General features: G+C 62.5%; 375 protein-coding genes, 7 tRNA genes, 1 other RNA gene and 2 pseudogenes (2 of these 385 cut by a window edge). 155 read left to right on the top strand and 230 right to left on the bottom strand.

Going from position 1 to position 461,373, the window contains the following annotated elements:
• Positions 1–1,544: the 3' portion of an OmpA family protein gene (locus tag IPK70_03800; GenBank protein MBK8226282.1), read on the top strand. 352 nt of this gene lie to the left of the window's left edge; only the last 1,544 of its 1,896 coding nucleotides appear in the window; the start codon falls outside the window, past its left edge; its stop codon occupies positions 1,542–1,544.
• Here the strand turns inward: IPK70_03800 and IPK70_03795 are convergent, their stop codons facing one another.
• A complete protein-coding gene (locus IPK70_03795; protein MBK8226281.1) occupies positions 1,545–3,083 on the bottom strand; it encodes a hypothetical protein in 1,539 nt (512 codons plus the stop codon).
• A gap of 93 nt (positions 3,084–3,176) precedes the next feature.
• Here IPK70_03795 and IPK70_03790 point away from each other — a divergent pair, with 93 nt between their 5' ends.
• Complete coding sequence (locus tag IPK70_03790; GenBank protein ID MBK8226280.1) at positions 3,177–5,621, top strand: hypothetical protein; 2,445 nt, start codon at positions 3,177–3,179, stop codon at positions 5,619–5,621.
• A 1-nt stretch (position 5,622) separates the two neighbouring features.
• Here the strand turns inward: IPK70_03790 and IPK70_03785 are convergent, their stop codons facing one another.
• The 37 genes from IPK70_03785 to IPK70_03605 all read right to left on the bottom strand — a co-directional run bounded on the left by IPK70_03785 (position 5,623) and on the right by IPK70_03605 (position 27,764).
• Positions 5,623–6,465 carry a hypothetical protein gene (locus IPK70_03785; GenBank protein MBK8226279.1) on the bottom strand — a complete coding sequence of 281 codons (843 nt, stop codon included), beginning with the start codon at positions 6,463–6,465 and terminating at the stop codon, positions 5,623–5,625.
• A gap of 79 nt (positions 6,466–6,544) precedes the next feature.
• Positions 6,545–7,831 (bottom strand): phosphopyruvate hydratase, encoded by a 1,287-nt coding sequence (gene eno / locus IPK70_03780; protein MBK8226278.1) that lies wholly within the window; start codon positions 7,829–7,831, stop codon positions 6,545–6,547.
• 76 nt (positions 7,832–7,907) lie between these two features.
• The gene (gene carA / locus IPK70_03775; protein ID MBK8226277.1) at positions 7,908–9,044 is read right to left on the bottom strand and encodes a glutamine-hydrolyzing carbamoyl-phosphate synthase small subunit; all 1,137 of its coding nucleotides are present in this window, start codon (positions 9,042–9,044) and stop codon (positions 7,908–7,910) included.
• Positions 9,045–9,118: 74 nt separating this feature from the next.
• Complete coding sequence (locus IPK70_03770; protein ID MBK8226276.1) at positions 9,119–9,448, bottom strand: carboxypeptidase-like regulatory domain-containing protein; 330 nt, start codon at positions 9,446–9,448, stop codon at positions 9,119–9,121.
• Between the two features lie 91 nt (positions 9,449–9,539).
• Positions 9,540–10,028: a 50S ribosomal protein L17 gene (rplQ, locus tag IPK70_03765; protein MBK8226275.1), complete on the bottom strand. Its 489-nt coding sequence runs from the start codon at positions 10,026–10,028 to the stop codon at positions 9,540–9,542.
• Positions 10,029–10,099: 71 nt separating this feature from the next.
• Positions 10,100–11,089: a DNA-directed RNA polymerase subunit alpha gene (locus IPK70_03760; protein MBK8226274.1), complete on the bottom strand. Its 990-nt coding sequence runs from the start codon at positions 11,087–11,089 to the stop codon at positions 10,100–10,102.
• 102 nt (positions 11,090–11,191) lie between these two features.
• Complete coding sequence (gene rpsD, locus IPK70_03755; protein ID MBK8226273.1) at positions 11,192–11,797, bottom strand: 30S ribosomal protein S4; 606 nt, start codon at positions 11,795–11,797, stop codon at positions 11,192–11,194.
• Between the two features lie 84 nt (positions 11,798–11,881).
• Positions 11,882–12,295, bottom strand: coding sequence for a 30S ribosomal protein S11 (gene rpsK / locus IPK70_03750; protein ID MBK8226272.1), 414 nt, complete (start codon positions 12,293–12,295; stop codon positions 11,882–11,884).
• 62 nt (positions 12,296–12,357) lie between these two features.
• The gene (gene rpsM, locus IPK70_03745; protein ID MBK8226271.1) at positions 12,358–12,735 is read right to left on the bottom strand and encodes a 30S ribosomal protein S13; all 378 of its coding nucleotides are present in this window, start codon (positions 12,733–12,735) and stop codon (positions 12,358–12,360) included.
• An 18-nt stretch (positions 12,736–12,753) separates the two neighbouring features.
• Positions 12,754–12,870 carry a 50S ribosomal protein L36 gene (gene rpmJ, locus IPK70_03740; GenBank protein MBK8226270.1) on the bottom strand — a complete coding sequence of 39 codons (117 nt, stop codon included), beginning with the start codon at positions 12,868–12,870 and terminating at the stop codon, positions 12,754–12,756.
• Between the two features lie 14 nt (positions 12,871–12,884).
• Complete coding sequence (gene infA / locus IPK70_03735) at positions 12,885–13,106, bottom strand: translation initiation factor IF-1 (GenBank protein ID MBK8226269.1); 222 nt, start codon at positions 13,104–13,106, stop codon at positions 12,885–12,887.
• Positions 13,107–13,182: 76 nt separating this feature from the next.
• The gene (map, locus tag IPK70_03730; protein ID MBK8226268.1) at positions 13,183–13,989 is read right to left on the bottom strand and encodes a type I methionyl aminopeptidase; all 807 of its coding nucleotides are present in this window, start codon (positions 13,987–13,989) and stop codon (positions 13,183–13,185) included.
• Between the two features lie 3 nt (positions 13,990–13,992).
• A complete protein-coding gene (gene secY, locus IPK70_03725) occupies positions 13,993–15,330 on the bottom strand; it encodes a preprotein translocase subunit SecY (GenBank protein MBK8226267.1) in 1,338 nt (445 codons plus the stop codon).
• Positions 15,327–15,800 (bottom strand): 50S ribosomal protein L15, encoded by a 474-nt coding sequence (rplO, locus tag IPK70_03720; GenBank protein ID MBK8226266.1) that lies wholly within the window; start codon positions 15,798–15,800, stop codon positions 15,327–15,329. Before rplO ends, secY begins: the two co-directional genes overlap by 4 nt.
• Before the next feature lie 20 nt (positions 15,801–15,820).
• Positions 15,821–16,000: a 50S ribosomal protein L30 gene (rpmD, locus tag IPK70_03715; protein MBK8226265.1), complete on the bottom strand. Its 180-nt coding sequence runs from the start codon at positions 15,998–16,000 to the stop codon at positions 15,821–15,823.
• Between the two features lie 31 nt (positions 16,001–16,031).
• Positions 16,032–16,550 (bottom strand): 30S ribosomal protein S5, encoded by a 519-nt coding sequence (gene rpsE, locus IPK70_03710; GenBank protein ID MBK8226264.1) that lies wholly within the window; start codon positions 16,548–16,550, stop codon positions 16,032–16,034.
• 12 nt (positions 16,551–16,562) lie between these two features.
• The gene (locus IPK70_03705; protein MBK8226263.1) at positions 16,563–16,916 is read right to left on the bottom strand and encodes a 50S ribosomal protein L18; all 354 of its coding nucleotides are present in this window, start codon (positions 16,914–16,916) and stop codon (positions 16,563–16,565) included.
• Between the two features lie 10 nt (positions 16,917–16,926).
• Positions 16,927–17,481: a 50S ribosomal protein L6 gene (rplF, locus tag IPK70_03700; protein MBK8226262.1), complete on the bottom strand. Its 555-nt coding sequence runs from the start codon at positions 17,479–17,481 to the stop codon at positions 16,927–16,929.
• Between the two features lie 12 nt (positions 17,482–17,493).
• The gene (rpsH, locus tag IPK70_03695) at positions 17,494–17,892 is read right to left on the bottom strand and encodes a 30S ribosomal protein S8 (GenBank protein ID MBK8226261.1); all 399 of its coding nucleotides are present in this window, start codon (positions 17,890–17,892) and stop codon (positions 17,494–17,496) included.
• Between the two features lie 62 nt (positions 17,893–17,954).
• Entirely contained in the window at positions 17,955–18,224 is a 270-nt protein-coding gene (rpsN, locus tag IPK70_03690) for a 30S ribosomal protein S14 (GenBank protein ID MBK8226260.1), read from the bottom strand.
• Positions 18,225–18,241: 17 nt separating this feature from the next.
• Positions 18,242–18,796: a 50S ribosomal protein L5 gene (rplE, locus tag IPK70_03685; GenBank protein MBK8226259.1), complete on the bottom strand. Its 555-nt coding sequence runs from the start codon at positions 18,794–18,796 to the stop codon at positions 18,242–18,244.
• A 3-nt stretch (positions 18,797–18,799) separates the two neighbouring features.
• On the bottom strand, positions 18,800–19,120 hold the full coding sequence (gene rplX, locus IPK70_03680; protein ID MBK8226258.1) for a 50S ribosomal protein L24: 321 nt from the start codon (positions 19,118–19,120) through the stop codon (positions 18,800–18,802).
• A gap of 3 nt (positions 19,121–19,123) precedes the next feature.
• Positions 19,124–19,492 (bottom strand): 50S ribosomal protein L14, encoded by a 369-nt coding sequence (gene rplN / locus IPK70_03675; GenBank protein ID MBK8226257.1) that lies wholly within the window; start codon positions 19,490–19,492, stop codon positions 19,124–19,126.
• A 13-nt stretch (positions 19,493–19,505) separates the two neighbouring features.
• Positions 19,506–19,787 (bottom strand): 30S ribosomal protein S17, encoded by a 282-nt coding sequence (rpsQ, locus tag IPK70_03670; protein ID MBK8226256.1) that lies wholly within the window; start codon positions 19,785–19,787, stop codon positions 19,506–19,508.
• Positions 19,784–19,996, bottom strand: a complete 213-nt coding sequence (rpmC, locus tag IPK70_03665) for a 50S ribosomal protein L29 (GenBank protein ID MBK8226255.1) — start codon at positions 19,994–19,996, stop codon at positions 19,784–19,786. Before rpmC ends, rpsQ begins: the two co-directional genes overlap by 4 nt.
• Before the next feature lie 9 nt (positions 19,997–20,005).
• Positions 20,006–20,428: a 50S ribosomal protein L16 gene (gene rplP, locus IPK70_03660; protein MBK8226254.1), complete on the bottom strand. Its 423-nt coding sequence runs from the start codon at positions 20,426–20,428 to the stop codon at positions 20,006–20,008.
• Between the two features lie 6 nt (positions 20,429–20,434).
• Positions 20,435–21,283 carry a 30S ribosomal protein S3 gene (gene rpsC / locus IPK70_03655; GenBank protein MBK8226253.1) on the bottom strand — a complete coding sequence of 283 codons (849 nt, stop codon included), beginning with the start codon at positions 21,281–21,283 and terminating at the stop codon, positions 20,435–20,437.
• A gap of 17 nt (positions 21,284–21,300) precedes the next feature.
• Positions 21,301–21,699 (bottom strand): 50S ribosomal protein L22, encoded by a 399-nt coding sequence (rplV, locus tag IPK70_03650; protein MBK8226252.1) that lies wholly within the window; start codon positions 21,697–21,699, stop codon positions 21,301–21,303.
• A 2-nt stretch (positions 21,700–21,701) separates the two neighbouring features.
• Positions 21,702–21,971, bottom strand: a complete 270-nt coding sequence (gene rpsS, locus IPK70_03645; GenBank protein ID MBK8226251.1) for a 30S ribosomal protein S19 — start codon at positions 21,969–21,971, stop codon at positions 21,702–21,704.
• A 14-nt stretch (positions 21,972–21,985) separates the two neighbouring features.
• On the bottom strand, positions 21,986–22,825 hold the full coding sequence (gene rplB / locus IPK70_03640) for a 50S ribosomal protein L2 (protein MBK8226250.1): 840 nt from the start codon (positions 22,823–22,825) through the stop codon (positions 21,986–21,988).
• Between the two features lie 3 nt (positions 22,826–22,828).
• A complete protein-coding gene (rplW, locus tag IPK70_03635; GenBank protein MBK8226249.1) occupies positions 22,829–23,122 on the bottom strand; it encodes a 50S ribosomal protein L23 in 294 nt (97 codons plus the stop codon).
• Between the two features lie 3 nt (positions 23,123–23,125).
• Positions 23,126–23,758 carry a 50S ribosomal protein L4 gene (gene rplD, locus IPK70_03630; GenBank protein ID MBK8226248.1) on the bottom strand — a complete coding sequence of 211 codons (633 nt, stop codon included), beginning with the start codon at positions 23,756–23,758 and terminating at the stop codon, positions 23,126–23,128.
• Between the two features lies 1 nt (position 23,759).
• Positions 23,760–24,377 (bottom strand): 50S ribosomal protein L3, encoded by a 618-nt coding sequence (gene rplC / locus IPK70_03625; protein ID MBK8226247.1) that lies wholly within the window; start codon positions 24,375–24,377, stop codon positions 23,760–23,762.
• A 46-nt stretch (positions 24,378–24,423) separates the two neighbouring features.
• Positions 24,424–24,729 carry a 30S ribosomal protein S10 gene (gene rpsJ / locus IPK70_03620; protein MBK8226246.1) on the bottom strand — a complete coding sequence of 102 codons (306 nt, stop codon included), beginning with the start codon at positions 24,727–24,729 and terminating at the stop codon, positions 24,424–24,426.
• A 13-nt stretch (positions 24,730–24,742) separates the two neighbouring features.
• Positions 24,743–26,851: an elongation factor G gene (gene fusA, locus IPK70_03615; GenBank protein ID MBK8226245.1), complete on the bottom strand. Its 2,109-nt coding sequence runs from the start codon at positions 26,849–26,851 to the stop codon at positions 24,743–24,745.
• Between the two features lie 24 nt (positions 26,852–26,875).
• A complete protein-coding gene (rpsG, locus tag IPK70_03610) occupies positions 26,876–27,340 on the bottom strand; it encodes a 30S ribosomal protein S7 (GenBank protein MBK8226244.1) in 465 nt (154 codons plus the stop codon).
• 25 nt (positions 27,341–27,365) lie between these two features.
• On the bottom strand, positions 27,366–27,764 hold the full coding sequence (locus IPK70_03605; protein ID MBK8226243.1) for a 30S ribosomal protein S12: 399 nt from the start codon (positions 27,762–27,764) through the stop codon (positions 27,366–27,368).
• A 308-nt stretch (positions 27,765–28,072) separates the two neighbouring features.
• Between IPK70_03605 and IPK70_03600 the strand changes: the two genes are divergently transcribed.
• The 12 genes from IPK70_03600 (at position 28,073) to ade (ending at position 40,643) form a co-directional block, all read left to right on the top strand.
• The gene (locus IPK70_03600; GenBank protein ID MBK8226242.1) at positions 28,073–29,080 is read left to right on the top strand and encodes a Fic family protein; all 1,008 of its coding nucleotides are present in this window, start codon (positions 28,073–28,075) and stop codon (positions 29,078–29,080) included.
• A 33-nt stretch (positions 29,081–29,113) separates the two neighbouring features.
• Positions 29,114–31,528 (top strand): UvrD-helicase domain-containing protein, encoded by a 2,415-nt coding sequence (locus tag IPK70_03595; protein ID MBK8226241.1) that lies wholly within the window; start codon positions 29,114–29,116, stop codon positions 31,526–31,528.
• Positions 31,529–31,543: 15 nt separating this feature from the next.
• The gene (locus IPK70_03590; GenBank protein ID MBK8226240.1) at positions 31,544–31,888 is read left to right on the top strand and encodes a hypothetical protein; all 345 of its coding nucleotides are present in this window, start codon (positions 31,544–31,546) and stop codon (positions 31,886–31,888) included.
• Between the two features lie 351 nt (positions 31,889–32,239).
• Positions 32,240–32,458, top strand: a complete 219-nt coding sequence (locus tag IPK70_03585; protein MBK8226239.1) for a hypothetical protein — start codon at positions 32,240–32,242, stop codon at positions 32,456–32,458.
• Between the two features lie 105 nt (positions 32,459–32,563).
• Positions 32,564–33,091, top strand: a complete 528-nt coding sequence (locus tag IPK70_03580) for a hypothetical protein (GenBank protein MBK8226238.1) — start codon at positions 32,564–32,566, stop codon at positions 33,089–33,091.
• A 93-nt stretch (positions 33,092–33,184) separates the two neighbouring features.
• The gene (locus IPK70_03575; protein MBK8226237.1) at positions 33,185–33,871 is read left to right on the top strand and encodes a DUF4290 domain-containing protein; all 687 of its coding nucleotides are present in this window, start codon (positions 33,185–33,187) and stop codon (positions 33,869–33,871) included.
• A 232-nt stretch (positions 33,872–34,103) separates the two neighbouring features.
• Entirely contained in the window at positions 34,104–35,408 is a 1,305-nt protein-coding gene (gene murA, locus IPK70_03570; protein ID MBK8226236.1) for a UDP-N-acetylglucosamine 1-carboxyvinyltransferase, read from the top strand.
• A gap of 149 nt (positions 35,409–35,557) precedes the next feature.
• On the top strand, positions 35,558–36,136 hold the full coding sequence (locus IPK70_03565; GenBank protein ID MBK8226235.1) for a TlpA family protein disulfide reductase: 579 nt from the start codon (positions 35,558–35,560) through the stop codon (positions 36,134–36,136).
• Positions 36,137–36,448: 312 nt separating this feature from the next.
• On the top strand, positions 36,449–36,949 hold the full coding sequence (locus IPK70_03560) for a nucleotide exchange factor GrpE (GenBank protein MBK8226234.1): 501 nt from the start codon (positions 36,449–36,451) through the stop codon (positions 36,947–36,949).
• Positions 36,950–36,992: 43 nt separating this feature from the next.
• On the top strand, positions 36,993–38,117 hold the full coding sequence (gene dnaJ / locus IPK70_03555; GenBank protein MBK8226233.1) for a molecular chaperone DnaJ: 1,125 nt from the start codon (positions 36,993–36,995) through the stop codon (positions 38,115–38,117).
• Positions 38,118–38,139: 22 nt separating this feature from the next.
• On the top strand, positions 38,140–39,018 hold the full coding sequence (locus tag IPK70_03550; protein MBK8226232.1) for a DUF2167 domain-containing protein: 879 nt from the start codon (positions 38,140–38,142) through the stop codon (positions 39,016–39,018).
• A gap of 5 nt (positions 39,019–39,023) precedes the next feature.
• Positions 39,024–40,643, top strand: coding sequence for an adenine deaminase (gene ade, locus IPK70_03545; protein ID MBK8226231.1), 1,620 nt, complete (start codon positions 39,024–39,026; stop codon positions 40,641–40,643).
• A 5-nt stretch (positions 40,644–40,648) separates the two neighbouring features.
• Here ade and IPK70_03540 read toward each other — a convergent pair whose 3' ends face one another.
• The 8 genes and pseudogenes from IPK70_03540 to IPK70_03505 form a co-directional block, all read right to left on the bottom strand.
• Complete coding sequence (locus tag IPK70_03540) at positions 40,649–41,608, bottom strand: HmuY family protein (protein ID MBK8226230.1); 960 nt, start codon at positions 41,606–41,608, stop codon at positions 40,649–40,651.
• The gene (locus tag IPK70_03535; GenBank protein MBK8226229.1) at positions 41,605–43,869 is read right to left on the bottom strand and encodes a TonB-dependent receptor; all 2,265 of its coding nucleotides are present in this window, start codon (positions 43,867–43,869) and stop codon (positions 41,605–41,607) included. The genes IPK70_03540 and IPK70_03535 overlap by 4 nt, the downstream gene beginning before the upstream one ends.
• 49 nt (positions 43,870–43,918) lie before the next feature.
• The gene (locus IPK70_03530) at positions 43,919–44,980 is read right to left on the bottom strand and encodes a hemin-degrading factor (protein ID MBK8226228.1); all 1,062 of its coding nucleotides are present in this window, start codon (positions 44,978–44,980) and stop codon (positions 43,919–43,921) included.
• 143 nt (positions 44,981–45,123) lie between these two features.
• Entirely contained in the window at positions 45,124–46,362 is a 1,239-nt protein-coding gene (locus tag IPK70_03525; GenBank protein ID MBK8226227.1) for a T9SS type A sorting domain-containing protein, read from the bottom strand.
• Between the two features lie 204 nt (positions 46,363–46,566).
• Positions 46,567–49,239, bottom strand: coding sequence for a translation initiation factor IF-2 (gene infB, locus IPK70_03520; GenBank protein ID MBK8226226.1), 2,673 nt, complete (start codon positions 49,237–49,239; stop codon positions 46,567–46,569).
• A gap of 72 nt (positions 49,240–49,311) precedes the next feature.
• Positions 49,312–50,551, bottom strand: a pseudogene (nusA, locus tag IPK70_03515) (transcription termination/antitermination protein NusA).
• A gap of 9 nt (positions 50,552–50,560) precedes the next feature.
• Positions 50,561–51,007, bottom strand: coding sequence for a hypothetical protein (locus tag IPK70_03510; protein MBK8226225.1), 447 nt, complete (start codon positions 51,005–51,007; stop codon positions 50,561–50,563).
• A 173-nt stretch (positions 51,008–51,180) separates the two neighbouring features.
• On the bottom strand, positions 51,181–52,848 hold the full coding sequence (locus IPK70_03505) for a hypothetical protein (GenBank protein ID MBK8226224.1): 1,668 nt from the start codon (positions 52,846–52,848) through the stop codon (positions 51,181–51,183).
• A gap of 159 nt (positions 52,849–53,007) precedes the next feature.
• On the opposite strand from IPK70_03505, the gene IPK70_03500 reads away from it, so the two are divergent.
• The 4 genes from IPK70_03500 to IPK70_03485 all read left to right on the top strand — a co-directional run bounded on the left by IPK70_03500 (position 53,008) and on the right by IPK70_03485 (position 57,036).
• Complete coding sequence (locus tag IPK70_03500) at positions 53,008–54,945, top strand: hypothetical protein (GenBank protein MBK8226223.1); 1,938 nt, start codon at positions 53,008–53,010, stop codon at positions 54,943–54,945.
• A gap of 2 nt (positions 54,946–54,947) precedes the next feature.
• Positions 54,948–55,730 carry an MOSC domain-containing protein gene (locus IPK70_03495; protein MBK8226222.1) on the top strand — a complete coding sequence of 261 codons (783 nt, stop codon included), beginning with the start codon at positions 54,948–54,950 and terminating at the stop codon, positions 55,728–55,730.
• Between the two features lie 83 nt (positions 55,731–55,813).
• Positions 55,814–56,515, top strand: coding sequence for a queuosine precursor transporter (locus IPK70_03490; protein ID MBK8226221.1), 702 nt, complete (start codon positions 55,814–55,816; stop codon positions 56,513–56,515).
• Positions 56,512–57,036, top strand: a complete 525-nt coding sequence (locus tag IPK70_03485; GenBank protein MBK8226220.1) for a GNAT family N-acetyltransferase — start codon at positions 56,512–56,514, stop codon at positions 57,034–57,036. Before IPK70_03490 ends, IPK70_03485 begins: the two co-directional genes overlap by 4 nt.
• Here IPK70_03485 and IPK70_03480 read toward each other — a convergent pair.
• A complete protein-coding gene (locus IPK70_03480; GenBank protein MBK8226219.1) occupies positions 57,033–58,025 on the bottom strand; it encodes a c-type cytochrome in 993 nt (330 codons plus the stop codon). The genes IPK70_03485 and IPK70_03480 overlap by 4 nt on opposite strands.
• Positions 58,026–58,065: 40 nt before the next feature.
• The gene (locus tag IPK70_03475) at positions 58,066–58,851 is read right to left on the bottom strand and encodes a hypothetical protein (GenBank protein ID MBK8226218.1); all 786 of its coding nucleotides are present in this window, start codon (positions 58,849–58,851) and stop codon (positions 58,066–58,068) included.
• Positions 58,852–58,885: 34 nt separating this feature from the next.
• Between IPK70_03475 and IPK70_03470 the strand changes: the two genes are divergently transcribed.
• Positions 58,886–59,746, top strand: a complete 861-nt coding sequence (locus IPK70_03470; protein ID MBK8226217.1) for an AraC family transcriptional regulator — start codon at positions 58,886–58,888, stop codon at positions 59,744–59,746.
• 3 nt (positions 59,747–59,749) lie between these two features.
• The gene (locus tag IPK70_03465; GenBank protein MBK8226216.1) at positions 59,750–59,920 is read left to right on the top strand and encodes a hypothetical protein; all 171 of its coding nucleotides are present in this window, start codon (positions 59,750–59,752) and stop codon (positions 59,918–59,920) included.
• Here the strand turns inward: IPK70_03465 and IPK70_03460 are convergent, their stop codons facing one another.
• Complete coding sequence (locus tag IPK70_03460) at positions 59,921–60,721, bottom strand: TIGR00266 family protein (GenBank protein ID MBK8226215.1); 801 nt, start codon at positions 60,719–60,721, stop codon at positions 59,921–59,923.
• A gap of 88 nt (positions 60,722–60,809) precedes the next feature.
• On the opposite strand from IPK70_03460, the gene IPK70_03455 reads away from it, so the two are divergent.
• From IPK70_03455 to IPK70_03445, 3 genes are all read left to right on the top strand, one after another.
• Positions 60,810–62,924: a tungsten formylmethanofuran dehydrogenase gene (locus tag IPK70_03455; protein MBK8226214.1), complete on the top strand. Its 2,115-nt coding sequence runs from the start codon at positions 60,810–60,812 to the stop codon at positions 62,922–62,924.
• A gap of 2 nt (positions 62,925–62,926) precedes the next feature.
• The gene (locus IPK70_03450; protein ID MBK8226213.1) at positions 62,927–63,565 is read left to right on the top strand and encodes a phospholipase; all 639 of its coding nucleotides are present in this window, start codon (positions 62,927–62,929) and stop codon (positions 63,563–63,565) included.
• A gap of 94 nt (positions 63,566–63,659) precedes the next feature.
• Entirely contained in the window at positions 63,660–64,472 is an 813-nt protein-coding gene (locus IPK70_03445) for a T9SS type A sorting domain-containing protein (protein MBK8226212.1), read from the top strand.
• A gap of 60 nt (positions 64,473–64,532) precedes the next feature.
• Here IPK70_03445 and IPK70_03440 read toward each other — a convergent pair whose 3' ends face one another.
• Both IPK70_03440 and IPK70_03435 read right to left on the bottom strand, forming a co-directional pair.
• Positions 64,533–66,419 (bottom strand): M1 family metallopeptidase, encoded by a 1,887-nt coding sequence (locus tag IPK70_03440; GenBank protein ID MBK8226211.1) that lies wholly within the window; start codon positions 66,417–66,419, stop codon positions 64,533–64,535.
• Between the two features lie 80 nt (positions 66,420–66,499).
• Positions 66,500–66,573: transfer RNA gene (locus IPK70_03435), tRNA-Pro, on the bottom strand.
• A gap of 344 nt (positions 66,574–66,917) precedes the next feature.
• On the opposite strand from IPK70_03435, the gene IPK70_03430 reads away from it, so the two are divergent.
• From IPK70_03430 to trxB, 3 genes are read left to right on the top strand one after another with little or no spacing between them, the layout of a single operon-like run.
• A complete protein-coding gene (locus tag IPK70_03430) occupies positions 66,918–69,326 on the top strand; it encodes a TonB-dependent receptor (protein MBK8226210.1) in 2,409 nt (802 codons plus the stop codon).
• Complete coding sequence (locus IPK70_03425) at positions 69,308–70,294, top strand: DUF4249 domain-containing protein (GenBank protein ID MBK8226209.1); 987 nt, start codon at positions 69,308–69,310, stop codon at positions 70,292–70,294. The genes IPK70_03430 and IPK70_03425 overlap by 19 nt, the downstream gene beginning before the upstream one ends.
• 51 nt (positions 70,295–70,345) lie before the next feature.
• Positions 70,346–71,296, top strand: a complete 951-nt coding sequence (trxB, locus tag IPK70_03420; protein MBK8226208.1) for a thioredoxin-disulfide reductase — start codon at positions 70,346–70,348, stop codon at positions 71,294–71,296.
• An 8-nt stretch (positions 71,297–71,304) separates the two neighbouring features.
• Here the strand turns inward: trxB and IPK70_03415 are convergent, their stop codons facing one another.
• The 4 genes from IPK70_03415 to IPK70_03400 all read right to left on the bottom strand — a co-directional run bounded on the left by IPK70_03415 (position 71,305) and on the right by IPK70_03400 (position 74,146).
• A complete protein-coding gene (locus IPK70_03415) occupies positions 71,305–72,252 on the bottom strand; it encodes a hypothetical protein (GenBank protein ID MBK8226207.1) in 948 nt (315 codons plus the stop codon).
• Positions 72,253–72,254: 2 nt separating this feature from the next.
• Positions 72,255–72,971: a hypothetical protein gene (locus IPK70_03410; GenBank protein ID MBK8226206.1), complete on the bottom strand. Its 717-nt coding sequence runs from the start codon at positions 72,969–72,971 to the stop codon at positions 72,255–72,257.
• A gap of 116 nt (positions 72,972–73,087) precedes the next feature.
• An RNA gene (gene rnpB / locus IPK70_03405) (RNase P RNA component class A) lies at positions 73,088–73,478 on the bottom strand.
• 80 nt (positions 73,479–73,558) lie between these two features.
• Positions 73,559–74,146 carry a Smr/MutS family protein gene (locus IPK70_03400; GenBank protein ID MBK8226205.1) on the bottom strand — a complete coding sequence of 196 codons (588 nt, stop codon included), beginning with the start codon at positions 74,144–74,146 and terminating at the stop codon, positions 73,559–73,561.
• 19 nt (positions 74,147–74,165) lie between these two features.
• Here IPK70_03400 and IPK70_03395 point away from each other — a divergent pair, with 19 nt between their 5' ends.
• Positions 74,166–74,933 carry a TonB family protein gene (locus tag IPK70_03395; protein MBK8226204.1) on the top strand — a complete coding sequence of 256 codons (768 nt, stop codon included), beginning with the start codon at positions 74,166–74,168 and terminating at the stop codon, positions 74,931–74,933.
• A 4-nt stretch (positions 74,934–74,937) separates the two neighbouring features.
• On the opposite strand, the gene IPK70_03390 is transcribed toward IPK70_03395, so the two are convergent.
• The 11 genes from IPK70_03390 to IPK70_03340 all read right to left on the bottom strand — a co-directional run bounded on the left by IPK70_03390 (position 74,938) and on the right by IPK70_03340 (position 83,487).
• Positions 74,938–75,423 carry a sterol desaturase family protein gene (locus IPK70_03390; GenBank protein ID MBK8226203.1) on the bottom strand — a complete coding sequence of 162 codons (486 nt, stop codon included), beginning with the start codon at positions 75,421–75,423 and terminating at the stop codon, positions 74,938–74,940.
• On the bottom strand, positions 75,420–75,920 hold the full coding sequence (locus IPK70_03385) for an SRPBCC family protein (protein ID MBK8226202.1): 501 nt from the start codon (positions 75,918–75,920) through the stop codon (positions 75,420–75,422). Before IPK70_03385 ends, IPK70_03390 begins: the two co-directional genes overlap by 4 nt.
• A 1-nt stretch (position 75,921) precedes the next feature.
• Positions 75,922–76,083, bottom strand: a complete 162-nt coding sequence (locus IPK70_03380; GenBank protein MBK8226201.1) for a hypothetical protein — start codon at positions 76,081–76,083, stop codon at positions 75,922–75,924.
• Positions 76,084–76,245: a hypothetical protein gene (locus IPK70_03375; GenBank protein ID MBK8226200.1), complete on the bottom strand. Its 162-nt coding sequence runs from the start codon at positions 76,243–76,245 to the stop codon at positions 76,084–76,086.
• A gap of 2 nt (positions 76,246–76,247) precedes the next feature.
• Positions 76,248–77,594, bottom strand: a complete 1,347-nt coding sequence (locus IPK70_03370) for a deoxyribodipyrimidine photo-lyase (protein MBK8226199.1) — start codon at positions 77,592–77,594, stop codon at positions 76,248–76,250.
• A complete protein-coding gene (gene folE, locus IPK70_03365) occupies positions 77,594–78,277 on the bottom strand; it encodes a GTP cyclohydrolase I FolE (GenBank protein ID MBK8226198.1) in 684 nt (227 codons plus the stop codon). Before folE ends, IPK70_03370 begins: the two co-directional genes overlap by 1 nt.
• Positions 78,278–78,299: 22 nt before the next feature.
• Positions 78,300–78,842 carry an isopentenyl-diphosphate Delta-isomerase gene (gene idi / locus IPK70_03360; GenBank protein MBK8226197.1) on the bottom strand — a complete coding sequence of 181 codons (543 nt, stop codon included), beginning with the start codon at positions 78,840–78,842 and terminating at the stop codon, positions 78,300–78,302.
• 5 nt (positions 78,843–78,847) lie between these two features.
• Positions 78,848–79,690, bottom strand: a complete 843-nt coding sequence (locus IPK70_03355; protein MBK8226196.1) for a phytoene/squalene synthase family protein — start codon at positions 79,688–79,690, stop codon at positions 78,848–78,850.
• On the bottom strand, positions 79,687–81,174 hold the full coding sequence (crtI, locus tag IPK70_03350) for a phytoene desaturase (GenBank protein ID MBK8226195.1): 1,488 nt from the start codon (positions 81,172–81,174) through the stop codon (positions 79,687–79,689). Before crtI ends, IPK70_03355 begins: the two co-directional genes overlap by 4 nt.
• Position 81,175: 1 nt before the next feature.
• Positions 81,176–81,685, bottom strand: a complete 510-nt coding sequence (locus IPK70_03345) for an RNA polymerase sigma factor (GenBank protein MBK8226194.1) — start codon at positions 81,683–81,685, stop codon at positions 81,176–81,178.
• Positions 81,686–81,912: 227 nt separating this feature from the next.
• The gene (locus IPK70_03340) at positions 81,913–83,487 is read right to left on the bottom strand and encodes a hypothetical protein (protein MBK8226193.1); all 1,575 of its coding nucleotides are present in this window, start codon (positions 83,485–83,487) and stop codon (positions 81,913–81,915) included.
• Between the two features lie 89 nt (positions 83,488–83,576).
• Between IPK70_03340 and IPK70_03335 the strand changes: the two genes are divergently transcribed.
• Positions 83,577–83,654 (top strand) — tRNA-Val (locus tag IPK70_03335).
• A gap of 40 nt (positions 83,655–83,694) precedes the next feature.
• Positions 83,695–83,772: transfer RNA gene (locus tag IPK70_03330), tRNA-Val, on the top strand.
• 34 nt (positions 83,773–83,806) lie between these two features.
• Here IPK70_03330 and IPK70_03325 read toward each other — a convergent pair.
• From IPK70_03325 to IPK70_03300, 6 genes are all read right to left on the bottom strand, one after another.
• On the bottom strand, positions 83,807–85,024 hold the full coding sequence (locus IPK70_03325; GenBank protein ID MBK8226192.1) for a bifunctional folylpolyglutamate synthase/dihydrofolate synthase: 1,218 nt from the start codon (positions 85,022–85,024) through the stop codon (positions 83,807–83,809).
• A 42-nt stretch (positions 85,025–85,066) separates the two neighbouring features.
• Positions 85,067–85,822, bottom strand: coding sequence for a hypothetical protein (locus tag IPK70_03320; protein MBK8226191.1), 756 nt, complete (start codon positions 85,820–85,822; stop codon positions 85,067–85,069).
• 68 nt (positions 85,823–85,890) lie between these two features.
• Positions 85,891–86,286, bottom strand: coding sequence for a biopolymer transporter ExbD (locus tag IPK70_03315; GenBank protein ID MBK8226190.1), 396 nt, complete (start codon positions 86,284–86,286; stop codon positions 85,891–85,893).
• Position 86,287: 1 nt separating this feature from the next.
• Positions 86,288–87,001, bottom strand: coding sequence for a MotA/TolQ/ExbB proton channel family protein (locus IPK70_03310; GenBank protein MBK8226189.1), 714 nt, complete (start codon positions 86,999–87,001; stop codon positions 86,288–86,290).
• A 45-nt stretch (positions 87,002–87,046) separates the two neighbouring features.
• Entirely contained in the window at positions 87,047–88,270 is a 1,224-nt protein-coding gene (locus IPK70_03305) for an amino acid dehydrogenase (GenBank protein ID MBK8226188.1), read from the bottom strand.
• Positions 88,271–88,348: 78 nt separating this feature from the next.
• A complete protein-coding gene (locus IPK70_03300; protein ID MBK8226187.1) occupies positions 88,349–89,401 on the bottom strand; it encodes an anhydro-N-acetylmuramic acid kinase in 1,053 nt (350 codons plus the stop codon).
• Positions 89,402–89,585: 184 nt separating this feature from the next.
• On the opposite strand from IPK70_03300, the gene dapF reads away from it, so the two are divergent.
• Genes dapF through IPK70_03280 form a run of 4 tightly spaced genes read left to right on the top strand, consistent with a single transcriptional unit; the run spans position 89,586 to position 93,786 of the window.
• Positions 89,586–90,362: a diaminopimelate epimerase gene (dapF, locus tag IPK70_03295; protein MBK8226186.1), complete on the top strand. Its 777-nt coding sequence runs from the start codon at positions 89,586–89,588 to the stop codon at positions 90,360–90,362.
• Positions 90,363–90,365: 3 nt separating this feature from the next.
• Positions 90,366–91,391 (top strand): endolytic transglycosylase MltG, encoded by a 1,026-nt coding sequence (gene mltG / locus IPK70_03290; GenBank protein MBK8226185.1) that lies wholly within the window; start codon positions 90,366–90,368, stop codon positions 91,389–91,391.
• Positions 91,392–91,451: 60 nt separating this feature from the next.
• Positions 91,452–92,852 carry a phosphoglucomutase/phosphomannomutase family protein gene (locus tag IPK70_03285; GenBank protein ID MBK8226184.1) on the top strand — a complete coding sequence of 467 codons (1,401 nt, stop codon included), beginning with the start codon at positions 91,452–91,454 and terminating at the stop codon, positions 92,850–92,852.
• A 28-nt stretch (positions 92,853–92,880) separates the two neighbouring features.
• Positions 92,881–93,786, top strand: a complete 906-nt coding sequence (locus IPK70_03280) for a DUF2279 domain-containing protein (GenBank protein MBK8226183.1) — start codon at positions 92,881–92,883, stop codon at positions 93,784–93,786.
• On the opposite strand, the gene IPK70_03275 is transcribed toward IPK70_03280, so the two are convergent.
• Entirely contained in the window at positions 93,777–94,340 is a 564-nt protein-coding gene (locus IPK70_03275; protein ID MBK8226182.1) for an NUDIX hydrolase, read from the bottom strand. The two genes, IPK70_03280 and IPK70_03275, sit on opposite strands and share 10 nt — an antisense overlap.
• Positions 94,341–94,412: 72 nt before the next feature.
• Here IPK70_03275 and efp point away from each other — a divergent pair, with 72 nt between their 5' ends.
• From efp to IPK70_03260, 3 genes are all read left to right on the top strand, one after another.
• On the top strand, positions 94,413–94,976 hold the full coding sequence (efp, locus tag IPK70_03270) for an elongation factor P (protein ID MBK8226181.1): 564 nt from the start codon (positions 94,413–94,415) through the stop codon (positions 94,974–94,976).
• An 86-nt stretch (positions 94,977–95,062) separates the two neighbouring features.
• Complete coding sequence (locus IPK70_03265) at positions 95,063–95,986, top strand: UDP-3-O-(3-hydroxymyristoyl)glucosamine N-acyltransferase (GenBank protein MBK8226180.1); 924 nt, start codon at positions 95,063–95,065, stop codon at positions 95,984–95,986.
• Between the two features lies 1 nt (position 95,987).
• Positions 95,988–97,211 (top strand): PP2C family protein-serine/threonine phosphatase, encoded by a 1,224-nt coding sequence (locus tag IPK70_03260; protein MBK8226179.1) that lies wholly within the window; start codon positions 95,988–95,990, stop codon positions 97,209–97,211.
• Here the strand turns inward: IPK70_03260 and IPK70_03255 are convergent.
• From IPK70_03255 to IPK70_03205, 11 genes and pseudogenes are all read right to left on the bottom strand, one after another.
• On the bottom strand, positions 97,204–98,646 hold the full coding sequence (locus IPK70_03255; protein ID MBK8226178.1) for an O-antigen ligase family protein: 1,443 nt from the start codon (positions 98,644–98,646) through the stop codon (positions 97,204–97,206). The genes IPK70_03260 and IPK70_03255 overlap by 8 nt on opposite strands.
• 5 nt (positions 98,647–98,651) lie before the next feature.
• Positions 98,652–99,590 carry a hypothetical protein gene (locus tag IPK70_03250; GenBank protein MBK8226177.1) on the bottom strand — a complete coding sequence of 313 codons (939 nt, stop codon included), beginning with the start codon at positions 99,588–99,590 and terminating at the stop codon, positions 98,652–98,654.
• On the bottom strand, positions 99,580–100,638 hold the full coding sequence (locus IPK70_03245; GenBank protein ID MBK8226176.1) for a hypothetical protein: 1,059 nt from the start codon (positions 100,636–100,638) through the stop codon (positions 99,580–99,582). The genes IPK70_03250 and IPK70_03245 overlap by 11 nt, the downstream gene beginning before the upstream one ends.
• Before the next feature lie 87 nt (positions 100,639–100,725).
• Complete coding sequence (locus IPK70_03240) at positions 100,726–102,168, bottom strand: oligosaccharide flippase family protein (GenBank protein ID MBK8226175.1); 1,443 nt, start codon at positions 102,166–102,168, stop codon at positions 100,726–100,728.
• A 71-nt stretch (positions 102,169–102,239) separates the two neighbouring features.
• A complete protein-coding gene (locus IPK70_03235; protein ID MBK8226174.1) occupies positions 102,240–103,013 on the bottom strand; it encodes an outer membrane beta-barrel protein in 774 nt (257 codons plus the stop codon).
• A gap of 511 nt (positions 103,014–103,524) precedes the next feature.
• On the bottom strand, positions 103,525–103,893 hold the full coding sequence (locus tag IPK70_03230; GenBank protein ID MBK8226173.1) for a hypothetical protein: 369 nt from the start codon (positions 103,891–103,893) through the stop codon (positions 103,525–103,527).
• Positions 103,890–104,504 (bottom strand): sigma-70 family RNA polymerase sigma factor, encoded by a 615-nt coding sequence (locus IPK70_03225; GenBank protein MBK8226172.1) that lies wholly within the window; start codon positions 104,502–104,504, stop codon positions 103,890–103,892. The genes IPK70_03230 and IPK70_03225 overlap by 4 nt, the downstream gene beginning before the upstream one ends.
• Positions 104,505–104,516: 12 nt before the next feature.
• Entirely contained in the window at positions 104,517–106,256 is a 1,740-nt protein-coding gene (locus IPK70_03220) for a PKD domain-containing protein (protein MBK8226171.1), read from the bottom strand.
• 149 nt (positions 106,257–106,405) lie between these two features.
• On the bottom strand, positions 106,406–107,788 hold the full coding sequence (locus tag IPK70_03215) for a T9SS type A sorting domain-containing protein (GenBank protein ID MBK8226170.1): 1,383 nt from the start codon (positions 107,786–107,788) through the stop codon (positions 106,406–106,408).
• An 86-nt stretch (positions 107,789–107,874) separates the two neighbouring features.
• Positions 107,875–109,903: pseudogene (locus tag IPK70_03210) on the bottom strand (urocanate hydratase).
• 40 nt (positions 109,904–109,943) lie between these two features.
• On the bottom strand, positions 109,944–110,117 hold the full coding sequence (locus IPK70_03205; GenBank protein MBK8226169.1) for a hypothetical protein: 174 nt from the start codon (positions 110,115–110,117) through the stop codon (positions 109,944–109,946).
• Between the two features lie 230 nt (positions 110,118–110,347).
• Here IPK70_03205 and IPK70_03200 point away from each other — a divergent pair, with 230 nt between their 5' ends.
• Positions 110,348–111,337 carry a glucosaminidase domain-containing protein gene (locus IPK70_03200; protein ID MBK8226168.1) on the top strand — a complete coding sequence of 330 codons (990 nt, stop codon included), beginning with the start codon at positions 110,348–110,350 and terminating at the stop codon, positions 111,335–111,337.
• On the opposite strand, the gene IPK70_03195 is transcribed toward IPK70_03200, so the two are convergent.
• From IPK70_03195 to IPK70_03160, 8 genes are all read right to left on the bottom strand, one after another.
• Entirely contained in the window at positions 111,334–113,115 is a 1,782-nt protein-coding gene (locus IPK70_03195) for a hypothetical protein (protein ID MBK8226167.1), read from the bottom strand. The two genes, IPK70_03200 and IPK70_03195, sit on opposite strands and share 4 nt — an antisense overlap.
• Positions 113,116–113,246: 131 nt before the next feature.
• The gene (locus tag IPK70_03190; protein ID MBK8226166.1) at positions 113,247–113,612 is read right to left on the bottom strand and encodes a group III truncated hemoglobin; all 366 of its coding nucleotides are present in this window, start codon (positions 113,610–113,612) and stop codon (positions 113,247–113,249) included.
• Positions 113,613–113,742: 130 nt separating this feature from the next.
• A complete protein-coding gene (locus tag IPK70_03185; protein MBK8226165.1) occupies positions 113,743–114,432 on the bottom strand; it encodes a TrkA family potassium uptake protein in 690 nt (229 codons plus the stop codon).
• A 6-nt stretch (positions 114,433–114,438) separates the two neighbouring features.
• A complete protein-coding gene (locus tag IPK70_03180) occupies positions 114,439–116,199 on the bottom strand; it encodes a hypothetical protein (GenBank protein ID MBK8226164.1) in 1,761 nt (586 codons plus the stop codon).
• A 61-nt stretch (positions 116,200–116,260) separates the two neighbouring features.
• Positions 116,261–118,816, bottom strand: a complete 2,556-nt coding sequence (locus IPK70_03175; GenBank protein ID MBK8226163.1) for a hypothetical protein — start codon at positions 118,814–118,816, stop codon at positions 116,261–116,263.
• Positions 118,817–118,906: 90 nt separating this feature from the next.
• Positions 118,907–119,506 carry a ribonuclease HII gene (locus IPK70_03170; GenBank protein MBK8226162.1) on the bottom strand — a complete coding sequence of 200 codons (600 nt, stop codon included), beginning with the start codon at positions 119,504–119,506 and terminating at the stop codon, positions 118,907–118,909.
• A 4-nt stretch (positions 119,507–119,510) separates the two neighbouring features.
• Entirely contained in the window at positions 119,511–120,665 is a 1,155-nt protein-coding gene (locus IPK70_03165) for a glycosyltransferase family 4 protein (GenBank protein ID MBK8226161.1), read from the bottom strand.
• A 61-nt stretch (positions 120,666–120,726) separates the two neighbouring features.
• Positions 120,727–123,180 carry a phenylalanine--tRNA ligase subunit beta gene (locus IPK70_03160; protein ID MBK8226160.1) on the bottom strand — a complete coding sequence of 818 codons (2,454 nt, stop codon included), beginning with the start codon at positions 123,178–123,180 and terminating at the stop codon, positions 120,727–120,729.
• A 47-nt stretch (positions 123,181–123,227) separates the two neighbouring features.
• Here IPK70_03160 and IPK70_03155 point away from each other — a divergent pair, with 47 nt between their 5' ends.
• From IPK70_03155 to IPK70_03145, 3 genes are all read left to right on the top strand, one after another.
• A complete protein-coding gene (locus IPK70_03155; protein MBK8226159.1) occupies positions 123,228–124,442 on the top strand; it encodes a sterol desaturase family protein in 1,215 nt (404 codons plus the stop codon).
• A gap of 2 nt (positions 124,443–124,444) precedes the next feature.
• Entirely contained in the window at positions 124,445–124,969 is a 525-nt protein-coding gene (locus tag IPK70_03150) for a GNAT family N-acetyltransferase (protein MBK8226158.1), read from the top strand.
• Between the two features lie 80 nt (positions 124,970–125,049).
• Entirely contained in the window at positions 125,050–126,831 is a 1,782-nt protein-coding gene (locus IPK70_03145) for a M28 family peptidase (protein MBK8226157.1), read from the top strand.
• Here IPK70_03145 and IPK70_03140 read toward each other — a convergent pair.
• From IPK70_03140 to IPK70_03130, 3 genes are read right to left on the bottom strand one after another with little or no spacing between them, the layout of a single operon-like run.
• Entirely contained in the window at positions 126,828–127,931 is a 1,104-nt protein-coding gene (locus IPK70_03140) for a hypothetical protein (GenBank protein ID MBK8226156.1), read from the bottom strand. The genes IPK70_03145 and IPK70_03140 overlap by 4 nt on opposite strands.
• Positions 127,912–128,481: a sigma-70 family RNA polymerase sigma factor gene (locus IPK70_03135; GenBank protein MBK8226155.1), complete on the bottom strand. Its 570-nt coding sequence runs from the start codon at positions 128,479–128,481 to the stop codon at positions 127,912–127,914. The genes IPK70_03140 and IPK70_03135 overlap by 20 nt, the downstream gene beginning before the upstream one ends.
• 6 nt (positions 128,482–128,487) lie before the next feature.
• Positions 128,488–129,240 carry a carboxypeptidase regulatory-like domain-containing protein gene (locus IPK70_03130; GenBank protein MBK8226154.1) on the bottom strand — a complete coding sequence of 251 codons (753 nt, stop codon included), beginning with the start codon at positions 129,238–129,240 and terminating at the stop codon, positions 128,488–128,490.
• Positions 129,241–129,325: 85 nt separating this feature from the next.
• Here IPK70_03130 and IPK70_03125 point away from each other — a divergent pair, with 85 nt between their 5' ends.
• The 15 genes from IPK70_03125 to IPK70_03055 all read left to right on the top strand — a co-directional run bounded on the left by IPK70_03125 (position 129,326) and on the right by IPK70_03055 (position 145,945).
• Positions 129,326–130,465 carry an adenylyltransferase/cytidyltransferase family protein gene (locus IPK70_03125; protein MBK8226153.1) on the top strand — a complete coding sequence of 380 codons (1,140 nt, stop codon included), beginning with the start codon at positions 129,326–129,328 and terminating at the stop codon, positions 130,463–130,465.
• A gap of 2 nt (positions 130,466–130,467) precedes the next feature.
• Complete coding sequence (gene fucP / locus IPK70_03120; GenBank protein MBK8226152.1) at positions 130,468–131,694, top strand: L-fucose:H+ symporter permease; 1,227 nt, start codon at positions 130,468–130,470, stop codon at positions 131,692–131,694.
• The gene (locus IPK70_03115) at positions 131,691–132,020 is read left to right on the top strand and encodes an L-rhamnose mutarotase (GenBank protein MBK8226151.1); all 330 of its coding nucleotides are present in this window, start codon (positions 131,691–131,693) and stop codon (positions 132,018–132,020) included. The genes fucP and IPK70_03115 overlap by 4 nt, the downstream gene beginning before the upstream one ends.
• Before the next feature lie 62 nt (positions 132,021–132,082).
• Positions 132,083–132,244, top strand: a complete 162-nt coding sequence (locus IPK70_03110; protein MBK8226150.1) for a hypothetical protein — start codon at positions 132,083–132,085, stop codon at positions 132,242–132,244.
• 11 nt (positions 132,245–132,255) lie between these two features.
• Positions 132,256–134,493 carry a T9SS type A sorting domain-containing protein gene (locus IPK70_03105; GenBank protein MBK8226149.1) on the top strand — a complete coding sequence of 746 codons (2,238 nt, stop codon included), beginning with the start codon at positions 132,256–132,258 and terminating at the stop codon, positions 134,491–134,493.
• A 352-nt stretch (positions 134,494–134,845) separates the two neighbouring features.
• Complete coding sequence (locus IPK70_03100; GenBank protein MBK8226148.1) at positions 134,846–136,189, top strand: T9SS type A sorting domain-containing protein; 1,344 nt, start codon at positions 134,846–134,848, stop codon at positions 136,187–136,189.
• 141 nt (positions 136,190–136,330) lie between these two features.
• Complete coding sequence (locus IPK70_03095; GenBank protein ID MBK8226147.1) at positions 136,331–137,026, top strand: hypothetical protein; 696 nt, start codon at positions 136,331–136,333, stop codon at positions 137,024–137,026.
• The gene (mfd, locus tag IPK70_03090; GenBank protein MBK8226146.1) at positions 137,023–140,553 is read left to right on the top strand and encodes a transcription-repair coupling factor; all 3,531 of its coding nucleotides are present in this window, start codon (positions 137,023–137,025) and stop codon (positions 140,551–140,553) included. Before IPK70_03095 ends, mfd begins: the two co-directional genes overlap by 4 nt.
• A 31-nt stretch (positions 140,554–140,584) precedes the next feature.
• A complete protein-coding gene (locus tag IPK70_03085) occupies positions 140,585–141,202 on the top strand; it encodes a hypothetical protein (protein ID MBK8226145.1) in 618 nt (205 codons plus the stop codon).
• On the top strand, positions 141,199–142,383 hold the full coding sequence (locus IPK70_03080) for a beta-lactamase family protein (GenBank protein MBK8226144.1): 1,185 nt from the start codon (positions 141,199–141,201) through the stop codon (positions 142,381–142,383). Before IPK70_03085 ends, IPK70_03080 begins: the two co-directional genes overlap by 4 nt.
• 55 nt (positions 142,384–142,438) lie before the next feature.
• The gene (locus IPK70_03075) at positions 142,439–142,678 is read left to right on the top strand and encodes a hypothetical protein (protein MBK8226143.1); all 240 of its coding nucleotides are present in this window, start codon (positions 142,439–142,441) and stop codon (positions 142,676–142,678) included.
• 9 nt (positions 142,679–142,687) lie between these two features.
• Positions 142,688–143,455 (top strand): AraC family transcriptional regulator, encoded by a 768-nt coding sequence (locus IPK70_03070; protein ID MBK8226142.1) that lies wholly within the window; start codon positions 142,688–142,690, stop codon positions 143,453–143,455.
• 18 nt (positions 143,456–143,473) lie between these two features.
• Entirely contained in the window at positions 143,474–144,142 is a 669-nt protein-coding gene (locus tag IPK70_03065; GenBank protein ID MBK8226141.1) for a hypothetical protein, read from the top strand.
• 245 nt (positions 144,143–144,387) lie between these two features.
• Complete coding sequence (locus IPK70_03060) at positions 144,388–145,503, top strand: hypothetical protein (GenBank protein MBK8226140.1); 1,116 nt, start codon at positions 144,388–144,390, stop codon at positions 145,501–145,503.
• Positions 145,504–145,645: 142 nt separating this feature from the next.
• Positions 145,646–145,945, top strand: coding sequence for a GreA/GreB family elongation factor (locus IPK70_03055; protein MBK8226139.1), 300 nt, complete (start codon positions 145,646–145,648; stop codon positions 145,943–145,945).
• A gap of 80 nt (positions 145,946–146,025) precedes the next feature.
• Here the strand turns inward: IPK70_03055 and IPK70_03050 are convergent, their stop codons facing one another.
• The 4 genes from IPK70_03050 to IPK70_03035 all read right to left on the bottom strand — a co-directional run bounded on the left by IPK70_03050 (position 146,026) and on the right by IPK70_03035 (position 151,424).
• Positions 146,026–147,399 (bottom strand): hypothetical protein, encoded by a 1,374-nt coding sequence (locus IPK70_03050; protein MBK8226138.1) that lies wholly within the window; start codon positions 147,397–147,399, stop codon positions 146,026–146,028.
• A gap of 40 nt (positions 147,400–147,439) precedes the next feature.
• Positions 147,440–148,864 carry a hypothetical protein gene (locus IPK70_03045; protein ID MBK8226137.1) on the bottom strand — a complete coding sequence of 475 codons (1,425 nt, stop codon included), beginning with the start codon at positions 148,862–148,864 and terminating at the stop codon, positions 147,440–147,442.
• 76 nt (positions 148,865–148,940) lie between these two features.
• On the bottom strand, positions 148,941–150,164 hold the full coding sequence (locus IPK70_03040) for a hypothetical protein (protein MBK8226136.1): 1,224 nt from the start codon (positions 150,162–150,164) through the stop codon (positions 148,941–148,943).
• Positions 150,165–150,206: 42 nt separating this feature from the next.
• Positions 150,207–151,424 (bottom strand): hypothetical protein, encoded by a 1,218-nt coding sequence (locus IPK70_03035; GenBank protein ID MBK8226135.1) that lies wholly within the window; start codon positions 151,422–151,424, stop codon positions 150,207–150,209.
• 53 nt (positions 151,425–151,477) lie between these two features.
• On the opposite strand from IPK70_03035, the gene IPK70_03030 reads away from it, so the two are divergent.
• The 5 genes from IPK70_03030 to IPK70_03010 all read left to right on the top strand — a co-directional run bounded on the left by IPK70_03030 (position 151,478) and on the right by IPK70_03010 (position 165,483).
• Entirely contained in the window at positions 151,478–152,248 is a 771-nt protein-coding gene (locus tag IPK70_03030; GenBank protein MBK8226134.1) for a TIGR00730 family Rossman fold protein, read from the top strand.
• Between the two features lie 88 nt (positions 152,249–152,336).
• Entirely contained in the window at positions 152,337–155,147 is a 2,811-nt protein-coding gene (locus IPK70_03025) for a carboxypeptidase-like regulatory domain-containing protein (GenBank protein MBK8226133.1), read from the top strand.
• Positions 155,148–155,285: 138 nt separating this feature from the next.
• Positions 155,286–156,707, top strand: coding sequence for a T9SS C-terminal target domain-containing protein (locus IPK70_03020; GenBank protein ID MBK8226132.1), 1,422 nt, complete (start codon positions 155,286–155,288; stop codon positions 156,705–156,707).
• Between the two features lie 423 nt (positions 156,708–157,130).
• Complete coding sequence (locus tag IPK70_03015) at positions 157,131–158,117, top strand: hypothetical protein (GenBank protein MBK8226131.1); 987 nt, start codon at positions 157,131–157,133, stop codon at positions 158,115–158,117.
• Between the two features lie 34 nt (positions 158,118–158,151).
• Positions 158,152–165,483, top strand: a complete 7,332-nt coding sequence (locus IPK70_03010) for a T9SS type A sorting domain-containing protein (GenBank protein ID MBK8226130.1) — start codon at positions 158,152–158,154, stop codon at positions 165,481–165,483.
• A 72-nt stretch (positions 165,484–165,555) separates the two neighbouring features.
• Here IPK70_03010 and IPK70_03005 read toward each other — a convergent pair whose 3' ends face one another.
• Genes IPK70_03005 through IPK70_02995 form a run of 3 tightly spaced genes read right to left on the bottom strand, consistent with a single transcriptional unit; the run spans position 165,556 to position 170,110 of the window.
• Complete coding sequence (locus tag IPK70_03005; protein ID MBK8226129.1) at positions 165,556–168,786, bottom strand: CHAT domain-containing protein; 3,231 nt, start codon at positions 168,784–168,786, stop codon at positions 165,556–165,558.
• Between the two features lie 2 nt (positions 168,787–168,788).
• On the bottom strand, positions 168,789–169,514 hold the full coding sequence (locus IPK70_03000) for a hypothetical protein (GenBank protein MBK8226128.1): 726 nt from the start codon (positions 169,512–169,514) through the stop codon (positions 168,789–168,791).
• Positions 169,511–170,110, bottom strand: coding sequence for a sigma-70 family RNA polymerase sigma factor (locus IPK70_02995; protein MBK8226127.1), 600 nt, complete (start codon positions 170,108–170,110; stop codon positions 169,511–169,513). Before IPK70_02995 ends, IPK70_03000 begins: the two co-directional genes overlap by 4 nt.
• A 171-nt stretch (positions 170,111–170,281) precedes the next feature.
• On the opposite strand from IPK70_02995, the gene IPK70_02990 reads away from it, so the two are divergent.
• The 9 genes from IPK70_02990 (at position 170,282) to IPK70_02950 (ending at position 184,831) form a co-directional block, all read left to right on the top strand.
• Positions 170,282–172,111 carry an SUMF1/EgtB/PvdO family nonheme iron enzyme gene (locus tag IPK70_02990; protein MBK8226126.1) on the top strand — a complete coding sequence of 610 codons (1,830 nt, stop codon included), beginning with the start codon at positions 170,282–170,284 and terminating at the stop codon, positions 172,109–172,111.
• Positions 172,108–172,743, top strand: coding sequence for a T9SS type A sorting domain-containing protein (locus tag IPK70_02985; protein ID MBK8226125.1), 636 nt, complete (start codon positions 172,108–172,110; stop codon positions 172,741–172,743). Before IPK70_02990 ends, IPK70_02985 begins: the two co-directional genes overlap by 4 nt.
• Before the next feature lie 79 nt (positions 172,744–172,822).
• Positions 172,823–174,334, top strand: coding sequence for a T9SS type A sorting domain-containing protein (locus IPK70_02980; GenBank protein ID MBK8226124.1), 1,512 nt, complete (start codon positions 172,823–172,825; stop codon positions 174,332–174,334).
• A 140-nt stretch (positions 174,335–174,474) separates the two neighbouring features.
• Positions 174,475–178,956, top strand: coding sequence for a T9SS type A sorting domain-containing protein (locus tag IPK70_02975; protein MBK8226123.1), 4,482 nt, complete (start codon positions 174,475–174,477; stop codon positions 178,954–178,956).
• 116 nt (positions 178,957–179,072) lie between these two features.
• Positions 179,073–180,131 (top strand): hypothetical protein, encoded by a 1,059-nt coding sequence (locus tag IPK70_02970; GenBank protein MBK8226122.1) that lies wholly within the window; start codon positions 179,073–179,075, stop codon positions 180,129–180,131.
• Positions 180,132–180,134: 3 nt separating this feature from the next.
• Positions 180,135–181,079 (top strand): T9SS type A sorting domain-containing protein, encoded by a 945-nt coding sequence (locus tag IPK70_02965; GenBank protein ID MBK8226121.1) that lies wholly within the window; start codon positions 180,135–180,137, stop codon positions 181,077–181,079.
• 91 nt (positions 181,080–181,170) lie between these two features.
• Positions 181,171–182,241, top strand: coding sequence for a hypothetical protein (locus IPK70_02960; protein MBK8226120.1), 1,071 nt, complete (start codon positions 181,171–181,173; stop codon positions 182,239–182,241).
• 3 nt (positions 182,242–182,244) lie between these two features.
• On the top strand, positions 182,245–184,497 hold the full coding sequence (locus tag IPK70_02955; GenBank protein ID MBK8226119.1) for a T9SS type A sorting domain-containing protein: 2,253 nt from the start codon (positions 182,245–182,247) through the stop codon (positions 184,495–184,497).
• 178 nt (positions 184,498–184,675) lie between these two features.
• Positions 184,676–184,831 (top strand): hypothetical protein, encoded by a 156-nt coding sequence (locus IPK70_02950; protein ID MBK8226118.1) that lies wholly within the window; start codon positions 184,676–184,678, stop codon positions 184,829–184,831.
• Positions 184,832–184,905: 74 nt separating this feature from the next.
• Here the strand turns inward: IPK70_02950 and IPK70_02945 are convergent, their stop codons facing one another.
• Positions 184,906–186,039, bottom strand: coding sequence for a TonB family protein (locus IPK70_02945; GenBank protein ID MBK8226117.1), 1,134 nt, complete (start codon positions 186,037–186,039; stop codon positions 184,906–184,908).
• Position 186,040: 1 nt separating this feature from the next.
• Positions 186,041–186,409, bottom strand: a complete 369-nt coding sequence (locus IPK70_02940) for a BlaI/MecI/CopY family transcriptional regulator (GenBank protein MBK8226116.1) — start codon at positions 186,407–186,409, stop codon at positions 186,041–186,043.
• A gap of 132 nt (positions 186,410–186,541) precedes the next feature.
• Between IPK70_02940 and IPK70_02935 the strand changes: the two genes are divergently transcribed.
• A complete protein-coding gene (locus IPK70_02935; GenBank protein MBK8226115.1) occupies positions 186,542–186,943 on the top strand; it encodes a DUF393 domain-containing protein in 402 nt (133 codons plus the stop codon).
• Here IPK70_02935 and IPK70_02930 read toward each other — a convergent pair.
• Genes IPK70_02930 through IPK70_02920 form a run of 3 tightly spaced genes read right to left on the bottom strand, consistent with a single transcriptional unit; the run spans position 186,940 to position 189,480 of the window.
• Positions 186,940–187,923 (bottom strand): MCE family protein, encoded by a 984-nt coding sequence (locus IPK70_02930; protein MBK8226114.1) that lies wholly within the window; start codon positions 187,921–187,923, stop codon positions 186,940–186,942. The genes IPK70_02935 and IPK70_02930 overlap by 4 nt on opposite strands.
• A complete protein-coding gene (locus IPK70_02925) occupies positions 187,923–188,663 on the bottom strand; it encodes an ATP-binding cassette domain-containing protein (protein MBK8226113.1) in 741 nt (246 codons plus the stop codon). Before IPK70_02925 ends, IPK70_02930 begins: the two co-directional genes overlap by 1 nt.
• A gap of 40 nt (positions 188,664–188,703) precedes the next feature.
• Complete coding sequence (locus IPK70_02920) at positions 188,704–189,480, bottom strand: ABC transporter permease (GenBank protein MBK8226112.1); 777 nt, start codon at positions 189,478–189,480, stop codon at positions 188,704–188,706.
• A 128-nt stretch (positions 189,481–189,608) separates the two neighbouring features.
• Between IPK70_02920 and IPK70_02915 the strand changes: the two genes are divergently transcribed.
• The 3 genes from IPK70_02915 (at position 189,609) to IPK70_02905 (ending at position 193,025) form a co-directional block, all read left to right on the top strand.
• Positions 189,609–190,550, top strand: coding sequence for an ATP-binding cassette domain-containing protein (locus IPK70_02915; protein ID MBK8226111.1), 942 nt, complete (start codon positions 189,609–189,611; stop codon positions 190,548–190,550).
• Between the two features lie 121 nt (positions 190,551–190,671).
• Entirely contained in the window at positions 190,672–192,003 is a 1,332-nt protein-coding gene (locus IPK70_02910) for an ABC transporter permease (protein ID MBK8226110.1), read from the top strand.
• Positions 192,004–192,113: 110 nt separating this feature from the next.
• Complete coding sequence (locus tag IPK70_02905; GenBank protein MBK8226109.1) at positions 192,114–193,025, top strand: phosphatase; 912 nt, start codon at positions 192,114–192,116, stop codon at positions 193,023–193,025.
• Here IPK70_02905 and IPK70_02900 read toward each other — a convergent pair.
• Positions 193,022–194,119: a hypothetical protein gene (locus IPK70_02900; GenBank protein ID MBK8226108.1), complete on the bottom strand. Its 1,098-nt coding sequence runs from the start codon at positions 194,117–194,119 to the stop codon at positions 193,022–193,024. The genes IPK70_02905 and IPK70_02900 overlap by 4 nt on opposite strands.
• Positions 194,120–194,582: 463 nt before the next feature.
• Between IPK70_02900 and IPK70_02895 the strand changes: the two genes are divergently transcribed.
• Together IPK70_02895 and IPK70_02890 are read left to right on the top strand one after the other, a co-directional pair.
• The gene (locus IPK70_02895; protein MBK8226107.1) at positions 194,583–195,758 is read left to right on the top strand and encodes a sigma-54-dependent Fis family transcriptional regulator; all 1,176 of its coding nucleotides are present in this window, start codon (positions 194,583–194,585) and stop codon (positions 195,756–195,758) included.
• A 169-nt stretch (positions 195,759–195,927) separates the two neighbouring features.
• A complete protein-coding gene (locus IPK70_02890) occupies positions 195,928–196,377 on the top strand; it encodes a hypothetical protein (GenBank protein MBK8226106.1) in 450 nt (149 codons plus the stop codon).
• 387 nt (positions 196,378–196,764) lie between these two features.
• Here the strand turns inward: IPK70_02890 and IPK70_02885 are convergent, their stop codons facing one another.
• From IPK70_02885 to folK, 3 genes are all read right to left on the bottom strand, one after another.
• A complete protein-coding gene (locus IPK70_02885) occupies positions 196,765–198,483 on the bottom strand; it encodes a hypothetical protein (protein MBK8226105.1) in 1,719 nt (572 codons plus the stop codon).
• 100 nt (positions 198,484–198,583) lie between these two features.
• Positions 198,584–199,219 (bottom strand): deoxynucleoside kinase, encoded by a 636-nt coding sequence (locus IPK70_02880; GenBank protein MBK8226104.1) that lies wholly within the window; start codon positions 199,217–199,219, stop codon positions 198,584–198,586.
• Complete coding sequence (folK, locus tag IPK70_02875) at positions 199,216–199,713, bottom strand: 2-amino-4-hydroxy-6-hydroxymethyldihydropteridine diphosphokinase (protein MBK8226103.1); 498 nt, start codon at positions 199,711–199,713, stop codon at positions 199,216–199,218. The genes IPK70_02880 and folK overlap by 4 nt, the downstream gene beginning before the upstream one ends.
• 116 nt (positions 199,714–199,829) lie before the next feature.
• On the opposite strand from folK, the gene sppA reads away from it, so the two are divergent.
• Positions 199,830–201,620 (top strand): signal peptide peptidase SppA, encoded by a 1,791-nt coding sequence (gene sppA / locus IPK70_02870; GenBank protein MBK8226102.1) that lies wholly within the window; start codon positions 199,830–199,832, stop codon positions 201,618–201,620.
• Between the two features lie 130 nt (positions 201,621–201,750).
• Here sppA and IPK70_02865 read toward each other — a convergent pair whose 3' ends face one another.
• On the bottom strand, positions 201,751–202,551 hold the full coding sequence (locus IPK70_02865; protein MBK8226101.1) for a DUF2797 domain-containing protein: 801 nt from the start codon (positions 202,549–202,551) through the stop codon (positions 201,751–201,753).
• Positions 202,552–202,595: 44 nt separating this feature from the next.
• On the opposite strand from IPK70_02865, the gene IPK70_02860 reads away from it, so the two are divergent.
• From IPK70_02860 to IPK70_02850, 3 genes are all read left to right on the top strand, one after another.
• The gene (locus IPK70_02860; protein ID MBK8226100.1) at positions 202,596–204,107 is read left to right on the top strand and encodes a GH3 auxin-responsive promoter family protein; all 1,512 of its coding nucleotides are present in this window, start codon (positions 202,596–202,598) and stop codon (positions 204,105–204,107) included.
• Entirely contained in the window at positions 204,104–204,910 is an 807-nt protein-coding gene (locus IPK70_02855) for a hypothetical protein (protein ID MBK8226099.1), read from the top strand. The genes IPK70_02860 and IPK70_02855 overlap by 4 nt, the downstream gene beginning before the upstream one ends.
• A 130-nt stretch (positions 204,911–205,040) precedes the next feature.
• Complete coding sequence (locus IPK70_02850; protein MBK8226098.1) at positions 205,041–205,847, top strand: deoxynucleoside kinase; 807 nt, start codon at positions 205,041–205,043, stop codon at positions 205,845–205,847.
• 8 nt (positions 205,848–205,855) lie between these two features.
• Here IPK70_02850 and IPK70_02845 read toward each other — a convergent pair whose 3' ends face one another.
• The 9 genes from IPK70_02845 to IPK70_02805 all read right to left on the bottom strand — a co-directional run bounded on the left by IPK70_02845 (position 205,856) and on the right by IPK70_02805 (position 214,261).
• Positions 205,856–206,677: a glutamate racemase gene (locus tag IPK70_02845; GenBank protein MBK8226097.1), complete on the bottom strand. Its 822-nt coding sequence runs from the start codon at positions 206,675–206,677 to the stop codon at positions 205,856–205,858.
• Between the two features lie 13 nt (positions 206,678–206,690).
• The gene (locus tag IPK70_02840; GenBank protein ID MBK8226096.1) at positions 206,691–207,209 is read right to left on the bottom strand and encodes an OmpH family outer membrane protein; all 519 of its coding nucleotides are present in this window, start codon (positions 207,207–207,209) and stop codon (positions 206,691–206,693) included.
• Between the two features lie 12 nt (positions 207,210–207,221).
• A complete protein-coding gene (locus IPK70_02835) occupies positions 207,222–207,872 on the bottom strand; it encodes an OmpH family outer membrane protein (protein ID MBK8226095.1) in 651 nt (216 codons plus the stop codon).
• A 28-nt stretch (positions 207,873–207,900) separates the two neighbouring features.
• A complete protein-coding gene (gene bamA, locus IPK70_02830; protein ID MBK8226094.1) occupies positions 207,901–210,411 on the bottom strand; it encodes an outer membrane protein assembly factor BamA in 2,511 nt (836 codons plus the stop codon).
• A gap of 41 nt (positions 210,412–210,452) precedes the next feature.
• Entirely contained in the window at positions 210,453–211,193 is a 741-nt protein-coding gene (locus IPK70_02825) for an isoprenyl transferase (protein ID MBK8226093.1), read from the bottom strand.
• 56 nt (positions 211,194–211,249) lie between these two features.
• A complete protein-coding gene (locus IPK70_02820; protein MBK8226092.1) occupies positions 211,250–212,095 on the bottom strand; it encodes a hypothetical protein in 846 nt (281 codons plus the stop codon).
• A gap of 285 nt (positions 212,096–212,380) precedes the next feature.
• Positions 212,381–212,611 (bottom strand): PspC domain-containing protein, encoded by a 231-nt coding sequence (locus tag IPK70_02815; protein ID MBK8226091.1) that lies wholly within the window; start codon positions 212,609–212,611, stop codon positions 212,381–212,383.
• Positions 212,612–212,639: 28 nt separating this feature from the next.
• Positions 212,640–213,614, bottom strand: coding sequence for a hypothetical protein (locus IPK70_02810; GenBank protein ID MBK8226090.1), 975 nt, complete (start codon positions 213,612–213,614; stop codon positions 212,640–212,642).
• A 107-nt stretch (positions 213,615–213,721) separates the two neighbouring features.
• Positions 213,722–214,261, bottom strand: coding sequence for an RNA methyltransferase (locus IPK70_02805; GenBank protein MBK8226089.1), 540 nt, complete (start codon positions 214,259–214,261; stop codon positions 213,722–213,724).
• Between the two features lie 62 nt (positions 214,262–214,323).
• Between IPK70_02805 and mutS the strand changes: the two genes are divergently transcribed.
• From mutS to IPK70_02790, 3 genes are all read left to right on the top strand, one after another.
• Positions 214,324–216,963 (top strand): DNA mismatch repair protein MutS, encoded by a 2,640-nt coding sequence (gene mutS, locus IPK70_02800; GenBank protein ID MBK8226088.1) that lies wholly within the window; start codon positions 214,324–214,326, stop codon positions 216,961–216,963.
• A 4-nt stretch (positions 216,964–216,967) separates the two neighbouring features.
• A complete protein-coding gene (locus IPK70_02795) occupies positions 216,968–219,898 on the top strand; it encodes a YfhO family protein (protein ID MBK8226087.1) in 2,931 nt (976 codons plus the stop codon).
• 44 nt (positions 219,899–219,942) lie between these two features.
• Positions 219,943–220,015, top strand: a tRNA-Gly gene (locus IPK70_02790).
• Between the two features lie 42 nt (positions 220,016–220,057).
• On the opposite strand, the gene IPK70_02785 is transcribed toward IPK70_02790, so the two are convergent.
• The 7 genes from IPK70_02785 to IPK70_02755 all read right to left on the bottom strand — a co-directional run bounded on the left by IPK70_02785 (position 220,058) and on the right by IPK70_02755 (position 225,670).
• Positions 220,058–220,142: transfer RNA gene (locus IPK70_02785), tRNA-Leu, on the bottom strand.
• Positions 220,143–220,149: 7 nt separating this feature from the next.
• Entirely contained in the window at positions 220,150–221,133 is a 984-nt protein-coding gene (locus tag IPK70_02780; GenBank protein ID MBK8226086.1) for a pyruvate dehydrogenase complex E1 component subunit beta, read from the bottom strand.
• Positions 221,134–221,180: 47 nt separating this feature from the next.
• A complete protein-coding gene (locus IPK70_02775) occupies positions 221,181–223,109 on the bottom strand; it encodes a sensor histidine kinase (protein ID MBK8226085.1) in 1,929 nt (642 codons plus the stop codon).
• A 212-nt stretch (positions 223,110–223,321) separates the two neighbouring features.
• Complete coding sequence (locus tag IPK70_02770; protein ID MBK8226084.1) at positions 223,322–223,600, bottom strand: hypothetical protein; 279 nt, start codon at positions 223,598–223,600, stop codon at positions 223,322–223,324.
• 102 nt (positions 223,601–223,702) lie between these two features.
• Positions 223,703–223,810 carry a T9SS type A sorting domain-containing protein gene (locus tag IPK70_02765; GenBank protein ID MBK8226083.1) on the bottom strand — a complete coding sequence of 36 codons (108 nt, stop codon included), beginning with the start codon at positions 223,808–223,810 and terminating at the stop codon, positions 223,703–223,705.
• 75 nt (positions 223,811–223,885) lie between these two features.
• Positions 223,886–224,188, bottom strand: coding sequence for a carboxypeptidase-like regulatory domain-containing protein (locus tag IPK70_02760; protein ID MBK8226082.1), 303 nt, complete (start codon positions 224,186–224,188; stop codon positions 223,886–223,888).
• A gap of 105 nt (positions 224,189–224,293) precedes the next feature.
• Positions 224,294–225,670: a T9SS type A sorting domain-containing protein gene (locus tag IPK70_02755; protein MBK8226081.1), complete on the bottom strand. Its 1,377-nt coding sequence runs from the start codon at positions 225,668–225,670 to the stop codon at positions 224,294–224,296.
• Positions 225,671–225,803: 133 nt separating this feature from the next.
• Here IPK70_02755 and IPK70_02750 point away from each other — a divergent pair, with 133 nt between their 5' ends.
• The 13 genes from IPK70_02750 (at position 225,804) to IPK70_02690 (ending at position 240,695) form a co-directional block, all read left to right on the top strand.
• Positions 225,804–226,547: an electron transfer flavoprotein subunit beta/FixA family protein gene (locus IPK70_02750; GenBank protein MBK8226080.1), complete on the top strand. Its 744-nt coding sequence runs from the start codon at positions 225,804–225,806 to the stop codon at positions 226,545–226,547.
• Between the two features lie 98 nt (positions 226,548–226,645).
• The gene (locus tag IPK70_02745; protein MBK8226079.1) at positions 226,646–227,584 is read left to right on the top strand and encodes an electron transfer flavoprotein subunit alpha/FixB family protein; all 939 of its coding nucleotides are present in this window, start codon (positions 226,646–226,648) and stop codon (positions 227,582–227,584) included.
• Between the two features lie 127 nt (positions 227,585–227,711).
• Complete coding sequence (locus IPK70_02740) at positions 227,712–228,308, top strand: bifunctional nuclease family protein (protein MBK8226078.1); 597 nt, start codon at positions 227,712–227,714, stop codon at positions 228,306–228,308.
• Between the two features lie 126 nt (positions 228,309–228,434).
• A complete protein-coding gene (locus IPK70_02735) occupies positions 228,435–229,817 on the top strand; it encodes a Na+ dependent nucleoside transporter (protein ID MBK8226077.1) in 1,383 nt (460 codons plus the stop codon).
• 104 nt (positions 229,818–229,921) lie between these two features.
• The gene (locus tag IPK70_02730) at positions 229,922–231,559 is read left to right on the top strand and encodes a hypothetical protein (protein ID MBK8226076.1); all 1,638 of its coding nucleotides are present in this window, start codon (positions 229,922–229,924) and stop codon (positions 231,557–231,559) included.
• Between the two features lie 152 nt (positions 231,560–231,711).
• Positions 231,712–233,121 (top strand): chloride channel protein, encoded by a 1,410-nt coding sequence (locus tag IPK70_02725; GenBank protein ID MBK8226075.1) that lies wholly within the window; start codon positions 231,712–231,714, stop codon positions 233,119–233,121.
• Between the two features lie 210 nt (positions 233,122–233,331).
• Positions 233,332–234,126 carry a thymidylate synthase gene (locus IPK70_02720; protein MBK8226074.1) on the top strand — a complete coding sequence of 265 codons (795 nt, stop codon included), beginning with the start codon at positions 233,332–233,334 and terminating at the stop codon, positions 234,124–234,126.
• 282 nt (positions 234,127–234,408) lie between these two features.
• A complete protein-coding gene (locus IPK70_02715) occupies positions 234,409–234,915 on the top strand; it encodes a dihydrofolate reductase (GenBank protein MBK8226073.1) in 507 nt (168 codons plus the stop codon).
• Positions 234,916–235,000: 85 nt separating this feature from the next.
• The gene (locus IPK70_02710) at positions 235,001–235,801 is read left to right on the top strand and encodes a hypothetical protein (GenBank protein ID MBK8226072.1); all 801 of its coding nucleotides are present in this window, start codon (positions 235,001–235,003) and stop codon (positions 235,799–235,801) included.
• A 159-nt stretch (positions 235,802–235,960) separates the two neighbouring features.
• The gene (locus IPK70_02705; GenBank protein ID MBK8226071.1) at positions 235,961–237,082 is read left to right on the top strand and encodes a histidine kinase; all 1,122 of its coding nucleotides are present in this window, start codon (positions 235,961–235,963) and stop codon (positions 237,080–237,082) included.
• A gap of 8 nt (positions 237,083–237,090) precedes the next feature.
• The gene (locus IPK70_02700) at positions 237,091–237,867 is read left to right on the top strand and encodes a response regulator transcription factor (GenBank protein MBK8226070.1); all 777 of its coding nucleotides are present in this window, start codon (positions 237,091–237,093) and stop codon (positions 237,865–237,867) included.
• Between the two features lie 56 nt (positions 237,868–237,923).
• Positions 237,924–239,528, top strand: a complete 1,605-nt coding sequence (locus IPK70_02695; protein MBK8226069.1) for a glycosyltransferase family 39 protein — start codon at positions 237,924–237,926, stop codon at positions 239,526–239,528.
• Positions 239,529–239,621: 93 nt separating this feature from the next.
• Positions 239,622–240,695, top strand: a complete 1,074-nt coding sequence (locus tag IPK70_02690; GenBank protein MBK8226068.1) for a DUF2911 domain-containing protein — start codon at positions 239,622–239,624, stop codon at positions 240,693–240,695.
• A gap of 48 nt (positions 240,696–240,743) precedes the next feature.
• On the opposite strand, the gene IPK70_02685 is transcribed toward IPK70_02690, so the two are convergent.
• Complete coding sequence (locus tag IPK70_02685; protein ID MBK8226067.1) at positions 240,744–241,097, bottom strand: four helix bundle protein; 354 nt, start codon at positions 241,095–241,097, stop codon at positions 240,744–240,746.
• A gap of 106 nt (positions 241,098–241,203) precedes the next feature.
• Here IPK70_02685 and IPK70_02680 point away from each other — a divergent pair, with 106 nt between their 5' ends.
• The 3 genes from IPK70_02680 (at position 241,204) to IPK70_02670 (ending at position 246,043) form a co-directional block, all read left to right on the top strand.
• Positions 241,204–243,744: a PIG-L family deacetylase gene (locus IPK70_02680; GenBank protein MBK8226066.1), complete on the top strand. Its 2,541-nt coding sequence runs from the start codon at positions 241,204–241,206 to the stop codon at positions 243,742–243,744.
• Between the two features lie 46 nt (positions 243,745–243,790).
• A complete protein-coding gene (locus tag IPK70_02675) occupies positions 243,791–244,162 on the top strand; it encodes a four helix bundle protein (GenBank protein ID MBK8226065.1) in 372 nt (123 codons plus the stop codon).
• Between the two features lie 72 nt (positions 244,163–244,234).
• The gene (locus IPK70_02670) at positions 244,235–246,043 is read left to right on the top strand and encodes a sodium:solute symporter (GenBank protein MBK8226064.1); all 1,809 of its coding nucleotides are present in this window, start codon (positions 244,235–244,237) and stop codon (positions 246,041–246,043) included.
• A 51-nt stretch (positions 246,044–246,094) separates the two neighbouring features.
• Here the strand turns inward: IPK70_02670 and IPK70_02665 are convergent, their stop codons facing one another.
• The 5 genes from IPK70_02665 to IPK70_02645 form a co-directional block, all read right to left on the bottom strand.
• Positions 246,095–246,973, bottom strand: a complete 879-nt coding sequence (locus IPK70_02665; GenBank protein ID MBK8226063.1) for a DUF2911 domain-containing protein — start codon at positions 246,971–246,973, stop codon at positions 246,095–246,097.
• A 65-nt stretch (positions 246,974–247,038) separates the two neighbouring features.
• Positions 247,039–248,277, bottom strand: coding sequence for an ATP-dependent Clp protease ATP-binding subunit ClpX (gene clpX, locus IPK70_02660; protein ID MBK8226062.1), 1,239 nt, complete (start codon positions 248,275–248,277; stop codon positions 247,039–247,041).
• Positions 248,278–248,405: 128 nt separating this feature from the next.
• On the bottom strand, positions 248,406–249,083 hold the full coding sequence (gene clpP, locus IPK70_02655; protein ID MBK8226061.1) for an ATP-dependent Clp endopeptidase proteolytic subunit ClpP: 678 nt from the start codon (positions 249,081–249,083) through the stop codon (positions 248,406–248,408).
• Positions 249,084–249,125: 42 nt separating this feature from the next.
• The gene (gene tig / locus IPK70_02650) at positions 249,126–250,478 is read right to left on the bottom strand and encodes a trigger factor (GenBank protein ID MBK8226060.1); all 1,353 of its coding nucleotides are present in this window, start codon (positions 250,476–250,478) and stop codon (positions 249,126–249,128) included.
• 93 nt (positions 250,479–250,571) lie between these two features.
• Positions 250,572–250,653: transfer RNA gene (locus tag IPK70_02645), tRNA-Leu, on the bottom strand.
• A gap of 85 nt (positions 250,654–250,738) precedes the next feature.
• Here IPK70_02645 and IPK70_02640 point away from each other — a divergent pair.
• Positions 250,739–251,641 carry a flavin reductase family protein gene (locus IPK70_02640; protein ID MBK8226059.1) on the top strand — a complete coding sequence of 301 codons (903 nt, stop codon included), beginning with the start codon at positions 250,739–250,741 and terminating at the stop codon, positions 251,639–251,641.
• Between the two features lie 41 nt (positions 251,642–251,682).
• A complete protein-coding gene (locus tag IPK70_02635) occupies positions 251,683–252,075 on the top strand; it encodes a DUF3127 domain-containing protein (protein ID MBK8226058.1) in 393 nt (130 codons plus the stop codon).
• On the opposite strand, the gene IPK70_02630 is transcribed toward IPK70_02635, so the two are convergent.
• The 3 genes from IPK70_02630 to IPK70_02620 are packed head-to-tail and all read right to left on the bottom strand — an operon-like array spanning position 252,072 to position 254,173.
• Positions 252,072–252,722 (bottom strand): glycosyltransferase, encoded by a 651-nt coding sequence (locus IPK70_02630; GenBank protein MBK8226057.1) that lies wholly within the window; start codon positions 252,720–252,722, stop codon positions 252,072–252,074. The genes IPK70_02635 and IPK70_02630 overlap by 4 nt on opposite strands.
• 3 nt (positions 252,723–252,725) lie before the next feature.
• Positions 252,726–253,208 (bottom strand): glycosyltransferase, encoded by a 483-nt coding sequence (locus IPK70_02625; GenBank protein ID MBK8226056.1) that lies wholly within the window; start codon positions 253,206–253,208, stop codon positions 252,726–252,728.
• Positions 253,209–253,210: 2 nt separating this feature from the next.
• Entirely contained in the window at positions 253,211–254,173 is a 963-nt protein-coding gene (locus IPK70_02620; protein MBK8226055.1) for a flippase-like domain-containing protein, read from the bottom strand.
• A 45-nt stretch (positions 254,174–254,218) separates the two neighbouring features.
• Between IPK70_02620 and ruvC the strand changes: the two genes are divergently transcribed.
• Positions 254,219–254,785: a crossover junction endodeoxyribonuclease RuvC gene (ruvC, locus tag IPK70_02615; protein ID MBK8226054.1), complete on the top strand. Its 567-nt coding sequence runs from the start codon at positions 254,219–254,221 to the stop codon at positions 254,783–254,785.
• On the opposite strand, the gene IPK70_02610 is transcribed toward ruvC, so the two are convergent.
• The 6 genes from IPK70_02610 to IPK70_02585 all read right to left on the bottom strand — a co-directional run bounded on the left by IPK70_02610 (position 254,782) and on the right by IPK70_02585 (position 265,191).
• The gene (locus IPK70_02610) at positions 254,782–255,171 is read right to left on the bottom strand and encodes an HIT family protein (protein MBK8226053.1); all 390 of its coding nucleotides are present in this window, start codon (positions 255,169–255,171) and stop codon (positions 254,782–254,784) included. The genes ruvC and IPK70_02610 overlap by 4 nt on opposite strands.
• A gap of 1 nt (position 255,172) precedes the next feature.
• Positions 255,173–255,646: a transcription elongation factor GreA gene (gene greA, locus IPK70_02605; GenBank protein MBK8226052.1), complete on the bottom strand. Its 474-nt coding sequence runs from the start codon at positions 255,644–255,646 to the stop codon at positions 255,173–255,175.
• Between the two features lie 73 nt (positions 255,647–255,719).
• Positions 255,720–256,766, bottom strand: coding sequence for a PorV/PorQ family protein (locus IPK70_02600; protein ID MBK8226051.1), 1,047 nt, complete (start codon positions 256,764–256,766; stop codon positions 255,720–255,722).
• Between the two features lie 25 nt (positions 256,767–256,791).
• Entirely contained in the window at positions 256,792–260,748 is a 3,957-nt protein-coding gene (locus IPK70_02595) for a T9SS C-terminal target domain-containing protein (GenBank protein ID MBK8226050.1), read from the bottom strand.
• Positions 260,749–260,882: 134 nt separating this feature from the next.
• On the bottom strand, positions 260,883–264,647 hold the full coding sequence (locus IPK70_02590) for a carboxypeptidase-like regulatory domain-containing protein (GenBank protein ID MBK8226049.1): 3,765 nt from the start codon (positions 264,645–264,647) through the stop codon (positions 260,883–260,885).
• Between the two features lie 244 nt (positions 264,648–264,891).
• Complete coding sequence (locus IPK70_02585; protein MBK8226048.1) at positions 264,892–265,191, bottom strand: hypothetical protein; 300 nt, start codon at positions 265,189–265,191, stop codon at positions 264,892–264,894.
• Between the two features lie 52 nt (positions 265,192–265,243).
• Between IPK70_02585 and IPK70_02580 the strand changes: the two genes are divergently transcribed.
• The gene (locus tag IPK70_02580; GenBank protein MBK8226047.1) at positions 265,244–265,681 is read left to right on the top strand and encodes a hypothetical protein; all 438 of its coding nucleotides are present in this window, start codon (positions 265,244–265,246) and stop codon (positions 265,679–265,681) included.
• A gap of 6 nt (positions 265,682–265,687) precedes the next feature.
• On the opposite strand, the gene IPK70_02575 is transcribed toward IPK70_02580, so the two are convergent.
• Both IPK70_02575 and IPK70_02570 read right to left on the bottom strand, forming a co-directional pair.
• The gene (locus IPK70_02575) at positions 265,688–268,015 is read right to left on the bottom strand and encodes a TonB-dependent receptor (GenBank protein ID MBK8226046.1); all 2,328 of its coding nucleotides are present in this window, start codon (positions 268,013–268,015) and stop codon (positions 265,688–265,690) included.
• A 109-nt stretch (positions 268,016–268,124) separates the two neighbouring features.
• Complete coding sequence (locus tag IPK70_02570) at positions 268,125–269,102, bottom strand: hypothetical protein (GenBank protein MBK8226045.1); 978 nt, start codon at positions 269,100–269,102, stop codon at positions 268,125–268,127.
• Between the two features lie 342 nt (positions 269,103–269,444).
• Between IPK70_02570 and IPK70_02565 the strand changes: the two genes are divergently transcribed.
• Genes IPK70_02565 through IPK70_02555 form a run of 3 tightly spaced genes read left to right on the top strand, consistent with a single transcriptional unit; the run spans position 269,445 to position 282,355 of the window.
• Complete coding sequence (locus IPK70_02565; protein MBK8226044.1) at positions 269,445–279,197, top strand: gliding motility-associated C-terminal domain-containing protein; 9,753 nt, start codon at positions 269,445–269,447, stop codon at positions 279,195–279,197.
• Between the two features lie 45 nt (positions 279,198–279,242).
• Positions 279,243–280,172: a type IX secretion system membrane protein PorP/SprF gene (locus IPK70_02560; protein ID MBK8226043.1), complete on the top strand. Its 930-nt coding sequence runs from the start codon at positions 279,243–279,245 to the stop codon at positions 280,170–280,172.
• 2 nt (positions 280,173–280,174) lie between these two features.
• Positions 280,175–282,355 (top strand): carboxypeptidase regulatory-like domain-containing protein, encoded by a 2,181-nt coding sequence (locus tag IPK70_02555; protein MBK8226042.1) that lies wholly within the window; start codon positions 280,175–280,177, stop codon positions 282,353–282,355.
• 160 nt (positions 282,356–282,515) lie between these two features.
• Here IPK70_02555 and atpC read toward each other — a convergent pair whose 3' ends face one another.
• Positions 282,516–282,749, bottom strand: coding sequence for an ATP synthase F1 subunit epsilon (gene atpC, locus IPK70_02550; GenBank protein MBK8226041.1), 234 nt, complete (start codon positions 282,747–282,749; stop codon positions 282,516–282,518).
• Positions 282,750–282,830: 81 nt separating this feature from the next.
• Complete coding sequence (locus tag IPK70_02545; GenBank protein ID MBK8226040.1) at positions 282,831–284,342, bottom strand: F0F1 ATP synthase subunit beta; 1,512 nt, start codon at positions 284,340–284,342, stop codon at positions 282,831–282,833.
• A gap of 221 nt (positions 284,343–284,563) precedes the next feature.
• On the opposite strand from IPK70_02545, the gene IPK70_02540 reads away from it, so the two are divergent.
• The 4 genes from IPK70_02540 to IPK70_02525 all read left to right on the top strand — a co-directional run bounded on the left by IPK70_02540 (position 284,564) and on the right by IPK70_02525 (position 287,788).
• A complete protein-coding gene (locus IPK70_02540) occupies positions 284,564–285,505 on the top strand; it encodes a bifunctional riboflavin kinase/FAD synthetase (protein MBK8226039.1) in 942 nt (313 codons plus the stop codon).
• Complete coding sequence (locus IPK70_02535) at positions 285,502–286,095, top strand: leucine-rich repeat domain-containing protein (GenBank protein ID MBK8226038.1); 594 nt, start codon at positions 285,502–285,504, stop codon at positions 286,093–286,095. The genes IPK70_02540 and IPK70_02535 overlap by 4 nt, the downstream gene beginning before the upstream one ends.
• A gap of 101 nt (positions 286,096–286,196) precedes the next feature.
• On the top strand, positions 286,197–286,754 hold the full coding sequence (locus IPK70_02530) for a nicotinamide mononucleotide transporter (GenBank protein ID MBK8226037.1): 558 nt from the start codon (positions 286,197–286,199) through the stop codon (positions 286,752–286,754).
• A 302-nt stretch (positions 286,755–287,056) separates the two neighbouring features.
• A complete protein-coding gene (locus IPK70_02525; GenBank protein MBK8226036.1) occupies positions 287,057–287,788 on the top strand; it encodes a lysoplasmalogenase in 732 nt (243 codons plus the stop codon).
• A 5-nt stretch (positions 287,789–287,793) separates the two neighbouring features.
• Here IPK70_02525 and recG read toward each other — a convergent pair whose 3' ends face one another.
• A complete protein-coding gene (gene recG / locus IPK70_02520) occupies positions 287,794–289,893 on the bottom strand; it encodes an ATP-dependent DNA helicase RecG (GenBank protein MBK8226035.1) in 2,100 nt (699 codons plus the stop codon).
• A 43-nt stretch (positions 289,894–289,936) separates the two neighbouring features.
• Here recG and IPK70_02515 point away from each other — a divergent pair, with 43 nt between their 5' ends.
• The 4 genes from IPK70_02515 to IPK70_02500 all read left to right on the top strand — a co-directional run bounded on the left by IPK70_02515 (position 289,937) and on the right by IPK70_02500 (position 295,243).
• A complete protein-coding gene (locus tag IPK70_02515) occupies positions 289,937–291,358 on the top strand; it encodes a hypothetical protein (protein ID MBK8226034.1) in 1,422 nt (473 codons plus the stop codon).
• 171 nt (positions 291,359–291,529) lie between these two features.
• Positions 291,530–291,931 carry an RNA-binding protein gene (locus IPK70_02510; GenBank protein ID MBK8226033.1) on the top strand — a complete coding sequence of 134 codons (402 nt, stop codon included), beginning with the start codon at positions 291,530–291,532 and terminating at the stop codon, positions 291,929–291,931.
• 159 nt (positions 291,932–292,090) lie between these two features.
• Positions 292,091–294,589, top strand: a complete 2,499-nt coding sequence (locus tag IPK70_02505; protein ID MBK8226032.1) for an outer membrane beta-barrel protein — start codon at positions 292,091–292,093, stop codon at positions 294,587–294,589.
• Positions 294,590–294,616: 27 nt separating this feature from the next.
• Positions 294,617–295,243, top strand: a complete 627-nt coding sequence (locus tag IPK70_02500; GenBank protein ID MBK8226031.1) for a DUF4190 domain-containing protein — start codon at positions 294,617–294,619, stop codon at positions 295,241–295,243.
• Here the strand turns inward: IPK70_02500 and IPK70_02495 are convergent.
• A complete protein-coding gene (locus IPK70_02495; protein ID MBK8226030.1) occupies positions 295,225–296,031 on the bottom strand; it encodes a tRNA glutamyl-Q synthetase in 807 nt (268 codons plus the stop codon). The two genes, IPK70_02500 and IPK70_02495, sit on opposite strands and share 19 nt — an antisense overlap.
• Before the next feature lie 125 nt (positions 296,032–296,156).
• Between IPK70_02495 and IPK70_02490 the strand changes: the two genes are divergently transcribed.
• Positions 296,157–298,064 carry an ABC-F family ATP-binding cassette domain-containing protein gene (locus IPK70_02490; GenBank protein MBK8226029.1) on the top strand — a complete coding sequence of 636 codons (1,908 nt, stop codon included), beginning with the start codon at positions 296,157–296,159 and terminating at the stop codon, positions 298,062–298,064.
• Between the two features lie 103 nt (positions 298,065–298,167).
• Here the strand turns inward: IPK70_02490 and IPK70_02485 are convergent, their stop codons facing one another.
• Genes IPK70_02485 through IPK70_02475 form a run of 3 tightly spaced genes read right to left on the bottom strand, consistent with a single transcriptional unit; the run spans position 298,168 to position 305,227 of the window.
• Entirely contained in the window at positions 298,168–299,172 is a 1,005-nt protein-coding gene (locus IPK70_02485) for a PorP/SprF family type IX secretion system membrane protein (GenBank protein MBK8226028.1), read from the bottom strand.
• 1 nt (position 299,173) lies between these two features.
• The gene (locus IPK70_02480) at positions 299,174–300,757 is read right to left on the bottom strand and encodes a PD40 domain-containing protein (protein MBK8226027.1); all 1,584 of its coding nucleotides are present in this window, start codon (positions 300,755–300,757) and stop codon (positions 299,174–299,176) included.
• Between the two features lie 3 nt (positions 300,758–300,760).
• Positions 300,761–305,227 (bottom strand): PKD domain-containing protein, encoded by a 4,467-nt coding sequence (locus tag IPK70_02475; protein MBK8226026.1) that lies wholly within the window; start codon positions 305,225–305,227, stop codon positions 300,761–300,763.
• A 218-nt stretch (positions 305,228–305,445) separates the two neighbouring features.
• Between IPK70_02475 and IPK70_02470 the strand changes: the two genes are divergently transcribed.
• Positions 305,446–306,948 carry an NAD(P)/FAD-dependent oxidoreductase gene (locus IPK70_02470; protein MBK8226025.1) on the top strand — a complete coding sequence of 501 codons (1,503 nt, stop codon included), beginning with the start codon at positions 305,446–305,448 and terminating at the stop codon, positions 306,946–306,948.
• Between the two features lie 72 nt (positions 306,949–307,020).
• Here IPK70_02470 and IPK70_02465 read toward each other — a convergent pair whose 3' ends face one another.
• The 11 genes from IPK70_02465 to secDF form a co-directional block, all read right to left on the bottom strand.
• A complete protein-coding gene (locus IPK70_02465; GenBank protein ID MBK8226024.1) occupies positions 307,021–308,130 on the bottom strand; it encodes a cytochrome-c peroxidase in 1,110 nt (369 codons plus the stop codon).
• Positions 308,127–309,131 carry a c-type cytochrome gene (locus IPK70_02460; protein ID MBK8226023.1) on the bottom strand — a complete coding sequence of 335 codons (1,005 nt, stop codon included), beginning with the start codon at positions 309,129–309,131 and terminating at the stop codon, positions 308,127–308,129. Before IPK70_02460 ends, IPK70_02465 begins: the two co-directional genes overlap by 4 nt.
• On the bottom strand, positions 309,131–309,886 hold the full coding sequence (locus IPK70_02455) for a hypothetical protein (protein ID MBK8226022.1): 756 nt from the start codon (positions 309,884–309,886) through the stop codon (positions 309,131–309,133). The genes IPK70_02460 and IPK70_02455 overlap by 1 nt, the downstream gene beginning before the upstream one ends.
• Before the next feature lie 113 nt (positions 309,887–309,999).
• Entirely contained in the window at positions 310,000–311,682 is a 1,683-nt protein-coding gene (locus IPK70_02450) for a hypothetical protein (protein MBK8226021.1), read from the bottom strand.
• Between the two features lie 31 nt (positions 311,683–311,713).
• On the bottom strand, positions 311,714–312,802 hold the full coding sequence (gene prfA / locus IPK70_02445) for a peptide chain release factor 1 (GenBank protein MBK8226020.1): 1,089 nt from the start codon (positions 312,800–312,802) through the stop codon (positions 311,714–311,716).
• A 39-nt stretch (positions 312,803–312,841) separates the two neighbouring features.
• The gene (locus IPK70_02440; protein MBK8226019.1) at positions 312,842–314,008 is read right to left on the bottom strand and encodes a phosphoribosylformylglycinamidine cyclo-ligase; all 1,167 of its coding nucleotides are present in this window, start codon (positions 314,006–314,008) and stop codon (positions 312,842–312,844) included.
• 60 nt (positions 314,009–314,068) lie between these two features.
• Positions 314,069–316,060, bottom strand: coding sequence for an OmpA family protein (locus IPK70_02435; protein ID MBK8226018.1), 1,992 nt, complete (start codon positions 316,058–316,060; stop codon positions 314,069–314,071).
• Positions 316,061–316,180: 120 nt separating this feature from the next.
• Positions 316,181–318,373, bottom strand: coding sequence for a glutamine synthetase III (locus tag IPK70_02430; GenBank protein ID MBK8226017.1), 2,193 nt, complete (start codon positions 318,371–318,373; stop codon positions 316,181–316,183).
• Between the two features lie 135 nt (positions 318,374–318,508).
• Positions 318,509–319,438: a calcium/sodium antiporter gene (locus IPK70_02425; GenBank protein MBK8226016.1), complete on the bottom strand. Its 930-nt coding sequence runs from the start codon at positions 319,436–319,438 to the stop codon at positions 318,509–318,511.
• Positions 319,435–319,722, bottom strand: a complete 288-nt coding sequence (locus tag IPK70_02420) for a twin-arginine translocase TatA/TatE family subunit (GenBank protein MBK8226015.1) — start codon at positions 319,720–319,722, stop codon at positions 319,435–319,437. Before IPK70_02420 ends, IPK70_02425 begins: the two co-directional genes overlap by 4 nt.
• Positions 319,723–319,783: 61 nt before the next feature.
• The gene (gene secDF / locus IPK70_02415) at positions 319,784–322,870 is read right to left on the bottom strand and encodes a protein translocase subunit SecDF (protein MBK8226014.1); all 3,087 of its coding nucleotides are present in this window, start codon (positions 322,868–322,870) and stop codon (positions 319,784–319,786) included.
• Positions 322,871–323,061: 191 nt separating this feature from the next.
• Here secDF and IPK70_02410 point away from each other — a divergent pair, with 191 nt between their 5' ends.
• Positions 323,062–325,332, top strand: coding sequence for a T9SS type A sorting domain-containing protein (locus tag IPK70_02410; GenBank protein MBK8226013.1), 2,271 nt, complete (start codon positions 323,062–323,064; stop codon positions 325,330–325,332).
• A 62-nt stretch (positions 325,333–325,394) separates the two neighbouring features.
• Here IPK70_02410 and mdh read toward each other — a convergent pair whose 3' ends face one another.
• A complete protein-coding gene (gene mdh, locus IPK70_02405; GenBank protein MBK8226012.1) occupies positions 325,395–326,336 on the bottom strand; it encodes a malate dehydrogenase in 942 nt (313 codons plus the stop codon).
• A 266-nt stretch (positions 326,337–326,602) separates the two neighbouring features.
• Here mdh and IPK70_02400 point away from each other — a divergent pair, with 266 nt between their 5' ends.
• The 5 genes from IPK70_02400 (at position 326,603) to IPK70_02380 (ending at position 346,523) form a co-directional block, all read left to right on the top strand.
• On the top strand, positions 326,603–327,190 hold the full coding sequence (locus tag IPK70_02400) for an RNA polymerase sigma factor (GenBank protein ID MBK8226011.1): 588 nt from the start codon (positions 326,603–326,605) through the stop codon (positions 327,188–327,190).
• Between the two features lie 9 nt (positions 327,191–327,199).
• Positions 327,200–328,468 carry a PKD domain-containing protein gene (locus IPK70_02395; protein ID MBK8226010.1) on the top strand — a complete coding sequence of 423 codons (1,269 nt, stop codon included), beginning with the start codon at positions 327,200–327,202 and terminating at the stop codon, positions 328,466–328,468.
• Between the two features lie 139 nt (positions 328,469–328,607).
• Positions 328,608–332,276, top strand: coding sequence for a gliding motility-associated C-terminal domain-containing protein (locus IPK70_02390; GenBank protein ID MBK8226009.1), 3,669 nt, complete (start codon positions 328,608–328,610; stop codon positions 332,274–332,276).
• A 144-nt stretch (positions 332,277–332,420) separates the two neighbouring features.
• Complete coding sequence (locus tag IPK70_02385; protein ID MBK8226008.1) at positions 332,421–336,104, top strand: PKD domain-containing protein; 3,684 nt, start codon at positions 332,421–332,423, stop codon at positions 336,102–336,104.
• A 210-nt stretch (positions 336,105–336,314) separates the two neighbouring features.
• Positions 336,315–346,523, top strand: a complete 10,209-nt coding sequence (locus IPK70_02380) for a PKD domain-containing protein (GenBank protein ID MBK8226007.1) — start codon at positions 336,315–336,317, stop codon at positions 346,521–346,523.
• Positions 346,524–346,605: 82 nt separating this feature from the next.
• On the opposite strand, the gene gyrB is transcribed toward IPK70_02380, so the two are convergent.
• The 3 genes from gyrB to IPK70_02365 all read right to left on the bottom strand — a co-directional run bounded on the left by gyrB (position 346,606) and on the right by IPK70_02365 (position 353,620).
• Positions 346,606–348,561, bottom strand: a complete 1,956-nt coding sequence (gyrB, locus tag IPK70_02375) for a DNA topoisomerase (ATP-hydrolyzing) subunit B (GenBank protein ID MBK8226006.1) — start codon at positions 348,559–348,561, stop codon at positions 346,606–346,608.
• A gap of 241 nt (positions 348,562–348,802) precedes the next feature.
• On the bottom strand, positions 348,803–350,512 hold the full coding sequence (locus IPK70_02370; GenBank protein MBK8226005.1) for a hypothetical protein: 1,710 nt from the start codon (positions 350,510–350,512) through the stop codon (positions 348,803–348,805).
• 3 nt (positions 350,513–350,515) lie between these two features.
• Positions 350,516–353,620, bottom strand: coding sequence for a tetratricopeptide repeat protein (locus tag IPK70_02365; GenBank protein MBK8226004.1), 3,105 nt, complete (start codon positions 353,618–353,620; stop codon positions 350,516–350,518).
• Between the two features lie 157 nt (positions 353,621–353,777).
• Between IPK70_02365 and IPK70_02360 the strand changes: the two genes are divergently transcribed.
• Positions 353,778–354,467, top strand: a complete 690-nt coding sequence (locus IPK70_02360; protein ID MBK8226003.1) for an ATP-binding cassette domain-containing protein — start codon at positions 353,778–353,780, stop codon at positions 354,465–354,467.
• Between the two features lie 4 nt (positions 354,468–354,471).
• Here the strand turns inward: IPK70_02360 and IPK70_02355 are convergent, their stop codons facing one another.
• From IPK70_02355 to IPK70_02335, 5 genes are all read right to left on the bottom strand, one after another.
• A complete protein-coding gene (locus tag IPK70_02355; protein ID MBK8226002.1) occupies positions 354,472–355,554 on the bottom strand; it encodes a glycosyltransferase in 1,083 nt (360 codons plus the stop codon).
• Between the two features lie 25 nt (positions 355,555–355,579).
• Positions 355,580–356,683 (bottom strand): glycosyltransferase, encoded by a 1,104-nt coding sequence (locus IPK70_02350; GenBank protein ID MBK8226001.1) that lies wholly within the window; start codon positions 356,681–356,683, stop codon positions 355,580–355,582.
• A 138-nt stretch (positions 356,684–356,821) separates the two neighbouring features.
• Positions 356,822–358,555, bottom strand: a complete 1,734-nt coding sequence (locus tag IPK70_02345; protein ID MBK8226000.1) for a tail fiber domain-containing protein — start codon at positions 358,553–358,555, stop codon at positions 356,822–356,824.
• A gap of 72 nt (positions 358,556–358,627) precedes the next feature.
• Positions 358,628–358,879, bottom strand: a complete 252-nt coding sequence (locus IPK70_02340) for a hypothetical protein (protein MBK8225999.1) — start codon at positions 358,877–358,879, stop codon at positions 358,628–358,630.
• 26 nt (positions 358,880–358,905) lie between these two features.
• The gene (locus IPK70_02335) at positions 358,906–359,874 is read right to left on the bottom strand and encodes a T9SS type A sorting domain-containing protein (GenBank protein ID MBK8225998.1); all 969 of its coding nucleotides are present in this window, start codon (positions 359,872–359,874) and stop codon (positions 358,906–358,908) included.
• Positions 359,875–360,021: 147 nt separating this feature from the next.
• On the opposite strand from IPK70_02335, the gene murB reads away from it, so the two are divergent.
• From murB to IPK70_02300, 7 genes are all read left to right on the top strand, one after another.
• Entirely contained in the window at positions 360,022–361,041 is a 1,020-nt protein-coding gene (gene murB / locus IPK70_02330; protein ID MBK8225997.1) for a UDP-N-acetylmuramate dehydrogenase, read from the top strand.
• A gap of 167 nt (positions 361,042–361,208) precedes the next feature.
• A complete protein-coding gene (locus tag IPK70_02325) occupies positions 361,209–361,430 on the top strand; it encodes a hypothetical protein (protein MBK8225996.1) in 222 nt (73 codons plus the stop codon).
• Entirely contained in the window at positions 361,427–361,729 is a 303-nt protein-coding gene (locus IPK70_02320; GenBank protein ID MBK8225995.1) for a hypothetical protein, read from the top strand. The genes IPK70_02325 and IPK70_02320 overlap by 4 nt, the downstream gene beginning before the upstream one ends.
• 59 nt (positions 361,730–361,788) lie before the next feature.
• Positions 361,789–362,817, top strand: a complete 1,029-nt coding sequence (locus tag IPK70_02315) for a c-type cytochrome (GenBank protein ID MBK8225994.1) — start codon at positions 361,789–361,791, stop codon at positions 362,815–362,817.
• Between the two features lie 27 nt (positions 362,818–362,844).
• A complete protein-coding gene (locus IPK70_02310) occupies positions 362,845–363,906 on the top strand; it encodes a cytochrome-c peroxidase (protein ID MBK8225993.1) in 1,062 nt (353 codons plus the stop codon).
• Positions 363,907–363,948: 42 nt separating this feature from the next.
• Positions 363,949–366,135, top strand: coding sequence for a DPP IV N-terminal domain-containing protein (locus IPK70_02305; protein MBK8225992.1), 2,187 nt, complete (start codon positions 363,949–363,951; stop codon positions 366,133–366,135).
• An 81-nt stretch (positions 366,136–366,216) separates the two neighbouring features.
• Positions 366,217–366,834, top strand: coding sequence for a hypothetical protein (locus IPK70_02300; GenBank protein MBK8225991.1), 618 nt, complete (start codon positions 366,217–366,219; stop codon positions 366,832–366,834).
• Here IPK70_02300 and IPK70_02295 read toward each other — a convergent pair whose 3' ends face one another.
• From IPK70_02295 to IPK70_02285, 3 genes are all read right to left on the bottom strand, one after another.
• Positions 366,835–368,046: a M20/M25/M40 family metallo-hydrolase gene (locus IPK70_02295; GenBank protein ID MBK8225990.1), complete on the bottom strand. Its 1,212-nt coding sequence runs from the start codon at positions 368,044–368,046 to the stop codon at positions 366,835–366,837. It abuts the gene before it with no gap.
• Between the two features lie 18 nt (positions 368,047–368,064).
• Positions 368,065–370,056, bottom strand: coding sequence for a T9SS type A sorting domain-containing protein (locus IPK70_02290; GenBank protein ID MBK8225989.1), 1,992 nt, complete (start codon positions 370,054–370,056; stop codon positions 368,065–368,067).
• Between the two features lie 104 nt (positions 370,057–370,160).
• Positions 370,161–370,709 (bottom strand): DUF5606 domain-containing protein, encoded by a 549-nt coding sequence (locus IPK70_02285; GenBank protein MBK8225988.1) that lies wholly within the window; start codon positions 370,707–370,709, stop codon positions 370,161–370,163.
• 144 nt (positions 370,710–370,853) lie between these two features.
• On the opposite strand from IPK70_02285, the gene IPK70_02280 reads away from it, so the two are divergent.
• Entirely contained in the window at positions 370,854–371,681 is an 828-nt protein-coding gene (locus tag IPK70_02280) for an EI24 domain-containing protein (GenBank protein MBK8225987.1), read from the top strand.
• On the opposite strand, the gene IPK70_02275 is transcribed toward IPK70_02280, so the two are convergent.
• The 8 genes from IPK70_02275 to IPK70_02240 form a co-directional block, all read right to left on the bottom strand.
• The gene (locus tag IPK70_02275) at positions 371,605–372,291 is read right to left on the bottom strand and encodes a GDYXXLXY domain-containing protein (GenBank protein MBK8225986.1); all 687 of its coding nucleotides are present in this window, start codon (positions 372,289–372,291) and stop codon (positions 371,605–371,607) included. The two genes, IPK70_02280 and IPK70_02275, sit on opposite strands and share 77 nt — an antisense overlap.
• Entirely contained in the window at positions 372,288–373,583 is a 1,296-nt protein-coding gene (locus IPK70_02270) for a DUF2157 domain-containing protein (protein MBK8225985.1), read from the bottom strand. Before IPK70_02270 ends, IPK70_02275 begins: the two co-directional genes overlap by 4 nt.
• A gap of 66 nt (positions 373,584–373,649) precedes the next feature.
• Positions 373,650–375,893: a S46 family peptidase gene (locus tag IPK70_02265; GenBank protein MBK8225984.1), complete on the bottom strand. Its 2,244-nt coding sequence runs from the start codon at positions 375,891–375,893 to the stop codon at positions 373,650–373,652.
• A 121-nt stretch (positions 375,894–376,014) separates the two neighbouring features.
• Entirely contained in the window at positions 376,015–376,536 is a 522-nt protein-coding gene (locus tag IPK70_02260) for a hypothetical protein (protein MBK8225983.1), read from the bottom strand.
• An 84-nt stretch (positions 376,537–376,620) separates the two neighbouring features.
• Positions 376,621–377,865, bottom strand: coding sequence for a membrane protein insertase YidC (yidC, locus tag IPK70_02255; GenBank protein MBK8225982.1), 1,245 nt, complete (start codon positions 377,863–377,865; stop codon positions 376,621–376,623).
• Between the two features lie 835 nt (positions 377,866–378,700).
• Complete coding sequence (odhB, locus tag IPK70_02250; GenBank protein ID MBK8225981.1) at positions 378,701–379,936, bottom strand: 2-oxoglutarate dehydrogenase complex dihydrolipoyllysine-residue succinyltransferase; 1,236 nt, start codon at positions 379,934–379,936, stop codon at positions 378,701–378,703.
• A 120-nt stretch (positions 379,937–380,056) separates the two neighbouring features.
• Complete coding sequence (locus IPK70_02245; protein MBK8225980.1) at positions 380,057–382,864, bottom strand: 2-oxoglutarate dehydrogenase E1 component; 2,808 nt, start codon at positions 382,862–382,864, stop codon at positions 380,057–380,059.
• Between the two features lie 100 nt (positions 382,865–382,964).
• Positions 382,965–383,342 carry a hypothetical protein gene (locus IPK70_02240; GenBank protein ID MBK8225979.1) on the bottom strand — a complete coding sequence of 126 codons (378 nt, stop codon included), beginning with the start codon at positions 383,340–383,342 and terminating at the stop codon, positions 382,965–382,967.
• A gap of 60 nt (positions 383,343–383,402) precedes the next feature.
• On the opposite strand from IPK70_02240, the gene IPK70_02235 reads away from it, so the two are divergent.
• The 3 genes from IPK70_02235 to IPK70_02225 all read left to right on the top strand — a co-directional run bounded on the left by IPK70_02235 (position 383,403) and on the right by IPK70_02225 (position 387,385).
• A complete protein-coding gene (locus IPK70_02235; GenBank protein MBK8225978.1) occupies positions 383,403–384,275 on the top strand; it encodes a hypothetical protein in 873 nt (290 codons plus the stop codon).
• Positions 384,276–384,378: 103 nt separating this feature from the next.
• Positions 384,379–386,427: a hypothetical protein gene (locus tag IPK70_02230; GenBank protein MBK8225977.1), complete on the top strand. Its 2,049-nt coding sequence runs from the start codon at positions 384,379–384,381 to the stop codon at positions 386,425–386,427.
• A 61-nt stretch (positions 386,428–386,488) separates the two neighbouring features.
• On the top strand, positions 386,489–387,385 hold the full coding sequence (locus tag IPK70_02225) for a TIGR01777 family protein (protein MBK8225976.1): 897 nt from the start codon (positions 386,489–386,491) through the stop codon (positions 387,383–387,385).
• Positions 387,386–387,389: 4 nt separating this feature from the next.
• Here IPK70_02225 and IPK70_02220 read toward each other — a convergent pair whose 3' ends face one another.
• From IPK70_02220 to IPK70_02210, 3 genes are read right to left on the bottom strand one after another with little or no spacing between them, the layout of a single operon-like run.
• Entirely contained in the window at positions 387,390–388,343 is a 954-nt protein-coding gene (locus tag IPK70_02220; GenBank protein ID MBK8225975.1) for a polyprenyl synthetase family protein, read from the bottom strand.
• 2 nt (positions 388,344–388,345) lie between these two features.
• Positions 388,346–389,209, bottom strand: a complete 864-nt coding sequence (rfbA, locus tag IPK70_02215) for a glucose-1-phosphate thymidylyltransferase RfbA (GenBank protein MBK8225974.1) — start codon at positions 389,207–389,209, stop codon at positions 388,346–388,348.
• A 1-nt stretch (position 389,210) separates the two neighbouring features.
• The gene (locus IPK70_02210; protein MBK8225973.1) at positions 389,211–391,619 is read right to left on the bottom strand and encodes an MMPL family transporter; all 2,409 of its coding nucleotides are present in this window, start codon (positions 391,617–391,619) and stop codon (positions 389,211–389,213) included.
• A 79-nt stretch (positions 391,620–391,698) separates the two neighbouring features.
• On the opposite strand from IPK70_02210, the gene IPK70_02205 reads away from it, so the two are divergent.
• Entirely contained in the window at positions 391,699–392,721 is a 1,023-nt protein-coding gene (locus tag IPK70_02205) for an SPASM domain-containing protein (protein MBK8225972.1), read from the top strand.
• On the opposite strand, the gene frr is transcribed toward IPK70_02205, so the two are convergent.
• The 8 genes from frr to kbl form a co-directional block, all read right to left on the bottom strand.
• On the bottom strand, positions 392,718–393,278 hold the full coding sequence (frr, locus tag IPK70_02200; protein MBK8225971.1) for a ribosome recycling factor: 561 nt from the start codon (positions 393,276–393,278) through the stop codon (positions 392,718–392,720). The genes IPK70_02205 and frr overlap by 4 nt on opposite strands.
• 64 nt (positions 393,279–393,342) lie before the next feature.
• A complete protein-coding gene (locus tag IPK70_02195; protein ID MBK8225970.1) occupies positions 393,343–394,053 on the bottom strand; it encodes a UMP kinase in 711 nt (236 codons plus the stop codon).
• 69 nt (positions 394,054–394,122) lie between these two features.
• Positions 394,123–394,953 (bottom strand): elongation factor Ts, encoded by an 831-nt coding sequence (locus tag IPK70_02190; GenBank protein ID MBK8225969.1) that lies wholly within the window; start codon positions 394,951–394,953, stop codon positions 394,123–394,125.
• A 62-nt stretch (positions 394,954–395,015) separates the two neighbouring features.
• Entirely contained in the window at positions 395,016–395,843 is an 828-nt protein-coding gene (gene rpsB / locus IPK70_02185; protein ID MBK8225968.1) for a 30S ribosomal protein S2, read from the bottom strand.
• A gap of 144 nt (positions 395,844–395,987) precedes the next feature.
• Complete coding sequence (gene rpsI, locus IPK70_02180; GenBank protein MBK8225967.1) at positions 395,988–396,374, bottom strand: 30S ribosomal protein S9; 387 nt, start codon at positions 396,372–396,374, stop codon at positions 395,988–395,990.
• A 1-nt stretch (position 396,375) separates the two neighbouring features.
• Positions 396,376–396,804, bottom strand: a complete 429-nt coding sequence (gene rplM / locus IPK70_02175) for a 50S ribosomal protein L13 (GenBank protein MBK8225966.1) — start codon at positions 396,802–396,804, stop codon at positions 396,376–396,378.
• Between the two features lie 190 nt (positions 396,805–396,994).
• Entirely contained in the window at positions 396,995–397,612 is a 618-nt protein-coding gene (locus IPK70_02170; GenBank protein ID MBK8225965.1) for a hypothetical protein, read from the bottom strand.
• A gap of 101 nt (positions 397,613–397,713) precedes the next feature.
• Positions 397,714–398,907: a glycine C-acetyltransferase gene (gene kbl / locus IPK70_02165; GenBank protein MBK8225964.1), complete on the bottom strand. Its 1,194-nt coding sequence runs from the start codon at positions 398,905–398,907 to the stop codon at positions 397,714–397,716.
• A gap of 81 nt (positions 398,908–398,988) precedes the next feature.
• Here kbl and IPK70_02160 point away from each other — a divergent pair, with 81 nt between their 5' ends.
• A complete protein-coding gene (locus IPK70_02160) occupies positions 398,989–399,771 on the top strand; it encodes an SDR family oxidoreductase (GenBank protein MBK8225963.1) in 783 nt (260 codons plus the stop codon).
• Between the two features lie 70 nt (positions 399,772–399,841).
• On the opposite strand, the gene IPK70_02155 is transcribed toward IPK70_02160, so the two are convergent.
• The 6 genes from IPK70_02155 to IPK70_02130 form a co-directional block, all read right to left on the bottom strand.
• Entirely contained in the window at positions 399,842–401,149 is a 1,308-nt protein-coding gene (locus IPK70_02155; GenBank protein MBK8225962.1) for a T9SS type A sorting domain-containing protein, read from the bottom strand.
• Positions 401,150–401,272: 123 nt separating this feature from the next.
• A complete protein-coding gene (locus IPK70_02150) occupies positions 401,273–402,013 on the bottom strand; it encodes a hypothetical protein (protein ID MBK8225961.1) in 741 nt (246 codons plus the stop codon).
• Positions 402,014–402,053: 40 nt separating this feature from the next.
• On the bottom strand, positions 402,054–402,758 hold the full coding sequence (locus IPK70_02145; GenBank protein ID MBK8225960.1) for a response regulator transcription factor: 705 nt from the start codon (positions 402,756–402,758) through the stop codon (positions 402,054–402,056).
• Positions 402,755–404,212 (bottom strand): HAMP domain-containing histidine kinase, encoded by a 1,458-nt coding sequence (locus IPK70_02140; protein MBK8225959.1) that lies wholly within the window; start codon positions 404,210–404,212, stop codon positions 402,755–402,757. Before IPK70_02140 ends, IPK70_02145 begins: the two co-directional genes overlap by 4 nt.
• A 245-nt stretch (positions 404,213–404,457) precedes the next feature.
• The gene (locus IPK70_02135) at positions 404,458–404,841 is read right to left on the bottom strand and encodes a transmembrane 220 family protein (protein ID MBK8225958.1); all 384 of its coding nucleotides are present in this window, start codon (positions 404,839–404,841) and stop codon (positions 404,458–404,460) included.
• 5 nt (positions 404,842–404,846) lie between these two features.
• Positions 404,847–407,177 carry a carboxypeptidase regulatory-like domain-containing protein gene (locus tag IPK70_02130; GenBank protein ID MBK8225957.1) on the bottom strand — a complete coding sequence of 777 codons (2,331 nt, stop codon included), beginning with the start codon at positions 407,175–407,177 and terminating at the stop codon, positions 404,847–404,849.
• Between the two features lie 114 nt (positions 407,178–407,291).
• Between IPK70_02130 and IPK70_02125 the strand changes: the two genes are divergently transcribed.
• On the top strand, positions 407,292–408,734 hold the full coding sequence (locus tag IPK70_02125; GenBank protein ID MBK8225956.1) for an aldehyde dehydrogenase: 1,443 nt from the start codon (positions 407,292–407,294) through the stop codon (positions 408,732–408,734).
• A gap of 245 nt (positions 408,735–408,979) precedes the next feature.
• Here the strand turns inward: IPK70_02125 and IPK70_02120 are convergent, their stop codons facing one another.
• Entirely contained in the window at positions 408,980–410,014 is a 1,035-nt protein-coding gene (locus IPK70_02120) for a hypothetical protein (protein ID MBK8225955.1), read from the bottom strand.
• 56 nt (positions 410,015–410,070) lie between these two features.
• On the opposite strand from IPK70_02120, the gene ppk1 reads away from it, so the two are divergent.
• The 4 genes from ppk1 (at position 410,071) to IPK70_02100 (ending at position 415,359) form a co-directional block, all read left to right on the top strand.
• Positions 410,071–412,752 (top strand): polyphosphate kinase 1, encoded by a 2,682-nt coding sequence (gene ppk1, locus IPK70_02115; protein ID MBK8225954.1) that lies wholly within the window; start codon positions 410,071–410,073, stop codon positions 412,750–412,752.
• A 306-nt stretch (positions 412,753–413,058) separates the two neighbouring features.
• A tRNA-Ala gene (locus tag IPK70_02110) sits at positions 413,059–413,132 on the top strand.
• 79 nt (positions 413,133–413,211) lie between these two features.
• On the top strand, positions 413,212–414,051 hold the full coding sequence (locus tag IPK70_02105; GenBank protein ID MBK8225953.1) for a fructosamine kinase family protein: 840 nt from the start codon (positions 413,212–413,214) through the stop codon (positions 414,049–414,051).
• Positions 414,052–414,126: 75 nt separating this feature from the next.
• A complete protein-coding gene (locus IPK70_02100; GenBank protein ID MBK8225952.1) occupies positions 414,127–415,359 on the top strand; it encodes an NAD(P)/FAD-dependent oxidoreductase in 1,233 nt (410 codons plus the stop codon).
• A gap of 3 nt (positions 415,360–415,362) precedes the next feature.
• Here IPK70_02100 and IPK70_02095 read toward each other — a convergent pair whose 3' ends face one another.
• From IPK70_02095 to IPK70_02065, 7 genes are all read right to left on the bottom strand, one after another.
• The gene (locus tag IPK70_02095; protein MBK8225951.1) at positions 415,363–415,548 is read right to left on the bottom strand and encodes a hypothetical protein; all 186 of its coding nucleotides are present in this window, start codon (positions 415,546–415,548) and stop codon (positions 415,363–415,365) included.
• 2 nt (positions 415,549–415,550) lie between these two features.
• Positions 415,551–415,883: a hypothetical protein gene (locus IPK70_02090; protein MBK8225950.1), complete on the bottom strand. Its 333-nt coding sequence runs from the start codon at positions 415,881–415,883 to the stop codon at positions 415,551–415,553.
• Between the two features lie 122 nt (positions 415,884–416,005).
• On the bottom strand, positions 416,006–416,989 hold the full coding sequence (locus IPK70_02085; GenBank protein MBK8225949.1) for an aldo/keto reductase: 984 nt from the start codon (positions 416,987–416,989) through the stop codon (positions 416,006–416,008).
• Positions 416,990–417,366: 377 nt separating this feature from the next.
• On the bottom strand, positions 417,367–418,686 hold the full coding sequence (locus tag IPK70_02080; protein ID MBK8225948.1) for a hypothetical protein: 1,320 nt from the start codon (positions 418,684–418,686) through the stop codon (positions 417,367–417,369).
• Between the two features lie 47 nt (positions 418,687–418,733).
• On the bottom strand, positions 418,734–419,426 hold the full coding sequence (locus IPK70_02075; GenBank protein MBK8225947.1) for an ABC transporter ATP-binding protein: 693 nt from the start codon (positions 419,424–419,426) through the stop codon (positions 418,734–418,736).
• Position 419,427: 1 nt separating this feature from the next.
• Positions 419,428–420,705: an ABC transporter permease gene (locus tag IPK70_02070; protein MBK8225946.1), complete on the bottom strand. Its 1,278-nt coding sequence runs from the start codon at positions 420,703–420,705 to the stop codon at positions 419,428–419,430.
• Between the two features lie 3 nt (positions 420,706–420,708).
• A complete protein-coding gene (locus IPK70_02065) occupies positions 420,709–421,788 on the bottom strand; it encodes an efflux RND transporter periplasmic adaptor subunit (protein MBK8225945.1) in 1,080 nt (359 codons plus the stop codon).
• A 105-nt stretch (positions 421,789–421,893) separates the two neighbouring features.
• Here IPK70_02065 and IPK70_02060 point away from each other — a divergent pair, with 105 nt between their 5' ends.
• From IPK70_02060 to IPK70_02050, 3 genes are all read left to right on the top strand, one after another.
• The gene (locus IPK70_02060) at positions 421,894–422,463 is read left to right on the top strand and encodes a hypothetical protein (protein ID MBK8225944.1); all 570 of its coding nucleotides are present in this window, start codon (positions 421,894–421,896) and stop codon (positions 422,461–422,463) included.
• A 23-nt stretch (positions 422,464–422,486) separates the two neighbouring features.
• On the top strand, positions 422,487–422,897 hold the full coding sequence (locus IPK70_02055; GenBank protein ID MBK8225943.1) for a RidA family protein: 411 nt from the start codon (positions 422,487–422,489) through the stop codon (positions 422,895–422,897).
• 113 nt (positions 422,898–423,010) lie between these two features.
• The gene (locus IPK70_02050; protein MBK8225942.1) at positions 423,011–423,511 is read left to right on the top strand and encodes a hypothetical protein; all 501 of its coding nucleotides are present in this window, start codon (positions 423,011–423,013) and stop codon (positions 423,509–423,511) included.
• On the opposite strand, the gene IPK70_02045 is transcribed toward IPK70_02050, so the two are convergent.
• The 6 genes from IPK70_02045 to IPK70_02020 all read right to left on the bottom strand — a co-directional run bounded on the left by IPK70_02045 (position 423,508) and on the right by IPK70_02020 (position 433,794).
• On the bottom strand, positions 423,508–424,716 hold the full coding sequence (locus IPK70_02045) for a DUF418 domain-containing protein (protein MBK8225941.1): 1,209 nt from the start codon (positions 424,714–424,716) through the stop codon (positions 423,508–423,510). The two genes, IPK70_02050 and IPK70_02045, sit on opposite strands and share 4 nt — an antisense overlap.
• Before the next feature lie 16 nt (positions 424,717–424,732).
• Positions 424,733–425,959 (bottom strand): agmatine deiminase family protein, encoded by a 1,227-nt coding sequence (locus IPK70_02040; GenBank protein MBK8225940.1) that lies wholly within the window; start codon positions 425,957–425,959, stop codon positions 424,733–424,735.
• A gap of 17 nt (positions 425,960–425,976) precedes the next feature.
• A complete protein-coding gene (locus IPK70_02035) occupies positions 425,977–429,702 on the bottom strand; it encodes a T9SS type A sorting domain-containing protein (GenBank protein ID MBK8225939.1) in 3,726 nt (1,241 codons plus the stop codon).
• An 87-nt stretch (positions 429,703–429,789) separates the two neighbouring features.
• Positions 429,790–430,527 (bottom strand): response regulator transcription factor, encoded by a 738-nt coding sequence (locus IPK70_02030; protein MBK8225938.1) that lies wholly within the window; start codon positions 430,525–430,527, stop codon positions 429,790–429,792.
• Between the two features lie 16 nt (positions 430,528–430,543).
• A complete protein-coding gene (locus IPK70_02025) occupies positions 430,544–432,322 on the bottom strand; it encodes a histidine kinase (protein MBK8225937.1) in 1,779 nt (592 codons plus the stop codon).
• A complete protein-coding gene (locus IPK70_02020) occupies positions 432,322–433,794 on the bottom strand; it encodes an SLC13/DASS family transporter (GenBank protein ID MBK8225936.1) in 1,473 nt (490 codons plus the stop codon). The genes IPK70_02025 and IPK70_02020 overlap by 1 nt, the downstream gene beginning before the upstream one ends.
• Before the next feature lie 310 nt (positions 433,795–434,104).
• Here IPK70_02020 and IPK70_02015 point away from each other — a divergent pair, with 310 nt between their 5' ends.
• The 5 genes from IPK70_02015 to IPK70_01995 all read left to right on the top strand — a co-directional run bounded on the left by IPK70_02015 (position 434,105) and on the right by IPK70_01995 (position 437,756).
• A complete protein-coding gene (locus tag IPK70_02015; protein MBK8225935.1) occupies positions 434,105–434,851 on the top strand; it encodes a hypothetical protein in 747 nt (248 codons plus the stop codon).
• Positions 434,848–435,510: a response regulator transcription factor gene (locus IPK70_02010; GenBank protein ID MBK8225934.1), complete on the top strand. Its 663-nt coding sequence runs from the start codon at positions 434,848–434,850 to the stop codon at positions 435,508–435,510. The genes IPK70_02015 and IPK70_02010 overlap by 4 nt, the downstream gene beginning before the upstream one ends.
• 23 nt (positions 435,511–435,533) lie before the next feature.
• Positions 435,534–436,202 carry a response regulator transcription factor gene (locus IPK70_02005; GenBank protein MBK8225933.1) on the top strand — a complete coding sequence of 223 codons (669 nt, stop codon included), beginning with the start codon at positions 435,534–435,536 and terminating at the stop codon, positions 436,200–436,202.
• A gap of 280 nt (positions 436,203–436,482) precedes the next feature.
• Entirely contained in the window at positions 436,483–436,659 is a 177-nt protein-coding gene (locus IPK70_02000) for a hypothetical protein (GenBank protein ID MBK8225932.1), read from the top strand.
• On the top strand, positions 436,644–437,756 hold the full coding sequence (locus tag IPK70_01995; GenBank protein ID MBK8225931.1) for a peptidoglycan DD-metalloendopeptidase family protein: 1,113 nt from the start codon (positions 436,644–436,646) through the stop codon (positions 437,754–437,756). Before IPK70_02000 ends, IPK70_01995 begins: the two co-directional genes overlap by 16 nt.
• Here the strand turns inward: IPK70_01995 and IPK70_01990 are convergent.
• Positions 437,753–438,394: an NAD(P)H-binding protein gene (locus IPK70_01990; GenBank protein ID MBK8225930.1), complete on the bottom strand. Its 642-nt coding sequence runs from the start codon at positions 438,392–438,394 to the stop codon at positions 437,753–437,755. The genes IPK70_01995 and IPK70_01990 overlap by 4 nt on opposite strands.
• A gap of 71 nt (positions 438,395–438,465) precedes the next feature.
• Between IPK70_01990 and IPK70_01985 the strand changes: the two genes are divergently transcribed.
• Together IPK70_01985 and IPK70_01980 are read left to right on the top strand one after the other, a co-directional pair.
• Positions 438,466–439,053 (top strand): hypothetical protein, encoded by a 588-nt coding sequence (locus IPK70_01985; protein ID MBK8225929.1) that lies wholly within the window; start codon positions 438,466–438,468, stop codon positions 439,051–439,053.
• Positions 439,034–439,321 (top strand): transcriptional regulator, encoded by a 288-nt coding sequence (locus IPK70_01980; GenBank protein MBK8225928.1) that lies wholly within the window; start codon positions 439,034–439,036, stop codon positions 439,319–439,321. Before IPK70_01985 ends, IPK70_01980 begins: the two co-directional genes overlap by 20 nt.
• A 301-nt stretch (positions 439,322–439,622) precedes the next feature.
• On the opposite strand, the gene IPK70_01975 is transcribed toward IPK70_01980, so the two are convergent.
• The 12 genes from IPK70_01975 to IPK70_01920 form a co-directional block, all read right to left on the bottom strand.
• On the bottom strand, positions 439,623–440,237 hold the full coding sequence (locus IPK70_01975) for a chromophore lyase CpcT/CpeT (protein ID MBK8225927.1): 615 nt from the start codon (positions 440,235–440,237) through the stop codon (positions 439,623–439,625).
• 18 nt (positions 440,238–440,255) lie between these two features.
• On the bottom strand, positions 440,256–442,211 hold the full coding sequence (ispG, locus tag IPK70_01970) for a (E)-4-hydroxy-3-methylbut-2-enyl-diphosphate synthase (protein MBK8225926.1): 1,956 nt from the start codon (positions 442,209–442,211) through the stop codon (positions 440,256–440,258).
• Positions 442,212–442,263: 52 nt separating this feature from the next.
• Positions 442,264–443,229, bottom strand: a complete 966-nt coding sequence (locus IPK70_01965; protein MBK8225925.1) for a DMT family transporter — start codon at positions 443,227–443,229, stop codon at positions 442,264–442,266.
• A 29-nt stretch (positions 443,230–443,258) separates the two neighbouring features.
• Positions 443,259–444,125 (bottom strand): hypothetical protein, encoded by an 867-nt coding sequence (locus IPK70_01960; GenBank protein ID MBK8225924.1) that lies wholly within the window; start codon positions 444,123–444,125, stop codon positions 443,259–443,261.
• A gap of 39 nt (positions 444,126–444,164) precedes the next feature.
• The gene (locus IPK70_01955; GenBank protein ID MBK8225923.1) at positions 444,165–444,740 is read right to left on the bottom strand and encodes a DUF502 domain-containing protein; all 576 of its coding nucleotides are present in this window, start codon (positions 444,738–444,740) and stop codon (positions 444,165–444,167) included.
• Between the two features lie 160 nt (positions 444,741–444,900).
• The gene (locus IPK70_01950; protein MBK8225922.1) at positions 444,901–445,257 is read right to left on the bottom strand and encodes an MmcQ/YjbR family DNA-binding protein; all 357 of its coding nucleotides are present in this window, start codon (positions 445,255–445,257) and stop codon (positions 444,901–444,903) included.
• On the bottom strand, positions 445,254–446,027 hold the full coding sequence (locus tag IPK70_01945; GenBank protein ID MBK8225921.1) for a cyclase family protein: 774 nt from the start codon (positions 446,025–446,027) through the stop codon (positions 445,254–445,256). Before IPK70_01945 ends, IPK70_01950 begins: the two co-directional genes overlap by 4 nt.
• Positions 446,017–447,144 carry a radical SAM family heme chaperone HemW gene (hemW, locus tag IPK70_01940; protein ID MBK8225920.1) on the bottom strand — a complete coding sequence of 376 codons (1,128 nt, stop codon included), beginning with the start codon at positions 447,142–447,144 and terminating at the stop codon, positions 446,017–446,019. Before hemW ends, IPK70_01945 begins: the two co-directional genes overlap by 11 nt.
• A gap of 8 nt (positions 447,145–447,152) precedes the next feature.
• Positions 447,153–448,661, bottom strand: coding sequence for a HAMP domain-containing histidine kinase (locus tag IPK70_01935; GenBank protein MBK8225919.1), 1,509 nt, complete (start codon positions 448,659–448,661; stop codon positions 447,153–447,155).
• Positions 448,662–448,694: 33 nt separating this feature from the next.
• The gene (locus IPK70_01930; protein MBK8225918.1) at positions 448,695–451,364 is read right to left on the bottom strand and encodes a hypothetical protein; all 2,670 of its coding nucleotides are present in this window, start codon (positions 451,362–451,364) and stop codon (positions 448,695–448,697) included.
• Positions 451,365–451,454: 90 nt separating this feature from the next.
• Complete coding sequence (locus tag IPK70_01925; protein MBK8225917.1) at positions 451,455–452,579, bottom strand: pseudouridine synthase; 1,125 nt, start codon at positions 452,577–452,579, stop codon at positions 451,455–451,457.
• Positions 452,563–452,943 carry a YraN family protein gene (locus IPK70_01920; GenBank protein ID MBK8225916.1) on the bottom strand — a complete coding sequence of 127 codons (381 nt, stop codon included), beginning with the start codon at positions 452,941–452,943 and terminating at the stop codon, positions 452,563–452,565. The genes IPK70_01925 and IPK70_01920 overlap by 17 nt, the downstream gene beginning before the upstream one ends.
• 130 nt (positions 452,944–453,073) lie before the next feature.
• On the opposite strand from IPK70_01920, the gene IPK70_01915 reads away from it, so the two are divergent.
• Positions 453,074–453,715, top strand: a complete 642-nt coding sequence (locus IPK70_01915; protein ID MBK8225915.1) for a DUF4412 domain-containing protein — start codon at positions 453,074–453,076, stop codon at positions 453,713–453,715.
• Positions 453,716–453,761: 46 nt separating this feature from the next.
• Here IPK70_01915 and IPK70_01910 read toward each other — a convergent pair whose 3' ends face one another.
• Complete coding sequence (locus tag IPK70_01910) at positions 453,762–454,691, bottom strand: LD-carboxypeptidase (GenBank protein ID MBK8225914.1); 930 nt, start codon at positions 454,689–454,691, stop codon at positions 453,762–453,764.
• A gap of 103 nt (positions 454,692–454,794) precedes the next feature.
• On the opposite strand from IPK70_01910, the gene metG reads away from it, so the two are divergent.
• From metG to IPK70_01890, 4 genes are read left to right on the top strand one after another with little or no spacing between them, the layout of a single operon-like run.
• Positions 454,795–456,891 (top strand): methionine--tRNA ligase, encoded by a 2,097-nt coding sequence (metG, locus tag IPK70_01905; protein MBK8225913.1) that lies wholly within the window; start codon positions 454,795–454,797, stop codon positions 456,889–456,891.
• 20 nt (positions 456,892–456,911) lie between these two features.
• On the top strand, positions 456,912–457,184 hold the full coding sequence (locus IPK70_01900; protein ID MBK8225912.1) for a hypothetical protein: 273 nt from the start codon (positions 456,912–456,914) through the stop codon (positions 457,182–457,184).
• Entirely contained in the window at positions 457,130–457,429 is a 300-nt protein-coding gene (locus tag IPK70_01895) for a type II toxin-antitoxin system RelE/ParE family toxin (protein ID MBK8225911.1), read from the top strand. Before IPK70_01900 ends, IPK70_01895 begins: the two co-directional genes overlap by 55 nt.
• 10 nt (positions 457,430–457,439) lie before the next feature.
• Positions 457,440–459,482 carry a CotH kinase family protein gene (locus IPK70_01890; protein ID MBK8225910.1) on the top strand — a complete coding sequence of 681 codons (2,043 nt, stop codon included), beginning with the start codon at positions 457,440–457,442 and terminating at the stop codon, positions 459,480–459,482.
• Here the strand turns inward: IPK70_01890 and purQ are convergent, their stop codons facing one another.
• Positions 459,483–460,172, bottom strand: coding sequence for a phosphoribosylformylglycinamidine synthase subunit PurQ (gene purQ / locus IPK70_01885; protein MBK8225909.1), 690 nt, complete (start codon positions 460,170–460,172; stop codon positions 459,483–459,485).
• Between the two features lie 52 nt (positions 460,173–460,224).
• A protein-coding gene (locus tag IPK70_01880) for a flippase-like domain-containing protein (GenBank protein ID MBK8225908.1) crosses the window boundary here: on the bottom strand, positions 460,225–461,373 show its 3' portion. The gene runs 54 nt beyond the window's last position; the window shows 1,149 of its 1,203 coding nt (coding positions 55–1,203); its start codon lies off the right edge, out of view; the stop codon is at positions 460,225–460,227.

The raw sequence follows: 461,373 nt of genomic DNA, 5'->3' as shown, positions 1-461,373 counted from the left end.
AGGACCCTCTCGTGCGCGAGCTGGGCATGGCCATCGCTGATCGGGAGGCCTTCTACGCTGACACCACGCTCTTCACGATCACTCCTGTTCACATTGAAGGCGTGAGCAGCGCGTTCAATGCAGTGCCCATGGGCAGCAAGCTGCTCATCGCCGCAGAGCGCACCCAGGCTGCGGGCAAACCGAACCCTTGGAACGGGGAGGCCTTCCTCGACCTCTGCACCGTGGAAGCGCGCGAAGGCATCATGGCGGGCTCCGCCCAACCTCTGCTCGGGGAAGTCAACGGCCGCTTCCACGATGGCCCAGCCGTTCTGAGCGCCGATGGCCGCACCATGTATTTCACGCGCAGCGATTACTTCCGTTTCCGGCTCAACAAGGACGAGCAGGGCACGAGTCATCTCATGCTCTTCCGTGCCGAGCTTCAGCCCGATGGCCGCTGGGGCAAGGTGAGCTCCTTCGCCTACAACGGCGAGGATTTCAGTGCGGGGCATGCTGCCCTCAGCGCGGATGGGTCCGTGCTCTACTACATCAGCGACATGCCCGGGGGCTTCGGCGGAACCGATCTGTACGCCTGCGAACGCACCGCGGAGGGCTGGGCCCATCCGCGCAACCTCGGGCCAACCGTGAACACGGCAGGCAGCGAGATGTTCCCGACCGTGCGCGGCGACACGCTCTTCTTCGCCAGCAACGGCCATCGCTCCCTGGGCGGCCTCGACATCTTCCGCACTGTGCAGAAAGACGGCGAATGGCGCCAACCGGAGAACCTCAACTACCCGATCAACACCCGTCACGACGACTTCGCCCTGGTGATGCTCACCGACCGGAAAGGCTACCTCAGCAGCAACCGCGGAGGACGAGATGGCATCTACCGGATCCTGGAGAATGATCCCACCCTCGTGCTCAACATCTCCGTATTCGACGAAGAGGACGGCTCCCCAATGGCCGGTGCCGAGGTGCGCCTGTTGGAGCCGACCCAGCCGGAGCCGCTCACCCTCTTCACCAACGATGATGGTCATGTGAGCTTCCCGCTCACCGTGGACAAGCTCTATGAGGTCCTCGCCAGCAAGGATGGCGTGTTCACCGAGCGCCGCCAACTGAGCACCATGGGGCAGCGCATCAGCCATGAGTTCAAGGAAGAATTCCGGATGCAGCGCGTAGTTGTGGACAAGCCGATCGTGATCGAGAACATCTACTATGACTATGACAAGTGGGACATCCGACCGGATGCGGCCGTGGAGCTCGACAAAGTGGCGCAGCTCTTCATCGATAATCCCGCACTGAGCTTCGAGCTGGGGTCGCATACCGACAGCCGCGCGAGCGGCATGTACAACCTGGTGCTCAGCGATGCACGCGCAAGCAGCGCCATGGACTATCTGATCCGCAAGGGCGTACCGGCCGAACGCATCACCGCGCGCGGCTACGGCGAGAGCAAGCTCGTGAACCGCTGCGCGGACGAAGTGGAATGCACGGAGGAGGAGCACCAGGCCAACCGGCGCACTGAATTCAAAGTGGTGAAAGTGATGCCGATGCTGAGCGATCGCAAGTGATCAGGCCGATCGCAAGGCGCGCCGGCGAACCACATCGCTGAAGGCTTCGCCAGTGGCGTGCGCCTCTGCCCATGCCAGCACATCGAAGTACTTCAGCACGAGCTGCTCATTCGGATCATGGAGGAGCTCAGCGAGCTGGGCGTGGAGAGCCTTGAAAAGCTCACGCTTCGGAGCGGCATCCGTGGTTCGCGCGAGTTTCTTGATGCCATCGATGAGCACGACCTCCACCCCATTGGCCCGTTGCCGCTTATCCAGGAATCGCTGCGTGCTCCGAACGATGTATGCCAGCAGGTCATAGTTGCCGAGTTCGTAGTGGACCACCAGGTTGAAGAGCCGGGCATAGGTGAAGATGTCCTGTCGCAAGGTGGTCTCATTGTCGTTGAGCACCTTGTTGAGCCAGGCCAAGGACTTGTTCACCTGCCCCGCGCCGAAGTAGGCGCAAGCCATGCACCATTGGAACTCCAGCGCGTACTCCTTGTGCAGTCGCTCGCCCAAGGCCTCCATGCCCGCGATGAACTCAGGCGCCATCTCAACGGCCTGCGCGTGCTCGCCGCAGCGATCGAGGAGTCGCAGCTCGCAGATGGTGCCTGCAACATAGACCTGCGTCGCTATGCTGATCCCGCCGAAGCCAGGTTCATCGGGCAGCGCGCGCATCAGCGCGATGTTGGCCCGTGCGGCATCGAGCTCCATCAGTTCGATCTGCCCATTGATGATGTAGTGCAGCGTGCGCACGTAGCGCTTGGGCAGGTCGGCCTTGATCAGCGGATTCTCATCAAGTATCTGCTTCACGCGCAGGAACTTCTCAAGGCTGGTGCGCCAATCCCTCTTCGCCCAGTGGCAGAATCCCTGGGTATAGAAGCAGATGGTGGCGGCACGGCGCGAGAGCGCGGTGTTCTTGCCCTTGATGAGCTGGTGCTCACTTATCTCCTCCACCATCGCGTGCTCCTCCTCCGTGCGCACGTAGCCGCCGCTGCGGAACACGTAGTTGATCTTGCTGTAGAGGATGTGGTAGGCCGCCAGGTTGCGCAGCTTCTCGATCACCTCGCGCTCCTCCTCGATCAGGGCATCCAGGTCCTTCGTGAACTCACCGCTCTCATAGGCCTCCTCCAAGAGCATCTTCTCCCAGTTGAGCAGTTCGAAGAGGTAGTAGAAGCGCTCGTTCTCCTTGGCGATGCGCTTGGCCCGGTGCAGCAATTTGTTGCACTCGGCATAGAGGGCCTTCTGATAGAGGATCTCGATGTTCTTGATCTCCTGCTTCAGGATTCCGCTCACCGAGCCCTCGGCGTGGTAAGCCCGCAGAGCCTTCAGGATCAGCTTGTAGAGGTGATTCTTCTCCGAGGGCAGGTGCTTGATGAAGATCTCCTTGGCGAACTGGAGCTTCAGCGCATCCTCGTCGTAAACCGGTTGCTTATCGATGGCCTCGAAGAGCCTGAGGTAATTCTTCGGACCCGACTGCAGAGCGCTGTGCAACTTGAAGAATCGCTTCTCTGACTTGGTGAGCGACTTGATCAGGTCGTGCAGTTCGGTGCTCGGCTTCATGTGCTCCAGGCCCGAGAAGGCCGTTCAAATGTAGGAATCCCAACAGGGCAGTCGCCGATGCCTTCCCTTGCCTGACGGGGGTACATTTGGGCCATGCCTTCCCTTCCCAACATCCGGCCGACACGGATGGTTCGGTGCTGCACCGCTTTCCTCCCGGTTGTGCTGGCGCTTACCGCTGCCGGCCAGCAAAACTGCCAAACCACGAAGCATGCCGCGCACGGAGCGGCCAAAGGCGGTGGACTCGCACTCTGGCCGTGGGACATCCTGCACCAGCGCATCACGCTCGACCTCACTCAAGGGAACTTGATCAGCGGCGCTTGCGCGATCACTGCTGCGCCAAGGGATGCCGGCCCTTCTGCCTTGCCTTTGCAGTTGCTCGACCTCACGGTCGATTCTGTGGTGATGGCCGGCGCTCTCCTCCCATTCACCCATATCGGCATCGACCTCATCGTGCAATTGCCGCAAGCATACACCCCCGCCGACACCATCGATTTCACGGTTCACTACAGCGGCGATCCCGTGCTCGACCCCAGCGGCTTCGGCGGCTTCTACACTACGGGCGCCTACCTCTACAACCTGGGCGTGGCCTTCACCAGCGTGCCGCACTCCTATGGGCGTGCCTGGTTCCCTTGCGCCGACAATTTCACGGAGCGCAGCAGCTACGAGTTCATCGTGACCACCACCGCGCCCTATACCGCTTGGTGCAATGGCGAGCTCCTCAGCGAAACGCAGCCGTCAGCCACCACCGTCACGCGGCATTGGAGGCTTGATGAATCGATACCCAGCTACCTCGCCTCGGTTTCAGCCGCCAACTATGCAGTGGTGCGCGACACGCTCACGAGCATCACTTCCGAAGAGATCCCGGTCACCCTGGTGGCGCGCGCGCCCGACACCACCGCGATGAAGAACTCCTTCATCAACCTGCAAGGTGCCTTCGACCGTTTCGAGCAATGGTTCGGCCCCTACCGTTGGAATCGTGTCGGCTATGTTCTCACCCCGCAAGGCGCCATGGAACACGCAACAAGCATCCACTATCCTCAGTCCATCGCGAATGGTTCGCTCTCCTACCAGGACGTGATGGCGCATGAGCTCGCGCACCACTGGTTCGGCAACCTGGTGACCTGCGAGCGCGCGGAGGAGATGTACCTCAACGAGGGATTCGCGGAGTACCTCGCCTACCTCTTCATCGAAGAGGTGAACGGCGCGTCCGCGTACATGAACACGGTTCGCTTGAACCATCGGCGCATGCTGCAGCGCGCGCACCTCGACGACGGTGGCTGGTGGGCCCTGAGCGAGATGCCCCAGGAATGGACCTACGGTGAGCACACGTACAATAAGGGCGCCGATGTGCTGCACACCCTGCGCTCGTACATGGGCGACAGCCTCTTCCGCGTGGGACTCACGAGCTTCCTTGACGCCTTCGAATTCGAGCATGTGAACACGGAGATGCTGCGCGACCACTTGAATCAGGTCACCGGGCTCGACCTCACCGACTATTTCACCGATTGGATCCAGCAGCCAGGATGGGCCGCATTCGAAGTGGAGGCTTTCGATTGGACTGACCTGGGGAATGGCACGAGCACGGTCAATGTCACTGTTCAACAGAAGCATCGCGGCCCCGCAGACCACTACCACAACGTGCCCATGAGCGTTTCCTTCGTTCAGCCAGATGGTGCCTTATGGACGCTGCCGGAGCCCGTTCTGCTCGGCGGTGAGCTCACCACCTTCTCCGCCACCGTGCCTTTCATTCCGCACGGTGTGTTCCTGAATGCCGATGAGCGCATCAGCCAGGCCGTCACCTTCGACATGGAGGCCTTCAGCGGTCCGGCGACGCGGCAATACACCAATAGCGATATGCGGCTCACGGTGAACAGCACGCCCGCACCCTTCACCATCCGGGTCGAGGAATACTGGGTGGCCGCTGACGATGAGGTGGATGAGGCCTTCGCTTATGTGGTATCGCCCGACCGCTATTGGCGCATCACCGCCACGGACCTGCCCTCCGATGCCAGCCTCAGCGGACGCTTCAACTATGATGGAAGGCCCGCGCCGGCCATCGCCTTCGACAGTGGCTTGATGCAGGATTTCGGCGGCTTGCCGTTCCGCGAGGACAGCTTGGTGATGCTCTATCGCGAAGGGCCTGATTGGCCGTGGGTCCTGCATCCGAACCAAACGCTCACCGCATTGGGCAGCCTCACCGACCGTCAGGGCCGCATCGATATCAACGACCTGCGCCCAGGCGAGTACTGCTTCGCGTGGCGTAAGAGCGCAGTGGGCATCGGCGAGATCGGCGCTGAATCGATTGCATGGACCTTGATGCCGAACCCGGCAGAAGATTTCGTCATCGCGCGCGCGGACCGGCCCGTGCAAGGGGTGATCGAATTGCTCGATTCACGCGGACGCCTCGTGCGCTGGGAGCCGATCAACGGTGAGCAGGCGCGGATCGAAGTGCAGGGCGTGAAACGAGGAGCGTATCACCTACGCTTCGTTTCGACGCTTGATACCCGTGAGAAGGCAGGGAAACTGCTCATTGAATAGCCTACACCTCGAACTCCTCCCTCTTCAGCAGCACCCCATCAACCGCGATGCAGATGGCGTAATGCCCAGGCGGCCAACCGCGCACGGTGACTTCCACATCGATGCTGTAGTGCCCTTGGCGCAGATCGCGGCCTTCGTCGATCACCCGCAGGGTGCGGCCATCGGCATCCTTCACCACGATGCTGAGCACACCGGCATGCCGTTGCTGGAATTCGACCCGTCCGGTGATGCGCGTCGGCGTGGGGTCGAAGGCGCGTCCATCGGCCGGTGGTGCGAAAGCGGTGGTGTACCAGGGCACGGGCCTGCCCGTGAGCGCCGAGAGGTATTGCCGCAGCGCAAGCGTGGCGGCATCGTCGTCCGCATCGACCGCGCTGATCGGATTGTCGTCGCTCACGGTCCACACGGCCTGCTGCATGGCGTGCTCCGGATAGCTGGATGCAGCGAGGTGCTGCGCGAGCTTCACGAGGCGCTCATCGGCCATGCGGCCCTGGTCGAAGGCATTGGCGAAGGCGGGGCTCGCGTCACCTGCTTCGCAGCAGAAGGCGCTGCAAGTGACCGTCCCGCTCATATTCGGGGCCAGCGCGATGACCTGATCGCCCACCACCAAGAGGTCCTGCAGGGTGCTATCCAAACTGGCGAAACGCCAACCGGTTGGAATCCGGAGCGTGATCGGTCGAGCGGTGAGGTTCTCGGCTTCGACACGCAGGCAATGACCGCTATGGCCTCCCAGGGAGGTGGCCGTGATGCGTGCTTCACCGGCGTGGAGCGCAGCGCCGACATCTGCTGAACGCGTGTCCGAGTGCAGCAATGCCGCTGCACAGAGCATGGTGATGGCGCGAAGCATGGCAGGCGGGTTTGACCATGCAACGCGGAAAGGCAACCCCTTCGTGCGTCACGAGGATGTCCACCTCGAGGATCCGGCTTCAGCTAACGTACCGCAGGCTCTTGCCGGGATAGATCCCCGCAGGGCCCAGCTGCTCTTCGATGCGCAGCAGCTGGTTGTACTTGGCGATCCGGTCGCTGCGGCTGGCGCTGCCGGTCTTGATCATGCCGCAATTCAGGGCCACGGCCAGGTCAGCGATGGTGCTGTCCTCGGTCTCCCCGCTGCGGTGGCTCATCACGCTGGTGTACTTCGCGCGATGCGCCATCTCCACGGCCTGGATGGTCTCGGTGAGCGTGCCGATCTGGTTCACCTTCACGAGGATGCTGTTCGCGATGCCCTTATCGATGCCTTCTGCTAGTCGTGCGGTGTTGGTCACGAACAGATCATCGCCCACGAGCTGCACCTTACCGCCGATGGCCTCGGTGAGCTTCTTCCAGCCGGCCCAATCGTCCTCGGCCATGCCGTCCTCGATGCTCACGATGGGATAACGCTTCGCCCAATCCGCCCACATCGCCACCATCTCATCGCTGGTGAGCACATCACCGGTGCTCTCGAGCGCGTAGCGCTTCTTCTTCGCATCGTAGAACTCGGTGCTGGCGCAATCGAGCGCGAGCACGATATCATCGCCGGGCGTGTAGCCCGCCGCTTCGATGGCCTGCACCACCAGCTTCAGGGCGTCCTCGTTGCTGGGCAAGTCGGGCGCGAAGCCGCCCTCATCGCCCACGTTCGTGCTGAGGCCTTTCTTCTTCAGGACCGCCTTCAGCGCGTGGAAGACCTCAGCGCCCATGCGCAGGCCATCGCTGAACCGCTTGGCACCCACGGGCATGATCATGAATTCCTGAACATCCACCTTATTGTCGGCGTGCGCGCCACCATTGAGGATGTTCATCAATGGCACGGGCAGCGTGCAGGCGTTCACGCCACCGACGTACCGGAAGAGCGGCAGGTTCAATTCAGCTGCAGCCGCCTTGGCCACCGCAAGGCTCACGCCGAGGATGGCGTTCGCGCCGAGGTTGGCCTTGTTCGGCGTGCCATCGAGGCCGATGAGGGCCTTGTCGATCATGGCTTGATCGGTGATGAGCGCACCGTGCAGCTCGTTATTCAGCGTGGAGTTCACATGCTCCACAGCCTTGCGCACGCCCTTGCCGAGGTAGCGCTTCTTGTCGCCATCGCGCAGCTCCATGGCTTCGTGAGCGCCGGTGCTGGCTCCGCTCGGAACGGCTGCCCGTCCCATGTGGCCGCTATCGGCCCAGACATCGACTTCAATGGTGGGATTGCCCCGTGAATCGAGGATCTCGCGTGCGTGGATCTTGGCGATCAGGCCCATCGGTGGTTGAGGGTTGAAGGTTCGTGCGGCCCGCTTCGTTCCTCGCGGTCGCAATGACAGGTTTGGGGTTGACTGGCTACGCGCTTTGCGGCACTGAACGGCTCGTGCGCACCCGGGCTTTCATCAGTTCAACGAAACGGTCGAAGAGGTATCGGCTATCGAGCGGCCCGGGGCCTGCTTCCGGGTGGTATTGCACGCTGAACACCGGCCGGCCCTTCAGGCGGAAGCCGGCTACGCTTCCATCGTTGAGGTGGACGTGCGTGATCTCAATAGCAGCGTTCGCCTCCGCATCGGAGCGATTCACGACGAATCCGTGATTCTGCGAGGTGATCTCATCGCGGCCGGTGGTGAGGTCCTTGATCGGGTGGTTGATGCCGCGATGCCCGTGGTGCATCTTCTCCGTGCGCATGCCCATGCTCTCCGCCAACAGCTGATGACCGAGGCAGATTCCGAAGACGGGAAGTCCGCTGGCCACCAAGTCCTTCACCTGTTCAACGCTGGCAGGCATTGCAGAAGGGTCGCCGGGGCCATTGCTCAGCATGATGCCATCGGGTTCCCAGGCATGAATCTCCTCGAGAACCGTGGTCATCGGGAACACGCGCACCTGGCAACCGCGCTCAATAAGGCAACGCTCGATGTTGCGCTTCACGCCGAAGTCGATGAGCGCCACGCGGAAAGCAGCATCGGCGCTGCCCATCTGATAGGCCTTCTTGGTGCTCACGGTGCTGCTCAGCTCCAAGCCTTCCATGCTGGGGACCGCGGCCAGACGTGCGCGCAGGACCGCCACGTCCATGACACTGCTGCTGATCAACGCATTCTGCGCACCATGGTCGCGGATGTGCCGGACGAGCTTGCGCGTGTCGATATCGCTGATGCCCACGATGCCATGCCCCTTCAAGTGATCATCGAGCGAGCCGGATCCGCCCGGGCGGCTCCACACTTCGCTGTACTTCTTGACAACCAGACCTGCAATGGTCGGCGCCCCGCTCTCCTCTTCCCCCGCCTTCACGCCGTAGTTGCCGATATGCGGCGAGGCCATGGTCATGATCTGGCCGGTGTAGCTCGGGTCCGAGAAAATCTCTTGGTAGCCGGTCATGCCGGTATTGAAGCAGATCTCCCCGACAGTGATGCCCTGTGCCCCGATGGCGCGTCCGCGGAAAAGCGTTCCATCCGCTAGGAGCAGCAGGGCTTCGGGGCGCTGACTGATGAGCATGATTACGGGCGGCCGCGAAGATACCCGGACCTGCCCTCAACGGAAGCAGTGATCGTCCACAGGTGTTGAAAAGCTCAGCGCGGATAGGATGGCAGTTTCACATTGTGGATCAGAGCTCGGTCAACTAGGATCTCAATTGTGTCCGTGCGCGGCACGTAGCCTTCGGCACTGAAGCGCACCGCATATCTCCCCGGCGGCGCATTCGGCCGCAGCAAGTAGAACCCATCGAAATCGGTCATGCCCGGCCCATCCTTGCTACCCGCAACATCGATCCTCGCGAATGGAATCGGCTCGCCGGTGAAACCGTCGGTGACATGACCTTGGATGAAGTACAGATGATGCTTGCCCTTTTGTGCTACCGCCTTCATGGGAAGCAAGAGCACAAGCACCATTAGGAAGCGCATGCCGCAAATAAAGGACGGCGTAGACCCTCGCCGTCTGCAACGCGAAGAGGCGCCCCTGAGAGCGCCTCTTCGGTCAAGCCTTGTTTCGGACTTATTCAGCTTTCGCCTCGTCGGCGCCAGCTTCCGGCTTCGCTTCCCCTTCGGCCTTCTTGGCAGCGGGGCTGCGACGGCTGCGACGGGTCTTCTTGGCGTCAGCACCGGCCTTCTCCTTCACATAAAGCGTGTTGAAGTCCACCAGCTCGATCATGGCCATTTCCGCGGCATCGCCCAAGCGGTTGCCAAGCTTGATGATGCGGGTGTAGCCACCGGGGCGTTGCGCCACTTTGGGGGCTACGTCGCGGAAGAGAATGGCGGTGGCCGATTTGTTCTGAAGATCGGCGAAGACCATGCGGCGGCTGCTGGTGCTATCGTCCTTGCTGCGGGTGATGATCGGCTCCACGTAGCGGCGCAGGGCACGGGCCTTGGCCAAGGTGGTCTCGATGCGCTTGTGCTCGATGAGCGAGATAGCGAGGTTGCTCAGCAGCGCGTCGCGGTGGGCCTTCTTGCGGCCGAGCGCGTTGTTCTTGTTTCCGTGTCTCATCGTCTATCTCGGTTGTGGGTTGGTTTTTCATGATTGCAATGGTGCGAGGGCTCCCCTCACGCCGACTTACATCACTCTTTATCCAGCTTGTATTTGCCGAGGTTCATCCCGAAGCTCAGGCCCTTGTTCTCCACCAGATCCTCGAGCTCGGTGAGGCTCTTCTTCCCGAAGTTCCGGAACTTCAAGAGGTCGTTCTTGTTGTAGCTCACCAGGTCGCCGAGGGTCTCGATGTCGGCCGCCTTGAGGCAGTTCAGCGCGCGCACGCTCAGGTCCATGTCCACCAATTTGGTCTTCAGGAGCTGGCGCATGTGCAGGCTGTCCTCGTCGAAGTTCTCTTCCTGCACGCGCTCTTCCATATCGAGGCTGATGCGCTCGTCGCTGAAGAGCATGAAGTGGTGGATGAGGATCTTGGCAGCCTCCTGCAAGGCGTTCTTCGGGCTGATGCTGCCGTCGGTGACCACCTCGATGGTGAGCTTCTCGTAATCGGTCTTCTCCTCCACGCGGGTATTCTCCACGGTGTACTTCACGTTCTTGATCGGCGTGAAGATGGAGTCGATGAAGATGGTGCCGATGGGGGCGTTCACCTTGTTCTCATCGGCGGGCACGTAGCCTCGGCCCTTGCCGACGACCAAATCGATGTGCAATTTCACGTTCGGCTCCATGTGGCAGATCACCAGGTCGGGGTTGAGCACCTGGAAGCCGGTGGTGCTGCGGCCGATATCGCCTGCAGTGAAGCTGTCCTTTCCGCTGATGGTGATGCTCACGCGCTCGCTGCTGCTGTCCTCGAGCTGGCGTCGGAAGCGCACCTGCTTGAGGTTGAGCACGATCTCGGTCATGTCCTCGATCACGCCCTTGATGGTGCTGAACTCATGGTCAACGCCTTCAACGCGCACGCTGGTGATGGCATAGCCTTCAAGGCTGGAAAGCAGGATGCGACGCAGCGAGTTGCCGATGGTGATGCCGTAGCCGGGCTCGAGCGGGCGGAACTCGAAGATGCCGCGCTTCTCGTCGGATTCGATCATCGTGACCTTGTCGGGGCGCTGGAATTCGAGGATGGGCATGTGGGTTTGCTTGTTGTTGTCTGTTGTCCGTTGTCCGTTGTCAGTGCTTGTCCATACGCATCACCGGCTCCCTGACAACGGGCAACCGCTGATGGCTCACGCTTACTTCGAGTACAATTCCACGATGAGCTGCTCGCGGATGTTCTCCGGTATCTGCGCGCGCTCGGGCATGGTGATCATCTTGCCGCTCAGGCTGTTGGGGTTCCATTCGAGCCAGTCGAAGCGACGGCTGTTCACCGAGACGCTATTGGTGATGGCTTCCAGCGCACGGCTCTTCTCGCGCACGGCCACGTTTTGGCCAGGGCGAAGCGAATAACTCGGAATCGTAACCACACCACCATCAACGGTGATATGTCCGTGGCTCACTAGCTGGCGAGCGGCACGGCGCGTGGGGGCGATGCCCAAGCGGAACACGGTGTTATCGAGGCGCGCCTCGCAGAGCTGAAGCAATACCTCACCGGTGATGCCCTTCTTGCTGGCCGCGGTGTGGAACATCTTCTCGAACTGGCGCTCGAGGATGCCATAGGTGTACTTGGCCTTCTGCTTCTCCTTCAGCTGCGTGGAGTATTCACTCTGCTTGCCGCGGCGCTTGGTAAGGCCGTGCTGGCCGGGTGCATGGGGCTTGCGCTCCATCCATTTCGTGGGGCCGAGGATGGCTTCGCCGAATTTGCGGGCGATGCGGGTCTTGGGTCCTGTGTAACGTGCCATTGATCTTCGATTTGGGTGCGGCCTTGGTTTTCCCGCACCAACAACGGAGCGCGCGTCCATCGCGCCCCTACAGGTTGATTGGTTTTATACGCGGCGCTTCTTAGGTGGACGGCAGCCGTTATGGGGCATGGGGGTGATGTCGACGATCTCGGTGACCTCCACGCCGTTGTTGTGCAGCGCGCGGATGGCGCTCTCGCGTCCGCCGCCAGGCCCCTTCACGAACACCTTCACTTTGCGCAGGCCCAATTCGAAGGCCTCGCGTGCGGCCTCTTCGGCGCTCACTTGGCCCGCGTACGGGGTATTCTTCTTGCTCCCGCGGAAGCCCTGCTTGCCTGAAGAGGACCAGCTGATCACCTCGCCCTTGTTGTTGGTGAGGCTGATGATCAGGTTGTTGAAGGTGGCTTGGATGTGGGCTTGCCCAAAGGCCTCCACGACCACTTTCTTCTTCTTCTTCTTGCCAGCGGCGGCGCCGCCTTTGCCTTCTTGCTGCTTTGCCATTGTCGTTTCGATTGGTCGGGGTGGTTCACGCGCGCCCAAGAGAGGGCGCATCATGATGCCCCCTACTTGGTCGCTTTCTTCTTGTTGGCCACGGTCTTGCGCTTGCCCTTGCGGGTGCGGCTGTTGGTGCGGGTGCGCTGGCCGCGAACGGGCAGGCCGCTGCGGTGGCGCTGGCCCCTCCATGCGCCGATATCGACCAGGCGCTTGATACTGAGCTGGACCTCGCTGCGAAGGGCGCCCTCCACCTTCACCTGCTCATTGATGTGCTGACGGATGCGCGCTTGCTCATCATCGGTCCAGTCGTCCACCTTGGTGTCGGGGTCCACACCAGCTGCCTGGAGGATCTCCAGCGCCCTGCTGCGGCCGATGCCATAGATGTAGGTGAGGCCGATGGCCCCGCGCTTGGTCTTGGGTAGGTCGATGCCTGCGATACGTGCCATGCTCGTTCGGTTGTGTTCTCAGCCTTGACGCTGCTTGAACTTGGGGTTCTTCTTGTTGATGATGTACAGACGCCCTTTGCGACGGACGATCTTGCAGTCCGCGGAGCGTGGTTTGAGGGAGGCCCTGACCTTCATGGTGCTCTGGTTCTTTAGCTCTTGTATCGGAAGGTGATGCGGCCCTTGCTCAGGTCGTACGGGCTCATCTCCACTTTCACCTTGTCGCCGGGCAGGATCCGGATGTAATGCATCCGCATCTTGCCCGATATGTGGGCGATGATCACGTGACCGTTCTCGAGCTCCACGCGGAACATGGCATTGCTCAGCGCCTCTTTGATGACGCCGTCCTGCTCGATGGTCCCCGTCTTGCTCATCTCCTTCCTTTCGTTCCTTTTCTTGTTCGTTCCCTATCCTTCCAGTTCACCGCGCTGGGCCAACCATGGCTCGCCCCTATGCGGTGATCGATTCACCCTTCTTCTTCAGCACATCCTCGATGTAACTGAAGGTTGACAATACCTCGGCCTTCCCGGCCCTCACGGCCACGTTGTGCTCATAGTGCGCGCTGGGCTTCCCATCGCGTGACACCACGGTCCATCCGTCGGTGAGCTGTCGCACTTCCTTCACGCCCATGTTGATCATGGGCTCGATCGCGAGCACCATCCCGCGCGTCAGCTTCACGCCATGCCCGCGCCGTCCATAATTGGGCACTTCGGGGGCCTCGTGCAGCTTGCGCCCCACGCCGTGACCGACCAGTTCCCGCACCACGCCGTAGCCGTTGCTCTCCGCATGGTGCTGGATCGCGAAGCCGATATCGCCAGTGCGATTGCCCTCGACCGCCGCTGCGATGCCGTGATCCAAGCACTCGCGCGTGACGCGCAACAGGCGCTTCACCGGTTCGGCCACCTCGCCCACCATGAAGGTGTACGCGCTGTCGCCATAGAACCCGTTCATCAGCACACCGCAGTCCACGCTGGCCACATCACCCTCTTTCAGGGCACGATCACCGGGCAGCCCGTGAACGACTTGCTCGTTCACGCTGATCAGCAAGGTGCTGGGGCAATCGTAAAGCCCCTTGAATCCGGGCACTGCGCCGTTGTCGCGGATGAATTCCTCGGCCATGCGATCGAGCTCTCCGGTGGTGACACCGGGGCCGATCCGCCTGGCCACTTCCGCCAAGGTCTTGCCAACAAGCAAAGAACTCTCCTTCAACACCGCGATCTCGTCATCGCTCAGGTTCACCAGGGGTTTGCTCCCCATGGTTCACCCAGCCATGCCGTAGGCCGCTCCCTGATTCCTTCCCTTGATCCGCCCGCTCTTCATCAATCCGTCGTAATGGCGCATCAAGAGATGACTTTCAATCTGCTGCAGCGTGTCCAAGAGCACGCCCACCATGATCAACAATGAGGTTCCACCGAAGAACTGCGCGAAGCCCTGCTTAATGCCCATCATGCCCGCGAAGGCCGGGAGGATCGCCACCATGCCAAGGAAGATGGCGCCGGGCAGGGTGATGCGCGATAGCAATTCATCAATGTGCGAGGCCGTGGCCTTGCCAGGCTTCACGCCAGGGATGAAGCCTCCGTTGCGCTTCATGTCGTCGGCCATCTGGTTAGGATTCACCGTGATGGCGGTATAGAAGTACGTGAAGGCGACCACCATGAGGAAGAGGGCGATGTTGTAGCCCCAGCTCTGGCTGTTGGTGGCGGTCTGCATCCAGTTGCGCACGCTCTCGCTCAGGAAAGGCGCCTGGGCGATGTACATGGGGATGAGCACGATGGCCTGTGCGAAGATGATGGGCATAACACCGGCGGCATTCACCTTCAACGGGATGTAGTTGCGCACGCCGCCGTACTGCTTGTTGCCCACCACGCGCTTGGCGAATTGAACCGGGATGCGGCGCGTGCCCTGTACCAGGAGGATGCAGCCAGCGATGATGAGCACCCAGAGCACCACTTCGACCAGCAGCAGCACCAGGCCACCGCCGCCAGGGCCCATGCGGCCCACCACTTCCTGTGCGAAGCTCTGCGGCAATTGCGCGAGGATGCCGATCATGATGATCAACGAGATGCCGTTGCCCAAGCCGCGCTCGGTGATCCGCTCACCCAGCCACATCACGAAGAGCGTGCTGGCCGTAAGGATGAACACGCTTCCCCAGACCCAGCCCAGGTTATCGAGCGGAGCGGCTCCTTGCTCGATGCTCGTGTACAGGTATCCCGGGGCCTGCGCCATGCAGATGGCGATGGTCAGGTAGCGGGTCCATTGGTTCAGCTGGCGACGGCCGCTCTCCTCCTTCTGCTTCTTCTGCACCGCCGGGATGGCGATGCCTGCGAGCTGCATGATGATCGATGCGCTGATGTACGGCATGATGCCCAAAGCGAAGATGCTCGCGCGGGTGAAGGCGCCTCCCGTGAAGATGGCAAGGATCTCGGCGATGCCGCCGCCGCCTGCGCTGTTGCGGGCCATGGCCACGCTGTCCACACCGGGCAGGATGATGAAGCTGCCGATGCGGTAGACCAGCAGCAGGCCCAGCGTGATGAGGATGCGCGTGCGCAGCTCCTCGATGCGCCAGATGTTCTTGATCGTGTCGATCAGGTTCTTCATGCCTCAGTCTTGGGGGCGATGGTGGCGATCACTTCGGCTTTGCCGCCCTTGGCCTCGATGGCTGCCTTGGCGGAAGCGCTGAATGCGTGCGCTGTGATATTGAGTGCGCTGGTGACCTCACCGCGGCCAAGCACCTTCAGCAGGTCGTTCCGGGCGATGAGGCCGTTGGCGCGCAGCACGGCTGGATCGATGACCGAGAGGTTCTTCTCGGTGGCCAGCGTCTGCAAGGCATCGAGGTTGATGCCCTTGTACTCTACGCGGGTGGGGTTGGTGAAACCGAACTTGGGCAGGCGGCGCGCCAAAGGCATTTGTCCGCCTTCGAATCCGCGCTTGCGATTGTAGCCCGTACCGGCCTTCTGGCCCTTATGGCCTTTGCCGGACGTGCCGCCACGGCCGCTGCCTTGGCCGCGACCCATGCGCTTGTTCTTCTTCGTGGCCCCTTCGGCGGGCTGGAGTTTGCTCAGGTCCATGATCGTTCGCTCTAAGGGGTTCAGGCCGCTTTCACGCTCACCAGATGCTGCACCTTGTTCACCATGCCGAGCACCTGCGCGGTGCCTTCATGCGTGATCGTCTTGCCGATGCGTCCAAGTCCGAGGGCCTTCAGGGTGGCCTTCTGCCGCTGGGGGCATTTGATCTGGCTGCGGGTCTGTGTGATGGTGATCTTGCTCATGGCCATATGCCGTTGGTTCGGCTAGGTGTCGTTATCCGTTGAATACGCGTTCCAATTTCACTCCGCGCTGGCGCGATACCTGGATCGCATCGCGCATGTTCGTGAGCGCCTCGATGGTGGCCTTCACCACATTGTGCGGGTTGCTGCTGCCCTTGCTCTTGGCAAGCACGTCGGTGATGCCCACACTCTCGAGCACAGCGCGCATGGCGCCGCCAGCGATCACGCCCGTACCGTGCGCTGCAGGCTTCAGGAAAACCTGCGCCCCGGCGAACTTGCCCTCTTGCGAGTGCGGGATGGTGCCTTTCATCACAGGCACCTTCACCAGGTTCTTCTTGGCGTCGTCGATGCCCTTGGCGATGGCCTCCTGCACTTCCTTGGCCTTGCCCAGGCCATGGCCGACCACGCCATTCTCATTCCCCACCACCACGATGGCGGCGAAGGTGAAGGTGCGGCCGCCCTTGGTCACCTTGGTGACACGGTTCAGGGCCACGAGCTTATCCTTCAGCTCGAGGTCGCTGCTCTTGACCTTCTTGTTGTTCGGTTCGGACATGTGCTGATGAGATCAGAAGTTGAGGCCTGCTTCGCGGGCGGCTTCGGCCAGCGCCTTCACGCGGCCATGGTACAGGTAGCCATTACGGTCGAACACCACTTTATCGATGCCGGCGGCCTTGGCCTTCTCGGCGATGGCCTGGCCCACGACCTTGGCCTGCTCGATCTTCGCGATTCCGTTGGCCTTCTTGTCCTTCAGTGAAGAGGCGCTCACCAAGGTGCGGCCGGCCACGTCGTCGATGATCTGGGCGTACATGCCCGTGTTGCTGCGATAGACCGACAGGCGCGGGCGTTCGATGGTGCCTTGCACCGTCTTGCGCACCCGTTGCTGGATCTTCTGTCTGCGTGCTTCCCTGCTGAATGCCATGGCTCAATGATTATTTGCCTGCCGCTTTACCTGCCTTGCGACGCACCACTTCGCCCACGAAGCGCACACCCTTGCCCTTGTATGGCTCAGGCTTGCGCAGTGAACGCAGCTTGGCGGCCACCTGGCCGATGAGTTGCTTATCCGGGCTCTCGAGGCGGATGATGGGATTCTTCCCTTTCTCCTGCGCTGCCGCCACCTTGATCTGCGGGGGCAGCACGAGGGTGATGCCGTGCGAATAGCCCAGTGCGAGCTGCAATTGCTGGCCCTTGGCGGTGGCACGGTAACCCACGCCCACGAGTTCCTGCTCGATCACGTAGCCCTCGCTCACTCCCTTCACCATGTTGGCGATGAGCGCGCGGTACAGGCCATGCTTCGCGCGGTGCGGCTTGGCGTCCGTCGGGCGCTCAAGGGTCACGACCGAACCCTCCTTCTTCATGTTGATCACGGGATCGACAGCCTGCTCCAAGGTTCCCTTGGGGCCCTTCACGGTGATCAGGTTCTTATCGCTGATGCTGACCTCCACCCCTTTGGGCAGATTGATCGGCGCTTTTCCAATTCGGCTCATGGTAGTGTGTTCTTAGCTCACGTAGCAGAGGACTTCGCCTCCCACGTTCAGCGCGCGCGCCTCCTTGTCGGTGACCACTCCTTTGCTGGTGGAGATGATGGCCACGCCGAGGCCGTTGAGCACGCGGGGCAGCTGCTCCACATGGGCGTACTTGCGCAGGCCGGGCGTGCTTACGCGGCTCAGCTCGCGGATGGCGCTCTGGCGGGTCTGCTGATCGTACTTGAGCGCGATCTTGATGAGGCCTTGCTTACCGTCATCTTCGGCCTTCCAGGAGAGGATGTAGCCTTTATCGTAGAGGATCCGCGTGATATCCTTCTTCAGGTTGCTCGCGGGCACCACCACGACCTTCTTGCGCGCCATAATGGCGTTCCGCAGGCGGGTGAGGTAATCGGCGATGGGGTCGGTGGTCATGGTCGTTTCTTTTTGGGCTTGTCATTCCGGGCACGACCCGGAATCGCGTCCTCGCATCTGTCTTACCAGCTGCACTTGGTTACTCCGGGAATCTTGCCTTCGAGGGCCATGTTCCGGAACATGTTGCGCGAGATGCCGAACAGGCGGATGTAACCGCGAGGGCGCCCGGTGATCTGGCAGCGGTTGTGCATGCGCACCTTGCTGCCATTCGCAGGGAGCTGCTGGAGCTTCTCCCATTCGCCGGCCTTCTTCAGCGCAGCGCGCTTGGCGGCGTACTTCTCCACCATGCGTGCGCGCTTGCGCTCGCGGGCTTTCATGGATTCCTTGGCCATGTTCTGGATTGTTGCGTTTACTTCTTGTCTGAGAATGGGAATCCGAACGCGGTGAGCAGGCTCTTGGCCTCCTCGTCGGATCCGGCGGTGGTGACCACGGTGATGTCCATGCCTTGCATGCGAGTCACCTTGTCGATGTCAATCTCCGGGAAGATGATCTGCTCCTTCACGCCGAATGTGAAGTTGCCGCGGCCGTCGAAGCCGGTGGCCTTCACGCCTCGGAAGTCGCGCGTACGGGGCAGGCTCACCGAGATGAGGCGGTCCAGGAACTCATACATCCGGTCGCCCCGCAGGGTGACACGAGCGCCGATGGGCATGCCTTTCCGGAGCTTGAAATTGCTGATGTCCTTGCGGGATACGGTGGGCACGGCCTTTTGACCAGCGATGCTTGTCATTTCGGCCACGGCATTCTCCACCACTTTCTTATCGCCCACAGCAGAGCCGAGGCCCTGATTGAGGCTGATCTTCACGATGCGCGGCACCTGCATGGGGCTGCTGTACCCGAACTCCTTCTGGAGGGCCGGGGTCACCTCTGCCGTGTATTTGGCGCGTAGCCGGGGAACGTAGGTCATGGCTTAGGCCTTGGATTTCTTGGTCTTCACGTAACGCTCCAGCTTGCCTTCCTTGTCCAATCGACGGCCCACACGACCGGGTTCGCCGGTCTTGGCATCGATCAGCATCAGGTTGCTGAGATGGATGGGGCCTTCCTTGTCCACGATGCCGCCTTGAGGGCTGGCCGTGGAAGGCTTGCTGTGCTTCTTCTTGATGTTGCGGCCCTCGACGATGGCGGTCATGCGCTCGCGGTTCACCTCGAGCACGCGACCTTGCTTGGTGCGGTCCTCGCCTGCGAGCACCACGACCATATCGCCTTTCTTGATGTGCGTCTTCTTCTGCATGGCTTAGAGTACTTCGGGGGCCAGGGAGATGATCTTCATGAACTTCTTCTCGCGCAGCTCCTTCGCGACCGGACCGAAGATGCGGGTGCCCTTCATCTCGCCTGCAGCGTCGAGGATCACCACCGCATTGTCGTCGAAGCGGATGTAGGAGCCATCCTTGCGACGGGTCTCCTTCTTGGTGCGGACCACCACGGCCTTGTGCACGGTGCCCTTCTTGGCTTGGCCGTTGGGCATGGCGTCCTTCACGGTGACCACGATGGTGTCGCCGATGCGCGCATAGCGGCGGGCGGTGCCACCGAGCACGCGGATGCAGAGCACCTCCTTGGCGCCGCTGTTATCGGCCACGTTGAGTCGGGATTCCTGTTGGATCATGGGGGTGCGGGGATTACTTGGCGCGCTCGATCACTTCCACCAGGCGCCAGCGCTTCAGCTTGCTCACCGGGCGGGTCTCCATGATGCGCACGGTGTCGCCGATATGGGCCTCGCCCTTCTCATCGTGCGCCATGAACTTGCTGGAGAGCTTCACGAACTTGCCGTACTTGGGGTGCATCACGCGACGCTCAACGGTCACCGTTATGCTCTTGCTCATTTTATCGCTGGTGACCACGCCGACACGCTCCTTGCGGAGGTTGCGGGCAGTGGCGGCTGAAGTGGTCTCGGTGCTCATTTGCTGGCCGTGTTTACGAGTTCGCGCTTTCGGAGCTCGGTGAGGATGCGCGCCACTTCCTTTCGCTTGGAGCGCAACTGCATGGGGTTCTCGATGGGGCTGACGGTGTGGCTGAAGCGCAGCTTGGTGAGCGCGCCCCGCTCTTCCTGCAGCTTATCCTGCAGTTCCTGCATCGTCAGGTCGTTGAGTTCAAGTCCTTTCTTCTTCATGGCGCTCGCTTATTGACCGTCGTAGTCTTCGCGCATCACGAACTTGGTCGGGATGGGCAGTTTCTGTGCGGCCAGGCGCAGTGCTTCCTTGGCCGTGGCGGTTGGCACGCCATCCACTTCGAAGATGATCCGGCCGGCGTGGCATACGGCGACCCAATGGTCCAATGAACCCTTGCCCTTACCCATGCGCACCTCGGCGGGCTTGCTGGTCACAGGCTTGTCGGGGAACACCTTGATCCACACCTGACCTTCCCGCTTCATGTGGCGGGTGAGCGCCACGCGGGCGGCCTCGATCTGGCGGCTGGTGAGCCACACGCTCTCCATGGCTTTGAGGCCGAAGGACCCTAGGCTCACGCGGTGACCGCGTTGGGCCTGACCCTTCATACGGCCCTTATGCATATTGCGGCGCTTGCTGCGCTTCGGTTGCAACATGGCTTCTTAGCTATTACGGTTATTTCCACCACGACCGCCGCCGCCAGGGCCGCGACGATCATTACCACCGCCGCCGAAGCGACGCTCTCCGCCAGGGCCGCCTGGTCCACGGCGATCTCCACCCGGGCCACGGCGATCACCGCCACGACGCTCAGGACGATCACCGCCCATGCGCGGCCCGGCCGGGCCCCCGCCTTTAGGCTGGCCTACGTTCGGGCTGAGGTCGCGCTTGCCATACACCTCACCGCGGCAGATCCAGCATTTCACTCCGATGCGGCCCATCTTGGTGTGCGCTTCGGTGATGGCGAAATCGATGTCGGCGCGCAGGGTGTGCAGGGGAACACGGCCATCGCGGTACTTCTCGGTGCGTGCGATCTCAGCACCATTGAGACGGCCGCTCACTTGGAGCTTGATGCCTTCAGCACCCATGCGCATGGTGCTGGCCACGGCCATCTTCATGGCGCGGCGGAAGCTGATGCGGCCTTCGAGCTGGCGCGCGATGCTGTCGGCCACCAAGCGGGCATCGAGCTCAGGGCGCTTGATCTCGAAGATGTTCAGCTGCACGTCCTTGCCGGTGAGCTTCTTCATCTCCTCGCGGAGCTTATCCACTTCAGCGCCACCCTTGCCGATGATCACGCCCGGGCGCGCGGTGTTGATGGTGACGGTCACGAGCTTCAGGGTGCGCTCGATGACGATCTTGCTCACGCTCGCTTTCTTCAAGCGGGCCATCAGGTAGGTGCGGATCTTCTCGTCCTCCACCAATTTCTCGGTGTAGTCGTTGCCGCCGTACCAGTTGCTGTCCCAGCCCTTGATGAAGCCGAGGCGCTGCCCGATCGGATGTGCTTTCTGTCCCATTGTGCGTTGTTCTCGGCTTAGGCTTGAGTGCTGTCGACGATCAGGCTCACGTGGTTGCTCCGCTTCTTCATGCGATACGCGCGGCCTTGCGGAGCGGGCAGCATGCGCTTGAGGCCACGGGCCTCATTCACTTGCACGCTTGTCACCTTCAGAGCGGCCTCGTCGGCTTTGCGGCCTTCGTTCTTGGCCTCCCAGTTGGCGATCGCGCTCATCAGGAGCTTCTCCAGGTCGCGGCTGCTGTGGCGGGTGCTGAAGCGCAGGATGCCCAGCGCCTTGTCCACGTTCTCGCCGCGGATCAGGTCGGCCACCTGGCGCATGCGGCGGGTGCTGGTGGGCACATTGCGCAGGTGCGCGATGGCCACGGTCTTCATGGCTTCCTTGCGCGCTTTCGCGGCGAGATGCTTACGCTGTCCCATGATCAATTGCTCTTGTTGCCGGAGTGTCCGCGGAAGGTGCGCGTGGGCGCGAACTCGCCCAGCTTGTGACCGACCATGTTCTCGGTCACGTACACGGGGATGAACTTGCGGCCGTTGTGAACGGCGATGGTGAGGCCCACGAATTCGGGGCTGATGGTGGAAGCGCGCGACCAGGTCTTGATCACGTTCTTCTTGCCCGAGGTCTGGGCGTCAGCCACGCGCTTGCTCAGCTTGTAGTGGATGAACGGCGGTTTCTTGAGTGAACGGCTCATGATCTATGCTTGGACTAGGCGCCCTTCTTGGCGTTGATGCGTTCCAGGATGAAGCGATTGCTGCGGCTCTTCGGCGCGCGGGTCTTCTTGCCTTTGGCCAGCAAGCCCTTGCGGCTGCGCGGATGCCCGCCGGAGGCGCGGCCTTCGCCACCGCCCATCGGGTGATCCACCGGGTTCATGGCCACCGGGCGGGTGCGCGGACGACGGCCCTGCCAGCGGCTGCGGCCGGCCTTGCCGCTCTTCTGCAGCATGTGCTCGCCGTTGCCCACGGTGCCAACGGTTGCCAGGCAGGCCACCAGCACCATGCGCAGTTCGCCGCTCGGCATCTTCAAGGTGGCGTACCGGCCCTCACGCGCGCTGAGCTGCGCGAAGGTGCCTGCGCTGCGCGCGATGGACCCGCCCTTGCCGGGCTGCAGTTCCACGTTGTGCACCACGGTGCCCAACGGAATCTCGCTCAGCGGGAGCGCGTTGCCTACTTCGGGCGCGACCCCGCTGCGGCCGCTCAAGAGCGTCTGCCCTACCTGCAGGCCATTCGGTGCGAGGATGTACCGCTTCTCGCCATCCGCGTAATTGAGCAGGGCGATCCGGGCGCTGCGGTTCGGATCGTACTCGATGGTCTTCACCGTTGCAGGGATGCCGTGCTTGTCTCGCTTCACATCGACGATGCGGTAGCGCTGCTTATGACCACCGCCGATGTAGCGCATGGTCATCTTTCCCTGGTTGTTGCGGCCACCTGACTTGGTGGTGCCGCTGGTCAGGGACTTCTCCGGCACGTTGGTAGTCACGCCCTCGAAGTCGGTGATCACGCGGTGGCGCGTGCCGGCGGTAACGGGGTTGAGCTTGCGGATACCCATGGCTTAGATGCTGCTGTAGAGATCGATGGTGTCGCCGGCCTTCACGGTAACGATGGCCTTCTTCACTGAGGGCGTACGGCCGCGGAGGATGAGGCTCTTGGTGTAGCGCGTGCGACGCTTCCCATGGCTGATCATGGTGCGCACACCGGTAACGGTGACTTTGTATTCCTTCTCCACGGCTTCCTTGATCTGCACCTTGTTGCTGGTGCGGTCAACCACGAAGCCGTAGCGGTTCTCCTTCTCGCCCTGGGCCGTGAGCTTCTCCGTGACGATGGGTCGGATGATGATCTGGCTCATGGCTTACTTGGTAAGGGTTGCCTCCAACGGGGCGATCGCGTCCTTGGCGATGATCAGCCCGTTGGCGTTCATGATATCGTAGGTGCTGAGCTCGCTGGCAACCACCACGCGGGCGCGCTGCACATTGCGGCTGCTCAGCAGCAGGTTCTCATCCTTGGCGGGCACCACGATCACGGCCTTGCGCGCACCGAGCGAGAAGGCGTTGAGCAGCGCCGCGAATTCCTTGGTCCTGGGTGCGCTCATGGCGGCGCTGTCGAGCACCTTGATCGCGCCATCCTTGGCCTTGTAGGTGAGGGCGCTGCGGCGGGCCAGGTCCTTCACCTTCTTGTTCAGCTTGAAGTGGTAATCGCGTGGCTTCGGGCCGAAGACGCGCGCGCCACCTGGGAAGAGCGGGCTCTTGATGGAGCCTTTGCGGCTGCCGCCGGTGCCCTTCTGGCGATGCAGCTTCTTGCTGCTTCCGCTCACCTCGCTCTTCTCGAGCGTCTTGGCGGTGCCTTGGCGCTTGTTGGCCAGGTGCTGCTTCACGTCCAGCCAGATGGCGTGGTCGTTGGGCTGCTCGATGGCGAACACCGCATCGTTCAGCTTGGCTTTCTTGCCGGTGGACTTGCCGTCCTTGCTGTAGATCTCGATCTCCATCTTACTTCCAGATGATGACGATGCTGCCTTTGGGACCGGGAACGGTGCCCTTGAGCAGCAACAGGTTCTTGCTAGCATCCACTTTCACCACCTTCAGGTTCTCGGTGGTGATCTTGTTCCCGCCGGTGCGGCCCGCCATGCGCATGCCCTTGAACACGCGGCTGGGGTAAGAGCTGCCGCCCAGCGAACCGGGAGCGCGGCTTCGATCATGCTGGCCGTGGGTGGCTTCGCCCACGCCGCTGAAGCCGTGGCGCTTCACTACGCCCTGGAAGCCCTTGCCCTTGCTGTTGCCAGTGACCGTGACGAAGCTGCCTTCCTCGAATAGGTTGACGTCAACGGTATCGCCCAGCTTCAGCTCGGTCTCGAATTCCTTGAACTCGTGCGACTTCACCTTGGGAGTGGTATTGGCCTTCTTGTAGTGGCCCATCTCGGCTGCATTCGAGCTTTTCGCGCGGCGCTCGCCGAAAGCCAGTTGCACCGCCTGGTAGCCGTCCTTCTCCGCGGTCTTCACCTGGCTCACCACGTTAGGGGCAGCCTCGATCACGGTGCAAGCCACAAGGCTGCCGTCCGTATCGAACAGGCTGGTCATCCCGATTTTCTTTCCGATTAGTCCGCTCATGGCTGATGTTGTTGAGTCGAGAACTGCTGTTGCCTTGGGTTCCCGGTCAGACTTTGATCTCCACCTCCACGCCGCTGGGGAGCTCCAGCTTCATCAGCGCATCAATCGTCTTGCTCGAGGAGCTGTAGATGTCCATCATGCGCTTGTAGCTGCACAGCTGGAACTGCTCGCGGGCCTTCTTGTTGACGTGCGGGCTGCGCAGGACAGTGAAGGAGCGCTTGTGGGTGGGCAGGGGAATAGGACCGCTCACCACGGCGCCGGTGGTCTTCACCGTCTTCACGATCTTCTCCGCGCTCTTGTCAACCAGGTTATGGTCGTACGATTTGAGCTTGATCCGGATCTTCTGGGTCATCTGGGTTCGCGGATTAGGCAGACACTTTTCCACGCACTTTGGCCAATACGGCTTCGGTGACGTTGTTGGGTGCAGGAACGTAATGGCTGAATTCCATGGTGCTGCTGGCGCGGCCAGAGCTCATGGTGCGCAGGGAGGTCACATAGCCGAACATCTCGCTCAAGGGCACCGTGCCCTTGATGGCTTTCGCGCCAGCGCGGTCCTCCATGCCCATGATCGTACCGCGACGGCGATTGAGGTCGCCCACGATATCGCCCATGTTCTCCTCGGGCGTGATCACCTCGATCTTCATGATCGGCTCGAGCAGCACGGGCTTGCACTTGGGAACCGCGTTGCGGAACGCAGCCTTGGCGCAGATCTCGAAGCTCAGCGCATCGGAGTCCACGTTGTGGAAGGAACCGTCGTACAGCGTCACTTTCAGGCTTTCCATCGGGAAGCCTGCGAGCACGCCATTCTTCAAGGAAGCCTCGAAGCCCTTGGAAACCGGACCGATGAATTCCTTCGGGATCGAACCGCCCTTGATCTCGTCGATGAACTCCAAGCCCAATTTGGCGGGGTCCGTCTGCGGCTCGATACGCACATGGATGTCGGCGAATTTGCCCCGGCCACCCGTTTGCTTCTTGTACAATTCGCGGTGCTCCACGCTGCCGCTGATGGCTTCCTTGTACTTCACCTGCGGCGCACCCTGGTTGCACTCCACCTTGAACTCGCGCTTCATGCGGTCCACGAGGATCTCCAAGTGCAATTCGCCCATGCCGCTGATCACGGTCTGGCCCGTATCCTCGTCGGTGTGGACCTTGAAGGTAGGGTCCTCCTCAGCGAGCTTCGCCAAGGCGGCGCCCATCTTGTCCAGGTCAGCCTGTGTCTTGGGCTCCACCGCGATGCCGATGACCGGCTCGGGGAAGCTCATGCTCTCGAGGATGATCGGGTGGTCTTCAGCGCAAAGCGTATCGCCCGTGCGGATATCCTTGAAACCAACCGCGGCACCGATGTCACCTGCCTCGATGCGCTCCACGGGATTCTGCTTGTTGGAGTGCATCTGGAAGATGCGGCTGATGCGCTCCTTCTTATCACTGCGGGTATTGAGCACGTAGCTTCCGGCCTCGAGCACGCCGCTGTAAGCGCGGAAGAACGCCAAGCGGCCCACGAACGGATCCGTCGCGATCTTGAATGCCAGTCCGGCAAAGGGCTCATCCGGATCGGGTTTACGGGTTGCCTCCGCATCCGTTCTCGGGTCAATGCCTGTCACAGCTTCCAAATCCAAAGGGCTGGGCAGGTAGGCCATCACCGCATCGAGCATGGTCTGCACGCCTTTGTTCTTGAAGGCGCTGCCACAGAGGATGGGCGTGATGCTCATGTTGATCGTGCTCTTGCGCACGGCCTCCATCACCTCCGCCTCGGTCAGGCTATCGGGGTCGGCGAAATACTTCTCCATCAACTTGTCGTCGCTCTCGGCAACGGCTTCGATGAGCTTATCGCGCCACTCCTTCACGGTGTCCTTCAGGTCCTCGGGAATGGGGACTTCCTTCCAGGTCATGCCCTGGTCGGATTCGTTCCACACCATGCCGCGGTTGTTGATCAGGTCGACCACACCGAGGAAATCGGCTTCGGCGCCGATGGGCACCTGCAAGGGAACCGGGTTCGCGCCCAAACGCTCCCGGATCTGCGCAACAACGCTGAAGAAGTCGGCCCCGCTGCGGTCCATCTTGTTCACGAAACCGATGCGCGGCACCTTGTACTTGTTGGCCTGACGCCAAACGGTCTCGCTCTGAGGCTCAACACCGCCTACGGCGCAGAAGAGGGCAACAGCGCCATCGAGCACGCGCAGGCTGCGCTCCACCTCAACGGTGAAGTCTACGTGGCCAGGGGTGTCGATCAAGTTGATCTTGTACTTGTCGCCGCGGTAGTTCCAACTGGTGGTGGTGGCGGCGCTAGTAATGGTGATGCCACGCTCCTGCTCCTGCTCCATCCAGTCCATGGTGGCGGCGCCATCATGCACCTCGCCGATCTTGTGAACCAGCCCGGTGTAGTAGAGGATGCGCTCGGAAGTCGTCGTCTTGCCCGCATCGATGTGGGCCATGATGCCGATGTTCCGCGTGTATGTCAGGTCCCTTTTGGCCATTGCTCGCTTGCTCTACCGTCGTTATCAGAACCGGAAGTGGCTGAAGGCCTTGTTGGCCTCGGCCATCTTGTGGATCTCCTCTTTCTTCTTGAAGGCCGCTCCTTCCTCCTTGCTGGCCGCGAGGATCTCGTTGGCGAGCTTCTGCGCCATGCTGCGCTCATTGCGTCCGCGCGCATAGCCGATCAGCCACTTCATGGCCAAGCTCTTCTTGCGCTCCTCGCGCACCTGTTGGGGAATCTGGAAGTTGGCACCGCCAACGCGGCGGCTGCGCACTTCCACTTGGGGCGTCACGTTCGTGAGGGCCTTGCGGAAGATCTCCAGGCCGTCCTCCCCGCTCTTCTCCGCCACGATGTCGATGGCGTTGTAGAAGATGTCGAACGACTTGCTCTTCTTGCCGTCGTACATCAGGTTGTTCACGAACTTGGTCACCTGCTCGTCGCCGAACTTGGGATCGGGCAGCGTGGTGTGCTTGACTGCTTTCTTGCGCATGTTCCTGTTCCTTTTCCGTTAGCGCTTACTTCTTCTTGGCAGGAGCGGCTCCGGCCTTGGGCTTCTTGGTGCCGTACTTGCTGCGGCGCTGGTTTCGTCCTTCAACACCGCTGGTGTCGAGCACGCCGCGCACGATGTGGTACTTCACGCCGGGCAGGTCCTTCACCCTGCCACCGCGCACGAGCACGATGCTGTGTTCCTGCAGGTTATGGCCCTCGCCGCCGATGTAAGCGATCACTTCGTAACCATTCACCAGGCGCACCTTGGCCACCTTGCGAAGTGCCGAGTTCGGCTTCTTCGGCGTGGTGGTGTACACCTTGGTGCACACGCCACGGCGCTGGGGGCACGACTTCAGAGCAATCGACTTGCTCTTGTAGACCGGGTTCTCGCGGCCTTTGCGGATGAGCTGCTGAATCGTTGGCATGAGGTGCTTTCGGCTTGACTGTCAGGCGTTTCCGTGTTTTTCTGGCGGAAAACGGGCTGCGAAAGTAGCGGAACTGTGTTTCCCACCAAGTCCTGTTCATGGAATTTTCTTCAAGGACAATGGACGAGCACAAGGATTTGTGCTGCTTCCCGTGCGGCGGCTTACTCATATATCACTGTCGATCAGCCGTTTTGTGAGATACGATTCTGAAAGGTGCCATGCTGCTGATCACCCCCGAATCAGCTCGCGCTTTACAGAAAGCGCTCAGTTCTTAACTCTACCTTTGTTCGAATCATTTGATTCGTTAAATGGACATCTCGAGCATCACCTTTCACTCCATTAGCCCGCGCGTTTTGCATCTGCTTACTGCTGTGCATCACCAACTCGGGCAGGTCCATGCCCGGCAGCTTCACCTCGCGCCCCATGGGTTGGACAAGACCTACCGGGTGAGCGCCGTGCAGGCCACCTTGGCCATAGAGGGCAGCGTGCTCGATCACGGGCCCATCGCCGAGTTGATGATGGACCACGCGGCATCGACAAAAGGACCAGTGGCACTTGAAGCGGTGAACACCCACCGGCTCTATGAGCAGATCGCCGGTTTCGACCCATTCGCAGAACAAGACCTCCGCCAAGCCCACAGCGTGCTCATGCATGGCCTGGCCATGGACGCCGGACATTACCGCGCTGGGACCATAGAGGTGTTCTATGGAGATCCCCAACCACTTCGTACCGCTCCAGCGAAGGGCTTATCCGTGGCTGTTCAGGAATTGCTCCGCTACGTTGAGGAGGATGACTTCCCCCCCTTGCTTACCAGTTGCGTGCTGCACTTCGGATTGGTCTATCTGCGCCCCTTCACAGCAGGTAATGGCCGCCTGGCCCGCCTCTGGCAACGCGCATTGTTAGCGCGCCATTGGCCCGTATTCACGTACTTGCCCGTTGAGGCCTTCATCCAACGCGCCGAGCCCGCCTACCATGCCGCGCTCGAGTATGCCGATCGCCGTGGAGATTGCGTGGGCTTCATCGTTTATTCGTTGGAACGAATCGAGGAAGCGCTCGCGGAGCTCCTTGCCTCCCGCGATCCGGTAAGCTTCCCCGCTGATCGGGTCAGCGTTTTCTTGCTGGATCGACGCCGACGCGGGAAAGAGGATGAGCCCTTCCGACGAAGCGAGTACATGGCCTATCATCCATGGATCAGCACGGCCACCGCAACACGAGACCTGAAGGATGCTGTCAACGGAGGCGTGCTCACCAAGACAGGCCAAGGCAACGCCGCATCCTATCGTCTCAGCACCAAGCCGGTTCGCGACAAGCGCTGAGCACCATTCAGCATCGGTCTACCTTCGTCGCCGATGAACTACCTCGACGGCCTCAACCCCGCGCAGCGCGCCGCCGTGGAAGCTACAGAAGGCCCCATGATGGTGATCGCCGGCGCTGGCAGCGGCAAGACGCGCGTGCTCACCGTGCGCATCGCCCACCTGATGGCCGCCAAGGGCGTGGACCCCTTCCGCATCCTCGCGCTCACCTTCACCAACAAGGCCGCGCGAGAGATGAAGGAGCGCATCGCGAAGATCCTCGGCGGGCAGAGCGGCGAGGCGCGCAACCTGTGGATGGGCACCTTCCACAGCGTGTTCGCGCGCATCCTGCGCATCGAGGCCGACAAGCTCGGCTACCCGAAGGACTTCACGATCTACGATACCGACGACAGCCGCAGCGTCATCAAGGCCATCCTCAAGGAGTGGCAGCTCGACGACAAGCTGTACAAGCCCAATCAGGTGCACAGCCGCATCAGCATCGCGAAGAACAACCTGATCGGTCCGCTGGAATACCTGGCCAACGGCGAACTGATGGCCGGTGACGCCGCCGTGGGCCGCGAGCGCATGGGCGAATTGTACAAGGCCTACGCCGAGCGCTGCTTCCGCTCCGGCGCCATGGACTTCGATGACCTGCTGTACAACACCGCCCTGCTCTTCCGCGATCATCCGGAGGCGATGGTGAAGTACCAGAGCCGTTTCCAATACTTGCTCGTGGACGAGTACCAGGATACGAACGCGGTGCAGTACAGCATCGTGAAGACGCTGGCTGCGCGCCATGAGAACATCACCGTCGTGGGCGACGACAGCCAGAGCATCTACGCCTTCCGCGGAGCGAACATCCAGAACATCCTCAACTTCCGCAGCGACTACGCCGACCACAAGCTCTTCAAGCTCGAGCAGAACTACCGCAGCACCAAGACCATCGTGGGAGCGGCGAATTCGCTCATCGAGAAGAACAAGGACCAGATCCACAAGACCATCTGGACCGACAACGGCGAGGGCGAGAAGATCAAGGTGCACCGCTCGCTGAGCGACAACGAGGAAGGCGCCTTCGTGGCCCACAGCATCTTCGAGACCAAGATGCAGAACCAGGTACCGAACAAGGGCTTCGCGATCCTGTACCGCACCAACGCGCAGAGCCGCAGCATGGAAGAAGCCCTGCGCAAGCTCAACCTCCCCTATCGCATCTACGGCGGCCTCAGCTTCTACCAGCGAAAGGAGATCAAGGACCTCATCAGCTACTTCCGCCTCGTGTGCAATCCGCGCGATGAAGAGGCCCTGAAGCGCGTGATCAACTACCCCACGCGCGGCATCGGGCAAACCACGGTGGACAAGCTCGTGGTAGCCGCCACCGCGAAGCAGATGCCCATCTGGGACTTGATCCTCCAGCATCTGCAAGAACTCGATGTGCACGGTGGCACGCGAAAGGCCATCGCCGATTTCGTGCTGATGGTCCAGGCGTTCCAAGCACAGCTGCCCACGCATAGCGCGGCGGTGCTGGGCGAGGAGATCGCACGGCGCACAGGCATCCTCAAAGACCTTTTCGCGGACAAGACGCCCGAAGGCGTTAGCCGCTACGAGAACATCATGGAGCTGATCGCCGGCATGAAGGAGTTCAGCGATGCGCAGGCCGAAGGCACCGACGTGCCACGTACGCTGAGCGATTTCCTCATCGACGTGGCCCTGCTGACCGATGCCGACAAGGACGACCCGAACGACAACGACCGCGTGAGCCTGATGACCATCCACAGCGCGAAGGGCCTCGAGTTCCCGTACGTGCATGTGGTGGGCCTGGAAGAAGATCTCTTCCCCAACACGCTTTCAATGCAGAGCCGCGCCGACCTCGAAGAGGAGCGCCGCCTCTTCTATGTGGCCATCACGCGCGCCGAGAAGCGCTGCACGCTGAGCTATGCGATGAGCCGCTACAAATGGGGCAACCTCACCGCCAGCGAGCCCAGCCGCTTCATCGACGAGATCGACCCGAAGTACTTGGAGATGCCGAGGCAGGCGGAACGTCCATCACTCTTCACCGGCTTCGACAAGGGCACTCCGCCTTGGGCGCGGAAGACGGCATCGAGCGACAGAAGCAGTGACGAGCAAGCATCACGACCCATTTATGGACGCGAGCGCAGCGCACCCGGGATCGCGAAGGCAGCTCCGTACTCCAAGCCGGCACCGGCAACACGCACGCCCGCATCCACCGAACCCGAGCGCAAGAACCTGAAACGCATCAGCGCCAGTGGGACTCCCTTGCAAGCCACGCGCACCTTGGGTGGGCTTGTCCCTGACCTGCAGGAAGGCCAGACCGTGGAGCACGAGCGCTTCGGCAAGGGCAAGGTGCTGAAGGTGGAAGGCCATGCACCCGACTTGAAAGCCACTGTTTTCTTCCCTAGCGCAGGGCAGAAGCAATTGCTACTAAGGTTCGCGAAGCTGACGGTGGTTGAAGGATGAACGCAGATGGAGTCGATGATGCGCCTCTCAACGATTCCTTTGATAACGGCCTGTTTGCTTCCGTGCATCGCTTGGTGCCAAACGCTTGTTGCCGATGGCGATCGAGTAAAAGTGGATCCCCATCAGCATGTGTTCGCCGAAATGGTCGGCATGATGGACCAGGAACAGCGCCTGCACATCGAAGGCAACGGGTACTCCATGGCGATCAAGAGCCATGATTGGCCGCCGGGCCACAAGGCTTATGAGAAAACCTTGAAGCGCCTATTGCCAAAGGCGGTGGTCGCCTCTAAGGATGATGCCCGATGGGCTCTGCCGAACGCTACTTATGCTACCAGCGATACAGTGAGCGGGCTGTATTAGCGCTTCTACTTCCTCCCCAATGGCCCATCGAAGTACTGGGTAATCGGCTTCGCTGCTCCCATTGCCCAAGATCCCGTTTTCGAGCATGCCGTGGTTGAGCGGCTGCTCGCAATGGGAATATCCTTCGTTCCAACCGTGGTCCAGCCCGCCAATGAGATCACGTTCTGCGGCAGGGTCATCAAGCTTGGAACAGCCTGCCATTGGATGGCGCCCCACAATTGCCAATGCTCCGGGTTGGGCCAGATGAATTGGGGGGTGACCACCGATCATGATCGCGCAAGGGCAAGGCTTGATGCTCAACTGAACGCCTCTATCATCGAACACGAGGTCGTTTCGCGGGATACTGTCCCGGTGACCTTCGAGGGCGTGGAAGCCAGCGCGGTCCGGATTGCATACAAGGTGCCGGGCATCGTCCGTGTCGTTGGGCAGACCGGCCGCACGATCATTGCCTATTACCTGACGGCCGAGGTGCGCGGACGGCATGTGCACTGCGTGCTGAGCCACTTCGATGATGAGGCGCCGGAGGGATCGCTTCCCAGGCTGCTCAGCGAGGTGATGAGCTTGCGCTGAGCGCCAACTTCCTGGCACGATGTTCCGTTCAACCGATCGGCTTGCTAGCCCGATCCGCCTTATCACGTGCAGACCAATCGGTTTCTGCTTGCATTGCTTTCCTTGATGCTGAGCTCCTTATGCGCTCAGCCGGATCGGCCATATGCGAACCGCGAATTCGGCTTCACCCTGAACCCGAATGCTCAGGGCGAATTCTACACGCTCTTCATCTATTCGGTGCTCAACGGAGCGGTGGTGGAAAGCCGCCCTATCCGGACCGAGGCCTTCATCCTGCAAATGGCCGGCCTCGAAGAGAGCCCAGCGAACATCGAGGGAATCGATCTGTTCGAGGAGCACGGCATTCAGGATTGCGGCCCGCAGCTGGAGCACGGCACGGTCCGGAGCGGATTGGAATGCCTTCCGATCCGGAACCTCTGGAAGCTCCGTTTCCGAGACGCGCCAGTTGCTGGCCAGGGCCTGGGTTGGAGCGCCGAGGAGTCGGCGCCATCGCCCCGACAGCAGATCATGCTGCAGGCATACCGCGCACCAATGCATCCGCACTGGCAGGGGCCTTACTTCGGCAAGGACGCGCTGCGCCTGCTCCGCGACATGCAGGATCCGGAATGGGTGCGGCTCTACAAGACCGGCGGCTAGTGCGGCGATCCCTACTTTCGTCCGCGCTGCCAATCGGCGGCGCCAGCGTCCTATCTCCAGCGGCGCACCATCGATAAATCGTTCCCCGCCCTCATGATCAACGCCCCCTTCGACTACAACACCCAGCGCCCGCGCCTGATCATCCCCGAGTACGGCCGCAATGTGCAGCGCATGGTCGAGATGTGCATGGAGATGGAGGATCGCGAGCGCCGCACCCGTTCCGCGAAGGCCATCATCCAAGTGATCGCGCGCTTGAACCCGCAGCTGCGCAACAGCGACAATTTCGAGCGCACCCTCTGGGACCATTTGCACATCATGAGCGAGTTCAAGCTCGATGTGGATGCGCCATTCCCGAAGCCCACACCGGAGGAGCTGGAGAGCAAGCCCTCGCGTGTGCCATACCCGCAAGGCGACATCAAGTACGGCCATTACGGCAAGATCGTGGAGCGCATGATCGTCCAATGCGCGGCGATGGAAGCGGGCGACAAGCGCGATGCTTATGCGTTGCTCATCGCCAACCTGATGAAACGGCAATTCCTTGCCTGGAACCGCGACACCGTGCCCGATGGCGTGATACTGAAGGACCTCGCGGACATGAGCGGCGGCAAGGTGCGCCTGGCGGCTGCCGCGCAATTGGCCAGCACGGATGCCCTGCTGAGCACCCAGCGGAACGGTCCGCGCAGCGAAGTGGACCCGCGGAAGGCCCGCTACGCCAATCAGGAGGGCGGCGGTGGCGGCGGCAAGAAGCGGCACCGGAAACGGAAGAAGAATCGGTACTAGGGGTAGGAGGTTGGAGGTTGATTCGAGGATGCGGGTTGTACAACCCGCATCCCGTGGGCTTTGCCACGCGCGTTGGCTCCAAGCTTCAACCCTCAACCGGTGGGCGCGGCCTTGCTCGGTGGCTCCAATGTCCACCCTCCCAGAGCGAAACACAACGGCCTGTTAGCACCTCGGTGCCGTCGATGGAATATAGGCGCCGCTCGCGTTCTTGCTTCGCGGCAACGCGAACACCATGAACAGTTTCCGGATCGAAGGCGGACGACGGCTGAAAGGCGAACTGGTTCCGCAAGGAGCCAAGAACGAGGCACTGCAGATCCTTTGCGCCGTGCTGCTCACGTCCGAGCCGATGACCATCCATAACATCCCGGACATCGTGGATGTGAACAAGCTCATCGACCTGCTGAAAGCGATGGGGGTGGCCGTGGAAAGACTCGGGGCAGGCAGCTACCGGTTCCAAGCCAAGGATGTGAACCTCGAATTCTTCCTCGATCCGGAGTACAAGCGCATGGGCGGAAGCTTGCGCGGCAGCGTGATGGTGGCTGGTCCTGCACTTGCGCGATTCGGTCGCGGCTACATCCCGTCACCCGGCGGAGACCGGATCGGCCGACGCCGCATGGACACCCACTTCATCGGCTTCGAGCGCCTCGGCGCCGCCATCCGCTACGACGAGAAGGAAGGCTTCTTCCACGCCGAAGCCAAGAAGCTGAAGGGCTGCTACATGCTGCTCGATGAAGCGAGCGTGACCGGCACGGCGAACATCATCATGGCCGCCACGCTCGCTAACGGGCGCACCACCATCTTCAACGCCGCCTGCGAACCGTACATCCAGCAGCTCTGCCGCATGCTGGTGCGCATGGGCGCCAGGATCGAGGGGATCGGAAGCAACCTGCTCCACATCGATGGCGTGAAAGAGCTCGGCGGCACTGAGCATCGCATGCTGCCCGACATGATCGAGATCGGCTCCTTCATCGGCCTGGCTGCCCTGACGCGCAGCACCATCACCATCAAGGACACCGGCTACGACCATCTGGGCATCATCCCCGATGTGTTCCGCAAGTTGGGCATCGCCGTGATCCGCCAAGGCGACGACATCCATGTTCCAGCGCAGGAGCATTACGAGATTGAGCCCTTCCTCGACGGCAGCAACCGCGTGATCAGCGACCACCCCTGGCCCGGCTTCACTCCCGACCTGCTGAGCATCGTGCTGGTCACCGCCACGCAGGCCAGCGGGCACGTGCTCATCCACCAGAAGATGTTCGAGAGCCGCTTGTTCTTCACGGACAAGCTGATCGAGATGGGCGCCCAGATCACGCTCTGCGATCCCCACCGCGCATTGGTGATCGGCAAGGACTTCGAACGGCCCCTGCGCGCCATCCGCATGACAAGCCCCGACATCCGCGCGGGCGTCTCGCTGCTCATCGCGGCCCTCAGCGCCGAGGGAGTGAGCACCATCGATCACATCGAGCAGATCCGCCGCGGCTACCAGGACATCGAGGGAAGGCTGAATGCCATCGGAGCCAAGATCGAAGTGGTCTGAGCTCAAGCGGTCAGCAGGTATTATCCAGGCCCATTCGCCGCAGAGCCTCCCGCCGACTGCCAATTGCCAAACGCCTGCTGCCCTCGGCCTTCCCCTCTCGGCACGATCTTGGCTGAGCGCGGCGCCTCCAACCCACCTACTTTCGCCACATGAATCTCCGCTCCCTCATGTCAAAGACGCAGATCCTCTCCATCTCCGCCGTGGTCCTGCTGGCCGTTTACGGCTTCACCTCACGCAGTTCCGCTGCTGATGAACAGCAAGGCAAGGCCAAGGTGGGCACCGCCATCGGCGACAAGGCCCCAGAGCTGGCCTTCATGAATCCCGATAGCACCAAAGTGCTGAAGCTCTCCGAACTGAAAGGCAAGTTCGTGCTGATTGATTTCTGGGCCAGCTGGTGCCGCCCCTGCCGAATGGAGAACCCCAACGTGGTTTCGGCTTATCAGAAGTACAGCAAAGCCAAGTTCACCAATGCCAAGGGCTTCGAGGTGTACAGTGTGAGCCTGGACCGCAACCGCGAGCAATGGAAGCAGGCCATCGCCCAAGACAACCTCATCTGGAAGTATCACGTGAGCGACCTGAAATTCTGGCAATCACAAGGCTCACAGCTCTACGGCGTGAGTTCCATCCCCATGAGCTTCCTGGTTGATCCGAATGGCATCATCATCGCCAAGAACCTGCGCGGCATGGCGCTGCATCAGGAACTGGACAAGCATGTGAAGAGCCTCTGAGGCAGCGCACCCCCCATCGGAAAGGCCTCGGGAAACCGGGGCCTTCCCTTTTCGTGCCCTGCTGTACCTGTGCTCCTGCCAAAAAGTCCCCGACCTTCGCGCCCCGTCAGTGAAATGCCCCATGGCACCGCGCTTGACCAGCATGCGATGATCTTCAATAAGAGACGAAACACCATGACCGAGCGACCCGATGTCAGCCCGGCCGGGACGGCTGCTGACAAGGCTGCCGAACAGGCCCTGCCGATGGATGCACAGGACGAACAGGCCAAGGACCCGCTTACCCTTGCGAGCGAAGCGGCAGCGGAGCACGTGATGCACGATGCTGAAGCCGATGGACGCGAGGACATCCGTGAACTGAGCGCGCAGCTCATCGCTGCCAAGGCTGACGCCGCCGACCTGAAGGACAAGTGGCTGCGCCTGAACGCCGAATTCGACAACTTCCGGAAGCGCACCGCGAAGGAGCGCTTGGAGCTGATCCAATTCGCGGGCGAGAACACGCTGAAGAACATGTTGCCGGTCCTCGACGACATGGAGCGCGCGATCACAAGCAACGCGAAGACCGATGACGTCGCCGTGGTGCGCGAGGGCTTCCATCTGATCCAGAGCAAATTGCTGCACATCCTGGGCAGTCAGGGCGTGAAGCCGATGGCCGATGTGAAAGGACAGGCCTTCGACACCGATAAGCACGAGGCCATCACCAAGGCCCCTGCTCCCAGCGCGGACCTGAAGGGCAAGGTGATCGACGTGGTGGAGAACGGCTACACGCTGCACGAAAAGGTGATCCGCTACGCCAAGGTCGTCGTCGGTGAGTAGCGGCGAATCATGATTCGCCAAACGAACCGAATGAATTGAAGACATGAACAAGCGCGACCCCTACGAAGTGCTCGGTGTTGACCGAAAGTCGAGCGCGGAGGACATCAAGAAGGCCTACCGCAAGCTGGCCATCAAATACCATCCGGACAAGAATCCCGGAGATAAGGCCGCGGAGGAGCAATTCAAGGAGGCGGCATCGGCGTATGAGACCCTGAGCGATCCCGAGAAGAAAGCCAAGTATGATCGCTTCGGCCATGCCGGCCCACAGATGGGCGGCGGCGGGTTCCAAGGCGGCGGCATGAACATGGAGGACATCTTCTCCCAGTTCGGCGACATCTTCGGCGGGCACTTCGGCGGAGGATTCGGCGGAGGATTCGGGCAGCAGCGCGGAGGCCGCACCGTCAAGGGCAGCAACCTGCGCGTGCGCATCAAGCTCACGCTGGAAGAGATCGCCCTTGGCGCGGAGAAGAAGATCAAGGTGGTGAAGCTTGTGCGCGGCAAGGGCAGCGAATACGGGAACTGCCACACCTGCGGCGGCTCCGGGCAAGTGCGCCGCGTGCAGAGCACATTCATCGGCCAGATGCAGACCGTGAGCACCTGTCCGGCCTGCGGCGGGATCGGCCAAACGGTGAGCAAGCGCGCCCCCGGCAGCGACGAGCACGGCCTCGTGCGCGAGGAGGTGGTGGTTCCGATCAAGATCCCTGCTGGCGTGGAGGAGGGCATGCAGCTCAACATCAGCGGCATGGGCAATGAAGCGCCTGCTGGCGGCGTGCCCGGCGACCTGCTCGTAGTGATCGAAGAGGAGCAGCACCCCGAACTGCGCCGCGATGGCACGCACCTGCACCACGAGGTCTTCATCAGCATGGTCGATGCAGCGCTCGGCGCGAGCATCGAAGTGCCGATCGTGGCCGGCAAGGCCAAGCTCAAGATCGAGCCCGGGACGCAGTCGAACCACATCCTGCGCCTCAAGGGCAAGGGCCTGCCCAGCGTGCAGCACCATGGCCACGGCGATCTCTTCGTGCATGTGGCCGTGTGGACACCGACGAACCTGAGCAAAGAAGAGAAAGCGGCGCTCGAGAAGCTGCGCAGCAGCCCGGGCTTCCAACCCAAGCCCACAGCCAGCGACAAGGGCTTCTTCGAGCGCGTGAAGGAGATGTTCGGGCACTGAGCGGGGCGGCTAGCTTCGCCGCATGCGCACATCGTTCCTGGCCTTGGGGATCTTCGCCTCTGCGTGCTCATTCGCCCAGGGCGATAGCATCGCGTCACTCGATGATAGAGGTCCGCTCGACATCGATTCCCTCATCGCTGCCTTCGATTGGCAAGGCGGAACGATCGAACTCGCGCATGGCGCAGCCGCCATCGATGTGCCGCCCACGCACAAGTTCCTCAATGCCGACCAAGCCCACCACCTGCTCGTGGATGTTTGGCAGAACCCGCCGGCCATAGCGGATGACCTGCTCGGCATAGTGCTTCAAGCTGAGGCCGGTGTTTACGATGACCTCCCCGCCTACGTGGTGTACTACGAGGAGAACGGATACGTGCATGACCGCGATGCAGGCAGCATCGACTACGAAGCCAAGCTCCGCGACATGATCCACGAGGACAGCCTGTCCAATGTGCAGCGCCGTGCGGCAGGCTACAGCGGGCTGCAGCTCATCGGCTGGGCCTCGCCGCCATACTACGACCGCGAGCGCAAGGCCCTGCACTGGGCCAAGGAAATGGTGAGCGACGACAGCGAGCGCAACGTGCTCAACTACAACATCCGCATTCTCGGGCGCTATGGCGTGCTGGTGATCAACGCCATCAGCACCATGGACCACCTCGATGAAGTGCAGGATGAGCTGCCCGCCGTGCTCGACATGGCCGCCTTCAACGAAGGGTACCGCCACGCTGACTACGACCCGGACATCGATGGCGAATCGTCCAAGGGCCTCGCGGGCCTGATCGATGGCAAGGAGCAGGAAGTGAAAGGCAAGCTGATGAAGCTCGTGCTCATCGCAGCCGGCGGCTTCGTCGGAATGCTGCTCGTGATCATCGCGCTCTGGTACTTCTTCGGGCGCAAGCGCTGAAGCCGATGGCGGATTTCAGCCTCATCGGCCAGCTCGTCCGCATTGAGGAGGGCCGCATCGCCACGGCGCGCATAACGGTAAACGAAGGCCGCATCGCGGGGATCGAGGAAGCGGAAGGCCCCGGTGAAGGGTTCATCTTGCCCGGCTTCATCGATGCGCATGTGCACGTGGAGAGCTCGATGCTCGTGCCCAGCGAATTCGCCCGCCTTGCCGTGCTGCATGGCACCGTGGCCACCATCAGCGACCCGCATGAGATCGCCAACGTCCTCGGCGAACAAGGCGTGGAATTCATGATCTCCAACGGTCAGCGCGTGCCCTTCCACTTCTTCTTCGGCGCTCCCAGCTGCGTGCCGGCAACCGTCTTCGAGACGGCAGGCGCCCGCATCGATGCCGATGGCGTGGGGCGGTTGCTCGCCCGATCGGAAGTGCGCTACCTCAGCGAGGTGATGGACTTCCCTAGCGTGCTCAACGGCGAAGCGGAGATGATGCGGAAGCTGGATCACGCCAAGCGCCTCGGCAAGCCCATCGATGGGCACGCGCCCGGCTTGCACGGCGACATGGCCACGCGCTACATCGCGGCCGGCATCACCACCGACCACGAGTGCTTCACAACCGAGGAGGCACGATTCAAATTGGAGCAGGGCATGATCGTGCAGGTGCGCGAAGGCAGCGCTGCCAAGAACTTCGAGGCCCTCATCGACCTGCTGCACGATTGGAGCCACTGCATGATGCTGTGCAGCGACGATAAGCACCCCGATGGCCTCGTGGAAAGCCACATCAACGGGCTTTGCGCGCGAGCGGTATCGCGTGGGATTGACGTATTCAAAGTCCTGCGCGCGGCTTGCATCAATCCCATTGGGCACTACGCCTTGCCAGTCGGTCGATTGCGCGTTGGCGATCCGGCTGACTTCATCGTGGTGGATGACCTGAAGGAGTTCCGGGTGAAGAAGACCTTCATCCGAGGCCAACTCGTCGCTGAGGCAGGACGAAGCTTCATCGACCGCGTACCAGTCGATGCGCCGAACAACTTCAACTGCGCACCAAAGCACATTGCCGACTTCGCCGTGGCCGCACAAGGCGAAGACCTCTTGTGCATCGAAGCCCTCGACGGACAATTGATCACGCGGAAGAGGTGGATGCCACCCACTGTTCGCGGCGGCGTTTGCCTGCCAGACCCCGCGAAGGACATCCTGAAGATCGCCGTAGTGAATCGCTACGCTGACACCCAACCCGCCGTGGCATGGATCACGGGCACCGGATTGCAGCGCGGTGCCATAGCCGGCAGCGTGGCGCACGACAGCCACAACATCGTGGCCATCGGCGCGAACGATAAGGACCTCTGCGACGCCATCAACCTCGTGATCGAGCACAAGGGCGGCATCAGCCTCGCCGATGGAGGTCACCATCGCGTGCTGCCCTTGCCTGTCGCCGGCATCATGAGCGATGCCGATGCCTGGACCGTGGCCGATGCCTACTCAGCCATGGACCGCGAGGCCAAAGCCCTCGGCTCCACGCTGGCCGCGCCATACATGACGCTCTCTTTCATGGCGCTGCTCGTGATCCCGCACCTCAAGCTCAGCGATAAAGGGCTCTTCGATGGTGATGCGTTCAGGCTGATCGCCTGAGCCGGTCACAACAGCACCGTCTCGAAGAGCGGGCAGCCGGTCTGTCCCTGCGGCCCGTAGAATTCGATGAAGCGCAGCTTGTACAAGTAACCGTCCGCATCCTTCACGATGAAGGCGAGGTCCGGAACGATGCTGTAGGAACTGGTCTCAAAGGAATACACCTTCCAATCGTAGCCGATGGCATTGCGCTCCGCGCGAAGCGGGAAGGTGAGCGTATCGGCCACGGTTATGGATGCGAAGTCTCGCCCTGTGGCACGGGCGATGCGCGTAGTGGTAGCGGAAAGCACCCCGTTCACGAGGTAGTCGAGGCTATAGGTCTCGAAGCGATGCGTGTACTGCGTGAAGCAGAGGTCCCATGTCCCGATGAGCGGCTCGATGGGCTGCACGCCCGTGGTGAAGCTCCAGGACGTGAACGCGCGCTGCGGGTCCTTCGGCACCGTGGCGCCGGTGAGCCCGCTTCCGTCGAGGTTCGCCCATTCCAATTGGAATGCGTCCACTCCAACGCCCAAGAGCTTCAGCTTGCGCAAGCCCAGGAACTCCCCATCCGCGCTCACGCCCATGTCCACAATGAACACGCCATTGGTGCCGCGCCAATCGCCGAAGGCCAGGCTATCGGGTTGCAGGCTCGCCGCATCGACGCGGCGGATGGCGCTCAGGCCAGTTGTATCGTGCGGTGCCGTGATGTCAACCGGGCCGAGCGGCCAAACGGTCATCAAGCGCGCGCCATTGAGCAGCACGCGCCAGCCGTCGGGAGCGCTCTCGAAAGCGAGGTCCCAATCGCTGCGCGGGTTCTCGCTCACCACAGTGCCGCTGCCCAAGTCGAACCAGAGCTGGTTGGCATAACCAGCGCCCATGCAGAGTTGCGTGCTGCGCGCATCGCCGCGAGGCGCACGCGGAGCCGGCAGCTCCTCCTTCAAGCACGAGCTCAGGAGCGCTGCAGCTAGCGCGAAGGTGAGGGATTTCATGCCTGTTTGCGTTTCAATTCCAGCTCCACCCGCAAGAAGAAGGTCCGGCCGGTGGTCATCGGCACGCTGCCTGTTCCGGCATCATGCACCCCGCTGGTGAGCGTGGCGTTGAGGTTGCGCACATCGAAGAGGTCCTTGCAGCCCGCAGAGAGCGTGAGGCGCTTCGCCCAGAGCTGCTTGGTGATGGTGGCATCGGCCAATTGGAAGGCTTCGATGCTGCCGCGCTGCACGCTGCCATCGAGGCCAACGCTGTAGCCCGGCTGCTCGCCCTGGTGCTTCCAGAACAGCGAAGCGCTCCAGCCATGCCGCATCCATTGCCGTGTGATGGACCCGCGCAATTCCGGCGTGCTCATCCATTCACCGAGGCCCCCGCCCTCCAGATCATCGGCGCGCAAGGTGATGGCCGCTCCCACACTGACCATCCAATGTCCGTTGTCCCAGCCCGCGCCCATGCTTGCGCCAGCCGTGCGCAAACGACCGATGTTGGCATACGTGAAGCTGGAGCCCTCCCGCTGCGCGATCGTGATCAGGTCGCGCACGGAATTGAAGAAGCCATTGAGCTCGCTCGTGTACACCACGCGGTCTTTGACGCGGCGATAGCTCAAACCTGCGGAAGCGCTGCGCGAGCGCTCCGCGCTCAGGTCAGGATTGCCGGTGATGTCGTGGTTCACATCCACGAAGTAGAGGTGCAGTTCCTTGAGCGACGGTGCCCGGAACCCTTCGGCGTAGGAAGCGCGCAGGTTGAACCGCTCCCCAAGGCGCCAACGCGCATTCAGGGAGGGGATCAGCGGAGCGGAGTAAAGCGTGTTGTGCGCGTAGCGAACGCCCGGACGCAATGTGATCGCATCGGTCGGGCGCCATTCCGCACTGGCGAATCCCGCGTAGTCGCCGATGGTGCGCTCACCGTTGATGCGGTCGCCGGAGCCGGTCTCGCGGTTGAGGTCAATGCCGAGCTCGTAATGCATCCGTGCACTGTCCGGGGCCGAGCTGAAGGAGGCGCGCACGTTGGTGAGGGTGAAGCGCGTGGTGTCCTGCGCGCCATCGGCCTGGCTCAATTCCTCGCCGAGCGTGGTGAGGTCGCGCAACCAGGTGTTGCGCGTGCGCGAATAGCGGTTATGGGCAGCGAGGGCATTCAGCCTGCGTCCCTTCGTGAACCGGCCTTCGGCGAAGAGGGCATTGTCCAGGCGGGTGGTGAGGTACGCGGCATCGAGGGCGCTCTCGTTGTACGGCGCGCGCGGACGGCCCCGATCGATGATGCGGTCGTGAAGTCCCTCGCCCTTCCAGCCGAAGCCCCAGCGATCGCCGGTCCATCGGTAGTTGGCACGGGCGAAGAACTGCTCGCGCGGCTTCCATTGCTGGAACCGATTCGTGTCGGCCACTTGCGCGCGCAGCGCCGGCAATCCGCTCTGCCGCGGATCCCAGCCAAGGAAGAGGTTACGCCCTCCAGAGACAACGGCCTCGCTCCTGCCCCATCGCCGCGTGACACCAACGGTGGCATTCAGCCTGCCGATGTGCTCGGTGTAAACGGAGGCGCGCGCTGTTGAGGGCGCCTGCCCGCTCTTCTTCGTGATCAGGTTGATCGTGCCCGCGAGCGCGTTGGTGCCGTAATTCACGCTGAGCGGGCCTTCGACCAGCTCGATGCGGTCGATGCCCGTGAGGTCGATCTGCGAAAGGTCCACGTTGCCGTTCTGCCTTCCGGTAACGGGCACGCCGTCGATCAGCACCTTCACGTTCTCGCCGCCCAGGCCCTGCATGCTCACCGATGAGCCGAGCATATTGTCCTGGGCCAGCCGCAAGTTCAATTGATCCCTCAGTGCGTCACCGAGGTTCTGCGCGGCCATGCGCTGGATGCGCTGGCCATCGATCACGCGCAGCTTCTGGACCGCTCCTTCCACGGTGCCTGGCGCATACTGTCCGGTGACCACGAATTCGCGAAGCGCCGCTGCATCACGCTTCAGGGTGAATACGACAGGCGCTGACGACCGCAGCGTATCGTGCAATGTGGCATAGCCGACGAAGGACACCGACATGGCCACGCCACTGCTGAGCTGCTCCGCGCTCACGGGAATGGAGCATCGGCCTTCGGCGCCGCTCACCACGAGCTTCGTCATGGCCTCCTTCAGCACGCGGTACTGGATATGCGCGTAGGGTACCGGGGTTGTGCAATCGGCCTCAACGACACGCACGTTTAGCTGGGCGCTGGTGATGGTGCTCCAAGCGGAGCAAACCATCAGGATCAAGAGCCGCGGAGCCAGGTTCATTCGCTGCGCGAAGATCCCGGCAATCCCGATCGCGCCTGTCACGCCAGCGTCAGGCCAGGCGCAGTTCAGCCTCGGCCTTGGCAATGATCGCGCGCCAGTGCTCCAGCTCCGGGATGCCCGGCTTGCGCTTGCCGAAGAGCTGCACGAGCTGCTCGTCCTCCGCATCGTAGCACTCCAGGGCCGTGATCATGCCGTCGGCGCTGGGCTTGCGCACCACCCAGGCTTGTGTAATGGCCGCTTCGCGCACATGCAGGTTGAAATCAGGATCCACCACATTGAACCACCCAGGGATGTCCAACAGCTTGCTCACCGTGCCGGTGTGGATCTGCAGCACGCCCGGATTGCCCACGAAGACCATGATGGGGCATTGCTCTGCTGCTGCCGCCGTTGTCACCGCGCGGAATGCACCGGGCTGCACCGGGACAGCGTAATCCCCCTCGGGAGCCAGGCGAAGTGCCTGGGTGCGCGAGACCCCGTGCTGCCGCAGCAGCAGATGGAAATCGTGCGTGTCCTTCAGGTTGAGCCATCCTTCACGCAGTCCGGCCGCAGCAATCTCAGCGTCTGGGCGCTCCGAGCGCGCAGGCCCAGCGGGCCGCACCATCATGGAGGGCGTTTGGTCCTCGGCTCGGAAGCGCGACACCAGATCATGGTATTCACCGGCATCACTCTCAGGAACCAAGTAGATCTTGTGCACGGCGTCACCGGCCGCGCTGAAGAACTGAAGGCTGTGGCGCGCGCCATCGCGACCGCTTTCGACCACGGCGAACGCGTGCGCCCACGAGTGCCAGAAGATGCGCAAGTCGATGTCGGCGCCGACGAAGAGCCCCACTGGCCCGTGCTCCAGCGACGGATTCAGGTAAGCGCCCTTGCGCTCATGCACCACATCGTTGTTGCGCGTGAGCGCCATCACCCGTCCCAGCGCAGGCACAGCGGCCATGATCGCCTTGAACTCTGGATTCAGCCGCGTGACGCCATCGTCGATGCGCGTGACGAGCAATTCCCCCTCGCTCACGCCCAGCTCCGCGGCCGCATTGCGGATCCGGAGCTTGGGGTCGTTGGCGAGCAGCGCATCCCAGCGCTCTTTCAGGTCGGTAGTCGTTTCAGTGATCATGGCCGCAAAGCAGCCCCACCACGCAAGAACCGGCAATACCGCAATCGTGGTATTAAGTCGGGTTGACGAATGAAGGTTCCATCAACCTCCAACCCTCAACTGGTGAGCGATGGCCGTGCGTCCGGCCCAACCCACTAAGTGAATCACTCCTTCACCAAGCGCATGGTGGCATCGATGCCATCGCCCTGCACGCGGATGAGATAAAGGCCTGCGGGCAATGCGCTCACGTCGATGGGCCGCTGAACAAGGCCGCTCAACCCGGTGAGCGACTGTTGGCCGACAACGCGACCGTTCATGTCGATGATGCTGAGTTGCGCGGAGCGCGCCTCCGAAGCGATGATCAGGTTCGTCGTGCTCACCGCCGGGTTCGGAGCGATCGCCAGGGCGCTGCTGCGGCCGGCTTCATCCACCGACGCCTGTCCGACGAGCTCCTGATTGAAAACGAAATTGCCATTGGCGCTTCCGCCGTAGCTCACGAAGACGATCTTCCAGATGGAGCCGCTGCGGTCCTTCACGAAGTAGGTGCGGTCCTGCGCGTACTCCCATTGGAAGGTGGCTTGGTTGAAGTTCTTCCAATCAAAGCCGAGCACATCGATATCGGCATCGAAGGTCTCGCCCCAATAAGTTGCATCGGCCGTGGGCACGCCGTCGATCTGGACAGCTTCGACCATCCTGTTCTGCAGCACGCCCGCCACCGGATAGTATGCCGGGAAGGGCTGGGTTACAAAGCCCATGTATTTGGTGAAGAGCAGGTCCCAGTCGGCAGCGAGGGGCTCGAGGTCGAGGGCAGCGTTGGTGACGAGGCTGTAGTAGCCGAAGTTCTTGCCGGGATAGGCGGAGCGCACCAGGCTGCCGCTCTGCTCGTTCGCGCCATCGAGGTCGGCCCACGTGAAGGAGAAGCTATTGGTGGCGGCCGTGAATCCATCGATGCGCAGCTTCTTCCAATAGCCGGTGCTCAGCTTCAGCACGAAGCAGCTATCGCCGGTGATGTTGTGCGTGACGAAGTTGTAGATGCCCCAGCCGAGGTCGAAGGGATTCGTGGTGAGGCCCTGATTGAACGCGCCGCTGCTCCAATCGGACTCGCTGTTGTGCTGTTGGGGCCAGGAAGCATTGAGGCCGGTGGTGTCTATGCTGCCCCATTGCGCGAGCGTGTAGGGCGCCTTGTACAGCTTGTGCCCTTTGGCGGTGTTCAGCAGGATGCTGCCGGTGATGCCGGTGAGCTCGAAGGCGAGGTCCCAATCGGCGAGGGCCGTGCTGGCGACCACGCCGTCGCTGAGGCTGTAATAGACCTGCTGCGCGTTCTGCGGAGCAGTGGTGACGGTGGTTTGGGCGAGGATCGCCGAGCTCATGATGGCGGCGGGGAGAAGTGCAGCGATGCGCATGTGCAGGTTGGATTTCCGGCCGCGAAGCAAGTCCCGAGGATCCAACGCTCTGTCGCATGATTGTCAGGATGCGGTGCCATCGTCATGGAAGTGCAAGGCCGTTTCGGAAGCCAGGGCCGGGCGAATTCCATCCACTGAAGATGAACACAGTGGCTTGAACGAAGAAAGCCGGCGGTGCCGGCTCTCTTGCAATAGGACAGGGAATCACTCCCCCAGGGTCCGCTTCACCTCCTCGATCACGAAGGCCTCGACGTGGTCGCCGACCTTGATGTCGTTGAAGTTCTTGATGGAGAGGCCGCACTCGTAGCCGTGGGTCACCTCCTTCACGTCGTCCTTGAAGCGCTTCAGTTCGTTGAGGTCGCCGGTATAGACCACGATGCCATCCCGGATGAGGCGCACCTTGTTCTTGCGCTCGATCTTGCCGTCGAGCACGTAGCAACCGGCCACGGTACCCACCTTGCTGATCTTGAAGGTCTCGCGCACCTCGGCGGTGCCGGTGATCTTCTCCACCTCCTTGGGCGCGAGCATGCCTTCCATGGCCTGCTTGATCTCCTCGATGGCGTTGTAGATGATGGAGTAGAGCCGGATGTCGATCTCTTCGGTCTCGGCCAGCTTCCGCGCACCTGGCGTTGGGCGCACCTGGAAACCGACGATGATGGCGTTGGAGGCCGTGGCGAGCAGCACATCGCTCTCGGCGATGGGGCCCACGGCCTTGTGGATCACGTTCACCTTGATCTGCTCGGTGCTGAGCTTGAGCAGCGAATCGGTGAGCGCTTCCACCGAACCGTCCACATCGCCTTTGACGATGAGGTTGAGCTCCTTGAAATCGCCGATGGCGAGGCGGCGGCCGATCTCGTCGAGCGTGATGTGCTTGTGCGTGCGGATGCCCTGCTCACGCTGCAGCTGCTGGCGGCGGGTGGCGATGGCGCGCGCGTCCCGCTCATCCTCGAACACCTGAAAGGTGTCGCCGGCGTTCGGGGCGCCATCGAGGCCGAGGATGGAGACGGGCGTTGATGGCGGCGCTTCCTGCACCTGCTGGCCGCGCTCGTTGAACATGTTGCGCACGCGGCCGCTGAACTGGCCGGCAAGGATCACATCGCCCTTGCGCAGCGTTCCGGCATCGACGAGCAGGGTGGTCACATAGCCGCGGCCTTGCTCGAGCGTGCTCTCGATCACCACGCCGTGGGCGCGTTTGCCGGGATCGGCCTTCAGGTCGAGCAGGTCCGCTTCGAGCAGCACCTTCTCCAAGAGCTGATCCACGCCGGTGCCCTTCTTGGCGCTGATCTCCTGCGTCTGGAACTTGCCGCCCCATTCCTCCACCAGGATATTCATCTGCGAGAGCTCCTCGCGGATCTTGTCCGCGTTGGCGCCCTGCTTGTCCATCTTGTTGAAGGCGAAGACCATGGGCACGCCGGCGGCCAGCGCATGGTTGATGGCTTCGCGGGTCTGCGGCATCACGCTGTCGTCCGCCGCGATCACGATGATGGCGATATCAGTGACCTGGGCGCCGCGCGCGCGCATGGCGGTGAAGGCCTCGTGGCCGGGGGTATCGAGGAAAGCGATTCGCTTGCCGTTGTCGAGCTCAACGCTGTAAGCGCCGATATGCTGGGTGATGCCACCGGCCTCACCAGCAATGACGTTGGCCTTGCGCACGTAATCGAGCAAGGAGGTCTTGCCATGGTCAACGTGGCCCATCACGGTGACGATCGGCGCACGTTGGACGACGCGCGCGGGGTCATCCTCTTCGGACTGAACATCCTGCTGCACATCAGCGCCCACGAACTCCACCTTGAACCCGTACTCTTCGGCGATCACGGCGAGGGTCTCGGCATCGAGGCGCTGGTTGATGCTCACCATCATGCCCAAGGCGAAGCAGGCCTTGATGATGTCGGTGACGGGCACGCTCATCATGCTCGCCAATTCGCTTGCGGTCACGAACTCGGTGACCTTGAGCGTTTGCCCGGCCAACTCGCGCGCGGCCTGCTCCTCCTCGAATCGGCGGCCGCGCTGATCGCGTTTCTCACGGCGCATCTTGGCGCCGCGGCTCTTGCCACCGGTGAGGCGGGCAAGGGTCTCGCTCACCTTGCGCTTCACGGCGTTCTCATCGAGTTCGCCGGGACGCGGGGCCGTGCGCTGCTCGGCCTGCACGGCGCGGTCCACATTCACGGGCCCAGGCTTCACAAGGCGCTTGCGCTTGCCGCGCTCATAGTCCGGCTTCTCCGCAGGCTTGCGCTCCTTTTCGACGGGCAGCTCGATCTTGCCCATCTGCTTCACGCCGGCCAGCTTCTGCACGTTCACGCGGATGGTCTCCGGCTCGGCGGGCACTTCGGGAGCAGCAGGTGCAGCTGGCGCCGCTGGCTGAACCGGCGCCGCAGGGGCTTCGGCGGGCGCTTCGGCAGCAGGCTCGGCTTTCTTCTTGGCGCCCTTCTTCGTTGCATCGAGGTCGATCTTGCCAAGGGTCTTCGGTCCTACGGTCTTCTCCACCTTGGCCTTGATCACCTCGGGCTCCGTGATCGGCGCTGGAGGTGGAGCAGGAGCCTTGGGCGGTTCTGCCGCCGGGGGCGCGCCATGGACGATCGCGTTGGCCTCCTCCTTCACCTTGGCCTTCGGCTCTGCTTTAGCGGCTCCGGTGCCCAGCACGATCGACTCACGGTCGTGGCGCAACTGCACCGTCTGCTGCGCTTGTGCCTTGATCTCCTTGTCCTTGCCGAACTCGGCCAGCAGCAGGTCGTAAAGCGCGTTGGAGATCTTCCCATTGGGGTTGCTCTCCACCGTGTGGCCCTGCTTGGCCAGGAACTCCACCACCGTGTGCAGCCCGAGGTTGAACTCGCGCGTCACCTTGCTCAATCGTATGCCCTTCTCCGTCGCTTCGCTCATGCGGTTGGTTGGTTCGGCTTTCTTCTAGGTCCTTCGGCTTGCCTGCCCTTGCGGCTGTGCGTTTCCGGGCCGTCAGGCTTCCAGTTCGGCTTTCAGGATGCGGAGCACTTCGGCGATGGTCTCTTCCTCCAGGTCCGTGCGCTTCACGAGATCCTCAGCGGGGATATCGAGCACGCTGCGGGCGGTATCGCAGCCGATGTTCTTCAGCTCGTTGATGATCCACTCGTCGATCTCGTCAGCGAAATCGTCAAGCGCCACATCGTCGGTGACCTCATCGGTGTCGCGGTACACATCGATGTCGTAGCCCGTGAGGCGGCCAGCGAGCTTGATGTTATGGCCGCCCTTGCCGATGGCGAGGGCCACCTGGTCGGGCTTCATGTACACCTCGGCGCGCTTGGTCTCGGCGTTCAGCTTGATGTCGCCGACCTTGGCGGGGCTGAGGGCGCGCTGGATCAGCAGCTGCTCGTTGGCCGTGTAGTTGATCACGTCGATGTTCTCGTTGCGCAGCTCGCGCACGATGCCATGGATGCGGCTGCCCTTCATGCCCACGCAGGCGCCCACCGGGTCGATGCGGTCATCGTAGCTCTCCACCGCCACCTTGGCTCGCTCACCGGGCTCGCGCACGATGCGCTTGATGGTGATCAGGCCATCGGCCACTTCGGGCACCTCCTGCTCGAACAGCTTGGCCAGGAACTCCGGCGCGGTGCGGCTCAGGATCACCTTCGGGCTGTTGTTCACCATCTCCACCTTCCACACCACGGCGCGCACGGTGTCTCCCTTCTTGAAGAAGTCGGTCTTGATGTGCTGGTCCTTCGGCATGAGCAGCTCGTTGCCCTCGTCATCGATGATGAGGGTCTCGCGCTTCCATACCTGGTACACCTCGCCGGTGATGATCTCGCCCACGCGCTCCTTGTACTTGTTGTACAGGTGGTCCTTCTCGAGCTCGGTGATGCGCGCTTGCAGGTTCTGCTTCAGCGCAAGGATGTTGCGGCGGCCGAAGTCCTCGATCTTCACTTCCTGGCTCACTTCCTCGCCCACCTCGAAGTCGGGGTCGATCTTGCGCGCTTCGCTCAGCTCGATATCCAGGTTGTCATCCTCGCTGAAGCCGTCCTCCACGATCACGCGGTTGAGCCACACCTCAAGGTCACCCTTATCGGGGTTGATGATGATATCGACCTTGGCCTCTTCTCCGAAGCGGCGGAGCACCACGCCCTTGAAGACATCCTCCGAGGATGCCCATCATGGTGACACGATCGATGTTCTTGATGTCCTTGAATTCTCCGAAGGACTCGATGAGGTTGACGGTGGCCATGGCCAGTGATCAGTTGAACGTGATGGTTGATTGAGTGCTCTTGATGTCGGCAAGGGGCACGATGGTGGGCTCCTCGTCGAGTTTCGGAAGGCGGCCCTTCACCTTGCTGGGGTGCTGGATGCGCAGGCTGATGGAATTGCCGTTGAGGGCGGCGAGCTGACCATGCAGCGCGCGCCCGTCGTGGAGGGTGATGTCGACGATGCGGCCCACATGCTTCTGGTACTGGCGCATCACCTTGAAGGGGCGGCCCATCCCGGGGCTGCTGAACTGCATTTCATAATTGTCAGCCTCTCCGCCAAGGTCGTCGCGCACGGCCTTGTTCAGCGCCGCCAGCTCGTTAAGAGTGATGGCGCGGTCGTCGTCCACCTCCACCACCAGCTTGTTGCCGGGGCGCATTTCCACGGCCACCAAGAAGTGCGTAGTGCCCTCCAGATGCCGTTCGACCAGTTGCTTCACGAGTGCTTCAGTGATCATATCCGCCTGTCCCTCAATGGCCTGGAACAAAAAAGAGGGGCGGTCCCCTCTTCCTCTTCCGCCGACTTTCGGGTGCGAATGTAGGGCGGGAGGGTCGAAGTTGAACGGGGCCGGTGCAGAGGCGCGTTGGAGTTGGCAATTGTCAGCGATCCGCGTCACCTCCTTCCCCCCGGCACTCCTCCTCCCTGTTGCTGCGGCTGCGCTTTCGGCGGCTCGGGCTTCTTGATCTGCCCGTCCTCGTACTCCACCGTCTTGGTGGGCTTGCCGCTGCGATCGAAGGTGGTCATGGTGCCGTGCAGACGGCCGTTGCGGTAGTTCATCTCTTGCACCACGCGGCCGCGCTGGTCATAGACCTTGCAGTTGCCATGGGGATCGCCATTGAGCAATTCCTGCTCGCGCATCTTCACGCCGGCATCGTCGAAGTAGATCCAGGGACCGGTGGGCGTGCCGTTGGCATAGAGCCCTTCGCTGATGGGCGTTCCGTTCACGCTATAGGCGATCCAGCGCCCGCTCTTCTTTCCTTGGTGATAGCTTCCCTCCTCGCGCACACGTCCGCCGGTGATCTTGCCTTCGACGGGGTCGAAGTAGAGTTTCCACGCACCATGCTTCAGGTCATCTTGGAACCAGCCTTCGTAATCCGGACTGCCATCAGGGAAAAAGCCCTTCCATAGGCCATTCATGCGCCCTTGCTTGAATGAGCCCTCAGTTTTCGGCTTGCCGTTCTCGAACCAGCTCTGCCACAAGCCTTCCTCCTTGCCATTCACATAGGGACCCTCCTGGAGCTTCTGCCCTTTCTCATAGCGCGTGGTCCATGTGCCGGTTTTCTGGCCTGCAGCGAATGCGCCCTTCTTCCAAAGTTGTCCGCCTTCGTAGTAGTAGACCCATTCGCCTTCTTCCTTGTCGGCCTTGAACGCTCCGGTGCTTTGCAGCTGGCCGTTCGGGTGGAAGTGCTTCCAAACACCATCGCGCAGGTCATCATTGAATGGGCCGCTCATTTCGGCTTTGCCCTTCGATGAGAACCAGGTCCAGAGGCTGTCTTTTTTATCGTGCTTGTGCCAGCCGGTGACATCGATGCTGCTATCGGGCCGGTACACGGTGTAGGCGCCGTGCAGCTTGCCCGTGTTGTAACCGGCTGTCTTCTCCGGCCTGCGTGCGCTGGAGAACCACTTCCACTCGCCATGGCGCAAGCCACCGGTGCAAGGGCCTTGCACTTTGATGTTGCCCGCCGGCCAATACTCGGTCTGCACGCCATCGGGCACGCCGGCGGTATAGCGCTTCTCTTCGCTGATGGCGCCGCTGGGGAAGTACGCGCGCACGAATCCGTCGCCCTTGTTCACGGTTTGCGCACCGTCACGGTCCCACGCATCGATGACCACTGCGATCCCGAGGCTCCATCGTTCGTTCAGCATAGGCTTGCCATCGGCGTAGAAATACTCCCACGGACCTTCTTTGACCCCCTTCTTGTACATGCCGCGCTCCATCACCTGACCGTTGGCGTAGTAGCTGATGATGGTGCTGTCCTGCACGCCGCGGCGCATGAAGCCGTCGTGCTGCAATTGGGGAGAGCCCGCACCGGGCATTGGCGCGGGATAGTAGATCCGTACCCGGCCATTGCGCTCGCCCGCACGGAACTCGCTCTGCTCCACGAGCCGGCCATCGCGGTCGTAGAACTTCCACTCGCCCCATTCACGGCCGTTCACCATGAGGCCCTCGCTTTTCTTCAGGGTCTTCTTGGCGTCCCAGTGGTCAACATAGGGCTCGGCACCTTGCGCGACGGCAAGGCTCGAAAGGCAGAGGCAGGTGAACAGCAAGAGCGAACGCATGGTGCGAATGTATCCGGGTGCCACGGCGCCGAAGCGCTCAGTGCAGCCAAATCCCCACAACGCATGCCTGATGGCGAACCGCGCGCGCCGGCGGTTGTTCCATCATGACAGGTATCAGGCCAAGGGCCATGGCCTTGCCTTCTACCTTGCGCCACGAACATGCGGAAGAAGACCATCGTGCTCGGTACTGCGGCGCTGCTGGTGCTGCTGCTCTCGGCGTGGGACTTCGCCATGCGGCCCATGCTCGGCCCGCACGGCCGCTTGGAGCTCTCGCTCCTGCGCAGCGCCGACAGCCTGCCGGTGATCATCGGCACCTACTTCACCACGGCAGGCCGGTGCGCCGGCTGCCATGGACGCGACCTGCAGGGGATTGCCAGCATCGATGCGCAGGGCCGCGATGTGAACGTGGTGGACGATTGGCGGAGCACGATGATGGCCAACAGTGCGCGCGACCCCTTCTTCCGCGCCAAGGTGCGGCACGAATCGCTGGTGAACCCGGCGCACGCCGATTCGCTCCAGAATAAATGCCTGGGCTGCCATGCGCCCTTGGGCATGCACGAGGAACGCCTCCTCGGCCATGACCTCTTCACGCTTGCGCACCTCGACACCAGCCGGCTCGGCATGGACGGCGTGAGCTGCCTGAGCTGCCACATGCAGAGCGAGGCCACCGCCGGCAGCTTCTTCAGCGGTGAATTGCAGTTCGATTCGGCGCGCGTGTACGGACCTTACAGCGACGACCAGATCAACCCGGCCATCATGCAGTTCTTCGTGCGCTTCACGCCCGGCTTCGGCAGCCACATCGTGAACAGCAAGGTGTGCGCGGGCTGCCATACGCTGATCACCGAGACCGCCGACCTGGATGGCAACCTCACCGGCGACCGTTTCGTGGAGCAGGCCACCTACCATGAGTGGCTGAACAGCGTGTACAGCGCCAACGGCACGCAGTGCAACACCTGCCACATGCCGCGCATCAATGATGGCATCCTGCTCGCAGCGGAGTACCCTTTCCTGAATCCGCAATCGCCCTTCGGCCTGCACCACCTGGCGGGCGGGAACGAGCACATGCTGCGCCTGCTGAAGCAGAACAAGGATGCGCTGGATATACCCGCCTCCGAGCTGCAGTTCGATAGCACCATCGCGCGCACGCAGCGCATGCTCCGGCACCATACGCTCGATGCCTCGCTCACCCTGCTCGACCGAACCAGCGATACCGCCTACTTCGCCCTGCGGCTGGAGAACAAGGCCGGCCACCGCTTCCCCAGCGGCTATCCGTCCCGTCGCGCCTTCGTGGAGTTCATCGTGCTCAGCATGGAGGGCGATACCGTGTTCAAGAGCGGGGTGCTGAACAGCGCCTTTGAAACGGAAGGCCACGATTCGCCCTATGAACCGCACCACGACGTGATCACCAGCGGGGAGCAAGTGCAGATCTACGAGATGGTGATGGGCGATGTGAACGGGGACGTGACCACGGTGCTCGAGCGCGCCAAGGACCCGATCAAGGACAACCGTTTGGCGCCCGTCGGATTCACCAGCACGCACTTCGCATACGACACCACGCGAGTGGCCGGCGTGCCCGCGAGCGACATCGATTTCAATCTGAGCGCTTTCGGCGATGAGGGAACAGGAGCGGACATCGTGCGGTACCATGTGCCCATCAACGGGGCGTATGAAGGTTTGCACGCCTTCGCCCGTGTGTGGTACCAGCCCGTTCCGCCCGCTTGGAATGCGGAGATGTTCAGCCATGACCATCCGGAGATCAACACCTTCCGCGACATGCTCGAGGCGAGTGACCGATCGCCCTCGTTGGTTGCGGTTGATTCGCTTTTCCTCGGCCCCGCGGGCGTCGCCGAGCGACCAGCCGATCTGATCCATGTGCATCCGGTGCCCACCCGCGACGGCTGGATCAGCATCACCGCGAAGCCCGGCGCTCAACCGGTCCTTCTTGGGATATCGGATGCGCGCGGCGCACGCGTTCATTCCGAAATGCAGCGTAGCGGGTCCGTATTGCGGGTGCGTCTGCCGGAATCCCGGGGCACCTATTTGCTGCTGCTGCGCGTGAACGGCACGGAGGTGATCAAGCGCGTGCTCCGCGAATGAGCTTGTCGCTCGCAACCATCCGCATTCATCCAGTGAAGTCGTTGGGCGGCTTCGCGGTGCAGCAGGCGAAGCTCACCGACCGCGGCTTGCAACACGACCGCCGCTGGATGCTCGTGGATCCGGATGGCCGCTTCCTCTCACAACGCGAGATCCCTGCCATGGCCTGCCTGCGTTGCGCGCCACAGGGCGATGGCTTCCGCGTGACCGACATCCGCAATGGCGAGGCGATCGACCTGCCGTGGTCCATTGCGAGCGAGGGTTCGCGCATGGCCAGCGTGTGGAGCGACCTCGTGCGCGTTGAGCAAGGAAATGCTCAGTGGAGCACGTGGTTCAGCGCACGGCTCGGCGCTGATGTTCAACTCGTATTCATGCCGGAAGCCACGCACCGCCGCATCGATGGGCGCTATGCGAAAGGTCATACCAGCCTCAGCGACGGCTTCCCGTACTTGATCGTATCACAGGCTTCACTGGATGATCTGAATGCACGGCTCGATGCGCCGGTGCCCATGGACCGCTTCCGGCCCAATCTGGTTATCGCTGGTGGCGCTGCGTTCCAAGAGGATGCGTGGAAAGAGGTCGCCATCGGCGGAGCGCGATTCCAGCTCGTGAAGCCCTGCGCGCGATGCGTGATCACCGCCACGGACCAGAGCACGGGTGAACGCGGAAAGGAGCCCCTGCGCACGCTGGCCACCTATCGCGCACGCGACGGCAAGGTGCTGTTCGGGATGAACGCGGCGGGGCTCGAAGGCGGTGTGGTGCGCGTGGGCGATCTTGTGGCCCCGTGATCCATTCCATCCTGTCCGACAAGGCCACGCGCCTCTTCCTCATCCTCGGTGGCTTCTTCGTGGCGAATGCGCTCTTGGCCGAGATGATCGGCGTGAAGCTCTTCCAGCTGGAGAGCCTCTTCGGCGCGGCGAAGGCCGACTTCACGCTGCTCGGCCAAGAGGGCATGAGCTTCGTGCTCAGCGTGGGCGTGCTGCCCTGGCCCATCGTCTTCATCATGACCGACGTGGTGAACGACTACTACGGCGTGCGCGGTGTTCGCTTCCTCACCCTTCTCACGGCGGGGCTCATCGCCTTCGGATTCGTCGTCATGTACTTCGCCATCGGCATGCCGCCAGCCGATTTCTGGTTGGGCATGAATGCCGATCAGGGCGTGCCCGACATGCAAGCGGCCTTCTCCGGGATCTTCGGGCAAGGCATGAACATCATCCTCGGCTCGCTCGCGGCCTTCATCGTGGGGCAGCTCGTGGATGCGTTCACGTTCAGGCGCATCAAGCGCATCACCGGTGATCGCCGCATCTGGCTGCGCGCCACCGGGAGCACGCTCATCAGCCAGCTCATCGATAGCGTCGTGGTCACCTACGTGGCCTTCTGGGTGATGCGCGACGACTTCAGCTTCGCACGCTGCACGGCCATGGTGCTCACCGCGTATTCGTACAAATTCATAGTGGCGCTATTGAGCACCCCGGTCGTGTACCTCGCCCATGCAGGAGTGGAACGGTACCTTGGCGCCGAGCGAGCAGCAGCCATGCGAGCGGCTGCGCTGCTTGCGCGCGAAGACCAATGAGCGATTCGGTCATCATCGAGCCCATCACCAAGGACGACCACCTCGGCCTGTTCAAATTGATCGACCGGGAGCGCGTGCGACTGCAGCCCTATTTCCCGGTCACCTGCGCACACTGCACTGACCCACGCGCCACGCGCAGCTATATCAAAGACATGCTGGCGAAGTCGAAACGACGCGAGTATTTCTGCTTCGTTATGCGAGACTATGAAGGCAGCGATCCGATCGGCCTGGTGTTCCTGAAAGAGTTCGATTGGACGGTGCCGCGCTGCGAAATCGCCTACTTCATCAGCGCCATATATGAGGGCAAGGGCATCACCACCATGGGCGTGATGTGGGCGGTTGACTTCGCCTTCACGCAACTGGGCATGGAAAAGGTGCTGGCCCGCGTGGATCCAGAGAATATCGGCAGTTGCACGGTGCTGGAGCGCTGCGGCTTCGAGCGCGAGGGCATCATGCGCCGCGATTACCGCACCGCCGATGGGCGCCTGCTCGACCTTGCGATGTACAGCGTGCTGCGCTAAGAACCGGTCGGCGCAGGAGTCCACTTCTCCGGACGGCCCGCCACAGGGGGCAATGCGCGCAGGTAATCGTAGATGGATCCCAGGTCCTCCTCGGTCATCGTGGCGTACATGAGCCACGGCATCACGGTCTGGAAGTCCCCGGCCTGCCAGTCGACCTTCGGTGGCGCATAGCTGCTATCGGCGTACTGCTTGAAGCGCGCGATGAAGGTGGCCTTGTCCCATGCGCCTATCCCATCGGTGGGGTGCGGCGTGATGTTGGCGGACCGCACGATGGAGCCGTTGGGCAGGTTGAAGACGAAGCCGCCGGCGAAGGGCTCTCCGATCTTCTTCCCCTTCTCTGACTTGGTATGGCATTCCATGCACGCACCCGCGTTCACGACGTACTCGCCGTACGCAGGGTCTCCTGGCGATGGCCGCACCATGGGAGCGGCAGGTGCAGGCATGGTGCGCATGATCAGGTTCACCGGGAAATCGATCACGCTGGCCGGATAGGGCTGCGTCTTGACCGGGTCGAGCGTTCGGAGGTAGGCGATGATGCTATGGACATCTTCCGTCGCCAGCTTGTTGTAGTTCCCATACGGCATCACCGGGAAGAACGGATGGCCATCCTTGCTGATGCCGCTGGTGATAGCGCGGTAAATCTCCCCGTCCGTCCAGCCGCTCAGGGCGAAGGGCGTGATGTTCTTCGAGTAGAACTCGCCGGGGAACTGCATGGACCGATCGAACTTCTCGCCGCCGCCGCCGAAGGTGCCCGGCTTGAGCGGGCCGGCATAGAGGTCCCAGTCGCGCGTGCTGTGGCAATCCATGCATACGCAGAGGCTGTTGGCCAGATAGCGGCCTCGCTCTATGCGCTCGGGCGTGAGTTCCACCTTGAGGTCGGCTGGTGCGTCGATACCGGGCAAGGCCGCGGTGACGTATCCGATGGCGGCGGACACCGCCAGGACAAAGAGCAGAAGGAGTATGCCCACGAACTTCAGGATGCGTTTCATGGCAGGGACGGTTTGGTTGATCGAATATGTGGAGATTGCGTCATGCCCCCAAATCGCGGCTTGGGCGCAAGAGGCGCGTTCCGGCCAGGATGCACCAGGCCGGGAACACGAACAGGTAGCCGAAAAGGCCGACCGTGGCGAGGCCCTCGAGGTGGAATAAACCGCCCAGCACGTCCAGCGCGGCCAGCGCGCCGACCACTGCAAGCATTAGTCCCACCGGATGGCTCCATCGCCTGATGTGGAATCCTGTGATCAGGGCCCAGGCTGCGAAAAGGACCATGGCTATGGTATTCCACAAGCCATCCATGACGATGCAGGCGATGGAGGCGTGCAGCTCCGAGACTGCGATGCGCACCTCATCAGTGCCTTCGGCATAGCGCGTGAAGAGATCAGTGCAGCTGGCCAGGATCGCCGCGCCGCTGGTGCCGATCAGCAAATAGCCGGCGCCGCAGAGCAGGGCGGCATCGCGCAGCATGGGCGATGCGCCATTCATGAATGCGCGCAGGACGAGCATGGCCGGAAGTGCAAGCAGGTAATATCCGGGTATGTCGAGCAGCCAGCCCCAACGGTACATGGCAAGGTCTGCCTCCGCGTGCGCGATTGCGCGGAAGGGGTCGAAAAGCAGGTCGAAATCCCAGCCGAAGGCCGCCGGGAGCAGGAAGAAGCTGATCAAGGCGGTGGGAGCAGCGACAAGCAGCATGATTCCGGCGGAGCGCTCAGCGGAGCGGAAATTCTTCATCTTGTTCATGGCGTTGATCGCTGACGGCAAAACAGGCACGAGCACCACACTGCGGCCTTGGAACTTGGCGACATTGACCTGTCGCATTCTTCCGATCAACAGATCCCGGTACTTTCGATGCATGGCCGAACCGAGCTTCATGCGCCCTTCGGAGCGATTGGCTCCTTACCTGTCGTACTACTTCATCATGGAGAACGAAGCCGTACCCGGTGAGCCGCCCTTCGAGGTCAACGTGCTGCCCGTGCCTCATGCTCAGATGGTGTTCAGTTATGGCGACGAGTCGTATGAGCGCGACATGGGCGGCCCGCTGAAGCACTCACCAGGCTACGCGATCACCGGCTACACCACCCGCACCGTGGCCTATTCGAACCCGGGGCGCCTGGGAGTGATCATGGCTGGCTTTCACCCGTGGGGGCTGACACCCTTCCTGGACTTTGAATTGAAGCGCGCAACGGACAGGAACGTTGAATTGCGGGGAGTGATGAGGGGCACGGAAGCGCTGGAGCGGTCCATGCGCGCGGCATCCGGGCCCGAGCAGCGAATCGCGTGCATCGAGGCATTCCTGGTCGCGCACCTGCGCAAGCCCGCGCTCGATGAAACCATGATGGCCGCGTGCAAGAAGGCCATGGAGATGCTTGGTAAGACCACGGTGGCTGCGTTAGCTGGCGAAGCAGGACTGAGCGTGCGGCAATTCCAGCGGCGGTTCATCGACCGAATAGGCGCTGAGCCGAAGCTCTTCCTGCAGCTCGTGCGGTTCCAGCACGCTTTCGAGCTGATGGACCAGAGCCGCGCCATGCCGGACTGGATCGCGATCGCCGTTGCGGCAGGCTATTACGACCAGAGCCACTTCATCAACGACTTCAAAGGCTTCACCGGTTTCACGCCCACGGATTACCTCGCGCGCATGCACCGCAGCGAGGTAGGCCGCACGTTCGACGAAAACATCGACAAGGATGACCCGCTTCGGCGCATGTACATCTGATCCATGGCGAAGAAGCGCATCACGAAGAAGGAGCTCGACGCCATCGAGCGCGCCGCGAAGCGCGAGGCTCAGAAGGCCGCTGGCGCTTTGGATGGGCGCTACCGCCCACGCGTGGTGAAGAGCAAGAAGGGCTATGCGCGGAAGCCGAAGCACCCGCCGGCGGAGGAAGCCTGATCAGTTATCGCCGTCGAGCATGCGGCCCAAGCCGCCGAGGATGCTGCCCTCTTCCTTCCCGCGGCCGCCAGCCTTCGGCGAAGCGGCGATGATGTTATCCGCGAGCCTGCTGAATGGCAACGACTGTATCCACACATGGCCCGGCCCGCGCAGCTGCGCGAAGAACAAGCCCTCGCCGCCGAAAAGCGTGTTCTTGATCCCGCCTACGAACTGGATATCGTAATCGATGGTCTGCGTCATGGCCACCAGACAGCCGGTATCCACGCGGAGCATCTCTCCGGGCGCCAGATCGCGCTGCACGGTGGTGCCGCCGGCGTGTATGTACACTTGGCCATCGCCCTCCAGCTTCTGCATGATGAAGCCCTCACCGCCGAAGAGGCCCGCGCCCAAGCGCTTCTGGAAGGCGATCCCGATGCTCACGCCTTTGGCCGCGCAGAGGAAGCTGTCCTTCTGGCAGATCAGTTTGCCTTGGTAGTCGCGCAGATCCAGCGGCATGATCTTGCCGGGGTAGGCCGCCGCGAACCAGGCCGTGCGGCGCACCTGGCTCTGGTTGGTGTAAGTGGTCATGAAGAGGCTCTCACCGGTGAGCAGGCGCTTGCCCGCGCCGAGCATCTTGTCCAGGAAGCCCTGCTGCTGCCCGCGCCCATCGCCGAAGATGGTCTGCATGGCGATGCCTTCATCCATCATCATCATCGTGCCTGCTTCGGCAACGACGGTCTCTCCGGGGTCGAGTGTGATCTCGACGCATTGCATGTCGTCACCGACTATGCGGTGATCGAGTTCGTGGGCTTGGCGGGTCATGGGATTACGGAATGATGGGGCGAAGCTATCGCGGCGAAATCCCGAAGCTGCACCAGCCATCCTCTACCTTAGCCGCTCACGCACCACTATGGCCTTCACCGCCACCAAGAGACTTTCGAAGTCTGGCGTAGCGCCGGACCAGGACACCCTGCTCCGCGCCTGGGACCTGATGTGCACGGCCAAGGCCATGACCGAGCTCTATGAGGAGCACTTCAAGCTCACGAGCAAGTACGTGCATGCCACCAGCCGGGGCCATGAGGCGATACAGCTCGCGCTGGGCATGCAGCTGAAGGCACAGGACTTCGTAGCGCCGTACTACCGGGATGACAGCATCCTGCTGGCCATCGGCATGGAGCCTTATGAGCTGATGCTGCAATTGCTGGCCAAGCGCGACGACCCCTTCAGCGGCGGCCGTACCTATTACGGCCATCCCAGCCTGCGCCGCACGGGCATGCCGCGCATCCCCCACCAGAGCAGCGCAACCGGCATGCAGGCGATACCCACCACCGGCATCGCGCTCGGCCTCTGGTACAAGGAACAGGCGGGCATCGTGCACGACTTCAATGGAAGCAGCGATCAGGACGCGCCAGTGGTGGTGTGCTCGCTCGGTGATGCTTCCGTGACCGAGGGCGAGGTGGCCGAGGCCTTCCAGATGGCCGTGCTGAAGAAACTGCCCATCATCTACCTGGTGCAGGACAACGAGTGGGACATCAGCGCCAGCGCCGACGAGATCCGCGTAGCCGATGCGAGCGAATACGCGAAGGGCTTCCCCGGCCTCGAGGTTCGCAAGGTTGATGGCGCCGACTTCATCGCGAGCTACGGCACGCTGAATGAAGTGATCGGCCTCGTGCGCAAGGAGCGCCGTCCGTTCCTGGTGCATGCCAAGGTGCCGCTGCTCAACCACCACACCAGCGGGGTTCGCATGGAGTTCTACCGCAGCGAGGAGAACCTGGCCGAGCACCGCAAGCGCGACCCCTTCCCGCGCTTCTTCCAGCAATGCCTCGACAATCGCCTGCAACTCGATGGCCTCAAGCAGATCGAGCAGAAAGCCATCGCCCGGGTGAAGGCCGACTTCGAGCGCGCCCGCGCCGCAGATGACCCCGCGCCAGAGGACCTCACCACGCATGCCTTCGCTCCTACGCCAGTAACCGAAGAGAGAGGCGATCGCGCGCCGAAGGACCGTCAACCCACGGTGATGGTGGACAGCGCGCTCTTCGCCATCCGCGAGCTGATGCAGGAGGATCCACGCTGTTTGCTCTATGGACAGGACGTGGGTGCGCGCCTCGGCGGCGTGTTCCGTGAGGCGGCAACGCTCGCGCGCGATTTCGGCGGGCACCGCGTGTTCAACACGCCGATCCAGGAGGCCTTCATCATCGGCAGCACCGTAGGCATGAGCGCCGCTGGCTTGAAGCCGATCGTCGAGGTCCAGTTCGCCGATTACATCTGGCCAGCGCTCAACCAGCTCTTCACCGAGGTGGCGCGCTCGTGCTACCTCACCGTGGGCAAGTGGCCGGTGAGCTGCATCCTGCGCGTGCCGATCGGCGCCTACGGCAGCGGCGGCCCCTACCATAGCAGCAGCGTGGAGAGCGTGCTCTGCAACATCAAGGGCATCAAGGTGGCCTACCCCAGCACCGGCGCCGACCTGAAAGGGCTGATGAAGGCCGCCTACCACGACCCTAATCCCGTGGTGATGCTGGAGCACAAGGGCCTCTACTGGAGCAAGATCAAAGGCACCGAGGAAGCGAAGACCGTTGAGCCCAGCGCTGATTACATCATCCCCTTCGGCAAGGCGCGCTTGGTGCTGGAGGCCGAAGCCGATGCGGTGGCCAAGGGCGAAGCGGCGGTGATCGTCACCTATGGCATGGGCGTGTATTGGGCCAAGGCCGCCGCGAAGGATTTCCCGGGTCGCGTCACCATCATCGACCTGCGCACCTTGGTTCCTGTGGACGAGGAGACCGTGATGGATGCGGTGCGAAGGCATGGGCGCTGCATCGTGGTCACCGAGGAGCAGCTCACCAATTCCTTCGCGCAAGCCTTAGCATCGCGCATCGGCGATGCGTGCTTCGAGCTGCTCGATGCGCCGGTGCGCACGCTCGGCTCAGTTGACATGCCGGCGATCCCGCTCAACAGCACGCTCGAGGCGGCGATGATCCCGAGCGCGGAGAAAGTCGCAGGGGCGCTGAAGGACCTCCTCGCCTATTGACCGTGGACGAGCGCTTCATCCGCGTGCAGCGCACAGCGCGCTACCATGTGCTGGGCACCTTGGTGGCATCACCCGAACTCTGGATCGTGATCCATGGCTACGGCCAATTGGCACGCTACTTCCTCAACAATTTCAAAGGACTTGAAGAGGAGCGCTGCATCATCGCGCCGGAAGGATTGAGCCGCTTCTACCTCGATGCCGAGCATTCGCGGGTGGGTGCGACGTGGATGACCCGTGAGGACCGGCTGCACGAGATCGATGACCATGTGGGCTACCTCGATGCCCTGTGCGCTGAACTTCTCCGACAGGCCATGCCCGGAGCGCGATTGAATGTGCTCGGCTTCTCGCAAGGGGTGCCCACAGCGGCGCGCTGGGCGATCCGAAGCTCCACACCGATCCGGCGCGCAGTGCTATGGGCAGGCTCGCTGCCGCCGGAATTGGACCGCGAAGCGCTTTCGAGATGGCGCCATATGCCCGTTGATCTGGTGCTCGGTGATCGCGATGAGTACGCCGGCACGAAGGAATTGGAGGCCCAGGCCCTGCGCCTGCAGCAAGCGGAAGTGCCGCATCGCACGCATCGCTTCGCAGGCGGGCATGCGCTGGAGCCCGTACTGCTGGGTCGGCTCATCCAAGGCGATTAGCCTTTCAACCGTGCTGCGAACAGGGCGTCACAGGTTCACATCGCCAAGCGAGCATCCGGTTAGCTTCACGGTCGAACCTTCAAACCCGACACGCATGAGATACCTTCTATTCGCGGCTGCTTCCATCGCATTCGGCGCATCGGCAATCGGTCAGGCCACCAATTATCCGAACGGCAGTTTGGTCGCCGACTTCACGGTCACCGATACCCATGGCAACGTGCATAACCTCTACAGCTACACCTCGCAGGGCAAGCACGTGATCCTTGACTTCTTCTTCGATACCTGCGGGCCCTGCCAAGCCACCTCGCATTACTTCAGCCAGCTCCACGAGACCTATGGCTGCAATGCAGGCGACATCATCTGCATCGCCATGAACAACGGCACGGACACGAACGCGGAGGTGGATGCGTATGAGTCCACCTATGGCGGACCATGGTCACATCCGCCAGCCATCGGCATCGAAGGCGGCTGCACCCCCGTTGACAATGCCTTCGGCGTGAATGCCTATCCGACTTATTGCCTCATCGGGCCTGATAACCTGATGAAGAACCAGGACATCTGGCCGCTCGCGGACATGAACACCTTCGTGCAGGCCTTTCCCGCTGGCAGCAGCATCACCCCGACCAGCTGCCTCGTGGGAATCGGTGAACAAGGCGCGTTGGCCTCGTTCAGCGCATACCCGGTGCCGAGCACGGGAATCCTGACACTCTCGCTTCCCGGTAATCTGCAAGGCGGAGCGCAGGCCGAAGTCACCGATGCCGCCGGCCGCAAGGTGCATTCCGTTCGAATGATGGGCACGAGCCAGTCCTTGCTCGATCTCTCGGGACTGGCCGATGGCCAATACCTGGTGCGCGTCACAGGTGCCGATGGCAGCTCAGGCATCAGCCGCGTCGCGATCAGCCGCTGAGTGATCGATGATGCCGCAAGAAGCCCCGGATGATCCGGGGCTTTTCGCTTTCGGGCATTGCTAGAATTTCGCTGCCGGGCGATTCTCCTTCCACGCCAACAGCTCATCGAGGCTGCGCACGCTAACGCTATGGTAGTTGCCGCGCGCTGCGGTGTAGATGGTGTGCGCCATCAGGCGGCCCTTCTCGCTCTTGTTCAGCTCCGCGTAAAGCGGCAAGAGGAATTTCCTGCGGCCCACCGTGGTGAGGAACTGATCGAGGCGGTCGAAGGCGGGATCGAAATCGTTGCGTATGCAGAGCTCGAGCCAGGCGCTGAGCACTTCAGCATTGCCGTTGGCCGTGAAAGCGAAGGCCTCGTCAAGCTCCTTCATCTTCTCGCTGTCGAGGCCCTCTGGCAAGTGGCGCAGGAAGTGCATCCAATGAAAGGTGGTCCAGCCTTGCACATCGATCTGTTCGGCGGCCGTGCCGGAGGCCCAACGCGCGATCTCCGCCTCCACCTTCGCGAAGCTGTCGCTCTGCGGCTCAATGGCGTTGTCCGGCAAACCCGCGCCATCGATCCACTCAGCAACGTTCAGCTCAATGCCTTCGGGCTTCAGCAGGTGATCGTCCAGATAGGCCACGAAGTCGTCGGTGGTCATGCTGCGGAATGCATGCGCATCGAAGTAACCGCGCAGGAAGGCGTCGAACTTGGCGCGACCTGCCTTCTCTTCCAGGAGCTTCAGCAAAGCGAATCCTTTCTCGTAGGCCACATCGTTCATGCCTTCGTCAGGGTCGCGGCCCTCGAGGTGCAAGCGCAGATGCGTATCGGCATGCTGGCCCTTGCCCTCAAGCTTGGCGATGGTGGCGTGCAGGTCCTGGCGGCCGAGCAATTGCAGCATGCGTGCGTACTCGTCACCATAAACGGCTTCACAGATGCGGTTCTCGAAATAGACGGTGAAGCCCTCGTTCAGCCAGAAGTCGTTCCAGGTGGCGTTGGTCACCAGATTGCCGCTCCAGCTGTGCGCGAGTTCATGCGCGACCAATGCGGTGAGCGAGCGATCGCCAGCCAGGATCGTGGGCGTGGCGAAGGTGAGCCGCGGGTTCTCCATGCCACCGAAAGGGAAGCTGGGCGGCAGCACGATCACATCGTAGCGGCCCCAGCGATAATCGCCGTATAGCGCCTCGGCGGTGGTGAGCATCCTCTCCATGTCGGCGAATTCCCACGCGGCCTTCTGCACCAGGTCCGGCTCGGCGTAAACCCCGGTGCGCTCGCCAACGGGCACGAAGGCCAGGTCGCCCACGGCCAAGGCGATAAGGTAGGCGGGGATGGGCTGTTCCATCCTGAAAGCGTACGCGCCATCGGCGTTCACCTCCGTGGGATTCTCGGCGCTCATCACGGCCATGAGGCCCTTCGGCACCCGCATGCTGGCTTCGTAGGTGAAGCGTATGCCAGGACTGTCCTGGATCGGGATCCAGGTGCGGGTGAGGATGGCCTGTCCTTGCGTGAAGAGGAACGGGTGCCGTTTACCGGAAGTCTGCTGCGGCTTGAGCCATTGCAGCGCACGCGCACCGGGCCCGGTGCGGTAGGCGATGGTGACCGACCGCGTGCCGGGCGCCAACGTCACCGTCAGCGCTCGTCCCAGGAAGCTCGTATCTCCAAGGCTGTAAGCGGTCTCTTCGCCATCATCCAAGGTCACGCGTTCAATGTCGAGGCCATCCGTGTCGAATACGATCCGCTCCGCGTCCTTGGCCATTGCAATGTCGTACCGGGCAGTGCCGCTCACTTGCTCCGCCTCCATGTCAACCTCCAGGTCGAGCGATAGGTGCGTGATGCGCGCCTCCTGCGGACGGGCGTGGCTGTGGGGGTCCATGGTGAAGATGGGCTGATTATCCTTCGGCTCCGGCTCATGGGAACATCCGGCCATGATGAAGAGCAGGGCTGCGGCGGGCGCGAAGGTGAGTGAGCGCATACGGCTTGGGCGAATTGAAGAGGCGGAAACGGAGAGGCAAATGTGAAGGCCCCCGGCGATTCCGGGGGCCTTTCGACCAGTCGGGGTGACTGGATTCGAACCAGCGACCACTTGCACCCCATGCAAGTGCGCTACCGGGCTGCGCTACACCCCGAAGAGGGCGCGAATGTAGCAAAGCACCTCAGCCCGCAAGGACATGGCACATCGCTCAAGCAGCTCTTCACCCCGCCAGGCTGATGCTGATGGCCACCAGCGCCAGGAGCAGGTACACGGCAAGCGTCAGGAAGCCATGGCCGTTGCGCCGCATCGGGGTTAATCGTTCCATGGCAGGAGGTGCGGGCGAATGTGAGAGGCGCTCCGGTGCTGCTGCGCTAAGCGCAGGTAAAGTCTCTGTTCAATGCGAACAAGTCCGTGTGAATCGTGTTTGACGGGCGGCAACCGCTTGGGACCAATGGGTGGAAGCGCCCATCCATCGCAGGTAGTTTTGCCGCCCCGATCATGACGCTGCGCCAACTCCTTGCGGGCTATGCCCTTCTTCTCCCCTTCTTCATCAGCGCCCAGAAACAGGTCACCATCAGTGGCTACGTGAAGGATGCCACCAGCGGAGAGGCGCTGATCGGCGCTAACGTGTACCTCAAGGAGACCATGCGCGGCGCGGCTACCAACGTGTATGGCTACTATGTGCTCAATGTGGAACCCGGCACGCATACCGTGGCCATGAGCTACATCGGGTACGAGGACTTCACCAGGAACGTGACGCTCAGCGCCGACCTCAAGCTGAACATCGAGGCGCGACCGAAGGCCATCCTCGCCCAGGAAGTGGAGATCGTGGGCGAGCGCAAGCAGGAGAACACCGAGGATACGCGGATGGGCACCGTTGACCTCGACGTGCAGCGCCTGCAGACCCTGCCGGCCCTTCTCGGCGAAGTGGACATCCTGAAGACGATCCAGTTCCTGCCCGGCGTTCAGAACAACGGCGAAGGAAACAGCGGCTTCTATGTGCGCGGCGGCGGACCGGACCAGAACCTGATCCTGCTCGATAATGCCACGGTGTACAATGCCAGCCATCTGTTCGGCTTCTTCAGCGTGTTCAATGCCGATGCGGTGAAGAACATCGAGCTGATCAAGGGCGGCATGCCCGCCAACTACGGCGGGCGGATCTCCTCGGTGCTCGACATCAACATGAAGGAGGGCAATGAGAAGCGATTCCAGGCGCAGGGCGGCATCGGCCTGATCGCCAGCCGACTCACCATCGAAGGCCCCATCGTGAAGGACAAGGCCTCGTTCATCGTGAGCGGTCGCCGCACCTACATCGATGTGCTCACCAAGCCCTTCATCAACGAGAGCAGCCCCTTCGGGGGCAGCGGCTACTACTTCTACGACCTCAACGCCAAGGCCAACTACACCTTCAGCGACAAGGATCGATTGTTCGTGAGCGGCTATTTCGGGCGCGATGTGTTCTCCTTGCAGCGCGGCGGATCGGGCGGTCCCGGCATCCGGATCCCTTGGGGCAACAGCACCCTGAGCGCCCGCTGGAACCACGTCTTCGGCCCCAAGCTCTTCCTGAACACCACGGCCACCTTCAGCGACTACAGCTTCCTCTTCGACGCCGCACAGGACCAATTCCGCTTCAAGCTCTTCAGCGGCATCAAGGACTACGGCCTGAAGGCCGATCTGGGCCACTACCCCAACGGGAGGCACCGCCTCAAGTACGGCGCGCAGTACATCTATCACGTTTACACCACCAGCACGGTGGATGTGAGCAGCGGCGAAACGCAGTTCAACATCGATACGCCGCCCAAGCTGCACGCGCATGAGAGCGCCGTGTACGCCCTCGATGAGATCGACCTCACCGACGCGCTGCGCATCAATCTGGGCCTCCGCTTCAGCCGATTCGATCACGTGGGGCCCTACACCCGCTACATCGTTGACGAGCGCGGCCGTTCGGTCGGCAAGGAAGAGATCGCGCCGGGCGCCCCCATCCATACCTACCAGGCCCTGGAGCCGCGCATCAGCCTGCGCTACCGCACCGGCCGCACCAGCAGCATCAAGGCCTCCTTCAACCAAGGCCAGCAATACGTTCACCTGGCCAGCTTCAGCAGCACCGCACTGCCCACCGATGTGTGGATACCCAGCAGCACGCGCGTGAAACCGCAGATCGGCACCCAATACGCGGCCGGCTACTTCCGCAATTTCCTCGATGACCTGATCGAGGCCTCCGTGGAGGGCTATTACAAGGATTTCAAGAACCTGATCGAGTACGCCGATGGCGCAAGCCCTCAGGACAACGGCAACACCAATTACGACCAGCAGCTGGTCTTCGGCAACGGCTACAGCTACGGTGCTGAGCTCTTCGTGAAGAAGCGCACCGGCAAGCTCACCGGCTGGCTGGGCTACACCTGGAGCCGCACCATGCGCAGCTTCCCGGACATCAACAACGGCGATGAGTTCCCCAGCCGCTGGGACCGCCGGCACGACCTGAGCATCGTGGCCACCTACGAGCACAACAAGCGCTGGACCTTCGGCGGCGCCTTCGTTTACGCCACGGGCCAAGCCGTGACGATCCCCGTGAACCGCTACTTCGTGGAAGGCCAGCTCGTAAGCGAGTACACCGAGCGCAACGGCTACCGCATGGCCCCCTTCCACCGCCTTGATCTCAGCGCCACCCTCAACGGCCGAGAGACGCGCGAGGTGAAGGACCCCGCAACGGGCGAGACCAAGGTGGTGCCCAAGAAACTCGTGAGCAGCTGGAACTTCGGCGTGTACAACGCTTACAACCGGCAGAACCCCTACTTCATCTACTTCGACACCGCAGGCAACCCCAGCGATGGCAGCTTCCAGGTGGTGGCCAAGCAAGTGTCGCTCTTCTCCATACTCCCCTCCATCACATGGAACTTCAAATTCTGAGCGCCAGGCCATCGCTCCTAATCGCAGCGATGGGCCTGCTCCTTGCGGGCTGCGACAAAGAGATCAACGTGGACCTTCCGGAGACCGAATCGAAGGTGGTGGTGGAAGGCAACATCGAAACGGGACAAGCCCCCATCGTCTTCCTCACGCGCACCCAGAGCTTCTTCGCTCCCACCAGCGTGGCCAGCATCGCAGGCACCTACATCAGCGATGCCGTGGTCACCGTGAACGACGGCGACAGCACCTACACCCTCACGCGGCTCTGCAGCGACCTGATCCCCGACTCGCTCATCGATGAGGTGGCCGCGCAGACCGGCGTGAGCGCCGACCTGCTGCGCGCTGCGCGGATCTGCGCATGGACCTTCCTGAACAACGAATTGCTGGGTGAAGAGGGCCGCACCTACAGCCTGCGCGTGGAAACCGAAGGAAAGACGCTCACGAGCGTGACCACCATCCCGCATGGCGTTGCCCTTGATAGCGCTTGGTTCAAACTGGACGATCCTTCCCCGAATGCCGATGATTCGCTCGGCTTCCTTTGGGCTCGCCTGAGCGACCCCGATACCGCAGGCAATGCCTATCGGTGGTTCGCCCGCCGCATCAACCTTGGTGCCGATGGCCAACCGAAGGATTCGCGCTTCATCTCGCCATTCTTCGGCGTTTTCGAGGACCGATACATCGACGGCCTCACCCTCGACTTCAACTACAACCGCGGCAATGAACCGTACAGCCAGGCAGAGGACGACATCAACGAGGAGCGAGGCTATTTCAAGCGCGGCGATACCGTTGTTGTCAAGTTCTCGAGCATCGGCCTGAACGAGTTCCGGTTCTTCAACTCCTTCGCCAACAACGCCTCCTCGCAGGGTGATGTGTTCAGCAACCCCTCGAATATCCGCAGCAACATCGACGGTGGCCTGGGCGCGTGGGTCGGATACGCCCCACGCTTCCGCACCGTGGTGTGCCAGCCGTGACGACCATCACCATCGGGCGCTGACGGCCGCAGCTAGATTTGCGGCCCCAACATGAGCACTTCGCCTGAGCACGTCCATTGCCTGATCATTGGATCAGGGCCGGCCGGTTATTCCGCCGCCATCTACGCAGCACGCGCAGACCTGAAGCCCTTGATGATCGAAGGACCGCTGCCCGGCGGCCAGCTCACGCAGACCACTGAAGTGGACAACTATCCCGGCTACCCGAAAGGACGGACCGGTCCGGAGATGATGGAGGACCTGAAGATGCAAGCCCTTCGTTTCGAGACCCGAATCCGCAACGGATGGGTGACCAAAGTCGATTTCAGCGGCCCAGTGCACAAGGTCTGGGTGGATGAGAAGGAGGAAATCCACGCCGATACGGTGATCATCAGCACCGGCGCGAGCGCGAAGTGGCTGGGGCTGCCCAACGAGATCCGCCTGCGCGACATCGGTGGCGGGGTAACGGCCTGCGCCGTGTGCGATGGCTTCTTCTATCGCGGCCAGAGCGTGGTGCTCGTGGGCGCCGGCGATAGCGCGTGCGAAGAGGCCACCTACCTCGCCAAGCTCTGCCCCAAGGTGTACATGCTCGTGCGCAAGGACCACTTCAAGGCCAGCAAGGCAATGGTGCACCGCGTGGAGAGCACGCCGAACATCGAGGTGCTCTTCAACACCGAGGTGAAGGATGTGCTGGGCGAACATGCGGTTGAAGGCGTGCTCACCATCAACAAGGTGAGCGGCGAAGAGCGTAGGCTCGATGTCACAGGCCTTTTCATAGCCATTGGCCATACCCCTGCCACGGAGATCTTCAAGGGCCAGCTCGAGATGGATGAGGCCGGCTACCTGAAGCACGATCCCGACCGCACCAGCACCAAGGTGCCCGGCGTATTCGTCGCTGGTGACTGCGCCGACAAGGTGTACCGCCAAGCGGTGACCAGTGCTGGCAGCGGCTGCATGGCGGCCTTGGATGCGGAGCGCTGGCTCGCCGCACAAGGCAAGCACTGAGCGCCTCTTCAGGGTTCTGTCCTCCAGTCGCTGTATTCGATCCAGAACCGCACGAGCTCGCGCTGCTCGAAGGGGATGTCCCAGTCGCCATCGTAGTGGACGCGCACGGGCACGAGGGCATCGCCGACCCGGATGTTGCGAACGCTGATGGCGATGTCGAAGTCGAGGAACACGGAGGCGTGCGCGATCCGGTAGCTGCGCGCCAGGACATCGAATGTGCCCTGATCGAACCAGGTGTCCATGGTCTTGATCACGGTCTTGCCGTCGCGGTGCTCGGGCTTGGCCGCCGCGCTGAACACCCAGCAGGGCCGGTCGCCGCGCGTGTCGCTCCAGATGCGGAAATCGTAGAGCGGCGCCATATCAGGGCTGAAGAGCGCGAGCTTCTTGCCGATGAAAGGCACGCTGGCGATCTCGGTGCCGGGGTCGAACATGAACTTCTTCAGCTCGCCCTTGTACTTCTCGAACCGGCTGCCGCGCTCCACCACGAGCTTGCGTCCCGCCACGGTGTTGTCCGCGGTGAAGCCGCCCTTCGGGAAGAACACGTCATCGTACATCTCGATGGTGAGGTAGCGGAAGCGCCCCTTGCGATCGCGGAGCCTGCCGGTCTCGCTCAACGAATCGATCACTTGCTGCGCGCTGCGGCCATCGCGCACCAATCGCGCCCTGCGGAAGAGCGTTGCTGATTCCCGCTCATCCTTGCGGCGCACGCGCGCCTCGCTGCGCAGCGCGTGCGGATGATAGCGCGTGTTCAGGAATGCCTTGTGGAAGCTGCTGTCGGTGCGCACGCGGTGCACGAAGGCCTCCACATCGAAGCCCTGGGCCTGCGCGGAGATCACGACCTCGTCGAGCGCGATGTGCCGGAGCAGGGTGTCGGGCTGGGAAACTCCTGAAAAGGGGGAAAGGCAGGCTGAAAGGAGAAATGGGAAAGTCGAGAGCTGAAGCTGGAAAGGGCGCATCGCTAATGCCTGCGGGTGGGGCCGAGGCTGCCGTACAGCTCGTACTTCTTCTTCACGAAGAGGAGGAACTCGTACTGCGTTAGTCCCTTGATCACCTCATCGGGCACTGCGCAGAAATCGATGAAGTCGTCGAAGGAATCGTCGCTGAGGTTGATGATGTCGTACTCGACGTATTGCTGCAGCAGCTCCCGGAGCAGCGCGCGCTTGCGGTCCTCGTTGCGCATCTGCGCCACCAGGCGCTTGCTGCGCTCGCGACGGCTGAACTCCTGGTAGAGGAAGGTGATCGGGCTCTGCAGCGCATCCACCGAGCTGATGCGGTAATCACTCTCCTTGTAGCCGAGCTTCTCGATGTCCTTCTGGATCTGCTGCAGGGTGCGCTGGCTGAGCACCTCCACGGCAGCGAGCTGGTACTGGAGGGGCAGCAGGCGAACGGCCACCCGGTAGCTCGGCTTGGGCAGGCTGTCGCGCATGCAGATCAATGTGGTGCGGTGGCCCACGGAGCCGATCATGATCGTATCGGTCTGCAGCGCCTGCACCATGAAGCTTCCGTCGGGATTACCGAAGGCCCCGCTGCGCGTGCGCTTGTTCACTATCATGAGGTCGTAATAGGCGCGGTCGTTGGAGCTTGAGCTCACCTGGCCATGAATGGTGACCAGCTCCTGGCCGCACGCTTCAGCAGCAAGGAGTGAAATGATGGACGCGAAGAGGATGGCGCGCATGCGAACGCTCAAAGGTATCGGGCCGCCATTGGCAGCTTCCGGGCCAGAGGTCGCCGCCTGCGAAAAAAGGTGAAGGGCCCCCGCCTCGGCATGCGCCGCGCGAAGGCCCTTCATGAAGAGCCTGTGCATCTGTAAGCCGGGTCCTGTTCCTGCCTTGCGGCGGGCCTCCACCATCTATCTAGTCCCGCCGTCGCCAGCGGGATCGATCGACCTACCCTCCGGGATCGGACGAGCCGCCCTTATCCGCCTTGCGGCGGAGCCCCGGTATACATGGTCTTTCAGCCCGTGGGGTTTACCAAGCCGCCGATGTCGCCACCGGCGCTGGTGGGCTCTTACCCCACCTTTTCACCCTTACCCTCCTTGCGGATGGCGGTCTCCCTTTCTGCGGCACTTTCCGTAACGCCACCGTTCCCAGTGGCGCCCCTTCCCGTTAGGAAGCACGGTGCCCTACGCTGCCCGGACTTTCCTCCGCAGTTCTGCAAATGCGGCGGTGGAGCGATGCACAGGTTTGTCAAAGAACTTCTGAGGTTGGGGGTTGTAGGTTCATCGGAGGTAGAGGGTTGGACTTCCCGCCACCCCCAACCTCTTCAGCCCCTTCCCCTGAGTATCTCAACCTCCGTTGCCCCCACGCCATAGCGCCGCATGTCGGCATCATGGAAACGGACGCCATCGTAATACTGGAGCATCTTCCGCACCTCTTCGCGCAGCACGCCTTCTCCAACGCCGTGTATGACGATGAGCTTTCGCTTGCCGTTGCGGATGGCGCTCTCCAGGGCCCGCTCGAAGTAGCGGATCTGGTACTCGAGCTTCTCGCCGTCGCTCAACCTTGTTTCGTCCTCCACCAGCTCGTGCAGGTGAAGGTCCACCTCGGCCACGCTGTTGTCCTCGGGCTTCTTCGGCGTCTTGCCGGGACGGATCGGCGATCTGCTGCGGCGCTTCTCCTCGAGCAGTTCATTGGCCACGCGCATGCCCACGGCATGGTCGCTCACGCGCAAATGGGCAGCACGTGAACCTTCGGCCACTCGCACCAACCGTTTTTCCGGCACCTCCAACTCGAAACCGTCATCGGTGCGCAGCAGCACATGGCCCGGACGTCCGGCCCGCAGCACCACCCCACCGCCCACGTCATCGATGAACGAGACACGGTCGCCTTGCTGCAACTTTACCGCTGCCATGCGGCGAAATTAGCCCCCGATGAAACGCCAACTCCTTCAATTCGCGATCTGCGCCTGGATCCCGGCATTCGCCCAAGCACAAACCGAGGGCAGCTGCATGGCCCAAGGCGGGCGAGCGGCCCTCGATAAACTCTTCGAGCAGGAACTGGGGTTCCCGGCCGTTGCGCTCGAAGCTGGCTTCAAAGGCGAAGTGGTGATAGCATCGAGCCTCGCTCCAGATGGATCGGTGAAGTCGATCAAAGTGGGCAAATCCCTGTCTCTTGAATGCGACCAGGAAGCACTCCGTTTAGCCCGGATGATACTCTGGCGCCCGGTCACTGCCGGGGAATCGTGCAGCAGCTCCGAGATCTTCCTGGCCATCCCCTTCGAGCCGGGCAAATACAAGCGCTGGCTCAAGGACCGCCTCCCTCGAACCGGCGAGCGCTTCGGATTTCCTGCTGATACGAGCCTTGCCGTGCTCAGCCCCAAGCAGCTCGATTCGCAAGTGGCGCCTTCGATCCCGGGCGGCATGGCGGGGCTCCCTGCCTACATCGGCAAGGAGATGCGTTACCCCAATGAGGCCATGCGCTACAGCCTCGAAGGCACCGTGAAAGCGGAATTCGTGGTGGAGCCCACGGGGAGCATCAGCAACATGCATGTGCTGCAATCGGTGGGCGGCGGCTGCACCGATGAAGCGCTTCGGCTGCTCTATCGCATTCCGTGGACACCCGCACTGAAAGACGGCAAGCGCGTGCGCAGCGTACTTCAAGTGCCGATCCGCTTCGATCTGCCCAAGCAGCGGCAGTGATGCCTCAGGCCGCCGCCTTCTGCGCCAGCATGCGCTTGGCCTCGCGGTAATACTTGAAGGGCACCACCAGCATGCCGAAGCACTCGCCGTGCTCCTTGCCCAAGTGCTTGTGATGCGCTTTGTGCGCGCGGCGGATGGCGAGGAAGTACGGATTGCTCGTATTCCGCAGCCACTTGATGCGCTGGTGGATGAAGACCTCGTGCACGAAGAAGTAGAGGATTCCGTAGATGAGGATGCCCAAGCCTATCCAGAGCCAGGGGGTATGCAGGCCAAGCACGCTGCCCGCGATGAAGCAGCCCATCGACGGCACAGCGAAGATCAGGAAGAAGCTGTCGTTGCGCTCGATGAAGTTGTAGTGGTCCTTCTTGTGGTGATCGCTGTGCAGGTTCCAGAGGAAGCCGTGCATCACGAACTTGTGCGTGGCCCAAGCCACGAACTCCATGAAGGCTGCCGTGCCGAATACGATGGCGATGATGGCCCAGATGCTCATGCTCGGGGAACGTTCAGGTCCACGCTCCTGTTCGCTGCAGGGCCGAAGAGCGCTTCGAGCACGGCCCAGCGGTGATCGAAGATGCGCTTCAGGCGGCCTTTCACCACCCAATCGTGCATGAGCTCTCCCAATGGCCCCAGCGGCAGCTCGTACTCCACCCGGTCACGCATGAGCACTCCGCCTTCCACTTCCTCGAAGCTGTGCTCGTGCCACCAACGCCTGTAAGGGCCGCGCAACTGGGTGTCCACGAACTTGTAAGGGGCCTGCACTTGTTCGATGCGCGTGACCCATGTGAGCGGGATGCCGAACAGCGGCTTCACCGTGTAGGTGATGAGCTGCCCGGAAAAGGCCGGGCGCTCATCGAAAGGCTCGCGGATGGCGAAGCCCATTTCAATGGGCGTGATCCGCGCGAGATTACGGGGCGTGCTGAAGAACTCCCAAGCCTCGCTCAGCGTGGTCCTGAGCAATTGGCTGCGCTCAAGGACATGCTTGGCCATGCTACTTGATCACTTCAAGCTTCGGGTAGCGCTTCCGCCAGTTCTCCAGCGCTTTCTGGCTGCTCACGGTGATCACCGTGCGCGCATCGAGGCGGACCTTGATCTCCTTCACGCCTTTCTTGATGGGGCGCTCCAGGATCAGCGCTGGTTTCTTGCGGGGCATCTAGCTGATGATTTCGAGCTTGGGGTAGCGTTGGCGCCAGAACTCAAGCGCTTTATGGCTGGCAAGTGTAATCACTGTGCGGGCATCCAAGCGGACCTTGATGGCCTTTAGGCCGTTCTTCACCGGCTGGGTGAGGATGAGGGCTTTCTTTTTCCGTGGCATGGCTATGCGAAGAGATTGGTTTGCTGGTCGCTCGCTTTTCCCGCGCCTGACAGGGCTTCCTTGAAGACCCGTAAGACCCGGTCGCGCGCTGCTTCATGAACAACCATAGGACGCGCATAGTTGGCCGATCCGTACTCTGGCACCCAGCGCTTTACATAGTTTAACTGAGGGTCGAAGCGCTCCTGCTGTAATCGGGGGTTGAAAACCCGGAAGTAGGGCGCCGCGTCACAGCCTGATCCTGAGGCCCATTGCCAGCCTCCATTGTTGCTGCTGAGCTCGAAGTCGAGCAGTTTGGCCGCGAACCAGGCCTCGCCCCAGCGCCAGTCGATGAGCAGGTGCTTGGTGAGGAAGCTGGCCACCACCATCCGCACCCGGTTGTGCATCAGGCCGGTAGCGGCCAATTCACGCATGCCTGCATCCACCAGCGGATAGCCAGTGCGCCCTTCGCACCAAATCGAGAATTCCGTTTCGTCGTTCCTCCAAACGATCCGGTCGTAGGCTGGCTTGAAGGCGTTCCCTGAATTCGGGAAGTGCCAGAGGATCTGCATGTAGAACTCGCGCCAGATGAGCTCGTTCAGGTACTTGGGGCTCGACTTCAGGCTACGACGCACCAGCTCGCGCACGCTCACCGTGCCGAAGCGCAGATGGGTGCTCATGCGGCTGGTGCCGATGATGCTGGGCGTGTCTCGAGTCCGTTCGTAGTTGGTGAGCAGCCTCTCGTTCAAGCCGATGGGCGGGGCCTGAAGGTCTGTGGACAAGAAGCCCATCTGCTCCAATGACGGCATGGTCATGGGCTCCGTCCTCCAAAGGCGGTTCAAGAGGTCTTCGCTGGGGTGGGGCGCCGCCATCTCGGGAGTGAAGAGCCCCCGCCATCTCCGCATGTACGGCGTGTACACGGTGTAAGGCCCTTCATCGTCCTTCCTCACCTCGCCGCGCTCGAAGATGCTGATGTCCTTGAACGTGCGGAAGGGGATCCCGCGCGCGGCAAGCAGCTCGCCCACAGCGGCGTCCCGAGCGATGGCATAGGGCTCGTGGTCGTGATTCGTGGTGACAGCGGTGATGTCGAAGCGATCCAGCAGCCGATTCCACACCTCGATGGGCTTGCCGTGCTCCACCAGCAGCGAAGAGCCGCGCTTCGCCAGTTCTGCTTGAATGCCACGAAGCGCGCGGTGGATGAAATCGACACGGCGATCGGCTTTGTCCTCGAGCTTGTCGAGGATCTCCGTGTCGAAGATGAAGAGCGGCAGCACGTCGCCGTGATCGCGGAACGCGCGGAACAGCCCGTGGTTGTCCTCGAGCCGCAGGTCGCGGCGGAACCAGTGGATGCTGAGGCGGGGCTTGGGGGCCACTAGTTGCGCACGCAGGTCAGGAACTCGGAGCGCACCGCCGCATCATCGAAGCGTCCGCTGAAGTGGCATGTTACCGTGCTGCTGCATTCATCCTTCACGCCTCGCAGTTTCACGCACATGTGCTCTGCATCGATCAGCACGGCCACGTCCTCGGTGCGCAGCACCCGCTTCAATTCGGCTGCGATCTGCTCAGTGAGGCGCTCCTGCACCTGCGGTCGGGCGGCGTAATACTTCACGATGCGGTCGAGCTTGCTGAGGCCGATGACCTGGCCGCTGCTGAAATAGGCTACCGCGGCCTTGCCGATGATGGGCACGAAATGGTGCTCGCAGAAGCTATGCACGGTGATGCCGCGTTCCACCAGCATGCCCTTGTAGCCGAACTTGTTGGCGAAGAGGGTGGGCTCCGGCTTGGTCCCCGGATCCAAGCCATTGAAGACCTCGTTCACGAACATCTTCGCCACGCGCTTGGGCGTGCCCTGCAGGCTGTCGTCCGCGAGGTCGAGCCCAAGGGTTTCCATGATGCCGCGGAAGTGATGCTCGATGCGCGCGATCTTCTCCTCTGGAGCGAGCTTGAAGGCATCAGAACGCATCGGGGTGTCGATGGCCGCCGCTATCTGCCCGCGCTCCGGTTCTTCCAGGGGCAGGGCGAAAGGGATCACCGCGCCGTTCTTCTTCATCAGCATGTTGTGACTGTTCTGGTTGGTGTCAGGCGGCCTTGCGGGCCAGTTCGGCGCGCACGCGAGACCAGCATTCGCGGAGCCACACGGTGTAGCGCTCCGGATGCGCCTCGAGGTCGGCCCCCAGCCTGTCCGGATGCAAATAGTCCCACCCATCAGCCTCGTCGGCGGCGGGGTTCGGCCGGCCGGAGAAGGAGCCGAAGAACACATGGTCCAGTTCATGCTCGTGCAGGCCATTGTCGAAGCGGGCCTTGTACAGGAAGCTGAAGCGGTGCTCGACCTCTACGCTGATGCCCATCTCCTCAACGAGGCGGCGGCGCGCGGCAACCGCCACGGGCTCGCCCGGACGCGGATGACTGCAGCAGGTGTTGGTCCACAGGCCGGCGCTGTGGTACTTGCCCGGAGAGCGGCGCTGCAGCAGCAAGCGGCCCTGGTCATCGAAGAGGAACACCGAGAAGGCCCGGTGCAGCGCGCCTTCCTGGTGCGCGCGCAATTTGCCCATGGTGCCGATCGCCTCGTCGCGCTCGTTCACCAGCACCACCTGATCCTCGTTCAACGCTTGGTCCTGCATGGTGTTCAGAGCATGCCGAAGCTGTGGCGCAGGTAGCTGGTGGTGAGCAGGGCGATCTTCCGGCGGTTGCGCACCCGCACCCGCTCCTGCATGATGCGCCCGGCAGGCAGCGCCTTGATTTTGCGGAAGAGGTTCAGGTAGTAGATGTAGGCCATGTACACCCCGAAGCGAGCGCCCTTGGGCAGCTGGCGGATGCCGATCAGCGCCGCATCGAAGTCCGCTTGGATATCGGCCTCGATGGCCCGCTTGGTGTCCTCGTCCCAGCGGCTCATATCGATGCCGGGGAAGTAGGTGCGGCCAAGATTCTGGTGGTCGTCCTTCAGATCACGCAGGAAATTCACCTTCTGGAAGGCAGCGCCCAGCTTCATGGCGGCGGGCCGGAGCTTCTGGTAGAGTGGCTCGTCGCCCTCGCAGAAGACGCGCAGGCACATCAGGCCCACCACCTCGGCGCTGCCCAGGATGTAGGTCTCGTAGCTGCCCTGATCATGGCGCGTGTCCGTGAGGTCCATGGCCATGCTGTCGAGGAAGGTGTCGTAAAGCTCGCGCTCGATGCGGTACTGGTTCACCACGCGCTGGAAGCTGTGCAGGATGGGGTTGAGGCTGATGCCCTCGGCGATGGCGCGGTAGGTGTCTTCGCGGAAGCGCATGAGCAGGCTGTCCTTGTCGAAGCCATGGAAGGTATCCACGATCTCATCGGCGAAGCGCACGAAGCCATAGATGGAATGGATCGGCTCATGGAATCTCTTGTCGAGCGAGCGTATCCCCAGTGAGAAGGAGGTGCTGTAGCTGTAGGTGGTGTGTCGGCTCGCCTTAAGGCACACCTTGTCGTAGAGCGCGATCGTATTCATAGGATGACGGATTCAGGAGCGAATTCCTTTGCGACCAGGTCGGCCACCACTTGCCCGCTGATGATCGCGGGAGGCACGCCGGGGCCGGGCACGGTGAGCTGCCCGGTGTAGTAAAGGCCTTCCACCTTTCGGCTCTTCATGCTGGGGCGCAAAGGGCCGGTCTGCATGATGGTGTTGGCCATGCCATAAGCGTTGCCGCGGAACGCGTTGTAATCGGCCTTCAGGTCATTGATGCTGTAGCTCCGCTTGAGCACGACATGCGGGCGCGGGTCGAAGCCAAGATGCTTGCCCAAGCGTTCCATCACGATGTGGTAATAGCGCTCCCGGGTCTCCCCTTCGTCAACGAGCCCTGGCGCGATGGGGATGAGGATCACCATGTTCTCCTTCCCTTCAGGCGCCACGCTGGGGTCGGTCTTGCTCGCGCAGCTGGTGTAGAACAGCGGCTTGCTGGGCCAAGCAGGGTTGTCATAGATCTCCGCGCTATGCCGGTCCAACGACTCATCGAAGAAGAGCGTGTGGTGCTCCAGGTCGGGCAGCCTTCGATCGAAGCCGAGATAGAACAGCAATCCGCTCGGGGCCATGGTGCGCTTGGTCCAGTAGTCCTTGCTGTAGCCACGAGCAGCTTCAGGAAGCAGCTCCTGGTCCGCATGGTGGTAGTCGGCGCCAGCCACCACGATATCGGCCTTCAGCACGCCCTCGCTGAGCTCCACGCCAATAGCCTTGCCGCTCTCCACCAGAATGCGCTTAACGGGGGCGCCGCAGCGGATAGTGGCGCCTTGCTTCTCGGCCACACGCACGAAGCCATCGACCACCTTGCCCATGCCCCCTAAGGGGTACCAGGTGCCAAGCTCCATGTCGGCGTAGTTCATCAGGCTGTACAAAGCCGGCGTGTTCTGCGGCGCTGCCCCTAGGAAGAGCACGGGGAACTCCATGAGCAGGCGCAGACGCTCATCGGCGAAGTGCGCCTGCACATGCTTGCGCAGGCTGCGGAATACTTTAGTCTTCAACAGGCCGCCAATGAGGCCGGGATGCATGTACTCGCCCCAACTCAGCGAGGGGCGGTATACCAGCTCGCCCATGCCGAGGTCGTACTTCAGTTTGGCCTCTGCGAGGAAACGTTCGAGCTGGGCACCGGCACCTCTCTCCTTGCTCTCGAAGAAGGCTCGGAGCTCGATGGGGTCTGCCGGGATGGCCCATTTCTCTCCTGGCCCGAAGACCACACTGTAGGAAAGGTCGAGCCGGATCAAGTCGTAGTGATCGCGGACACGCTCGCCGAAGTCAGCGAAGAAGCGCTCGAACACTTCGGGCATCCAATAGAAGCTGGGCCCCATGTCGAAGGTGAAGCCGTCTTCGCTCCATGTGCGCGCACGGCCACCGGGCTGTGCGTTCTTTTCGAGAACGGTCACCCGGAAGCCCTTTCGCCCCAACGAGGCGGCAGCCGCCAAGCCGGCAAAGCCTGAGCCGATGACCACAACGTGCTTCATCTCAGTTCTGGACGTTCTTGTCGGTAAGCATCTCCTGCAATCGCTGGCGTGCTTGGTGTATGCGGCTCTTCACGGTTCCGATGGGAATGCCCATGTGCTCGGCGATCTCATGGTACTTGTAGCCTTCGTGATGCATGAGGAACGGCGTGCGGAAAGCCTCGTCCAAGCGTTCCAAGCTACGGTCGATCTCACTGCGTTTGACATTGGCCTCAACCGATGCAGGCGTTTGCACTCGGCTCACCACCTCCCGCTCACGCTCCACGGAGTCCAAAAGCACGCGGGTACGCTTATTGCGCCGATGACCGTTGATGAAGGTGTTCTTCACGATCGTGTACACCCACGCCTTGAAATTGGTGTTGTCGCGGAATTTGTCGCGAAAGGTGATTGCCCGGAGCATGCTTTCCTGCACCAGGTCAAGCGCGTTATCGCGGTCCTTGGTGAGGCCGAGGGCGAAGTAGTACAACTGCTGCCGCAGGCTAAGAAGCTGGTGGTTGAACTCGAGGGTTGACATGATTTTGTTCAGTGTTATGCGCTAATGACTGGACAAAAGAACAACAAGTTGTCTAATGTTTCTACTTTTTCGTTGAACATTATTTCTTGATTACATCCAAACGAGCAACATTAATCTGATATTCAAGTATTTACGAGATGCATGAATCTGGCCGCGAGCCATCCCAAAGGACGCCGAATACAGCTGGAAGGCGGTTCGCCGGATTGGTTTCGGGTCCTCAAGCGCTCTTAAGGCGCCACGAACAAGAGGGCGTCGCCTGATTCTGCGGCTCGATGCCAAGCACTGATCTGCTCCAAAGTGCTGGTGGTACAGCTATCGGGTGATTCGGCCAGCGACTTCCAGAAGAAGACATGAGTGATGGGTGCACCTGTCAATCGCTCATACTCCTGCACCCTTACGCACGGCGCGTTGCTCGTGGCAAAATCGCCGATGCCGTGCGGAATCGATTCCGGGCGCCATTGCACGGGCGAAAAGGGCGCGAGCGCAACGAAGTTGTCGAGCACCGTGGCGTTGCGCGTGGCCGCGATGTAGCTGCTCAAGTTGCTATGCACCCAATTGCCGCTGTAATTCAAGGGGAGCACGACAGCAGCATCACGGATCGGTGCTGCGACCTCGAGCAAGGCCGTGGCCTCGCCCGATAGCGCTCGTGCGGTGCGGGCCTGCAATGCGGTATGCCAGATATCCCCGGCAATAACGATGGTCACCGCGACGAGCGCGAGTGTTCGGTGCGCACCGGACGCCGTGATCGCCAACGAGAGCAAGAGCATGAAGAAGAGGAGCACGCGCGGTGAAGCGCTGCTCCCGCCAGCGGCCACATCGGGCAGCACAAGGAATGCGACCAAAGCGCACGCGGCGAGCAGCAGCCACGTGCGCACGGTCCAGTCCTTCTTCCATGCAGCGAGGAGCAGCCAGGCCCCCAAGAGCGCAACTGGCGCAGCCGTCATGGCCGATGCATAGGATTCGCCGTCGACGCCCAACGCATTGTACGCCCGGCCCTTCACCAGCCAGGCCAACCGATCACCAAGAGGCACCCACGTTGCTCCACCACGGGCCGTCGGGTGCATGAACCAGTAGGTTAGCGTGAGGCAGATCCCCGGCGCGGCGGCCAGGAGTGCGAACCGCAGCCCGGGCAGACCACTGCCCCCCTCGCCGCGATCGCGCATCACCAGCATCAACGCAACGCAAGCCCCGGCGACCATGAAGCTGGTTAGATGGGTGAAGAACAGAAGGGTGAGGATCAGCGCCAATTGCGCCGGGAAACCCCGTGCTGGAGCAAGAGGCCGGTGCCATGCATGATGCAGCGCCATGAGCAGGAGCGGCAGGCTGAGGCTGAAATTGATGAAACCCATGGCCACGGCATAATGCAATAGGAAGGGCACGCCCAAGAAGCTGAGCCACGGACGCTCCGGCGCCAGTGAGACCGCCAGCCTGCGGTAACTCCACGCCACGGCGATCACCGCCAACGAGAAGACGGCCTTTTCCGCGACCCACGAAGGGGCCACGGACATAACGGCGGCCATGATCAACGGCCCGGTCCAATAGGGCTCCGGCCAGGTGTGCAGGACGAAGAAGCGGCCGGTGAACTCGTCGCCGCGCACCAGATCAAGCAGGATGCGCGCGTTGGCCAGGTGGCAGGGCCCATCGACGGTGACGAACCAGGCGCTTCCCCAGATCGGCCACAAATGGAGCGCCGTCAAGAGCCAGTATGGAAGATTGGCACCTGCTCCTGCACGCATGTCCGCAAGGAAAGGAAAAGCCCCGGCCATCGCAGGCTCCATGCTCCTGCCGGTGGCGCCGTCCATGAAGAAAAGGTCCGGCTATATTTGCGCCCCCTTCACCGGGTCGGGCCCTTAGGTATTCGGGCCTTGTTCTTTGGAAGTCGTCGCATCATGGAGGCATAGCTCAGCTGGTTCAGAGCATCTGCCTTACAAGCAGAGGGTCGCTGGTTCGAATCCGGCTGCCTCCACCAAACCGCCTGCCGCCTCCGGCTCGCCAACGATGATCGCATTGGGATGTTAGCTCAGCTGGTTTAGAGCGCATGCTTCACACGCATGAGGTCACTGGTTCGAATCCAGTACGTCCCACCACGGAAAGCCTTGGCGAAAGCCGAGGCTTTTCTGTTCACAGCGCTTCGGCCACGACGAAGACGCTACCGGTCACCAGCACCAAGTCGTCCTGTGCGGCGGATTCACGGGCGGTTGCCACTGCATCGGTAACCGACGCGCACCGGACACCTGCCAATCCGTGCGCTCGAGCCTTTGATCGCAGCTGTTCCGGATCCATGCCGCGCGGGATGTCAGCCTTGCAGAAGTAATAGGCTGCATCCTTCGGCAAAAGGTCCAGCACGCCATCGATGTCCTTGTCATTCACCATGCCCAGCACGATCCGGAGACGGTTGAAGCCGGTGCTCGCCAGCAGTGCATTCACCACGCGCATGCCATCCACGTTATGCGCCACATCGGCGATGGTGCGCGGCGCCTGGCCGATCACCTCCCATCGGCCGCGCAGGCCGGTGTTCGCCACCACGTTCGCGAAACCGCGTGCTACGGCTTCGTTCAAGATGTTCCAGCCGCGCGCGCGCAACACATCAATGGCTGCCAACGCTGTTCGGGCGTTCCGCTCTTGGTGCGCGCCATGCAGGCCGATCGCACAGGGCAACGGGTTGCTGTGATCCGCGAACACGATCGAGGAGCGCTCTTCTTCGGCTTTCCGACGGAACACTTCCGCCACCTCCGCTTCCGCTTCACCGATCACCAAAGGAATGCCCGGCTTGATGATGCCCGCTTTCTCCGCAGCGATCTTCTCGAGCGTATCGCCGAGGAACTGCATGTGGTCCCAACCGATGTTGGTGATCACGCTGACCTCGGGCGTCACCACGTTGGTGCTGTCGAGGCGGCCGCCCATGCCCGTCTCTACTACGGCGATATCGACCTGCTGCTCCCGGAACCACCAAAGTGCGAAAGCCACGCCCCATTCGAAGAACGAGGGCTCGATCGGCCCGAACGCATCGCGGTGCCGCTCAACGAAGCGAACAACCTCCTCTTCCCTCACCATGGCGCCGTTCACGCGGAATCGTTCCCGGAAGTCCTTGAGGTGCGGCGAGGTGTGCAGGCCGACCTTGTAACCGGCCTCCTTCAGCGCACTGGCGATGAAAGAGCACGTGCTGCCTTTGCCGTTGGTGCCGGCCACGTGCACGCAATTCAGCCCGCGCTCGGGATGGCCCAGAGCCTCCATGAGCGAATGCGTGTTGCTGAGATCGGCCTTGTACGCCGACGCGCCGATGCGCTGGTACATGGGCAGCTTCGCGTAGAGGTACGCCAGCGTGTCCGCGTAGGTCAGCATAACCACCGATGGACGCTGATGGACACGGATGTTGACGCGCTACTCCAGCTCGAAGATGAAGACCAGCAGGCCCATCTGCTCGGCAGGGCCATCAGCACGCGCTGAAAAGGTGCATTGCAGGGCACCCTTCTTGGCGATGTTGAACAGCACGGAGCTCGTGGTGGTGCTCTTATCGAGGTTCTGCGATACGCGCGTCACCTTGCCGTCGCGGTCCACCCAGATGTTCAAGGCCACCTTGCCGCCCTCGCTGGGCTTGTCGGTGATGTTCGGTCCGCGCATCAGGCCGCGGCCTTCCAACCTGCCTTCAAAGCCGCTCCCTTTGAAGTCGCCGCTGCCTCCACCGCCAGGCTTGCTGCTGTTGCTGTTGTTGCCGCCCGGATTCGGGTCGGTGTTCTCGCTGGGATTGCCGCTCGGGTTGAACAGCGAATTCGGATTAGGCTTGGGCGGCTTGGGGGTCTCGGGCTTGGGATTCGGCTTGGGATTCGGTTTTACGGGCTTGGGTGCTTCCACGGGGCTGTCTTCCTCAGTGGCCACTTCTTCCGGATCGCTCGCGGAGGGCGATGGCACGGCCGATTCCTGCGGCGCACCGGGCGTGGGCGACGGGTCGCCGCCGCTGAGTCCGCCGGCGCTCTCGAAGACGAGTTCGATCATCTCCTCCTGCGGCAGCGGATCGGGCTGCGTGAGGCCGAAGAAGAGGAAGAGCAGGAATGCGATGGCGTGGATGACCACCGTAGCAATGATGCCCGCGCGGCGGTCACGCTCCTGTTCTTGATGCTGTACGGCGATGGTGCTCATGGTGCGTTGCGTTTGGTCGACCCGGAGGATCGACGTTGCCGGAGTCTATTGAGATCCGCGTGCCATGATCATTCCGGTTTCGTCGCCAGGATGATCTTCCACTTGTTGCGCTTGGCGATGTCGAGCACGCTCACGGTGATGCCGGTGGGCACGCTCTGGTCCACGTGCATCACCACGGCCTGGTCCGCTGGGTGCTTGCTCATTTCGTCCTTCAGTACCCCCTCGAGGTCCGCCGGTTCGATCATGCGGTTGTTCACGCTGTAGTGCTGCTCGGCGTCGATGCGAACGGCCACCTTGGGCTTCTCCTTGGTCTTGTTGGCGCTCTTGGGCAGGTCCACAGGAAGGGCATACGGGCTCACCAGCGTGCTCACGATCACGAAGAAGATGAGCAGCAGGAAGACCAGGTCGGTCATGGAGCTCATGCTGAAGCCCGCATCGACCTTATGTGTGCTGCGCAGGCCCATGTTACTTGGCGGGTGATTCGAGCACGTCCATGAAAGCGATCGTGGTGGCTTCCATCTTCTGGATCACCTTGTTCACGCGCGCTGTGAGCGTGTTGTAGGCCACGTAGGCGATGATGCCGATCACGAGGCCCGCCACCGTGGTGACCATGGCCTGCATGATGCCGCCGCTGAGCTGGCTGATCTCAACGCCTGCGCCGCTGATCTTCATGGTGTGGAAGGTGACGATCATGCCGATCACGGTGCCGAGGAAGCCGAGCATGGGCGCGGCGCCGGAGATGGTGGCCATCACGGGCAGGCCGCGCTCCAGCTGGTAGATCTCGAGCTTGCCGGCGTTCTCGATGCTCACCTCGATGTCCTTCAGCGGCTTGCCCACGCGGCTGAGGCCCTTGTCGAGCATGCGCGCCACAGGTGTGCTGGTCTGCGCGCACAGGTTCCGGGCGCTGTCGATCTTGCCTTCGTGCACGTAGTCGCGAATCTTGTTCATGAAGTCCTTGTCCTCGCGGAGCGCGCGGCGTATGGCCATGGAGCGCTCGATGATGAGGTAGATGGCGATCAGGCTCATGATGCCCAGTGGCCCCATGATGTACCAGCCGCCATCGACGATGAGCTGCCAGATGGAGATGGTCTCGATGACAGGTTCGACCGGTCCGGCTGAACTGGTCTGTTCCAGGACCTCGCGGGCCTGTTCGATCTGCGTGAAGAGCGGGAAGTGCATGGTGTCGGGTTGTGATGGAACGGCGCGCGGCCGTGCTGAAGTATATCAGTTGAGCTTGGCGAGGGCGATCTCGAACGCGGTGCGGGTGAGGTGCTTGCGCTGGTTGTTGCGGGCCTGGCAATCTTCAATGGCCTTGCCGATCACGTTGCTCACATCCTCGAAGATGGCCTTGTCCGATAACGCGTTGCCGGGCTGCATGCAATAAGCGAACACGCGGGCCATGCCGCAGTTGGCGATGAAGTCGGGGATCACGCTCGCAAGGCCGTCCGCATGCTCGCCTATGGGGCCGTAGAAGATCTGCGGATCGGCAAAGGGCACGTTGGCGCCGCTGCTGATCACTTCCAGGCCGGCCTTGGCCATGCGGTCCACTTGGTCCTTGGTCACCAGGCGACTGGCGGCGCACGGCAAAAAGACCTCGGCCCCGATGTCCCAGATCCTCGCATTCACCTCATCGAAGGGCAGCATGTCCTGAATCCGGAGCGCATTGCCGGCCTTGTCCGTGAAGAGCCCCTTCACTTCCTCTGCACTGAAGCCCTCCGGACGGAGGGCACCACCATGCCGGTCGATGATGCCCACGATGCTTGCCCCCTGTTGGGCGAGGTAATACCCTGCGGCAGCGCCCACATTGCCCCAGCCCTGCACGATCACGCGCTTGCCGTTCAGGTCGCCGCCATAAACACGGTAGTAATGGCGCACGCTCTCGGCCACGCCCCATCCGGTGATCATGTCGGCCACGGCGTATTTGCCAGCGACCGGCACATAGCCCGTGTCGTTCACCACCTTGCTCACGCCTTCGCGCAGCTGGGCGATGGCCTTCAGCTTCACCTCTTCCTGCGTGCCGATATGGCCATTCACCACACCCTCTTGGGGATGGCGCAAGCCATAGCGCTCCGTGATCGGGATCACGTCGTGCAATTCGTCCACGTTCAGGTCGCCGCCGGTACCATAGTAGGTCTTCAGCAGGGGCATCACGGCCTTGTACCAGCGGTCTAGCACGGCATTCTTGCGCGGGTCGGCGGGGTCGAAGTCGATGCCGCTCTTGGCACCGCCGATAGCCGGGCCGCACACGCTGAACTTCACCTCCATGGTCTTGGCCAGGCTCTCCACCTCGCGCTTGTCGAGGCCCTTGCGCATGCGGGTGCCGCCGCCGGCCGCACCGCCTCGCAGGCTATTGATCACCACCCAGCCGCGTGCACCGGTGGGGGCATCGTTCCATTCAAAGACGATCTCGGGGGCGCGCTCCTCGAAGCGCTGAAGGGCATCACGCATTTCCTATCGGTCGGGGCGAAAGTAGCGGCGGGCTCAAGCTCGTTGTCGGGCAGCCGGAACGGTTATTCAAACCGTCTGTTAATAGGGCCGATTCACCGCCCCACCTGAGCTATCCCGCTTCGCACCCGTCACGCTGGCCAGCGCGTTCGCTTCGCCCCGGATCCGAAGCACGCCCAACAACGCGAACACCAGCGCCTCCTTGAAGTCGATGGTGCGCTTGTCCGGCACTTCGATCGGTGCCATGGAATGATGGCGGATCCGTTCAATGAGGAACCCGTTGTGCGCTCCTCCACCGGTGACGAGCACTGGCCCATCGGCTTTGCGCAAGGCCTGGGCCAGCAGGTAGGCGATGTGCTCGGCGACGGTGCGCAGCTTGGTGGATGTGGATGGATAACGGCCCTCAATCAACGGCAGCACCCATTCGTTGAAGTACTCGCGCCCCATCGACTTGGGCGGGCGCTTCGCATGGAATGGAGAGCCCTTCAGCTCGACGAATAGCTCCCCGTCGAAGCCGCCCTTCCGCGCCAGTTCGCCATTCTCATCAAAGGGCAAGCCCGCCTCGTTCGCCAAATAGTTGAGCGCTTGGTTTCCGATGCAGACATCGTAGCCGATGATGCGCTTCGGTCCGTGCAAGCTGATGTTGCAGATGCCGCCGACGTTGATGAAGGCCCTGTAGTCCGGGAACAGCAGCTTCTCCCCCAGCGGCACCAGCGGCGCGCCTTGTCCGCCCAGCGCGATATCGGCACTTCGGAAGTCGCACACCGTGGTGATACCGGTGATGGCCGCGATGCGCGCGCCCGAGCCGATCTGCGTGCTGAAGCCCAATTCGGGCCGATGGAAGATGGTATGCCCGTGCGAAGCGATCAGCTCGGCTTCCTCTCCGCGCAGGAAGCGCTTGCTGGCCTGACCGATGAATGCGCCGAGGTCGGCATCGAGATGCGCAAGCTCCAGCGCGCTGCCGTGCATGGCGTTCAGCAGCCGGTCGCGCAGCGCTGTTGGATAGGGCACCGTGCGCGCCTTGATGAACGAATGGCTCCAGCGACCGCGCTTCTCCTGCAGCTCGCATAACGCGAGGTCAAGGCCATCGAGGGAGCTTCCGCTCATGATGCCGAGCGCACGGTAAGTGGGCATGCGGCAAAGGAAGGGTTTGAGGAGTTGAAGGTTGCAGGTTGATTGTGGTTGAGGGTTGTGGGTTGCTTCCCGCTTCGTTCCTAGCGGTCGCAATGACAGGTTGGGGGTTGTGGGAAGGTCAACCCTGAACCAGAATCAACCTGCAACCGAGGAACAACCTTCAGCCTCGAACCATCTTTGCGGCATGCGCATCGCCTTCGAGAAGTGGCACGGCACCGGCAACGATTTCATCCTGGTCGATGATCGTTCGGGTAGTTTCCCAGCGAACGATCTCAATCTCGTGCGCCTCCTCTGCGACCGCCACTTCGGCATCGGAAGCGATGGACTGATCCTGATCCAAGCGCCACGCGAAGCGGGCATCGCCTTCCATATGGAATTCTTCAACCCCGATGCGAGCAAGAGCTTCTGCGGCAACGGCAGCCGCTGCGCCTTCGCAGCCTGGAGCCGTTGGAACGGCGAGGCGCCCAGCGCTCGGTTCATGGCGATCGATGGACTGCACGAAGGTGAGTGGCGTGGTGGGCTCGTGGCCGTATCGCTGCGCGACGTGGAGCTGGTGCTGAGCGGAGCGGACCACGACTTCATCCACACTGGATCGCCGCATGAAGTGGTGCGCGTGCCCGAACTGGATGCTGTGGAGATCATGGTGGATGGCCCGTTGCGCGCCCACCACGAGCGGCGCGGCCCAGGCGGCTCCAACGTGAACTATGTGCGCGTGGCGGATGGCGCGATCAGCATGCGCACCTTCGAGCGCGGCGTGGAAGCGGAAACCTTGAGCTGCGGCACCGGCGTGGTGGCGGCCGCGATCAGCGCGCTGGCCCGACGTGAGGCGGTTTCGCCAGTGGCGGTGCGCACACGGGGCGGCGACCTCCGCGTTGAAGCGGAGGCCGTGAACGGCGGGTGGTCGCGCATTGCGCTCATCGGTCCGGCCGTGCGCGTGTTCGAAGGCAGCATCGAGATGTGATCCATGGCGAAGCGGAAAGGCAAATGGCTCATCGCCGGCGCGGTCCTCATGGCGGCGGCAGGGTTGGCGGCTTTCGTGGCGTGGCGTGAGGTGATGGGCCCCTCGACGCGCTTCACGGACGAGAGCCGCGTGCTCTTGATCCCCACCGGATCCGATCTGCGAACGGCCATGGACAGCTTGGAGCGCATCGCGGCCGTGCATGATGAGCGCGCTGCGGAGCTCCTGCTGAAGCGCGGCACCATCAAGCCAGGACGCTACCGCGTGAAGAAGGGTGCGAGCCTGCGCGCCATCGCTCGCATGCTGCACGCCGGCGAGCAGGAGCCGGTGCGCATCACCTTCAGCAATGTGGATCACCTGCATGAATTGTCGGGACGATTAGGGCGCTCGCTGGAGCCGGACTCCATAGCCTTCTTGAAGGCCTTCCTTGACCCTGACCGGCAACGCGATGCGGGGCTGAGCGACGCCACCATGATCAGCCTCTTCCTGCCCAACACCTACGAGTTGTGGTGGACCACCACGCCCGAGCAATTCATCGCGCGCATGCTCAAGGAGCACGAAGCGTTCTGGAACGAGACGCGGCGCGAGCAGCTCGCTGCGTTGAAGCTCACCACTGCGGAAGCGAGCACCTTGGCCAGCATCGTGCAGGCCGAAACGGTGAAGATGGCCGATGCGCCCACGATCGCCGGCGTCTATCTCAACCGCATGCGCATCGGCATGCCCTTGCAAGCCGACCCCACGCTCAAATTCGCGCTGGGCCTCGACTCCGTGCGGCGTGTGCTCCACCGCGACAAGGAGGTGGATTCACCCTACAACACCTACCGCTACGCGGGCCTGCCGCCCGGGCCCATCAACATGCCTGAGCCGCGCTTCATCGATGCGGTGCTCAGCGCGCCCAAGCACGAGTACCTCTATTTCTGCGCCCGCGCCGACCTCAGCGGATACAGCGATTTCGCGCGCACCTACGAGCAGCACCTGGTGAATGCGCGCCGCTACCAGAAGGCGCTGAACGCCCGGAAGATCTACCGGTGAGCGCGCTCCTGAGAGCCGCCTATTTTCGCGCCCGCTCCAGAGAAAGCGAGCGATGCACAGATGACCAAGATCAAATTCGGCACCGACGGCTGGCGCGCCATCATCGCGCAGGAATTCACGGTTGACAATGTGGCGCGCGTGAGCGTGGCCGTAGCGGATTGGGTGCTGAAGAAGCAGCCGGGCAGCACCCGCATCGTGCTGGGCCACGATTGCCGCTTCGGCGGGGCGCTCTTCGCCGAGACTTGCGCCAAGGTGTTCGTGAGCCGCGGCATCGAAGTGCATCTGGCCGAAGGCTTCGTGAGCACCCCGATGATCTCGCTCGGCGCACAACGCGTGAAGGCCGGCATGGGCGTGGTGCTCACAGCCAGCCACAATCCGCCCAGCTACAACGGCTACAAGCTGAAGGGCATCCATGGCGGCCCGCTGATCCCCGAAGAGGTGCAGGAGGTGGAGGACATGATCCCCGATGCGCACGGCATCGACCTTTCCTCCATCGATCTCGATGAAGCGCGCGCGAAGGGCTTGCTGCGATCCATCGACCTGGAGACCATGTACGTGGATCATGTGGAGAAGAGCTTCGACATGAAGGCCATCCGTGAATGCGGCATGCGCTGGGGCTATGATGCCATGTATGGCGCCGGTCAGAACGTGATGCGGCGCATCCTTCCGAAGGCCACCTTCCTCCATTGCGACTACAACCCCTCGTTCATGGGCCAGGCGCCGGAGCCGATCCATAAGAACCTCGGCGAGTTCAGCGCGCTGATCAAGCAGGGCGGGATCGATTGCGGCCTGGCCACCGACGGCGACGCCGACCGCATCGGCCTGTACAACGGCCGCGGCGAGTTCATCGACTCGCACCACATCATCCTGCTGCTCATCCATTACCTGGTGAAGTACAAGAAGTTCACCGGCAAGGTGGTGGTGGCCGTGAGCACCACGCCGAAGGTGAAGAAGCTCTGCGACCACTATGGCCTCGAGTACAGCGTCACCAGGATCGGCTTCAAGTGGATCAGCGGCATCATGATCACCGAGGACGTGCTCCTCGGCGGCGAAGAGAGCGGCGGCATCGCGATCAAAGGCCATATCCCCGAGCGCGACGGCATATGGATGGGCCTCACCATCTGGGAATTCATGGCCAAGAGCGGCAAGACGCTCGATGAGCTGATCCAAGAAGTCTACGCCATCGTGGGGCCTTTCGCCTACGACCGGAACGACCTCCACATTAGCGAAGCGCTGAAGCAGCAGGTGCTCAAGGACTGCGACAGCTACACGCGCTTCGGCGACCTGGAGGTGCGCCGCGTGGAGACCATCGACGGCCACAAGTTCCACTTCGATGGCGAGCAATGGCTGATGATCCGCGCGAGCGGCACCGAGCCGGTGCTGCGCTGCTACGCGGAATCGGGCACCATGGCCGGCGCGCAAGCGATCCTAGCGGCGTGCAAGAAGACGATCGGCGCCTGACCGCTCACCCGCTCCGATACCTTGCGCCATGCGGCTCCTTCACCGTGCGGCCTTCGTGAGCATCGGCTTGACGCTGCCGGCTCAAATGGCCACAGCGCAGCCTGCTGATTCAAGCTCCGCCTGCGAGCGGCCCTGCAAGCGGTGCGTCACCCTTGTTTCCGTGGGCGCGGGCGCAGCGGCTTCGGCAGCCCTCGTCGGCCTCGATCAGGCCTGGTACGCGCAGTACGAGCGCGAGCCCATGCACAGCTTCGACGATAGCGGCGAATGGCTGCAGCTGGACAAGACCGGACACCTGCTGAGCGGCTACATGCTCGGTGCCTGGGGCCATGCCGCCATGAAGCACTGCGGAACGGGCAATCGCAGCGCGCGCTGGATCGGCGGCTCCGTTGGCCTGGCCTTCATGACGGGCATCGAGCTGCTCGATGGCACGTCGTCCGGCTGGGGCTTCTCGTGGAGCGACATGGCCGCCAATGCTGTAGGGGCTGGCCTCTTCATCGTGCAGGATGCAACCTGGCACGAGCAGCGCATCGTGCCGAAGATCTCGTTACGCTTAACGCCTTACGCGGCTCAGCGTCCCGATCTGCTAGGCGAAGGCGTTGCCGACCGCCTGCTGAAGGATTACAATGGCGTCACACTATGGTTCAGCGGCAACGTCGCGAGCCTCAGCGGCAGCGCACGCATCCCGAAGTGGCTGAACATCGCCGTTGGCTATGGCGCGGAAGGCATGGTGAGCGCGCATCCGGAACAGCAGATCGGTGGCGATCCCGTGTTCAGGCAGATCTACCTCTCACCCGACATCGACCTCACGCGGATACGCACCCGGAGCAAGCTGCTGCGCACGCTGCTGTTCATGGCCAACAGCATCAAGGTGCCGCTTCCGGCGCTGGAGTACCGCAGCAACGGCGCGTGGAAGGCGCACTGGCTCTACTTCTGAAGCAGGTCACCATCCCGGAGCAGGCGATCCACCTTCAGCACGCCGGCCACGGTGAGGCTGTCGCGCAATTCGCCGCGCATCACCATCTGCACCAATTCAGCAAAGGGCACTTTGCGCAGCTCGAGCTGCTCGTTGTGGTCGGGCTCCGGCTCGTGGAAGGTGAGTCCTTGCGCCACATAGATGATGGCCACCTCGTCGCTGGCGCTGTTGCTCAGGTCCATCTGCAGCACCTCGGTCCAGCGCTCCGCGACGATGCCCGCCTCTTCGCGCAATTCGCGCTGGGCGCTCTCCACAGGCGGCCGCTCACGCGACCCTCCGCCCTCGATGATCTCCCAGCTGTACGCATCGATGGGGTAGCGGTACTGGCCTACGATCCAGGTGTTGCCTTCCTCATCCAACGGGATGACGCCCACTGCCAGATTCTTGAAATGCACCACCCCATAAATGCCCTCGCGCCCGCCGGGGTCGATGACCTCGTGGTGGCTCACGCTGATCCACGGGGTGCTGTATCGCTCCTCAACCGTCAGTGTCTTCCAAGGGCCACGTTCTTCCATGCGGCAAGTTTACCGGTGCGGCTCCGGTTGGATCGCTTCGGCTACATTCGCGGCCCATTCAACTGACCCGCCATGGCCTCCACTGCCGACGTGAACATCGGATCCTACATCCGCTTCAATAACGACATCTGCCAGATCATGGAGTGGCAGCATCGCACGCCGGGCAACCTGCGCGCCTTCTACCAGGGCAAGATGCGCAATCTCCGGAACGGCAAGCTCAACGAGCACCGCTGGCGCAGCGGTGAAAGCATGGAGGTGCTCCGGGTCGAGATCCACGAGCTGCAATACCTCTACCGCGAGGGCGACAACCTGGTGTGCATGGACCAGGCCACCTTCGACCAGAAGTACATCCCGGTGGCGCTCTTCGGCGATACCATGAAATTCATGCGCGAGGAGATGGTGGTGCAGATCGGCTTCGAGAGCGAGGTGCCCATTTTCGCCCGCCCGCCGAAGACCGTTGAGCTCACCGTGGCGGAGGCCGAGCATGCCGTGAAGGGCGATACCAGCAACAAAGTGATGAAGCTGGCCAAGCTCGATAACGGCACAGAGCTCATGGTGCCGCTCTTCGTGGAGGCTGGCACGGTGATACGCATCGACACCGAGACGGGCGAATACCTGGATCGCGTGAAGAAATAAACCGTCACGCACTGAACGGAACGAAGCCCCCTCCTGGGGGCTTCGCCATTTTCGGCGCGGCTACCTTTGGCCGCCAACCCAACCGCGTGATCCTCCCTCAGCCCCTCACCGCTGCCGAACTCGCCGCCCTGATCGGCGCTGAAGCGCACGGCAACACGCAGCGCCTCGTCACAGGCCTCAACGAGATCAATCGTGTGGGCGAGGGCGACCTGGTTTACGTGGACCATCCGAAGTGGTACGACAAGGCCCTGAACAGCGCGGCCACCACCATCCTGATCGACAAGGCCGTGGAACCGCCTCCTGGCAAGGCCATCATCATCAGCCCCGATCCATGCCGCGATTACAATGCGCTGGTGAAGCGCTTCATGCCGCGTGCGGGCTGGGGTCCTGAGGGCATCGTGATCGGCGAAGGGTCGCGGATCCATCCTTCGGCGGTGATCGGACCGCACGTGACCATCGGCCGTGATTGCGTCATCCACCCGAACGTGGTGATCTACGAGCGCACCACCATCGGCGACCACGTGACGATCCACGCCAATGCCGTGATCGGCGCCGACCCCTTCTACTACAAGAAGCGCCCGAGCGGCTACGACAAGATGGAGCCCTGCGGCACCGTGGTGATCGAGGACGATGTGGAGATCGGGGCCCTCAGCACCATCGATCGCGGCGTGAGCGCGGATACGCGCATCGGCCGCGGAACCAAGATGGACAACCACGTGCAGGTGGGCCACGACACGCGCATCGGCGAACGCTGCCTGTTCGCTGCGCATGTGGCCATTGCCGGCGCCTGCGTGATCGAGGATGGCGTCACCCTCTGGGGCCAGGTGGGCATCCCGAGCAAGTTGCGCGTGGGCAAGGGCGCGGTGATCCTCGGTCAGAGCGGCATCCTCACCGATGCCGAAGCGGGCAAGACCTATCTGGGATCACCGGCGCGCGAGGCGAAGCAGATGATGCGGGAGATCAGCCTGCGCGCCAAGCTGCCGGAGATCGCCAAGAAGCTAGGCATCTGAAATGGCCCGGCTGGAGCGCATCATCGAGCGATTGGAGCTGAAGGAGTTCCAGCTGCGCACGCTGCTCGATGTGAGCAAGGCCATCAACAACAACGTCGGGCGCGACGAGCTGCTGCGCCTCTTCGAACGGATCGCGCATGGTGAACTGGGCATCACGCGGCTGAGCCTGTATGAGCGCACCGATCATTGGGAGCGCATCTTGAGCTACGGGCACGACGCGCGCGACGCGGCCATCGACGCCGAGCAGCTCTTCGGCACGTTCACCGACATCCAGACCATCAACGCGGAGATCGAGGGCCGGCTGGGCGCCTTCGACGTGGCAGTGCCGGTGTACCACCGCGACAAGCCCCTTGCCTTCCTGCTCATCGGCGACATCGATGAGGAGGAGCAGCGCATGAGCCCGGTGGTGAAGCACCTCAACTTCATCCAGACCCTGGCCAATCTCGTGGCCGTGGCATTGGAGAACCAGCGCATGGCGGGGCGCCAATTGCAGCAGGAGCTCGACCGCCGCGACCTCGTCCTGGCCGCCCAGATGCAGCAGCAGTTGATCCCTGCGGAGCTGCCGCGCACTGACCGATTGGAAGCCGCTGCGTGGTACCAGCCGCACCGCCTCATCGGCGGCGACTACTACGACCTGCTGCCGCTCGGCGACGAACGGTACCTCGCCTGCGTGGCCGACGTCAGCGGCAAAGGCGTGGCTGCAGCACTGCTCATGAGCAACTTCCAAGCGCAGGTGCGCGCGGCGCTGCCCCACAACAACGACCTCGACCGGTTGATCCGCCACCTCAACGAGCGCGTGTTCGCCAATGCGCGCGGCGAGCGCTTCATCACCTTCTTCGCCGGCTTGATCGATCTGCGCGCCGGCACCTTGCGCTTCGCCAATGCCGGGCACAACGACCCTCTATTGCATGATGGAGCGCGGATCACCGCGCTGCATGACGGCAGCATCGCCCTGGGCATGATGCCGAGCCTGCCCTTCCTGCGGATCGGTGAAATGCCCTTGCCCAAGGAAGGCACCCTGCTCTGCTATACCGATGGCCTGGTCGAGCAGGAGGATGCCCATGGCCACGCCTTCGAGGATGAACCGCTGAACCGTGCACTGAGCGGTTTCTCGGGCGCCGGTCCCGATGGGTTGGTATCCGCATTGAAGGCTGCCTTCGAAGCGCACCGCGGCGCTGAGCCTTACCTCGACGACATCGCGGTGCTCTGCTGCCGATTCAGTTGATCGGCGCCGCGCCGCCCTTCGGGGCCGCGTACTTCACGTCGAAGAGCACGATCATGGCGGTGAAGGCCCAGAAGGGCACCGAGGCCTTGTCGATGTCGAGGAAGTTGTTCAGCGCCCCGTGCAGGTAATAGGTGACGAGGCCCATGAAGGCAGCCGTCATCACGCGCTTATCGGCACCGGACGGCATGCGATGGTACAGGCGCATGGCGCGGAACGTGGTGAGCAGCACCAGCGCCACCATCAGGCCCATGCCGATGAATCCCTGCTCGGCCAACGGCCCGAGGTACTCGCTGTGCGCGTTGCCGCCGGACCCGAAGTTGGTGCTGATGATCGTGCGGTCCTCAGAAGCCTGGAAAGGCGCGTACTGGAACATGTACGTGCCGGGCCCCCAGCCGAAGAGCGGGCGCTCCTGCCACATGCGGCCCGCGGAGTTCCAGCGGTTCAAGCGCTCGAGATTGCTGGCATCGCTGCTGATGTTCGAGATCGACTGCACATGCTCCTTCAAGTCGTCACTGCTCTCCTTTCGGTTGCGCTCGAGGGCGATGGTGATCTGGTCCTTGTTCACGTAATAGCCGATGCCGGCAACCACCAGCAGCACGCCTAATGCCCAGGCCGGGACCCGGAAGCGCATCACCGCGAAAAGGCCCGCCGCACCCACCAGGCTGAGCCATGCCGCGCGGGTATAGGAGAACACGAGCCCCACCACCAGCACGCCCAGCAGCACGAGCGCGATGCCTTTCTCCGTGCGCGAATAGCCCGGCATGGCCACTGCCGCGACCATGAAGGGCATGATGAAGGCGATCACGGCGCCGTAGCTCGTATGGTCCTTGAAGAAGGGGCTCATGACCCAGTGCGCGGGGTCGTGCGCGAAGTGGTGGAGCGAATGCTGGTACAACGTATAGAGCACCACCACCACGAGTCCCGCCACGAAGGACTTGATGAACCGGTGCATGGCGCCGGCATCCCGGAAAAGCAGCGAGCCGAGCAGGAACATGGACCCCACGAACCAGAGGCGCGCGATCAGGTACTTCATGGAGATCACCGGCAAGCTGCTCGGGATGATGCACACGGCCATCCAGACCAGCTGCGCGATCACCACCCCGGTGATGGGATGCCGCAGGAACCGGCGTTCCAGCACGCCGCGCTGCAGCGCGATGCGCAAGAAGAGCAGGAAGGTGAGCCCGAGCATGAGCGGCTCCGTGGGCAGCGACACCCCGATGCCGCCGAGGTCCATCTCCTCGAGGTTGATCGAGAGCGGCGTGGCGAAGGCGATGAAGTAGAGCACGCGCTCAGGAACCATCACCATGGCCCAAGCGGCAAGCAGCACTGCGGGAAGCAAGGCGAGCCACGGGAAATCACGGGCGGTGAGCAGCGCGTTGAGCGCCACGAAGAGCACGCAGGCCGCGGCGATCCAATGCTGCCTGATCGCGGCCATGGGGTTCAATTGCGGTGGTCGCGCCACACCAGCAGCACGAAGCACAGGAAGAGCGCGGCGAGCGTGGTGGTGCTCACGATCAGCCAGCGCACCGGGTAGACCTTCTTATCGCTCACCTCGGGATACACCACCACGTTGGTGTAAGTGAGCTCCTTGGTCACGTCATCCACCACCCTCTCGTACTCGGTGAGCGCCCGGTCGTAGTTCTGGCGGAAGAGGTTGCTGAGCTCCGAGAGCTCCCGGAATTCGCCGCCCTTCTCCTCCAGGTCCTTCAGGCGCGATTGCAGCGCATCGCGCTGGGCGCTGGTGCCGCTGCCGATGGCCCGCACGAGCCCCTTGGTGAGCTCCTTCACCTGGGCCTCATAGCTCAGGAGGCCCTTCTCCTTCCGGAGCACATTGAGCTTGCCCTCGACCTCATCGAGCTTGTGCCGCTCATGGTCGAGCGCGCGCTGCGCGATCGCCATCACTTCGCGGCTCTTCTCGCGCTGGAGGCGGCGCGCCAGCAGGTTCACCTGCCTGAGCATCTCCAGCACCATGTCGCGGGCATCCAGGGGGTCTTCGTCCACCACCTCGATCTGCACGCTCTCGAAGCGCGTCTTCGAGATCTCGACGCGGTCATTGAACTCGTTGTGCAGCGCCCAATAGCCGCCCCCCGCCAGCGTGTCAATCTCGTATTTGGCCGGCAGGTCGAAGATGCGGATCAGGCTGTCGCGGATGCTGTTGCTCTCGAGCAGCTGCAGCAATTGATCGGTGCGCGTCTCGATGCTGTAGCTGTTGAGGTTCACCGGGTAAACGGTGGCCGAGCTCTTGTACCGCGGCGGCATGAAGCCCGGGCTGCTCAGCACTGCTGAGATGAGCACCGCTGCTGCGCCAACAACGAGGAAGAGCCGTCCGTGCCTGCGAACCGTGGTCAGGAAGGTGGTGAAGTCGATCTCAGCGGCCATGGCTCTCTCGCACTTTGATGACGTTCTCCTGCACCACGATCAGCAGCAAGGCGAGCAGGAAGGCGCTGATGCCGCTCATGGCGACCACCAGCCAGCGGATGGGGTACGATTTCTTGTCGGCCGGCTGAGCCTTGTTCACCACGAACTTGTGCGGAAGGTCGCTCTCGAAATCGGCCTGCGCCTGTTCGAGCTTCATGCGCATGGTGCTCAAGCGCTTGGTCTCGTTGAAGAGCCGGTCCTGCAGGGTGACGTACGCGCCGCCGTACTTGGCCAGCACCTTGAACCGCTCCTCGAACTCCTTCACCGCGCGCTGGTCGCCCTTCACGATGGCAGCGCCGAGATACTCGTTGTAGCGCTCGGTCTGCGTGTGGTAGTCATGCACGCCCAGCTCACGGAGCACGCGCATGCTGTCCTGCCAGACCACGATGTCCTGCTCGAGCTGGGCCACCTTGTCTCGCACGATCCTCAAGCCCTTCTCGGCGCGCTCGTTGGCCATGTCCTTCCATACGCTGTCCACCTGGTCTGCGATGAAGTTGGCGATGTCCGACGCCCGCTGCGGGTCCGGGTCATTCACTTCCACGCGCACGCTGCTGAACTTGGTGTGCTCGAACTTGATGTGGTCCTTGTAGGCCTCGCGCAGCTCGGTATTGCGATGCTTGCTCTCCGGCTTGATGCGGTACACCTCGAGCAGGTTGAAGCGCGCGGCCACACGGTCGCGGACGATGTCAGAGTGGAGCATCTGCAGCAACTGCTCGCTGTCCTCCTCATCGCCCAGCGCCAGGATGTCGTCGCGGCCGGTGCTCTGCTCGGTGAGCAGCGCCTTCGAGACGCTGTTTGTGATGGCGGGGAAGAGGATCACCTCGCTGCGGTAGAGCGGCGTGATGATGTAAGCGGCGGCGACGCCAGCCACCAGGCCGAACAAGGTGATGCCGATGATGAGCTTGCGACGCGCCCACAGGAAGAGCACCAGGTCGAAGGGTGCCGGGTCCGCGGGGCGCGCGTTCGCCGGGTCAGCAGGTGGGCGGCGCTTGGTCAGGGTATCGGGCATGCGGGGCCTAACGGTGAAAGGGTGGCGAAAGTACAGGATGCGGGTTGACGGACTCTTCCACTGAGCGGAAGCCCAAAGGGGCAGGCTTCAGCGGCCTTCCTGGACCGCGATGCGCAGTTCTTCGGGCCTTAAGAGCCCAGTCGTCCAAGCTGTGGCCAGCGCGATCGGCACGAAGCACGCGGCAGAGGCAACGAGCCCGAAACCGATTGCCCCAAGGAATACGATGGCGGCGATCAGCAAACCGGCATGCACCAAGGATCTGAGCGCGATCACAGTAGTGCCTTTCAGCTTGTTCATGCGCGCAGCAAGGAATACCTGCACAACCGCCGTGGCGCCCTGCGCGATCAGTGCCGCCCATGCCGCGCCTTCGGCCTGCATGCGGGGAATCAGGATGAGGTTCAGCAGGATGTTGAGGAGCGCACCGCCCGCCGCCATCCAATTCAAGGCGCGCAGGTTCCCGCCCGCAGTGAGCAGGCTTCCGAAGACGTAGGTGGTGCACACTGCCACGAAGCTCCAGAGCAGCATGGGCAGCACGCGCGCGGAGCTCTCCGTGTCCTCGTGATAGAGCAGCTCCATCACTTCCAGTGCATGCGCGCTGCCGAAGACCGCCACCGCGATGCTGCCGGCCATCACCAAGCGGAAGGCCATGCCGGCCAAGGGCGAGACATCCTCCTGCTGCTTCAGCATGCGGCTGAACATCGGCAAGAGCAATCCGGCCACGAGGTAACCGAGCATGTTCAGCGCCTCGAACCAGCGGAAGCCCTGGTAATAGATGCCGGCCCACACCTGACCATCGGGCAGCATGCGCTCGAGCATCACGGTGTCGATGCGGTAGTAGAAGGTCATGAGCAGGATCAGCAGCGCGAAGGGGAAGCTCCGCTTGAGCACCACCCAAGTGAAGGCGGGCTTCCACCGCAGGCTCACCGGTCCGCTGAGGCGGCGCACCAGCACCAGCGAGACAGCAAGCGTGATCGCATAGGCCGCCGTCTGCGCCCACACGAACCACTCGATGCGGAAGAACGCGCCCTCTCCCCTGCCCCAAAGCAGCGCGCCCACGATCGCGATCAAAAGCACGCGGTCGAGCACGCTCAGCAGGCTGTCCTGCCGGAAGCGCTGCGCCCCTTGGATGTTGCTGCGCACGAAGAGGATGCTGGCGACCAGCGCCTGATTGAGCACTAGCCAGCCGAGCATGCCGAGCTGTGCGCCGCGATAACCGAGCACGATGCCCGCTCCCGCCGTGAGCACGGCATAAGCGAGCATCAGGCCAACGCGCGCTGCTGCCACACCGCCCAGGTACTTGCCCATGAGCGGCGTATGCTGCGCGATGTGCCGCGTGTTGTAGTTGGTGATGCCCAGGTCGAGCACGATGTTGAGCAGGAAGCCGAGGCTCAGCAGCGCAGCATACATCCCGTACAGCTCCGTTCCCACCGCGCGCTGCACCCCGGCATCGATGCCCAGGATGTAGAAGGGCTTCACCAGCAGGTTCAGCGCCAGCAGCAGCAGCAGGTTCGTGAGGAAGGCGCGGCGCATCGGCGCGGTGAAGATGCGCAAGCGCGGGACAAGCCGTCAGGACGGCCACCGTGGGAAACGCACAAAGCGCCTCAGCGCAGGCGATAGCTCAACGTGAGCATGGCGCCCAGGCCACTGGTGCGACGGCTCGCCGCCTTGCCGGTCACGCCGTCCTGCAACTGCCCGCGCGCCGAAGGCTCCAACCCGATGCTCCAGGCGCTGTTGAAGCGGTAGCGCAGATAGGCACGGGCCGTCCAGCCGAACACCACCTGCCGCACTTCGGCATCGCCCAGCTCCGCGTAGCCGCCATCTCCTTCACCGGGCAAGGAACCGCTTCGCGTGGTGAGCAGGCCGATGGTGGGCCCGCCACGCACGCCGACGCTCCAGCGGCCCTGCACCAGATGCGCATCAAGCAACAAGGGTACTTCGACATAGCTCGTGCGGTTCACGCGGGTGCGGGCCTCGCGGATCAGTGACGTGGCATACGAGGTGTCGTAAGCCGAACGCAGCACTTGAACCGTGGTGGGCACATTCACGCCCGTGTGCACCGTGTTGCCGAGCGAATCGGTGGTGGTTCCGGTGATGACGAGCACGGTGGTGTCCACGGCCTGAAAGAACCAATAGCGTGAAAGCAGCTCTTCCGTACGACTCTCCTCGGGCGTGGACAAGCGATCAGCATAGGTGCCATATTGAAGGCCGATGCCGTAGCCGAAGTTGCGGCCCATGCGCACAGCCTCTGCACCGAATGACGCCGTGCGCTCCGGGGCAACGGACCAATCCTGTGTGCGCGCCCCTTGGTAACGGCTGGTCGTGCTGAAGAGACCGGCCAGCGCGGTGATCTCCCATGGGCTGCGTGGCGAGACCAACGGCGCGGCCGGCGGCTCGGGTGTTGCAGCTGATGCGCTGTCCGCCGGTGGCGGATCAATGATGAAGCCGCAGCAATGCTCGGCTCTATCATCTCGGGGTCAGCGCCGGATCGCGGATCGCTGTTCACCCCGACGATCACATCGGACGCGAGCTGGTCCTCTGCGGGCTTTGGTTCATCAGTTGGCGGTTGGACCACAACGCTGGAGTTGACCGCAGAAGCGCCTTCACTTGCTTCGGCTGCAGCGGACTGCTGATCCTCCGGAGCCAACAGATCAATCTCGCTGGCAACCGCAGGCTCAACGGCATCCAGCGACTCGGCTGCTTGTTGCCCCTCTCCTTCTGGCCCCTCGAGCATCGGCTCGGTTCCACTTGCTTCCTTCTTCACCACCGGAGGCACCACCTGCGGCAAACCTGCGATCTGCACCGCAGGCTGCGCTTCGGCCACGGCACGGATCTGATGCTGTTGCTGCGATCCCTTGACCGCCCTTTGCTCCTGCGATCCGCTAGTCGCTACCTCACGCTGCTCCAGGTCGCTTCCGATTCAATGGTTGCGGTGGCCTGTTCTTCAGCCGGGACTGAAGGCAGGATGCGCTCTGCTTCTAGGGCCTGTGCTCCAGTCGATTCGGTGCCTCCGTTCACCGGCACGTGAGATCCGGCCTGCACGATCCCCGCCTCCTGTTCGATCGACTTTGGCCACAAACCCCACACGGCCAGTCCGATCGCAGTAATGCCAGCGAAGTACCAGAACGCCTTGGGACGACGACGTTTGCCTGTGGCCATCGCCTCTTGCGCCTTGAGCCATGCACTCTCCTCGAAAGGGAAAGCGCGCTGCTCCAGCTTCTGCCGGGCGAGCTCGTCGAATTGCTCGTGGAAGTTCATCGTGAAACGGTCTTGGCCAATGCGGGCGCCGCGAGGCGTGCAATGGCGTGTTGGAGGACTTGACGGGCGTGGCTCACATGCCACTTGCTCGTGCCTTCGCTGATCCCGAGCATCTGCGCGATCTCATTGTGCGCGAAGCCATCGATGGCGAAGAGGTTGAAGACTCGGCGGCTCATCTCCGGCACACGCTTAAGGAGGTCCGCGAATGCATCAGCATCCATCTGCTTCAGGTAATCGTTCACTTCGGAGAGCGTGCCCTCATCCAAGGGCGCATCCAGCGATTCCATGTCGCGGCGCTGCTTCCCCTGGCGGTGGCTATCGATCACGGTGTTGATCATGATGCGGCGGGTCCAGAGCTCGAAGGGGACTTCGGGCCGGCGCTTGTCGAGGTTGCTGAGGATCTTGAGGAAGCCCTGGTTCATGCGGTCGAGGGCGTCGTCGCGGTTGCGCTCGTAGCGGCTGCAGATGGCCATCATCGGCGCGTACAGCGCCCGATAGAGCGCGTACTGCGCCTTGGGCTCCTGCTTGATGCAGCGTGCTATGAGCGCGGCGTCAACCATCCTTTTGTTGCGCCAAAGGGCGTCCGCCGATCGGCGGACGCCCTTCAGCATTCACGAGGCGCTTCAGTTCTTCACGAAGCGGATGTTCATGGCGTTGGCATCGTTGCCGATGCGGAGCACGTACAGTCCGGGCGCGAGTTGCGCAGCGGACAGGTCGATGCGGTTGGCGCCGCGGGCGTAAGCCAGGTTGTCCTGCAGCAGCACACGGCCGTTGAGGTCGATGATGCTCAGGGGCACGTTGCCGCTCACCGTGCTGCGGAAGCTGATGCTCAGTGCATCCGTCACCGGATTCGGCCAGAGGCGCGGCTCATTGAAGGAGCGCTCTTCCACCGCAGTGGGCAGCTGGTTGAGCACATTGATGGTGAATCCGTTGCGCACCTCGCCATCCTGCGGTGCCAGGCCCCAATAGAGTCCGTCGCCGTCGATGCTGATGCTATCACAGTAGATGCTGGTGCAGCCGCTGGCATCGCTGATGGTGAGGCAGAGGTTGTAAGGACCGCTTGCCCCGTAGGTGTGCGTGGGGTAGGGATCGAAGCTGCTGGCGCCATCACCGAAATCCCACTCGAACTGGAAGGGGCTCAGGCCTGTGCTCAGGTTCCAGATCCAGAGCTCATACGGGATCGGGGTGGCGCCGCCATTCGGATTCAAGCTGTCGATCTCGTAGGCCTGGAAGACCCAGAAGCCGGCCTGGCAACCGGTGGTATTGGTATCGGGCACGCAGATGCAATTGGCGTCCCAGTAGCCATTCACGCCGGTTGCGGGATTCTGGCAAGGCGCGCCGGGCACGTTCGGACCATTCACGATGCCCAGGCAATCCACGCCAACCGCAAGCGTGTCGCACCAGCACTGGTTGGTCCAGAGGCCGGGCAGTACCTGTCCATTCCACTCAGTTTCGCAGGGCGTGCCGGGCAAGGCAGGCCCGCCTTGGACGCCTTCGCAATCGGACATGGCAGTATCGAGCAGGCACCAGCAGTTCGCGCTCCAGATGCCAGGAAGGCTGCCCTGAAGGGTGCATGCCGTACCGGGCGTTGCAGGGCCGTTTGCCACGCCCAGGCAGTCCCACACGATCGGGCCGGTGCTGATGCCGCCATTGGCATCCACGAGGATCGAATCGCAGACCCAGCTCGAGCATCCATTCGCATCGGCGATGGTGAGGCAGACGCCATAGACCCCCTCGCTATTGAAGGTCCATGCCGCATCTGCGGTCGTGGCGCTGCTTCCATCGGGGAGCCACCACTCGTATGTGAAAGGAGCGTTGCCGGTTGAGCAGTTGGTGAAATCAGCGGACCAAGGCGCAGCTGAGGTGATGGTGAAACAAGCCTGGCAGTTCTGCGCATTGGCCACACAATCGCAGTTGTTGTCCCAGGTGCCGGGCACACCGAGGAAAGTGGTGCAGGCCGTACCGGGTAGCGCAGAGCCACCAGGAACTCCGAGACAATCCATCGGCAGACCCCCGCAATTGAAATTGAGCACCACGGTAGCCGTATCGATCACACCGTTGAACGTGACGGTATCGGTGGCCGTGAGCGCCAAGCCACCGCACATGGTGGTCACCACCACGCCGGCCGCCGGGCTGTTGAAATGCAGGATGGTATCATAGAAGCAGGCATTCGGGGCCACTTCCAGCGTGTAGTTGTACGACGGGATGCTCCCGGGCGTAGAGGCGATATTGACCTGCTGCAGGTTCGTGCAGCCGGCAATGGTGCCTTCGACGATCAAGGTGTAGAGGGGTTGGGCATGGGCCACCAGGGCCATGGCCGAGGTACCCAGTAAGAAGGTCAGCGTGCGGAATGCGGTTCTCATGTTCACGGGTCGATTGGGTTTCATTCCCATACACGGATTGGGACAGCGCATGGTTGGGCAGACTCGAAAAATACTCTGCCTTGCTTCAAGAAAGCGCGAAGGCCCTGCCAGCAGGTTGCTGACAGGGCCTTCAGAACGGATGCTTGTGCCTAGTCCGCCTTCACGAAGCGCAGGCTGATGGCCTTCCCGCTCCGGTCCGCAGCGCGCAAGGTGTACACGCCGGCAGGAAGGGCTCGGGCATCGAGGCTATGCTGGTTGCGGCCGGTGGCTATGGCGCGGCTCTCACGAAGAACCAGTCGCCCGCTCACGTCAAGGATGCTGATGTCGATCAAGCCATCGGCAAGCGAGATCAGCGCTAGGTTGAGCTCGCCAGAGGACGGGTTGGGCCAGATCGCCGCTTGACTCAGCATGGCGGCATCGCTCACACCCATGACGAGCGGATTCTGCACATTGATCGTGAAGCCATCCTGGCGGGCGGCGCTTCCATCGGCGCCGGTCTCCAGCACCATGCCGACGAGGATGCCGTCACCATCCATGGAGATGCTGTCGCAGAACTGATCGGTGCAGCCCGTGCCATCGCTGATGGTGAGGCAGAGCAGATAGGGGCCATTACCGGCGTAGGTGTGCGTGGGGTACGCGAGCGTGCTGGTGCTGCCATCGCCGAAGTCCCAGCTGTAGGTGATGCCGCCGGTGCCGCTGCTCAGGTTCCAGACCCAGACTTCATAGGGAATCGGGCTGCCGCCACCATTCGGATTGTTCAAGCTATCGAACTCCATGGCCTGCATGGCCCAGAAGGAGGCGATGCATCCGCCACCGGTATTGGTGCTATCCACGCACGCACAATTCGCATCCCATAGACCGATGAAGTTGGTGCCGAGCACCCAGCAAGGCGTCCCAGGAAGGTTCGGGCCATTCAATTGCCCAAGGCAATCATAGGCACCTCCCATGGTGTCGGTGTCGCAGACGCAGTTGGCGGTCCAAAGGCCCGTCGCTCCATTCGGCGTGCTGCATGGCGTTCCTGGCTGAGCGGGTCCGTTGGGCACGCCTTCGCAATCGAGGTTGCCGCCATTCGCCACGCACACGCAGTCAGCGCTCCAAGTACCAGGCAGGCCGAGGAAGGTGGTGCACGCCGTGCCCGGCATCGCGTTGCCTCCGGGGACGCCGAGGCAATCGGTCATGGTATTGCCGCAGTTGAAGGTCACGGAGACCGCCGTGCTGTCATAGATCGGCGGCACTTGGTACTGCACCACTTGTGATTGAATGGCGCCGAGGCAGGCCGTGCTGATGGTGAACCCGCCGCCTTGCGAGGCCATGTTCAGCGTCACGCTGAACGTGCAGCTCGGGGGGAGCACCGGCACATCAATGTCGATGCTCGGCTGGGTACCTCCGAGCGTGACGATGTTCACATAGCTATTGGCCGTGCAGCCTGCTACCGTACCCGTGACGGTCACGTTGTAGGGCTGCTGGGCCATGGCGGAGAGGGCCATGGTGCCGGAAAGGGCGAGTACCAGATTGCGGAGAGTCGACTTCATGGTTGCTGGGTTTGGTTGCTTCCATTCCCCCTACACGGAGGAGCGTACCTCGAGGTTGGGCGAAGGTCGAAATAAACCGATCCTGCTCACCCCAAGGACTTGGCGACCAAGTCCTCGTCGGCCTCGCTGGGCAAGGTCACCTTCAGCAGTGGGGTGCGCTTCATCTCCTGCTCGATGCTCCACACCGCGTTGGGGTTGCGGGCCCAGGCGCGGCGCGCGATGCCGTTGTTCACGTCCCAGTGCAGCATGGCTCTTCAGGCGGCGGTCGCTGTCGGCGCTGCCGTCGAGCACCATGCCGAAGCCGCCATTGATCACCTCACCCCAGCCCACACCGCCGCCGTTGTGCAGGCTGATCCAGGTGGCGCCGCGGAAGGCATCGCCCACGAAGTTCTGCACGGCCATATCCGCAGTGAAGCGCGATCCGTCGCGGATGTTGCTGGTCTCGCGGTACGGACTGTCCGTGCCGCTCACGTCGTGATGGTCTCGGCCCAGCACGATGGGCGCGCTGATCTCGCCCTTCTTGATCGCCTCGTTGAAGGCCTGCGCGATGCGGATGCGGCCCTCGCTATCGGCGTAGAGGATGCGCGCCTGGCTGCCCACCACGAGCTTGTTCTGCTGCGCGCCGCGGATCCAGTGCAGGTTGTCGGCGATCTGCTGCGCGATTTCAGGGGGGGACTCCTTCCCCATCGCTTCCAGCACATCGCCGGCGATACGGTCGCTGGTGGCCAGGTCCTTCGGATCGCCGCTGGTGCATACCCAACGGAACGGACCGAAGCCGTGGTCGAAGCACATCGGTCCCATGATGTCCTCCACGTAGCTGGGATAGCGGAATTCTTCTCCGTGAAGGCCACCGATCTCAGCACCCGCGCGCTTGCTCTCCAAAAGGAAGGCGTTGCCGTAGTCGAAGAAGTACATGCCCTGCCGGGCGAGCGTGTTCACGGCGGTCACGTGGCGGCGCAAGGTTTCCTGAACCCGCTGCTTAAAGGTGGCCGGATCCTGCACCATGAGGACGTTGCTCTCCTCGTAGCTCAGGCCCACGGGGTAGTAGCCGCCGGCCCAGGGATTATGCAAACTGGTCTGGTCGCTGCCGAGATCGACTTGAATCCTACGTGAAGCGAGCCGCTCCCACAGGTCCACCACGTTGCCGAGGAAGGCGATGCTGTGCGCTTCACCTTTCTTCCGCCATTCCAATGCGGCATCGATGCAAGCGTCCACGTCGGTGATCACCTCATCCACCCAGCCCTGGCTGTGACGCTTGCGCGCGGCAGCGGCATTCACCTCCGCGCAAATGGTGACCACACCCGCTATGTTGCCGGCCTTGGGCTGCGCGCCGCTCATGCCGCCCAAGCCCGCGGTGACGAATAGCTTGCCCTTGGTGCCCGGCGACGACTTGATCATGCGGCAGGCGTTCAGCACGGTGATGGTGGTGCCGTGCACGATGCCCTGCGGACCGATGTACATGTAGCTGCCGGCGGTCATCTGGCCGTACTGCGATACGCCGAGCGCGTTCATGCGCTCCCAATCGTCGGGCTTGCTGTAATTGGGGATCACCATGCCGTTGGTCACCACCACGCGCGGCGCATCGGCGTGGCTGGGGAAGAGGCCGAGCGGATGACCGCTGTACATCACCAGTGTCTGCTCCTCGGTCATTTCGCTGAGGTAACGCATGGTGAGCCGGTACTGCGCCCAGTTCTGGAACACCGCGCCGTTGCCGCCATAGGTGATCAGCTCGTGCGGGTGCTGTGCCACGGCGGGATCCAGGTTGTTCTGGATCATGAGCATGATGGCTGCGGCCTGCTTGCACTTGGCAGGATAGTGATCGATGGGTCGTGCGTGCATCGCATGCTCGGGTCGCAGGCGATGCATGTAGATGCGGCCGTGCTCCTTCAGCTCCTTCGCGAACTCGGGCGCAAGCGCAGCGTGGTGGGTCGAAGGGAAGTAGCGCAGCGCGTTTCTGAGCGCGAGCTTCTTCTCCTCGGACGTGAGGATGTCCTTGCGCTTGGGCGCGTGGCTCACGCCGTGGTCGAGCGCGCGCGCTGGCGGCAGGACTTCGGGGATGCCTTCTCGGATGGATTGCTGGAAGGCATGGAGTTCGGTGAGGGTCGCGGTGGGCATGGCCGCGAAGATCGGGCTAGCTAACCAAAGCCCCTTTGCCCTAAAGCTGCCGACGGCGAGGCGAACCCGTGTTCACCGCCTCGTGGCCATAAGGGCAATGCCTGCAACGATTGCCGCAGCAGTACCCACGCTTGCGGTGGTATTGCTCGGTGAACACCAGGAAACCCTCCGGTGAGAAATAGTAATCACCTTGCTCCAGGCCCAAGCGGCTCATACGGTCATCTTCGGGCTTCGGGGAGCTGGCGTCACGGTCCATGATGCAGCGTTAACACACGTCGGGGCGCTTGGTTCGCCCGGTCGGTGAAGTTCTTCCGGCTATCAGACGGAGCAGCGTTTCCGGCACGTTCTTTCCACACAGGCCGGTGGATGGCTCTGTGGATGGATCGTGAATAAGCCTCTGGAGCCCCGGTAGTTTCGCTGCTTCCAGAAGAACACCCTTCGCTCATGGCCCGTGCTGTTGATATGTGGATAACCCGCTTCGCCCTGATCCTCGCGGCCGGGCTTCCCATGACGCACGCCCAAGGCCAGCCGCCGAACAAGCGTTTCACGGCGGAGGAGTACATCGAGCAGTGGAAGTCGGTTGCCGTGAAGAAGATGAACCAGCATGGCATCCCAGCGAGCATCACCCTGGCCCAAGGGCTGCTGGAGAGCGGCAACGGCAACAGTGAATTGGCCCGTGATGCGAACAACCACTTCGGGATCAAATGCACACCGGATTGGACCGGTGGCAAGAGCTACCACGACGATGACCGGAAGAACGATTGCTTCCGCAAGTACCGCGACGCCGCCGACAGCTTCGAGGACCACAGCACCTTCCTGAAACGGCCGCGCTACTCCAGCCTGTTCGAGCTGAAGCCAACCGACTATAAGGGCTGGGCGCGCGGACTGAAAACCGCCGGTTACGCAACCGACCCCAGCTATCCGCAGAAGCTCATCAACCTGATCGAGCGCTATGAGCTGCACAAGCTCGATACGGGCGTGGACGTGGCGCATAGACCGGTGGGCAAGGAGCAGCCCAAGCACAGCCGCGAGCGCAAGGGCCGACGACCAGCCAGCGAAGGCGAGTCGATCACGATCACGCAAGGCCGCAGCGTGGAAGTCTTCGAGGGCCGCATCAAGTTCGTGCGCGCCAAGCAAGGCGACAGCTTCCGCAAGCTGGCGGAAGAGCTTGAGATGACGGCCGGCCTGCTGGCCCGCTGGAACGACATGGACAAGGAGGACGCGCTCAGCGAAGGGCAGATCATCTTCACGCAGCCCAAGCGGAACAAGGCGAAGGATGCCGCGACGCATACCGCCCGCGAAGGCGAGAGCCTCTGGGGCGTGAGCCAGCAATACGGCGTGAAGCTGGACCGCTTGGCGAAGTACAACGGCCTCAGGCGCGATGCGAAGCTGAGCGGAGGCCAGCAGGTGCGGCTGCAGAAGCCGAAGCGCTAGGAACCCGTCAGCGCGCCGACTCGTTGCGCTAATTCGTCCAGAGTGCCGGGACGCGGCTCCAGCCTCAACGACATGCGCCGTTCGATCGAAACAGGAACCAGGTCGTAATGCGTGCGGCCGTCGCGCTCTCCCACAACCATGGCTTGCGCAACTTGTCCTATCGGTAGGCCATAGAACTGCGGCGGCAACCGATAAACCCGAGCGCCTGCATCACGCTGCAGGCGGATGCAGCCATTGACGCTCGGCAGGAGCAGATGCACATCCTCGTCCTTCAGCTCATCGCCGCCGAGCAGAACAAGGACCTCGACCGGGGTGCTCACCTCTTCGCGCAGGAAACGATCGCAATTGATGTAGCCGAAATTGCTGAAGCGAACCGTGTTCACCGCGCGCTTGCGCACCACGGCCATGCGCCCGTCCTTCAGCCTTTCGGTGCCTAGGTCAGCATCCTCAATCGGACCGTTGCGGCGCACTCCACCGGCCAAGGTCTTCCGGCTGGCGTGATCGGCCAGCAATTCGTCCGCTTCGCGCATCGGGAGGCCGCGCGCGACCAGGAGATCAAAGGCATCGCTCCGGTCAAGGTCAATGCCACGGTCGTCGATCACCACCGGCAGGCCCAAGTGATGCTCGGCATACTTCGCGTGCGCTTGCCTGAGCTCCTGGATGTGCAATCCGGATCGGCCCGGCGTGGTGCCTACGATGGCGTCGGCGCGATCTATGCGCGCTCTGGCCTCGGCATCGGCGCGATATAGCTCACTGCCGGCGTGCGCGGCATACGCTTCCAGCGCGTCGATGATATGCTCGTTGGCACCGCGCTCTTCCACCCAATGCGTGTTGCCGACGGAACGCGTGTGAGAGAAGACGCCCTTCGACAGCAAGGCCAAGCGCTCCATGAAGGGCAGGCTGCACACAAAGGTGCCCTCGTAGCGAGGCTCGTCGTAGAACGCGAGCGCCATGCGTGCGATGAGCGCTTTATCCCGGCCCATGGCCAATTCAGCCGAAGGCGCGGTCACGGCATTGTTCCGCTCCGGATAGCGCTTCGCGAGTGAATCGATGCGAGCGAAGTATGATCGGCCGGGCAGGTCCTTCTGCGGAATCGTAAAATACGTGTAGGTCACCGGCTCCATTTCGATGCGCTCTTGAGGCTCAAGTGTCCAAGTCACCTCCCCATCCGCTCCCCTCCGCCCGCTGAAGTGGCGCATCGGCTTATCGGGGAAAAGGGCCACCGGTTCAGCAGGCATGCGCACCACCCAATCGAGGCCCTCCTTGATCCGTAAGGGCTTTCCTTGTTGCATTGCTTCCAGGAAGAAAGAGCCGCCGCTGCCCAAAAGGGCATTGCCGCTCACGGTAGGCGCCCGCATCATAACGAAGTCCACAGGGCGCTCGGCGAAGGCCCAGCGCACTTCGACCGGCCCGGTGGCAAGGCTCCCATCATCATGCTCCAAGCTGTTCGCCGGGATCAGGACCACTTCTCCCCTCTCGCCCACAAGCCGATGGTTCCGCGCTGGGTCCAATCCACTCGCGCCCGCCCTTGGGTCCCTGAGCAAGGCGCGCCAGAGCGAATCATCGATCCCGCTGTACGCATTGGCGATTGACCCAACGAGGCCTTGACCAGTGCTCGATTCAGCAACTCCTTCGGCCTTAACCAGGTTCCGTTCGCTCGCTTCAACGCCGACGCTCTGCGCTGGGGCATCCGTTCGAACAATTGAGCCGTTTTCCTGGACAGCAGTGCCGCATGCTGCGGTCATCAGCAGAAGAGCGATTGGGATCAGGCGTTCCATCCGTTCAGGCTTTGTTTTTTATTCATGCCACCAACGCAGGAAGGTGACCCAAGTTATCCGGGGAATATGCATCGTGCTTCAAGGCCACCAGGCGAAACGAAGTCAACAGCGTACTGAATTCCGGTCGGGAATCACAGCGCACCCACCTTGTGGGCCATCACCGCCGCAATGGTGCGCGCGCGTTGTTTGGCCTCATCGGCCTTCGGGCCTGCGAAGAGTCCATCTGCTGCGGCGTCCCAATGAAGGAGCCAACGCTCGAAGTGGGCCTTCGACAGGGGCTGCTCCCGGGCAAGCTGGACGTGCGCGGTCATCGGGTCGCCTTGGTATTCACGGTCGCCGAGCAGCACCATGCGCCAGAACGAAACGATGCGCGGGATGTGAAGGTCCCAATCCAGGTGCGTGAAGAAGTGGCCGATCAGCGCATCGGGCCGCGAGCGCTGGTAGAACGACCGCACGAGCTGGTCGATGTCTTCAGCCGTGCGGATGTCGTGCTTCATCAACTTCCGATCCTCAACAGTGCATAGGCCTGTACGCCGGCCCAACCTTCAAACGCCGAAACGCCTCGCGAAGGCGGACAACTCCCGACCGTCATCCCGGCCATGAGCCGGGACAACCTTCCACCCGCATTCAGTCATTCTCCCCGGTGAACCGCACCACCTCTTCCTTGGTGCCGAAGAGCACGAGGATGTCGCCTTTCTCGGGCACGAAGTCCGGATCCATGACGCCCAGCGCACCGAGCTTGATGGCGCGGCGGCCGAGGAAGCTCTTCTCGCTCTCCTTCCGCAGCACGGTGACCAGGCCCAGTTGGCGCTGGCGCAGCTCCACGATCTGGTTCAAGGGCTTGCCCACGAATTTGTCGGGCACCACGATCTCGGCGATGATGAAGCCGCCGGGCAATTCGAACTGATCCACAAGGCGGCGCAGGTTCAGCTTGCGCGCGAGGCCCTCGGCCGCTTTCTCCTCCGGGTGAACGATATCGGTGACGCCCATGGAATTGAGCACCATCTCGTGAAGCGGATTGATCGCCCGGCTGATCACGCGCTTCAGCTTCAGGTTCACCAGCAGGGCGGTGGTCATGATGTTGGCGCCCTCATTCTCGCCAATGGCCACCACGGCGGCATCGACATCGTTGAGCGGCAAGGTGCTCATGGCCTGCGGGTCGTTGCTCTCCAGGCAGACCGCGTAGCTCACTTCACTCTTGATCGCCTCCACCTTGTCCATGTCGTGGTCGATGGCGATCACCTCGTGGCCCATGCCCGTGAGCTTGATGGAGAGGTGCTTGCCGAAATTGCCGAGGCCGAACACTGCGATCTTCATGTGTGGTCAGTTGATGAGGATGTCCTCCTTGGGGTAACGGTACTTGCTCACTTGCACCTGGCGAAGCACGCTGACGAGCAGGGTCAACGCGCTCACGCGGCCCACGAACATCACCACGACCAGGGCCAGGCGCGCGGCATCACCGAGCTGCGGGGTGAGGTTCATGCTCAAGCCGACGGTGCCGAAGGCGCTGAAGCACTCGAACGCGATGGGCATGAGCCCATGCTCCTTCTCGAGCGAAGCGACCACGCTCACGGAGAGCCCGAGGAAGATGAGGGAGAGCACGATGGTGGCAAAGGCGCGGCGGGTGCTCAGGTTGCTGATCTCGCGACCGAGGAATTCGATGCGACGGCGCCCACGGGCGGTGGCGAAGATGTTCAACGTGGCCACACCGAAGGTGGTGGTCTTGATCCCACCGGCCGTTGATCCCGGGGAGCCGCCGATGTACATGAGCAGGATCGTGATCATCAAGGCCGGCACGGTGAGCGCGCCATAGTCAACCACGTTGAAGCCTGCTGTGCGCGGCGTGATGCCCGTGAAGAAGGCCACGGAGAAGCGCCCCCACCAGGAGGAATGCTCGGCCAGCGACCGGTTCCACTCGAATACGAGGATTGAAGCGGTTCCGGTCAGGATGAGGAACGCCGTGGTCAGGAGCACGAGCCGGGTGCTGAGGTTCACGACGCGCGGGTGCCGCTTCACGGGGGCACCGGTGAACAGCCGTCGGATGCGCTCGACGATCCATGCGCGCACGTACCGGCTGAAGTTGAAGATGATGCCGAATCCGAGCCCGCCGAAGATGATGAGCAGCGCCACGACCCACATGAGCGGGTAGTTGAAGCGCAGGGCTGGATCGTAGAGGCCAAGGCTCTTGGTGGAGAACCCGGCGTTGTTGAACGCGGAGACCGAATGGAAAAGCGAGAAGAAGAGGCTCTCCCCGGCAGTGGCGAATCCGTCCGGCGGCAGGTTGGCGTAGATCAATGCGGCGCCGATGAGCTCCACGAGGATCGAGAAGACAATGACCTGGACGATGAAGCCGCGCGCGCCGCTGAGCGTGGTGTTCGCCAGGTCGCGCACACGCAGCTGCTCCTCAAGCGAGCTGCGGCCCTTGAAGAAGAAGGCGAAGAAGCTGGTGAACGTCATCACGCCCAGGCCGCCGAGCTGGATCAGCAGCAGCAGCACCCACTGACCCATCTCGGTAAGGTCCTTCCCGACATCGATGGTGCTGAGGCCCGTGACGCAGACCGCGCTGGTGCTGGTGAAGACCGCATCGACCAGCGAGATGGGCCGGGTGGTGGAATTGGGCAGCAGGAGCAGCGCGGCGCCGAGGGCGATGAGGATGATGAAGCTCGTGACGAAGAGGAGCGCGGGATTGAACAAGGTGCTGTTGCGGCCGATCTCCAGGCGGGAGAGCTCGATGAAGGAGAACACGAGCAGGAAGACGAGCAAGGGCCATCGCCCCAGATTGACCACGAAAGGCACGGCGACCGCCTTTCCGATGATCAGGGCCAAGGCGGTCACGAACCAGATGATCTCCGCGCGGCGCATGTGCTCGCCTTTCATCCCGGTGCGCAGCAGGCTGCCCAGGGTCACGAACGAAGCCGCGATCACGAGGCCATAGCTCAACTGCTCGAGCAAGGCACGGGTATCCGCATCACTGCGGTAGCCGAATTCGAGCAGCACCAGGAAAACCGTGAGCACGATCACCGTGACACGGGCCAGGCCCACCACTTCCCTGCGGAGAACGGTGCGGAGAAGTGCTCGCTTCATGAGGCATGGCGGCAAGCGCCACCGGGAGGCCGCGGCAAAACTAGGGTTGCGAAGCCTGCTTTCACGGCGAAGGTGCGCGGTGCGCGGTGATCATTGCGCCTCCATCCGCCCCGACCAGCTCCAGCCCGCCGTCGAGATTCAGGTCGCCAAGCGCCCACCGGACCGCGCCCGTTACCGGTGGTTCAGCACCCATGGGCGCATACCGCCAAGCCCGGCCGGTGGCCTCCTCGATTTCGCCGAAGGCCAGTTGGCCATCGGCAGCGATGGCGGATCCTGAACGGGCCCGGCTCGCATCTGATTCCATGACGATCACCTCCGGCACACCATCGCCATCAAAGTCGCCGACTTCAGAGAATGCCGCGTCCTCCGATTCGCCGTCCAATCGATTCACGCGCACCGCCAGATCCTGGTCCATCCACGTCACGCGTGTGTCCTTCACTTGCTGCCCGGCCTCAACAGCCAGCACCTCCTTCACGCGGGGAAGCGACAGCTTCACTGATCCACGCGCATTCCCCTTGCGATCGAAGAGCTTCACCCTTCCCTCCGCATCCACGGCCATCAAATGGTCCTTGCCTGCGATCCGCAGGTGCCGCACAGCATCTGCCGGCGCGGCCTCGAGTCTCGGTGCGATCCATCCCTGCACGGCAGTCCAATCAAGATCAACGTTCAGCAAGCGGCCATCGCTCAAGGGGACGATGACCCGGTACTCGCGCGTGCCCTCATAATCGAGGACCGCCAGCGGCGATGCGGATTCAACCGGAAGCTTGAACGGCAGTCCCACATCCTTGCCATTGCGGTCGATCAGATGGACGGTGCGCGCCGTGCCCAGCAGCAATTGCAGCTTGCCATTCTTGAACCGATCGACCTGATGCACGGCACCGAGGATCGGGCCATCGAGCTGCCTCGACCAGAGCAGCTTGCCCGCAGCGCTGATCAAGTGGATGCGATGCAGGCTGTCCTGCACCAGCGCCTCGAGCGTGTTGTTGGCGTGGTTGCGCACCAGATCAGGACGGCGCGTCACCGGCGCGCCCACCGGGCATTGCCAGAGCACCTTGCCACCGGTCGCAATCGCGTTCGAGGCCCCTTCGCGCGGAGCGCCTTGCGCGCCGATGGCCACGTGCATCATGCCGCCGCTCGCAGGCGATACCTGCACGGAGAGCGCGCTGAAGCGTTGCAGAAGCGGCAGCCATTCCGTGAAGCCCGGTTCGCACGCGGCGCTCAATCCCCGCCCGAGCAGCTCACCACCTTGACCCGGATCGCTCCACCAGGTGAAGGCCGCTTCGTCGCTCATGCGCTTGAACCAATCCCTTGCGCGCGGCTGCTCCGCCAAGCTGCCGCCATCATTCCAGGCATCGATCGCGGAGCGCACCGCATCAGCGTCGTCGCTCATCACCGCATGGCGGCCCAGCATGGCCCACCACGGCTGCTGCGGAAGCTCGGCGGCGCGGCCCAGGAGCAACTCGAAGGGCTGCGCTGCGGGCATGCGCGTGATGCGCGTGCCGCGATGGTTCAGCGTGTCGCATGGGGCATTCGCGCAAATCGCCAGGAGTTCTTCCAAGGCGCGATCCGGGTCGGCAGCCTCGGCGATGAACCAGCGGCGCCCATCGCCCATTCCACGCGCCGAACCAAGGCTGCCGCGCATCCAGGCGGCTGCTATCTCCGTGGAACGGGCACGTTCATCCAATGCTTCACGCGCTGACATCGCAGCTTCGGGATCGCCCATGTACCGCACCTCGCATTGCACCGCATCGGCAGGGAGCACCCTTCCGATCCCCCAGGCTCCTGCACCTTGGGCGCGGATGCCTGACAGGAGATCATCTTCACCCTCAGGCACCAGCAGGCCATTCAGCAGGATCGCATCGGGCTTCGCCACCAGGTCGAGCGCGAGCCAACCGCGCGGAAGCCCCAAACGCTCGATCCGCTCCGGCTCCCAGATGCGGCTGAGCATGCTGCCCAGCCTCACGGTGCTCACAAGGACGCGCGCAACCGTGGCTTGGCCCAGTGTAGCGCGCGCCTTGGCGAAGCCCGCATCGGTGCTGAGCGGCGTGCCGCGATCAAGTTGAAGCACGCATTCGTCGAGCGCAGCAGCGGAAGGCGAGAGCATCCAAACGCCGTCGCGCACGCACGCTGAGATCCCGCCCCATGCGCTGTCGTTCACGCACGAAGCGATGCGGCCTTCTGAGAAGGCCAAGGCCTGCTCTGCAGCAACGCCGAAGAGCTTGGCCAGCTTCTCCTTCGGAAGACCGCCGTCGCTGCCGAGGAATACCGGGTCGGCGACCCCCTGGCCTGAGCGCAGCAGTGCCACGATCAGCGATGACGAACCCAGCACTGAGCGCATCGTTCGATCGCCTTCGAGCGTGCGCGTCGCGTGGGCCAGGGCCAAAGTGAGCCTGCGCGCACCGGCACCATGCTCCCAATCGGGCCAGAGCAACGAAGTGTGGATGAAGCGATCCCAAGCGCCCAGCGCATCGGGCACCTCGATGACAACGGCGGCTTCGGCAGGCACGGCGCTCCATGGATCGGTGGCCGGCGCCATCGGATTCTCCCAGCGCAGCAGCACCCATGCCGTTGCGCCAACGATGGCGATCAGCAGGATGGCGATCAGGAGGCGGCGCATGGAAACGCACAAAGGTGCCCGCGCGCGCGCACGGGCACCGTCGGCGCAGGAGGTGCTTGCGCACAGGATGGTGTGGATCGCGGGCCGCGATCAGAAGAGCACAGGCTGGTCGCTCAACAAGCGGAATGAGCGCCGATGATGCTCGCACGCGCCGTGCAACGCGATGGCCGCGCGATGATCGGGGGTCGGATAGCCCTTATTGATGGCCCAGCCGTATCGCGGATCCTCATGGTGCAGCTCACGCATGAGCGCATCACGGTGCGTTTTGGCCAGCACGCTCGCTGCTGCGATGCTGCGGAAGCGCCCATCTCCTCTGACCAGGCAGCTATGGGCGATTCCGGGATAGGCAGCGAAGCGATTGCCGTCGATCAGGAGATGATCAGGCCGCTGCTTCAAGGCATCGATGGCGCGGTGCATGGCAAGGAACGAAGCGCGCAGGATGTTGATCGAGTCGATCTCTCCCGGCCCAACCGCCGCGACGGCCCAAGCCAATGCGCGTTCCTCGATCATGGGGCGCAGCGCCCCGCGGGCTGCCTCGCTCAGCTTCTTGCTATCGTCCAGGCCCGGGAGGCGAACGCGCGGCGGGAGTATCACGGCCGCCGCCACCACGGGGCCGGCGAGGCAACCGCGACCGGCCTCATCGCAGCCGGCTTCAACGCGGCCTTGCTCGAGGTATGCAGCCAGCGCCATCGGATCAACGCTTGCCGTTCGGATCGAGCCCAGCATCCCTGCACATCCGCTCGAAGCTCGTCCACAGGGCGGCCGCGGCCTTGTCCCAAGAGTAGCGCTGCGCGCGTTTCACCCCCGCCGCACGGAGCTGGTCGCAGCGCACTGGATCGCTCCAAACATCGAAAAGGGCGCGGCTGATGTCGGCCACGCTGAAGGGATCGCAGTAATGCGCGGCATCTCCAGCGATCTCGGGCAGGCAGGTCGCCTCCGCGGCCACCACGGGCACACCACAGCGCATGGCCTCGGCCACCGGGATGCCGAAGCCCTCGAAATAGCTTACGAAGGCCAGGGCCTGCGCACCGCCCAGCGCCTGGTGCAGCGCTTCCTGATCCAAGCGGCCTGTGAACCGCACGCGGTCGCCGTGCTTCATGCTGGTGAACGCGTATTGCATGCGATCATCCCACCAGAACCGCTCGCCCACGATGAGTAAGCGGGCATCGCAGGGGTGCTCGGTCACGAAGCGATCGAAGGCGAGCAGCAGGCGCGCGATGTTCTTGCGCGGATGCAAGGACCCCACGCAGATGAAGTACGGATGGCCCTCGGCGAAGCGACCGCGCGCAGCTGGCTTCTGCTCATCGCTCAGCGGGCTGAACACTTCGCCCACGCCGTTGTACACCACGTCGATCCGGCCCTCGTCCACCTCGTAGCGAGCTGCGATGTCGCGGCGGCTGAACTCGCTCACCGTTGCGATCCGCGAGGCGTGGCGCGCGAAGCGCGGGAAGTAGGAGCGGTAATACAGGCTATAGCGCTTGGGCAGGTCCTCGGGATAATGCTCGAAGTTGAGGTCGTGGATGACGGCAAGCGCGGGCACATTGCTGCGCAGCGCGAGGAAGCCATCGGGGCTGATGAAGGCGTCGGCGCCGAGGGCCTTCAGCTTGCGCGGCAGGAGCAGATCGAACCAGAGCCGGTAGAGCAGCGGATGCCGCGTGGGCGGGCGCATCACCACCGGCGTCACGTTCGGGGCGTACACGAACCGCTTGTCGAAGGCCCGATCGAAGAGGAAGAGGAACTCGTGCTCCGGATGCGCCAGCACGATGCGCCTCATGGTCTCATGCGTGAACCACCCGATGCCTTCGAGCTTTTCCGCGAGCAACAGTCGGGTGTTGACGGCGATGCGCATTAACGCTTCAGTAGGATTGCATTCTGGCCTGCTCTCGACAACAACCGCGAACCAGCACCTCTTATCGGGGAACGGTTCCCCAACCTCGCATCTCTGCCGCCGCCTCCTTCTCCAGCGCGGCGCGAATCCTGCCCATGGCCTTCTCCACTTGCTCATCGGTCAGCGTCTTCTCCGCGTCCTGCAGGATGAAGCTGAGCGCATAGCTCTTCTTGCCGGCGGGCAGCTTGTCGCCTTGGTACACATCGAAGAGGCTCACGTCGCGCAGCAGCTTGCACTCGGCGCCCATGGCCACTCGCTTGAGCTCATCGAAGCGCGTGGCGTCGGGGAGCAACAGGCTCAGGTCACGGCGCACGCTCGGGAAGCGCGGCACCTCGGCATAAGCGACGGCGTTGGCACGGCAGGCATCGAGCAGCGCCTCCTCATGCAGTTCCGCATAGAGCACCGGCTGCCCCACATCGGAGGCCTTGAGCTCTTTCTGCTTCACGGCGCCCAATACTCCTATCCTTCGCTCATGAACGTGCAGCTCAGCCGCCGCATCGAGCAATGCATGCTCGCAATCCACCCAGTGCGCTTGCATGAGAAGGCCGAGCCGAGCCAGGATCGCCTCGATCTCTTCCTGAGCGTCCGTGCGATCGGCGAGACGGTCGGTGCTGCGCCAGTTCTCGCGCCAACGCTTGCCGGTGAGGGCCAGCGACAGTGCTTCCGTTTCGCGCGAACCGTTGGCAGAGGCGGCGTACACGCGTCCCCGTTCGAAGAAGCGCAGGTCGCGTTGCTGGCGGTTCGCGTTGTGGGCGATCGCCTGCAGGGCGCCGAAGAGAAGCGCAGGCCGCAACGCATCGAGCTCTGAACTGAGCGGATTGCTGAGCCGGATGAGCCCAGCGGTTCCAGCGACGCCACTGTTGACGCTCCGCTCTGTGCTCACCAACGAAGGCGTCATGATCTCTCGGAAGCCGCGCGCGGCCAGGTGCGCACCCATCTCCCGGCGAAGCGATTCGAGCGTGAGCGCCCCGTGCAGCACCGGCGGAGCCATCAGGCGCGCGGGCACCGGCACCCGATCGAATCCATGGATGCGCAGGATCTCCTCGATCACATCGGCTGGGCGCGATACATCCACACGATAGGCGGGCACCTGCACCGTCAGCGAATGCGCGTTGCGGTCAAGCACGCGGAAATCGAGCAGCTCAAGCACGCGCACGATCGCATCGGCGGCGATGGAGATGCCCGTGAGGCGCTCCACCTCAGCGAAGCGCATCTTCACCTCGGCGCGGCTGCGACGGCCATGATCCATGTCCGTGATGCCCGACGAGATGCGCGCGCCGCTCACTTCCTGAATGAGCATTGCCGCCCGCTTCAACGCGTACACGGTGATCTCAGGATCGACGCCGCGCTCGAAGCGGAAGGAGGCATCGGTGTTCAATCCATGCCGTCGTGCCGTGCGCCGCACATGGGCGGGGTCGAAGCAGGCGCATTCCAAGAACACCGCGGTGGTGGCCTCGCTCACGCCGCTCATCGCTCCGCCGAATACGCCCGCAATGCAGGCCGGCCTGCTCGCGTCGGCGATCACCAGGTCATCGGCGTGAAGCTTGCGCTCAAGGTTGTCCAGTGTTACGAAAGGCTCATCTGCTGAGGCCTTGCGAACGATGATCCGTCCGCCCTCGAGCCGATCGGCATCGAAGGCGTGCAGGGGCTGGCCGAGCTCGTGCTGAACGTAGTTCGTCACATCCACCACGTTGTTGATCGGCTTCAGGCCGATGGCCAGCAGGCGGTCCTGCAGCCACTTGGGCGAGGGCGCCACCTTCACCTGCGTGAGCGTGACGCCGCAATAGCGTGGACAGGCCAGCGCATCCTTCACTTCCACCTTCACCGTGCGGGCCTCATCGTCCTGCGCATAGGCCGAGACATCGGGCAGCTTCAATTCCAGGGCCTGCCCTTCGCGGTAGTTGATCGCCGCGATGAGGTCGCGCGCCACGCCCGCATGGCCCATGGCGTCGGTGCGGTTGGGGGTGAGGCCGATCTCGAGCACGTGATCGCTGACTAAGCCAAGCTGCGCCGCAGCGGGCGTGCCGGGCACTGCTGAAGGATCAAGGATGAGGATGCCCTTGTGGCTCTTGCCGATGCCCAATTCATCCTCAGCGCAGATCATGCCGTTGCTCTCCTGCCCGCGGATCTTGCTCTTCTTGATGACGATGGACGTGCCATCGGTCAGGTTCAAGGTGCAGCCCACGGTGGCCACGAGCACCTTCTGCCCGGCGGCGACATTCGGCGCGCCGCATACGATCCGCAATGGTTCGCCCTGGCCGACATCAACCACGGTGAGGCTGAGCCGATCGGCATCGGGATGCTTGGCGCACTCGAGCACTTCACCCACCACCACGCCGGCCAGCATGCCTTTCACCGGCTCATGCGCAATGACCCCCTCCACTTCAAGGCCGGTGCTGGTGAGCACTGCGGCCGCTTGCTGCGGGGACAGGCCGGTATCGATGTATCGCTTGAGCCAATTCCAGGAGATGCGCATGGGTTCCGTGAAGGTCGGCGAAGATACCTGCGGGTACATTCGCCATCGTGAAGCACATCATCCTCGCCATCCCGGCCTTCTTCGTGCTCATGGGCATCGAGCTGGCGTGGAGCGCGTATTCGCACAGGAAGGCGTACCGCTTCAACGACTTCGTGGCGAACCTCGGCTGCGGCATCGGATCGCAAGTGGTAGGCGCCTTCACCAAGGCGGGAATCCTCGCCATCTACCTGGCCGTTTACGACGATTGGCGGCTCTTCACCCTGCCCAGCACCGCGCTCACCTGGCTGCTGGCCTTCCTGCTGGTGGACCTGCTGTACTACTGGTTCCACCGGCTCAGCCACGAAGTCAACTTCCTCTGGGCCGCGCACATCGTGCATCACCAGAGCGAAGAATACAACCTGAGCGTAGCGCTGCGGCAGAGCTGGTGGCAAGGGCTATTCAGCTTCTGGTTCTATGCGCCCATCGCGCTGCTCGGCGTGCATCCCGCGGTGATCGTCTCCGTGGCCGCGATCAACACATTGTACCAGTTCTGGATCCACACCAAGGCCATCGGTCGCATGGGGCCTTTCGAGCGGCTCTTCAATACGCCGAGCCACCACCGCGTCCACCACGGCAGCGATCCGAAGTACATCGACCGCAATCACGCCGGCACGCTCATCATCTGGGACAAGCTCTTCGGCACCTTCCAGCGCGAAGAGGAGGAGCCGGTGTACGGGATCACCGCGCCTTTGCGGAGCTGGGACCCGCTCACCGCCAACTTCCACTATTGGGGCGATCTTTTCCATCTGGCGCGCCGTTGCCGCAGCCTGAAGGACAAGGTGCTGGTCTTCATCAAGCCACCGGGCTGGCGCCCCGATTACCTCGGCGGCTTCGATGGCCCCAAGGCGAAGGATCGCGCCACCTACCGCAAATTCGATACGCGCGTGAGCGATGCGGCGAATGCATACGTCGCTGTGCAATTCGCGCTCCTGCTCGCCATCACGAGCTTCTTCCTTTTCCAGCAGGACAAGCTGAGCCTCCTGGCGCAGTGGACCACGGCTGCTTTGATCGGCTGGTGGGTGATGAACCTGGGCGTGATGCTCGAGGCGCACCGCTGGGCAGTGCTCAGCGAGACCGGGCGGGTGGTGCTCGTGGGCCTCGCGACCGCATTGGTCCTCCCCGTCGCACCATCGCCGTGGAACCTGATCGCCGCCGGGACCATCACATCGCTCTCATTGCTGCATCTCTTGCTGGTGATGCGCAGCCGAACGCTGGCACCGTGATCATGCTCCCCATCCCAACGTTGGCGGGCCTCACCTCTGAGCGCCTCCGGTTCAGGCCGCTGTCGCTGGCCGATGCCGATTGGTGGATGGACTACCTGAATGACGCCGAAGCGATCCGCTTCATGCCTTTCACCATAGGCAGCAGGAGCGATTGCATGGCCATGATCCAGCGCTCCCTCGACCGGTACGCGGCGGATGGCAGCGGCCTTCATGCGATCTGCTTGAGGGAATCCAGCGTCCCGATCGGTCAATGCGGGCTGCTCACCCAAGTGGTGGACGGCATCGATGAGCTGGAGATCGGCTACCATTTGCTGCCGCAGGATTGGGGACACGGCTTCGCCACGGAAGCGGCCGCTGCCTGCAAACGGTTCGCAAGTCAGCAACGGCTCGCGGCCTCGGTGATATCGTTGATCGATCCGGAAAACCACCGCAGCCAGCAGGTGGCCCGCAGGAATGGCATGCGACCGGAGAAGCGCACCGAGCACCGTGGCGTCGAAGCGATCGTGTTCCGCGCATCGTTGACTTGAAGCCTGAGCGTGCTGTTCGAATGCCCCGGCCCGTTCCGCTCCGGCTCGGGCAGCTACCTTTCGTCTCCTACCCTGTAGCCATGACACGCTCCTTGCTCCTGTTCACCGCGCTGCTCCCGTCGCTTTCATCCGCGCAGTTCACCAGCATCAGCTGCACGGATGCCGAGGCGCTGCAGGCCATGAAGGGCCAGCATGACCCGGCGGATTATGCCGCATCCCTGGTGATCGATGATCCGGATGAGATCATCTGCGCGCTGCGCACTGCAGTGAGCGCCGATTCCCTGAGGGCGCACCTCGATCGCATCGTCTCCTTCGGAACGCGCCACACTTACAGCGATACGCTCAGCGCCAACACTGGGATCGGGGCCGCCCGGCGCTGGGCCATGTCCAAGCTCCAGCAATGGAGCACCTTGAATGAGGACCGCCTGCTCCCCTCCTACATCCGCTTCGATTACGCGAACGAGCCCCTGAACTGCGGAAGCGGACAGGATTGGCGCAACGTGATCGCCGTGCTGCCTGGATCGAGCACGGCCAATCATCGTGTGATCATCATCGAGGCGCACCTCGACAGCCGCTGCGCGGACAACTGCGATCCCGAATGCGATGCGCAAGGCGCTGAGGACAACGGCAGCGGCAGCGCACTGGTGCTGGAGCTCGCGCGCGTGATGAGCCGCTACACCTTCCCGCACACGCTCGTGTTCATGCTCACCACCGGCGAAGAGCACGGATTGCTGGGCGCACGAGCCATGGCGCAGTTCTGCCAGCAGCAATCGATCGCGATCAAGGGCGTGCTCAACAACGACATCGTGGGCGGCATCCTTTGCGGCGAAACGGCTTCGCCGCCTGGCTGCGGCGTGGTGAACGAGGTGGACAGCCTTCAATTCCGCGTCTTCTCGCACACGGCATCGCGTGGACTGGCGCGCATGATCCGCCTCAGCTACGATGAGAAGCTGGGCAGCGCCGTCCCGGTGCCCACCCTCATCAGCGTGATGGACCGAGAGGACCGCGTGGGCCGGGGCAGCGACCACATCCCCTTCCGAGAAGCGGGCTGGCCAGCCGTGCGCTTCACCGCCGCGAATGAGCATGGCGATGGCGATCCGAGCGAGGAGGGCTATGATGACCGGCAGCACACAAGCGACGACATCCTCGGGCTCGACCTGAATGGCGATGGCACGCTCGACACGCTCTTCGTGGACTTCAACTACCTCGCCCGCAACACGGTGATCAACGGCGCTTCGGCCACCCTGCTTGCGCATGGGCCGGGAATGCCCACCTTCGCTCTGCTCGATGAGCCCACCGGACTGCGCGCGCAGATCACCGGCCTGCCGGAGCACGTTGCCTTCCGCATCGGCGTTCGTGGCACCCAGAGCACAGGCGACTTCGAATCGGTTTACCGCACCGCGCAAACGAGCTACCTGGTCCCCAATCTGCAATCGCCCGGAGTGTACTATGTGAGCGTGGCCGGCATCGACGCGCAAGGGATCACGAGCATCTTCACCGCCGAGCAGGTCCGCGCCAACGATGCCGCAACGCCTCAGGCGCCGGTGGACGATCTTCCATACGGATTGGGATGTACGCCCATCGGCATCGCGGAATCGCGCGATGCGCTGAACGTGCTCATCGCCATGCCCAATCCATTCCATGGGCGAACAGAGCTTCGCATCGATCGGGCCGTATCAGGCAGCGCGGAGCTGCTCGTGCACGACGGGCGCGGACGGTTGGTTCTCCGGCAGCCGATCGGCGCAGGTGACGCTGGCCGCACCATCGCATTGCGCGCTGATTTGAGCGCGGGGCCGTACCGATGCACGCTGATGGAGCGCGGGCGCGCGATCGCCGCGACCAAGCTCATCGCCCTCGACTAGAAACGGCCAAGCCTCGTGCTTGCGGCTTCGGCGTAGAAGCCCCCTTGCGCCGCGATCCGCGCGAAGGCCTCGCGCGCCGCATCGCGCTCACCGAGCTTCTCCAGCGTGAGCGCGTGGTACCAGGCCGCCTCCTCGTCGAAGACATCCACCGGATGCACGGCCGCCCGATGGAGCAGCACGCGGGCGCGCGCATGCATCCCCAGGTTGTAGCTGCAAAGGCCCGCATAGAAGAGCGCGTTGGCATCGTCGGGGTATTGCGACAGCACGAAGCGCAGGTCGTCGAGGCAGCCCTTGTGATCATTCTGCGCGAACCGCCCCAGCGCATCGTCCATGAAGCCGAGGTAGGTCATCAAAACAGGCTTGTCAGCGGCTCCGGCCGAACCCGCATCGGCGAAACGCGCCGCAACACCGGCATCGGACAATGCGAGCACGGGATCCGCCGTGTACAGCTCCGTCGGGTGGACGAGCTTCAGGTCGTGCAGGAACACGAGTTGCCGCGACGACTTGGCCTTGCGGACCACAAGGGGCCTGGCCGTTCCGGCCGGACGTTCGATCACGACCTCTCGTGGCGCAATAGGCTCAATGCTCTCGTCGCGCTCCAAGCGCTGAGCGGTCCCGGCGATGCGCTGCTTCGCTGCCGGATTCGCGTGCAACGCCAGCGGCTCGTGGCCGATGCGCAGCGATTCCGGCTGTTCCGATGCAGCAGCGATCTCATCCGCGCGCATGGGCTCCATCGGTGCGGCTTCACGCATGACAGGATCCGACGCTGAGCCCGCGATGGCCCTCTCTTGCACCTGCACCGGCCAGTATTGCCAGATGGCGAGCAATGCGATCACGGCGGCAGCGCCTGCCCACCACCATCGCGCAGCCGCAGCTCCAGCACGCGGCCGCAAGGCATCCAACTCCTTCAGGCCGGCTGGGGAGCCCGGCATGCTCAAGCCGTCAGCCGCATCGCGCACAAGCGCATCGGCCTCGATGTGATCCTCCACGGCGCGCCGGCGCTCGGGGTCGAGGCGGCCTTCGGCATAGGCCTGCAATTCATCGCGCGAGAGCGGGCGTCGCGGGGCGAGAGGATTCGTATCAAGCGTTCTGGTCGGCATGGCGAAGGAGCATGAGGCGCAGGTTGCGGCGGCCGTTCTGGAGGTGGCTGCGGACCTGCTCGATGGTGAAGCCCGTGCGGGCGGAAGTCTCGTGATAGCTCAATCGTTCAAGGTGAAACCGGTTGATGCAGTCCCGCTGCGCATCATTGAGCTGGGCGATGGCGGCCTCGAGCTGTTGCAAGGTGGCTTCTCGCAGCGAGGCTTCCTCGTTGGCATCGTTGATGAGGTCTTCCAGGTGCGCATCGTCCAACCGGGCATGGCGGCCATCGCCTCGGAGCGCGAGCAGGCAGCGGTTGCGCATCACCGTATGCACCCACGGGCGGAAGCGCTCGACCTGATGCTTGGCAAGCAGCTGCGGCAGCGATGCGAAGAGCTCCACCACTTGATCCTTGGCGCGATCGGGATCCTTCAGGTATTTCATGCCCACGCCGTAGAGCAGGTGCGCGTATCGGTCCCACAGGGTCGCCAACGCCGGCTGGTGCCCGCCCTTGCAGGCGAGCACCAGCTCCTCGTCGGTGCCTTGTGCGGAGGCTCTTCGGCGCAGCAGCATCGTCGATCAGTCAAACGTATCGCCTTCTTCCTCTGCACGGACCTCGGCCATGCGCCGGGCGTGCTGCACCATCTCCGCATAGCTCTTGGTCTCAATCACCACCACGCCACCGGTCACGTCGCCATAGCGCGCGGGAAGTCCGCCGGTGTACACGCTCACGCTGCTGATGGCCGAGGGCGGTATGCTGGGCACAGCGCCTGGAATCTTCACGCCATCGAGGAAGGTGGCCATGTTCTCGGTGCGCGAGCCGCGGAAGTACAATCCGTCGCCGTTGGGAGCGGGGGTCACGCCCGCGAAGGTCTTGCCCAGGAACTGCACCGGGTTGCGGATGTTGGGATCCTTGGCGATCTCCGCCGCGAGCAGGGTCATGCGGCTGGGGTCGTCCTTCTCGATCAAGGGCCTGATGGTGCCATGGATCACAACCGGTGGGAGCTCCATGCCGCGCAACCTGGTATCAGGCAGGTAGGATGCGCGGTCGGCGACCACGGCCACGCTGGCGTATTCGCAAGGCTGCTTGCCGGAATAGGAGATGGTGATCGCGTAGTTCCCTGGCGCGAGCGGCTTGAGCACGAAGCGTCCATCGAGGTCGGTGGTGGTGCCGAAGAGCTCGCCATTGACCCTGGTGTACACGCTGGCCATCGGCAAGGTGGTGCCCTCTGTGTCAAACACACGGCCACGGACCTCGCCGAGGTTCTGGGCGGTGAGAGTGCCTGCGAGCGCCATGGCGCCGAGCAGGTGGAGGAAGGAAGAGGTGCGCATGATCGGAGCGTTTACCCATAGGATGCAGGGGAAAGACCGATTGCACACGGCGCGCATGATTCCGCTTCCCACCTAAACTTGCCCGATGCCCCGCGTGTTCGTCTCCGGTTGCTTCGACCTGCTGCACAGCGGGCATGTGGCCTTCCTGAAGAGCGCAGCGGAATACGGTGAGCTGCATGTGTGCATCGGCAGCGATGCGACCATCCACGCCCTGAAGCGGCGCTGGACCGTGAACGAGCAGAACGAACGCAGGTACATGCTGGAGGCCCTTTCCTGCGTCCATGCCGTGCACATCGGCTCAGGTAGCGGCCAGATGGACTTCGTGCCTGAATTCGAGCGCGTGAAGCCGGATGTGCTCGTGGTGAACAACGACGGGCATGCCGAAGCGAAGGCCGAGCTGTGCCGCAAACATGGTGCGCGTTATGTGGTGCTCGAGCGCACGCCAGCTCACGGATTGAAGGCGCGCAGCACCACCGCACTGCGCGAAGAGAGCACCATCCCATTCCGCCTGGATCTCGCTGGCGGATGGCTCGACCAGCCGTATGTGTCGAAGCATCATCCCGGCAGCGTGCTCACCATCAGCGTGGAGCCCTCGCACGACTTCTCCGACCGCAGCGGCATGAGCAGCAGCACGCGGCGCAAGGCCATCGAGCTCTGGCGCACGCACCTGCCCGATGGCGACCGCGAGCAGCAGGCACGCATCCTCTTCAGCTACGAGAACCCGCCGGGCACCCAGGTGATCAGCGGCTCACAGGACAGCATCGGCATCGTGCACCCTGGACTGAACCGGTTGGACTATGAAGGCGGATACTGGCCCGAACGCATCGAGAGCGTGCAGGATGAAGCGGTGCTCGCCTTCATCGAAGAACATCTGCAGCTGCTGCCCTTGTCGCCGCGCGACGAGAGCTTCAGCGTGCTGCAAGGCACGCGCATCGATGCCGCCGGAGCGAAGGCATTGGCCGATGCTGCCGACGATTGCTGGAGCGCGTTGCTCGCCAAGGATGCTCGCGCGTTCGGAAATGCCGTCCGTCGCTCGTTCGATGCGCAGGTGGCGATGTTCCCCAACATGGTGGACGACAGCATCCGCGCGACCATCGAAGCGCACGCCGACAAGGCCCTCGGCTGGAAGCTCAGCGGCGCTGGCGGCGGTGGCTATTTGATCCTCGTGCGGAAGGAGCCGCTGCCTGGATCTCTGCGCATCACCATCAGAAGAAGCGGATGGTGACCATGAGCAACGCATCGCAACGCACGGCCGTAGTCCTGGTGACCTCGCTCTTCTTCCTATGGGCGTTGGCGCACAACCTCAACCCCATCCTCATCCCGCATCTGCGCAAAGCACTTCAGCTGAACGATATGCGCAGCGCGCTCGTGGACAGCGCCTTCTTCATCGCCTACTTCGTCATGGCCCTGCCGGCCGGAGCGCTGATGAGGCGCTATGGATACCGCATGGGCATTATCGGCGGTCTGTTGCTCTTCGCCACGGGCACCTTCCTCTTCTGGCCTGCGGCGACCATGCGTTCGTACCCGTTCTTCTTGAGCGCGCTCTTCATCATCGCCAGCGGCCTCACCTTCCTGGAAACGGCTGCCAACCCGTACATCAGCGTGCTCGGTGATCCGGCCACAGCATCGCGACGGCTCAACTTCGCGCAAGCGTTCAACGGCCTGGGCGCAGCGCTCGCGGCATTCTTCGGTGGCCGCTTCATCCTCAGCGGCAAGGAGCTGAATGAGGAGGATCTGAAGACCATGGCACCGGATGCGCTCGAGGCCTACTTCACGCACGAGGCGCTGGCCGTGCGCGTGCCCTATCTGATCATCGGGCTCGTGGTTCTGGTAGCCGCCGTGCTTTTCCTGCGCGCGCACCTGCCGGAGATCACCGAAGAGTCGAACGGCCAGCAGCGCAGCGCGAAGGCCTGGCGACGCCTGAAGCTGGGCGTGGTGGCGCAGTTCTGCTACGTGGGCGCGCAGGTGGGCGTGGCCAGCTTCTTCATCCGCTTCGCGGGAAAGGTCGCTGGCATCCCCGAGCAGGATGCGGCCTTCCTGCTGAGCATCGGCCTGCTGCTCTTCATGTCTGGCCGATTCATCGGCACCGCGCTGATGAGGTGGATCCGACCGCCAGCACTGCTCGCGACATGCGCTGTGATCGACATGGCCTTGATCTGCGCGGCCGTGCTGGCCAGTGGCTCTACCGCCGTGATCGCCCTGCTCGGCGTGCAACTCTTCATGAGCATCATGTTCCCGACGATCTTCTCGTTGAGCATCGATGGGCTTGGCCGAGATACCAAGCTGGGCTCCTCATTGCTGGTGATGAGCATCGTGGGCGGAGCCATCGTCCCACCCATCATGGGAGCGATCAGCGACAGGCATGGCCTCCAGCTCGCCTACCTCGCGCCGCTGGTGTGCTTCATCGTCGTGCTGCTCTTCGCCCGTGCCATGCGCGAACCGCTGAGCGCATGACCCACTGCTACGCCCTCGACCTGAAGGACGATCCCGCGCTGATCGCCGCCTACGACGATTGGCATGCGCGCGTATGGCCCGAAGTGCTGGAGCATATGCGCGCGCAAGGCATCACGCACTGCTCCATCCACCGCGCGGGCAACCGGCTCTTCATGATCGTGGAAAGCACTACTGGTGCCGCGACCGATGGCGGAGGCGAAGCGTTACCTCCGCGCGTCCAGGAATGGGAAGCGCTCATGTCAACCTTCCAGCAACCGCTGCCTTTCACGAAGCCGGGCAAGAAGTGGGTGCGGATGGAACGGATCTTCGAGTGGATGGCGGAATGAACCATTTCCGATCGGTGTTGTACTTGATCAGCTCACCTTCGCACTCAATAATGATGAAGCACGTGCTACCCCTCGTCCTTCTCCTCTCTGGATCTGTGGCCAACGCCCAGCAATGGGAACCGGCAGCACCGATCAAGACAATGAGCGAATTCAAGGTGATCATAATCGTGCACGACCTGGTCGGTCGCACCATCGACCTTCAACCTGACGACACTAACGCGTGAACTTTGCGCACATGACCCTGCGAACTGCACTTCTCAGCATCCTCCTCCTCGGTGGGATAGCGCTTCACGTTCAGGCCCAACAATGGCACCTGGTCACGCCCGTAAGGGACGATGACCGCATGGGAGACATGAAGATGATCGACCCGGTGACAGGCTTCATGATCGATGACCTGCACGGTGGCATCTTCTCCACGCGCGATGGAGGCGTGCATTGGGACCGCAAAGCGAACAACTTCGGCGCCGCCGGCATGCCCCGCGCCTTGTGGATGTGGGACGCACAACGCGGGGTGATCGCTGCGAACGGCGGTAAGATCTATCGCACCAACGATGGCTTCGACAGTTTCCTGCCGACGGTGACGATCATCGGTGTGACGATCGGCAATTGCACGGCGATCCATTTCGTGAACGATACGCTTGGATTCGTCGGGACCTCCACCGGCAAGATCTTTCGGACCGGGGATGCGGGCTTGACCTGGACCTTGCAGAACAGCGGCATCACTGCCCAACTCGAACGTTTCTTCTTCGTGGATGATCAACTCGGCTTCGCCGTGGCCGCGCAATACATCCTCCGCAGCACCGATGGCGGAAGCACGTGGGAGCAATTGCCCACGCCCCAACTGGTGAACATCAAGGACCTCCACTTCTGGGATTCCCTGAACGGGATCGGAGTGGGCGCAGTGGGCGTGATCCTGCGTACCGTGGATGGTGGCGATAGCTGGTCGACCATCACCTCGCCGACCACGTCTACCATGAACGATCTGGAAGTGCAAGGCAACACGTTGATCGCGTGTGGAGCCTTGAGCCGCATCATCCGCAGTGCGGATGGCGGAGCCACGTGGACCGTGCAGAACTCCGACAACCGCGAACGCTTTTCGCTCAGTTTCACACCGGCAGGCGTAGGCCTGATGGGCGCTTCGGGGATCGTTTATCGCTCACTGGACATGGGTGCAACGTGGAACATCGTACACGTGGGCACACCGAACAGCTTGACCAGAATGAGCTTCGCGAACGATCAGATCGGGGTTGTCGCCGGCAGCACGGAAGGGGTGCGAACGACCGATGGCGGAAGGAACTGGGCCGCATCGGATGTGATCGGCCTTGGCGTGCATCTGAGGTCCGATGGTGCCGGTTGCTCGGGCGGTGGTCAGGGGGTGAATACGCATACCGGGGATTACTACGCAACGGTCCAGAACGGACCTTCAGGATCACGACCCCAAGTGGTGATCCGCTGCACGCAATCCTTCTCGCCCACCACCTACATCGTTGCAGGGGGCAATTTGAACGGCGGGTTCTACCGCACCACCAACGGTGGCAGCAGCTGGACCTACACACCCGCTGGCAACCCTTACGATATGTACTTCCCAACGGAAACCACCGGATACGCCGTGGGCGAAGGGACCAGTGTGTACAAAACAACCGATGCAGGGATCACCTGGAACGACCTTGGGCCGCTGGTGAGTGCAGGGCAGGTCACGCTCTTCTTCCTGGATGAACAGCGCGGATGGACAGGACAGCATAGAACCACGGACGGCGGGCAAACATGGACCCTCATGAGCGGTACGCCACAGTCCACACAGTCCATCTTTTTCACCGATGCCGACACGGGCTACGCGGTAGGGTCATCCGGGCAGACCTCGCGAAGCGTTGATGGCGGAATAACGTGGGAGAACAACTACATCGCCGAAGTTCCGAATGCGTCCTTCAGCGATGCGGCCTTTGTTGATGGGGCTTTGATCGGTGTCGCGAACGCTGGCGATGTCTACAGGGCGCAGATAGGTTGCCCACAAACCGCGTTCGTGCCAGCGATACAGCAGGTCGGTCCCTACCTCTGCACCTACTCCTTCGGCACGGTGCAGTGGTTCCTGAACGGCGAGCCCATTCCGGATGGCAACGACCTGTGCGTGGAGGCCACCTCAGCGGGCAACTACCACGTGGTCGTTACCGAAGGCCCTGATTGCGTTTCGGCACCATCGGCCACCGTGCAGGTGATCAGCACCGGGGTCCAGGCTGCGCCCCAGGCCAGGACGCGGCTCTTCCCGAATCCCGCATCCGATCTGGTATCCATCGAACGCATTGGAAACTCGCCGGCGGTGGTGACGGTGACCGATGCACAAGGCCGCCTGGTGGGGAGTGAGCACACGAACGGAGGGAGTACCGCCATCGATGTCCAGGACCTGCCATCCGGCCTTTACCTCATGCACATCGCTTCCGCGGCCGGTGTGGAGTGCTTGCGCTTTGTGAAGGAGTAAGCAGGCTTACGGAGCCTTCCTTCGGCTCCGATCCGCCCTGGATCACTCCTTCGGGACTGCGGCACTGGTCCTCGGACATTCCTCCCGGACGGCGTACTTGACCCAGTTCCGGTCGAAGCCGTGGCCCGTAGCTCTGGACCACTCCCGAACCCGATGCCTGGAATTGCCGGCACCGGGTTTCGGGCTTTTCAGCGTTCATGTCCATCACCTCCCTACCCGACCATCCTTGTCCGCACCGGTGCCCGCGCGATGCGCCCGATCGTTCACATAGCCGCCCTATTCCCGATGAGGTGATGTCAGGACCTTGCTGATAGCGCACCTTCGTTGAATCAACCACCAATCCCCCCCGACAATGTCCATCTACAAAGATCTTCTCGGCATCCTCTGTTCCACAGTGGTGTTGCCTGGCGCCATGCATGCACAGGTCCTCACTGATTTCGAAGACGGCTTCATCGATCAGTGGCTCGTTGAGGCCGATGGAGTTCCATCGCTCAACGCCACCGGTAACCCGGGCAATTGCCTGCGGGTAACGGACCAGGTGCTCAGCGTGATCAACCAGATGGTGCTGCCTTGGGCCTATACCGGCGACTGGTCCGCTGCCCAGAACATCGATTCGCTCTCCTTCGACCTCTATGCGCACGAAATCAGCGGCAGTCCCCTGCAAACTCAGAACCTGCCCCTGATCACGCTCTCCGGACCGGGCGGCACAGCCGTAGCCTATATCGACACGGTACCGTTGTTCGACACCTGGCAGCACTTCAACATCGCCCTGGACAGCGCCTCATGGATCGTTACCGGCAGCTGGACCGCTTTGCTCTCGGAAGTGCAGACGGTGAAGATCCGTACCGAATTCATCTCCGGCAGCGAATGGGTGCAGCTCGACAACGTAGAACTCTCGATCTCGCCGCTCATCGAACCGCTCATCGGTACTATCTGCTCCACCTGGGACACCGTGAACTTCTACGACGGATGGAGCTTCCAGGACGTGGGGAGCATCCAGGTGAGCATGACCCAGGGCAACCCGCCGGGATCCGTGCGCATGGGCGACGCCTCCGGTGCGCTCACCAACGCCGTGGCCGCACCGAAGTTCCGCGGCGATTGGTCGGACTTCGATGTGCAGGGCATTATGCGGTTCGACCTCTTCCTGCAGACCAGCAGCTCGAACTACATCGTTAAGGACTACCTCGTGCGGATCAGCGGACCGGGCGGCGTGGCACGCTACACCACCACCGATTCCATCACGGCCCTCACCGTCAACCAGTGGTACACGCACGAGATCCCCATCGATGCGGGCAGTTGGGAAATGCTGTCCGGCAGTTGGAGCGCGCTGCTCGACTTCGTGTCCGAAATCAGGCTCGACCTCGAGTTCATCGACGGCACCAACGAAGTGATCTTCCTGGACAACTTCTGCCTGGAAACGGACATCAGCACCGGCGTACAGGATCAACCTCCCGGGACAACCGCCACCGCCTTCCCCAACCCCAGCAACGGCCTGTTCACGCTGGTGCCGCCCGGTGCGGGGCCCTTCGATCTCCTTGTAGTGGATGCCAGCGGACGCACGGTTCTTACGCGCAGCGTGGGCGCTACGAGCGGCCCGATGGTGGTGGACCTGAGCGCACGAACGAAAGGGCTCTACAGCGTTCAATTTATCATGCCGGACGGGTCGCGAAGCGTGAAGCGGGTGGTGGTGGAGTGATGCATCCACCCCGGCTGCATGCAGAGCTGACGTACGCCGAAAGTGTTCGTGTGGTCAGAAACGGCTAGACGGTAGCTTCGCCCCGTTCCCGAACCCGATGCCCGCGATGTGCGGCATTGGGTTTCGGGCGTTTTGGCGTCCATGAACCTGCACGAAGTCAGCATCCTCTTTATCACTGGTTCTCTTCTGATCATCGGAGAAGGGTGTCAGACCTCCGGGACAACCGTTCCTCATGAAGAGATAGATCCTGACCAAGTCACGAACGCCATCGTGATCTACCGCATCATGGATCAACAGACGATACTGTTCGATTCAGTCATTCTCCCATCGCCGGTGCTGAATCGTTTCGTCCAGTCATGGAACACTTCGGAACAGGCGGAAATGAGGAAGTACGTCCCATCCTTCACCATCAAGATCCAGCTCAAGGACAGTAACAGGCGTTCATTCCGATTGAATGGGAACTACGCCAAAGAGAAGAACGACTGGAGCTATCAACTGAGTGACACCACCGTTCAAGCAAGCCTGGATTCTATTCGCGCATTCAATGAGCGTTGGAATGGGACCTATGCGACGGACAACAATGCTCAACTGACGCTGCATAGGAACGGTGTCTATGAATACTCGTTCGATCAATGCATACGAGGGGCGTACTCCCACGGCACTTGGACTACCTCGGGAGATACGCTGCACCTACGAGCCAACTCGGACTCCTTGGCAAGTGAGAATGCCATGTTCAAATATGCTCAATTCAACGAGCCCTTCGTTTTGAAAGGCCGTCAACTGTACTTCACCGCTGAGGGAGAACTCAACTATCACTACTTCTTCACCAAGGAATGACCTCCCTCCCCGACCTCCTCGCCCTTTACCGCTCTGACGCCCGCGTGGCCCGCGTGGCCGATGGCTTGCGCGAGAAAGCCGCCCGCGTACAAATCGGCGGTACGATCGGCTCCGCTCAGGCGCTCATCGCTGCAAGCATCATTGAGAAACTCGGTGGCGTGCATGTCTTCGTCCTCACCGATCGCGAAGAGGCCGCCTACTTCCTCAACGACCTCGAAGCCCTGCGCGGCAAGGACAAGGAAGCCCGCAAGGCGAAGGATGAGGACATGTTCTTCTACCCTGCGCCCTCTCGCTCGCCCTACGATCCGGAAGGACACCACGATGGGGAGCGTGTGAGCCGGACAGAGGTGTTGGAGGCATTGATGAGGGTGAATAGTGAATGGCGAATGGCGAATGGTGCGGATCCGCATTCCCCATTCACCAACTCCCATTCAGCATTCACCAACAAACTCATCATCATCACCTACCCCGATGCCCTGGTGCCGCTCGTGATGGGCAAGGAGGAGATGCTGAAGAACACGCTTGCGATCAAACGCAGCGAAGAACTGCCCATCGACACGTTGCAGGAATGGCTGCAGGAGACCGGTTTCAGCCGTGTGGAGTTCGTGTACGAGCCCGGGCAGTTCAGCATCCGCGGCGGTATCGTGGACGTGTTCAGCTACGGCAGCGACAGACCCTACCGCATCGAGCTGTACGGCGATACCGTGGAGAGCGTGCGCCGCTTCGACCCGCAGGACCAGCTCACCATCGAGTTCCTCGCCGAAGCAGTGATCGTCCCCGACCTCCAGGATGAGGATGCCGCGCGCCAACAGACCTTTTTCGCCCAGCTGCCGGAGGACACCGTGCTCTGGCTCCGCGACCTGCAGGCCATCGGCGATGCGGCCAAGAAGCAGTTGAAGCTCCTCGGCGAGACCTACGAGCGACTTCCCGACAAGGACAAGCACCCCACCCCCAACGAACTCCTCGCCACCGACACGGAGCTGATCAAGGGGACTCTTGGTTTTCGAAAGGTCTTCTGGGCTTCGAGCCTCGAGCCACCAGCCGCAAGCTTGATCCCGACCGGGGACAAGCTAGCGGCTGGTGGCTCGCAGCTAGTGGCTCGCATTGATTTCCAACAACGCCCTCAACCCACCTTCGCCAAAGAGTTCAAGGTGCTCAGCGGCGACCTGCACAACAAGCAGAACGCGGGCTACACCAACCTCATCGCCTGCAACAGCGCCAAGCAGAGCGAGCGCCTCTACGCCATCTTCAATGACATGGAGCACGAGGTGGCCTTCACGCCGCTGGTGCTCGACCTGCACGAAGGCTTCATCGACCCCGAGCTGAAGCTGGCGCTCTACACCGACCACCAGATCTTCGAGCGCTACCACCGCTTCCGGCTGAAGGAGGGCTTTAGAAAGAACTCACAAGCGCTCACGCTGAAGGAGCTGACGCAGCTGAAGCCCGGCGACCTGGTGGTGCACATCGATCATGGTGTAGGTGTCTTCAGCGGATTGGAGACCATCGATGCCGGCGGCAGTTTGCAGGAGGCAATCCGCCTGAAATACCGCGACAACGACATCCTCTACGTGGGCATCCACAGTTTGCACCGCGTGAGCAAGTACAGCGGCGAGGAGGGCGGCAACGCGCCCGCCGTGAGCAAGCTCGGCTCTCCGGCGTGGAAGAACCTGAAGGAGAAGACCAAGGCCAAGGTGAAGGCGCTGGCCTTCGACCTGATCAAGCTCTACGCCCAGCGAAAGAGCAAGCCGGGCTTCGCGTACCAGCCGGACAACTACCTGCAGCACGAACTGGAAGCGAGCTTCATCTACGAGGACACGCCCGACCAGCTGAAGGCCACGCAGGACGTGAAGAAGGACATGGAGAAGGGGGTGCCGATGGATCGACTGGTCTGCGGCGATGTGGGCTTCGGCAAAACGGAAGTCGCGATACGCGCCGCCTTCAAAGCCGTGTGCGACAGCAAGCAGGTGGCGGTGCTTGTACCCACGACGATCCTCGCGCTGCAACATTGGAAGAGCTTCTCGGCGCGCATGAAAGGACTGCCGGCGCGCGTGGAGTACATCAACCGCTTCCGCAGCAGCGCGCAACAGACGCAGATCCTCAAGGACCTTAAGGAGGGGAAGATCGACATCATCATCGGCACGCACCGGCTGGTGAGCAAGGACGTGGTGTACAAGGATCTCGGCCTGCTGATCATCGACGAGGAGCAGAAGTTCGGCGTGAACGTGAAGGACAAGCTGAAGACCCTGCGCGCGACAGTAGACACGCTGACGCTCACTGCGACACCGATCCCGCGCACGCTGCAGTTCAGCCTCATGGGCGCGCGCGACCTCAGCATCATCAGCACGCCGCCGCCCAACCGATACCCGGTGAGCACCATGCTACAGCCGTACGACGAGGTCACCATCCGCGGCGCGATCGAATACGAGCTCAGCCGCGGCGGCCAGGTGTACTTCCTGCACGACAAGGTGAAGAACATCGAGTTCATCGCCGACATGATCCGCAAGCTGGTGCCCGGAGCGCGCGTGGGCGTGGGCCACGGTCAGCTCGAAGGCCACAAGCTCGAAGAGGTGATGCTCGACTTCATCGAAGGGAACACCGATGTGCTCGTATGCACCACCATCGTGGAGAACGGCCTCGACATCCCGAACGCCAACACGATCATCGTGAACGAGGCCCAGAACTTCGGCCTGAGCGATCTGCACCAATTGCGCGGTCGCGTAGGCCGCAGCAACAAGAAGGCCTACTGCTATCTGCTCGCACCAAGCCCGCATCTCTTGCCTGACCTGTCACGCAAACGCCTTCAGGCCATCGAGCAGTTCAGCGACCTGGGCAGCGGCATCCACATCGCCATGAAGGACCTCGACATCCGCGGCGCGGGCGATCTGCTCGGCGCGGAGCAGAGCGGCTTCATCAACGACATCGGCTTCGAGACCTACCACAAGATCCTGGAGGAGGCCGTGCGCGAACTGAAGGACGAGCACTTCAAAGAGCTCTTCGCCGATGCGCAGGAAGGCAGCCACGCCCTCGCCCGCGGTTCACGCCGCGACCAGAGCGATGACTGCATCATCGAGACGGATCTCACCATGCTGATCCCCAACAGCTACGTGAGCGAGACCGCAGAACGCCTCGCGCTCTACCGCCGCCTGGACGATATCAAGGACGAGACCGAGCTGCAGAAGTTCAGCGCCGAGATCACCGACCGCTTCGGCCCCATCCCGCCGCTGGTGAACGAGCTGCTCGAAGCGATCCGCTTACGCTGGCTGGGGCAACGCATGGGCCTCGAAAAGATGGTGCTGAAGAAAGGCACGCTCATCGGCACCTTCATCGCGGACCAGAAGCACCCGTTCTTCGAGGGTGATGGCTTCAATGCCGTGCTGCGGGCGGTGCAATCGCAACCGAGACGGTTCAAGGTGTACGAGAAAGCAGGGACCTTGCGGATCAGCGTGCAGGATGTGAAGAACGTGCACGCGGCGAAGGAGGCGATGGAGGGGGTGGTGGGGGTGGTCGGCGAAACGGATAGCGCCTAAGCCCCACATAGGCGAGCTACATTTATTGCCCATGCGCTCTTGCCTTCGAAGGATCCGCTTCCTTATCGGCGCTTTTCCGGTCTTCGTCTCCTTGCTCAGCGCTGCACAGAACGGGCAACAGATGAGCTTTTCGATCTATGACCAGAGCACGGCGATCCCCTTCACCCGCTTCGTCACCATACCTGTGCATCCCGGCATCCAAGTGGCGGCGGAGTTCGGCCTGAACGATCGGCCGCATGGTCGCGCGTTCGCCGCCGCTCACCTCGGCTACTTCTACCATCGGCATCTGGCGCAAGGGTTCTATGTGGGCGGCGACCTTGGCTACGAGGCGCGGACCCGCTTCAGGCTCAGCTTCGCTGGTCTTTTCGGGCTGGGCTATCTCCGTACGTATGTCACGCAACCGGAATACGTTTTCCAGAACGGGTCGTATGTGCGCAGGCCCGACAAGGGCAACGGGCGCGTGATGCCCTCCCTCTCCCTAGAGACCGGATACTATTTCAAACCAACTCGCAGGAGTACTCAGCTGTTCATCCGCTACCAGAGCTGGGTCGAATACCCATACTCACCGGGCTTCATAGAGCTCATGTCGCACATCAACCTGCACCTCGGAGTTCGTTTCACCCTTGTCCAAGACAACACCGCACCATGACACTACGAGGCGTGCTCTTGTGCCTTTGCTGCGCCGCCCTGGCTTCCTGCGAGAAAGGTGAACGCCTGGATCCGGAGTTCTATACCTGTGGCTTCGAGCGACCCGACAGCAGTTCGGGCCATCCCGAGAACGTGTCCTTTCAGGAACTCCTGGTGGCCATGACCGACGATGGCACACCGGGCGTGATGATGAGCATCAACGATCCTGCGAACGGCGAATGGAGCGGTGCTGCGGGAATGGCCGATCTGTTCAACCGGTACACGATGAGACCGTGTAACATCTCGCGGCTGGGCAGCACGGTCAAGACCTTCACTGCCACCACGATCATGCTCCTGCAGGAAGAAGGCAAGCTCGACCTGGATGATCGGATCGCCGATCACCTGAGCGGCGAACCCATGGACCGCTTAGCGAACGCGGACCTGGCGACGATCCGTCAATGCCTCCAGCACAGCAGTGGCATCCCCAATTACATCAGCAGCGCCCAATTCCAGACCGCCTCGCTCAATGACCTGATCCGGGTCTGGCATCCAGAGGACCTGCTCGCCTACGCCTACGACAAGCCCGCCGACTTCGAGCCGGGCAGCGATGTCCGATACTCGAACACACCGTACATCCTCCTCGGCATGCTGATCGAGCACATCGAAGGCAAACCGTTCTACCAGGTGTTCGAGGAAAAGCTATTCGCTCCGTTGGACCTCTCCAACATGCGATTCGCCGCAGAGGACAACGTGCCGGACGGTATCGTGCGTGGCTACGTGGACTTCTACAGCAACCTGAACGTGATCGAAAGCACCTATTACAGTGGCTGGGACTATTTCACGGCGGATGGTGGCCTGATCGGCAACCCGCAGGAACTTGGCCGTTTCCTTCGCGCCCTCGCGAACGGACAGGTGGTCAGCACCGCTTCATTGGCCGAAATGACCAACTGGCGAACGCCCAGTGAAGTGGACGACAGTTTCTTCCCAATCCAATACGGGCTCGGGATCTTCCGCATGGACACCCCTTGGGGTGAAGCCTGGTTCCACAGTGGTGATGCGATCGGCTATTACGCGTGCATGACCTACTTCCCCTCACAGAGCACCAGCATAGCTTGGGCCGTGAACGGCAATTACGGACAGATCGACGAGGCCACGCAGACACGATCGGCCATGGAACGTATTTTCGGAACGGCCCTTCCGTGACACTCGTCGGTCGCAGACCGTGGAAGGGACCCGCCTGCCCTGGTTGGGCCAACGCATGGGCCTAGAGAAGATGGTGCTGAAGAAAGGCACGCTCATCGGCACCTTCATCGCCGACCAGAAGCATCCGTTCTTCGAGGGCGACGGCTTCAACGCGGTGCTCAGAGCTGTACAAGCCCAGCCGCGCCGGTTCAAGGTGTACGAGAAAGCCGGCACCTTGCGGATCAGCGTGCAGGATGTGAAGAACGTGCACGCGGCGAAGGAGGCGATGGAATCCGTTGTTGGGGTGGCCGTGTAGCTTTACCCTATGACCTTCGAGGTCTTCCTCCCCGATCCGGCGTTGCGTCCGTTCATCCGGCAGTACTGGCTCATCAAAGGCCGGAACGAACAACAAGGGCCTATCGAACTTCTTCCTGATGGAGGTGTGAGCCTGGTGCTGAACCTCGGCGATGGCATCGACAGTTCCCGCTTCGGTACGCGCTGGTGCGATGCACGTGCATTGATCGTTGGAGCGCAGACCCTCGGTGATACGCAGAAGCTCCTTGGAGAGAGCTGCATGTTCGGGATCACGTTCAAGCCGGGCGGCTTCACCTTCTTCCACCGCTACGATCCGCTCGATCGCTTGGCTGATGAGGTGCAGCCCTTCGACCGGTCGTTGTTCCCTGATCCAGGGAGTATCCTTCGCCATCCATCAACCTATGTCGACTGCTTCTACCTGGATCGGATCAAGCATCCGCGCTACGCGCTGATCCCCGTTGTGGACGACATCGAACGCAACAAGGGCCGCGTGCGCATGGATGACCTGATGCATCGCCATTGCACTACGGCCCGGCAGTTGGAGCGCCAGTTCAAGCAGCAGCTCGGCATCACGCCGAAGGAGTTCATCGACCTCACGCGTTTCAACCATGCGTTCAGCGTCGTAGCGCGCCACGGCGGAGCGCGCAACCTGATGGACATCGCCTGGGACTGCGGCTACTACGACCACTCGCACATGGCCACCGACTTCAAACGGCGGATGGGCCGTGCACCTTCGGACTTCCTTTTGTCGGATTCTTCCAAGATCATCGCCGCCTAGCTCACATAGCCTTGCGCCATGGACGGATCGAGTTCCATGGCGAAGAGCTATCGCGGAATCCTGCTGCTGGTGATCGCGCTGGTGCCGCTGAGCTACTTCGGCTTCCGGGCAAGCTACTGGACGCACTTCCCGCGCTTCTTCGGCGTGGGATGGGAGGTGCACTTCCACCTGCTCACCATCGCGTGCTGGCTGTCGATGCTCGTGGTGCAGGCATGGCTCGCGGCGAAAGCGCGTATCGCACAGCACAAGCGGATCGGTCGGCTCTCCTATGTACTGGTCCCGATGATCTTTCTGGGCTTCGTCCTGGTCACCAACTACGGCCAGTTGCGGCACAAAGAGCCGGGGCTCCTGGGTGCCTCGTTCTTCGATGGCGGCGCCTTCCTGGTCTTCTATGCACTGGCCATCGCATACCGGAGGAAGACGGCCTACCACTCGCGGTACATGATGCTCACGGCCGTGCCTTTCATCAACCCTACGTTGGGGCGCGCAATAGCACCGGAGGTCAGCACTGTCGTGGAACTGGTGCTCATCATCGCGCTGCTGACCGCAGCTCGTGTTCGCAAGTCGGCCTGGCAGCCCTACCTGGTCGCCCTGATCACGCTGATCGCTCTGACCCTAGTGATCGTGTACATCTCCGTGATCGAGCCGGGAATCATCGAGGGCCTGTGGGAAGCGATCTGGGGCTAACCTTCCCGCTGCCTGCCCTCCAATTCTTCGATCGTCCTTCTCGCCGCATCCAAGCGCACCCGGTTGTTTCCCGCAACGCGGGACATCGCCGTGCTCGGCTTGATCACCAGCATGTTCGTGATGCGCTTCTTCATAGGAACACCTTGTGCACGCCTCGGAACACTATCCCATTGACGATCATTGGCATGCCATCCGTATCGCGCGATCGGACCGGGGTACCTTGTCGAGCTCTTATCCCCACCCGCATGCCCCTTGGTCCCCACATCACTGTGGTCGCGCTCTTCTCTTCCGCGCTCTTCATGACCTCCTGCAACGGACAAGTCCCGGCATCCGCGGAAACTGATGGGACCGAACAGCCTGGCGTGACTCAGCCGTCAGGCCCGGACACCGCGCAGATCGCCGAGTACATCGTTGCGGCCCATGAAGACAGCAAGGGGAACCTCTGGTTCGGCACCAACGGACAAGGTGTGGCCCGTTGGGATGGATCGGCGTTGCGCTACTTCTCCATGGCGGAGGGCCTGATCGGCGATGTGGTCACCGGGATCGCGGAGGACCGCAACGGCGATATGTGGTTCGGCACGCATTCGGGGGCTTCGCGCTACGACCCTTCGGCTGCGCTCAGTGCAAGTGGCGGCGCGTTCACCGGCTTCGGAAGCGCGGAAGGACTGCATGGCCAAGGCTGCAAACTGCTGGTGGATCGGAACGGGACGGTGTGGGCAGGTACAAGCGATGGCGTCTTCCGCTTGGTCGGCGAACGGTTCATCGCGTTCGAGGTGCCCATCCCAGCGATCGAAGCACCATCCTACAAGATGACACCCGGCAAGATCTGGGACCTCTTCGAGGACAGCAAGGGGAACATCTGGTTCGCGCGCGATGGCTATGGCACCTGCAAATACGACGGCAGCACATTCACGCACTTCACCAAGAAGGATGGGCTCTGCAGCAACAACGTGGCGAGCATCGCAGAAGACAAGCACGGCCACATCTGGTTCGGCTCCATCACTTCGGACCACCCCAACTACATCGAAGAGGGCGGTGTCAGCCGATACGATGGGAAGACCTTCACGCGGTTCCCCGATGTGGACGGCCTTAACGATAACGACATCTACAACCTCTACACGGATCGCGCAGGGAACATCTGGATCGGGGCCGTACGCAAAGGCGCGTACCGGTTCGATGGCAAGACCTTCACGCTCTTCGATAGGACAGACCGGCCGGACCTCACCACGTACTTCGCCATACAGGCATTCGTGGAGGACAGTCACGGAACACTGTGGTTCGGATTCTCCGGAGGTCTGTTCCGTTTCAATGGATCCTCGTTCGTGAACGTGACGCGGGGCGGGCCCTGGGAAAGTCCATGAACAAGGCGGAACTCCTTCAGCACCTGCGCGCCCTTCTGCTTGAAAAGGTGAGCGCCGCGCAACAGGCCATCACCTCTACGCGCGCTCGTTCGAGAACGAAACCAAAAGCAGCGCTGGCGACAAGCATGAGGTGGGCCGCGCCATGATCCAGCAGGAACTCGATCAGCAGGAAGGGCAGCTGGACAAACTGCAAGCACACCTGCAGGAACTGGCCCGCATACCCATGGACATGGATCCCGACCACGCTGGCTGGGGCAGCCTGGTCGCAACGGACCAGGAGGACTACTTCATCGCCATCGGCTTTGGCTACGTCGATCTGGCCGGTGAACGTTGTGCGGTAGTCTCCCCGGCTTCGCCCATCGGGAAGGCCCTCATGGGCAAGCGCATAGGGGATGTGGTCACGCTGAACGGGCGCTCCTTCATTGTGAAGGGGATCAGCTGAGCCGGTCCTGCCGGAGTGTCTACGACTTGCCCTGCCCCTCCAACTCCTCGATCGTCCTTCGCGCCGCCTCCAACCGTACCCTATTGTTCTTGCTCACCAGCATGTTGGTGATCAGTTTCTCCATGCGGTGGTGCAGCGGTATGAGCAATCCGGCGATGGCGGCCATGCACAGCAGCATCAGGATCGGCGAGTGATGGGTGAGCTCCCCCGAGGAATGGATGCACCAGCAGGTTGATGAACTCGAAGAAGAGCAGCAGCGCGATGAGCGAGAGGTTCTTGATGGCCTTCGCGCCTACGACCGCCGTACGGCTGAACACGAGCAGGAAGATGCCCAGCGTGATGACAATGAGGGCGATGATGCCGAACTGGATGTTGCGGGAGCGAGCGGCGGCTTCTTCTTCGCGCAACTTGGCGTCCTCCATGTCCTTCAGCTGCTGCGCGAAGAGTTGGCTCTTCAACTGGCTGCGGTTCTGCGTTGCCACGACACTGTCGCGATAGGCGATACAGCGCTTCGCATAAACGAACGCGCTATCGGTACTGCCCCTCGCCTTGAACGCATCGGCCAGGGCTTCAGCGGCCTTCTCCAACAATCCCGGATTGCGGACCCCCTCCGCTGAGCGGAAACCGAACTGCGCGATGGCCAAGGCCTCCTCTGCGCGGCCTTGTTCCAAGAGCAACGAAGAATAGCCCGAAGCGAACTGAACGAGCGGAAGCGGTAGTTGGAACGAATCAGCGGCGGCGATCGCGCGCTTGTAGTGCAGTTCGGCCAGATCCGCTTCACGCCGGGCGGCATACACCGCCGCGAGCGCTCCGTTGGAATAGGTGTAGGTCCATGGGTCCTCGCCTGGAGCATCGACCATTTCCACTTGTTTGGTGTAGTAGAGCGCGGAATCAAGATCGCCCTTGTCCATGAAGCAGCGAGCTATCGTTGACAGCCCCCGCGATCGGATCCCCGGAGGCATTCCCAAAGCCAGCGCTTTGCGCATGTAGCGCATGGTGCCATCGTTGTCGCCCACGCGTTGATAGAGCACGGCGAGCTCCTTGCAGGCCGCACCCATCCAGATGCTGTCGCGCGCGCTCGTGTAGTGCTCGAGCGCGATGTTGAAGTGCTTCAATGCTCCATTCACCTCATTGGCGATCACGAAGGAGAACCCGACCGAGAGATGGGCCCTGCCGATCAGCGTGTCGTTCTTGGTGGGTTCCGCGATCTCCAGGAGGCGGATCGACGTGGTCATGCATTCATCCAGACGATTCAAATACAAGTACTTCTGCGCCAGCCGTGCGAGCAGCACGACTTTCATGCGGGGGTCGTCCGTCAGCTTCTCACGGGCGATCAAGCTGTCCACGGAAAGGTAATTGACCCGGGCGCTGAGCGTATCGAAGGGCTGGGCTTGAAGCTTTCCGATACCGGAGAGTACCATGACCAACGCCAGTACTCGGGGGTAGAAGATCATGGGAACCTTGCGGTGTTGGATTGGTGGTCGGCTCATGTGGTCAGCCCGCGTTGTTGTCCGTTGGCCTTGCTTCAAGCTCCTCAATCGTCCGCCTCGCCGCCTCCAAGCGTACGCGATTGTTCTTCGATACGAGCATGTTCGTGATCAGCTTCTCCATGCGGTGGTGCAGCGGGATCAGCAACCCCGCAATGGCTGCCATGCACAGCAGCATCAAGATCGGCGAGTGGTGGGTGATCTCCCCGAGGAAGGGATGCACCAGCAAGTTGATGAACTCGAAGAAGAGCAGCAGCGCGATGAGCGAGAGGTTCTTAATGGCCTTGGCGCCCACCACCGCTGTACGACTGAAGATGAGCAGGAAGATCCCGAGCGTGATGACGATGAGGGCGATGATGCCGAACTGGATGTTGCGTGAGCGGGCGGCGGCTTCCTCCGCCTTGGCCTTCGCCTCCTCCACCTCCTTCAGCTCCTGCGCGAAGGCCATGTTCTGGAGCTTGTTCAGGTTGGTGGCGTTGATCAGGCTGTCCGCATAAAGAACGCGCAGCTCGAAGTAGCGGTAGGCACTGTCCATGCTTCCGGAGGCCCTGAATGCTTCGCGCAGCAGGTCGGAGGATTCGATCAAGCCATCAAGATTGCCGCCATCACGGCTCACCTGCATCGCGCGCCGACCATCGGCAATGGCTGGTTGCACGTCTCCTGCATCCAGTGCCATCCGACCTCGGGCCACCAACGAGCCATAGAGCGGTATCATCACATGGAACGAATCCGCCACCTCGATCGCTCGTGCGAAATGCACTTGCGCCAAGTCGCGATCGCCTTTGGCAGCGTACGCTGCTCCCAGCATGTAATAAGAGCGCGCGTAAGCATAGGGGTCGCTTCCCGGATCGGTGATGATGTTCGAGCGTTGCGCCCAATACAGCGCGGAATCGGGCAGGCCCATCTGGCGGTACGTATCGCTCAGGTGCTGGCAGGTGCGACTGACCTGGTAGTTCGAATTCACATGAGCGATCGCGAGCTTCAATAACTCCAGCGCTTTGGGCAGGTCGCCCAAGGACTTGTAAACCGTGGCGATCTGCTTGTACGCCGTACCGATGTGGCCTGCGCTCCCGGAACGTTTCGCGTAGTCCAGCCCTTGGTAGAAGTACTTCAATTGCAAAGCGGCATCCGCCGAGCCGTTGAGCGCATCACCCAAGTGCTGGGAGGAGGTCGCGAGCAGCGTATCGACCCCCAGCTGCTCGGCCAGCGCGAATTCCTCCTTGGCGTTCTTCCTGATCTCATCCTTCAGCCCACGGTTGAAGCACGCGGCGCCATGCGCGTAGGTGATGAAGTAGCGCTCGATCAGCGGCCGAGATAGGTCGTGGCGCGTATCGAGGGAGTCGTACTGGACCCTATACTCATACTGTTGCGCGTTCGCCCGGAAAGCCGCCCCAGAAAGGATGAAGAGGAGGAGGAAGCAGAAGCGCGTCATGCGGTAAAGATGCGCGTGGCCTCCCATACGGGCATCGCGATGCCTGTTCGCGATATACGATGAGGACACAAGCTCCCTAATGCACGATCATGCGCTCCATCCATGAGCCTGCACTGCTCATGACCCGCACGAGGATCATTCCTCGCGTGTCGAGCGCGACGGTATTCACGCCTTGCAGCAGTGACCCATTGGAAACAGCGCGGCCCTGTGCATCGAAGCACTCGTATCGGCCCGCGTCCTTCGAGTCGATCAGCAAGCCATTCGCCGTCCAGCGGATCGACGATTCAGGCCGCGATCCGGCTGAGATACCGGTCTCGAGTTCAACCTGGACGGCGCAACCCACCGGAGCATAGAACGGTGAATCGGTAACGATGCGAATGGCGTAACCCGCACCGGCCAGCGTTCCTGCCGGGATGCTGCACGGGATGACTCCTGTTGCCAAGGCACTCACTACCGAACCGATGGTGACGGGCGATGAGAAGTCCCCGCTCGCATCCGAAAGCTCCACGGTGAATGTCGTGGGCCCCTCAGGAATGCCGCCAGTGCTGTACGTCACATCGAAGTCGCCGGCAACAAGCTCACTGACCACCACCACGCCGGTTGAAGGCGTGCACGCCACGTTGTAGATGAGCGCGATATCGTCGTACCAGCTCTGCGTGCCGATCTGGCTGATGAGGCTATCACCGCTGGTCATCACCATCAGCAGGTACTCGGGGGCCCCGGCCGAGAAGTAGTTGAAGGGCACGGAGAAGCGCGTCCAACCGCCAACGGTCACGCTCGGGCCATCCCAACTGGCCGCGCCCACCCAATTGCCGATCGTGCCGTTATCCGGAATGCTGGCTGCACCTGTGTGCACGATGGCATCCACGGTGGGATGATCGCCCGGCATCACGGTGGTCTTGTACCAGCCCACGAGGCTGTCGGGGCGGCTGGTGAGCGGCTGGCTCCACTGCGGATCGGTCGCTTCCGTGAAGACCCGCCCGTTGGCCGGATCGAGCTCTGCATGTACACGGCCGCAGGTCAAGATGCCATTCGCCGCGCCGATCAAGGATGTGACGGTGCGGACGTTCACCGAGTACGACCCGGTATGCCCATCATCGCTCCGCCAGCACACTTGCGGAGCGAAGTTGTTGACGACGGTCCCGCCATCGCTGGTCTTGATGGAGCTCCACTCATCGGGCTCCTCCGTACCGGTGCCAAGGCCACCCCAGGTCTCGAACCCGGCGTTCAGGATCTGCGGTTGAGCGAAGGTGAGCGATGAGACGGTAGCCGAGACGAGGAGAGCAGCGATGTGTTTCATGGTGGGGTGTGAACCGCAAAGATGACGGCTACCCCGATACCCTCACGGCATCACGATTCTCTGGACGAACGATCGGCCCTCCGTCAAAACCTGCACGAGCATCATTCCGCGATGATCCGGCGCGGGAATCGGCTCGCGCCCAGCGCCAACAGCGCCTGTGGCCAGAAGCGCACCTTGGGAATTGAAACAGGAGTATTGCCCGGATGAACGCAGCTCGACCCAGATCTGGTCGCCAATGACCTCTATGGGCCTATCGTATGGGGTGGGCTCCGCAACACCCGTGGCCGTCGTCACCTCGAGCATGCAATGCAACGGTGCGTAAAACGGCGAACTGCCGGTCACGCGCACACGGTAACCGCTTCCTGCATCGATTCCCAGCGGCATGGTGCAGGAGATGGACCCATCGGCATCGGCGGAAACCACCGAGCCGATCACCATCGGTGAGGCGAAGGAGCCGTTCGCATCAGAGAGCTCGGCCGTGAAAGTGACCGGGGCCAGCGGTATGCCACCGGTGGCGTACCCGATGGTCAGTGATTGCCCCGGGGCGACGCTCTGCGCATCGGGCTGGCACTGCACGTTGTAGATGAGCGCCAGATCATCGTACCAGGCTTGCGTGCCCTCCACGCTGCCTGCGCTATCGCCGGCGGTGAGGATGAAGAGGAGCCATTCCGGCTGCCAGTCGTTCAGGTAAACGAAGGGCGTGGAGAATCGCGTCCATTGCGTCACCGGCGAATAGGGCCCTTTCCATGAGGCGCCCGCCACGTAGTTGTCCTCTGTTCCGAATGCGGGTAACCGGCCCTCATCGATGTGCAGCAAGGCCCCCACATTCGGGCGGTCGCCTGATGCAGGTGCGGCCTTGAACCAGCCGATCAGGCTATCGGGCCTGCTGGTCATGCTGGTGCGCCATTGCTCCTGGTCCTGCACAGTGTACATGTAGCTGTTGGCCACGTCGAGCTCGGCATGCACGCGGCCGTTGGTGAGCAGGCCATTCGCCGGTCCGACGACGGACCCTACGGTGCGGAGGTTCACGGAATACTGGCCCGTATGGGCATCGGTGCTGCGCCAGCAGAGCTGCGGTACCAGGCTATTGATGAAGGCTCCGCCATCGCTGGTCTTGAGCGAGCTCCATTGCTGGGGTTCCTGCGTGGCTTGCCCAGCATTGTCCCATGCCTCGAATGAGACGTTCTCAGGTTGGGGCTGCGCCATCGAAGCAAGGCCGGCGCTGAGCATCAGGATCGCGGATGGTGTTCTGAGGCGCATGCCACCTGTAACAACGGAAGAGGCCTGCTTGTTCCCCGGCTAGCTTCGCCGCCATGGCATTGCCCCGGAAGGACCAACAGATCGATCTCCGATTTTTGGAAGGCCCGCGCTCGAGGTGGAAGGAATTCGTGAGCGTGGTCCGTATCGCGCGTGAGTTCATCTACGGCTTCAGGCACCTGCACTTCGTGGGCCCCTGCGTCACCTTCTTCGGAAGCGCGCGATTCGATGAGGACCATCCCTACTACGGGGCCGCACGCGAGCTCGCGAAGCGCGTGGGCCGCGTGGGCTTCACCATCATGACGGGGGGCGGGCCCGGCATCATGGAAGCGGCGAACCGTGGAGCTCGCGATGCGGGCGCTCGCAGCGTGGGCTGCAACATCGTGCTGCCCCATGAACAGCAGCCCAACCCCTACCTCGATGTGAGCCTCACGTTCCACCGTTTCTTCGTGCGCAAGGTGCTGCTGGTGAAGTACAGCATCTGCTTCGTGGTGATGCCCGGCGGAGCAGGAACCGTGGATGAGCTCTTCGAGACCATCACTCTGATCCAGACCGGGAAGGTGAAGGACTTCCCGATCCTGCTCTATGGGAAGGACTATTGGTCCCCTTTGCTCCAGCAGATCGAGAGAATGGTGGAGGCGGGCACCATCGGCCGTAAAGAGCTCGAGTTCGTCTTCGTAGCTGATAGCATTGACGAAGCCACTGACCTTCTTCAGGAGCGCCTCTTGGTGATGTGGCAGCGCGCGCGCGGCCGGAAAGACTCGCCCAAGTGGTGGTTCCTTGAAGAACGTGTAAACGGCAGGTTAAGCAAGGCGAACAAGGGCTAACGGATCCTTAACGGTCAAACAAGGGCCTCCTAACAGGCCGCCGGGACTTTTGCGCCGCGAATGGTGATTCACACTGTTCTCTTATGCGATGTACCGAACCCTGCTTCTCCTGCTTGCCGCATCACTTTCCTTCAGCCTGCTTGGGCAGAAGGGCACCGTTTCCGGCACCATCACCACGGTGGAAGGCGGCAAGCTGCAGCCCATGCCCTTCGTGAACGTGCTCCTCAAGGGCACAAGCACTGGCGCCACCACCGACCTCGACGGCAAATACAGCTTCCAGGCGGATCCCGGCACCTACGCCTTGCAGGTGAGCTTCGTGGGATTCGAGCCGATGGAGCGAGCGATATCCGTTGCGGCCGGCGCCACGACCCGGGCCGATTTGGAACTGAAAGGGCAGTCCATCGCCATCGGTGAAGTGGAAGTCGTGACCACGAAGCGCACCGAGACCGAAGGCGCCGTGGTGATGGAGACCCGCAAGAGTGAGCAGGTGGTGAACGGCGTGGGCCGCGAACAGATCAGCAAGAGCCAGGACCGCACCGCGGGCGATGTGGTGAAGCGCATACCTGGCGTCACCATGGTGGGCGACCGCTTCGTGATGATCCGGGGGCTTGCGGACCGCTACAACACGGTGATGCTGAATGACGTGATCGCGCCGAGCCTCGAACCCGATAAGCGCGCCTTCAGCTTCGATGTGCTGCCCAGCGGCGCGCTCGACCGCGTGATGATCTACAAGAGCGGCGCGCCCGAGCTGCCCGGCGAATTCGCCGGCGGCGTGATCAAGCTCTACACCGTGAACGTGCCCGACTCGAACCTCACGCGCGTGGACTACGGCATGTCCTACCGTAACGGGACCACCTTCAACGACTTCTACAACAGCCAGCGCAGCAGCACCGATGCGCTCGGTTTCGACGACGGCCTGCGCCAACTCCCGAATGCCTTCCCCAGCGACCTGCGCGGCGTGGGCGCTCAGGGCTTGCAGACCGCTGGCCGCGCGCTGGCCAACAACTGGAGCGCTGAGCGCAGCACGGCAAGCCCCGACCAGCGCTTCAGCCTGCTGCTCGCGCGCCGCATCGGCAAGGGCGATGGGCGCGTGCGCGGCGGTAACGTCACCAGCCTCAGCTACAGCGACACCCGCTTGAGCTACACCGCCAAGAACTACAACTACAACGTGTTCGATCCTGTTGCCGGGCGAAGCGACAGCATCTACAACTACAGCGACAACGAGAACATCCGCCAGGTGCGCGTGAGCGTGCTGAGCAACTTCAGCGTGCTGCTGGGCAATCGCAGCAAGGTCGAGTTCCGCAACCTCTTCACCCAGCAGGGCACCGATCAGGCCACGCTGCGCACGGGCCGCAACTTCGAGGAGCAATTCGAGGTGAAGAACTACGCCTTCCGCTACCAGCAGCGCACCATCTACAGCGGCCAGCTGCATGGCAGCCATGAGCTCAAGAGCGATGTGAGCAAACTGGAATGGACCGCCGGCTATGGCCTCGCCTGGAGCAAGGAGCCCGACTTCCGCCGCATCCGCACCGTGCGCGACATCAACACCACCGACTCGAACGCTCCGTTCCAGACCATCATCCCGCCGGGCGCCACCACCCTCGATGCAGGCCGCTTCTACTCCGACATGGATGAGCAGGTGAAGACCGGCCGCCTCGACTACGAGCACAAGCTGAGCGGCGAGAAGATCAGCGTGAAACTGCGCGCGGGCGCCTACGCCGAACTGAAGGACCGCTCATTCGAGGCGCGCTGGATGAGCTTCCGGGCCGCCAACCTGATCACCTACGACCAGAGCCTCGCCTATGCCCCGCTCGACCAGGTGTTCGCGGAGGGGAACATCAACCCCACCACCGGCTTCCGGTTGGAGGAGGGCACCAACCCGAGCGACCGCTACACCGCCTCGAACAGGCTCATCGCGGCCTATGCCAGCGGCACCTTGAGCATTGCCACGAACACCACCATCACCGCTGGCGTGCGCGCCGAGCACAACACGCAGGAATTGCAGAGCCGCACCTTCGGCGGACGGCGCGTGCTGGTGAACAACCCGGTGCTCAGCATCCTGCCATCGATCAATGCCTCGCGCAGCATCACGGAGCGCGCGCAGATCCGCCTAGGCTATGCCGAGACCGTGAACCGGCCCGAGTTCCGCGAGCTGGCGCCCTTCGCCTTCTATGACTTCAGCTTCAACAACGTGCTGCGCGGGAACGACAGCCTGCAAGTGGCCACCGTGCGCAACGCCGACATCCGTTACGAATTCTACCCCAGCACCTCCGAGATCATCAGCGTGGGGGCCTTCTACAAGCAGTTCACCAATCCCATCGAGATGTTCTTCCTGCCTGGTGCGGGCAGCGGCGGCACGCGCAACTTCACCTTCGGCAATGCGCGCAGCGCCACCAGCGTGGGCGTGGAGCTCGAAGGGCGCCGTTCGCTGAGCTCCTTGTTCACCGAAGGCGTGATGAGCCGGATCGGCGTCATGGTGAATGCCGCATACATCGTCACGGAAGTGGACCTCGGCAGCGAGGCCGCCGGGCAGAAACAGGAGCGCCCCCTCATGGGACAGAGCCCGTACATCGTGAACGCCGGCCTCTATTACCAGGACCGCGAGCGCCGCATCCAGGGCAGCATCCTGTACAACGTGATCGGCCCGCGCCTCTTCGCCGTGGGCACCTACGGCACGCCTGACATCTACGAGATGCCGCGCAACGTGATCGACCTTGCCGTGACCAAGGGCCTCGGCAAGCGCTTCGAGCTGAAGCTGGCCGCCCAGGACATCCTGAACCAGCGCGTCCTCCTGCTCCAGGACAGCAACGACGATGGCCGCATCGGCCAGCAGGACGAGCAGATCATGAGCTTCCGCCGAGGCGCCAGCTTCACCGTTGGCATCGGCGCGCGCTTCTGATCCAGGACCAGCCTTCGCTTAACGAAACGATAATGCGTTTTCGCAATCGCATAACGCTCTGGTGACCGTTGCCTAACGCCGAGGGCCTCACTTCGCAGCGCGAAAACGAAACGCAAACCGACGAACATGAAACTCTGGATGAACCACACGCTGAGCCTGCTGATGCTGGGCACCGTGGCCGTTGCCTTGCCGGCATGCAAGAAGAAGGAAGGCTGCACCGACCCCTCCGCCCTGAACTACGACGCCGATGCGGACAAGGACTGCTGCTGCGAATACGCAACGCTGCGCCAATTCACCGTGACCGACCTCGGTGGCGGCGTGAACCAGGTGGAAGGCGAGACGGACGTTGACTTCACCTTCAGCTCTGACAAGAAGTGGCTGATGAAGGGCTTCCTGTACGTGAACAGCGGCGCCACGCTCACCGTGCAGCCCGGCACGATCGTGAAGGGCGACAAGGACAGCAAGGGCACCTTGATCGTCCGCCGCGGCGGCAAGCTCAATGCAGACGGCACCGCGAGCAACCCCATCGTGTTCACCAGCAACCAGCCCGTGGGAACACGCACCTACGGTGACTGGGGCGGCATCGTGCTCTGCGGCCGAGCTCCGCACAATCAGCCGAGCGACCCCGTGATCGAGGGCGGACCCGATGCTTCGTTCGGCGGCTCCGACGCGAATGACAACAGCGGCATCCTCCGCTACGTGCGCATCGAGTTCTGCGGCATCGCCTTCCAGCCCAACCAGGAGATCAACGGGCTCACCTTGGGAGCCGTGGGAAGCGGCACCACCATCGACCATGTGCAGGTGAGCTATAGCGGGGACGACAGCTACGAGTGGTTCGGCGGCAATGTGAACGCCAAGCACCTCATCGCATTCCGCGGCTGGGACGATGACTTCGACCAGGACTTCGGCTGGCAGGGCAAGGTGCAGTGGGCCGTTAGCCTGCGCGACCCCGCCATAGCCGATCAGAGCAGCAGCAACGGGTTCGAGTGCGACAACGATGCCGCAGGAAACGCCGCATCGCCTTACAGCCAGGGAACCTGGAGCAACGTCAGCATCTTCGGCCCGCAGGTAAGCCCAGCACCGAACAGCCTCTACAAGCGGGCACTGCACCTGCGTCGCAACACGCAGACCCGCGTGTTCAACAGCGTCTTCGCAGGATACCCAACTGGCCTGTACATCGATGGCAACAGCACGCAGGCCAATGCCACCAACGGCGACCTGATGTTCCGCGGCAACGTGCTCGCAGGGATGGGCACCGCCATCGATGCGCCCTCTGGCCAGACGTGGGACGCCGCTGCGGCCACCGCTTGGTTCAATACGGCCGGCTGGGGCAACTCCGTGCTCACCAACAACTCGGACCTGATGGTGAACGACCCATTCAATCTGAGCAGCCCCAATTTCCGCCCCGACGCCGGCAGCCCGCTCTTGACAGGCGCCAACTTCAGCTGGAGCCCGATCACCGACAGCTTCTTCACCCCTACCACCTACCGCGGCGCCTTCGGCAGCGAGGATTGGACCGCTGGCTGGGCCAACTGGGACCCGCAGAACACGCCCTACTGAGCCCGGTACATCGCAAACACCCGCTCAGTTGCTGGAGGGCCTCGCGCAAGCGGGGCCTTCCTCTTTTCCTGCGGTTCCATCGTGCAAGCGCGCCGCCGCGAACTGCCTCGGCACCTGATCCTCGAGCCAACCGGAAACCGAGGACAATCAGTAGGAATGACCAGCAAAGGCGGCCCGCAGAAGGCCTCTACGGTGATTACCGTACCGAATGCAGGTGCTCCCCGTATGGCTTGGCCACTGCACAAGGCCTCCTTTTGCGGTGTGCGAATCCAAGTTGAAGCGAATCACTTTCGACAGGCCGCCATTGCAGGGCTTCAGAAACCTCGAGCCATCGAAACTGACGCTCGACCTTGACTTGGAACGCCGCATCCCATCACCTTCCCGCGCCGAAAAACGAACCGCCAGTCTCACAACACCGCAGCCATGAAACACTCGATCCTCCTCGCGTCCGCCCTCTTCGTTGCCGTTAGCGCTCAGGCCACTGTGCGCACCGTGAGCAATGCGGCCAGCCAGCCCGCCCAGTACAACGACCTGCAGACAGCCATCAATGCTGCGGTGACCGGGGACACGCTCTATGTGCTGGGCACTGGCAATGCTTATCCGGCGGTCACCATCGACAAGCAACTCACGGTGATCGGCTCCGGCTATGCACCTCCCGCGCCTGCGCAGCCAACCACGATTCCAACACTGTACCTGTACCCCAATTCCGGAGGCAGTCGGCTCATCGGGCTCAGCATTTCCAGCAACCTCTACCTCTACAGCAGCAATTGCACGGTCGAGCGCTGCAACATCTACTACATCAGCACGCAGGTGACCAGCCTCAGCAACCTGGTGTTCCGCCACAACTACATTTACTACTATTCGATGAACAATCCGGCCAGCGCACTGGTCGCGAACAACATCATCCATAGCGGCGGTTACCTGCAGAGCTCGAATTCGACCTCGGTGGTGATCACGAACAACCTGTTCATCGGGTATTACTGGCATGCGTTGCATACGATCTCCGGAGCGCTCATCTCGAACAACATCTTCTGGCAGAGCACCCCGGTGCAGCCCTCTGTGACCGGGTGCACCTTCAATAACAACATCACTTACCAGACAGCCGACAACGTCATTCCCTACGGAAGCAATGGCGGCTCGGGAAACCAGGTGGGCGCGGATCCACAGTTCACCAACGCTCCGAACATCACCGTGAACTATGCCTACAACTATGACCTTTTACCGGCTTCCGCCGGGAACAACGCGGGCACGGACAACACGGACATCGGCATCTTCGGCGGCCCTGCGCCATGGCCCAACCAGAATGGACTCGCGCGCATCCCGTTCGTGAAGGAGTTCAATCTGCAGTTCACCCAGGTGCCGCAAGGAGGCACCGTCGACGGAACCGTCAAGGCCAAGAAGGTCAACTAGCGCTCATCCGTTCCGATCCCAACCCTTGGAACCGATGAACGCGGCACGCAAGTCCCTGCTCGGCCTGTTCCTGTGCCCTTTGATGGCGCTGGGCCAGGCCATCGTGGGTGCGGAGTATTTCATCGATGCTGACCCCGGCGTCGGCAACGGTTTCGCCTTCGCTGTTTCCCCCGGCGATAGCACAACCACGGTCTTCAGCGCACCGCTGGGCGCGCTGCCGACCGGCATGCACCTGATCGGGGTTCGCCATCGGGATGCACTTGGACACTGGAGCCATTCCCTGGCCAAGCCGTTCTATGCCTACACCGTCGACTTCACCGATCCGCCAACGCCGGGGATCACGGCAGCGGAGTACTTCATTGATGCCGACCCGGGCGTAGGCAACGGCACCGCCTTCGCGCTGACTCCCGGCGACAGCACGAGCACGACCTTCCTCATCGATGCCAGCGCACTGATGCCCGGCTTTCATGTGGTGGGTGTGCGCCACAGGAACGCGGACGGGCGATGGAGCCACATGCTCTCGCGCAGCGTGTTCATCTTCGATGCGGCTTTCGATCCGCCAGCCACTGGCCCGATCACTTCCGCCGAGTACTTCATCGATACGGACCCTGGTGTAGGGAACGGGAACACCTTCGCTGTAACGCCCGGCGATAGCACGACCACCACGTTCGCTGTGGATGTGAGCGCGCTGCCTGCCGGTTTCCACTTGGTGGGTGTCCGGCATAAGGACGCGGACGGTCGCTGGAGCCACGCCATCGCGCGCAGCTTGTACATCTTCCCGGCAGGGTTCGTTGAGCCGCCCACCGGGCCGGTCACAGCCGCGGAGTACTTCCTGGACACCGACCCGGGCGTGGGCAACGGCACCGCCTTCGCGGTGACCTCTGGCGACAGCACCACCACCACCTTCGTGCTTGATGTGAGTGCGCTCTCCCCGGGCTTCCACATAGCCAATGTGCGCCACAAGAATGCCGATGGCCGTTGGAGCCATGCGTTCGCCAGATCGTTCTATGTGTACCCCGCGATCTTCTCGAACCCGGCCAGCCCCGCTCTAGTAGCGGGGGAGTACTTCTTCGATTCCGATCCCGGTGTGGGGAACGCCACGGGCTTCACCGTGACTGCTGCCGACAGCGTGACCTACGCTATCGCCAGTGTGGACATCTCGGCTCTCAGCCTTGGCTTCCACCAGTTCTGTACGCGGTTCCGGGATGCCGCCGGCAAATGGGGCCATGCTCAAGCGCGGCCGGTATTCATCCAGCCGGCAACTCCCGGCTCTGGGCAGCTGGTGATCGGCGAATATTTCTTCGATACCGATCCCGGACAGGGCGCCGGTATCGCATTCGCCACGGGAGCGCCTGCCGACTCGATCGACGTCAACCTGACCCTTGCGAGCGATGCATTGCCTCCAGGGCCGCACACCGCCAGTGTCCGCGTACGTGGTGCCGATGGCAAGTGGAGCCATGTGCAGGCTCGTCCCTTCGATGTGGAGGACGCGGGTTCGGCTTACCGCACCATCAACAGCGGCAACTGGGCGGATCCGCTCATCTGGGAGCGCTACAATGGCAGCAGCTGGGTGCCCACCGGCGCCGCTCCATCGCATGTGAGCGGCACCATCACCGTGCGCAACGGGCACAGCGTGAACGTGAACGCCGCGACGAGCATGGATGAGGTGACGGTGGAGAGCGGCGGCGCATTGACGGTAGCGGCAACCGCCACGGTCATGGATGGCGTCGGCTTCGATGTGGACGTGCTTGGGGCGCTCACTCTTTCGAACGGAGGCCTGCTCACGGGCACCGGCACCGTGCGGATCGTGCACCAGTTCTTCTGGACCGGCGGCGCAACGGCCAGCGGGCTCACGATCTCCATTGAATCCACGGGCACCAGCACGGTGAATTGCGGCTGCACCCTGATCCATGGAGGCATCATCCAGAATGCCGGGACCTGGACCGTGATCAACGGCAATCTGCACGGCACGGGCGAGTTCAACAACCTCGCAGGCGGCGTGCTCAGCATCCAGGGCGCCTACGACATCAACAATGCGTGGGGCATCGCGCTCTACAACGGTGGCAGCGTGCAGGTCAACGTCGCGTTGCACTACACCTTCTTCACCTCGGTCTTCGTGAACCTCGGCGGGGGCACGGTCACTGTTTCAGGTGGCGAGCTCTGGGTGAACGGATTCACCAACGGTGGTGGCGTCATCTGCTCGGGCAGTGGCATCGTCCGCGTGGTGGGCGGCAGTTTTGTGAACAACGTCGGGGGCTATGCCACCAACGGATACATCATCGTGAACGGCGGCACCCTCGTCGCGAATGCTTCGCTGAGCATCCTGCACCTCTACATCCTCAGTGGATCGGTGAGCGGCACCGGGGGCATCCAACTGCTCGGAGGCGGCACGCTCACCTGCACCGGCGGCAGCATCGTTGCTGGCTGCGTGGTGAGCACTTCGGTAACGACCGTGGTGACCTTCAATGCCCCGACGGTCTTCTACAATTACGGATCGATCATCGTAGGCGGCCCATGGAACCATGTGAGCGGCAGCCTGCATGGCAACGGAAGCGTCACCGTGCTGAGCACGGCGGTGGTGACCATCACGGGCGTATGGGACCCCTACGATAGCTGGCAGAATTCGCTGGTGTGCCATGGCGCCATCAGCGTGAACGTGCCGCTCGCCTTCGCCTTCACCGGCCAGGTGGATGTGGAAGTGACCGGCGTGGTGACCGTGGTGAACGGCGTGCTTTGGACCTACGGCTTCAATAACGGCGGCACGCTGGTCTGCCTCGGCTCCTCGGTGCTGCGCATCTCCGGCGGCGTTTTCGTGCATGAGGTGGGCGGCAGCACGAGCACGGCAGGCATCATCCTCGCGGGCGGCACGCTCATCGCGCAAGCACCGCTGGACATCCTGCACTTCTGGCTCGAGGGCGGCACGCTGCAAGGCCCGCAACCGGTGAACATCATCACGGGTGGCACCTTCACCTGGACGGGCGGAACGATCCATGCCTCGTGTGTCCTGAACCTCGCCGTGGGCGTGGTGAGCGTGTTCAACACGACCGTGAGCGTCTATTGCTACGGAGCCATCTACAACGGCGGCACATGGAGCTTCAACGGCGGCAACCTGATCGGCGACGGGGCCTTCCACAACCTGGCCACGGGCGTGTTCACGATCAACGGTGTGCTCGACATCGACTTCTCATGGGAGCTGGTCTTCTACAACGCGGGCGTCGTCAACAAGGGCACGGCGCTGGTGTTCACGCACTACGGCGGCGCCTTCCACAACCTGACGGGCGGTGTGGTGAATGTGCTTGCAGGCGAGTACCGCTTCAAGGGCGGCTACTTCAACCACGGCAGTATCGTCACCACCGGCCTGGCCGAACTCTGCGGCTGCGGCGGCACCTTCACGAATGAGAACGGTGGAGAAGCGGCGAACGGCCGCGTAGTGATCCGCGATGGCGCATTGGTGGTGAACTGGGCCTTCAACGTGAAGCACTTCAAGCTCGACACCGGCGGACAGGTGTTCGGCCCATTCGAGCTGAAGGTCATTGACGGCGGAACTTTCGTCTGGATCGGTGGAACGATCGAGGCCTCAGCCATCGTCGACCTCGCGATCAACGTGGTCACGACTTTCAATCCAGTGGCGAGCGTCTTCTGCCATGGGGTCATCCACCATCGCGGCACGTGGAACTTCAATGGCGGCGACCTGAAGGGCGACGGCACCTTCCACAACTACCTGGGCGCGATCGTCTACATCAACGGGGTGCTCGATGTGGACCTCTCCTGGCGGCTGCTCGTGTACAACGCCGGTGAATTCCGGAAAGTGGCGGGCGGGATCTTCACGCACTACGCCACCTACTTCCACAACCTCGTAGGCGGCTTGGTGCACATCGTCGACGGCGAGTACCGCTTCAAGGGCGGCTTCTACAATTACGGCAGCATCACCTACGCCGGCCTCGGCAAGCTCTGCGGCTGTGGCGGCACTTTCTACAACGAGAACGGCGGTGAGGCCAGCAACGGCCGCGTGGTGATCCGCAACGCGAGCCTGATCGTGAACTGGGCCTTCGACGTGAAGCACTTCGAACTAGAGGATGGCGCGCAGGTCTTCGGGCCGTTGGAAGTGAAGGTGATCGATGGCGGCACTTTCAAGTGGATCGGCGGAACGATCGAGGCCTCGGCCATCATCGACCTCGCGATCAACGTGGTCACGACATTCAATCCAGTGGCGAGCGTCTTCTGCCACGGGGTCATCCACCATCGCGGCACATGGAACTTCAACGGCGGCGACCTGAAAGGCGACGGAACCTTCCACAATTACCTGGGCGCCATCGTGTACATCTATGGCGTGCTGGATGTGGACCTCTCGTGGCGCCTGCTGGTGTACAACGCCGGTGAATTCCGCAAGATGAACGGCGGCATCTTCACGCACTACGCCACCTACTTCCACAACCTCGCTGGAGGCCTCGTGCACATCGTGGATGGCGAGTACCGCTTCAAGGGCGGCTTCTACAACCACGGCAGCATCACCTACGCCGGCCTGGGCAAGCTCTGCGGCTGCGGCGGCACCTTCTACAACGAGAACGGCGGCGAGGCCAGCAACGGCCGCGTGGTGATCCGCAACGCATCGCTCGTGGTGAACTGGGACTTCGATGTGAAGCACTTCGAGCTGGAGGACGGCGCGCAGGTCTTCGGTCCGTTCATGGTGAAGGTGATCGATGGCGGCACCTTCAAGTGGATCGGCGGTACCATCGAGGCCTCGGCGATCATCGATATCGCGATCAACGTGGTCACCACCTTCAACCCGGTGGCGAGCGTGTTCTGCCACGGCGTGATCCACCATCGCGGCACGTGGAACTTCGACGGCGGCAAGCTCTGGGGCGGCGGGGTGTTCAACAACCTGAGCGCTGGCTTGATCCTGATCACCGGCACATCGGATCCAGCGGACTCATGGCGCGTGGCATTGAACAACGCGGGCATCTACCGCATGAACTGCGGCTGCGCCTTCCGCCATTGGGGCGGTGCTTTCACGAACCTCACGGGCGGCAAGCTCGAAGTGCTGCAAGGGACGCTGCTGCTCGATGATGTCTTCGTGGGCGATCAATACGGTGAGATCCTCGTCGCACTGGGCGCCACGCTGAACCTGAGTGCCGGAGTGGATTGGCGCGGCTCCAAGGCGATCTGCCATGGCCTGCTGCAATGCCCGGACTTCCGCTTCAAGGGCATGTTGGCGCAGGAGCTGGGCGGCGACGGCACCATCACGCACATCCGCATCGACAATGCTTCTGGAGTGGACCTGAGCGGGCATGTGAAGGTGAGCGTCACCATCATCCTGGTGAATGGCTTCGTGCGCTGCGGGGATTACAGCATCACGCTTGAGAACCCGTTGATCACCGCGCTCGTCGGCGGCAGCGCGTCAAGCCGATTCGTGTGCGAAGGACTGGGCGGTTTCCGTCGCGCGATCAATGGTGCCAGCTGCTTCTATCCCGTCGGCACATCAACGAAGTACTGTCCGATCACGCTGAGCCTCACCAGCGGTCCACAGGACATCTGCGGTGTGCGCCTGCGGCCCACGGTGAACACCTCGTACGGCGCCATTGGCGTGGAGTCGGGCACGATGGTATCCAGCCATGTCGTGGGCTGCACCTGGGTGCTCGATGAAGCCACGCCGGGCAGCAATGCCTTCGATGCGATCGTGCAATGGGAGGGCTCCCATGAGTTGACCGGCTTCACACGCCCCAACTGCACCGTGGCCTACTACACCATCGGTGGCTGGGCGACTGGCATTTACGGTCCGGCCAGCGGCACCGATCCCTACTCACGCATCATCATCGGACTGACCAATCCGCGCGAGATCTGCGTTGCGGACCCCGCTGCCGATCTCGGTGGTGACGTGGTGGATTGCCTCGGCGTGATCGGTGGAAGCGCGTTGCCCGGAACGCCTTGTGACGACAACGACAACGGCACCACCGCTGACACTTGGACGGCGAACTGCGATTGCGAGGGCACGCCGATCCCGACCTGCACCACCGACCTGGACTTCGTGTACCAGGCCGATGGCACCGACGACCTCACGTGGCAGATCTTCGAGCAAGGCAACAGCAATCTGGTGCAGAGCGGTGGCGGCGCCTTGATCGGCAACGGCTCTGAGGCCACCTGCCTGCCGGATGGCTGCTTCTACCTGGTGGTCACCGATGGCGGGGGCGACGGCATCGTGAACGGCGGCTACCTGCTGAAGATCAACAGCAGCGTGCGCCTGATCGATAACCTCTACGGCACCTTCGGCGAGGGCGGCTTCACCAGCGGAGGCACCAGCCAGATCGCTGCCAACGAAGGCTTCTGCCTGCCCGTGGGCACCGACCGCCTGATCTTCACCAGCTGCGACCGGCGCGACTGGAAGATCAGCCCATGCGGCGGCGAGTTCGTGGTGGCCAATGCCAACCAGGACGTGAGCGATGAGTACGGCGTGAACAACGCCAACAGCGGCTACCAGATGTGGTGGTATGCGCCCAACGGCGGCTACAGCTTCAAGCGCTTCCAGAGCCACAACACGAGCAACGGCCTCCCGGCCAGCGCAACCCGCGCGGCCCACTTCCAGCTCAACGCATGGACCGGCAATCAATTGGTGGAGGGCGGCTTCTACAACGTGAAGGTGCGCGGCCGCGTGAACGGCACCTACAACAACTGGGGCCCTGCCTGCCGCCTGGTGGTGAACAGCACGGAGGCCCAGTGCCCCCGCACCAAGCTCATGGACCTGCCCGGCAACCAGTACCTGAGCTGCGGACAGAGCCGTACGATCGGCACCAACGTGTATGTCCATGCCAAGCCCGTGCGCCGCATGAACAACAACTGCAACTGGGTGAACGCGAACCGCTACCAGTTCCGCTTCCGCATCCCATCGGAGAACATCACCATCGTGAAGACCAGCGCCACGGGGCAGTACTGGGTGAACACCAACGGCCTCGCCTGCGGCAAGACCTACGAGGTGGATGTGCGCGCGAGCTTCAACAATGGCTCCACCTGGTGCCACAGCAGCGACCCCTACGGCGACATCTGCCTGCTCACCACCACCTGCAGCTTCGGCATGGCTGAAGAGGGCGGCAGCACCACGGCGAGCGAGGCCCGCGTGGCGATGTACCCGAACCCCAACAACGGCGATCAGCTCTTCTTGAGCCTGAGCAGCGTTGAGGAGGGCGTGGAGAGCATCAACGTGGACATCTACGACAGCTTCGGCAAGCGCGTGGCCCAGCGCACCATCGGGGTGCAGGACGGCTACGTGAACACCGCCATCGCCCTGAACGGGGAGCTGGCCAACGGCATGTACCTGGTGAGCATCACCGCTGGAAGCACGATCCAAACCGAGCGCCTGGTGATCCAGAAGTAGTCGCGAGCGAGACGCATTGAAGAGAAGCCCCGGCCATGCCGCTGTGCAGCGGGAGGCCGGGGCTTCTTGCGCTTACCCCCTGCGCAGGCGCCGAAACGCGAGCAGGGCAAGGACCGCAACGCCCAATGCGAGCAATGCGAAGCCCCATGGGAAGCGACCCTCCAGGTTCACTGGATCCACGTCACCTACCAGCACCAGCCCGGCCCAGTAGAAGGGCAATGCGAGCTCTCCTTCCGCCTTCGCAAGATGATCGAGCTTGGCACGACGCAATGCCTCGTGCTTCGGCATCCCGTCCGCGAGCAGCTCATAGAATCGGGCAATGATCGCGGAAGAGCTCTGCTCGTCGATGCTCCAGAGCGACATCACCAAGCTGGGGCAGCCCGCATAGGCGAAGCTGTAACCCAGCGAGCGCACTCCCTCTCCGGCATCCAATGCGCCCGTGCCGGTCTCGCACGCCGTGAGCACCGCTAGCTGAGCGCGAAGGTCAAGCTCGTAGATCTCGTACGCATGCAGATACCCATCAGCGTCGGGATCGGCGCCGCTGCCGTCCTTGCTGAGCACGAGGCGTGAGTACATGGGATTCGTCGCATTCATCTCAGCGTGCGTGCCCAAGTGCAGGATCCCATGCTGTTCGGCCTTCGCGCGGAAGCCCTGCTCGGTGGCTTGGGCGCCCAGCAGCAATTGCGCGCGCATCGAACTGCCCAGTCCCTCGGCGGTGCTCATGGCGAAGGGCTGGCGGACGTAGCGCAGGTAATCACGATCCACCATGCTGCTATCCGCGACCCGCGCCAGGTAGGCGCGCTTCACCTCATCAGAGAAGCCCGGGGCGATGGCCAGCATGCCCTTGGAGCGGTCGCGCGCCAGCTGGGCGAACTGCACGGCGGTGGTGGCGCTGAGCAGGTAGGCGATGGCGTGACGCTGCAGCAGGAGATGCTCGCTGAAGCCGTTCGGGGTGCTCGGCGCCGTGAGCAGGCATTCGAAGTTGAGCCGATGCAGCGGACCATCGGGAATGATGAGCAACTCGTGCCCGGCGATGCGCTCCGACACAGGAGCGATCAGCTGCTCGTGCAGCGCGAGCGCGGTACTGATGTATTGTTCCGCATCCCGTTCGGCGATGGCATCATTCAGCGCGCGCACCTGTTCATCCAGGCCGGCTGCTTCAAGCTCAACGAGGTCGGCGCGCTCCATGGTCAACGCCAAGGCATACAGGTTCTCAGCCGTCTGCGCGAAAGCCAGGAGCGCCCGCCCGGGCTTCAGCAGGCGCCGGCGCGCTTCTTCGATGGTCACCGCGGCCTCGCCATACCGCAGCGCGAAGTAGGCGGGATGCTCGCGCTCCAAGCGCTGCAGGAAGGCGTGATAGGCTTGCTCGGCTGCTAGGAGCCGGGCTGCCCCATGCTCATCATCGGCGCTGATGGTGAGACCAGCGATGATCTCCTGCTCCTTTGTCGCCACGGAATCGGGTAGGCCTGCGAAGCGAAGCCCCTTGAAGGCATTCAACCGCCCTTTCAGCAAGGTGGAGCGACTGGCCTCTGAGACCTCGAGGAATCGCTCCGCTGCGGCATCGCTGCCCATCGCTTGGCGAGAACCGAAAGCGACATCAAGGGCGAGCTCGAAGAGGCGCTTCTGCGCAGCAACCAGCAGGAGCTTCGAGGCCTCGTCCTCGACTGCGGCCTTATTGCGCGCAAGGGAGAGCATCGCCAGGTCGAGGTCCTCATTCCAGGTCTTCCATTGCGCAGCCTCGGGCGCTGCACCGGCCAGCGCCATGGCCGAGCGCACCTTCCAGTAGAAGGCATCCGGGAGGATGTGCGGATCGGGGAATACGCGCGGGAGGGTGCTGGCCCGAAGCGCTTGCACGCGTTCACCGAGAAGTCGCAAGGCGTTCGTGGCGTGGCTATTCGCCAATGGCCAGTCACCGGCACCGAATGCAGCTTCGGCGCGCAGCGCATCCACCAGCGCCACCTGGTGATGCAGGCTGTCGTAGGTGTTCACGAAGATGGCGCGTGCCTGATCGAGGTCGGCGAGCGCGTCCATCCATTCACCCGCGCGCACGCGCATGCGAGCCCGTCGGAGCAGAGTGGCCGCCAGGTTGGCATCGGTGGCTTCGTCCAGCGTGGCCTTGCCCGCCGCGATGCTCAGCGCGAATAGCGAATCTGCTTGGGCATGGCGGTCCAGGCGGGCGAGGATCTCGCCGAGCTTCGAGGCGGCGCGGACATACTCTTCGCTGCGCGGGCCGAACTTCTTCTCGCACGATGCGAGGTAATCGCGCATGAGCGTTTGCGCCTTTTCGAGATTGCCGGCATTCAGCTCGAGGTCGGCGAAGCGCTCCTTCACGGCGATCAGCTGGGGGTCATCGGCTTCGAGCACCCCGCTGCGGTCGCGCCAGGCGCGGTCGAGCAATTCCCTGGCCCGTCCATCATCGCCGGCCTGGAAATAGACCGTGGCCAGGTTCAGGTAGGTGCGCGAACGGTTCACGATGGCCTCATCGCGCGTGAACTGATCCTGCGTGGCGCTGATGATACGGTCACTGTATCGGAGGCTCTCGTGATAATTCAGCTTGGCCCGCGTGAAGTCGCCCGCGTTCTGCCAGAGCACGCCCAGGTTGCCATAGGTGCTCACCTTGCGCATCAGGATGGCCTCGTCCGTGCGTTCACCCAGGCTCTCAAGCGCCTTCTTGTAATACGCCTCGGCTTCGCGGATGCGCCCCAGGTGCCAGTTCGCCACGCCTGCCGCCGTATAGGACTCGGCCCACTGCGCCGGCGGGATCGAATCGGCCTCTTCATACTGCGCGATCGCTGCCAACGCCCACTTGGCTGAATTGCGATGATCACCGAGCACGCTGTAGTCGAACGCGAGGTATTGGCGCGCGCGTCCGCGCTGGCCCAAGGGAATCGCCGGATCGCGATCGGCTACCGTGACGGCGATGGAGTCCACGCGGGCGCATTGCTTCATCTCGCCCGCATCATAGTAGGTCCAGCTCAGATCGAAGAGCGCCTCCAGTTCGTTGGCGGCCTTGCCGCGCTGCTTCACCAGCGCATAGAGGCGCTCGGCCGCGGCGGTTCCGGCGGCAGCATCCTTGAGCTTGCGGTGCGCGCGGCCGTACTTGTACAGGTACCGGTGCAGCGAATCGGCGTAGGCCGTACCAGGCGCAGCTGCCACCTGCGCATCGATCTCCGCGATGAGCTCCGCGTAGCTCTCGGCTTCATAAAGAGCATTGATGCGGGCATGGCGGGCGGCCAGTGGATCGGATTGCGCTCGGGTAGCGAATGCGCAGCAACCGAGCACCAACGCCGCTATCGCCCGCATGCCTATTCGAGTTCAGAAAGGATGGCCTCCGCCTTCGCGCCATACGGATTCCCCGGGCTGAAGCGGATCGCCTTCGCTGCGTTCCGATCGCCGTTGCGCACCAAGGCGAGGAAAGCGAACCACTGCGCCTTCTGCGCGAACGCGGAACCCTCTTGATCGGCAACGGTCAGGAGCATGGGCGCGGCGCGCTCGGGTCGCCCTGCGTTCAGCTCCGCGCAGCCGATGAAGTAGCGGAGCGTATCGCTCGATGGCCTCTCCTTGAGCAGGACGGACCATTTGCTGATGGCCTCATCGTGATCGCCGAGCTTGTAGGCCACCATGGCATCGTTGAAGGCATGCGCAGCGGTGCTGCCCATGGCCACGGGCAGGCCGGGCTCCGGTGCGAAATGCTCCGTGAAGAGCCTCTCGCTGGCGCTAGGGCGCAAGGTGAACCATAGCGCGCCGCTCAAGAGGATGGCCACCACAGCCGCGTACTTCAGCCAAGTGGTCCATCCACCGCCCTGTTCGCGTTGCTCCGAATGCCCTTCACGCACTTCCTTCAGCATGCGCTCCATTCCGCCGAGCTCGATGGCCAGGATGTTCTCGCGCTCCAGCTCCACCTCGACGCGCAAGGTTGGGTCCGCTGCCATGCGCCGCTCGAAGCCGAGGCGCTCATCGGCATCCAGACGGTCGAGCACATAGGCCTCGATGGCCTCGAACGTGGTCCTATCCAATGCGCCGTTGCTCATATCGCTTGCTGGTCTTCACCGCTGATCGTCCTACGGAACGCGCGCAGCTTCATCATGCAGCGGTACTTGATGGTGCGGATGCTCTCCTCTTCCACGCCCATTCCGGCGGCGATGGTCGCGAGGTCCTTGCGTTCGAAGTAGAATTTGTCGAGCACGGTGCGGCACTTGTCATCGAGCTTGTCGTACACGCCGCGCAATCGCGCGAGCTTCTCTTCGATGTCATCAGCGGCATCGGCAACAGGATCCAGGGCGCGGTCGTCATGCACCACCTTCATGTGCTTGTGCGCTGCTGACCGGACCTGATCCAGCCATTTGTACTTGGCGACACGGAACAAGAAGCCCCCCGGGTCGCTGTCCGGGACGAGATGGCCCTCTTTGACCTTGAGCCAGAGCACGGTCATAGCTTCCTGGAACACGTCCTGCGCATCGATGCCTGTGCCGCTGTTCTGCAGCACGTAGGTCCTGATGGCCGGGAAATGCTGCTTGTAAAGCGCGCGCACCGTGGCGGCATCGTTGCGACGCAGGCCCGAAGCCCATGCGGGCTCCGCAATCGATGGAGCGGCTGTGGCTTCCACTTGTGGGGAGAAGCGGACCACGATAATACGGAGATCGCCCTTGGTGATGCATGATCGCTGTGCGAGCGGGCGCCTGGCCTGCCCTCCGACCCATCATCGGGGAAGGGCGCGGATGTGAACAGGAAGTGAAAGAAACTTCTGACCGTTCACATGGCATGGGGTATCCCGATGTACGCACGCTACCGCCTCTCCATGCGACCTGTCCTTCGTCTTCTCTTCCTGTTCGGCCCACTGCTATGCGGGTGGTCCGCCGTGGGGAATAATATCACCGTGACCCAGCCGATGCTCGTGGACTTCAACTCGGTGGCCGGCACGGTGGATGCCCGCTTCACCGTGAGCTGGCAGAACAGCTGGCGCGTGAGCACGGCCCCTGGGAACTGGGACGCAGCATGGGTCTTCCTCAAGTTCCGGGTCGGGACCGCTGATCCCACCCGCACCGGCGTGAGCAGCACGGGCACCACCTTGAATGTGGGCAGCACGGCCCTGCTGCGCGTGGGCATGCCACTGGTGAAGACGGCGGGCACCGGCACCCTGGCGGCGAACACGGTGATCACCGCTATTCCGAACGGCACGCAGGTCACGGTGAGCGCAGCGCCAACTGTTGCACTCTCCGGTGCATCGGTCCGCTTCATCCGCATTTGGGAGCACGCGCGCCTCGCAACGGACGCGTCCCACCTCGCACCTGCAGGCAGCACCATTCGCACAGGGCTGTTGAATCCCGCGGCCGCCTACAACGCCACCACCAACTACGGCGTGGGCGCCTTCATCTACCGCAGTGCCAACGGCACGGGCACTTTCACGGCGAACAATGTGGAGTTGCGGTGGAACCTCGGCACGCAAGGGCTCAGCGGCGGCCCTATTGAGGTGTGCGCCTTCGGGCACGAGATGGTGTACGTGACTGCGGGGAGCTTCCGGGTGGGGGATGGCGGATCCAATGTCACGTTCGGCAGATTCTATACGCAGCCGAACCAGAGCAGCACGTTCTTCATTGCCACAGAGGCAGCAATTACCGTGGGGGCGGCGAATGGCAACCTCAACTATTCAACTTCCACCTTCTATCAACCTGGAGATGGGCTGGGGCCCATACCTGCGGCATTCCCAAAGGGCACAACCCCATTCTATTGCATGAAATATGAGCTGACCCAAGCCGATTACGTGGCCTTCCTGAACCGCCTTACGCGGCAGCAGCAGGATTCACGTACAGCTACTGCATTGCCAGCGGCAACCACCGCTGTCACGAACCGATTCGTCATGTCGAACTCGGCCGCATCATTGAACCGAAACGGTGTCCGGTGCAATGCCGCGGTGGCAGCGAATGACCCGATTGCCTTCTATTGCGACTTGAATGGCAATGGCATAGGGAATGAGGCCGCCGATGGACAATGGCTGGCTTGCAATCACATCCGCTGGTCCGACTTAAGCGCTTATCTCGATTGGAGTGGATTGCGACCCATGACCGAACTGGAATTCGAGAAAGCCTGTCGAGGACCACTGACACCGGTGCCGAACGAGTATGCTTGGGGAACTGCGACAATAGCTGCCACAGCCTACACCATAACAAATGCCGGGACTGCCAATGAGCAGGTTGGTACGGGCTATTCCGCGGGAGGCAATGCTGCTTACTCGACCACAGTTGCCGCATTGAATGGCCCTGTGCGAGTCGGCATCTTTCCGCATCACGCCTCGAACAGCGGGCGCACCACATCAGGCGCCGGTTACTTCGGTGCACTGAACCTTTCCGGCAACTTGAGCGAGTTGACCATTACGGTTGGTCGTCCAATGGGGAGATCATTCACCGGCATTCACGGGAACGGTGTGCTCACGCATTCCGGAATGCACGACACCGTTACTTGGCCCACTGGTCCGGTGGGCGGCTACGATCGGGGCTGGGGAGAACGCGGAGGATCGGCTCAGGATGCCGCCGGCTGGACAACCACCTCCTTCCGGCACGAGGCTGCAGAGGGTCAAGCGGACAACGCGACTGGATTCATTGGCGGCCGAGGCGTACGCACCATGCCATGAGGAAGCTTGTCGCCATAGCGCTCTGTTCTCTGGCCTCCGCATCGGTCGCCCAATACATCGGGGGCACCGGCGGTGGCGGCGCCACGAATTGCTCATCTGCCTTTGCTATGCTTCCGGTGGAGCTGCTGCAGTTCACCGCAACGCCCTCCGGTTCCGATGTGCAGCTGCAATGGGCCACGGCCAGCGAGCTGAACAACGCGGGCTTCCACGTGGAGCGCAGTGCGGATGGCGTTCGATTCGATGTGATAGCCGAAGTGGAAGGCATGGGCACCACGCAGCAGTTGACCAGCTACGAGTCCGTGGACCACTCACCGTTGCCCGGCCTGAGCTTCTACCGCTTGCGGCAAACGGACCATGACGGGACCACCACGCTCAGCGAGATGGTGGCCGTGGAGCTGAAGACCTCCGAGGCCATGGCCTACCCGAACCCCGTGGAGGACAGGCTCACCCTCGCCGGATTGCAACCCGGCGCCATCGTAGAGATGATCGACCCCCTGGGGCGGGTCATCCACACCGAGCGGAGCCAGGGCCAGCTGCTCACCATCCAGGCGGCGCACTGGCCCGCCGGGCGCTACACCGCGCGCGTGGTGGCCGGGAGCGGCATCAGCACCGTCGGCATCATCCGGCACTGAGCTGCTCCAGGCGGGGCGCGGTGATCGTTCACATCCAGGCCCTCCCCTCGATGTGCTTCTGAACCCCAACCCTGTGCCTATGCGCTTCCGGATTGTTACCCTGCTGATATGCGTTGGAGTGCTCGTATCGCCCACGCCCGCCCAAATACCCACATTGGTCAAAGACATCAACCCGTCGGGCAATTCCAGCCCCGGCTTGTTCACTTGCGTCGGCGATATGGTGTACTTCAGCGCCACGGACGGCGTGAACGGAGTGGAGCTCTGGAAGACCGATGGCAGTGAGGCCGGCACCGTGATGGTGAAGGATATCAACCCGGGCACGGGCAGCAGCAGTCCGCGGGATTTCATGCTGATGAACGGAGTCCTGAATTTCATAGTGACCGGCGCTGGCATGGAGTCGGAATTGTGGCGGACGGACGGCACAGAAGCCGGCACCCAACTGGTGCTGAGCAGGACCGATGTTCCGGGGCTGCTGGAGTGGATCACGTTCGTGGCCTTCCCCGGCTCCGGGCCCGGCGGGAGCGACCGCATCTTCTTCAGAGGGCACGATGCCGACCACGGGCGCGAGCTGTGGAGCACCGATGGAACGCCAGCGGGCACGCAGCTCTTCCTCGACATCAACCCGGGCACTGCCAACAGCAGCTTCCAGAATCCCATGGCCCACGATGGCATGCTCTACTTCACCGCGAATGATGGGCAGACGGGCAGCGAGCCCTGGGTGAGCGATGGCACCGTGGCAGGCACGCACCTCATCGCCGAGACCATCGCGGGTCCGGGAAGTTCAGGCACCTCACCGTCGAACTATCGTGCGGCGGGCGGGCTGGTATTCTTCCGCGCAGGCACCAGTGCCACAGGCGATGAGTTGTGGGCCACCGACGGAACCGTGCCGGGCACCGGCCTGGTCAGGGACATCTACCCCGGCACCAACTCCAGCCTGCCCTCCAACCTGATCGAGCACAACGGCCAACTGCACCTTCGCGCATTCCCCACGGCGGGCAGCACCACCGCCTTGATCTGGCAAAGCGATGGAACCCAATCCGGAACCGTTTCCTGGAACACCTTCGGCTACACCAACCCGGACAACTTCTGCAGCCACAATGGCGCTTTGTACGTCACGGCCCTCGGGACCACCACCTATCGGCAGCTCTGGCGCACGGATAACACCGCCCCCGGCACCTATGAGATCCTCTACCCCGGCAGCGATGTGATCTCGCCGTTCTCGAGCGCTGCTCCCATGCTCAGCTGCAATGGCACCTTGTTCTTCCGCGCGAACTACCTCACGAGCACGGGCCAGGAGCTCTACGCGCTGGACCTGACGACGGGGAGCGAAGCGCATGATAGCGATGGCATCCGCATCTACCCGAGCCCCGCTACCGACGGCGTGTGGATCGATCTTGGTGAAGCGTCCGATGGAAACGCGACGGTAACCATCATCGACCTGCAAGGCAGGGTCATCGGAACCTCGCCATCGCTCTTAGCCGTCGGCACGGGATGCTTCCGGGTCCCGCTGGAGGGCATCGCCTCTGGCACCTACCTCATCGACCTGAAGGTGGGCAACAAGCGCTGGAGCAAGCGGATCATCAAGGCATAGGCGCCCCAACGGATGAGGAGCCCCGGTCAGATGGCCGGGGTTCCTCATTTCCCGCTTGTGATCGTTCACGTTCGGCCGAGCACCCCGATATGTCCTTGTCAAGCCCTTTGCGCCCGATCACCATTGAACCGAATCGTTCCATGAGAACCCCGACCCTTCTCGCCAGCCTTGCACTCTCCCTTGCTGCCTGGGCAGGCACGCCACCCACACCAGCTATGCTGGAGAACCTCAGCCGTGCACCCGCCGGCTTCGAGGAGAACAAAGGCCAGGTGCGCACCACCAGCGGTGAGCCGGCGCCGTTCGTGCGTTACCGGCTTTCACAGGGGAACACGCAGCTCTTCCTTCTGGGGAACGGCATCGCCTATCAATTCACCAGGATGCACTATCCCGAGGGATATGCGGAACTGGTGGCCGGGTCGCATCAAGAGCCTAAGAGGCAGGAACAGTTGGATGCGATGCGCGATGAAGTACGCCTGGAGACCTTCCGTATGGACATGGTGCTTGAGGGAGCGGATCACAACGCCCGGATCACCACCGAGGGCCGCAGCAGCGACTACGCGCAGTACTACAACCACGATGCATTGGATGTGCGCACGTACGCCAAAGTCACCTACCACGATATCTATCCCGGCATAGACTGGGTGGTGTATACCACGGAGAAAGGCATGAAGTACGACTTCGTGGTGCGGCCTGGCGCTGATCCCGACCGGATCCGTATGCGATTCGAGCACCATGAGGAACTGAGTCTGGATGCCAACGGCAACCTGACCCACGGCAACCGCATGGGGCGCTTCACAGAAGATCGCCCGGTCAGCTTCCAGGATGGGAAGGAGATCGACACGCGCTTTGTGTTGGAGGACGATGCGCTGCGCTTCGCAATAGGCAATTACGATCGCAATGGGACGCTGATCATTGATCCCGCGCGGATGTGGGGAACCTACTATGGTGGCAACAGCAATGACTTCGGCCTTGCATGCACTACCGATGGTAACGGAAATATCTATCTGGCTGGTAGTACCGGCTCGACTTCCGCCATAGCAGCTGGCGGACACCAGAACACGTTAGGCGGCCTGACCGATGCGTTCCTGGTGAAATTCACCAGCGGTGGATCAAGGCTTTGGGCAACCTACTACGGAGGGGAAGGCGGTGATGAGGCGCGGGGTTGTGCTATTGATGGGAGCGGCAACATTTGCATAGCTGGAACAACTTCATCAGAAAGCGGCATCGCATCAGGCGGCCATCAAGACATCTATGCTGATGGGCTGGGGGACGCTTTCCTCGTGAAATTCAGCCCCGTTGGCAACCTGCTCTGGGGTACTTACTATGGCGGCGATGATCGTGAGTGGGGATATTCCTGCTCAATCGATGCGAGCGGCAACGTATTCCTTGCCGGCATCACGTATTCCACCACCGGGATCGCTAGCGATGGCCATCAGAACACGTTCGGTGGTGGAGAGCCCGGCCTCATCGGTGATGCGTTCCTGGTGAAGTTCAACGGTGATGGCACCCGTCTTTGGGGCACGTATTACGGTGGAACCGTGTTCGACGTGGGGCATTCCTGCGCGGTGGATGAGGATGGGAACGTGTTCCTGGCCGGAGCTACATCATCCGACAACGGCATCGCAAGCGGTGGCCACCAGAACGTGAGCGCCGACCAAGGGGATGCCTTCCTGGCCAAATTCGCTCCGGACGGCTCGCGGCTCTGGGGCACCTACTATGGTGGGAACGGTTTCGATATGGGATATGCCTGCACTGTGGATGCCAGTGGGAACGTGTTCCTCGCCGGACACACAATGTCCTCAGATGCCATCGCGGAGGGTGGGCACCAGAATACGCCTGGCGGTGGGGCACAGCAGGATGCGTTTCTCGTGAAGTTCAATAGCAATGGCCTGCGTCAGTGGGGCACTTACTACGGCGGAACGAATCAAGATGAAGGCCGCGCATGTGCGGTGGATGACGACGCTAATGTGTACCTGGCAGGATGGACCCGCTCCACAACCGGCATCGCCCAGGACGGACACCAGAACACGATCGGAGGATCCTGGGATGCCTTTCTCGTGAAGTTCAACGCCAGCGGAACCCGTCAATGGGGAACCTACTACGGCTCAGGGGCGATCTATGATGATCGGGCTTATTCCTGCACCGTGGACGATAACGGGGATGTTTACATGTCCGGCGAGACCGGATCACCAACGGCAATTGCCGACGGAGGACATCAGAACACGCACGGAGGTAGCCAATGGGATGGTTTCCTCGCCAAGTTCGAAGGCAGCGTGCCAGAACCCGACTGCAGTACGACCGGAGCGCTTCAGGAGATCGAGCCCAACAACGGCTATGGCGCTGCCACCGTGCTTCCCTCCAACACAGCGATCAGTGGTTCATTGGGCGCATGCTCGCCCACGGATAATTCGATCGACTACTTCCGCATCGATCCCAGCATTCAAGGTGTGATGCGCGTGGATGCCTGCCTGTCATCCTCCGGAACGGTTCCGTTGGATGTGACCTTCCGGGTGCGGGTGTCCAGCGGGACCGTGCTGGCGACCTACAATTTGCCTGCAGGCGCCAATGACGCGGCGATTACCAGCTTCTTCGAATTCCCCTGCCAGGGGATCGGTGCGTACGTCATCACGGTGGAGGTTCCCGGCATCACGGACTGCCTGAGCTATGCCTTCTCGTACACGATGATCACCCCGGTATTCAACAATGACCCCTTCCCGACTCCTGGTGTTGCCCACGACACCTACCAGGACGGCCAGAATGGTTTCTACTATGAAGAGAGCACTACGGATCTGTACAACATCGTTCCCCCGTTCAATGGCCTGATGACGATCGAAGTGCAGGCCGAGCATGCCGCGCCAACGGCGGGCACCATGGAAGTGCGGCTCTACAATACGGCGGGGATCGTGATGGAGGAATGGATCATGCCCGTGGGCGCCAACGGGGTCCCAGACACGACCTTGGTGACCATCGGCTGCCTCGGGAATTCCACCGACTACGATGTGCGTTTCAACGCCATCGACTGCGGAATCAGCTACCGCTGGAAATACACCATGTCGCCTCCGGTCTTCGCTCCGGATCCGGAAGGCCCGACCGTAGCAGTGGCTTATGACACGTTTCAGGATGGGCAGGTAGGCTTCGTGAACGACAATTCCGATACGTACTCGACCACGCCCGCGCTCCAAGGGGTCATGCACTTCGAGATCCAGGCCGAACATTCAGGCGCCGGACCGGGCAGCATGGAATTCAGGTTCCAATACTCCGGGGTACCGATCGCCATACAGAACATCCCGGTGGGTGCCAACGGCGTTCCCGTGACCACTACGGTGAGCGTGCCTTGCCGTGGCGCCTCGGTACACACCGTCGTCTTCGAGGATCCGGTTGCCTGTGGCGTTTCCTATCGCTGGCGGTACTACACCACAGCCCCATTCTTCCAGATCGATGCTGAGCCGAACAACAGCACGGCCAGCGCGATCGTGCTATCTCCGAACACCGAAGCGACAGGCCATCTGGATTTCCTGACCGGTGTGGACAACGGCGGGGAGAACACCGACTTCTACCGCATCGACCTGCCCACCGATGGCGTTCTGCATGTGAATGTGGAAGCCGAGCATGTGGATGGTTCATCCACCGAGAGCTTGGAAACGGTGATCGTGATGAGCACAGGAACGGTACTGGCCACATGGGACGCTCCCGTCGGCGCGAACTCGACACCATCGGGCTCAAGCTTCAGTCTCCCATGCAGGGGTGCGACCGTTCCATACTACCTGCGGCTCATCAGCAATACCTGTGGTGTTTCATACCGGGTAAGCTGGAGCGTAACACCAGCGTTCTTCTCAGCTGACGCGGAGCCGAACAACTCCTACTCCGCTGGCATAACCATGGATCTGAGCGACGCCTGGCACGATGGACACATCGGCTTCTACAATACCACGGACGATGACTTTTACAAGTTCACGCACGCTGGAGGTCCGTACTCGGTGACCGTGAGCGCAGAACATGCGGGTACCGGCGATGGTACGATGGAACTGGCCATCGTGAATTCCGCGGGATCCGTCTTCGGCACCTTCGTCGTCCCGGTGGGCGGTTCTTCGACACCGCTCACGAACACCTTTACTCAGGCGACGCTCGCAGCAGGATCGCTCTATGCGCTTCGTTTGCGCGACGTGACCTGCGGAGTAAGCTACCGCCTCCACTGCGCCAACGACATTGACAACGACGGCGTTTGCGATGTCGCTGATCTCTGCCCCGGCGGTCCGGAGCCCGGCACGCCCTGCGACGATGGCAATGCGTTGACCTTGAACGATGCGATCAACGACGATTGCCTCTGCGAAGGGGACATCAGTACAGGGATCCCGGCATCCGATGTCGCGAACGCTGTTCTCCGCATCTGGCCGAACCCTGCCGCGGATGAAGTGTGGATCGACATCGGCGAAGCATCCACCGCACCCGCAACGGTGATCGTGCGCGACATGCTGGGAAGGGCCATCACCACACTGGGCCCGATCAACTCCAGCGCATCAGGACTGTATGTAGTGCAATTGGGTGCATTGGCTCAAGGCACATACATCCTCGACCTGAAGGTTGGAGGAAAGCAATGGAGCAGGCGGATCGTGAAAGCATGAGTGACCATCCCGAGCTGGGACCCCGGTCAGATGGCCGGGGTTCCGCTTTTTCAGGCTGTGATCGTTCACATCCGGAAGGTCTCCCCGATGCATGGGTGAACCAAACACCTCTACCCATGCGACACAAGACCCTTTCCCTTATCGCGGGCGGCCTCCTGCTAGGAAGCGCGACCCAAGCCCAACTCCAGCGTATCGTGCTGCAAGGCAGCGGAGCGCCGCAGGTCTTCGCGGACATCAATGTCGCGCTAGCAGCAGCGCAGCCCAATGACAGGCTCTACTTCAGCGGCGGCACCTTCATTTCCCCCGCGGCTGTCACTATCGGCGTGCCTTTGCATTTCATTGGCGCTGGCATCGGCCCGGACAGCACAGCGGTCACAGGCGTCACCACGCTAAGTACGACGTCCGGCAGCATCCTCATCACCACCCCCGCCAGCGGAAGCACCTTCACCGGAATCATCTTCTCGCCCTCATCCAATGTCGAGTATGGTACCACGGATGCGGACGATGATCCTACGAACCTGGTCTTCGACCGCTGCACCTTCGCGACGCCCGTGGTCTTCGCAGACGCTGCTGGTTGCACATCGAGCACGATCATGAAGGAGTGCGTGTTCTATTCCAGCCTAAGCGGCCTGGGTACAGCGTGCTCGGTGACATTGGATCGCTGCATCATCGATTACTCGGTGGGCACCGGTGCCGAAGTCAACGCGTTCGCTGGCGGCCTTACCCTTCGTCATTGCGTCGGCTTGAACATGCGCGTGGGGAACAGCCCGGGCGTGACCTCGGAGAACTGCATCTACACCAAGACCACTGCCCCATTCTGGCAGAGCAACGGGGCGATACTGACCAACAACATGTGCGTATGCACCGGTCTCGTCAGCAACATGTCGCCGGCATCGGCCACGGGGAATGTGCTGGGCGTGGCGCAGGGCACGATCTTCATCAATGAGCTGGACAATAATTTCACCTGGGACGACGATCTGCATCTGCAACCCGGCAGCCAGGGCATCGGCATGGCGACCGACGGCACCGATGCGGGGATCTATGGCTCCAGTTCGCCCTTCAAGCCCGGTGCGGTGCCTTTCAACCCGCACTTCCGCAGCGCCACCATCGCCACGAGCACCTTGCCCAACGGCGACCTTCCGGTGAACATCCGCGTAGCCGCCCAAACCAACTAGGTCATGGCACGCGCGATCATCGCCCTGGCCATCGCAGCCACGGCGCACCTGCAAGCGCAGGACATCACGGGATACCGCTACTGGTTCGATGAAGACATCGCCAGCGCGATCACGACGAACGTGGCGCCCACCAGCGAGCTCGAGCTCTCCGCTTCGTTCTCCACCAATGCGCTCACGCGTGGCTACCACACCTTGAGCTTCCAGACGGTCGATAGCGACGGGAAATGGTCGGTGCCCCATACGCGGATCTTCACCCGCAGCGGCTTTGCGATCACTGGCTATCGCTATTGGATGAACGAGAACACGGCGGCGTTCACCACCGGCACCGTCGCGCCGGATCAGGAGGTGACCCTCAACAGCGTGATCGACCCCGGTACGCTCACCAAGGACTACAACACCGTCACCATCCAGTTCGTGGATGCGCTCGGCGAATACAGCGTGCCGCAGACAGTGCTATTCGTGAAGAACACCGGTGAGGTGAACGGCTACGAATACTGGATCGATGACGAGATTGCCGACAGCTACACCGGGAGCATCGGACCGAACACGGTGGTGGACCTGGTCGCCGACCTTCCCACGGGTGTTCCCGCAGGCTCGCACACCTTCACGATCCGCTTCAGCGGGGCCAATGGCACCTGGAGCATACCGCTCACGACGGCTTTCGAAAGCTTCGTGGGCATTGAAGAGCTGCCGGGTGTTACGGACCTGGTCCTCTTCCCGAATCCGATCACCGAGCAGCTCGGCTTGCGGCTGAATGCCGATGCCGCGCGTACGCTGAACCTGCAAGTGCTCGATGTGAGCGGTGCCGTGGTGCAGGACCTCTCCACTTGGAGCGTGAGCGGAAGCGCCTACCGCAACTGGGACATCAGCGCCCTCGCAAGCGGCAGCTACCTGCTGCGGATCACGGACGAGGACCGCATCTGGAGCACCCGATTCGTGAAGCAGTAAGGGCGATCGTTCACGATCGGCCGCACTTACCGATGAGCATGCAACAGCCGGTTCCAAAACCCATTTCACCCCAACCCGAAACCATTACCCCATGAAAACCAAGATCTCCCTCTTTCTCCTCGGCATGGGCCTGCTCTCAAGCACGGCCAAGGCACAACCACCCCGCATCGTTGTGGAGGGCGCTGGCGGACCTCAAGTGTTCACCACCATCACCGCAGCTCTTGCGGCCGCGCAGCCCAACGATAAGGTCTACCTCAGTGGGGGGACCTTCTTCTCCGCATCGGCCTTCTCCATCACCAAGACGCTGCACTTCTTCGGAGCCGGCATCGGCCCGGATAGCACAGCGGCCACTGGTACTACAACTGTGAGCACGGGCGCGGGAAGCATCTCCATCACCACGGACGCCGGCGGAAGCACCTTCACCGGGATCATCTTCTCACCTGCGGGAAGCCTGGTCTATGGCACCACATCGCTCGACGACGACCCGCAGGACATCTTGTTCGAGCGGTGCATATTCACTCGGCCTGTGGCCCTTTATACGAGCAACGTCAATCCCGGCCTGCCATCAAGCACGGATTTCAAGGAATGCGTGTTCAACAGCACGCTGGGTGGCCTGCCCGGCGTGATCGCCACACTCGAACGATGCGTGCTCGATTACCAAGCGGGCACGGGAGCAGAGGTGAGCGGGTTCAGTGGCGGTGGACTGACCCTGCGCCATTGCGTAGGTCTGGGCACGCGCATCGGAAACAGCCAGGGATTCACGGCAGAGAACTCCATCTTCACGCGCACCTCAGCTCCATTCTGGCAAAGTAACGGTGCCATTCTCATCAATAACCTGTTGGTGAGCGCAGGCCTGGTGAGCAACATGACCCCCGGAGCAGCATCAACAGGCAACGTGCTCGGTGTGGCGGCGAACAGCATCTTCATCGACGAAGCGGACAACAACTTCACCTGGGACGACGATCTGCATCTACAAGCCGCGAGCGACGGTGTGGGCATGGCCACCGATGGTTCTGACGTGGGGATCTATGGCAGCTCCACACCCTTCAAGCCGGCCGCGGTGCCCTTCAATCCGCACTTCAGCAGCGTGACGGTCGCGCCGGCCACGAACGGCAGCAGTGAACTGCCCGTGAACATCACCGTGATCGCCCAACCGAACTAGGCCATGAAGCGCTTCCTTCTACTGCCTGCGCTGCTGGCCATGGTCCAGCTGCGGGCGCAACAGATCGAGGAGTATCGCTATTGGATCAACGATGATCCCGGTGCGACCACGGTGAACGGCATCGGGCCGAGCCTTCAAGTGAATCTCATGAGCAATCTGGTGCTTCCGACGCTCACGAAGGACTACAACACGATCACCATCCAATTCAAGGACACCAACGATGTGTACAGTGTGCCGGTTTCGCGGATCTTCACGCGGAGCACAGGAGAGGTGACCGGATACGAGTACTGGATCGACGATGACATCGCGAACCGCGTCTCGGGCACCGTTACTGCTGGGACAGTCGTGAACCTGACGAGCAACCTCACGCTCTGCCTTGCCGCAGGTGCTCACGTCTTCGCCATCCGCTTCCAGGGTGCGAGCGGTACGTGGTCGGTGCCCCTCACGCGGCAGTTCACCTCAACTGCATCGCCGGATACCGATGGCGATGGTCTGTGCGACGCGCTCGACCCATGTCCGCTGCTGGCGAACCTCGTCCCCGGGAACGCCTGCAACGATGGCAATCCGGACACGGAGAATGACATGGTGAACGCCAGCTGCCTGTGTGTGGGAACCTTGGCGAACGAGGATTGCGAGGGCGTTCCAGGCGGTCCGGCTCAACCGGGCACGCCGTGCGATGACAACGATGAGTGCACCGCGAGCGACGTCTATGACGCCAACTGCAATTGCGCCGGCACCTTCGCCGATGCCGACAACGACGGTGTATGCGATGCGGACGACCTGTGCCCAGGCGGACCTGAGCCCGGCATGGCCTGCAATGACAATAACCCAACCACCGAGAATGACATGGTGGGAGCGGATTGCGTCTGCGCTGGAACGCCTACGGGTATCATCTGCACCACCGACCTGGACTTCGTGTACCAGGCCGATGGCACCGACGACCTCACGTGGCAGATCTTCGAGCAAGGCAACAGCAATCTGGTGCAGAGCGGTGGCGGCGCCTTGATCGGCAACGGCTCTGAGGCCACCTGCCTGCCGGATGGCTGCTTCTACCTGGTGGTCACCGATGGCGGGGGCGACGGCATCGTGAACGGCGGCTACCTGCTGAAGATCAACAGCAGCGTGCGCCTGATCGATAACCTCTACGGCACCTTCGGCGAGGGCGGCTTCACCAGCGGAGGCACCAGCCAGATCGCTGCCAACGAAGGCTTCTGCCTGCCCGTGGGCACCGACCGCCTGATCTTCACCAGCTGCGACCGGCGCGACTGGAAGATCAGCCCCTGCGGCGGCGAGTTCGTGGTGGCCAATGCCAACCAGGACGTGAGCGATGAGTACGGCGTGAACAACGCCAACAGCGGCTACCAGATGTGGTGGTACGCGCCCAATGGCGGATACAGCTTCAAGCGCTTCCAGAGCCACAACACGAGCAACGGCCTCCCGGCCAGCGCAACCCGCGCGGCCCACTTCCAGCTCAACGCATGGACCGGCAACCAATTGGTGGAGGGCGGTTTCTACAACGTGAAGGTGCGCGGCCGCGTGAACGGCACCTACAACAACTGGGGCCCTGCCTGCCGCCTGGTGGTGAACAGCACGGAGGCCCAGTGCCCCCGCACCAAGCTCATGGACCTGCCCGGCAACCAGTACCTGAGCTGCGGACAGAGCCGTACGATCGGCACCAACGTGTATGTCCATGCCAAGCCCGTGCGCCGCATGAACAACAACTGCAACTGGGTGAACGCGAACCGCTACCAGTTCCGCTTCCGGATCCCGGCTGAGTTCATCACCATCGTGAAGACCAGCGCCACCGGGCAGTACTGGGTGAACACCAACGGCCTCACCTGCGGCAAGACCTACGAGGTGGATGTGCGCGCCAGCTTCGACAATGGCTCCACCTGGTGCCACAGCAGCGACCCCTACGGCGACATCTGCCTGCTCACCACCACCTGCAGCTTCGGCATGGCTGAAGAGGGCGGCAGCACCGCGACGAGCGAGGCCCGCGTGGCGATGTACCCGAACCCCAACAACGGCGATCAGCTCTTCTTGAGCCTGAGCAGCGTTGAGGAGGGCGTGGAGAGCATCAACGTGGACATCTACGACAGCTTCGGCAAGCGCGTAGCCCAGCGCACCATCGGGGTGCAGGACGGCTACGTGAACACCGCCATCGCCCTCAACGGGGAGCTGGCCAACGGCATGTACCTGGTGAATATCGCGGCCGGTATCAACACGTACACGGAGCGTCTGATGATTCAGCAGTAGGGACGGATTGAAGCAATGAGGCGCGGGCCGGTTCCTTAGAACCGGCCCGCGCTCGTTGAAGGCTCGACCTGCGGCATCCCGATAAGCTCACTCCTCACCAAGCGTTGCCAGTGCTTCCGACTGTCATCCGTCATCCGCGGTCAATGCAGGAACGGATACTTTGGCTGAAAAGGAAGTCATGGCGAAGAAACCCGTTGCCAAGAAGACCGCCAGCGCAAAGAAGCCTGCCGGCATCGGCCGGAGCGCGATAACCGGGCGCTTCATGAGCGTGAGCGCAGCGAAGGCCCACAAGAAGACAGCGATCATCGAGGGGGCTTCGCGCAAGAAGCGCTAGGTGGGTCAATGAGACATGAATGAAGAACGGCGCAAGGCCTTGCTTGCGCCGTCCGATGCATGTGACGATCGCCGTTATTCAAGCTTGAACGCGATGGGCAGGGTCATCTGCGCATTCACCGCCTTGCCGCCGGATTGGGCGGGTTTCCATGCGGGCATGCCACGCACAACGCGAAGCGCCTCATTGTCGATGTCCTCGCGTACGCCACGCTTCACGGAAGCATCGGCCACTTGGCCATTGGATTTCACCGTGAACGAGATGAACACCTTGCCTTCTATGCGATCCGTCTTCGCGGAAGCCGGGTAAGTGAGATTCGCCCCGATGTACTTGATCAAGGCCTCTTGTCCGCCGGGGAATTCCGGTTGCTGATCGATTCCTGGAAACGTCTTCGCCTCGGATGCCGGGGCGATGATGGCCGGGGCGGCTTGCCAGGAGGACAGCGTCACGGCGAAGGCGAGCAGCGGGATGCCGAGCAGGAGCTTGCGGCGCGCAAGGCGCGGGGAACGGGTGTTCTTCAACATGGTCATGCGGTGTTTGAGGTTGTTTGATCCGAACGAGTTGAGGAGCGAGGAGGTGGGCACCCCGAATGCTTGTGCGAGCAGCAGGGCTTCATAGTGGGGGTGGCTCATGCGGGCGATGGCATCCGCCTCGAGCTCATGCACCAGCCGAAGCTCACGCAAAGCCAGTCGCCAGGCCGGATTGCTCCAGAAGAACGCGGAAGCTGTCTCATAGAGGAGCACATCGAAAGAATGCCCGCGGGAAGCATGCACGCGCTCATGCGCCAGCAGCGCGGCTTGATCCTGCTCCACGACCGAAGCAGGGATGTGGATCCGGTTGAAGAATGAGCGCGCTTCGCCGGACGAAGCTGCGACAGCGCGGAAAGCGGTGACACTACGCGCGATCAGCACGATGAGCAGCAAGGCGGTCAGCGCCAGGTGCGCGGCCGCTGCGATGCGCAACCAATCCGTGCCATGCGCTCCGGGCAGCGATGAACCGGTGCTGCTGATTTCCGGCAAGTGGATCGTCATGGCTGTTGCGGCCAGATGGCTGGAGGGCAGCAGTGGCAGCGCAATGGCGAGCAAGGCGGACGCAAGCAACCAGAAACGGCGCGCGGCATACCAGGTCTCGCGTCGCAGCGCCAGATGGTAAGCGCCGAGGAGCGCGACGAACACGAGGTTCGCTTTCAGGTAGTAGATCAGGGCGTCCATGTCAGCGGTTCTTCTTCTTGGCTTGGATGAGCTTCAGCAGTTCCTCCAGCTCTTGCGCGTCCAGCTCTTCGCGCTCGATGAAGTGGCTCAGCAGCTGGCGGGGAGATCCTCCGAAATAGTCCTTCAGCAATCGCTTGGCGTTGCCCTGCCCGTACGAGTCCTTGTTCAGCAGGGCATGATAGCGGTGGCTGCGGCCGAAGGCCTCATGGCCCACATAGCCCTTCTCCTCCAGGATGCGCACGATGGTGCTCACCGTGGTCACCGCCGGGCGGGGCTTCGGCATGGCCGCCACCACATCCTTCACGAAGGATGGCCCAAGCCTCCAAAGCACCTGCATCACCTGCTCTTCGGCCTTCGTCAATCGCTCCATGCCGGCAATTATAACTATGATTATAGTTGTATGGCGAGATTCTTAGTTGAAAGTGACGTGCCGTTCAAGGAGCGGGGCCTATTCGCGGAGGAACGGCGGCGGGTCAGCCGGCATTCGGACCTTGCGGCCGATATGACCGCAGACCAGGACCGCATCATCTTCTTCGACGGCGTTTGCGGGCTGTGCAACCGCTTCGTGGATCGCTTGCTTCGGATCGACCGTGGCGGCATGTTCCGCTTCGCGCCGCTGCAAGGCAGCACCGCGCATGAACGCCTGCCGGCCGGCCGCGCCGATGCGCTGAGCAGCGTGATCTATCTCCGCGAGGGCGTCGTGCTCACCCGATCCACCGCTGCGCTCCGGATCCTCATCGACCTGGGCGGTTGGCGGCGCGTGCACCGCATCTGGTTCGTGTTCCCGCGCGCGCTGCGCGATGCGGTCTACGATTGGGTGGCCCGCAATCGCTACAGCTGGTTCGGGAAGCGGGATGCTTGCAGGCTGCCCAATCCAGAGGAACGAAGCCGCTTCATGTCCTAGTCCCTTGAACGTCCGTCGCGCTTCAGGTCTTTCTCCTTCTCCTTGAAGTAGCGCCGGAAGAGCCAGTTGCGCTGCAGCGCCTTCAGGTTCTCGTTAAGCGTTTCGCTTCCCTTCTCCAGGTTGGCGATGGAGCGGCGCACGTCACCGGCGATGATGGTGTCCTGCGTGAGGGCATGCGCGAGGCCTTTGGGATCATTGAGCCCGGTGCTGAAACGCTCCACCTCACCAGCGGCGCTTGACAGCGAATCGCTGAGAAGCTGCAACTGCTGGAGCAGGCCCTTCACCTGCTGCTCGGCCACCGGATCACCGATGAGCGTGCCCAGTGCACCCTTCCCGCCGCGCACGTCAGCGATGAGGGCATTGGCCTGCTGGGTGGCTGAGCGCGCCGCTTGGGCCGTGGCATTCAACTCCGAGAGCGAGCCCCGCAACTGCGCGGCGAGCGCCGTGTCGCTGAAGAGGTCGAGCACGCTTCCGGGACGATTGAGCCGCTCGGCGAGCAGGCGCAGGTCGGTGGTGATGGCGGCAAGGTTGTCGTTGGTGCGGTCGAGCGTCTCCAGCATGGCGTCGGTATCCAGCGGAATCGACGTGTGCAGCACGGAGCCATCGGTCACGGGCGCACCGGGGCCATCGCCGGGCTCGATGTTCATGAGCTTGTTCCCCATGAGGCCGTCGGAGCCGATGCTCACGATCGCATTCGTGCGGATGTGGGACGCCTGGTCCTCGCGCAGGGCGATTTCGACCCGGACCGTGCTGTCGTTCATGATGGTGAGGCGCTGCACCGTGCCCACATTGATGCCCGCGTAGCGCACATTGTTGCCGGGACGCAATCCGCCCACCTGCCGGAATTCAGCGCTTACCGTGATGGTGCTGCTGAAGAGGCCGCGCTTGCTCCCCAACAGATAAAGGCCGAGCACGAGCAGCACGGTGCCTGCCAGCACGAAGAGGCCCAGGCGCACGGCAACGTTCCCTTCCTTGGCCATCACATGAAGATGAAGAATGAGCGCACCACGGGGTCTTTGGAGGCGCGAAGATCGGCGTAGCTCCCCTCCACATGGTTGCGGCCCTCGTGCAGCACGATGATGCGGTTGGCGGCCAGCTTGGCCACATTGAGGTCGTGCGAGATGATGATCGACGAGGTGTTGTAGGCGCGCTGCAGCTTGAGGATCAGCTCCACGATCTCCTTGCCCGTGATGGGGTCAAGCCCGGTAGTGGGCTCGTCGTAGAGCACGACCTCGGGTTTCAGGATGAGCGTGCGCGCAAGGCCGATGCGGCGCTTCATGCCGCCGCTGAGCTCGCTGGGGTACATCCGCCGCGTATGCGGAAGGCCAACGGCATCCAGCACCTCATCGACAAGCGCATCCGTGTGCTTGGGATTGCGCGCTATCCAATGGCGCCGCAGCGGGAACTCGAGGTTCTCCTCCACCGTCATGCTGTCGTAGAGCGCGCTGCTCTGGAAAAGGAATCCGATTCGCACGCGCAGGCGGTCGAGGGCGTCCTGGTCCAGTGCCAGCACATCCTGACCGAGCACGCGGATCGTGCCGGCATCGGCTTCCAGCAGCCGCATGATGCACTTGATGAGCACGCTCTTTCCGCTGCCGCTCTTGCCGAGCACCATGAGGTTCTCGCCTCGGCGAAGATCCAGATCGAATCCGTCCAGGACCGCGTTGCTGCCGAAGGCCTTGCGCAGCCCGCGCACCTCCACCACGCATTCGTCGGTCATCCCCATCGCTGCATGCTCCAGGCTTGCCGGCGCGTCCATCTCAGTTCAGTCCAAGGATGTCGGTGATCTGCACGGCCATCAGATCGATGATGAAGATGAGCAGTGAAGCCGTGACCACCGCTGAATGCGCGGCCTGCCCTACGCCCTCGGTGCCCTTCTCCGTGTTGTAGCCCCGGTAGCAGCCCACGATGCCGATGGCAAAGCCGAAGAAATAGCTCTTGATGAGGGCGGGGAGGAAATCGGAGAACTCGAGCGACTCGAAGACCTGGCGGTAGAACAGCCCCCAGCTCACGTCGTCCTTGATGTTCACGCCGATCCAGGTGGCCCAGATGGCGATGGCATCGCTGATCACCACAAGGACGGGAATCATCAAGGTGGTGCTCCAAACCCGCGTGACCACGAGGTAGCGGAAGGGATTGGTGCCGCTCACCTCCATCGCATCGATCTGCTCGGTCACTTTCATGCTGCCCAGCTCGGCGCCCATGCTGCTGCCGATCTTGCCTGCTCCGATGATCGCGGTGATCACCGGAGCGATCTCGCGCACCACGCTGATGGCCACCATGGCCGGAAGCATGCTCGTGGCGCCGAATCGTTCCACCGTCGGGCGGCTCTGCACGGTAAGCACCAGGCCCATGATGAAGGCGGTGATGCCCACCAGCGGCAGGGTGAGCGTGCCGTTGATGTAGCACTGCCGGAAGAACTCGCGCCACTCGAAGCGCTTGTGGACGGCCTGTTGGAAGAAGCGCCCAGCGAAGGCCGTGAGCTCGCCAACATCCCGAAGCACCGATGTGACCTTGGCAGCTGCTCCCCTCACCATGGGGGCAAGGTATCCAGCCCGTGCCCGCGTGCGCATGCTTTTGGTCATGCCGCACTACACGAGCGGCGGCGTGACCGCTTCGAGCGGTGCCCCATCACGCCAATACGCCGATACCTTCGCCGCCGCTCATGCTCCGCGTAGAACAGGTCAGCAAGCGCTTCGGCGCCTTCACCGCCCTCGATGGCATCACCATGGAGGTGCCCTCCGGACAGGTGTTCGGGCTGCTGGGCCCCAATGGCGCGGGCAAGACCACCTTGATCCGCATCATCACGCGCATCACCGGTCCGGATGAGGGCCGCGTGCTGCTGAACGGCCAGCCCATGGGCCCCGATGACGTGATCCAGCTCGGCTACCTGCCTGAGGAGCGCGGACTCTACAAGAAGATGAAGGTGGGCGAGCAGGCCCTCTACCTCGCGCAGCTCAAAGGCCTGAAGAAGGCGGAGGCGCAGAAGCGCCTGAAGCATTGGTTCGAGCGCTGGGATATGATGGGCTGGTGGAACAAGAAGGTGGAGGAGCTCAGCAAGGGCATGGCCCAGAAGGTGCAGTTCATCACCACCGTGCTGCACGAGCCGAGGCTGCTCATCCTCGACGAGCCCTTCAGCGGCTTCGACCCGATCAATGCGGAGCTGATCCGCAGCGAGATCCTGCGCTTGCGCGATGCGGGCGTCACGGTGATGCTCAGCACGCACAGCATGCCCAGCGTGGAGGAATTGTGCGACCACATCGGCCTCATCGACAAGGCGAAGCTGATGCTGCACGGCAACGTGCGCGAGATCCGCCGGCAGTATGCCGACAACACCTACCGCCTCGAGTACAAGGGCAACAAGGTGGCCCTGGCCAACGCCCTCGCCTTCACCGGCGAGCTGCTCGATGTGCAGGAGAATGGCGAATACAGCCACGCCCGCGTTCGCCTGGCCAAGGATGCGAAGCTGAACGACGTGCTGAAGCAGCTCCTGCCTTCCGTGGAGATCCATGGCGTGCAGGAGGAGGTGCCGCGCATGCACGACATCTTCATCAAGGTGGTGAGCGAGCACGAGCCGGAGGAAGTAGCGGCTGGAATGACGGAATGAAAACGACCACCCACATGGAAAACGCACAGCCGCTAGCTTCGAGCTACGAGCTGCGATCGCTGGGATGCGGGATGGTCTCAAGCTCGTGGCTCGTGGCTAGCGGCTCGAAGCTCTCCCTCCCATGAACAAGATCCGGCTCATCATCTGGCGCGAGTTCATCACCCGCGTGCGCAAGCCCAGCTTCCTGATCATGACGATCTTGGGGCCGCTGCTGATCGCAGGCGCGGTCATGGCCATGGCCTGGGTAGGCATGCAGGAGGCCACGGACTACAAGGTCCTCGTGGTGGACCAAGAGGGCCTCATCAGCCGCAGGCTCGAGGACAACAAGGCGCTTCGGCTCACCTTCTTCCTGGATGGAACCGTCTGGACGGACAGTGCTTTCAAGGAAAGCCCGTACAACATCCAGGTTCGGCTGCTGGAGGGCAGCATCACCGAGAACCCGCGCGCCGACCTGATCTACAAGAACAAGCCGAGCGAGTTCGCGAAGCAGTGGATTCGCGCGGAACTGGAGAAGAGCCTCGAGATCTCGAAGCTGCAGAAAGAGGGCATCGATCGCGAGGCGTATGCACGGGTACGCAAGCCGCTCGACCTGAAGCTCTACGACGTGAAGGACCTGGGCAAGGAATCGATGGCCGATGCGAAGGCCATGATCGGCTTCTTCTTCGGCTACTTCATGTTCATCTTCATCTTCATGTACGGCGTGCAGGTGATGCGCGGCGTGATGGAGGAGAAGCAGAGCCGGATCGTGGAAGTGCTCATCAGCAGCGTGAGGCCATTCCAGCTCATGATGGGCAAGATCGTGGGCGTGGCCATGGTGGGCTTCACGCAGTTCATGCTCTGGATCGGCATCACCGCCCTGATGCTCGTGATCGGCCTTGCCGTGCTCGCCAGTTCGAAATTCGATCCATCCGTGCTGGCCGAGGGCGGCATGACCACCCAGGTGCAGGAACAGCTGATCGCTGCGCAGGCGCAGACCGCGGCGGCGCCCGTCGATGCCGATAAGGTCGAGGAGTTCATCGCGCAAGTGAATGTCCCGCTGGTGCTCGCCGTCTTCGCCTTCTTCTTCGTGGGCGGCTACCTGCTCTATGCCAGCTTGCTCGCCGCGATCGGCAGCGCGGTGGATAGCGAGACGGACACGCAGCAGTTCATGTTCCCGGTCACCATCCCGATGATCGTGGCCATCTTCATCGCGCAGCTCGCCGTTGTGAACAGTGAGAGCCCGGCCGTCTTCTGGGGAAGCATGATCCCGCTCACCGCCCCGATCGTGATGATGGTGCGCGTGGTGATGGGCACCGTGCCGATGTGGCAATTGCTGCTGAGCATGGCGCTGCTGGTATTGACCTTCATCGGAAGCGTTTGGCTGGCTGGGCGCATCTACCGCACCGGCATCCTGATGTACGGCAAGAAGGTGAGCTGGAAGGAGCTGGGAAGGTGGTTGTTGTACAAAGGCTGAGGGTTGTCCCGGGTCAAGCCCGGGATGACAAGGCAGGTTGAGGGTTGAAGGATGGGCGGGCCGGGTTTGATCGCCTCACGCACAGAAGCAACCTCCAACCGTCAACTGCGATGAACGCAATCATCGACCTCGGCACCAACACCTTCAATCTGCTGGTCTATGAGCAGGGCGAAGCCGGCCTGCGCATCATCCATAGCGTGGAGCTGCCGGTGTTCCTGGGCAAGGGCGGCATCGAGCAGGGCAGGATCACCGATGACGCATTCGAGCGCGGCATGCAGGCGCTGCGGATGCACAAGGAAACAGCACGATCGCATGGCGCGCGCATCATCCGCGGCTTCGGCACCAGCATGCTGCGCAACGCGCGCAATGGCGAGGACTTCGTGCGCAACGCGAAGCAGGAGCTCGGCATCGCCATCCGCATCATCCCCGGCGAGCAGGAGGCCGAACTGATCCTGGCGGGCGTGCGCCAAGCCGTCTCCTTCGGTCCTCAGCCTTCCTTGGTGATGGACATCGGTGGCGGCAGCACGGAGTTCATCCTCGCCACCAACAAGGCGCTGATGTGGAAGCGCAGCTTCGAGCTCGGCGTGACGCGCTTGCGCGAGCGCATCCCGATCAGCGATCCCATCACCGTGGAGGAGGAAGCGCGCCTCGCTGCACACCTCGACGATCAGCTCGAAGGCCTCTACGCCGTGGTGGAGCGGCAGGAGCCGCATGTGCTCGTGGGCAGCGCGGGCAGCTTCGATTCACTGGCGCGCATCATCAGCGCAGAACGTGGCGAAGCGCTCGCGCCGGATGCCGTTACGCTCCGCTTCTCAGCGCTCGAGTTCGATGGCCTGAAGGACCGCCTGCTCCGCATGGACCGCTCTGAACGACTGCTGGTGCCCGGCCTTCCCGAGCACCGCGTGGACACCATCCCCTACGCGCTCATCCAGATGGACCGCGTGCTGCTCGCAGGGGGCATCCGCGAACTGGCCTGGAGCAGGTATGCTCTGAAGGAAGGCGCGGCGACGGTGGTGCTCTAGGGAAGTTGCTGCACCCGCGTATTCGTCGGGGTGCTCCCGCCAACGGTGGTCAGGATCGGATCACGGTCGTTGTTCGCGCCCACGTAGCGGATGCTACCGTCCAGGTTCACATCTAGCGGGCTGTACACGTTGCTCACCACATTGGTAGGCGTGCTGCCGCCGATGGCGATCAGGATGGGGTCGCGGTCGTTGTTCGAGCCAACATACCGGACGTTGCCATCTGGAACGGCATCACCCGGCCATAGGCACTGCACGGTGCCCACCGCCGTGCGCGCGCCCGTGCCATAGGTTGGCGTGCTGCTCAGTCGGAAATCGATCATGGTGCTCGACTGGTCCCAGAGCAGCTGCCTCGGCGAAGCGGTCATGATGCCCAAATGATTGCGATGCCGCAGGGCTACGTGGTAGCTCCCTGATGGCAGAGGCGCGTTGATGGTCGTGCTGCCGCTCATCCCCACCACATCGCCGTCGCGCTGGATCAACGCCGGGCGCGAATGGAGCACGACGGTAGGATCCGCCGCGCTGCGCAACTCCACCACGACCCAATCAACGATTGCGTTGATGCCGGTGGTCATGAGGAGCGAGGGGGTGAGCGCCGTGCCAGGAGCCGAACCGACATAGGCATAGCCTTGTGCAGAAAACGGCTCGGTAACGGGGACCAATCCGGCAGCGCGGAGCTGATCGCCCATGAGCGTGCCGCTGGGCAATGGTCCCGAAAGGGCCGCACGCAGGTTGAAGTTGATGCCGCAATCACTCGAATTGCCCGACAAGGCGATCGGGGAGGGAACATAGCACTCTATCAGCGCGCCAGCATTGCAGGAAAGTCCGGGCAGAGCGTTGATCGGGAAGATGTCCACAAAATAGTTCCCTGGGGTCAGCGGCAAGCCGAAATGCCAGGCCGAGAACGGCTCTGCGATCCAGTCAGCCGCGATGTCGCCACTCCACGTGGCGCCCGTTGTTGTATTGGCGATGTTGTATGCGAAAGGGCCGGAACAACCGCTGAACTCAACTGTTGATATACCGGTGTAGTACTTCCCGGACCAGCGCAGCGTTGGCCCCACGGTGCAATCGACCGTGTAGGAAACCTGTGGCGGCATGGGCACATGGTTCACCCATTGGGCGGAACTGTTCGCAGTGCAACCCATCGCATCAGTCACCGATAGCGTTGCCTGCGAGGAGAATTCCGCGCCGATGAGCACTCCGCTCCAAAAGGTGCTCCATGTGGGCTGTTGGATTCCGCCGCCCGTATTGGTCACAATAAGCACGGTGAACGGTGGGGTGCCGCCACTCCAAGATGCGCCGGCAAAAGGTGTGGTCGCGTTCGAGCAGTCCTCCTGTACCGTGAAGGAAGTGATGGCGAGGTTGCACTGCGCCCGCGCTAGGCTGGAAAACCCGTAAAACAGAAGAACTGCGATTATGATAAGTCGCATCCGAGAGGGCATGGTGCTCTTAAGGGCTTGATTTTCTTAAAGACGCTGCTGGTCAGTGCGGTTGCCGCAAGCTAGTCATGCGCTCCCATCCGCATCTTTGCCCGCTCCCGTCAAGCCGGGACGAAGACCCATGGCCAGCATCCTCATCATCGACGACGAGAAAGCGATCCGCGCCGCGCTGCGCGATATCCTGGAGCACGAGAAGCACAAGGTCGAAGAGGCCGAGGACGGCATGGCCGGGCTCGAGAAGGCCATCAAGGGCAAGTACGACCTGGTGCTCTGCGACATCAAGATGCCCAAGATGGACGGGCTGGAGGTGCTCACCAAGCTGCAGGCCCACAACGAGGAACTGCCCGTGGTGATGATCAGCGGCCACGGAACCATCGACACCGCCGTTGATGCCCTGAAGAAGGGCGCCTTCGACTTCATCGAGAAACCGCCCAACGTCAGCCGCATCCTGGTGAGCGTGCGCAACGCGCTGGATCGTGGCAATCTGGTGCAGGAAACGAAAGTGCTGCGCCAGAAGGTGGGCAAGAGCAAGCTCGGCGGCGTGCAGATGATCGGTGAGAGCAAGGCCCTGCAAGCCATCCGCGACATGATCGAGAAAGTGGCCCCCAGCGATGCGCGCGTGCTGATCACCGGCGGCAACGGGGCGGGCAAAGAGGGCGTGGCCCGGCTCATCCATCAGAAGAGCAGCAGGGCCGAGGCGCCCTACATCGAAGTGAATTGCGCCGCCATCCCCGGTGAATTGATCGAGAGCGAGCTCTTCGGCCACATGAAGGGCAGCTTCACCAGCGCCATCAAGGACCGCAAGGGCAAGTTCGAGCTGGCCGATGGCGGAACCCTCTTCCTCGACGAGATCGGCGACATGGCCCTCAGCGCACAGGCCAAGGTGCTGCGCGCTTTGCAAGAAGGGCGCATCACACCGGTGGGCGGTGACAAGGACGTGAGCGTGAACGTGCGCGTGATCGCCGCCACCAACAAGGACCTGCGCAAGGAGATCGAGAAGGGCAACTTCCGCGAGGACCTCTACCACCGCCTCAGCGTGATCCCCATTCACGTGCCCAGCCTCAGCGAGCGGCTCGATGATGTACCGTTGCTGGCCGAGCACTTCATCAGCTTGGTGTGCATCGAGCAAGGCATTGCACCGAAGAAGATCGCCGACAAGGCCATCAAGGAGCTCCAGAAGCTGCCTTGGACCGGCAACGTGCGCGAGCTGCGCAACGTGATCGAGCGGCTGGTGATCCTCAGCGGCAAGGAGATCACCGAGGGGGACGTGAAGGCCTATGCGGTGCCGCACGCCTGAGCATCAGCCGTTTCAGCCGTTGGCCGATTAGCCCCGCCCGTTGGCCGAATGCACAGTACGCTGGGGAAAGATGCCTGCGTTGGCAAGGCAACTTGACCCCTTCCGGGGCGTCTATTTGTACGGAACCACCTGCCAATCGGGGCCTTACCACCCCACAAACCTGCTTGCCATGGAGTACTTGTCTGCCTTCCACGACTACTTCTATCACACCCTGCGTTTGGGCAACGCGTTCTACTATGCGTTGGGCTTCATCGCCGCCATCGCGATCCTGGCCCAGTGGCGCCTGTATGAGAAGTGCCGCCAGCCGGGCTTGGCCGCCTTCATCCCTGTTTGGAACGTGGTGGTCTTCATGCGCATCGTGGGCCGCCCGGCCAGCGATGGTTGGAAGATGCTCATCCCCATCTGGGGCCAGCTCTACTTCATCCCCAAGGTGTGGATGGAAGTGATCGCCTGCTTCGGGAAGACCTCCTTCCTCGACAAGGTGCTGGTGATCGTCTTCAACGGCCTCTACATCCTCAACCTCGCGCTCAGCGACGAGCAGTACCTCGGGCCGCTGCGCGGACAAGCGCCCCTGCCCAAGTCCCACAAGGTGGGCCGTGTGAACCCTCAGGTGGCGTGAGGTAGCACCGCCTTACCGTACCTCACGCCGCATCGAGGCCCCTTCGCGAATCGAAGGGGCTTCGCTGTTCTCAGCCAGCGCCGGCTCACGGCGATTCCAATCGGAATCGCGCCTTGGATCAGCGTTGAGCGCACTGTCGGGACCGGGCCGATCAGCAAGCTGCGACGCACGATTGTGGCATATCATCGTTGCACTGCGGCTCGCACCGAAACAGGCGCGCAACCTGGGCTTCCCAGCTTCTATTCCCCGATCGTTAGGGCACGTCTGCGGATGCGGCCTCATGGCATTGACGTAGATGGAATCAGAGCCTTAGGCCGATTCACACCAGAAGCAAGAAGCCCCTTCGCGGCATGCGAAGGGGCTTCCTGGCAGATGGGTTGCAACGGCTCAGAGGCCGAGCTGCCCTTTGAAGTTGCGGAACTCGAGGTCCTTCATGGCCTTCTCACGCAAGCTGGCATCCTTCTGCACGGCCATGCCCAAGTGGTTGCGCACCATGTCGCCGTTGCTCTGGCGGGCTCCGATGATGGCCATGAGATAGTGGCCTGCAGCGCTGTCCTTATCGCTGCTGCCTTCGAGGATCTTCTGGCCACCGGCGGCATCGCCACCCAAGGTCTTCGCGAGCGCCGCATTGAAGGTGTTCATGCCGCCCATGTTGCTGGTGGCGCTGCCGTAATCGCCATCCTGGATGTTGATGATGCCCATGTTGTACTTCACCTCAGGACCGGCGGCGCTGGCCTTGCGGTAAAGCTCCATCGCCTTCTTGCGGTCGCCCTTCAAGCGCGCGATCGCCCCCAGGTTGTTGGTGCTGATGGGATTGTCCTGGATGCTGTTGGCCTTCTGGAACTCGGCTTCGGCTTCAGCCATCTTGTTCTGCTGGTAGAGCACATAACCCGCGTTGTTCGGGCCCCGATAGTCAGCGGGGAAGATGCGGCTGGCCTCACGGTAGATGCGCAGCTGCTCGTTCAGGTCGGTGGTGAGGGTGGCGCTAAAGAGCAGCTCCTCCACATTCAAGCTGTCGGGCATGGTCTTGCTCATGCTGATGAGCTGCTCATCGGACTTGCCCACGCGATCGTAGTTCACGCGCATCTCGCTGCGGCGCAACTGGGGCAGGATCTGCTCACTGATCTCCTTGTAGGTGGCCGCCATGTTGCGGATCTCCTCCTCGCGCTTGGTCAGGTCCGGGTACATCTCCAGCACGCGCAGCACCAGTTCCTTGTCAGGCACGGTGGAGCTGGCCTGCATGGCGCTCTTGAATCCTTCCCAATCCTCGCCGCGAGGGTTCTCCGTGTAGAAGGTCTCCAAGCTGTCGGCCTTGATCTTGTTGCGCTTCAGCTCGCCCTTCAGCCAGGACATGGCGCTCTTCGCGCGATCACCAGCCAGGTTCTCGTTCTTGCTCAATTCGCCCTCGGGACTGGCCCACGCATCGAAGCTGGCACCTTTGATCTGGATGCTGGGATTCTGTGCGGAAGCCTTCAGCCAATCGCCCATGGCCTTCACGTCGGTGTCCTTCAGCTCGCCCGGACGCACCACGCTGCTGCTCACGAGGTAGTTGATGGTGGCCATCTCGCTGTGGCTGGTGACACGCTGGAAGGCGTCCTTCGCCATGATGACCTTGTCATCGCTGAGCAAGAGATAAGGCGTGGTGATCACACCGTCTGCCAGCTTGAAGGGGTCGAAGGGCATCTCCTTCTTCGTGCCCTGCTTGCCCAGGATCTTCACCACCAGTTCGCTCTGGTTGCCCATGGCTTGGGTGAAGGCCACTTTGCCCGTGTAGCTGAAGCTCTTGCCGGCCTCGTACGGGATCACGGTGTAGTTGCCCACGGCCTTGTCGCCCTGGAAGCCCACCATCTTGTAGGGGGTCTCGCCACCGGGATAGGTGAGCGTAGGGGTGAGTTCCACTTGGGCCTTGCGATAGAAGTACTTGCCCGGGAAGCTCCCGTTAATGGCCACGGCCACTGAATCGCCTTGCACGATCAGCGGGTTCGGCTCAACGGTGTATTTGATGGTCTCGGCATACTTCTTCATTTTGCCGATCCCTCCGCAGCCGTATAGCACAAGAGCGGCGGTGGCAACGAGCGAAAGGCCTTTCAGGTGGCGCTTTTCCATTTCAGATGGCGGGTTGGGTGAATTCGGCGGCAAGTATAAACACGGCATTCCGGTGAATCTTGCGATCCAACGGGCAGTTCTCCACACAGTTCCGTGCGCTTCAGAGGCTTACCACCCGGTGACCCAGCGGGGCTTCCTCGTCCATCAGGCTCAAAAGCCGGACGAAGGCGGCTTCATCGCGGAGCAGATCGGCATGGCCTAGGTCAACAATGAGGGCGCGGGTGGCGGTGGTCTTCATCAAATGGTCCATGTAGCGCTCCTGCAAGCGCATGAGGTAATCGGCCCCGATGGCCTGCTCGTAGCCTCGCCCGCGCTGCCGGATCCGCTCACGCACCCGTTCGATGCCCAGGTGCAGGTACACGATGAGCTGTGGCTGCGGCAGGTCGGCGTACATGATCTGGTACAGGTCGCGGAACAAGGCGTGCTCGTCGGGCGGCAAGGTCGCGTTCGCGAACACCAGCGATTTCCCGATGCTGTAATCGGCCACGGTCACCGGACTGAAGAGCTCCTGCTCGGTGACGCGCTTGAGCTGGTGGTAGCGCTGCGCGAGGAAACTCAGCTCCACGCTGAAGGCGTAACGCTCGGGCTCCTGGTAGAAGCGCGGCAGGAAGGGGTTGTCGTCGAATTCCTCCAGCACCAAGCGGCCATTCCAGCGCTCGGCGAGCCGCCGCGCCAAGGTGGTCTTGCCCGCGCCGATGAGGCCCTCGATGGCGATGTAGGAGTAACGCGCGCTCATGCCGGACCGGCTTCCGCAGGCAGGGCGCGAAGGTCGCGTAGCAGCTCGAACACCGTGCGACCCAGCACCGGGTGCACCCAGTGCGGCGCGATGTCGGCGGCGGGCTCCAAGGCGAAGGCCCGCTCGTGCATGCGCGGATGCGGAACAAGGAGACCGGGCACATCGATGACCCGGGCGCCGATGAGCAGGATGTCGATGTCGATGCTCCGCGCCGTGTAGCGCTCCTGCGGCTCGCGCGTGCGGCCCAATTCGGCCTCGATGCCGAGCAGCACGGCCATCAGCTGCCGAGGCTCGTGCGGCGTGCCGATGATCAGCGCCCGGTTCAGGAAGAGCCGCTCGTCCGTGAAGCCCCAAGGCTCGGTCCAATGGTCGCGGCTGCGCGCAAGGATGGGCCCCGCGCGCTCCGCGATCAGGCGCTCGGCCTGCGCGAAGGTGGCGCGCGCATCGCCGATGTTGCCGCCCAACAGGAGCAAGGCTTCGTCCGATCCATCCATCGGGCCAAAGCTACCGGGGCCTCCCATCCAACGTGCACCCCGTTGGTGTAATGGGATCCACGCGGCACCAAGGGGCCGCCTAGTTTCGTCGGCGCAAACACAGACCCCGATCCCCCATGAGACAATTCCTCAAATTCATGTTCGCCTCCATGCTGGGCACCCTGCTCATCGGCGTGGTGCTCATCGTGCTCTTCATCGGCATGCTGGCAGCTGCCGCCGCCGGCCTGGGCAGCAAAGGCAAGCCCGCCAAGATCAAGGATGGCACCGTGCTGCAGCTCACGCTAGACAACGAGCTCGTTGACCGCGGCGACGACGAGCAGATGGACTTCGACTTCGGTCCCTTCCAAGGCGAATCGAAGACCGGCCTCAACCAAGTGCTCGCGGCCTTGGATCAAGCCAAGTCCGATGAGAAGATCGAAGGCATCTTCCTCGACCTCACCAGCGTGAACTCCGGCTTCGCCACGCTGCGCGAGATCCGCAACAAGATCATGGAGTTCAAGAAGGAGAGCGGCAAGCCCGTGGTGGCCTGGGCCGAATTCTATACGCAGGGCAGCTACTACCTGGCCACCGCCGCCGACCAGGTGTACCTGCAGCCCAAGGGCATGCTCGATTACCGCGGCCTGCACAGCGAGTACATGTTCCTCAAGGGCCTCTTCGAGAAGCTCGACATCGACATGCAGTTCATCCGCGGGAGCAACAACAAGTTCAAGAGCTTCGGCGAGGTGTACACCGAGGAGCAGATGAGCCCGGCCAACCGCGCGCAGATCGAATTGATCCTGCGCGGGCTCTGGGCCGATCACCGTGCCGCCGTGAGCGAGAAGACGGGTCTGAGCGCCAATGAGCTCGATACCATCGCCAACACCTTCGCCGCCAAGGACGACGAGGCCGCCCGCGACCTGAAGCTGGTGGACGCCCTGATGTACCGCGACGAGCTGCTCGCCGACATCAAGGAGCGCATGAGCCTCGACAAGGAGAAGGACATCGCCTTCGTGAGCCTGGGCAAGTACCTGCGCACCGCCGAGGAGAAGAAGGAGGACGGCGATGCCAAGACCAAGCTCGCGGTAATCTATGCCGAAGGCGGCATCTCCAGCGGCGATGGCGATGATGGCATCGGGAGCACCTCGCTCTCCGCCACCATCCGCGAGGCGCGAGAGGACAGCGCCGTGAAAGCGATCGTGCTGCGCGTGAACAGCCCCGGCGGGAGCGGATTGGCCAGCGAGGTGATCTGGCGCGAGGTGAAGCTCGCCGCCGAAGCGAAGCCTCTGGTGGTGAGCATGGGCGATGTGGCTGCCAGCGGCGGCTACTACATCAGCGCGCCGGCCACCAAGATCTACGCGGAGCCCACCACCATCACCGGCAGCATCGGCGTGTTCGGCCTCATCCCCAACATGCAGGGCTTCTTCAAGAACAAGCTGGGCATCACCTTCGATGGCGCCAAGACGCACGAGTACGCCGACATGATGACCGTGAGCCGCCCCTTGACCGAGACCGAGAGGCGCATGATGCAGCAGTGGGTCGATGACTTCTACGACGGCTTCGTGGAGCGCGTGGCCGAGGGCCGCAAGCTCACCACCGCGCAAGTGGACAGCATCGGTCAGGGCCGCGTATGGACAGGCACCGACGCCAAGGAGCGCGGCCTGGTGGATGAGCTCGGCGGCCTGGAGGATGCCATTCGCGCCGCCGCCACGCTGGCCGGCATCAGCGACTACCGCAAGGTGGAGCTGCCCGAACAGGAGGACTTCCTGCAGAAATTGCTGAAGGACCTCAACACCGAGACCAAGGCCTGGGTGGCGCGCGAGTACCTCGGCGAAGATGCCAAGCTGCTGAAGGAGTACCAGCGCGCACGCGAAGCCAAGGAGCAGACCGGCATCGTGGCCCGCATGCCTTACGACCTGATCATCCAGTAACCTATTGCGGAAGCAAGCACGGGCGGCCGCCGTATGGCGACCGCCCGCTTGCCCTTTGTGATCAGTTGCCTGATCTAACCAAAACCCGGGTGCTGTAACGCAGGGCCCGCTCTAAGGTTACGGTCGTGCCTCAGCCCTCCACCACCACATGCACCCCGCTCTGGTTGCGGATGTTCACCACGCGGCCATCCTCCCAGAGCAGGTACTGGCCCTTGATGCCCATGAGGGTGCCGCCGATCACCGGCTGCTTCTCGAAGGATAGGCTCGTGACCTTCGGCGGATAGGCGAGTACCGGGTAGCGGATCGCCTGCGGCTCCGAGGCGTGCAGCAAGTGCTCCTGCAGATCGGCGCGCAAGGCGCCTATGGCTTGCGCGCGTGCGGCCCGCAATGCATCGTCATCAGGCTCCACCTCCTTCAGCATCGCGCGCCAATTCGTCTTGTCAGCGAAAATGCGCTTGAGGTCGACCTCGATGAGGCCTGCGAGCTGGCGGTAGGGCACCCGGGCGATGATGAGCGCCGCCACAGCGCCCTGATCGATCCACCGCGTAGGCACCTGCGTGGCGCGCGTGACGCCCACCTTCACATTGCCGGTGAAGCTCAGATAGACCACATGCTCGGTGTTGTGATGCTCGTGCTCCCATTGCGGATCACGGCCTTCGCCAAGGTGCGCGCGGCACAGCTCAGGATGCACGATGCACTCCGCGGCCTCCGGCGCGCTCACCAGGCACGGGTAGCAGAAGCCCTGCTGGAAGAGCTTCTTCACGCGCTTGCCGCAGCTCACGCAGCTCAGCGCGCCGGTGGCGCGCAGGGTCAGCGGTTGTCCCACCCGGGCGCTCAGGTCGATCGGCGGGTCGAAGGGCAAGGCGTAGCGCACGGTGCCATCGGGCGCCAGCACTGAGCGCATCTTCAGCAGGGGCTTACCATCATCCATCTGCGGCGACTACATTTCGGCGGAAGATAGGCGCCTCCCCCACCATGCCCCTGAACGCGCTCTTCGGATTCCTCATCAAGAAACGGCTGCAGCAGATCGAGCTGTTCCGTGACCACCCGCACCTGGCCCAGCTCGAGCAATTCCACTCGCTGCTCCGCATGGCGCGCTACACCGAATGGGGAAGGCAATACGACTACGCCTCCATCACCACCATGGATGAGTACCGGGAGCGGGTGCCCATCCAGGACTACGAATCGGTGAAGCCTTACGTGGCGCGCTTGCGCAAGGGCGAGCAGAACCTGCTCTGGCCAACGGACATGAAGTGGTTCGCCAAGAGCAGCGGCACCACCAGCGACCGCAGCAAGTACATCCCCGTGAGCCGCGAGGCCTTGGAGGATTGCCACTACAAAGGCGGCAAGGACCTGATCGCGCTGCACTACCAGCAGCGTCCGGAGAGCAAGCTCTATCAAGGCATGAGCCTGGTGGTGGGCGGCAGCAGCGCCATCGAGCACCTGCGCGCCGATGCGTACACCGGCGACCTCAGCGCCATCATCATCCGCAACCTGCCCGTGTGGGTCGAAGTGCGGCGCACGCCCGTGATCGAGACCGCGCTGATGGAGAATTGGGAGGAGAAGATCGAGCGCATGGCGCGAGAGACCATGCGCGAGGATGTGCGGTGCATCGCCGGCGTGCCCAGCTGGACCCTCGTGCTGCTCCACCGCATCCTGGAGCTCACCGGCAAGCGCGACATCCTGCAGGTGTGGCCCAACCTCGAGCTCTTCATGCACGGCGGCGTGAGCTTCAGGCCCTACCGCGAGCAGTTCCGCGAGATCATCCCGGGCGAGCAGATGAACTACCTCGAGAGCTACAACGCCAGCGAGGGCTCCTTCGCCATTCAGGACCGCAACGGCGCTGACGACATGCTGCTGATGCTCGACTACGGGATCTTCTTTGAATTCATGCCGCTCTCGGAGCTCGGGTGCGCGAAGCCGCGCACGCTGCTGCTGAATGAAGTGGAGCCCGGTGTGAGCTATGCTCCAGTGATCAGCACCAACGGAGGCCTGTGGCGCTACCTGCCCGGCGATACCGTGCGCTTCACCAGCGTGAAGCCCTACCGATTACAGGTGAGCGGCCGCACCAAGAGCTTCATCAATGCCTTCGGCGAGGAGCTCATCGTTGACAACGCCGATCGCGGCATCGAGGCGGCGTGCATGGCCACCGGTGCCGTCGTGCGCGAGTACACCGCCGCGCCCGTGTTCATGGATGGCAGCGCGCGCGGCGGCCACGAATGGGCCATCGAGTTCGAGCAGGCACCCGCGGACCTCGACCGCTTCACCGGTGCGCTTGATGCCGCCATGCGCGCGCTCAACAGCGACTACGATGCCAAGCGACGCGGCGACATGGCCCTTCGCATGCCCGTGGTGCATGCTGTTCCGCATGGCACGTTCCATGCGTGGATGCGCGAGCGCGGCAAGCTCGGCGGGCAGAACAAGGTGCCCCGCCTGTGCAACGACCGCGTGCTGATCGAATCGATCCTCGCACCAGCGCTCGCATGACACGCCACGCCAACGCGCTCCTATCGCTGCTGCTCCCCTGTGCGCTCGCAGCGCAGGAAGCGAGCACGGCGAAAGGCCATTCCATCGAAGGCCGGTTCGACGCCTTCACCACCGATGAGCTTGGGAACGTGTACGCGCTGCAAGGCGATGAACTCGTGCTCTATGATGCGAAAGGACGATCGTGGCTGCGCAACAGCCTGAAGACCTTCGGCCGCATCAATGCCATCGACGCGTTCTATTCGCTCAAGCCCATGGTCTTCGCGCGGGAACAAGGACAAGTGGCGGTTCTCGACAACACCCTCGCGGTGCAGGGCAGCGTGATCAACCTGCCGCGCAATGGCTATCCGCAAGCCGTGCTGGCGTGCATGAGCGTGCAGAACGGCTTCTGGCTCTTCGATCAGCGCGAGCTGGCGCTGATCCGCGTGGATGCCCAACTGCGGCCGCTGGCCAACACCGGCCGGCTCGATCAATTGCTCGGCTTCGCACCGGAGCCAAGCGCCATGCACGAGCACGAGAGCCGCCTTTACCTCAACGACACCGCGCGCGGCATCCACGTCTTCGACCTCTTCGGCACCTTCATGCGCACCATCCCCATCGTTGGCGCTCGCAGCATGCAGGTGCGCGATGACGTGCTCGTGTGCCTCGATGCGCGCGGCGCATGGCGCTACGACCTGCGCACGCTCGACCTGCGGCCCATCAGCATGCCAATCGCCATGGACGAGGCGCGCGACCTGCGCATCGAGCGCGGCGCCGCGCATGTGCTCCTTGCAGACCGCATCGTCGTGATCCCTCTGGCGCCCTGATCGCGCAGGCCGAACGAGTTTTCCACGATCGGGCGCCGGTTGCGGTGCCCGGATAACTTCGCCAGCCGCTGAGCGGTCGGCAACAACCCTCAACCTCATCAACCTACAACCCTCAACCTGCATACCGCCCATGCACATCGCCATCGCAGGCAACATCGGCTCCGGCAAGACCACGCTCACGCAACTCTTGGCCAAGCACTACAAATGGGAGCAGCTCCAAGAGGCCGTTGACAACAACCCTTACCTCTTCGACTTCTACAAGGACATGCAGCGCTGGAGCTTCAACCTCCAGATCTTCTTCCTCAACTCGCGCTTCGAGCAGCTGCTCGATATCCGGCGCAGCGGCCGCAACGTGGTGCAGGACCGCACCATCTATGAGGACGCGTACATCTTCGCCCCCAACCTGCACGCCATGGGGCTGATGACCACGCGCGACTTCGAGAACTACCACCGCCTCTTCCTCAACATGGAGAGCGCCATCGTGCCGCCCGATCTGCTCATCTACCTGCAAGCACCGGTGGAGAAGCTGGTGAAGCAGATCGCCGAGCGCGGCCGCGATTACGAGGCCAGCATCAGCATCGATTACCTCAAGCGCCTCAACGAGCGCTACGATGCCTGGATCGAGAAGTACGACAAGGGCAAATTGCTGGTGATCGATGTGGAGGACAATGCCTTCCACACCAATCCAGAGGACTTGGGCCGCATCATCAACCGCATCGATGCGGAGATCCACGGCCTCTTCCCGATGGAGAAGCCGGACCCGGCGAGCAAGCCTTCTGCGCCAGGCAAGCCCGCTCTGTCCAAGCCGGCCGGTGCTGCGAAGCCCGACCCGAAGCCAGCGATGAAGCCGCTGAAGCAGGGCACCTTGAAACCGCTGCCCAGCAAGGACGGCGCGAAGCCCGTAACGCACGGCAAGGCGGTAGCGAAGAAGCGTTGATCCGTAGCCTATCGCTCGAGCCGGAGCGCACCACCGGTCCAAAGCGCCTGAGCCACCCGGTCATTCGGCAGGCCCATTCGTTCCATCATCGCTCCGACGTGCGCCGGATCGCCGCTGGTGAACACCTCAACCGCGCCCGTCGCTGAGGCGGCCGCATCGATCGCCTTCTCCTTCAGCACACGCGCCACCTGTCGCGCAACGGCCGGCGCAGGATCAATGACGCGCACGCCGGCTCCGACGATGCGCTCGATCAACGGGCGCACGATCGGATAGTGCGTGCAGCCCAGCACCAGCGCGTCGATGCCGCGCGCCAGCATCGGCTCGAGCCAGCCGCGCAGCATCTGCTCCGTGAGCGGCGAGTCCGATTCACCGGCCTCGATCTGCTTCACCAATCCGGGGCAGGGCTGGTGCAGCACTTCAACGCCTTGCGAGAAGCGCTCCACGACCGAGGCATACAGGTCGCTCTGGAAAGTGGCCACCGTGGCGATCACGCCGACCACGCCGCTGTGCGTTTGCTCCACGGCGGGCTTCACCGCCGGCTCCATGCCCACGAAGGGGAAATCGGGCCAGCGCGCGCGCACGTCCTTCAGCGCGGCGGCGCTCGCCGTGTTGCACGCGATCACGATCAGCTTGCAGCCCTGAGCGATCAGCGCGTCGCAGATGGACATGCTGAAGCCGCGCACCTCATCGAGCGAGCGTGCGCCGTAGGGCATGTGCGCATTATCGCCGAAATAGAGCAGGCGCTCGTGAGGGAGCGCCTGCCGGATGGCTGCCATCACCGTGAGCCCGCCGATGCCGGAATCGAAGATGCCGATCGGTCGCGCGTCCACGGCGCCTAGGCGATTAGGGCGTTGTGATGCCGAGCTTGGCCTTCACCAAGGGCATGATGTCCTCGCCCTTGTCGAAGTACAGGACCATGCCTGTGCTCACGTCGAAGATGTAGGTGAAGGCCTTCTCATCGGCCACGTCCTTGATGGCCTGATTGGTCTTCTCGATCATGGGCTTCAGCAACTCCTCCTCCTGCTTGGCGAGGTCTTCCTGCGCCTTCTCCTGCGCGGCCTGGATGCGCTGCTCCAACTCGTTGATCTCGCGAACCACCATCTCCTTCTCGGTCTGGGTCATGGTCTCGGCACGCGCCTGCGCATCAGCCACCTTGGCCTGGTACTCGGCGCCCATGGCTTTCAGGCGCTCATCGAGTGTCTTGGCGAATTCTTGCATCTTCTCTTCGGCGCCCTTGCGCTCAGGAAGCGTGAGCAGCAAGCGCTGGCGATCGATGTGGCCAAGCTTGGCCGATTGCGCGGTGGCTGCTTGCGCGCCGCAGAGGAGCAGTGCGACTGAGAGTGCGAGTTGCTTGATGTTCATGGTCGTATCCGTCTATCGGGGTGGTTTTTGATCGCGTCCGCCATCGCCGCCGTCGCGCGGCTGCTCCTGGGGCTGGCCTTCGTCCTTTCCGTCGTTCGTTTCTTCCGGGTCCTTGCCGAACTCTTCTTCCTTCCCGCCGCCATCACGCTTGGGGCGGATGCCGAGCTTCTTCAGCACTTGGTCGCTCTTGTCGAACTTGTCGCTGGCGAAGAGCAGGTTCCCGCCGTTCTGGCCGCTGAGGTCGAACACGGCCACGTAGCTGGTGCCGGCCACTTCCTTCACGGCGTTGTAAACGCGCTCTTGGATGGGCTGGATCAGCTCCTGCCGCTTCTTGAAGAGATCGCCTTGGGGGCCGAAGCGCCGTTTCTGCAGGTCGCGGGCATCGCGGTCCTTGTTCTCGATCTCGTCCATGCGCGTGCGGCGCATCTCATCGGTGAGCAGGATCGACTCCGCATTGAAGGCCTCACGCAGGCGGCGAATGGTCTGGTGGCGCTCGTCGATCTCCTCCTGCCATTGCTTGCTCAAGCGGTCCAGTTCCTTCTGCGCCGTCTCGTATTCGGGCATCTGGTCCAGGATGTACTTGGTGTTCACGAACGCGATTCGTTGCGCGGCGGCATCGCCGGCAAGGAGCGCCGCCAGGGCGAGGATCAGGAGGATGCGCATGCGAGGGGCGTGAATGTATGCGGCGGGATCAGAGTTCGCCAAGATCTATGCCGATGGTGAAATGGAACTGGCTCTTGGCCATGCCCGGGGCGTTGGGCACATCGTCCAAGCGCCAGGCGTAGTCAAGGCCCATGGGCCCGAACATGGGCAGGAAGATGCGCAGGCCGAAGCCGGCGCTGCGGTACATCTTGAAGGGATCGAAGCGCTCAGCGCTTCCCCAGGTGTTCCCTGCTTGCGCGAAGGCCAAGGTGTAGATGGTGGCCTGGGGATTCAGCGATACGGGGAACCGCAGCTCCGCGGTGTACTTGCCCACAAGGAAGTTGCCGGTGCGGGGCGAGAGCGATGCCTCGTCATATCCGCGCAGGGCGATGATCTCGCGGCCATCGAGCTGGAAGCCGGTGAGGCCCGAACCGCCGAGGTAGAAGCGCTCGAAAGGCGCATCGCCGATGGCGCTGTTGTACCGGCCCATGAAGCCGTAGCCAGCGCGCACCATCAGCACCAGGTCGTGCTGGCTCTTGCTCCGCGTGAGGCGGTTGAACCACTGCGTGGTGATCTTCCACTTGTGGAACTCGGCCCAGCGGAAGCGCTCGGCGGCGGGCAGTGCGGCCCAGTCACGGTCGGGCTGCATCAACGACCAGGGCGGTGTGGCTTTGAGCGAGAGCGTCACATCGGATCCGCTGCGCGCGAAGAAGGGCGCATCCACCGAATTGCGGGAGAGCTGGATGCTGTAGGCGAGCACGTTGCTGGTGCCCTTGCCGAAATCGAACACCACCTGGCCGAAGTTGAAATTGTTGAGCCTGTAGTTCTGGTAGCTCACGTTCTGCCGCAGGATGAAGTAGTCATCGGGCACCGTGAGCCTTCGTCCCAACCCGAGCGTAAGGCCGATGATATCGAGCGATTGGAGCTTGGGGTTGGCCTGCTTGCCGTCGGCTGTCCGCACGGTGCGGGCTTCACCATTGGTCTGCCTCGTGAGGTAGGCCGAGAAGCTCAGGGCGTTCGGTTTGCGGCCGCCGAGCCAGGGCTCCACGAAACTCAGGCTGTAGCTCTGGAAGAAGCGGCCGTTGGTCTGCGCGCGGAGGTTCAAGGTCTGGCCGTCGCCCGCCGGAAGCGGCTGGTAGGCCTTGGGGTCAAAAAGCTTGCGCAGGCTGAAGTTGGTGAAGGAGAGTCCTAGGCTGAGCACCACGCGCTGGGCGCCATAACCGCCGCTCAGTTCCAAACGATCGCTCGGGCGTTCTTCCACGGTGTACTCCAGGTCCACAAGGCCGGTGCGCGGGTCGGGGATGGGGTTCACGCCGAGCTTCTCCTGATCGAAGTAGCCGAGCTGCGCGATCTCACGCTGGGTGCGGATCACATCGCTGCGGTTGAAGAGCTGGCCCGGCTTGGTGCGCACCTCCCGGCGGATCACATGCTCATTGGTCTTCGTGTTGCCCTTGATGATCACGTTGCGGATCCGGTACTGCCGCCCTTCGCGAATGCGGATCTCGAGGTCGATGCTGTCGCCCTCGGTCACGAGCTCGATGGGCTCCGGGTAGAACGAGAGGTAACCATCATCCATGTACAATGAGCTCACATCCAAGCCGGTCTGGTTCATGTACAGGCGGCTGTCGAGCACCTTCTTGCTGTACACATCGCCCTTGCGGATGTTGAGGATGCTGTCCAGCCGCGAGCTGCGGTACTTGGTGTTCCCGGTCCACGTGATCTGTCGGAAGTGGAACTTCTGGCCCTCGTCCAGATCGACCTCCACGCGCACGCGCTTCGGGCCCACCCTGTACATGGTGTCGCGCACGATGGCGGCGTTGCGGTAGCCCTCGTTATTATAGGTCTCGAGCACGCGCTGCCTGTCGGCCTTGTAATCCTCGGCTATGAACTTGCTGCTGCCAAGGATGTTGTACCAGCGCTTGCGCTTGGTCTTCTTGAGCTTGCGCCGCAGCTTGGCGGTCTTGATGGCGCTGTTGCCCGAGATCGCCACATCCTGGATCTTCACGCGCGGGCCGGGATCCACATCGATGAAGACCACCACGCCATCGGAGAGCGCTCCCTTGAGCGTATCGGGCAACTGCGTGAAGCGTGCATCGGCGAAGAGGTAGCCCTTGTCAGAGAAATGCTTGCGGATGATCTGCCGAGCGCGCTGCTCGGTGGCCTCATTGAACTGCTGCCCGCGGGAGAGGCCCACCTCTTCATCGAGCTTGTCGGCCTTGGCCTTGGTGATGCCCCGGAACTTGTACCGGGAGAGACGGGGCTTCTCCTGCACGATGATGTGCAGGAAGATGGTTCGACCGCGCACTTCGGCGGCCTCGATGGCCACATCACTGAAGAGCTTCTGCTCCCAGAGGTTCCGGATGGCGCGGCTGATGCGCTCGCCGGGCACTTCCACTTTGTCGCCCACCTGAAGGCCGGCGAAGAGCTTCACCGCGCTGGGGTCCACGGTGCGGGTGCCGCTCACCGTGATGCCGCCGATCTCGTAGGTCTGCGGCAGCGTGTGGTCCATGGCCGAACGCTGTTCCTGCGCTGAAAGGCGCATGGCTCCGTGTGCGAGCATGCAGGCGAATACCGTGAAGCGAAAGGTGGCCGATCGGATCCTCACGGGTGTGTCACTTGCTTGCTGGTGAGGCCGAAGCGGCGCTCTCGGCCTTGATAGTCGAGCACGGCTTGGAACAGGTGCTCCTCCCGGAAGTCTGGCCAGAGCACCGGCGTGAACCAGAGCTCGGCATAGGCGATCTGCCATAGGAGGAAGTTGCTGATCCGCTGCTCGCCGCTGGTGCGGATGAGCAGCTCGGGGTCAGGCATCCCCTTCGTCGTGAGGCGCTCGCCCACGGCCTTCTCATCGATGGCCTCGGGAATGATGCGCCCATCGATGGCATCTCGAGCCATCAGGCGGGCCATGCGCACCAGCTCCCAGCGCGCGCTGTAGCTGAGCGCGAGCGTGAGCGTGATCCGCGTATTGCCAGCCGTGCGCGCGATGGCCTGCTGCAAGGTCTCGCGGCAGGCATCGGGCAGGCTATCGATATCGCCGATGGCGTGCAGGCGAACACTGTTCTCATGCAGCTCGTCGATCTCCTGCACCACGGTGCGCACCAGCAGGTCCATAAGGGCCGCGACCTCGTCGGACGGGCGATTCCAATTCTCCGTGCTGAAGGCGTAGAGCGTGAGCCATTTCACCCCGATGGCGCTGGCCCCGCGCAGTGATTCGCGCACGCCCTGCACGCCGTTCATATGGCCTACGATGCGCGCCTCGCCATGCTGCTCGGCCCATCGCCCATTGCCATCCATGATGATGGCCACATGCTGCGGCACGCGCGCGGGATCGATGCGTGCCTTCAGGGCTTCGGTATGTGCTGCGTTCTCCAAAATGGGCGGCGAAGGTGCGAAGAAGGCGCTCAACGCTTGCGCTTCATCCAATTGTACTGCTCCTCGCAGTCGCTGAAGCGGCTGAGGATATAGGTGATGGTGAGGCCCGAGTACACGTACCAGTCGCGCGTGTTGGGGTCACCGCGCGTACGGCCGGTGTTGCTGAAGCCGGGGTTGGCGTCCTCCAGGCCGCTGCGATCCGCCAAGGCCGCAGCGAGCGGGCCGTTCTCGAAGGCAAGCAGGTCGTTGTCGTAATAGGTGCCGCTCACATCATCGATGTAATCGGTATAGGTGCGTCGCATGCCCCATTCCAGTTGGAAATCGATGCGCTTCACATTGAACTTCAATCCCGCGCCGAAGGGAATGGCCATGTGGTCCACCGGATACAGCTTGGGGCCTTGCGAGGTGCCCTGCCCTTCGGTGCCCAACTGCTGCAGCTCGTACCAGCTGTCCTGGAACTGCGCCCTTGGGCTTGCGCGGAAATACGCCAGCCCACCGAACACGAAGGGCGTCCACTTCTTGCCGTCCTTACCGCGCTTGCGGTACGGGAAGTAGTTGATCTCGAGCAGCATGGAGGCCTCGAAGAGCGGTGCGCGGAAATGCAGGTTGCGCGCGAGCTGGAAAGCGTCCTCGCTGTTGCTGTCGAAGGCCTGAAGGGTGCCGTAGAGGCCTTGGAGCCTCAGCGCATACCGGTCGTTGAGGTTATGACGGAACACGAGGCCGCCAGCCAGCCTGGTATCGGCCGGATAGTGCTTGTAAGGATTGAGGTCGCCGATGTAATAGGTCGCGCCGATGGTGGCACCTAGCTCATTCACTTGGGCTGCAACGCGCAGGCCTGATGCCAACAACAGGAATACGAGCGTGGCGCGGAGCATCGGTTGCTTGAACGGCGTGGCGGGGCCTGTGGTATGACCTCGGAAGCCGGGCGAAGGTACCCCGTCGCCCCAACTGGCAAGAAAGCGCTGGCCGGTAGGGTGTTAAGGTGCGTGAAAGGGGGTAACGGTGCTGCGGCAGGAGGAGCGTGGACCTCAGCCTCGATCGGCTAAATCTGCTAGCGCTTCGCAGAGCGTTCCACACGGCCATCTCGAGCGATTGCGGCTTCTGTTCACCAAACCTGATCGGTGCATGCCGTTCAGGGCGGAAGAGGAACGAGCCCCCGCTCACAGGTCCCACACCGTGCTCCTTCGCCGCAATGGCTGCTTGATGCGCTCCTTGTGCTGCAGCACGAAGGCCATGACCAAGTACACCACCAAGTGGGCACCAGCGGTGATGAAGCTGAGGTAGATGAAGCTCAGGCGCACCTGCTCGGCCTTCACGTTGAGCTTGCCTGCCCACCATTGGCAGACCCCGAAAGCCTGCTGCTCGAACCAGGAACGGATGGGCGCGATCATGGCGGGTGCAGCACAAGGCTGCGCGTTTCTAGAAGACGATCTTGGCGCGACGGATGCGGGCACGGTACTTCTTGCTGCCGCTCTTGTATTTGTAGATCTTCCAGTCGGCCGTGAACTTGAGGAAGAGGTAGGCATCGAGATCCTTCTCGTCGCCGCGTTGCTGGCCGCGAGCGGTCTGGCCTGGCATGAGGCCCAAGCTCGGGTCTGCCAAGTAGCCTGCCACCTCATCTTCCGGGATATTCACATCCTGAGCGTCGAGCGGGTCAGGGCCGTAGTAATACGATGTGCTGACATCATCGACATAATCCGTGAAGGTCTTGGTGTACTGCAGTTCCAAGCCGCCGCTCCAATTCTTCGTGAATGCGCGCCGGATACCGAAGCCGAGGGGGATGCATACCTGGAAGTTCTTGTACTCATCGGGACCGCCGGGCAATCCTTGCCCCTCGGTGCGCATGGGCTTCAAACGGACCCAAGCATTGTTGTACTGCGCGCGCGGGTCGAAGTAGAAGCCACCAACGCCGCCGAAGAGGTATAGGCCCACCCGGCTGCTCTTGGTGCCCTTCACGCCGCGCAGGTCGTAGATGTGGCCGAGCTCCTCCCGGTAGAGGTGCAGCTCGTAGACCAGCGAGAGCTCGAATACATCGCTCTTGAAGCTGAGGTTGCGGTTCTGCCGGAAAGGCTCCGTGGTGAGGTTGTCATTACCGGCCAGGATCCCGTAAGTGAAGCGCAGGCGCAGGGCCTGCTGCCGTGCGAGGTAATAGCGGTAGGCAAGGCTTGCGGCAGGCCGTGTCTGGCTGAACTCCAAGTCCCACACGAACGGGGACCCGATCTGATTGCGGCCACCGAGCTCACCAAGGAAATTGGAGATCCCGAAGCCGAACTCAACCTCGGTGCGGTGGGTCTTCCAGTAGCTCGATTGCCGGAAATACTGCGCACCAGCCTCGCCTGCCAGCAAGAAGGCGGCCGATAGGAGCAGGATGTGGCGGGGTAGGAATCGCAGCATGCGGTTCTAGGCGGGCAGCCAAATATAGAGGGTGGGCTCATACGGCGGGTCGCCGACTCAGGGTTCCGTCCCCAAGACCCGCTGAATCGGATACGGTTGCCTCTGGTCTAGCCATCATTGCCGGTGAGGGCGTGGAGCACCACTCCCGCGCATACGCTCACGTTGAGCGAGTGCTTGCTGCCGCGCTGCGGGACCATCACGCAGGCGTCGGCCAAGGCCACTGCCGCATCGCTCACGCCGTGCAGCTCATTCCCGAACACGAGGGCCAATGGACCTCGATGAGCATCCCTGAGCCGGTTGAGCTGGATGGCCATGGCCGTGAGCTCCACGGCCACCACATGGTATCCGTCCGCCTTCAGCCGTTCCATCGCACTGGCTGCATCGGGTGAACGCTCCCACGGCACCGAGCGCGTGGCGCCGAGAGCGGTCTTCTCGATCTCCGGATGCGGAGGGCATGGGGTGAAGCCGCAAAGCACCAAGCGCTCCGCCCCGAAGGCATCGCAGGTGCGGAAGATTGAACCCACGTTGTGGCGGCTGCGCAGGTCGTCGAGCACCACCACCACCCGCTGGTGAAGCGCGGACGAATAAGCCTCGGGCGCCAAGCGGCCCAGTTCGTCTGAATTCAGCTTTCGGTCTCCAAAAGGCATGGCGGATGGGGCAGAAGGCTCCGGTTACCTTCGGGGCGCAATTTCGCGCAGCGCCTCCGAGCATGAGCCAGTCCGCCACCACGCCCTTGATGCGGCAGCACGCCGCCATCAAGGCCAAGCACCCCGATGCGCTGCTGCTCTTCAGGGTGGGCGACTTCTACGAGACCTTCGGTTCGGACGCCATCACGGCCTCGCGGGTGCTGGGCATCACCCTTACGGGACGCAATAATGGCGGCAGCCGGGAGGAGTTGGCCGGCTTCCCGTACCATCAGCTCGACAACTACCTGCACAAGCTGGTGCGCGCCGGCTTGCGCGTGGCGGTGTGCGATCAGCTCGAGGACCCGAAGCTGGCCAAGACCATCGTGCAGCGCGGGGTCACGCAGGTGGCCACGCCGGGCGTATCCTTCAGCGATCAAGTCGTCGACCGCCGCGACAACCATTGGCTGGCCGCGCTCTGCGGGGGCGAAGGGGGCTACGGCGCCGCCTTCCTCGACGTCACCACCGGTGAGTTCCTCGTGGCGGAAGAGAGCGCCGAGGCCATGTCCAAGCTCATCGACGGCCACGCACCGCGTGAATTGCTCTACCCCAAAGGCCGCTCAGATGCCTTCATCGATTCCCACGCGGGCCGTACTTATGGCCATGCGCTCGATGATTGGGCCTTTGCGGATGAATTCGCGCGCGAGCGCCTGCTCAGCCATTTCAGCACTGCTTCGCTGAAGGGCTTCGGCATCGAAGAGCTGCGCTTGGCCCAACGGGCGGCCGGTGCGGTGCTCCACTACCTCAGCGAGACCCGCAACGACCGGCTGGCGCACATCGCACGCGTAGCCCGCTTGCGCCCAGGTGACCATGTGGGCCTCGACCGCTTCACCATCCGGAACCTTGAATTGGTGACGCCAACGAACGAGGGCGGTCGCAGCCTATTGCAGGCCATGGACCGCTGCGAGACGCCCATGGGCAGCCGCCTGCTGAAGCGCTGGATCCTATTCCCACTGATCGACCGCGCCGCGATCGCTGCTCGGCACGATGTGGTCGGTGCGTTGAAGGATGCCCCGTCGGCCTTGGAAATGCTCGGAACGGAGCTTCGCGCTGTGGGCGACCTGGAGCGGCTCGTGGGCAAATCCGCCGCCGCTCGCATCGCCCCGCGTGAGCTGCTGCAACTTGCGCAAGCACTGGAAGCTTCGGAACGCCTGCGCACAGCGCTCGGCTCCCAGCCGGGCGCATTGTCCGAGGCGGCCGCAGCCGTGACTCCGCCGATGGACCTGGCCGGCGAGCTGCGCGCAGGAATCGAGCCGGAGACCCCTGCCACCTTGGCCAAGGGCGGCGTGATCCGCAGCGGCAACAGCACCGAGCTCGATGAGCTGCGGCATGTGACCACGCACGCCAAGGAACTGCTGCTCGATGTGCAGCGCCGAGAGACCGAGCGCACCGGCATCAGCTCCTTGAAGGTGGGCTACAATAATGTGTTCGGCTATTACTTGGAAGTGCGCCACACCCACAAGGACAAGGTGCCCTCGGAGTGGGTGCGGAAGCAGACGCTGACGGGTGCCGAGCGGTATATCACCGACGAGCTGAAGTCTTTGGAAGAGCGGATCCTGGGCGCGGAGGAACGGATCCTTGCGCTCGAGCAGGAGCTGTATGCTGCGCTCGTGCTGCGCGTTTCCGGCCATATCGCCGCATTGCAGTCCACCGCGCATGCGGTCGCGCAGCTCGATGTGCTGCGCGCCTTCGCGCTGAATGCCGCCGCACTGCGTTATTGCCGGCCGGAGGTCAACGAAGGAAGGGCCATCGATATCCGGCAGGGCCGCCATCCGGTAATCGAGCAATTGCTGCCCGCTGGCGAAGCCTATGTGGCCAACGATGTCGTGCTCGACCCCGACGAGCGCCAGATCACGGTGATCACCGGGCCGAACATGAGCGGCAAGAGCGCGCTGCTGCGGCAGACGGCGCTGATCGCGCTCATGGCGCAGATGGGCAGCTTCGTTCCGGCGAGCGCCGCGCGCATCGGCGTGGTGGACCGTGTGTTCACGCGCGTCGGCGCCAACGACAGCCTGAGCACCGGCGAGAGCACCTTCATGGTGGAGATGAATGAGAGCGCGAGCATCCTCAACAACCTCAGCGACCGGAGCCTTGTGCTGCTCGATGAGATCGGCCGCGGCACCAGCACCTACGACGGCATCTCGATCGCTTGGGCCATCGCCGAGTACCTGCACGAGCACCCCATGAGGCCGCGCACCCTCTTCGCCACGCATTACCACGAGCTCAATGCCATGACCGAGAGCTTCCTGCGCATCCGCAACGCCAGCGTGGCGGTGCGCGAGGTCGATGGGCGCGTGCTCTTCCTGCGTCGCTTGGTGCCCGGCGGCAGCGACCGCAGCTTCGGGATCCATGTGGCGCAGATGGCCGGCATGCCCGCAGCGGTGGTGCAGCGCGCGAAGAAGGTGCTCGCCCATCTGGAGCGCGCGCATGCGGGCAACCTCGGCGAGGACGAACCGGCCGGCCAGCGCACCTCACCCAGCTTGCGCGGCCTTCCGCTCGAATCGCAGCTCAGCATCTTCCAGCTCGATGACCCCGCCTTGGAAGCGATACGCGACCAGCTCAATGAGCTTGAAATCGACACGCTCACCCCGGTTGAGGCGCTGTTGAAGCTCAATGAGATCAAGCGCATGGCCGGCTCCGGCAAGACGAAGCTGCGGAAAGCCTGAGCGCATGAACCCAGGTGCCATCGACCAAGGCGCTGATGCGTGGGCAAGGCGGTGGGGATGGCTGCTGATCGCTGTTGCGGTGCTGCTGGCCTACTGGCCGTTATCGAGCTTCCAATGGACGCTGACGCATGGCGATACGCTCAATTGCTGGCTGCCGTGGCGCTGGTTCATTGCCAGCAGCCTGCACAACGGGCAGTTCCCGCTCTGGAATCCGCATCAGCAATTCGGCTACCCCATGCACGCGGACCTGCAAGGTCCCAGCTGGTACGTGGAGGCCATCGCGCTGGGCGGCACCATCGGCCACGGCATTCATGTGCTCCAAGCGCTCTTCCTGCTTTACGTGATGATCGGAGGCTGGGGGGTGATGCGGCTCATCCGGAACCTGCACGGCGATGCGCGAGCCGGTTCGCTGGTCGGCCTGGCGTACGCGCTGGGCGGCTTCTTCACCGGCCACCAGCAGCATTTCTATGCGGTGATCAGTGCCGCTTGGCTGCCTTGGATGCTCGATGCCTTCCTGCGCCTGATGCAAGAGCCCGGCTGGAGGCCTGCCGCTCGCGTGTCGCTTTTCCAGGGCTTGCTGCTCACGGGCGGCAATCACACCTTCACCATCATCGGCGCCTATCTGCTGGCTGCTGTATTCGCGCTGCAGGCGTGGCGCACTTGGCGAGCTGACGGTTCAAGGGCCCTTGGTCCGCTGCTCTTGTGGAGCATGGCTGCCGCAATCGGATCGGCCGTGGTGGGTGCGGGCGCACTGCATGCATGGATCGATGCCGGCCCGCATCTGGCCCGCAGTGGTCCGTTGGCCTATGGGATCGCCATCCAGGGATCGGTCACCTGGCCGGCGCTCACCTCATTGCTCTTCCCGTTCGCAGTCGGCGCCGACCAGGCTCGCATCGGTGCGGATCCGAGCATGGCCAACCATTACATGGGCCTGATCGCGCTGGTGCTCGCAGCGGCATCCTTGCTTCGCCGTCGCACCGCGATCGAAAACCTTCTGCTGATAACCGGGTTGCTCTGCGGATTGATCGCAGCAGGTCCGGCGACGCCTATCCACCGCTGGGCCTTCGATCTTGTCCCCGGCTTCGACCTGTTCCGCTTCCCTTCCTATTTCATGGTGTTCTCCTGGCTCGCGGCGATGATCCTGGCTGGCGGGACCATCACCGCAATGCTCAAAGGAGGCCTCTCCCATCGGCACCTGTCCTGGCCGATAGGCGCAGCGCTGCTGGCCGCTGCGGTGCTCTGCGCCTTTGCCATGACGCGGATGGGCGCAGATGAGACCGGCATCAGCCTGTTCGAGCGGATGCGCGGCATGCACATGAGCAAGCGCCTGCTGATCGGGGCTTCCGTAACGCTGCCCGCATTGGTCGCCACTCTTGTTCTGGCGTGGCGGCGCAGGCTTGGCTTCGCCGCCTTGATCACGCTGGTCGGCATCGAGATGGCTTGGAACAGCTCGCTCGCGGTTTGGAACACTGCCGTGAGCGATATGCCGCCTCAATGGCTGCACCGCCGATTGAGCGCGTTGAGCGAGGGACCGGTGATCCCGGACGGCCGTCCCGTGGGGTTCGATGACGATACGCGCAATAAGCTGATCTACCTGGGCCACGCCACGCAGGACTACCTCGGCGGATTCTCGCGCGATGGCGTGAACAGCTTCTGGCTTCGCAACGCCATGGACCTCGAGGTCGTGCACACGGCTCTCTGGGAGGCGATGGCTCGGCAACCGTTGGCCTACTTGGCGGATTCGATCATCGCTTTCGATATGTACCGCAAAGGGGATGTAACGGCCGCACGAGACAGCGGCTTGGCGGTCCTCATGCCCGGGCACGCCAAGACCAACGCCCAACGACGCACAGGAAGGGACATGGCCACCGTGACTGCATTCGACCGCAACACGTTCACCATAACGTGCAGCACCGCTGGACCAAGGATGCTCGTGCTGCAGCAGAGCCACTATCCCGGTTGGGAGGCCAGCGTCGATGGCTCACCGAGCGCCCTGCTGAACGTGAACATCGCCGCCATGGCGGTTGAGGTGCCCTTGGGGGAGCACACCGTGGAGTTCCGTTACCGGAAGCCGCTCGTTCCCTTGCTGCTCGCGCTCTCGCTATCAGGCTTCTTCGTTCTGCTCTTCGCGCTGAGCTTGGCCCACCGCCTGAGCCTGGCAGGCGCCGGAGCGCTGGCTGGCATGGTATGCTGGTCGCTCTTCGCGCATGCACCGAAGAAAGATCGGCTGCCCAGCGCTGTAGAGAACATGTTGGCTAGCGCGCCGCAGGGAGCACGGGTCATTGTCCATGACGATGGCCATTGCCGCGATGTCATGGCGCAATCCGAAAAAGAGGTGGCCTCAGTCCGCGCAAGCGAGATCACGGATGTGCCCGAATTGAAGGACCTGCTGGCATCCTCATCCACTTTGCACTGGATCGACGCCGGACTGAAAGCCGACCCCGCCGTTCGTGCGGCGCTGCTCGACCGATACGAGGCGCATGTGCTCGATCATGATGAGGGTGCCATGCATGTTGAATTGAAGGCACGGGCGAGCGCCCCCCCATGGCGGCTGCTGCATGCCGAAGAAGGCGATTCCCGAACGCTGACCAAGGATCAGCCCTTCGGCCCCGGCCACGAGTTCGATTTGGCCCCGTTGAAGGAGGTCCGCCACGGAACCCTATTGCTCGATGCCATGGCCGCCGGCCCCGGAGCCCGCGCCGTCTTCGTGGTGGAGCGCAAGAAGGGGGACCTGACCACGGCCTACATCGCACAGCCCATGCTGGTGCCCAGCACCGTGCATGGTGCGGTGCCCGTGTACGCTGCGATTCCAATGGAGGAGCTCTGGCGGGCCGATGAGCGGCTCAAGGTGTACACCTGGTCGCATCAGGGCGATTCCATCAGCATCGGCGCCTTCCGGATCCGGATAGCTGACCAGCGCTTCGATCGCTGGTGACCGCTTGCGGGCTTCGATCGCGCATCTATATTTGCCGCCCCATTGCGAGAGTAGCTCAGTTGGTAGAGCACGACCTTGCCAAGGTCGGGGTCGCGGGTTCGAGTCCCGTTTCTCGCTCAAAAGATGCCCCCCTCACAGGGGGCATCGCTCGTTTCTGGGTGCCCGGGGCGGGACTTGAACCCGCACAGCCCTTACGGACCAAGGGATTTTAAGTCCCTCGTGTCTACCATTTCACCACCCGGGCGGCAGCGTTACTTCACCAGGTACATCGCCTCCTTCACAGCGCGTACCACTTTCGCCGCGCTCGGCAACGACTCTTCAATGAGTCCCGGCGCGAAGGGCAGCGGGGTATCGGCCTGATTGATCCGCAGCACGGGAGCGTCGAGGAAATCGAAGGCGTCCTTCTGCACGCGGTAAGCGATCTCGCTGCTGATGCTGGCCACGGGCCAGTTCTCATCGATCACAACCAAGCGGTTCGTCTTGCGAACGCTGTTGATGATGGCGGCATGGTCCATCGGACGGATGGTGCGCAGGTCGATCACATCGGCATCGATCCCTTCCTTCTTCAATTCATCCGCAGCGGCGAGCGCCACCTTCATCATCTTCCCGAAAGAGACAATGGTGACATCCTTGCCTTCGCGCGCGATGGTGGCCTTGCCGATGGGCAGCAGGTACTCGCCATCGGGCACCTCGCCCTTGTCGCCGTACATGCGCTCGCTCTCCATGAAGAGCACGGGATCGTCGTCGCGGATGGCGGCTTTCAAGAGGCCCTTGGCATCGTAGGGATTGCTGGGCGTGATCACCTTGAGGCCGGGCACGTTGGCGTACATGGCCTCGAAGCTCTGGCTGTGGGTGGCGGCCAGCTGGCCCGCGCTGCCGTTTCCGCCGCGGAAGACAATAGGCACGTGGAATTGCCCGCCGCTCATCTGGAGCATCTTGGCGGCGTGGTTGATGATCTGATCGCTGGCAAGGACCGCGAAGTTCCAGGTCATGAACTCCACGATGGGCCGCAAGCCGTTCATGGCTGCGCCCACGCCGATGGCCGTGAAGCCCAGTTCGGCGATCGGGGTATCGATCACGCGCTTCGGGCCGAACTCCGCCAGCATGCCCTTGCTCACCTTATAAGCGCCATCGTACTCGGCCACTTCCTCACCCATGAGGAACACGTTCGGGTCGCGGCGCATCTCTTCGGACATCGCCTCGTTGAGGGCCTCGCGGAACTGGATGGTGCGCATGGTGCGGCTTGATTGGAAGGGGTGCGAAGGTATGCGGAGCCAATGGCCTAGCCGGCCAACGGAAAGCGGGCCCGCGCCTGGGTGCCCTTCCCTGGGGCGCTCTCCAAATGCAGCTCTCCGCCGAGCTCGGCGACCCGTGCTTGCAAGTTGCCCATGCCCAATCCTCCGCTCGAGGAAGTGGGGTCGAAGCCGACGCCATCGTCGGAGACACTGATCAGGAGTTCGTCCTCCTGGCGTTCCGCATCGATGGTGATCCGGGCGGCGCGCGCGTGCTTCAGCGCATTGGTCACCAGTTCCTGGACGATCCGATAAGCCGTGGTCTCTTCCTGCCGCTTCATGCGATGCTCCAGGTTGCGGGCCCGCAGCTCCACCTGCACCATTCCGCTCTTGTTCACGGCATCGCGCAATTCGATGAGCGCGTGCTGCAATCCGCGGTCCGCCAAGGGGCCTTCGGCCAGCTCATGGCTGACCCTGCGGAGCTCATCGCCCGCGCCATGGATCAGGTTCTTCACCATGGCGTACTGCTCCGTGGCGCCGACGGCCGGCATGCGCGCCTCGAGCCCTTCGAGCTGCATGCGGATGGTAGCGAAGGCGCCTCCCATCTGATCATGGAGGTCCGCCGCGATCCGTTTCTGCGTCCGTTCCTGCACCTCCATCAGGGCAGCCACGCTGCGCGCATCGTGCTGCGCGATCATCTGGTCGACTTGATTCAGGTGCAGCTCCCGCTCCTTCGCGGCAAGTCTTCTACGGACCAGAAGAGTCCGCCAGAGCAACGCAGCAGCCACGAGCAGCACGAAGGTCAGGGCGAGTGAGAGGTTGCGCTGCAGGGCCTTGCGCCGGTCTTCAGCGGCAGCGAGCTCGAGCCTCTGCTCCTGCTCGGCGATGCGCCGCTCCTTGCGCTCGGTGTCGAAGCGCACTTGCTCGTAGGCCATCCGCTCGTTGAAGCGCGCTCCTTTCAGCGAATCGGAGAGCTGCGTGTAGGCCATGAGGTGCACATAGGCCCCTTCCTGTTCGCCGATCCTCCGATTCGCTTGGTGCAAGGACCAGTGCATGCTGAGTGCCTCGTCGTGCATGCTACGCGACCGGGCCAGATCAAGCGCTTGCTGATACAGCTCAATGGCCCTGCGGGAATCACCGAGCCCTTCAACCGAGACGCCCATGATGGCCAGCAGCTTCACCTTGCCGATCTCGAATCCGACCGAATCGCAGATAGGAAGCGCGCGCTCGCACCGCTTGAGGGCGGATCCGAAATCCTTCGCATCGATCTCGATCATGGCTTGGCTATGGTGCAGCCAGGCGCGCAAGGCGGGATTGGCTGATCCAAGGGACGCCAGCAGGCTGTCGAAGACCAGGCTGGCCGCCTCCGGGTCACCGGCCTGTGAGGAAGCCAAGGCAAGATTGGTTGCAGCATTCTGCGCGAGCACATCGTAGCCGCCCTGTGTGGCCATGCGGAGCGCCGATCGATACTGCTGCTGCGCCGGTCCGAATCTCCCTTGCATGAAGCTCATGCTTCCCAAGCTGAACTCGACCAAAGCCAGGCCTCGTTGGTAATTCCTGGCCGACGCGATGCCGTCAGCGCGCTTGAGTGCATGGAGCGCCGCTTCCATATCGCCTTCCTCCAAGTGCGCCTCTGCAAGCACCACGAGCAGGTCAGCCGCATCAATCGGGAAAGCGGCCGTATCGAGGCCGGCTAGTCCATGCTCGGCAAGCAGCACGGCCTGCCGGGCGTTGCTGAAGCCCGTGCTCACCATGGATTGGAATCGGCTGGCGATGGAGCGCAATGGACCCGGGTCCAGCGGTGACCGGAGCAAGCTGTCGCAGAGCGCGCCGCATCGCAGGAAATCATCCTTCCGGTAAGCGGCAATGGCTCGTGCGAGCAGCGCCTGTTGATGGCCCTCCTGGTCACCGCGCGCAACGGCCTCCGCATGGAGCCCGGTCAGCATTGCCGTATCGCCACGCGCGCTTGCGTCGCGCAAGCGGTCGAACCATGCGTGTTCCGTTGTCTGCGCTGAAGAAGCGACTGAGCTCACAGCAACGAAAACCGGAAGGGCCCAACGGCCCGCGCTTGACCAGGCCTGTTGCGCACGAAGCAGGCGCTCAAGACATGAAGAGCCACTCATGATCACGGATCGGCCCATCGCCATGCGGGCCAAGATCGCATAAGGAAGCGCTTCAGAGATACGTCCCGCTAACCTCCTGTACGCCGTATGATGCAGGTAAGCTTGTGCGTTGGGCCGCCATCCAACGAGATATTGAAGGTGATCTCGCGATCCTCGGTGACTGAGCCATATCGGATGCCGGAGTCAACCGTATCCGTGGGGCCGGTTGATGGGTTCACCTCGATGTACTTCAGTGTGACCAAATCGCCATTGATCACGGTCTCATGGAGCTGGTGATCGTCTGGCCGGGTAACCAAGTACAGGTAGTTGGGATCGGCATCGATGACATCGACTTTGTAGTTTGACATGATCGGTTGATTAGGATGGTGAAAGTAAGGGACTGCCATCAACGGCAAAGGGGCCGCCTCATTGGAGACGGCCCCTTTGCTGTTGAGGTCTGTTGCGCCTGCTTACGGCTGGATCACCAGTCGCTCCGTGATGGCACGATCACCGGCCGCGATGCTCACCATGTACATGCCGGCGCTCAACTCACCATTGAGGTCGAGGGTGGTGCTCACGAAACCGTCTAGGTACGCATCGTTGGTGCGCACGGACTTCGCCTCGATCATAACGCCTTCCAGCGCAACTGAGCTCTAGCCCAAGGTGATGTTGAGCACCACCACTTCACCGCCCTTCGGGTTCACGGTCACTTCCTTGCTATCGTAGCCGATGTAGCGCACCAGGAGCACATGCGGACCGGGCGCATCGAGCACCATCGAGTAGCGGCCATCGAGATCGGTGGTGGTGCCCTTGCCGGGATCGCTCTTCAGCACCACGGCGGCGCCGATCAAGGTCTCACCCGCATTGTCGGTGACCTTGCCGCGCACGGTGCCTTGGGCAAGCAGGCCGTAAGACAGAAGCAGCCCAAGGAAGAGGAGCGGGAGTCTGAGCAGCATGGCAGGCGGGCCGGGGCCGCGAAGGTGCCGGGGCACACCGCAGCCCATGTTCCGCCACCATTAGCATTGATCTAGCGGATCATGTCCGCACGGTGAAGCCAACGCTCACTCCTTCGCGAAGCGCACCGCACGGCGCTCGCCACCCGCCTCCAGCACCATCAGGTATGCGCCGGTGGGCAGCTTGGCCACATCGAGCGTGGTGCGCTGCACCTGCGCATAGCTGCGCGCGAGAACGGTGCGGCCCAGGATATCGGCCACGCGCAGGGTCGCATTCACTGCGGCTGTGGACAATTCAACATTCAGCTGATCGCCTGCCGGCTGGGGCCAGACGCGCGCTGATGGCAAGCGCAGGTCATCGATGCCGGCGGTGACCACGTTCACGCAAGCGCTGGTGTCCACGCAGGCGTTCTGCGTGACGATCACCGCGTACTGCCCGTTGGCAGCAGCGGTGTACAACGGACTGATCGCGTTGGGGATGATGGCGCCGGTGAGGCAATTCATCCATTGGAAGGTGGCCCCCGTTGCTTGCGCCAGCAGCACATGTCCGGTTTGCGTAACGCCCACATTCACCGTTGCCTGAGTGAGTGTGAGGGTCACCGTGCTGTCGCAACCGCTGGGCGTGGGAAGCAGCGCCGTGTAGGTGCCGGGCGCCGTGATCAGCTGCCCATTGAAGTCGTAGGCTTCGTCCGGGCAGATCTGCGCGCTCACGCTTCCGCTGAGGGCCAAGCCTTGCACGAAGTTGCTGCTGGCACCGTTGAGCGCGAAGCCCGAGAGCGTGCCATTGAGGTTGCCGGTCGCGTCGGTGAGCGTGGTGATGCCCGCATTGCTCCCGCCAGCTGCGCCTTGGTTCATCCTGTAGTAGAGCCGCAGGTCATCATCGCCGGTATCGGCGCCGTATTGCCTTATGCATTCGAGCTCTGCCGCGGTCAGCCCTCGCCCCCAGAGGCCCACCTCCTCCACCTGGCCGTCGAGGTAGATCTGCGTGGAGCCCGGGATGGGCATATTGCCGATGCGGAAAGCGCCCGTGGTGGTGGTCACCGTGCCCGTGGCGGGAGCCTCGCCGAGCAACTGCGCGTCACGGTACATGCGCAGCAAGCTCCCATCGAAGGTGAGGGCCACGAATTGCCACGCGTTCAAGGTGAGCGCAGCGGTGCTGTCGAGCGTGACGATCTGGTTGGCGCTGTTGCGGAAACGGCCTTCCATGGTGGTGCCATAGGTCTGCAGCAGGTAGAAGTCGAAGAGCAGGTTGTCGCGGAATCCAGCGAAGGCCTCCATGTTGGGCCAGTTCGCATTCTGGGTCGGATATACCCAGCAGGTGAGGCTGAAGCCCGCGGCATTGGCGATCTGCGCGGAGGCGTTGTTCACCAGCACCTCATCGTTCACACCATCGAAGTCGAGCGCGTTCTGGGCCTGGGCGAATGAGGCCATCGGAGCCAGGAGCGTGACGGCCAGCAGGAGCCGGTTCAGCGTAGCATTCTCCATGGAATCGGATTGTTGCGCTAAGGAAGCCATTCCGGCGCGAAATGCCACCAACGCACAGGTTCGCGCTTGGGAGCCCGGGATTACTTTCGCGGCCCGCCGAACCGGCCACCGCGCCCGGCGTTCATCTGAAGCCATGAAGATCCTCGTCCTTCTCAGCCAAGTGCCCGATACCACTGCCCGCATCGCCTTCACCAATGGCGACACCCAGTACGATGGCAATGGCGTCACCTTCATCATGAACCCCTACGACGAATGGTACGCCCTGGTGCGCGCACTGGAGTTGAAGGAAGGCAAAGGCAGCGGAAGCGTCACCACCGTGACCGTGGGCGGTGCCGATACCGAGGCCACCATCCGCAAAGGGCTGGCGATCGGCGCCGATGAAGCCGTGCGGATCGACGCCCAGCCCACCGATGCGCTGCAGGTTGCCGAACTCATCGCCGCGTACGCCAAGGACAAGGGATTCGACCTGGTGCTCGCCGGCAAAGAGACCATCGACCACAACGGTGGCGTGGTGGGCGCCATGGTGGCCGAGCTTCTCGATATGCCTTACGTGGCGCTCGCCAGCAAGCTTGATGTCAATGGCGACACGGCCGTGGTGGAGCGCGACGTGCCCGGCGGGGTGGAAGTGCTGGAAGTGAAGCTGCCCCTTGCACTCAGCGCGGCGAAAGGCATGGCCGAGCAGCGCATCCCCAACATGCGCGGGATCATGGCGGCGCGCACCAAGCCGCTGAATGCAGTGGCTGCCGCAGCCACCACCAATGCCGCCAGCACCGTCAAGTTCGAGCTTCCGCCCGCCAAGGGAACCGTGAAGATGATCCCCGCGGAAGAAGCCGGCAAGCTGATCGAATTGCTGCATAGCGAAGCCAAAGTCATTTGAGGTTGAGGGTTGGAAGTTGATGACCGGTCGAGGGTTGAATGCCCGATCCGCCACAACCTTCAACCAGCGACCCGCAACCCCCAACCTGCCTGATAGAAATGAGCACCATCGTATTCATCGACACCCGGGGCGATAAGCTCCCGAAAGCCGCGCAGGAAGCCGTGACCTACGCAAGCCAGCTCGCCGGCGGGCCCGTGACCGCCGTGACCTTCGGCGATGCGCAAGGGCTTGAAGCGCTCGGTGCGAACGGCGCGAAGAAGGTGATCGCGGCGCGCGGCGTGAAGGCCGTTGACAGCCAGCAGCTCACGAAGCTCGTGTGCGATGTGGCCGCCGCTGACGGCGCCACCACCATCGTGTCGGTGCACGATGCCACCGGGAAAGCCGTTGCTCCGCGCGTGGCCGCGCGCTTGAAGGCCGGCCTCGTCGCGGGCGCCACCGGCATGCCCGAAGGCAATCGCTTCAAGCGCAACGTGTTCAGCGGCAAGGCACGCGCGCATGTTGAAGTAACGAGCCCCGTGAAGGTGATCAGCCTTTCGCCGAACAGCATCGCCATCGGCACTGCGGGCAGCAGCGCGAGCGTTGAGGATTTCAACGGCGACCTCGGCGCGGCGCGCATCGCGGTGAAGGAGCTGCGCAAGGCCGGCACGGGCATCCCCTTGCCCGAAGCGGAGATCGTGGTGAGCGCCGGCCGCGGCATGAAAGGACCCGAGCACTGGGCACCGGTGGAAGAACTCGCGCAATTGCTCGGCGGCGCCACGGCATGCAGCCGACCCGTAGCCGACATGCACTGGCGGCCGCACCACGAGCACGTGGGCCAGACCGGCGTGGCCATCCGCCCCAACTGCTACATCGCCATCGGCATCAGCGGCGCCATCCAGCACCTGGCCGGCGTGAACCAGAGCAAGGTGATCGCGGTGATCAACAAGGATCCCGAGGCGCCCTTCTTCAAGGCCGCCGATTACGGCATCGTGGGCGATGCCTTCGAGGTGCTGCCGAAACTGATCGAAGCGGCGAAGAAGCTGAATGCTGAACGTTAGGCCGGTGGGGGTTGAAGGTTGACAAGGGTTGCGGGTTGAAGGACTGCCCAACCCTCAACCTGCCTTCGCATCAACCTGCAACACCCAACCGCAGCAAAACCTACCTTCACGGCCCGCTGAGCAACGCATGGACAAGGTCGAGCTGAAGTTCCTCCGCATCACGTACAGCCACACGCACGCGGGGGCCTATGCGCTCATCCTCGCAGAGACCTTCGGCGATCGCCGCCTGCCGATCATCATCGGCGGCGTGGAGGCCCAAGCCATCGCCATCCAGGTGGAGAACATCAAGCCGGCACGGCCCCTCACGCACGACCTCTTCAAGAACGTGGCGGATACCCTCGGCTTCAACCTGAAAGAGGTGATCATCAGCGACCTGGTCGAGGGCATCTTCCACGCCCAACTGGTGATCGAGCAGGATGCCCGTGAGGTCACCATTGATGCCCGGAGCAGCGATGCGATAGCGCTTGCCCTGCGCTTCGACTGCCCCATCTTCACCTACGAGCCCATCCTCAGCGCCGCCGGCCTCAAGGTGGAAGAAGGCGAGGAAGAGCAGACCGAAGGAGAGCCGAAGAAAGAGCGCAAGGGCCGCGAGAAGAAATCGCTGGCCTCCACCCCGATCGAAGAGCTGCGCGGCATGCTCGATGAAGCGCTGGAGGACGAGGACTACGAGCGCGCCAGCAAACTGCGCGACGAGATCAAGAAGCGTGAGCAGCTGGGGAATTAGGCCTGGTGCAGGCTGAGTGGCTGACCGCCTCCGCAAGACGCTTCGGCGATTGAAGGTTGCGGGGTCGCGGTCCGCATATGGCTTGATGCCGCAGGAAAACCCATCTTCGCTCCCACCCAGGACGCCATGCTGAAACCGCTTCGCTCGCTTACGCTCCTTGCCTTAGCACTGCTGGCCGTGCCTGCATTCGCTCAAGGGTCACCGGCACCGCTCACCGGCGTGAGCGCCATGGGCATCGTTCGCGGGCTCGTGGGCATGCTCGCGGTCATCGCCATCGCATGGGCCTTCAGCGCCAAGCGCAAGCAGGTCGATTGGAAGGTGGTGGGCATCGGGCTCGGATTCCAGCTGGTGATGGCCTTGCTGGTGCTCTACGTGCCGCCTGCGCAATGGCTCTTCGAATTCGTGGGCAAGGGCTTCGTGAAGGTGCTCGACTTCACCAAGGCCGGCAGTGAATTCCTCTTCCGCGACCTGCTCAATGTGAAGAGCATGGGCTTCATCTTCGCCCTGCAGATCCTCCCCACCATCATCTTCTTCAGCGCGCTCACCAGCGTGCTCTTCTACTTGGGCGTGATCCAGAAAGTGGTGTACGCGCTGGCCTGGGCGCTCAACCGCACCATGCGCCTGAGCGGCGCCGAGAGCCTGAGCACGGCGGGCAACATCTTCCTCGGGCAGACCGAGGCGCCGCTGATGGTGAAGGCCTACCTGGACAAGATGAACCGATCCGAGATCTTCCTGGTGATGACCGCGGGCATGGCCACCGTGGCGGGAGGCGTGCTTGCGGCCTATGTCGGCTTCCTCGGCGGCGACGACCCTGTGCAGCGTCTGTTCTTCGCCAAGCACCTGCTCACGGCCAGTGTGATGGCCGCGCCGGGCGCCGTGGTGGTGGCCAAGATCCTTTTCCCGCAGACCGAGGCCATCGATTCCAAGATCGAGGTGGGCATGGACCGTGTGGGCAGCAACCTGCTCGATGCCATGAGCAACGGCACCACCGAGGGCCTGAAGCTCGCCGCCAACGTAGGCGCCATGCTGCTCGTCTTCTTCGCCTTCATCGCCATGGCCAACTACGGCTTCTTCAAGCTCGGCGCGGTCACAGGCCTGAACAGCTGGGTAGCCGATGTGAGCAACGGCAACTTCAAGCAGCTCTCGCTGGAGTTCCTGCTCGGCTACCTCTTCGCTCCACTGATGTGGCTGATCGGTGTGGCCAGCGAGGACATCACCCTCACCGGCCGGCTCGTGGGCGAGAAGATCATCGCCAGCGAATTCGTGGGCTATGAGAGCCTCGCCACCTTGAAGGCCAACGGCGCCTTCGCCTACCAGCGCAGCATCGTGATGAGCACCTACATGCTCTGCGGCTTCGCCAACTTCGCCAGCATCGGCATCCAGATCGGCGGCATCGGCTCGTTGGCGCCCTCGAGGCGAGCATGGCTGAGCGAATTCGGCTTGCGCGCGCTGCTGGGCGGAACTCTGGCCTCCTTGCTGAGCGCGACGATCGTGGGGATGCTGGTGTGAAGCCGGATCGCGCATCCTCACCGCTCCACGATGATCCAGGCGCATCACGTGCTCATGGCTCCGTGCGGCCGCGCTGTTACATTCATCGCCGCAACCGATCCCGCATGCCGCGCATCCTCTTCCTTCCGCTGCTCTTCCTCACAACCTTCCACGTTTCGGCTCAAGCCACGCTCATCCAGCAGGGCAAGCCATTCAGCAGGTCCCTCAAAGGCGGCACCGGCGATATCTACACCGTGGTCGATGGCCTCTTCGCCGCCGATGGAAGGCACCTGCTCTATGTGGAGGAAGGGCTCACGCCGAAGGCTGTGCGGTTGGATGCCCTGCTGCAGCCCAGCGAAGAGCTCGTGCTCAAGGATGTGCTGCTCGACGGGACGAAATGGACAGGCGTGACGCCGGTCATGACCGGCAAGCGCATGCACGTGCTGCTGGTGAGCGCCACCAAGAAGGGCAGCGCCTTCGGCATCGGAGAAGTGGATCCCAGCGGGGCGCTTTCGCTGAAGGGCTTCCGGAAGCTCGCTGACTTCGACATCGCCTACGCGAATGATCCGGCGAACACCATGGCCGTGCGCCCGTTGCCGGACCCGATCCTTTTCACGCGCGGTCTTGCCTTCGTGCAGCATGAGCGGCTGATCGCATCGCCAGACGGCCAGCATTACCTGCTCAACCATTTCACGCAGCACGGCAAAGGCAACAAGCGCATGGCGCTCGCCTGGCTCGACAAGGACCTCACCGTGCTCTGGCAGTCAACCGTTGAATTGCCATACGAGGATGCGAAGAGCAGCATCCATCAGATCGCAGTGAGCAACGATGGCACCATGCGCATGCTCACCTACCTGTTCAACTGCAAGGGTGAAGAGAGCATGGGCGACAAGAACTGCCATGAACTGCACCTGACCACGATTGCGGAGGATGGCAAGGCCGTGAGCGACCTCACCATCGAGAAGGATTTCGTGAGCAGCGCGCGCATGGCGATCCGCGAGAAAGGCACGATCAGCGTCGCGCTGCGCTATGGCGCGCTCACCGGTCAGCCGGGCACAGTGGTCACCTTCGATCCAGCAGACCCGAAGCTGAAGCCCACGCCGATCGCCACGCAACGACTGCCCGGCATCCGAAGAACGAAGCTGTTGGCCTTCGGCGACCCCACCGCCGATCCGCGCAAGCCCGTGGCGCGCACCGCGAAGGTGCCCGACGAGATCGTGGATCTTCTCGCAGCTCCTGACGGCGGCTTGCTGGTGGCGGAGACCTTCCTCCAGAACGACTTCATGCTGCCCGTGGGCGATGCGCTCGCCATGCGCCACCTGAGCGGGCCGGTGCGCGTGAGCCATGTCCAGGAGAACGACAGCATTGGCTGGCAACGCGCGGTCGATCGCGCACTGATGACCACGGCGGGACAGGCCTACGAAGGCAGCATTGCGGTACCGATGGAAGGCAATCTCCTCCTGTTGCACGGGCATGCACCGCGCGGATACGATGCCATCCTGCGCGCAGGCAGCGAAGCGGCGGGCACCAAAGAGCAGCGTCCTGCAGAGCCGCAAGTGCTGAAAGCCGTGTTCGTGAGCATGAAGGATGGCGCCGTGCAGCGCGAAGGCACGGCACTGATGATGGAAGAAGGCTTCGTGCCATGCCCGATGGGGACCGTGCTGGAATGGGGCGGCACGAAGGCCTTGGTGAAGAGCTACGACCGTGGCACGCAGTACCGGTTCTCCGTGATTGACCTGGGCAGGTTGGGGGAAGAGAAGTAGTTGGAGCTTGAAAGGTCGAGGGTTGATTGGAGGTTGAGGGTTGAACACCCGCCAACCCTCAACATGCAGCTGTGGCCTGCGCGTTGGCAACAACGTCCAGCCCCCAACCCCTGCTCACCTAGATTCGCGCGCCTGCTTGCTGCGCGCATGTCATGCCTGATCGCAAACACGACGACTCCTTCACTGATCGGTGGCTAGCATTGGGCTCCGCGCAATTGGAGCGCGTGCGCCAGTGGCTGGTGCAGAGCCGTGCGAAGGAGTTCATCCTGCTGGCCCTTCCCTACCAGATCTCAGCGGTCCTCACCGCGCTGGTGGCCGTGGGCTACACCTGGCTCTTCAATTTCGTGGGCGATTGCAACGCTGAGCTGCTGGCCATCGATCCGCGCTTGATCTTCATCACCGCGCCAGCGGGCTTCCTGCTCGCCTGGTTCCTCGTGTACCGGTTCGCGCCGCTCGCCAGCGGCAGCGGAATACCGCAACTGATGGCTGCCGTTGAAGTGGCCACCGACAAGAAGCGCGACCGCAGCGGGCGCTTCCTCAACGTGCGCATCATCCTGGTGAAGATCGCCAGCAGCCTATCGATGGTGATCGGCGGCGGCGCTGTGGGGCGCGAAGGGCCCACGCTCCAGATCGCCGGCAGCATCTACCGCACCGTGCATCGCCTGCTGCCGCCCTTCTGGCCAAAGGTGAGCCGCCGGATCATGATGATCACCGGCGGTGCCGCCGGATTGAGCGCGGCCTTCAACACCCCGCTGGGCGGGATCGTCTTCGCGGTGGAAGAGCTCACCAAGACGCACATGGCGCAGTTCCGCACCGCCGTGCTCACCGCGGTGATCCTCTCCGGAATGACGGCCCAATGGCTGCTCGGCCCCTACCTCATGCTCGGCTACCCGAAGCTGGCGCCCGCCACCGTGAGCTTCATGTACAAGATCCTGCTGCTCTCGGCCATCGCGGGCATCACCGGCGCCGCCTTCTGCCGCATCGTGCTCGCCATCGATAAGTTCCGACGGAACCTGAAGGGATCGCTCGCGCATGCCGGCTTCGCGCTGGCGGCGGCCTTTGCCTTCGCCACTGTGGTGTACCTGCTCGGCAACGTGGCCATCGGCAGCGGCCACACCCTGCTCGAGGACCACCTCTTCGCCGACGATCCCGATGCCGGTTTCCAGAATGTGGCCGCGCGCGTGCTCGGCTCGCTCTCCAGCGTGAGCGCGGGCGGGGCGGGCGGCATCTTCGCTCCCTCGCTCGCCAGCGGCGCGGCCATCGGCGGCTGGCTCACCGATGCGCTCGGCCTCGCCGACAACCGCGGCCAATTCAACCTGCTGGTGCTCGCGGGCATGACGGCCTTCCTCAGCGGCGTCACCCGCTCGCCCTTCACCAGCGCCATCCTCGTGCTGGAGATGACCGACCGCCACAGCGCCATCTTCCAGCTCATGTACGCCAGCGTGGTGGGCTACCTCATCGCCTACGTGGTGGACCGAAAGAGCTACTACGAACGGATGAAGGAGCGGCTGTTGCGGGCGATGCCGGAGTGGAAGGAGGGTGAGGCAGAGGTGACGCGCTGATTGGCCCTCACTCGTTCCTTGATGCCATCGTGACCTTAAAAGCGGCATTGATGGACGAATTCCGTGAAGAAGATCACGATTTGATAAGGAGCGCAGGGGCGCCGAAGACCAGGGAGCCTGTGATTGCTTCGCTTCGTGAGGGTTATCGACACCCGTTAGCATCTACGTCCTCCTCGGCTGGATCACGCCGGTAAATTCGCGGGCAATCCCATGCATCAGTACCACTCCCTCCTCTCCCACATCCTCGCCCACGGCGCGCAGAAGCACGACCGCACGGGCACCGGCACGCTGAGCTGCTTCGGTTACCAGATGCGCTTCGACCTGAACGACGGCTTTCCGCTGGTGACCACCAAGAAGCTGCATGTGAAGAGCATCATCCACGAGCTGCTGTGGTTCCTCGCGGGGGATACCAACATCAAGTACCTGCAGGAGAACGGTGTGAAGATCTGGGACGAGTGGGCTGATGCCGAGGGCAACCTGGGGCCGGTTTACGGTTACCAATGGCGCAGCTGGCACGCACCCGATGACCGCGTGATCGATCAAATCGCCAACCTCGTGGAGAGCATCAAGAAGAATCCGGACAGCCGCCGCCTGATCGTGAGCGCCTGGAACCCCGCCGATGTGGACCGCATGGCCTTGCCGCCCTGCCACGCGCTGTTCCAGTTCTATGTCGCTGATGGAAAGCTCAGCTGCCAACTCTACCAGCGCAGCGCCGATGTGTTCCTAGGCGTGCCCTTCAACATCGCGAGCTATGCGCTGCTCACGCTGATGGTGGCGCAGGTGTGCGGCCTGGAACCAGGCGAGTTCGTGCACAGCTTCGGCGATGTGCACCTCTACAACAACCACATCGAGCAGGCCAAGCTGCAATTGAGCCGCGAGCCGCGCGCGTTGCCGCGCATGGAACTCGATCCCACGGTAACCGATCTCTTCGCCTTCCGCTTCGAGCACTTCACGCTGAAGGACTATGACCCGCATCCGCACATCAAGGCCGAGGTCGCGGTGTAGATGTGGCAATGCGAGTTGCCCATTCGATACCCTCATCACGGCTGATGTTCGTCCATGAATGCACCTCCACCTTTTGCTTCGCCAAAAGGTGGAGCCAAAAGGCGACCACGGCCAAGCCCTTGGCCTTCGCCGCACGACCTACCGCACTATCGGCTCAGGCCGGGCCGCGCAGGCCGTGGACACCTACCGCACGCTGTACCTGCGAGGTCTGCGTCATCTGACCGATTCATGGCCTCAACACGCGTTGTTCAAGAGTCTCATCAATAAGCCATTGATTCGATCATGATCGTTAGCGCCATCGCCGCCGTCGCGGAGAACGGCATCATCGGCCACCAGGGCGATCTGCCGTGGAGCCTGCCCGACGATATGGCCTGGTTCCAGCGCCATACCAAGGGCCATCATGTAATCACCGGCCGCAGGAACTACGAGAGCATCCCCACGAAGTACCGTCCGCTGAAGGGCCGCGTGAACCTCGTGGTGACCCGCAACGCCGGGTACGAGGCACCCGGCGCGGTGGTGGTGCCCGGCATCGAAGCGGCGTTGGAAATCGCTCGCGCCGCAGGTGAAACGGAAGCCTTCGTGATCGGAGGCGGCGAGATCTACCGCGAGGCTTTCGCAATGGGACTGGTTGAGCGGCTTTACCTCACGCGGGTGCATGCCCACATCCCCGGCGATACCCGCTTCCCGGAGATCGTCCCGGCTGAGTGGCGGGAGCTGAGCAGGCAGCGACACCAGGAGGATGAGCGTCATGCCCACGCCTTCAGCTTCGTTATTTTCGAGCGGATCTGAACCCTTGGCGCAATGGATGCGTCAAAGGCCGCGTTCCAACCCAACCAAACACCACAAAACCAGCGCCGGGCAACGGCGCAAGACCATGAAGAACCGCAAGCTGATCCTCCTGATCCCCGCCTTCGCCATCGGCCTCCTGGCCTGCCGGAAGGACAAGACCGAAGCCCCCGATATGGACTATACCGCTGCCAGCGACAACGCCCGCGCGGACGACATCTTCAACGACATGCTCTCGATGGTGGACAAGGCCGTTGACGACAATGGCCTGCGCGACCTGTGCGACCCCACCGTGACCTTCGATACCACGACCACCCCACGCACCATCACCCTCGACTTCGGCGACGTGAACTGCACCGCCTCGAATGGCCGCTTGCGCCGCGGGCAGATCCTGGTGAGCTACACCGGCCGTTACCGCGATGAAGGGACGGTGATCACCATCACCCCGGTCAACTACTACGTGAACAACAACCTCGTCACCGGCACCAAGACCGTGACCAACATGGGCCTGAATGCCAACGACCAGCCCTACTTCGCGATCGCGGTGAACGGCACCATCACCGCCGGCGACGGCAGTTGGGTGGCCACGCATCAGGCGCAGCGCGTGCGCACCTGGATCCAAGGCTCCGGTACGGCGCAGCTGAGCGATGATGTGTACCTGATCACCGGCGGTGGCAGCGGCGTGAACCGCAATGGCATCCCCTATGTCACGGAGATCACCTCGGCGCTTCGGATCGAATTGGGCTGCAACTGGTACGTGGTGAGCGGCACCGTGGTGGTAACCCCCACCGGACGCCCCGCCCGCACCATCGACTACGGCAACGGCGCCTGCGACGGCACCTTCACGGTGAGCGTGAACGGACAGACCTACACGATCACCATCGGCTGACCACGCGTCACGACCGTTGTTCAGCAAGGCCATCGGAGAACCGGTGGCCTTGCTGCTTTCAGTGCTCCGGATATTCATCCAACCGCCCATCCCAGCCCTTGCCGCTCATCACCATTCGTCCCACAATGCCTTGGCAGCGGGTCTAGTTTCGATGCCGCCATGACCTACTTCCGGCGCGTGCCCATCCGCTACCGCACGGTGATCATCACCGCCGCCGTGCTGGCCACGCTGTTCCTGTTCCAAGCGTACATGCACCATTTCGTGTACAAGGACCTGAAGGACATGGGCGAGTTCCGTTGGTGGCGCGAAGCACCGGTGCCCTACCTCAACTTCTTCTTCTGGGCACTGCTCTGCCCCTTGGTGTACATCATCTTCCAGCGCTGGCCCTTCACCACGAGGCCGCTCGGACCCGTGATCGCGGTCCATATCGGATTCGGCTTCTTGATAGCCGCCTTCCACGAAGTGGTGACCTCTTCCATCTACTACAGCATCCTTCAGTCACTCGGCGAGTTCGACTTCTCCGATCCCAAATACCGCGACTGGGCTTACCACGCATTGTTGCCGGCCATCTTCACCCGCACCATGGAATACTGGGTGCTCATGGGCGTGCTGGTGGCGCTTGATAGCGCCCGTTTGCGGCGCGTGGAGCATGAGCAGCTCCTGCGCGTGAAGAACGAGTTGCAGGCCACGCAATTGAGCGCGCTGAAGAAGCAGCTTCAGCCGCACTTCCTCTTCAACACCTTGAACACGGTGAGCGCCCTGATGGACGAGCACATCGGTGACGCGCGCAAGGTGCTGAGCCGCCTGGGCCAGTTGCTGCGCATCACCCTGGACCAGAGCCGTGCGGATAAAGTGGCGCTGGAACAGGAGATCGATTACGTGCGCAATTACCTCGACATCGAGAGCATCCGCTTCCGCGACCGGCTCCTGGTGCGCTACGATGTGCCGCCTGACCTGATGAAGGCCCAGGTCCCCGGTTTGGTGCTGCAGCCATTGGTGGAGAACGCCATCAAGCATGGAACAGACAGTTCGCATGAACGCGTGGAGATCACCGTGCGCGCCCAACGGGTTGATGGACGGTTGGCGCTCATGGTGGCGGACAACGGAAAGGGCTGTCGGGATGTCCATAAGGCCATGAGCAATGGCGGCATCGGCCTGCGCAACGTGCGTGAGCGCATGCGCCTCCTCTACGGCGATGCCGGAAATCTCATGATCTCATCGCCGGAGGGGATCGGATTCACCGCAACCGTCAACCTTCCGCTTGACTTGAACACGAACTGAACAGCACCATGAAGCACATCCGGACCCTGATCGCCGATGACGAGCCCGCAGCGCGCGCGCGGCTTATCCGTCTGCTGGCCCAAGACGCCGAAGTGGAACTGGTAGGCGAATGCCGCAACGGCCACGAAGCGGTGGAAGCCGTGAACAAGCATCGGCCCGACCTCGTCTTCCTTGATGTGCAGATGCCCGGCCTCAATGGCCTTGATGCCGTGGACCGCATGCCGAACGACCGCATGCCCTTCGTGGTGTTCGTGACGGCGCACGACCGATATGCGCTGAAGGCCTTCGATGTGAGCGCCGTGGACTACCTGCTGAAGCCTTATGACGACGACCGCTTCTTCGCATCGCTGGAGAAGGCCAAGCGCCACATCGACATGAAGCTCAACCACCGCCTCACTGGGCGGCTGATGGACCTCGTGCGCGAGCACATGCACGCCAAGAGCGAGCACATCGAGGCCTTCACCATCCGCGACAAGGGCCGCGAGCACAAGGTCAACGTGAGCGACATCCTCTACTTGCAGGCCGAAGGCAATTACCTGCGTCTCCAGCTCAAGGACCGGCACCTGCTGCACCGCATGACGATGAACGCCGTGGAGACCGAGTTGGACCCCGTGCGCTTCCTCCGCATCCATCGTAGCTACATCGTGAACCGTGCCCATGTGCGCAACGCGCGCTACAGCGGCAACAACGAATTCATCTTCAGCATGGCCAACAACGAGCGCATCGTGAGCGGCCGCAGCTACAAGGAACAGATCGCGCAGGCACTGCAGGAGCAGCAGGCCTGAAGCCTTGGTCGACTTGACAGGTCGGCCCATTCCCCTATTTTCACGGCCCTTTCGCCGTGGAGACCCTTCGCCGCCCTGCCCCAGCAACAGCCATTGAGCAGGATGCGGCCGCATTGAAGCCTGAGTCTAGCCGAACGGCGGGCTTGCATCTCGTATCGCGTTGGGCGGTGCCCATGCTGATGGCCGGCGTGGGCGTCGTGGCCGCTATCCATGCCCCGCAAGCCATCGACCTTGGCGATGAGGGATTCTTGGCCCACAACGCGCAGCGCGTGATGCAGGGCGAATTGCCGCACCGCGATTTCTATTCGCTCCAGGGCCCGCTCTCCTCGTTCCTCGCAGCTGCCTGGAGCTCCATCTTCGGGCTCTCTTTCCTGAAGCTCCGCCTGTTCGGGGTGGTCCTGCACGCTGTCATGGTGCTGCTCACCTACGCTATAGCGCGGCGATTCTCGGGCCCCGCGTGGGCATTCGCGGCAGGTGCGCTGGCCGTGATCACCGGGCTGCCGCACATGCACTTCGCGCCGCTCGCGGTGTGGCAGGGGATCACCCTCAGCTTGGCGGCCATTGCGCTCGCGCTCCAAAGCATCCGCCGGCCCGATGGCAAGCTCGCCGTTGCATCAGGGGTCGCGGCAGGGCTGAGCGTGCTCGCGCGACACGACCAAGGCGCCTATTTGGTGATTGCCATACTCGTTCTCGCAGCGGCCTTGCGCGCAGTGCATGGCACGCGGCTCGCGCCCGGGCCTCGTTTCCGTTTGGGAGCCTGGATGCTCGGGGCTTCTTTGATCGCGGCGCCGGCAGTGCTCTTCTTCTGGGCCAGCGGTGCGCTGCCTGCGATGTGGGAACAGCTCGTGCTCTTCCCGCTCACGCGCTATGGCGCAACCAGCGCGTTGCCGATGCCGAACCTGGATCAGGAAGGGCCCACCGGAAGCCTGTTGGCCTTCGTCGCCTTCCGCTTCGGTCCTTTGCTCGCATTGGTGGGCTTGGCGCTGATCGCTATTCGCTGGCGACGTGCTGGCTATGGCGAAGGCGAGGCCATCGGGTTGTTCCTCACGAGCTGGGCTTTGCTCTTCCATATGCAAGTGACGGTGCGCTCCGATCTCGCACACCTCGTGCTCACGCTATCGCCCGTGCTGGTGCTGCTTGCGTGGTTGCCTGGGTATGCTATGCGTGCATTGGGAATGGCTGAACAGCGCACCCTGTGGAAGCCCATCATCCCTGCAGCAGGAACCATCGGTTTCGCATCGATGTTCATTATCGCATGGCACATGCTGTTGCCTCCGACCGAAGTCCATGCGCAACCCATCACCTCTGAACAAGCGGGGATCTTCGAGAATGACGCCGCTGAGACCAATGCCGTGCTGGCTTCGATCATGGAGCATTCCGCACCCGGCGATGCCCTGCTCGCCCTGCCCTACCATCCGGCCTACTATGTGCTCGCCGACCGGCGCAATCCGACACGCTGGGGCTACCATTGGCCCGGCGACCGCACCGACGCGGAACTCGCGCAATTGATCGCGCAATGCGAGCAGGACATGCCCGCCGTGGTGGTGATCCATGATCGCGACAGCACCGCGACCTACCTGGGGCCCGTGGTGGAATGGGTCGAAGCGCATTACGAGCCCATACAGCCCGGTGCCGATCCGGTGATCTACCTCCCGCGGTAAAGCCCACGCTCCGTCACGCTTTGCACGGTGCGCACCCTTGCGGCCATGCCGCTCCAAGAGCGCGGCTAGTTTCAGGCCGCATACCTACTGAACATGAAAGCCTGCATTCAACAAGCCATCATTTGCGGCCTGCTCCTTAGCGCATACCCCTTCCGCATGCCCGCGCAATACTCGCAGCTGGATCTTCCGCGAGAGAGCCAGGCCGCGAACATCTCCCAGCGCATCGGCATCACCGACATCACCGTGGCTTATAGCCGACCGGCGGTGAATGGGCGCAGCATCTGGGGCGAAGTGGTGCCGTTCGACAAAGTGTGGCGCATGGGAGCGAATGAGAACACGGTATTCTCTTGCACGCACGATGTCTCGATTGAAGGGCAGGCCCTTCCCGCAGGCACTTACGGCTTGCATGCCATCCCGAATAAGGACAAGTGGACCATCATCTTCAGCAAGGACCACACCGCCTGGGGCTCGTTCTTCTACAATAAAGAGAAGGATGCCCTGCGCGTGGAGGTGTTGCCGCGGACCTGCGAGATGACCGAGCTAGTGACCTTCGGCTTCGCGGATGTGAAGAAGGACGAGGCGACCTTGACGATGCGTTGGGAGAAAGCCGAAGTGCCGATCCGCATCGGCGTGGATGTGAATGGGATCATCCTCGCGAGCATCGACGAGCAACTGCGTGGAATCGGCGCATTCGCTTGGGAAGTGTGGTACGAGGCCGCGCACTACTGCCACGAGCAGAAGATCGCGCCGGAGCGCGCAATGAAGTGGGTGGACATCAGCATAGCGCGCGGGGCCAACTTCGAGAATCAGAGCTTGAAGGCGACGATGCTCGATGAGCAGGGCAAGACCGCGGAAGCAGCGGCATTGCGCAAGGCCATGATCGATGGCGCCACGAACGCGCAACTCAACACGTACGCTTACCAACTCGCCAACGGGGGCAAGCTGGATGAGGCTGTGCGCCTATTCGAGCTGAACGCCAAGCGCCACCCAACGGACCCGAATGTGCATGACAGCCTCGGAGAGGGCTACATGATGGCCGGCAACAAGGAGGCTGCGATCAAGTCCTTCAAAAAGAGCCTGAGCATGAATCCGCCCGAAGGTGTGAAGGCGAACTCGATCAAGTGCTTGAAGAAACTGGGCGTGGATACTACTGCGTGGGAGGAGTGAACGCGCTTCTGGCCATTGGCCGCTGGCTGCTGGCCGATCAGCCCGTGCTCAAGAGCCCAGAATGCCCATGAAGGCGGCAAGTTTCTTCTGTTCCAGTTCGATGTCATCCAGGAGCTTCGAGAGCCGGTCCTGCGGCACCCAGTTCCTGCGTTGAACGATGAGGATCTGCGTCTGGAGTTCGAATGCCGAACCCAATGCGATTTCGTGGAATCGGTACTTGTCCTTCTCACTTCGCCGTGAGTTTCCCTCAGCGATGTTCGAAGCGATGGAAACGGCTGAACGCTCGGCTTGATCACGGAGCTTGCCCGTCTTCTGCCAAGGAACCTCCTCGAACAAGGTGTACACCTGATCGACGATGTTCATCCCAAGCTGCCAGATCTCGAGTTTCTTGAAGTCGCGCATAGCGGGGTGCTTTCCACGAAGATCGAGAGGAAACCGCGCCGTACGGTCAATGGCCAATGGCCTGAAGCCAGCGGCCAATGGCGCATTAGCCTTCTACCTTCGGCACATGCACTTCTTCTTCTCCCGCTCACGACTTACCCTCAGCGCGCTCCTCGGTCTTTCGCTCTCATCTTTCGCCCAGCGCCCCCCCGCCCAGCCCCACGCCGCCGAGATCCTGCACCGCATGCAGAAGCTCAACGTGCTGGGCAGCGTGCTCTACATCGTGGCGCATCCCGATGACGAGAACACCCGCCTGATCGCCTGGCTGGCCAACGGCAAGAAGGTGCGCACCGGCAACCTCAGCCTCACGCGCGGCGACGGTGGGCAGAACCTCATCGGTCCCGAGCTGGGCGACGCGCTGGGCATCATCCGCACGCAGGAGCTGCTGGAGGCGCGGCGCATCGATGGCGGCGAGCAGTTCTTCACCCGCGCGGTGGACTTCGGCTACAGCAAGAACGCCGCCGAGAGCTTCGCGAAGTGGGGCAAGCAGGAAGTGCTCAGCGATGTGGTGCGCGTGATCCGCATGTTCCGGCCGGACATCATCATCACCCGCTTCGCGCCCGACCGCAGCGCGGGGCACGGCCATCACGAGGCCAGCGCCATCCTCGCCGAGGAGGCTTTCGACCTGGCCGGCGACCCCAAGGCCTTTCCGGAGCAGCTGGAGCAAGGGCTGGAGGTGTGGCAGCCGCGTCGCCTCTTCTTCAATGGTAGCACTTGGTGGAAGAAGGACCTGGCCGACATCGCGAAGAACGACCCCGACTGGTTCACCGTGGACGTGGGCGGCTACGACCCGCTGCTGGGCCTGAGCTACACCGAGATCGCCGGGCGCAGCCGCAGCATGCACAAGAGCCAGGGCTTCGGCGCGGCGGAAACGCGGGGGGAGATGCTGGAGTACCTCAAGTTGGTGAAAGGTGACCGGCCCAAGACGAAGGACATCTTCGAGGGGATCGATATGACGTGGGGGCGGCTACCTGAGTGCGTTGGCGCCGCAGCCGCTCTGCAACAGCTAATCGGCACATTCAACCCGCTTCGTCCAGAAGGGTCGGTCGCCGGGCTGAGGGCTTTGAAGGAAACATGGGCGAGCAGCGTTGACCCATGGATCGAACATGTCCGCTTCCTAGTGGATCATCTTATTGCGGATTGCAGCGGGCTGGTGGTCGAGATGCTCGCTGAGCAACATTACGTGACACTTACTCAGCAGTCCGACTCAGTAACACTGCGAGCACTGGTTAGAAACCCCATCGATGTTCCATTATCTGTATTCGCATCGGGAAGCGTTGGCCCGTTTATGGGATCACTGAAACACAACCAAGTTCTTCAGTATCGCTACTGGCCTTCCCAGCTTGGCCAACTTGCGGTGGACGCACCCTACTGGCTGAGCACACCTCATTCCACCCTTTACCATGTGAATGATCCCAAGCTGATCGGCAAGCCGACCATACCGAACAGCCTGTCCTTCCAGTTCCGCTATGATCCTGATCGAGCCTATGCTACAAGTAACACGACCACGCTGAAACGTTGGGTCGACCGCGTGGCCGGTGAACGCATCCGTCCGGTGTACATCACGCCTGTGGCCTCGGTGATCCCGAAGAGCGATGTGCTTATCGCCAAAGGCGGTCCCAAGATGATCAGTGTGGATGTGGAAGCACTGACGGACAGCTTGCGTGGTGAGCTTACCGTCTCGGCACCCCTTGGCTGGCTCATCGCTGCGAACAGCTCTGGTTCTGTGAACATGGGCGTCACCATCAACAAGCGCAACGAACGGAACAGCTTTACCGTGAGCGTTGAGCCGACCGCACAAGCTCAACCGGGTAGCCTGAAGTTCGCCTTCACCGGCCCCAAGGGCACCGCCGACCGCACGCTGCACGAGATCGACTACCCGCACATCCTACCGCAGGTTTACTACACGCCCGCCGAAGTGAAGCTGGTGCCGCTGGATGTAAAGACCACCGCCAGGCGCGTGGGCTACGTGAAAGGCGCGGGGGACGATGTGCCGCAGGCCTTGGAGCAGCTCGGGGTCATCGTGGAGTTCATCGAGCCCTCCGCCGCGAAGCTGGAGGAACTGAAGAAGTACGACGCCATCGTAACCGGCATCCGCGCCTACAACGCCACCAAGGGCATGAAGGAGCTGCACCCGCTGCTGCTGAAGTATGCAGAGGAAGGCGGTACGCTCATCGTGCAGTACAACACCACGCCGCGCTTCGCGGTCTCCGGTGTGGAGGATTTCCAGATCGACCCGAGCACGCTCGGCCCCCACCCTTTCAAGATCACCCGCGACCGCGTGACCGTGGAAGAGGCGCCGCCCACCTTCCTGAATCCCAAGCACCCGCTGCTCACCACACCGAACGCGATCACCGCCTCCGACTTCGACGGCTGGGTGCAGGAACGCGGCCTCTACTTCGCCGGCGATCTCGGCGACAAGTACACCCCGCTCATCGCGTGGAACGATCCGGGCGAACAAGCGCTCTCCGGCGGCCTCATCACCTGCGACCATGGCAAAGGGCGCTTCATCTATACGGGCATCAGCTTCTTCCGGCAGTTGCCGGCGGGGGTACCGGGAGCCTATCGGTTGTTCGCCAATCTGATATCACCTCGGGGTGGTAAGTGAATGTAAAATGTAGAATGAAGAATGTAGAATGTAGAACTGCTGGGGCATGGAAAGGAATTACGATATCGAAGAGCGATGCTGTGTGTTCGCGGCCGCAGTGGTGAAGCACACCGACAACATGCCGAACACGCGCGCCGGAAATCACCTGGCCGGACAACTGCTTCGGAGCGGTACAGCGCCTGCCCTTCACTACGGAGAGGTGCAAGGAGCAGAGTCGTCACGCGACTTCATCCACAAGATGAGCGGCGCATTGAAGGAGCTGCGCGAATCGAAGAACAACCTGCGCGTGCAAGTGCTTAGCGGGATGATGGACATCAAGAACAACGAGCATGCCTGGCTGATCCAAGAGTGCGGCGAGCTGGTCGCCATCTTCACCGCCAGCGTCAAGACCGCCGAGCGCAACAACCAAAGGAAGTGACGCCGACCTTGTACGTCGCCTCATTCGCACGTCTACATTCTACATTTTTCATTCTTCATTCCATCCCTCGCGATGCACCCCCTCGACTGGCTGATCCTCCTCGGCACCCTCGGCTTCATCGTGGGCTATGGGGTATGGCGCACGCGGCGGGAGACCAGCAGCGAGAGCTACCTGCGCGGCGGCGGCGATGAGCGTTGGTGGGCCGTGGGGCTGAGCGTGATGGCCACGCAGGCCAGCGCGATCACCTTCCTCAGCACACCGGGTCAGGGCTACCTCGACGGGCTCGGCTTCGTGCAGTTCTACTTCGGGCTGCCGCTGGCCATGCTGGTGATCAACCGCGTCTTCATCCCGCTCTACTACAAATGGAAGGTGTACACCGCCTACGAGTTCATCGGCAAGCGCTTCGATGCGCGCACGCGGCTGCTCACGGCCGGACTCTTCCTCATCCAGCGCGGGCTGGCGGCCGGCATCACCATTTACGCGCCCAGCATCATCCTCAGCAAGGTGCTGCACTGGCCGCTCTCTTGGACCTGCGTCTTCATCGGCACGCTGGTGATCCTCTACACCACCACCGGCGGCGCCAAGGCCGTGGGTGTAACGCACAAGCAGCAGATGGCCGTGATGTTCGGCGGGCTCTTCGTGGCCTTCGGGCTGGTCGTGTGGTACCTGCGCGAGCACATCGGCTTCGTGGAAAGCCTGCAGCTGGCCAGTGCACTGGGCAAGACCCAGGTGATCGACACCAGCTTCGACCCCAGCAACAAGTACACGCTGTGGAGCGGCCTCATCGGCGGCTTCTTCCTGCAACTGGCCTACTTCGGCACGGACCAGAGCCAGGTGCAGCGCTACCTCAGCGGCCAGAACGCCGACCAGGCCAAGCGCGGCTTGTGGATGAACGCGCTGCTGAAGATCCCCATGCAGTTCTTCATCCTGCTCACGGGTGTGCTGGTGTTCGTGTTCTACCTGTTCAACTCGGCGCCGGTGCATTGGAACTCGAGCAACACGAAAACAATGGATCAACTCTTCGACACTGGTGGGTACCAGGTCGTTTGCCAGCGAAGGGGAGGCATTGACCTTCCATTGGAAAACGCGACCAGTGGTTCGGATCAACAGCGCTACACCGCAAGCGAAACCGAGGGCTCTGAGTATGAGAGGATCCGCGGCGACTTTGAATTCAACTCTCAGAGAGTGCATCGAGCAGCTACTAATTGGGTCCGGTCCCACCGCGCCGGCGAGCCCACGGACAACGAACAACTGACAACCGCCCTGGCTGAGGACAAGCGTCTCCGTGAAGCCTACCGCGCCGAGGTGAAGGCCACCCTCCCCGACGCCGAGGCCAACGACAAGGATTACATCTTCATCACCTTCATCATGGACCACATGCCCATCGGGATCATCGGGCTGCTGCTGGCCATGATCTTCAGCGCGGGCATGAGCAGCACCAGCGCCGAGCTGAGCGCCTTGGCCACGACGAGCGTGGTGGACGTGGTGAAGAAGAAGCGCACCGACGGCGAACAGGTGCGCGCCACCAAGTGGGCCACCGTGCTCTTCGGGCTGCTGGCGCTGGCCTTCGCGGCGCTGTTCTCTCTCTTCGAGAACCTCATCCAAGCGGTGAACATCATCGGCTCGCTCTTTTACGGCACCATCCTGGGCATCTTCCTGGTGGCCTTCTTCCTCAAGCGCATCGGCAGCCTGGCGGTATTCCTCGCGGCGTTGATCACGCAAGCGCTCACCCTGCTGCACTATGCGCTGGACCAGTGCGACGTGTTCGCAACAGCTCAGGGAGATCCGCTTGAGCTTGCTTTCCTCTGGTACAATCTGCTGGCACCGGCGGTGCTTATTGCCTTAGCGCTCGCCATCCAAGCTTTGCAGCGGCAGCGTTGAAATGCAGAAGCCCCCACAGGGGGGGCTTCCGTTCGGTTCTCGTGGCCCGTGCTACTTCTTGGGCTTGGCTGGCGCCTTCGCCGGCGCGGCAGGCAGGAGCTTCGTCCACTCCTCGATCTTCTCGCGGTTCATCTTCACGTAATTGGCATCCCTCTCGGCTTGGGCCAGCTCCATGCTCATGTTGGCGGCCGCGATGGCTTCGGCGTATTTGCCATTGGCGGCGCATGCCAGGGCGAGCGTGTGCGTGTTCCAGTACTTCTTCTCCATGCCAACGCTCTTCTCTGCCCAAGCGAGCGCGTCAGGCAGCCGCAGTTTGCGGTCGATGCAGAAGCGGGCGCTGCTGCTGAAGGCATTGAACTTCGCATCCGTCTTGGAGAGCGCCTCCTCGATGTTCTTCAGCGCTTGCTCCGTGCAGTCCGCCACGATGGGAATCGGCAGCCAAGTGGCCTCCCACGTGAGGTTCAGGATGGCATCGTCGCGCTGGCCCATGGTGAAATCGAATGTGAGCGTCTCCACCAGGCCGGAGTTCTTCTTGGGCTGCAGCTTCGCGGTCAGCACATCCTGCTCAGGCTTCCGTTCATCGGCGCCCCAGAGCTCGGTATTGGTATTGAGGATCAGCACCCACATCTCCGGGCCCGGAACGGTGAAGAGCGAGTACTTGCCGGCCTTGACCGGCTGCCCAGCCATGACGACAGGAGTATCGAACTCGATGGTGGTGCACTTATTCGCGCCAGTGCGCCACACTTCGCCGAATGGCACCAGATCGCCGAATATCGCACGGTCCTTCATGCTCGGCCTGCTGTATTCGATCTTGATCGTAGTGAGCCCCACGACCTGTTCCAGTTTTCCGACAGGGCTTGATTGAGGCAGTTTCTGTGCGCTGGCCAAAACGGGGGCGGCCAGCAGTGCAGCGGCAAGGAGATGCTTCATGATCGTTATCCGCGCGGATGGTTCCTGCTCGCGGGGCCACGAATGTAGCACGGGCAAGCGAGCCCTCAGGCCACCTTCAGGCTGCTCAGGCGCGAGCGGTCGAACTTCTCGCGGGCATAGCTGAGGGTGACGCGCAGCTCAGCGGGACGGTCGGGTGCGCCGGGCATCTCGTACATGGCATCGGTCATGATGGCCTCGCAGATGCTGCGCAATCCGCGCGCGCCGAGTTTGTACTCGAAGGCGCGCTCCACGATGAAATCGAGCACCTTCTTGTCGAAGGTGAGCTTCACGCGGTCCATGTCGAAGAGCTTCACATATTGCTTGATCAGCGCGTTCCTGGGCTCCGTGAGGATGCGGCGCAGGGCATCGCGGTCCAGCGGGTCGAGGTAGGTGAGCACGGGGAAGCGGCCGATGAGCTCCGGAATAAGTCCGTATCCGCGCAGGTCGGCCGGGCTCACGTACTGCAGCAGGTTCTCGTCGCTGATGCGGCCGTCGCGGCTGGCGCTGTATCCCACGGCGCTGCTCTTCACCCGGCGGGCGATGATCTTGTCGATGCCGTCGAAGGCGCCCCCGCAGATGAAGAGGATGTTGCGCGTATCGATCTGGATGAGCTTCTGCTCCGGGTGCTTGCGGCCGCCTTGCGGGGGCACGCTCACCGTGCTCCCCTCGAGCAGCTTCAACAAGGCCTGCTGAACGCCTTCGCCGCTAACGTCGCGGGTGATCGAGGGGGTATCGCTCTTGCGGCTGATCTTATCGATCTCATCGATGAAGACGATGCCGCGCTCAGCCTTGCTCACATCGAAATCGGCCGCCTGCAGGAGGCGGCTCAGGATGCTCTCCACATCCTCTCCTACATAGCCGGCCTCGGTGAGCACCGTTGCATCAGCGATGGCGAAGGGCACATTGAGCATCCGGGCGATGGTCTTGGCCAGGAGCGTCTTGCCGCTGCCGGTCTCGCCTACCAGGATGATGTTGCTCTTCTCGATCTCCACATCATCGACGCTGGTGGTCGGTTTCTGGAGCAGCCGCTTGTAATGGTTGTAGACGGCTACGCTCAGCACCTTCTTGGCATCGTCCTGCCCGATGACGTACTCATCGAGGAATCGACGGATGTCCGACGGCCGCTGCAGGATGAGGCTGCCCTCCATCTCGGAGCGGCTGCGCTGGCTCAGTTCTTCCTGGATGATGTTCTGTGCCTGCGTGATGCAGCCGTCGCAGATGTGCCCGGTGATGCCGGCGATGAGGACGTTGGTGTCCTGCTTGTCGCGCCCGCAGAACGAGCACTTGATCTCTTTCTTGTCCATGGGAGGGGGTCGGAGGGCCTTCTACGCGGTGAACGGCCCGCCAAGATACACTGCGGCCCCGCCGGAAATGGCGGGGCTGCGCTTGGTACAGTCCGGCGCACCCATTCAAGGCATCGGAATCGGCGCACCTATTTGGTGCGAACCAGCAATTCGTCGATCATGCCGTAGGTCTTGGCCTCTTCGGCCTTCATCCAGTAATCGCGATCGCCGTCCTTCTCCACCTTCTCGAAGGGCTGGCCGCTATGGCTGCTGATGATGTCATAGAGCTCCTTCTTGAGCTTCTTGATCTCGTTCACCGTTATCTCCATATCCGTGGCCTGGCCTTCGGCGCCGCCCATGGGCTGGTGGATCATCACTCGGGCGTGCTTCAGGGCGCTGCGCTTGCCCTTGGTGCCGGCGCAGAGCAGCACGGCGCCCATGCTGGCGGCCATGCCGGTGCAGATGGTGGCCACATCGGGATTGATGTACTGCATGGTGTCGTAGATGCCGAGGCCTGCGTAAACCCCGCCACCGGGGCTGTTCAGGTAGATCTGGATGTCCTTTTTGGCATCCACGCTCTCCAGGAAGAGCAGCTGCGCCTGGATGATGTTGGCCACCTGGTCGTTGATGCCGGTGCCGAGGAAGATGATGCGGTCCATCATCAATCGGCTGAACACGTCCATCTGGGCCACGTTGAGCTGGCGCTCCTCGATGATGTAGGGGGTCATCGAGCTCGTGATGGCCGAGGACGTGTAGCTGTGCAACGTGTTGCTGGAGATGCCGCGATGCTTCACGGCATACTTGAGGAATTCGTCTTTGGGGTGCATCGTTCGGGTTTGTGGCGAAGGAAGCGCGTTGTGCGGGCTGCCTCAGGAGGTTTGGGCCAAGTTTATGAACTCATCGAGGCTGACCCGACGCTGCTTCGGCTCCAGGAGGGTGGTGAAGTGCACGGTGAGCTTCTGCTGGACGATGCTATCGCGCATCCGCTGCAGCTGCTCCCGATCGCCGAGCATGCGAGCGGCCATTTGCTGCAAGCGCTCGTCATCCGGCGCCGGCATGCCGTATTGCCTGAACTGGTCGGTGATGTAGCGCTTGGCAAAGCCGTCCATCTCCTCGCCCTTGGCTTCCAGGCCGTATTTCTCGATCACGCGGTCCTCCACCAGCTTGCGCTTGAGGCCCTCCGCATAACCGGGATACCCCTCTTCCACCTTTTCAGCGGTGGTGGGCTGCTCGCTGGTCTCCTTGATCCAGCGCTTGAGGAAGCCATCGGGCAGATCGATCCGGGCCTGCTCGTGCAGCGCCTTCAGAACGAGGCGGCGATAGATGCGCTCGCTATCGCGCAGGAACATGGCCTCCATGCCCTCTTTCACCTTGGCCCGGAACCCGGCTTCATCAGCCACGGCGCCCTCGCCATACATCCGGTCGAAGAGCTCCTGGTTCAATTCGGCGGGAAGCATGCGCTTGATCTCCGCGATACGGAAGTTGAAGTTGCCCTCTAAATGATGCACCCGCTCGTGGTCCACGCCCAGCATGCGGGCCAGATCGTCATGGTCGCGGCTCACCTTGTGGGGGTCCACCACCACTTCATCGCCCACGGCCTTACCGGCGAGCGCGGCTTTGGTGGCTTCATCTTCCAGGAATTCAAGGCTGATGGTGGCGCGGTGCATGATGCCGCCTTCCTTGATCGTGCCATCGGCATTCAACTCGATCATGTCGCCAAGCAGCATGTCCTTCTCGCCACTCACTTCGGCGCTCTCCAATTTGCCGAAGCGGCGTTTCATGTCTTCCACTTCCTTGGTCACGAGCTCCTCATTCACATCCACCACGGGCATCTCCACCTTCACCTTATCGAGCTCCACCTCGAAGCTTGGAGCCAGGCCCATCTCATAGGCGAACTCGAACTCGGATGGATTGTCCCAGTCATTGCCTTCGACGCTCTCGTTCTTCGGAAGCGGCTGCCCCAGCACGCGCAATCCGTTGCTCTGGATGTAGTTCCTCAGATTCTCGTCGATCAAGCGCTCCACTTCATTCACCAGCAGCGCCTTGCCGACGCGCTTCTTGATCAGGCTCATGGGCACCTGACCCGGACGGAAACCGGGCAGCACGGCCTGCTTGCGTTGCTCCTTCAGCGCTCTCTCCACGCCGGGGGCGTAATCGTCCGGGCTGAGCTTCACCTTCAGGGTCGCGGTGAGTGCGCCGGTCTCTTCTTTGAGGATGTTCATGGTCTGTTCAACATGGGCGGTGGTGCCGCGGATGGTTAAGATGGTTCGGAATCACCGCCTTTGCCCGCTTGCGATGGGCTGTGGCGGATTCTGTACGGACGGGGGGACTCGAACCCCCACACCTTGCGGTACCAGATCCTAAGTCTGGCGCGTCTACCAATTCCGCCACGTCCGTAAGCCTTGAAAATGGGAGCGCGAAAGTAGCCACTTGATGCTCCCGGCCTGAGCGTTCGCCCGCCCGGCTACATTCGTGGCCCCCGATGAGCCATCTGCGATTCGACCCCAAGGAACTGAGCATCGGCGCGCTGCACGGGCACCTGGTGGGTGCCATCGGCCCGAGGCCCATCGCGCTGGCCAGCACCATTGATGCGCAAGGGAGGCCCAACCTCAGCCCCTTCAGCTTCTTCAATGTCTTCGGCGCCAACCCGCCGCTGATGATCTTCTCACCCGCTCGGCGCGGCAGGGACAACACCACCAAGCACAGCTACCACAATGTGAAGGCGGTTCCCGAAGCGGTGATCAACGTGGTCACTTACGCCATGGTGCAGCAGATCAGCTTGGCCAGCGGCGAATTCCCTGAGGGCGTGAACGAATTCGGGAAAAGCGGCCTCACCGCGATCGCAAGCGAAAAGGTGCGGCCCTTTCGCGTGAAGGAGAGCCCGGTTCACTTCGAGTGCCGCGTGCAGCAGGTGATCGAGACGGGTACGGGTGGCGGTGCCGGCAACCTCGTGCTCTGCGAAGTGGTGATGATCCACATCGATGGAACGGTGCTCGATGCCGAGGGCCGCATCGATCAGCGCAGGATTGACCTGGTGGGCCGCATGGGCGGGCACTTCTATGCGCGCGCGCACGGCGATGCGCTCTTCGAGCTGGCGCAGCCCAACACCAATTACGGCGTGGGCGTGGATGCGCTTCCGGCCGAGGCGCGCCTCAGCGCCATTCTTACCGGAAGCGAATTGGGCCAGCTGGGCGCCGCGCTCCGCGTTCCCGATGAGACGGCGGTGAACGAGTACAAGCTCACCGAATTGAGCGATACCTTCATCGCCCTTCAGGAAAAGCCGCAGGAACTCATGATCGCGCTCCATCGCCAAGCTCAAGCATTGCTCGCCCAAGGCCTCGTTGAAGAAGCGTGGAAGACGCTGCTCTCCTTCAACTCCAGATAGGCGCCGCCCACACACCACAGCACAACCTCAATCAACCTGCCATGGCACAAGTCATCATTTCCGGAACCATCAAAGTCGTGGGCCAGACCCAGCAAGTCAGCGAGAAATTCAGCAAGCGCGAGCTCGTTGTCACCGAGCAGGGCGGGCAGTACCCGCAGATGATCCCCATCGAGTTCAAGCAGGACAAGACAGGCTTGCTCGAGGGCTTCAGGCCCGGCGATGAGGTAACGGTGACCTGCTACGTGAACGGCCGCGAGTGGACCGGCAAGGACGGGGTGACGAAGTACTTCCTCAGCCTCGCTGGCAACCGCATCGAGCGGAGCGGAGCTGGAGCCGCATCCTCCGGCGGCGGTGCTGCACAAGCCGCACCAGCGCCCACCATGGCCGACATGCCGCCCATCAGCGCGGATGGCGAGGACGATCTGCCGTTCTAGGAGGAACCCACCCTCCTCCCCTTCCATTTCGGGCGCACCACCAGTGAGAGCAGGCCGATCAATGGCGCGTAGACGGTGAAGGCGACAAGCGCCAAGAGCGTCGATGCTGCTCCACTCGGCCTGCTGAACGCGCGCTTGACATCCTGGACCATGCCGATGATCGGCGCGACCCAGAGCAACCAGGCCACGATCAGCAGGATGAGCTGGTAAAAGCCGTGCTGCCCCATCGCGCCGATGAAGCTGAAGCGCACCGTGCATAGCACAAGGGCCCACGGCCATAGCAAGCCGATCGCTCCGAGCAGGGTGAATGCGCCGATTGCCCCGCGCATCTTGCCGGCCCAGCGAAGTCGTTGCGCGAAGAACCCTCGCCAGGAGGCCTCGGCATGGACGTTCACCAACGCATCAGCCTGCATGAGCGCTTGCACCCGCTTGCCGTGGGCACGCATGCGCTTGAGCAGGAACACATCATCGCCGCTGGCGAAACGATCACCATGGTAACCGCCCACGTCCCTGTACGCCGCACGCTTGAAAGCGAGGTTGGCTCCGTACGCCAGAGTCCCCGATCCAACAGTCGCGTCACCGAGCGTTACGCCGAGCAATGCAGCTTGTTCTTCGCGCTGGAGCGCCCCAAGCCATCCCTCACCCACGGTCTAGACCGGCAGTATGAGCAGATCCGCATCACTGTTGCTCATGGCGCTCACGATCGTGCTCATGCGCTGAGGCCCGAAACGCGCATCAGCATCGGTGAGCACGATGAGCTCATGCTCCGCAGCATCGATTCCCGTGGTTACCGCTGCTTTCTTGCCCGAGCCCTGGCTGCGTAGCACCTGCAACTGGGGCCACGCGTACCGCATCCCTTCAGCGAGAATGGCGGTGCGGTCCGTGCTGCCATCATCAACCACGATCACCTGCATCTGGTCCTTCGGAAAGGATTGCAGGTGCAGGTCCTGGAGCACCTGGACGATGCAGTCTTCTTCATTCCGAGCGGGCACGATCACCGTGACCGATGGCAGCATTCCTTCCGCCTCCAGTGCCGGATCGGGCCGCACGGCGATCGCGTTGCGCCACCGCCCGATGATGAGGGCCTGCACCAGTGCGATGGCGAAGAGCGCGGATGCGATCAGCAGACCCATGCTCAATCGCGCGCGCTGCGGATGCGGGCCGCGAGCAGGATGATGCCGCCAGCGAGCGCCGGCAGCCCCAGGTTGATGAGCCACAAGGCCGTGCTGGCCAGGAAGACCGCATGGTCCTGTGAAGGATCAGGCGAGATGAGCGCCACTGCCACGGACCCTCGGACGCCGAGTTCCGTGAGCACCACCGTGGGAATCAGCGTGGCCACCAGGAACGTCGCAGGGATCGATGCGATCGCATCGGTCCAGCTGAGCCCGCGGGTGAACACCGCGAGCAGCACAGCGAACTGCGCCGTGAACACGGCATACCGAAGCGCGCTGATCAATAGCACGCGCGTCAGCATTCCGGCGCTGAACCTCTCCAGCACGGCCGCATGCCGTTCCCAGCGCTTGATCAAGGGCAGGCGCGCAACTGTGGCGCGAAGCAGGCCGGGATTGAAGTACAGGAGCAATGTGGCCCCAGCCACCAGCGCGCAAAGGCCTATCAGCGCGGCCATGTCATTCGAGACGCGGTCCGGACCCGCAAGCAGCACCATGGCGATCAGGCCCAAGAGACCCAGCACCACAGTGACCACGAACTGCGCGATGCTCCCCACCGCGGTGGCGAAACTCGCGGCAATCCGATGCTCGGGTTCGAGGAAGAGCACCCGGCCAACGAATTCGCCGACCCGGTTCGGCGTGATCAGCCCGATGGGCGTGCCCGCGATCGTGGCGATGAACGCCCGCCACTTGGAGATCGGCTCAAGGTCGCGCACGAGCAAGCGCCACTTGCGCGACTCCAAGCCCCAATTCACGAGCATGAGGCCCAGCACCGTAACGATCAGGGCCTGGAATTCCCGGCCGTGTGATACGGCATCAAGGGCCTCCATGCTGGTCGGTGCATCGTTGCTCGATAAGCGCACGAGAAGGAATGCACATGCCAGCACGAACACGCCCCAACGGAGCAGCAGGAGGGTGCGACGGCTCACGGTACCTTCGGCGCGTTGGTGGAGTAGACGGCGAAAAGTACCCCGGTGGCCCAAGAACGCATCATCCTCGGCATCGACCCTGGCACCACGGTGATGGGATTCGGCGTGCTGCTGGAGGAAAGCGGCAAGGCCCGCTTGCTCGATGCCGGAGCCATCCGCTTCGCGACGGGCGATGATCACACGCTGAAGCTGCGTGCGATCTTCAACGAGACCCTGGCCATCATTGAGCACCATCATCCCGACGAATTAGCGATCGAGGCGCAGTTCTTCGGCAAGAACGTGCAGAGCATGCTGAAGCTGGGGCGCGCGCAAGGCGTGGCCATCGCCGCTGCGCTGCACCGTGAGATCGCCGTGGTGGAATACGCACCGAAGCGGGTGAAGCAGAGCATCACCGGGAATGGCAATGCCAGCAAGGAGCAGGTGGCCGCCATGCTCCTCAGCATCCTGGGCCTGCGCGAATTGCCATCGAGCACCGATGCCACCGATGCCGTGGCCGTCGCGGTGTGCCATCACTTCGCGAATACGCGTCCTGGACTTGCACGGAGCGCCCGCAGCGGCGGCAATGGTGGCTGGAGCTCCTTCGTGAAATCGAATCCCGACCGCCTGCGCTAGGCCTTGCGGATGCGCTCTGCAAGCGCCGCCAGCTCCTCAGGCGATAGCTTCAGCTTCGGTCGGGAGAAGTCCATGTCGCTCATTCTGTCGATTGGGATCAGATGGACATGCGCATGCGGCACCTCGAGCCCGATCACGCATACGCCGATGCGGTCGCAAGGCACTGCACGCTGGATGCGCTTGGCCGCTTCCTGCGCGAAGGTCATCATGCCAGCGAGCACATCCGGCGGAAGGTCAAAGAAGCGGTCCACTTCCAGCTTGGGCACCACCAAGGTGTGCCCTTCGCGGAGGGGCGCAATGTCGAGGAAGGCCAGGTAGCGATCATCCTCGCTTACCTTATGACAAGGAATCTCGCCATTGATGATGCGCGTGAAAAGGCTGGCCATCTCAGCGGCTTATCGCGATGATCTCGAACCGTGTGGTGCCTGCGGGCGTCACCACCTCGGCCACCTCGCCCATGGCCTTGCCCAACAGGCCCTGGCCGATCGGTGACGTCACGCTGATCTTCCCGGTCCGCACGTCGGCCTCGCTCTCTGCAACAATGATGAATCTGCGCTGGCTTTGATTGTCCACATGGCGCACCATCACCCGGGAGTGGATGTAAACGCGGCTGGTATCCACCTGACTGGTATCGATGATGCGCGCGTTGGCCACCACTTCCTCCAATTTCGCGATGCGCGCCTCCAGGAGCCCCTGCTCCTCCTTGGCGGCATGATACTCGGCGTTCTCGCTCAGGTCTCCTTTGTCACGGGCATCGGCGATCTGCTGGCTGATGTGCGGGCGATCCACAGTGCGCAGCTTGTTCAGCTCATCAGTGAGCTTCTTCAGGCCCTCTTCGGTGTAGTAGGCGGTGTTGCTCATGGCCACGTTGTCTGATGGTGCAAAGAACGGAAGAGGACCCCGAGAGGTCCTCTTCCCTGTATTCGAACGGCGCTCAGATCGTGATCCGGATGCCCAGGCAATGGAACCCGCTGAAGGGGTTCGTGGTACGGTAGGCATAGTCAAGCGCCACGGCGGACTTCTTCTCCTCACCGAATGGAAAGTCGACGCTCAGTCCAGCGCTCGGCCCGGTGAACCACGTAGCACGCTCGTCGGCGTCATCCCTCTTCTCATAAGAGTATCCAGCACGCACATGCAGCATCTTGCGGAAGGCGTACTCAAGACCCACCAGGCCTTGATCATTGGTGAAGGAGTTGGACACGAAGGTGGCGGCCACCGAGAGGCGATGCACTTCGCTGATGTGCCAATCGTAGGCCGCGCCGATGTTCAGAAGCGAAGGGATCTCCTGCTTGGCGGAACGCTGCTGCAAGGTGAGCTGATCGCTGCCGGCGATCAACAGGCCCTGCACCGCAAGGCCATCGCCGGAGAAGCTCATTGCAGGACCCACGTTCTTGAGCGCGATTCCGAAATGGACGTTATCCTGCTCGCCAGTCACGTAGTGGATGCCGGCATCGAAGCAGACCCCTGTGGCGCGCACGTTGGAGATGCTCTCCGATACCACGCGCAGCAGCAGGCCACCGTAGATGCTGTTCGAGAAGCTCTTCGCATACGCCACGCCGATGTTCGACATGGCAGGCCGGAACCCGCCGCGACCGCCTTCCGGAACGTCATAGGTGGTCACCTCAAGCTCACCGAAGGACAGCACCGTGGCTTGCAGGCCGATCACGCCGCTCGCCCCGAGCTTCTGGCCGAAACCGACCGTGTTCAGCGAAAGGCCGGCACTGGGCAGACGCATGTTCGAGAATCCGATCTCCGTTTTGCCCACCATGGCCAGACCGGCCACGTTGCCGAACATGGCCTCGGTGCCGCGCAGGCTGGCGCTATTGGCCATGCTCCAGCCACTCGAGCGTGCGAACGGGTTCAGCAGCAATTGCGTGGCTCCGGCCGACCCGGCCCTGTCCGGATTGCCAGCGAATGCGCTGCCCGCATGCAACGCCAGTGCGGCGACTGCCGCCAGCGCTTGATGATTGAATCGCTTCATGTCCTCTTCTTCGTTGAGTGATTCGCTAGAAGTTCTGCAGGTCCAAGGGGCGCAGCACGCCGAACCACTTGAGCACCTTCTCGCCCACGTTGGGCACCTCGATGTGACAGATGTACACGCCACCGGCGATGGGAATGGAATTGGAGTTCTTCAGGTCCCAATCCAGATAGGTGAGCGTGTTGTCCTTCCGGTATTTGCGCACCAAGGTGCCATTCACCGTGAAAATCGAGATCGTGCAGACCGGAGGGAGGTTGATGAACTTCACCCGGTTGTCAAGGCGTGAGGTCTCATACCCGCTGAACGCATAGTACGGGTTGGGCACGATGTTGATCTTATCGAGGAACTCATCAGCCACGCTCGCCACGTTCGTCTGCACGGCGTATTCACCGGTGCCGAAAGCGTACAGCGGCAATCCGTTATTGAGCGCGGGCGTGATGGGCGCGGGGCTGCCACTGTAATCCGTGTAGGCCCGGTAGGGCTTGCGCACATTGAGGCGGATCCTCACATCGGTAGCCAAGAGCTCCGCTCCGGGGATGAGCATGGCGCTGCCCACCCAGGCCACAGCGCGCAAGGCCGTGGTGCGCGCTGCACCTGTGCTCGCTAATCCATCACGGATGCCCTGGCCATCGTCATAGGGGCCTATGCGCGTGGGTTGCCCGCTCTGCCGCCGGTCGTTCTTGAAGACATAGATCCAGTGCCCGCCGCCGAAGAAGGGGTTGGGGATCTCGCCTTGCGGCGCCGGGAGCACGAACTGGTCATTCGGGTTCCAGACCATGTCCCTTCCGATGGAACCTCCCCAGAAGCTATTCTCTCCAAAGGCCATGTTCAGCCGCTCACCGGTCTCCAGGTCGATGGCATAGCCGGGGAACCAGCCCATGCCGTTGGCGTTGATGAATTCCGCCTCAGCCACATTGCAGCCCGGGTCGCCAGGCTTCAGGCCATTCTTGTCAACGCTGGCTTGGCCGCGTGGGAAGAGCTTCTGCACCCCCCCGACGGACACCGTGCCTGTATCCTGCTCAAGCACTGGCACACGGCTCCACTTGCTCTTGTCCTTGGTGATCACCACTTGGACGCTCGGGGTCTCGTTGATCTTGGCCAGTGTATTGGCCTGCTGACCATCAGGGGTCGCACCTGGCTGGAAGCGTGCGCCGCCTACCAAGGGCCACGGAGCCCATGTGCCGCTCAGGATCTTCTCGTAGGCCTGGGTCACGTTATCGTCAACGCCCGGGCGATCGGAGTAGGTGGGCGGGGTGACCACATCATCAATGAAGCTGCCGGAACGGATCCAGTTGAACGCTGAGACGCCCTCGGCATCCGGCACACCGGTGAACCACGCCTTCGAGGGATCATCGAAGGTGATGGAGCCCCCGATCGGTTCGGTGTAGTTCCCGTCGTAATACGCTTGACCGATGGCTACGGAGATGCCGAACTCCGGGAAAAGCTGCTCGTAGTCGATGTTGATCGCACGATGCGCTTGGATCACCTGGCCGGTGGTCACGTTCTTCAAGTACCAGTAAGCGTCATCGAGGTCACCAGGGGTAATGCTGTCCTGGAACCAGATCTCGAAGCGAGCATCAGGCACCTTCAACGGATCCACGATGCGCACGTTGATCGGTGCAAGACCGCGCTTATACACCAGTTCATCCTTGCGCCATGGGAAGCCGCTCATGATGGCATTCTCGGTGGCCGGCTCGATGTCCAACTCGAGGTTGCCATTGCCCTGTCCTTCGAGGCGGGTCACTTGTGGAGCGTCGTCGAAACCGGAATTCTGATTGGTGCCAAAGGCCTCAGGCCCCGGTTTGTGCGGAATGCCTACATAGCTGCGGATGGAGCCGAATGCCGCTTTTCGTCCCGCCACGTAAGGGAACGCCTGGCCGGTGCCCTCCGAAAGGTCGTACTCCGCGTAGTTGTTGTACCCGTAGGCGACAGCGATGTAGTAGTAGCTCTTGAAGTTCACCAGACGTGGGTCGCCTTGTGCGAACTTGTCCGTCGTGACCCGTATGGCGTGGCGCACGCCCGCGTCGGCCCCATTCACCATTTCGGTGGGCACCGCCAGTTGGATGGCAGGGTCGTAGGGGAAGTTCACGATCTGGCCAACGCCATCCTCAAGGTCGCCTTGGTACACCAAGCGCGCGAGTTCCACATTGTCCAGATCGGACACGCTGGCGTCGGCATTCTTCATCTGGTACACCTTGTACCCTTGGAAGCGGTAGTAACGGTCGTAAGGAGGGCCGCCACCGCCATCGTTCAGCGGAATGATGGGGTCGAGTTCCTCATAGCCCAGGTTCTCGTTGTTGCTGCCCTCCGGATTGACCAGGTACAGGATCAACTCCCGATCCAGTTCGCGGATGCTCAGGTCTGGTGCATCAGGTCCGTCGAGGATCTTGAAGCAATTATCGAAGAGTGCCTGTGCCTTGTCATCAGCAACGCGCAAGGGTTCCAAGCTGTTGATGGCGCCGCCCACTGGTGAGCGCGCATACACCACACCAACGGTGATGTTGTTGAATGCGCCAGGCTCCAGGGTGAAAGGACCAGCGCTCTGCACGAATCGGCGATCCACGAAGGTGCGGTCATCATCTACCCAGGAACCTTGAGGGACGCAATTGGTGCCCCAGCCCACCGGATCGGTATCGCCAGGGAACATGTAGAAGGTGCGCACGCCATTGCCCGAAGGATCGAAGCCGTTTCCGCCGTGGGTCATGGGCACGCCGTTCTTCCAGATGCTGCGCAGGTAGTTGTAGTAGTGAGCGGCAACGCTGGGGTCGGTCACGTTGGCGTTGGGCGCTTCCCGGTTGAAATAAAGGAATGCGCGCATGCCGAAACGCTCATTGTCGGGAATGCCGTCACCGTAACCGATGCCGATTCCGCGATAAGGAATACCGTGCTGCGCCTGGGCAGTGAGGCAATCGAAATTCTCCAGATAGCTCGCCGGTCCGGGATTGTCCACACCGTCATTGTCCTGGAAAGGACCTTCGAAGAAATCGACGCCGATCGCCGGCGGGGGCGGCGAAGGGCCGCCATAACCGATTGCGCCCAAGCAGCCTTCGTCAACATCGTCCCAGTTATAGATGTAGCCCAAGCCACGGCGCACATCGCAGCCGGTGAAATCGTCGTTGGAGCATCCAAGGTCGCCATCCACGAAGTGGCCGAAATAGGTGTTCGTCAGCGTTTGCGAGGCCCAGTTGATGACCGTGTAGTTGTAGAAGGTCATATTGTTGATCTCGTTGTTCGAGCTGAAGGCGAAGGCCTGCGCGCGCACTTCGAGCCCGATCGGCTGGCCTTGAGTCTCGGTGTGAGCATCGCCCTTGTCGTTGAACACCCACCAGATGTTGAAGTCGCCGAAGAGCGGCACAGGATCCTCGCGGCGCTTGTTCTTGCAATCCTCAACGGTCAGGTCGAAGCCGTAATCCGGATAATCGCCATCATAGGGGTTGTACTGGCCATCCTCGTTGTAGTCGAGGAAGGGCGCGATGTAGAGGTCCTGACCGGCTTCCACATCACCGATAGCGGGCCATTGCAGGAAAGAGGTGGGCACTGAATACCCGTTGGGGAACACCTCTGTCAGGTCGCACTCGGGGTCTTCGCTGCAGATGATCCACTGCAGGTGCGTCTCGGCCTCAGCACGCTGTGTGGTCCAGAATTGATCGTAGGCCTGGCAGACATCGGGTGTCACGCTGGCATCGGTGCGGTTCAGCGGACCTGGCCAGAAGTCATTGCCGTTCGCACGGTACAGAACCGCAGCCAGGCGCAACTGGCCGGCCGAGGAAAGGCCACCCATCCAAAGGCCTCCAGCATAGATGGCGTTCGCGCCGCTGAAGTCCTCCGTCTTGGGCACCTCGTAGCCTGAACGGGCACTGCCGCCGCGACGGGTCCAGAGGTTGCCGCCGTTCTCGATCACAGCGCGCACATTGTTATAAGCGAGCTGCGTGACCTGGGTGGCAGGCGAGCACGCGCCGGCTTTCGGCGCGCCCTGTGACCTCACTTGCTGCGTCGATCCTGCGTTGCCTATGGGACCGGCGGCCCAAGCCAACAGGCAAAGGGGCGCTGCAAGGCTCAGAGCGAAGGTTCTGGTGGTTGCTCTTGGTAGGCCTTTCATGGTTGTGCGTGTTCAGATGACTAGAAGCTCAGGCGCAGGCCCAAGCGGATGGTACGTGGAGCGCCGAAGTTGCCAGGCGCGTTGTTCTTAACGGTGTAGAGGTCGCGGTACGCATCGGGATCGGTCTGCGACCGGTCGGTGAGCTGGGCCAGGTATCCGTCGTTGTCAGGAGAACCCGTGTAGCGGTAAACGCCAGTGATGTTCTCCGTGTTGAACACGTTGGTGACCAGCAGGTACACGTTCAGGTCTGCGCTCTTGGCCTTGTCGCCTTCCTTGCCCTTGAAGGTGAGCGGGATATCACGGTCGATCTGCATATCGGTGGTGAACTGCCATGGCAGGCGAGCGCCGTTGAGCGTGCCATCGAGGCGGTGGTTGGTGGCACCGGTGGCCTCGCTCACCACCTGCGAACTGCGGCTGTAAGGAGTGCCGCTGCCAAGGATGGTCACCGCATTGGCGCCCATGCCTTGGAAGATGGGCTTGCCGAAGACCATCGGGCCGTTGTAGTCCTTGCCGCGGCCATAACGGAAGTCGATGGTGGTCTGGAAACGGTGGCGCTGATCGAAGTCGAGCGGTGAGATGGTGCGCAGGTTGGCCTGGCCGCTGTTGATCAGGTTGATGCCGGTGTTGGGGCCGGAACCCGTGCCATCGGCGAATTGCAGCGTGTAGCTGGCCCGCATCCAAACGTTGCCGGTACGGCGCAGGTCGAAGGTCGTGGTGAAGCCCTTGACGGTGCCGAAATCGAAGTTGTCGTAGGTCCGGTAATCACGCGGCCAGGCATTCAGCACGTTGCGAACGGTGATCTGATCGCGCAGTTCACGATAGAATGCGGCGATCTTCAACGAAGAGGCCTTGCCCAGCACCTGCTGGAAGCCCAACTCGTAGTCGATGGTCTTGGTGGGCCTCAGGTTGGGATTGTTCAGCACAGGATTGTCATTCTCGATGTAGGCGTAGCTCACCAGGTCGCCGCGGCTCTGCCCGGCATTGGGACGCTGGGTAAGCACATCATAGTGCGCGAAGAACACGGCTTCGTCGCTGATCGGGAATGAGAATGCCACGCGGGGCATCACGTTCACCACGGGCTTGTAGTCCGCGAAAGCAGAGCGGCTCAATGGCGAATCGCCGTCCAGGTCGCTGCGGTCATCGCCGCCGATCAAATAAGGCCGGATGCGCCCGCCTTGCTGGATTGAATTGCCATCGCTGAGCTCGGTGCCGCTAGCGCTGTACCAGGTGTCGCCATCGCGGTAGCCTTTAACGGTGTTCGGGTCATCGTAGTCGTCCACGTACACAACGAAGTCCTCTCCGATGTTGCTCGGGCGATTCGCGAGCTGCTGCTGGAGTCCGGAGGAGGGCACGACATCACCTGCCTTGTAGGCATCACGCCAGAGGTACTTGTCCTTGAGCACGTTCTGGTTCGCATCGTAGCGGTCCACCCGCACGCCAACGTTGAAGATGATGTCATCGAAGGCGAACTTGTCCATCACATAGCCGGCCATGTAGATCGGCTCGAAGGGCGCTTGCGCGCGGGTATTGACCCCGCGGTCATCCTTCTGCGTGAAGAAATCATCGAAGCTGGGCTTGCGGGTGAGCTTGTTGCCGAGGTAGTCGTAGCCAACATAGCTCACCAAGGTGCTGTTGCCGGCGTTGATCAGTTCATCCGGCTCGAACATCTCAAGGGCCAGAACGCTGGGGTCGAGGGCGTCGATATCGATGTAGTCAAGCCCTGTGCGATCGAGGCCCAGCGCATTGCGCAGGTTGCCGCTGAAGAACTTGAAGGCATCAGCGCTGAAGAGGCGGTCATAGTAATGGAAGGGGAAGGGGCTGTTCGGCAGCTGCACGATCGCGCTTGGCGGCAGCGAATCACCCACGAAGTTCTCGAGGTGGAAGTTGGCCAGGCCGCGTGCGCGGGTCCAAAGGCCCACTGGAGAGAGGTCATAGCGGCGCTGAGTGAGCTGCTCATACTCGATGCCCACCATCACGGCATGCTGACCGATATCGGCGCTGCCCACAGCAGTGAAGCGGTACTGCTCATTGAGGCGCTTGCGGTATTCAGCTCCGTTCGGGTCATCGATGAAGCCCGGATTGTTCCACATCTGGTACAAGGTCACAGGCCGGTTGCCGTTGAGCAGCACACCCCGGCGCTGCACCTCGATGAGGTCCTGGTAGTAGCCCACATAGTCACCGCCATCAATCTGCGCCCCGAAGAGCGTGGGGATGGGGAATTGCTCCCGCGGCAGGGCATTGAAGTAATAGTTGTCGAATGCGGCGAGGTAGGGATTCTGCGTGCCGGGAGAGAAGGTGACCAGGGTATCGCGCTCTCCTACCTGCACCCAACGGCTGCCGCGCAGCTCGAACTGAGGGGCGCGGTAAGTGGTGAAGCGGCCCACGTAGCCGTAGTCGAACAGGCGCTCGCCGTGCACGAAGTCCTGCACATTGTTCTGGTAGCGGCTGTAGTCGAACTGCAAGCTGTAGAACGCATTCTTGATCGTGCTCTTCTTCTCTTCCTCAGAAGTGCGGTTGGTGAAGCGCTGCGTGTACTTGATGAAGGCCCTCCAGCTCAGCTCCTTGGTGCGCACGTTGCGCTCGGGGTTGAGCAACGAGTTATTGCGGTTATAGGATTGCCGGTTGCTGTAATCGAGCGAACCGCCCATCGTGAGCTGAACGTTCTGCGTGGTCGCGATATCGATCTTCCCAGAAGCCGTGTAGATCACCTCACCGGCATTCTGCCGCGTCGGGATCGACTCGATATCACTGGTGCGGAGGAATTCGGTGCGGTTCACCAACGCCACATCGCCACCGGTAGAGAGCACCTGTCCGGGATTGGCCTCGATTCCGTCGAGCACATCACGTCGCACGCGCACGTCCCCGATATAGCTCGGGCCATTGTCCACCACATTGGTGTACTGGCCGCTTAAGAAGAAGCCGATCAGGGGCTTGCTCTTATTGCCCAGGCTGTCCTTCCGGAACAGCAGTGGCCCGCTCACGCTCGCTTCAACCTGGTTGAAGGCGAACTTGTCGAGACCGATGATATCCGTGATGTCCTTACCCACTTTGAAGCCTGAGGTAAGGTATTCCGCCCCGCCGAAGAACTGCCGGCTCGGACCACGTGTGGTGATGTTGATCAGGCCACCGGTCACATCGCCATAGTTGGCGGGTACGCCACCCGTGATCACCTGCACCTCTTCAATCGCGCCCTTGGGCAGGCCCGTGCCAGCGCCAGCGGGCACTTTCACCCCATCGATATAGTAGTAGGTGGCCTCGGTGCGCGCCCCGCGGATGGAGATGCCCCCGCCGGTGCCGGCATCGCTGGCGCCCGCCACGGTGGTGGCGATGCTGGCCGCGCTGCGCCCGGGCATCTTGGCGATGTCCTCGCGGGTCACGGTGCCCCCTGACGCTCCGCCATCCTTGTTGATCAAGGGCACGGTGTACTGCACCACCTCGAACTCCTTGAGCTCGATGCCGGCATTGAGCTGGATATTGAGGAAGGTGATGGTGTTGCTGTTCACAACGACGCCAGCGTTCTTGTAAGGCTGATAGCCCACATAGCTCACCACCACATCATAAGTGCCGGGGTCGATCGGCTTGATGAAGTAGTTGCCATCGAAGTCCGTGGCGCCGCCGGTTACCTGTGACCCGCGGTTCTCCACCACGATGTTCACGAACGGCAGCGGTTCGCCGGTCTTCTTATCGGTGATCTTGCCCTTCAGGCTTCCGGCACCCACCTGGGCGAGCGCTGGAGCGGCTGCGATGAAACAAAGGGCGATTGCGGTGGATAGCCTTCTCACCATCAACGGTCAGGTTTTACGTTCTTCAGGACTTTGCGACGAGGGGGCGCTAAACTATACGCTGCGTTCAAATAACCGCTGCTCCCGGTTAATTGCCGGTTGTCATCGATCGGGGAGCGGCGGTGCATGTGCTTGGATTCGGCGCCCCAGAGTTTGTTTGGCAGGGTCACGGAACCAATGTAGGGGCCGCGCATGAAGGTGCAATCTGAACCATTCGCCAACAGCAGCGGGTTCTTTACAGGTCCGGCTAGCGCTTCCTCCTGAATAAGCGCGCGGGCCAGGGATCCCGGTGCCTGCCAGGACCATGACGGTCGGCTCGGCGGGCATGCTTCTTCATGCGCTTCTGGGTGCCTTTGTCCTGAAGGCCTAGATGCCGCTTCCGATTCTCCTTGTCCTGTTTGGCTTTCTCCTTCTTCTCCTCCTTCGCCTTTTGGGCCAGGATCTTCTCCTGCTTGCGCTGGCTGATGCCTTCGTCCTGTGCTCGAACAGCAGTGGCTCCGGAAAGCGTTAGGACGAGGATGATCGAGCGAAACAAGACAGGGCGCATCCTGCAAGTTTACGGTCGCTCGGTCGGTGCATGGGCTACTTTCGCGGTCGTCATGCGCCAGGCATCCATGCTCCCTTACCTCGTGCTCGCAGGCATGGGCATGCTATTCATGGCAGCATCCTGCCGGAAGCCGACTACGGGCGGGGTGCCGCCGGTCTCTGTCGATATCAGCATCAACGTGAACAATCCCGCTTATGCGGACCTCGCTGTGACCGGGGGCTGGCTCTACCTCAGCGGCGGTTCCCAAGGGCTCATCATATACCGGAGCGGCCCCTCAGAATTCGTAGCGCTCGACCGGCATTGCACTTATCAGCCTGCGAACCTCTGCCGCGTGCATGTTGACAGCAGCCAGGTGATTGCCCGCGACACCTCCTGCTGCGGCTCCGCTTTCCTGATCACCGATGGCAGCTTGGTGCAAGGACCGGCAGCGCTGAACCTGCAACGCTACAGCACCACCTTCAACGGCACGATCCTGCGGATCTTCAACTGAAGGGTCTCAGAATCGGAAGCTGATGCCGGCACTGGGCAACAGCGGGAGCTGATTCACGCGCTCGAACCGCACGCGGTCGAAGTAGAAGATGTTCTCACGATTGAGCGCATTGGTCACGCCAAGGTCCAACTCCAGGCTCTTGTGCTCATCGAAGCGCCAGGTCTTGGTGACGCCTGCATCAACCCGTGAGTAGGCCGGCAGGCGGCCGTCATTCAGTGGTCCGAAGACAATGGACAGATCAGCGTTGCTGGTGGCGTAATTGGTATTGATGTCGCCGTTGAAGGGCACCGCGCCATAGAAGCCTTGCGTGCGGGTGAAGGGGAAGCCGCTGCCGTAGTTCCAACGCAGGTTCACTTTCCAGGCATCGAACTTCCCGAAGGCATAGCTCGCCACCAGATTCAGGTTATGGCGCCGGTCCCACACGGGATTGTACACCTGAACGCCATCGTAGCGATCCACTACCGTATAGCTGTACACGCCCCAGAGATAGAGCTGGCCCTTCTCGTACTTCAACTGCACGTCTGCGCCATATGCTCGACCCGTCTCCACGATGAAATCCTTCTTCAGCTCATCCGGCTTGTCGGCGAACTCGGGCGTATCGTTGAAGTACTTGTTGCGGTTGATGTTGGTGACCTGGCGGAAATCCTTCAAGTAGACCTCGAAGTTGAGGGTGAGCTCGCGTGAGAGGTCGTGCTCGATGCCCGCCACATAATGGTTGGCGCGCTGCAAACGGTCCTTCAGCTCGCGCGATCCGCCATCGCGCTCATTAACCCGGGTCGGCGTGTTCTCCGGCGATGCGAGGAATCCGTAGAAGAGGTTCACCACATCACGGTCGTTGTTGGCAGCCACCAGGTTCTGGCTATAGCGGCCCGCTGCTAGCTTGAAGCGCCAATTGTCGCTGATGTTCCACTTGGCGCCAAGGCGGGGCTCGACGCTGGCCACCGAGAGCGAGGCGTAATAGTGCAGGCGAAGTCCGGGGTCGATGATGACCTTGCCCAGTTTCTTCCGATAGTTCACATAGCCGGCGATCTCGCTGGTGTTCTGCTCCTGATCGAAGCTTCGGCCCAGTTCGTTGAAGTACTTGAAATTCGTGCGGAAACCGAGCATCTCAACGCCATAGCGGGCCTCATCGTCACCGAGGAAGTACTTGAAGTTGAGCGCGCCATTGAAGCTGGTTATGTCGCTTGTCCGGGGTTCAAGCTCCGCTTCCTTCAATTCGATTCCGTAGCGGCTGAAGCAGAAAACCCCATCGATGAGCACCGCGCTGCCTGCTGGCACCAGCACGAAGTTGGTCCCCGCGCCCCAGTTCTGCCAAGCCAGGTCGCTCACGCCCCGGTAGTTCACCCCATCGGTGAAGTTGAAGCCGAAGAGATTGAACTTGCTGCCATTGGCCCCATTGAAGGAGATCTTCCCGTAAGCATCGGTGAAGCGGAAGGGCAGGCCCAAGGTGTCGTTCACATTGGCATAGAAGATCTTGCTTGACTGGTCGAGATAGCTGTGGCGCAAGTTGAACAGGTAGCTGCTGGAGCCATCGCCGGGCTCATTCTGCTTCTTGATCGGACCTTCCAGCAGCGCCTTCGCCGCGAAGGTGCTGGCGCTCACCTTGCCGCTCATCCGCGTGCGGTTGCCATCGCGGGTGGTGATGTCCATCACGGAACTGATGCGCCCGCCGAATTCGGCGTTATAGCCCGCCGTGTAGATATCGGCATTGCGGATGATGTCGTTGTCGAACACGCTGAAGAGGCCGATGCTATGGAATGGGTTGTAGAGCACCATGCCATCCATCATCACTTTATTCATGATCGGCGAGCCACCGCGCACGTAGAGCTGGCCGCCCTGGTCCCCGGTGAAGATCACGCCCGGCACCACTTGCAGGTATTGCGCGAGGTCGGCCTCGCCGCCCACCGCTGGCATGCGCTCGATCTGCTTGGGCGTGAGCTTGGTCACGCTCATGCGCACCTGGGTCTGGGCCTCCTGCTTCTCACCGCTGATCTCCACCACGCCGATCTGGATAGAGGCTTTCACCATGAATAGTTTCTCGGTGGTGATCTGGTCACGTGCCACGGTGACCGTCTTCTCCAGGTCCTCATAACCAAGAAAGGTGACGCGCAACGTGTGCTGGCCAACGGGCACTTTCGATATGGAGAAGTACCCGTTCACATCGGTTGCAGCACCTGTGGTAGTGCCTTTGAGCACCACATTGGTGAAGATGATGGGTTCGCCGGTGGCCTTGTCATACACGAACCCCCGGATGGTTCCGGTCTGCGCGAAAGCACCAAGGGCGAGGACCACGGAACAGAGGGCGAGGACCAGGCGCTGAAAGGGAATGGGCATGCAAGAAGGAGTAAGCCTTTGTTTCAAGGGGCGGCTAAAATAGGCGGCGCCCCCGCAGAGCGGAGGCGCCGTTTGATGAGCGGTGCCCGCCGTTGGCTGGGCGACGCGACTAGCGCTTGCTTGGCGGCCGTGACGGCGCCCTGCTCGGTGCAGGCGATTTCTGCGGCGATTGGCGCGGTGGCCGGGAGGTGCGGCTGGGTGCTCTGCGGTCCGGGTTCTTGGGTGGCTGAGTCGCAGGTTTACGCTCGGGCCTTGTGCCGGGCTCCTTCATGCGCTCGCGCTCAACCGGCCTGCCAATTTCCCTTGCGGGCACAGGCTTTTCCAGTTCCCTTCCGGTGCGCGCGGGTTGGGCTCCGCTTCTGCGTCCGAAAGAAGGAGAGATGGTGCGCCGGTGCATGTACACATTGTTCGCGCGCTCAACACGGCAGACGTTCACCGAATGGTACCATCCCCAATACGGGCGCGGGAAGCCCCACCATGCATTCCAGCCCCATGGGCGCCAAGGCCTCCACCACGGCGGATAGTACCCGTAATACCAAGGTGAATTCCAATCCCACCAAGTGGGGCCGTAGCACCATTGCACGCATGGCCAGCCCCAGACATCCACCCAAACAGTGATCTGCGCTGGCGGAGCGAGGGGACCGCCGCCTTTACGGCCTCCTTCCTTCACCTGCTCCGTTGGCTCAATGATGGTTCCTTCCGGATAGAGCGCCTCGTCTCCGCGGATCTGCAGGGTCACTGCCCCGTCCTTAGCCCGCTCCATTTGGATCGACGCCACGTCCTGAGCTTCGTCCTTCGCGACATTGATGCGCAAGACCACGATGCGAGCGTCGCCTTCCGCCAGGGTATGCACCTGCACGTAGTCCACCTCGCCATTCGCATCGAGGTCGAGGTTGCTCACCTTGTTAACGTCCGTGTTCACGGCCTTCTCGAAGGCTTCCAGGTCCTTTGCATTGCGGAAAAGGTCGAGCGTCCCTCTCAAGTCGAAAAGGTCCCCGGCCATGCCGGTGCTATCAGCCTGCTGTGGGCGTGCTGCGACCGCGCTGAGGGAGAGCGCGAGCGATGCCAATAGAAAGAGGCTCTTCATGGCTTTGATTGTTTGCGCGACCCGAGCAACGACCGTACCGCGTTGATGCGACTCGGACTGCAGAACAAAGGAAGCACCGCGAGCAGGCGATCCGACAACGATCGGCCGCTGGGCGCACAGAAGCGTGTTGACAAGTGCGAAATAGGTGCGCTGCCCTTGGGAAGCCACGCGGATAGGTTTGCCCGGCACCTCACCGTGAAGAGCGGATTGCCATCCGGTTGGCGCATCGGATCCGATCCCGGACCGATGCGCATGGCTGATGGCGATTCACAGGACCGCCCCCCCCGGAGGTCCTGAACACCCATCACTTCACGGTTGGTGCCCAATAAGCCCGGCCGGCACATGACGGATCAACGACCCCTTCCCATCGCGCACCAATCACTGCGCCTCGCCACCCTCCGAATCCTCCGCTCAGCGCTTCTTGGCCTTGCCGGTCTCCTGCTCTGGCAGCAGGATGCCCTGGCTACCCACGCCATGGGCGGCGAGCTTACCTATGAATGCATCGGCACGGGCCAGTACCGGGTTCGATTGAATTTCTATCGTGATTGCAATGGCGTGGCCGCGCCCACTAATTGCAGCAATGGTCGGCAATTCCGCCTGCGCAGCGCCAACTGCGGAAACATCACCCTTAATCCGTGCTTCAGCCTCGATGGTGTGGATGTAGTGACGCCGCTTTGCTTCGGAGCCGCAGATCGATGCTCGGACCCTGGCGCGCCTTATGGCATCGAACGCTACCGCTTCAGTGCGGTGGTGAACCTGAGCGCTTACGCGGCCTGCGGGAACGACTGGATCATCGATTGGGACCTGTGCTGCCGCAACAACGCCATCACCTCCCTGAACAACCCGGGGAACCGCAACCTCTATCTGTACGCCAACCTGCGGCAAACGATCACCCCCTGCAACAATTCCCCGGCATTCCTGAACACCCCGACGGCCTTCGGCTGCGTGGGCCAGCCGGTGAGCTACAACCACGGCTTCAACGACGTGGATGGCGACTCCCTGGCCTTCGCGGTGGTGAATGCGCTGGGTTCCGGAGGAACGAACATCCCCTATAATGCCGGCTACAGCGCAACGCAGCCGGTGGTGACCGCAGGCGGCGCCAATGCGGTGCAGATCAATCCGGTCACAGGCACCATCACTTTCACGCCGAGCATCCAGCAATTCGCGGTGGTGAGCGTGCGCGTGCGTGAGTATCGCAATGGCGTGCTCATCGGGGAGCTTATCCGCGACGTGCAGTTCGCCATCATCGCGTGCAGCAATGCGCTGCCCCAGGTGAGCGGCGTGAACGGCACCAGCACCTATACCTATGAGACTTGCGCGGGCGTGCCCTTCTGCTTCACCGTGAATAGCAGCGACGCCAATGCCGGTCAGACGGTGACCATGTCGTGGAACAACGGCATTCCGGGCGCCACCTTCACCACGAGCGGCGGTCCCTTGCCGGTGGGCACCTTCTGCTGGACGCCAACAGCGACAGACATCGGACAGAACCTGTTCTCGGTGAATGTGCAAGACAACGCATGTCCGCTCGTGGGCACGAACCAATTCGGCTTCGCAATCCAAGTCACGCCTCCATCCACACCGGCGAATGCAGGCCCGGACCAGAACGTCTGCGGCACGAGTGCCACGCTCGCCGGACAACTGCCGTGGCCAGTGCAGGGCACCTGGTCCGTGGTGAACGGCACGGGAAGCTTCGCCAATGCGAATAGCCCCAACACCACGGTGAGCGGCTTATCCACCGGCTTGAACACGTTGCGCTGGACGGTGAACTACGGCACTTGCGGCACCACAAGTGACGATGTAGTGATCACGAGCTTCAATCCAGCACAGGCCGCTGCGAACGCAGGGCCCAATCAGAGCCTTTGCCTACCGAGCACCAGCACAGCGCTCGCCGCCAATACGGCAGCTGCTCCGGCAACGGGCACATGGACCCTGGTGAGCGGCACGGGCGCTTTCGCCAACGCCAATAGCCCAACCACCAACGTGAGCGGACTGAGCGTGGGTGCCAATGTTTTCCGTTGGACCATCAATAACGGCCCGTGCGGCGCGCCCACGAACAGCCAGGTGACCGTGTTCGTGTTCAGCAACGCGCAAGCCGCTGCGAATGCCGGACCCGACCAGCAGTTGTGCGCACCCAACCTGAGCACCACGCTCACCGGAAATAGCTTGATCACTCCGGCAACCGGGCAATGGACCGTGGTTGCGGGCACCGGCACCTTCGGGACTTCCGCCAACCCAACCACCACAGTAAGCGGTCTCAGCATCGGCGTGAACACCTTCCGGTGGACCATCAGCAACGGCCCCTGCGTGCCGCCGACCACGCAGGATGAAGTGAGCGTGGTCGTCTTCAATCCGGCCAGCCCGAATGCGAATGCCGGCCCGAATCAGCAGGTGTGCAGCAGCAGCACCACGCTTGCTGGCAATAACCCATTAGCGCCCGCGACAGGGACCTGGAACGTGGTAAGCGGCACGGGAACCTTCGCCAATGCCAACAGCCCCACCACAAGCGTAAGCAACTTGAGCATCGGCGCCAATGTTTTCCAATGGGCGCTGAGCAATGGCCCATGCGCCAATGGCCTCACCACATCACAGGTCACCATAACGCGATTCGACCCAAGCACGCCTGCCGCGAATGCAGGACCCGATCAGGACCTCTGCTCGGTTAACGGCACTGGCGTGGCTAGCACGACCATGGCGGCCAGCGCGGCCACTGCCCCGGCCACCGGCTCGTGGAGCATCGTGAGCGGCCCGGCCGGCGCAGTGATCACCACGGCTTCAAGTCCCACTACTTCGGTCACCGGTCTCGCTGTAGGCACGCATACGTTGCGCTGGACCGTGAACAACGGTCCTTGCGTGCCACCGACCTCCACGGATGATGTGGTGATCCGCGTGTTCGACCGAAACATGGCCCCGGCCAACGCCGGACCGGATCAGAACCTATGCGCACCAGTGGCCAGCGTGACCCTTGCAGGCGTTGCTCCGACCGCACCGGCAACCGGTCAATGGACAGTAGTGAGCGGTGCGGGATCCTTCGCGAACGAGAACCTGGCCAACACCATCGTGACGGGCATGGCGATTGGCGTGAACATCTACCGTTGGACCACCAGCAATGGCCCATGCCCGGGAGCCGTGACCAGCGATGATGTGCAGATCACGCTCTTCGATCCGAGCGTAGCGGCTGCGACCGCCGGACCCGACCAAAGCCTCTGCGGGGCGGCGAGCACCGTTATGTCCGGCAATGCCTTGGCCGCACCGGCTGTTGGTACTTGGAGCGTGGTCAGCGGCACAGCGACCATCAGCAACCCGAACAACGCCACAACTGCGATCACAGGCTTGGTTACCGGCAGCGTGACCCTGCGATGGACAGTGAGCAACGGCCCGTGCGGAAGCAGCAGTGACGATGTGGTGATCCTGAACTACGACCCCGCGAACCCGATTGCGGATGCCGGTCCTGATCAGGAAATCTGCGTGCCCGTGGCGCCCAACGTGGTCTTCATGTCGGCGAGCGCAGTCACCTTCCCTTCGGCCGGAACGTGGACCACAGTGAGCGGGCCGGGCGGTGCGATTATCGCGAACAGCAACAGCCCAACGACCCAGATCAGCAATCTCGCTGTGGGCACTTACGTTTTCCGCTGGACGGTTGACAATGGCCCCTGCCCCACTGGCATCACCACGGATGATGTCGTGGTGCGCGTATTCGACTTCGGCAACCCGGCGGCGGATGCGGGGCCCGACCAATCACTCTGCACATCCAACGGCAGCACCGCAATGGCGGGGAGCAGCTTGATCAGCCCGGCAACAGGGCTTTGGTCGCTGGTCAGCGGCACCGGTATCATCACTGACCCCAGCAGCCCCACCACCACGGTGACCGGCTTGCAGGTGGGACAGAACATCTTCCAATGGACGGTGAGCAACGGCCCGTGCAGCGGCCTCTCCACCGACCAGATGAGCATCTTCGTGTACGACCCCAACAATCTCAACGCGGCGGCGGGTCCTGACCAAGCCTTCTGCACACCGGTGACCAGCACCACGATGGCCGGAAGCGCGGTGATCTTCCCCGCACAAGGCACATGGACACAAAGCGCCGGGCCCGCAGCCACGATCATCAGCCCCAACAGCCCCACCACGGGCATTACAGGACTCCAGGTCGGCATCAGCCAGTTCACCTGGACGGTGAATAACGGCGTGTGCCCCAATGGTGTGACCAGCAGCACCATGACGATCACCTTGGCAGATGGTGATGCGCAAGCGGCCAATGCCGGACCTGACCAGAGCGTTTGCGGCACCGCGAGCAATGTGGTGATGGCTGCGAATGCACCCGTGGGAGTAGCTACCGCCAGTTGGAGCGTGGTAGCAGGCTCAGCCAACTTCAGCAGCATAACGAGCCCAACAGCAACGGTCTCCGGGCTGACCATCGGCCTGAATACGTTGCGATGGAGCATCGACAACGGCGCGTGCGGCATCACAAGCGACCTGGTCGACATTTATGTGTACGACCCGAACAACCCTGTGGCGAATGCCGGGTTGGATCAGCAGCTCTGCACCCCCGCCACCAGCACGACGCTCGTAGGCAGTTCTCTCATCTTCCCAGCGGTCGGGGTCTGGACCTTGGTGAGCGGCAGCGGCACCATTGCCAACCCATCGGGCCCCGCAACCGCCATAAGCGGTTTGAGCATAGGTGCGAATGTGTTCCAGTGGCAAGTGAACAACGGTGCCTGCCCGAGCCCGATCACAACGGACGAGGTCACCATCTTCCTCTACGACGACGACGCCCCTGCCGCGAATGCAGGTCCGGACTTGGATGTGTGCACGCCGACCAACAGCGTGAGCATGGCCGCTAACAGCCCTGTTGGCGTGGCCGTTGGCACTTGGACCTTGACCGGTGGTACTGGTGGTACGGTGACCAACCCGAACAACCCCAACACCACGATAACCAACCTGCCCGTGGGCACCCACACCTACGCGTGGACCATCGTGAACGGCACCTGCTCCACCACGAGCGACGAGGTCGTGATCCGCGTGTTCAATGCGTTGAACCCCGTGGCCAGCGCGGGCAACGACCAGCAACTCTGCCTGCCTGCCACCAGCACCACCTTGCAGGGCAGCAACGTAATCAGCCCTGCCACAGGGGTTTGGACGCTTGTTGCGGGCAGCGGTACACCAACGAACCCATCGGCCCCCAACAGTTTCGTGGTGGGCCTCAGCGTCGGTCAGAACATCTTCCAATGGACGGTTACCAACGGGCCTTGCGCCAACCCGCTCACCACCGATCAGGTGAGCATCTTCGTGTATGATGATGAGCAGCTCGATGCGGATGCAGGTACGGACATCGAGATCTGCACCCCGGAGAGCAGCGTGACCCTGGCGGGCAACCCGGCCGCTTTCCCGGCCGAGGGCTTCTGGTTCCAAGTGAGCGGATTCGGCAGCATCACGAACCCCAGCGATCCTGCCACCACCGTCACCGGCCTACCGGTCGGTGAGCACATATTCCAATGGGAGATCGCCAATGGCCCTTGCGGAACCACGAGCGATCAGATGGCCGTACGCGTGTACGACGCCAACAATCCGGTGGCCGACGCCGGTCCGGACCAGCAACTCTGCACGCCGCAGACCAGCACTGTGATGGCTGGCAGCAACCTGATCTTCCCGGCAACCGGTCAATGGACCTTGGTGAGCGGTCAGGGCGACATCGCGAATGCAGGCTCCCCAAGCACCACGATCACCAACCTCGCCATCGGTGAGAACGTGTTCCAGTGGACCGTATTCAACGGCCCCTGCAATACCCCCACCACAGACCTGGTGAGCATTCTCGTATTCGATGATGAGAATGCAGATGCGGACGCAGGGCCGGACCAGGAGTTCTGCACCCCGACCAATAGCACCACACTCATCGGCAACACGCCCACCTTCCCGGCCACGGGAACATGGACCTTGGTGAGCGGTCAAGGCGACATCACCGATCCGAATTCGCCCATCACGACCGTCACGGATCTCGCCGTTGGCATCAACGTGTTCCGTTGGACCGTGAACAACGGGCCTTGCGCGAACGGAATCACGCAGGACGAGGTCACCATCTTCCTCTTCGACCTGAACAACCCGGCCGCGAACGCCGGTGCCGACCAGGACCTCTGCACGCCGCAGACCAGTACCAACCTGCAGGGCAATACGCCTACCGTGCCCGCCACCGGAACCTGGACCTTGATCAATGGCCAAGGCAGCATCGCCGACCCGAACGATCCCAACACGCTGGTGACGAACCTGGCAGTGGGTGAGAACATCTTCCAATGGACGATGAACAACGGGCCCTGTGAGACCAGCGGCAGCAGCGACCTGGTGAGCATCTTCGTGTATTTCGACGAGAACCCTGAGGCCAACGCTGGCCCTGATCAAGAGCTCTGCACGCCCAATGTGACCAGCACCACGCTGCAAGGCAGTTCGGTCACCTTCCCGGCAGTGGGCACCTGGGTACTCGTGAGCGGCACGGGCACCATCGCACAGCCGAACAACGCGAGCACGGTGGTCTTCGACCTGGAGATCGGCGAGAGCATATTCGAATGGATCGTGGACAATGGGCCTTGCGCCACGGGCATCACCACGGATCAAGTGGTTGTGCAGGTATTCGATGAGAATACCCCGAGCGCGAACGCCGGCGCGGACCAGAACCTGTGCACCAGCGACGGCACCACCGCACAGCTCGATGCCAGCCCGGTCATCTTCCCGGCCATCGGCACCTGGACGCTGGTGCAGGGCCAAGGGACCTTCTCTGACGCGAACGATCCGAACACCACCATCACCAACCTCGGCGTGGGCGTGAACGTGTGCGAATGGACGGTGGACAATGGCGCCTGCCCCAACGGCCTTTCCAGCGATCAGCTCATCATCACCCTGTACGATGAGAACAATCCGATCGCCGATGCCGGTCCCGACCAAGAACTCTGCACGCCCACCGGCACCGCTACCAGCACCAACATGCAGGGCAGCACCATCATCTTCCCAGCGGTCGGCACCTGGAGCGTGGTGAGCAGCACCGGCACCATCCTCAATCCGAACGATCCGGTCAGCGCCGTGCTCGGCCTGGAGGTGGGCGAGCACATCTTCGAGTGGAGCGTGTCCAATGGCCCGTGCGATCCCAGCAATACCACCGACATCGTGGTGATCCGCGTGTACGACGAGAACAACCTCGATGCGGATGCAGGCCCTGATCAGCAGGTGTGCACACCGCTCACCAGCGCCACCATGGCCGGCAGCGCGATCATCTTCCCCGCTGTCGGCACCTGGACCTTGATCAGCGGCAGCGGCGACATCGCTGATGCGAACGACCCGAACACGGAGATCACCAACCTCGGCCTCGGAGTGAATGTGTTCCAATGGGAGGTGTACAACGGCAGCTGCGCCAACAGCCTCACGAACGATCAAGTGACCATCACGCTCTTCGATGCGCAGGCGCCTGCGGCGGATGCCGGACCTGATCAAGAGCTCTGCTTCCCTGATTCTGAAGTGACGCTAGCGGGCAATGTGCCGGTAGGCGCTGCAGTGGGCAGCTGGACCATCGTGAGCGGCCCCGGCAACATCACGGACCCGGCATCGCCCACCACCACCGTCACCGACCTTGCAGTGGGCGAAACGCGACTGCGCTGGACGATAACCAGCGGCGTGTGCGTGACCACCGAGGATGAGATGAGCGTATTCGTCTTCGACCCCAACAACCCTTTGGCGAACGCAGGCCTGGATCAAGAGCTCTGCGTGCCGCAGGACAGCGTCTTCATGGCGGGCAGCCCGCTGATCTTCCCAGCGCAAGGCACCTGGAGCGTGCTGGCCGGCGCCGGAACACCGGTGAACCAGAACGATCCGCTCACCCTGATAGAGCAGATCGCCATCGGCGTGAACACCTACCAATGGAGCGTGTACAACGGTCCCTGCGGAAGCAGCCTCGATGACGTGAGCATCGTGCTCTACGATGACACCACGGCCGCCGCGAATGCCGGTCCGGACATTGAGATCTGCCTGCCGCTCACGGCCATAGACAGCCTCTTGGGTGAACAGCCGCCCGCTCCTGCCGAAGGCACGTGGACCTTGATCGCGGGCACCGGTATCATCGCCGAGCCGAACAACCCGAACTCCGCGATCACCGGACTCTCGCAAGGCACCAACGTCTTCGTGTGGACCTTGGAGTGGGACCCTTGCCCCAACAACGGCATCCTCACCGATACAGTGGAAGTGCGCGTGTACAACCCGAACGCGCCGCTGGCCGACGCCGGCCCCGATCAGCAATGGTGCTCACCGATGGATGAAGTGACCATGGCCGGCAACGTGCCGGAGATTCCCGGCGTAGGCACTTGGACCCAAGTGCTGGGCGCGCCCGCGAACATCGTTGCGCCGAACGAGGCGAGCACGGCCATAAACGGATTGGGCGTGGGCAGCTACCAGTTCGTTTGGGAGATCTACAACGGCCAATGCGGCTTCGGGCCTCCGAGCCGCGACACCGTGCAAGTGGACATCTTCGATGCCGATGCGCCCGACGCGCAGGCAGGCCCCGACCAGAGCTTCTGCACGCCCACCAGCACAACCAACCTCGAAGGCAACACGCCGGTGCTCCCCGGCACGGGTTCGTGGAGCACCACGAGCGGCACGGCCATCATCGCCGATCCGAGCGATCCGAACAGCGGCGTCTCGGGCCTCACGGTGGGCCAGCACGATTTCACGTGGACCATCAGCAACGGGCCGTGCGGAAGCAGCAGCGATCAAGTGAGCGTGTTCATCTACGACGCCGATCAGCCTGCAGCCAATGCCGGACCGGATCAGGAACTCTGCACGCCTCAGACCAGCACCGCGCTCGCTGGCAACAGCGTCACCTTCCCCGGCACGGGCCTCTGGACAGTGATCATCGGCACAGGCGTATTCGCCGATGCGAGCAACCCAAACACTGGCGTGAGCGGCCTTTCGGTCGGCACCAACACCTTCCGCTGGACCGTCACCAACGGACCTTGCGGCGACACGCAGGATGAAGTGACCATCGTTGTCTTCGATGGAAATCTGGCTGCCTCGAATGCGGGCCCCGACCAGGAGATCTGCACGCCTGCGAGCAGCGTTACCCTGCAAGGCAGCGCTGTCAGCGCACCAGCACTTGGCACGTGGGTGTTCGCCAGCGGTTCAGCCACCATCAGCGATTCCAACAGCCCGAATGCAACCTTGAGCGGACTCACCGTGGGCACGTACGTGCTGCAATGGGTGGTGGACAACGGGCCTTGCGGGACAACCACGGATAACGTGACGATCGAGGTATTCGACGGCAACGCGGCCAATGCAGCCGCAGGCCCCGATCAATCGTTCTGCACGCCGATCAACGGTCCGGTGACCATGCTCGCCAGCAGCGCCACCGCGCCAGCCACAGGCACCTGGACCCTGATCAGCGGACAAGGCAGCATCGCGCAAGCGAATGATCCCTTCACGGCGATCACCAATCTCGGCCTCGGCGCCAATGTGTTCCAATGGACCATTGATAATGGCCCATGCGGAAGCAGCAACGACCAGGTGACCCTGATGGCGTACGACCACACCGTGCCCCCTGCCGATGCCGGGCCTGATCAGGACTTCTGCCAGACCACGACCAGCACCAACCTGAATGCAACGGCCGCCACCAGCACCGCCAATGGCCTCTGGTCGCGCATCGCCGGCAGTGGCAGCATCGCGCAGCCCTCCGACCCGGCCACCACGGTCACTGGCTTGGCGCTCGGCAGCAATGTGTTCGTGTGGACCGTCAGCAACGGCGAATGCGGCACCACTGCCGACACCATGACGGTGCTGATCAAGGACTGCGAGACCATCGTGATCCCCGATGCCTTCTCGCCCAACGGTGATGGCACCAACGACGTGTTCGTGATCACCAATATCGAGTACTACCCCAGCAACGAATTCCTGGTCTTCAATCGCTGGGGCAACAAGGTGTATGAGGCTACCCCCTACAATAACCAGTGGGATGGCACGAGCCAATTCGGATCGGCCTTCAAGGAAGGCCTGCCCGAGGGCACCTATTACTACATCCTCGACTTGGGCACCGATAAGGACCCCTTCACCGGATACATCTACCTGCGACGCTAATCGAGCACCACGGCAGCCTCCGCTATAACCGAACTCCAGATGAAAATGAGAACCGCCAACCGATGGATGGGCAGCGTGCTGGGGATGCTCCTGGGCACCGCCGTGCTGGCGCAGCAGGACCCGCAGTTCACGCAATACATGTTCAACATGCTCGCGCTGAACCCGGCATATGCAGGAAGCCATGACCGTTTGAGCCTGAAGGCCCTCACGCGCCACCAGTGGGTAGGCTTCGAGGGCGCGCCTACCACGCAGACGCTCACTGCGCATGGCCCGGTGTTCAATGAGAGCTTCGCGCTGGGCGGCACCATCATGCGCGATGCCCACGGCCCGGTCACGCAATACGGTTTCATGGTGGATGCGGCGTACCGCATGTTCCTGGGCAATAGCACGCTTGCCTTCGGCCTCAAAGGCGGCCTGAACCTCTTCCAAGGAAAGTTCGCGGAGCTCAATCCCATGACGCCCGGCGATCAGGTCTTCCAGCAGAACGTCAACACCAAGCTCGATCCGCAATTCGGCTTCGGCCTCATGTGGTACAGCGACCGGCACTACATCGGGCTGAGCACGCCGAAGCTGCTGCGCACCGAGTTCTTTCAGACAGACTCACTCGCTTTCGTCAGCCAGCCCGGCCAGCGCCCGCACTACTTCCTCTCCGGCGGGTACGTGTTCGATCTGGGCCTATATCACAAGTTCAAGCCCACCTTCCTCGTCAAGGCGGTGCAGGGAGCGCCCATGAGCTTCGACCTCAGCGCCAACTTCCTCTTCTTCGAGAAGTTCTGGCTCGGCGCCATGTACCGGCACACTGATGCTGTGGGCGCATTGGCGCAATACCACATCACCAACGACCTCACGGTGGGCTACGCCTACGACTTCACCCTGTCCCCGCTGCGCAATTACAGCGGCGGCAGCCATGAGATCATGCTGGGACTCAATCTCGGCAAGCCGCTCAAGGGCGTCCGTTCACCCCGTTACTTCTGATCATGAGCCAACGCATGCACCGCATCCGACCGCTGGCCGCGCTGGCCGCTCTGCTGCTCGTTACCGCTGCGCCCGCGCAGAAGCTCCAGCAGCGCATGGCCGATCGCTACAACGATGTGTTCGATTACAACAAGGTGATCGCCATTTACGAGGACCTCGATGCACGGGGAAAGAGCGACGCCGCCACGTTGCGGCAGTTGGCTGTCGCCTACACCAAGGTCGACAACGCGCCGGGGGCCGAGGGCGCCTACCGCCGATTGATGATCGCGCCTGGCCGCACCACTGATGACGTGCGCGCATTCGGCGATGCGCTCCGCGCCAATGGCAAGTACAATGAGGCGCTGGAGCAGTACCAGGCCTACGCGAAGGAGCGGCCCGACGATGCCCGCGTGAATGGCTACCTCCGAACGCCTGACCTATTCTACCGCCTCAGGCGCGACAGCACCAGCGCCACCATCCGCAAAGTGCCAGTCAACAGTCCACAAGCAGATCTAGGCATGAGCGTGATGGGCGAGTTCCTGCTCTTCAGCAGCGCTCGAGGCGAAGGCACTGGCGGTGGCCGCAGCTATGCGTGGGACGATCAGCCTTTCCTGAACTTGTACAGCGCCGAACTCAAGGGCGAGACCGCCGAGAACCCCTTGGTGATGCGCCAGCACATCAACACCCGCTGGCATGATGGCACCTTGAGCTTTGACTCGTTGGCCAAGCGCGTGTACTTCACCCGCAATAACGTTTGGTACGGAACCGTGCAGAAGAGCAAGCGCGGCGAGCTCAACCTGGGCATCTACTTCTCGGACATCGTGAAAGGCGAATTCGGCCAGGAAGAATGGGGCAACATCGTGCCCTTCGACCATAACGACCCAGAATTCAACCTGGGCCACCCAAGCGTGAGCCCCGATGGCCGCAACCTGTACTTCGCCAGCGACCGGCCCGGCGGCATGGGCGGCGTGGACATCTGGGTGTGCAAGAACCTCGGCAACCAATGGGGCGCGCCGGAGAACATGGGGCCGAAGGTGAATACTCCTGGCGATGAGATGCACCCGCACATGGCCGCCAACGGCACGCTCTATTTCGCCAGCAACGGGCATCCGGGCCTTGGCGGGTACGATCTTTTCTTCACGCGCATCGGCACCAGCGGACCGGGCAACGTGTTCAACCTGGGCTACCCGATGAGCACGCGCCACAACGACCATGGCTTGATCCTGATCAATGACAGCACGGGATTCTTCGTGAGCGACCGCATTGGCGGCCAAGGAAGCGACGACATCTACGGCTGCACAATCCGTCCGCAGCAGATGCGCTTGGCTGGCCGCGTGATCGACAAGGCCACCAAGGAGCCGATCGAAACCGCGAGCATCACGGTGAAGGACGGCAAGGGCGAGACCCTGCGCAACGCGAGCGTTCAGATGCTGCCCGGCGGGAAGTTCACCATCGATGCGGAGTACCGTGAGCGCTACCTGCTCGCTGCCAATGCCACCGGCTATAACCAAGCAGAGATGGCCTTGGCCACCAACGACGACCCGCTGGAGGAGATCGTGATCGAGATGGAGAAGTACGACTACCTCGCGGAGGGCACCGTCTTCGATGGCAACACCAACCTGCCGCTGACCGGTGCAACCGTGGTGCTCACCGACGCGCAAGGCAAGGAAATGGCACGCCATGCAACCGACGCCAGCGGCAATTACAGTTTCCCGCTGCTCAAGGAGATGGACTACCGCCTGCAGGCCGAGAAGGAGAATTACTTCAAGCAGAGCGCGCGCATCAGCACACGCACCGCGACCAGCCCGATCATCCGCACCGACTTCCGGCTCTTCCCGCTGGAAGTGAACCAAGTGGTGCGCCTCGACAACATCTTCTACGACTACAACAAGTGGAACATCCGCCCCGATGCAGCCGTGGAACTGGACAAGCTGGTGCAGACCTTGCGGGACAATCCAACGGTGCGTATCGAGCTCAGCAGCCACACCGATTGCCGCGGCAAGGACGCCTACAACAAGAGCTTGTCAGAGAAACGCGCGAAGAGCGCCGTGGACTACCTCATCAGCCAAGGCATCGAGAAAGGGCGCCTGGTGAGCAAGGGCTACGGCGAGAGCAAGCCCAGCGAAACCTGCGTTTGCGAGAAGTGCAGTGAAGAGCAGCACCAGAACAACCGACGCACCGAGTTCAAGGTGCTGAGCAAATAGCATCCACCGCTATGGTCCGGGGTTAGGGGACCAAAGGGGGACGGACGGGTCGAGGCGCAAGCTGAGGCCCGTTCGTCGTTTCCGGGGTTCCCCGTGCAAAATGCCGAACAGCTCCCTCGATGGAGCGCAATAAGCCTACGTTATTGAGCGATTCGGAGATTCACTCCGCGAGCACCAGCACGGTGTTCTTCATCACCTCCACCACGCCGCCCTTCACAGGGAAACGCTTCTCGCCTTCGGCGGTCTTCACCGTCACCTCGCCGGCTTTCAGCACGGTGATCAGCGGTGCGTGGTTATTCAGGAAGCCCATGCCGCCATCAACGCCGGGTACGCCTACGTAGCTGGCCTCGCCCTTGAAGAGCTCTTTATCGGGTGTGATGATCTCGACTCTCATTCCAAGTGGCGGTTGGGGGTTGAAGGCTGATGGTTGAAGCTTGGTAGCGACACAGGGGTTCACCATCAACCCTCAACCTGCCTATGCTTTCGCTGCCTCGGCCAGCATCTTCTTGCCGGCGGCGATGACGTCCTCGATGTTGCCCTTCAGGTTGAAGGCGGTCTCGGGGTATTCGTCCATCTCGCCGTCGAGGATCATGTTGAAGCCCTTGATGGTCTCTTCGATGGGCACCATCACGCCTTTGAGGCCGGTGAACTGCTCCGCTACGAAGAAGGGCTGGCTCAGGAAGCGCTGCACCTTGCGGGCACGGTAAACGCTGAGCTTGTCTTCTTCGCTGAGCTCATCCATGCCGAGGATCGCGATGATATCCTGCAGCTCTTTGTAGCGCTGGAGGATGGCCTTCACGCGCTGGGCGCAGTCGTAGTGCTGGTCGCCTACGATGGATGGGGTCAGGATCCGGCTGGTGCTATCCAGCGGGTCGACCGATGGGTAGATCCCGAGCTCGGCGATCTTCCGGCTCAGCACGGTCGTGGCATCCAAGTGCGCGAACGTGGTGGCCGGTGCGGGATCGGTCAAGTCATCAGCTGGCACATACACCGCTTGCACGCTGGTGATGGAGCCGCGCTTGGTGGAGGTGATCCGCTCTTGCATGGCGCCCATCTCGGTGGCCAGGGTAGGCTGGTAACCCACAGCGCTCGGCATCCGGCCTAGGAGCGCGCTCACCTCAGAACCTGCCTGGGTGAACCGGAAGATGTTATCGACGAAGAAAAGGATGTCGCGGCCACCGCTCTGCTCATCGCCATCGCGGAAGTACTCGGCCAGGGTGAGACCGCTCAGCGCCACGCGGGCGCGGGCTCCAGGAGGCTCATTCATCTGACCGAAGATGAAGGTGGCCTGACTGCTGCTGAGCGCGTCGTAATCGACCTTGCTCAGGTCCCAGCCGCCCTCTTCCATGCTGTGCTTGAAGCCTTCACCGTATTTGATGATGCCGGCTTCGATCATCTCGCGCAGCAGGTCATTCCCTTCGCGGGTGCGCTCACCCACGCCGGCGAACACGCTGTAGCCGCTGTAGCCCTTGGCGATGTTGTTGATCAGCTCTTGGATCAGCACGGTCTTGCCCACGCCAGCGCCGCCGAACAATCCGATCTTGCCGCCTTTGGCGTAGGGCTCGATCAGATCGATCACCTTGATGCCCGTGAAAAGCACTTCAGTGCTGGTGGTGAGGTCCTCGAATCTCGGAGCCTCTCGGTGGATGGGATAGCTCTTACCGGTTCTGACGGGCTTCATGCCATCGATGGCATTGCCCGTTACATTGAAGAGGCGTCCCTTGATGGCATCACCAACGGGCATGCTGATCGGCTGGCCCATGCCTTCAACTTTGGTATCGCGTGCCACGCCGTCGGTGCTCTCCATGGATACCGCGCGAACGGTGTCCTCACCGATAAGCTGTTGGGTCTCGAGGACCAGGATGGAACCGTCAGCGCGTGTGATATGGAGCGCGTCGTAGATATTGGGCAGGTCGTTGCCGCTCTCGAAGCGTACGTCGACCACGGGTCCGATGACCTGGACGACCTTTCCGATGTGCTTGGCCATGAGCAAGTTGTGCTATTCTATGGGGGCTGCCCCCGTTTTGCGGGCGCGAAAGTAGGGCTTGCAGGCAGAAGGGCAAATGGGTGTTGCCAACAGGTGTTGGAGATTGAGGCTGGTGCATGGGCCACAGCCATAGGTTGGGCGATGGAGGTCGAAGGCTGGAGCAACCCCCGACCCACATAGCCTCCAACCCTCAACCATTCCTAGAGCGACCTTCGCACCCGATGCTCGTCCACACCGACATCAACGATTTCAAGGGCGTGAGGCGCCCGGTGCTCACAACGGGCACTTTCGATGGCGTGCATCGCGGGCACAAGGCCATCCTCGAGCGGCTGATCGCACGGGCGAAGCGGGAAGAGGGCGAGAGCGTGCTGTTCACCTTCCATCCGCACCCCCGCATGGTGCTCTTCCCCGGAGATAGCGACCTGAAACTGCTGAGCACGCAGGAGGAAAAGCGCGCTTTGCTCGCAGCGGCCGGCCTCGACCACCTGCTGGTAGTGCCCTTCAGCCGGCAATTCTCACGAATGCACGCGCTCGACTACGTGCGCGATGTCCTGGTGGGCGCCATCGGCGCACGGGCCCTCGTCATCGGCTACGACCACCGCTTCGGCCGCAACCGCGAAGGGGACCTTGTGCTGCTGCGGCAGCTCGGCGAGGCCTATGATATCGACGTCGAGGAGATCCCCGCGCAGGAAGTGGACCACGTGAAAGTTAGCAGCACCAAGATCCGCCAGGCACTGCAGGCCGGAGAGGTCGCGGCCGCGAACGAGCTGCTGGGGTACCCCTACCCGCTCGCCGGCGTGGTGGTGAAAGGCGATCAGATCGGCCGTACCCTCGGCTATCCCACGGCCAACATCGGCGCAACGGATCCATACAAGCTCATCCCCGGCGATGGTGTTTACGCGGTTGAAGCGCATCTTAAGGATGGTGATCGCAAGGGCATGCTCTACATCGGGGAGCGGCCCACCGTGAGCGGTGGCCTGAAGCGAAACGTGGAGGTGAACATCTTCGGGTTGGACCGCGATCTGTACGGCGAGGCCATCCATGTGCGTTTCATCCACCGCATCCGGGGCGATCAGCGCTTCGAGAGCATGGAAGCCCTGAAGGACCGACTGCACATCGACAAGCGAATGGCCCTTGCGCACTTCAACCTCACCGAAGCATGAGACAGGCCTTGCTCCTCCTGCTCCTTGTCACCTCGCTCGTTTCGCAGGGGCAGCTGCTCACGCAAGCCGCGCTCGACAGCACCCGGACCTACCGCAGCCTTGAACGCGCGCTGGCCGAGCCCGAGAAGGTGTTCAAGCTCGACCTGAGCGGCAAGAAGCTGAAGGCCGTGCCGGAGGACCTCCGCAAGCTGCGCAACATGAATTCCCTCGACCTGAGCGGCAACAAGCTGAAGGAGTTCCCGGAATGGATGGGCGAACTGCAGAGCATGCAGGAGTTCCGGGCCGCGCGCAACAAGCTCAGCGCCTTTCCGGAGCCCATCTGCAAATGGCGAGCGCTGAAGCGGCTCGACTTGAGTCGCAATGCGCTGCCCGGCGTGCCCAAGTGCATGGGCCAATTGCGGCAGCTCGTCTCGCTCGATCTCTGGGACAACGACCTCGCGGACTTCCCGAAAGAGCTCGACAAGATGGAGGCGCTGCGCTTCCTCGATCTGCGCGGCATCCAATTCAGCGAAGAGGAGATGGAAGGCATCCGTGAGCTCTTCCCGCGCACCAAGATCGAATTCAGCCCCAGCTGCAATTGCGGGATGTAGCTCGGGTTGATTGCAGGTTGAAGAGGTTTTGCGTTCAAGCCGGCGAAGGCGCTCAGGACCCACAACCATCCCTCCATCAACCTGCATCCCCAACCATCGACGTGAACTGGAACTGGCTTGAAGCCCTGGCCGCTGCCGGCAACCTGGCCTACACGGTGCTGATGCTCTACGAGCGCCGCATCGGCTGGGCCTTCGGATTCGTCGCGTCGGCGCTTGGGGTTGTGCTCTTCCTGCATGCACAGGTCTACGCGCAGGCGGCGCTGAGCGCGTACTACGTGGCCATGGGCGCCTATGGCTGGTGGTCGTGGGGCAAGCACGATGGCAAGGAGCTTAACATCACGCGGAGGCCTGCCCAGTTCCACGCCGCCATGATCCTGGGAGGCCTTTTGCTCGCCGGAGCGATCAACTTCCTCTTGCTGCTGATGCGCGATGCGCAATTCACGGTGCTCGATGGCATCGCAACGGCCTTCAGCCTGCTGGCCACATGGATGCTGGCACGCAAGATCCTCGAGACCTGGGCCTATTGGATCGCGGCCGATCTGGTGGCCATCATCCTGTACGCGCTGCTCGGACTCTGGTGGTACGCCGCGCTCTACGCCATTTACGTGGGCATCTCCGCCGCAGCGCTGGTGCGGTGGGGAAGACAGCATCGGGCCTAAGAGCGAGCAGGCGCTTGATGCCGCGCTCACCACGTGCCTCGCGCCGCCGCAACCGCGAAGATGATCAGCAGCAGCAGGAGGCCATAGGCGAAGGCTTGAGGCGGAGTGCGGCGCAAAAAGGCCTGCATGCGTTCGGTGTTGGGCGCGAAGCGATCCCAATGATGTGCCCTGAATGAGAAGCTGGCATGAAGAGCTTGCGTGACTTGGTCGTTCCGTCCCTCCGGTCCATCAGCCCATGGGATGGGTGTGTTCGCCGGCTGAGACCTCTGCGCGGCTCCGCATTTACCTTGCACGCCCGAGCCATGCGTGCACTGAAGAACCACTGGGTAAGCGGCCTGCTCTTCGCCGCAGCCACCCTCGGCGCCATTGTCGGCGATTGGCGCGGACAGCATCAGCTCGTTTATGCGTGCAAACCGTTGATGATGGTGGTGCTGGGCATCTGGTTCTACCTCAATAGCCGCCGCTACGGCGACCGCTTCACGCTGCTGATCCAGGCCGGGCTCTTCTTCTCGCTGCTCGGTGATGCGGCCTTGATGTTCGATCACATCGACCAGTTCTTCTTCCTCATCGGCCTTGGGGCATTCTTGATCGCACAGATCTGCTATGCATTGGGCTTCGCGCAGAACGTGGCCGACGGGGGCAACAGCCCCGGCCTGCTCATCGGCATCCTCATCGCTGCAGTGGTGCTGGCCTATGGCGCGATCTTCGGCATCGGCTTGCTGCAGAGCGTCGATGACGATGTGCTGGTGCCCGTGGGCATCTATGCGGTCACGATCGCGCTCATGGGGGCCGCTGCTGCGCTCCGCTTCGGCCGGACATACCTGCCGAGCTTCCTCATGGTGATGATCGGTGCTTCACTCTTCATCGCCTCGGATAGTATCCTGGCCACGCATCGCTTCGTGCGCGTGATCGATCATGCGCCCATCAGCGTCATGCTCACCTATGCGCTGGGCCAATACCTGATCGCGCGAGGCTGCCTGCGGCATGTGCTCGATCCGGAGGAGGTGCGTCGCCGTGCCGCGCTCGATACCTGATCCGTTCAGCTTATCCGGCCCCAGGCCACCTGCTGCTTGCGCTCAGCGATGGCGCGGGCGATGGGCGCATGCTGCGGCGCGGATAGCGCTGGGTCGCTGTCGAGCACGCGCTGGGCGGCTTGTCTCGCCTGCTGCAGCAGCTCCTGGTCCTCCACCAGGTCGGCGATCCGCAATTGCGGCAATCCGCTCTGCTGCGTGCCGAGCAGGTCGCCGGGGCCCCGCAGGCGCAGGTCGGTTTCCGCGATCTGGAAGCCATCGTTGGTGCGCACCATGGTGGAAAGGCGGGTTCGGGCATCGCTGGAGAGCTTGTCGCCGGTCATGAGGATGCAGAAACTCTGCTCTGCGCCTCGCCCCACGCGGCCGCGCAACTGATGCAATTGGGAAAGGCCGAAGCGCTCGGCGTTCTCGATCACCATCACGCTGGCGTTCGGCACATCCACACCCACCTCGATCACCGTGGTGCTCACCAGGATGCTCGTCTCGCCCTTCTTGAACCGAGCCATCTCGTAGTCCTTGGTCGCGGGGTCCATGCGGCCATGGATGATGCCGACCGCGTAACGCGGCAGAGGGAATCGGCGGCTCAGGCTCTCGAATCCATCGGTCACATCCTTCAGGTCGCTCTTCTCGCTCTCTTCAATCAGCGGATAGACCACGTACACCTGTCGGCCCTTCGCGAGCTCCTCTTCCAGGAATCCGAACACGGCGTTCCGCGCGCCATCGAAGCGGTGCACGGTGCGGATCGGCTTTCGGCCGGGTGGCAGCTCGTCGATGATGCTCGTATCAAGGTCGCCATAGAGCGTCATCGCCAGGGTGCGCGGGATGGGCGTGGCGGTCATCACCAGCACGTGCGGCGGCACCTCGCTCTTGGCCCAGAGCCGCGCGCGCTGCGCCACGCCGAAACGGTGCTGCTCATCGATCACCACGAGGCCGAGGCGATCGAACACCACGCGGTCCTCGAGCAGCGCATGCGTGCCCACGATGATGTGCACCTCACCGGCCCGGAGCGCTCGGAGGATGCTCCTGCGCTCGGCCTGCTTGGTGCTGCCGGTGAGCAGGCGCACCACCACGGGCATGCCTTCGAGCAAGCGCGAGAGCGTGGAGAAGTGCTGCTGCGCGAGGATCTCCGTAGGCGCCATCAACGCGGCCTGGAATCCGTTGTCGAGCGCGATGAGCATGCTGAGAAGGCCCACGAGGGTCTTGCCGCTGCCCACATCGCCTTGCAGCAATCGGTTCATCTGCTTGCCGCTGCCCATGTCCTTGCGGATCTCCTTCACCACGCGCTTCTGCGCACCGGTGAGCTCGAAGGGCAGATGCTCCGCATAGAAGGTCTTCAGCTTCACGCCCACTTCGGCGAAGACATGGCCGCGCACCTGCTGCTGCGTGAGCAGTTTGTTTCGGAGCAGGCCGAGCTGGATGAAGAAGAGCTCCTCGAACTTCAATCGGGTGCGGGCCAGTTCGAGCCGTTGGGCATCCACCGGCGCGTGCACCTGGCGAAAAGCCTCTTCGCGCGTGATGCCCCCGAGCCATTGCACCTGCTCCGCGCCGAGCGTCTCGGGCAGCGAGCCTGCGATCTGCGGCAGCAGGGCTTTCTGCAGCTTCCAAATGGCGCGGCTGGTGAGCCCTCGTGCGGCGAGCTTCTCCGTGGTGCTGTACACCGGTTGGAGCGACGCCTCAATCCCGCTGTCCCAGGTTGAAGCGAGTTCCAGCTCCGGGTGCGCCATGTTCAGTTTCCCCTTGAAGGCGCCGGGCTTGCCGAATACCACGTATTCCTCACCGTGCTTCAGCGATTGCTGCACCCATTTCAGGCCCTTGAACCAGACCAGCTCCATGCTGCCCGTGTCGTCGCTGAAGGTGGCCGTGATGCGCCGCGCCTGCTTCTCGCCGATCAGTTTCGGCGCAGTGATGCGGCCGCGCAGCTGCGCATGCTGATGCTCATCGGCAGCGGCGGCGATCCCGCGCACCGTATGGAAGCGGCTGCGATCGATGTAGCGGAAAGGGAAATGCTGGAGCAGATCGCCGAAGGTGGCGATGCCCAACTCCTTGCGCAGCAGATCGCCGCGCTGCGGACCAACGCCCTTGAGGTATTCAATCGGACTATCGAGCATCGGCGACGGTGGAAAAGTACCGCCCTCCGCTTTCTTTGATGCGATGGCCGCGACCGCACCAAGCACGCATCCCGGTTGGAATGAACGGCTGATGACCGCTCTGCCCTGGCTCGTGCTCTGCTACCTCGCGCTCTTCGCTTGGCGCTTCGCCGATGAGCGTTTGTACGCCGATAGCGGCTACTACCTGGCGCGCGTGGTCAACGAGGGAGCATTCCGCATCGAGCATGGCCGATGGGTGCTGGCCCTTGCGCAAGCGCTGCCCCTCATCGGCGCGAAGCTGGGCGTTCCGATGAAGGCATTGATCCTCCTGCATTCGGTCAACAATGTCATTTGGATGTGCGGCTGCATGCTGACCGCATGGAGCGTGCTGCGTGACCGCGATGCTGCAGTGGCCATCGCCGCGCTGCACCTGGTGGGCCTCACGCATGGCTTGCTCTGTCCCATCTTCGAATTGTATTACGGAGCGGACCTGCTGGTGCTGTTCATCGCCGTGCATCGGGGCACGGCCCTGGATCCGCGATGGCGGTTGCCGGCCCTCTTGCTCCTCGCTGCGCTGGTGGCCTCGTGCCATGCCATCGGGTTCATGCTTCTTGCGGCAACCTTGTTCCTGGACCGTGCATGGCAGCGCAGACGCGAGTCCGTGCTCCTGTTCACGGTGATCGCCCTCGTGATCACGGCCCGCGTGATCACGATCTCAGACTACGAGAAGGACAGCGCTGCGTTCGTCATGAAGGCCCGCGATCCCGCGGTTCTGGCGGCTGTCCTCTCTTCGGCGAATCTCATCGGCTTGTTCCGCTATTCGGTTCACCACTATCCCGACCTGCTCGTGCTCGGCATGCTCGTGCTGGCGGGCCTCCTGATCCAGCGCAGACGCGCCGATGCCTTGCTCTTCATCGGATTCCTCCTTGCGATGCACGCGCTGATCAGCCTGAAGCTCCCGGAGTGGCACCACGACAGGTACCGGGAACAGGTGAATTTCGGAGTCGCTGCCTGGGTCGTGCTGGTGCTCATCTTCCATGCTGGGCGATTCGAATGGACACGCGGATGGGTGCCAATCATCCTATTGCTTTCGATGGCATACCGGATCGCGGCTGCGGAGCGCATCGCGCCATGCTATGCGGCGCGCACGGCCCATATCGAGGCTGCCATTGCGCGTGCGCACGCCATGAGCGTCAGCAAGGGCATCATCACTGCTGGTGGCGATTTCGCCCCGGAGCATCATAGCGTAGGCCTGTCCTGGTCGGTTCCCGTGGAGAGCCTCCTGCTCTCCGCGAAGCAGGGGCCCACCGCTACGGTGTCGCTGATCACCACGGAGGACATCGCGCTCGGCGGTCTTCAGGATCACTTGGACGGGTTCATCTTCCGCCGCTGGGACCTGCTTCCGAGCAACTGGCTCGATGCGCGATGGTTCATGGCGCCCGAGGGCGAGTATTTGCCCATTCCTGAGGAAGGATCAGCGCGATGACCATCCTGCCATGACCCTGACGATAGGACGCCAACCATAGTGCGAGAGGGCCGCTGGGCTTGCGGGAACAGGTTTTCAGCCTACATTCGGCCCGCCCAACGGCCGGGGTGTTCTTTGGCGAGACCTCCACGGCACAGGCGAAAACGAACAAAAACCCAGTCAGTAGAACTCATGAACATTTACGTCGCCAACGTGCCTTACACTGTTAGGGACCAAGACCTCCGCGAGCTTTTCGAGCCTTTCGGAGAAGTGACCTCGGCCAAGATCATCATGGATCGGGCCACAAACCGGAGCCGTGGCTTCGGCTTCGTGGAGATGGCCGATGACAACGCTGGCCGCTCGGCCATCGAAGGCACCAATGGCAAGAATTTCCACGGCCGCGACCTGGTGGTGAACGAGGCTCGTCCCCGCACCGAGGGTGATCGCGGTGGCTTCGGCGGTGGCCGTGGCGGCGATCGCGGCGGCTACGGCGGTGGTGATCGCGGCGGATACGGCGGAGGCGGCGGTCGCGGCGGCGATCGTGGCGGATACCGCGAGCGCAGCGACCGCGGCGGTTCGCGCGATGATTACTAGGCCTTAGCGCCATACCCAGAAGAACGAGGGGCCGTCTCATCCGAGGCGGCCCCTTCATTTTTACTGGTCCGTGAAAACATGTTGATCGATCGATCTATTCAGGGCACCGTGCATCCCTGGCCAATCCTTCTGCAGTCCATCACGGTACTTTCGCCAGCCATGCCGGTCCGCTCCCTCTTCGTGATCCTCTTCGCATTCGTTTCCGCATTCGCCAGCGCTCAACGCCCGAATAGCGGAATGGGCGGCGCACCTGCCATCGGAAGGGTTTATGGACGCGTGATCGACGTTAGCACGGGCAAGGGCGCCGAATACACCACCGTGGCCGTCCGCCCCGCTACCAAGGACAGCATTCTCGGAGGCGCGATCACGCGCCACAACGGCGACTTCGAGGTGGACAAGCTCCCCGTCGGTCCGCCGCTGAAGATCACCATCACCTTCATCGGTTATAAGCCCTTCGAGCAGCAGGTGCGGCTCACACGCGAGCGCATCGAGCTGGACCTGGGAAACATCAACCTGCAGCCGGATGCCGCGGTGCTCAACGAAGTAGAGGTCACCGGTGAGCGCGCCACCATGACCATGCAGGTGGATCGCCGCGTATTCGCCGTGGACAAGGACCTGAGCGCGCAAGGCGGAACCGGCGTTGATGTGATGAAGAACGTGCCCGGACTCAGCGTTGACCTGGACGGTAACGTGCAGATGCGCGGGGCATCGCCGCAGATCCTGGTGAACGGCAGGCCAACCTCCATGACGCTTGAACAGATACCCGCGGAGGACATCGAGAAGATCCAGGTGATCACCAATCCATCAGTGGCCTTCGACGCGAACACCACGGGCGGCATCATCAACGTTGTGCTGAAGAAGACCACGAAGCCCGGATACAGCGGGCAGGTGCAAGCCGGGGGCGGCACCAACGGCCGCTATCAGGGCGGGCTCAACCTGAACATGAAGGAAGGCCGCTGGAACTTCGGCCTCGGCTATAACTACAACACGAGCACCAATCTCACCGACGGCAGCACCGAACGCACCGAACGCAGCTCGGGCATCACCACCGGCTACTTCGATCAGATGGCCCGCAGCGAGCATTCGCGCACCGTGCACGGCGGTCGCTTCAGCGCCGATTGGCAAGTGACCAACCGGAATCTGCTGAGCTTCTCGCAGAATCTCCGTTTCCATGAGCACAGCGGCACGGACCAGCTCGATGCAATCCTGCGCGGCGCGGGGAACGAATTGCTCTCCACGGCCGAGCAGCGCAACGGCAACACGACCGAATCGATGAGCGCCACCACTACCCTCGCCTTCCGCCGCAAAGCGCCGAAAGAAGGCCGGGAATGGGGCGCCGACTTCACCTACAACACGTGGAGCCGCGCCAGCGTGGCGCAATTCGCGCAGTACGGCCGAGATGCGGCAGGCAACGACCTCCCAACGAGCCCGCGCGTACAGGACAACAACGGAGGCAGCCGATACGACCAGTTCTCGCTCCAAGCCGATTGGATTGAGCCGATCGGCGAGCGCAACAAGCTCGAGTTCGGCATCAAATCGAGCTGGAAGGCCGACGATACCTATCTCCTCGCCTACGTGACCTCGCCTCAGGCGGGTGAGCTGGCGCTCGATACGAGCCTCACCAACGATTACGCGATCACGGACATCATCAACGCCGCCTACGTGAATTGGCAGCGCAAGCTCACCGACCACTGGGGCCTGCAAGCCGGCTTCCGCTTCGAGCAGACCTGGTTCGAGACCGTGGTGCGCAATAAGGACATCACCTTCAGCTACCGCTACCCCAACGGCGCGGAGAACATCGCGAAGGCGCTCTTCCCCGGGATCTACCTCTCCCGGAAATGGGACAAGAGCATGCGCGAGATCCAGGTGAACCTCTCACGCAAGATCAGCAGGCCCAACTTCTGGCAGATCATGCCTTTCGTGATGAACGCCGACAGCCGCAACGTGCGCATCGGCAATCCAGCACTGGCACCGGAGCTCAGCACCTTGGCCGAGTTGAACCACTTGCTGCCCTTCATGAAGGACAAGGGCACCTGGCTCACGAGCTTCTTCGCCCGCCACACGCAGGATGCAATCACCAGCTACGCCACACCACTGCCTTCGGACACCACGCTCCTGCTCAACACCTTCGTGAATGGCAGCTACAGCATGAGCAGCGGATGGGAGAACATATTGAAATTGGAGCCGATCAGCGGCCTGCAGCTCACGGTAAGCGGCACCTTGCAGTACACCGACGTGGCATTGCGCAGCACCGATGGCGGCGCACGCAATCAAGGCTTCAACTGGAATGCGAAGGCGATGGTCGCTTGGCGCTTCATGAAGGATTGGAATGCACAGGTGAACGGCGAATACGAAGGCCCGCGGATCCAGCCTCAAGGGCGAAGCATCGCGCAGTACGGGATCGACTTCAGCCTGAACCATGACGTGACGCGCAAGGTGAGCATGCTCCTGAGCGTGAACGACGTGTTCTTCACGCGAAAATGGGGGAACATCGTGGACACCCCTTCACTCTACCAAGAGAGCTTCCGCCGCCGCGAGATGCGCTTCGTGCGCCTCACGTTGACTTGGAAGTTCGGCGAGCAGAACACCTCGCTCTTCCGTCGACGGCAACAGCAGCGCCAGGAGCCCGGCAACTCGGGTGGCGATATGGACATGTGAGCCGCTCAAGCCGGGTACATTCGCTGCATGCGCACGGTCATGCTCTTCTCAGTTCTCCTGCTCATGGCCTGCAGTGGCTCGCGCAGCACCGTACAAGAGCGGCGCATCCAGCATCGCAGGCATTCGAACGGATGGCATATCGATCTGGATGCCCGGCGAAGGGAGCCGCGGACACGGATCCGCGATCTGGAATCCCGCCATGCGAATCTTCCGGTCTTAGCACCCACGGTTGAGGAACGGGCTCCGATCACGGCCGCTGCGACGCCGGCACCTCCGTTCACCGCGACCCTTGCCGATCAACGCGCCATCAAGGAAGCCGTCCGGCGCACGCAACTGACCGGCTTACCAACCGCCCTCAAGCCGGTCATCCGGCAGGAAGAGGACGAGAACATCATGCCCCGCAAGAAGTGGAATGCCTTGGCCGTGCCTGCATTCGCCTCAGGCGTGAGCGCCATCGTGCTGGGCTTCGGCACCAACCTCTGGCTGCTCATTGGCGCAATCGTGCTCACCCTGGTCCTTGCCGGCTGGAGCATCAAGCGCATCCGCAGGCGCGAGCAGGCCGGCAAGGGCTTCGCGATCGCCGCGCTGCTCATCGGCGTATTCGCTGCGCTGCTCACGATCATGAGCATCGTTCGCTACGGCACCGAGCTCTGATCCGCCTCCTCGCGCATTGCTTGAAGCAGGCCCCTTGCCTGATCACGCAACCCACCGGGGCCTTGACCCTTGGCGCGCATCGCTTTCAGGGATGCAGCGCCTGCGCTCTTCGAGAGCTTGGCGCCTGCGCCATCAGTGATGAGCGGATGATGGAGGAACACCGCTTGTTGAAAGGACACCAGACCAAGCCGCTCCGCGAGGTAGAGCTGGCAAACCGATGAAGGAAGCAAATCGCTGCCCCGGATGATATGCGTGATGCCGTGATCGGCATCATCGATCAGCGAGGCGATCTGGTACGCAGGCCGTGCCCCAAGCTCGGCTCGCTGGCGCAGCACGGGATCGGGCATGGACTCAGCGGGACGCAGCCAACGCTCCATGCCGAAAAGGTCGATGATGCACACCTCCGCATCTTGCGGCAATCGGAGCCTCCACGCGGCACGCGGGTCATCGAAGCGCAGGGACTTGCTCCGGCAGGGGCACCGGCCATTGCGATGCTCAGCACGAGAGCATGTGCAGGGATAGAGATCGCCCTGCTCCTTCAGCAAATCGATCTGCTCCAGGTAGCGGCCGCTGCGGCCATGCTGGGAGAAGTTGCGCTCGTGATCCGCCGCTTCGCGTGGGCCTTCCTGCCAATCGATGCCGAGCCACCTGAGCGAATCGAAAACATCCGCCACGAAAGTGGGCCGCATGCGCTCGGCGTCAAGGTCATCGATCCGCAGGCGGATGCTGGCGCCGATGCCATGCGCGATTTCTTCAGTGATCGAGGAAATTGATGGCGTTGCCCGCATGGAGCAAGCCGCTCGGCGTGGGGGCGATGCGCGTGCGAGGCATGCCGCAAACGTAGATGCCATGGCTTAGGACGGCTCTTGCCATGTGATGCCCGACCTTCGCGCCCTTCCGCCCCCGCCTCCCCATGAACGTCCTCTCCGTCGAGAAGCTCGCCAAACGCTACGGGCCGCGCCAACTTTTCCAGGATATCTCCTTCGGGTTGGAGAAAGGCCAGAAGACGGCGATCGTAGCTCGCAATGGCACGGGCAAGAGCACCTTGTTGAAGTGCATCGCCGGCGTGGAGAAGCCGGATAGCGGCATCATCACCTTCAACCGGGGGATCCGCGCAGGTTACCTGGACCAGAGCGTGAGCATGACCGCCACCCACAGCCTGGTGGATGAGATGCTGGATCAGGACGACCCTGTGACGAATGCGGTGCGCGCGTACGAGCACGCCGTTGCCCGCCACTTGGAGGGCGCAGCCATGCAGCGCGCCATCGACAGCATGTCGGAGCTGAACGCTTGGGACTTCGAGGCCCATGTTCAGGTGCTGCTGCACCGCTTCGGCCTAAGGGACATGGAGCAGCCGGTGAACACCCTGAGCGGAGGGCAGCAGAAGCGCCTCGCCATGGCAAAGGTGCTCATCCATGCCCCTGATGTGCTGATCCTGGATGAGCCGACGAACCACTTGGACGTGCACATGATCGAGCAGTTGGAGGACGAGCTGAGCGCCCCCAATCTCACACTGCTGCTGGTGACGCACGACCGCTACTTCCTGGATAACGTCTGCGACGAGATCATCGAGATGGAGTTCGGGGAGTTCACGCGATTCAAGGGCAACTACAGCTACTACGTGGAGAAGAAGGCATTGCTCGATGAGGTGCGCGACGCCACGCAGCAGCACTTGCGCGGGCTGATGCGCAGCGAGCTGGAGTGGGTGCGTAAAATGCCTCGTGCACGAGGCACCAAGAGCAAGAGCCGATTGGATGCTTTCGACCGGATCAAGGCCGATGCCACGCGCGACTTCTCACGCGAGGAAGTGAGGATCGACGTCAAGACCGAGCGCCTCGGGGGCAAGGTGATCGAAGTGCGCAACCTCACAAAGGGCTGGGGCGAACGCGGAAAGCCCGAGACCTATAAGCCCATCGTGACCGGCTTCTCCTATTCGCTCAAGCGTGGCGACCGCATCGGCATCGTGGGCCCGAATGGCATCGGCAAAAGCACCTTCCTCGACCTGCTTGCGATGAGGACACCGCCCGATGCGGGCACCGTGAGCATCGGCGATACGGTGATGCTCGGCACCTTCGGCCAGCAAGGGCTGCAGCTCACTGACGATAAGCGCATCATCGATGTGGTGCGCGACATCGCGGAGATCATCCCGTTGAACAAAGGGAAGACGCTGACGGCATCCGGCCTTCTGGAGCGCTTCCTCTTCGACAAAGAGCAGCAATGGCAGTACGTGAGCACGCTCAGCGGTGGCGAGAGGCGGCGCCTTTACCTGTGCACGGTGCTGATGAGGAATCCCAACGTGCTCATCCTCGACGAGCCCACCAATGACCTGGACATCCCCACGCTGAATGCATTGGAGGATTTCCTGACCGATCTGGACGTTTGCCTGCTCATCGTGAGCCACGACCGTTTCTTCATGGATAAGCTCTGCACCAAGCTCCTCGTCTTCGAAGGCGATGGGAAGATCAAAGAGTGGGTGGGCAGCTATACCGAGCTACGAGAGGCCCGGAATGCCCGGGCGGGAGCAGCTCGCAAGGAGAGCCCGGACAAAGGCGTCAAGACCGTTGCGCAGGGCCTCGCGGTGACTTCGCCGGATGAAAGCGCGCGCAAAAGGCTCACTTACGCCGAGAAGCTGGAGCTCGCGCGCATCGATAAAGAGATGCCGAAGCTGGAAGCGCGGAAAGAGGAGCTGCTCGAGGTCATGGCCAAAGGCGGAAACGACCACCATCTGATGATGGAGCAGAGCATTGCGCTCGAGAGGGCAATCGCAGAGCTGGACCGGATGATGGATCGGTGGTTGATCCTATCCGAAAAGGCGGGTTGAAGGTTGATTCAGGAGCTGGCTGGGGGTTGTGCGGCCCGACAACCTCCAATTCCCAACCAGCGCGGCAGTCAGCGCGCCGACCACGAACCCCAACCTCGCTTGGCTAGAACTTCGCGCATGGCACCACGCGCCGCCGGCTCATGCTGCGCTTCCGTCCGCGCGAGGCCATCTCGTATCCCAAGGTGATCTCATGCGCGCCGCCGCTCTGTCCAGCTAAGCGGGAAACGGTGAGGTCGTAGCTGTATCCGATACGCAGGTCATTCACGATGACACCGCCTAGGAAAGCCAGCGCATCACGGTTGGCATACCCGGGTGCATAGCGCTTCAGCAGCGGGATACCCCGGTACCAAAGGCCCGCATAGAACGGAGCCCTCTCGAAATAGCCGCCGATGTCGAGCTGGTCATACTTCGCTTGAGCCCTGTAGTTGAAGGCGAGCACGAGGCTCTGCGGGTGCTCCTTGATGATGGGGGTGCGGAAAGTGGTTCGCCATCCGCCGTGCATGCTGAACTTGATGGGCATGCGCGTCTCATTGCCGAGCAGCGACTGGTTCGGGCGGTTGAGGTGATGGAAAGCAGTGCCCAGCCAATACTTCGGCGTGAAATAGAGCAGCCCTCCGCCGAAATCAGCGTAGTTGACGCTGGCGCCATTGAGGTACTCGTAAGTTCCCACGCTCCCGCCTCGCGCGAGCTGGTCACCGAAGACGAGCTTCGAGTAATCGACGGCATGGTTGGCCCAGCCGATCTGCAGGGCGGGCCTCAGGAAGACCTTCCGCTTCAGTTCGATCTCATAGGCGTATTGCCCGGTGACGCTGCTGTAACGCAAGGCCCCGCTGCCTGCCCTATCGTGCGAGACCAGCAGGCCGACACCGCTATTCACACCGGGCATGTAATGGTCGACCGCGAAGTTGCTGCTGACGAAAGCGCCCGGGAATGCAGGCCATTGGTCGCGCACCGCAAGGCCCATGCGCGTTTGAAGGCCGGTGCCGGCGAATGCCGGGCTCACGAAAGTCGGAATCGCGTAGAACTGAGAGAACTGCGCATCCTGGGCCGTCAGCGCAATCGCCGCAAGCAGCCCGGACAGCGTTGCTCTCGTGCGCAGCCCATTCATGTTACTTCATCCGCTGCACCGATGCGTCGCGCTCCAATTGGATATCGAGCGCCATTTCGCGGCCGTCGATGTCAGTAGGCTTGGCCGTGATCACCGCGCGGTGAATGGCGTAACCGGGTGCATCCACGCTCAGGTTGTATTTCTGACCAGGGTCGAGAACCATGATGTAGCGGCCAGTGGCCTCGTTGGTATTGAACACGCCCACCACCTCGTCACCCATTTCATCGGTGACCAGGAGGCGCGCCTTCAATGGCTCATCATTCGCATCAGCAACTACGCCACGGGCCACCACGTAATTCAGCTGACTGCCTGGGAAAACGGCCTGGTAGATGTCCTGCATGCCCAAGCCGCCGGGACGCTCGCTGCTGAAATAGCCCGTGTATCCATCCTCGCTCAGGCAGAAGTAGATGTCATCGTTAACGGTGTTCAGGGGATAGCCCATGTTCTCGGGCAGGCCCCAACCGTTCATGTCAGGATCCGTGAGGGTAGCCTTGAAGATGTCATAGCCTCCCATGGTGCCATGGCCTTTGCTGCTGAAGAACAGCGTGATGCCATCGCTGTGCATGAAAGGAGCGTCCTCGTCGAAGGCGGTGTTGATCTGCGGGCCCAGGTTGAGCGGAAGGCTCCATTCGCCGGTGGGCAGGCGACGGATGCGGTATAGGTCGCGGCCGCCGAATCCGCCCGGACGGTCACTGGTGAAATAGATCTCATCTCCGCCTGGCGCGATACTGGCGCTAGGCTCGTGGTGCTTGCTGTTGATCTGAGCCGTCATGAGCACCGGAGCCTGCCATTTGCCTGCGTGCAAGCGCGTTTCGAAGAGATCACCTGCAACGAGGTCCTGGCTGGTATGATAGACGATCATGCTGCTCCCATCGGGGGCGAGGCCCACAGTAGCATCGTGCGTATTGGTATTGAGCGGAGCGCCTGCGTTCACTGCGTTGGTCCACACCTCGTCGATGCGCTTCGCCACATAGATGTCCTCCAGCCACTGACCCGTAGGGTCCTTCAGGTTGCCCGTTGTGCCTTCGCGGCGGCTCGTGAAATAGAGCGTATTGCCATTGGCTGTCACTAAAGGGCAGTAGTCGTGCTGAGGGGAATTGATCAAGGCGCCCATGTTGCGTATGTCGATCTCGATGGGCCGCTTCACCAGATCCTTCGCGGTTGAAGCCATGGTGATCAGGCGTTCGACTTCCGTGTCCTTCACCATGCGGTAATTGAGCTGCTTGTAGCGATGCAAGAGATCGGCGGCTTCATCGAAGCGTTGCTGGCGATGGCGCTGCAAGGCCAATTCATGATGCGCTTCAGTATGACCGCCGCGCACGGCACGCTCCAAATGCGGCACCGATTTGTCCCGCTGGCCAGGCAGATTCGCCAGGCAAACGCCATACTCGTAGTACACCTCCACGAAGGCGGTATCGACTGGGAGCAGCTTCTTGTACAAACGTGCGGCCTCGCCATAGTCCTCAGCGGCCAAGTGCGCCTTGGCTTCATCAAGCATCTGGTTGTGCGGCCGCTTGTAGCCCGCTTGAGCGAAAGCGCCAGCGGCGATCGATACGGCGATGAGCGTGGAGAGTTTGCGTTCCATGGTTCAACGTAAAAGGGTGACGTCACCCTTCAGTACGGCTTCCCGGCCATCGCTGAAGGTTGCGCTGCATTTCCAGACATAGACATCCTGCTTGGCGGGTGCGCCTTTGTACCAGCCGTCCCAGCCGCGCCGCACATCCTCGCTCACGAAGACCAGCTCGCCCCACCTGTTGAAGACCTCCAGGCGGTAGCGCTCCACACCTTCGTACTTCGGGAAGAAGTGGTCATTGTCATAGCCCATGGGGTCGTACTGGCCGTCGGTCGGTCCGCTGCCGGGCGTGAAGGCATTGGGGAACTCAAGGTCGCCGCTTGCCTCCCCTGTGGTAGCGCCGACAACCGTGAAGGTGTCGGGGCAGTTCCATTGATTGTCGGCGATCAACATCACGTCGAAGGTGCCTGCCTGCTGGTAGTAGTGCGTGGGGTTGAACGCGTTGCTGGTGGTGCCATCGCCGAAGTCCCAGGTGAATTGATCGGCATTCGCGCTCAGGTTGTATGTGAAGACCGGCTGCGAAGGCACGATCACCGTGGTGGGTTGCAGCACGAAGAAGGCGTTCGCCCTCGGCCGTACGACGATGCTGTCCACTTTGGTCATGGTGTTCACCGCGCCTCCCACGCCGAATGCGGTGAGGGTCACGGAATAGACCCCTGGTACGTTGTAGATGTAGGTGGGGTTATCGGCCGTGCTGGTGCCGCCATCCCCGAAGTTCCATTGGTAGCTCTGCGCCAGTAGGCTCGTATTCGTGAAGTTGACCGTCAGCGGTGCGCAGCCCTCGCCTTGCCCGATGAAGCTCACGGTAGGCAGCGGTGGCGTGATGGTAACCTGCTGAGTGGCCGTGTCTGAGCAGGTGGTGCCGCTCACCACCAAAGTGATGGTGAAGGTGCCCCAGGTGACATAGGTGTGCGTGCCGGGCTGTTGCAGGCCCGATGCGCTGCCGTCACCGAAATCCCAGCTGTGCATCCAATTGCCGGGACTGCTGGTGTTGTTCAGTGCTACCGTGGCATCGGGGAACTGCTGCGTGAAGGGCGTGGCCATGAAGGCGGCCTGCGGCACGGGCGAAACAACCACTGCTTGCTGCGCGACGCTGATGCAGCCATAGGGCGAAGTGGCGGTGAGCGTGATGGTGCGCATCTGGTCCACCGCAGTCGTGTTCACATACGTATGCGCAGGGTTGCTGCCCACCAGCGTGATGCCATCACCCATGTCCCACTGGTAGCTGCTCGCGCCCGTGCTGAAGTTCTGCGGCTGCACGGTGAGCGGCGAGCAGCCGGTGGCGACAACGCTGAATGCTGCAGTGATCGCCGGGTAGACATCGATCGCCGCGGACGAAGTATCGCTGCAGCCGAAGCCGTTCGTCGCGATCAGCTGGGGGTTGAAGGCGACCGGGACAGCGCTCGCGTGCGCATAGCTGTGCGATTGATTGCCGGGCACGGTATCGAGCGCGCTGCCATCGCCGAAGCTCCATTGCGAGGCCACCGCACCGATCGTGAGGTCCTGGAAGGGCACGTTCAGCGGCTGACAGCCATTGAGCACGCCGGGGATGAATTGCGCGATCGGCTGCGGATGCACCAGGATCGGCGCTGCGATGGTATCGCTGCACCCGAAGGCGGAGGTCGCGATCAACTGGGCGTTGAACGCGGCATCGTTCAATCCTTGATTGAAATAGGTGTGCTGCGGGGAAGTAGCAGTGCTGACCTGCAGATCGCCGAAGCTCCACTGGTAGCTGCTCGCACCAGTGCTTGTATTGATGAAGCTCGCTGCATGCGGGGCGCAGCCATCAGGGGGCTGAACGAAGCCCGCCGTCACTTGCGGATGCACCTGCACATTAGCCGTAGCCGTGCTGGTGCAGCCATGATCGGTCATGGCCGTGAGGCTCACCGGATAAGAGATCGTACCAGGACCGGGGAAGTTGTACCACGTGTGCCCATGGACCGTGGCCGAGGTATCGCTCTGCAGGCCATCCCCATAATCCCAGGCGTAGCTGCTCGCGCCCGTGCTCCCGTTGGTGAGCTGCGCGGTGAACGGATGGCAGCCGATGAGCGGAGAGGCGGAGATCTGTGCGATCGGATTCGGGAAAACCAGCACGCTCGCAGTTGCCGTGTCCGCGCATCCGAACGCATTCGCACCTACGAGCGTGATGCCGAAGGACTGATCATTGGCTGTGCCATTGAAGTAGGTGTGCGTCGGCGAAGGACCGGTGCCAGTGCTGCCATCACCGAAGTCCCAGCCATAGCTTACCGCGCCCACCACGCTGGGAAAGGTGACCGTGAGCGGGCTGCAGCCGCTATCGGGTTGCGCCACGAACGAGAAGTCTGGCGTGGGATAGACCATCACCTGCTGTGTCACCATTGCCTGACAGCCAGCGGGTGAGAAGGCCGTGAGCGATACCGTGTGGATGCTCAGGAATAACGTGATGTTCACATACGTGTGCGCGGGATTCATCGTCGAGCTCGTGCTGCCATCGCCGAAGTCCCACAAGTAGGTCGCAGCGCCCGTGCTGCTGTTCACGAAACTCACATCCATGGGCGCGCAACCGGGCACCGCATTGTGGCTGAAGCCAGCGAACACGCCCGGAGCCACGGTGATGTCGACGGTGGCGGTATCAGCACATCCATAGAGCGAGCTTGCGATCAGCGTGACGGTGAAGACCGTGTCCGTGGAGCCGAGGTTGGTGAAGGTGTGCGCAGCATCGGTGGTGGTGGCCGTGCTGCCATCGCCGAAGAGCCAAAGGTGCTGCGCCGCGCCAGTGCTCGTATTCGTGAAGCTCACGTTCATGGGCGAGCAGCCCAGCACAGGCACCGGCGTGAATGAGGCATTCGGGCGTGCTTGCACATTCACCGCTTGCGTTCCGGTGTTGCCGCAGTACGGCGTGTTCACCGTAAGCGTGATGGTGTAGGGACCCGCCACCGAGTACTGGTGCGCAGGGAACTCGACCGAATCCGTCCCGCCATCGCCGAAGTCCCAGACCCAGCTCGTGACCGGATTGCCGGGATCGGTGCCGATCACAGGGGTGAATTGCGCAACCTCACCGAAGCAGAGGTTGGCCACCTGGATGCCCACGGTGGGTGGCGCGTACACGTTCACCGTGCGGTTGAAACTGTGGGTGCAGCCCAGCGCATTGGTCACGGTGAGGGCGATGATGTAGGTGCCGGGCGCACCGTAGAAATGCGGCGGCGGATTCGGGCTGTTGCTCGTGGTGCCATCGCCGAAGTCCCACGAGTACTGGATAGCGCTCACGCTTTGATCGGTGATCGTCACCGTGAGCGAGTCGCACGCCGCATTGTTGTCAAGCACGAAATCAGCGGTGGGGATGGGCAGCACGACAACGGTCACGGATGCCGTATCGGCGCAACCCGCTGTTGCGCCTTGGATGCTTGCCGCATAAGAGACCGTGTAGGCCCCTGCGGTGTTGTAGGTGTGCGCTTGGTCCCCCGCGCCCGTCCATTGAAAGCCTGCACCTGCGCCGAAGTTCCACTCGAAGTAATTGGCCCCGCCGGAAGTGGTCTCATCGAAGAAGGCCGTCTCACCCGCGCAGATGGTATCGGGAGCCACCGTCAGCGACACCGAAGGCGGCGGTACGATCGTGATCTGGATGAGGGCGGTATCGATGCCGCAGTAGTTGCTGTCGAGCAGCATCACCTCATAAGTGCCGATGCCCGGGTACTGGATCACACGCGGGAATGTCGGCGGCCAAGGCGTCCAGTCGATGATCGAATCCTGGCCCGTGCCCCAGTAGTCTCCGAAGTTCCAGTACTCGTAGCGCTGGAAGATGTTGCCCTGGTTAAGGCAGTTGCGGTCCGTGGTGTTGGCGAAGGTGACCGTGCGGTCGGGCCAGCAGAGCAGGGTGGCGCTTGCGGCGATGCTGGCGTCATCGATATCCCAGATTCGGATGGGATTGAAGGTTGCCAGGGAGGCTCCGCCTTGCAGGGTGTTGCAGGTGTTCTCGGCGGTGAGCTGCACCGTGGTCTCGCAGTCGACCGTTCCGGGCATGTAGGTGTGCGTCACGGTCTGTCCGAGATTCGTATGGTCGAACGTGAGGATCGGTGACCCATCACCGAAGTCCCACGTGAATACCGTGTTCGGCGAGACGTTGGTGCTGCTGTTGATGAAGTCCACCGGATGAGGTGCGCATACCTGGGTGAGGCCGCCCACAGGAATCTGGATGCTGGCGCTGGAGCTCTGCTCCATGGTGAGGCTGCCCGTGATCACGCAGCCTGTGGCGATCTCGGTGAATGTTATGGTGTAGGTGGCCACGGCAGCCGGGTACAGGTGCGTCACCGTCATGGGCGGCATCAAGGCAGCGCCGTTCTGCACAGGACTGCCATCGCCCCAGTTGATGCTATATGCACCTAGTGTCTGCGGTGTGGCTACCACCAAGGTGAAGTTCGTGCCGCTGCAGCTGTACCACTGCGGATTGGCCGAGGGTGTCCCGTAGTAATCATAGAGCTGCGGGCATTGGGCTGCCGCTACCATCGAGGCTGTCGATGCGATACCGGCGAGGCTGAAGCGGCGAATGGTACCCACGCGTGCGATCCTGTTCCGCCGCTGTTACGCGTTCCTGAACCCTGCGGATACGCCGAAGGCTGAAGCGAAGACGAACCGCGCGCCGCACCCGGCCAAACCTGCCTAAGCGCGAACCAAGGCGCATGCTGGCCGTATGAGCGTGTTGCCGCATCGGCAGCATCATCCCCATGGAGCACTACGACCTCTGCGTCATCGGCGGCGGACCCGCTGGTTACGCTGCCGCCATGCGCGGCATCGACCTCGGACAGCGCGTGCTCCTGGTGGAGCGCGACAGGATCGGCGGCACGGGCATCTATAACGGCGCCCTGACCTCCAAGACCATGTGGGAGATCGCGCAGCGCGCTTCCAACGCCAACGCGCTCATGCGCACCCGTGGCCGCGAACCTTTCCGCCTCGATTGGAGCGAGGTGATGAAAGCCGTGAACGAAGCCGCATTCGAGCGCAAATACCTCTATGCGTGCCATATGCAGCTCCTGGCCTCGCATAAGGGGAATGGACGATTCCAGCATGAGCGCGGCGAGGCCCATTTCCTGGACCCCAATGTGATCAGGATACAACGGCCCAATCATGTCCTTGATGTGCGCACCGATCATGTCATCATCGCAACAGGCAGCAGGCCGCGCCACCTTCCCGGCATTGAGACCGACGAGCGCCGGATCCTCACCAGCGACGGCATCTTCAGCCTGGAGGAATACCCGCGCAGCATCGTCATCATCGGCGCCGGCGTGATCGGCTGCGAATTCGCGACGATCTTCTCGCTGCTGGGCAATACGCGCGTCCACCTCATCGACCGCGCTGAGCGGATCCTGCCCTTCGAGGATGCCGACGTGAGCGAAGTGGTGGCACAAAGCCTCGAACGGCGCGGCGTCATCATCCATCGCCAGGCGAAACTCGAATGCATCACCTCCATCGATCCCGATCATGAGGGAAATGAAGTGGAATACCGTCTTTCATACCCGGACGGCCGCGCGGAGACAGTGCGGGTGCACAAGGCCCTGCTCTCCGTGGGCAGGATCGCCAATACCGACCGGCTCGACCTGGCCGCAGCTGGCGTGCGCACCGATCCCAGGACCGGGAACATCGAGGTGCACGGCACGCGCACCAGTGTTCAGCACATCCATGCGGTGGGCGATGCCACAGGGACCAACATGCTCGTGAACCTGGGCGAGATGGAGGGGCGTCATGCCGCAGAATGCATCGCGGGCTGCGTGCCGGTGGGGCTCACTTATGACAACATCAGCACCATCATGTTCCTGGAGCCCGAGGTCGCGGGAGTAGGATTGAATGAACAGGAATGCCAGAAACGCGGCATCGCCTATCGGATGGCGCGAGTCGATTACTCGTGCCTCGCCCGCGCCATTGCCATGCGGCGCACCAAGGGTTTCTTCAAGGTGATCGTCACCGATAATCCTGAGATGCGCATCCTGGGCATGCGTGCCGTGGGCGAGCACGCGAGCAGCGCCATCGAAGCCGTGAGCCTCATGATCAAGCTGGGCATCCCGGTGCATGAGCTGGCCAACCTGATCCATCCGCACCCCAGCATCACCGAGGGCGTGCAGGAATGCGCTCGCCTGCTGCTGGGCCAGAGCCTCTTCAAGCCAGAGGTCTTCGCTGATAAGCTGCGCTGCTACGCTTGGTCGCCCGAACAGGAGCGCATGGATGCTGCTTGAAGCGCGGTGCGCTTAAGCTCACCCCTTCGAGCCGTCTTCATCTGAGCAATTGCCCCGACCCACCGCGTAAGGTCACGGCGGACCCGGATCGCTGAACTCCGGATTGCTCAGGAACTCCGGATCCGTGAGCATGTTCAGGAAGGCGATCAGCTGATCCTTCTTCTCCTGCGTGAGTTGCAGCCCGCCAACCGTGTACTTCATGAATGGGCTGATCGTGGGCGAAGGATGGCCGCCGCTGTTGTAGTGCTCGATCACCTCTTCCAAGGTGCCGAAACGCCCATCGTGCATGTACGGCGCGCTCACGGCCACGTTGCGAAGCGAGGGCGTCTTGAACAGGCCCATGTCCTGCGGCAGGCCCGTGATCCCGCCAAGCCCAAGGTCCGTGAACTGGCTGTCGAGGCCATTGTTGCGAAGCAGCCCATCGGTGAACCGTGCGCCGCCATGCGGGTGGCAGTGGAAGCAATCAGCGCCCCATTGCCCCCCCAGCCCATTCGCAGGGTCGCCGCCCTCTTGCTGCGTGAGCAGGATCCCGCCTTGCTCGAGCAACGTCGGGAAGATCTCCCCACGCTGGAATTGATCGAATCGCGAGTTGCCGCTGATCATGGTGCGCAGGAACTGCGCCATGGCCTTGGCCGCTTTGTACTTGTCGATGCTCGACGTCCCGAACGCATCATGGAACAGCTCGCGGTAAGCGGGATCCGCTTGGAGCTTGGCCACGGCGTTGGGCCAGGTCTCGTGCATCTCGATCGGGTTCTCCACCGGCTGCAGGACCTGGTCTTCGAGCGTCATCGCGCGCCCGTCCCAGAAGAAGCGCGTCTCCCAGCCCAGGTTCTGCAGCACCATGCTGTTGCGGTCGCCCTGCAAGCCATCGATACCGGTGCTGAATTGGCTGCCATGATCACTGAAGGCGAAAGCCTGCGCGTGGCAACTCGCGCAGCTCTGCGTGTTGTTGCCGCTCAGTCGTTCCTCGTAGAAGAGGTAGCGCCCCAGCTTCACCCCTTCCACCGTCATGGGGTTGTCCGATGGTATGGTCATCGGCGGGAAATTGGCCGGGATGGCCAACGTGTAGGGTGTGGCGGTGTGGCTGCCGCCGCCATCGTCGGTCTCGACCGGTTCAGGCTCCGGCCGACAGGCGGCCAATGCGACAACGGCGAACAGGCTGATTCGGATGAGGCTCCTCATGGCACTTGATCAATGGGTCGCTCGTCGGTCAGGGCATGGAAGAAGGCGATCAGATCGGCCTTGTCCTGCGGGCTCAGCGCAAAGCTCTGCATTTCGGGGTCGCGGTTCGCATGGGGCAGCCCGCCGCTGGCGAAGAAGTCGATCACCTCCTCCAAAGTGGCTATGCTGCCGTCGTGCATGTACGGAGCGGTGAGCGCGATGTTGCGGAGGGAGGGGGTCTTGAACTTGCCGTTGTCCGAGGGGACCAGCGTGATGCGCTCACGGCCGGGATCGGCATAGGTGAGGTATTGCCCCACATTGTGATAGCCGTGGTCGCTCAGATCGAAGCCGTTGTGGCAGGCCGTGCAATTGAGCTCATCGCTCCTGAAGAGAGCCAGTCCATGCTGCTCACTTGCGCTCAATGCCAAGGCGTCGCCGCTCAGGAAACGGTCATAGCGCGACCAGCCGCTGACCAGGGTGCGCTGGTAGGCCGCCAATGCGCGTGTGAGCTCATAGGCATCCATCGGCTTGCCGTATGCTCGCCTGCTCAACGAGGCATAAGGCTCCAGGTTCCGCAAGTCGGCAGCGGCGCGCGTAATGCTGAAATCCATCTCCAACGGGTCATGAATCGGGGCGATGGCTTGCTGCTCGAGGGTGGGCACGCCTCCATCACGGAAGTAGCCGTTGTGCCAGGCGAGGTTGATGAGCGGGGCTGCGTTGCGCATGCCGGCCAGGCCATCCACGCCGAAGCTCAGCGGAAGCGTGTCGCTGAAGGCATGGTCGGGGAAATGGCACGAAGCGCATGAGACCGTCCCAGTTCGCGACAGCCGCGTGTCGAAGAACAGCTCCTTGCCCAAGGCCACGCTCGCTTCGGTGATCGGGTTGTCGTCTGGTGCATTAATCGCTGGAAAACCCGGAGGCAACAGCAGGTTGAAGGGGCGGTCCGGTTCCGGCAGCTCATCCGTGGCATGCCGGCAAGAAGCCAGCAGGACAAGCGCGCAGATGATCACCGTCCACCGCATCATTCAAGGCTGAGGCTGCGCTTCACATTGCGCGTGAGCTTCAGCGCCAGCGGGTAATTGGCGCCGTGCGATTGGTTCTCCGTCACAACGTCAATCGTCTCTTCGGGGGTTTGCAGGAAGCCGTCCACCTTCACACGGAGCGTCACATCGGTTGTCAGTCCTTTCGTTGTGCTGAAGGGCAGCGCGGGGAAGAGATCAACCGTAGTGTAGCAGGTGTCCATCCCCGTGTGCACGGAAAATGGCGAGAGCAAAGCGCCCGTGCTGAGAGGATCCGGATTGAAGCGCCCATCGAACAGCACGAATTTGTAGCCCGTGGCCCAGCTCCAGTACATGCCGGTGTTCACGCTCATGGGGTGGCTATCGCCATAGAGCGCCACATTGGTATAGTTGAGGTCGTGCGGCAGGCCCAGCCCTGCACGAAGACCAAGCCAGGTCCCCTCGGGAACGCTCAGGTCGAAGCTGCTTGCGCCATTGCCAAGGTCGAGGAGCTTCACGGTACTGAGCAACTCCTCTCCCGACGCGCTCACCGCACGGATATCACTCAAGTAGAAGCGCAGCATCTCCGCTTGGAAACGGATGTCGCCAGGTGCCCGGTACTCAGTGAAGGCTTGGAACGGCTGCCCTTCCCACTCAGGAACCACATGCACGCGCAAGACGGCACTGGTGGGGGCCGACGGTGCGGGGGTCACCGGCTCGTCGGTTCGGCACCCGGCAATCAAAGCCGGGAGGGCAAGGAGTATGGCGCGGTGCTTCATGCGCATGTAACAATCGCGCGACCATTTTGGTTGCGGATCGTGCAAGTTAGCCCTGTACGCAGCCCTGCCGCGTGACGGCCATCACTTTCGAACCAGCCGGACATGGAAAGCCTCTAGGGCGAAGGGGCGGAGCTGATGACCCAGATCGCATCCGTGCCCTCATCGGTGAAAAGGAGCGAGTCGCCGCTGGGCTCATTGAAATCAGCCACCGAACCAATGAAGACCGCGCCTGAGCGCGCAGGCGATTGCCCGGCGCCAATGACATCGAAACATGCACCTGCCGGGTAACCGCCACGCTTGAAATCGAAAAGGGCATAGGATGAAAGCGGTTGCGCCTGACCGATGATGCGCTTCGGTGCGTAAGAATTCAGAGCCCAGCAGGCCCCATCGGCGCGGAAAGCATCGGCCTCGGCAATCGGCAATGCCTTTCGCAAACGGACGGTCTGGCCCGCGAACAGGATCAACGCGATGGGCAGCAGCATCCAACCCGCGGCTCCGAACGTCAGCAACCGTTGCACCAGCAAGCCGATGGAAGCAGCCAATGGAACGATCAGGAATACGAAGACCCGCTCGAAGGGCAACACGCCATGAATGAACGGGAGTGCCAAGGCCAAGGCGACCAAGGATGCGCACAGGACAGCGAGCCTTTGCCGCTCATTTCGCGTGAATGCAGAGGCCAGCAGGACCACCGTAATCGCTGAGAGCAAGCCGGAACGAAATCCCACGAGGCCTTCGAATGCCAGCTTCATGTGCGGCCAATAGGCTTCGGCCATGGCCGCGTAGCCAATCGGGCGCACCCAAGGGTTGTCCAGGAACGCCGCTGGGCCGCTCACGATCAGCGACGGAGCATACAGCAATGCAATGCCGATCACGGCCCTTGCAACAGCGTGCATCACGTGCGAACGCTCATGCCTGAACAGCATGAGCGATCCCAATAGCGCGCCAAAGCCGTAGAGGACCGATGGCGTAACGAACACCCCGAGCATTGCTGCGATCACCAGCAGGTGAAGCGCACGAGGATCGCGGGTCTTCAACCAAAGCGCTGCGGAACCGAAGCCCATTGTGAAGGCCAGCAGCACCATGGCATAGCCCCGGCCCAGATGATCGAAATAGAGCACAAGGGGCGAAGCCATCGCGAAAGCCACGGCGAGGAGCGCCGGCGCAGGGCCGCATATCCGCCGCAGAAGCATGTAAAGCGCACCTTGTGCAAGACCTGCTGCGATGATCGAAGGTGCTCGCAAGGCAAGCAAGGGATCCACGCGCAGCAGGCCGGTGATCGAAGCCAGCAACGTATGGCCGATGTGGTTATTCGGCGCTGCATACCACGTGAGGGCCACAAGCGGTCCACGGTCACCGAAGAGCAGCCAATTGAGCACTTCATCGAGCATGGGCGGATCGGCGACCGCAAAGGCGATGCGCATGACCGTGCAGGCGAGCAATGCGAGCGCGAAGACCCAGCGTTCCCGCATCGTCATCGAGGCCCAGGTTCGTGCAACCGCCGCACGGCCGCACCGCCAAGCGCCGGAAACTGCGGTGCACAGTGCTCTGGCCAGCCGCGGCCATGAGGCCACAATACACGCCGCAGCAGCCCATGACGAAGCAGCCCAGATCAGGCTGATGCGTGTTGGCAAGGGTAGCTTATCTGGATAATCGGGGATCGCACCATAGCCGAAGCTCCGGTCAACCATGGCATCGAATGCCGCCTCATCAATCGCCAGGAGCCAAGCCATCAGCGCTGCCAGCGCGACGACCACGAGGGCCATGATGAACCGCAAAGCGCGGAGGTGCTTCTCCATGATGCGTGGAGTGCACAAGGTAGCCGTGGCTTCAGAGCCCGGCCTCCGCCTTGAGCTTCTCGGTGCGCTCGGCCAGCTGCAACGCGTCTATGATGTCCTGCAGATCGCCGTTGAGCACTTGCGGCAGATTGTGAACAGTGAGCTCGATGCGGTGATCGGTGACGCGGCTCTGCGGGAAGTTGTAGGTGCGGATCTTGGCGCTGCGGTCGCCGCTGCTCACCTGGCTCTTGCGGTGCGCGGCCACGGCGGCCTCCTGCTTCAGCACCTGCTCCTCATAGAGCTTCGTACGCAGCATCTGCATGGCCTTCATCCGGTTGCCAAGCTGGCTGCGCTCGGTCTGGCACATCACCACGGTGCCGGTGGGGATGTGCGTGAGGCGCACCTTGGTCTCCACCTTGTTCACGTTCTGGCCACCGGCCCCGCCGCTCCGCGCCGTCTCCATCTTCACATCGCTCTCCTTCACATCCACATCGGACTCTTCGGCCTCAGGCAGCACATTCACCGTGGCTGCGCTGGTATGGATCCGGCCTTGCGCCTCAGTGGCTGGTACCCGCTGCACCCGGTGCACACCGGCCTCGAATTTCAGCACGCCGTATGCGCCTTCGCCGATCACGTTGAAGATGACCTCCTTGTAACCGCCCACTGTGCCTTCGCTCACATCGGCCACCTCGATCTTCCAGCCGCGGCCCTCGATGTAGCGGCTGTACATGCGGAACAGGTCGCCCGCGAAAAGGCTCGCCTCATCACCGCCAGTGCCCGCACGGACTTCCATGGTGCAGTTGCGCGCATCGTTCGGATCTTTCGGCACCAGCATCATGCGCACCTCCTCCTCCATCGCTTCGATGCCCGCCCGGCTCTGGTCGCGTTCAGCACGGGCCATCTCCAGCAGGTCCGGGTCCCTTTCGCTGCGCAGCATCTCCTCGGCGCCGCTCAGGTCGTCGTGAAGCTTCTTGAACCGGAAGAAGGCCTGCTCGATGGGCTCGAGGTCCCGGTAGCTTCGGTTCAGCTCGACGAACTTCCTTTGGTCAGCGATCACGGCGGGGTCCGCCAGCTGCTTGCCGATCTCGGTGCGACGGTCATGCAGCGAAGAGAGCTTGGCGAGGAGATCACTCATGGGTATACTTCCACGGATGGCACGGATGAATGCACGATGGGAAGGTTAGGCGTAAGTGAAACGGCCATGCGCGCTGGTGAGCACCACCTCCTTCGTTGGCGCGGCCTCCACCCTGCCGATGACCTTGGCGGCAATGCCGAATGACTTCGATATGGCGATGATCTCCTCGGCGCGCGCGGGCTGCACGTAGAACTCCAGACGGTGGCCCATGTTGAAGACCTTGTACATCTCCTGCCAGCTCGTTCCGCTCATCCCTTGGATCGCCGCGAAGAGCGGTGGCGTTGAGAAGAGGTCGTCCTTGATGATCCGGAGTCCTTCTACGAAATGCAGCACCTTGGTCTGCGCACCGCCGCTGCAATGCACCATGCCGTGGATCTCCGGGCGCATGGCGTCGAGCACCTTCTTAACCACTGGAGCATAGGTTCGCGTGGGCGAGAGCACGGCCTTGCCGAAATCGAGCGGCGTTCCTTCCAATGGATCGTTGAGCCGCGCTTGGCCACTGTAAACAAGTTCCGCAGGTGTTGCAGGGTCGAAGGTCTCCGGATACTTGGCGGCAAGTTCCTTCGCGAACACATCGTGCCGAGCGCTGGTGAGGCCGTTACTGCCCATGCCCGCATTGTAGGAATGCTCGTAGGCGGCTTGGCCATCACTGGCCAATGCGACGATCACGTCGCCGGACTTGATCCGCGCATTGTCGATCACGTCTGCCCTCTTCATCCGGCACACCACGGTGCTGTCCACGATCACGGTGCGCACCAGATCGCCCACATCGGCGGTTTCGCCTCCGGTGCTGCTGATGCCGATGCCCTGCGCGCGCATGGACGCGAGGAAGCTCTCGGTGCCCTCGATCAGCGCGCTCACCACTTCACCGGGGATCAGGCGCCTGTTACGGCCAATGGTGCTGCTGAGCAGGATCCCATCCACGGCGCCCACGCAAAGCAGGTCATCAAGGTTCATCACCACGGCGTCCTGCGCGATGCCATGCCAAACGCTGATGTCGCCGGTCTCCTTCCAATAAGCGTAGGCGAGCGATGATTTGGTGCCTGCACCGTCGGCGTGCATAACGAGGCAATGGTCCGTGCTGCCGGTGAGCGCATCGGGCACCACTTTGCAGAAAGCACGGGGGAAGAGGCCCTTGTCCAAGGAGGCAATGGCCTTATGCACATCCTCCTTGCTGGAGGAGACACCGCGTTGCTCGTATCGGCCGTTCATCCGTTCAAAAGAAGAAGGGCATCCGCCGCTGTGGTGGATGCCCTTCCGTTGTGCGGTTCGCTAATTCTCTTTGGGCACGTAATCCGTGCGCAGCACCTTGAAGTCGGTGCGGCGGTTCTTCTGATGCGCAGCATCCTTCTCCTCCGCGGTGGCCATCTTCTTGATCACATCCATCGCGATCACCGGTTCATCGGGGCCCATGCCCACCGGCACCATGCGGTCCCCAGCAATGCCTTTCTCAATCAGGTAGTTCACGCAGCTCTGTGCACGCAGCTGCGAGAGCTCCTTGTTGCCGCCCTTGTACCTGCGGGTCGGCCGAGCATCGGTATGTGAACGAAGCTCGATGACGATGTTCGGATTGTCCATCAGCGTGCTGTACAAGGTCTCCAAGCTGTCTTTCGACTCGGGACGCAGGAAGAACTCATCCACATCATAGAGGATCTGCGGCAGCGCGATGGGGCCTTTGATCGGCTCCAGGAAGTACTCCTTCACGAAGGTGGTGCTCTCCTTCAGACCTACCGTGGTGATCTGGTCCTTCACCACCAGATAGCCTTCCTTCTCAGCCAGGATGCTGTAGCTGGTCTCTTCCTTGATGTAACGGTCCTTGCCGCTCTCCACGAAAGCGAAGCCGCCGTTCTCATCGGTGAGCGCGCTGAAGTTGCTGCCGTTGGTGCCCACCACGCTCACCTTGGCGTTCTGGATCGGAAGTCCGGTCTGCTTGTCATAAACGTTGCCTTGCAGGGCGAAGACGAGGTCGGGCATGTAGAAGCGCCAGATATCGTCCTGGCCCTTGCCTCCGGCTCGGCTGCTGGTGAAGAATCCGCGGTCGTTCTCGCCATCGAACACGATTGCGAAATCATCGCCGGGGCTGTTCAGCGGCGACTTCAGGTTATCGGGCGCGGTCCACAGTCCGTTGGCGGTCTTCTCAGCAACGAACATGTCCATGCCCCCCATGCCGGGATGGCCGCTGCTGCTGAAGTAGAGATTCCCGTCGAAGCGGACGAAGGGGAAAAGCTCGTCCTTACCGGTGTTGATATCTGCACCGAGGTTGGCGGGCTGGCCAGTAGGCATGCCATCCTTGTTCAGCGCCACCTTGTACAGGTCACGGCCGCCTTTATGCCCAGCGAACGGATAGTTGCTGGCGAAGACGAGGAACTCATCGTCAGGGCCGAGAGCGGGGTGGCCGATGTTCAGCGAATCCTCCTTGCCAGCTTCGGTCTTCAGCTTCAGCATCACCGGGGCGCTGTAGTTGTTGCCCACCTTCTTGCTCATCCAGATGTCGCATCCGAGCACCTTCTTCTTCTCGCTGGGGCAACGGGTGAAGTACATGATCGTGCGCTTGCTGTTGAAGATCGGGGCGCCTTCGTTGCCCTCGCTGTTGATCTCGAGCGGGAGCTTCACCGGTTCGCTCCACTTGCCCAAGCGGTCGCGGGTGCTGGTGAACAGGTCGGTGAAGGCATCGCCGGTGATATCGTCGGTTGAACTGCCGGTTGCCGCTGGGCGGCTGCTGGTGAAGACCACCGTTTCATTCTTCTTATCGGCGAAGGCCGGGCTGAAATCCCATTGCGGGGTGTTCAGGAGCACTTCCGGATCCACGCTGTAGCGCGTGGGGCTGTCCTTCCACTTCTGGGCCTGCTGGCAGGCTGCGATCCCGGCGTCGGCGCGAGGGTCGTTGCTCTTCTTCTCCTTGTACTTGTTGTAGTTGGCGATGGCATCGGCGTATTTGCCTTGCTGCTTCTGCATTTCAGCAGCCCAGAAATAGGGGCTGGGGTCGGCGAGCTGCGCCTTGATGGCCTTCTCGTACCAGACCTGCGCCTGAGGAGCATCGCCCAGCATGCGGTAGCTCTCGGCCACCATGAAGATGAGCTCGGCCTTGGTGGCCGCTTTCTTCTCCACGGTGTACGCCTTCTTGTAGAGCTCGATGGCGTTGAAGTAGAAGCCCCTCTGGTAGGCGTCGTCCGCCTCTTTGGCCAAGCGGTTGCCCTGCGCGATGGCCGAAGCCGTGGTGAGCAGGCACAGCACCAAGCTGGCCAGGATCTTCCTTGTTGTCATCAGCATGTGAAATGGTGGCTCCAATCGGGTCGCGGCGAAGATATACAAGTCGTCCAATGGGGAAAGGGCATTGGAAAGCCGAGGATTGCGGCCCCCACCCCCGCCTGATTCCCTTGGTGCTCAGCGGGTGAAGAGCAGCTCGCGCATCTTGGGCAAGGGCCACAATTCATCGTCCACGAGCAGTTCCAGCTTGTCGGCGTGGTAGCGGATGCGCTCGAGGAAGGGCTTCACCTGATCGCAGTAGGCGATGGCTTTGGCGCGCGGCTCTTCAATGGCGTTGGCCTTCTTGCGGGCCTCGATCATTTCTTCCACCAAGGAGACCACAGCGCTAACATGCTCGCTCATCTCTTCAATCAGGCGGATCTGCGTTGCAGTGGCCGTCTTGGCCTTCTCGGGGCTCAGCACCTCGCGGAGTCCGCGTACATTCTCGATCAGGCGGTTCTGGTAAGCAATGGCCACAGGCACGACATGGTTCTGGGCCAGGTCGCCCACCACACGGCTCTCAATCTGGATCTTCAAGGTGTAGCTGTGCAGCTCGATCTCATGCCGGGCTTCAGTCTCAACGGGACTGAGGACGCCCAGCTCATCGAATAGCTTCACGGTCTCCTTGCGGCTCCAGACATCAAGTGCGCGGGGGGTGTCCTTGATGTTGCTCAAGCCGCGCTTCATCGCCTCCTTCACCCATTCGTCGCCGTAGCCATTGCCCTCGAAGCGGATGGCCTTGCTGCGCACAATGAGGTCGCGGATCACGCGCAGGATGGCTTCATCCTTCTTCGTTCCCTTTTCGATCAGCGCATCCACTTCCTTCTTGAAGGCCCTGAGCTGTGCGGCTACGATGGTGTTGAGCACGGTCATCGGCCCAGCGCAATTGGCGCTGCTGCCCACCGCGCGGAACTCGAACTTGTTGCCCGTGAAGGCGAAGGGGCTGGTGCGGTTGCGGTCAGTGTTGTCGAGCATCACCGGCGGGATGCGGCCGATGTCGAGCTTCAGCTCTGTCTTGCGGTCGGGGGTCATGGCCCCTTTGAGGTTCTTCTCCAGTCCATCGAGCAGGCCTCCGAGGTAGTCACCGATGAAGGCGCTGATGATGGCCGGCGGGGCCTCGTTCGCTCCCAAGCGATGGTCGTTGCCTGCACTGGCGATGCTGGCGCGCAGCACATCGGCATTGGCATGGATGGCCGCGATGGTGTTGACGAAGAAGGTGAGGAAACGGATGTTCTCCTTCGGGGTCTTTGCTGGCTTCAGCAGGTTCACGCCCGTATTGGTGGCCAGGCTCCAGTTGTTATGCTTGCCGCTGCCGTTCACCCCTGCGTAAGGCTTTTCATGCAAGAGGACACGGAAATCGTGGCGCTGCGCCACCTTCTCCATCACGTCCATAAGCAGCACGTTGTGATCCACGGCGAGGTTGAGTTCCTCGAACACCGGCGCGCACTCGAACTGGTTCGGGGCGACCTCGTTGTGCCTAGTCTTCACGGGGATGCCGAGCATGAGGGCCTCGGTCTCGAATTCACGCATGAATGCACGGGCGCGGTCGGGGATGCTGCCGAAGTAGTGGTCCTCCAACTGCTGGCCTTTGGCGGGGATGTGGCCGAAAAGGGCTCGGCCGGTCATCATGATATCGGGCCGGGCGAAGAAGAGGGCTTTGTCGATGAGGAAGTACTCCTGCTCCCAACCGAGGGTGCAGGTCACCTTGGCCACATCCTTGTCGAAGTACTGGGCCACCTGGGTGGCTGCCTCATCGATGGCACGGATGGCGCGGAGCAGCGGCATCTTGTAGTCGAGGGCCTCGCCGGTGTAGCTGATGAAAATGGTAGGGATGCAAAGGGTGCGGCCGATCACGAAGGCTGGGCTGCCGGGATCCCAAGCAGTGTAACCGCGTGCCTCGAAGGTGTTGCGGATGCCCCCACTGGGGAAGCTGCTGGCATCGGGCTCCTGTTGCACCAGCATGCTGCCATCGAAGCGCTCGATGCTGCGCCCGCCGCCGATGGGCTCGAAAAAGGCATCATGCTTCTCTGCGCTCAGGCCGGTTAGCGGCTGGAACCAATGGGTGTAGTGCGTTGCGCCCTTGGTGGCGGCCCATTCCTTCATGCCGCTGGCCACCTGGTCCGCCAACTTCCGGTCGATCCGATTGCCGTGATGCATGGCCTGGCGCACCGCGTACCACGCATCCTCCGTAAGGAACATGCGCATGGCGTCCTCCCCGAAGACATTGGCGCCGAAATACTCGCTGATCTTCTGTGAGGGGGGGTCCACGAAGCGGGGGGCACGATTCAGGACATCCTCAAGAGCTTTAATGCGAATCTGGGGGGTGGACATGGAAAATGGTTGTTTTCGGCCGCGAAGCTATTCTGGATTGGGGGTGTGTCTGTATGATTCTAATAAATAGTTCCAAACCCCTGTGCAAAATGGGGGGGGCAGTGGTAAAATGGCGACAACTCGCAGCGGGACTATTCAACCGCGTGCGAGCACCAGCACCAAATAGGCCAGGTAAGCCGCCACTAGAATGGCGCCTTGCCAACGGCCCATCCGCTGCCCGAAACGCATCAGCGGGTAAAGGATCAGTGCGGTGATGAGCATGGCGATCAAGTCGATGCGGAAACTGTCATGGCTGGCTGAGATCGGGTGCACGCTTGCGGTGACGCCTATGATGCCGAGGAGGTTGAAGACATTGCTCCCGACCAGATTGCCCAAGGAGATGTCGGGTTGCTTTCGATAGGCGGCCACGAGGCTTGTGACCAGCTCGGGCACCGAGGTGCCGAATGCGATCACGGTGACGCCGATGAGCTGCTCGCTCACGCCTCCGAGCCTTGCAAGGCCTACCCCGCCATCCACGAACCACTCCGAGCCCTTGGTGAGAGCCGCGATGCCCGCCACGAGCAACAGCACCGCCTTCCACCATGCCATGCGGGGGGGCTCATGCGCGCGCGACAAGGCCGATCTCCTCGATGCCCAGACCATCCAGCCTACATAGCAGACCATCGCCGCCAGGAAGATCAGGCCCTCCCAACGCGCAATCAGATCGTCGTTGAAGAGCCACCAGAACAGCAGACTAACGGCCATCATCACAGGCCAATGGATCCGCCGAGCATCACGATCAACCTCAATGGGGAAGATGAGGATGGCCAAGCCCAGGATCAGGCTTATGTTCACGATGTTGCTGCCTACGACATTGCCGATGGCGATGGCAGGGGTGCCTTTCAACGCAGCCATCAAGCTTACCAGCAGCTCGGGCGCTGAGGTGCCCATGCTCACCACCGTGAGGCCGATGACCAAGGGCGAGATTCGGGCACGCAGCGCCAAGTCAACCGCGCCTCGCACCATGGCCTCTGCGCCCGCAACCAGCACCGCCAGGCCAAGCAGGGTGAGCAGGAGCTCGGTCATGAAGGCTCTTCCGGCTTCGGTTCCAAAGCAGGATCAGCAGGCTTGGCCGAGGGCTCCTCGGCTAAGGCATTGAACTGGCGCTGATGCTCCAAGGAAGCGCGTCGAACCTCGCTCGCGCCCCGATTGATCTCCCGCTGCACCTCGTTGCTGGCATCGCGCACTTGCCGCATGAAGCGGCCCATGCCGCGTGCGATGTCGGGGATGCCCTTGGCGCCGAAGAAGAGCAGCACGAAAAGGATCACCACCAGGAATTCGCCACCGCTGATGTCGAAGATCAGAAGCATAGGGGCGAAAAGTAGGAAGCCCCGCGTGCGCAGCGGGGCTTCCTCAGATACGGATCACGGCTCAGGCCTCGCGCGCAGGGTCCTTGCCCTTGAGCAGGTCCGTGACGATCGCCGTCGCGACGAAGACGGAACTGTATGTGCCCACGCCGATGCCCACGAGCAGCGCGAATACGAAGCCCTTGATCGCGGTGCCGCCGAAGACGAAGATCACAGCAAGCACCAGCAAGGTGGTGAGCGAGGTGTTCATGGTGCGGCCCAGCGTGGAGTTGATGGCCTTGTTGATCACCACCACGTACGGCTCGCGCTTGTGGTCGCGCAGGTACTCGCGCACGCGGTCGTACACCACCACGGTGTCGTTGATCGAGTAACCGATCACCGTGAGGATGGCTGCGATGAAGGCCTCGTCGATCTCCATGCTGAAAGGCATGATCTTGTAGAACAAGGAGTAGACGCCGAGCACGATTATGGCATCGTGCGCCAAGGAGAGCAGGCCGCCCAAGCCGAACTGCCAATTCCTGAACCGGATGGCGATGTACAGGAAGATCAGCGCCAAAGCGATGAGCACTGAGGTTATCGCGCCCTTCTGGATATCATCGCTGATGGTGGGGTCCACCTTGCGGCTCTCCGTGATCTGGTAGTCGCCGCCTACGGCATCGATCCCTGCGCGCAGCTGCACCTCAACCATGCGGTCGGCCACGGTGTCGGCTTGCGCGATCAGGTAGTTCGTCGTGATCTTCAATTGGCGATCGCTGCCGTAGGTCTTCACGTTGGTGTTGCTCTTCACGCCGTCATCGCCTTTGAGCGTCCCATCGAGCGAGGCGCGGAGCGCTTCAACATCCACATCGCCCTTGAACTTCACCACATAGGTGCGGCCGCCGCTGAAGTCGACGCCCCAGTTGAAGCCATTCACCACCATTGAGCCGATGCTCGCCGCGATGAGCAGGCCGCTCAGGGCATAGAACACCTTGCGCTTGCCCATGAAGTCCCAATTGGCGTTCACGAAGATGTTCTTGCTCCAGTTGTTCCATACCGAGAAGGACTTGCCCTTCTCCAAGCGGTAGGAGATGATCATGCGGGAGAGCAGCAGCGCGGTGAACATCGAAGTGAGGATGCCGAGGCCGAGCGTGACCGCGAATCCTTGCACGGGACCGCTTCCGAAGATCAACAGGATCACCGCGATGATCAGCGTAGTGACGTTCGAGTCGATGATGGCCGAGAGCGCTCCCTTGAAGCCCAGGTCCACGGCGCTCTTGAGCATCTTGCCGTGCCGCAATTCCTCGCGGATGCGCTCGTAAATGAGCACGTTGGCGTCCACCGCCATGCCCATGGTGAGCACGATGCCCGCGATGCCGGGCAGCGTGAGCGCGGCTTGCAACGAAGCCAGCGCGCCGATGAGCACGAAGAGGTTCACGATGAGTGCGAGGTCGGCCACCCAGCCAGCGCGGGCGTAGTAGATCACCATGTAGAGGAGCACGAGCAGCAAGGCGATTCCGAAGCTCATCAGGCCGGTGCTCACGTTCTCCTGACCCAGCGATGGTCCCACCACGGTCTCGTCGATGATGCGTGCCGGAGCGGGCAGTGCGCCGGCCTTCAGGATGTTCGCCAAGTCGCTGGCTTCCTGAATCTGCGCGTTCAGCTCCCCGGCGCCCATGGAGATGGTGCTGGTGCCGCCGGCGATCTCGGAACGCACCTCGGGCGCGCTGTAAACGAGTCCATCGAGCACGATGCCGATGTACTTGCCCACGTTGTCGCCGGTCATCACTTTCCAGGTCTGAGCGCCTTCGGTGTTCATGTTCATGATCACCTCCACTTCACCCTTGAAGTCGAAGTCCTGGAAGGCATTGGTGATCACGCTGCCATCGAGCTTGGGCTTGCCATCCATAGGCAGCTTGATCGCATAGAGCTCGAGGAAAGGGCCGCTGGTTCCCTCCTGCTGCTTGGCGCCCCAAACCAAGCGCGCATCGCGAGGCAGTGCATCACGCACGGCAGACATGGAGAGGAAGCGCTTCACCTCGGAAGTGTCCTTCAGCAGCGCACGGCCCACGACAGGACCAAGCGCGAACTGCCCGCGCTGGTTGCCGGCAGGCTCCAGCACCGAGCGCAGAGGAGAGCGCTTACGGGCCTCTTCATCGCTGATGGTTTCTTCTTCACCCTCCCCGGCAGCGGTATCCGCGGCAGCCGTGTCGGCATCGCCGAGGCTGTCATCGGCTGCGGTTTCCGGCTCGGCAATCGTGGAATCGGTCACGGCTGCAGTGCTGTCCGCAGGCATCGCGGTGCTGTCGGCAGCGGCCTTCAAGCTGTCCTGCGCCGCCAACTCAGGGTAAAGCTGCGCGGAAAGCGCCGCATCGGCACCGAACAGCAAGGGCCCGATGTCCGTGTTGGAGTGCATCTCCCAGAACTCCAGGTTGGCCGTGCTCTGCAGCACGCGGCGCACACGCTCTTTGTCCTTCACGCCCGGAAGCTCAATGGCGATGCGGCCGCTGAAGGCCTGCTTCTGGATGCTGGGCTGGCTCACGCCGAATTTGTCGATTCGGGTGCGCAGGATCCGCTCGGTGTTGCTCAGCGCGGTCTCAGCCTCGCGGCGCAATGCGCTGATGTAGGAATCATCATCGCCCTCACGATCGAACATGCCCTGCCTGTCCGGCGAGTAGAAGATGGCCGAGAGCGGTGGGCGGTTCTCGATCTTGCGGTACTCCTCGTCGAAGAGCGACACGAAGTCCTTGTTGTCGCTGAGCTGGCGCTGACGGGCATTGGCCATGGCCTGTTTGAAGGCCGGATCATTGCTCTCCTCGCTGAGGTTCTCGATCAGCTCGGGCACGCTCACTTCGAGCGTTACGGCCATGCCGCCCCGCAGGTCGAGGCCCAGGTTGATCTCCTTCTCCTTGCACTCGCGGTAGGTGTAGCCCAGCAAGGGATACACCTTGTCCTCGGCGTGTGCCCGGAGGTAGGCGTTCTCATAATCGAGCTCCACTTGGCTTCGATCACGGGCAGCGCCCTCCGGCGTGCCAAGCACCGAATCGGCCTTGGCGATAGCATCAGCCTTGGCTTGGCCCTCGAGTCCCGAGGTGAAGTAGGAGAACGAAAGCTGGTAAGCGCACGCAAGCGCCAAGAGGACCGTGAAGACCCAAAGCGCGCCTCTATTCTGCATGACTGGTAAGGGGGTTCGTAAAAGAGGCGGCAAATATAGCCGGACAAGTGATGCGGGAAAGGCCGTGTTTTCGCCTCTGCATCAAGCATTAATACGCGAACGCCGGAAGGTGAAGAACATGATCGGGGCATGTCGCCGCCGCCCTTCACGCAACCGACCTTTGGGCCGAAGCGTCACACCTTCAACCCACCATGCTGCGATTCCTCCCCTGCTTCACCCTTGCGTTAGCCGCTTCCACCCTGAGCGCCCAATGGGACCTGCACTTCGACCCCGCCATCCCGGTCACGCAGCAAGGCGCCTTGCTCGATCTGGCTTGGGCTGGTGGCATCAACTATGCGCAGGTGAGTGAGATCGACCTCAACGGCGACGGGCTCAAGGACCTGCTCTTCCTGGACCATTCCTATTCCTTCCCAAGCGGGCACAAGGCCGTGATGCTCCTGCGCACCAGCAGCGTTGAAGGGACCGCCTACTACCGCCCGGTCCGGGAATACGACAACGTGCCGCCATTGAACCAAATGCACGATTGGGCGCTGGCGCGCGACTACAACTGCGATGGCAAGGCCGACATCTGCTCCTACACTCAAGCCGGTTTCGGCGTTTGGAAGAACACTGGTGATGATGCTGAATTGACCTTCGAGCCCGTGAAGAGCTTGGTGTATTCGGCCTACGTATCGCCGAGCGGTGCGCAGACCAATGCCAACCTCTTCATCTCTCAAGTCGACCTGCCCGGCATCGAGGACATCGACGGCGACGGGGACTTGGATGTGATCACCTTCAGCTTGTTGGGCACCTACGTGGAGTACCACAAGAACCTGAGCATGGAGACCTATGGCACCTGCGACAGCCTGCGGTTCGAGCAGCGCAACAAGTGCTGGGGCTACTTCGCCGAGAACTTCAACAACAATTCGGTTACGCTGAACGTGCCTTGCCAGTTCAACGTGCCCAATCCCGAGCTGCGCCCCGAGGGTGAGACCGATGCCGAAGACGACAGCGACGAACGCGCGCATGCGGGCAGCACCATCACGCCCATCGACCTTAACGGTGATGGCGTCAAGGACCTGCTCCTGGGCGATATCTCGTTCACCAATCTCGTGGGCCTGACCAACGGTGGCAGCGTGGCGAATGCGCTAATGACCAGCGAGGACACGCTCTTCCCGAGCTACAACGTGAGCGTGGACATGCCCGTTTTCCCAGCGGGCTTCTACTTGGATGTGGACCGCGATGGTCGCCGGGACCTGCTGGTGACGCCCAACGCAGGCTCCCTATCGCACGACTTCCGCAGCGTGTGGTACTACCGCAATACCGGGACCGATGCCGCGCCGATCTTCCAGTTCCAGCAGCAGAACCTCTTCCAAGACCGCATGATCGAACTCGGCTTGGGCGCTATCCCGGTAGCCTTTGATGAGAATGGTGACGGCCGGATGGACCTGATCGTGAGCAACCACGGCTACTACCAGACCGGCGGCAGCTATGTGGGCAAGGTGGCCCTCTTGCGCAATGTGGGCAGCGCTACCAGCCCGGCCTTCGACCTGGTCACCGACGACTGGCTCGGCTTATCGAACAGCGGCATCGGCTTGAGCATGCATCCGGCCTTCGGCGATGTCGACGGTGATGGCGACCTGGACCTGTACATCGGCGACCTGCAAGGGCGCTTGCACTTCTACCGGAACACCGCCACCGGCCCGCAATCGCAGTTCACCTTGCAGCAGATCAACTTGACCGACGCTGGGGGCGCCATGATCGATGTGGGGCAATTCGCCGCCCCTGTCTTCCACGACCTGGACGAGGACGGATTGTTTGACATGGTCATCGGCGAGCGCAACGGCAATTTGAACTACTACCGCAATACGGGCACGGCCGCCAGCCCTTCATGGACCTTGGTGACCGAGAACCTCGGTGCGGTGAGCACCATCGAGTGGATCAATGTCACGGGCCATTCGACTCCGCACTTCATCACCAACGACCAAGGCCAGCGCGAACTGCTGCTCGGATCGGAGAGCGGCGCCATCTACCATTACGGCGACATCGATGGGAACCTCGATGGCAATTGGACCCGCCTTGATACCGCATGGCGCGGCATGGATGATGGCGCACGTACGGTGCTCTGCCTGCATGACTTCACCGGCGATGGCCAGCAGGACCTCGTGGTGGGCAATTACCGCGGCGGCCTCAGCTTCTGGCGCAGCGACCAGCTCAGCACGGTGGCAGGGGCAACGAGTGCCTCGCCGCGCTTCAGCCTTTATCCGAACCCCGCTAGAGCCCAAGTGGAGCTCACCACCGATGAGCTTGTGCCGGGAACCGCATGGGTGCTGCGCGACGCCTTGGGCCAGGAGCTGCATCGCGGCCAGATGTCCAATGGGAAGGCGAACATTTCACTGTCCGGGCTGGCAGAAGGCCTTTACATGGTAAGGCTCGAAGGCCCACGCAACAGCGCTGCGCAGCGGTTGGTGGTCCTTCATTGAGGAAGGCCGGAGAATGCGAAAGGCGCCTCACGGGCGCCTTTCGTTATAAGAGGCGATTACGCTCAGGCGGTGACGCTGTTCATCTTGTCCAGCACGTCCATCACCTCCTTCACGGACTTGGCGCTGGCTTGGCAGAGTTCCATCTCTTCCTTGTTCAGCTTCAGCTCGATGATGCGCTCAATGCCATTCCGGCCGAGAATAACGGGGGCTCCCATGTAGATGTCCTTCAGCCCGTACTCGCCCTGCAGCCACACGCAGCAGGGGAACACGCGTTTCTGGTCGCGCACGATGGCCTCTACCATTTGCGCAGCGGCCGTGCCAGGTGCATACCAAGCGGAGGTGCCCAGTAGGTTCACGATCTCGCCGCCGCCCTTCTTGGTGCGGTCCACGATCGCGTCGAGCTTGTCCTTTGCGATGAGTTCGGTCACCGGTATGCCGCCAACGGTGGTATAGCGCGGCAGGGGCACCATGGTATCACCATGCCCTCCCATGAGTACCGCTTGGATGTCCTTGGGGCTTACGCCCAGCTCGGTGGCCAGGAAGGCGCGATATCGGGCGGTATCAAGGATGCCCGCCATACCGAAGACCTTGGTGCTGGGCAGCTTGCTATTGACGTAGGCGCAGTACGTCATTACATCGAGCGGATTGCTCACGACGATGATGATGGCATTGGGCGAATGCTTCACCACGTTCTCCGTCACGCTCTTCACGATGGCGGCGTTGGTGGCAATGAGGTCGTCGCGGCTCATGCCCGGTTTCCGGGGCAGGCCGCTGGTGATCACCACCACATCGCTGCCGGCGGTCTTGGCATAATCGTTCGTGCTGCCCACCAGGCGTGAATCGAACAGATTGATCGGGGCCGTCTGCCAAATATCCAAGGCCTTGCCTTCGGCGAAGCCTTCCTTGATATCGAGCAGCACCACTTCATTGGCGAGCTCCCAGCGTGCCACGGCATCGGCGCATGTAGCGCCTACATTACCAGCTCCTACTACTGTGACTTTCATCCTGAACGTGCGGGGATTAGAGGGTTGTTTGCGCATTGCCAACAGAGCAGCGCGGGGGCGAATGTAGGCGCTCGGTACAGCCGCGTTGATGGGCAATTGTCAGCCGATGTTGAAGACCCCGTTCGCTTTGAATGGAACCTTGCAGGCATCCCAGCGGGGCTACCCTCGTCTTCAGCCCGATGCCTATCTTGTCCGCTCCAAGCCAACCCACGAAGGCTCCGATCATGACACCGGAACGCATCGCCCCGCGGCTTACCCTAAGCTGGGTGAATACCGAGAGCCAACAGGCGGCTTTCGGTGAATTGGTGGATGGTTGCGTTGCTGGTGACCGCCGTGCGCAGCAGCGGGTCTATGAACAGTTCTATGGCAAGATGATGGCGGTGTGCATGCGCTACACCAAGAACACCGACCAGGCTAAGGATATCCTTCAGGATGGATTCATCAAGGTGTTCCGCAGCATGGAGTCCTTCAATCGGGCGGGTTCGTTCGAGGGTTGGATCCGGCGCATCATCGTGAACACCGCGATCGACCACTTCCGGCGCAGCAAGCACAGCTACCTGCTCCTGGGCGAAGAGCGCAGCATCGAGGATTTCAAGGACCAGGACGAAGAAGACACACTCGCTGACGATACCGGAGAAGAGCTTCCTGACCTGAAGCCGGCGGACGTGATCAACGCCATGCAGAAGCTTACCCCGGCCTACCGGACTGTGTTCAATCTGTATGTTTTCGAGGAAATGACCCATAAGGAAATCGCCGACGCGCTCGGAATCAATGTGGGCACCAGCAAGAGCAACCTGGCCAAAGCCAAGCACAACCTGAAGAAATTGCTGCGGCAGGAGAACAAGATCAATTGAGCGATGGAGATGAAGAACAAACCCGACGCCTTCGAGCAGGCCCTGCGGCAATCGCTGGATCAGTACGAAGTGCCTTACAATTCGGCCGACTGGGCTCAGTTGGACCGGAGCCTGAGCAAGACTGAAAGGAAGCAAGGGCGCTGGTCGCTCGGCTTGCTGGCGCTGCTCTTCGGTGGCGTAGTAGCCTTCTCTGCCACCATGTACCAGATACTCGCCGATAGCGGAACCGAGCAATCGGTGACCAGCGTGCAGCACGATGACGAAGCGGTTCCTGCTTTGTTCAGCCCTGCTCAAGAGAAGGCCAGCATGCCGGCGGCTTCTATTCCCGATGAAAGCCCAATCGGTCAAGTGAGCGAGCCCCGGCTCAAGCAAGCAGCCAATACCCGTAGCGAGGTCCGCACGGAATCGCCAGCACGCAGCGAACAAGCAGAGCTCCCGAGCACGAGTTCCGCGGCGAACATGACACCCGTAAAGCCTTCAGCACCAGCCAGCGACGAGGTGAGCATCCGCCCGAGCATCACCCAAGGCTGCCCCGGCACATCCGTTGAATTCGAGGTGACCAACATGGCGGCTCCCGGAACGCGCATGCTGTGGAACTTCGGCGATGGCACGTTCGGAACCGACCCGGCGCCGAAGCATGCATACAACAAGGCGGGCCGCTATGAAGTGACGCTCTCGATGAGTTCTGCCACAGGTGGCACCATCTTCAACAAGCCTGTATCGGATGTGATCGTCATCCATGAGCGCCCCGAAGCGGCCTTCAACCCGATGCCCCAGGAATACCTGGACCGGGTTCCCTCGGTTCATTTCGAGAATAAGAGCCTCAAGGGCAGTTCGTACTTGTGGGATTTCGGCGATGGCAGCATCAGCACGCTTCAAGTACCGACCCACGTCTACAAGAAGAAGGGCGATTACGCCGTGAGCCTGATCGTGACCAATGCCATCGGCTGCACCGACCGCACCGAGCGCGTGGTGCGCATCAAAGAGGATTACAATCTTCTGGCGGCACCGGCCTTTTCGCCCAACGGCGATGGGGTTGAGGAGCACTTCATTCCCGAGGCGCTGAAGACCTTGGAGCGCCGGTTCCGGATGACCATTCATGACCCCGCCACCGGGGCGTTGATGTACGAGACCTCCGATCTGAAACGGCCTTGGAATGGCCGCGTGAATGGCGTTGGCGCGCCCTGTGCCACGGGTGATTATGTGTGGATGGTGGAGATGAAGGACGGCGAAGCGCTTGGAGGAACCTATACCGGCACGGTGAGCCTGCTGCGCTAGGGTTCATATTTTCGGGAAGCTCCTAGGCCCCGGCCCGCAAGGCCGGGGCCTATTTTTGGAGCCGGGCAACCTCAGCACCTCGCAGCGCATCAATCAAAGGGCTTCTCGCACCTATTTGCCAACGTACGTCATGAACCGCATGCAGCGACTCTTATACACCCTGTTCCTACCGGTTGCAACCCTGCTCGTCGCCAATTCGGCGAGTGGCCAGCAATTCAGCATCACGGCAGGGAGCATCACCACCTGCGCCGGTGTGCTTGAGGATAGCGGCGGACCAGCGGCCTCCTACGGCACCAACGAGAACTTCACCGTTGTGATCTGCCCAGACCAACCCGGCGACGGCATCTCCCTGACCTGGGCGGTCTTCAATCTGGATCAGAGCGGAGCCAACAACACGTGGGATGCCATCAGCATCTGGGATGGCGATAATACCGGAGCCACCTTCTTGGGGAACTACTCCGGGGGCGCTCTTTTGGGCTTGGTCGTATCGGCCACCACCTTCAACCCCACCGGCTGCCTCACGGTTCGATTCAATTCGAACGGAACGGGGGTCGGTGATTTTGCGGCCAGCATCACCTGCTTCACGCCATGCGATCGTCCAGAGGCCGTGGCCACCATGAGCGAGCCGGGTCCTGCATTGGTCTGCCAAGGTGAAGTGATCGACTTCGATGGCTCTGCTTCCTTCGCCGCCGCCGGCTTCAACATCGTGAGCTACACATGGGTCTTTGACGACGGCACTACCGCCACGGGCCCTACAGCCAGCCATTCTTACACCGTCCCGGGAGAATACATCGTGCAGCTGAATCTCGTTGACGACAACGATTGCGTGAACAGCAACGTGGTTGACCTCCAGATCCTCGTGAGCACTACTCCGAGCTTCATGGGTACCATGGAAAGCTTGGAGACGTGCTTGGGCGCCACGGTTGACCTGACCGGCATGGTCACCCCGATCACATGGACCGGCATACCGGAAGCCAACTTCGGAGATGGCGTTTACCTGCCCGATGATGTAGGAACACCCTTCACCAGCGAAATCGAATTCACGCAGTTCGATCCCGGCCAGATGCTCACGAACGCGAATGACCTTCAGACCATTTGCGTGAGCATGGAACACAGTTTCACAGGAGACTTGGTCCTTTCCGTGACCTGCCCCAACGGGCAAGTGATCATCTTGCACCAACAAGGCGGCGGCGGCACCTACATCGGTGGTGCCAATGATGGTGACAGCAACGCCAATCCGATTGCAGGAACATGTTGGGAGTATTGCTGGAGCCCGACCGCAACCCTGGGGACCTTCGCCCAGTGCGCAGCCTTCGGAGCCACGCCCAACGTCATGAATGGCGGCACGCCTCCGAACAACGCGCTCATTCCAGGCACCTATACCCCGGTCCAACCGTGGAGCAACCTGCAGAACTGCCCGCTCAACGGCACATGGACCTTCACTTCGCTTGACCTATGGGGCGCTGATAATGGCTTCCTGTGCAGCTGGGAGCTCAACTTCAATCCTGCCATCATTCCTGATGTGACCCAGTTCACACCGGTGATCAACACGTCAGTTTCTGATTCCGTCTTCTGGAGCGGTCCTTTCATCACGCTCAACCCCAACGATCCGCTCACGGCCACCGCTACACCGACAGGCGCAGGCACCTACAACTATACCCTCACGGCCATCGACAATTTCGGGTGCACCTACGACACCACCGTAACAGTGACCGTGGCGCCTCAGATGGAGATCGATGCGGGGCCGGACATCATCCTCTGCAACGACCCGGAGCCCATGGCAGGAGCTGTGGTGGCCAACGGGCCGCCCACCAATTGCGTGTGGCAACTGCAGCTGAACGAGACGTTCGGCGATACCTGGAACGGTGGAGCGACCTTGGCAGTGAGCATTGACGGGGTGGTCACGAACTACGCCATCAGCACAGCTGGAACCCTTCAGCAGATCATCCCGCTGAATGTGAGCACTGGCCAGAGCATCACGCTGACATACACCGCTGGGTCGATCTGGAACAACGAGAACTCCTTCATCCTCACCAACGACATGGGCGTGCAGGTCTATGCCTCTGGCCAGGGACCTCTGACCGGCGTTTCGTACAGCGGTGTGATCGTTTGCGGAGGCGGTACCAGCCCGATCGTCTGGGAATGGTCACCTACGGATGGCTTGGATGACCCCAGCGACCCCACCACTAACGTATTCACAACGCAAGCCACCTGGTATTATCTGACTTCCTATCCCTTGGGGTCACCGGCGTGCGCGGTGATGGACAGTGTGCTCGTAGCGCCTGACCCAAGCATTGACGCCGGACAGGACAACGCGGTCACGATCTGCGCCAATGAAGCGGTGTTCTTCATGAACGACTCACTCTTAGGCACACCGGATCCCGGCGGCGAGTGGACCAACTCGGTTGGGGCTGTGGTCGATGACCAGTTCGACCCCACCTGGGAGGCCTCGGAGCTATTCACCTACACCGTGACCAGCGCGGCCGGTTGCCAAGCCACCGCGCAGCTCGACATCACCGTGATCCCTGCGGACGACCCGTCTTGCTGCGGCATTGTGGTGATGGGACCCGGCGGATACTCCTGCGACCTCACCAACGGGCTTTCCGTTTCTCCTGGCAACACCGGAGTCGGCGTATGGAGCGGTCCTGCAGGTGCGGTCTTCGCTGATGCCAACGCTACGCAGACCACAGTGACCGTGCAACCCGGCATGGGCGGAACGCACTGGTTCTATTGGATCGAGGACGATGGTGCTTTCTGCTACCTGATCGACAGCGTTCAGCTCACGTTCACCGACACCATCGTCATCGACTTCACCCCCACCGATGCCATCTGCTACACGTACTGCGATGGGACAGCGAGCGCGGCCGTTGCTGGAGGCAACACTGGGGCGGCCGGAGACTTCGGCTTCGCGTGGAGCACTGGCCAAGCGGGCTTGGGCGTGAATAGCATCACCAGCCTTTGCGCGGGCACCTACTCGCTCACCGTCACCGATGACAACGGCTGCACAGGAACGAGTGAGTTCCTCATCGGCGAGCCCCCGCAATTAGTGATTGATAGCGTGGTGGTGCGGCCCGTTACGTGTTCCGGCTATTGCGATGGCGAGGTTGAGGTGTACGACACCCAGGCCGTGCTCTACAGCTTCGACGACGGGCAGAATTGGCAGCCCGAGCCGCTGCTCACCGGAGCCTGTGAACAGTACTACCCCATCCGGATACAGGATGCAGCCGGCTGCTTGGCCGCTGGCTTCGGATTCGTGCAGGGGCCGCCACCCGTAGTGGCGGACTTCGTCTGGAATCCGATTCCCGCCAATGTGAATGACCCGCGGATCTGGTTCGGCAATACCAGCACCGGAGCGGAGACCTATTGGTGGGACATCGCAGGGTTGATGACAACCAACGACCCGTCGCCATTCTTCGAATTCAACAACCGCGAGCCCGGCCAATATGAGGTGTGCATGGTGGCCTTCAACGAGAATCTCTGCGCCGATACCATCTGCCATACGGTGGTCATCGACGATGTGCTGTTCGTTTATGTGCCCAACTCATTCTCCCCCGACGGCGACGATATCAATGAGACTTGGGGCATGAGCACGAACATCGACGCGATCACGACCTTCGAGCTGAAGGTCTTCGACCGCTGGGGCCAGGTGGTGTTCCAAACCGACGACTACAAGAACTTCTGGAATGGCGCTGCCAACAACAACGGCAAGGCCCTGAAGACCGATGTGTACGCCTACCGGATCACCTACGAGATAAAGGACAGCGAGACCCGCAAGGAGCTCATGGGCCATGTGACGCTGATCAAATAACGCGGCGCGAAGCAGGTTTCTTCGGCGGCGCCCCGGTTACCGGGGCGCCGCTCGCTTTTCAGCCCAAGTTCAGCCATCCAAGGCGCCGAGGGAACGGGGGGCTGCGTCACATGCGGGTAATCGCGATCTTGCGGATCATTCGCAATGCCCATCCTCCCCCTTAATGCGCTGCTACAGCGTCACCTGCCAAGATTCGCCCTTGGCCTTGGCCTTCTTGCAACAGGTTACTCGCACGGTCAGATCTATACCATAGCCGACGGGGCCATCACCACCTGTACGGGCGGCTTGCTCGATAGCGGTGGCCAAGGAGCTACGGGGTATGGCGACAACGAGAACTTCACGGCGACGATTTGTCCGGATACCCCGGGCCAGAGCATCCACCTCAGCTTCATCACTTTCGACCTCAGTGCAGCTGGCGCCGGGCCTTTGGATAATCTCGCCATCTACGATGGTCCGGGGGTGGCTTCGCCACTGCTCGGCATCTGGACCGAGACAGGGCTGCAGGGTGTAGTCGTATCCGCTTCACCGGGTAATGCATCCGGGTGCCTCACGCTGGTATTCCAATCGAATGAAGTCGGCACAGGAGTATTCGCCGCCACCATAACCTGCGTGACACCTTGCTTTCCTCCCATGGCCGTGGCAACCGTCGGCGAGCCTTTGCCAGCGCTCGTCTGTCCCGATGAAGTGCTCACCTTCGACGGTTCCGGGTCCTTTGCACAGCCCGGATTCAATCTGGTCCAATACGAATGGGACCTCGGCGATGGCACTACCGCCTCCACCCCCGTGGTGACGCATTCTTTCGGAACACCCGGTGCTTACATAGCGCAGCTAACGGTTACTGACGACAACGGCTGTTCGAATACGCAGACCGTGGACCTTCAAGTATTCGTGGGCACCACTCCAGTGTTCGCCGGCACTACTGAAAGCCTGTCGGTTTGCCAAGGGGGCACGGTGGATCTATACGGTACGGCTTCGCCTGTTACATGGACCGCCTTGCCAAGCGTGGATTTCGGTGCTGGTGTTTACCTGCCGGACAACGTCGGTCAGACATTCTCGAGCCAGCTCACCTACACATCGTTCCCGCCGGGCACTACGCTCACATCGGTCAACGACCTATGGAGCGTTTGCGTGGACATGGAGCACAGTTTCATGGGCGACCTGGTGATCAGCATCACCTGTCCGAGCGGCCAATCAACGGTGCTGCACCAACAGGGCGGCGGTGGCACCTACCTCGGCGGAGCCAACGACACGGACAACGCTGCCAATCCGATGCCCGGCACCTGCTGGAACTATTGCTGGAGCCCGACCGCCACCCTCGGAACCTTCGCACAGAGCGCCGCCTTTGGAGCCTCACCGAACGTGATGCCCGGCGGCACCCCAACGAACAATGCCCTCATTCCCGGCACATACAGCAGCGTGCAGCCTTTGAACAACCTGGTGGGCTGCCCTTTGAATGGCACTTGGACCTTCAGCGTCTCCGACCTGTGGGCCATCGACAACGGATTCCTCTGCTCCTGGAATATCAATTTCAACCCGGCCTTATACCCCGACCTCATCGATTTCACGCCCGTGATCACGGATGGTGCATGGACGGGGCCGGGCGTGGTGCCCAATCCGAACGACCCATTCCAAGCGAGCATCACGCCGACCGTGCCGGGCACCTATGACTACACCTTCACCGTGACGGATGATTTCGGCTGTTCCTATGACACTGCGATCACGGTAACCGTCACCAACGCACCGGAGGTGGAAGCCATCGTCACACTGGGATCGAGCTGCAGCGAACCTGCCACCATCGACGCATCGATCGTGGCCTACGCGCCTCCTCCACCCACGTGCAATTACACCTTGGTCCTCAACGAATCCTTCGGCGACGGATGGAATGGCGGGGCGAATGTGCAGGTGACCATCAATGGCGCGACCACATCCTACACGGTGGCCCCTGGCCCCAATCAGATCACGGTCTCTCTCCTCATTCCTGTTGGCGCGAGCATTTCGATCTACTATCAGGCGGGCACCATCTGGAACAATGAGAACTCGTTCGAATTGCTCGGTTACGATGGCACGATCCTCTACGATTCGCCCCAAGGCCCGGCCACGGGCCAGTTGTGGGCTGGAGCGGGTAATTGCGGGCCTGGTGCGGGACCAGTGACCTGGCAATGGACTCCGGCAACGGGCGTGGATTCCCCGAATTCGCCGAACGTGACCGCGCAGATCACACAGCCGACCACCTTTGTGGTGATCGCGCACCCGTTCGGTCAGCCTTGGTGCTTCGGAAGCGACACCGTTGATGTGATTCCACCCTCCTTCCTGGAGAACGACAGCATCTTGGTGCATGTGGCATGCAACGCGGGCACGGGCAGCATTGAATTGATCACGACCGGCTTGGGCGGCCCTTGGAACTACCTGTGGGTGGATGCCTCCGGCGCCACCGTGCAGGCCACGAACGGGTCCAATGGCGACCTCCTGACAGCAGCAGCTGGCACGTACACGGCTTTCATCAGCGAAGGGCCGCAAGGCAACGGTTGCCTGGATACGCTGACGGCAACGATCACCGAACCGCCGCCGCTCGAATGGGGTGCCGTGCCGCAAGACACGCTGATCTGCCTCACGGGGACAGGACTCATTAGCGCATCGGCCTTCGGCGGCACCGGCACCATCAATTACCAATGGAGCCACGGCGCCTCGGGTGCTGGCCCGCACGGCGTGAGCCCTTCTGACACCACGGAATATTCGGTCATCGCCACCGATGCGAACGGTTGCATCCTCGGTCCGGTGAGCGCCACCATCGACGTGCGCCCGGCCTTCACGCTGGATCCACTGATCGACGATACCACCTGTTTCAACGTGCCCGTCCTCTACCGCGCAACGGGCTACAGCGGGGGCGATGGCGCCTACCAGTTCGATTGGGGCAGTGGGCCTCAGCTGCTCGATAGCCTGTGGGCCTTGCCGCCGCAGAGCACCACCATCTGCGTGACCATCAGCGATGGTTGCGAAACACCGACCGTTACGCGCTGCGCCTGGCTCGAAGTGCTGCATGTGCCTGTGACCGAGCTTGCTGCGGACACCACCTTCGGCTGCGTGCCCTTCACAGTGAACTTCGCGTTGCGCGACACCACCGAGGGCGCAAGCGTGCTCTGGCAATTCGGCGATGGCGCGCAACTGGTCGATGATTCCGTGGTTACCCACAGCTACGAGGACGCCGGCAACTTCAATGTCTCGCTCTTCATCACCTGGCCGAACGGCTGTGCCACGGACACCACCGCTTACAACATGATCCGCACACTCACGGTGCCCACAGCGCTGCTGAGCTGGTCGCCGCACCCGCCAACGATCAACGACCCGCGCGTGCAGTTCACCGACCAGAGCGTACCCAACGTGGTGAGCTGGTGGTGGGACTTCGGCGAGTTCGGCACCAGCGAGGAGCAGGACCCCGTGGTGGATTTCCCGGACGACGTTGGCGGAACCTACCCGGTGATGCTCGTGGTGGCGAATGAATTGGGCTGCACCGATACGATCCGTACCTGGGTGGATGTCCACGACGAATTCATGGTTTGGGTGCCAAACACCTTCACCCCGAACGGCGTGGAGCCCAACGAGACCTTCTGGATCAGCGGTAACGACCTATCGCCGAAGGATTTCGAGCTGCTCGTCTTCGACCGATGGGGCCATGTGGTGTACTCCACCACCGAACTCGATTTCCACTGGGATGGAACGAAGGATGGCTCCCCACTGCCCCAAGGCGTTTATCCATACAGGCTGAAGGTGCATGCACTGAGCACCCCGAAGAAGCGGATCATTCACGGCCACGTGAACCTCTTGCGCTGAGCTCCCGAAAGGCAGATCACGCCTATTGAGCGTGAACAGGATGGGGTTCGTCCAATACCGGGCCCATGCGTTCGGCCGTATGCATCGCACGGATACTTTTCCAACGCTTGATGGCGGGCAATGGGCCATGGAGCATGCTGGATGGCGGTTCTTTACGATCGGATTCACCTGGATGCACTGATTAGGCGCGCATTCCTGTGCCTGGCGTGCTTGGCGTCCGCAGCGATCAGCGCGCTCGCCCAGCCATTCCCGATCTTCAACGGAACGGCAAGCACCTGCGTGGGCGCATTCCTCGACAGCGGAGGTCAGGGAGCCAGCGGCTACTCGAACAACGAGAACTACACCTACACGCTATGCCCTGATGCTCCGGGCGGTGCCATCTCGCTCAACTTCCTCACGTTCAATCTGAGCACTGCGGGCGCCGCACCAATCGACTTCCTGACGGTGTACGACGGCAACAGCACGGCTGCTCCGGTGCTGGCCACATGGACCGGAAACGCAGGGCAGGGGCAGATCGTGAGCGCCTCAGCAGGCAATGCCAGCGGCTGCCTCACCATCGTGTTCCGAAGCAACAACACGGGAACCGGCGTATTCGCCGCGAGCATCACATGCTACCAGCCCTGTGTGCGGCCAATTGCCGTGGCAACGCATGGCCCGACCAATCCGATGCGCATCTGCCCCGGCGAGAGCATCACCTTCAATAGCACGGCATCCTTCGCGGCACCGGGCAACAACATCGCGAGCCGTCGCTGGGATTTCGGGGATGGCACCATCCTGAACAATGCCCCGGCCATCGTGAACCATACCTACGCGCAGCCTGGCGGCTATACCGCGCAGCTCTACCTTCTCGACAACAACGGATGCGCGAGCACCAATCTCGTTGACCTCGACGTGCTGGTCGGCACGCCTCCCACTTTCGGAGGAACCTCGGGGACGCTCACGGGCTGCGTGGGTGAAACGCTTTGCCTGAACGGAGCGGTCACAGGCACCACCTGGAACGAGATCCCCAATCCGAATGCGGGCGGTGGAGTCTTCTTGCCTGATAATGTGGGTGAGTGCTTCACGAGCACGGTCACCTTCACGCAATTCGCACCGGGTCAGACCTTCACCAGCGCGAACAACCTGCAATCGATCTGCATCGACATCGAGCACTCGTTCATCGGCGATCTGATCATCAGCCTGATCGCCCCGACAGGCGAATCAGTGATCATGCACCAGCAAGGCGGCGGTGCCACCTACCTGGGAGTACCGGTTGACAATGACCTGACGCCGAACGCGCAAGGAACGTGCTTCACCTATTGCTGGAGCCCCACCGCGACGAATGGAACATGGGTCGACAATGCAGGCGGCACCCTTCCAGCAGGCACCTACGAGAGCCTGAATCCCTTCAGCGGATTGATCGGCGCCCAACTCAATGGCACATGGACGATCCAGGTCTGCGACATGTGGGCCAGCGACAACGGATTCCTATGCGACTGGGACATCACCTTCAATCCTTCGCTGTACGACGACTTGATCACGTTCACGCCCGTGTACGGCGCGCAATGCGATAGCAGCTACTGGACGGGTCCAAGCATAACGAGCACGAATGCGAACTGCAATCAGGCGTGCGTGACGCCACCGGCTGCCGGGAACTTCAACTACGTGTATCACGTCACCGACAACTTCGGATGCGACTACGACACCACGCTGACGGTGAACATCATTCCTGCGCCGCAGGTGAACGCGGGACCCGATGCCACCACATGCAACACACCGGTGCAGCTCAATGCCACGGTCACCAGTGGCGGCTTCCCCACCAATTGCAACTACACGCTCTCGCTGTACGACAGCTTCGGCGATGGCTGGACAGGACTGTTCGGCTTGGGATCGAATGGATCCAGCGTGACCGTGACGGTGAATGGCACGCCTTACGATTATTGGCTCAACAACGGGGCCCAGGCCAATGTGAACATCCCGGTGACGACCGGCGCCACGGTTGTAGTGAGCTATGTGGCGGGCAATCTCTACAACGGTGAGCAGTCGTTCACGCTCTTCAACAGTGGCGGCGGCGTGGTATACGCGTCGCCGATGGGTCCCGGAACCGGGCAGCTCTGGAGCGGCGTGGCCAATTGCCCAGGCGGAAATTTCGTTTACAGCTGGTCGCCTGCTGCTGGATTGAGCGATCCGAATATCGCGAACCCAACAGCGACGGTCGGCGGCACCACTCAATACTGCGTCACCGTGTACCAGGCGGGCCACCCGCTCTGCACGAGCACTGATTGCATGACGATCACGGTAGACAACCAAGCCGATCCCGGCACCAGCGCGAACGTAGCCGTATGCAGCAACGGCGCAGCCATCAACCTCTTCACCTCATTGGGCGGAACACCGACGGCTGGTGGCGCGTGGACGATGCCCGGCGGCGGAGCGCATTCCAACATGTTCGTCCCGGGCGTCGACCCACCGGGCATCTACACCTACACGGTGGGTGGCGGTGGAGCGTGCGGCGCGCCGGTGAGCAGTACAGTGAATGTGACCGTATATCCGTTGCCCGATGCCGGCACGCCGACGAGCCTCGCTGTTTGCAGCACCGATGCTGCGCAATCGATGTTCTTTCTGCTCGGTGGAAACGCGCAGCCCGGCGGCACCTGGACCGGGCCATCGCCGGTGATTGGAGGCAACTACAACCCGGCCACGATGAACCCTGGCGTGTACACCTACACGGTGAACGGAACGGCGCCATGCCCGAACGCTGATGCTACCGTTGCTGTTTCGGAGAGCGCACCTCCCAACGCCGGACTGGACGCGAGCATTACGCTATGCACGACCAGCGCGCCGGTAGTGATGGTTGCGCAGTTAGGCGGTGGGCCCGATGGAACTGGTTCATGGACAGGTCCTGGAGGCGGTGCGATGAGCGGCGGCCTCGACCCAGCAGTTGATCCGCCAGGTGTTTACACCTACACCGTCATTGGCACGGCCCCATGCCCGAATGACATTGCCACACTGACCGTCGCCATTAATCAGGCCCCGAATGCCGGCACGAGCGGTGCTATCACGCTGTGTTCATCAGATCCAGCTGTTTCACTCTTCGCGCAGCTCGGCGGAACGCCGGATGCCGGTGGAGCATGGAGCGGTCCTTCGCCGGTCGTCGGCGGCATGATCGATCCCGCGACGATGCTCGCGGGCGTGTACACCTACACCGTGACAGGCACAGCGCCTTGCCCCGATGAGCAAGCAACGGTGACGGTGACGATCAACGCACCGCCTGATCCCGGGACCGATGGCGCGATCACGCTCTGCTCGAGCGACGCTCCTGCTTCACTCTTCGCGCAGCTCGGCGGAACGCCGGATGCCGGTGGAACATGGAGCGGTCCTTCGCCGGTCGTCGGCGGCATGATCGATCCCGCGACGATGCTCGCGGGCGTGTACACCTACACCGTGACAGGCACAGCGCCCTGCCCTGACGAGAGCGCGACGGTGACGGTGACGATCAACGCACCGCCCGATCCCGGGACCGATGGCGCGATCACGCTCTGCTCGAGCGATGCTCCTGCTTCACTCTTCGCGCAGCTCGGCGGAACGCCGGATGCCGGTGGAACATGGGGCGGTCCTTCGCCGGTCGTCGGCGGCATGATCGATCCCGCGACGATGCTCGCGGGCGTGTACACCTACACCGTGACAGGCACAGCGCCTTGCCCCGACGAGCAAGCAACGGTGACGGTGACGATCAACGCACCGCCCGATCCCGGGACCGATGGCGCGATCACGCTCTGCTCGAGCGATGCTCCTGCTTCACTCTTCGCGCAGCTCGGCGGAACGCCGGATGCCGGTGGAGCATGGAGCGGTCCTTCGCCGGTCGTCGGCGGCATGATCGATCCCGCGACGATGCTCGCGGGCGTGTACACCTACACCGTGACAGGCACAGCGCCTTGCCCCGATGAGCAAGCAACGGTGACGGTGACGATCAACGCACCGCCTGATCCCGGGACCGATGGCGCGATCACGCTCTGCTCGAGCGACGCTCCTGCTTCACTCTTCGCGCAGCTCGGCGGAACGCCGGATGCCGGTGGAGCATGGAGCGGTCCTTCGCCGGTCGTCGGCGGCATGATCGATCCCGCGACGATGCTCGCGGGCGTGTACACCTACACCGTGACAGGCACAGCGCCTTGCCCCGATGAGCAAGCAACGGTGACGGTGACGATCAACGCACCGCCTGATCCCGGGACCGATGGCGCGATCACGCTCTGCTCGAGCGACGCTCCTGCTTCACTCTTCGCGCAGCTCGGCGGAACGCCGGATGCCGGTGGAGCATGGAGCGGTCCTTCGCCGGTCGTCGGCGGCATGATCGATCCCGCGACGATGCTCGCGGGCGTGTACACCTACACCGTGACAGGCACAGCGCCTTGCCCCGACGAGCAAGCAACGGTGACGGTGACGATCAACGCACCGCCCGATCCCGGGACCGATGGCGCAATCACGCTCTGCTCGAGCGATGCTCCTGCTTCACTCTTTGCGCAGCTCGGCGGAACGCCGGATGCCGGTGGAACATGGAGCGGTCCAAGTGCAGTGGTCGGCGGCATGATCGATCCTGCGACGATGCTCGCGGGCGTGTACACCTACACCGTGACCGGAACAGCGCCTTGCCCCGATGAGCAAGCAACGGTGACGGTGACGATCAACGCACCGCCTGATCCCGGGACCGATGGCGCGATCACGCTCTGCTCGAGTGATGCTGCCGCAAGTCTCTTCGCGCAGCTCGGCGGAACGCCGGATGCCGGTGGAACATGGAGCGGTCCTTCGCCGGTCGTCGGCGGCATGATCGATCCCGCGACGATGCTCGCGGGCGTGTACACCTACACCGTGACCGGAACAGCGCCTTGCCCCGATGAGCAAGCAACGGTGACGGTGACGATCAACGCACCGCCGGATCCCGGAACCGATGGCGCGATCACGCTCTGCTCGAGTGATGCTGCCGCAAGTCTCTTCGCGCAGCTCGGCGGAACGCCGGATGCCGGTGGAGCATGGAGCGGTCCTTCTGCGGTCGTCGGCGGCATGATTGATCCCGCGACGATGCTCGCGGGCGTGTACACCTACACCGTGACCGGAACAGCGCCTTGCCCCGATGAGCAAGCAACGGTGACGGTGACGATCAACGCACCGCCTGATCCCGGGACCGATGGCGCGATCACGCTCTGCTCGAGTGATGCTGCCGCAAGTCTCTTCGCGCAGCTCGGCGGAACGCCGGATGCCGGTGGAACATGGAGCGGTCCTTCGCCGGTCGTCGGCGGCATGATCGATCCTGCGACGATGCTCGCGGGCGTGTACACCTACACGGTCGCCGGCGCTGCGCCGTGCATTGACGCAGCATCTACGGTGACGGTGACGATCAACGCACCGCCCGATGCAGGTGGCGATGGAGGAATCACGGTATGTGAAATCGATGCGGCATTCGACTTGTTCGGCTTGTTGAATGGTGCACCGCAAGTTGGTGGCGCATGGAGCTTCAATGCAGCCGCGCATTCGGGCACCTTCACCCCTGGGATCGATGCATCAGGCGTTTACTCCTATGCGGTCAATGGCGCAACTCCCTGTCCAGCTGACATCGCGCTCGTCACAGTCACAGTGAACACCATGCCCGATGCGGGCATCAATGGCGGCCTCACGCTCTGCTCTTCGAGCCCGGCCACAGCACTGATCACAGGACTGAATGGCACGCCTGACCTCGGTGGAAGCTGGACTGCGCCCGGAGGAGGCGCCTCCACCGGAAGCTTCACGCCCGGTGTGGATGCAGTCGGTTTGTACTCATACACGGTCAACGGAACTGCCCCATGCCCCTCGGTTTCCGCAACAGTTGATGTGAGCGTGGCGACGAATCCGAATGCAGGGACTCCGGGCAGCGCTACGCTCTGCGCGATCGATGCTTCACTCTTGCTCTTCAGTGAATTGGGCGGAACACCCGACGCAGGCGGTGCGTGGAGCGGGCCATCACCCGTAGTAGGCGGCGTGTATGACCCTGCCACGATGAACCCCGGGGTGTACACCTACACGATCGCGGTGCCGCCGCCATGCGTGAACGCCAGCAGCACCGTGACCATCACCGAGATCGCGCCGCCCAACGCAGGCACCGATGGCGCGATCACGCTCTGCATCAGCAGCCCGGCGGCATCGCTGTTCGCAGCGCTGGGTGGCGGCGCACAGGCTGGCGGAACATGGAGCGGACCATCGCCTGTCGTCGGCGGCATGTTCAACCCGGCGACGATGAGCGCAGGTGTGTACACCTACACCGTGAGCGGCACGGCACCATGCCCGAATGACCAAAGCACGGTGACGGTGAACGTCGTTGCTGCGCCGGATGCAGGCACGCCCGGCAGTGCGACACTTTGCGCCACGGATGCGGCCATAGACCTCTACGCTGAATTGGGCGGCACACCGGATCTCGGCGGCACATGGAGCGGCCCTTCTCCCGTGCTCGGCGGACAATACGACCCCGCCACGATGGTCCCCGGCGTCTACACCTACACGATCACGGTGCCGCCGCCATGCGTGAACGCCAGCAGCACCGTGACCATCACCGAGATCGCACCGCCGAACGCAGGCACCGATGGGGCGATCACGCTCTGCATCAGCAGTCCGCCGGCATCGTTGTTCGCAGCGCTTGGCGGCGGCGCGCAGGCGGGTGGAACGTGGAGCGGTCCTTCGCCGGTGGTGGGCGGGATGTTCAACCCCGCAACGATGACGGCTGGCGCATACACCTACACGGTGAACGGAACGGCGCCTTGCCCTGATGCTCAATCACAGGTGACGGTGACCGTTGTTGCCGCACCGGATGCTGGTGCACCGGGCAGCGCGACGCTCTGCGCAACGGATGCTTCCATCGACCTCTTCGCTGAACTAGGCGGCACACCCGATGCAGGCGGCACGTGGAGCGGGCCTTCCGCAGTGGTCGGTGGACTGTTTGATCCCGCCACGATGGTCCCCGGCGTCTACACCTACACGATCACCGTTCCGCCGCCGTGCGTGAACGCGAGCAGCACCGTGACCATCACCGAGATCGCACCGCCGAACGCAGGCACCGATGGGGCGATCACGCTCTGCATCAGCAGTCCGCCGGCATTGTTGTTCGCAGCGCTTGGCGTCGGCGCGCAGGCGGGTGGAACGTGGAGCGGTCCCTCGCCGGTGGCGGGCGGGATGTTCAACCCCGCAACGATGACGGCTGGCGCATACGCCTACACGGTGAACGGAACGGCGCCTTGCCCTGATGATCAATCACAGGTGATGGTGACGGTCGTTAGTGAACCCGACCCCGGCACAGATGGTTCCATCACCCTATGCTTCAGCGATGCGCCGATCGGCCTGTTCGCCCAGCTCGGTGGCTCACCTGACCCTGGTGGCGCCTGGACAGGACCCAGTGCTGTAGCCGGTGACCTCTTCGACCCCGCTACCATGAGTGCCGGCGCATATACGTACACGATTGCTGTTCCGCCGCCTTGCGCGAGCGTCAGCAGCACGGTCGTTGTGAATGTCATCCAGCCTCCGGATGCAGGAATCGACGGTGCATTGACCCTGTGCATCACAAGCCCGGCCGTTGCATTGATCAACTCGCTGGGAGGCACGCCAGATGCAGGCGGCACATGGAGCGGACCATCGCCGGTGATAGGCGGGGCCTTCAACCCTGCAACGATGAGCGCGGGAGCGTATACCTACACGGTGAATGGAACCACGCCTTGCCCTGCTGATGCCGCCACGGCAACCCTGACCGTCGTGACCGAACCCGATCCCGGCGGCCCTGGCTTCCTCACCATCTGTGGAAATGCTGCCCCGGATGACCTCTTCAGCTACCTCGAGGGCTCTCCTGATCAAGGTGGCCTGTGGACCACCCCCGCAGGAACGGCCTTCAATGGCCTCTTCGATCCTGCTGTGATGGCCAGCGGCGTATACACCTACACGATCGCGGTTCCGCCGCCATGCGCCAGCGTGAGCAGCACGGTCACGGTGGATGTGGTCTCGCCGCCTGATGCAGGACTCGATTGCGCAATTACGCTCTGCTTCAGCAATGCGCCTCAGGACCTCTTCGCCATCCTTGGAGGAACGCCAGAGCCCGGCGGCAGCTGGACTACGAGCGGTGGCAGCTCTTACAGCGGGACCTTCGATCCCGCAACCGATGCACCCGGCGTGTTCTCCTATACCGTTCAAGGCGCTGCACCATGCCCGGCGGATGCGGCCAGTGTAACGGTGGCCGTGACGCAGCTGCCCAACGCTGGAGCGGATGACATCCTGAACCTATGCGTGGTCGGAGATGCAGTGGACCTCTACCCCCTGCTTGGCGCTGCCGATCCCGGAGGAACATGGACGGGGCCGAACGGCACTTCCAACGGGATCTTCACGCCGGGCGCAAGCGCTCCGGGCGATTACTCCTACTCCGTGAATGGCGTGGCGCCCTGTCCGTCGGCCTCGGCGGTGATCACCGTGAACGTGCTCTCGAACGCGGATGCAGGAATCGATGGCGCTTCCACGCTTTGTGGCGATAACGCTCCCATCGACCTCTTCGATCTGCTCGGTGGAAGCCCTGATGCAGGAGGATCATGGTTTGCGCCGGATGGAAGCCCGGCGACGGGCGGCTTCGATCCGAGCGTACAAGCCGCTGGCACTTACACCTACATCCTATTCGTTCCTGCGCCTTGTGAGAATGACACCAGCATTGTGGCCATGAGCATTGTTGCCCCGGTGGATCCTGGAATCGATGGCAGCGCCACGCTCTGCTCCGATGATGCGCCTGTCGCGCTCTTCAACCTCCTGAACGGATCGCCGGATGCGGGCGGTGAATGGACAGCACCGAACGGCACGCCCAGCGAGAACAACTTCGACCCTGCGACGGACGCGCCCGGCAGTTATGTGTACACCGTGCAAGCCACAGCACCCTGCTTGGACCAGAGCGCCACGGTCACCATGGCGGTGAACCCCTTGCCCGATGCCGGAACGAACGGCGCCATCACACTATGCCCGGAGGCCGCGGCCATCGAGCTCTTCTCGTTGCTGGGCGGAACCCCGATGGCGGGTGGCACTTGGACCGGTCCCGGAGGCCAGCCGAGCAACGGCATCTTCGACCCCGCGACAAGCGCGCAAGGCGTGTACACCTACACGGTCCTCGGCCTATTGCCCTGCCCCAATGCCTATGCGAGCTCAACGGCCACGGTTTTCCTGATCGCGCCGCCCAACGCCGGGCCCGATGCAGTGAGCTGCACGCTCGAATACACGCTGAACGCCACGGGCAGTTGGGCAAGCGGCTCGTGGAGCGGCCCGGCCGGCATGACCTTCAGCGATCCCGGTTCGCCTACGAGCACCGTGACCGCGATCGCCGGCGGCCCATACACGCTAACCTGGAGCGTGCTATCCACTGATGGCTGCGCCACGCAGGATGAGGTGACGATCATCTTCACGGATGCGATCGTTCCCGTAGTCGCCTTGACCGACGCCATCTGCAACGGCGTTTGCGATGGAACGGCAAGCGTATCCGCAACGGGCGGCAACGGTGCATACGACTACGCTTGGTCAGGCTCCATCGCGGGCAATTCGCCCAGTGCAACGGGCATCTGCGCTGGTGAATACACCGTGACCGTCCTCGACGAGAACGGATGCTTCACCATCGTTCCGTTCAGCATCGATGAACCGGAACCGCTGGTGATCGACACGATCCTCGCCACCGACGAGACCTGTCCCGGCGCTTGCGACGGCAGCATCACAGTGGTCGATCCAGAAGGCGCGCTCTTCAGCTTGAACGGCGGCGCATTCGGCTCCGGCAGCGTGTTCACCGGACTCTGCCCTGGGCAATACGTGGTGCTGATGCAGGATGCGAACGGCTGCTCGGCTTCTGGAATGGCCACGATCGCGCGCCCGGCACCCGTTGTGGCCGACTTCGACTTCGCGCCAGAGACGCTTTACGTAGGCTCATCAACCGCGGACTTCACGAACACCTCATCGCCGAATGCGGTGAGCTTCTCTTGGGATTTCGGAGGCGTGGGAAGCAGCACAGCCACCTCACCATCGTTCACCTTCCCCGGCGGATTGGGTGATACTTACATGGTCTGCCTCACCGCGTACGATGCCAACGGCTGCGCCGACACGCATTGCGAGCCGGTCGAGGTGCTCGACGCGCTCGTGGTCTGGGTGCCCAATGCCGTCACCCCGAATGGCGACGGCGAGAACGACACGTTCATGCCCATCTTCAACCTTCCGCAGCTCGTGAAGGACTACGAGTTCATGATCTTCGACCGATGGGGATTGCTGCTCACCCGGAGTGAACAGGTGCATGCGCCCTGGGGCGGCGATTACCAAGGCGAAGTGGTGCAGGAGGATGTGTATGTGTGGAAGATGAAGTTCAAGAACAAGCTCACCAACGAGCTGACCGAAAGGGTCGGGCACGTGACTGTGCTGAAGTAGAAGACCAGATTCCACGCATCCCATGGAATGAGCGAAGGCCCCGGTGAAACACTGGGGCCTTCGCTCTGACGGGATGGACGAGCTACACGTCCAGCTTCGCGTAGATCGCGTTCTTCTCGATGAACTCGCGGCGGGGAGGCACTTCATCGCCCATGAGCATGCTGAAGACGCGGTCGGCCTCGGCGCCGTTCTCGATGGTGACCTGGCGCAGCGTGCGGCGCGTGGGGTCCATGGTGGTCTCCCAAAGCTGCTCGGCGTTCATCTCACCCAGGCCCTTGTAGCGCTGCACATGCACGCTGGCGTCCTTGTTGCCGCGCTTCATGGCCTCGATCACCGCATCGCGCTCGTTCTCATTCCAGCAGTACACCTGTTCCTTGCCCTTCTTCACCTGATAGAGCGGCGGGGTGGCGATGTAGAGGTGGCCGCCTTCGATCAGCGCCTGCATATGGCGGAAGAAGAAGGTCATGATCAGCGTCTGGATGTGGCTGCCGTCCACGTCCGCGTCGCACATGATCACGATCTTGTGGTAGCGCAATTTGGTCATGTTCAGCGCCTTGCTGTCCTCTTCGGTGCCGATGTGCACGCCGAGCGCGGTGTAGATGTTCCGGATCTCCTCGTTGTCGAGGATCTTGTGCTGCATGGCCTTCTCCACATTGAGGATCTTGCCGCGCAGGGGCAGGATGGCCTGGAACTCGCGGTTGCGGCCCTGTTTGGCGGTGCCGCCGGCTGAATCGCCCTCCACCAGGAAGAGCTCGCTTGCGCTGGCGTCCTTGCTCTGGCAATCGGCCAGCTTGCCGGGCAGGCCCCCGCCGCTGAAGGCGCCCTTGCGCTGCACCAGCTCCCGCGCCTTGCGTGCGGCATGCCGCGCGGTGGCGGCCAGGATCACCTTCTCAACGATCTGCTTGGCGTCGCGCGGGTGTTCCTCGAGGTAGTTCTCGAGCATCTCGCTCACGGCGATGTCCACCGCGCCCATCACCTCATTGTTGCCCAGCTTGGTCTTGGTCTGCCCCTCGAACTGGGGCTCCTGCACCTTCACGCTGATCACGGCGGTGAGCCCCTCGCGGAAGTCGTCGCCGCTGATCTCGAACTTGAGCTTCTGCGTGGCGCCGCTGCTGTCAGCGTACTTCTTCAGCGTACGGGTGAGGCCGCGTCGGAAACCGGCCAGGTGCGTGCCGCCCTCGTGCGTGTTGATGTTGTTCACGTACGAGTGCAGGTTCTCGTTGTAGCTGTCGTTGTACACCATGGCGATCTCCACCGGGATGCCCTGCTTCTCGCCTTCCATGTAGATCACGTCCTCGATCAGCGGCATGCGCGTGCCATCGAGGAACTTCACGAACTCCACTAGGCCGAGGTCGCTGTAGTACTCCTCGCTCACGAAGCTGCCATCGGCATTGGTGCGGCGCTCGTCGGTGAGCGTGAGCTTGATGCCTTTGTTGAGGAAGGCCAGCTCGCGCAGGCGGGCGGCCAAGGTGTCGAAGTTGTATTCGCCGGCTTGGAAGATGCTCAGGTCGGGCTGGAAAGTGACGATGGTGCCCCGGTAGTCGGTGGTCCCGATCTCGCGCACGGGGAACTGAGGCTTGCCCTCGCTGTACTCCTGCTCGTACTTCTTGCCGTCGCGGTGCACCTCGGCCCGCAACAGGGTGCTGAGCGCGTTCACGCAGCTCACGCCCACGCCGTGCAGGCCGCCGGAGACCTTGTAGCTGTCCTTGTCGAATTTGCCGCCGGCGTGCAGCACGGTCATCACCACCTCCAAAGCGCTACGGCCCTCCTTGGCATGCATGTCCACCGGGATGCCGCGGCCGTTATCCTTCACGCGGATCCCGTTCTGCGGGGTGATGGTCACCTCCACGGTGTCGCAGTGGCCGGCCAGCGCCTCGTCGATGCTGTTGTCGACCACCTCGTACACCAGGTGATGGAGGCCCTTCACGCCCACATCGCCGATGTACATGGCCGGGCGCTTGCGCACCGCTTCGAGGCCTTCCAATACCTGTATGCTGTCGGCCGAATAGCTCGCCGCCGCCTTCTTCTTCTCGCTCATTTCCAGGGTTGTCTCAGACATGGTTTCCAAGGTCAAATCGCCCTTTTTTCAAAGGCTCCCAAAGGTACCTTTTCACACCCGGTTAACAGGGCCGTTTTCCCAACACGGACGCGGATTCTGTTGATAATTAACGCTTGTTCGGAAGAGGGCGTTGACAGGGGGCGTAGAAGCCCTTGAAACTGGATCCCCGCCTCCGCAGGAGACCACCTTCTCAGCCGATTCCTGAGCCCATCACGGGCGCTCAGAACGCGTAGGTCGCCCCGATCATGATCAGCCCCCGCTGCGTGGGGTGGCGGTACCAGCGCTCGTATTTGCTCGCGCTGAGGTTGCTGATGTCGAGGAACATGCTCAGCCGCTTGGTGTAGCGGTACTCGGCACCGAGGTAGAGGTCGAGGAATCCATCGAGCTGGGTGCGGGTGCTCACGGCCACCACGCTGCTGTCGGTGCTGGCCTCGGGCGCGCGGTAGGCGGTGCGGCGGCCCAGGAAGAGGGCCTCGGCCTTCAGCACGAGCTTGTCGCGCAGGCTGTGGCGCGCGGCGAAGGTGATCTTGTAAGGCGGCAGGTTCCAAGGCTCATCCTCTACGCGGGTGGCGTAGGTGTACACGTCGATCCGGGCGCTCAGGCGCGTGTCCTTGGCGGTGCTGTACGTGAGCTCACCGCTGAAGTCCATGATCTCCACCTCGTCGTACACCACATCCATGCGGTCGCCGAAGGGCGCATTGGGCGTGTTGATGTAGAGGGGCATGTCCTCATTCGAGCTGAAGCTGGCGCGGACATCGAAGCCGATGTGGTTGCCGAAGCTGCCGCGGAGGCCTCCATACGCATCGAACAGCTTGCTGGTGTTGCGCTGGCGCGGAGCGGGGTTGAGCCAGGGGTTCTCGCGCGTGAGGCTGCGGAAGCTGTTGCGCCGGCGCTCTCCATCGAGGCCCACGTATGGCACCAGGATGTTGTCGAACAGCGCGTAGTGCGCGTAGGCCTGCGGGAAGAAGTGGAAGGTGGTCTCGCCGAGCGCATCGAGGTAGAGGCCCACGCCGGCGCGCACGAAGTACTTGCGGCCAACGGTGCGCACGCTGGGCAAGAGGCCGATGAGCGTGCCGTTCTGCCTGAACTCCGATGAGTCGGGCGAGACCCTTCCACGGAAGGCGTTGTTGTCAATCAGCAGTGTGGCGTGGTAGTACTCGGTCTTCTCTTGCTTGCCGGCTTCCGCCGCCACCCGGATGTTGGTCTCGCGGCTCCCGCTGAAATTGCTGTAGGTGTGCGCTTCGAGGCCGACATCATGCGCGATGCGGCTGCTGTCCTCGTAGAGGCTGCGCACACGCGCGGCGAAGCCGATGTCGTTGTAGAACTGCTTCAGGCGGTCCTTGTCGCCTCCGAGCAGGCTCAATGAATCCTCAAGCCCTTCGTTGCTGGGGTAGCCGTAATAGCTGATGCGGCGCCGGTCGTACATGAGCCTGCCGCTGGCCTCGTTCTTCTGGATGATGTGGCGATAGAAGGCATCGATGCTGTTGTTGCCGTAGCGGCTCGGGCCCACATCGTCGAGCCCGCCATTGCTGCTCATGTGCTTCAGGTGGAAGCCGTAGCCGTTCTTGCGGGAGCGCACCTGATTGAAGTGGAGCTCGCCGATGGGCGTGTTGTACAAGCCGTAGCCGGCCTTCACGAAGCCCTTGTAGAGCCGTGCCTGCGCCTTCTCCACGTTGAGCTTGGCGGCGGCCAGGCTGTCGGCGCGCGGCGCGATATCGGCCTTGGCCGGCAACAGGTTGTAGCTCACGGGCAGGGTGGGCAGGATGGTGTCGATGCCCTCGGGCCGCAGATCGATCTTCTGCGCATCGATGAGCGTAGGGTTGTAGATGCCCTGGATCACGTACTGGCCCTCGTTCTGCGCGCATGCCTGACGGGGCAGGAACAGCGCGATCGGCAGCAGTGCGGCGAGGAGGAGGAGGTTGCGCTTCATGGTCTATTGGCCGTTGCCGCCGGGCTGGGGAAGGATGATCTCGTCCGATCCACCGGGGACGAGCTGCTCTCGTGGCACCTGACTGGCGTTGATGGCATCGAGGCGCTGGCGCGCCTGCGCCACCAGGTCAGGCTCGCGGCAATTGTCGATCACGCTCTGCAACGTGGCGCGCGCCTGGAAGAGGTCGTTGAGCTGCACGTACACATCGCCGAGCAGGATGAAGGAGCGCGCCTTCCAATGGTCGTGGCTGGAATAGCGCTGCGCCAGCTCGAAGACTTCCGTTTCAGCCTTGCGGTACTGCGTCTGCAGGTGACGGATGTAAGCCATGTTGTACTTGGCCTCTGCGCCGCGCGCCGTGGTGCTTCCCGTGGCAACGGCCTTGAACTTCGCGTAGGCCGCATCAAGCTCGCCCCGGTCGGCCAGGTTGCGGGCGATGAGGATGTTGCCCTCGCTCTTCAGGTCGTTGTCCGCCTGGCTGTTCGCGACCACTTTCTCTGCGGCGGCCGAGGCTTCGGCGATGCGCCCCAATTCCCGCAAGCAGCGCATCTGACCCACCTGCGCAACCAAGGTGTTCTGCGGCGATGCCGCGATGGGCTCCAAGCGCTTGAAGTGGTCGAGCGCGCCCTCGTACCGCTTGTCGCGGAAGAGGATATCGGCCGCCATGGCCGAAGCGCTCTCCATGAATTGCGCCCCATTGCGGCGGATCACCTCTTCCAGATCGGTGATCGCCTGGTCGTATGCGCCCGAACGGTAGTGGCAATCGCCGCGGTAGTAGAGGGCGTTGAGCACATAGCCGCCATTGGGGTACTTGCTGATGTAATCGCCGAAGGCGCCTATGGCTTGCGGGCACTTCTCCTCGAAGTAGAGCTTCTCCGCGCTCTGGTAGTACTTCTCGTCGAACTCCAGCGTGCCGGGGTCCACCCATTTCAGCGAACGCACGTACGCCTCGTACTCGCTCACGCGGCCCAGCTCTATGTAGATGTTCTCCAGTCCGGCGAGCGCGTCACGCGCGCCATCCATCGTGGGGTATTTCTCCACCACGGCCTTGAAGCCGGAGATGGCCTCCTCGGTGCGGCCCTGGCGCTTGTGGATGAGCGCGCTCTGCAGCATGGACTGCCGCACGAGCGGGCTGTTCGGGTGGACGTTGGTCACCTGGGTGTAATAGCTCAGCGCCTCGCTGTCGCCGCCCTGCACGATGTAGGTCTCACCCAGCTGGAACTTGGCATCGGCGGCGTAGCGCGAGTTGGGGAGCTCCGCGAGCAGCGCCTTCAGCGTGGCGATCTTCTCCGGATAGCGGCGCAGCAGTCCCTGGCACACGCCTTTCTGGTACATCGCGTAGTCGCGGTCAGGCGATCCGGTGCGCATGGCATCGTCGTACCACTTCACGGCCTGCTCGTTGTCCTTCAGCACGAAGTAGCAATCGCCGGTGCGTAGCATGGCATCCGCGCGCTGCCTCGCCTCCCCTTTCTTGCTCAGCACATAGCGGCGGAAGGCCACGGCGGCCTCGGTGTAATCCTTCTGCTTCAGGTAGGCGTAGCCCATGCCATAGCCGGCCTGCTCATACAGGTCGGTGCTGTACGCGCCGGGTGAATTGCGCAGGTCGTCGTACTTCTGGAGCGCTGCCGTGAGGTCGCCCTTGCCGTAATGGCTCTCGGCCATCCAGAAGTGCGCGCGCGCATTGGTGCCCTGGTTCACCGGGTACTTCAGCGCCCGTTCGAAGAAGAGCGCGGCATCGCTGTACTTGCGGCCCTCGTACAATTCCACGCCGCGGTTGTAGGCGAGCTTTTGATAAGCCTCCCGCAGTCGGAGGTCCTTGTTCTGGATCTCATCCAATGAAGCGAGCGCATCCTCGTAGTTGCGCGTCTTCAAGTACACGTTCAACAGGAATTCGTAGGCTTCATCGCGGCGCGGGGTGTTCGGGTATGCGCGCAGGTAGCTGCGCAACGCGGTGATTGCCTCGTGGTAGGGATCGAAGCTGAGCTCATAGGCCAGCTTGGCGTACTGGAAGAGGGCATCCTCGGTCACTTTCGCGTCGCCCTTCGTTTCGCCCTCGCCCGGCTTGCCGATCTCATAGGCCTTCTTGAAGGCGTTGCGCGCGTAGTTCTTCTCGTTCAGCTTGAAGTAGCAGTCGGCCATGTGGTAGCTGGCGAGCTGCGCGAGGCTGTCATCGGCATTGGCCACCGTGATCAGCTCAGCCAGCGCTTTCTGGCAATCGCCCGTCTTGTAATAGGCATACCCGAGGATGTAGCGGTCGCTGCGGTCAACACCCACGCGCTGAGCGCTCTTCTGGAGGTAGGGCAGTGCTTCAGCGTAATTGCCACGACGGTAGTTGGCCTCGCCCGCCAAACGGTTGATCTCCGCCTGCCGCTTGATGCCTTGCGGATCAGCGAGCAAGGGCTTCACGTACTCTGCCAGCTCATCGTACTTGCCCTGCACGAAGAGGATCTCGGCGATGTAAACGGGCACCAGCGGGGCGAAGTCCGCATTGCCCTCGAGCCTGCGGAAGCCTTGCAGCGCCGTCTCGTGGTTGCCGCGCTCGTAGTGGATGTGCGAGGTGTAATAGAGCGCGGGCGCCCCGAAGAGGCCCTCGCTGTCCTTCACCTGAGCGAATTCGGAGAGGGCCTTCTCGCTATTGCCGGTCTGGAAGAAGGCGTAGCCGCGCTTGAAACGGAACTCCTCCGCATCGCTGGTGCTCAAGGCCGAGGCGTTCACCTGATCGCTCCACGCGATCACGTCCTCCCAATCCTTCTGGTTGAAGCTGTGGCGGAAGAGCTCGAGCTTGATCAAGGGCACATGCAGGTCCTCGGGGTGCTCGGTCATGAAGCGCTTGAGGCGGTAGCCGGCATCGTCGTTGAAGAGGCGCACGCTGCAGAGGGCGATGTAGAACTCGGCTTCGGTGCGGCGCGGGTCGTGCAGGTCGCTGATGCGGTCGGCCACGTGCTGGAACTCGTACTGGGCGGCGCCGTACTTCTCCATGCCGAAGAGCTCGATCGCGTTGATCAGGTCGGCATCCTGGTGGGTGTAGTGGGCGGGCCGCTGGGCATGGATGAGCAGGCCCAGCGCGAGGGCGGCCAGCAGCGCGGGAAGGCGCGTTATCAGGGTCATCATCAAGCGTTCAAAGTTCACGGGGCGGCACAGGGCGCTTGGCGCTGCGCCGGTGGAGATTTCCACCCTCGCGTGTTGGTGCTTCGCAAGCATCGGGCCGCCAGAGCCAACGCGCCATGGTGCGATCGTATTGGATGCGTGCGCACCTTTGCCCCCGATCATGTCCACCGCACCGCTCGTCCAGCTCAACAGCGCGCGCATCTTCCAGCGCGAGAACCTGGTGCTCAACAATGTCGACTTCGCCGTGTACAAGGGCGAGTTCCTGTACCTCATCGGCCGCACCGGCAGCGGCAAGAGCAGCCTCATGCGCGTGCTCTACGGCGATGTGCCGCTCACCGAGGGCGAGGGCTTCTGCTGCGGCTTCGACCTGCGGAAACTGAAGCGAGCGCAGGTGCCCTACCTCCGGCGGAAGATCGGCATCGTGTTCCAGGACTTCCAGCTGCTGAGCGACCGCACGGTGCAGGAGAACCTCTTCTTCGTGATGCGCGCCACCGGCTGGACCGACCGCAAGGCCATGGACGCCCGCACGCAGGAGGTGCTGGAGAAAGTGGGCCTGGCGAACAAGGGCTACAAGATGCCGCACGAGCTCAGCGGCGGCGAGCAGCAGCGCGTGAGCATCGCCCGCGCGCTGGTGAACGACCCCGAGCTGATCCTCGCCGACGAGCCCACCGGCAACCTCGATCCCGAGACCACGGGCGAGATCCTGGACCTGCTCTTCGCCATCAGCACCCAAGGCCGCAGCGTGATCATGGCCACGCACGACTACACCCACATGAAGAAGCTGAACACGCGCGTGGTGCGCTGCGAGGAAGGGAAGCTCCTTGAATTGGGGGCGGTGGGTGCGGTGTAGCGCGCTAACCCAGCAACCCAACGATCCGCTCCGCGTTCCTCCAGTTGCTGAAGCGCTCCTCCAGCACTTGCGCACGCTCCTCCAAGGCCTGGCCATTCGCGGGCTTGCCCATGCACGCCAGGATGCTCTCGCGCATGCTCCTCGGATCGTCGTGCACATGGCAGAGCCCTTCGAGGCCGGTGCCCTCCACCATGGGCGTGTTGCACACCACGTGGCGGCCGGTGAAGAGGCAGAGCAGCAGCTTCAGCTTGATGCCCGTGGCCTGGAACGTGGGCAGCACGTTCACCTGCGCGCTACGGACCAGTGCATGGATCTGCTCCGTGGAGATGCCCTCGCGCAATTCCGCATTCGGCGCCTTAGCCACAGCGCGCTTCAGCTCTGCGCTGGCGTCGCTGCCTGCGATCACGAGCTTCACGGGCAGTCCCTCGAAGACCTTCTTCACCAGGTAGAGCGCGGCTTGATCGTTCTCCGCCACGCCCAAGGCGCCGTGGTAGAACGCGAAATCGCCGAGTCCATCGGGCACCTCCACCTTCTCGCTGGCATGGAAGGCCGGCACATGCGCCACGTTGTGGAAGTGCGACCCGAAGTAGGCCTCGTCCTTCGGCGAGATGGCCAGCACGCGCGTGGCTTCGGCCAGCACCGGCTCGAAGCGCTGCAGCTTGTGCGCCTCGTTGATGAAGTAGGTGCGGCGGAAGGCGTTCGATGCCGCCTTCGCGAGCGCGCCGTAGTAGTCGTGCTCCACGTTGTGCGCGCGCACGATCCGGATGCGGCCGTGCAGGCGCGGATCGCCGAGGTGGTAGCAGCAGTGCAGCCCCTCGAAGAGGATGGGGTGCTCATCCTGGAGCAAGCGCTCCATCAGCGCTTCGCTGCGGCGGCTCACCACCACGTAGGGCAGCGCATTGAGCAACTGCAGTTTGCCGGTGTTGCGCGGGTAGTAGTGCACGCTGGCGCAGAAGCGCTCCAGTTCCTTCGCCTTGGGCCGGCCGTAGTGGAAGCAGTGCAGATGGACCTTCACCCCCAGCTCCGCGAGCGCTTTCGCCTTGTAGTACACGTCAATCACGCCGCCATAGCTTGGTGGGGCGGGCACGTCGAAGGAGACGATATGTAGATGCTTATCCGCCAACGCGTCGCAGGAAGGCCTTCAGCGCTTCCTTCTCGCGCTCGCCATCCAATTCAGTGGCGGCGAAAATAGCCTTCAGCCGCAAGGCATCACGGCGCGCGCGATCGGGCATCAAGCGGCGCACCTCGGCGGCGATCACCGCAGGCTCCACGCGCGGGATCACGATGCCCGCCTCGTACCGACGCACGATCCCGGCGACCTCAGGGAGTTCGCTCACCAGCGCCGGGATGTGCGCGCGGAAGTAGTCGAAGAGCTTGTTTGGCAGGCTGAAGCGGTAGTTGAGGCTGGTGTCCTTGTCGAGCGAGAGGCCGAGGTCGGCGTTGCGCGTGTACTGCATCATGCGCTCGTAGGGCATGCGCGGCAAGAGGCGCACGCGGCCTTCAAGCGCTTGCTCCTTGACCAAACGCTCCAGCAAAGGCCATGCATCACCGCCACCGATGATGAGCAGCAGGGCATCGGGCAGCTCCTTCATCGCCAGCACCGCCTCTTCGCCTCCCCTGTCCACGTTGATGCCGCTGCCCTGCAGGACGAGGATGAAGCGGTCCTCGGGCAGGTCCAGATCGCTGCGCGAGGGCAACGGTCCGAGCTCCTTGTGCATGGGGATGTTGCGCACGACCTCCACAGGCACTCCGTAGCGCTCACGGTAGGCGTTTGCAATGCTGCCGTTCACGGTGATCACGTGCCGCAGCTTCGGGAAGATCCAGCGCTCGATGGCCAGCCATGCGCGCTTCGCGAAACGGCCCTGGATCTCCGGCACCTCGGTGAAGTACTCGTGGCTGTCATAAACCAGCGCGCGCTTCCCCTTCGCCAGGTAGCAGGCCAGCAAGGTGTCGAGGTCGTTGGCCACGATCAGGTTGGCCTTGCTGAAGAGCAGGAGGAAAAGGAGCCGCAGGTTGTACTCGGCGTAGAAGATCGGCCCCTTGCGGAAGAGCAGCCGCATGCGCTTGGTACCGTAGGGCCGCTGGAGCGGAAGGCTATCGGGCAACAGCCGCCCCACCAGCAGGACCTCGTAGCCCAACTCGCGCAGCACCACGCAGGTGCGGTGCACGCGGTTATCGGTGCTGAGGTCGTTGGTGACGCAGACGAGGGCACGCATGAGCGCCAAAGGAACGGCCCGGAGTTGCTGCTCCGGGCCGTTCGTTCGACTCGCATTTCGCCGAAGGCCTCATTACGGAGGCTGGGCGCGCGAAGCGCGATGGACCCAGCCATCCGGAATCTCACTTAGGTCAATCCCTTACTTCCCCACTTTCACCGCGCGCTTCACCACCGGCTCGCCGTCGAGCAAGAGGTTGATGTAGTACACGCCGGGCGCGAGTTTCTCCGTGCTCCATTCATACTGGAACTCACCGGCCTCGCGCTGGCCCTCGCTCAGCACCATCAAGCTGCGGCCATCGGTACTGTTGGCCAGCAACTGCATGCGGCCTGCGTGCTCCAGCGTGCAGAAGAGCGTGGTGCGGTCGGTGAAGGGATTGGGTGCGATGCGGAGCAGGCGCTCCTGGGTGGGGGTGATGGAGCCCTCATCGGTCGTGCTCCCCGTAATTGAGCGCGTGCCATCGTCGTTCGAGGCGGCGCAACAGGCGGCGAGTTCTTCCTGGAGCTGCGCGATCACCGACTCCTGCGCCGCAACGCGCCCTTGCAATTCCTGGAAGCCCGCAACCAGGACCGGGATGAGCCCGATGTAGTTCACCGCTTTGTAGTCGATGGCTTCTTGGACGACATCGCCTGCATCATTCAGATCAGCCGGTCGCTGTGTTTCATGCACCAAATCTGGAAGCACCTCCTCCAATTCCTGCGCGATGAACCCGAGTTGCTCACCATCCGGCAAACCGACCACGGATTGCCCAAGGTCATTGAAGGAGTAGCGCTTCGGCTGCAAGGCAGATAGCAACTCCGAGGCGCCTGTCAATTCCTCCACGCCGGTCTTGAACTGAGCATCGGAGGTGATGGGGATGGCCCCATTAACAAAACCGTTCCCGGTGATCATCACATCGCCCTGGAAGAAACCAGCCCATGCCTGGCCAGCGCCTTGCGGGGCTATGGATCGACCATACACGCCTGCGGAGAATGAAGCCTGCCACGGCTGATCGTACTCGGCCACGCCGAGCACGCCCACCAGGAATCCGGTGCCGGTTCCCGGTTGTTGGGAGTCGTAACGGCCGTGGCCATGCACACCGATGGTGGTCTTGCAGTTGTAGGCGAGTCCTTGTACTCCTTCAGCGTGGCCAAAGAAGCCGTCAGGATCTATAGGACCACATTCGCCCAAGACCCCCTGGAACTCATTCTGAAAATCATCCGACTCGGTCCTAGACCAGGTACCAATGCGAGCTAGCAACTCATAGTTGTTGTGATGCACGTGCAATTTGGCGCGGGGCACATCCATGCCGATGCCCACGCCATGCCGACGGTCCCACAAGCAGCTGCTCCCATCGTACACGCTCGACACATGCGGGTCTCCAGTCTGCACCACCCAATCGCAATCAGCGCTTAGGTTGATGTTCTTCCACTTCACCACACCGCGTTCCAACGGGTCGTTCGTGTCGTCCACTACCATCACCTTGAAGGCCTGGTCAGTCTCCGAATCATCCGGAAGCTGGCGGATGCGTAAGCGACCATCAAGAAGATCGACGCGTTCCGTCGGATTGAGGCCAGCCGTGAACCAATCTCCAACACCGAAGAACGATTGATTCCCGCTGGTGTGTGGCAGGAAGCGGGCCGCCTCCAAACCATTGTCCAAAGCGGCCGTTGGACCGCTTGTGTTGTTGTTCATCAAAAAGATGAATTTCAACAGGTCCGGGCCATCCAAGCCCGTTTGGTTATCGCTCCAAGCAATCACCGCATGGTTGTCGTCGTTGCTCTCCGATTTCAGGCCGAAGTAGCTCAGGTCCGACCATTGAGTGAGCGTCATGCCCACCTTCATCCACGGGCGGTAGCCGGTGTCCTGCCCGCCCGCCGAATCAATGTGAAGCATGGAGAAGGGCCGGTTCACATCCGGATCCGTGAACAGGCCAATTCCCAGATGCCCTGACAGGTCCCGGTTTCCTTAGCCGTTCACTGACTGGCCCGTAAGCGTTTGTGTAAGCCGCATCCGGAGTGCATTATCCGTTCGCCATTGATGTGGAAAGTTCAACTGCGTTGTGAATCGCAACGGCTGGTTGCTGTTCACGTCGCAGCCTATGTAGTCGGTCACGGCGGTAACCGTATTGTTCAGCTGCGATACTTGACCCTTGCCTTTCGCACTGACGAATAGGAACACGACCAAGCCAAGGCTTTTGAAGGTTTTCCAGTTCTCCATGGTTTACCGTTTTTGTTGAAGAAGGGTCACTCCACCAGAACTAACTTGTGCGAGTAGCACCAGCTATCCCCTTCGAGAATCATTGCATAGTGGCCACGAGCCCAGTGCGCAACATCGACCACAAGACCATTCTCGCCCTGTGTTGTGGCCTGCCAGATGCTCCGACCGACCATATCGAACACATGCAGTCGGTTGGCCCGCCCTTCCCAGGAGACCTGGAATACATCCTTCGCAGGATTCGGATGGACACCAATCCATGTCCTGGAAAACTCTCCCGCTCCGTTGATCAACGGGCATTGCGAAGGGTTCAGTGAGACACAGACCTGATCAACCAATTGATAGGCGTTCGGGTTCGGGCCCAGGCTATCGGTAACCGTGTTGGCGTTGTCGAAGTGATTCCCAACAACCATGTACCGATAGGCTGAATCCGCAACGAATGCCCCGCTCACGAGCACCCACGCAGAGGTATCGCTGATGACCTCGGTTGACCACACGTGCGCGTAGTTGCGACAGCCGAATTCCGGCATGGACGACCCATAGAGCCAGTAGTACGGGGCTGTGCAAAAGAGCAACCCGAGATTATCGCATACGCGGCCGGTTCCCTGACTGCCGCCGAAAGCAGCGTTGGCGTAGAAACTTGCGTAGTAGGTCTCACCGACGACCAGGTCGCTCAATAACTCAACTCCAATCATCTCCCTATGGTCGTCCGCGAGGAATGACCACATTCCCGAATATGCGCCCCCATCGTGAGCCAATTGGTGCGTGAAAACGTTGTTAGGTACACCGCCAACATCGTTATCCTCACAAGAGTTGAAATAATCCGGGGTATCGCTCGAACTGTACCAATGCTGGGGCACCGCCCCTGGCTGGTAGCCCAGCACGAGGGGAAACTGCGGGCATGTATCCACCATCTCGAAGCTCGGATTGGGCACCAGGTTTTGTGCGCACAAGCCGGGCGCAAGCAGCGCAAGGCAAAGCTGGAATGCCGAGTGCATGTCTGGTCGTGTTTGTTCAGACCTAATTCGGACCATGCTATTGGCCACGGCAGAGCGAATCTAAGAGCAATCGCAATAGGCTAGGCATCCGGCGCCGCAATTACCCTGCACTCATGGCTGTGCTTTCTCCGGTAAACTTGTCCGCCTATAGACGTGCTCCGCAACGCCGACCTCCAGCCCTTCAACACCTTCGGCATAGCCGCAAAGGCGGATGCACTTGGCCGATTCCAAACGGTGGAAGAATTGCGCGCGCTGCTGGCCGCGCCCGAGCTCAGCGCCCTGCCGCGCCTCGTGCTTGGCGGCGGCAGCAACATCCTCTTCACCCGCGATTTCGAAGGACTGGTGCTGCTGAATGAAGTCCCGGACATCGCAATCGAAGCCGAGACCGACGATCGCGTCGTGGTGCGCGCTGGCGCTGGCGTGGTGTGGCATGACCTGGTGATGCATTGCGTGGCCAAGGGCTGGGGCGGGCTCGAGAACCTCAGCCTGATTCCCGGCAAGGTGGGCGCCGCGCCGATGCAGAATATCGGCGCCTATGGCGTGGAGATCAAGGATTGCTTCGTGTCGCTGGAAGCCTTGCGCGTGAGCGATGGTGAGATCATTCGCTTCGATCGCTCGGCTTGTGCGTTCGGCTACCGCGAGAGCTTCTTCAAGCGCGAGGGCAAGGATCGTTTCATCATCCTGAATGTCAGCTTCACCCTCACGAAGCGCGATCACCTCATCCGCACCGCCTACGGCGACATCCAAGGTGAGCTGTCCCGAATGGGCGTGGCGCAACCGACGATCAAGGATGTGAGCGATGCCGTGATCGCCATCCGAAGCAGCAAATTGCCCGACCCCAAGGTGCTGGGCAACGCAGGGAGCTTCTTCAAGAACCCGGTGGTGGATGCACGCGTCGCAGAGCGCATCAAGCTCGCTCACCCGAACGCACCGGTCTATCCAGCAGGCGAAGGCCACAGCAAGCTCGCGGCAGGCTGGCTCATTGAGCAATGCGGCTGGAAGGGCAGGCGCATCGGCGCATGCGGGGTGCATGAGAAGCAGGCACTGGTGCTGGTGAACCACGGCGGCGCCACAGGCGCTGAGGTCTGGGAACTGAGCGATCAAGTGCTTCGCAGCGTGCGCGAGCGTTTCGGCGTGGAGCTGGAGCGCGAGGTGAATATCATCTAGGCGGTTGGGTGTTGAGGGTTGTCCCGGGTCAAGCCCGGGATGACAAGGCAGGTTGAGGGTTAACAGCCGTCACTGATGCTGCAGCGTTCGAGGGCTGAGGGTTGAATGCCAATGACCAGCATCCAACGGGCATGCCCGGCGCATAGCTTTGGCCGAAACACGGGATCATGTTCACGAAGCTCGACCTGATCGAACGCATCATTGCCACCAATGATGAACATGTGCTGGCCAAGGTGAGCAAGGCGTTGGAGGCTGAGGCCGGCGAGTTCCGATTCACCAAGGAGCAATTGGCCATGCTCGAGGAGCGGCGAGAAGCGCGGCGGCAAGGCAAAGGCAAGGGATACTCCCTGAAGGAGGTGAAGGCCATGCTGAAGCGCAAGCGCGCATGAAGGCGAAGGCCATTGAGCTGCGCGACCTGGCTTGGCAGGAATGGCAGGAGGCCTCATTGCACTACGAGCTCGAGCAACCGAAACTTGGCGCGCGCTTCGAAACAGCAGTGCTCAAAGCCATTGAGGACCTGGTTCGCGTGACATGCAGCTACCCTGAACGGGTGAACGGATTCCGATACGCCCCGGTCCAGGACTTCCCGTATTGCATCGTGTTCGAGTTGACGGATGGCCTAGCCATTGTGTACAGTGTTTTCCATACGAGTCGCAGGCCATTGCGATCGAAGAAGCGGCGGCGCTGAATCCGGACCCCGCCATGTCAGCGAATCGATTCGTACTTCCGACCGCTCTCGCGGCCCTGATGGCATGCCATCATCCGCCCAAGAACGCTGCACCAACCGGATCAACACCCCTGCGACTCGAGCTCCCCGCCTGGGCTATCGCCGACACCGCGCTCCGCCTCGATTCCCCCTACGATAATCCGCTCACCGTGGAAGGCGCAGCGCTGGGCCGCATGCTCTTCCATGAGAAAGCGCTGAGCGCCGATGGATCGCTCTCTTGCGCCAGTTGCCACCTGCAGCGCTTCGCCTTCGCGGATAGCGCGCGCTTCTCCAGCGGCATGAGCGGCCAGCGCACCGCGCGCAACAGCATGCCTTTGATGAACCTGGCGTGGGACCATTTCTTCTTCTGGGACGCCCGCGCCCTCAGCCTCGAGCTGCAGGCCTTCGAGCCGGTGACCGCGCACCGCGAGATGGCGAGCCGCTGGATCGAAGTGAGCCATCGCCTTGCGCAGGACAAGCGTTATCCGCCGCTCTTCGCCGCCGCCTTCGGCGATGCGCGCATCGACAGCCTGCGCATCGCATTCGCCCTGGCGCAGTTCGAGCGCACCATGGTCTCACTCGATTCGCGATTCGACCGCTACTTCTACGGGAAGCAGGCCGATGCGCTCAATGCGCAGGAGAAGCGCGGCAAGGACCTCTTCTTCACCCGCGCGCATTGCGTCGATTGCCACGAGCCGCCGCTCTTCAAGGGGCATCATGTGCTGAACATCGGGCTCGACAGCGTGCCCACGGACCTCGGCATGGGTGCTCGCACGGGCCTGCCCTGGCACGCGGGGCGATTCAAGACCCCTTCGCTCCGCAACATCACCGTTACGGCGCCCTACATGCACGATGGCCGATTCGCCACGCTGGAGCAGGTCGTCGATTTCTATGCGGATGACGTGTTCACGGCATCGCCCACGCTCGATGAGCACATGCTGCCCTGGCGCAAAGGCGAAGTGCGGCTCTCCAAGCAGGACCGCACGGACCTGGTGGCCTTCCTGCGCACGCTCACCGATTCGGCTTTCCTCGTTAATCCGCGTTTCGGCCCCCCCGGTCACCGCCGTTGATCGTCGCACTATCGATCTTCGCCACGCATGCGGCGCCTCCCCTTCCTCTTCGCCTTGCTCGCCATCGCGGCGTGCCGGAAGGATCCCGCCGTGGAGCAGGCCGATGCCTTCACGGGGCCCACGCCCTTGGCGCTGGAACTGCCGCCTTGGACGCAGAACCTGCCGCATCCGATGAACCTGCCCGCCGACAATCCGCTCACCGTGGAAGGCGTTGCGCTGGGCCGCAAGCTGTTCTATGAGAAAGCGCTGTCGGACAACTACTCGATCAGCTGCAGCAGCTGCCACCAGCAGGAGTTCGCCTTCAGCGACCCGCGTAGATTCTCGCTCGGATCGGATGGGTCCGTGGGGCGGCGGCAATCGATGCCCGTGCAGAACATGCTCTGGGACCATCTCCTCTTCTGGGATGGCCGCGCGGCTTCGTTGGAAGAGCAAGCCTTCGGCCCCGTGGTGAATCACCTCGAGATGCGCAACAGCTGGCCCGTGGTGGAGGAACGGCTCCGCCGACTGCCCAACTATCCCGAGCTTTTCGCACGCGCCTTCGGATCACCGGACATTGACAGCGTGCGCGTGGTGAAAGCCATAGCGCAATTCGAGCGCACGCTGCTCAGCTTCGATTCGCCCTTCGACCGCTACTTCTACAGCGGTGATGCCACGGCCATGTCCGATGCCGAGATACGCGGCATGGACCTCTTCTTCGGCGAAGCCGAGTGCGACCTCTGCCACATGGCGCCGCTCTTCCAGGACCACGACCTACGCAACATCGGCATGGCGCCCGGACCGGATCAAGGATTGGCGGAGATCACCGGACTCGTGAGCGACCGCGGCCGCTTCAAGGTGAACAGCCTGCGCAACATTGCCGTCACCGCGCCCTACATGCACGATGGGCGCTTCGCCACGCTTGAAGAAGTGATCGACTTCTACGCCGACAGCGTGAACATCAATGAGCCCAATCTGGACAATCACATGTGGCCATGGACCAGCGGCCAGATCGACCTCGATGCCCAGGAGCGCGCCGACCTCAAGGCCTTCCTGCAAGCCCTCACCGATGAGCGCTTCCTGAACGATCCGGCGTTCAGTGATCCGGAGTGATCAAGCGCTTTCGGCATCTTCGCCCACCGCAACCCGAATCTCATGCTCGCACTCCGCGCGCTCCTGGCGCCCTCATTCGTTGGCACAGCCCTGCTGCTTTCCGCGCAGCTGCAACCGCTCACCTTGAAAGATGCCGTTCTGAAGGCCGGCACCGAACTCGCGCCGGAGCGCCTGCGCGGCCTGCAATGGATCGAAGGCGCGCAACGCTACAGTTACGTGAAGGGCGAGCAGCTCATGCGCGGCGACATCGGCAAGAGCATGGACCGCGTGCTGGTGGAACTGAGCGCGATCAATGCGCAGCTTCCGGATAGCGCCAAACTGAAAGCGTGGTTGCCGATCACCTGGAGCAATGCGAACCGCTTCACCTTCGTGCATAACCAGCGCTTCTACGCCTACGACCTCGCGAAAGCCGAATTGCAGGCCGTGACGAGGATCGAGGCCGGTTCCGGTCATGAGGAGATCGAGCCCAGCACGGGAGCCGTGGCCTTCGTGAAGGACGATAACATCCTGGTGATGCGCGCCGGCGAGGGCAAGAACAAGCCCACGCCGATCACGAGCGATGGCGGCAACGGCATCGTGAACGGACAGAGCGTGCACCGGCAGGAATACGGCGTGGAGAAAGGCCTCTTCTGGGCGCCGAAGGGCGGCAAGCTCGCCTTCTACCGCATGGATGAATCCATGGTGAGCACCTACATGCTCGAGGACATCGGCACCAAGCCCAGCACCTTCGAGCCCATCCGCTACCCTATGGCGGGGCAGGCCAGCCACCACGTCACCATCGGTGTGCACGACATGAACACAGGCAGCACCGTGTTCCTGAAGACGGGCGAGCCGCTGGACCAGTACCTCACCAACATCAGTTGGGAGCCCGACGAGCAGCACTTGCTCGTGGCCCACATCGACCGCGCCACGCAGAACCTGCGCATGGTGCGCTACGATGCCGCCACCGGCGAAGCCGAAGGCACTGTGTTCACCGAGCGCGACGAGAAGTACATCGAGCCGCTTCAGGCTGCGCGCCACCTGAAGACACGGCCCACGCAGTTCATCTGGCGCAGCCGTCGCGATGGCTGGCAGCACCTCTACCTCTACGATGTGAAGAAAGGGCTCGTGCGCCAGCTCACCCAAGGCGCGTGGGAAGTGGAGCGCATCGTGGGCCTCGACCCCAAGGAGTCATTCGCGATCGTCGAGGGCACGGGCAACATCGACCCGAAGAATCCCGCCGGTGCACTGGAGACGCACCTCTACCGCATCGACCTCGCCAACGGGCGCACCACGCGGCTCACGAGCGAGCCTGGCTCGCACCACGGCCAGCTCAGCAGCGATGGCAAATACCTCCTCGACACGTGGAGCAGCCTCACGGTGCCCAACCGCAGCATGATCCGCAACACGCGCGATGGCTCGGCGATGAAGACCCTGGTTGACGCGAAGGACCCGTTCGCGGGGCATCAGGTGGGCAGCATCGAACTGCTCAGCATCGAAGGCGAGAACGGAGACAGGCTCAACGCGCGCGTGATCAAGCCGAGCACCTTCCAATCGCGGCAGCGCTACCCGGTGCTGGTCTACGTCTATAACGGACCGCATGTGCAGTTGGTGAGCAACTCCTTCCTCGGCGGCGCGTCCGCATGGATGCTTCACGCGGCCGAGCGCGGTTATGTGGTCTTCACCGTGGATGGGCATGGAACACCGAACCGCGGCCGTGACTTCGAGCAAGTGGTGCACCGCCAGCTCGGGGTGGTGGAGGTGAAGGACCAGATGCGCGGCGTGGCCTGGCTGAAGGAACAGCCTTGGGTCGATGGCGACCGCTTAGCCGTCCACGGATGGAGCTACGGCGGGCACATGACCACCGCCATGCTCACGCGGCATCCCGGCGCATTCAGAGCGGGCGCAGCCGGTGGGCCGGTGATCGATTGGAGCCTGTATGAAGTGATGTACGGCGAGCGCTACATGGACACGCCACAGGAGAACCCTGAAGGCTATGCCGCAACCACCCTGAGCAACTTCGCTAAGGACCTGAAGGACCCCTTGCTGATCATCACTGGCGGCAAGGACGATACCGTGGTGCCCGAGCACAGCTACCAGTTCCTGAAGGCCTGCGTGGCCGCTGGCGTGCAGGTGGAATTCTTCAACTACCCGGGCCATGGCCATAACGTGCGCGGCAAGGACCGCCTGCACCTGATGGAGAAGGTGCTGGGCTACATCGACGAACACGTGCGGCCGGACGTCCGGTGAGTGCGATGCCAAGCATGGTGCGCAGGAAGATCGGGCCCGGTTAGTACCCCGGGTATCTTTCGCGCCAAACTCAAGAACCGCATGCGTCTTCTCGCCTCATCCCTGCTGCTTCTCCCCTTCACCGCTTCCGCCGCACTCTGGATCGTGCAATCCGGAGGCAGCACCATCGGCAGCACCGACCCCTATTACAGCCCGCAATTCCTCACCATCGACGTGGGCGATCAGGTGCGCTGGGAGAACCAGAGCGGCACGCACAACGTGAATGGCACCTTGAGCGATTTCCCGAGCAATCCGCAAGGCTTCACGAGCGGCAACACCGCAAGCGGGAATTGGACGTACACCTTCACCTTCACCATCCCGGGCGTGTACAACTACGAATGCGATGGGAATGGGCATGCAGCCACGCAGTTCGGCACCATCACGGTGATCGACCCCACGGGCGTGGCCGAGGTGGGGGAAACCGCCGACGTGCGCCTGAGCCCGATACCGGCCGCCGATTGGCTGACCGTTGACTTGGGTGGCGTAGATGCGCGATCGATCACCGTGATCAACCTCAGCGGCGAAGCGGTGATGGAACAGGGCATCGTGGCGAGTCGCGTGCTCGCGCTCGATGTGAGCGCGCTGAAGCCCTCGAATTACTTCCTGTTGATCACCGAGCGCGATGGCCGGGTGTTGGCCAAGCCCTTCACCAAGGACTGATCAGGGCAGCTTCATCAGCCGCACCGACCTGACCTCGCGGCCTTCGATCGCCGCGCGGGCCACATAACCGCCGGCCGGCAGCCCTTGCAGGTCAACCGTGAACGCTGACTTCCCGCTCGGGAGCATGCCGTCATGAAGCAGGTCCAGCTCGCGGCCAAGCGCATCGTGGATTGAAAGGCGCGCACGGCTGGCAACGGGCATTTCGATCCATAGCCCTGCGGCATCTCCAGCGGGGTTCGGGTAAGCGTAGAGCGTCAGGGGCGCGGCGTTGACCTCCACCACGTTCATGTCGACCGTGACCGGGATCGCAAGCGCGGCCGTGCTGGCGATGCTCAGCTTGGCGAGCTTCTCATAATACGGCACGTCGAAGTATTGCGTGAGGTCGGTGGGCGTGTGGTAATGCGGGTTGCCGTCGTTGGTGAACTCTTCGATCACGAGCACGGAACCGTAGCCCTCGTTCCAGAACGAAGCGTGGTCGCTGTAGGTGGCGCCGGGGTTGGTGAGGATCAGGTCGAGGCCGATGCCGTATTGCTGATGCACGCTGAAGACCGTATCGGCGATGGCCAGCGAGTTGGCGATGGGCCGCGTGTGGATGCGCGCCTTCGCATCGGCATTGCCGTCGTAGGCGATGGCGTCCATGTTGATCGCGGCCTTGATGAGCGCATCGTTCGCGGCCATCGCGCCTGCATAGAATGCGCTGCCCACCTTGCCTTGCTCCTCTTCGTCCCAGAGCGCGAACACGATGGGATGCACGAAGTCGATGTCGCGCAGCACCCGCGCCGCCTCCAGGACCGCAGCCACGCCGCTGCCGTCATCGTCGGCCGCCGGTGCATTCACGATGCCAGCGGGCATGGCATCGTAGTGCGCGCAGATGATCACGATCTCCTCGGTGCTCCCGTTGCCGGGCTTGGTCACCAGGATGTTCCTTCCCGTGCTGTTGAAGGGCTGCTCCACGGGCGCATAGCCCAGCTGCACGAGCTTCTGCATCAGCCAGGCCTGAGCGAGGTTGTTGCCTTCGTTGTTCTTGTGCCGGCTCAGCAGGGTGTGTTCCTGCCCATCAATCATCACAGGCACCTCGCCGCTGACCTCGCTCACCCACCCCATCATGCTGTCGATGCGCACTTCATCGAGGATGCCTTGGATCACGGGATGCTGGGCGCCCGCGAGCAATGGCGCGAACGCTGCGACGAGCAGCAGGCTTCTGGTCTTCATGGCGGCAAGGTAGAAGCGCTAGGGCCTCACCACGCGCTCCACGAAGCGCTTGCCGGCCACTTCGATCACCACCAGGTAGGTGCCGGGCGCGTCGGGCAGCCGCACGGTGAAGCTTTGCTCGAGGTTGCGGCGCAACAGGGCCAGACGCGCTCCCTTGATATCGAGCACCTCGATGCTGCGCACCTTCTCGCTGATGCCCTCGATGCGGAGCAGTCCATCGCGCACTGGATTGGGGAAGATGCGGATGCCTGCTTCGGCGAGGTTGTCGATCTCGAGGCTCGTATCCACGATCACCTCCTCCTTCACCAGCGTCGGGCTGCCGTCCTCGGCCTCGTACATGTCCCGGAAGGTGTCGATGGCGGGCGTGTTGAACTCGAACATCTCCTCCATCCAGCGCGGCGGCGCGCTCTGGTACCACACGCGAGCGGTGATGGTGATCGCGCCGGAGTAGCCACCCATGGCGATCTGGTAATGCGTGATGTCGGTGCCGCTGCCCTCGGTGCCATTGGTGAAGCGGTTGAAGTCAAGGTCTTCGGGCGGGACACCGGCGATCAGCGTGGTGTCGTAGCTGATGTGCGAGGTGGTGAATCCGAGCGGAGCGAGGCGGTTGTCCTTCAATGGCTCCTTCGCGCGCTCGAGGACGGTCGTCTTATCGCCATTCACATCGCCCATGACCATCTCATAAATCTGGGCCTGATCCTCGCTGGTGATCACATCGTGGTGAGGCTCCCAATCGGCATCGTGACCCACGACCTCATAGGTGCCGTCCCAATTGCCGCTGCGGAAGAGGGTGTTGCCCGCGTCGTCCTGCACATGCAGCTCGATGAAGGCGCGGCGCGCGGGGTAGCCGCTCGGGAACTTGTGGCCGGCGAGGTTGGTGAGCTTCACATCGATGGACGCGAGGTCAGCGGTGCGGTCGATGACCGAGGTCTCGATCAGGAGGGTCTGCTGCTGAAGCATGCGTTCGGTGCGTGCGATGGTGCTGTCGAAATGCACCTGGTTGGCCGTGAGCTCGAGCGCGGTGTTATTGTGCTTGAGCAGGTTCAGCATGAACACGTTGGCGCCGACAAGGTGGTGCTTACCGAAAGGCGTGCGCGGGGTGAGGAAATCATAGAGGGCGGAGATCACGACGGCGTCGCTGATGCGCGGCATGTGGCAGGCCTGGCAGCTGAGGCCGTTCTCGGGATCCGCATCGGTGTTGTAGGACGAGTTGAGCCACTCGTGGTAGGTGGCCTGCTCCACGAATTCATCGCCCGTGAGATTGCCATCGAGGTCGGCGGTCTCAGTGATGAGCGTATGGCAGCCGGCGCAGGTGCCTGCATCACTTAGGTGAGGCCCCCAAAGCGGCTCGTAGCCCACGAAGCCGGCCATGGGCGATCCGAAGATGGGCTCTTCCTCCGGTCCTCCGTAGGGTCCATAGAGGATGCCGCTGGTCTCGAACTTCAGGTTGCCGCTGAAGAGCAGGCCTAAGCTATCCGGCTTCTGCATATGGCAGGCCAGGCAGCTCACGCCATCGAGGGCGATGGGATCCTGCACGAGCTCAGCGATGCTGAAGGGTCCCGCTCCCATGAGGTGCTTGTCGTAGCGGCCCATGGGTGCATGGCAGCTGGTGCATTTGTCCTCCAATGCCGTCTGATGGCCCGGATTCACGCTCACCTCATGGCTCACCTTGGCGCGCCAGAAGGGATCACGGGCACTGTTGCCCATCATGCTGCTGCGCCAGGAATCGATGGGGTTCACATCGTGCCCGTTGGCGTCGCGGTTGGCGAACACCGGGCCGATGTTGTCCGGGCCGTGGCAGCCGTAGCAATCGCCGCTGGCGCGGAAGAAGTTGTTGGCGCCGCTGGAGAGCCCTTGTCCGCCGCCTCGGAAAGCGTCGATCTCGGCCTGCGAGTGGTACGCCTTGGCTTCCGGAAGCCCGTCCTGGTTCCAAGCCACCAGCACGGACACGAGGCCTACGATTACAGCGATTGCGAAAGTGCGAGCGGAGAGGGTACGGATGCGTTTCATGCGTGGCGTTGGGCGAGCAAGATAGCCGGGCGCGGAGCCCGCTTCCTGACGCGCCTCATGGGTTGCCTTGAAACCCTTCCGGGCCGGGCTTGGTTCGCTGCGTCCTAGCTGCCGCGCTGGCCACCCCGGCGAACGGCCGCTGCCTTGGGGGCGCCGCTGCTGGCCGGCTTCACCTTCGCGGCGGCATCGGCCTTCTTCTTCACGGCCTTCTCCACGGTCTTCTTCTCGGGTGCAGCCTCTTTGGACTCGGCCTCTTTCACAGGCTCCTCCTTCTTCTCGAACTCACCGGCCTTCAATAACTGGCCGTACCAGGTGAAGAGCTTGCGCACGTCGCTGGCATAGATGCGCGAACGGTCGGCAGTGGGCAGGGCCTTGAGGAGCGCTTCCCAGAGCGTGTTGTCGTCGCTCTTCGGATCAGCGGCGGCGCCTCCACCGTTCACTTCGTGCAGCTTCGCGAGCACGTCCTTCAGCAGCACATCGTCGCCGGTGGTGAACATGCTGATCTCATCGAGGCTGCTCACCTTCACGCTCAAGGGCACCGGCGCGCGCTTGCCATCGGCCAGCGATTCGGTGATGATGGCTTGGCGGCCTTGCGCCACGACACGGTGCAATCCGGGCTTGCCCGCTACGGTGATGATCTTGCTCAAATCCATGGGGCGAAAGTAGGTTGTGAGGTTGATGGTTGAAGAGGTTGAGGGTTGATGAAGGTTGGGGGGTGTTCAACCTTCAACCGGCGCCAGCCTGCGCGCAGGCGCAACTCTCAACCGCTCAACCTCTTCAACCCATTACTTCGCCCCATGCGCGACCTCGGCCTTGGCCTCAACGGCTTCATCAGCGCCTTCCGCTTCACCCTGCGCAACGGCATGGGCTGGATGTTCCTGGTGCCGATCGTGCTCTGGGTGGCGCTCTTCTATGGGTTCTTCCATGCCATGGAAGGCATGGTGGAGGCAGCGAGCGCGCAACTGGCCGTGTGGCTGGAGCTGCCTGTGGCGCAGACCAGCACCGGTGATTGGTGGGAGGCTTTCAAAGCCTGGATGAACGGCGCGCGCGAGGTGATCGTACGCTGGATCCTCCGCCTGGCCATCGGCTACCTGCTCTTCGTGGCCAACAAGTACATCGTGCTGGTGCTGCTCTCGCCGCTGCTGGCCTATGCGAGCGAGCTGGCAGAAGAGAAGCTCACGGGCCGGCAGTTCCCGTTCAGTTGGCGGCAGTTGATGAAGGATGCCCTGCGCGGCGCGCTGGTGGCCATGCGCAACGGCGTGCTCGAGCTGGCGTTCACCGTGGCCATCTGGGTCGCTTCGTTCTTCCTGCCCTTGATCACGCCCATCAGCTTCATCCTGCTCTTCGTGGTGTCGTCGTACTTCTATGGCTTCAGCATGTTCGATTACGTGTTCGAGCGGCGGCGCATGCGCATCGGCGAGACCACGCGCGCGGTGAACAGCCAGCTCGGCGCGGTGCTGGCCAACGGCGCCTGCTTCAGCCTGCTGATGAAGATCCCGTTGATCGGACTCATGCTCGCGCCGGTGATGGCCAGTGTGGGCGCATCAATCACGGTGCTGGAGCGGGAGAAGCAAGCGCTGATGCGGAATCCGCCGGGAGGGCAACAGAATCCGCAAGCGCGCTGACCCCAGCGGCACTCGGTTCCAAGGAGGGGTCTGCGAGCCATTGATGGATGGAACGCTCATCCACAATCAGGTCCTCGATGACGGCTTCGCCGTTGAGCACGCGCACCAGTGCGTAAGCCGGCAGCGGCTGCGTCACCTCGCCATCGTTCCATTGAGGCTGCAAGAGTTCCTCGGTCTTCGCTCCGTCGCCTTCCTCCAAGTAGAAGCGGTCGAAGGGCAGGAACACGCGGTCAATGCGCTGCTCATTCGCCGAGTTGTAGAGCACGCGGATGAACGTCTGCCCAGCCGGAGGATGCTCGCTCAGCGCGCTGATGAGCGCGAATCCGCTGCTGTCCACACTGAGCACGCCATACGCCTCTTGCTCATCGAAGGCAGCATAGCCCTGCGGATTGGTGACCGTGGTGTCCGGCGCTTGCCAGGAACCGCTCTCCGCCTCGAACTCCAGCCGCACGTACTCGCCCCGGAACGGATCGCGTGGGTCGATGGGCGCCGTTTTGAATTTGAACACCTCACCTTGGGTGAGCACGCGCTCGCGACCCGTGATCATCCATGCAGGCACGGCGAGCTGCGCGAGGGCGATGCCGAGGAAGAGGAGCGGCTTGCGGTTCATGCGTCAGGCTTCTGCTTGTCGCGCTGGCGCACCATGCGCAGGTTCATGTACAAGAAGCCGCCACCGATGGCGATGAAGGCCAATCCCCGCAGCGCGAAGCTCATGTCCGTATCCAGGAAGCGCAGCAGCACGGTGAGGCCGATGATGGCCAGTCCGAGGTTCATGCGCTTCAGCGAATCGTGCGCGATGCCCGCGCGCACCGTGACCACGCCCATGGCGAGCAGGGCGGCATTCACGAGCAAGGGCGCCAGCCAAGGTTGCAGCAGGCCAGCGACATAACAGAGCGCGAAGAAGCCCATGGCCTCCGGGTAAGGCCACTGCTCGAATGGCCTGCGCCGCCTGAGTGACAGCACGTAAGCAACGATGCCGATGAGCGTCATTGCGGCGATCACGATCGCCTCGCTCGTTTCCACCATGGACCGATCACGGTCCGCCGAGCGGAAACCCCATGCGTCGCGATAGCTGAGCACGAAGAAGGTGATGAGCACCGCCGCGCCGCCAACGAGGGCCCACGGCCAGGAGCGCAGCTCGCGGCCCGTGTGCAGCCAGGGCACCAGCGTGAAGGCCGTGGCCATGCCCAGCACGCCGAATACATGCACGATGCTCCAATCGCGGTAGAACCATTGCGAGATCAGGCCCACGCTCAACGCCGCGAACAGGCTGAGCCACCAGAAACCGATGCGCTCGCCATTCAACCGAGCCGCGCGCAAGTACATGGGCACGGCAGCGGCGAGCAGCAGCAAAGAGGACCAGGGCAAAGCCATGCGGCCCGGGCCATCCCAGTGGTACGCCGCCGCGTGCCAGGTGACCGTGGCGATGTAGCCGAGCGATACGATCAAGGAACCGGGCAGGTAGATCAGCGGCAGGATCAGCAGCGCGCAGGTGAGCAGGTAGCCATGCAGCGAGCCCTCGATGTGGTAGATCTGACTGATGAGCGCCACGCAGGCGAAGAGCGCGCAGGCGAGGAAGATGGCGCTGCCCTCGCGCCACGCGCGGACATCGGGCTTGGCGCGCAGCGCATGCCAGACCAGCGCCTGGCCGATCAGCACCGGCGCGAATGCGAGCACCGTGCGCACCGGCCGGGTGAAATCGTCCCAGTTGTGCGCCACGATGAGCATGATGCCCAGACCAACCAGCACGCTGCCGAGGATGGCGAACACGAGCAGCATGCGGCTGGTGCCCTGTGCAGAATCGTTGGCGAAGCGCGCGCGGATGCGCTCGGCCTGCTCCGCCGTGATGAGCCCTTCGCGCACGAGCTGCGGAAGCGCATCGAGGAGCTTGGGGGCGGGCATGGGGTGAAAGTAGCTGAACGCAAGAGAGGGGGCGCAGGCCCCCTCTCAAAGCGATGTGATGCCGCTCTACTTCTTCCCCGCCGGCTTCTTCGCGGGAGTTGGCTTCACCGGTTCAACCGGCGGAGGCAGTTCGGCCTTCACCTCTTCCACCACGGGCTTGCGCTCCACCAAGGTCATCTCGTTCACCAGGTGGCCGGCGCCGGCGAGCTTGTCGATGCACCAGAGCACGTATCGGATATCGACGCTGATGGTGCGCTGCAGCTCGGGCTCGAAGGCGATGTCGCCGCTCATGGCCTCCCAGTTGCCATCGAAGGCGATGCCGATGAGCTCGGCGTTGCCGTTGATCACGGGGCTGCCGCTGTTGCCGCCGGTGATGTCGTTGTTGCTGATGAAGCAGGTGACCAGCTCGCCGTTCTCATCGGCGTAACGGCCGTAGTCCTTCTTCAATAGCAGCTCCTTCTGTCGGGCGGGCACGATGAACTCATCATTCGTGGGGTCCTCCTTCTCCAGGATGCCCTTGGCGGTGGTGATGTGCTTGTAGAAGGCGCCGTCCATGGGCACGTAGCTGCCCACCTGCCCGTAGGTGAGGCGCATGGTGCTGTTGGCGTTGGGGTACCAGCTCTTGTTCGGCTCCATCTCGCGCATGGCGGCCACCATCAGGCGGTAACCCTTCTCGGTGTCGGCCTCCGTTGCTCCCACGGCAGGACCGAGCACATTGCGCCAGTGGTTCAGGCAGCTCTCGCTGGCTTGGAAACCGAGGTCCTTCTGGAGCGCCTTCAAGGAGGGCTTCGCCAAGAAGGCATCGAGGCGCTTCTTGTCCGCGAGCATGCTCGTGGCGAAGATCGCCTTTGACCACGCGGAGGTGCTGCCCTTGAACTTCTTGGTGATGGTGGCCATCACCTGCGGTTGGAGGTCCTGCTCCACATCGTTCCGGATCAGGTCGAACATGGCTGCCGTGATCTTCTCGTCAGTGGGGGCGTTGTAGTCCTTCCAGTGATCGGCGGTCATCGCCTGAACCTGCGCCACGGCAGCGGCGACTTTCGCGGCGTCCTTGGGGTCGGTTTCCAATTGCGCCTTGAGGCCCTGCAGACGGAAGCCCAACGTGATCAGCTCACTGCCGAAGGCGGCTTCCTGCATGTAGGTGCTGGCCTTCTCGAATTTGGCGCGGTCGCTGTACCCGCGCTCGAGCAGGGAGATGATCTCGCCGTACTTCGCCTTTCGCTTCGGATCGGCGCTCACCCAGGCCATGAGCGATTCCTCTTGCGCCTTCTTCTTGTCATGGACGCGCAGGCGCTTGAGGCCGCGCTGCTGGCCGATGAAGTACTTCCAGTAGTTGCTCACCTGAGCGTACTTGCTGGCGTATTGGATGCGCACGGCGTCGCTGGCGTCCATGTCCTGCTTCATGAGCTCGAGCTTCTGACCACGGATCTTCACGCGGCTGGGCTGCTCAATGTCGAGGGCGAGCTTCACGCCGTGGCTGCTCAGGAAACGGTCGGTGGTGCCGGGGTAGCCCATCACCATGGCGAAGTCGCCCTCCTTCACCCCGGCGATGCTCACGGGGAAGTGCCACTTGGGCTTGAACGGGATGTTGGCCTCATTGAAATCGGCGGGCTCTCCATCGGGACCGGTGTACACGCGGAACATGCTGAAATCGCCCGTGTGGCGGGGCCACATCCAGTTGTCGGTATCGCCGCCGAACTTGCCGATGGCGCTGGGCGGGGTGCCCACCAGGCGCACGTCGCGGTAAGTCTTGTACACGAAGAGGTAGAACTCGTTGCCCTCGAACATGACCTTGAAATCGGCGCTCAGACCGTTCTCCTTGCCCACGACCGACTTGAGCTTGGTGGCAACGGCCTGGATCGCCTCGGCACGCTGTTCCTCAGTCATGGCGTCATTGAGCTCAGCCAGCACCTGGCCGGTGACGTCGTCGATGCGCTGCAGGAAGCTCACGCTGAAGCCGGCGGGCAACTCATCCTTGCGGCTCATGGCCCAGAAACCGTCGGTGAGGTAGTCGTGCTCCACGCTGCTGAGGCTCTGCACGGCATCGTAGCCGCAGTGGTGGTTGGTGAGGAATAGGCCTTCGGCGCTCACCATCTCGCCGCTGCAGAATCCGCGGCCCAGGCGCACCACGCCATCCTTCACACCGCTGCGGTTGATGTCGTAGATGTCCTCGGCAGTGAGCTTGAAGCCGAGCTTCTGCATCTCGGCCTCGTTGATCTGCTTGAGCTTGGTGAGGAGCCACATGCCCTCGTGGGCGTTGGCGGCGATCGCCACCAGGGCGGCGACGAGGAGTGAAAGGAACTTCTTCATGAATGAGGGGTTGGTTCAGCTTCACCCGGCTGGTGCATCCTGCCGAGGGGCGCCAAATGTAGCCGGAGGACCCGTGCGTGACGGACCGTTAAGGGACCAACGGCGTGGCCGGTGATAGGCGCTAAGGTTCGGGCGTAACCGGCACCCAGGCCACCGGCAGGAGGAGGCTTTCGATCTCGGCCACCAAGGCCTTGAACGCCTGGGGCTGTCCCACCCGGCCAAGCACCTTCTTGTCCCGGCCATCGGCGATGATCCGCAGCACGGTGCTGGGCAGGTCCGTCACCTCAGCATCGTACTTGGCTTGCAGGCCGAAGAACCCCAATTCGTCGGCCCGGTTCAGCATGGTGATCATCGAATCGACGCCGATGCGCGCACTGTGCCGACCCATTTTCTCCACGTTCCCCCGACCGTCGTAGGTGGCATATCCGCTGCGGTACAGGTCGATCCGGTAGGCCTTGCACTGCCCGAAGCAGGGCGTTCGCTCCAGACTGAGGAACAGGGTGTCGGCCTTGCCAGCGCCGCCGAGCCGTGGCGCAGCGGCAGCCGCTTCTTGGTCGACGGCCGGCTCTGCCGTAGCAACGGGCTGGTTGGTGCTGCAGGCCAGCGCCAATGCGGCGATGGGAATAGCGATCAGGTGCTTCATGGTGCTCACGTATCGAATGGCGTGCCTTTATCGCAGCTCAGTCATCAGCACGATGAGCAAGCAGGCCCGATGGAGCGATGCCGCTCATTTGCGCCGCTGCTGCTTCTGCATCTCATCGAGCCGCTGCTGCCACTTGCTCTTCTTCTTCGGGGTGCGCATGTTCAGCTCCAGCTGCGCGCGGATCTTGTTCTCATCCACGAACCAGCTCTTCAGCACGGTCATCTGCGCTATGCTGATCAGGTTGGCCAGCAGGTAGTAGTAGCTGAGGCCCGCGCTGAAGTTGTTCAGGAAGAACAGCATCATGATCGGGAAGAGGTAGATCATCATCTTCATGCCCGGCATGTTCTGCTGGCTGGGCATCTGCTTCTGGTTGATCACCGAGTACACGATGGTGCTGGCCGCCATGAGCAGGGTGAAGAGGCTGATGTGATTGCCGTAGCTGTCGCTGATCAAGGGGATGTGCTGGGTCCACTCGAAGATGCTATCGTAGCTGCTGAGGTCGTCGGCCCAGAGGAACTTCTCCTGCCGCAATTCGATGCTGGCGGGGAAGAAGCGGAACATGGCGTAGAGCACGGGCAGCTGGATGAGCATGGGCACGCAGCCGCTGGCGGGGTTCACGCCGGCCTTGCGGTACAGCTCCATGGTGGCCTGCTGCTTCTTGAGCGCGTCGCCCTCCTTGTGCTTCTCGTTGATGGCGTCCATCTCGGGCTTGAGCACGCGCATCTTGGCGCTCGCCACCAGGTTCTTGTAGGTGAGCGGCATCAGCAGGAGCTTGATCACGACGGTGAGCACCAGGATGATGATGCCATAGTTCCAGCCCCAGCCATCGAGCCAGTTGAAGATCGGGATCACCAGCCACTGGTTCATCCATCCGAAGATGCCCCAGCCGAGATCGATGATCTTCTGGAAGTCCGCGATCTCCGTGCGGCGAAGGGTGCCGAAATGGTTCGGGCCGAGGTAGAGGCGCATGTCCACCGATGGCTGCGCATCGCGCTCCTTCTCAAAGAGCAGCTTGGCGCTGTAGTGCTTGGTATGCGTCTCGGCGAGGAGCGGATTGATGGCGATCTGGCTGCCGTTGCTGCTGAAGCCGCCTTCGCTGATCATGCCCACGGTGAAGAAGCCCTGCTTGAAGGCCACCCAGTTGGTCCGGCCCTCGAGCTTCTTCTGCTCGGCGCTTGATTCACTGAGGTAGTTGCGGTCGTCGTTGAAGTACTTGTAGTACACGCCGCATTTCTGCATCTCGCTGGGCTGGTGCTTCTCGTTGCTCAGGCCCGTCAGCTCCCAGTTGAAGAGCAGGCTCCGCGCGTCGACCTCGCCCCTGCATGCCAACGAAATCAAGGCTCGTGTGCAGGAAATAGCTGGTGCTGTCGAGACGATAGGTGATCTGCAGCTTCTTGGCCGGATCGGCGGTGGGAGCGGTGAACCGAACGGCATCCTCACCGATCTTCTCCGCGGAGAAATAGAGGTCGGAAGTGCTGAGGTCCGTACCGCCGGTGAGGAACCGGAAATAGAAGGCGCCGGAATCGGGATCGGCGAGCAGCAGCGGAGCCTGGCGGTAAGTGCGGTACTCCTTCAGCAGCATCAGGGTTGGCCGCGCGCCTTGGGTGCTGAAGCTCACCTGCAAGCGCTCATTGCCGATGGAGACCTCCTCGGCCCTGCCTTCCGCAGCAGGAGCGAATGGCCCGAAGCGCTTGGACAGGTTCGCTTCCAGGAGACTATCGGCCAAGGCGAGATCCGCAGGCGAGACCGTGGTATCCAACACAACCGTTTGGGCGCCCTGCCGCATGGAATCGGCGATCAGCTTCTTGGCGGCCTCCTGCTCGCGCTGATCGGCCTCCACGATCGCCAGGCTGTCGGCTCGGCGCTGGAAGGCCGCCCGCTCCTCCTCGGTCGGCATGGTCCAGAGGGTGTAGCCGAAGAGGATGGCGACGATGAGGATGATCCCGATGATCGAGTTGCGGTCCATGCGGTAGGGAACGGTCTGTGCGAAGGGCGGCGAAGATAGACGGGGCGGTCGGAGGCGGTTCGCCAGTCCTTCAGGCGCCAAGGACACGACCTGCCGGCTCAAAGGCGCATCTCGAAAGCGCCCCCGAACGGAAAGCGGACCTGGGTCCCGTGATCATGGACCGTGGTGTCTCCGCCCACCGGCGGGAGTCCTGGTTGACTACAGCCCCAGCAGGACCTCCCCCGGCTCGCGGTTCCCGAAGACCATCTTATCGGGGTCCTCGATCATCTGCTTCACGGCCATCAGGAAGCTCACGCTCTCCTTGCCGTCGATGATGCGGTGATCATAGCTCAGCGCCAGGTACATGATGGGGCGGATGACGACCTGGCCGTTCACGGCCACGGGGCGCTCCACGATGTTGTGCATGCCCAGGATGGCGCTCTGCGGCGGGTTGAGGATGGGCGTGCTGAGCATGCTGCCGAAGACGCCGCCGTTGGTGATGGTGAAGGTGCCGCCGGTCATCTCATCGATGCTGAGCTTGCCGTCACGTGCCTTCACCGCCAGCGCCTTGATGCCCGCCTCGATCCCAGCAAGGCTCAGCTTCTCCGCGTTGCGCAGCACGGGCACCATCAATCCCTTCGGTGAGCTCACCGCGATGCCGATGTCGGCATAGTCGTGCATCACCAGCTCATCGCCATCGATCTGGCCATTCACCTGCGGGAACAGGCGCAGTGCCTCGGTGACTGCTTTGGTGAAGAAGCTCATGAAGCCCAGGTTCACGCCGTGCGCTTCCTTGAACTTGTCCTTGTACTTGTCACGCAAGGCCATAACGGCGCTCATGTCCACTTCGTTGAAGGTGGTGAGCATGGCGGTCTGGTTCTTCACGGCCACCAAGCGCTCGGCCACCTTCTTGCGCAGGGTGGTCATCTTCTGGCGGTTCTGGTTGCGCGATCCGCCCCATCCGTTCAGCGCGATGGCATCGGCATTCACGCCGCCGGCCACGTAAGCGGCTACATCGCTCTTGGTGATCCGGCCATTGGGTCCGCTGCCTTTCACTTTATCGGCGCTCACGCCCTTCTCATCGAGCATCGCTCGCGCGACCGGTGTGGCGTGCGCTGCGGATCCGGCAGCCGCGGGCACCGCTGCTGGCAAGGCCTTCTTCGCCTCCTTCTCTTCCTTCACCTCCTTCACCGGCAACGCCTTCGGCTCCGGCTTCACGCTCGTATCGATCGTCACCACCACATCGCCCACCTTCACTTCAGCATCCGCGGCAGCGAGGAGCTTCACCTTCCCGGCCTCCTCAGCGATCACTTCCAAAGTGGCCTTGTCGCTGTCGATCTCGCCCAGCACCTGGTCCTTGTTCACCACATCGCCATCCTTCACGTTCCAGCGCGCGATGCGCACTTCGCTGATGCTCTCTCCGGGGCTGGGGACTTTGATCTCGACTAGTGCCATGATGTTTCAGTTGTTGAAGCTTCAAGCCGCAAGGCCCAAGTATCAAGCATCAATTGGTTCGGGCGAATCGGTTTCGGGCCACTTGATGCTTGGGGCTTGAGGCTTGGGCCTTGCGGCTTTTCAGGCTTTGGCCTTTGCTGGCGATCTCTTCTTCGGCTTGGTTGCCGCAGGCTTGGGTGCGACCTGTGCGAACGCCTTCTCGATGATCTCGGCCTGTTGCTTCGCGCTGCGCTTGCTGCTGCCGGTGGCTGGGGCGCCGCTGGCGGGCCTGGCGATCACCTCCCACTTGATTTCGGGGAAGTGCATGGCGATGTGGCTCCAAGCGCCCATGTTCTTCGGCTCCTCTTGCACCCAGAGGCATCGCTCCGCCTTCGCGTACTTCTTGATCACTGCGCGCATCTGGTCGGCAGGCAGCGGATGCAGCTGCTCGATGCGCACGAGCGCGGTACCGGCGATGCCCTTCTCTTCGCGGTGGGCGGAGAGCTCGTAGTGGATCTTGCCCTGCGTGAAGATCACCGTGCGCACCTGCTCGGCATCGGCCGAGTCATCGTCGATCAGCTCCTGGAACGAGCCCTTCGTCAGGACCTCCAGCTTGCTCACGCACTTCGGGTGGCGCAACAGGCTCTTGGGGCTGAAGACCACCAATGGCTTGCGGAACTCCCACTTCAACTGGCGGCGCAGGACATGGAAGAAGTTGGCGGGCGTGGTGCAGTTCACGACCACCATGTTCTCATCCGCGCAGCCCTGAAGGAAGCGCTCCATGCGTGCACTGCTGTGCTCGGCGCCCTGGCCCTCATAACCGTGGGGCAACAGGAGCACCACGCCGTTCTGCGTGCCCCATTTCTCTTCCGCGCAGCAGAGGTACTGATCCAGCACGATCTGCGCGCCGTTCACGAAATCGCCGAACTGCGCCTCCCAAATGGTGAGCGTATCGGGCATGGCCAACGCATAGCCGAACTCGAAGCCGAGGACGGCGTACTCGCTCAGCAGTGAATTGTAGATCTGGAGCAGCGCTTGGCCCTCGCGGATGTGCTTGAGGTGGATGAATTCCTCCTCGCTGTCCTCCACCTTCACCACGGCATGGCGGTGGCTGAAGGTTCCGCGCTCAACATCCTGGCCGGTCATGCGCACCGGGTGGCCTTCCAGGAGCAGCGATCCGTAAGCGAGCAGCTCGCCCATGCTCCAATCGATCACGCCGGCCTCCATCATCTTCTTGCGGTCGCCGAGGATCTTCTCCAGCTTGCTGAAGAACTTCTTGCCTTCGGGGTGCAGCACGCTGAGCTTGTCGCCGATCAGCTGGAGCGTCTCCATCGGCACGCCTGTCTCGGGCGAGCGCAAGAAATCCTTCGCATCGGCGCGCTTGAATCCCTTCCAGCGCTCCTCGAGGAAGTTGGTGATCTTGCCCACGCGCACCTGCTTCGCTTCGTCGAGGCGCGCATTCAGCATGCCGGTGAAGGAGGCCTCCATCTCGGCAGCGAGCTCTTCCGCTTCGTTGACGCCGCTGCTCTTGAGCTTATCGATGTAGATCTTCCGCGGATCGGGGTGCTCCTGGATCTTCTTGTAGAGCAGCGGCTGGGTGAACTTGGGCTCATCGCCCTCGTTGTGGCCGTGCTTGCGGTAGCAGAGGATGTCCACCCAGATATCGGTGCCGTACTTCTGGCGGTAATCCATGGCCAGCTTCATGGTGTAGGCCACGGCCTCGGCATCATCGCCGTTCACGTGGAACACCGGGCATTGGGTCACCTTGGCCACATCGGTGCAATAGGTGCTGGTGCGCGCATCGATGTAGTTGGTGGTGAAGCCCACCTGGTTGTTCACCACGATGTGGATGGTGCCGCCCACCTCGTAGGCCTTGAGGCCCGCCATCTGCACCACTTCATACACCACGCCCTGCCCGGCTACCGCGGCATCGCCATGGATGATGATCGGCGCGGTGATGCCCTTGGCGAAATCGTCGTCGTGCTCGATGATGGCGCGCGAGATGCCTTGCATGATGGGGCCCACCGTCTCCAGGTGGCTGGGGTTCGGCGCCAAGGTCAGGCGCACCTCCTTGCCGGTATTGGTCTTCAGCACGCTGCTGTAGCCCATGTGGTACTTCACGTCGCCCTCCACCAGCTCATCATCATAATCCTTGCCCTCGAACTCGGAGAAGATCTGGTCGTAGCTCTTGCGCAGGGTGTTGGCCAGCACGTTGAGGCGGCCGCGGTGCGCCATGCCGATCACGTACTCGGTGATGCCCAGCTCGGCGCCATGCTCGATCACGGTGTCGAGCGCAGGGATCAAGGCCTCTGCGCCCTCGATGCTGAAGCGCTTCTGGCCGATGAACTTCTTGCCCAGGAATCGCTCGAAGACGACGGCCTCGTTGAGCTTCTCGAGGATCTCCTTCTTCTGCTCGATGGTGAAATCCGGCGTGTTCCGCACGCCCTCCATGCGCTGCTGCAGCCACCGCACCTTCTCCGGGTTGCGGATGAACTTGAACTCGGCGCCCACGCTCTGGCAATAGGTCTGCTTGAGCAGGTCGATGATGTCACGGAGCCTGGCCGGGCCGATGCCCACCTCATTGCCGGCGCTGAACACGGTGTCGAGATCGGCGGAAGACAGCCCGAAGTGCTCGATATCGAGCGTGGGCGAATACGTGCGGCGGTCGCGGACCGGATTGGTCTTGGTGAAGAGGTGTCCCCGCTGCCGATAGGCGTTGATGAGCTCGATGACTCGGAACTCCTTCTCGAAGCGGTCATTGCCGCCGGGAGCAGGGGCTGCTGGAGCCCCTCCTTCGATGCTGCCGCCCTCCAAGGCGCGGGCGAACTCGAATCCTTCGAAGAAGCGCGCCCAGCCGGTCTCGACGCTGGCGGGGTCCTTCAGGTAATTCTGGTAGAGATCGTCGAGCCAGGCGCTATCGACGTTGCTCAGGTAGGAAAGCTTGTCCATGGAGGCGGCGCAAAGGTATTCCTGCGGCTGGGGGTTGAAGGATGTGACGGTCGGTGGTTGTGAACGACCGAATCCACAAATGGAGCCCGATTGCCAAGGCTCAGAATCGGCCCGCGAAGCGCAGGCGGGTCAATACCTTCTGGAGCGCGCGGAGCACGCATTCACCGGCCAATGCGTGGAGCCCTCCGCTTTCCAATGCGCGCTGCAAGTGGCGCTCGGGGATGTCGACGCGGTACATGGCCGTTTGCACCGCATTCCCGCTTCCCCGCTCCAATTCCATGAGTCGCGCAAGCACTCCGGCACGCAATTCCTCAAAGGCCCCCTCCACCGCTCCAGGCTCCGGCAAGTCCGCCTCTGCGAGCGCGAGGTCCTTGCGGAGCTGCTGCACGGTCGATGTGAGCACTTCAGCGCGATCGAGCCAGGGGCGCAGGCCATCCAGCTCGCCTTTCGACAGCGATGTGTTGGCCTCCTCGCTCATGGCCTCAAAGGTCCGTACCGCATGGCACTACTTTCGCCCGGCGAAGAAAAAACCGAACACATGCTCCTCCGCTCATTCCTCGTCACGCTCACCGCCGCTCCGCTCATCGCACTCGCGCAGTACGGCTCCTTCGCCGCTCCGGCCGTGAAGGCCGCGAAGGCGCTTCCGCTGGTGGTGGTGCTCGATGCTGGCGATTCTCCGTACAACCGCGCGTTGATGAACGCGGTGAAGGCGGAATGGAAGTTCAATGCCTCAGTGGACTTCATCACCGTGGCCGATCTCGGCATGCAACCCATCAGCGCCGACAGGACCTACCTGATGAAGACACGGCGCACGGACCCCGTGAAGTTCGAAGGCAGCTTCATGGCGGTGGTGAAAGGATGGAAGCAGAAGAAAGGCGATGCCCTGCAACAGACCGACAATTGCTTCACCGGCATCGGAGCCGAGCAGGAGCTGGCCTCGATCCTCATCGATCCCAAGGCCATTGCCGATGGTAAGGCCGCAGCGATGATCACCATCTACGTGAAGCACTTGCAGGACTACCTCAAGCAGGTGGAGGGCGGCAAGGTCATCGACATGGCCACCGCCGATCGCCTGTATGCGAGCCGCACCCGACTGGTGCGCGAGACGGAACTGCTCTTCAGCAAGGAGCACTTGGACAAGAGCCTGCCGGGCGCCGAGGCCATCAAGGCGGTCTATACCTCACCCTTCCGGATCGGAGATGCGATCGCCGCCATTGAGGCCCAGGACCGCACCAAGACCGTGAGCGATGCGGTGATCACCATCGGCGACCACAAGAACAAGCACTGCTTCAAGCGCGTGTTCAATGCCGGTACCGGCGAGCTGATGTACCTGCGCGACGATGCGGCCATCTTCGGCAAGAAGGAAGGCTTCATCGAGGAGGACCTGAAGGCGCTGGAGCGGGCGCGATAGGCGGTCCACCTTGAGCAGCCTGTGGGCCGAGCGCGCATGCATGGGCCTGGGCTTGGTGGTGTGCCCAGCGTTTCTACATTGTCGATCCTTAAAACCTGGGCATATGCGCATCCTGACACTCTCCCTTCTTCTTTGGGCCTTGCCTGCCCTGGCCGAGCACCTGCCCGGCGGCAACATTTCCGTGCGCTGCGTGAGCGGCAACCAGCACGAGGTCACCCTGAAGCTCTGGCGCGAATGCACCGGGGTGCCGATGATCTCACAGTCCATCAACTTCGTGAGCTCATGCGGAGTGACATTCACGCTCGATGATATCCCGCTGATCTCCATGGCCAATGTCTCACCGATCTGCGAAGGACAAGCCGACCAGACCACTTGCGATGGCGGGAACCTGATCGGCATTGAAGAGTACACGTACCGCACCAACGTCTTCCTCAGTCCGTGCGATTTCTGGCGCATCTACTGGAGCACCTGCTGCCGATTCCCTGCGCTGAACCTGCAAGGGTCGCAGGGCATCTACATCGAAGCCTTGGTGAACAACGAAGGCGGCACCTGCATCGAGTACCCGAGCTTCAGCGACAACACGCCACCGCTTGTTTGCGTGAATCAGCCGGTGAGCTACGACCCCGGCGTGATCTTCACCCAAGGACAGCAACTGCGCTTCCGCCTGATCGAGGCGCGCCGCCTGCTCAACGCTGACCCCTTGAACCTCGACATCCAATCCGTGGGCTACCAATCGCCTTTCACGGGGCCCGAGCCTTACACCGGTCTTGCGATCGATAGCCTCACCGGCCAGATCACCTTCACGGCGCTGGGGCAGGGCTACATCGTATGCGTGATCGCCATCGAGGTGCGCGATGCGAACGGCGTTTGGCGGGGCACCATCATGCGCGACTTCCCCTTCATCGCGCAGGTGTGCGATAACATCGTGCCCGATACGGCCAGCGGCGTGGCTACGGATATCACCGGCGCCATCTCCGCCACGGAACCGTACGCGATCATCGCGTGCGGCGCCGGTTGCTTCACCGCAGCCATCACGGATGCCGATGCCGGGCAGACGGTGAGCTTGGAAAGCAACTTCGCCATCCCGGGCGGGAGCATCGAGCTGACACCGGGCAATCCTGCGTCGGCCGCTGTTTGCCTGGATGGTTCCGCACCGGCGGGCAACTACCTCTTCACCATCACCGCGACTGATGATGCGTGCCCGGTGATCGGCACCCAGGTGTACACATACAGCATCGACGTGCTCGCGAACGCGGGCGCGGGGGCTGATGCCACGGTTCCGCTCTGCCCCGGCGAAGTGATTGACCTCGACGACTACGTGACAGGCGAGGATGGCGGAACCTGGAGCGATGGTCCGATCGTGAGCGCGGTAGGCGCCTATACCTACACTGTTCAAAGCGCATGCGGGGAGGACAGCGCGGTGATCGATGTGGTCCCCGGCACAGCGCCGGATGCTGGCACCGACGCTGTCATTGGAATATGCGTCAACAGCTCCGTGGATCTTTCCGACTACGTGAACGGCGCCGATGGAGGCGTGTGGAGCGATGGGCCGGAAGTGAGCCTTCCCGGGGACTATACCTACACCGTGAGCAACGGCTGTGGCAGCGATGCGGCGGTCTTCTCGGTGAACCTGATTCCTGCCCCGAATGCCGGCGAATCCAACTCCATCCTTGCGTGCCCCCAACAGGATGCCTTCAACCTGCTCGATTCGCTATTGGGAACGCCTGATCCTGATGGATCCTGGTTCTTCGAGGAGCAACCCGCCAGCGGCACGTTCGACCCCACCATGAGCTCCGAAGGGGACTACTGCTACATCGTGTTCCACCCTCAGTGCGGTTCGGATACGGCCTGCGTGCGAGTGAATTTCGTGGATCCGGGCGACCCCTATTGCCTGACACTCGGCGTGGCAGAAACAGCAACTAACTTGACTTTGCACCCGAACCCGAGCCATGGCACGCTCATCATTGGTGCCGAGCTGCCGTCGCGCGCTGAGGCGATCGACCCCTCGGGGCGCTTGGCTTGGAGCACTCAGCTCAGGAGCGGTGTCAACACCATTGACCTTCCTGCCTCGCTGGTCAATGGCAGCTATGCCCTGCGCATCACGCGGCCGGATGGCTCCATGACCGTGGCCCGCTTCGAGCTCATCCGCTGATCAGATCCAACGAAATGTCAACGGGCGCCGATCCTTCGGCGCCCGTTGTTGTTTAGCGTCCATGTCCATCGTGCTCATCACCGGCGGAAGCGGCATGATCGGGCGGAAGCTCACTCAAGCACTGCTCGCCCAAGGCCACGAGGTGCGCTGGCTCAGCAGACGCGCTGGAACCCACGGCAGTGTCCGCGCTTTCGCGTGGGACGTGAAGCAGGGCCGCATCGATCCGGATGCGCTGCATGGGGCCGATCGCATCGTTCATCTGGCAGGGTCGGGCATCGCCGACAAGCGCTGGACGAAGGCGCGCGTGGCGGAGCTGATCGCGAGCCGCGCCGCTTCCGCCCGGCTCCTGTTGCGTGCTGTCCAAGAGAACGGATGCGCGCCCGAGTGCTTCGTGAGCGCATCGGGCTCAGGGTACTATGGCGCGGTGACGCGCGATGATCCGTTCAGCGAGAGTGATCCGCCGGGCACCGATACCATCGCGCGCATCACTGTGGAATGGGAGCGCGCCGTGGACGAATGGGGCGCGCTCTGCCGCGTGGTGAAGCTGCGCACGCCCGTGGTGCTGGCCCGCGATGGCGGCGCATGGCCGAAGCTCGCCGCTCCTGCGCGCTGGGGGCTGGCCGCCGCGCTGGGCAGCGGCAGGCAATGGATGCCGTGGATCCACATCGATGACCTGGTGCGCGCTTACCTCCACGCCTTGGATGAAAGGCCTATGCACGGCGCGTACAACGTGCTGGGCGGCAATGCCACGAATGCGGACTTCATGCGCAGCGTTGCGCGTGCGGTGGGCAGGCCTTTCTGGCTCCCGCCGGTTCCGGGCTTCCTGCTGAAGGCGGCCTTCGGTGAAATGGCCGGACTGCTGCTCGAGGGATCGCCGATGCGCGCTGAGCGGGCGAAAGTGGCAGGCGTGGCCTCCAGGATCACGTTGCTCGATGATGCCCTGCGCGACCTGGCGTGATGGCCTAGCTCTTCCTCCCCATCAAGCCCATGGCGAGCTTGCGCAAGGGCGCCTTGCGTCCTTCGGCCACGTCCAAGCTGTCGAGCGCATCCATGGCCACCTGTTCCGTTGCGCGGATCAGGGCATCGGATTCCTCGCGCACTCCGAGGGTGATGAGCGCTTCCACCATGGCGCCTACATCGCGTGCGATGCTCAGTTGGCCGACAGCGGTGGTGAGCGCGCCGCCGCCATGCGCACGCTCCAGCTCGAGCCCGCGGATCAGCAGCCAGGTCTTTTTGCCTGCGCGCAGATCCCCCCCCCGCTGCTTGCCGGTCACGCCGGGATCACCGAATGCATCGATGTGATCATCGCGGAGCTGGAAGGCCAATCCGAGCTGCTCGCCGAAGCGGCCGATCATGCGCTGCTGCTGCTCGCTGGCGCCCGCTTTGATGGCGCCGATCTCCAACGCGCCTGCCAGCAGCACGGCAGTCTTGCGACGGATCATGCCCATGTATTGATCAGCGGTCACTGCGCTGGCCTGCTCATACGCCATGTCGAGCTCCTGGCCTTCGCACACTTGCAGCGCGCAGGAATTGAATGCAGCCAGCGCGCGCGCGTCGGCGCCCATGCACTGGTAGGCTTTCACCAGCATGGCATCGCCGCTGAGGATGGCCATGTTGGCGCCCCAGCGCACATGCACGGTGGGCTGCCCGCGCCGGATGGGCGATGCATCCATGATGTCATCGTGCATCAGCGTGAAGTTGTGGAAGAGCTCGACTCCGAGAGCGGCATCGAGGGCGGCATCGGGATCGCCGCCGAAGAGCTCACAGGCCAGGAGCGTGGCCACTGGGCGGACGCGCTTCGCTGGGAGGTGCAGCAGGTAATCCATGGGCGCATAGAGGTCGCCCTTCGGCAAGGCGCCGCACCATTGCGCGATGCGCGCCTCCACGGCCGCCTGATGCTCTTCCAAGGTCCGCATGCTCAGCGCTTAAGCAACGAGAGCAGGTACTGCCCGTAGCCGCTCTTCGTGAGCGGACGCGCGAGCTCCTCCAATCGTTCGTCGGTGATCCATCCTTTCTTCCAGGCCACCTCTTCGATGCAGCCGATGCGCAAGCCCTGCCGCTCCTCGATCACCTGCACGAACTGCCCGGCCTGCATCAGCGAGGCGAAGGTCCCCGTGTCGAGCCAGGCCGTGCCGCGATCGAGCAGCTCCACGCGCAGCTTGCCGCGCCGCAGGTACTCCTTGTTCACGTCGGTGATCTCGTACTCGCCCCGCGCGCTTGGCTTCAGGTCCCGGGCGATATCGAGCACGCTGTTGTCATAGAAATAGAGGCCGGGCACGGCATAGTTGCTCTTCGGCTTCGCCGGCTTCTCTTCGATGCTGAGCACCTTGCCATCGGCATCGAAGTCCACCACGCCATAGCGCTCTGGGTCGCTCACATGGTAGGCGAACACCAATCCGCCATCGGGCGTGGTGTGGCGGCTGAGCATTCGCCCCAAGCCGCCGCCATAGAAGATGTTATCGCCGAGGATGAGCGCTACGGGATCGCTTCCCACGTGCTCGCGCCCGATCACGAAGGCCTGCGCCAATCCGTTCGGGACGGGCTGCTCGGCATAGGTGAATACGCATCCCATAGCGGAGCCATCGCCCAGGAGCTTGCGGAAGTGGGGCAGGTCGTGCGGCGTGCTGATCAACAGGATCTCGCGTATCCCAGCGGCCATGAGCGTGCTCAGGGGATAGTAGATCATGGGCTTATCGTACACGGGCATGAGCTGCTTGCTCACGGCCAGGGTGAGCGGATGCAGGCGGGTGCCGGATCCACCGGCGAGGATGATTCCTTTCATGTCAAGTCCTGTTCTCGGTATTCGTTCGGGTGCCTTCGCCTTCGATCTGAAGCTCCTCGATGTTGATGTCCGGGTCCTCGTCGAGGATGTCCAGCAAGGGTTCACGGAAGCTCTTGGCCGTCACGCTGCGCTCGAAACTGAGCAGGAGCGATGGCAGGATGATCAGGTTGGTGAACATGGCCACCAGCAGGGTGAAGGAGATGAGCAGGCCCAACGCTTGCGTGCCCCCGAATTCGGAGAAGCTGAAGAGCGAGAAGCCGCTGAAGAGCACGATGCTGGTGTACATCATGCTCACACCGGCCTCGTGCAGCGCCGAGAGCACGGCTTGCCGGATCGTGCCGGAGGCGTGCTTGATCTCCATGCGGTAGCGGGACAGGTAATGGATGGCATCATCCACGGCGATGCCGAAGGCCACGCTGAATACGAGGATCGTGCTGGGCTTGATCGGAATGCCCAGGTAGCCCATGAGGCCGGCGGTGGCGACCAACGGCACCAGGTTGGGAACGAGCGAGATGAGCACCATGCGCACGGAACCGAGCAATAGGGCCATCAGGCCAGCGATCAGCACCACGGCCATCACCAGCGAAACCGCCAGGTTCTTCACCATGTACTTGCTGCCCTCAAGGAACACGACGCTCGTACCGGTGATCACCGCATCGAACTTATCCGGAGGGAATAGCGAATCGACCTGCACGCGCATGCGCGCCAGCAGGGGATCCATGCGCAAGGTCCCGATGTCGGCCACCTGCACGGTGACGCGTGTCGATCGGCGGTCGGCATCGATGAAGCCGCGCGCCACGCCATCCTGCCCTGAGGCCGGCTCGAGGTAGGGCAGGATGAAGGTCTTCTCCGTTCCGGCCAGGAGCGCATATCGCTCGGGATCCCCGCCGTAGAACGATTGCTTGATGAACTTGACCGCATCAGCGACGGAGAGCGAGCGAGAGAGTTCCGGATAGGTGGCGAGTGAATCCTGCAGGCGCGCCAGGCGCTTTAGGTTCGACTCCTTCAGCACCTGCCCTTTCTTGCGCGTATCCACCATCACCTCCAAAGGCATCACGCCACCGAAGCGCTGTTCCAGGAAACGCAGGTCCTCCATGATGGCATGATCCTGCGGCAGGTCGTCCACCACGCGCGTATCGCTGCGCAGCCTTGAGACTCCCACGAGGCCCACCACCACCACCATGACCGTGACCGCATAAACCAATGGACGATGATGCAGCACGATGCGCTCGAGCCCGGAGGTCGCTTTATCCACCCAGCGGCGGTCGAGATGGGCCAGGTGGCGCTCCTTCGGTTCGCCTTGCAGGCTGAAGAGGATGGGCACGAGCAGCAGGCTCAGCGCGAAGACGGCCATGATGTTCAGAGAGGCCACGAGTCCGAATTGGCGCAGCGTATCACTGTAGGTGATCACGAAAGACCCGAACCCGACCGCCGTTGTGGCGTTGGTCATGAAGGAGGCCCGGCCCACGCGGTACACCACCCGGCCCAGCGCCTTCACCCTGTTCCGGTGCGCCGCGTACTCCTGGTGGTACTTGTTGATGAGGAATATGCAATTGGGGATTCCGATCACCACGATCAGCGGCGGCATGATGGCCATCACGAGCGTGATCGGATAGCCCAGCAAGCCGATGGTGCCCAACGCCCAGACCACGGCCACCGCAACCACGGTGAGGCAGGTGAGCATGACGCGCCAGCTCCGGAAGAAGAGCAACAGCAGCACCGCCACCACCAGCAGCATGAGGCCGGTGAAGAGTCGCAGCTCCGACTTGGTGAGGCCGGTGACCACCGTGCGGATGTACGGCAGCCCGCTGCGGCGCACCTTGAAGCCGGTCGCCTCGAACTCGCGCACGCGTGCATCAATCAACTCCACCATGTCACCTCGCTGCTCGCTGTTGAAGCGCTCGGGGTTCACGAACACCATCATGAGGCTGGCACCCGTGCTGTCGTTGTAAAGCAGGTCGCGGTAGAACGGCAATGTGCGCACCAGCGCGCGGATGCTGTCGGCCTCCGCCTGCGTGCGGGGCGGCTCCGGGACCATTGAGCGCAGGCGGAAGCGCTTGAGGCTATCGTCGCGCAGCAAGTTGAAGAGATGAGCCTCAGAGAATACCGAATCGACGCCGGGCTGCTCCTTAAGGTCGGTTCCCAATTGCCACCAAGCGCGGTAGTTCCCCACCTGGGCCAGGCGTTCGTCCTCCACCGCCAGCACGATCACATTGCCATCCTCGCTGAAGCGGCTCAGCAGGCGCTCGTACTGCACGTAAGCGCTATCGTCCTTGGGGAGCAGGCCACCGTAACGGTAGCTCATGCGCACGCGGCTCATGCCCCAGCCCATGAATAGCGTCATCATGCCCAGTACCACCAGGATGCCGTTGCGGTTGCGGAGGATGCGGCTGCTGAGCCAGGCCCACATGGATGATCGCGCGCCAGCCATTTCCGGCGCCGGGCAAAGGAACGCTTTCCGGCCTAGGCCATCGATCTACCTTGCTCGCATGATCGCGCGGGCGAAGGATGCGCTGGAATGGGGCCGCTATGCGACGCCTCGGCGCTTGCGCAATGCCGCCGCGCTTTGGGCCAGCTTCCAACGCGCCAAGCGAACGAGAGAGCCCCGCATCGGCGCCCTGCCCTTCAGCATCAGCTTCGAGCCCACCACGGCCTGCAACCTGCGCTGCCCCGAATGCCCCAGCGGCCTCCGCAGCTTCACCCGGCCCACGGGCAATCTGAAGCAGGACCTCTTCACGCGCGTCATCGACGAGCTCGCACCGGACATCTGGGCCCTCACCTTCTACTTCCAAGGGGAGCCGTACATCAATCCCGGCTTCCTGGACATGGTGCGCTACGCTCATGAGAAGGGACTCTACACCGCCACCAGCACCAACGCGCACTTCCTCGACGATGCGAAAGCCGAGGCCACCGTGCGCAGCGGACTGTCGCGGCTCATCATCTCGCTCGATGGCACCACGCAAGAGACCTATGCGCAATACCGGCGCGAAGGCGAGCTCTCGAAGGTGATCGAAGGCACGAAGCGCATCGTCGAGTGGAAGCGCAGGCTGAAGAGCCGAACGCCGCATGTGGTCTTCCAGTTCCTGGTGGTGAAGCCCAATGAGCACCAGATCCCCGAGGCGCGCAAGATGGCCCGCGAACTGGGCGTGGATGAGCTCTGGCTGAAGACGGCGCAGATCTACGATCCGAAGGACGATCACCCGCTGATCCCCTCGCAGGACGAATACGCGCGCTATCGGCGCAGCGACTCAGGCGTGTGGGAGGTGAAGAACAAGCTCGAGGACAACTGCTGGAAGATGTGGCACAGCTGCGTGATCACTTGGGACGGCCGTGTGGTGCCCTGCTGCTTCGACAAGGATGCGCACCATGTTCTCGGTGACCTGCGCACGCAGGGCTTCCGCGAGTTGTGGCACAGCGATGCCTACAACGATTTCCGGCGCTCACTGCTGCAATCGCGCAGCAGCATCGAGATGTGCAGGAATTGCAGTGAGGGGAGCCCGGTGTGGGCTTAGACCTTCATGATGTCCTTCTCCTTAGCGGCCAGCAACTCATCCGCTTTCTTGTTGTAGGTACCCGTTAGCTTCTCCACCTGGCCCTCCAGGTCCTTGGCGTTGTCCTCCGGCAGGCCTTCCTTCTTGGCGGCCTTGATGGCCTCCATGGCCTTCTGACGGCTGCTGCGGATGCCCACCTTGGCGTGCTCCATCTCCGCATGCGCGCTCTTCACCAGCGCCTTGCGCCGCTCCTCAGTGAGCATGGGCACATGGATGATCACGCTCTCGCCGTTGTTGCTGGGATTGAAGCCGAGGTTGGCGCCGATGATGGCCTTCTCGATGGGGTCGATCATCTTCTTCTCCCACGGTTTCACGAACAAGGTGCGCGCATCGCCGGTGTTCACCGATGCCACTTGCGAGAGCGGCACCATCTGGCCGTAATAATCAACGCGCACGGTCTCGAGCATGCCCGGGTTGGCGGCGCCTGCGCGGATCTTGGTGAGTTCGAGCTCAAGGTGGTCAACGGCCTTGCGCATGTGGTCCTCGCAAGTGTTCAGGGTGGCGGCGCTGTTGATCATGGTGCAATGGATTGGCCCTTGAGGGGCCGCAAAAATAGCGGCGCGCTCCGGGCGCGGAAATGCTTCAGAACTCCACCAGCGTGCCCACGCGCTCGCCAGCGATCAGTCGGCCGAGATTGCCGGGCTTGTTCATGTCGAAGACGATGATCGGCAGCTTGTTCTCCTTGCAGAGCGTGAAGGCCGTCATGTCCATCACATTGAGGCCCTTGGCATAGACCTCAGCGAATGAGATGCTCTCGTACTTGGTTGCGGTCTTGTCCTTCTCGGGGTCGGCGGTGTAGATGCCGTCCACGCGCGTGCCTTTCAGGATCACGTCGGCCTCGATCTCGATGGCGCGCAGGCTCGCAGCCGTATCCGTGGTGAAGTAGGGGTTGCCCGTGCCGGCGCCGAAGATGACCACCCGGCCCTTCTCCAGATGGCGCACGGCCCGGCGGCGGATGAAGGGTTCGGCGATCTGCTCCATCTTGATGGCGGTCATCAAGCGGGTCTTGTGGCCTTTGGCCTCGAGTGCGCTCTGCAAGGCCAGGCTGTTGATCACGGTGGCGAGCATGCCCATGTGATCGCCTTGTACACGGTCAATGCTGCCTTCGGCTTGCATGCCGCGATAGATGTTGCCCCCGCCGATGACCACGGCCACCTCGACGCCCTGCTTGGCGATGCCGATGATCTCATCGGCGTATTGGCCGATGCGCTGCGGGTCGATGCCGTAGTCCAGATCGCCCATGAGGCTCTCGCCGGAGAGCTTCAGGAGGATTCGCTTGTAGGGGGTGGCCATGATGAGCGGGCCAAAGAAAAGAAAAGAGGGAGGCGCGGGCCTCCCTCTTCGATCAGTTGTTGCAATGGCTCAGATCGTGAGCGAGTGCCGCTTGAAGCCGGTGACCGAGAGGTCCTTATCGGCGCTCTTCACGTACTGCTCCACGTTGAGCTTGTTGTCCTTGATGAACTCTTGCGCGAGCAGGGTGCTCTCCTTGAAGAACTTGTTCAGTCGGCCAAGGGCGATCTTCTCAGCCATGTCAGCAGGCTTGCCTTCCTGGATCGCGAGGTCCTTGCCGATCTCGATCTCCTTGTCGATCACGCTCTGCGGGGTGCTGGCCTTATCGAGGGCGATGGGCGCCATGGCGGCCACCTGCATGGCCACATCCTTGGCCACGCCATCGAAGCCTGCCTTGCTCAGGCCCACGAGGCTCGCCACCTTGTTGCCGGGGTGGTTGTACGCGAACACGAAGCCCGCGCTGAGCGCATGACAAGCGCTCACATCGATCTTCTCGCCGATCACGCCGGTCTGCTCAATGAGCTTCTCAGCGATGGAAAGGCCGTTGCTGTCATAAGCAGCGGCCTTCAGCGCATCGATGCTGTCGAGGCCCTTCTCCAAGGCGATGTCGGCGATGCGCCCGGCCATGGCGGCGAAGTCGGCGTTCTTGGCCACGAAGTCGGTCTCGCAATTGGTGCAGACCAGCACGCCACGGGTGCCGTCGGCGCTGGTCTTCGCGATCACGAGGCCCTCGGAGGCATCGCGATCAGCGCGCTTGGCGGCCACTTTCTGGCCCTTCTTGCGCAGGATGTCAATGGCCGCATCGAAGTCGCCATTGGCCTCGGTGAGGGCCTGCTTGCAATCCATCATGCCGGCGCCGGTGATCTGGCGCAGCTTGTTCACGTCGGTGGCGGTGATAGCCATGGTGCTCATTTTGGAGGAATTGGTCGGAACGGGAGAATCCCGCCCGTGCGGTTCAAGATGCCTCAGGCGGTTGCGTCGGTGCCGGATTCTGCGGCAGGAGCCACTTCTTCAGCAGCGGCTACCGGAGCGCCATCCGTGCCCTCAACGGCGTCGGACGCCTCTCCTTCCTCTTCGGCGCCTTCGTCCACTGCGGTCTTATCGTTCTTGCGCTCCTCAAGGCCTTCGTTAATGGCCTGGATCATCACGTCGGTGATGAGCTCGATGCTCTTGGTGGCATCATCGTTGGCCGGGATCGGGAAATCCACCAGCGTAGGGTCGCTGTTGGTGTCCACGATGGCGAAGGTGGGGATGCTCAGCTTGCGGGCCTCGGCCACAGCGATGTGCTCCTTCACGATGTCGACGATGAAAAGGGCGCTGGGCAGGCGGGTGAGGTCAACCACCGAGCCAAGGTTCTTCTCCATCTTCTCGCGCTGGCGCATCACCTGCAGGCGCTCGCGCTTGCTCATGTTCTCGAAGGTGCCATCGGTCTTCATGCGGTCGATGGTGGCCATCTTCTTGATGGTGCGCCGGATGGTGGCGAAGTTGGTGAGCATGCCACCGCTCCAACGCTCCGTGACGAAGGGCATGCCCGTGGGCTTCACCTTGTTCGCGACAATGTCCTTCGCCTGCTTCTTGGTGGCGACGAACAGGATCTTCTTGCCGCCGCGAGCGATGCTCTTCATCGCGTTCGCCGCTTCTTCAAGCTTCGCCGAAGTCTTGTTCAGGTCGATGATGTGGATGCCCTTCTTCTCCCCGAAGATATAGGGGGCCATGTTCGGGTTCCACTTCCGGCGCAGATGCCCGAAATGCGCGCCGGCCTCCAGCAGGCGCTCGAATTCTACTCGTGCCATGTCCTCGTCGTTCTGTTTGGGTTCACTTTCCTTTTTCCCGTTGTGCAGGCATTCAAGGGGTAGCCGGGGTCAACCGAGTCCTCTTGAATTGGATGCTGAACCCGCCTTCGCCAAGGCTACGGCGGGCCACCAAGCGCAGGGACCTTAACGCTTGCTGAATTGGAAGCGCTTGCGCGCCTTCTTGCGACCGAACTTCTTGCGCTCCACCTCGCGGGGGTCGCGCGTCATGAGGTCGAGCGCCTTGAGCTTGGGCTTGTGCTCGGCATCGATCTTCACCAATGCACGGGCGATGCCCAGGCGCAGGGCCTCCACCTGGCCGGTGATGCCGCCCCCGTCGATGGTGGCGGTCACATCGTACTTGCCCACCGTCTCGGTGAGGGCGAAGGGCTGCTGCACTTTGTACTGCTGCAGCAGGATGGGGAAATACTGCTTGCTGTCGCGGCCATTCACCGTGATGGTGCCCTTGCCTTCGGCGAGGATCACGCGGGCGATGCTGGTCTTGCGGCGACCGAGGCTGTTGGTGGTTGCCATCTTACTTGATCGTGTTCAGGTCGAAGGTGCGGGGCTTCTGGGCGTCGTGCTTGTGAGCGGTGCCCACCACGACATGCAGGTTGCTGAATAGGCGGCGGCCCAAGCGGTTCTTGGGGAGCATGCCGCGCACGGCATTCTCAAGCAGGGCCTCTGGCTTGCGGACCTTCAGGTCCTTGGCCTTCTCAATGGTCTGGCCACCGGGATAGAGGCTGTAGCGCTGGTATTCCTTATCGGCCATCTTGGTTCCGGTCAGGCGCACCTTATCGGCGTTGATCACGATCACCTGGTCGCCGCAGTTCACATGCGGTGTGAAAGTGGTCTTGTGCTTGCCCCGGACCAGCATGGCCACTTTGCTGGCCAAGCGTCCAAGTACTTCGTTCTCAGCGTCTACCAGCAGCCATTCTTGCTGCACGGTGGCCTCGTTGGCCATGCTGGTGGTGTGGGTCGTGGATGCCACGTGAGTGCGGATTGAAAGGGTACTTCCCCGAAAACGGGCTGCGAATATAGCGGCTTGGCGGATATGCAAGCACAATCGATACCCATGGCGGTGACCCAGCCTGCGGCGAAACGCAACGGCCACCCATTGAGGGTGGCCGTTGCGCTCAAAAGCTTCCGACCGGTCAGAGCACCAAAGTGACCCCGGCGTTCAGATAGGCGATGCCATAGCCCAACTCTCCATAAACGCCGAACTTCTCCGTGAAGAGATAACGGCAGCCGGCGAAGACACCGCTCCTCAGGTAACTTGAGGTAGCGGAATATCCATCATCCCAGGTAGTCGTCACTCCGTTAAGGGTCCTGGTCGACTTGTTACGATAGGTCCCGATGTTATAACCGGCGAATACACCTGCATACAGATCAAGCTTGTCGTTGCCATGCCAGTCATTCCAATGCCAAGTGCCTCGGGCGCCAACCAAGGTGTTCGACCAGCGCCGGTCGTAGTTATACGTGTACCCGAAGGAGCTGTAGTTGTACTCGTACTTCACCGTTTGATTGGCGATCATGCCCCCAATGGCGAGCACGCCGGGGCCGAGCTGGGTGATCCCGCGGTCGTAGGAAAGCACAAAAGCCGGTGAGACCCTGTAGTTGCCGACACCCGTGATGTAGGAGTACCTGCCGCCACCGAGGCCAAGGCCCAGGTTGATTCCATTGCTTCCTACATCGAAGGATTGCGCAGATGCAACAGCACCGGAGAGGAGGAGCGCGGCCGTGGCGCAGAACGAGAAGTTTGAAGAGCGCATATTCAAGGGTTTTGCATTTCGTTAACGAAGACCGCGCCAAAGTTCGAAGACCGGCGGATCGGGTCCTGCACTGCGCTCTTCATCGAATCAACAATGACCCGTTAGGCAATGACGCCCAACTCCTTCCCCACCTTCCGGAATGCCGCAAGCGCCCGGTCGATGTGCGCATCGGTGTGGGCCGCGCTCAGCTGCACACGGATCCGTGCGGTATCCTTCGGCACTACCGGGAAGAAGAAGCCGATCACGTAGATGCCCTCATCGAGGAGCTTGTCGGCCATCACCTGGCTGAGCCTGGCATCTCCGAGCATCACAGGGACGATGGCTGCCCCGGCACCACGCGTCTTGAATCCGAAGGCCTCAATGCCGTTCCGGAAGCGGTCTACGTTCTTTTCAAGCCGATCGCGCAATTCAGTGCTCGCGCTGAGCAGGTCGATCACCTTGATGGACGCCCCCACGATGGATGGCGCCAGTGAATTGCTGAAGAGGTAGGGCCGTGAACGCTGGCGAAGCATCTCGATGATCTCCTTCCGACCGGTGGTGTAACCGCCCATGGCCCCCCCTAATGCCTTGCCCAGGGTGCCGGTGATGATGTCCACGCGGCCCATCACACCGCAATGCTCCACGCTGCCGCGGCCAGTTCTGCCGATGAAGCCCGCCGCATGGCACTCATCCACCATCACGAGCGCCTCGTAACGGTCGGCCAGTTCGCAAACGCCTTTGAGGTCAGCCACGATACCGTCCATGCTGAAGACCCCATCGGTGACGATGATGATGTGGCGTGCGCCATCGGCCCGGGCCTGCTTGAGCTGCTGCTCCAGGTCGGCCATGTCGTTGTTGGCGTAGCGGTAACGTTTCGCCTTGCACAGCCGGACGCCGTCGATGATGCTGGCGTGATTGAGCGCATCGCTGATGATGGCATCCTCTTCGCCGAGCAATGGCTCGAATACGCCTCCATTCGCATCGAAGCAGGCCGCGTAGAGGATGGTATCCTCTGTGCCGTGGAAGGCCGCCAGCTTCGCTTCCAGTTCCTTGTGGATGTCCTGCGTCCCGCAGATGAAGCGCACGCTGCTCATGCCGTAACCGTGCGCGTCAAGGGTGGCGTGCGCCGCCGCGATCACCTCCGGATGAGACGACAGCCCGAGGTAGTTGTTGGCGCAGAAGTTCAGCACCGTGCGTCCATTCACCGTGATTTCAGCACCCTGCTCGCTGGTGATGATGCGCTCGCGCTTGAATAGGCCGGCCTGCTCAATGGCCGACAATTCCTTCTGGAGATGCTCTTGCAGCTTGCCGTACATGCTCGTTTCGTGTTGGCGGCGAAAGTAACCGGCCGCATGAGCGCGGATCAAGAATGGCCTACCGGCCGCACCTTTGCCGCCATGGATATCAGACTCGATGGGCAGCACGCCTTGGTGATGGGCGCTTCGCAAGGGATCGGGAAGGCTTCGGCACAGGTGCTGGCCGGTCTTGGCGCGAGCATAACCGCCGTGGCCCGCGACCAATCGCGATTAGATGCCTTGCTGCGCGAATTGCCCGCTGCCCATGCGCCGCATCGCTCCATCGTCGTGGATGTGAGCGATACGGAAACCCTAGCCTCGCTGATCGCGGCGCGCGCGGCCGAATCACCGATTGATATCGTGGTGAACAACAGCGGTGGGCCAGCTCCCGGACCTGCGCACGAGGCGGACACCATCGCCTTCGAAGCCGCCTTTCGCCAGCACCTGATCGCTTACCAGGCCGTTGCTCGCGCCTTGGTGCCCGGCATGAAGCAGCGCGGGCACGGCCGCATCATCAACATCATCAGCACAAGCGTGAAGCAGCCGCTGCACAACCTGGGCGTGAGCAACGCCATTCGCGCAGCGGTGGCCAATTGGGCCAAGACCATGGCCAATGAGCTCGGGCCATTCGGAATCACGGTGAACAACGTGCTGCCTGGGGCCACCGAGACCGACCGCCTCACAGCGATCATCCGCAACAAGGCCGCCAAGCAGGGCATCAGCGAGGAGCACGCATCCGAGGAAATGCGCGCTGAGATACCGCTCCGCCGTTTCGCCAGGCCCGAAGAGGTCGCGTTCGCGGTGGCATTCCTGGCCGGACCGTCCGGTGCGTGCATCAACGGCATCAACCTGCCTGTGGATGGCGGGCGCACGGCCTCCCTCTGACCCCTTGCCCTGAATGCGCGAAGGGCGCTCCATGATGGAGCGCCCTTCGACAAACGGAATCCGTATCCGATTACTCGATCACCAAGCGCTGCTCGGTGCGCTGGCCGTTCAAGGTCACGCGCACGGTGTATGCACCGGGAGCAAGGGCCTCCACGTTGATCTGCTGAGTGGTGTTGGTGGCAAGGGTGCCGCGCTGAGCCAAGGCCAGACGGCCGCTCACATCGAAGAGCTCGATGCTGCCCATGCCCGTCGCACCGGCGTAGCTCAGGCTCACGCTGTTGGCAGCGGGGTTCGGGTAGAGCACCCACTCCTGCCCGGCAGCCAATTCAGGCACGCTGATATTGATCCCGCCACCTTCCACCACGCAAACAGCCACAACAAATGGGTCGGCTGCAGGCGTGAAAAAGTGGTAAACACGGAAGTAGTAGGTGTTGCCCACGGTAAGGCCGCTGAGCTCCAAGGATTCGGTTTCAGCGCTCAGGGTGGCGTCTGCGCAGCCGATGGATGTTCCGCCGCATGCATCGAAAGCCTCCACCACGGCATCGTATACCACGTTATCAGCACCCGGTCCAGCGGCGCCGGTAGCACCAATGGTCATCGTCGTCTGCGTGGCGACGAAGGAGAACCAGATATCATCGTTGGCATTGCCGGTGAACCCGTTGCAAACCACACCAGGCAGAGACTGGGTAGCGCCCACGCCGGAATAGTTCAGCGGGCCGCAGAACGCGAGAGGCGTCACCACGGTGGCTCCTGCGCAATCATCATTGGCAGGGGGATTCGGGAGCGTCACGGCGTACACGCAGGTGGTGAAGTCGAAATTGGTGGGTGCGCCACCGTAGGCCCAGTAATAGACGCGGTAGTAATAGGTGGTGCCGACAACAGTCGTTGCCTGCGCGGTCTCCGTGGTGCCGGCAGGAAGCGTGGCATCCACGCAGCCGATGGCGGTGAGGCTGCCGCAATCGCCGCTGAAGAGCTCGAACACGGGATCGATGCCGGTGGTGTCCGGATCAGTCGTGCCAGCGCCGCCGGTCACGGAGATCGCCGTGGTGGTGGATGTGGCGACGAAGGAGAACCACACGTCATTGGCAACCGAGGATGTGAATCCGCTGCACTGCGATGCCGCCTGCGATTCGGTGGCACCGGCAAGCGTGGCGTCCACCGATACGCAATCGCCATTCACGGTCATGGCGATGGCACCAGCGCACTCATCGTTGGCCGGTCCGCCGCCGCGCAGGCCGGTGGCCCAATCCGTAGAACGCGGGGTTGATTTCAACTGCACCAGTTCCGGCGATGCGCCGCTGGGGTGCTTGGTGTTCTGCGCCGTGGCGCTGGCGGTGCTCAGCAGTGCAGCTGCCGCGAAAAGGTACAAGTGCTTCATGCGTTGGGTTGTTGGTTCAGTCGCTTGCGTGCTTCGCCCGCGACGGGCCGAAGATAGCCGCAGCCCCCAATGCACCCGGCGGCAGGCCCTGCACGGTTTGCAACAGGCTTCCGTGGAAGCGGATCAGAGGCGCGAAACGCGGAATGGCAGTTGGAAGACGACCGGCACCGGCAGGCCGTTCTGCGTGGCTGGATTCATGGGAGGCAATCCACGGATCACCCGCTCGATCTCAGCAGCCACCGCCGGGCTCGGCTTCGGCACGCAAAGCACGTTGGCTATGCGGCCTTCCGCGTCGATCACGATGGAGACGGTGGTGCGTTCCTCGCGCCGCATCGCTTCCGGCACAACGAAATACCGCTTCAGGTGCAGGTCGATCGTCCGCTCGGTGCATTCATCAAGATCCGCCCTTCGTGCGTCGAGGCATTTGCGGAAGTAGGGTCGCTGCTCCACACGGTCCCACGGTGTCGGCGGGGTCTCCACCTTCTCTTCACGGTAAGGAACCGGCGCGGGCCCGGGGTCATCGATCACGGGTCCGGGATCGGTTGGCCCGGCACCGTCGGGCACCTCCTTGCCTTCGATGACCTCCGGCAATTCGCCAACGACAGCCGGCCCGTTGCGCTTCATGCGCGGCTTGGGTTCGGCAGCCTCCACGTTATCCTGCTTCTGTTTCGTCCATAGGATGGTCGGCTGGTCCGGCGTAACCGGCTCGGGAAGCAGATCGCATACGGCCGGTTCAGGCCTGCTCGCGGTCGTCTTCCATTCAAAGGCCACCAGAACAAAGGCCAATGCGATGCTCAGCCCGATGCTGAACCGTCCGCCGAAGCCGAAGGCAGCAGTCCTGTTCGCTTGATGGTTGGTGCGCATGACAAGGGTGTTTCCCTTATCAACCGCAGGCGCCCGCGGATCATTGCGCGTCAGGCGCAACCATGCGGAATCCTTTGCCGTGTATATTGATGATCTCGGTGGCGGGGTCCTCTTTCAGGTACTTGCGCAGCTTGGCGATGTACACATCCATGCTGCGGCCATTGAAATAGCTGTCGTTGCCCCAGACCTGGTTCAGGGCCACGGTGCGCTCAAGAACTTGGTTGCGGTTCACGCACAGGAGCCGTAACAATTCGTTCTCCTTGGTGGTGAGGCGGCGTTCCCCGGCGGGGGTTCGCAGCACCTGCTTGCGATGGTCGAGCTCCGACTGGCTGAAGCGGTAAAGGGCGGGCTCTTCGGGAAGCGGCTCTGCGCCCTTGGTGCGGCGCAGTACAGCGCTGATGCGGAGCAGGAGCTCCTCCATGCCGAAGGGCTTGGTGATGTAATCATCGGCACCGCTCTGGAATCCGGCGAGGGTATCCTGCTTCATGCTCTTAGCGGTGAGGAAGATGATAGGCACGTCTGGATCCTTGGCGCGTATCTCCTTCGCCAGCGTGAATCCATCCTTCAAGGGCATCATCACATCAAGCAGGATCAGGTCGTACTTGCCTTTCCCGAAAGCCATGGCGCCCTGCTGCCCATCCGTTCTCAGGTCGGCTTCATAGCCGCGTGCCTGCAGATAGCTGCTGAGCAGGCTGCCCAGGTTGGGGTCGTCCTCAACAACGAGGAGCCGTGCGAGACTGGTCATGCGTGAAAGGGTAGGTAAATGCTGAAGGTGCTTCCTTGTCCAACTGCGCTCTCGACCCGGATGCGGCCTTTGTGGCGATCGATCACGCTCTTCACATAGCTCAACCCCAGACCGAAGCCTTTGGCGTTATGCAGGTTCCCCGTAGGCACCCGGTACAAGCGGTCGAAGATCTTGCGCTGCTCGCTGGCCGGTATTCCGATCCCATTGTCGGATACGCTCACGGTGATGCCCTCGTCATCGCTGCGGGTAGCGATGCGCACGCGCGGCTCTTTCTCACAGTACTTCACCGCGTTGTCGATGAGGTTGTAGAGCAGGTTCGTCATGTGGATGCGGTCGGCCTTCACGCGATGCAGCTCCGCAGCAAGGTCGGTCTCGATCCGGCCATCCCGCCGGCTCACTTGCATGGCGCTGCTGCGGACCACTTCGCCGATCACCGCGTGAAGGTCGAGGTCAACGAGCTTCATGACCATCCTTCCGCTATCCTCCACAGCGCTCTGCAGCACGTTCTCGACCAAGGCGCCCAGCCGCTTGTTCTCGTCCCGGATCATGGCGGTGAATGTGCGCACCTGCTCATCCGTGCGCGGTATCGATGGATCGGCAAGAGCTTCACAGGCCAGGCCTATGGTGCTGATGGGGGTCTTGAGCTCATGCGTGAGGTTGTTCACCAGGTCCTTTCGGATATCATTGAGCCGCTTCTGCCTCAGCACGGTCCGGATCGTGAAGATGAAGGCCGTGGCGATGATGGCTGCGAACAGTGTTGAGACGAGCAGCATGGGCCAAGCGCCTTTGAGCAATGTGGAGCGCGACAATGCCGCATCGAGATGCAGGTAGTGCTCAGCGCCCGCGAGGTCGTGCCGGAACAAACGAGCACGGAACGGAGGCTGCTTCAGCATGGCGCTCGCGCTGTCGGGCATGGCCAAGCCGGGAACGGCCTTCCCTTTCACCGAGAATACGGCCCAGCGCGCGCCGCCCTCCACGCCAAGGCCGTCGAGCTCCTGCTTCAGCATGCTGTCCAGGGCCACGGGGTCTACGCGCCTCCGGATGTCCCGCGCTGGTTCACTGGCCATGATGCCACGCACCAGGTCAGAGATCATGGCCTCATACTGCGCATCATCGTCCATCGTCGCGGGATAAAGCACCAAGTCCGCCTCGCCTTCGGCCGAGAGCAAGCCTTCCTGTATGCTGCCCGCGCTTTGATTCCTGAGCGCTGCGGCGCGCAGCGAATCGAGCCGGGCAAGGATGCGCCGTCCCTTTCGATGGCCTTTGAGCTCACGCATCCGCTCGATGCCCTCGAGGCGGTCGCTCACGCGCTGCAGCGCATGCACCACATTCTGCTCGAACTGCTCTTCGCGCAAGCGGATGGTCTCGCGCATCCAAGCGGCTTGGATCACCAGCAGGCCAGCCAGTGCCACCACGATCGCTACAAGCATCACGGTGATGCTGCGCTTCTCCATGCGAGCGAAACTAGTGTGCCCGCCTGTGATGCAGGCGGTTAACGGTCTTTAACGTTCATTGACGCGGCCTTCACAAGTGACCCTGGGCATGCCGGTACTTTTGCGTCGTCAGCAAACGCGCGGCGCGCTCTCCGGAGCGACATCATATTGATCGAGCTGTCTAGGAGGTTTGGTTTTGGTTCTCTGAACAGCGCAACAAGGGGTCGGAGGGCTCTCACGCAAGTGGGGGCCTTTCGATTTTCTGGTCAATGGGGCTGCGCCGCTGACTCCTTCGATTTGCGGATAGCCGCCCGCAGCAAATGCAACAGCACGATGATGGCGATCAGCAATCCGCCGAACTCGCGTGTTGACTCGATGTAAGGCGTCTCCGCTTTCATGGCGCCAATGATGCTCGGCATGCCATCGGCCACCCACCCGATCACCCCGGGCAGCAGCGCGAGCATCCAGATGCCGAGTGCTGCTGTGATCACGATGGTGGCCCATTTGAAGTAGCCGCCGAAGGCAGCCAAAGCGCAGAGGGTGGCAACGCCCGCGTACGCAATCATCCATGGCAAGGGATCCGGGTCATTGTATTGGAGACCCGTGAAGACGAAGAACAGGACTGCGAGCGTGCCGTAGAGGATCTTCATGCTGCTCAGAATTCGACGCGGTAACTGAGATTGGGGATGAGGCCGAGCTGATAGCGCGTGATGGTCTCGCCTTGGCGGAAATCAAAGGCTTTGTACGCTTCATTGCGCATGTTGGCCGCGTTCTGCACATCAATCGCCCAAAGCCCGGTGCGTCCGTTTCGATCGCGCTTCAGGTACACGCGAAGGTCGATGCGGTACATGTCGTGCAACCGGGCCGAATATGGTTCTCCGGGGATGAAGGCCCAATGGCCCGACCGCCACTGCGCCTCGAAGGGCGTGTAACGCAGGCCGCCCGCCCCTGCCGCTCGGAGTCCGACCCCAAAAGTGCGCACCCGGTCATCGTTCGTTCTGCTCCACTCCTTGCCGGCCATGGCATTGGCCGTCCATCCAGCATCCCAACGCGCACGCCGCTCAATGCCATTCGAAATGGTGGTGCTGCGGAACGCACTGCCATTCAACAGCCAATAGAAACCCTTGCTCATGGCTTGCTTCACGGAGATTTCAATGCCCAGGTTGCGGTTCTCCGCGGTGGCTTCCATGGGCAGGTATTGCGGCTCATCCCACGCATTGGTGAGCAGCTCTTCAATGCCTGTGACCCCATTGAATCCAGGCCACGTCACTGGTACTCCGGTGATCCGCTGGCCGTAGGCCTCAGCACGCAAGGATGTGTAGTAGTTGACCCGATGCTCGTATCCAACCGTGAGGTCCTCGCTGCGCTGGAATCCGAGTGCACGGTTGTCCGGCACGCCCATCGCGGTGGATGCCGATGAAAGATCCGAGAGGTTGATCACAGCCTGCTGGGGCAATTGTCCGCGCACACCTGCACTGAGCAGCAAAGCTCCTTTTCCTCGTATTGCCTTGAGCACATCGATGCGCGGCTCCAGCAAGCCGCTCCCATTGTATGTGAAGTGGCTGTATCCCATGCCGACCGTTGCCACGAAATTACCAGGCAGTGTTGCACGCACCTGTGCGAAGGGCCGGAGCAACCAACCCTGAGCGGTATCGGCCAGCACATTCACCAGCATGCGCTCCATGGCGCTGCCTCCCGCTGTGCAATGCAGCCGTTTGCCCAGCGGACCCTCTGCCGCGGCGACAAAGCTCAGCTTACGCTCATAGAGGCTCGCGAAGTCGCGCCACGGCGCCAATGCAGCGGTGTCCTTCTCAGACTCGGAGCGTTCCTGATAAGCCCCGCTCCACAAAGCTGTGGCGCGCATCGAGGAACGCTGGCCCAAAGGCAGCTTCAACGTGGCGCCCAAGGCACCCATGCTGCTGGCATAGGTGATGTCGCGCGAGTCCTTGTCGAACTCCCACTGCGCGGAGTCGGGCTTCGCCTCGAACACGTTGCTGCTGACGCCGCCCAGTCCGAATGCGCGCCATTCGCCCCGCTCACCGATGCGCGAACCGGCATGAAAGGAAAGATCCTGGAAATTGATGGCCTCATCGCCGATATCGACACCCATGGCGCTCAGCAGGCCCAAGGTGCTGTACCGGTAATTCACCAGGTGGAAGTCCTTCCCGCTCTTCGTGATCGGGCCCTCAGTGCTCAAATCAATGCCGATCAGGCCCGCCTGCACGGTCCACTCACGCTCTCGTGCGTTGCCTTGCCTTAGCGAAAGATCCGTGATGCCCCCGAGCGCATTGCCGTGACTTGCGGGCATCGATCCGGTGCGGAAGCTCGAAGGCCCGAGCATCTGCGCGCTCAGGATGCTCACACCTCCTCCGGTCAGCGTGGGCAGATCGCTCGCGGTGCCTGCGTTGCCCAGATGATTCGGGCTCACCATCTCAGCCCCTTCAAGGAGCCAGGTGCTCGCCAGTGGACCGTTGCCGCGCACCATCAGATGATTGGCCTGGTCGTTCGGCGCGGCAACGCCCGGTGTAGCGGTCAGCATGCGCGCGGGATCCTGGAACATGGCCGGGTAGCGCAAGCCCTGCTCCACCGTGAACAAGCGCACGCCGGCATGGGCTACCTGCCAACGATCAACAAGATCGACCTCAACAGGCTGCAATTCCACGCGCGCCGGGCTGAGCACGAACTCCAGCACCGACTCTTTCCCGCTGCGCACCCACACCTCGTGCACCGACCCCGCTTCATAGCCCACCATGCTGGCCTTTACGGACCATAAGCCCACGGGCACTTGCGGAATGACGAATGAACCAAGGCTATCCGAGGCCGCGCCGACCTGCGGTTGCGTGCGCTCCACCACCACCGCGGCATGGGGCAGCGGCGCTCCGGATACGGCATCGCGCACCGTTCCCCTGACCACGCCGAACGGTTCCTGCGCTGCAGCACAGGACGATGCGGAGACGGCCGCGCAGAAGAAGAGGATTCGCCGCACGGCGCGATCTTAGGGCCTGAGCCCATTGCCGAGGACGCGGTGCGAACCGGAAAGCCCACGCACGGGTGTGCATGACCGGAGGAACCGTGCTCGCCCAACTACCTTCGGCCACGCATGGAGCGTGTCCTCAACCTTATCGGCGGCGAGCTGCGCCCGGCCACCGGTGGTGCATGGCTGCACAACCACGACCCGGCCACCGGCGCGGTGTATGCATTGATCCCGGATGGCGATGAGCAGGATGTGCGCGCAGCGACCGAAGCCGCGCAAACCGCGCTTCCGGCCTGGCGTGCGCTCGGTCGCGAAGGGCGAAGCAACGCCATGCTCAAACTGGCGGAATTGATCGAGCGCGACCTCGAGCGCTTCGCACTGGCCGAGAGCCGGGACAACGGCAAACCCGTTCACCTGGCGCGCAAGGTGGATATCCCGCGTGCGGTCTCGAACCTCCGCTTCTTCGCAACGGCCATTCTCCACTTCGGCACGGAAGCGCATGTGATGGATGATGTGGCAGTGAACTACACCGAGCGCCAGGCCATCGGCGTGGTCGGCTGCATCAGCCCATGGAACCTCCCGCTCTACCTGTTCACGTGGAAGATCGCGCCCGCCCTGGCCGCTGGGAACACCGTGGTAGCGAAGCCTAGCGAGGTCACGCCCATGACCGCTTTCCTCTTGAGCCAATTGTGCGGCGAAGCGGGCATCCCGCCTGGCGTGCTCAACATCGTGCATGGCCTAGGGCCGAAGGTTGGTGCTGCCATCACCGCCCATCCGTCGATCACCGCGATCTCCTTCACCGGCGGTACGCGCACCGGCGCCGAAATCGCACGCGTTGCGGCGCCCCTCTTCAAGAAGCTCAGCCTCGAGCTCGGCGGAAAGAACCCTGTGCTGGTATTCGCCGACTGCGATTTCGATGACATGCTGAGCACCACCGTGCGCAGCAGCTTCACCAACCAGGGGCAGATCTGCCTATGCGGCAGCCGCATCCTCATCGAGCGCAGCATCTATGACCGCTTCAAGGAAGCCTTCGTGAAGCGCGTGAAGGCCTTGCGCGTCGGTGATCCGGCCGACCCGGGAAGCGACCTGGGCGCGGTGGTATCGGAGGCGCACATGCGGAAGGTGCTAGGGCATATCGCACAAGCGCAGGCCGAAGGCGGCACGGTGCTCTGCGGCGGCGAACGGGTGCAGCTGGAGGGCCGCCTGAAGGATGGCTGGTACATCGCGCCCACGGTGATCGAGGGCCTTGGGCCAGCGTGCGCCACCAATCAAGAAGAGATCTTCGGGCCGGTGGTCACCTTGCAGCCCTTCGAGAATGAAGCACACGGGCTGCAGCTCGCGAATGATTCAAGCTATGGGCTCGCAGGCGTGGTATGGACCAGCGACGTGAAGCGCGCGCATCGTGCTGCGCGCGCGTTGCGCACCGGCATCGTTTGGGTGAACTGCTGGATGGTGCGCGACCTGCGCACTCCCTTCGGCGGCATGAAGCAGAGCGGCGTGGGCCGTGAAGGCGGAGAAGAGGCGCTGCGCTTCTTCACCGAAGCGAAGAACATCTGCATCAGGCTTTGAGCGGTTGCTCCAAGCGCTCCTGGCGGTGCTTCATGCCATTGGTGAAGAACCAACCGAAGCGCGCATCGAACCAGGTCGCGAAGCGCCCGGAGGCGCGTGAAATCCTTGTCAACAGGGAAAGCATGGCCGCAGGTTTCCCCTATCAACCCGAACAGCATGCCGATCCGTGCGCCCGGGTTGTGAAGGATTGCCAAGCGGCGGTGCCTGCACGAGCAACGGCAGCCGGTCGTGCACGATACGGGCGGTCAGAGCTGGATCGAGATCGAAGCCTCCGCCCCCAGCAGGTCAATGGCCAATCGCGACCTCTGTATCCGTGCCAGTTCAATGATGCCGAGGTCCGGTGCCGAGCCTGATTCAGCGGTCACGGCTGATCGATAAAGCCGGTCCAATTCGAATCGCGAGAGCCGCGCGATGGATGAAGTCCTTGCCGTCAATTCCATCATGACAGCCGGCGGCGCGGTCCAGATCACGCGCATCTCAGGCCTTCCCTGCTCGCTGCCGATGCAGAAAAGCGCCGTTTCGATCAAGCCATGCTCCTGCAGCCAGGCAGCGGAAGCCAGGAATGCCTGCGCCGCGCGCCGGGATGCCACGCCATCGGGGATCTCCCGCTCAATGATCCGCAGGAGCGTTTCCTGGGCTGCTGCGTTGCCGTCGAAACGCATGGCAACCAGCAGCCCCATGGCGATCGCCTGCTGATGGAGCTCGAGGTCATGATCGATGGCCTGCGACTCTTCATCGGTGCGGGCCCCAGGTTGCGCAAGGGCTGCATGCAGCACGAACAGGGAGCGATGGGCATCGATGGGCACGATGCGATGCCCGAGCGCCTGACCCGATCGTCTCGCCATTTCAATCAGGCCCAGTCCGGCGCCGCCACGCGCGGTGGTCCCACCGGTGCTCAACCGTGCCAGGAAGAGCGCGCGCAATTGATCCGTTGTGGCGCCCCGCAACCGGCGCAGCGCTGAATCGAGGTCGTCCGCCTCCTCGGAGCTCAATGGATTCACGGTTGCCACCTCATCGCGCTCTGCGCGTGCGCGAACAGCGAACGAGCATTCGCGTGAACCGGCCATGGCGCGATGCCGGGTGATGTTCTGATAGGCCTCCACGATCACGAAGGCCAAGCGCTGGCGCTGGGTTCGCTGCCTGCCCGATACCGCTGCAGCCGCCTCTCCCAGAACGATCAGCTGGGCAGTGTGGCCCTCGTCGAAGGAACCCGCATAAACGAAAGCGAACCGGTCGCCGACGAGCATCCGGTACAGGCTGTGCGCGGCTTCTGCATCCATGCGGGCGAGGGCAAGATAGATGCACGGGACGAGCAGGTACTTTCGCTGCCACGACCATGGCCCGCACCGATCGAAGGCTCGCAGAGAAAGCCCGGCTCCATGTGCGCCAATGGTTCGCCCGGCGCATGCCCAAGGACCTGCGCTTCCACAACCTGGACCACACCCTGTCCGTGACGCGCACGGCGTTGGCCCTTGGCCGAGCCACCGGCTTGGATGCGGAGCGGATTGAGCTCCTTGAGGTCGCCGCGCTCTTCCATGATACAGGCTATGCGCTGGGCTACGATGAGCACGAGAAGCGCGGTGCCGACCTGGCCGAGGCGTTCATGCGCAAGCACCTCGAGCCCGAGAACCGCATACGCGCGGTGCGGTCCCTGATCCTCAGCACGCGCATGGGCCAACGGCCGCGCACACCCTCTCAAGCCGTGCTTCGCGATGCCGATTCCGCCAAGGCCGGCCAGGCCGATTTCAGCGCCCGCGGCGAGCTGCTCAGGCAAGAGCGGGAACTGGTGCTGCGCGAGCGGATCGGCGCCACGGCGTGGTTGAAGGAGAACCTGGCTTACCTGGATCGGCACATTTTCCATACCCCGCAAGCCAACCGACGGTACGGTCCTCAGAAACGCATCAACCTCGCCCAGCTGCGGAAGCGCGTAGCGGTCTCCAAGACGAAGGACATGGCCATCGCGCCGCACCTTCTCATCGACCGGGACCTCAGCTGGCTCTCCTTCAACGACCGCGTGATGCAAGAAGCCGAGGACCCGCGCAACCCGTTGCTGGAACGCGTGAAATTCCTGGCCATCTTCTCCAGCAATCTCGACGAGTTCTACCGGGTGCGCGTTGCTGCGCTGCACGCTTTGGCACGGCTGGGCAAGTCCACGCGAAAGGCCCTCGAGGTGCCACCGGAGAAACGGATCGCCCGGATAAATGCGAAAGCGCTCGCGCAGCAGCAGCGATTCGGCCGTCTCTGGCGGGGCACCCTCATTCCCTCGCTGGAACGGAAGGGCATCGTGCTGCGCGATGAGAAACGCTTGACGATCGCCCAGCGCAGCTTCGTGGAGGCGCATGCGGCACGGACCATCCTGCCCAAGCTGTTCACGGCAGCCGTCCGTGAAGGCAATGCGCCCTTCATCGAGGACCGCAAGCTCTACTTCGTGTGCCGGGTGAAGCACGAAGGCAAGCAGCGCGGCAAGCAGCGCCTGATGCTGGTGAACATCCCCAGCGATGAACTGGGCCGTTTCATCGCATTGCCGGCCAAGCGCGGAAGAACGGAGCTGATGCTGCTCGATGACGCTGTGCGCATCTGCCTGCCCAAGCTCTTCAGGGGCCTTGAAGTGCTGGAGTGCCATGCGATCAAGCTCTCCCGCGACGCCGAGCTCTACCTCGATGAGGAATTCGCCGGCACCGTGAAGGAGAAGGTGCGCAAGAGCCTGCGCAAGCGGCTCACTGGCGTGCCCGCCCGCCTTCTCTATGATGCGCGCATGCCGAAGCGCACCGTGCATGCCTTGCGCTCACTGCTCCACTTGGAGAAGGCGGACATGGTACAAGGCGGGCGCTACCACCACTTCAGCGATCTCTTCTCGCTGCCTGTGAAGGGGCGCAATGACCTGCGGGACACGCCGTGGCCACCGCTGGTGCATCCTTCGCTTCGGGCCGGCAATGCGTTCGCTGCGGCGGATCGCGGAGATATGCTGCTGCACTTCCCTTACCACGATTTCAAGCAGGTCACGGCCTGGCTGCAGCGAGCCGCTCGCGATCCGGCTGTAAAGAGGATCCGCATCACGCTCTATCGCGTGGCAACGGAAAGCACCATTTGCGAAGCGCTGCTCGAGGCTTTGCGCAGAGGCAAGGAGGTGCATGCGGTGGTGGAGGTTCAGGCACGCTTCGATGAAGGGCACAACCTGAAGTGGGGCGAGCGGCTCGAGCAGGCCGGTGCGACGGTACATTATGGTTTCGAAGGCCTGAAAGTGCATTGCAAGCTCTGCCTGATCGACCGCGTGAGGAACGGAAGGGTGAAACGGTACGCGTACCTCGGCACCGGCAATTTCAATGAGCGCACCGCGCGCGTCTATTCCGACACGGCACTGATCACCGCCAATCCGGCCATCACCGAAGAGGTCGCGCATGTGTTCCGGCACCTCGCCGATCGGCGCACCGTGCTGCGCACGCAGCATCTGCTCGTGGCTCCGAACGCCCTGCGCGATGCCATGGAGGCGCTCGTGGACAAGGAGATGGCCAATGCAGCGCTCGGCAAGCCCGCAGGCATCACGTTGAAGCTGAACAGCCTCGAGGATCGCGCGCTGATCAGCAAGCTCTATGATGCCTCACAGGCCGGCGTGCCCGTACGCCTGATCATCCGCGGCATATGCTGCCTGGTGCCCGGGGCGCCGGGCTTGAGTGAACGCATCGAGGCCATCAGCCTCGTTGACCGCTACCTCGAGCATGCCCGCGCATATGTGTTCGAGAATGCCGGCAACCCGCGCGTTTACCTCTCCAGCGCCGATTGGATGGAGCGGAACCTCGACCGCCGAGTGGAAGTGGCCTTCCCGCTGCTGGATGGAGCATTGCGCGACGAAGTGATCAGCCTGCTCGGATTGCAATGGGCCGACACCACCAAGGCCCGGGTGATCGATGCCGGACAGACCAATGCGCATCGGCGCGCGCGACGCGGCAAGCCGCGCGGACATGCGCAACGCGATACCTATGCGCAGCTGCGCGCCGCCGCGAGGAAACGGAACCGGTGACCCGCGTGGCGAAAGGGGGGAGAAGGACTACCCTACCTACCATTGATGCACGCCCTTGCAGGTCACATCAATCCAAAACCGCCTCCTCCCACCCTTTCAAGGTCTTCCACGCTGCTGCATGCAGCCTGAGCGGCCCATGCTCTGGGGCGGCGAAGATGGAGCCCTTGATCGGCGATTCGTCACTGTCGGGCAGTCGGAATTTTCAACACAGGCGGTCCACTATCATTCGGCGCTGGCTGCCAATGCGATCAGATTCGCTGCATTCGCTTAAACTTGCAGCCCCGTTCGAACGGGTGCTGAAATCCTGGGGAATTAGCTCAGCTGGCTAGAGCGCTTGCATGGCATGCAAGAGGTCACCGGTTCGACTCCGGTATTCTCCACAGAAGGGCGGTCCACAAGGACCGCCCTTCGCATTCATTGCCCCTGCACAGCACCATTAGGGATCGTCTCTGCGAACGCTTGCGCCTGCACGTCGGGCAGCAGGTCGATATCCGCGCAGGGATTCCGGCTGGAGGTGGCAGCATCAACGACTGCTACCGGCTCGAAACGGATGCCGGTCGCTTTTTCGTGAAGGTGAACGCTGCGGACCATTTCCCGAGCCTCTTCGAAGCTGAGGCCGATGGCTTGCGCCGCTTGCGTGGAGCAGGGGCCCGGGTGCCGGATGTGATTGACCATGGTGAAGTCGATGGCCAAGGCTATCTGCTTCTGGAGTGGATCGAATCAGGCTTAATGCGGCACGGCTTCTGGAAAGAGCTGGGCCGGGGGCTGGCAAGGCTGCACAGGCATTCGCAAGCGCAATTCGGATTGGACCGCGACAACTACATCGGCTCCTTGAACCAAGGGAATGCACAGGCCGCTGATTGGCCTTCATTCTTCATTCACCAACGATTGGAACCGCAGCTGAAGATGGCCCGCGACCGCCAACGCTTGGGAGACGGCGCAGCCTTCCGCTTCGAGCGGTTATTCATGCTGATCGACGGGATCTTCCCTGAAGAGCCGCCCGCTCTGCTGCATGGCGACATGTGGAGCGGCAACATCCTCTGCGATGCCAAGGGCCAGCCCGTGCTGCTCGATCCGGCCGTGTACTATGGCCACCGCGAGATGGACCTCGCGATGACCAGGCTCTTCGGCGGTTTCGAGGATCCTTTCCACGCCGCATACCAAGGGGAATGGCCGCTGGCCGAAGGATGGGAGGAACGCGTGGACCTCTGCAACCTGTACCCGCTGATGGTGCATGTGAACCTGTTCGGCGGTGGATACACCGCACAGGTCGAGTCCATCATTAAGCGATTCGCTTGAGTGCAACCCGAAGAATCGAGTTCCCCTGAACCTGCATCGTTAGCGCATCCCTTCGCGCGGTACACACCCAAGATCATGGCTCAACCATCGCACCGCATCATAGTCATCGGCGGTGGTGCTGCGGGCTTCATGGCCGCCATCAGCGCGAAAACGCACCGCCATGGTGCTGAGGTGCTGCTGCTGGAGAAGAGCACGAAGTGGCTGTCCAAAGTGCGCATCAGCGGAGGAGGACGATGCAATGTGACGCATGCGTGCCCTGAGCCGCGGAAGCTGGCGCGCCATTACCCGCGCGGTGAAGCCTTCCTGCGCAGGGTATTCACCGCATGGGGTCAACCGCAGGCCGTTTCATGGTTCGCGACCCGCGGCGTGCAGCTGAAGACCGAAGCCGATGGCCGCATGTTCCCGGTGACGGACGATTCGAGCACTGTGATCGACGCCCTTCAATCGGCAGCGACGAGCTTGGGGGTGCAGGCCCTATTGAATCACCGGGTGCAACGCCTCGAGCGAATCCATGATGGATGGACCGCTATCACGGACCAGGAGCATCTCACCGCGAAGCACGTGATCATAGCCACGGGCGGATCGCCCGGCGATGAAGGGCTCGCTTGGCTGCAAGCGCTCGGGCATGAGCTGGTGCCTGCAGTGCCTTCGCTCTTCACCTTCAATCTGCCAGAGGATCCGATCCGTGAGCTCATAGGCGTGGTGACGCCCAATATGCGATTGAGGATCGCTAACACCAGGCTCGAAAGCACCGGGCCGCTGCTCATCACCCACTGGGGCTTGAGCGGCCCAGCGGTGCTCCGGCTCAGCGCTTTCGGTGCGAGCGCGCTGCATGCGTTGGGATACCAGTACACGGTGCAGGTCGATTGGCTCGGAGAATTGAACGAGCATGAGGCGCGCGATCGGATGCAAGAAGAATCCAGTGCGCATCCAAAACGCCAGCTCATCAACTCCGATGCCTTCGCTTTGCCTGCTCGGCTCTGGACCTTCCTGCTGCATCGTGCAGGACTGCCGGGTGAGAAACCCATCGGAGAGCTGGGCAGGAAATCGTTGGACCGCCTCCTCGACGTGCTCACCAACGATCGCTACGCAGCATCGGGGAAGACCACCTTCAAAGAGGAATTCGTCACGGCAGGCGGCATCGCTTTGCACCAAGTCGATCCGTTAACGCTGGAGAGCCGTGTGGCGCCCGGCCTGCACTTCGCAGGCGAGGTGCTGGACATCGACGGCATCACCGGCGGCTTCAACTTCCAAGCAGCGTGGAGCACGGGGTGGTTGGCGGGGAAGGCGGCGGCAGCATCGCATTGATGGCTACTCGAGAACGATCCTCGCCGACCGCATGCGGCCATGCTGATCGGTGATCACCGCCACGCACACGCCGCGCTCGAACTGGCTGATGTCATCCAATCCAGCGTTGAAGCACCATGAGCGCACCACGCGGCCTGCCACGTCGACCAGGTCAACGCTCCTGGCGTCATCGGGCAATCCCAGGAGCATGGTCACATCCTTCTAGGGTTCGCTTTGGCGTCAGGTTCCGATCCATGGCTAGCGCCGGCCGAAGCGACGCTGGCGATGGCCCAGCCTTGGAACCATCGCGTGCGCGGATCGCGGCGCGCCAATCCATTCGCGGTGCCGAACCAGAGCGCGCCGGTGCTGTCCAATGCGATATCATGAACGCGCGGCGCCGGGAGGCTGTCGGCGACAGTCCAGATGGCGAACCTGCTGCCGTTATATCGGTTCAGGCCCATGGCGGTGCCGACCCAGAATGCGCCCTGCGCATCGAAACGAAGCGGGTGGACCTCGCCGAACACGAGGCCGCGGCGTTCCGTCACCCTCTGGAAAGGGGCACGTGGCCGGGTAGGCGCAGCGCGGCCCCTAGATGGATACCGCTGACATCTGCACCATCGGCGGCACGATCGATCGGATGCGGGGAAGGTCGAGTACAGCCGCGCCTTCACAACTGCGGCTCCGCCGGCGCTTTCCCCAGCACCTTCTCCACCTGCGCCATCACCTCGCCGGTCAGCAGATCCTGCGCCTCAACGGCCTTCAGGTTCTCCTCCAGCTGCGCCACCTTGCTGGCACCCAGGATCACGGTGCTCACGCGTGGGTTCTTCAAGCACCACGCAATGGCGAGGACGGGAAGAGAGAGACCAAGGTCAGCGGCGATCGGCTTGAGACTATCCACGACTCGCAGACGTGATGCGTTGAGCTCGCGCTCGCGGAGCCAATCGAGTCCGGCCGCGCGAAGGCGCGAAGCGGCATCGCCCTCGAGGGTGTGCTTGCCGGAGAGCACGCCGCTGGCAAGCGGGCTCCAGATCGTTGTGCCGAGGCCGACGGTCTCATAGAGCCCTGCGAACTCCTTCTCCACCTTCTCGCGGTGGAAGAGGTTGTACTGCGGTTGCTCCATCACCGGGCCGATGAGGTGGTGCTTCTCCGCGACCGCATGCGCTTCCTTGATCTGATCAACGCTCCATTCGCTGGTGCCCCAGTACATCACCTTGCCTTGCATGATCAGCGAGTGCATGCTCCACACCGTTTCGTCGATGGGCGTGTTGGGATCCGGTCGGTGGCAGAAGTAGAGGTCGAGGTAGTCCACCTGCAAGCGCTTGAGTGCATCGTGGCAGGCCTCGAACACGTGCTTGCGATGCAGTCCCAGTTGGGTGGGCAGCTTCCCGCCCGCGCCGAAGAAGACCTTGCTGCTCACGACCCAGGTGTCGCGCGGCCATTCCATCTTCTTCAGGATGCGGCCCATGACGCGCTCGCTCTCGCCACGTGAATAGATCTCCGCGTTGTCGAAGAAGTTGATGCCGCTGTCGTAGGCGAGCTTCATCAGCTCGGCGGCGGTGTCATCGGTGATGAGCTTGCCGAACGTGAGCCAGGAGCCCAAGGAGACTTCAGAGACTTGGAGGCCGGAGCGGCCGAGGCGACGGTAGCGCATTACTCTTGCAGTTTCAGGTTGGGCGTTACGCCAACGCACAGGAACGAACAACGGTTGTGGGTTGAACGAACAATCCTGGTGGCGAAGATGCATCCATCGCGGTTTTCAACCGACGTGGATAAATCGAGGCCCGGTTCCCGAACAGTTCACCTTGCGCGAACTTCCTCTTCACGCGACCGTCATCACTTCGTTGCCGAAATGGGGATCAATCGCCGCCATGCGTGCAGCAGGCGCCACCGAGCAGGTGGCCCTTGCGGCCATGACCACGTGCATGCCCGGGAGGGCTCATACCGGCCTAGCCAGCCGGTGAGGTGAACGCCGCATCCGCCGGCGGCGGAACGCGAGAAGGGGCTCCGGGGACGGGGCCTCTTCGCATTCTATTGCTTGATGAATCGCAATGGCTTGCCAACCGGGTAGCCTCGCCAGATCGGTTGCACTGAATACGCACCATCGGCCAGCGACGAAACATCCGCGGAACTGCCACTGCTCTTCAGGACCTCGCGGCCCTGTGAATCCAGTAAGCGAAGGCCATCGACATCCGCCCCTCCGTTCACGCGGATCGACTCGGTTGCCGGGTTCGGAGTTACACGCAGCGCGAATTGAGCAAGGGGCTCCACCAAGCCATTCGCCTCGCTCGCCACCGCCCAGTAGTTGCGGATGAAGTTATTATCCGTGTTGCTCTCGTTGCGGAAACCGACCCGTGTGTAGCCCGTTCCGGCCACGGTGGTGTAGAAGTAGTAGTAGAAATCCATCGTGCTGCTCGCGGGCAATTCAACCAGCGCTGTGTCCACGTCCGGCAGGTAGCACACATCGGCGCAAAGCGAGCTGGTCCAGCCCGCAGGCATGTTCACTTGCAGCTTCACGACGCGCACCAGGCAATCCTCGGTGGTGGGGTTCGTGAGCGTGGCGTGGCCGGTGATCGTGGTGCCGGCGTCGCCCCAGATGGTATCGTTGCTCACGCTCTGTAAGGTGAAGCTGCCGCCGAAGTCCTGTGTGCAGTCGCTTGGAAGGCCCAGCAACGAATCGATGTCGCAGAAGATGTCGTCGTCGTTCCTATGAAGCCAATCGTGATGGCGGAAGATGCTGCCGTCGGTATCGATCAAGTAGGCGTTGTTGGGCTGGGGGCCGTAGTAATTCCACCAGTTGTTGCACGGTCCATCGAGGTAGATGGGCGCATCGATCTGCATGCTGTCCAGCAGCGCCTGGAGCACGGCCTTGCGTTCGCCATAGGTCTCGGGCTGCTCGTACAGGATGCCTGCATTGATGTTCTCCTGTCCCGTGTTCACCGCGCCGAAGTAGGGGCTGACGTCGAGATAAGGATGCGCTTCGGGCGTATACACGATGATGGTGGTGAGCAGGCTGCCGTAGAGGCTCACCACATCGTTGATCACGGGCACCTTGTTGCGGAACACCGGGCAGGTGTAGCTGCTGCTGATCACGAGCACGGGCTTGCCGAGCAGCAGGGCTTCCTCCAGGTTGAATGGGTTCCCGTCCATGTCGTAGAGGGTGAAGTCGGCCGCGCTCTCCCCCTCCGGCCTGCCGCAACTGGTGATGGGCGGCGTCTGGTTGGGCAGCGTGCAGATGGGGTCGCTATCGGCGGGTAAGGCGCCGATGCCGATGGAGGGCAGGAGCGTTGGCTGGGCCATTGCCGAGGCCAGGCCAAGGCTTGCGCCAAGCACGAGTGAATGTCTTCTCATGGTGCTCCTCCGACAGTACGAAGATGGAGAAGGTTTGATCGCCAGCATCACCGGTGGCCTTGATCGCTCACCCGCCCATCGTCCATGGTGATGATGCGGTCCGTTTTCCGCGCGAAATCCTCGTCATGCGTCACCACCAGCAGGCTCTGGCCCTTGGCAGCCAGCGACTGGAAGATGCCGAAGACAATGTCGCTGTTGCGGCTGTCGAGGTTGCCGGTGGGCTCGTCGCACATGAGGATGAGGGGCTCGTTGATGAGCGCGCGCGCGATGGCCACGCGTTGCTTCTCACCGCCGCTCACCTGATTCGCGAGTTTGCGCGCCTGATGCGCAACGCCCATGGTGTCCAGGTGGGCCATCGCCCGTTCCTCCACCTCGCGCTCGCTGAGCAGGCCGCGCTTCAGCCCGGGCAGCATCACGTTGCGCAGCACGCTGAACTCGGGGATGAGGTAATGGAACTGGAAGACGAATCCGATCTTCTCGTTGCGCAGGCGGCTCAGGTGCTCGTGCGGCGCGCCGGTGATGCGCTCGCCATCGAGGAGCAGCTCGCCCTCGTAGTCGGTATCCATCGTGCTGAGGATGTACAGCAAGGTGCTCTTGCCGCAGCCGCTCTTGCCCATCACGCTCGCGAACTCGCCGCGCATCACGCGCAGGTCGACGCCCTTGAGCACTTGCGTCTCCACCGGGTCGTGGAACGACTTGGTGATGGCACGTGCCTCGATGATGGGATCGCCGTTGCTCATCTCATTTGCCGCGGATGATCTCCACCGGGTCCACGCGGCTGGCTTTGCGCGCGGGGAATAGCCCGGCGATGAAGGTGGTGACGAGCGCGAAAGCCACGCCGATGATGTAGTATCTTACGTGGTGGTCCACCGGGTAGGTGGTCATGGTGGGCAGCGCATCGAAGTGGAAGGGGATGCGGTCGATGCCCATGGCGAGCAGCCCGCCCAGCAGCAGCCCGGTGGCCGCCCCGAAGGAGCCGATGATCATGCTGAGGTTGATGAAGATCACGCGCACATCGCCGCCGCTGAAGCCCGTGGCCTTGAGGATGGCGATGCTGTCGAGCTTCTCGTAGATCATCATGTTGAGGATGTTGTAGATGCCGAAGCCCGCCACGAGGAGGAGCACCACGCTCACCACGTAGCTGATCAGGCTGCGCACGCTGCTGCCGGTCTCGAACTGCGCGTTGGCTGTCTGGATGTCGAGCGCATCCACGTCGAAGCGGCGCGCGTATTCCTTGGCCATGGCCGGGGCCGCTGCAAGGTCCTTGAGGCGCACCTGGATGTCGGTGATCCAGCTGCGCGGCTTGGCCAGCAGGTTCTGCGCAGTGGCCAGCGTGACGAAGCAGGTGACGTTGTCGAAGTCGGCCATGCCGCTCTGGTAGAAGCCGATCACCTTCAGCGTGAAGCGGTCGCCGGCGATGGTGGAGACCTGCACCGCATCGCCGAGGCCCGCGCGCATCTTGTCTGCAAGGCCCTTGCCCAGCACCACGCCATTGGCGCTGGCGGCGATGTCCTGCACGGAGCAGCCGAGCAGGTAGTCGCTGAAATGGAGCAGCCGGTCCTCTTCCAAGGGATCTATGCCCTGAATGGCGCCGTTCACCTCGATGGTGCCGGCATTGAAGAAGACCTGCGCGGTCACCTTGGGCGCGATGCCGTCCACGCGTGGATCCTTCCGGAGCGCATCGATGATGCCCAGCGCGTTGCGCACGGCCAGTTGATCGCTCTTGGGCTTGATCCGGTTGATGAACGGGTGCGCGACATCCTGGCCCGCCGAACGCTGGAGCAGGGGCAGGAGCTCCAAGGGCTGCTGGTCCGCTGGACGGATCTCGTTGTAGATGCGGATGTGCGGCGTGCGATTGAGGATGAGGCCGTCGAGCAGTCCATTGAGGCCGTTCATGAAGCCGCTCAGTGCTATGTACATGCCGATGCTGATGGCCACGCCAACCGCCGCCACCACGCTTTGGCGCATGCGCGCGCGCAGCAGGGTGGCGGAGATGCTCAGGAGCAGCCGGTTCATCATCGCCTAGGGGAGAAGGATCGCCGTGGTGCTATCGATGCCGGAGAGGATCTCCACGCGCTGCATGTCGCTTAGCCCCACCTGCACCTCCCGGCGCTCATCCTTCCCCACCAGCACGTAACGATCATCCAAGAGGTAGGCCGCAGGGATCGTGAGCGCACGCTCCTTCCGGGCGAGCACGATGTTCGCCTCCACGGTGAGGTTGGGGTATAGCACCGGTGGCGCTTGCTTGAAGATGGCCTCCACGGTGAAGGTGCGGGAGCGCTCGTTCATCAACGGATCCACGCGCGACACCGTGCCTTCGAGCACCTGGCCCTTGTAACTATCCATGGTGATCAGCACGTCATGCCCGGGCTTCACGCGTACGATGTCGAACTCATCCACCTGCAGCTCCATCAGGAAGGCATCGGCGCGGCCCACCGTGGCCAGTGCCCGCTGCGGATTGGCCAGCTCGCCGCGCTCGATGAGCACATCGTACACGCGGCCGTCGAGGAGGCTGCGCACGGTGTGATCGCCCTCAGCGGCCCGTCGCAAGGCCAGCTCATTCTCGGCGAGGCGAAGCTCGTTGCGAAGTCGGGTTCGCGTCTCGCTGTACGCCTTCTGCGCCGTGAGCCATGCGTTTCGCGATGAGGTGTAGGCCAGCTCGCGGCTGTCGAGTTCAGCCCGGCTCCCGATCTGCTTGTCCCAAAGGGCCTTCTGCCGGGCGAACTGCAGGCTATCGTTGGCGAGCCGGGTGCGGGCCTGCTCCACAGCAAGGCGCAACTGCTCAAGAACCGGCGATGCCACGCTGGCGTTCTGCCGCAGCAGCTCCAAGGCGAGCTCGGCGCGCTGCGTCCCCAAACTGGTGGCGCGGTTGTCAATGGTGAAGAGCGCATCACCAGCGCGCACGCTATCGCCGGCCTGCACATGCACCTCGGCCACGATGCCGCTTACCGCCGGGAAGGCCTGGTACTGGTCGAGCGCTTTGATGATGCCGCTGGCATAGACCGCCTCAGTGATGGGGCCGGACACCGGCGTGGTGGTCTCGCGCTCCGGTCCGCACGCCACCAATGCCCCCAGGACGGTCACGAACGTGATCTTCTGCATGCCGCTAAGATCGCGGACTTACCGGTTGCCGCCATGACGCTCGTTACGCATCCGCGTCGAGGATAGGGTCATCCTTACGTTCTTTGCCGCTTGAACACCGTGCCCATGAGCAATCAGCAGTTCCGCAACCTCATCATTGTCGCGCTCATCCTGGCGGCCGCTGCGAGCCGCGTGATCCCGCACCCGTACAACTTCGCACCCATCAGCGCGATGGCGCTTTTCGGCGCCGCCGTGTTCCAGAGCCGGGCGCTGGCGATCGGGATCCCGCTGGCCGCCACCTGGTTGAGCGATCTGCTGCTCAACAACTACGTCTATAACCAGCACTACGAGCGATTCACCTGGCTCGATCAGGGCTGGTATTGGATGTATGGGTCCTTCGCCCTGATCGCGCTGGTGGGCATGATCACCTTGCGCACGATCAGCACTGCACGCATCATCGGAAGCAGCCTGGCCGCTTCGGCGATCTTCTTCCTGATCACCAATTTCGCCTGCTGGCCGAGCAATACAGCGTATGCGCAGGACTTGGGCGGATTGATGACCTGCTACGCAGCAGGCCTTCCCTTCATCGGTGGCACGGTGCTCGGCGACCTCACCTACTGCGGGCTGCTCTTCGGCAGCTTCGCCGTGCTTCAGCAGCGATTCCCGGCGCTGCGCGAGGTGAGGGCCCGGCACTGAGCGCCGCATTGCACCTTTGGGGCATGAGCTCCATCAGCAGCAACAAGGCCCCCGAGCCCGTCGGTCACTACCCGCATGCCCGCCGCGTGGGTGACCTGCTCTTCCTCAGCGGCGTGGGTCCGCGCGAGCGCGGCACGAAGAAGATCCCCGGCGTGGAGCTGAATGCCGATGGCACCATTGATTCCTACGACATCGAGACGCAGGTGCGCAGCGTGTTCCAGAACGTGAAGTGGATCCTCGAGGATGCAGGCAGCAGCTGGGAGAAGATCGTGGATGTGACGGTCTATCTCACCAACATGAAGGACGATTTCCCCACCTACAACCGGCTATGGAAAGAGTACTTCGAGCAGGACCCGCCATGCCGGACGACGCTCGAGATCAATTGCCTGCCCACGCCGATCGCGATCGAGCTGAAGGTGATCGCCACGGTGTGAGGGAGGACCACGGATGGACACGGATGAACACGGATAAGTTCCTCTGCGTCCTTCTTGGCCCGGTGCTCGTGCTTGTAGCCTGCTCCACAACCCGCACGATCGACCGCGGCGAGATGTATCCATGGAAGGGCGGCCAAGGCTCCGGCGTCCTGCACCTGCACGCCACCTACACCGCACCCTACTGCGGCGGCGCCGACCCGGGCGATGATGTGCCACGACCGGAGCCCTGGCAGGGCCGCATGTTCCTGCGGGCGGCCACGCCGGACAGCAGCGGCATCATGGCTCCGAACGAGCTGGAACGACCGATCATCGACACGATCCGCACCGACGGCACCGGCAACGGATACCGCGTGCTTCCCGCCGGGCTCTACCTGCTGCTCGACCAGGACCGCGTGGACGACCAGCGCTACCACCAGCTGCTCAAGGCGCACGGACAGCCGACCCTGCACACCGAGGCGATCGACAAGGCCTGCTTGGATGCTTGGTTGCGCGGGCCTTTCGGCGTGGTCACCATCTCCGGCGGTGACACCACGCACGTGGAGCTGCCGCTCTTCGACCAATGCCCGTGGTACAACACGCCGTGCGTGAACTACCACGGGCCGCTGCCGCCCTAGCCCTTCCGCATCGGCATCATCCTGCCATAGGTGAGCGAACGCCACACCCACTCGAAGGGGCCGTACTGGAACCGCGCCAGCCACCAGCGGCTCCAGATCACCTGCACGATGAAGACTGCCAGGGCCATCGCCTCGAACGTCACCGCGCTCACGTGCGTGCCCCATCCCATTCCCACGCCGGTGAAGAGCGCCAGGGCGATGATCGTCTGCATGAGGTAGTTCGTCAGCGCCATGCGGCCCATCGGGGCCAGCACCTGCAACCGCGGCCTCCACGCATCACCTCGCCAGAGCAGGGCGAACCCGCTCGCGAACGCGATGGCCAGGGGCACCACACCGAAGGCGTAGCTCGCCGCACGCAGCAACGATGCTGGCTCCGGTGGATGGCCGACATTCCCTTCCGCCCACCACATCACCACGGAGCTGGGTAGCCCGACCGAAAAGCCGAGGATGCACAACCGCTTCAGCAGGGCGGAATTCGCGCTCACATCCGCGAAGAGCCTGCGCCGTGCGATCCACAGACCGAGGAGGAAGAGTCCGAGCACCTTGGGCGCACGGTTGCTCTCGATCAAGTGGACGAAGCGGAACGACCAGGTATGCGCATTGGCGTCCATGAATTCCTTCCAGCCCCCGTTCGGCACGGCGAGCATGGAAGGAAAGGTGCCGCTTCCCAGCTCGGCCTCGCGCGCCTCGTGGAAACGCAGCACAGGCGCAAGGGGATCGAACCTCGCGTTCGTGAGGATGATGGCGGCATCGATGAGGATCGGGGACAGGATCAACGCCGCGGCCGTGAGCACCAAGGCGCGATCACCGAGCTTGCGGAACAGTGGCAGCAGCAGGCCAAGCACCGCATAGAGGAAGAGGATGTCGCCGGCCCAGAGGTAGCGCAGGTGCAGCCATCCGATCATGAGCAGGATGAGCATGCGCCGGTAGAAGCGCCACAAGCCATTCTTTCCCTTGCTGAGGAAGAAGCCGAACCCGATGCCGAAGAGCAGCGAGAAGATCGAGTAGAACTTGCCGTCGATGAGAATGGTGTGGAAGGCTTCGAGCGGTGCATCCAGGAAGGCGCCGGGTAACGCGGACCGCGCCTCCGGATCCATGAATATCCAGTAGGCGAACACCGCGTAGTTGCTCCAGACCACGCCGAAGAGGGCGAAGCCGCGCAGGGCATCCAACAGATCGGTGCGCTGGGTGGCGGGGGCGCTCATGGCACCGAAGGTCGATCTATTCCTTCACCAACGGTTGCTGCTGCGTCCAGCAATGCACTCCGCCGCCGTGCCAGTTGATCGCGCGCGGATCCACCTGCACGATGGTGCGCCCGGGGAAGTGCGTTCGCAGGATCGCACGCACGCGTTCGTCCTTCTCCTTCGCGGATGCGGTCATGCCCTCGCGCCAATAGGCCGGCGCGAAGACCCGCCCGTTCGTGATGAGGAAATTGAGGTAGCTCGCGGCAGGGGTGGAACGGATGCTATCGCCGTATTGCAGGTCGGTGTATTGGCGCAACAACCTGCGATCGAAGCTGCGCGCGGTGTCAAGCGCATGATCATAGAACTCCGTAGCGGGCGTGGGCACTTTCACCACATGCAGTCCGGCGTTCCCAAGTATGCGCAGGTTCACGTCCATGCGCGCGCGCGTGATCAACTGCATGCTGTCGGCGAGATCGGCATCGTCGGGCCAGCAGAGCAGCACGGTGCTGTCGTTCACGAAACGGCAGAACTCGTCCACATGCCCGCCGGTGCCCTGGTTGAACACGCGACCGAACACGCGCGGCTTCAGGTACCAGCTATCGTCCGTCGGGCCTTCCTTCAGCCAGATGATGCGTCGCGCGCCGAGGATCCGCTTCAGTTCAACCTCGATGCTGTCCCGCGACCAACCGGGGTTGCGCTGCAAGGTCACCGCCTCCACTTGCAGCAGATCGCCACGACCATTGATCTCGCATGCGCCGCCCTCGATCACCAATGCGCTACGCACCACCGGAAGGCCCATGCGCCGCGCGAGCATGGTGGGAAAGCTGTCCTCGAACGCCAACTGTGCGGGGGAATAACCCACCACGTTCTCGTGATCGCCGTAGTAGCTCCAATCAGCATCCAGCACGGCCAGGCTCCCATCACGCTGCCGCAGGAAGATCGGTCCGGCATCGCGCACGCAAAGTCCTTCGAGCGAGTCGCTGAGCACTTCCATGCGGTAGTTGGTGATTCCCATGCCGTCCCAGCGGGCAGCGATGGTCCTTGCGAGGCTATCGTTATCCGCCGCGCACACTACGCGCGTGTCAGCGTCCATCCGCCGCACCACCTGGTCCAGGACCGTATCCACGGCATTGCCTTGGTAGGTGAACCATACAGCTTCATGCGGTTCCCATTCGGGAGGAAGGACATACTCGGGAGCTTGTTCCATAGGTGCGCTGCAACTCCAGACGAACGGAATGAGCGCGATGGCGATGAGTGGTCGCATGCGAACAAGGTAGTCGCTCAACGCATGAGGATCACTCGCGCACTCTTCGACCCACGTCCTTCCACGCGCAGCATCACCAGGTACAAGCCTTCGCGCAGCGTTGCCGGAAGCTCCAGGAGCATGTTGCTCGCCAGGGATGGCATCATTCGCGCAAGCACGCGCTTTCCGGTGACATCGAAGAGTTCGATCACCGCCTCTTCGCCGATCAACGCGTCCTCGATGCTGATGTTGAGCCTCTCGTTCGCTGGGTTCGGGAACACGTTCAGTCCATCACCTGCAACCGTGGAGGAAGTAGCGGGCTCCACTTCATCCACATCCACCGTCACGCAGAGCGCATCGATGATCTCGGCCACGGTCACATCGTCGAAGTAGTAATACGCAATGCCTCCCGAGCAGTCCAGTTCATCCTCGGGCTTCAGCGCGCCGACGGTGATGTGCTCGTAGGCTTTGTCGGCGATGAACTGGCCGCAGATGGTCTGCCATTCGTTGCTGCCCTCGATCCGCCCGCCTGTCCATTCGATCTGCATCGGCACATTCAGATAGGGCGATGGCATGGAGAGGGGTGCCATGCTCAGGTGCGCACCGAAACCATCGCAGGTGCCTTGATCGCTGCGTACGCGCACGTTGAACGCGATCAAGTACGGCAGCCCGGGCACCATCGGTGCGCTCAGGCGACCGCCGATCGCCTCGTAGTAATCGTCCCCATCGGAGGCGTACGCACCGGCCACTCCGCCACCGCCACGCGGACGAGGATCATGGGCCGCATCGGGAGCGCTGGCATAGCCCTTCGGGATCCGTTTGCCATCGTTGTAGGAAACCCCAGCCGAGTAGTTGTCGGCCGTGGCGATCGCCGCATGCCAATCCGGAGCCAGCCCCTGGCCGATAGGGTCAGGTGGGCCCGATGATTGGAACTGCGTGGCGTTGAGCGCACCGGGTTCGATGCCGGGGTTCAAGACCAGGTTGGGACCGAGGCACGCGATATCGGCGCAATCGCTCTCCATCGGGTGCGGCGTGTGGAAGAGTCCGAGCCTGCCCGATAGGTCGCTGGTGTTGCGGCTGTACACGCGCAAATGGTAGGTCTGCCCATCGACCATGCCGCCGGGCAGCACCAGGTAGTTCTGGCCGCAGGCGATGGACGTGAGATTCCCCACGGGACCCTGGAACAGTTCCAGCACCGCATTGTTGTCGAGGAAGTGGCACATGATGGTGGCGGCTTCACCATCGTGCGTGAACTTGAACCAGACGTCATCGTCCGGACTGTCGCCGATCACCGCACACCCGTTGCTGGGCAAGCTTTCCGTGGCGTTGTTGGTGTCGAAGGCGCCGGCATAGGCATCGAACTCCGTGATCTCAGAAGCACCGCTGGCCTCATCGGCCGTGCCGCCGTCGCCCACATAAGGATGGAAGGTGCGGATGTTGTGCACCCCCGCCGTGGAGTTGAAGAAGCGCACCATCACCGTGTCGCCCACGGTAAGGCCGGTCACGTTGACGCCATTGGCGCTGGTGCCGCACACCAGCTCGTTCGCGAGCAGCGTGTCGGGGATCGTGCTGAAACCGCTGAAAGTCTCGATGCGCATGGTGGGCGCGTTCTCCGGGTAGTTCATGCTGCCGATGTCCAGGCCGACATGGTGCTCACTGGTGGTCGCCACGAAGTAGAACCACACATCATCGGCCGGAGTGCCGGTGCAGGCCGCTTGCGCGAACGATGACGAAGCGCCATAGTTCGCGTACGGGTGCATGGGATGCGCGAATTCATCGCCGCCAGGGAAGAGCTGGATCGCACCTGCCATGTCATCGTTCACGGCTGGCGCGTAGAACTGATGGCGGAACCGTGAACTGACACTACCCGTCGTATAGACGCGCACGAAGTAGGTCGCGCCAGGCACCAGGCCGGTGTAATTGGTCTGGGCTTCGTCCGTGCAGAGCACACTGGTGAGCGATGCGCAGGTGCCGGAGAAGAGCTCCGTGTTCACCGGATTCGCGCCGGTCACGACGGGTTGCACCAGCAAGGCCGCCGTGCTTGCCATGGCCGTGAAGGAGTACCACAGGTCCAACGCTGGGAAAACGGATCCGCATTGCGGCAGCGATGACGTGGCGAACCGGAACTCGGTGCGCTGGGCCATGTCGTAGTCCGCCAGGGTGGTCGGCACCAGCGGGAGCGCACCCACGCATTCATCGTTCGAGACAGCCTCGGACAAAGCAATCTTGATCGGCTTCTGCACCGCTGCACTGGTCCACAAGCGGAGCGTGTAGTTGGTGCCGACCACCAGGCTATCGAGCGCGGTGCCGAAGTTGATGTCCACACCCGCGCATTCCACCGCCGTGAGGGAGCCGCAGGCTCCGGTGTTCAATTCGTACCGGAGCACGGCCCCATCGGCCAGCGCGCGCAGGCGCACGGTGGGTGCCGTCGCCGTGAAGGTGAACCACACATCGTCATCGGTGCCGGCCAAACAAGCGGTGGCGCTCTCGGTAGCGCCATAGGTGACTGCGTGCGTGAACTGCAACGGGGCACCGTCGGGTTGCACGGAAAGGCTGATGGCGTCAGTGCATTCGTCGTTGGTGGTCAGTCCGCGCGTGCGGATGGCGCCGTTGAAGCCGCTCGCCTTCAGCTTGTAGCTGGTGCCGGGCGTGAGGGCATCCAGGATCAGCGGGTCCGGGCCGGTCTCGTTCATGATGCCGTCCACGCAATTCGGCTCGAAGAGCGCAAGGCTGAAGGAGCCGACCTTCTCGACCACGATGGGCGAAGCGGGCGCGGTGAACTGGAACCACACATCACGCAGCGTCGTGTAGTCGTTCACGACCGACGACGTGGCCCCATCCTGATCGAAACCGTACTGCGGTCCCGGCTCGGCGCTTTCGTTCACCGCCATGGTGATCGCGTTCGCGCATTCATCGTTCAGCGGGGGAGCGGTGATCGCCACCCGGAACCACACGAAGAACCCCGGTGTCGTGTTGTCCGAGTACACGCGCAGGAAAACCTCCTGCCCCGGCGTAAGCTCGGTGATCTCGCGATCCCCTTGCCAATCATTCTCGCACCACAAGCTGGTGAGGCTTCCGCAAGTCCCGGAAAAAGCCTGCACCTCGATGTCATTCTCCGGCGTGATCACCAGCAGGTGCCTTGCGGCCGTTGCGGTGAAGCGCAGCCACACATCGTCATCCGAGGCGGCCACCGTCCAGCAGCCCGCCTGCGATTGCGTAGCCCCGATGGTGGAGAATTGCGCCCCGAGGGTGAGCGTGCCGTGATCGGGCGACGGAACGATCTCCATTGCTCCTGCGCACTCGTCGTTCGTGATCGGATGGACGACGCCCCAACGCCGCGTGCCGCCGCCGTTCACGCCGCCCGGCGACGCGATGTAGCTCCTGAAGTAATACGTGTTGCCCACGACGAGGCCGGTGAGCGGCAGGGCTCCCGTGGCCACCGCCCCGACCGTGCACCCGATGCTGTTCAGCGCGCCGCAGCTGCCGCTGAACGCCTCGATCACAGCGGCGTTATCATCATACACCACGGTAAGCGCGCTGGCCGTGGCCACGAAGCTGAACCACACATCGTTGTAGCCGTTGCCGCTGCACGCCGCGGGCGTCATGGCATTCGGCTCGCCGAAGCTGTTGCTCAGCACCCACGGCTCAGGCACCGAGCCGGGGCTCACCGCAATAGGGTAAGCGTTGGCGCAATCCGGGTTGGGGGCGTTCTGGGCGAAGGCCAACGCGGGGAGGAGAAGGGCTGAGAGGAGTGCGCTGCGCATGATCGTGGGAATTGCACGACCAAGGGAAGCCAATGCTGGCCGAACGTAAAGGAAGACCGAGGCTACGGGGCGGGATCGAGGCAACGGTCAGCCGCGGAGCGCGAGCGTCACCTCCTCCATCCTCCTCCGGCTGATCTCCACGCGCACGCCGTTGCGCAGGCGCACACGCCCTTCACCATCGATGCCGTCCACGTGGCGGCGGTTCACCAGCGCGCTCTTATGCACGCGGATGAAGCCGAGCGGCGTGAGCATCTCGTCGTAGTCCTTCAGCGTGCGGGCGGAGACGAAGCGGCGCTCATCGGCGAGGTGCAGCGCGGTGTAATTGTCGTCGGCCTGGCACCACGCGATGTCCGCCGGCGCGACGGCATGCGTGCGATCGCCGTGCGTGAGGGTGAGCTTGAGGGCTTGCTCATTGCGCGGTTCGATGTTGGTCAAGAACTGCTGCTGCACTTCGGGCGAGGTCGTGCCCTTACGATCCAGGTGGCGGTCTATCGCCGCGCGCAGCTCATCCGGTTGCACAGGCTTCAGCAGGTAATCCAGTGCACTGAAGCGGATGGCCTGGATGGCGTAGTGCTGGTGGCTGGTCGTGAAGATGACATCGAAGTCCCACCGACCAAGCCGCTTGAGCAGCTCGAAGCCATCGCCGCTGGGCATCTCCACATCCAGGAACACAAGTTGAGGCCTGGCCTCCGCTATCAGGCGTTGCGCCTCATCGATGTTCTTCGCTTCGCTGAGGACTTGGACCTCTGGGGCGACGTCGTGCAAACGGGAGCGCAGGAATTCGCGGGCGCTCGCCTCATCATCCACCTGCACGGCCGAGATCATGGGAGCAAGTTAGACCTCAGCCGAGGACCACCTCTACGCGCGTACCTGCTGGAGCATCGCCTTCCATGAGATCGGTGAAGGTCACCCGGCCCGTGTCCCCGAGCTTGAACGCCAGCAACTGCAAGCGCTCGTTCGTGAGTTGCAGCCCAAGGCTCGGGCTACCGTCGGGGTGCGCGCGTTTCGGTGCGGCGTTCCTTCCAACGCCATTGTCCTCCACGGTGCAGACCACCTGATCGCCCCGCATCGCGAAGCGCACGGTCAGCTTCTTCGCTCCCTGCTTCGGCGCGAGACCATGCCAGACCGCGTTCTCCGCGAAGGGCTGCACGAGCAGTGTGGGAACGAGCAAGTCCTCATCCTCCACGAGAACGCGATCGGCATCCACGCTGAAGTCCAGCCCGTCATCGAAGCGCAACGCCTCCAGCTTGAGGTACTGGCGCAGGAAGGTGATCTCGTCGGACAAGGGCACTCGCTCCTTCACGCTGTGATCGAGCACCATGCGCAACAAACGGGCGAAGCCATCCAAGTAAGCAGCGGCCGCCATCACCTCGCCCTTGCGCACCAGGTTATGGATGGCATTGAGGCTGTTGTAGATGAAGTGCGGGTTCATCTGCGTGCGCAGCACCTTGAGCTGCAGCAGGCGGTTAATCTCCTCAATGCGTGTCTTCTGCTCGTTCAGTTCCGCGTTGAGCTTTTCCAGCGCCGCCGAGTACCTCCGCTTCTCCCGCAGGTTGCGCCACACCAGCGCCGCTGCTCCCAGCGCGAGCACGGCGAGTGCCAGGCTTCCATACAGCTGCACGTTGCGCACGCGCAGGCGCTCCTCGCGCTCGCGGGCTTCAGCATCCAGCCGCTGGATCTCCTCCTCTTTCAGTCGCGTCTCGAACCGTTTCTCCAGTTCGAGGTATTGCTCATCAAGGCTTCGCGCGAACAGGGTGTCCTGCAGGTCGCGCGCGAGCTTGATCATGGCGTATGCGCCGCGGTGGTCGCCCAGCGAATCGAGCGCATCGGCGCGGAGCTCGGCGAAGTCGATGGCCAGGTCGAGCGCGTTGCCGCCAAGCCGGTTCAGCGAGTCACCCTCGTGCATCGCCGCAAGGGCCTCCTCGTACCGCCCGGCGTGGATCAGCGACTGGGCCAGGGTGCGCAGCGACCAGGCGCGGTTGGGCAGGTCCGAGCTGTTCACGAGCGCCAACGCTTCGCGATGCAGGGCGATCGCTTCCGCATGCCGGCCGGTCTCCCCCAATGTCCCGGCCAGATTCCCGATCAGCGCCTGTCGCACCGAAGTTCCATGCGCATCGCCCAGCACCCGAAGGCCTTCCCGGTAGTGATGCTCAGCGGAGTCGTGGCGCAGCTCGCGGCTGTGCAGGCTGCCCACGGCGTTGTGCGCCAGCGCCAGGTGCCGGGCATCCTTGCCATAGCCCTTCGCCAATGACAGCAGCTCGTACCGCAGCCGATCGGCCTCCTCGTAATGCCGTGCTTCGACATTGAATTTAATGAGCTGGTAGAGCGAGCCCATGATGCGGACGGTGTCCTGCAGCTCCCGGGCGATCAGCAATGCCTCCTGCCCGTGCCGGATCGCAGCCACTGCATCGTCCTTGCCGCTGCGCGCGAAGGCGAGATGGTAGAGGGCGTCGTAGCGTTCCTCGTCCGGCTCCGCATGGGCGGCAAGCGTCGCGTGCGCCTCCGCCTCCAGCGAGTCATGCGCACTTGCCAGGTGCAGGGCCTTCAGCCGGGCGGGGTCCTCTTGCGCAGTGACCCTCAATGCCACCAGAGCTGCGAGGGCCAGGAATAGGCTCCGCATCACCATCCGAAGATCATCATCAGCAGCGCCACCCCGATCACATCCATCCACACGCCGGCCTTCACCATCTGGCGCATGGGGATGCGTCCCGTGCCGAAGACGATGGTCTGCATGGGCGATGCCACCGGCAGCATGAAGCCCAGGCTCGCGGCCAGCGCCGATGGCCAGAGGATGCTCTGCGGATCCATGCCCCAGCGATCGGCCATGGCTGCCAGGATGGGCAGCGTGAGGCTCGCGGTGGCGGTATTGCTGCCCAGTTCGCTCAGCAGGCAAACGACCAGCGCGGTGCTGCCGATCAACAGGACCATGGGCAAGGATCCCAGACCTGCCATCGCCTCACCGATGATGCCGCTGAGCCCGCTCTTGTCAACGCCCGCCGCCAGCGCGAAACCGCCGCCGATGAGCAGCAGCACGCCCCAAGGCACGCGCTGCTCAGCGAAGCTCCAGCTCATGAGCGATCGTCCTTCTCCGTGCGTGGCGTACGCATCGTGCGGCTGCCGCATCCGCTTGCTTGCGGGGAGAAGGAAGAGCAGCACCGCGCCCATCACCGCAACGGCCGCATCACTCACCTCCTTGAAGGCTTCGGCACGTTCGCGCCAGCCGGTGAAGAGCACCGATTCGCCCTGCTTGATCGAATCGCCGCTGATCCAAAGCAGCGCCACCAGCGCGAACACGCCCCCAGCCAGCCATTCATCGCGCGATGCGCGGCCCAGCGCCTTCAACCGAAGTCGCACAGCATCGGCGCCGCCGAGCGAATCGCCCTTCAGGCCGAAGACGATGCGCGTGAGCAGCAGCCACGCCATCGCGAGGAAGACCGCAGCCAGCGGCAGCCCGGTGGCCATCCATTGCCCGAAACCGATCGCATCATGGCCGGGATAGAGCTGCTTCCACAGCGCGAGGAAGACCAGGTTGGGCGGCGTGCCAACAGGTGTGGCCATGCCGCCAACCGTTGCTCCGTAGGCAACGCCCAATAACAAGGGCACGGTCAACCGCTTGCGCGCATCAGCGGGCGCGTCCTCATCGTCGATCAGGCTCAGGGCGATGGGGAGCATCACCAGCGTGGCGGCGGTGCTGTTGATCCACATGCTGAGGAGCGCGACGGCGACCATTACGCCCAGAACCAACCGCTCCGAGCTGCTGCCTACACGCACCATGATGCCCAATGCGATGCGCCTGTGCAATCCGCAGCGCTCGATGCCAAGGGCGATGATGAAGCCTCCAAGGAAGAGGAAGATGATCTCCTTGCCGTAGTGCGCGGCGGTGGCAGGCACATCATCGATGCCCAGCAACGGGAAGAGCAGCAGCGGCAGGATGGAGGTGATGGGGATGGGCACAGCCTCGGTGATCCACCAGAGAGCCATCCATGCAACGAGGCCCGCCATCAGCGCAGGCGGACCGCCATGGTGCCGCAACAGCGCGAAGACCAGCAACGCGGCCATCGGGCCGGCAAGGATGAAGAGCCAACGCTTCATGCGCGGGGTGAAGGTCTTGCTTGTGCCCGAATGATGCAGCATGATTCGCTCCTGACGCCGCTCGCATTAGAACGGCGTCTGGGCCCGCGATGGCGATTCCGACGCATCAACGGGAACCAGCGGGCAACTCCGCCGACGATGCCAACGCCGATGCGCCATGCATGCGCTCTTTGCTGGCCTGGCGGATCAGGCTCGATTGAAACCACGCCTTCCGGAGCATCCTGCCGGGCCACCCGGTCAGAAATGACCCCCCTCCCCATTTCACCGAAAGCAACGTCGTGCCGCACCTTGCACCGCACATCGGATCGCCATGCTCGCCGTGCTCACCCTGCAATCGTACAGCTGGCTCGCCGTGCTGATCACTGGGCTGACATTGGCCGCGCTCGCCTTGCTCTGCGCCTTGCTCAATGCCCGCTCCGCATCAGCCTCGGCACGGAGCGAAGGCATGAGGCTGCAGGCCCTGCTCGATGCCACTGGCGAGACGGCGCGACAGGAAATGCGTGAAGCCGCCAAGGACCTGCACGAGAGCGTAGGCCAGCTGCTCAGTGCGGCACAGCTCAAATTGCGCGGCGCGCTCGATGCCTCACCCGATGATCGGCTGCAGGCCACCACCGAGGTGATCGACCAGGCGATCGCTGAACTGCGCACCACCACCGTTGCGCTGCGTGCCGGCTTGGGCAGCGACCTGCCGCTTTCCGAGCGGATCGCGCTCGATGCGGACCGCCTTCGACGGGTGTCCCGAATAGGCGTAACGCTGAAGGAGCTGGGGCTCCCGCCTACGCTGAGCGAGGACGAGCGCGTCATCCTCTACAATAGCTGCCAGCAGCTCATCAGCCTGGCCCTGAAGCGAGCGCGCACCGCGCAGCTCGACATCACGGTTGATGCGGAGGGCCCGCTCCAGTTGCGCGTGGAATCCGATGGCCAGAGCACCGATGCCGAAGCACTCCGCGAAGCGGAGGCGCTTCACGCGGTGAGCCGCCGGTGCGGCGTAATCGGATTCACCGCCCGAATGGACAGCAACGGCACTGCTTGGATCCTAACGCCGAAGGAGGCATGAAGCACCGCATCGCCTTGGTGGACGACCATCACTTGGTACGGACTGGCTTGGCTGCCACCGTGAACGCGCTCGGCGATTACCAGGTGACATTGGAAGCAGGGCATGGCGCTGAGATGATCGAAAGGCTGGGGCTTGCCCAAGCATCGCCGCAACTGGCCATCATCGACCTGAACATGCCGGTGATGGATGGCTGGGACACCATCGCCTGGCTCAGCAAGAACCGTCCGGAGATCCTGCCGATGGCCCTCACCTTCGAGGCCACCGAGGAAGCCATGCTGCGGGCCGTCCGTGCCGGTGCCCGGGGTTTCCTGCTCAAGAACGCCAAGCCCGAAGTGCTGCGCCTCGCCCTCGACAGCATCCGCTTGACAGGCTATTACCACAACGACGACCTGAACGGGGTGCTCGCAGGCAACCCGGACCGCCTGACGCCGCGCGAGCGCGAGCGCGCTGAATTGCTGGAGCTCATCACCGATCGGGAAATGCATTTGCTGCGCCTCGTTTGCGACGAGGAGGAGTTCACGTACGACCGGATCGCCGAGATCATGGGCCTGCATCGGCGCACCGTGGACAACTACCGCATCCAACTCTTCGATAAGTTCGGCGTGAGGAGCAAGACCGGCCTCGTGCTCTTCGCCTTGCGCTGGAACCTGCTCGATTGAATGAACTCAAACCGATTGCTCTGATGACCCCGCGCATCCCGATCGCCTTGGTCGATGACCATACGCTCTTCCGAAACGCACTGACCGACCTGATCGCGCTGATCGGCGGCTACGACGTGGTGGTGCAGGCCGAGAATGGACAGGAATACGTGCAAGCCGCCGCAAACGGCGCCCGTGTGGCCGTGGCCATCGTTGATCTGCATATGCCCGTGATGGACGGCTACGCCACCATCGCCTGGATCCGCGAGCACCAGCCCCAGACGCGTGCCCTCGCCCTCACCTTCGACAAGGACGACGCCACGCTGGCCAAGGCCTTGCGCGCAGGGGCCTGCGGTTTCCTGCCGAAGAACGTGGGCCGCGGACTATTCAGCGAAGCGCTTCAGCAAGTGGCCACCCTCGGGCATTACATCAACGAGGACCTGGTGGAGCGCGGCATGCCCGTGACCCCTAGCGCCCACGAAGCAGCCCGCTTGCGCGTGGTCGCGAACCTGAGCCCGCGCGAGATCGAGTTCATCCGCGCGGTGTGCCACGAATCAGAGCCCACCTACGAGCAAGTGGCCAAGCAGATGGGCGTGGCCCAGAATACCGTGAACGGCTACCGCGAGAACATCTTCCACAAGTTCGAGATCAAGAGCAAGGCCGGGCTGGTGATCTTCGCTTATAAATGGGGCCTGCTCGCGAAGGGGGGTTAGAAATGACCCCCCCTTCTTTCTTGGATAGCTGTGGGAACACATCTGGTCATATTCACCCGCCCTACGCCCATCACCTCTCTTGGGCGCCCATGCAACAGGCGCGCACCATCCGTTGCATTGGCCCGGTGAAAGACAGTTTGGAGGGAGTGCTCAAAAAGGTGCTGCGCATCCATGGGCCTGACGAAATCCGCCGGCTTCCGATGGCCCGATAACAGAGCATGGTGGAAATGCTCAGGCATGTCCACGGTCAACACTGGGGGCAAGCGCCTTTCTTGCCCGCATGAAAAGGTGGGTGCAGCTCGGGCTAGTGGTGCTGGCGGGGGCGCTGGTCTTCGTCTTCTTCAGTGTTGATCTGGGGCCTCGCGTGGAGTACGTGGAGGAGCAGCCCTTGGAGGACACCGTGGTGGTGCCCTTCCGCCGCCTTCGGCTTATGGCATCACCATGGACAGCCTCGTGATGCGCGAGGGCACCGTGAAGAGCGGCGCGAGCTTCGGCGGATTGCTGGGCACGGAGGGCGTTTCCGCATCGGTGGTCGAGGCACTGGTGTCGAAGGCAGAGGGGCTCTTCGATGTGCGCAAGCTGCGGGCTGGGCATCCGTATGCGTTCATCGCTCCCGATCGCGAAGGCGCCGCGCCCCACTATTTCATCTACGAGGCCGATCCCATCCAGTACGTCGTCTTCCATCTGCTGCCCGGCAACGAGTACGTCACGCTCGGTGAGCGCGCGGTAACGGTAACCCAGCATGCCATCGCTGCCACGGTGACCGGCGCGCTGTACAACGACCTGGCGAAAGCCGGCGCCGACCCCATGCTGGCCGTGCTGCTCAGTGAGGTGTTCGCGTGGACGGTCGATTTCTACCGCATCCAGAAAGGCGATGTGTTCAGCGTGGCCTATGCTGAGCGCAGCGTGGAGGGCAAGCGCGTGGGTGCGCCGCAGATCCTGGCCGCGCGCTACATCAACGGCGATAAGGTGAAGGCCGCTTTCCGATTCGGCGAGGGCAAGGAGGCCGCCTACTTCGATGATGAAGGAAACAGCCTGCGCAAGGCTTTCCTGAGAGCGCCGTTGAAATTCAGCCGCATCTCATCGGGCTTCAGCGGCAAGCGGCTGCATCCGGTGCAGAAGGTGATGAAGGCGCATCTCGGCACCGATTACGCGGCACCGTACGGAACACCGATCCTTTCCGTGGGCGATGGCGTGGTGGAGCAGGCAGGCCGAACCGGCGGCAACGGCAACTTCGTGAAGATCCGGCACAACGGCGTGTACAGCACGCAATACCTGCACATGCGGAAGATCCTGGTGAAGCAGGGCCAGCGCGTGCAGCAGGGCGATGTGATCGGCGAGGTGGGCAGCACCGGCCTGGCCACGGGTCCGCACGTGTGCTTCCGCTTCTGGAAGAACGGAACGCAGGTGGATCATCGCAAAGAGGAGTTCCCCAGCGCGGAACCCATCGCACAAGAGCTGCGACCCGCCTTCGATGCGGCCCGCGATAGCCTGAGCGCACAGCTCGACCAGGCCGAGCTCGCATTGGCTGAAGGAAGGATGGTGAACTTCTAAGAGCCCGCCAACGCGCGGATCGCGCGGTACGTGTGCGTACCACCCGGCGTGCCGACGCAGTTGATCAAGGCCTTCGCCAACGCATCGTGGGCCATGGGTTCGTAGTCATCCGGCAGTAGCGGCGCGATCGCGCTCATCACTGCGATGCCGATGCGCTCGCCCAGTCGCTTCTCGTTGCGCGGACCTTTGAGGATCGATGGCTGGAAGATGTGCAGCTCCGGGAAACTCATCGCCTTCAGTCCTTCTTCCATCTCGCCTTTCACCCGGTTGTAGAACACGCGCGACTCCGCATCAGCGCCGATCGCGCTCACCACCGCGAAGGCCGGTACGCCCTGCTCCCTGGCCCAACGCGCCAAACCGAGCACCAGGTCCTTGTCCACCGCGATGAACTTGGACTGATCGCCGCCTGCATTGCGGATGGTGGTGCCAAGGCAGCAGATCACCGCATCCACCGGCTGGGGCCTCAACGCGGTCAGCAAATCGCCTTCGGCCGGGAGCCAGGCCTCGAGTTTCGAGCTACTCAAGTCGATGGGCCGCCGAAGCAGCGCGATTATCTTTTTAATCTGTTCGGATTGGATTGCCGCTTCCAGAACGGCTCTGCCTACCAAGCCGCTTCCACCTGCCACGAGCATGTTCATGATGCGAAATGACGAACGAATTTGGTTTGTCTCATAAACTTATCTACGTTTGACCCCGAAACGACACAACCATGGAAAACCCACTCACACCTGAACAAAGCCTGAAGATCATTGAAAGCATGATTGGCCAGGCCAAGCGCAGCTTCAGCCGTTTCAGCTTCTACTTCCTGCTCTGGGGAGTCCTGCTCACCGGGGCTATGCTGGCCACCTATCTGCTTGCCGACCTCGACCCGGCCATACGGCACGGCATGCCTTGGGGCGTAGCGGGAATCGGCGGCGGCATCATCAGTTCGATCCATGGCGCGCGACAAGGGCGGCAGGAGCCCGTGAGCAACCCTATGGATGGGGTCATCGGATGGCTGTGGTCCTCATTCGTGATCACCATGATCATCACCATCGTGGTGAGCGTGTTGGACAATCGGGACCCCGGGGCGATGGTCACCTTGCTCACCGGCATCCCCACTTTCATGACGGGCCAGATCCTGCGTTTCCGGCCATTGATCTTCGGCGGACTGCTCTTCTGGGCGGCCGGCATCGCCATGCACTTCACGGATCAGGCAGGTTTGCTCACCGCGCTCTATTGCGGGGCGATGGGGCTGGGCTACATCATCCCCGGAATCCTGCTCAAACGCCAAGAGGATGGCCTTCGCGCCGCTTGACCCCGTGCTGCACAACCAGTTGCGGCTGGCGGTGATGAGCCTTTTAGTCTCGGTGGAAAGCGCCGATTTCAACTTCATCCTGGAGAAAACGGGCGCCACGCGCGGCAATCTGAGCGTGCAGATCAGCAAGCTGAAAGAGGCGGGCTACATTGAGGTCAGCAAAAGCTTCAAGGACAATTATCCCAATACCTCGTGCAGGGTATCCTTGGCCGGACTTGCCGCGTTCGAGGCCTATGTGGCGGCGATCAAAGGCTACTTGGGGAAATGATGGCCGAAGGGGCTTGACAGGCTCCGTCGATCACCAGTACTGGACCGTCGAAATGCTGGAACCGCTGCGAGCAAGGCCCGTTCACAGGGCCATACCGCAACGAACCACACCATGCAGACCAAGCACCGCACCCTCCTTCAAGCAGCCGTGCTGCTGATCCTCCTGGTATGCGTGGCCGCCAGCAATGGCAGCGCCGCCGAACAGGAGAAGGCCACCGCCGAAGTGGCCGCCCAAGAGTGAACCACGTTCCATACACCATAGGCATCGAGGCCGCGTCCCGTAAGGCGCGGCCTCGGCGCGTTCAGTACTTGCGCTTCTTCAGGAAGACGTATCCGCCCTTGGTTGCGCCCCAGACCTGCTTGCCCGCATCGTCGTAGCCGCGGTCCCAACTGATCATCCGGTCGCTGCGGATGGTCACTTCACTCGTGGCATAGGCCGCACCGCTGCGCGAGTTCGGGCAATCGCGGCCATTCGTGCTCCCTTGATAGATGCTCTTGTAACGCTGCAAGGTGATGGCGCAGCCTTCCATCACATCGATGGAATCCGGGTGCAGCTGAGCCAGGAGGCTGAAATCCTTGTAGGCGCCGAAGTAGCGCTCGCCGCTGCGGATGGTGTGGATCTCACTGCGGAAAGTGCTGTCATTCACCTCGGTGAGCCGATAGACGCGCTGGCGGTAAGGCTTGGACTTGCTTTCGGCGGCGGCCTGCTCCACATAGAACCACGCGCCATCCTTGCGCTTCGCCCAGATGCGCACCATCTCCAGTTCGATGTTGAAGTAGTTGGTGTCGGCCGCAGCCTGTTCCGCGCTGGTATATGAGCCTTCCAAGGTCATGGCGAGGGCCTCAAGCGCACGTGTGCGCTGGGCGGCGGCGTTTCCTGCCGTAAGGAAGAGCGCGAGTAGAAGGGCGTTGCGCATGGTCGTGATCCTGGTTCGCTAGTTCTCCGCCTGATCCACCCACATCCCGTGCTCCTTGATCAGCGCGATCAATTCGTCCACGGCCTGGGCACTGGGCACGTTGCGCTTCACCACTTCCTTCTCGCGGTAGAGCGTGATCACGCCGTTGCCGGTGCCCACGTACCCGAAATCGGCATCAGCCATCTCGCCGGGGCCATTAACGATGCAGCCCATGATGCCGATCTTCACTCCTTTCAAGTGACTGGTGCGCGCGCGGATCTTCGCCGTGGTCTCTTGCAGGTCGAAGAGCGTGCGGCCGCAACTGGGGCAGCTGATGTATTCGGTCTTGCTGGTGCGCGTGCGCGTGGCCTGCAGGATGCCGAAGGCCGTGCGGCAGACGAGGTCCTCGCGTCCTCCCTTCTCATCGGCGATGAAGATCCCATCGCCCAGGCCATCGATCAACAGCGGACCGATGTCGGTGCTGCTCTCGAGCACGAGCGCCTCGTTGGTGATGTCGCCATAGGCGCGGCCGATGATCACCGGCACCGGGCACTCCTTGGCCATCAACTCGAAGAAGAGGCGGCGCTGCTCGGCCATGCCGTGCGCATTGTATGAGTCGATCAGCAATGCAGCGGTGGCGTCTTCCTTCAGTTTGGCGATGAAGGGTCCATCCAGCTCGGTCAGCGTGGCGTACACGAAGTTCAGCTGCGGATGCAGCGCCCTTCCTCCGAGGTATTCCTTCTTGTTGATGAAGGGATAGTGGCGCTCCTTGGCTTGGTTGGTCAGCCAGACCGCATGCTCCTGCACGATGCCGAGCGTGCCTGGGATCTCGAAGCCGATGGTGTTCTTCCCGGTGAACGCGTAGTCGCAGGCCTGGTCGGTGATATTCCACTTGTCCAGCGGCACGCTGTAGCGATAGCCCCATGCGAAAAGCGTGGCGGGGGTGATCTCCTTCCGGTTGCTCAAATCAGCCATCACCACGGGCACGTGCCGCGCACCGATGTTGAGGACCTCGCGTGCGCTGCGGCGTGCATGCGAGAAGGGATCCAATGGCGCTTGCTCGATATCCGGAATCGCTTCATGGCCACGACGCTTCGCATAACGGTCCACCAAGGCGCGGGCGACAGGTATCTCCGCCTCCGGCTCCTCGGTGAGGCTCACGCGCACGGTGTCGCCGAGGCCATCCTCCAGCAGCGCGCCGATACCTGCTGCGCTCTTCACGCGCCCGTCTTCGCCATCCCCGGCTTCGGTCACGCCCAGGTGAAGCGGATAGTCCCAGCCTTCCTGCATCATGCGGTGAACGAGCAGTCGGTAAGCCTGCACCATCACCTGCACGTTGCTGGCCTTCATGCTCAGCACGATGTCGTGATAGCCCTCGTCGCGGCAGATGCGCAGGAACTCAAAGGCGCTCTCGACCATGCCCTGTGGCGTATCGCCGTAGCGGTTCAGGATGCGGTCGCTGAGGCTGCCGTGGTTGGTGCCGATGCGCATGGCGGTGCCGTGCTCCTTGCAGATGCGCACCAACGGGGTGAAGCGCTCGCGGATGCGCTCCAGTTCGTGGGCGTACTCGGCATCGGTGTACTCACGCACGTCGAACTTCTTCTTGTCCACGTAATTGCCGGGATTCACGCGCACCTTCTCCACGATGCGCGCTGCCACTTCAGCGGCATTCGGCGTGAAGTGGATATCGGCCACCAGCGGCGTATCGAAGCCCGCCGCGCGCAGCTGCCTCTTGATCTCCGCGAGGTTCTCCGCGTCCTTCTTGCTCGGCGCGGTGATGCGCACCAGCTCACAGCCGGCCTCGATCATGCGGATGCTCTGGGCCACGGTGGCGGCGGTGTCCATCGTATCCGTGGTGGTCATGCTCTGCACCCGGATGGGGTTGGAGCCGCCGATGCCGATTCCACCAATGCGCACTTCGCGGGTGCGCCAGCGCTCGTAGCGCGTGAGGCTGGGGCAATACTGCCAGGGGGCGATGATCTTGGTCTCGGACATGGGATGCGAAGGCGGCGAAGGTACCGGGCAACACCGGAGGGCGGTGCCCGGTTCAGCCGTGGCTCAGAGGATCCGGCTCAGCCATCTCCTTCGCGCTCATGCGGCGGTGGTACCAGCCGTTCACGAAGAGGCAGATGAGGATGAGCGCAATCCCGAGGTAGGAGCCCGTGCGCAGCTTCTCCTCTGCGCCCCAGATCAGCAGGGCGATCAAGATGGTGTACACCGGCTCCAGGTTCACGGTGAGCATGACCGTGAAGGCCGAGAGCTTGCGCATGACGAGGATGCCCGTGACGAAGGGCAAGGAGGTGCAGACCAGTCCGAGCAACAGGTGATAGATGATGTCGCTAGTGGGCAGCTCCCAGAGCGGTGGCGGCAATCCGTCCTGATCGGCCAGCGCACCAGCGAGCCCCGTGATGCCGATATCCTGGATGAATGGGATGGCGAGGAGGATGAGGAGCATGAAGGCTGCCACGCTCGCGATCTCGTAGAAGCTGATGCGCACGGGGTCGTCCTTGTGCACCAGCACCGCATTGATGATGTTGAACCATGCGCTGAGCAGGGCGCTGACCACGCCCACCACGATGCCCCAGCGGTGATCGGTCTCCAATCCGAAGATCAGCAGCAGTGCCGCGATCACGATCAGGCCGAGCACCACCTCATACCCGCGCACCTTGCGCTTGAACCAGATCGGCTCCAGCAAAGCCGTGAACACCGTGCTCGTGCTCAAGCAGGCCGCCGCGATGCTGGCCGTGCTGATCTTGATGGCCCCATAGAAGGTGATCCAATGGCCCGTGATGATGAGTCCCGTGAGCAGGTAGATGCCCAGCTTCGGCGTGCGCCAGGAGAGCGAGCGCTTCATGATCACCGCCGCCACCGCGAGTCCGAGGGCCGCGATGATCGTGCGCGTGTACACCAGGTGCAGGGTGCCCTGTTGGATCAGCTTGCCGAAGATGCCCGTGAAACCCCAGAGGAAGACCGTGAGGTGCAGGACCCATAGAGCCTGAGTGCGGCTGCGCATCGAGCGCGCCAAGGTAGAGGAGCCGCCCCTCAGCGAATGGAATCGAGCTTCTCGCGCATGGCCTGCACGAGCTGCTCCTGCTTGGCGATATCGCCGCGCTTGCGCTCCTGGGCTTCGAGGTTCTTCTTCACGTCCCAAGCCAGTTCTTCGGCCTTCTTCTTCTGATCAGCCTCCTCCGCGATAGCCTTCGCGTGCCTCGCTTGCGACCTGCTCTGCTCCTTGAGCAGCGCGGCAAGGGCCTTCTCCCCTTCTGCGTCCGGCTCGGCGGCGTTCTCCTTGCGCTGCGCGTCAACCTTCTTCGCCAGCTCTTCATGCTCCTGGACCAGGCGCTCCTGCTCCTGCACCGCCTCTGCGGCGCGCTGCTTCGCCTTCTCGATGCTCGATTCCATGCGCTCCTTCTCGCGCTGCAGGTTGCTCAGCTCCTGGTTCAGCTTGGCCAGCCCCTTGTCGGCAATGGTGAGCTCTTGCTGAGCGAGCTGCCGCCGAAGCATGGTGCTCTGCTGCTGCACGTAGGCCTTGGCACCTTCAAAGGCCCTGGCATCGCTGCTCGGCCCCAACCAGCCCTCCCGGGTGAGGAAGGCTGCATGCGCCACGGTGAACGGCGCTCCCTTGCGCTGCTCAGCCTTCAACAGCACGCGCACGGTATCGCCGGTGATCTGCGGCAGCAGGGCGCCCGCGCCGATCACTTCCTTCTTGCTGCTCACCTCGCGGCTCACCCGCTTCAGCTCATCCTTCCACCACGACTCCACGTACTTCACATCCGTGCCCTCGAATTGGAAGCTGAGCGTAGGGTGCACGCCATTGCTGAATGGGAAGGAAGAGACGCTCACGGCGGACTGCGCATTGAGCCAGGCAGAGATGAGAACGGAAGCAGCGCTGAGCGCGAGATGTTTCATGCCGGTCGTTCAGTCAATGGACGTGCCGCAGCGGATCCGTCACTCATCATCCACCTTCGACACGCCGCCGCTCACGGCGAATTTCATCACATCGGCGGGGTTCGCGTCCAGCGGGCGCACATTGGCGCGCGGCACTATGAAGACGTTCCCGCTCCACGCGAAGGAATGCGGCATGTACACGGCCACCTTTTCCGGGCCGATCCCCAAATGCTCGAGGTCTTCTTGCGTGATGAAGCCGAGCCGCTCCGCTTCCAATCCGCCGAGCTTCCACAGCACCGGCCGATCGAACTTCCGCTTGCTGCCCACCAGCGCCTCCATCATGTCCTTGAGCGCGCCGTACATGGTCTTGATCACGGGCACCTTCTGCAGCACCTCGTCACCGATCTCCGCCAGCGGCTGGAAGAAGATCGTGCTGCCCAGCCAGCCCACGATCGTGATGATGGCCAGCAGCGTGAGGATTCCCAGGCCCGGGATCTCGATGGGGATGATCCCGTCGAGGAAGGCGAGCACGCGCCAAACCGCCCATATGATCACGGTGATCGGAACAAGCAAGAGCAGGCCCCTGAAGAAGTATCCCAGTACGATACGGCTGCTGCGGCGGGCGTTGAGGGGCATAGCGCGGGCGAATGTACCGGTGCGATGGGGGTTGAAGGTTGAATTGGAAGATGGTTGAGGGTTGCCCGTTGGCACGAAGCAGGTTGAGGGTTGAAAGTTGCAGCCCACGCGTTGGCCTCATCTAAAGGTTGAATGTCGAGTCCAACCCTCAACCCCAAAATCAACCTCCAACCTTCAACTCAGCCTGCACTTTCTTCGGCAAACTCGCCCTTACCAGCTCATAGCTGTGATCGATCAGCTCCAGCAACAGCTTGCGCGGAACGGAGCCCGTGACGTCCACTGTGTTCCAATGCTGCTTGTTCATGTGGAAGCCCGGCACGATGCCCTCATAGCGCGCACGCAATTCCACCGCGCGCTCCGGGTCGCACTTCAGGTTGACGGTGCCTGGCTCATCCAAAGGCGTCAGCATGAAGATCTTACCCGCCACGCGGAACACGAGCACATCGGGGCCGAAGGGCGTGTCCCAGCTCACCCCGGGCTTCTTCTCACAATAAGCCTGAAGATCGGCAGCGGTCATGGCAGCAGGGCGTACAGCACCGGACGGCTCGGCGCTGCATCATTGATCAGGTGCGGCAATTGCAGCTCGAGCAGGTAGTCGCCATCGGGCGCTTCGCCCGGCACATGGATCATCTCCGTGATGGTGCGCTCCAGGTCGATGGTGGCCGGGTAATCCCAGAAGGCATGGTGCGCCGCCAGCACCCCTCCATCCTCTTCGCGATCCACGCTGGGCAGGTCGAGCAGCAGGTGCTTCACGCCGATGCTGCGCAGCCACGCGCAGGCCGTGCTCTGCAGGTAACATGGATTGCTGCCGCTCCATTCGCGCGTTGCGGCATCGCCATCGTTCGGCAGGGTGCGCAGCACGAGCGCTTCCGGCGGCCGCTCGTTCACCATGCTGCGCAACTGCTCCAAGGTGATCACGCGGTCCTCGCGCTGGTCAGGCGCCCGGCGCGTCTCAGGCCGCAAGCTCACCACTTGCGCGAAGAAGAAGAAGCGCTTCAGCAGGTTGCCCACCGCTTGGATCTCCGGACTGATGTGCCCCACGCTCTCGGTGTGCGTGCCGTGCCCATGCGGGTTGAAGGACACGTTGCGGAAATTCACCGGCGCGCCGTCCTTCACGGCATAGACCTTCTCCAGGCCAGCCTCATCGCGTGAGCGCACCGGCTCGATCACCACCGGACCCACATACCAGGCACGCGGACCTTTCCCGCTCAGCGGCAGCGAGAGGTCCAGCGGCTTCGCAAGGTCCACTTTGATGGTGCGGCCACGATGGGTGATCTCAGCGATCATCGGAGGTGAAGAACAGGTCGCTCGCGATGCGGTCCGCGAAGAGCCTGCCCGCTCTGGTCAAAACTAACCGCCCATCGCGGTGCTCGAGGTGGCCCGTGGCCATCCATCGCTCAACGGCCTTGCGTTGATGACCGAGCACGTCCAGTTCCAGTCGGGCCAGTTCCACGCCCCTGCTCGTGCGCAATCCGGTGAGCAGGCGCTCGTTCGTGCGCTGCGCCGGGTTGAGGGTTTCTTCCTCCCAATAGGGTTCGCCCTGCTGCACTGCTTTCTGGTAGCGTGCGTTGTTCGCCACATTCCAGCGGCGCTTGCTGCCGTCGAACGAATGCGCCGAAGGCCCGACACCGAGATAGGGCACGCCTTCCCAGTAGCTGGAGTTGTGCCGTGAGCGGTGGCCGGGCAATCCGAAATTGCTGATCTCATAGTGCTCCAAGCCTGCCGCCTCCATGCGCTCCATCAGCCGGTCGAACTGTGCGCTCTGGTCCGCATCGCCGGGCATGGTCACCATCGCCTTCTTCACTTGGTGCGCCAGAGCGGTCTTCGCTTCCACGGTGAGGCAGTAGGCGCTCAAATGCGGCATGCCATGATCCAGGGCGATGGTGAGCTGCTCGTCCCATTCCTCCAACGTCATTCCCGGCAGTCCGTATATCAAGTCGATGGTCCAAGAGGCGAAGCCCGCCTTGGCGATGAGCGCGATGCTCTTCAAGGCCTGCCCGGCGTTGTGCGCGCGGCCCATCCACCTCAAACGGTCCTCGCGGAAGCTCTGCGTGCCGAGGCTCAGGCGCCTGATGCCCATCGACTTCCATTGCTCCAGGCGCTCCGGCGTGATGTCGTCGGGATTCGCTTCCAAGGTCACTTCGGCATCGCGCTGAACGCGGACGAGATCATGCGCGAGCTGAATGAACGAAGCGATGCGCGCAGGCTCCAGCAGGCTGGGCGTGCCGCCGCCGAAGTAGATGGTGCCGACCGGTGCATCGCCGAGCTCTTGAGAGCGGAACAAGAGCTCTTTCTCCATGGCATCGAGCAGGGCTTCTTGACCTTTCCCAGAAGTGCTGAAATGGAAATCGCAATACGTGCAGGCACGCTTGCAGAAGGGGATATGGATGTACAGCCCCGCCATTGGCAGGATCAATGAGCCTTCAACGAAATCCTGAAGGTCGTGCCCTTCCCCGGCGCGCTCTTCCGCACGAAGATCTTCCCACCGTGGTACTGCTCGATGATGCGCTTGGTGAGCGAGAGGCCGAGGCCCCAGCCGCGCTTCTTGGTGGTATAGCCGGGCTGGAACACGGTCTTGTGCTGCGATGGCGGGATGCCCTTGCCCGTATCCGCGACGTCCACATGCACCAGGTCGCCCTCCGGGACGATCTCGATGTTGATGGAGCCTTCGCCTTCCATGGCATCGACGGCGTTGCGGATCAGGTTCTCCAGCACCCAGCTGAAGAGCGGACGGTTCAGCGGCACTTGCAATTCGGTGTCGGCCGGCGTGATCACCTCGATGCGCGCGCGGGCGGGCAATCGCGGTCGCAGGTAGAGCACGGTGGCGCGCAGCGTGTGGTAGAGCTTCTCCGGCGCGAGGTCGGGCGCTGAGCCGATCTTCGAGAAGCGCTCGGTGATCACCTCAAGGCGGTCCAGGTCCTTGCGCATCTCGGTGATGGCAGCCGGATCAGTGCCTTGGTCCTTGAGCAATTCGATCCAGGCCATGAGCGAGCTGAGCGGCGTGCCCAACTGGTGCGCGGTCTCCTTGGCCATGCCCACCCAGACCTGGTTCTGCTCGGCGTTGCGGAACACGCTGAAGAGCGCGTACGCCACCAACAGGAAGAGCGCGAGGATGGCGAGCTGCACGTAGGGGAAGTAGCGCAACTGCCGGATCACAACGGTCTCCTCGTAGAAGATGAAGTTGCGGCCCTTGCCCGGCAGGTCAATGGCGATGGGCGCATTCGCCTGCGCCATGGCCGCGGTGCGCGCGAGCAGCGCAGCGGTATCCGTGAGCAGTTCTTCTTCGATGTTAGCGGACTCCAGGATCCGGCTGCGCGTGCTGTCAGTGTAGATCAGCGGCACGCTGGCGGTGCTCATCACCGTCTCGGAGATGAAGGACCGGATGATCCCCTCCATCACCTCCTGCAGCTCCGTGAAGACCTTGCTGTCGCTGTAGTAGAGGAACTGCTTCTGATTGCCGTGAACGGCGATCTCGATGGCCGGGTGCATCGCGGCCATGCTGTCCACCTCAGTGCGCAGACGTTCCGGGTGGTTCACGATGGCGCTGTCGAGGTTGCGGTGGAACTTCACCTCGCTCTCGGCATCCACGATCACCACGGGCACGGTGGTGTTGTCCTGCACTACACGGAGGTAGAAGGAGAAGTCGGTATCGTCCGCGCGGCCCAGGCGCTGCATGGCGTCGGCGAAGAGCTGCACCTTCTTGCGCTCCTCTTCCCGCAACCGGTCGAAGAGGCGCTCGGTGTAGTTCACCAGCTCGGCGCGGTTCTGCACGGCCTCGGCCCAGAGGCGCACCTTGCGGCGTTCCTCGGCGCGGATGTCATCGACGATGCGGCTGCTGTACCACAGCGAGGCGCCCACCAGCAGCATGGCCACGGCGGCCAGCACCAGTTTCCAGCGTTGCTTGCGGGAGTAGAGGTCCACGGGGTGAAGGTCGTTATCCGGCGGCAAGGCGAACTACTCCTCCACCGTCACCTTCCCGCCCTCGTCCTTCTCCTTCTTGTCGTCCTTGAAGAGGCGGTCGATGCCCTTGCGCGGCTTCTCCAGCACCAATTCTTGACGCAGTGGCGATGCGGCGCTATCAGCCTCGATGACGATGCGGCCTTGATTGCCCTCCGGCTGCTCCTGCGCCAACACGCCTTCCGGCTTCTTGCCGAGGATGTCCTCCCGGAGGATGGCGCGCAGCTCCTGCTTCTCCTGCTGGAATTGCGCGCGGCGCTTGGTGGCGGCCATGGCGCCATCGTTCTCGAAGATGGGCTGCTGCGCCGTGCCGCGCATGCGCAGGAACACGCGCATGCCGGTGCCGTCATCGGCGATGGGGCCGAACTCGTCCTTAGCGGGCTTGCCCAATCGGAAGAGGTCGCTGAGGCGGAAGTTGAGGCGATGGTCGATGCGGTCATCGAACCAATGCGTGCCGGCCAGCTCGATGTCGAGGGCATTGCTGCGCACGTCCATGAGCGGGATGTGCACCGCGCCGTCGCGGATCTCGATGCGGTTCTCGAGCTTGGCGAAGCGGATCTCAGCCAATCGCTTCCGCAACTCATCGGTGTCCACGAAGGGCGCCACCAGCTTGTTCTTGCGCAGGTGGTCGGCCACGGCGAGCAGTTGCGCTTGCTCCTTGATCGCCCCGTTGTCCACCGCGATGTCGATGGTGCAGGCGATGCGGTCGCGATCGAGCTTCATGCCGGGTGAGAGCGGTGCTCGGAAGGCGATGCTGGCACGGGCGAAGCCGCTGAGGTGCCGGTGGCCGATGAAGTCCTGCCCGAAGTCCTGGAACTCGCGGAAGAGGGCCTTCACGTCGATGTCCTTCACCTGCGCATCGATGGCGAGCGGATAGAAGGCGGCGCGCTCACCGCCGCTTGCATCCAATTCCAAGCTGCCGAGCACGGCGCCTTCGGCGGTGCTGAAGGTGATGGGCGATGCGCGCAGCACGCGATCCTTCAGGCGGATGGTGCCATTGATGCCGGTGGCGCGGAAATCCTCGAAGACCAGTTCATCCACCTGGGCGCGCAGATCGAGCTCGATCGTGGCGGGCAGCACCACGGCGTATTCGCTGTTGCCCGCTTTGGGCCCATCGCTCTGCAGCAGCGCCGCCAGATCGAGCCGCTCACTGCGGCCCTTGGCTTCGATTGCAAGTCGTTCATTCTCGAAGAGAACGAAGGGCACCAGGTTGCGGAGCGTGCCGCTGAGCTCGATGGGGCTGCCCTGAACAACGGCTTTCAATCCGCGCACAGTGGCATCGTTGCCATGCAATCCCATCTCGGCATTGAGGTGCTCCACCTTGTGCCGCACGCCTTTCACTTTCAGCGTGGCATCGCTGAGCTTCACATGGCCGCTCACCTTCACGGCGCGCAGGTCGCTCGGGCGCAGGTCGGCCATGTCGCGCAGCAGGCCATCCACCTTGATCTCTGCGTCGAAGCGACCCGCGGCCTGCTCCATCGTGTCCACACCGGCGAGGCGGAGCAGGTCGGCCAAGGGCATGTCGCAGCGGATGTCGGCCTTCACCGGCGCGTTCTTCAGGCCGCCGGAATTCCATTCGGCCCGAAGTGTCCCGTCCCCGCTCTGCGCGCGCAGATCGCTCACCTTCAGCTTGCGTACGCTGCCATCGGGCGACACTTCCAGCGAGAGCTCGCCGAAGATGTCGGTGAGCACCGTGCCGCTCCTGCGCTCTTTCATCCGTCCCTGGCGCACCTGCGCTCCGATGGACAGCGGTGGGCCATCGCCCTCCAACGAGCCCGCGTACTTCATGGCAAGGTCCACTTCACCATTCACGCTGAATCGCATGAGCTCATCGCGCAAGCCTCCTGGCAGTTGAGACATCGTGCGACCCAGATCAAGGCCTAGGCCATTGGCGCGCAGGTCGATCTCCTTGCCCTTCGCCGTGGGCAGCACGGCCAGCGTGACCTGCAAGGGCACATTGCCCAGTTGCACGTCGCCCTCGGTGATGCGGAAGGCGCCTTTGCCGAAGCTCATCTTCAAGGCCAGGTGCGCATCGCGCTCATCGATCAGCTGCTTGCTGCCGCGTGTTATGCCCAGCAGGCGCACATCGCCGTTGAGCCGTGCCTCGTTCGTGGGGCCGAATCGCCCTCCGAGTTCTAATGCATCGCTCTGCGCGAGCACCTCCAATCCACTACGTGCGTCGCGGAATCGAAGCGCCAGGCCATCGAAGCTCACGGCGCGCAGGTCAATGGGCGATGCTTGCGAAGCGGACGTGTCGGTCCGCCAGATGAGGTAGTTCTCGGCGCCGTTGGCATCGAGCCCCGGATAGAGCCGCACGCCCTGCCCGTGGATCTGGGCGACGGTGTAGTCGCCAGCGAAGAGGTCCCAGAGATCGAATACCAGATAGAGGTCCTGCGCGGCGAGCAGGGTGTCGGCGGGCCGGCCATCCGAGCGCACCTCATCCACCTGCACCTGCTGCATGCGGATGCTGGCCTTGGGGAATCGCTTGATGAGGGTGAGATCGATGTCGGCCACCTTCACGGGCACCAGCAGCCGATCATTGAGGGCGCCGATGAGCTTGGCCTTCACCTCGTCCTCGTACAATGCGGCAATGACCACCAGCGCGGTGATGCCCACCACCAGCAGCACGGCCAGTGTGAGCGCAACGCGACGGAGCATGCGGAGCATCGGGAACGTGCGCAAGCTACCGGCGCACTACAGCCACTAACGGCAATTGCCGTGCTGTTCGTTCACAGGGCGATGTGAGGCGAAAGAGGCCTACTTCCTCTTCGTCAGGAACAGCACCTCCTTCTCAGTGAGGTGCCGCCACTTCCCACGCGGCAGGTTCTTCTTGGTGAGCCCCGCGAAGACCACACGGTCGAGCTTCAGCACCTCGTAGCCCAGCGCCTCGAACATGCGGCGAACGATGCGGTTGCGGCCCATGTGCAGTTTCAGGCCCACTTCACGTTTGCTCACGCCATCCACGTAGCTGGCCTCGTCCGCCGCAGCAGGACCATCATCCAAAGGCACGCCTGAAACCAGTTGCTGCAAGTGGGCGAGGGTCACGTTCTTGTCGAGGGTGACGTGGTAGATCTTCTCCGCGCCGTGACTGGGATGCGTGAGCTTCTTGGCCAGGTCGCCATCGTTGGTGAGCAGCAAGAGTCCGGTGGTATGGCGGTCGAGGCGCCCCACGGGGTAGATGCGCTCGTCGCAGGCCTGCTCCACCAGGGCCATCACCGTACGGCGGTCGCGCGGGTCGTCGGTGGTGGTGATGAAGTCCTTGGGCTTGTTCAGGAGCACGTAACGCTTGGTCTCCCGGCTGAGGCGCTGACCGCCGTAAACGACTTTGTCGCCTGGTCCCACCTTGGCGCCCATTTCCGTGACCACCACCCCATTCACGCTCACCACGCCGGCCCTGATGAGGTCGTCGGCATCGCGGCGGCTGGCCACGCCGCTCATGCTCAGGTAGCGGTTCAGGCGGATGCGGCCATCATCTTCGCCTCGCGGCTCGGGCCTCGGTCTGCCGCGGAAACCGCCATAGCCCTTCTTCGGTCCGCTCTTGTCCGCCCAAGGCTTCTTGTAGGGCGAACGGCGCTCGCCGCCTGTGCTGCCTGACGGGCGGGTACCACGATCACCACCGGCTGCAAAGCGCGGCGCATTTGAGCCCCGGTTCCCTTCAGATGGTCGACGTTCTGCGCTTCCGCCTTCGCGCACGGCCTTCGGCGGTCGCTTACCATACCGCTTGGAGTGCGGTGCACCCTCAGCGCGCTCTTCCGGCTTGTGCCGTCCGGGCCTGGCAGACGAAGGCTTGCCAGAAGCGGGTTTGCGACCGCCCCCCTTCCCGGGTTCCGGAGCGCTGCGCTGTTGTCCTCGGCTCTTTGGGCGGTTAGAACGGTTTGTCATGCACGGTGGGATAGAATGCGTCGGGGATGTGGTGGATGTACGGCTTGCCGGAAGGATGCAGGATCACGCTCACGATGTCGAAACGGGCCGCAAGGTCGGTGCCCGAGGCCTGTATGTATGCATTGGCCGCCTTGATGAGCTTGCCGCGCTTGCCCTTCTTCACCGCCTCCTCCGGTTCACCGTGCTGGGCGGAGCTGCGCGTCTTCACCTCCACGAACACCAGGAACCGGCCATTCTTGGCCACGATATCGATCTCCAGCTTGCCGTGCTTCCAATTGCGCTCAACCACCTCATAACCCCTGTCCTCCAGGAAGCGGCAAGCCAATTGCTCACCCTCGGCACCGATGCGGTTATGCTCTGCCATTGTGGATAGATCAGGCCGTAACCATGCACCCAAGGCCCCGTTGAAGGCCCTAAAATTGGCGAACCCTAGCCCGGGATCCACCTTCACCGACCACCGCCGAGCCAATCTTCAGCCGGAAAACCGACCCACCATGCGACTTCTTCGTTCTGCACTCGCCACCGCCAGCATCGCTTTTTTCGGCCACGCAGCGCTGCACGCCCAAGGCTTCGAGGGCGTGATCGAGTTCACCAAGACCACCGGCCCGGTGGTGACCACCTACCGCTACTTCGTGAAGGGCGACCATGTGCGCATCGAAGAGGTGAGCTCCCGCGGCGAGGTCCAGGGCATCCTGCTGGCCGATACGCGCGACAAGACCGTGACCGCGCTCAGCCCCGAACGCAAGCTGTACATCGATGTGCCGAACACCCGCCTGCCCAAGGATGTGGAAGTGGAGGTGCAGAAGACCAGCGACATGAAGGAGATTGCCGGCTACAAGTGCGAGAAGTGGATCGCCAAGAGCATGAAGGAGGACCGCCAGATCACTTATTGGGTGGCCGCTGATGAATTCAACTTCTTCCGCCCGCTGCTGGAGACGCTGAACCGCAAGGACGAGACCGCCATCTTCTTCCTGGAGATCAAGGACGCCAACGGCGTTTTCCCCTTGCTGGGCATTGAACAGAAGCTGGATGGCGCTGAAGTGAGCCGCCTTGAGGTGAGCAAGGTGGCTAAGGGCGCGCAGAAGGCCAGCCTCTTCGAGATCCCTGCCGGCTACAATAAGTTCGAGCGGAATTAGCAGCAGACCTGCCCACCGCAGGCCGGGGCGCGAAGACGCTTGGAACTCAAGCACCTGTGTTTTCAACGAAGCTCAGCGTGGCACCAGTGGTGGTGACGCTGAGTTTCGCTGTTTGGCCCATGACCAGCGCGCGATTATCGGCGATGTGTCCGGCGGGGAAACCGTAGCAAACCGGATAAGGCGCTTCGCCAACGGCATCGGCGACGATCTGCTCAGCGGTCTTGCCGAAGGGATCCAATGGATCCTTGTCACGCATGTCCGTCATGCCTCCAACGATGAGGCCAGCGAGCTTGTCGAACCAACCGCCCAGCTTCAGGTTCGTCACCATGCGGTCCACGTGGTAGAGCAGCTCATCGAGGTCCTCGAGGAAGAGGATCTTGCCGGCAGGATCTATGTCGAAGGGCGTTCCGCGAAGCGCGTAGAGCAAGGAGAGATTGCCGCCCACCAGCACGCCCTCGCCTTCGCCCGGGCGGGCCGCTGAGGCCATGGCCGCAGGATGGCTCATGCTGATCCCGAGCTGCTCACCGAAGAGTGCACGCCGCAGCGACTCACGCGCATCGTTGCTCTTCGAGCCGATATTGAAAGGCATCTGCGCGTGAAGCGATGGCAGGCCAAGGCTATGCAAGGTGTTGTGCAGCACGGTGACATCGCTGAAGCCCACCAGCCATTTCGGATTGTTCGTGAAGACCTCGGGCTCGATATGATCCAACAGATGCACGGTGCCATAGCCGCCGCGCGCGCACCACACGGCTTTCACCTTCGGGTCCTCCAAAGCGGCTTGCAGATCGGCAGCGCGCTGCCGTGCGGTCCCTGCTTGCTGATAGTGCTTCTTGCCGATGCAAGAGCCGAGCTTCACGTTGAGCCCCCAGCTCTTGGCGAGCTCGATGCCCTCAGTGAGCTCATCGCGCATGCTTGCGCGCGCGGTGGGCACGATGGCGATGGTATCGCCGGGGCGGAGCGGGGCGGGGGAAGGCATGGGGCACGGGAAAAAGGGGCACGAAGGTGCGCAGCGGCCTCAACTCGTACAACGCCCAGCCGGTACTTTCGCGGGCCGTTAGAACCGACCGCCCCCGCAGCCCTTGAAGACCCCCGCCCGCCACACCGTCACCGCCGCCCTGCCCTACGCCAATGGGCCGCTGCACATCGGCCATATCGCCGGGGCCTACCTGCCCGCCGACATCTACGTGCGCAATCTGCGCCAGCGCGGCAAGGAGGTGCTCTTCCTCTGCGGGAGCGATGAGCACGGCGCGGCCATCACCATGCGCGCCATGAAAGAGGGCACCACGCCCCGCGCCATCGTTGACAAGTACCACGCGGTCATGGGCCGGGCCTTCCAGGACTTCGGCATCCGCTTCGACATCTACCACCGGACCAGCAGTGATCTGCACAAGGAGACCTCACAGGGGTTCTTCCTGAGGCTGCTGGAGAACGGTGCCTTCAGCGTGAAGGAAGAGCAGCAGTACTTCGATGAAGAGGCAAGGCAATTCCTCGCCGACCGGTACATCATGGGCACTTGCCCCAAGTGCGGCAACCCCGATGCCTACGGTGATCAATGCGAAAAGTGCGGAAGCGCGCTAAGCCCCAAGGACCTGATCGACCCGCGCAGCACCCTCAGTGGCGCCAAACCCGAGCTGAAGCCCACGCAGCACTGGTACCTGAAGATGGACGAGGCCCAGCATTGGGTGGATGCGTGGATGAACACCGGCGTGCTCGACGGCCGGCCGCATCACGATCCGAAGGAGTGGAAGGCGAGCGTGCTGGGCCAGTGCAACAGTTGGCTGAAGGATGGCCTGCGCCCCCGTGCCATGACGCGCGACCTGGATTGGGGCGTCCCTGTGCCGCTGTCCGGCGCTGAAGGCAAGGTGCTCTACGTGTGGCTCGATGCGCCCATCGGATATATCAGCGCCACCAAGCAATGGGCGAAGGACCACAACGCGGATTGGGAGAAATGGTGGAAGGCCGACGACACGCGGCTTGTGCATTTCATCGGCAAGGACAACATCGTCTTCCACGCCATCATCTTCCCGATCCTGCTGAAGCTGCATGGCGGATACGTGCTTCCGGAGAATGTGCCGGCAAACGAGTTCCTCAACCTCGAAGGCCAGAAGATCAGCACCAGCCGCAACTGGGCCGTATGGCTGCATGAGTACATCGAGCGCTGGCCCAACCGGCAGGATGAACTGCGGTACTGCTTGGCGAGCATCATACCGGAGCAGAAGGACAGCGAGTTCACGTGGAAGGATTTCCAGGACAAGAACAATAACGAGCTGGTGAGCATCATCGGCAACTTCGTGCAACGGGTGATGGTGCTCTGCCACAAGTTCTACGGGGGCCATGCGCCAGAGCCCGGCACCGCGAAATCCGAAGACCTCGCGCTCTGGGGCACGGTACATGGCAGCGCCGAAGAGATGGTGCGCGCGATCGACGCCTTCCGCTTGCGCGATGCTTTGCAGGCAGCCATGAGCGTGGCGCGCGCCGGCAACAAGTACCTCAGCGACCACGAGCCGTGGAAGCTGGAGAAGACCGACCCCGACCGCACGCGCGCGATCCTCGGCAACAGCCTGAACGTGGCGGCCGTGCTCAGCTCCGTGCTGGAGCCCTTCCTGCCCTTCACCGCCGAGCGCCTGCGCCGCATGCTGCGCATCGATGCGCTGCCATGGGATGCGGCGCTCCGCAGCGACCGGATCGCGCCCGGCCATGCGCTCGGTGCCGCCGAGCACCTGTTCAAGCCCATCACCGACGCGGAGATCCAGCCCGAGATCGACCGCCTGCACGCAAACGCGCCAATGGACACGTCGTCGAAGCCGGTCACCCCGAACGAATTGAAAGGGCCTCAACCGGCGAAGCCCACAATCTCCTTCGACGACTTCGCGAAGCTCGACCTCCGCGCGGGAACCATCATTGCGGCTGAGCGCGTGCCCAAGGCCGACAAGCTGCTGAAGCTCACTATCGATATCGGAGAGGTGCAGCCGCGGACCGTGGTGAGCGGCATCGCGCAGCACTACGCTCCGGAGCAATTGCCCGGGCAACAGGTGGTATTGGTGGCCAACCTGGAGCCGCGGAAGATGCGCGGCGTGGAGAGCCAGGGCATGGTGCTGATGGCCGAGGACTCGGCAGGCAAACTGGTGTTCGTGCAGCCGAAGGATGCGGTGGGGCCGGGCGTGGAGGTGCGGTGAGCTATGTTTGTTGAGCTGCCATGAACACAGACAAGACCAAGCTTGCCATCGTCAGGAAAGTGCTTGCATTGGAGGATGAAGCCATCCTTGAAAATGTAAGTGCCTATCTCGCATCAGAACCTTCTGTCCTGTGGGGCGAGAAGAGCCCGGAGGTACAGGCCATGATCGAGCGCAGTTTGAATGAGCTCGATAGAGCGGAAGGCAAATCTCACGAGCAGGTCATGGCACGCTATTCCAAATGGTTGAAACCGTCCGCTGGTCGCCAACGGCAGAAGCGAGTTTCCACCAAGTAGTCGCTTACCTGCGGGCGACCTGGTCGGAGCGCGATGCGCAGAACTTCGTGCGCAAGACCGACTCGACCATTCGCATGTTGCGCATTTTCCCCGGAATGTCTCGCAAAGGAAGAAAGGGGACACGGGAAGCGCTGGTCACGAAGCACAACCTGATGTGCTTCCGGATCAAAGGCACGGAGCTTCAGATCGTGGGATTCTGGGATACACGTCAGCATCCCGGCAAACGCCGGATTTCGGAGGTTTGATCACCACGCTGTGAGGATCCTGATCGCAACACTGGCCTTTCTGAGCGTCTCTCATGCCAGTGCGCAAATCACTCCGCTCATCAACGAGCTCTGCGCCAGCAACCACGGCTGCTACGTTGATGCCGATGGGCACAGCCCCGATTGGATCGAGCTCTTCAACACCGGCACGAAGCCGATCGACCTCCTGGGTTGGCGCATCGCGATCAACGGCAAGCAGCACGTGATCGATGCGCCGCTGCGCATTCCGGCCAAGGGCCAACTGCTTTTGCTGTGCGACGCGAAACCCGACCGCGGTCCGGAACATCTCGGCTTCACCTTGGAGAAGCAAGGAGGCGCGGTGCTGTTGATCGCACCCGATGGATTGAGCATCGCCGACCTCTTCACCTATCCCGCGTTGCGCGCCAACACCAGCATCGGCCGCATGCCCGATGGCCACAAGGCCTGGAGCCTCTTCGCGCAACCCACGCCGGGTGAAGCGAACCGGCCGGTGGGCTTCGCACGCAGCTTCAGCCGTGAGCCGCAACTCGAGCTCGATGCGCAAGGCCGCTTGATCGCAACTGCGGAAGGCGAAGTCCGCTACACCATTGATGGCAGCGATCCGCACGATAGTGTCGCGGCCCAGTACTCTGAGCCCGTTGACATTGCACCCGGCAGCGTTGTGCGCGCCATCGCTGTACAAAAGGAGCTCTTGATTGGCGAGGAAGCAGTGCTCCTTGTTCCTGCGAACGGACACGCTGGCGATGGCTTCACACTCGCGCTCGACCCGCAAGACCTCTGGAGTGACAGCACCGGCATCTATAACCCCGGCGCGGCGCAGAATCACACGCGGCGTGGGTTGGCTTGGGAGCGCAGCGCCATTTTCCGCATCGACAGCGTTGCGGAGCCTGTTGGCGCGCGACTCTTCGGAAGCGGCTCGCGCAGCCTGGGCAAGCGCTCCTTTAAGCTGCACGCGCGTGATCGCTACGACAGTCCGGAGGGCGGCTTCGCATTCAGCGATGGCACGCGCGTGCATGAGGGCGTCCTCCGCGCCGATGCCTCTCCGAACGCATTCCTGCGCAACGCAGTGATGGAGCAGCTCGTGCAGCGCTTCAACCTGCACCTGCTCGTGCAGCCCTCCGTAGCGAAGCCACTCTATCTCAACGGCGACTACTGGGGCCTCTACCGCTGGATGCCCGCAAAGGATGCCGAATGGCTGAAACAGCGCAGCGGCTCGGAGGCGCTTGATGTGCTGGAAGGACCAGCCGCCACCGAGCGCAGCGGCAAGGACGACCACTTCCTCCGGTCGCATGAACTGCTTGTGCAAGGAGCATCCGTCGACAGCATCGAGGCCATGATCGACACGCGCAGCCTCATCGACCTCGCGTGCATCGACCTGTGGACAGGCCGCGCCGATCATGAGCTGAACGTGCGTTGCTATCGGCCACGTGAGCGCGATGGCCGCTGGCGCTGGGTGCTCTTCGACATGGACCTGTGGGCGCCGCCGAACGAGAACAGCGTACAGCGCATGACGCTGGCCGTGCTGCCCGAAACGCCCTTCGTGCCGCAACTTCTCGCGCACACGGACTTGCAGCAGCGTCTGCTGGCGCGCATCACCGCGCTGCAGGCGACCGCGTTCGCACTGGTCCCCGCCATAGCCGACAGCCTCTACCGCGCGCATGCCGCCGAACTCGCCGCCGACTTCAAGCGCTGGGACCTGCAGCTCGACATGCCCACGCCGGAAGCATCACTCGCCGAGATGAAAGGCTTCGCGGCGCAACGGCCTGTGCATCTATTCGCACACCTGGCCAAGCATACGGGGCGGCGCTTGCGCGAAGCAGTCGTAGAGGCACCTCGCGCGGATCAAGGCGAACTGCTGATCGAAGGTTTGCAGCTCTCACCGGGGAAACACACCATGCGCTGCTTCGATGGCGTACCTGTGCGCATCGAGCTGCGCGTTGCAGCCGGGCACGAGTTCGCAGGCTGGAAGGGCGCCGACCTTGCCCCAGCTTCTGGTACGATCGACCTGTGGAAGACGAAGAGCCTGAGGCCGGTGCTCAGGAGCGTGGTGCCTTGATCAGGCCATCACTCCCTTCAGCAGCGACTCGAAGAGGCTGCGCCCGTCGGTATTCCCCAAACGCTCATCGCACGCCCGCTCCGGGTGCGGCATCATGCCGAAGACATTGCGGCCCTTGTTGCACACACCGGCGATGTTGTCCTTGCTGCCGTTAGGGTTGGCCTCCTCGGTCACCTTGCCCTGCTCGTCGCAATAGCGGAAGAGGATGCGGTCGCTGTCCTTCAGGGCCTTCAGCGTATCGGCGTCGGCGTGGTAGCGGCCTTCGCCGTGGGCGATGGGGATCCTCAGCGCCTTGTCGGGCACCGCATTCGTGAGCGCGGTATCGCCCGTGCCGCGACGGATGAAGACGTTCTTCGAGATGAATTTCTGTCCGGCATTGTGCAGCAAAGCGCCGGGAACGAGGCCCGCTTCACAGAGCACTTGGAACCCGTTGCACACACCGAAAACGAGTCCGCCCTTCTTGGCGTGGGCTGCCACCTCCTGCATGATGGGCGAGAAGCGCGCGATGGCGCCGCTGCGCAGGTAGTCTCCATAGCTGAAGCCGCCGGGCAGCACCACCATGTCCACACCCTTGAGGTCGTGCTCCTTGTGCCAGAGGCGCTCCACCGGCTGCTGGAAGTGCTTCTCCAGCACGTGGATCATGTCCTCATCACAATTGCTCCCGGGAAAGGTGACGACGCCGAATTTCATGCAGGGCGCGCCGAAGACTTGTTGCCGGAGGCGCGGGGCCGAAGGTAGAGGGCTATCCCTTGGATGCCGTCTTCCGCCACCAGCGCGGAAGGATCACCATGCCCATGAAGAGGTAGATATAATAGCTGAGCAACCGCCACAGGATGGCGATGGCACCGAGGAAGCCAACCGTAGGAAGCAGGTCGCGGAAAAAGCCCGCGAAAGCGATCTCGGCGATGCCGCTGCCCCCCGGAGTGGGACTGATGAGCAGGATCACCCACATGATCAACTGTCGTGCGTACAGGAGCAGGTGGTCATCCACGGCGAAGAAGGCCGCTGTGATGAGGTTGATGACCAGGAAGCGGCTGGCCCACGAGAAGCAGGTGGCACCGAAAGCCTTCGCCCAGAAGCGTTTGGGCTTGCCGCGCAATTCGAGGCCCGTGACCTCGATATCCTCGCCCACCTTCACCACCTGCGGCCGCCAACGGCGCAGGAAGGGCAGCTTGAACACGCGCAGCAAGAGCCATTTGAATGCGCGGGGCCGGAAGAAGACACTGTAGAAGATGATGGCCACCAGCAGGAGGATGAATCCGTAGCCCGCCCAGAAGATGGTGCGCACCGGCAATCCCCAAAAGGCGTGGTCGAGCGAATCCGGGAAGAGATGATCCATGCCCACAGCGAGGAAGACCATTGGGACCATGATCACATAGAACAGCTCATCCATCAGGGCGGTGACCAGCACGATGGCCGTCGCCCGGCCCAGCGCGATGCCTTCACGCCCGATGATGAACATGGCCACGCCGCTGCCTCCCACCACAGAAGGCGTGAGCGCCGACGCGAATTCCCAGAGGAAGGTGACATTGAAGCTCTGCCTCCAGCTCAAGTGGCCATCGCTGAGCACGCGGATGCGGTAGATGTAGCCGAGGTCGCGGAAGGCCGTGGCCACTAGCGCGATCAAGATCCAGCCGGTGCTGTGCCAGGTCCAGTTGATGCTGCCGAGCGTTTCGCGGGCGGTCATGCGCCGGTAGTCGCCCAGACCACTGCCCACCTCGGTGAACTCTGCAGGGTCGGCCACGTCCACGATGCCATTGCCGTTGGCGTCGTGCCAGGTGTGATCTCCCGATCCTTCGCCGATGCGCTCGTAGCGCTCCTTGGCCAGATCGCGCCAAAGGAGCCAGCCCGCCGCCACGATGCCGATGAGGATGGGGATGAGCACGCGGCG

The organism is Flavobacteriales bacterium (genome assembly GCA_016712535.1).
GTDB lineage: Bacteria > Bacteroidota > Bacteroidia > Flavobacteriales_F > PHOS-HE28 > PHOS-HE28.
The sequence above is the reverse complement of the archived record's forward strand: the minus strand, read 5'-3'. Positions and strand labels throughout refer to the sequence as shown.

Bases quoted from the DNA above. Each gene is read 5' to 3' on its own strand.
- IPK70_03705 (MBK8226263.1), bottom strand. From the start codon at position 16,916: ATGGCATTCAGCAGGGAAGCACGCAGACAGAAGATCCAGCAACGGGTG.
- IPK70_03430 (MBK8226210.1), top strand. From the start codon at position 66,918: ATGACGCTGCGCCAACTCCTTGCGGGCTATGCCCTTCTTCTCCCCTTC.
- IPK70_02340 (MBK8225999.1), bottom strand. From the start codon at position 358,879: ATGGAGAACTGGAAAACCTTCAAAAGCCTTGGCTTGGTCGTGTTCCTA.
- IPK70_02715 (MBK8226073.1), top strand. From the start codon at position 234,409: ATGATCGTTAGCGCCATCGCCGCCGTCGCGGAGAACGGCATCATCGGC.
- IPK70_01985 (MBK8225929.1), top strand. From the start codon at position 438,466: ATGGAAAACCCACTCACACCTGAACAAAGCCTGAAGATCATTGAAAGC.
- rpsN (MBK8226260.1), bottom strand. From the start codon at position 18,224: ATGGCCAAGGAATCCATGAAAGCCCGCGAGCGCAAGCGCGCACGCATG.
- IPK70_03255 (MBK8226178.1), bottom strand. From the start codon at position 98,646: ATGGCCGCGATCAGGCAGCATTGGATCGCCGCGGCCTGCGTGCTCTTC.
- IPK70_02260 (MBK8225983.1), bottom strand. From the start codon at position 376,536: ATGAAGCACCTGATCGCTATTCCCATCGCCGCATTGGCGCTGGCCTGC.
- IPK70_03045 (MBK8226137.1), bottom strand. From the start codon at position 148,864: ATGACGCGCTTCTGCTTCCTCCTCCTCTTCATCCTTTCTGGGGCGGCT.
- IPK70_02265 (MBK8225984.1), bottom strand. From the start codon at position 375,893: ATGAAGAAGTTCCTTTCACTCCTCGTCGCCGCCCTGGTGGCGATCGCC.
- IPK70_03205 (MBK8226169.1), bottom strand. From the start codon at position 110,117: ATGAGCCGCTTGGGCCTGGAGCAAGGTGATTACTATTTCTCACCGGAG.
- greA (MBK8226052.1), bottom strand. From the start codon at position 255,646: ATGAGCAACACCGCCTACTACACCGAAGAGGGCCTGAAGAAGCTCACT.
- IPK70_03145 (MBK8226157.1), top strand. From the start codon at position 125,050: ATGACACGCTCCTTGCTCCTGTTCACCGCGCTGCTCCCGTCGCTTTCA.
- IPK70_01975 (MBK8225927.1), bottom strand. From the start codon at position 440,237: ATGCGCAACGCCCTTCTACTCGCGCTCTTCCTTACGGCAGGAAACGCC.
- IPK70_03445 (MBK8226212.1), top strand. From the start codon at position 63,660: ATGAGATACCTTCTATTCGCGGCTGCTTCCATCGCATTCGGCGCATCG.
- rpmJ (MBK8226270.1), bottom strand. From the start codon at position 12,870: ATGAAGGTCAGGGCCTCCCTCAAACCACGCTCCGCGGACTGCAAGATC.
- IPK70_02640 (MBK8226059.1), top strand. From the start codon at position 250,739: ATGAGCCATCTGCGATTCGACCCCAAGGAACTGAGCATCGGCGCGCTG.
- IPK70_02500 (MBK8226031.1), top strand. From the start codon at position 294,617: ATGCGCACGGTCATGCTCTTCTCAGTTCTCCTGCTCATGGCCTGCAGT.
- infB (MBK8226226.1), bottom strand. From the start codon at position 49,239: ATGAGCGAAGCGACGGAGAAGGGCATACGATTGAGCAAGGTGACGCGC.
- rpsG (MBK8226244.1), bottom strand. From the start codon at position 27,340: ATGCGCAAGAAAGCAGTCAAGCACACCACGCTGCCCGATCCCAAGTTC.
- IPK70_02670 (MBK8226064.1), top strand. From the start codon at position 244,235: ATGCACCCCCTCGACTGGCTGATCCTCCTCGGCACCCTCGGCTTCATC.
- IPK70_01920 (MBK8225916.1), bottom strand. From the start codon at position 452,943: ATGGCAGAGCATAACCGCATCGGTGCCGAGGGTGAGCAATTGGCTTGC.
- IPK70_02760 (MBK8226082.1), bottom strand. From the start codon at position 224,188: ATGCTGCTCAGACTCCCGCTCCTCTTCCTTGGGCTGCTTCTGTCTTAC.
- IPK70_02335 (MBK8225998.1), bottom strand. From the start codon at position 359,874: ATGCACTCGGCATTCCAGCTTTGCCTTGCGCTGCTTGCGCCCGGCTTG.
- murA (MBK8226236.1), top strand. From the start codon at position 34,104: ATGAACAGTTTCCGGATCGAAGGCGGACGACGGCTGAAAGGCGAACTG.
- IPK70_02465 (MBK8226024.1), bottom strand. From the start codon at position 308,130: ATGAGGAGCCTCATCCGAATCAGCCTGTTCGCCGTTGTCGCATTGGCC.
- kbl (MBK8225964.1), bottom strand. From the start codon at position 398,907: ATGTACGGCAAGCTGCAAGAGCATCTCCAGAAGGAATTGTCGGCCATT.
- ade (MBK8226231.1), top strand. From the start codon at position 39,024: ATGGCGGATTTCAGCCTCATCGGCCAGCTCGTCCGCATTGAGGAGGGC.
- IPK70_03465 (MBK8226216.1), top strand. From the start codon at position 59,750: ATGGCGAAGAAGCGCATCACGAAGAAGGAGCTCGACGCCATCGAGCGC.
- IPK70_02365 (MBK8226004.1), bottom strand. From the start codon at position 353,620: ATGATGACCCTGATAACGCGCCTTCCCGCGCTGCTGGCCGCCCTCGCG.
- IPK70_02055 (MBK8225943.1), top strand. From the start codon at position 422,487: ATGAGCTCCATCAGCAGCAACAAGGCCCCCGAGCCCGTCGGTCACTAC.
- IPK70_03250 (MBK8226177.1), bottom strand. From the start codon at position 99,590: ATGGCCGCTGAGATCGACTTCACCACCTTCCTGACCACGGTTCGCAGG.
- IPK70_02755 (MBK8226081.1), bottom strand. From the start codon at position 225,670: ATGGAGAATGCTACGCTGAACCGGCTCCTGCTGGCCGTCACGCTCCTG.
- rpsM (MBK8226271.1), bottom strand. From the start codon at position 12,735: ATGGCACGTATCGCAGGCATCGACCTACCCAAGACCAAGCGCGGGGCC.
- mfd (MBK8226146.1), top strand. From the start codon at position 137,023: ATGACCTCCCTCCCCGACCTCCTCGCCCTTTACCGCTCTGACGCCCGC.
- IPK70_02850 (MBK8226098.1), top strand. From the start codon at position 205,041: ATGCACATCGCCATCGCAGGCAACATCGGCTCCGGCAAGACCACGCTC.
- IPK70_03015 (MBK8226131.1), top strand. From the start codon at position 157,131: ATGAAACACTCGATCCTCCTCGCGTCCGCCCTCTTCGTTGCCGTTAGC.
- IPK70_02035 (MBK8225939.1), bottom strand. From the start codon at position 429,702: ATGCGCAGCGCACTCCTCTCAGCCCTTCTCCTCCCCGCGTTGGCCTTC.
- IPK70_02705 (MBK8226071.1), top strand. From the start codon at position 235,961: ATGACCTACTTCCGGCGCGTGCCCATCCGCTACCGCACGGTGATCATC.
- rpsE (MBK8226264.1), bottom strand. From the start codon at position 16,550: ATGTCCGAACCGAACAACAAGAAGGTCAAGAGCAGCGACCTCGAGCTG.
- IPK70_02030 (MBK8225938.1), bottom strand. From the start codon at position 430,527: ATGATCTCGGCCGTGCAGGTGGATGATGAGGCGAGCGCCCGCGAATTC.
- rpsK (MBK8226272.1), bottom strand. From the start codon at position 12,295: ATGGCAAAGCAGCAAGAAGGCAAAGGCGGCGCCGCCGCTGGCAAGAAG.
- IPK70_02945 (MBK8226117.1), bottom strand. From the start codon at position 186,039: ATGGACGCCCTGATCTACTACCTGAAAGCGAACCTCGTGTTCGTCGCG.
- IPK70_03100 (MBK8226148.1), top strand. From the start codon at position 134,846: ATGTCCATCTACAAAGATCTTCTCGGCATCCTCTGTTCCACAGTGGTG.
- IPK70_02935 (MBK8226115.1), top strand. From the start codon at position 186,542: ATGACCGCAGACCAGGACCGCATCATCTTCTTCGACGGCGTTTGCGGG.
- efp (MBK8226181.1), top strand. From the start codon at position 94,413: ATGGCCTCCACTGCCGACGTGAACATCGGATCCTACATCCGCTTCAAT.
- IPK70_02805 (MBK8226089.1), bottom strand. From the start codon at position 214,261: ATGCCTTTTGGAGACCGAAAGCTGAATTCAGACGAACTGGGCCGCTTG.
- IPK70_03280 (MBK8226183.1), top strand. From the start codon at position 92,881: ATGCGGCTCCTTCACCGTGCGGCCTTCGTGAGCATCGGCTTGACGCTG.
- IPK70_01995 (MBK8225931.1), top strand. From the start codon at position 436,644: ATGGACAGCCTCGTGATGCGCGAGGGCACCGTGAAGAGCGGCGCGAGC.
- IPK70_02820 (MBK8226092.1), bottom strand. From the start codon at position 212,095: ATGCTCCGCGCCACGCTCGTATTCCTGTTGTTGGCATCAGGCCTGCGC.
- IPK70_03035 (MBK8226135.1), bottom strand. From the start codon at position 151,424: ATGCGCCTCAGAACACCATCCGCGATCCTGATGCTCAGCGCCGGCCTT.
- IPK70_03355 (MBK8226196.1), bottom strand. From the start codon at position 79,690: ATGAATACGATCGCGCTCTACGACAAGGTGTGCCTTAAGGCGAGCCGA.
- IPK70_02855 (MBK8226099.1), top strand. From the start codon at position 204,104: ATGACACGCCACGCCAACGCGCTCCTATCGCTGCTGCTCCCCTGTGCG.
- tig (MBK8226060.1), bottom strand. From the start codon at position 250,478: ATGAACATCCTCAAAGAAGAGACCGGCGCACTCACCGCGACCCTGAAG.
- IPK70_02590 (MBK8226049.1), bottom strand. From the start codon at position 264,647: ATGGTGAGAAGGCTATCCACCGCAATCGCCCTTTGTTTCATCGCAGCC.
- IPK70_02745 (MBK8226079.1), top strand. From the start codon at position 226,646: ATGAGCACCATCGTATTCATCGACACCCGGGGCGATAAGCTCCCGAAA.
- IPK70_02840 (MBK8226096.1), bottom strand. From the start codon at position 207,209: ATGAACATCAAGCAACTCGCACTCTCAGTCGCACTGCTCCTCTGCGGC.
- IPK70_02540 (MBK8226039.1), top strand. From the start codon at position 284,564: ATGCTCGTCCACACCGACATCAACGATTTCAAGGGCGTGAGGCGCCCG.
- folK (MBK8226103.1), bottom strand. From the start codon at position 199,713: ATGGATGGATCGGACGAAGCCTTGCTCCTGTTGGGCGGCAACATCGGC.
- IPK70_02390 (MBK8226009.1), top strand. From the start codon at position 328,608: ATGCAGCGACTCTTATACACCCTGTTCCTACCGGTTGCAACCCTGCTC.
- IPK70_02470 (MBK8226025.1), top strand. From the start codon at position 305,446: ATGGAGCACTACGACCTCTGCGTCATCGGCGGCGGACCCGCTGGTTAC.
- IPK70_03020 (MBK8226132.1), top strand. From the start codon at position 155,286: ATGAACCACACGCTGAGCCTGCTGATGCTGGGCACCGTGGCCGTTGCC.
- IPK70_02150 (MBK8225961.1), bottom strand. From the start codon at position 402,013: ATGCGCACCAACCATCAAGCGAACAGGACTGCTGCCTTCGGCTTCGGC.
- IPK70_02780 (MBK8226086.1), bottom strand. From the start codon at position 221,133: ATGCGCACCATCCAGTTCCGCGAGGCCCTCAACGAGGCGATGTCCGAA.
- IPK70_03590 (MBK8226240.1), top strand. From the start codon at position 31,544: ATGATGCGCCTCTCAACGATTCCTTTGATAACGGCCTGTTTGCTTCCG.
- rfbA (MBK8225974.1), bottom strand. From the start codon at position 389,209: ATGAAAGGAATCATCCTCGCCGGTGGATCCGGCACCCGCCTGCATCCG.
- IPK70_03060 (MBK8226140.1), top strand. From the start codon at position 144,388: ATGCCCCTTGGTCCCCACATCACTGTGGTCGCGCTCTTCTCTTCCGCG.
- IPK70_02015 (MBK8225935.1), top strand. From the start codon at position 434,105: ATGCTCGCCGTGCTCACCCTGCAATCGTACAGCTGGCTCGCCGTGCTG.
- IPK70_01925 (MBK8225917.1), bottom strand. From the start codon at position 452,579: ATGACAAACCGTTCTAACCGCCCAAAGAGCCGAGGACAACAGCGCAGC.
- IPK70_03225 (MBK8226172.1), bottom strand. From the start codon at position 104,504: ATGCTGAAGGGCGTCCGCCGATCGGCGGACGCCCTTTGGCGCAACAAA.
- IPK70_02270 (MBK8225985.1), bottom strand. From the start codon at position 373,583: ATGCCCGCCCCCAAGCTCCTCGATGCGCTTCCGCAGCTCGTGCGCGAA.
- rplB (MBK8226250.1), bottom strand. From the start codon at position 22,825: ATGGGTATCCGCAAGCTCAACCCCGTTACCGCCGGCACGCGCCACCGC.
- IPK70_03200 (MBK8226168.1), top strand. From the start codon at position 110,348: ATGGCCCGTGCTGTTGATATGTGGATAACCCGCTTCGCCCTGATCCTC.
- rplM (MBK8225966.1), bottom strand. From the start codon at position 396,804: ATGGCCAACGAGGCCACCGTGCAGCAAGAATGGCTGCTGGTAGACGCT.
- dnaJ (MBK8226233.1), top strand. From the start codon at position 36,993: ATGAACAAGCGCGACCCCTACGAAGTGCTCGGTGTTGACCGAAAGTCG.
- IPK70_02450 (MBK8226021.1), bottom strand. From the start codon at position 311,682: ATGGAGAAGCACCTCCGCGCTTTGCGGTTCATCATGGCCCTCGTGGTC.
- IPK70_02635 (MBK8226058.1), top strand. From the start codon at position 251,683: ATGGCACAAGTCATCATTTCCGGAACCATCAAAGTCGTGGGCCAGACC.
- IPK70_03215 (MBK8226170.1), bottom strand. From the start codon at position 107,788: ATGAAGTCGACTCTCCGCAATCTGGTACTCGCCCTTTCCGGCACCATG.
- IPK70_02905 (MBK8226109.1), top strand. From the start codon at position 192,114: ATGAACGCAATCATCGACCTCGGCACCAACACCTTCAATCTGCTGGTC.
- rpsS (MBK8226251.1), bottom strand. From the start codon at position 21,971: ATGAGCCGTTCACTCAAGAAACCGCCGTTCATCCACTACAAGCTGAGC.
- mltG (MBK8226185.1), top strand. From the start codon at position 90,366: ATGGCGAAGCGGAAAGGCAAATGGCTCATCGCCGGCGCGGTCCTCATG.
- rpsD (MBK8226273.1), bottom strand. From the start codon at position 11,797: ATGGCACGTTACACAGGACCCAAGACCCGCATCGCCCGCAAATTCGGC.
- rpsQ (MBK8226256.1), bottom strand. From the start codon at position 19,787: ATGAGCACCGAGACCACTTCAGCCGCCACTGCCCGCAACCTCCGCAAG.
- IPK70_01980 (MBK8225928.1), top strand. From the start codon at position 439,034: ATGGCCTTCGCGCCGCTTGACCCCGTGCTGCACAACCAGTTGCGGCTG.
- IPK70_02545 (MBK8226040.1), bottom strand. From the start codon at position 284,342: ATGGCCAAGCACATCGGAAAGGTCGTCCAGGTCATCGGACCCGTGGTC.
- IPK70_02285 (MBK8225988.1), bottom strand. From the start codon at position 370,709: ATGGATTTGAGCAAGATCATCACCGTAGCGGGCAAGCCCGGATTGCAC.
- IPK70_02440 (MBK8226019.1), bottom strand. From the start codon at position 314,008: ATGAACGGCCGATACGAGCAACGCGGTGTCTCCTCCAGCAAGGAGGAT.
- IPK70_03540 (MBK8226230.1), bottom strand. From the start codon at position 41,608: ATGAAATCCCTCACCTTCGCGCTAGCTGCAGCGCTCCTGAGCTCGTGC.
- IPK70_03230 (MBK8226173.1), bottom strand. From the start codon at position 103,893: ATGAACTTCCACGAGCAATTCGACGAGCTCGCCCGGCAGAAGCTGGAG.
- IPK70_02315 (MBK8225994.1), top strand. From the start codon at position 361,789: ATGGCATGCCATCATCCGCCCAAGAACGCTGCACCAACCGGATCAACA.
- IPK70_03065 (MBK8226141.1), top strand. From the start codon at position 143,474: ATGGACGGATCGAGTTCCATGGCGAAGAGCTATCGCGGAATCCTGCTG.
- IPK70_03050 (MBK8226138.1), bottom strand. From the start codon at position 147,399: ATGATCTTCTACCCCCGAGTACTGGCGTTGGTCATGGTACTCTCCGGT.
- IPK70_02515 (MBK8226034.1), top strand. From the start codon at position 289,937: ATGGCCGCGACCGCACCAAGCACGCATCCCGGTTGGAATGAACGGCTG.
- IPK70_03505 (MBK8226224.1), bottom strand. From the start codon at position 52,848: ATGCGTTCGCTCTTGCTGTTCACCTGCCTCTGCCTTTCGAGCCTTGCC.
- clpX (MBK8226062.1), bottom strand. From the start codon at position 248,277: ATGGACAAGAAAGAGATCAAGTGCTCGTTCTGCGGGCGCGACAAGCAG.
- rplX (MBK8226258.1), bottom strand. From the start codon at position 19,120: ATGCAGAAGAAGACGCACATCAAGAAAGGCGATATGGTCGTGGTGCTC.
- IPK70_02325 (MBK8225996.1), top strand. From the start codon at position 361,209: ATGTTCACGAAGCTCGACCTGATCGAACGCATCATTGCCACCAATGAT.
- IPK70_02900 (MBK8226108.1), bottom strand. From the start codon at position 194,119: ATGCCGCCACAGGTTTCCTACACGGTCGATTGCACCGTGGGGCCAACG.
- IPK70_02740 (MBK8226078.1), top strand. From the start codon at position 227,712: ATGGACAAGGTCGAGCTGAAGTTCCTCCGCATCACGTACAGCCACACG.
- IPK70_02135 (MBK8225958.1), bottom strand. From the start codon at position 404,841: ATGAAGATCCTCTACGGCACGCTCGCAGTCCTGTTCTTCGTCTTCACG.
- IPK70_02220 (MBK8225975.1), bottom strand. From the start codon at position 388,343: ATGCGGACCTTGGAAGAGCATCAGGCGGCCGTGGAGGCGCGCATCGCG.
- IPK70_02835 (MBK8226095.1), bottom strand. From the start codon at position 207,872: ATGCGCATCCTCCTGATCCTCGCCCTGGCGGCGCTCCTTGCCGGCGAT.
- IPK70_02940 (MBK8226116.1), bottom strand. From the start codon at position 186,409: ATGGAGCGATTGACGAAGGCCGAAGAGCAGGTGATGCAGGTGCTTTGG.
- IPK70_03485 (MBK8226220.1), top strand. From the start codon at position 56,512: ATGAGCGATTCGGTCATCATCGAGCCCATCACCAAGGACGACCACCTC.
- IPK70_03535 (MBK8226229.1), bottom strand. From the start codon at position 43,869: ATGAACCTGGCTCCGCGGCTCTTGATCCTGATGGTTTGCTCCGCTTGG.
- IPK70_02050 (MBK8225942.1), top strand. From the start codon at position 423,011: ATGTATCCATGGAAGGGCGGCCAAGGCTCCGGCGTCCTGCACCTGCAC.
- IPK70_02230 (MBK8225977.1), top strand. From the start codon at position 384,379: ATGCGCATCCTGACACTCTCCCTTCTTCTTTGGGCCTTGCCTGCCCTG.
- IPK70_02010 (MBK8225934.1), top strand. From the start codon at position 434,848: ATGAAGCACCGCATCGCCTTGGTGGACGACCATCACTTGGTACGGACT.
- IPK70_02370 (MBK8226005.1), bottom strand. From the start codon at position 350,512: ATGAAGCGCAACCTCCTCCTCCTCGCCGCACTGCTGCCGATCGCGCTG.
- IPK70_01950 (MBK8225922.1), bottom strand. From the start codon at position 445,257: ATGACCGCTGCCGATCTTCAGGCTTATTGTGAGAAGAAGCCCGGGGTG.
- IPK70_02575 (MBK8226046.1), bottom strand. From the start codon at position 268,015: ATGCCCATTCCCTTTCAGCGCCTGGTCCTCGCCCTCTGTTCCGTGGTC.
- sppA (MBK8226102.1), top strand. From the start codon at position 199,830: ATGAGACAATTCCTCAAATTCATGTTCGCCTCCATGCTGGGCACCCTG.
- rpsC (MBK8226253.1), bottom strand. From the start codon at position 21,283: ATGGGACAGAAAGCACATCCGATCGGGCAGCGCCTCGGCTTCATCAAG.
- IPK70_02525 (MBK8226036.1), top strand. From the start codon at position 287,057: ATGCGTGCACTGAAGAACCACTGGGTAAGCGGCCTGCTCTTCGCCGCA.
- IPK70_02560 (MBK8226043.1), top strand. From the start codon at position 279,243: ATGAGAACCGCCAACCGATGGATGGGCAGCGTGCTGGGGATGCTCCTG.
- IPK70_02100 (MBK8225952.1), top strand. From the start codon at position 414,127: ATGGCTCAACCATCGCACCGCATCATAGTCATCGGCGGTGGTGCTGCG.
- IPK70_03470 (MBK8226217.1), top strand. From the start codon at position 58,886: ATGGCCGAACCGAGCTTCATGCGCCCTTCGGAGCGATTGGCTCCTTAC.
- IPK70_03565 (MBK8226235.1), top strand. From the start codon at position 35,558: ATGAATCTCCGCTCCCTCATGTCAAAGACGCAGATCCTCTCCATCTCC.
- infA (MBK8226269.1), bottom strand. From the start codon at position 13,106: ATGAGCAAGACGGGGACCATCGAGCAGGACGGCGTCATCAAAGAGGCG.
- IPK70_02910 (MBK8226110.1), top strand. From the start codon at position 190,672: ATGAACAAGATCCGGCTCATCATCTGGCGCGAGTTCATCACCCGCGTG.
- IPK70_02290 (MBK8225989.1), bottom strand. From the start codon at position 370,056: ATGAAACGCATCCGTACCCTCTCCGCTCGCACTTTCGCAATCGCTGTA.
- rplD (MBK8226248.1), bottom strand. From the start codon at position 23,758: ATGGAGATCGAGATCTACAGCAAGGACGGCAAGTCCACCGGCAAGAAA.
- IPK70_02295 (MBK8225990.1), bottom strand. From the start codon at position 368,046: ATGAAGACCAGAAGCCTGCTGCTCGTCGCAGCGTTCGCGCCATTGCTC.
- IPK70_03580 (MBK8226238.1), top strand. From the start codon at position 32,564: ATGCTGAGCTCCTTATGCGCTCAGCCGGATCGGCCATATGCGAACCGC.
- IPK70_03575 (MBK8226237.1), top strand. From the start codon at position 33,185: ATGATCAACGCCCCCTTCGACTACAACACCCAGCGCCCGCGCCTGATC.
- IPK70_02125 (MBK8225956.1), top strand. From the start codon at position 407,292: ATGGAGCGTGTCCTCAACCTTATCGGCGGCGAGCTGCGCCCGGCCACC.
- IPK70_02305 (MBK8225992.1), top strand. From the start codon at position 363,949: ATGCTCGCACTCCGCGCGCTCCTGGCGCCCTCATTCGTTGGCACAGCC.
- fucP (MBK8226152.1), top strand. From the start codon at position 130,468: ATGAGCAACGCATCGCAACGCACGGCCGTAGTCCTGGTGACCTCGCTC.
- IPK70_02060 (MBK8225944.1), top strand. From the start codon at position 421,894: ATGAGCAATCAGCAGTTCCGCAACCTCATCATTGTCGCGCTCATCCTG.
- IPK70_03305 (MBK8226188.1), bottom strand. From the start codon at position 88,270: ATGCGTGATGCCCTTCAGCGCTTCGAGGAGCGCGCCCCCGAGATCGTC.
- IPK70_02665 (MBK8226063.1), bottom strand. From the start codon at position 246,973: ATGAAGCATCTCCTTGCCGCTGCACTGCTGGCCGCCCCCGTTTTGGCC.
- IPK70_03125 (MBK8226153.1), top strand. From the start codon at position 129,326: ATGCCCCGCGTGTTCGTCTCCGGTTGCTTCGACCTGCTGCACAGCGGG.
- secY (MBK8226267.1), bottom strand. From the start codon at position 15,330: ATGAAGAACCTGATCGACACGATCAAGAACATCTGGCGCATCGAGGAG.
- IPK70_02980 (MBK8226124.1), top strand. From the start codon at position 172,823: ATGCGCTTCCGGATTGTTACCCTGCTGATATGCGTTGGAGTGCTCGTA.
- IPK70_02425 (MBK8226016.1), bottom strand. From the start codon at position 319,438: ATGACCGAGCTCCTGCTCACCCTGCTTGGCCTGGCGGTGCTGGTTGCG.
- IPK70_01965 (MBK8225925.1), bottom strand. From the start codon at position 443,229: ATGCGCAGCCGCACTCAGGCTCTATGGGTCCTGCACCTCACGGTCTTC.
- purQ (MBK8225909.1), bottom strand. From the start codon at position 460,172: ATGAAATTCGGCGTCGTCACCTTTCCCGGGAGCAATTGTGATGAGGAC.
- IPK70_02245 (MBK8225980.1), bottom strand. From the start codon at position 382,864: ATGGACAAGCTTTCCTACCTGAGCAACGTCGATAGCGCCTGGCTCGAC.
- IPK70_03550 (MBK8226232.1), top strand. From the start codon at position 38,140: ATGCGCACATCGTTCCTGGCCTTGGGGATCTTCGCCTCTGCGTGCTCA.
- IPK70_02045 (MBK8225941.1), bottom strand. From the start codon at position 424,716: ATGAGCGCCCCCGCCACCCAGCGCACCGATCTGTTGGATGCCCTGCGC.
- IPK70_02495 (MBK8226030.1), bottom strand. From the start codon at position 296,031: ATGCGGGCAACGCCATCAATTTCCTCGATCACTGAAGAAATCGCGCAT.
- rplW (MBK8226249.1), bottom strand. From the start codon at position 23,122: ATGAGCCAGATCATCATCCGACCCATCGTCACGGAGAAGCTCACGGCC.
- IPK70_02000 (MBK8225932.1), top strand. From the start codon at position 436,483: ATGAAAAGGTGGGTGCAGCTCGGGCTAGTGGTGCTGGCGGGGGCGCTG.
- IPK70_02965 (MBK8226121.1), top strand. From the start codon at position 180,135: ATGGCACGCGCGATCATCGCCCTGGCCATCGCAGCCACGGCGCACCTG.
- IPK70_03010 (MBK8226130.1), top strand. From the start codon at position 158,152: ATGAACGCGGCACGCAAGTCCCTGCTCGGCCTGTTCCTGTGCCCTTTG.
- IPK70_02725 (MBK8226075.1), top strand. From the start codon at position 231,712: ATGCCTGATCGCAAACACGACGACTCCTTCACTGATCGGTGGCTAGCA.
- IPK70_03025 (MBK8226133.1), top strand. From the start codon at position 152,337: ATGTACCGAACCCTGCTTCTCCTGCTTGCCGCATCACTTTCCTTCAGC.
- IPK70_02970 (MBK8226122.1), top strand. From the start codon at position 179,073: ATGCGACACAAGACCCTTTCCCTTATCGCGGGCGGCCTCCTGCTAGGA.
- IPK70_03490 (MBK8226221.1), top strand. From the start codon at position 55,814: ATGATCGGCGTGAAGCTCTTCCAGCTGGAGAGCCTCTTCGGCGCGGCG.
- IPK70_02300 (MBK8225991.1), top strand. From the start codon at position 366,217: ATGCGTCTTCTCGCCTCATCCCTGCTGCTTCTCCCCTTCACCGCTTCC.
- folE (MBK8226198.1), bottom strand. From the start codon at position 78,277: ATGCTGATGAAGAAGAACGGCGCGGTGATCCCTTTCGCCCTGCCCCTG.
- rplN (MBK8226257.1), bottom strand. From the start codon at position 19,492: ATGATCCAACAGGAATCCCGACTCAACGTGGCCGATAACAGCGGCGCC.
- IPK70_02585 (MBK8226048.1), bottom strand. From the start codon at position 265,191: ATGCGCCCTGTCTTGTTTCGCTCGATCATCCTCGTCCTAACGCTTTCC.
- IPK70_02895 (MBK8226107.1), top strand. From the start codon at position 194,583: ATGGCCAGCATCCTCATCATCGACGACGAGAAAGCGATCCGCGCCGCG.
- IPK70_02210 (MBK8225973.1), bottom strand. From the start codon at position 391,619: ATGTGGGCCTGGCTCAGCAGCCGCATCCTCCGCAACCGCAACGGCATC.
- odhB (MBK8225981.1), bottom strand. From the start codon at position 379,936: ATGGCACTAGTCGAGATCAAAGTCCCCAGCCCCGGAGAGAGCATCAGC.
- IPK70_02555 (MBK8226042.1), top strand. From the start codon at position 280,175: ATGAGCCAACGCATGCACCGCATCCGACCGCTGGCCGCGCTGGCCGCT.
- IPK70_03500 (MBK8226223.1), top strand. From the start codon at position 53,008: ATGCGGAAGAAGACCATCGTGCTCGGTACTGCGGCGCTGCTGGTGCTG.
- IPK70_02085 (MBK8225949.1), bottom strand. From the start codon at position 416,989: ATGCGCTACCGTCGCCTCGGCCGCTCCGGCCTCCAAGTCTCTGAAGTC.
- IPK70_02815 (MBK8226091.1), bottom strand. From the start codon at position 212,611: ATGATCGCGCCCATCCGTTCCTGGTTCGAGCAGCAGGCTTTCGGGGTC.
- hemW (MBK8225920.1), bottom strand. From the start codon at position 447,144: ATGGCGGGGCTGTACATCCATATCCCCTTCTGCAAGCGTGCCTGCACG.
- IPK70_02485 (MBK8226028.1), bottom strand. From the start codon at position 299,172: ATGAATGGGCTGCGCACGAGAGCAACGCTGTCCGGGCTGCTTGCGGCG.
- rplV (MBK8226252.1), bottom strand. From the start codon at position 21,699: ATGGGACAGCGTAAGCATCTCGCCGCGAAAGCGCGCAAGGAAGCCATG.
- IPK70_03160 (MBK8226160.1), bottom strand. From the start codon at position 123,180: ATGCGCATCTCCTGGAATTGGCTCAAGCGATACATCGATACCGGCCTG.
- IPK70_03455 (MBK8226214.1), top strand. From the start codon at position 60,810: ATGGCCTTCACCGCCACCAAGAGACTTTCGAAGTCTGGCGTAGCGCCG.
- IPK70_02070 (MBK8225946.1), bottom strand. From the start codon at position 420,705: ATGATGAACCGGCTGCTCCTGAGCATCTCCGCCACCCTGCTGCGCGCG.
- IPK70_03440 (MBK8226211.1), bottom strand. From the start codon at position 66,419: ATGCGCTCACTCACCTTCGCGCCCGCCGCAGCCCTGCTCTTCATCATG.
- IPK70_03790 (MBK8226280.1), top strand. From the start codon at position 3,177: ATGCCTTCCCTTCCCAACATCCGGCCGACACGGATGGTTCGGTGCTGC.
- IPK70_03560 (MBK8226234.1), top strand. From the start codon at position 36,449: ATGCACGATGCTGAAGCCGATGGACGCGAGGACATCCGTGAACTGAGC.
- IPK70_03220 (MBK8226171.1), bottom strand. From the start codon at position 106,256: ATGAGAACCGCATTCCGCACGCTGACCTTCTTACTGGGTACCTCGGCC.
- IPK70_03410 (MBK8226206.1), bottom strand. From the start codon at position 72,971: ATGCGCGCCATCCTCTTCGCGTCCATCATTTCACTCCTTGCTGCTGAA.
- IPK70_02195 (MBK8225970.1), bottom strand. From the start codon at position 394,053: ATGGCCACCCCCTACAAGCGAATCCTCCTGAAGCTCTCCGGCGAGAGC.
- IPK70_02625 (MBK8226056.1), bottom strand. From the start codon at position 253,208: ATGGGTCTGCTGATCGCATCCGCGCTCTTCGCCATCGCACTGGTGCAG.
- eno (MBK8226278.1), bottom strand. From the start codon at position 7,831: ATGGGCCTGATCGCCAAGATCCACGCACGCGAGATCCTCGATTCACGG.
- IPK70_02930 (MBK8226114.1), bottom strand. From the start codon at position 187,923: ATGGCCAAGGAAGGGAACGTTGCCGTGCGCCTGGGCCTCTTCGTGCTG.
- IPK70_03480 (MBK8226219.1), bottom strand. From the start codon at position 58,025: ATGAAACGCATCCTGAAGTTCGTGGGCATACTCCTTCTGCTCTTTGTC.
- mdh (MBK8226012.1), bottom strand. From the start codon at position 326,336: ATGAAAGTCACAGTAGTAGGAGCTGGTAATGTAGGCGCTACATGCGCC.
- IPK70_02460 (MBK8226023.1), bottom strand. From the start codon at position 309,131: ATGCGGTGGACGGTGATCATCTGCGCGCTTGTCCTGCTGGCTTCTTGC.
- IPK70_03595 (MBK8226241.1), top strand. From the start codon at position 29,114: ATGAACTACCTCGACGGCCTCAACCCCGCGCAGCGCGCCGCCGTGGAA.
- IPK70_03320 (MBK8226191.1), bottom strand. From the start codon at position 85,822: ATGAGCACCATCGCCGTACAGCATCAAGAACAGGAGCGTGACCGCCGC.
- IPK70_03140 (MBK8226156.1), bottom strand. From the start codon at position 127,931: ATGCCGACCAGAACGCTTGATACGAATCCTCTCGCCCCGCGACGCCCG.
- IPK70_03005 (MBK8226129.1), bottom strand. From the start codon at position 168,786: ATGCGGGCGATAGCGGCGTTGGTGCTCGGTTGCTGCGCATTCGCTACC.
- rplP (MBK8226254.1), bottom strand. From the start codon at position 20,428: ATGTTGCAACCGAAGCGCAGCAAGCGCCGCAATATGCATAAGGGCCGT.
- map (MBK8226268.1), bottom strand. From the start codon at position 13,989: ATGGGGAGCAAACCCCTGGTGAACCTGAGCGATGACGAGATCGCGGTG.
- IPK70_02005 (MBK8225933.1), top strand. From the start codon at position 435,534: ATGACCCCGCGCATCCCGATCGCCTTGGTCGATGACCATACGCTCTTC.
- IPK70_03150 (MBK8226158.1), top strand. From the start codon at position 124,445: ATGCTCCCCATCCCAACGTTGGCGGGCCTCACCTCTGAGCGCCTCCGG.
- fusA (MBK8226245.1), bottom strand. From the start codon at position 26,851: ATGGCCAAAAGGGACCTGACATACACGCGGAACATCGGCATCATGGCC.
- crtI (MBK8226195.1), bottom strand. From the start codon at position 81,174: ATGAAGCACGTTGTGGTCATCGGCTCAGGCTTTGCCGGCTTGGCGGCT.
- IPK70_03055 (MBK8226139.1), top strand. From the start codon at position 145,646: ATGATCCAGCAGGAACTCGATCAGCAGGAAGGGCAGCTGGACAAACTG.
- IPK70_01910 (MBK8225914.1), bottom strand. From the start codon at position 454,691: ATGCCTTCCCCCGCCCCGCTCCGCCCCGGCGATACCATCGCCATCGTG.
- IPK70_02890 (MBK8226106.1), top strand. From the start codon at position 195,928: ATGGAGTACTTGTCTGCCTTCCACGACTACTTCTATCACACCCTGCGT.
- IPK70_02795 (MBK8226087.1), top strand. From the start codon at position 216,968: ATGAACCCAGGTGCCATCGACCAAGGCGCTGATGCGTGGGCAAGGCGG.
- rplC (MBK8226247.1), bottom strand. From the start codon at position 24,377: ATGAGCGGACTAATCGGAAAGAAAATCGGGATGACCAGCCTGTTCGAT.
- IPK70_03130 (MBK8226154.1), bottom strand. From the start codon at position 129,240: ATGCGCACCTCTTCCTTCCTCCACCTGCTCGGCGCCATGGCGCTCGCA.
- IPK70_03105 (MBK8226149.1), top strand. From the start codon at position 132,256: ATGACCCTGCGAACTGCACTTCTCAGCATCCTCCTCCTCGGTGGGATA.
- rpsB (MBK8225968.1), bottom strand. From the start codon at position 395,843: ATGGCACGAGTAGAATTCGAGCGCCTGCTGGAGGCCGGCGCGCATTTC.
- IPK70_03115 (MBK8226151.1), top strand. From the start codon at position 131,691: ATGACCCACTGCTACGCCCTCGACCTGAAGGACGATCCCGCGCTGATC.
- IPK70_02920 (MBK8226112.1), bottom strand. From the start codon at position 189,480: ATGGTGAGGGGAGCAGCTGCCAAGGTCACATCGGTGCTTCGGGATGTT.
- IPK70_02170 (MBK8225965.1), bottom strand. From the start codon at position 397,612: ATGCGCTCTTCAAACTTCTCGTTCTGCGCCACGGCCGCGCTCCTCCTC.
- IPK70_02990 (MBK8226126.1), top strand. From the start codon at position 170,282: ATGCGACCTGTCCTTCGTCTTCTCTTCCTGTTCGGCCCACTGCTATGC.
- IPK70_03030 (MBK8226134.1), top strand. From the start codon at position 151,478: ATGGCATTGCCCCGGAAGGACCAACAGATCGATCTCCGATTTTTGGAA.
- IPK70_03070 (MBK8226142.1), top strand. From the start codon at position 142,688: ATGACCTTCGAGGTCTTCCTCCCCGATCCGGCGTTGCGTCCGTTCATC.
- secDF (MBK8226014.1), bottom strand. From the start codon at position 322,870: ATGCAGAATAGAGGCGCGCTTTGGGTCTTCACGGTCCTCTTGGCGCTT.
- IPK70_02420 (MBK8226015.1), bottom strand. From the start codon at position 319,722: ATGCTTCTGATCTTCGACATCAGCGGTGGCGAATTCCTGGTGGTGATC.
- IPK70_02410 (MBK8226013.1), top strand. From the start codon at position 323,062: ATGCTGCGATTCCTCCCCTGCTTCACCCTTGCGTTAGCCGCTTCCACC.
- rplE (MBK8226259.1), bottom strand. From the start codon at position 18,796: ATGACCTACGTTCCCCGGCTACGCGCCAAATACACGGCAGAGGTGACC.
- IPK70_02205 (MBK8225972.1), top strand. From the start codon at position 391,699: ATGATCGCGCGGGCGAAGGATGCGCTGGAATGGGGCCGCTATGCGACG.
- IPK70_02535 (MBK8226038.1), top strand. From the start codon at position 285,502: ATGAGACAGGCCTTGCTCCTCCTGCTCCTTGTCACCTCGCTCGTTTCG.
- IPK70_02225 (MBK8225976.1), top strand. From the start codon at position 386,489: ATGTCCATCGTGCTCATCACCGGCGGAAGCGGCATGATCGGGCGGAAG.
- IPK70_03340 (MBK8226193.1), bottom strand. From the start codon at position 83,487: ATGGACGGCGCCACCGGCAGGAGCATGGAGCCTGCGATGGCCGGGGCT.
- gyrB (MBK8226006.1), bottom strand. From the start codon at position 348,561: ATGAGCGAGAAGAAGAAGGCGGCGGCGAGCTATTCGGCCGACAGCATA.
- IPK70_02075 (MBK8225947.1), bottom strand. From the start codon at position 419,426: ATGAGCAACGGCGATCCCATCATCGAGGCACGTGCCATCACCAAGTCG.
- IPK70_02685 (MBK8226067.1), bottom strand. From the start codon at position 241,097: ATGCGCGACTTCAAGAAACTCGAGATCTGGCAGCTTGGGATGAACATC.
- IPK70_03525 (MBK8226227.1), bottom strand. From the start codon at position 46,362: ATGCGCATCGCTGCACTTCTCCCCGCCGCCATCATGAGCTCGGCGATC.
- atpC (MBK8226041.1), bottom strand. From the start codon at position 282,749: ATGAGAGTCGAGATCATCACACCCGATAAAGAGCTCTTCAAGGGCGAG.
- IPK70_03400 (MBK8226205.1), bottom strand. From the start codon at position 74,146: ATGGCAGCGGTAAAGTTGCAGCAAGGCGACCGTGTCTCGTTCATCGAT.
- IPK70_02430 (MBK8226017.1), bottom strand. From the start codon at position 318,373: ATGTCCACCCCCCAGATTCGCATTAAAGCTCTTGAGGATGTCCTGAAT.
- IPK70_01960 (MBK8225924.1), bottom strand. From the start codon at position 444,125: ATGAAACATCTCGCGCTCAGCGCTGCTTCCGTTCTCATCTCTGCCTGG.
- rpsJ (MBK8226246.1), bottom strand. From the start codon at position 24,729: ATGACCCAGAAGATCCGGATCAAGCTCAAATCGTACGACCATAACCTG.
- IPK70_02080 (MBK8225948.1), bottom strand. From the start codon at position 418,686: ATGAGAAGACATTCACTCGTGCTTGGCGCAAGCCTTGGCCTGGCCTCG.
- IPK70_02610 (MBK8226053.1), bottom strand. From the start codon at position 255,171: ATGGCCAGCCTTTTCACGCGCATCATCAATGGCGAGATTCCTTGTCAT.
- IPK70_03390 (MBK8226203.1), bottom strand. From the start codon at position 75,423: ATGAGCATCTGGGCCATCATCGCCATCGTATTCGGCACGGCAGCCTTC.
- IPK70_02985 (MBK8226125.1), top strand. From the start codon at position 172,108: ATGAGGAAGCTTGTCGCCATAGCGCTCTGTTCTCTGGCCTCCGCATCG.
- IPK70_02600 (MBK8226051.1), bottom strand. From the start codon at position 256,766: ATGAAGCGATTCAATCATCAAGCGCTGGCGGCAGTCGCCGCACTGGCG.
- IPK70_02235 (MBK8225978.1), top strand. From the start codon at position 383,403: ATGCTCCTCCGCTCATTCCTCGTCACGCTCACCGCCGCTCCGCTCATC.
- IPK70_02020 (MBK8225936.1), bottom strand. From the start codon at position 433,794: ATGAAGCGTTGGCTCTTCATCCTTGCCGGCCCGATGGCCGCGTTGCTG.
- IPK70_02095 (MBK8225951.1), bottom strand. From the start codon at position 415,548: ATGCTCCTGGGATTGCCCGATGACGCCAGGAGCGTTGACCTGGTCGAC.
- IPK70_03195 (MBK8226167.1), bottom strand. From the start codon at position 113,115: ATGGAACGCCTGATCCCAATCGCTCTTCTGCTGATGACCGCAGCATGC.
- IPK70_03170 (MBK8226162.1), bottom strand. From the start codon at position 119,506: ATGGCGCTGGCTGCATACCTCGAGCAAGGCCGCGTTGAAGCCGGCTGC.
- IPK70_03000 (MBK8226128.1), bottom strand. From the start codon at position 169,514: ATGAGCAACGGCGCATTGGATAGGACCACGTTCGAGGCCATCGAGGCC.
- recG (MBK8226035.1), bottom strand. From the start codon at position 289,893: ATGCTCGATAGTCCGATTGAATACCTCAAGGGCGTTGGTCCGCAGCGC.
- IPK70_02140 (MBK8225959.1), bottom strand. From the start codon at position 404,212: ATGGAGAAGCGCAGCATCACCGTGATGCTTGTAGCGATCGTGGTGGCA.
- IPK70_02145 (MBK8225960.1), bottom strand. From the start codon at position 402,758: ATGACCAGTCTCGCACGGCTCCTCGTTGTTGAGGACGACCCCAACCTG.
- IPK70_02865 (MBK8226101.1), bottom strand. From the start codon at position 202,551: ATGGATGATGGTAAGCCCCTGCTGAAGATGCGCTCAGTGCTGGCGCCC.
- IPK70_01945 (MBK8225921.1), bottom strand. From the start codon at position 446,027: ATGATCGCTGAGATCACCCATCGTGGCCGCACCATCAAAGTGGACCTT.
- IPK70_03795 (MBK8226281.1), bottom strand. From the start codon at position 3,083: ATGAAGCCGAGCACCGAACTGCACGACCTGATCAAGTCGCTCACCAAG.
- rpsH (MBK8226261.1), bottom strand. From the start codon at position 17,892: ATGACCACCGACCCCATCGCCGATTACCTCACCCGCCTGCGGAACGCC.
- carA (MBK8226277.1), bottom strand. From the start codon at position 9,044: ATGCTCATCAGTCAGCGCCCCGAAGCCCTGCTGCTCCTAGCGGATGGA.
- IPK70_02720 (MBK8226074.1), top strand. From the start codon at position 233,332: ATGCATCAGTACCACTCCCTCCTCTCCCACATCCTCGCCCACGGCGCG.
- IPK70_02480 (MBK8226027.1), bottom strand. From the start codon at position 300,757: ATGGAACGCAAACTCTCCACGCTCATCGCCGTATCGATCGCCGCTGGC.
- IPK70_03600 (MBK8226242.1), top strand. From the start codon at position 28,073: ATGGACATCTCGAGCATCACCTTTCACTCCATTAGCCCGCGCGTTTTG.
- IPK70_02275 (MBK8225986.1), bottom strand. From the start codon at position 372,291: ATGAACCGCAAGCCGCTCCTCTTCCTCGGCATCGCCCTCGCGCAGCTC.
- IPK70_02475 (MBK8226026.1), bottom strand. From the start codon at position 305,227: ATGGTAGCGGCAGCCCAATGCCCGCAGCTCTATGATTACTACGGGACA.
- IPK70_02345 (MBK8226000.1), bottom strand. From the start codon at position 358,555: ATGCTTCACATTGATTCGGCGGGCGGGCAGGACACCGGCTACCGCCCG.
- mutS (MBK8226088.1), top strand. From the start codon at position 214,324: ATGAGCCAGTCCGCCACCACGCCCTTGATGCGGCAGCACGCCGCCATC.
- IPK70_03760 (MBK8226274.1), bottom strand. From the start codon at position 11,089: ATGCCCATCCTCGAATTCCAGCGCCCCGACAAGGTCACGATGATCGAA.
- IPK70_03475 (MBK8226218.1), bottom strand. From the start codon at position 58,851: ATGCGACAGGTCAATGTCGCCAAGTTCCAAGGCCGCAGTGTGGTGCTC.
- ispG (MBK8225926.1), bottom strand. From the start codon at position 442,211: ATGTCCGAGACCAAGATCATCGCCCCCTGGCAGTATTGCCCCAGCCTC.
- IPK70_03300 (MBK8226187.1), bottom strand. From the start codon at position 89,401: ATGCCCACTTACCGTGCGCTCGGCATCATGAGCGGAAGCTCCCTCGAT.
- IPK70_02915 (MBK8226111.1), top strand. From the start codon at position 189,609: ATGCTCCGCGTAGAACAGGTCAGCAAGCGCTTCGGCGCCTTCACCGCC.
- IPK70_02455 (MBK8226022.1), bottom strand. From the start codon at position 309,886: ATGAAGCACCGCGCCATACTCCTTGCCCTCCCGGCTTTGATTGCCGGG.
- IPK70_03380 (MBK8226201.1), bottom strand. From the start codon at position 76,083: ATGCCCCGCAAGAAACCAGCGCTGATCCTGGAGCGCCCCATCAAGAAA.
- IPK70_01930 (MBK8225918.1), bottom strand. From the start codon at position 451,364: ATGCTCCGCATGCTCCGTCGCGTTGCGCTCACACTGGCCGTGCTGCTG.
- IPK70_03075 (MBK8226143.1), top strand. From the start codon at position 142,439: ATGGGCCTAGAGAAGATGGTGCTGAAGAAAGGCACGCTCATCGGCACC.
- IPK70_03175 (MBK8226163.1), bottom strand. From the start codon at position 118,816: ATGCGCCGCCTCCTGATCGCCATCCTGCTGATCGCCATCGTTGGCGCA.
- IPK70_02675 (MBK8226065.1), top strand. From the start codon at position 243,791: ATGGAAAGGAATTACGATATCGAAGAGCGATGCTGTGTGTTCGCGGCC.
- rpmD (MBK8226265.1), bottom strand. From the start codon at position 16,000: ATGAGCAAGATCACCATCACACAGACCCGCAGCCAGATCAAATGCCCC.
- IPK70_03275 (MBK8226182.1), bottom strand. From the start codon at position 94,340: ATGGAAGAACGTGGCCCTTGGAAGACACTGACGGTTGAGGAGCGATAC.
- IPK70_02680 (MBK8226066.1), top strand. From the start codon at position 241,204: ATGCACTTCTTCTTCTCCCGCTCACGACTTACCCTCAGCGCGCTCCTC.
- IPK70_01955 (MBK8225923.1), bottom strand. From the start codon at position 444,740: ATGCCCCTCAACGCCCGCCGCAGCAGCCGTATCGTACTGGGATACTTC.
- IPK70_03180 (MBK8226164.1), bottom strand. From the start codon at position 116,199: ATGAAGCGAGCACTTCTCCGCACCGTTCTCCGCAGGGAAGTGGTGGGC.
- IPK70_03785 (MBK8226279.1), bottom strand. From the start codon at position 6,465: ATGCTTCGCGCCATCACCATGCTCTGTGCAGCGGCATTGCTGCACTCG.
- IPK70_01895 (MBK8225911.1), top strand. From the start codon at position 457,130: ATGGTTGAAACCGTCCGCTGGTCGCCAACGGCAGAAGCGAGTTTCCAC.
- IPK70_03185 (MBK8226165.1), bottom strand. From the start codon at position 114,432: ATGAAGATCGCAGTGTTCGGCCTCGGCAATTTCGGCAAGCACCTCTCC.
- IPK70_02570 (MBK8226045.1), bottom strand. From the start codon at position 269,102: ATGAAGAGCCTCTTTCTATTGGCATCGCTCGCGCTCTCCCTCAGCGCG.
- IPK70_02510 (MBK8226033.1), top strand. From the start codon at position 291,530: ATGAACATTTACGTCGCCAACGTGCCTTACACTGTTAGGGACCAAGAC.
- IPK70_02160 (MBK8225963.1), top strand. From the start codon at position 398,989: ATGGATATCAGACTCGATGGGCAGCACGCCTTGGTGATGGGCGCTTCG.
- IPK70_03375 (MBK8226200.1), bottom strand. From the start codon at position 76,245: ATGCCACGGAAAAAGAAAGCCCTCATCCTCACCCAGCCGGTGAAGAAC.
- IPK70_03165 (MBK8226161.1), bottom strand. From the start codon at position 120,665: ATGCGCATCGCCGTCAACACCCGACTGTTGCTCGCGGAAAAGCTCGAA.
- IPK70_03345 (MBK8226194.1), bottom strand. From the start codon at position 81,685: ATGTCAACCCTCGAGTTCAACCACCAGCTTCTTAGCCTGCGGCAGCAG.
- trxB (MBK8226208.1), top strand. From the start codon at position 70,346: ATGAGCACTTCGCCTGAGCACGTCCATTGCCTGATCATTGGATCAGGG.
- IPK70_03245 (MBK8226176.1), bottom strand. From the start codon at position 100,638: ATGCCCGATACCCTGACCAAGCGCCGCCCACCTGCTGACCCGGCGAAC.
- IPK70_03190 (MBK8226166.1), bottom strand. From the start codon at position 113,612: ATGAAGCACGACATCCGCACGGCTGAAGACATCGACCAGCTCGTGCGG.
- IPK70_02960 (MBK8226120.1), top strand. From the start codon at position 181,171: ATGAAAACCAAGATCTCCCTCTTTCTCCTCGGCATGGGCCTGCTCTCA.
- IPK70_02360 (MBK8226003.1), top strand. From the start codon at position 353,778: ATGTCCACCGCACCGCTCGTCCAGCTCAACAGCGCGCGCATCTTCCAG.
- IPK70_02885 (MBK8226105.1), bottom strand. From the start codon at position 198,483: ATGGAAAAGCGCCACCTGAAAGGCCTTTCGCTCGTTGCCACCGCCGCT.
- rplQ (MBK8226275.1), bottom strand. From the start codon at position 10,028: ATGAGACACGGAAACAAGAACAACGCGCTCGGCCGCAAGAAGGCCCAC.
- IPK70_02730 (MBK8226076.1), top strand. From the start codon at position 229,922: ATGCCGCGCATCCTCTTCCTTCCGCTGCTCTTCCTCACAACCTTCCAC.
- IPK70_03395 (MBK8226204.1), top strand. From the start codon at position 74,166: ATGAAACGCCAACTCCTTCAATTCGCGATCTGCGCCTGGATCCCGGCA.
- IPK70_02925 (MBK8226113.1), bottom strand. From the start codon at position 188,663: ATGACCGACGAATGCGTGGTGGAGGTGCGCGGGCTGCGCAAGGCCTTC.
- rpmC (MBK8226255.1), bottom strand. From the start codon at position 19,996: ATGAAGAAGAAAGGACTTGAACTCAACGACCTGACGATGCAGGAACTG.
- IPK70_02950 (MBK8226118.1), top strand. From the start codon at position 184,676: ATGGCGAAGAAACCCGTTGCCAAGAAGACCGCCAGCGCAAAGAAGCCT.
- IPK70_03460 (MBK8226215.1), bottom strand. From the start codon at position 60,721: ATGACCCGCCAAGCCCACGAACTCGATCACCGCATAGTCGGTGACGAC.
- IPK70_02385 (MBK8226008.1), top strand. From the start codon at position 332,421: ATGCCCATCCTCCCCCTTAATGCGCTGCTACAGCGTCACCTGCCAAGA.
- ppk1 (MBK8225954.1), top strand. From the start codon at position 410,071: ATGGCCCGCACCGATCGAAGGCTCGCAGAGAAAGCCCGGCTCCATGTG.
- IPK70_02350 (MBK8226001.1), bottom strand. From the start codon at position 356,683: ATGCGTGCCCTCGTCTGCGTCACCAACGACCTCAGCACCGATAACCGC.
- IPK70_02320 (MBK8225995.1), top strand. From the start codon at position 361,427: ATGAAGGCGAAGGCCATTGAGCTGCGCGACCTGGCTTGGCAGGAATGG.
- IPK70_02750 (MBK8226080.1), top strand. From the start codon at position 225,804: ATGAAGATCCTCGTCCTTCTCAGCCAAGTGCCCGATACCACTGCCCGC.
- IPK70_02735 (MBK8226077.1), top strand. From the start codon at position 228,435: ATGCTGAAACCGCTTCGCTCGCTTACGCTCCTTGCCTTAGCACTGCTG.
- clpP (MBK8226061.1), bottom strand. From the start codon at position 249,083: ATGCACCCCAAAGACGAATTCCTCAAGTATGCCGTGAAGCATCGCGGC.
- IPK70_02190 (MBK8225969.1), bottom strand. From the start codon at position 394,953: ATGGCTATCACCGCCACCGACGTGAACAAGCTGCGCCAGATCACCGGC.
- IPK70_02700 (MBK8226070.1), top strand. From the start codon at position 237,091: ATGAAGCACATCCGGACCCTGATCGCCGATGACGAGCCCGCAGCGCGC.
- IPK70_02025 (MBK8225937.1), bottom strand. From the start codon at position 432,322: ATGCGGAGCCTATTCCTGGCCCTCGCAGCTCTGGTGGCATTGAGGGTC.
- IPK70_03085 (MBK8226145.1), top strand. From the start codon at position 140,585: ATGCGCTCTTGCCTTCGAAGGATCCGCTTCCTTATCGGCGCTTTTCCG.
- idi (MBK8226197.1), bottom strand. From the start codon at position 78,842: ATGCAGGACCAAGCGTTGAACGAGGATCAGGTGGTGCTGGTGAACGAG.
- IPK70_02580 (MBK8226047.1), top strand. From the start codon at position 265,244: ATGCGCCAGGCATCCATGCTCCCTTACCTCGTGCTCGCAGGCATGGGC.
- rplO (MBK8226266.1), bottom strand. From the start codon at position 15,800: ATGGACCTGAGCAAACTCCAGCCCGCCGAAGGGGCCACGAAGAAGAAC.
- IPK70_03605 (MBK8226243.1), bottom strand. From the start codon at position 27,764: ATGCCAACGATTCAGCAGCTCATCCGCAAAGGCCGCGAGAACCCGGTC.
- IPK70_01990 (MBK8225930.1), bottom strand. From the start codon at position 438,394: ATGAACATGCTCGTGGCAGGTGGAAGCGGCTTGGTAGGCAGAGCCGTT.
- IPK70_02565 (MBK8226044.1), top strand. From the start codon at position 269,445: ATGACGGATCAACGACCCCTTCCCATCGCGCACCAATCACTGCGCCTC.
- IPK70_02395 (MBK8226010.1), top strand. From the start codon at position 327,200: ATGAAGAACAAACCCGACGCCTTCGAGCAGGCCCTGCGGCAATCGCTG.
- IPK70_02120 (MBK8225955.1), bottom strand. From the start codon at position 410,014: ATGGATGCAGAAGCCGCGCACAGCCTGTACCGGATGCTCGTCGGCGAC.
- IPK70_02435 (MBK8226018.1), bottom strand. From the start codon at position 316,060: ATGACAACAAGGAAGATCCTGGCCAGCTTGGTGCTGTGCCTGCTCACC.
- IPK70_02240 (MBK8225979.1), bottom strand. From the start codon at position 383,342: ATGAGCGAGGAGGCCAACACATCGCTGTCGAAAGGCGAGCTGGATGGC.
- IPK70_02505 (MBK8226032.1), top strand. From the start codon at position 292,091: ATGCCGGTCCGCTCCCTCTTCGTGATCCTCTTCGCATTCGTTTCCGCA.
- IPK70_02310 (MBK8225993.1), top strand. From the start codon at position 362,845: ATGCGGCGCCTCCCCTTCCTCTTCGCCTTGCTCGCCATCGCGGCGTGC.
- IPK70_02690 (MBK8226068.1), top strand. From the start codon at position 239,622: ATGAAAGCCTGCATTCAACAAGCCATCATTTGCGGCCTGCTCCTTAGC.
- IPK70_03040 (MBK8226136.1), bottom strand. From the start codon at position 150,164: ATGAAACACATCGCTGCTCTCCTCGTCTCGGCTACCGTCTCATCGCTC.
- IPK70_02975 (MBK8226123.1), top strand. From the start codon at position 174,475: ATGAGAACCCCGACCCTTCTCGCCAGCCTTGCACTCTCCCTTGCTGCC.
- IPK70_03095 (MBK8226147.1), top strand. From the start codon at position 136,331: ATGAACCTGCACGAAGTCAGCATCCTCTTTATCACTGGTTCTCTTCTG.
- IPK70_02040 (MBK8225940.1), bottom strand. From the start codon at position 425,959: ATGCGACCACTCATCGCCATCGCGCTCATTCCGTTCGTCTGGAGTTGC.
- IPK70_02710 (MBK8226072.1), top strand. From the start codon at position 235,001: ATGAAGAACCGCAAGCTGATCCTCCTGATCCCCGCCTTCGCCATCGGC.
- IPK70_03080 (MBK8226144.1), top strand. From the start codon at position 141,199: ATGACACTACGAGGCGTGCTCTTGTGCCTTTGCTGCGCCGCCCTGGCT.
- IPK70_03385 (MBK8226202.1), bottom strand. From the start codon at position 75,920: ATGGCCAAGCATGTCCTTGAGCGCAGCCAATTGCTCAGGACCACGCTG.
- IPK70_02280 (MBK8225987.1), top strand. From the start codon at position 370,854: ATGCGCGACCTCGGCCTTGGCCTCAACGGCTTCATCAGCGCCTTCCGC.
- IPK70_02155 (MBK8225962.1), bottom strand. From the start codon at position 401,149: ATGAAGCACTTGTACCTTTTCGCGGCAGCTGCACTGCTGAGCACCGCC.
- bamA (MBK8226094.1), bottom strand. From the start codon at position 210,411: ATGCTCGCACACGGAGCCATGCGCCTTTCAGCGCAGGAACAGCGTTCG.
- IPK70_03425 (MBK8226209.1), top strand. From the start codon at position 69,308: ATGGAACTTCAAATTCTGAGCGCCAGGCCATCGCTCCTAATCGCAGCG.
- IPK70_02065 (MBK8225945.1), bottom strand. From the start codon at position 421,788: ATGCAGAAGATCACGTTCGTGACCGTCCTGGGGGCATTGGTGGCGTGC.
- rpsI (MBK8225967.1), bottom strand. From the start codon at position 396,374: ATGGCAACCACCAACAGCCTCGGTCGCCGCAAGACCAGCATCGCCCGC.
- IPK70_03315 (MBK8226190.1), bottom strand. From the start codon at position 86,286: ATGGGCCTGCGCAGCACACATAAGGTCGATGCGGGCTTCAGCATGAGC.
- IPK70_01900 (MBK8225912.1), top strand. From the start codon at position 456,912: ATGAACACAGACAAGACCAAGCTTGCCATCGTCAGGAAAGTGCTTGCA.
- IPK70_02955 (MBK8226119.1), top strand. From the start codon at position 182,245: ATGAAGCGCTTCCTTCTACTGCCTGCGCTGCTGGCCATGGTCCAGCTG.
- IPK70_02770 (MBK8226084.1), bottom strand. From the start codon at position 223,600: ATGTCAAACTACAAAGTCGATGTCATCGATGCCGATCCCAACTACCTG.
- rplF (MBK8226262.1), bottom strand. From the start codon at position 17,481: ATGAGCCGAATTGGAAAAGCGCCGATCAATCTGCCCAAAGGGGTGGAG.
- frr (MBK8225971.1), bottom strand. From the start codon at position 393,278: ATGATCAACAGCGCCGCCACCCTGAACACTTGCGAGGACCACATGCGC.
- IPK70_03285 (MBK8226184.1), top strand. From the start codon at position 91,452: ATGACCAAGATCAAATTCGGCACCGACGGCTGGCGCGCCATCATCGCG.
- IPK70_02880 (MBK8226104.1), bottom strand. From the start codon at position 199,219: ATGAGCGCGCGTTACTCCTACATCGCCATCGAGGGCCTCATCGGCGCG.
- IPK70_03260 (MBK8226179.1), top strand. From the start codon at position 95,988: ATGGCCCGGCTGGAGCGCATCATCGAGCGATTGGAGCTGAAGGAGTTC.
- IPK70_01915 (MBK8225915.1), top strand. From the start codon at position 453,074: ATGCGACTTCTTCGTTCTGCACTCGCCACCGCCAGCATCGCTTTTTTC.
- IPK70_03310 (MBK8226189.1), bottom strand. From the start codon at position 87,001: ATGCACTTCCCGCTCTTCACGCAGATCGAACAGGCCCGCGAGGTCCTG.
- IPK70_03530 (MBK8226228.1), bottom strand. From the start codon at position 44,980: ATGATCACTGAAACGACTACCGACCTGAAAGAGCGCTGGGATGCGCTG.
- IPK70_03770 (MBK8226276.1), bottom strand. From the start codon at position 9,448: ATGCGCTTCCTAATGGTGCTTGTGCTCTTGCTTCCCATGAAGGCGGTA.
- IPK70_02810 (MBK8226090.1), bottom strand. From the start codon at position 213,614: ATGCTGCGATTCCTACCCCGCCACATCCTGCTCCTATCGGCCGCCTTC.
- IPK70_02490 (MBK8226029.1), top strand. From the start codon at position 296,157: ATGAACGTCCTCTCCGTCGAGAAGCTCGCCAAACGCTACGGGCCGCGC.
- IPK70_03415 (MBK8226207.1), bottom strand. From the start codon at position 72,252: ATGCGCCCTTTCCAGCTTCAGCTCTCGACTTTCCCATTTCTCCTTTCA.
- IPK70_03240 (MBK8226175.1), bottom strand. From the start codon at position 102,168: ATGCGCCGCGCCTTCCTCACGAACCTGCTGCTGCTGCTGGCGCTGAAC.
- dapF (MBK8226186.1), top strand. From the start codon at position 89,586: ATGCGCATCGCCTTCGAGAAGTGGCACGGCACCGGCAACGATTTCATC.
- IPK70_03135 (MBK8226155.1), bottom strand. From the start codon at position 128,481: ATGCTGCTGCGCCGAAGAGCCTCCGCACAAGGCACCGACGAGGAGCTG.
- IPK70_02860 (MBK8226100.1), top strand. From the start codon at position 202,596: ATGCCCCTGAACGCGCTCTTCGGATTCCTCATCAAGAAACGGCTGCAG.